This is a genomic window from Nereida sp. NH-UV-3 (assembly GCF_042939535.1).
Taxonomy (GTDB): domain Bacteria; phylum Pseudomonadota; class Alphaproteobacteria; order Rhodobacterales; family Rhodobacteraceae; genus Nereida; species Nereida ignava.
In genome coordinates, this window is sequence record NZ_CP132157.1 from 113,541 (window position 1) to 568,414 (window position 454,874).

Here is a 454,874-nt window from a genome sequence, read left to right on the forward strand (position 1 = left end):
CGGCCGCTTGGGTGTCTGATACGGAGGCAAGGATGATCAAGATACAGTCAGCGTGAAGCGCGCGTGCCTCCACAACTTGGAATGGATCATACATGAAGTCCTTGCGCAATGCGGGCAGGGTGACCGCACTGCGTGCGGCTGTCAGGAATGCGTCAGCGCCCTGAAAGCTTGGCCCGTCGGTCAGCACAGAAAGACAGGTCGCGCCGCCGGTTTCATAGGCTTGGGCCAAGGCGGGCGGGTTGAAATCTTCGCGGATCAACCCTTTTGAAGGGGAGGCCTTTTTGATCTCGGCGATCAGCCCGTAACCGGTTTTGGTGGCAGCAATCACGTCACCTGCAAAGTCACGCGGCGCAGGCGCGTCTTTGGCCAGCGCTGTTACGGCTTCAAAGGTGGTTTCGGCTTTGCGCGCGGCCACTTCTTCAAGTTTGTAGGCTTTGATTTTATCCAGAATGGTCGTGCTCATGCGGCCTCCGACGTGAGCTTTGCAAGCTCGGTAAGTTTTGATTTTGCTGCACCGCTATCGATGCTTTCGCGGGCCATTTCAACGCCAGTTTTCAGACTGTCGGTTTTGTCCGCAACAATCAGCGCCGCGGCAGAGTTCAACAACACCGCATCGCGGTACGCAGACGGCTGTCCATCAAGAAGCGCGCGGAACGCATCGCCGTTTTCTTCCGGTGTGCCGCCCAGAATTTCAGCAAAGCGGTGAACGGGCAGGCCTGCGTCTTCGGGGTGCACTTCGCGAGAGGTGATCTTGCCGTTCTCTAGGGCAGCCACAGCCGTGGTGCCACAGATAGTCAACTCATCTGTCCCGTCCGAGCCATGCACAAGCCACGCTTTTTCACTACCAAGCTGCAGCAGTGTTTCGGCCATCGGCATGATCAAATCGGGGGCGAAGGCACCGGTCAGTTGCCGCGTAACACCTGCGGGGTTTGTCAGCGGGCCCAAGATGTTGAAGATCGTTTTACAGCCAAGCTGCTGACGCGCGGGCATGACGTGTTTAATCGCGGGATGATGCATTGGTGCCATCATAAAGCCGATGCCGATTTGCGCGATGGCCCGTTCTACTACGTCCGCTTCGACCATGACGTTGATGCCCATTTGCCCAAGCGCATCCGCCGCACCTGACAGTGATGATAAGTTGCGGTTGCCGTGTTTGGCCACGGGCACCCCTGCGCCTGCAACAACAAACGCCGTGGCCGTTGAAATGTTGAGCGTGCCCATGCCGTCACCACCAGTGCCCACGATATCCATCGCGCCGGCGGGGGCGTTGACCGCGTTACATTTGGCGCGCATGACAGCCGCACCGGCCGCGTATTCAGAAACAGCTTCGCCGCGGGCGCGCATGGCCATCAACAGCCCGCCAATTTGCGCGTCTGTCGCTTGTCCCTCAAACAACAACTCAAATGCGACTTCCGCCTGTGTACGGCTAAGCGGGCCTTCGGAGGCCCCGAAAATCAGGGGTTTCATCTGATCGCTCATGGGTGTGCTCCCTCGGCGGTGAGTGTTTTGGCACTGCTTGGCAGCAGGTCAGTGAAGTTCTTAAGCAACGCCATACCGTGCTCAGATCGGATCGATTCCGGATGAAACTGCACCCCGTGGATTGGCAATTGGCGGTGTTGTAGCCCCATGATAGTGCCGTCCTCAAGGGAAGCAGTCACCTCAAGCGCATCGGGCAGGCTTGGTGCATCAACCACAAGCGAGTGATAGCGCGTCGCCAGAAAATTCTGGGGCAGTCCTGCAAAGAGGCCTTTGTTCTTGTGTTGGATCGTGCCCATTTTGCCGTGCACAATCTCTGAGTGGCGCACAACTTTGCCGCCGAACGCCTCACCAATGGTTTGGTGCCCAAGGCAGACACCCAAAAGCGGCAATTGCGCGGCGGCGGCGGCCTCTGTCAGCGCAAGACAAATGCCTGCTTGGGCCGGATCACACGGCCCGGGCGAGAGTAAAATCCCCTCTGCGCCCATGCTCATCGCCTCATCAACCGTGATCGCATCATTGCGCACGACCTTCACATCCACCCCAAGACCGCCCACATAATGGACAAGGTTGTACGTGAAGCTGTCGTAGTTATCGATCAAGAGCAGCATCGCTGCGCCTCCGTGGGGCAAAAGGTTGAGCACCGAAAAGGGGTTACGCGGCGCATGGCTGTGGGGTTATAGATGGTCAGGGAATAAGACTGAGGTCAAGACGGGCGAGGGCGGAATGCGCCGGTTTGGGCAAGAAATTAGAGGATCTTGAGACGTGGCACGCGGATTATTGGCAGGAACCTTTTGGGGCACGGCGATTGGCGCAGCGGGCTTGCTTGGTGCGCATCTTGCGTTTCCGGTTGCCACAACGCCTCCGACAGCAGTGCCAACTGACGCGCCCGCACCTGTGGCTTCGGCGCCGATTGTGGGTGATGTGGCCCCAACTGTGCTGCCGCCCGTTCTTGATACGCCAAGTGATGCAGCCCCAACGGTGAATGTCCCCGAGGCCCAAGTGGCGGCACCAGATGCAGACACGCAGACCGCAGCGCGCCCTGTGATCGGGGGGCAAAGTGGTGGCGTTGAAGGCCCCGCTGCGGCAGCGCCCCTTGGTGTTGAAGTACAGGTTGAGGCACCCGTTCTGCCCGCGCCACAAGCGGCTGCGCCGACTGCGCCAAGCGACGAAGATGGTTCCGCGCCGATTGCGGTTGATACTCAAAGCAGTGCTGTGCCTGCGGATGAAGCTCCGGTTGAGGCACCCGAAACTGATGAAGCATCTGCGCCCGAGGTAACCGAAGCGCCTGAAACGGTTGATCTGCCCAGCGACAAACCTGAGGTGGGCTTTGAAAGCTCTGGCGGCACAATCGGTGATCTGGCCGAAGGTGTGAAAGTGAACCGCTCTGCCGAGCAAGACACGGCCCCTGAGGATGAGGTTGCCGCCAGCGCGTTGCCCCAAGTTACCCCAACGGGCCGCGCGATTGTCGATTTTGCAGCCCCCGCTGACGTTGATCCCACCAAACCCTTGATGGCGCTGGTTTTGCTGGACGATGGCACCTCAACGCTTGATTTGGCGGGGATCAACAGCTTTCCATTTCCCGTATCATTCGGGGTGAAAGCAACGGCGCCCACTGCAACTGCACGCGCCGCCCTCTACCGAAGCGCGGACCTTGAAGTGCTGTCATTGGTTGATGTTTTGCCCACTGCCACGCCCGCAGATTTGGAAGTGGCCTTTGAAGCGGTGTCACAAGCTGTCCCTGAAGCTGTTGGTATTTTTGAGACAAGCGACGGTGTCTTGCAGCGCGCCGAAGATTTGCGCGACCAAGTGACAGATATTGCGGCGGACAAAGGCTGGGGCGTGATGACCTATCAAACGGGTCTAAACAGTTTTGGTCGTGTTGCGGCGCAAAAGGATGTTCCCACGGCACAGGTCTTTCGCGATCTTGATCCTGACGGGCAAGACGGTGCGGTGATCCGCCGTTTTCTTGATCAGGCAGCGTTCAAGGCGGCCCAAGAAGGCGCGATTGTTTTGGTTGCCCGCGCGCGCCCCGAGACTGTTGAGGCGATTTTGCAATGGGGGCAGGGACAACGCGCATCGCGTGTCTCACTGGTGCCTGTCTCCGTGGTGCTGCAAGCCCGATAGAGACAGGGGCCTTGCGTGAAGCCCTTAGCCGTTGCCAGACCCGAACCGCGCTGCATCGGCGGCCGCTTTGCGGATCGCGTTCGATTTGTGAACGGTCTCTTGATATTCAAATTCGGGCTCAGAGTCGTAGACCACACCGCCCCCCGCTTGGATATAGAGCTTTTGATCTTTGATGACGGCTGTGCGCAGGGCGATACACATGTCCATATCGCCGCCCGCTGAGAAATACCCCAAACCGCCGCCGTAGATGCCGCGCTTTTCGGGCTCTAACTCGTCGATGATTTCCATCGCCCGTACTTTCGGCGCGCCGGATACAGTCCCCGCTGGCATACCTGCGAAAAACGCCGATAGCGCGTCATGTTCAGGGGCCAGTTTGCCCACAACGTTCGACACGATGTGCATGACGTGGGAATAGCGCTCGACGATGAATTCTTCGGTGGGGCGCACAGTTCCAATTTGGCTCACGTGGCCCACGTCGTTGCGGCCCAGATCGAGCAACATCAGGTGCTCTGCCAATTCTTTTTGGTCTGCCAAAAGATCATCTTCGTTTGCCTGATCTTCAGCAGGTGTTGCGCCGCGCGGACGGGTGCCCGCAATGGGGCGGATGGTAACTTCATCGTCAAAGACGCGCACCAAAATCTCGGGCGAGGCGCCGACAATTTGAAAATCACCGTGGTTGAAAAAGAACATAAATGGCGATGGGTTGGTGCGGCGCAAACTGCGATAAAGCGCAAAGGGCGGCTCTTTGAAGTCTTGGGTCCAGCGCTGTGAAGGCACGCATTGGAAGATGTCGCCCGCACGGATGTAATCCTTGGCGGTTTCCACGGCGGCTTTGTAATCGTCTTTGGCAAAGTTCGACACAGCATTTGCCGGTGCAGGTTGGTCACGCATTTGACGTGTGTCTGCGGGTAAGGCGCGGTCCAAATCGCGCAGGGCATCTTGGACACGTTCAGCTGCTTGGGCGTAAGCTGCGCGGGCGGACAGACCGCTTGAGACCCACGCAGGGGAGACCAGGATAACTTCGCCTTTCACCCCGTCGAGCACCGCCACAACAGACGGGCGCAGCATGATCGCGTCGGGTACGTTCAACGGATCGGGGTTGATGTTTGGCAGGTTCTCAACCAGCCGGATCATGTCATAGCCAAGATACCCAAAAAGCCCCGCACAAGCCGCAGGCAAGTCATCAGGCAGATCAATCTTTGAGGCAGCAATCAGTGCGCGCAAAGATGTCAGCGGATCATCAACCTCCGCCACAAAAGCGTCGTCGTCAAAGCGGGCCTCGCGGTTGATGGCAGCCTTTTGGTCTGTGCAGCGCCAGATCAGATCAGGCTTCATCCCAATGATCGAATATCGTCCGCGCACTTCACCGCCAGTGACGGATTCCAACATAAAGCTATTGGTTTGCGCCCCCCCAAGTTTCAGCATCAACGACACGGGCGTATCAAGATCAGCCGCAAGGCGCGTGTAGACCAGTTGGTTTTTGCCGGCCTCAAACTGTGCCGCAAAATCATCATAGCTTGGGGTCAGGGTCATGATGGTGTCCTTTGCGCATATCTAAAGCGCACGGTGTTAAATGGGGGCGGGGCCGCGCAGGTGCGCAGCCGCCGATATTTTGGGCCCGCTTTAGTTGAAGCCAGCGTGGATCGCGTTGATTGCACCTTGGTCCAGCTGCACGCGGGCATCTGCTTGCACAGCAGCCGTAAACGCATCGAGTACGTCTTGGCTGATATCTTGGCGTGCTGCGGTTTCAACTGCGTCGCGCAGGGCCGTGATTTCGGGGTTGTCAGCATCGGGGCCATTCACCGCATCAAGGCGTACGATATAAGTGGCACTTTCGCCTTCAATCGTGCGCACATCACCGATGGCCATTTCGAAAGCGGTCTGTACCAATTCAGGTGCCGCACCGGGGATGGTGTCGCTGCGGGTCAGGTCCTGTTCAATCACTTCATCAAGACCAAGATCAGGCAGGGCAGTCCCCGCGCGCAGGCTATCGGCTGCGGCGTCTGCTTTGGCTGCACGGGCCGCGGTGCGCTGTGCCTCTTGCCACGCAAGGGTCGCTTGTTGTTGAACATCGCTTAGCGGTTGCAGCGTGGGCGGGATGACCTCGTCGAGGCGCAGCGCAAAGATACCGCCATCCTCAAGCTCGGCAATCTCTGGGAAGTCTTCGTCGCCAACAATACGTGCGGCCTGACGGAACCCGTCGTAGGCGGCAATGTCTTGCTCTGCGTCCGGTGTCCAGTCGATCGTTCCCAGGGTGAGATCGCTTTCAGCGGCCAGATCCTCAAGCGTAGCGCCAGAGGCCAATTCCTCGTCAAAGCCACGGGCTTGGTCCTGAATTTGGCGCGCTGCACGGTTGGCCAGAATGTCACTGGCAAGATCGTCACGGGCCTCAACAAAGGGTGTTTCTTGGGCGGTTAAAATAGCGTTCACACGGAAGACTGCCGGACCAAGATTGGTCTCGACCACTGCGGTGACGCCCGTATCATCAAGGGCAAAAACGGCTTCTGCCGCACCATCCAAATCATCTTGGGCGACAGGACCCAGATCAATATCCTCAAGGGTAAGGCCGCGATCAAGCACCAGTGTTTCAAAGCCACTTGGATCAACGGCAAGCTGCGCAGCGGCGGCTTCGGCGGTGCCTTGATCTTCAAATACCAGTCGCTCAACCAAGCGGCGCTCGGGCTGGACGTATTGATCGATGCGCTCTTCATACAGTTCGCGCAGGGTCGCGTCATCAATCTCGATCGTATCGGCCAGCATGGCGGGTGTGAGCCACACATACGTTAGCCGCTTTGCCTCTGGGGTGGTGAATGTGGCGGGGTTGGCCTCATAAAACGTCTGAAGCTCGGCCGGCGTGGGCACTTCCAGAGGCGTCTCAAGATCGGTCTCTGCCACAGTGCCCCACGTGATATTACGGCGCTCCGCAAGGTAGGAGAACATCAAATCCACATAGGCATCAGAGGGCGTCGTGTCCGTGGTGATGGCCGCTTGCAGCAGATTGCGCGCAGCCTCGCTGCGAATGTCGGCTTCAAACTCGGCCTCGCTCAGGCCTGCGCGCTCAAGGGTAAAGGCATAGGCTTCGCGGTCGAATTGACCATCGAGGCCACGGAACGTCTGCACTGCGCGCACTTGCTCGGCCACCTCCGCATCGCCCACAGACAGGCCAAGGCGCGTGGTCTCATTATCAAGGGCGGTCTGTGCGATAACGCGTTGCAACACGGATCGGTCGATGCCGAATTGCTGTGCCTGAGCGAAGGTGATGTTCTGGCCGAATTGTGCGCCGAGGCTGCGTAACTCTTGATCCAGCGCGCGGGCATAATCGTTTGCGTCAATCGTCGTATCACCGACTTTGCCGATGCTTGAGATGTTCGTGCCAAAGCCGCCGGTGCCAAAGCCAATCAGCGAAACGCCCAACAAACCGAGTAGGGCAGTGCCCAGAAATTTCGATGCTTTTTTCTTCTCGGCCATAACGCGCGCGCCTCAATGTTTAGGGTGGCAGGGCTGGTACACGCCCGCCGCAGTGATGTTCAAAAGATGTCTATGCGCGAAGGGGCAGACCTTCAAGGGCGCTGAGCCGTGCAAAAAGGGCCGCAATGCCACTTGCGTCAATATTGGCAAAAGCGATGCGCATTTCTTGCGCGCCAGCGGGGTCGTCGCTGGGCCGGAACATGGTGCCGGGCAGGGCAAGGATTTGGGCGTTATGGACCAGCCACTTGGCCAACTCATCCGAGGGCATCGCATAGGGGTGACGCAGATAGGCAAAATACGCGCCGTTGCCCAAGAGCGACCAACCTTTGGCCTCAAGCGCGGGCATGTTTTGCGCAATTGCTGCGCTGCGGTTCAAGATTTCCTGCCGCTCGCCCGCAAGCCAATCGCCAAGGTTTTGAAGGCCCCAAAGGGCCGCTTTTTGACCAAGCTGGTTGGGACAAATAGCAACTGTGTCGAGGAACTTCTCAGCCTCAGCCAAAAACGCAGGTGACGCCATCATGGCACCCACGCGGTGACCGGTCAGACGGTAGGCTTTGGAAAAGCTGTAAAGCTGGACAAGTGTCTCATCCCAATCAGGCAGCCCGACAAGAGTGTGTGGCGCGCCGTCGCGGCTGTCAAAGTCGCGGTAGGTCTCGTCGATGAGCAATTTCAGCCCGTGCGCTTTGGCCAGATCATAGAATGCGCGCACAGTTTCACTGCTATATTCGGTTCCCGCAGGATTATTGGGGGTTACCAGCACGATCGCCTTCGTGCGCGGCCCGATCAGGGCTTTGGCCGTTGCGACATCCGGCGTCAAATCAGCGCCAGTATCAAGCGGCACCGTTGTGACGCCTGCCATATCAAGCCACATTTTATGATTGAAATACCAAGGGGTTGGCAGCAGAACTTCATCCCCCTCGGTGCAAATTGCCGAAATCGTTGCTGAGAACGCCTGATTGCACCCCGATGTGATGGCAACCTGCGCCGGTGACACTGTGCCCTCAAAGTGACGCGCCCATTGGCTGGCAAGTTCGGTGCGCAGCGCATCGTTGCCCAACACCGCCCCATATAGATGGGTGTCATCTTCTTCCATCATGGCCGCCATCGCCGCACGCATTTCGGCGGGTGGCGGGTTCACGGGGGCTGCCTGTGAGACGTTGATCAGGGGTTGTTCGCTGAAATCAGCAGTCTCAAGCCAACGGCGGGCCTCCATAACGGGGGGCGCAAAAGTGGTTTGTGTGCGAGACTGTGACATCAGCTAAGCTCCTGAAAGAAGGGCAATTTGGGATTAGACGCCGCGGTAGGGCTCCACGTATTGTAGGGCCATATCCCACGGGAAAAAGATCCACGTATCTTGGGAAACACCTGTGATGAACGTATCGACTTGGGGCTCGCCTTTTGGTTTGGCGTAAACAGTTGCGAAATGCGCGTTGGGGTACATTTCACGAACCAGTTCAAGGGTTTTGCCGCTGTCGACCAGATCATCGATAATCAAAATGCCCGTGCCATCGCCCATCATATCAGCGTCTCGACGTTTGAGCACAGAAGCCTCGGATTGGTCTTGGTGCGAGTAGGATTTCACGCTGATCGTATCAACGGTCCGCACATCCAACTCGCGCGCAACGATCATTGCTGGGGCCATGCCGCCACGGGTGATCGCCACGATCGCACGCCAGTTTCCATCGTCCGGCCCTTTGCCATCAAGACGCCACGCTAATGCGCGGCTGTCACGGTGGATTTGGTCCCATGAAATGTGAAACCCTTTTTCGTGCGGCAAACGATCAGTCATATGGTGGTCCTTTCGGCGGAATTAAGTGAAGGCGACCTTAAGGCCCAATAGGGCAAGGATGCCCCCAAAACCGCGGTCGATAATGTGTTTGAGGCGGAGGTATCCGCGGCGAATGTGCTCAATAGAAAACAACCGCGCCACAATCGTGCAGCAGGCAAACTCGTTGATCAAAATAGCGCCAAGCAGGGCCAGCACCCAAAGCGGCGAGGCGTCTGTTGGAATGGTGCCCACGAAAACCGCACCAAAGAAAACGGCTGGTTTGGGGTTAGCTAGTTGTGTTGCAACCCCGCGCCAAAAGGCAGCAAGCGGGGTGGGCGTTTTGATGTTTTCGGGCGTCTCAACGTCCGCATCTGCGTGACGCCACATTTGTAGCGCGAGCCACATCAAAAACAGACCCCCTGCAAGTTTGAAGCCCCACATCAGGCCCGGCGCTGCGCGAAACAAAACTGCCAGACCAAAGAGGGCCGCAACAGCCCAAAACAAAGCCCCAACGGCGATGCCAGCAGCCAAAAAGACAGATGTCCGCATCCCGTCGCGCAGCCCGACGCGGGCCGCCATCAAAATAGCAGGGCCCGGTGAGGCCGCCGCGACAAGATGCAGAAAATACGCCGTCATAAAGGCCGCAATCATGGGCGCGCCGTTATTCTTTGGAGATATCGGGGGCGTCGACAGCTTTCATGCCGACCACGTGATATCCTGCGTCGACGTGCAGGTTCTCACCTGTGACGCCACTGCCCAGATCAGACAGCAGATATAGCGCGGATTTACCCACGTCTTCAGTAGTCACGTTGCGGCGTAGGGGCGAGTTATACTCGTTCCACTTCATGATGTAGCGGAAATCACCGATTCCAGAGGCCGCCAGTGTTTTGATCGGACCCGCAGAGATGGCGTTGACGCGGATGCCGTCTTTGCCGAGGTCTTCGGCCAAGTATTTCACGGACGCTTCAAGGGCGGCTTTGGCAACCCCCATGACGTTGTAGTGTGGCATCACTTTTTCAGCGCCGTAATACGTCAGCGTCAGGCACGAGCCACCGGGGTTCATGATCTTTTCGGCGCGCTGCACGACGGCTGTGAATGAGTAAACGGAGATATCCATGGACATTGCAAAGTTGCCGCGTGTCGTATCAACGTACCGGCCGCGCAATTCGTTTTTATCAGAAAAACCAATAGCATGTACGACGAAGTCAATCTTGCCCCACGCTTTTTCAATCTCGGCAAAAAGCGCGTCAATTGAGGCTTCATCGCCCACATCGCACGGGATCACCATGTCAGAGCCAAGCTGTGCCGCAAGTGGGCCCACACGTTTAAGCAGTGCGTCACCTTGATATGAGAAAGCAAGCTCGGCGCCCGCATCGGCGCAGGCTTTTGCAATGCCCCACGCAATAGATTTATCGTTGGCCAGGCCCATGATGAGACCGCGTTTGCCGGCCATGAGTTGGTTTGACATTGTTTTCCCCTTGGGTAGTGCTGGCGCTTGACCGCCTCTGTGTGAGGTTTACGTCAGCCCTAAGCGAGCGGCAAGGCTCCGTGCTGTGTTATCTTGGGCAATTGCCGGTTCAACGGGCAACGGCGGGAGCCCAAATGCACAAAACGGCGCAAGCGTGATGCAGACAACAGACATTAACTACCTTTTTGAGGATGTATTCTTACAATGACCGGACGCAGTGGAATTTTCGCGGGCGATGACCCGTTCGAGCTGGCAAAATCATGGATGGCCGAGGCCGAGCAAAGCGAGATCAATGATCCTAACGCCATAGCACTTTCGACAGTAGACGTAGACGGGATGCCGAATGCGCGCATGGTGTTGCTAAAAGATGTCGAGGACACGGCATTTGTTTTCTATACCAATTACACCTCAAAGAAGGCGCAGGAAATTGATGGGGCCGAAAAGGCTGCGTTTGTGATGCATTGGAAGTCCTTGCGCCGCCAAATTCGTGTGCGCGGTCATGTGACCAAAGAAGATGGGCCGCAAGCGGATGAATATTACAACTCCCGCTCGCTCAAAAGCCGCCTTGGCGCGTGGGCATCGGATCAATCCAAACCATTGGCGTCACGGGCGAGCCTTATGACAGAGGTGGCAAAAGTCACGGCCAAGATGGGCGCAAACCCCACGCGGCCACCGTTTTGGGGCGGATACCGGATCACGCCGATCGAGATTGAGTTCTGGGCCGATGGGGAGTTTCGCTTGCACAACCGGTTCCGCTGGACCCGCTCAACACCGGATGAGCCATGGGATGTAGTGCGTTTGAATCCTTAGACTTTTACGTACTTAAACCAAAGATAGCGTAGTGTTCCTAAAGAGGCCGTCGGTATTCCGCAGATAAATTGCACCGACGGCCCGTAACCTACAGCACAGTAATCAGTAGTGTAATTACAGATGGAGCGTCCCCAAAGCGGGATGGTTATGTGCAAAATGCAAGAACAGCAGAATATTGAGAACGTAGACGTCGAAGAAGAAGAAATCGTATTTGGCGTCGTTAAATGGTTTGACCCGGTTAAGGGTTTTGGATTTGTTGTGGCTGACGACGGTGGTCCCGACATTTTGTTACACGCGAATGTTTTGCGTAATTTCGGCCAGGGCTCCATCGCGGAGGGCACAGAAATTGAGATCGCAATTCAACACACAGATCGCGGCGTGCAGGCGGTTGAGGTCCTTGAGATCACACCACCAGAAGACGACGGCACCAGCACACTGGGCGAGTTTGTCCACGTTAGCCCCGAAGAGCTACAAAAGATCGAGCTTGAGCCATCCCGCGTTAAGTGGTTCGACAAAACCAAAGGTTTCGGTTTTGCGAATGTGTTTGGCTTTGACGAAGACATCTTTGTGCATGTTGAAGTACTGCGCCGTTCCGGTCTGGCAGATCTGCAAAGCGGCGAAGCCGTTGGCATCCGTGTCATCGACGGTGAGCGCGGCAAAATGGCAGCGCAAGTCTGCACATGGGATTTCGCTGTCGAGCGTCAGTAATTCCATTTTTAGAACGATTTTCAAAAAGCACGTAGCGATGGCCGCTGCGTGCTTTTTTGTTGTGCTGCCGTTTGGCGCACAGGCCGCGTGTTCCGACAGTCAGATCGAGTTGCGCGGCACATGGGGCAAGGCGGTTTTTGACGTTGAAGTCGTGGCTGATCCCGCTGCGCGTGCCCAAGGGTTGATGTTTCGCGAAGCCATGCCGCGCGGGGCAGGGATGCTATTCGTGTACGAGCGCCCACAAACCGTTGCGTTCTGGATGAAGAATACGTTGATCCCACTCGATATTATCTTTGCCAGTGAGGACGGGGTGGTGCGCAAAGTGCATTCCAACGCGTTTCCTGGTGACCTGAAACCGATCCCCGGGGGCGATAACATCATGTATGTGCTCGAAATTAACGGCGGATTGTCTGAGATTTACGGGATCAACGCGGGTTCTGAGATGCGGCATGAAATTTTTGACAAAGAAGTTGCATCTTGGCCCTGTTAGGGGCTTTTCATTTGCGTAAAGGCGGATTAAACGCAGCATCAGTCGGGGCGTAGCGCAGCCTGGTAGCGCGACGGTTTTGGGTACCGTAGGTCGCAAGTTCGAATCTTGCCGTCCCGACCACTTCACCACATTAGTTAGTGAGCCAGTGCCCCAAGGGTAGTCTGTATTGCTTTCACACATTTAGTCATGTGCTGAGAAGGGCGGCTGTCCTCTGCGTCATTCCCTACAAATCGTAGTGGTGTTAGATTCGGAGTGGTTTATTGAATGTGTGCTACATTTAGTGGCAAAGGCCGTGCCTCTTTCCACATTTGCTATCATCTGCCGTATAATTGATACTTTTGATACTGATCGGCTTGGCTATTTTTCCTCTTCAGTAAAATAATTTTAGCGATCCATTAACCCAAGTACGCTGGCCGTTAATTCTGCCAGCCTGTGGAAAAGCGTCTGGATAAAGTCTGCTGATTTCTTAAGGAGCCGCGATAAAACTGCGGGAATAAAAGGAAAAATTCGGTTGTTCATGTTGCGGGCGAAATCAGAGTTATCCACAGCCTTCACGCACATGAATCACATGATTGTGTCTGGCCCATACTAGGCCCCTTACCGTCAATACTATTTTGAGACTTTGATTAATAAAAAACCGTTGACCACCTAGGTGGAACTACGTCAGGTTGTGCAGGCTGACATGATGGCCACTACATATAGTGGCGCGCAGGTTGGTGGGGACAGGTTCAAAAGACCACAACAAATATAGGATGTGCGCGGCGCCACTTGCCAAGACGCACTCCGTCAGAACTACGGATAACCGAGGCGCTGAGCAAAAGATTTGTCCCTATCATCATCAGCCAAGACGCGCCGCTGCGTGTTTTGCAGTTAAACATTTTACAGGGACAGGGCTCCGAGATATGAAAATCGACCGCACATTTACCGCCGCCGGCAAAGACGCATACGCCGAACTGGACTTTATCAAAACAGTTTCGGAAATCCGGAACCCCGATGGCACGATTGTGTTTCAACTCGAAGATCTGGAAGTGCCCTCCAGCTGGAGCCAAGTTGCCAGTGACGTAATTGCGCAGAAGTATTTCCGCAAAGCGGGCGTGCCGTCCAAAGTTGAAAAAGTGGCTGAGAAGGATGTCCCTGAGTTTCTTTGGAAGTCCAAACCAGCAAAAGGCGCGACCTTCGGCGGCGAGACATCAGCGAAGCAAGTTTTTGATCGTCTGGCGGGTGCCTGGACATACTGGGGTTGGAAAGGTGGGTATTTCACCACCGAGGCCGACGCCCGTGCGTATTTCGACGAGATGCGCTACATGCTGGCGACACAGCGCGCCGCGCCGAACAGCCCGCAGTGGTTTAACACGGGCTTGCACTGGGCCTACGGCATCGACGGACCTGCCCAAGGCCACCACTATGTAGACCACAAGACCGGCAAGCTGACCAAATCCACCAGCAGCTATGAGCACCCACAGCCACACGCGTGCTTTATTCAATCTGTTGCGGATGATCTGGTAAACGAAGGCGGCATTATGGACCTTTGGGTGCGTGAAGCGCGTTTGTTCAAATACGGCTCTGGCACAGGCACAAACTTCTCAAGCCTGCGTGCGTCTGGTGAGGGGCTCTCTGGCGGTGGTAAATCATCTGGCCTGATGGGCTTTTTGAAAATTGGTGACCGCGCCGCTGGTGCGATCAAATCTGGTGGCACAACACGGCGCGCGGCTAAAATGGTTATTGTGGATGCGGACCACCCTGATATTGAAGAATTCATCGAGTGGAAGGTGCTTGAAGAGCAGAAAGTAGCGTCCATCGTTGCTGGCTCAAAGATGCACGAGCAAAAGCTCAACGCGATTTTTGCTGCGATCAAAGCGTGGGATGGTGCGCAAGAGGATGCCTATGATCCAAAGGTTAACCCACAGCTGAAAGAAGCGGTAAAGTCAGCCAAGAAAGTTGCGATCCCCGAGACGTACATCAAGCGCGTTCTGGATTACGCAAAGCAAGGCCATACCTCAATTGAGTTCCCAACATATGACACGGATTGGGATTCCGAGGCGTATAACTCTGTCTCCGGTCAGAACTCGAACAACTCAATCCGCGTAACTGATGCGTTCCTGAAGGCTGTTGAAGCAGATGGCACATGGGATTTGATCAACCGCACAGATGGCAAAGTGTTCAAGACGGTCCAAGCCCGTGATTTGTGGGAAAAAGTAGGCCACGCAGCTTGGGCCTGTGCCGACCCGGGCATCCAGTACCACGACACAGTCAACGCGTGGCACACTTGCCCAGAAGACGGCGAAATTCGCGGCTCCAACCCGTGTTCAGAGTACATGTTCCTTGATGATACGGCTTGTAACCTTGCATCCATGAACCTGCTGACGTTCCTCAAAGACGGTGAGTTCCAGTCAGAAGACTACATGCACGCGTGCCGTTTGTGGACAGTCACCCTTGAGGTGTCTGTAATGATGGCGCAGTTCCCGTCCAAAGAGATCGCGCAACGCTCATACGACTTCCGCACGCTTGGTCTGGGCTATGCAAACATCGGCGGTTTGCTGATGAACATGGGCTACTCTTACGACAGCGATGAAGGCCGCGCGCTTTGCGGTGCGCTGACTGCAATCATGACCGGCGTCAGCTATGCAACATCTGCCGAAATGGCCGGTGAGTTGGGCCCGTTCCCAGGGTACAAAAAGAACGCAGACCACATGCTGCGCGTCATCCGTAACCACCGCACAGCGGCCTACGGCAAGACAGACGGCTATGAGAACCTTGAAATCAAGCCAGTCGCGCTGGACCACGCGTCTTGCCCAGACAAAAGCTTGATCGAACTGGCGCAATCCGCATGGGACGAAGCGCTGAGCCTTGGCGAAGCCCACGGTTACCGCAACGCCCAAGCCACAGTTGTTGCGCCGACAGGCACAATCGGCTTGGTCATGGACTGTGACACCACAGGCATCGAGCCAGACTTTGCACTGGTAAAATTCAAGAAGCTTGCGGGCGGTGGTTACTTCAAGATCATCAACCGCTCTGTTCCAGCAGCCCTTGAAAAGCTTGGCTATGGCAGCGCGCAGATCGAAGAGATCGTCGGCTACGCCGTTGGGCACGCCTCAATGGGCAACGCGCCGGGCATCAACCACACCGCCCTGATCGGTCATGGTTTTGGCCAGGCCGAGCTTGAAAAAGTGGAAGCTGCGTTGGCATCAGCGTTCGACATCCGTTTTGTGTTCAACCAGTGGACCTTGGGCGCAGAATTTTGCACCAATGTTCTGGGTATCCCACAGGACAAGTTGGCTGATCCAACGTTTGATCTGTTGACACACTTGGGTTTCACCAAAGCGGACATCAACGCAGCCAACGACCACGTTTGCGGCACAATGACCCTTGAGGGTGCGCCACACTTGAAGAAAGAGCACTACGCGATTTTCGATTGTGCCAACCCGTGCGGTAAGAAAGGCGAGCGTTTCCTGAGCGTTGACAGCCACATCACCATGATGGCCGCAGCGCAGTCGTTCATCTCTGGCGCGATCAGCAAGACGATCAACATGCCAAACGACGCAACGATCGAGGATTGTCAGAAAGCCTATGAGCTGTCTTGGTCCTTGGGTGTGAAAGCGAACGCACTTTACCGTGACGGCTCAAAACTCAGCCAGCCGCTTGCTGCGGCCTTGGTCGAGGATGATGATGAGGCAGCTGATGTGCTTGAGAACGGCTCCACTATGGAGAAAGCACAAGTCATCGCCGAGAAAATCATTGAGAAGGTTGTGGTCAAAGAGGTCATCAAATCGCACCGCGAAAAGATGCCACAGCGCCGCAAGGGCTATACCCAAAAAGCCAACGTGGGCGGGCACAAAGTGTACCTGCGCACCGGGGAGTATGCAGATGGCAACCTTGGTGAAATCTTCATCGATATGCACAAAGAGGGGGCGGGCTTCCGCGCCATGATGAACAACTTCGCCATCGCGGTGTCTGTTGGTCTGCAATACGGTGTGCCGCTCGAGGAGTTCGTGGATGCGTTCACCTTCACCAAGTTTGAGCCCGCGGGCATGGTCCAAGGCAACGACAGCATCAAGAACGCTACATCCGTGCTGGATTACATCTTCCGCGAATTGGCTGTGTCCTATCTTGACCGTACCGATCTTGCCCATGTGAAGCCTGAAGGCGCCACATTCGATGATATCGGCCGCGGTGAGCAAGAGGGCGTGAGCAACGTCAAAGAAGTGTCAGACACTGCTGCGACGCGCACCCTTGAAGCGCTCAAGACAATCAGCTCAACGGGCTATCTGCGCAAGCGTTTGCCCCAAGAGTTGACTGTGCTGCAGGGCGGCCAAATGGGCATGACCGAGGCAGCGTCTGTGGCGCCCGTGACCCCTGTGGTGGCTGATGGCACAACCGGCGTCGCCGTAGCCGAAGCCGCTGTTTCAGGTGGCGGTGTACAGATGGACGCCCGTGCCAAAGCGAAGATGCAAGGCTACGAGGGTGAGGCCTGTGGTGAGTGCGGAAACTATACGCTGGTGCGCAACGGCACCTGCATGAAGTGCAACACCTGCGGCGGCACATCCGGCTGTAGCTAAAGAGATGCGGCGGCCCCCTGCGCGAGCAGGCGAGGGCCGCCCATGACGATCAGGCCGCAGGCATAAAACAACGTAAGAGCGGTAAATTATACGAGCCTGATTGAACAAACTGGGGCGCCTTTGGGCGCCCCATTTTTGTTCGGTGTGTTGGTTTGGGTAAACAGAAGGAAACGCTGTTTTTGCAGGCGTTCATCCAGTGGGGCGCTGCCCCACACCCCGGGATATTTCTAAACAAAAGAACTTATGCTGAAACTAAAAAGCTCCTCGCGCTTGTTCAGTGCGAGGAGCTTTAGCTTTGGTCTTTCACTTATTGTAAATTATCTCTTATTCGGGTCCGCGTGAAAGGGCTGCTACGCCCGTGCGGGCCATTTCTATCAGGCCGATGGGGCGCATGAGATCGGCAAATGCATCGATTTTCCCGACGTCACCGGTGATTTCAAAAACGAAACTATCAAGGGTGCTGTCCACCACGTTGGCGCGGAAAATCTCGGCCAGACGCAGTGCTTCGATACGCTTGTCGCCGGTACCCGTGACTTTGAAGAGGGCCAGCTCACGTTCAACGGCAGGGCCCTCGACGGTAAGATCGTGCACGTCGTACACAGCCACAATCCGGCCCACTTGCGCTTTGATTTGTTCAATCATTTGCGGGGTGCCGGTTGTTACGATCGTGATGCGCGACAGCTGCTTTTCGTGATCCACTTCCGCAACTGTAAGGCTTTCGATGTTGTAGCCACGCCCTGAGAAAAGTCCGATGACGCGGGCCAGAACGCCCGCTTCGTTGGCGACCAATACCGCAAGGGTGTGGCGTTCTTCTACGTCAGAGAAGGTTGGACGAAGGTTGTAGGCGCTGTGGCTTGATGCGCCTTTCTTGAGTTTTAGTGCAGCCATTGGGTGTCTCAGTTCATGTATGTTTTGTGTGGGCCTGACGCGCCAATCTTGAGAGGGTACATCAGGCCAATAAGAGAGAAGGGTAGTGCGGGTGTTAGACCAGCACGCTGCCTTTTGCATCGATCGCACCTTTGGTGCTGGCGTCGCCCAAAAGCATCTCGTTATGTGCCTTGCCCGATGGGATCATGGGGAAACAGTTTTCGTGCTTTTCAACAAGGCAATCAAAAATGACCGGACCGTCGTAGGTGATCATTTCCATGATGGCATCATCCAAGTCCGCAGCATCTTCACACAAAATACCCTTGGCACCAAAAGCTTCCGCCAGCTTTACAAAGTCGGGCAGGGCTTCTGACCAGCTTTGTGAATAACGCTCACCGTGCAGCAATTCTTGCCACTGGCGCACCATGCCGAGCCGTTCGTTGTTCAGAATGAATTGCTTTACGGGCAAGTTGAATTGCACCGCTGTGCCCATCTCTTGCATGTTCATCATCCACGAGGCTTCACCCGCCACGTTAATGACCAGCGCATCACGGTGCGCGGCTTGCACACCGATTGAGGCAGGGGTGCCGTAGCCCATTGTGCCCAAACCACCGGACGTCATCCACCGGTTGGGGTCTTCAAACCCGAGGTACTGCGCCGCCCACATCTGGTGCTGGCCGACTTCGGTTGTGATGTAGCGGTCGTATTTCTGGGTCAGAGCTTCAAGGCGCTCAAGAGCGTATTGCGGCTTGATGACTTTGCCTTCTTGCTTGAACGACAGACATCGCACGGCGCGCCAGTCTTCAATTTGGCTCCACCATTTAGTGAGCGCTTCTTTGTTTGTCTGGCGACCCTTTGATTTCCAAACGTTCAGCAGATCCTCAAGCACATGGGCCACATCACCAAGGATCGGCATATCCACGTGGATGACTTTGTTGATCGATGAGGCGTCGATATCGATATGCGCCTTTTTTGAGCCGGGCGAGAACGCATCGAGGCGGCCCGTGATCCGGTCATCAAAACGTGCGCCGATGTTGATCATCAAATCGCAATCATGCATCGCCATGTTGGCTTCATAAAGCCCGTGCATGCCCAACATGCCCAGCCAGTTGTCACCGGACGCAGGGTAACAGCCCAGTCCCATTAGGGTTGAGGTGATGGGGAAGTTTGTTGCCGCCACCAACTCGCGCAAAAGCTGTGACGCCGCGGGGCCAGAGTTGATGACGCCGCCACCCGAATAGATGATCGGGCGTTTGGCTTTGGCCATCGCGTCGGCCAATTCCTCAATGGTGGCCATGTCGCCTTTCACTTGGGGCTGATAGTGCGACTTGGTGGGCGCGGCAGACTTATACTTGCCCTTGGCGAATTGGACGTCTTTGGGAATGTCCACAAGCACAGGGCCCGGACGGCCTGATGTGGCAACGTGAAACGCCTCATGGATCGTGCCAGCAAGCTCATCGGTGTCTTTCACGAGCCAGTTGTGTTTGGTGCACGGGCGCGTGATGCCAACGGTGTCGGCCTCCTGAAATGCGTCAGATCCAATCATGAATGTGGGCACCTGACCGGATAGAACGATCATTGGGATGCTGTCCAAAAGCGCATCCGTAAGGCCTGTCACCGCGTTTGTGGCACCGGGGCCCGAGGTTACCAACACAACCCCGGGTTTGCCTGTCGCGCGGGCATAGCCTTCGGCGGCGTGGGTCGCACCTTGCTCGTGGCGGACCAAAATGTGGTTGATGTCGCTTTGCTGAAAAATCTCGTCATAGATCGGCAGCACCGCGCCACCGGGGTAGCCGAAAATCGTGTCGACGCCTTGTTCTTTAAGGGCTTGGATAACAATTTGGGCGCCTGTCATGGGTGCGGGCATCTTGGTCTCTCCGGTTTTCAACGATTGCGCGGCTGGTTCCGCGTCAAATCAATAGCTAGCTCGTTTCAGGTTCAGAAAAGAAAAGGTGACATAAAAAAACCCCCGATTGTGTCGGGGGCGCATGGTTTCAAAACTGGATGACCTTACGATCCCATGCGCATCTTTCGGCAAATCACGACGACGTCTTTCATAGCCCGCCCTTTCTTAACAATTGCCACGGACATTATGGCGGGCATTCGGGGGCGTCAACAGCCGCACAGTAGTTTTTTGGCTGTTTTGGATAATTAAATAGCGATTTGAGTGATGAATTTTGAAACTATCAGAAAGTATGGGGGTACTTTTTGGCATTTTTATTGGATGCTGGCCTACAAATTAGCCCCTGTACCCTGCAAAACCCCGTGCTCAAGCGCGTAGCGGGTCAGCCCTGCGGTAGATGAAATACCCAGTTTACGTTTGATATTCTTGCGGTGCGTCTCAACTGTGCGCACAGAAATATCCAACACGGCTGCTACGTCTTTGTTGGATTTCCCACTGGCAAGTTGCAGCAAAATAGTCTGCTCGCGCTCGGTCAGGATTTCGCGCCCGCCCGCAACCGCCGGTTCAAGCGAGCCCTTCGCGCCCGTGCACAAATACCGCCCACCAGACAGCACCACATCAATGGCAGTTTTGATTTCTTCGGTAGGGACGTCCTTCAGCAGGTAGCCATGCGCGCCGTAACTCAGCGCCGTTGAAATATATTCGGGCGTGTCGTGCATCGACAGGATCAGGATGTGGGTGTCGGGGTGTTGCTCAAGGATAATCTCGGTCGCGGAAAGCCCGCCCATGTTGGGCATGTTCAGGTCCATCAGCACGACGTCCGGCTGCAACGTGCCTACTTGCGCGATGGCCTCTTGTCCGGATGAAAGGGTCGCGACCACTTCAAGATCGTCATAAGTCTCAAGGATCGATTGCACCCCTTGGGCAACCATCGGGTGATCATCGACAATCATAACGCGGGTGAGCGGCGGTGTTTGGGTCATTGGGTAATCTTCGCTGGTGCTTCGGGACTTAGAAGGTGGGTAAGCGGCACAGTCGCCTCGATGGTGGTGCCAGAGGCGGTGGACGCGATGTTCAGCGTGCCGTCAAGTTGCTCGATCCGTTCGGCCATATTGCGCAGACCAAGCCCCAAGCTGTTGCGACCGCGCCCTGATTTCAGGCCAACGCCGTTGTCCTTTACCATCAACGTCGCCCCTTGGCGGTGACCGGCCAGGCTCATCACCATTTTCGAGGCATCGGCGTGCCGCTCAATGTTGGTCAGGGCTTCTTGGGCAATGCGGTAAAGCGCAATCTTGCTGTCGGGATCAAGGCGGTTGCGAAAGACGACAGTTTCAAACGTGCATTCGATACCCGTGCGCGCCTCAAAGTCATCGGTCAGCGATTGCAGGGCAGGGCCAAGCCCCAAGTCGTCCAAGATGCCCGGCCGCAAATCACGGCTGATGCGGCGGACCTCACCAATGGCGGTGTTCAGCCCGTCGATCCCTGCACCAAGGCTGTCACCGGCGGCGGCATCGCCTTTGTTGAAACGTCTACGCGCCAGCTCAAGTGAATAGCGTACGCCCACCAAGATCTGGCTGATGCCGTCGTGCAACTCGCGGGCGACGCGGCCACGTTCTTCTTCTTGGGTATCAAAAATTCGCTCCGTCAGGGCCTTTAGCTTGGTATCGGCCAAGCGCCGCTCGCGGATGTTCAGCACCATGCCAGAGGCAAAAACCGCCAAAAGCGCACCAAGCGTGATGAACACAATATACTGGAACGTCCGATCGATGCGGTTCTCTACATCTGCGCGCGCCGCGGCCACCGTGCTTTGGATGTCATCGACAAAAATGGCGGTGCCGATGGCCCACTGCCAATCTTGCAGACCCAGCACATAGCTAATCGCGGGTTCTTTGGTGCCGGTGCTTGGCTTGGTCCATAAAAACGAATGATACCCACCGCCCGTGCGCGCAATATCAATCAGCTTGTCGGTAACGGGCACGTCTTCGGGGTCGGTCAGCCCGCTCCAGTCTTTGTTGATCAGAACGGTCTGGCGCGGCGCCACAAGGTTTGTGCCATCGTAATCAAAGACAAAGAAATAGCCGTCTTGGCCGTAAACCATCGCGGCAAGGCGCTGCTTTACCTCGGTCTTGGCGGCTTCGTCATTTGTACCGGCGGGGCCGTAAATATCGACAACGGCAGTGCGCGCAATGGACAGGTAGTTTTTCAACTCGGCTTTTTTGGCAGATAGAAGTTGGGTCTCAAGAGCGGCGATCTCGCGCTCGGCCAAGGTGCGTGACTGCGTGATGACCACAAGGCCGATGATAGTGGCCGCAACCAACAAAGGGGCCGTCGCTAGAATGAACAGCTTTTGCCCGTAGCTTGGGCGAAGTGTGCGCAAAAGACGAAACATATTCGGCATCTGCGATTCGATACGCTGGAATCGGCAGCTTGTTAAGTCTTTCTTACGCAGTTCCGCGCGCAAAATACGCAGCATGGGGCCTGTTTTGAGACGTATGGTGCTCAATATTGAGGCAGAGTTGGTCATAAAAGTTAACCGATTACGTAGTAGTTGGTATTTCGGATTTTTTTTGGTGCCGCTAATGTCTGACCATTGTTAACGACCCACAGGGCGCGCGGCTTCGTTTTGGTGAAGCGGTGGCGGCCTGATTTTATTATCTGGGAGGATACTCTATGGATCGTCGCTCATTTTTGAAAACATCTGCACTTGGCGGCTCGGCTGCTGCTGCGTCCACATTGGCCGCACCTGCTTACGCCCAAGGCAAGCGCACATTGACTATGGTTACCACTTGGGGCCGTGGTCTGGCTGGCGTTTTTGACGCAGCTCAGCGCGCAGCGGATACAATTGGCGAAATGTCTGACGGTCAGTTGACTGTTGACGTAAAAGCCGCAGGCGAGCTGGTTGGCGCGTTTGAAGTGTTTGACGCGGTTACTGCCGGTCAAGCGGACATGTACCACGGCGCAGACTACTACTTTGTTGGTCAGCACCCTGCATATGCGTTCTTCACAGCTGTGCCATTCGGCATGACAGCACAAGAGCTTGCAAACTGGTACTACCACGGCAACGGCGCGGCTCTGCACGACGAGTTGGGCGAAATCTTTGGCCTGAAATCATTCTTGGGCGGCAACACAGGCGCACAAGCGGGCGGTTGGTTCCGTAAAGAAATCAACTCAGCTGCTGATTTCAACGGTCTGAAATTCCGTATGCCAGGTCTTGGCGGTAAAGCACTGGGTAAATTGGGTGCATCTGTTCAGAACCTTCCAGGCGCAGAAGTGTACCAAGCTTTGGCATCTGGCGCGCTTGACGGCACCGAGTGGATCGGCCCATGGGCAGACGAAAAAGCCGGTTTTCAAGAGATCACAAAATTCTACTACGCTGCGGGCTTCCACGAGCCAGGCGCAGGTCTGTCAGTTGCAACAAACCGCGACGTATTCGACAGCCTGTCACCAGCGCACCAGAAGATCATCGAAATCGCATCTGCTGAAACACACCAGTGGAACCTTGCACAGTTCCTTAACAACAACGGTTCAGCGCTTCAGCGTCTGCAATCCGGCGGTGTTAAAGTTCTCGAATTCCCAGATGACGTTTGGGATGCATTCGGTAAAGCAAGTGAAGAAGTCCACGCCGAAAACCTCGGTGATGACCTCTACAAAAAGGTCCACGATGATTACCAGGCCTCGCTCAAAGCGTCATCTGGCTGGATCAAGCAGTCTGAAAGTGCATACCGCACACAGCGCGACCGCGTTCTAGGCTAATCGCCCGATTGCAGGGGGGAGGGCGCGCGCGTCCTCTCCCAAGCGTTCGCATCTTTGGGTCGGCCAGCATGCGTTGGCCGCTCCAACTTTTACCGCATTATGATCTGACTGCATCCGCAACCATGGCCCATGGGCATTGGGGTTGCGTGGCACATCATAACTGCGCCGAAATTATTACGAGCCGCCGCTCCACGACTTGAAGGCATAGGGGAATATCATGCTCGACGGGATCATCTGGTTTTTTCAAAATATCGCTTTGGCGTTTTACAACATCGGCTACGCGCTGTTGAACACTTCAAGCTGGCTTGACTGGCTGACGTGGGACAACACCACCGAAGACAAACAATCCCTGATGCGGTTCATTTATTACGGCGGCTCTGTTGAGTTGTTCTTCGCGATCTTCACCCTGTTTATCTGTGTGACCATCGCGGGCTTGCTGTACCGTCCATTCATGTGGGGCTGCGTGCGGGTATTTGAAGGGTTCGCAAACGCCGTGGGCCGTTTCTTTGCATGGGCCGGCCTTTTGATGGTGCTGCAACAAATCGTCATCGTATTCATGCAGCGTATTTTTGCGGCTTCCGAATTGTCATTCGGGTTTGGCAAAAGCTTTGCCTTTGACATCAGCTGGTGGTCTGAGGAGCTAAAGTTATACAACGCCATCGTGGTGTGCCTGTGCGCGACATATACGTTTGTGCAGGGCGGTCACGTGCGTGTTGACTTGGTCTACTCAGCCGTTTCATTCCGCACCAAGCGCATCATTGATATGGTGGGCAGCATCATCTTTATGATGCCAGCGGCGGTGCTGACGTGGATGTACGGTTGGTATTTCTTGTGGCGTCACCTTGTGGTGCCGAACCCATCCGCCTCCGACAGCCTTGACCGTTTGGTGAACAAAGCCCGCGCGCTGCGCTGGAATGTTGAGACCATCGGTTTCTCGCCCAACGGGTTCAACGCATATTTCATGTTCAAGATTTTGCTGATCGTCTTCACGGCGATGGTCTTTTTGCAGGCGATTACCTTCTTTTACCGCAGCTACCTTGAGTTGCGCGAAGGTCCCGAGGCCGAAGGCAAAAACCTTGACCGTGATAAACTTGGCGATGCTGACGCAGAACTCGCCGCGAACATCCATTAAGTTAAGAAAGATCTAGAGACATGTTATTCGGACTTGATGGCGTAGAAGTCGGCCTGATCATCGTATTCCTGACGCTCTTTGCGGGCATTTTGTCAGGCTTCCCCGTGGCTTTTGCAATCGGTGGCTCTGCCGTTATCTCATTCGGGATCATCGCGGCACTCGATAGCAACGGCCTGCTTATTCACCAAGCAATCGACAAAGACAGCGCGCAATACGCGGCCCTTCTGGCCGAAGGGATACGCCCTGAGGCGGTCTCGATTTTCCGCTACCCTGAGTTGCCGCGCATTGGAGAGCCTGTGTTTTTGCAAGGGTGGGAAGTCGCCCTTGATCGTAACGTGTCGTTCATTGTGAACCGCATCAACGAACGTGTTTTGGCAGGCCAATCCATTGAAACGCTGTTGGCTGTTTTGATGTTTGTTCTGATGGGCATCACCCTTGAGCGGTCGAAAATTGCGGATGATTTGCTGAAAACCATGGCACGGGTGTTTGGCCCGCTGCCCGGTGGTTTGGCGGTGTCCGTGGTTGTGGTTGGTGCTTTCCTTGCGGCGTCCACAGGTATTGTGGGAGCAACCGTTGTGACCATGGGGCTTTTGTCTTTGCCGACAATGCTCAAGAACGGTTATTCGCCGCAGCTTTCGACAGGTGTGATTGCGGCCTCTGGCACATTGGGTCAGATCATTCCGCCGTCCATCGTGATCGTGTTGCTTGGGACATTGGCTGGGGACTTGTACTCGGCCGCGCAAGAAGAGCGTGCCCAATTGGTGGGATGTTCTGATGCGCTGACATATCTGGGTGAGCCTGCGGTTGTCTCTGTGGGCACGTTGTTCCAAGCGGCGCTGTTGCCCGGTATTTTGCTGGCGATGCTTTATGCGGGCTATGCGTTTGTCTACGCGCTTTTCAACCCGTCCAAAGCGCCAGCGGTCCAGATGGGCAGCAGCAACAGTGAGCCGATCACCCGCTCTGAGGGGCTGACATGGTTCTTGGGCGCGCCGATCATGTTGATCGGTGGTTTGATCCTGTTCGTGAACATCGGCCTTGTCGGCAGCCAGTCAACAATCGTTGACAGCTACACCGACGCCGGCAGTACCGCAGACCTTCGCACGTCTGTTGGCCCTGAATGTGCCGCGGCCATGATTGATCTGCACGGTCAAGCCAAATGGGACGAAGCGGTCGCACAACAGCAAGCCATCGATGATGCGGGGGGCGTGCAAGAAAGCCGTCAGCTGACACCGGAAGAGCGTGAGACGTTGATCCTTGAAAAGATCGAAGCCGCTGCGCCAATCGGCACAGGTTTGGCTGTTTCAATGATGTTGCTGGGTCTGGTTCTGACCACTGCACGCGGTGTTGCGCCATCAGCTGGCCGCTTGCCGTTGATCGCAGGAACACTCGGCGCATTGGGCGTGCTTTTTGTTGACGTCGCTCTTTTGGGGCCCACCACATCTGCGGGTGCACGGCTGTTGCTGATCGCATTGCCTCTGGGCCTTGCCCTTTGGGGATGTGCGGGGGCGCTGAAGATGCTGGCTAAGAACGAGTTGCTGCGCGTTGTCTTCCCGCCGCTTGTGTTGATCATTGCGGTGCTTGGCTCAATCTTGGGCGGTATCACCAACCCGACACCTGCTGCGGCACTTGGTGCGGGCGGGGCGATCATGTTGGCCGCGTATCGCCGCCTCGCGGATGAGGGGCGTTCGGGCAAGATGATCTTGATGACCACTTTTGCGATCATCGTGTTGATCCTTGTGGGCGTGAACTTTGATCTGCGCTTGGGTACGGGCAACACCAGTGTCGAGACCGTCTTTGCGTTCATCGTCGCTAAGGCTGCGTATCTATTCGCGATGTTCGGCATCCTGTTTGCCTGTTGGGTGCTGTTTGCGGGCGGGGTCCTTAGCCCCGTGGTGCGCGAAACCGCCAAAGTCACCTCGATGGTGTTCACCATTTTGATCGGCTCACAGCTGCTTAACCTTGTGGTGATCTCGTTCGGTGGTGAGCACTATATCCAACAGTTCTTACGCTCGTTCGACAACGAATGGACCGTGTTCTTGCTGGTTATGCTGGTGCTGTTCATTTTGGGCTTTGTTCTTGATTTCCTAGAGATCATCTACATCGTCATCCCGATTGTGGGGCCGGTCATTTACGGCGGCACGATGGATCCGAAATGGGTAACAATCATGATCGCTGTGAACTTGCAGACCTCGTTCCTGACACCACCGTTTGGCTTTGCGCTGTTCTACCTGCGCGGCGTGGCCCCGAAGGAAGTCACCACTGGCCACATCTACCAAGGTGTATTGCCCTTCGTGTTGATCCAAGTGGCAGGGCTGGCGCTTTTGGCGGCGTTCCCAAGCGTGGTGACAATCGTGCCGAACCTGATTGGTAACTGATTAAATCAGACCTGAAAATGACAACGGCCCTGCAGGAAACTGCGGGGCCGTTTTCATTTGGTTGCCAGGATGATGGGCGATCAGTCAGCCTTGGTCAGCCGTCTTCATACCGCAGGCTATACTTTTGAAGACAGCGTATCAGGCAGCGAGATATTCGCGACTTGTTCGGCAATAGGATCAATGGACAGCGGGTGCGTCTCTTGCTCAAAATCGGCCACGTTGTTCATGGTTTCCCACGCACCACCACGGTAGACCTCAAGGCCCGAGAACTTCGCCTTGTAATCCATCTTGGGCGATCCGGGCACCCAATACCCAAGGTAGACATATGGCAGGCCTGTTTCCCGCGCGATCTCGATATGATCAAGGATGATGTGCATCCCGGGCGAGCTTGGCGCCGCATCAGGCGCAAAAAACGAATAGACCATGCTCAGCCCGTCATCGAGCAGATCTGTCAGGCAAACGGCGGTCAAAACCTCGTCGCGGGTGTATTCAATCACGCGGCTGCGCACGGGCGTTTCTTCGACCATGGCGGCGAACTCGAATATATCCATATCAGCCATGCCACCATCTGCGTGCCGCGTATCCAGATACGCACGAAACAGGGCAAATTGTTCTTCGGTTGCCCAAGGGCTTGTCACGCGGCGGCGCATATCTTTGTTGCGGCTCATCACGCGTTTCTGGCTTTTGCTCAGCTTGAAATCAGCCACTTTGATGCGCGCGGACAAACACGCGGTACAATCGGCACACGACGGCCGGTAAAGTACATTTTGTGAGCGGCGAAAGCCTTGCTTGGACAGCCCGTCATTCAGCTTTTCTGCGCTTTCACCCTGCAATGCGGTAAACAGTTTACGCTCCATCCGACCCTCAAGATAAGGGCAGGGCTGCGGTGCGGTCACATAAAACTGTGGTGCAATTGGCAGGGTGTGGCGCATTAATAATCCAATTCTTGAACACGCAAACCCTAGCAAGCGAAAACAGTCTCGCCAACCCCTGTCTGCGTGGTGCGTTAACGCGAATGTGCAGCGTGGTTAATGGCCACGGTCCCCAGCAGATGGTCAGTCGCTCCTTGGCGCTTTTCGCTGATCAACATCAAGACGATCGAGATCAACTGCAACACCGGCACCCCGAATGAAATGACATATCCCAAAGTGTGCAAAAACGCGGTTCCGGCATCAAATTTGGTGCCCTTGGCAGTGCGAAATTCTATTGCCACCACCCCCATGCCCACAGTGGCTGAGCGGCGCGCCAACGTGACCACGCGGTAGATAAAGCTGACAGAAAAGAAGACTGCAAAGAAGATGAAAAAGCCAACCCCAAGCGTAAGCAGACAAAGCGCGATCGATATGGCCGCGATGATAAGCGTATCAATCCCCCACGACAGCAAGCGTTTCAGCGGTACATCCGCGTAGAACTCTGCTTGATCGACGGGATCGGGAAGGGCGCTGTGCATAGGCAGATATCCGTGTGGTTTCACTTGTTATGTGCAATTATGTGGTTGTTTGGGGTGTTTCGATAAAGGGCATCCGCTCTTTTTGATCAATTGTTGTCCTTGACCAATCACGGCGCGCGTATCACGTTGTTTTATATGAAGTTTACAGACGCTATCACCCGTATGCCACGCGCCTTTGACCCTGATCGCGGGGCTGAACGCGCTGTTCTGTTCGATGGCCCTTTGTCGGATGTGGTCGCCGGTGCTGCGGGATGTAGCCCATACCTAAGCGGGCTGATTGGCAAGCATCACGAGTGGCTTCAGGGCGCTTTTGCGGACCCTGAAGCGGCCCTGCGCGCCGAATTAGCGGCAGTAGCGGGCTATGCCTCAAACGTACCACTGAGCGAGTTAAGTCCGTCTTTGCGCCGGTCAAAAGGGCGGATTGCCTTACTTACGGCACTTGCGGACCTGGCCGGTGTCTGGCCGCTGGAAAGTGTCACAGCCGCGTTGACCCACCTTGCGGACGCGGCACTTCAAACGGCCCTCGATGCAGAGTTCGCGGCCCGTTTCAAAAGGGGGCATCTGCCGTGGTTGACCGAGGATGATCTGGCCACAAACGGTGGCTTGGTTGTGCTCGCGATGGGTAAGATGGGCGCGTTTGAGTTGAATTACTCAAGCGACATTGATCTGATTTGCCTCTTTGATGACAGCCGCTATGCCCGTGATGATGTGGCCGATGCGCGCCACGCATTTGTGCAGATTATCCGTGCGGTGACCAAAACGATAAGTGCGCAAACCCGCGATGGTTACGTCTTTCGAACAGACCTGCGGTTGCGCCCTGATGCGGCGGTGACGCCCGTGTGCATGTCAATGTCAGCAGCAGAGCTTTATTACGAGGCTGAGGGGCGCACATGGGAACGTGCGGCCCATATCAAGGCGCGGGTGTGCGCAGGCGATCATAAAGCCGGAGAGGCTTATCTTGAGCGGCTTCGACCTTTTGTTTGGCGCAAGCATCTGGACTTTGCAGCAATTCAAGACGCCCATGATATGCGCCTCAAAATTTGGGCACATAAGGGTCTGGCAGGGGCTATTTCATTGCCCGAGCATAACGTGAAACTGGGCCGTGGCGGTATTCGCGAGATTGAGTTTTTCACCCAAACACAGCAGTTGATTGCAGGCGGGCGCGATCCTGATTTGCGTGTGCGTGGAACCTGTGCAGGGCTTGATGCTATTTCGTCAAAAGGTTGGGTTAGCAATGAGTTGGCGGGTGATCTTAAAGTAAAATACCGCGATCTTCGGGATGTTGAGCACCGCTTGCAAATGATTGCTGATGCGCAAACCCACGTGTTGCCCCGCGATGAAGAAGGCTTCAGCCGGCTTGCCGCCATGATGGGCGAGGACGTGGCACCGCTAAAGCAACGATTGCAGGACTTATTTGAGAGTGTTCACAGCCGTACAGAGGCGTTCTTTGCGCCAGAAGCGCCTGCCGAAGATGGTTCTATCGCAAGTATCAAAGCGACCGATCAGGAAAGCGACACATCTACAGTTCCGAACGATTTTGGCCAAGAAACAATCGCCCGTTGGCCCAGCTACCCCGCAATGCGATCTGCCCGCGCTACAGAAATTTTTAACCGCCTGCGCCCGTCTATTGTGGCTAAATTGGCCCAAGCCGCACGCCCCGAAGAAGCGCTTGCGCATTTCGATGGGTTCTTGCGCGGCCTGCCCGCAGGTGTGCAGGTCTTTTCCCTTTTTGAGGCCAACGCTCCGCTGGTGGATTTGCTGCTTGAAATCTGCGCGACGTCACCCGCGCTTGCGGCGTATCTGGGTCGTAATTCCAACGTGCTGGACGCGGTCATTGCGGGTGATTTCTTTGCGTCGTTCCCAAGTGACGCGCAGCTAAGTGACATGATTTCCGATGATCTAGCGGCCTGTGGGGATTATGAGGCGGTGCTGGACACAGCGCGACGGATTAAGAAAGAATGGCACTTCCGGATTGGCGTGCATCATCTGCGCGGTGTGATCGATGCGCAAATGGCCGGTGCGCAATACGCGTCCCTTGCCAAGGCGTTGGTTGGCGCGCTTTGGCCGCGGGTCACGGCTGAGTTTGCGTCAAAGCATGGCGCGCCGATGGGGCGCGGAGCGGTTCCAATTGCCATGGGGTCTCTGGCTGCGGGTCAGTTAAACGCGAGCTCGGATCTGGATTTGATTTTGATCTATGACGCGGACCCTGATGCGATGTCTGATGGTCCAAGGCCGTTGCAGACACGAACATACTTTGCCCGGCTTACCCAAGCGCTGATTACGGCGTTGACGGCGCAATTGCCGGAAGGGCGGCTGTATGAGGTGGACATGCGGCTGCGTCCTTCGGGGCGGCAAGGGCCTGTGGCAAGTGGTTGGGCGTCTTATGCGAGCTATCAGAAAGAAGAAGCATGGACGTGGGAGCATCTTGCCTTGACGCGCGCGCAAGCACTTGGTGATGGGGCGTTGGCAAAGGACTGGAACGCTTTGCGCGGTGATATTTTGCGGGACACGCAAAAAGACGTGCTGGGTGATACAAGCGATATGCGGGCGCGTTTGGCGGGGGCGAAACCTGCGAGTGATCCGTGGGACGTTAAAAATGGTGCTGGCGGCGTGCAAGATATTGAGCTGTTCGCCCAAGCCAGTGCGCTGAAAGCGGGGCTTGATGACGTACCACGCGATACGTCGGCGCAACTGGCGACAACAGTCGCAAACGGATGGTTGAATGACGCGGACGCGCGCGCCATCACCGCAGCTTATAAGACCCTATGGGCCGTGAAAGCGATGCAGGCCGAGTTGAGCCTGGGGCCGTTTGATGCAGCAAAAGTCGGGACGGGCGCGGTTGGCGTTCTAAATGGTATTTTGGCTGCGGGTTCCGAGGACGAGGCGCTGGCAAAAGTGGCTGAGGCGCGGCAAACGGCGCGTGCATGTATTGAACGGATTATGCCCCTTGGGGGCGCAAAAGATGGGGCAGGCGGCAATGATTGACTTCAAGTTTTTGGACCCACGCGGATTGATCCAAGAAAGCTATAAAATTGATGGGATCAGCGCGCCTGAGTGCCGCTCGATCTTTCTGGACTGGGCGCTTGGGCTGCCCGCGGGTGTCGCGATGCAAGATTATATCAAGCCGCTTATTGATCACTACGGGCAATCAAACGGAGATCATCCGATGACGCAGACGCTGCGCGAAGGCCTTGAAACAGCCCCCGCCACAGGACGGCGTGGCGGGCGTGCCGCGCGTGTCGCTGAATAAACAGCTAAGTGATTACCGCTTAAGTGCTGCGGCTTCGCGGGCCAGTTCTTCAATCGCGGCCCAGTCTTTTGCGGCGATCAGATCGGCAGGGCAGACCCAGCTTCCGCCAACGCAAAGCGTGTTTGACAGTCCAAGGTATGTAGGTGCGTTTTCGGGTGTGACACCACCCGTTGGGCAAAATGAGACCTGTGGCAAAGGCGCGCCAATTGCTTTGAGTGCGGGAGCACCGCCATTTGCCTCGGCTGGGAAGAATTTCTGCACCGAATAGCCAATTTCGAGCAGCGCCATGGCCTCGGACGCGGTGGATGCACCGGGCAACAGTGGCAGCGCTGAGATTGCGCATGCCTCAAGCAATTTTGGCGTGGCACCAGGTGAGACACCGAACTGCGCGCCGGCTTCTTTTGCGGCTTCTACGTCTGTGGGCGTCAAAAGTGTTCCGGCGCCAACAGTGCCGCCCTCAACTTTGGCCATCTCGCGGATCGCGTCGAGGGCAGCGGGGGTTCGCAACGTCACTTCAAGGGCGGGCAATCCGCCGGCCACAAGTGCTTCGGCCAAAGGACGCGCGATTGCGGCGTCGTGGATGACAAGCACGGGCACAACCGGTGCCAGTTCACAAATTGCGCGGGTGTGGTGGCTGGCGTCGAGTGGGCTCATCATGGTGGTATCCTCTTCGGGGTATTTGGTGCCGGAAAGTAACGTGGGTGCCTCCGGCGGGGATATTTTTAAACAAAAGAATTGAAACAGTAAATTAACTTAAGCTTTGTATTCGGGAGCGGCAGTACAGGCGGGGACGCCGATGGCTGTAACAAGAGAAGGCCCCACGGGACTTTTGCGCGCATGCGTATCGGTCTCGGGGGCTGATCTTCTTTTGTTCATAAATATCCAAATCCCGCGTTTACACAACAACGCCGGCGCCAGAGCTGGCAGGGCCAACGTTGGCACGAAATACCTCAAACATCTCGCGGCCAACGCCGAATGTGTTGCTCTCAAGGTCTGGTGTGGCTGCTGTGCGTGCGTCAACGCCTTCGGTCAGCACATCTAGGGTCCCGTTTTGCGCATCGACCCGAACGATATCGCCGTCTTGCAGCTTTGACAAAAGACCGCCGTGAAGCGCTTCGGGTGCTACGTGGATCGCCGATGGGACTTTGCCTGATGCGCCGGACATCCGGCCATCTGTAACAAGCGCCACTTTAAGGCCACGGTCTTGCAACACTGCCAACGTTGGGGTGAGCGAGTGTAATTCGGGCATGCCGTTTGCCGCAGGGCCTTGGAAGCGCACAACGACAATGGTGTCTGATGTGAACTCGCCTTTTTGGAAGGCCGTTTTTACGTCATGCTGGTCTTCGAAAACACGGATGGGGGCTTCGACAATCTGACGTTCGGGTGCGACGGCGCTGACTTTCATCATGCCGTGCCCAAGGTTGCCGCGCAGCTGCTTTACGCCGCCTTCAGGCTGGAATGGATTTGAGACAGGGCGGAGAATTTTCTCGTTTTCACTTTTTGCAGAGCCTTCGCGGTACTCAAGTTTGCCGTCCTGCAACACAGGCTCTTGTGTGTAGCGCGACAATCCTTTGCCGACGATTGTATCCACATCATCGTGCAGTAGGCCAGCGTTCAACAGCTCACCGATCATGTAGCCAAGCCCACCTGCAGCGTGGAAATGGTTCACGTCCGCGAGGCCGTTGGGGTATACTTTTGCCATCAATGGCACCAACGCCGAGATATCCGCAAAGTCCTCAAGCGTAAGGTCAATGCCCGCCGCGCGCGCCATTGCAGGCAGGTGCAGCACAAGGTTTGTTGAGCCCCCCGTCGCCATCAGCCCGACGATGCCATTCACAAACGCCTTTTCCGAGAGCACATCGCAGGCGGGGGTGTAATTATCGCCAAGTCCTGTGATGCCCAGGGCCGTTTTCGTAGCATGTTCGGTGAGGGCTGCGCGAAGTGGGGTGTTGGGGTTCACGAAAGACGCGCCGGGCAGGTGCAGCCCCATGAATTCCATCAACATTTGGTTGGAATTCGCCGTTCCATAAAACGTACAGGTGCCCGGGCCGTGGTAGCTTGCCATTTCGGCGGCCATCAACTGGCTGCGGTCAATGTCGCCTGTTGCGAACTGTTGGCGCACGCGGGCTTTTTCATCATTGGGCAAGCCACTGGTCATCGGGCCTGCTGGCACAAAGACCGACGGGATATAGCCGAATGTACCGGCAGCAATGATAAGACCGGGCACGATTTTATCACACACACCCAAATACATCGCCGCGTCATAAGTGTTGTGTGACAGGCCAACGCCTGCGGCCAATGCGATCACATCGCGCGAAAACAGCGACAACTCCATGCCAACTTGGCCTTGGGTTACGCCATCACACATGGCCGGAACGCCGCCCGCAACTTGGGCAGTGCCGCCGTGGGTGGCTGCGGCGGCTTTGATCAGATCAGGGAATTCTTTGAACGGCTGGTGGGCCGAAAGCATGTCATTGTAGGCAGTGATGATGCCAATGTTGGGGGACTGCTCATCAAGAAGACGGTCCTTTGCGTCGCCCATCGCTGCATAGGCATGGGCTTGGTTGCCACAGCTCAGGTGGCCGCGTTTGGGGCCAATGTCTGCGGCTTTGCGCATACGCTCAAGATATGTCCCGCGCCGCTTTTCTGATCGGGCAATGATGCGGTCTGTCACGGCTTTGAGGGTTGGGTTTAGCGACATGTGGCAGGCTCCATCGGCTTAGACGTCTGTTATTCACCCGCGTTCTAGCGATGTTTGCGCTAACAAGTCCAGCAGTTTCAGTATGTGGGACACAGTTTGCCGCAGTTTGCTATGATGCTTGGCCAATTCAATTGTGTGCTTTAAGGGAGGCATCATGACACAAACCACCACAGATGTGCCCGCTTCACCCAGCGATCTTCCCGTAGTTCGACTGAAACCAAAATCCGACGCCCGTGCCATCAGGTTTGGCGCGCCGTGGGTCTACGCAGAGGATTTGGTGACGGATCGGCGCACCAAAGCCTTAGGCGCGGGTAGCTTGGCCATTTTGGAAGACGCAGACCGCAAGCCATTGGGCCTTGTGGGGGTCACGCCCGACAGCCAGATCATCGCGCGCGTGCTTGACCGCGATGTGACTGCCACGATTGATCAGGCGTGGTTTGAGGCGCGCCTGCAGACGGCGTTCGAGCACCGCAAGCGGATGTTCGATGCGCCGTTTTACAGGCTGATCCACGCAGAGGCCGATGGGCTGCCCGGTGTTATCATTGACCGGTTTGGCGATGTAGCGGTGGTGCAACCCAACGCCGCTTGGGCCGATGCGCGGATTGCGCAGCTATCAGCCGCGCTACAATCGGTGACGGGCGTGAGCTGTGTGATCAAAAACGCCTCGGGCCGTGCGCGCGGGCTGGAAGGGCTTGATGACGTGTCCGAGGTTCTTGCAGGCACAGCGCCGGACGCGCCATTGGAAGTCCCGATGAACGGCGCCATTTATCTGGCGGACGTTATGGGCGGTCAAAAAACCGGTCTGTTCTTTGACCAAAGACCAAACCACGCGGTAACGGCGCGGCTGTCGAAAGACGCACGGGTGTTGGACGTGTTTTCCCATGTTGGCGGTTTTGGGCTTGCGGCGCTGGCGGCGGGTGCGCAAAGCGCCACGTGCGTTGACGGTGCACAGCCCGCGCTTGATCTGGCCCAAGGCGGTGCGGATGCCATGGGCATGGGCGACAAGCTCAGCACGCGCAAAGGGGATGCATTTGCCGTTCTTGAGGCGCTAAATGAAGAAGGCGCGCAGTTCGACGTGGTGGTCTGTGATCCGCCCGCGTTTGCGCCGTCGAAAAAATCGCTCGATCGTGGGTTGCGCGCCTATGAGCGGGTGGCAAAACTGGCGGCACCACTTGTGGCCGAGGGCGGATATCTTGTGCTGTGCTCATGCTCGCACGCAGCGGATGTGCATAAATTTGCGCGCTCATCGGCGCGAGGCATCGGGCGGGCAGGGCGCCGCGCCCAGCACATTCACACAGGGTTTGCAGGACCAGATCATCCGTTGATGCCACAGCTTTCGGAAAGCGGATACCTGAAGGCGCTGTTTTATCGGTTGCTGCCGTGAAAGCGCTAATCGACGCCTGCGTTCTTTATCCAACCGTGATGCGCGAGGTGGTCATTGGTGCCGCCCGCGCGGGGCTGTTTGAGCCGCAGTGGTCCGAACGGCTGTTGGAAGAATGGGCCCGCGCTGCGGCGCGCCATGGGTCAAGTGACGAGGTCGCTGCGCGGTCTGAGGCGGTGATGCTGAATGCGCATTTCACACGCGCCCAGATACGGCCCAAAGACGGTGATTTGGCGCGGCTTTGGCTGCCTGACCAGAACGATATTCATGTGTTGGCTGCGGCCATCGCAGGCTCGTCTGATGTGATCATTACCAACAATGCAAAAGATTTCCCGCGCAATATTCTGGCAGAAGAAGGCGTTTCGCGCGCGGACCCCGATCAATTCTTGTTGGGGCTGTGGCATGCCAACCCTGAGGTCATGGCTGACGTCGTTGAAGGGGTGCGTGCCCAAGCAGACAAGCTGTCAGGCAGTACATGGACCACGCGGGGGCTGTTGAAAAAAGCGCGTCTGCCGCGGTTGGGCAAAGCGCTTCAGTCCTAAAGGGTCTGCTGTCTTATTGGGCGTTACTTTTGCACCGCATCCCATTTGGCGACATTTGCCTCAATCGCTTTGATCCGTTCTTCGGTTTTAGGGTGGCTAAGCAACCACGCAGGGCTGCCGCCGCGTGCGCCCGTTAGTTTTTCAAGCTTGGTGAAAAGCGTCTTTTGCGGTTCAACCCCGATGCCGGATTTGTGCAACAACGCTGAGGCATATGCGTCCGCCTCATATTCATCGGTACGTGAAAGCCGTGCTGCGATCAGCGATGTCAGCATCCCCGCAATCCACGGGCCGACACCTGGAATAAAGCGCCCTAAAACCATGGCCAATGCTGTGCGCAGCGCATTTTGGCCCGAAAAATCAATCATTCGGCGGCGCGAGTGACCCAAGGCGACGTGCCCCAATTCATGGGCGATGACTGATGCCATTTCCGCGCCTGTGACCTCGCCGGCCTGAAATTTCTGATAAAACCCACGTGTGATGAAAATACGCCCGTCAGATGCGGCCAACCCATTGACGGGCTCGATCTCGTAGATGTGCACGCGGATGCGCGGGATATCGAGCGCCTTGGCCATTGCCGCTGTGTGGGTTGTCAAAATCGGATCAGCAAGCTCGGTGCTGTTGCGGTCAAGCTCGCGGGCCGTGCGCCACGCAGAAAAGCGCACCATGACATAGCCATAGGCAAGCGCCAAAAGGATGGGGGCAAATTTCAACATGCTCTTTATATGGGGCAGTGTGGGCGGGCTTGCCAGTGTTTGGTGCAAACTTCTGTATGGCAATAAAAAGCGCCCTCGCTGAAGATGGCGAACCCAAGGCTGGCCTTTCAACAAGGGCGCGGTAACGGCGATACTTTTTGCGACGGCGCAGCAGCCTTAACCGCACGCGCCGTCTGGGGGGACGTTAGAACCGCCGTTGATCAAACAGGTGCTCGCCTACTTTTGCTTCGCGGGCCGAGACTGTCAGCACAAATGCTTGGGCAGGATCGGCTTTCTTGGCGTTTGCTTTGCGCAAGATATGCGTCAGCTGCGCTGTGTTGTTATCGGCTTTGGCTTGCACGATTTGCATCAAAACAGCCTTTGGGTAGACGCCTGGCTCAACGCCTGCTGAACGCGCAAGCTGATCTGCGCTGGCGGCGGTTGCCGCGCCAAGGGACGCGCCCAATCCAAGCACCAGTGCAAGGGCTGCGTTTTTGAATGAGTGACCATTAAGAAGGGTCTGTGAACGTGTCATCGTGAGGTCCTCCTTTTACATTTGTTGGGCCACCTCCGACCCTGTCAGGTGACAGGCGGGGTAGTCTTCCGTGTGAACCTGCATCAGCATATGGGCTGCAAAATGCGCCCTGTCACCCTGCGCCACGGCCTTGTGATCCGTGCAGGGCTGCACATCACAGTTTTGTGTGGGAAATGGCGTTAAGGCGCGTTGATTGTGACGAAAAAAGCCTGTGACAGCTTAGCCAAGCAGCTTCATACCGCGCGTCAGCCCCTCGGGGGTCATTGGCACCATTTGATTTTCGAATATCTCGCGGATCATTCCGATGGATTGGGTATAATCCCAGTAGGCCTCGGGCACAGGGTTGATCCAGAGGTGATCGGCCCACTGCGCGCGCGCACGGTTGAGCCATGTGTGACCGGCCTCATCGTTCCAATATTCATTCGCGCCGCCGATATAGGCGATTTCATAGGGGGACATGCTGGCATCGCCGACGAAGATGCATTTGTAGTCGGGTCCATATGTGCGCAATATTTCCGCCGTTGGAATTTTATCGTCCCACCGGCGTGCGTTGTCGCGCCACATGCTTTCGTAAAGACAGTTGTGGAAGTAAAAATGTTCAAGCTGTTTGAATTCCGATTTTGCAGCACTGAACAGCTCTTCGACCACTTTGATATGGGCGTCCATTGATCCGCCAACATCAAAGAACAGCAATACTTTTACGGCATTGCGCCGCTCGGGGCGGGTTTTGACATCAAGGTAGCCGGCGTTGGCCGTGGCGTTAACAGTTCCGTCCAGATCAAACTCTTCGCTTGCGCCATCACGCGCCCACCGCCTTAGCCGTTTGAGGGCAACTTTGATATTACGGGTGCCCAATTCGACACTGTCGTCGAGGTTGCGAAACGTGCGCTTGTCCCAAACTTTGACCGCACGTTGGTGGCGGCTTTCGTTTTGCCCGATGCGCACACCTTCGGGGTTATAGCCATGCGCACCAAAAGGCGAGGTGCCCGCAGTGCCGATCCACTTGCTGCCCCCTTGGTGGCGGCCTTTTTGTTCCTCAAGGCGCTTTTTCAGTGTGTCCATCAACGCCTCAAAACCGCCAAGCGCCTCAATCTCTGCGCGCTCTTCAGGGCTAAGGTGCTTTTCGGCCATTTTGCGCAGCCATTCGTCAGGGATATCAACTGCGTTCAGCACGTCTTGGGCACTTATCTCGTCAAGGCCGGAAAAGCTGGCTGCAAAGGCACGGTCGAACTTGTCCAGATGCCGCTCGTCTTTGACCAAGGTAAGCCGCGCCAGATAGTAAAACCCGTCTGCGTCATATGTGGCAAGACCCGCTGCCATACCGTCTAGAAACGCCAAAAACTCGCGCAGGGTCGCAGGGACCCCGTGGCGTCTTAGGTTTTCGAAAAACGGCAGAAACATCAGCGCGCGGCGAGCGTTCCGCCCACAGTCATGATGATAAATGCAATGACGCCCCACACGAAAAAGTAGTGCACCATGTCTTTGCGCGCACCGCCGCGCAGTTTAGCAATGATCGCGCCAAATATGCCGCCAACGATGAATGCCAAAAGCATAAGAAGGGGGAATGAGATCATCGGGAATTATCCTCCGCTGCGCCAAATCTGTGGAGAGAGCGAGGCGATCTCTTTGAGGCGCGCGCTCACTTCTTTCTCTGTGCCAAACCCGTAGCGCGCCCACCCCAAACTGTCCACCCTGACAAGCTGTGCTGCCGATGCGCGGCCTTGCTGGCTAAGACCTTCAGCCTTCAACATCATGAGTGTCGCCAAAAGTGCCGCGTTTTCAGAGGTTTGTGCGGCGTTTAAGTGACGATCAACCCACGCCACGGCGGCTTCGCCGTCCCCTTGAGTGAGCGAAAACGCGGCCATGTGGACGCCAACATGGGCGCGTTGTAGTGCCGCATCAGGAAGGGTGGCATAGATCGCATCCGCTTGGCGGAAGTGGCTGAATGCACGGGCATTGTCACTGCCCATATGCAGCCTGCCTTTGATGAAATGGCCCAAGGCACTGCGGGCATCGGTCCAACCTTCTGCTTGGGCAATGCGCATGGCCTCATTGATGGACTTGATACGCGCAGGCACGCTGCTGCGCCGCGACAGCGCCGTGGTGACAGCGTCGCTCCACGTGCGCGGCGTTGATGTGCGTTGGCGGTTGCCAATGCCTTGCCCGCGCGGGTTGAGGCGGGCCAGAATAGCGGGCAGTCTTGAGCGCACTTGGGCGGGGCTCATGCCGCTGCGCAACTCGGGCGCATAGGTCGCACGCAGGATCAGCATGTCAAAACCGGTCAAAACCGTATGAAAGTTGTCATCGTTAAAAGTGCTGTCTGAAAGGCGGTAAAGGTCATTTAGCGGGCCAAGACCTTGGGCCACTTCTTCATGCAAACAATCGCGCATTTCTTGGGGGCTGGTGCCTGATGGCAAAAAGACCGCAATGCGCGAACGGGTCTGTAGTTGCGTCCAATCAAGCGCGTCACTGCGGCGCGCCTTTTTATAGGCGTCCCACGTTGCAACGCCCGGCACCACAAAACACGCAGCGTTGGGCACAAGGCTTTTCAGTTGGCGGGCAGGGATGATTTCGATGTTGATCTGTGCGTTGTCTGTGTCAGTGCGGCTGATCGGGATGCCAGCCTCATTGCGCAGACGGCGCAGCAATGTCTCAAGATCACGGGTGATGGTGGCGGGCAGGTCGTCGCCGGACAGGCGTACCTCAATCGGGCCCTCAAACCGCGTGAACACCGGTACAGTGCGGCCACTTTCAAGCCGGAACGTCAGGTCCATGAAATCACGCGCAATCTCGCGGTTTGACCGAACGGGGCGGCGCGGGCGCGGCGTGGCAAAGACCTTAACCGCAGGCACATCGACGGCCGCGCGGCTGGTGACTGAATTTGTATTGGTCGGGGCACAAGAACTAAGGGCAAACAAGCCCGCAAACACAATTGACCGCATTCAGGTAACGCCCCGCAACATAACAACTACGATGGGCGAAATGGTCTTGGATTGCGGCAATTCTGGGGTGCGCGCGCGATCATGGCGCGGCATTTGGACAAAGCTGTTGGCTTTTTTGGGCGGGCCCGCGTGTGACGCTCTGCGCCGTGTTAAATGAGGGGCCGCGCCGCGCACGATGCTTACCGCCGCCCTGTTTGGCTGCGCGCCATAAACGCGAGCCGTTCGAACAAATGCACGTCTTGTTCGTTTTTCAAAAGCGCGCCGTGAAGTTTTGGTAGCGCATTGGCGCCGTCGCGTTTCAGGTCCTGTGCCGTCAGATCTTCGGCCAAGAGCAGTTTCAGCCAATCCAGCACTTCCGAGGTTGATGGCTTTTTCTTCAGCCCGTCCGTTTCGCGGATTTCATAGAACTGCGTAAGGGCCGCGTTCAGCAAATCACCTTTGATCGTAGGATGGTGCACCTCAATGATCTGTTTCAGCGTCTCGGGGTCTGGAAAGCTGATGTAGTGGAAAAAACAGCGTCGCAAAAACGCGTCTGGCAGCTCTTTTTCGTTGTTTGATGTGATGATGACGATGGGCCGGTGCGTGGCCTGAACGGTTTGGCCGGTCTCATAGACATGGAACGCCATTTTATCGAGTTCTTGCAGCAGATCATTGGGGAATTCGATGTCTGCTTTGTCGATCTCGTCAATCAACAGCACCACCCGTTCGGAGGCGTCAAAGGCCTCCCAAAGCTTGCCTTTGCGGATATAATTGCTGACGTCGTTTACTTTCGGATCACCCAACTGGCTATCGCGCAGGCGGCTAACCGCATCATATTCGTAAAGCCCTTGTTGGGCACGGGTGGTGGATTTGATGTTCCACTCGATGATCGGTGTTTTCAGCGCGCGCGCAACTTGAAGGGCCAGCTCCGTTTTACCGGTACCTGGTTCGCCTTTAACCAAAAGGGGACGCTGCAATGTGACCGCCGCATTTACCGCAACAGTCAGGTCGTCCGTGGCCACATAGCCATCGGTGCCTGTAAATTTCATATCTGCCTCATGTATCGCGCGATTTTCGCGTCGTTGTGGATAACTTATCAGTTTAGTTCATTCAGGCAACAAAAAGGTTGCGCAAACATTCAGATGTTAACTTGTTATCAAGGGCTGTGATGCAGTTTTTGGCCGAATTCGACCTTGGCAGGCGGGGGCGTTTGCGCTAGATGGGCACGTGAACCGCTGGCCTTTACATGTATCAGGGGCGCGGCATGATTACTGAGGGAAGCTTTACTATGAAAGCAGAGACCTTTCTGCCAGACGACTATCGCCCCGCCGAGGACGAGCCTTTCATGAATGACCGCCAGCTTGAGTATTTCCGCCGCAAGTTGCTTGCGTGGAAGCACGATCTGCAATCTGACACACGCGACACCATCGAAGGTTTGCAAGATGGCACGCGCAATATTCCCGACGTAGCCGACCGTGCGTCCGAGGAAACAGACCGCGCGCTTGAGCTGCGGACACGTGACCGTCAGCGCAAACTGGTCTCAAAAATTGACGCCGCTCTGCGCCGTATCGATGAGGATGAGTTCGGGTACTGCTCTGTTACTGGTGAGCCGATCAGCCTTAAGCGCCTTGATGCGCGCCCGATCGCAACCATGAGCCTTGAGGCGCAGGAGCGTCACGAGCGCCGCGAAAAAGTACACCGCGACGATTAAGGCAAAGCGCCGCATGATCGGTAATTGATAATGAAAAGGCATCACCGGTAGTTCGGTGGTGCCTTTTTCTTTTGCCGCTTTGCACCTGCACGACGCGCGGGCTATGACGGGGTGATGAAAAGTGAACTTCACCACATGCAAATCGATGTTGTCGGCGGCGGCGTAGCAGGGCTTGCCACAGCGCGCGCCGCGGCGATGCGCGGGGCAAAAGTACGCGTGTTTGAGCAAGCACCCGAGATCCGCGAAGTGGGTGCGGGATTGCAGCTAAGCCCGAACGGGATGCGCGTGATTGATGCGCTTGGGCTTGGCGCGGCACTTCGCGACACTTCTCTTGAGGGGCGCGGGGTTGTTTTGCGCAACCAGCGCGGCAAACAAGTGCTGCGCATGGATTTGACCAGCGCCGATGGTACGTTTTTGATGGCCCATCGCGCGGACCTGATCGCGGCTTTATCACATGATTTGGCTGGCTTAGGGATTGATCTTAATCTGAATGCACGAATTGAGGCGGGCAGTGCGCGTCATACAGAGCGGGCACTCACAGTTGCGGCCGACGGCGCGCGCTCGGGTCTGAGGGCGGCTCTTGGTGGTGATGCCGCGCCGTTTTTCACGGGGCAAGTGGCTTGGCGCGCGATTATTGGTGCACATCCCGACGAGCCCGCCGAGGCGCAGGTTTTCATGGGCGCTGGCAGGCATTTGGTGAGTTACCCGCTGAAAGGCGGGCGGCGCAATATCGTGGCTGTGCAAGAGCGCAGCACGTGGGCCGCAGATAGTTGGAGCACCCCCGATGACCCAGAGGCGCTTCGTGCGGCGTTTGCAGACTTCGACGGCCCCGTGCCAGAATGGCTGTCGCAAGTTGAGAAGGTGCATATCTGGGGGTTATTTCGGCGGCCTGTTGCGCAGAAATGGCATGGTTCTGTCAATGGTGCATCTGCGGTTCTGGTTGGGGACGCGGCCCATCCAACCTTGCCGTTTTTGGCCCAAGGCGCGAACCTTGCGCTGGAAGACGCGTGGTGTTTGCCAGCGGCGTTGGCACAATCTCTATCGGTGGATCAATCTGGCGCAGGGGTGCCGGGCGGTTTGCAATTGTTCCAAGACACCCGCCGCGCGCGTGTTGTGCGCGCAATTGAGGCGGCAAATGCTAATGCGCGAAACTATCACATAGAAAACAAGGCGCTACAGGTTGTAGCTCATGCAGTTTTGCGAGGTGGTTCCGCCATTGCGCCATCTGCGGCCGTCCGAAAGTTCAATTGGCTCTATGGCTATGATGTGACAGCGGCATTTTAGTCGCTCTGTAAAAGTACTGCCTAGATGTCCAGCTCGACCCATATCGGCACGTGGTCCGAGGGCTTCTCGCGGCCGCGTACATGGGCGTCTACCTGACAATCTGTCAGCAGGTCAGCGGCTTGGGGCGACAGCAAAAAGTGGTCAATCCGGATGCCATCATTGCGGTTGTAAGCGCCCGCTTGGTAATCCCAAAACGTGTATTGTTCGGGGGCCGCGTTGCGCGCACGAAACGCTTCTGTCAGGCCAAGGGCACACAGTTCGCGAAATTTGGTACGGCTTTCAAGACGGTAAAGTGCATCATCCGCCCACGCCGCAGGGTTAGCGCAGTCTTCGGGTTGTGGGATGATGTTGTAATCACCGGCCATCAAAAACGGCATATCTTGGAGTAACATATTCTTTGCATGGGCAATCTGGCGGTCCATCCACGCAAGTTTATAGTCGTATTTAGGCCCAGGCACCGGATTGCCATTGGGCAGGTATAGCCCGCAGATACGGATCGCTTGCTTGCCAACAACAGTCGCTTCAATCCACCTTGCCTGTTCGTCGGTCTCGTCGCCCGGTAGGCCGCGCTGGATGTCCTCAAGCGGTAGTTTTGACAAGATCGCCACGCCATTGAATGACTTTTGACCGTGGGTTTCCACGATGTAGCCAAGGTCTTCGATCGGCTCGCGGGGGAATGCCTCATCCACGGATTTGATCTCTTGCAACACGGCCACATCGGGCTGTGCCTCAGATAGCCAATCAAGAAGGGCGGGCAGGCGGGCTTTGATCCCGTTGATGTTGAAGCTTGCGATTTTCATGAGGCACTTGTGCCACGGGCCACGGCGGGCGGAAAGCGCTTTTTGCGCCTCTGACGGGCCTTATCGCGCGGATTGATCGCTACATTGAAAAGCTGGTGCCGCAGCCGCATGAGCTGGTCGCGTTGGGGTTGTTGATGACGAACCGCGCGCCAATCAATTCCTCTTCGAAATCAATCACTGCATCGGCCAAAAACGGCAAAGACACCGGATCAAGCACCACGCTTTCGCCCGCGCCGCTGAGAACCAGATCATCGTCTTTGGGGGTGTCGAGGTCGATTTCGTATTGAAACCCAGAGCATCCGCCGCCCTCTACTGCGATGCGCAGCACTTTACCGTTTGCGGCAGCGCCAATTTCGGCAAGGCGTTCAAACGCGCGGGACGTGACGGTTGGGGGCAGTGTGAGCATGGCAAAGGCACCTGTTGTGACATCAGACACCTCACCATATAAGACCGCAGGCAGGCATCACAAGAGACGGCAGACACATGACGGCACTTTACGCGTCCACCCCCGACGATAGTCGCGGCAGGTTGGTCTTTGAACAGGAATACGACTTCCGCTCTCCTTTTCAGCGCGACCGCGACCGCATCATTCACGCCAGCGCATTCCGCCGCCTCAAACACAAAACCCAGGTTTTTGTAGAGCACGAAGGCGATGCGTATCGCACGCGGCTGACCCATACGATCGAGGTGGCACAGGTGGCGCGCACGATGGCGGGGGCACTGGGCCTTGATCTTGATCTGACCGAGGCGATCGCGCTGGCCCATGATCTGGGGCACACACCGTTTGGGCACACAGGAGAAGACGCGCTGGACGCATTGATGCAACCTTATGGTGGGTTTGATCACAATGCGCAGGCGCTAAAAATCGTGACCTCGCTTGAGCGGCACTATGCTGAATTCGATGGGCTAAACCTGACGTGGGAGTGTCTTGAAGGGATTGCAAAGCATAACGGCCCCGTGCCGCAGCCGTGGCCATTTGCGCTGTCGGAGTACACCGCGCGTCACGATCTTGAGTTGCACACCCATGCCAGCGCCGAAGCGCAGGTTGCGGCCCTGTCGGATGATATTGCCTACAACAATCACGATCTGCACGATGGTCTGCGCGCGGGACTTTTCACCGATGACGATATTTGTGCGTTGCCGATTGTGGGCGATGCTTACGCTCAGGTGGATGCGGCCTATCCGGGTCTTGCGCCTAAACGGCGCCGTCACGAGGCACTGCGCCGCGTTTTTGGCGTGATGGTCGCTGATGTGATCAAAACCTCACGCGGGTTGTTGGAGGGGATAACATCCGCTGATCAAGTACGCACCAACGGCGCCCCTGTGGTGCAGTTTTCAGCCAGTTTGTGGGCGGATTTGAAAGTTATCCGCGCGTTTTTGTTCAAACAGATGTACCGCGCGCCTGAAGTGGTTGAGATGCGCAAACGTGTGACGCGCGTGGTTGAGGGGCTATTCCCGCTCTATATGGCCCGCCCCGAGTTGTTGCCCAAAGAGTGGGCCGAGGACGTGGCCGCCGCGACCCAAGATGTGGAGCGCGCCAGATTGGTGGCCGATTATATCGCTGGCATGACAGACCGTTTTGCCTTGGCCCAAGCCGAGGCGCATTTGGAACTTTAACAAAGCTGCATGCGCGGCGTGGCGCGCGATTTGTTGACCCTAGCGTGCAGCGTGGTAAGGGAATGCTAACGCGCCATGCCGCCTAATTTGCGCCGCTCGCCATTGGTGGACGCGCCCGAGTGAAGACACCGGAAGATACCCGAAGGAACTGCCCTATGAATTTGTTTGCTGATATTCGCGCCCTTGTTGTGACGTCACTTGAGGGGATGGTGCAGGCAGGTGTTCTGGCCGAGGGTCTGAGTTTTGACAATGTCACTGTTGAGCCGCCCCGTGACGCAAGCCACGGTGATATGGCCACGAATGCCGCGATGGTGCTGGCCAAACCGTCCAAGATGAAGCCGCGTGATATTGCTGATGCACTTGCGGCAGCATTGCTGAACGATCCACGGATTGAGGCCGCCGATGTGGCGGGTCCCGGGTTTTTGAACCTGCGTTTGTCCAAATCTCTTTGGCAGGGCGTGGTGAAATCCGCCCTTGTTGATGCGCAGTTTGGTCAAAGCAATCTTGGCGGCGGCAAAAAGATCAACGTGGAATACGTCAGCGCAAACCCAACGGGCCCGCTTCACGTGGGCCACACCCGCGGGGCGGTTTTTGGTGACGCGCTTGCCTCACTTCTGGCATACGCGGGCTATGACGTGACCCGCGAATACTACATCAATGATGGGGGCGGGCAGGTCGATGTTTTGGCGCGCTCGGTCTACCTGCGCTACCTTGAGGCGCATGGACAGCAGGTCGCCTTTGAGGACGGCACGTACCCCGGTGATTATCTGATTGAAGTGGGCATGGCGCTCAAAGACAAAGTGGGTGACGCCTATGTGGATCAGCCCGAAGAGGTGTGGCTGGCTGAGCTGCGCCTTTTTGCAACGGATGCGATGATGGCGATGATCCGCGATGATCTGGCCGCTTTGGGTGTCTCCATGGATGTCTTTTTTAGCGAAAAGTCGCTTTATGGCACGGGCCGCATTGAAGACGCGATTGAGGACCTGCGCAGCAAAGGGTTGATCTACACAGGCACTCTGGAGCCGCCCAAAGGCAAGCTGCCAGAAGATTGGGAGCCGCGTGAGCAGACCTTGTTTAAATCCACCGACTACGGTGATGATGTGGACCGTCCGGTGCAAAAATCTGATGGGGCGTGGACTTATTTTGCCCCTGACATCGCCTATCACTACGACAAGATTACCCGCGGCTTTGATGGCCTGATCGACGTGCTTGGCGCGGATCACGGCGGGTATGTCAAACGGATGAAAGCGGCGGTTTCGGCGTTGTCTGACACGCAAGTCGCTCTTGATATCAAGCTGTGCCAATTGGTGAAGCTGATGAAAAACGGTGAGCCGTTCAAAATGTCCAAACGGGCAGGGACTTTCGTGACCCTTGCGGATGTTGTTGAAATGGTCGGCCCGGACGTGACGCGCTTTGTGATGCTGACGCGCAAAAACGATGCGCCGCTTGATTTTGACATCGACAAAGTGACCGAGCAATCCAAAGACAACCCCGTTTGGTATGTCCAATACGCCAGCGCGCGGGTGCATCAGGTGATGCGCAAAGCCGCCGAGGCGGGCATCGCGGTGGATGACGCCACCCTTGCTAGCGCTGATCTGAGCCTGTTGGATCACGCGGCAGAAATCGCCATGGCCCAAAAGCTTGCAGAGTGGCCCCGTTTGGTCGAAGTGGCCGCGCGCACCCACGAGCCGCACCGCGTCGCGTTCTATCTGTATGACTTGGCCAGCGAGATGCACAGCCTCTACAACCGTGGCAATGATGACCACTCATTGCGCTTCATCCAAGACGATGCTGCAGTGTCACAGGCGAAAATTGCGCTGATTAGGGCTGTTTGTGTTGTTATTTCTCACGGTTTAGGTATTCTAGGCGTAACTCCTGCGACCGAGATGCGCTGATCTAACAAGCTGCACCGTCCGCTAATTGCCCATTTGGGTGAGGGGGTTTGAGGCAAGTTTAGAGACCCGAATGACCCATAAAACAAGGGCGGCGGGCAGTGAGGCAACATGTTTGAACAATCCCATTCCGTGGGTGCTGGATCGGCTTTGCGTGGGCGTGATGCTTATGCGGGGCAGCAGCACTATTATGGTGAAACTGGCTACGGTGAGGCCGGTTCTGGCGCGGCAAGCGCCTCCTCAAAGCCCCATTTGATCGTAAACGCGGCAGGTGCGCTTACTTCGATCGCCTTGGTGATTGGCGTTGCGGTGTGGAGCTATAATCTGATTTCTCGCGATGTCAGTGGCGTCCCCGTCGTCAAAGCCCTCGAAGGTCCGATGCGCATCCAGCCTGAAAAACCCGGCGGTACCCCTGCGGCACACCAAGGGTTGGCCGTGAATGAGATCGCTGCATTGGGATCGGCCCCTGCGGCCCCTGATCAGTTGATGCTTGCGCCTGCGCCTGTTGAAATTACGGCTGATGATGTTGCGGGCGTTCTTGTGCCTACGTCCAACGCGGGTGCTGCAAAAGCGCCCGTAACGGCAGCGCCTGAAACAAACGGTGTGACTGCGAATAATGAGGCGGACAGCAGTTATTCCCTCAGCAATGTTCAGCAAGTCAGTGCGGTGGCCCGAAATACGCCAGCAACCAAAGCCGCTCTGGATGAGCTGGTTGCCTCAATCGCTGCAAATACACCCAGCCTGACGCCCGTGGCACCGGCGCCCAAAGTGGCCGTCGTAAAGGGCGGCATTGGCACCTCGTTGCGCCCAAAAGCCCGTGTAATACGTGGCAACGTCATTCAGGCCTCGGCCCCAGCGAATATCACATCAACAAATGTTGAGGTTGACCCTGCGTCTGTGCCGTTGGGAACGCCTTTGGTCCAACTTGGCGCATTCGACAGCGCAGAAGTGGCGCGGGGCGAATGGAACCGCTTGGCGAAAACTTTTGACGGCTATCTGGCCACGAAAAAACGCGTCATTGAGCGGGCCGAAAAGAACGGAAAAACCTTCTACCGCTTGCGGGCGTTGGGGTTTGATCAATTGGCAGATGCACAACGTTTCTGTTCCGCCCTTGAAGCTGAAAACGCGCGGTGTTTGTCGATTGTTAAGCGCTGATAGCAAGGCTGTTAATCCTGTGCCGTTTCACGGTGCGGGGGCTGTTTGATGTCACAGGGCTTAGTATCGCATGGCGCGTTTATACTTGGCTGCTCAGGCACTGAGCTTACTCAGGCTGAGGCGCGGTTTTTCCGTGAGGCGGACCCATGGGGTTTTATCCTATTTGCGCGCAATGTTGAAACGCCGCAGCAGGTGCAACGCCTAACCGCGCAGCTGCGCGAGGCGGTTGGACGCGACGCGATCATCACTGTGGATCAAGAAGGGGGCCGCGTTCAGCGGTTAACGGCGCCCCATTGGCGACAGTGGCTGCCCCCGTTGGATCAATCTGCGCAAGTTGCTGAAAATGGCAAAGACACGGCCCGCGCGATGTATCTGCGCTACCGCATCATTGCTGCTGAATTGCGCGCCTCGGGCCTTGATAGCAATTGCGCGCCCATGGTCGATATCGCAACGGCCCAGACCCATCCGTTTTTGCGCAATCGTTGCTACGGGGAAGACTTGCAAACTGTGGTCGTCTTGGCCCAAGCGGCAACTGCGGGGCTGTCTGACGGTGGGGTTGTTCCTGTGGCCAAGCATATGCCGGGTCACGGCCGCGCAACTGTTGACAGCCACAAGGCGCTGCCGCGTGTAACTGAAACGGCACAGGTGCTGCGGCGCGAAGATTTCGCCGCTTTTGCTGCCGTGGGGGATTTGCCCATGGCGATGACCGCACATATCGTCTTTGAGGCGTTTGACGAGGCACCAGCCACGACCAGTCCTGTGATGCAAAAGATCATTCGCGATGAAATCGGGTTTGGCGGGCTGCTCATGACCGATGATATCAGCATGCAGGCGCTTAGTGGCACGGTGGCCGCGCGCGCGCGGGCCTCGCTTGATGCGGGCTGTGATGTGGTTTTGCATTGCAACGGTGATCTGGCCGAGATGACAGACGTAGCCGCGGCAAGCGGTTTGATGACAGACAAAGCAGCACTTCGCGCCACAAATGCCGTTGAAAGCCGCCGCACCCCTGATGAGGTTGACATCGCGGCCCTTGAGGCCGAATTTAACGCACTGTTAACGTCCTAAGCTGCCTGAGGGCAGTGCCCGACCAAAAAGGCCTCTTGCGTGTCTGCCGAAAACCCCGCCCAAAACGATTTTGAGTTTGACGCCGAGCGCGTGGCCGACCGCGTTGCGGCTGAGGCGCTTATTGTTGATGTGGACGGCTTTGAAGGCCCGCTTGATTTGTTGCTGACCTTGTCGCGCACCCAAAAAGTTGACCTGCGTAAAATTTCGGTGCTGGAACTGGCCCGCCAATATCTGGCGTTTATCGACAAAGCCAAGGAACTGCGTCTTGAACTGGCGGCGGATTATCTTGTGATGGCGGCGTGGTTGGCGTTTTTGAAATCACGCTTGTTGCTGCCACCTGATCCCGCGCAAGAGGGCCCTTCGGGCGAGGAGCTTGCCGCGCATTTGGCGTTCCAGCTTGAACGTTTGGCCGCTATGCGGGACGCTGCGGCAAAACTGATGGCGCGCGATCAAAAGGGCCGTGATTTCTTTGTGCGTGGCATTCCCGAAGATGTCACCCGCGTGCGCAAAGTGATTTATTCCGCCACATTGATGGACCTGATGCAGGGCTACGCGCGGACCCGCACCAAAGATGAATTCCGCCCCTTTGTGATGGACCGTGAAGCCACCATGACCCTTGAGCAAGCTCTTGAGCGGATGCGCGGGCTGATTGGTTATGCGGGCGAGTGGACGGATTTGACAAGTTACCTGCCCGAAGGGTGGGAAATGGACCCCAAAAAGCGCCGCTCTGCCACGGCCGCCAATTTTGCAGCAACCCTTGAGTTGGCCAAAGCGGGTAAGATTGAGATACGACAGGGCGAGATTTTCTCTGCCATTCAGATCAGGAAACGTGACCATGACGGATGATGTGAACGCCGCCGAGCAGCCTGAAAAAGATCAGGTCGATGCGCCAACTAAGACGCAGGATGAAAGCCTGTTTGATGCCCCGCCAATGGCAGAACAGGAACGGATGGTTGAGGCGATCTTATTTGCGACTGCCGAGCCGTTGAGCCTGAAAGATATCGCCTCGCGCCTGCCGATGGGATGTGAGCCGCAAACGGCACTGGTGCATTTGGGCAAACGCTACGACGGGCGGGGCGTGAACCTTGTGCGCGTGGGCGAGGCATGGGCGCTGCGCACGGCGCCGGACCTTGGGTTCTTAATGCAGCGCGAAACCATTGAGCACCGCAAATTGTCGCGCGCGGCCATCGAAACCCTTGCGATCATTGCATATCATCAACCAATTACGCGCGCAGAGATTGAAGAAATTCGCGGTGTCGCCGTAAGCCGCGGCACGGTGGATCAATTACTTGAGATGGATTGGATTCGCTTTGGCCGCCGCCGTATGACGCCAGGCAGACCTGTCACATTTGTGGTCACGCAGGAGTTTCTGGACCACTTCGGTTTGGAAACCGCACGTGATTTGCCAGGCCTGAAAGAGCTTCGCTCGGCTGGATTGTTGGACAATCGCCCACCGCCCACGGATATGCCGGGGCCCGGTGAGGCCGAAGACGAAAGCCAAGACGACGAAGAGCAAACGGAACTGTTTGAGGAATAGGTCCATGTCATTAGGGTCGAAATTTCGCCGTAATGCACCTATATCGACTGTACGTAACGAGTTTGGAGTGATGGCATGAACCAGATTGTGAACATGGTAATGCGCATGGTGATGCGGCGCGTGATCGGCAAAGGGATAAGTGCGGGTATGAACGCGCTGAGCAAAGGTAAAAGTGCACCGCGCGGGGTAGGCCGTTCTGCACCGCCGCCCACATCCAAAGACCGCGAGAAATACTAGGGCCTGTTTGCGGGTTTACCCTGCGGGACTTGGATATTTTTGAACAAAAGAAGCGCTGTGCCGCGCCAAGTTCACGGCGTTTTGAAATGCTTTGACAGCTTGAGCCCTTGGCCCTGATAGTTGCTGGCGATCCCAGTGCCGTAAAGCTGATCTGGGACATCCGCCATGCGTTCATAGACCAAACGCCCCACGACTTGGCCGTGTTCCAGCACAAACGGTGCCTCATGGCAGCGCACTTCAAGAACGCCGCGCGAGCCTTGCCCACCTGCGTTTGCATGGCCAAAGCCGGGATCGAAAAAGCCTGCGTAGTGTACGCGGAATTCGCCCACCATGGCCAGATAGGGTGCCATTTCGGCAGCGCAATCAGGCGGAATGGTGACGGCCTCACGGCTTACCAGAATGTAGAACGCACCGGGATCAAGGATAATCCGTTCGTCCGTGGTGTAGATCGGCTCCCAATAATCAGCGGGCGGATAGTGGGCGATCTTATCAAGATCGATGACACCCGTATGGGGTTTTGCACGGTAGCCCACCAGACCTGTGGCCGTGGGTTTCAGATCAACCGAAAAGCCCAGGCCGTTGTCGATATGGGCAGGGCCGTCCACAATGGGATCTTCTGCGTGTAGCTGTTTCAGTTCAATATCCGACAGGACCGAGGGCATTGCATCGCGGAAGCGGATTTGGTTAAGCCTCTGTCCCGGACGCACCAATACGCTGAAAGAACGAGGACAGATTTCCGCATAAAGCGGCCCTGAGTAGCCCGCCGCAATACGGTCAAACTCAACACCGCCATCGGTGATTGTGCGTGTCAGAAGATCAAGGCGGCCGGTGGATGATTTGGCGTTGGCCACAGCGGTGATGCCCGCGGGCAGATCAAGCGCCTCCATCAAGGGAACCACATATACTGCGCCTTTTTCAAGAACAGCACCGTCGGTCAGATCAATGCGGTGCATCTCAAACTCGGCCAGCCGATCAGCGACTGTGTTGCCTTCACCGGCCAAAAACGAGGCGCGAACACGGTAGGCAACAGTACCAAGACGCAAATCAAGGCTGGCTGGTTGCAGTTGGGCGGGCAGAATCTCGGGCGATCCGATAAGCGCTTTGTCTTTGATCAGCTGTTCGATGTTTTGGCTGGCTAAAACGCCCATAGTATTGATCCTTATACACAAAACGCCCGCGCGACGGATCGCACAGGCGTTTTAATGTGGGTTGTTTTGGTCGGGCTAGCAGGACTCGAACCTGCGACCTTCCGTCCCCCAGACGGACGCGCTACCAGGCTGCGCCATAGCCCGCTCACAGGGTCTATAGCGTCAAGAATGGGGCGGACACAAGCGTCATTTGCACGAATATTGGCAAAGCACGTGTGCGGGTTCGTCAGGGGCATGCGACTGGTCATGAGCCTACTTGGCCGCATCCATTTTCGCGGCAAGGGCAGCGAGACGGTCATGAAGGGGGCGTATGGATTGGGCTTTCTCACGCAAAGCGTTGGGCGATGTTTGGGCAATGAGCCCGCCAATGGTTGGCCCTTGCGCAAGCTCGGTGTCCGTTGGATCCGCAGGTGTGTGCACTGGCGTGATTTGTGCTTTTGCAGGCTCGTTTGGTGTTTGCGCATCAAGCGGGGCTGCCGCAGGAAAGCTGACGATGTCAGCCTCGGGGGTAGGGGTTTCGTCGATAACAGGCACATCAATTGCAGCGGGCGCCTCGGTTGGGGCGGCTGGTTTCGGCTCGGCCTGCAGCGGAGCGTCCGCAGCATCATTAGGCCCGGCTGGTTCATCGGTTGGCTCATCGGGGAAGAACGACGCGTGTAGCCCAGCAGGGGTGTCTTCCACGCGGAAGTCATTCGGCTTTTCTGCCGCGGGCTCTATTTCTTGGGGTGCCTCAGCGGGTGTGGGTTCTGGTGCGTGCGGGGGGGTAGGTGTGCTTGCTTGGGGGGCGGTAATCGCCTCGTCTTGCTCAAACGGGAGCGGGCGGGAGTGTTCGGAAATGGCATTGGCGCCGCTCTCGGACATCATCTTTTGAACGCCCTTGATGGTCATCCCGTCATCATGCAGCAATTTACGTACACCGCCCAGCACACGCATATCAGCGGGGCGATAGTACCTGCGGCCGCCTGCGCGCTTTACGGGCTTCACGGCCGCAAATTTGCTTTCCCAATAGCGCAGCACGTGAGGGGCCACGTCGAGCCACTCAGCCACTTCCGAGATTGTGCGAAATGCGTCTTTGGTTTTGGCCATCGGGCCGACCCCTTAGGATTTGTTGCCGTCTGCGACACGCTCTTTCATTAGATGCGAGGGGCGGAACGTCAAAACACGGCGGGGCGGAATAGCGGCAACCTCGCCTGTTTTGGGATTACGGCCTTCACGGGCGGCTTTTTCGCGGACGGAAAATGTACCAAACGAGCTGATTTTCACTTGCTCGCCGCGCACTAATGCGTCGGACATTTCATCGAGTACGGTTTCGACAAGGCCTGCGCTTTCGTTACGTGAAAGACCAACCTCGCGGAACACAGCCTCAGATAGATCCATGCGCGTAAGTGTTTTATCAACCATTTATACGTCCCCCAGACTTATGAGAGAGACTTTGACCCATGGTAATTTGTGAGTCAATAACAACAGCTTAGAACAGGCAGTTGAGGCGCTTTACCAGCGCAACACAACTGAACCCCACGCCAAGCCGCCGCCAATAGCCTCTGTGACCAGCAAATCACCCGCTTTGATCTGACCACGCTCAACGCCCACAGACAGCGCCAGCGGGATAGATGCGGCAGATGTGTTGCCGTGGTCAGGCACCGTTACCACAACACGCTCCATAGGCAGGCCCATCTTGGTGGCGGTGGCTTTGATGATGCGTAAATTGGCTTGGTGGGGCACGACCCACGCGACGTCATCTGCGGTCACATCGCATTTCGCCATAGCGGTGTGTGCCGTGGCGGCCAGTTTTTCAACGGCGTGGCGGAAGACTTCCTTGCCTTCCATGCGCAGTTTGCCAGCGTCGGGCGCGTTAACGCCACCGTCTACGTAAAGGATGTCGCGGTAGCTGCCGTCGCTGTTCAGGTCCGTGGCCAGAATACCGCGGTCGGCTTTGGTGCCATCCCCTGTGCTGCGCTCGATGATCAGCGCACCTGCGCCGTCGCCGAACAGCACACAGGTGCCACGGTCAGTCCAATCCATGATGCGGCTGAATGTTTCCGCGCCGATCACCAAGACACGTTCCGCTTGCCCAGAAATCACCAGCGCGTTGGCATTGGCCAGCGCAAAGACAAAACCCGCACAGACCGCTTGGATGTCAAACGCAAAGCCGCTTTTCATGCCCAGCTCGGCCTGAACCATGGTGGCGGCAGACGGGAAAGTTAGGTCTGGCGTAGATGTAGCGACGATCAGCGCGTCAATGTCACTTGCTTCAAGGCCTGCCATTTTAAGGGCGTTTTGTGCAGCAGCAGCAGCCATTTGCGAGGTCGTCTCACCCTCAGCGGCAAAATGGCGGCGCTCAATCCCGGAGCGTGCTTTGATCCACTCGTCTGTGGTGTCTAGCGTTTTCTCGAACTCAGAGTTTGGAACAACGCGGGTCGGCAGGTAATGACCAACCCCTCGAACAACAGCACGGACAGTGTCTTGGGTCATGCGTCAGCTTTCTTCTTTATCCAAATCAGCCGCAAGCTCATTTGCAGTGGCGATGCGTTTAGCAAGTTTGCGGTTGAAATCCGATTGTGACAAGCGCGACGCAAGGTGGATTGCGCTGGCCATGCCAAGGACGTCGGACGAGCCGTGGGATTTCACAACTGTGCCGTTAAGCCCCAAAAACACACCACCGTTCACGCGGCGCGGGTCAATTCGGCGCGCCAATCGGCGCAGCGAGGGCAGGGCCAAAAGGGCTGCAAGGCGCGAAAGAGGCGTGTGCCGGAAGGCCTTGCCCAAAAAGTCGCGGATCAGGCTGGCGGTCCCTTCACCGGTTTTCAGCGCAACATTGCCCGTAAAACCATCGGTCACAATCACGTCCACTTTGTCAGACGGAATATCGCCGCCCTCCACAAAACCCACGTAATCAAGTTTTGACTTTTTCGCAGCGCGGCGCAGCAATTCATGGGCTACTTTAAGTTCGGCGCGGCCCTTATGTTCTTCGGTGCCGACGTTCAAAAGCCCCACACGCGGGGTTTCAAGGTCCAGACCGTTACGGGCATAGGACGCGCCCATCATGGCGTATTGCAAAAGATCATGTTCGTCGGCGCGAATATCAGCACCTACGTCCAGCATCACGTTAAAGCCGGAGGGGTTCCGTGAGGGCCACAGGCACGCAATCGCGGGGCGGTTCACCCCATCGACTTTGCGCAAACGGATCATGGAAATCGCCATCAGCGCGCCGGTATTGCCGCATGAAACTGCAACATCCGCGTCGCCGGTGCGCACCGCTTCAATGCACGACCACATGGAGGTGTCTTTACCGCTACGCAAAACTTGTGAGGGTTTGTCCACCATTTCGACCACGCCCGCACAATCGCGCAGCTCAACCACATCGCTAAGACGGCGGCGATCAAGAAGGGGGGTCAGAACGCTGGCTTGGCCGTGCAAGATAAACCGCAAAGACGGATCTTTCTTGGCACAACGTGCAAGACCCGCAACAACAGTCGCGGGTCCATTATCGCCACCCATGGCGTCAACTGAGACAACCGTGTGACTGCGTGTGGTATCCTCGATCTGTTTGATCTGGGGTTGGTCGGTCATACCGCCTCACACGCGCCTTTGGTTAATCGGTTTGGTTTACTGAAAAGCAGCTTACGCCGCGTCTTCGTCATCCAACTCGATTTCTTCAACCAATGCCACAACTTCTTTGTCGTCGTAGTGGCCGCACGAAGCGCAAACGTGGTGTGGACGCTTCAGCTCGCCACAGTTTGTGCACTCGTTCGGGTTGCCAGCAACCAACGCGTCATGTGCGCGGCGGTTGTTGCGACGTGATTTCGAAATCTTATTCTGGGGGACAGCCATGTCTCAACCTCAGGTGTCTGCGGACGGCCCGCAGGGCGCCCTAGGTAAATATTCAATCTGCTCTGAGCGGCGCGATAGGGGATTCCCGAGCGACTGTCCAGACGATGTATGTTTCAGAACCGCGACGTATAGTCAGAAATTGCAGTGGCGCAAGTATTTTCGCACGCATTTTAGCGCAGTACCTCGCGGAATAGGCTGTCTTTATGGTCTTGGCAGCGCAAAGCGGGTCGGGGTTACCAAAGTTAAGGCCTGTTTTGGTCGGCCTTACTTACAATGTGCGAATGTTAGCGCGGGAATTAGTATCTGGCAATGTCTGGTCAAACGCCTGATCTGGGGTAGGCTAGTGCTTACGGGCGCATCACCGGTTTGGTGCGGCTCACGTATTTCTACCCTTGGTAAAGGACCATATCGAATGAACAATTTTGCGACCAAGACAACGCTTGCGGGGGTGTTGGCACTTAGCACCGCGTTTGGCGCGCAGGCCGAAACGTTTCGGTGGGCGGGCAACACTGATCCCCAAACCATGGACCCTCACGCGGTAAACTCTGCGCCGGTTCTGGGCTTTTTGAACAACGTCTACGAGGGCCTCGTGCGCCGCGGCAAAGATATGGCGATCGAGCCTGCACTTGCCACATCATGGGAGCCGATCGGCAACGGCGAGGGCTGGCGGTTTAACTTGCGTCAGGGCGTAAAGTTCCACGGTGGCGAGGATTTCACCGCTGAGGATGTGCTTTTCAGCTATCAGCGCGCCTCAGGCCCGTCTGCGGATACCTCAAGCTGGTTCTCGCCTGTCTCTGACGTCAAAGTCGTGGATGACTTCACTGTCGACATTATGACCAAAGCGCCCAATCCGATTTTCCCCGACAGCATCGCCAACTGGATGATCATGGACAGCGGATGGGCCGAGGCAAATGATGTGGTCGCACCCACGAAAGAAGGCGAAAACCACGCCACGCTTAACGCCAACGGCACCGCCGCCTTTATGTTGACCGAGCGTCAGCCGGGCCTTCGCACTGTCCTTACGCCATTTGACGGCTGGTGGGGCGAGGCAGAGCACAACGTGACTGAGGCGGTATTTACGCCCATTCAAAACAGCGCAACGGCCGTGGCCGCGTTGCTGTCCGGTGACGTGGATATGATCAACCCCGTGCCGATCCAAGACGCCAGCCGTCTTTCCGGTGATGCCAATGTGAAAGTGATTCAAGGTATTGAGGCCCGCGTTATCATGCTGGGCGTGCCCCACGCGGCGGATACGCTGAAATACGGCACAGACGCAGGTCAGCCGAACCCGTTCAAAGACGTACGCGTTCGCAAAGCAGTTGCATCGGCCATCAATGTACCGGCGATTTTGCAAACCATCATGCGCGGCAACGCAGAGCCCGCCAACCAGTTGGTTAGCCCCGCAATGCGCGGCTACACCGAAAACCTTGGTGCGACAAACGGCGCTGCGGTGGGTGATGCCAAGGCGTTGCTTGCTGAGGCGGGCTATGCGGACGGGTTCTCATTTGGCCTGAAATGCCCCAATGACCGTTATCTGAACGATGAGGCGGTCTGTCAGGCGGTCGTTGGTATGCTGGCGCAAATCGGTCTTGATGCGCAACTTGAGGCAATGCCCGTGCGCAATTATTGGCCAGAGCTGCGCGAAGATAACTTTGACATGTATCTTCTGGGCTGGTCGCCCGGCACTTTTGACGCAGAGCACCCGATCCGTTTCCTTGCCAGCACACCTAATGCAGAGAAAAAGCTGGGTAGCTGGAACTTTGGGGACTATTCAAACGCCCGCGTTGATGCGCTGTTGCCAATGATCCAATCGGAAATCGACGATGCAAAACGCCAAGCGATGCTGGATGAAGTGGCGACTATTCTAAAGGATGAGCAAGCCTATGTGCCGCTTTATGTGCAACCGCTTGTTTGGGGTGCGCGCAGCAATATCGAGCTGACACAACGCCCCGACAACTTCTTTATCCTGCGGTGGGTAAGCGTCAACTAATCACGCATTCGCTCTGAAATTTTAGACGGGCGTCTCATGCGTGGGGCGCCCGTTTTCTTTTGTGCAGAACGCCTCAGGCACCGCGGTTTTGAACCAAATCTGCAAGGTGAGTCGCACCGGCTTCCGCCAAGCCGCGCTCAACGCTGCTGCGGTCTGCGGGTGTTTTGTTCTGGCTCATTTTCCACGTACCTTGCAGATCATCGATGATAATCTCAAAGCCCACCAAACCGCGCAGCATCCGCGCCACATAATCATCAGGTGCATCGGTCACAGCCCACGGTTGGGGGCGGTTTTGCTCATGGGCGTCGGTCAACTCATGCAGATGGCGCATCAACCAGTCGGGATCACGCTTGAACGTCAGGGTCCCGCGGGCGTGTACGACCACGTAATTCCACGTGGGCACAACTTTGCCGTGCTCTTTTTTTGAGGCATACCACGCAGGCGTCACATAGGTTTGCGGCCCTTGGAACAGGCAAAGCACTTCAATAGGGCCGGACGTTTCACGAAAAAGCGGGTTCGACACAGCGATATGCCCGTGCAGCGCACCTAACGGATCGACACTGCTGTGCACCACAAGCGGAACGTGATCGGCGCTGAGGCTGCCTGTGGCGTGCGACACGATCGCCGCAAAAGGGTGCTCGGTCATCATTGCGTGCATCACGTCGACGCGGGTCTCGCTGAATACCTCGGGCTGGCGCATGAGATGTCCTTACTGTGGCTACTGGGCAATTTGGTACTGCGTTGAAATGGTTAGCAGCCCTGCGGCTGCTCGCCAAACGTTTCTGATAAGACGTCGCAGAAAAGCAGGGGGCAGGTTTCATCCCCTAAAAAAACGCGTTAGTCTTTGGTGCCCTTAAGCAAATCCGCAAGCCCCGCGAACGGCTTTGCCTGCTCGTCGGTCATGGCTTCTTTTTCGGGTTCAGTCACCGCAATTTTCACTGGAACTGAGCCTTCGATGCGCGGAAATGCCGGCACCGACAGGGTCAGCGCTTCGAACAAGACATGCATCAGATCAACCGCTTCTGGCAGGGGCTCAATCCGGTCGTCCTCGGGCATCTCAATTTCCGTGGCTTCATCAACGGCGGGTGGGTTTGCCGTGTAAATCCGCTCAAGCGGCTCATCGATGCGGGTGGTCACGGGCTCAAGCGTTGCCACGCAGGGCTGCGTAACGGTCGCGCCAAACTGTGCGGTCAAATGCCAGTCGTTTTTGCCTTTTGGGGTGATTTTCCCCTCAAGGCGTACTTTGCGAAGGCTCTCCACCCCAAGATCGGCGCGCAGATCAGCCAACAGCGCGTCGTGATCCGCACCTGTGGGCGTGACGGTAAAATGCGTGGGCTTGCGCGAGGCCAATTCTGACAGTCGCAAAATATGGGCCGCGGGTGGGGTAGGCTGGTCTGGCGCAGTCATCGGGATTTCCATTCTTGAACACTCGAGTGTGCCGATATAGGTCTATTAACACAGAACGCCAACCCACGCGCGCTCGGATAAAGGGTCACACTGGTTATGCATCTTTTCAAAGCCACAGTCATCGCAGCCGCTGTTTTCACGGTTACGGCGTGTTCCGAACGGTTTCGCAACCACGGGTACGCACCTACTGATGGGGATCTGGCCGAAGTGGCTGTTGGGGTTGATACGCGCGATTCTGTGATTGAACGCTTTGGCCCGCCCACAACAGGCGGTGTGCGCACGGACAGCGGTATCTATTACGTTCAAAGCCAGTTCCGCCTTTATGCCTACCAAGCCCCAAGCGAGATTGACCGCGAAGTTGTGGCAATCAGCACAGACGCAGACGGCGTGGTCAGCAACATCGAGCGGTTTACGCTTGAGGACGGCCAAGTGGTGGCCCTGTCGCGGCGCGTCACAGACAGCAACATCGAGGGCGTAAGCTTCTTGCGTCAGCTGTTGGGTAACTTGGGCAATCTTGATGCAGGATCACTGCTGGACGACGCTTAAACCCCGGCAAACCGCATTATTTGTCCAGTGTATTGCGCAATGCACGTTGCATAATCACCGTGTCTACCCATTGACCCAGCTTAAAGCCCACAGCCTGAAGCGTGCCGGTCAGGTGGAATCCGCGTCCTGCGTGCAGCTGGATTGAGCCGTGATTTTCGCTGTTCCCTATGACGGCCACCATTTGTGACCATTCTTTATCTTCACAGGCCGCGACTAAGGCCGCAAGCAACGCACGCCCCACACCGCGCCCACGGGCGGCCGCATCCACGTAGACAGACGATTCGATAGAATGACGATAGGCAGGGCGCACCCTGTATGGGCCCGCATATGCGTATCCCATGACCACCCCATCAATTTCAGCCACCAAATAGGGAAATCCCCCCGCGCGCAGGGCATCAAAGCGGCTGGTCATCTCCGCTTCATCGGGGGGTGTTTCTTCAAATGTGGCAAGCCCGTGCAGCACCTCATGGGCGTAGATTTGCGTCACAGCAGCCATGTCAGCGGCGGTTGCGGGGCGGACAAGCGGTGCGGTGGAGGTGCTCACGTCGGGTCAGGCCTCGTCTTCGGCGTGAAAAGACAGGGATACGCCGTTGATACAATAGCGCAGGCCTGTTGGCGCAGGCCCGTCAGGGAAAACATGGCCCAAATGCCCGTCACAGCGCGCGCAGTGTACTTCTGTGCGGCGCATGAAAAAGCTGTTGTCTGATTTTTCACCGACCATTTCTGCATCAATCGGTTGGTAAAAGGATGGCCATCCCGTGCCGCTTTCAAACTTGTGGGCTTGATCAAAAAGCGGCGCGCCGCAGCCTTTGCACAGGTAAATACCATCGTCCTTGGGGAAGTTTTCGTTGCTGCCCGCGCGCTCTGTGCCGTGTTTGCGCAGCACTTTATACTCAAGATCATTAAGTTGCGCGCGCCATTCCGCGTCGGTTTTGATGACTTTATCCATGGGCTGTCTCCTTGAACGAGGGCGTTTGGGGGTGGGCAATGTTTGGTGATGACCTTCGCTTGCAACAGACATAGGGTGAGCGGGCTGCTTCGCCAAGGAGGGTCGAACACATGCAACCCCGCGACGCATCTTTTGATGAACCGCTCAGCCCTGCGCCGCAAACGCGCAGCGCGCCGCGTTTTATCGCGCGGCCTGCATCAGGACCTGCAGAACTGCGCGCATTGCAGGCCCTGCGCCACCGCGCGTTCTTTGGCAGTGCGGGCATTGATGCAGACCCGTTTGATGCCCTGTCCCAGCATCATGTTGTGGTGGATCATCAACAAGACGGCCGCATTGTTGGGGGCTTTCGAACCCGTGTGTTGCAGCCAGTGACCACGCCCCAAGGTGCGGCAAGCTACGCAGACAGCTACACAGGCGGCTTTTACGATTTGCGCCCCTTTGCAGAGCGCGGCGATACGGTGCTTGAATTGGGCCGTGTTTGCGTGGATCCGGATGTACAAAACGCGGATGTGTTGCGCCGCGCTTGGGGGGCGCTGGCCCAGTTGGTGCGTGCCGCAGATGTGGATGTGATCATTGGTTGTTCAAGCTTTGAAGGCACAGAGATTGCGCGCCACACGGATGTGCTTTGCCACCTTTTTGCCAAACATGGCCGTCAGGGGCATGGCGCGCCGGTGTTATTGGATGGGCAGGCGGGTCAGATCGCAGGTGGTAAGGCAGTGGCTCTGGCCTCACTGACGCCAACTGGCCAAGTTCCGCGCCCCACAGATGTGCCACCGCTTTTGCGGACCTACCTTATGATGGGCGGTTGGATCGGGGATCATGCGGTGATTGATCCGCATATGAAGACCACCCATGTTTTCACTGCGCTGCGCGTGGCCGATGTGCCCGAGGCGCGCAAACGGCTGGCGGACAGTTGGGCGTGATGCAAGATCATGTTGACGCGGCGGCCGCACGCACATAGCTGCTCCCCATGGCACGTGCACCCCTTTTACAACTCTCTGACATCTCGCTGACTTTTGGCGGCGAGCCTGTCTTCTCCGAACTGGGTCTTCTGGTTCATCCCGCAGACCGCGTAGCGTTGGTGGGGCGAAATGGCTCTGGCAAATCTACCTTGATGAAAGTCATGGCGGGTTTGGTCGAACAAGACACAGGCGCGTGCGTGACAAGCCCCGGCGTCAGCGTGGGATACATGGAGCAAGACCCCACGATGGAGGGGTTTGCCACATTGGGTGATTACGCCACCAGCGCGCTCGACCCGTCTGAAAGCTACAAAGTGGACATGGTTGCAGAAGGGTTGAAGTTTAACCCCGACGGCGATGTGGCCACTGCATCGGGCGGAGAGCGCCGCCGTGCGGCCTTGGCCAAACTTATGGCTGAAGCGCCCGAGTTAATGCTGTTGGACGAGCCGACGAACCACCTTGATATTGAGGCGATCGCGTGGCTTGAGGCCGAACTGAAACAAACCCGTGCGGCGTTTGTGCTGATCTCGCACGACCGTGCGTTTTTGCGTGCTTTGACCCGCGCAACCCTGTGGATTGACCGTGGTGCAGTGCGCCGTCAGGAAAAGGGCTTTGACGCGTTTGAGCAATGGCGCGACGCCACGTGGGAAGAAGAGGACATGCAGCGCCACAAGCTGGACCGCAAGATCAAGGCCGAGGCCCGTTGGGCCGTTGAAGGCATCTCGGCGCGGCGCAAACGCAACCAGGGCCGTGTACGTGCGTTGCAGGAATTGCGCGCCGACCGTGCGGGTATGATCAAACGCCAAGGCGGTGCCGCGATGGCGCTTGAGGCGGGGCCGACATCTGGTAAAAAAGTTATGGAATCTATCGGCATTTCAAAGCGTTACGGCGACAAGCTAATCCTCAAGGACTTCTCGCTTACGATCCAACGCAAAGACCGTATTGCTTTTGTGGGGCCGAATGGTGCGGGCAAAACGACGCTGCTTAACATGCTGACCGGACAAGTGTCTCCCGATGAGGGACAGATCAAGTTGGGCACTAATCTTGAGTTGGCAATTTTTGACCAAAGCCGTGCTCAGCTGGATCCGGATATGACCCTTTGGGACAGCCTGACAGGCGACAAAGATATGGCTGTTTCGGGTAAAGCAGACCAAGTTATGGTGCGCGGCGAGCCGCGACACGTGATTGGCTACCTCAAGGATTTCCTTTTTGATGAACGTCAGGCCCGCGCGCCTGTTCGCTCGCTTTCGGGGGGTGAAAAAGCACGGCTTTTGCTGGCTAAAATCATGGCGCGCTCATCTAATGTGCTGGTCTTGGACGAGCCGACCAACGATTTGGACGTTGAAACCCTTGATTTGATGCAAGATTTGCTTGGGGAATACGATGGCACGGTCTTGCTGGTCAGCCACGACCGTGACTTTTTGGACCGTGTTGCCAGCACCACAATCGCAATGGAGGGCGATGGCCGCGCGACTGTCTATGCCGGTGGTTGGAGCGATTATCAAAGTCAGCGCAGCGCCGTTGCCGCAAGCGTTGAGGCGTCAGCGCCGCAAGCAAAACAAGCATCAAAAACAACCACGCCTGAGCCCGCTGCGAAACCCGTTGAGGCACTAAGTTTCACGCAAAAGCACCGCCTTGAGGCGCTGCCCGCCGAGATTGACCGCCTGAATGCTGAGATCGCAAAGCTTGAGGCGTATCTGGCGCAGCCTGATCTTTATACAGCCGAACCTGTGAAGTTTGCCAAAGCGACCGAAGGTCTGGTTGAGCGGCAACAGCTTTTAGCGCAGGCTGAAGAAGAATGGCTTGAACTGGCAGAGCGCGCCGAGGGGTAAGTACCTATGGCCGCGACTAACTGGCGGCCATAGATTAGCTTTAACTTCACCGCATAGGGTGCTGTTATTGCTCAGGCAAAAAGTCAGCGGCAAATGCGCAAAGTGTCTTTAGCGCTTCGGCCAGCGCACCATCATCCACAGTCATCGCAACTCTGACATGACCCGCTGCCGCTTGGCCGAAACTCTCGCCCGGCATGACCGCAATGTTGTGATGATCCAGCAAGGTGTTGGCAAAGCTGTCGCCGCTTAACCCCGTGCCACGAATGTCGAGCATCAGGTACATCGCGCCGTCACTGGGGATAAGGCGCACTGTGTTTTGCGCGCCCAGAATATCCATCGCAATTTTGCGGCGCCGCTCAAACGGGGCGCCCACGCGCCGTTCAAGCTCCGGATCATCGGTCAGGGCGAAATGTGCTGCGTCTTGGATAAAGCCCGCCACGCCGTATGTGGTGTGCGTCGCCAGATCGCGAAGATGTTCAATGACCGGCGCATCGGCGATGACCCAGCCGATACGGCTGCCGGTCATGGCGTGGGATTTCGACATAGAACCAACCACCAAAGTACGCGCTGCCATGCCGTCAACCGCGCGGGGAGACAGATGTTCACCGCGCCAGATTTGGGTGTCATAAACCTCGTCGCTGATCAGCCACATGTCGTTTTCAAGGACTGTTTGCGCAATGGTTTCAATGGTTTGTCGGGTATAGATAACGCCCGTCGGGTTGTTGGGGGTGTTGATCAGCAAGCTGCGCGCACCGCGTGCTGCCGCCAGATCCGTTGCGGTTGGTTGAAAGCCGTTGTCCGCCTGAACAGGCACGGCGCGCGGGATCGCACCAACTGTGCGGATCGTGCCGGGATACGTGGCGTAATAGGGCTCGATATAGGCGGCGGTGTCGCCTTCGTCGCAGCACGCGTGGTGGGCTGCAAACAGGGCGGATTGGCCGCCGGGGGTGATCAAAACGTTGTCGCGGGTCGTGGGGACACCTGTCCGCGCGCTGACCCGTGCGGCAACTGCGTCGCGCAGCGGTTTGGTACCAGGCACGCTGGCATAGCCCGTGTGACCGCCCTTGGCGCTTTCGTTCATGGCGGCCAGAATGCTTGGGTCCGTGCGGATGTCGTGCTCACCGATGGTAAGGTCGATAATTTCAGTTCCAGCGGCTTTGAGCGCACGGGCGCGGTACAAAAGCGCCCACCCATCGTCGCCGTCGCCCGTCAGGGTGCTAATGCGGTTTGATAATTTCATACCCTATGTGGGCCAGAGAGTGCAGTGCGGGTCAACCGGAATTTACGCGGCACGCGGCGGCAGCTTTCATCTGGGTCTGCAAGGCTCTTGGCGCGTCCGCATTGCAATGATAAGCCCGCCCCGACAGACCGCAGGAAGCATCCCATGACGATTACGCTCTATGATACCAAGCGCCGTGAAAAAGCCCCGTTCACGCCGATCGACCCGCAAAATGTGCGGATGTATGTATGCGGTCCCACGGTCTATGATCGTGCGCATTTGGGGAACGCGCGTCCCGTCGTGGTCTTTGACGTGCTCTACCGTGTGCTGCGCCACACATATGGGGCGGATTGTGTCAAATACGTGCGTAATTTCACTGACGTAGATGACAAGATTAACGCCAAAGCGGCCGCAACGGGCCGCGCCATTGGCGACATTACGGATGAGACAATTAGCTGGTTTCTAAGCGACATGGGCGCACTTGGCGCGCTGGAGCCTGATGCAGCCCCTCGTGCCACCCAGTATATCCCGCAAATGGTTGACATGATTGAAGGCTTGATCGCATCGGGTCATGCCTACGCGGCAGAGGGCCATGTGCTTTTTGCGGTCGAAAGCTATGCGGAATATGGCGCGCTTTCGGGGCGGTCTGTTGATGATATGATTGCTGGCGCGCGTGTTGAAGTGGCGCCTTACAAACGTAACCCGATGGACTTTGTGCTGTGGAAACCATCGGATGCGCAAACGCCCGGTTGGGACAGCCCGTGGGGGCGCGGCAGACCTGGCTGGCACATCGAATGTTCTGCCATGGCCCATGATCTTTTGGGCGCTGAATTTGATATCCACGGCGGTGGCAACGACCTGCAATTCCCCCACCATGAAAACGAGATCGCGCAAAGCTGTTGTGCCGGTCACGGGTTCGCAAAAGTGTGGCTGCACAACGAGATGCTGCAAGTTGAAGGTAAGAAAATGTCCAAATCGTTGGGCAATTTCTTCACGGTAAAAGACTTGCTGGACCAAGGGGTATCTGGCGAGGTCATTCGGTTTGTGATGCTGTCGACGCATTACCGCAAACCGATGGACTGGACTGAGAAAAAGCGTGCTGATGCGGAAAAAACCCTCGCGAAATGGCGCGGGCTTGCGGCGGACGGTGGACAGGTGTCCGCGGTGGTAATCGAAGCTCTTGGGGATGATCTGAACACTGCGGGAGCCATTGCAGAATTGCACCGCTTGGCCTCTGCGGGTGAGGGTGCAGCGTTGAAAGCATCGGCGCAGTTCTTGGGCTTGCTGGAGGTGGATGAGGCCGGTGACAAAGTTGATTTGTCCGCACTTGAGGCGCGGCTGTCAGCGCTGCGGACACAGGCCATGGAAACCAAGGATTTCGGGGCCGTAGACGCGCTCAAGACCAAACTCTTGGCCGCTGGTATTCAGGTGCAAATGTCAAAAGCGGGCGTCAGCCTAAGCGCGCCTCTGGGCTTTGATGCAGCAACGCTTGAGGAGCTGCTATGACCGAACGGCTCTATATCTACGACACAACCCTGCGCGACGGACAACAGACCCAAGGGGTGCAGTTTCACACCCACGAAAAACAGCACATCGCCGCTGTTCTTGATGATCTGGGCGTTGATTATATCGAGGGCGGTTGGCCCGGTGCGAACCCCACTGACAGCGCGTTTTTCGATGCAGCGCCCCAAACCAAAGCGCAGATGACGGCCTTTGGGATGACCAAACGGGCAGGGCGCTCGGCCGCGAATGATGAGGTACTTGCGGGTGTTTTGAACGCGGGCACGGGCGCCGTGTGCCTTGTGGGTAAAACCAGCGCGTTTCATGTGACAGACGCGCTTGGCATCACCCTTGAGGAAAACCTTGCCAATATCGCGGACAGCATTGCCCATATCGTGTCCCAAGGGCGCGAGGCGCTGCTGGATGCAGAGCATTTCTTTGACGGGTATTTGGCCGATCCGGCCTATGCGCTTGGGTGTTTGCATGCGGCGATTGAGGCAGGCGCGCGGTGGGTTGTTTTGTGTGACACCAACGGCGGTAGTCTGCCCCAAGATGTGGCGCGCATCACTGCCGAGGTCATCAAAGCGGGTATCCCCGGTGATAAACTGGGGATTCACACCCATAACGACACCGAAAACGCCGTGGCGAATACTTTGGCGGCCGTTGATGCGGGGGCGCGTCAAATTCAAGGCACGCTCAACGGCTTGGGTGAGCGGTGTGGCAATGCAAACCTAACCACGCTTTTGCCCATTCTGCTGCTGAAAGAACCCTATGCCAGCGCGTTCCGGACAGGTGTCTCAGTCGATGCGTTGAAAGGCCTGACCAAGGCGTCGCGGATGCTGGATGATATCTTGAACCGCGTGCCCGCAAGACAGGCCGCTTTCGTTGGTGCATCAGCCTTTGCCCACAAGGCGGGTCTGCACGCCAGCGCCATTTTGAAAAACCCCGCAACCTATGAGCACGTGGATCCTGCCGTTGTCGGCAACGCGCGCGTGATCCCCATGTCGAACCAAGCGGGGCAGTCAAATCTGCGCAAGCGGCTTGGGGATATGGGACTTGAGGTTGCCAAAGATGACCCTGCGTTGGGGCGCATTTTGGACCGTGTGAAAGAACGCGAAGACGCGGGCTACTCGTTCGACACGGCGCAGGCCAGCTTTGAGTTGCTTGCGCGCCGCGAACTTGGCCAAGCGCCAGAGTTTTTTGAGGTCAAACGCTACAAAGTCACGGTCGAGCGGCGCAAAAACAAGCGTAACAAGATGGTCAGCCTCTCTGAGGCGGTGGTGGTTGTTAAAGTCGATGGGCAAAAGATGCTGTCGGTGTCGGAATCTATGGATGAAACGGGCAGTGACCGTGGGCCGGTTAACGCGCTTGCCAAGGCATTGGCCAAAGACCTTGGGCCTTATCAGACGCTGATTGACGATATTCGGTTGGTGGATTTCAAAGTACGCATCACCCAAGGCGGCACCGAGGCCGTGACCCGTGTTGTCATCGACAGCGAAGACAGCGGCGGCAACCGCTGGTCTACGGTTGGGGTGTCTGCAAATATCGTGGACGCAAGTTTTGAAGCGTTGCTGGATGCGGTGAATTGGAAGCTGGTGCGCGATGTCGTTTGAAAGCTGTGCGGCCCTTGTTGAGCGCGCTGATCCGGACCGTTTTGCGGCCCTTATGTCTGCTCCGGTGGCGGTGCGCCGTGTGTGTTTTCCGCTTTATGCCTTCAATATTGAGGTAAGTCGCGCGCCGTGGGTCACCAAAGAACCTATGATTGCTGAAATGCGGCTACAGTGGTGGCGCGACGCTTTAGAAGAGATCGGCCAAGGGCGCGGTCGCCGTCATGAGGTGGTTGATGCCCTTGGCCCCGTGCTTGATCCACGTGCGGCGGATGATCTGGACGCGCTTGTCGCCGCGAGGCGGTGGGATGTCTACACAGACGCATTCGAGGACATGGCCGCCTTTGATGGCTATATCGAAGATACTTCGGGGCTGTTGTTATGGACAGCTGTCCGGCTTTGCGGACAAGTGTCCGAAGACACGCGGACAGATGTCCTGCGCTATGGTTTCGGGGTTGGGGTGGCTACTTGGCTGCGCGCGATCCCGCAGCTTCAAGACCGCGGGCGTATTCCACTGGTGGACGGCACGCCCCAAGGTGTACGCGATTTGGCTGAACGGGCGCTGTCCGACATGAAGCACGCCAAGAGTAATTTGAGACACGTGTCCGCCCCTGCGCGCGCGGTTTTGCGCAGCGGCTGGCGGGCCGAGGCGACCCTGCGTGCGGCGCGCGAAATTCCCGAACGTGTCATAGAAGGGCAGCTTGACGAAAGCCCCTTTGCGCGTAAACTCCGCCTGATGGTGCTGAGCGCGCGGGGTGCGTTTTAGGCCGCAACAGCGGGCCTGCGCATCAGCCAGACAAGGGCACCGCCGGCCAGCGCCAGAAATGGCACCATCGCGACGTTAACAGCGCTCCAACCTTCCACAACGTCACCGCCTGAACAGTTCATCAAGCCGCCCGACGCAAGCGAGGCAAGCGTCACGCATCCGAAAACGATGGCATCATTCATGCCTTGCACGCGTCCGCGTTCTTGGGGGCTGTGGGCGGATGCAAGCATGGCTGTTGCGCCGATAAAGCCAAAGTTCCAACCGATCCCAAGCAACACCAACGCTGCGTAGAAGTTCAGCAGTTCCACTCCGGTAAGGGCTACGACGCCCGCAAACCCAAGTATGACAAGGCCCAAGGCAACAACTTTCTTGGCACCAAAGCGCGCGATCACATGGCCCGTGAAAAACGATGGGGCGAACATGGCAAGCACGTGGCTTGTCACCACGTTTGACGCGTCAGACGTGGAATATCCGCAGCCCACAACGGCCAATGGAGTTGAGGTCATCACAAGGTTCATTAACGAATATGTAACCATGCCACAGATGATCGCCACGGCGATCGTCGGGTCACGCAACAGTTCTGCGCGGCTGCGACCAGCCTCGGCACCTGTGGCGGGCTTTGGCGGTTTCGGGATTTTCAGCGCAAAGAAAAGCACCAACCCTACAGCATTCAAAAGTGCTGCGGCCACGTAGACATTGAAAAAGCGCATAACGGTCTGATCGGGGTCGGCGGCTGTGATGAAGCTGACCAGTTGTGGGCCGATGATAGCACTGGCCAGACCACCTGCCATCACATAGGAAATCGCCTTGGGACGGAAGCTTTCAGAAGCAGTATCAGCTGCGGCGAAGCGGTAAAAACCGTTTGCGCTCATATAGATACCGGTCAGGTAGCTGCCGAACAAAAAGACGAGAAAACTGTCAAGCGTCAGACCCCACGCAGCAATACCTGCGCCGGCCATCCCGCCAAGTGTGCCAATTACAAAGCCTACGCGACGGCCATATGTTTGCATCACGTTCGACAGCCAAGGTGCCGTGGTCATGGACCCCAAAACCACCATTGAAACGGGCAATGTCGCAAGGCACGCATAAGGCGACAGCTGTTGCCCCGCCAGTCCCGCCACCACAAACACCAGAGGGATTTGCGCGCCCATGACCGCTTGGCACAACACCAAAACGGCAACGTTTCGTTTGGCCAATGCGTCAGATGCAATGGCCGAGGTCGGGGCGGAGGTGGTCATGTCAGGGGGCCTTACTTAGGTGTTGAACTCGATAATATGCGCAAAAGAACCACAAACGCGACCCTCAATTAACCCCATGTGGCTGAAAGATGTGCCTTCGCTGTCTTTTGCGCCAAAAAGCGGTGTGCCATTTGCGCGTAATGTGGTGGCGTAGTGAAACTCGTGGGCGGGCAGTGATGCGGCGCTACGGTCTGCAAAAAGGCCTGTGGTTTGAGGGGTGAGCGGCGTTAGAGAGCGGTATCCCAGATGCAGTTTGCGGTGCTGAAACGACGTTTCCAGATCCAGAAGACCCGCCATTTGATGGCGCGTTCCATCCGCATCAATCAGGCCTGCACCAAGTAGCATATAGCCACCACATTCACCATATATATCAGTTGTTTGTGAGGCGCTCTTAAGGCTATTTATGAAGGCCGCATTGGCGGCGAGTTTTCCCGCATAAAGTTCGGGATAGCCGCCGGGCAGGAAAACGAAATCCGCCTCAGGCACCACCTCATTTTGCAGGGGCGAAAACGGTGTGATCTGCGCACCGGCTGCGCGCCATTCCTGCAACATGTGGGGATAGGCAAATCGAAACGCCGCATCTTGGGCGATAGCGATACGTTGTGCGGGCGGTCTGATGGTTTTTGCAGCTGCGTGGGGTGCCTTAGCAAGCGGCGCAAAAGGCAGCGCGCTGAGGTCAATATGCGCCTCTGCCGTATCCGCGAGCGCATCGAGCCATTCGGTAAGGTCCGCGCGCTCATCTGCTTGGACCAAGCCCAAATGGCGCGAAGGGTGAGACAGCTGTCCGCTGCGCGGCACGGCGCCGATGATGGGCGGCAAGTCGGCCCACGCACTTTCAATCATCCTGCGGTGTTTGTCGGAACCAACACGGTTCAAGATCACCGCTGCAATTTGGACGTCCGGATCGTGAAGCATCATCCCGCGGACCACGGCGGCAACGCTTTGCGCGGTTTTCGCGGCATCTACAATCAAAACCACTGGCAGCCCCAAGGTTTTTGCAACCCGCGCGGCGCTACCCTTAGCGTGGGGCAGTTCCCCGTCAAAAAGGCCCATCGCGCCTTCTACGATCAACGGGGCGGGGTCACTTTGTGCGCGCACCATAAGACAGGTGTCCGCCATCGCCCAGCCATCAAGGTTGAAACACGCGCGTCCTGTTGCGGCGGAATGAAACTGCGGGTCGATGTAATCAGGTCCGCATTTCGCCCCCCTGACGGGGCCTTTGCGGGCCAAGGCGCGCAAAATAGCCAGCGTTAGCGTTGTTTTACCTGCCCCGGAGCTTGGCGCGGCAATCATAAAGCCAGTGTTGTTTGGGGCGAAAGACGAGGCGGCGGACATCTGTCCCCCTATGCGCTTTCTGCGGGGCGACCACGGCCGAGCGGGTCCATGTCACGCACCGGCTCGCCCGCTATTTGGCCTTGCCAATCAAGGACTTGGCGCATGCGAACGGCCTCACCGATACAGATGATTGCAGGGGGCTCAAGACCGGCGGCGGCGATGTCGGCTTCCATTGTGCTGAGGGTCGTCTCAAGCACCTGCTGCGCGTCCGTTGTGGCCGTTGTGACGATGCCAACGGGTTCATGGGCGCTGCGACCGCCTTCCATCAGCTCGGCGGCGATGCGGGCGATGTGCTTCATGCCCATGTAAATCACGATGACCTGACTGCCTTGGGCGATGGCGCGCCAATTCAGCGAGGAGGGCGTGTTACCCGATTGATCATGGCCGGTCACGAAGGTCACAGATTGGTTAACGTCCCGGTGCGTAACAGGAATGCCTGCATAGGCCAGCCCGCCGATGCCCGCAGAAATGCCGGGGATAATGCGGATCGGGATGCCGTGCTGCACAAGGGTCTGTGCTTCTTCACCGCCGCGCCCAAATACGAACGGATCACCGCCCTTAAGACGCAGAACACGTTTGCCTGCACGGGCAAGGTCAACCAACCGAAGCGAGATATCGCGTTGTTTTGCTGAAGGTTTTCCGCCGCGCTTGCCTGCGTAGATATGCTCGGCCTGCGGCGCCCATTCCAAAATCGCCTCTTGAACCAGCGCGTCATAAATCACCACATCTGCCTGTCGAAGCGCATTGAGCGCATGCAGCGTCAGCAGACCCGGGTCACCTGGGCCCGCACCACACAACCACACCCAACCCGGCTCAAGCGCGGGCCAGTTTTTGGACGTTAGTGGAGGCAACATAGAGTCGGTCATATGCAACTTATGGCGCGCAAATTCGCAAACATGAAGCGGTAATGCGACATTACATACCCGCTTGGCGGCGCGAAATGCGCTGATATAGTCGGCACCAAGGCAAAGGGACGTTTCACAGCAATGGCACGAAAACCAACAGGACCGTTGCGGCGCGGCTGGACCACAGGCGCATGTGCGACCGCTGCGGTGAAAGCGGCGCTGCTGCGGCTGCGGGACGGGACGTGGGGAGACACTGTCTCAATCACTTTACCTAAAGGTGAGACACCTGTTTTTGCCCTTGAAACAACTGCCGTTGGCGAAGGCTGGGCCGAGGCGGGCATTATCAAGGATGCAGGTGATGATCCGGACGTGACCCATGGTGCGTTGATCAAAGCGCGGGTCGAGCTTGGTGGAAACGGCGTCAGCTTTCATGCGGGCGAGGGGGTTGGACATGTGACCAAGGCGGGTCTGCCGATTGCGGTGGGAGAGCCTGCGATTAATCCGGTGCCACGCGCGATGATGGATGAGGTGGTTGCCGAAATCGGCTGGCGGACAGATGTCCGGATCACCATTTCTGTGCCAGATGGTGCGGCGATTGCACAAAAAACATGGAACCCCCGCCTTGGCATTGTGGGCGGTATTTCGATTCTGGGCACCACGGGCGTTGTGCGCCCGTTCAGCTGTGCCGCGTGGATCGCGAGCATTCACCGCGGTATTGATGTGGCCGTTGCCGAAGGGATGCCCCATGTGGCGGGGTGCACGGGCGCGACCTCTGAAAAAGTGGTGCAACAGCTGTATGGATTGCCTGATCACGGGATGCTCGACATGGGTGATTTTTCGGGTGGTCTGTTGAAATACCTTGCCAAAACCAACGTCCCGCACATCACGATTGGTGGTGGCATAGGAAAGCTGGTGAAGCTGGCGCAAGGCGCGGTTGATTTGCATTCTGGACGCTCGCAGGTTGACTTTAATTCCTTATCACAAGCTATTGATAATGAATCTATTAAAGGCGCAAATACGGCGCTTGAAGCCTATGAAATTGCGGGGCCAGCTGTTGCGGAATGGGCCGCGGAAACAGCGCAGGTCCAAATACAAAAACAGCTTCGTGGTTCAGGTATTACAAGTGATGTGGTGCTGATTGACCGCGCAGGAAAAATCCTTGCGCGCGCCGGAGACAGACCATGAAAGTCTTGTTGCTTGCGGGCTCTGGCGAAGGGCGGGTTTTGGCGGATGCGCTGTATAAAATGGGCGTTAACGCGGTGGCATCCCTTGCGGGGGCGACCCGTCAGGCAAAACCGTTGGCGCTTCCGACGCGCATTGGTGGGTTCGGGGGCGAAGACGGGTTTTGCGAGTATCTTGCGCGTGAAAAGATCACACATATTTTGGATGCAACGCACCCATTTGCCAGTCGGATATCTCATAGATCTGCATTAGTTTCAGCCCATAAGGGTTTGAAGTATATGCAATACTTAAGACCCGCATGGACAGCGCAGGCAGGGGATCAATGGCACCATATCCGCGATGAGACAGATGTCCTAGGATTGCTCAACAAGACGCCGTCGACTGTGTTTTTAGCCACCGGACGTCAGACCCTTGAACGGTTTGCCAACCTTGAAGGGCACCGCGTGATTTGCCGCCAGATTGATCCGCCCACCTCGCCATTTCCCTTTGAGGGCGGTGAGTATTGCATTGGGCGGCCTCCGTTTTCAGTGGGGCGCGAAGTGGAGTTATTTGAGGCACTCGGGGTGGATTTATTGGTGGTGAAAAATGCAGGCGGCACGGCTAGCCGGTCTAAACTGGATGCAGCGGCGCTGTTGGGACTGCCCGTTGCGATGATTGAACGGCCCCCACAACCGGATGCGCCAAAAGTTGATACGATCGAGGCAGCCCTTGATTGGGTGAGGGCGTGTTGATCACCTTGATTGAAACTTTGGAAGATGTCGCCTTTGGCGCCCAAGAGTTGATCAAGATTGAGCCCCGTTTTGCGCCCGCCTTGGCCATGACCGCGCCTTTACCGCTTAGGCGCAAGCCTGACGGATTTGCGGCCCTGATGTCTGCAATAGTGGGCCAGCAAGTCAGTGTGGCGGCGGCCCGCGCGATTGAGGCGAAGTGTGTGGCAGGTGGTTTGGCTGATCCCACAACTGTGCGCACCGCGACAGAAGATGAGATGCGCGCCTGCGGATTAAGCCGTCAGAAAGTTAAATATCTCAAGGCATTAGCCGATGCGCGGCTGGACTATGATGCCCTTCGGGCGGCACCATCAGACGATGTGGTGCGCACTTTGGTTGCCGTGCCTGGCATTGGGCCCTGGACGGCGGAGATTTATGTGATGTTCTCGTTGGGGCACGCGGATGTATTTGCCCACGGCGATTTGGCGCTTCAGGAGGCGACGCGGTTGTTGTTTGAGTTGCCGTCCCGCCCAACCGAGCGCGCGATGCGCGATATCGCAGCTGGATGGGCCCCTTGGCGCGCGGTTGCAGCGCGGCTCTTGTGGGCATACTACCATGTTGAAAAGCAAAGGGATGGGATCTCATGACACGGGTTTTGGATGCAAAAGTGCGCGCGCCGCACTCTGGTGATTTACGCAGTGCGGTGGTGTTTTTGCACGGCTACGGGGCGAACGGTGCTGATTTGATTGGCCTTGCGGACCCGTTGGCGGAGCATATGCCCGACACGATGTTCATCAGTCCGGACGCCCCGCAAGAGTGTGATGGCGCACCGATGGGCCGTCAGTGGTTTCCGATCCCGTGGATTGACGGATCAAGTGAGGAAGAAAGCCGCGCAGGGTTGTTTCAAGCGGCAGATGATTTGAATGCGTTTCTTGACGGGATCATGGTCGATAATGATTTGTTGCCCGAGCAAGTGGTCGTGCTTGGGTTCAGCCAAGGGACGATGATGGCGCTTCACGTGATGCCGCGCCGCGAAGATGCAGTTGCGGGCGTGGTTGGCTTTTCTGGTCGCTTGCTTGAGCCGGATACTCTGCCCGATGAGGTCGAGAGCCACTTTCCTGTTTTGTTGGTACACGGTGATGAAGATGACGTTGTGCCTGTGCAGTCTCTTCCTGCGGCGGTTGAGGGCCTTCAGGCGGCGAAATTCCGTGATGTGTTCGCCCATGTGATGAACGGCACAGCCCACGGAATTGCCCCTGACGGGTTATCTGTTGCGCTGGCATTTATGCGCGAACAGCTGGGATATCAGTAACTTAGCGCGCGGCCGTTAGGTTCAGCGATACATCCACACCAAAGCCCAACGTGCCTTCGTCGGCCGCACCGATGCCAAAATCGGTGCGATCAAGGCGTGTTGTGCCCGACATTGTGGCAAGCCCGTCCACGATGGTCAGATCAAACGTAAACTGAACCGGAATGCTTTGCCCCTTAAGAGTGAGCGTGCCGGTTGAGGCGTATTGATCCGCCTCAATATGGCTGATCTGCCCTTCATAAATGGCCGTCGGGTGGGTGGCAGCGTCAAAATACTCCGCCCCGAGCGCTTGGGACGTGACGGATCCGATGCTGAGCGACGCGATATTGATGGTGGTTGTGACGCTGCCGGTTCTGGCGGTCTCATCGAAGGTGATCGCGCTTGTCCAGTCGCTGAAACTGCCATTAGTCTCGCTGCCGAATTGTGTCACGGCGATGCTGATTTCGCCGGACTGAACCGTCCAGTCGCTTGCAACGCTTTCAAGTGCTGCGGTGGTTTGACCCGCGTCGCTGCGATAAAGCCCAAGGCTTTGGCCGATCCCAAGCGCGATAACCCAAACCGCAAGCGCCCCAAGGATGGCTGTTTTTGCGCTGTGTTGTTGCGGGCGGGGGCCGACTGCGGTTGTGCCGAACCACATGCGGCGCAGGGTGGCGTCTTTGTCGAGCACGTGATGTTTCAGCGCGCCGGCGATGTGCAGCAAGAGGCTGGCAACCAGCACCCGCTCAAACACAACGTGCAGGCCTTCGAATAGATGTGCGGTGCTGTCAGATTTGGGCACAAACGGCAGGTCCTGTCCAAAGGGCCACCAGATGGGCGCAAAACCGGATGTCGCCGCGTGGTGGATCCAACCTGTCACGGGCACCAACACGAGCGAGCCGTAAAGCAACCAGTGGATCATACTGGCCAGCCAATGTTCGGCCTTTCTATCTCCCTTTAATGCCTCCGGCTTTGGTTGGCTGATGGCCCACGCGATGCGCGCAAGGGCAGTGAACAAAATCGTAAGGCCGATGGTTTTGTGCAGGCTAAACACGAACGCAGCGCGGGCCACGGTTTGCGCATCGGCGCCGTTGGCCTCAATGGCGTGGGCCAGATTGTTGCCGTAGATACCAAGCGGGATCACCAAAAAGATGCCAAGGGCAATGGTCCAGTGAAACAGTTTGGTGATGGTGCCGTAGTGGCTGGCGGTGTTGGACAGCATGGGACGTTCCTTGGTCATAACAAATTACAGGTGAGGGTACAGGGAAGTGCAGGGCGGGCAACTCTCCATCGTTGAACAATATGTGTGCGCGGTTTAGACACTCAGTCAACATAATGTGGAGACAACCATGAGCAGAGCATTTATTTTCCCCGGACAAGGTGCACAAACCATCGGAATGGGTAAAGCGCTGGCAGATGCATATCCTGCAGCGCGTGCGGTTTTTGAAGAAGTAGACACGGCCTTGGGCGAGTCGCTGTCGACATTGATTTGGGAAGGTGATCAGCAAGAGCTGACGTTGACCCATAATGCGCAGCCTGCGTTGATGGCAACATCAATTGCGGCCTTCAAGGCATTGGAAACAGAAGGTTTTGATATTTCTGACGCCAGTTTTGTGGCTGGTCACTCCCTTGGGGAATATTCTGCACTGGCCGCGTCTGGTGCAATTAGCATTGCAGATACGGCACGTTTGTTGCGCACCCGCGGCGAGGCCATGCAAAAAGCCGTGCCAGTTGGATTAGGCGCGATGGCGGCCTTGCTTGGTCTTGATTTTGAAACGGCCCAAGCCGTGGCCAAAGAGGCAGCTGAGGCCGGTGACGGCGAAGTGTGTCAGGCGGCAAATGACAATGATCCGGGCCAAGTTGTGGTTTCGGGGCACAAGGCGGCCGTGGAGCGCGCAGTTGAAATCGCCAAGGAAAAGGGCGCAAAACGTGCCGTGCTGTTGCCGGTCAGCGCACCGTTCCATTGTGCGTTGATGCAGCCCGCAGCGGATGTGATGGCCGATGCTTTGGCGCGGGTCGATGTTTCCGCCCCCAAGGTGCCGCTGGTGGCGAATGTTTTGGCCGAGGCCGTTACGGACCCCGCGCGCATCCGCGAATTGCTGGTTGAGCAGGTAACGGGCTCTGTGCGCTGGCGCGAAAGCGTGGCGTGGATGGGGAACCAAGGAGTTACCGAGATGTGGGAAATTGGTGCGGGCAAAGCACTGTCTGGCATGGTGCGCCGCATCAACCGCGACATCGCCTGTGCCGCTGTTGGCACCCCTGATGATATTGCAAAACTGAAAACCGCCTAAGCGCGCGGAGGAGACTTAAAATGTTCGATTTGTCTGGTAAATGTGCCCTTATAACTGGTGCTTCCGGTGGTATTGGTGGTGAAATTGCAAGAACGCTTCACGCTGCGGGCGCCACAGTTGGCCTGTCTGGCACCCGTGTTGAGCCGCTCCAAGCATTGGCGGATGAGCTGGGTGAACGCGCCCATGTTTTGCCGTGCAACTTGTCTGATGCAGAGGCTGTGACAGCCCTACCAAAGCAAGCTGCCGATGCGATGGGTTCTGTTGATATCTTGGTTAACAATGCAGGGATCACACGCGACAATCTTTTCATGCGCATGTCGGAAGAAGAATGGCTGAGCGTGCTTGATGTAAACCTGACCAGCACCATGCGCCTGTGCAAAGGTGCGATCCGCGGCATGATGAAGGCGCGTTGGGGTCGGATCATCAACATCAGCTCTGTTGTGGGCAGTACGGGCAACCCGGGACAGGCAAACTATGCGGCGTCAAAAGCTGGTATGGTCGGCATGTCAAAGTCACTCGCCTATGAAGTTGCGTCCCGCGGGATCACCGTGAATTGCGTGGCACCCGGATTTATTACCACGGCGATGACCGATAAACTGACTGATGATCAAAAATCGGGCATTTTGACAAACGTTCCTGCAGGCCGCATGGGCGACGCTGCCGAAATCGGTGCGGCGGTGCTCTATCTGGCGAGCGCTGAGGCTGGATATATGACTGGTGCGACCTTGCATGTGAACGGCGGCATGGCCATGTACTAGGCTCTGCGGTGGGGCTATTTACTGCTTTACCCAGCGTTATCGAAAGCGTTTGCCTTATCATGAAATTGTGGTAAGTCGCGCCATGAGAAGGGAGGGTCGGCAATGTCGCTCTCCTTATGGGCCTTAGAAATTAGGCATTAGACCAAGGTCCTAACAGGACGATATTAAAGACGAGGATTGCCATGAGCGACGTTGCAGATCGAGTAAAGAAAATTGTTGTTGAGCACCTGGGTGTTGAAGAAGACAAAGTTGTAGAAAACGCGTCTTTCATCGATGATCTTGGCGCAGACAGCTTGGACACAGTTGAGCTGGTTATGGCGTTCGAAGAAGAGTTTGGCATTGAGATCCCAGACGACGCTGCTGAAACCATCCAGTCTTTCGGCGATGCAGTGAAATTCATCACAGAAGCTGCCTAAGGCACGCTTCGCGCCCCGCAATTGCGGGAGCTGCAAGATAGCAAACGGCGCTCCAATTGGGGCGCCGTTTCGCGTTTTAGGGCTGTTTTTGTAAAAAAGGTGGAGCGGTAGGGCGCTGATTGGTGCGCAAGCCCTTGCCCCTGAGTGTTGTGGCGCGGTATGTGGTAGCCACCATAGGCAGTACTAAATTGGGGGAAAACCGATGCGCCGTGTCGTTGTTACAGGTCTTGGAATGGTTTCGCCGCTTGGCGACGGTGTGGATGTGACGTGGTCACGTCTGCTTGACGGGCAATCCGGTGCCGGCCCCATCACGAAATTTGACGCCAGCCATCTTGGCACGACCTACGCCTGCGAAGTGCCGCGCGGCGAGGGAGAGGGCGATTTCAACGCTGATGCGTATATGCCCCCCAAAGAACAGCGCAAAATTGATGACTTCATCTTGTACGGCGTTGCAGCGGCGGACCAAGCGATTGCCGATTCTGGTTGGGTACCTGAGAGCGATGACGACCGTTTCCGCACGGGTGTGATGATCGGGTCTGGCATTGGTGGGTTGAATTCGATCGCTGATACAGCCGTGTTGCTGAAGGAAAAAGGCCCGCGCCGCGTGTCGCCTTTCTTTATTCCCGGTGCCCTGATCAACTTGGTCAGTGGGCAAGTCAGCATCAAATACGGTCTGAAAGGTCCCAACCACGCGGTTGTGACAGCCTGTTCAACCGGTGCGCACGCCATTGGTGACGCGGCCCGTTTGATTGCGCTTGATGATGCAGACGTGATGGTTGCTGGTGGTGCTGAAAGCCCCATTTCCGAGATTGGCGTTGCGGGTTTTAACGCGTGTAAGGCGCTGTCGACCAAGCGCGCAGATGATCCAACCAAAGCCAGCCGTCCTTGGGACGCGGACCGTGACGGGTTTGTCATGGGTGAGGGTGCGGGCGTTGTTGTTCTGGAAGAATATGAGCATGCAAAGGCACGCGGTGCCAAGATTTATGCTGAAATCTTGGGCTATGGCCTGTCAGGCGACGCGCACCACATCACTGCGCCGCCCCCCAACCACGAGGGGGCCGAGCGGGCGATGCGTGCAGCCGTAAAGCGTGCGGGCATTGCCCCAAGCGAGATTGATTACGTCAACGCCCACGGCACATCCACGATGGCCGACACCATTGAACTGGGCGCGGTTGAGCGTGTTCTGGGGGATGCGGCGTCTGAGTGTTCCATGTCATCAACCAAGTCGGCCATTGGCCATTTGCTGGGCGCAGCCGGTGCGGTTGAGGCGATTTTCTGTATCCTGGCGATCCGCGATCAAGTGGCGCCGCCCACTCTCAACCTTGAGAATGTGGACTGTGAGCATACGATTGATCTGATTGGGCCAGAAAAGCGTGAGCGCAAGATTGAGACAGTGCTCTCTAACTCGTTTGGGTTCGGTGGTACAAACGCCAGCCTGATCATGGGTAAGGTGCGCTAAGCCATGTGGCGGCACGTCGTTTCTAATGCGCTGACATTGGCGATTGTGATCCTGTTCCTTGTGGGCGGGGTGATCGTTTGGGGAACGTCACAGTATAAAGAGGGCGGGCCGCTCGCTGAGGCGATTTGTTTGCAAGTGCCGTCGGGTGCGTCGATGGGATCGGTAAGTGCCGATCTTGCTGAGCAGGGTGCTGTGAGTAATGCGCGCATTTTCCGGCTTGGGGCGGATTATTCCGAGAAGGCGTCCCAGCTGAAGGCAGGTTCGTTCTTGATTGAGGCGGGCGCTTCCATGGAGCAGATCGTTGATGTGGTGACACGCGGTGGGCGCAATACATGCGGTACCGAAGTGGTGTTTCGCGTCGGCGTGACACGTAAGCAAGTACAAGTCCGTGAGCTTGATCCCGCCACCAACCGCTATGTTGAACAGGCGCGGTTTGAGCCACAAGTAGAGCCTGTTGATCCTGTCTACACCGCCGCGTTGGATGCCTCTGACACGTTGATCCGTTTTGCGGTTGCGGAAGGTGTGACCAGCTGGACCATTGTTGAGGCGCTCAACAACATTGATTTTCTGAGCGGTGAGATCGCCGCTGTTCCGTCTGAGGGAGGCCTTGCGCCCGACAGCTATGAGATCAGCAAAGGTCAGGACCGGAACGAGATTCTAGCGGATATGGCCGCCCGTCAGGAACGTATTCTGGCGCAGGCTTGGGCCGAGCGTGCGGATGACGTGGAAGTTGAGACACCTCAAGAGGCGTTGATCCTTGCTTCCATTATTGAAAAAGAGACCGCGGTTGCAGAAGAGCGCGGTCAGGTGGCCAGTGTTTTTACCAATCGTTTGAAACGCGGGATGCGTCTTCAGACGGACCCTACGGTGATCTACGGCATCACCAAGGGTGAGGGGATTTTGGGCCGCGGGCTGCGCCGCAGTGAGTTGCGCGCCGAGACCCCTTGGAACACTTATGTCATTCCGGCCTTGCCGCCGACGCCCATTGCTAACCCGGGAAGGGCCAGCATTGAGGCGGCGTTGAACCCTGAGAGTACTGATTTGTTGTTCTTTGTGGCCGATGGCACCGGTGGGCACGCGTTTGCGCGTACCCTTGATGAGCATAACGCCAATGTTGCCAAGTGGCGCAAGATCGAAGCAGAGCGCAACGCCAACTAAGCTTTGGGCCTTGCTGCGTGCCTTATTTTAAAGGCGAGGTGACGGTTAACTCTCTGTTTCTTTACGAAAAATTAAGTATATCGCGCGGTGGGGTGTTGCGTCCCCCCGCCTTGGAAACTTTGACTTTTGGCTCTTTTTGAAGGTATAACTTGGCCATAGCTAGGAGAGACTGCTTAGGATGAACGGCTGGTAAAAGTCAGGGTCCTACAACACTTTTTCGGTCTGTGGAGGGGGTAACACCCAAACATAGGCAGCAAATTATGAGCAACATGAACCATGACGCGTTTGACCAGACGGAAGATAGTTTGGCTGCAGCGTTGGATCAAATGAGCCGCTATGAGCGATTTATCGAGGCGGCATTACGGAAAATTGAGAGCGGCGAGATGGATGGGGCCAAGGGTCTGTCCACCCATTTGAGTGGCCTCATGAAGGCCCGGGATGCCGTGATCGCAGAACGAGGACGATTGCGAGATGATGAGCTTAAGCGACGCGACCGCATCACCGAACACGATATCGATTTCGATGCCCGACGATCTGAGATCGCTGGCCGTTTGGCTAAGCTCCGCCGATGTTGCCGTGCAAGGCGCGTTCCTTGACACGTTGACCGAAGACGATTTGCGGGCTTTGCCGTATATTTTCGAGATGTGGGCCCATGATCACCAATTACCGCCTGCCTATACGCCCAAAGGGGCTGATTGGCGGACGTGGGTGATCATGGGCGGGCGGGGTGCGGGCAAAACCCGCGCCGGTGCTGAATGGGTGCGCAGTCAGGTGGAGGGCAGTTTGCCGCTTCATTCGGGCAAGGCCAAGCGTTTGGCGTTGATCGGGGAAACCTATGACCAAGTGCGCGATGTGATGGTGTTTGGTGACAGCGGAATTCTGGCGTGTTCTCCGCCAGATCGTAAGCCAGAATGGTTGGCCTCAAAACGCAAACTGGTTTGGCCAAATGGGGCCGAGGCACAGTGTTTTTCTGCCTCTGAGCCCGAAAGCCTGCGCGGTCCACAATTTGACGGTGCTTGGGTAGACGAGTTGGCCAAGTGGAAGAAAGCCCGTGAAAGTTGGGATATGCTGCAGTTTGCACTGCGTCTTGGGGAGTGTCCGCAGCAGGTTGTCACAACAACGCCGCGCAATGTTGGTGTGTTGAAGGATATTTTGGATGTGGACAGCACGGTAACCACCCATGCGCCAACAGAGGCCAATGCTGGGTTCTTGGCGCAAGGGTTTTTAAGCGAGGTGCGCCGCCGATATGCGGGTACACGTTTGGGTCGTCAGGAGTTGGACGGTGTGTTGCTTGATGATGCCGAGGATGCGCTTTGGTCGTTGGCGATGCTTGAGGTGACGCGCGTTGATCTTGGGGATGTGCACCGGTTTGACCGTGTGGTGGTGGCGGTTGATCCGCCTGTCACGGGGCATGCGGGGTCAGATGAGTGTGGGATCGTTGTGGTTGGGGCCAATTTGCAAGGCCCACCCCAAGATTGGACGGCATATGTGTTGGCAGACAAGACAGTGACGGCGGCCTCTCCGCTGGCGTGGGCAACGCGTGCGGTGGATGCGATGCGCCAGTTTGGGGCCGATAAGATCGTGGCCGAAGTGAACCAAGGCGGTGACATGGTAGAGCAAATGATCCGCCAGATTGACCCGCTCGCGCCCTATGCCGGGGTGCGTGCGTCACGGGGCAAGGCGGCGCGGGCGGAGCCTGTTGCGATGCTTTATGAGCAGGGCCGTGTGCGGCATGTGCGCCACCTTGAGGTGCTTGAGGAACAGATGTGCCAAATGACGACGCGCGGTTTTGAGGGCAAGGGATCGCCGGACCGAGTAGATGCTTTGGTGTGGGCGCTGAACGAAGTGATGATTGAGCCTGCTGCAAAGTACCGCCATCCGCGGCTGCGCACGTTGTGACGTGAGTTTGTAGGTCCTGTTGTAAATTAAGAGCCCGCGGTTTTGGGCAGTATTGACCGGCTGTTTTTGGACGGGCGAGGTCATGGAGTTGAGTGAATGGTTTTTGATATGTTTCGAAAGAGTGCACCGCAAGGCCCGCAAAAAGCGCGGTCATTTAGGCCGGCGGTGATGTCTGGTGGCGGTGTGGCTTGGACTTCGCGCGATGCGGGTTCGCTGACGCGGACCGGATTTGCGGGCAATCCTGTCGGGTTTCGGGCGGTAAAATTGATTGCGGAGGCAGCTGCGGCTCTGCCGTTGGTGCTGCAAGATGTGTCACAGCGTTTTGATACCCATCCATTGCTGGCTTTGTTGGCGCGCCCCAATTCGGGCCAAGGTCAGGCGGAGTTGTTGGAGGCAATTTATTGCCAGCTGCTGCTGACGGGCAATGCCTACGTTGAGGTGAGCGGCGAGGCAGAGCAATTGCACGTGCTGCGTTCGGATCGGGTGCGGGTGGTGCCCGGTGCTGATGGGTGGCCTGTGGCGTATGATTACACGGTGGGCGGGTCTGTTCACCGCTTTGATGTGGGCGCGCCCGGTCCGATTTGCCATATCAAATCGTTCCACCCGTCCGATGATCATTACGGGTTAAGCCCGATGCAGGCCGCGGCGACTGCACTTGATGTGCATAATGCCGCGTCGCGCTGGTCAAAGGGCCTTTTGGATAACGCGGCGCGTCCGAGCGGGGCGATTGTGTATTCAAGCGCTGACGGGTCTGGAACGATGACCACGGATCAGTACGACCGTCTTGTTGATGAGATGGAAACGCATCACCAAGGGGCGCGAAATGCGGGGCGACCAATGTTGCTTGAGGGGGGGCTGGATTGGAAGCCGATGGGGTTTAGCCCGTCCGATATGGAATTTCAGAAAACCAAAGAAGCCGCTGCGCGCGAGATTGCGACAGCGTTCGGTGTGCCCCCGATGATGTTGGGTATTCCTGGTGATGCGACGTATGCAAATTACGCCGAGGCCAATCGTGCGTTCTACCGCTTGACGGTTTTGCCAATGGCCACGCGGGTGACAGCCGCATTGGCGGATTGGTTGGGGCAAGTGATGGCACACACTGTCACGCTGAAACCCGACGTTGATCAGGTAGCTGCGTTATCCGGCGAGCGCGATCAGCAATGGGCGCGCATCGGTTCGGCGGATTTTCTAAGTGACGCTGAAAAGCGGCGTTTGCTGGGTTTGCCTGCAGAATTGGAGGCCCGTGATGAATGAGTTTGCCAAAGACCCTTTTGGGGTGAGTGAGCTTGATTGCTTGCCTGCCCAACGGATCAATCTGCACGAGCGGATGTCTGCGCTGCAGTTTGAGATGCTGAGCAAGCGGTTGGATGATTTGGACAGCGCGATGGAACGCCTTGAGCGCCGGTTGTGGTTGATTGTGTTTGGTGTGGTCGGTGTGATCTTGGCCCAAGCGTTTCAATCGGTGCTTACTGTGACGCCTAATTTGGCATGAGGAAAACGGACATGATGACATTGGAACGCAAAGACAGCGCGCGCAGCCTGCAGGTGAATGTAGGGAGTGACGATAGCGTCATTGTTGCGGGATATGCTTCGGTTTTCGGGATCGAGGATAAGGGCGGTGATGTCGTAATGGCCGGCGCTTATGCCCGCGCTTTAAATGCGCTGAAGGCAAATGGTGGTGGCGTGAAAATGCTGTGGCAACATGATGCTACGCAGCCCATCGGCGTGTGGGACACAGTACATGAGGATGCCCATGGGTTGTTTGTAAGCGGACGGTTACTGACCGATGTGGCCAAGGCCCGTGAAGCGGCGGCCCTTCTTGGGGCGGGGGCGATTGATGGGCTGTCGATCGGGTACCGCACGGTGACAGCCAGCAAGAACGCCAAGGGTCAGCGCATGTTGTCCGATCTGGAGCTGTGGGAGGTGTCGCTTGTGACGTTTCCGATGCTGCCTGAGGCGCGTGTGACGGCCAAATCCGACGATCTGCCACCCCTTGGATCATGCGCATATGCAGAGGCGCTCAGGCGGGCGCAGCAGCAATTGGCCACGTGATACCGCGCGGCACTCTCTGATTATTTTGCTTTGAAAAGGACTGATTATGACGAAACCCGATGCATTGGATCGGGGCGGGAAAGCTATGTCTTCCGCCCAGCCGATCCTTTCCCAAAAAGCCACGCAATTTGAAACTGCGATCACCGATTTTGTCAGTGATTTGAAGGGTTTCAAGGCTGATCTAACAAACCAACTTAACCAGCAAGAAAGTACGATTGCCATGTTGAACCAAAAGATGACAACGCCAAACCGCCCCCCATTGAGTGCGGTCCCGCTTGAAGCGCCGCACCTGAAGGCCTTTGATGCTTATGTGCGTTTGGGTGAGGAAGATGCTCTGCGCGGGTTGGCGTTTGAGGGAAAATCTATGTCCAGTGCCATTGCTGGCGATGGTGGATATTTGGTTGATCCCGTGACTTCTGACACGATCAAGTCATCACTTGCTAACGCTGCCTCAATCCGTGCGATTGCTGAGATCGTGAACGTTGATGCGACCAGTTATGATGTACTTGTCGATCATGGTGATCTGGGTGCGGGTTGGGCCAATGAAACGGCCGGCACCAGCGAGAGTAACACCCCCACGATTGACCGTATTTCAATCGCCTTGCACGAGTTGTCAGCATTGCCAAAAGCGAGCCAGCGTTTGTTGGATGATAGTGCTTTTGACATTGAAAACTGGCTGGCTGGTAAAATCTCAACGACCTTCGCGCGTTCAGAAGCAGAAGCCTTTGTGAATGGTGACGGCGTGGAAAAACCCATGGGTTTCCTAAGCCACACGACTGTTGAAAACGACAGTTACGAATGGGGCAAGATTGGTCATATCATCACCGGCGAAGCGGGTGGGCTGGGTGATCCGGATAAGTTGATTGAACTGGTCTACGCGCTTGAGGCCGATTACCGCGCCAATGGTACGTTCGTGATGAACAGCAAAACGGCTGGTGAAATTCGCAAGCTGCGCGACAGTGACGGGCGCTTTTTGTGGAACGATGGAATGGCCTCAAGTGATCCTGCGCGTCTGCTTGGCTACCCTGTGTTGATCGCCGAAGATATGCCGGACGTTGAGGTGAATGCGACGCCGATCGCCTTTGGTGATTTTGCCCGTGGCTACACAATCGCCGAGCGTCCTGATCTGCGCGTGATGCGTGACCCGTTTAGCGCCAAGCCCAACGTGTTGTTTTACGCGACCAAGCGGGTGGGCGGTGATGTGACTGATTTTGCAGCCATCAAATTGTTGAAATTCGCAGCCCAGTAAAGCGGTGCTGTGAACAGGAGCTGTGCGGTCATCGCGATTGCACAGTTCTGCGCGGGGCGCGCGCCTAAGACCACCTTCGTGTTGTCTAGCTGCTCCCCTCCGTCCGAGCAATGCGAGGCGGCGCGCGCCCTTATTTTGCGCTGATTGCTCGGACATTTACTGAATTTCATGAGGGTCCTATGACACGCATCATTGATACTAATTTCCCCGATGACCTGTTGCCGGTTGATGGGTTTAAAGCCCACCTTCGCCTTGGCAGTGGGTTTTCGACGGATGATACGCAAGAACCTGTTTTAAAGGCATTTTTGCGCGCCGCTATTTCTGCAATTGAGGCGCGGATAGGTAAGGCGTTGTTGGTGCGCGGTTTTGAGGCACCTGTAACTGCATGGCACCAAATCCATACGCTAAAGTTGACAATTTCTCCAATTGTTGGGGATGTTTCTGTCTGGTTCGCTGGCAATAAAATTGTCAGTGCCGCGAATGTTGATCACGGTGCGCACCATAGCTTTGTGACGCTCGATGGCGACGTGATTGGGGCCGGTGGTGATGAGTTAACGGTCCGGTTTCAGGCGGGTCTTGCAGACGTATGGTCGGACCTTCCTGCTGATCTAAGCCAGGCTGTGATGTTACTTGCCACGCATTACTATGAGCACCGTGAGCAAACTGGGCTTTCGAATGGTTGCATGCCTTTTGGAGTGACCGCGCTGATCCAGCGTTACCGTGAGATGCGGATTTCATTGGGGGCCACCGCATGAAGGCGCCGCGTTTGAACCGCTCGTTTTCTCTTGAAACGGCTGATCGCATCAGTGACGGCGCGGGTGGGTACCGGACCCAGTGGCGTGTGTTGGGGCAGCTTTGGGGTGATGTCCGTGCAGCAACCCCTGTGACACAAACAGGGCAGGCAGGTGTGCTTACCCAAGAACGCCGCGAGATCATCGTACGCGCGGCCCCCGTGGGCGATGACGCGCGGCCCACGGCAGGGAACCGTCTGGTTGATGCGACCGGGGTCTACGACGTCACCGGAGTTTCAGAGTGGGACATTAACGCGCGGTATCTTGCGTGCCGTGTATCCCGGCAGGTGGCGTCATGAGTTACGGGTTATCGGCGGCACTCCAAAGGCTATTCTTCGCGGCGTTAATAGATGATGCGCAAGGCTCTCTTGGTGTGCAGGTATTTGATTTGCCGCCAAGCGGTGTCGTGCCCGAAGTCTACGTTCTGCTTGGCCCCGAAAACGTGCGCGACGTGTCTGACGTGTCTGCGCGCCGTACGCTTCACCGATGTATCGTGTCTGTCATTTGCGCCGAGGCTGGTTTTTCCGAAGCCAAGAAAATTGCCGCCGATGTCGTCCGCCGCGTCGAAGGGGCAAACCGTGAATTGCATGAGGAGGGCACACCCGTGGGGCGTGTCACTGATCTGCGGTTCGAAAGCGCCAGCGCACGCCGCGCTGACAAAGGTGGCACGCGGCGTATTGATTTGAAAATTCTGGCGCGCCTTGAGGCGATTGCCCCCACTGAAATTTGATGGAGAACGATGATGACTGCACAAAATGGCCGCGATCTTTTGATCAAAATGGATATGACGGGAAACGGTGTTTTTGAGACCACCGCGGGACTTCGGGCAACGCGGATTAGCTTTAATGCTGAAACGGTTGATGTGACCAGTCTAGAAAGTTCAGGCGGGTGGCGTGAACTGCTGGCTGGTGCGGGTGTCCGGCAGGCGCAGGTGTCTGGTAGCGGGGTGTTCAAGGACGCAGCAACTGATGAGCGTGCACGCCAAGTTTTCTTTGATGGTGCGACGCCGCGGTGTCAGGTGGTTGTGCCGGATTTTGGTGTCATTGAGGGTGCATTTCAGGTCACGTCGCTTGAATACTCGGGAAGCTACGAAGGTGAGGCCAGCTACGAACTCGCTCTGGCTTCTGCAGGCGCGCTAAGCTTCACGGCGATTTGATGATGGTTAATCCCCACAGAGGTGAAGTTGAAATTACGATCAACGGTAAGCCGTATGTTGCGCGACTATCATTGGGCGCGCTTGCAAGCCTTGAAACAAAACTCGGCGCTAGCTCTTTGACAAAACTGATTGAAAGGTTTGAGGGAAACTCGATCCGATCATCAGATGTTCTGGCCCTTATCGAGGCAGGTTTGTCATCAGGAAATTGGGATGGAACGGCTGCGGACTTACTGCATGCAGACGTTAACGGCGGGCCACTTGGTGCTGCCCGCGCTGCCGCCCAATTGTTGGTGAGGGCCTTTGGCGATGACGTTTGAATGGCGGGCGCTGCAGCGTGTTGGTCTTTCCGACTTGGGGCTGTCACCTGAGATGTTTTGGGACTTAACGCCGTTTGAACTGAGCTTGTTACTTGGCCTTGATTTGGCGGCGGCGCCTCTGACGTTCGATCGGTTTTCAGCACTTACGCGCGAGTTTCCTGATGCAGATCTGGGAGGATAAAAGATGAACATTGATGAGTTTGAAGATGACGTATCCGCACTGGGGCAAAGCCTGGACCAGACGAGTAATCTAGCGGCGGCATTCAGTGGTGAATTGACCAAGATGCAGCAAAGTCTGGCTACATCAAGTGTCAATGCAGGTGTTCTGTCAAAGGGGATGAGCAACGGGTTGAGGCGGGCAATTGATGGTGCTGTATCAGACGGGTTGAGGCTATCTGATGTGATGCAAAAAGTTGGAGAATCTTTAGTTTCTGCGGCTTATTCGGCGGCCGTAAAGCCTGTTACCAGCCACTTTGGGCAGCTGTTTGAGGGCGCAATTACGGGTGCTCTCGGTACTAATTTTGGCACGCAAGGTGCCGGTTCTGGAGTGTCGGGACGTGTGCAAGCTTTTGCCAAAAGCGGGGTCGTGACGAGCCCAACGCAATTTGGGATGCGGGGTGGGACAGGCTTGATGGGCGAAGCGGGACCTGAGGCGATTATGCCATTAACCCGTGGCCCGGATGGCGCACTCGGTGTGCGTATGCAAGGTGTTGGGGCGAACGCTCCGGTTCGTGTTGTGATGAATATTAGCACCCCTGACGTAGCAGGATTTCAGCGCGCGCAAGCACAGGTTTCTGCGCAGTTGGGGCGTGCTTTGGCAAAAGGTCAGCGCACCCGATAATGCGCTTTGTTGGTTAGGAGTTTGGTATGAGTTTTCACGAAGTGCAGTTTCCGGTTGGGTTAAGTTTTGGTGCCATTGGTGGACCAGAGAGGCGGACAGATGTTGTTACGCTCTCAAACGGATTTGAAGAGCGCAACACGCCTTGGGCCCACTCAAAGCGAAGGTATGATGCAGGGCTTGGTTTGCGCGCATTCACCGATGTTGAGGCTGTTGTAGCATTTTTTGAGGCGCGTTGCGGCCAATTATTTGCATTTCGTTGGAAGGATTGGGCTGATTACAAGTCATGTAGTGTTCAGGCCGAAGTGTCTGCCGTGGATCAAGATATTGCAGTTGGTGATGGTGTCGAAAAGCGCTTTCAATTGGTTAAAGTGTATAAGTCGGGCGAGCACCAATATGCGCGTCCAATTCAAAAGCCAGTTGATGGCAGTTTGATGGTTGCGCTTGATCAAGTTGAGCAAGTTGAAGGTGTTGATTTTGCTGCTGACTATACAAACGGCGTGATTTCATTTGTTGTAGCGCCCGAAGTTGGCGTTCAGATTTCTGCGGGTTTTGAATTTGATGTTCCCGCACGATTTGACAGTGATCAGATCATGACGTCGCTGTCGACGTTCCAGGCTGGCGATATTCCAGACATTCCTGTTGTGGAGGTTCGTGTATGAGCATCGACAGTGATTTTCATGAGCATCTGAAGAGTGGTTGCACAACAACATGCAGGGCGTGGGCCGTGACCCGTAAAGACGGCGTGCAACTTGGGTTTACGGATCATGACGGTGATCTGGAGTTCGACGGTATTAAGTTTCGTGCTGATACTGGAATGACGGCTCGGGCGGTTGAAAGCTCAACTGGTATGGCGGTGGATAACTCGGAAGCGGTTGGTGCGTTGAGCAGTGCTGCGATATCGGAACGTGATATTAAGTTTGGGCTCTATGATGATGCTGAGGTGCGAGCTTGGTGGTTGAACTGGGCAGATGCACGCCAGCGCCAGCTCGTTTTTTCGGGCACAATCGGTGAAATTGAGCGCAGCGAGGGTACTTTCCGTGCTGAGTTGCGCGGGTTGGCTGAACAGCTGAACCAGCCGCGTGGACGCGTATACCAAAAAGGGTGCTTGGCAAAGTTGGGCGCCCTTGAATGTGGGGTCGATCTTGAACATTTGGGCTACAACGCTGAGGGCGTAATTTCGAGCATCTCGGGAGAGACATCGTTTTCGGTTTCTATTGATGGGACGTTTGAAAAACGCTGGTTTGAGCGGGGTGCCCTTCATGTGTTGAGCGGTGAAGCAGCGGGTGCTCAGGTCAAGATCAAATCTGACAAACAAGTTGAGGGCACAGACGATCGGGATCTCCAGATCTGGAGTGCTGCGCGCCGTCGCCTAAGTATTGGCGACAGTGTTAAGCTATATGCAGGGTGTGACAAGCGGTTTGATACATGCCGCATTAAGTATCGGAACGATGCTAATTTTCAGGGCTTCCCTGATGTGCCTGGGGACGACTGGATGGTCACTGCCCCAACAAGTCGTAGCACTTTGAGCGGTGGAAGCAGACGATGAGTGCTGCGTTATTTGTAGCTCAGGCACGGCGTTGGATTGGAACGCCCTACGTTCATCAAGCAAGCGAAATGAACGCAGGTTGTGATTGTCTGGGGCTATTGCGCGGTGTGTGGCGCGACGTCTTTGGGTATTCGCCAGAGGTGCCGCCAGCTTATGCGTCTACGTGGTCTGAGGTAAGCGGTGACGAAGTGCTGTGGAGTGCATTGTTGCGGCATTTAGCGCCGTCTGAAACTGGCGTTGTTTTACTGTTCAGAATGCACTCAAACGCAGCTGCGAAACACGTTGGTATTTTATCTGCGTGGGGAGAGAACTCCACATTTATTCATTCGTATCAACATCATGGCGTCGTCGAGAGTCCGCTCAGTACACCGTGGAAACGGCGCGTTGTTGCGCGGTTTGATGTTCCCGTTTTTGGAGAGTTATGATGGCAACCCTAGTACTTTCAGCCGCTGGATTCGCGGCGGGCAATATGTTGGGCGGGACCGTTTTGGGTGTCTCATCGGCAGTCGCAGGGCGTTTTGCCGGTGCCACGATTGGGCGCGCGATTGATAGCCGCCTGTCAGGCGCGGGTAGTGCGCCTGTGGAGACGGGACGCATGGACCGATTGCGGTTAATGGGCACTAGTGAGGGTACCCCGGTTGCGCGCGTATATGGGCGGATGCGCGTGGCGGGGCAAGTCATCTGGGCTTCTCAGTTTCAAGAAACGACGCAGACAACTTCGCGAACTGGCAAGGGCATGCCGACACAACGCACAACGGCGTATAGCTATTCAGTTAGTATCGCTGTGGCTCTTTGTGAGGGCACAATCAATGGGATTGGGCGTATCTGGGCGGACGGCACGGAAGTTAATTTAACCCAACTCAACTACCGTGTTTATGATGGCTCGCCGGATCAACTGGCTGACCCGACGTTGGAGACGATCGAAGGCGCGGGGAATGTGCCTGCGTATCGCGGCACGGCGTATGTTGTGTTCGAGGATCTTGCGCTTGAGCAGTATGGAAACCGAGTTCCGAATTTCTCATTTGAAGTGTTTCGGTCGGGTCAGGGAGACGCCACCATCGCGGATGTTCCAGAGTTAGTTCGGGGCGTCGCCATGATGCCGGGAACCGGTGAATATGCGCTGGCCACGACGCCTGCATATGTGACGCGTGATGGCGCGACGGTTGCGGTGAATGAAAATACGCCCTCTGGCAAAAGCGACTTTGTTACCTCGGTTGATGGGCTTGCGCAGGAATTGCCAAAATGCGCATCGAGCCTGTTGGTTGTTTCGTGGTTTGGCAATGATTTGCGCGCAGGTGAATGCGAAATCTCACCACGTGCGGAGCCGAACGGAGCGGACGCAGAAGGCATTCCGTGGAACGTCAGTGGCTTGGATCGTGTGGCTGCAGGATCAGTTCCAGTGTTAGAAAATCGTGCGGTTTATGGTGGCACACCGTCCGATGCATCTGTGATTGAGGCTTTGCAGTATTTGCGCGCGCAAGGGCAACATACTGTTTTCTATCCATTTATCTTAATGGAGCAGCTATATGGCAATACGCTGCCTCATGGCGATGGAGAAATTGGCCAGCCCGAATTGCCGTGGCGCGGAAGGATATCTGCCAGCTCGGAACAAGCCGTATCTGACTTTTTCGGCACCTGTACGCTGAGCGATTTTTCCCCAACTGCGAACGGTGTTCACTACACAGGCCCGCTTGAACGTAGCTATCGCCGGTTCATTCTGCACTATGCTCACCTGTGCAAAGCTGCCGGTGGCGTTGATGCGTTCTGCGTAGGTTCGGAGATGCGGGAATTGACGCGTAGTTTGCCAGATGCGGGCTTTCCGGCAGTTGGTGCGCTCATTCGGTTGGTTCGTGACGTTAGGACCATTTTGGGATCTAATACCAAGATCAGCTATGCTGCTGATTGGTCGGAATATTGGGGATATCAGCCTGATGATGGCTCTGGCGACCGGTTGTTTCATCTTGATCCGCTTTGGGCTGATGGCGATGTAGATTTCATTGGGATTGATAATTATTTCCCGTCCGCTGATTGGCGGGATGGGCCGGACCATGCGGATGCGTCGTGGGGCAGCATTTACCACTTGGGGTATTTGCAATCCAATATTGAGGGCGGCGAGGGCTTTGACTGGTACTACAAAAGCCCAGAAGCACGAGACGCGCAAATCAGAACGCCGATTACTGACGGCGCTTATGATGAGCCGTGGGTGTACCGCTATAAAGACATTCGTGGGTTCTGGGAGAACTCTCATTTTGAACGTATCGGCGGGGTGCGATCAGAGGTGGCAACTGCATGGCAGCCGCGCTCAAAGCCGTTCTATTTCACCGAGATTGGATGTGCGGCAATCGATAAAGGGGCCAATCAGCCGAACCGGTTTCTTGATCCCAAATCATCTGAAAGTGCAGTGCCTCATTACTCGAACGGGCAGCGTGATGAGCTGATGCAAATGCAGTATCTGCGGGCCCATTTGTCATATTGGAATGACCCGGAGCGCAACCCTCACTCTGATCTATATGATGGGGCAATGGTTGATATGTCTAAGGCGCATGTGTGGGCTTGGGATGCGCGGCCGTTTCCGTTTTTTCCTGGCAACGCCGAGCTTTGGAGTGATGCGGCAAACTATGACAGAGGGCATTGGTTGAACGGGCGTAGTTCGGCGCGATCTCTGTCCTCTGTTGTGCGTGAAATTGCGAATAATGCTGGCATAACACAGGTAGATACCTCGGGTCTTTTTGGGTACGTCAGAGGCTACCTAGATAGCGGATCTGAGACAGGGCGCGCGGCGTTACAACCGTTGATTACGGCCTACGGTTTGGATGTGATTGATCGCGCTGGAACGCTGGTTTTTCAAATGCGAGACGGTCATCCAAATGATGCGATTGTGTTGGATGAACTGGTGGTATCAGATCAGAATAATGGTGGTCTTTCGAAGCTGCGCGGTAGCGGTGCTGACCTGATCAGTGATGTCCGATTTAGCTACGTTGAAGCGGATGCGGATTATGAAACTGGAACGGCGCAATCGACCTTGCCAGATGCGGGCAGGAATGTTGTTTCAAGCACAGAAATGTCGTTGGCTTTGACCGCGGGCGAGGCGCAAGGCATGGCTGACCGCTGGCTCTCAGAGGCGCATGCGAGCCAAGATAGCATTAGTTTTTCTGTCCCCCCGTCAATGGCACATTTAGGTGCAGGAGATGTGGTTCAAACGGATGATGGTGAGATAAAAACGCTCTACCGTATTGATAATGTTTCAAGATCTACGCATCTGATGATGGAAGGGACGCGAATTGATGCGGATGTTTATGCCCGTGCAGACCCTGCAACAGTGCCAATTGCCCTTCGTCCGTTTGTCGTGCCGAAGCCGGTTGCCGCGCAGTTTCTTGACCTGCCCATTATCCGTACGCAAACGCCAAATACCAGCCCGTTCATTGCAGTAAATGCGTCACCTTGGACGGGACCGGCTGATGTATTTATTGAGGTTGCCGATGAGGCTTTTGAACCGCAATTAGAGATCACCGAACAGGCGACATCTGGCACAACCGTAACCGCGTTGAATACCGGCCCATTTGGGGTAATCGACAGGACGGCTTTTGTTGATGTTGAGCTCACACACGGCGCGCTGTCATCTGTCAATCTAGACAGCCTTCTGTCCGGTCAAAATGTCTTTGCAATTGGTAGCGGCGATGTGGCCGTGTGGGAACTTTTTCAGGCGCAAAATGCGGTTCTAATTGGTCCCAAGATGTATCGTCTCTCGGGGCTAGTGCGCGGGCAGCAGGGGACAGATGCATTTGTTCCTGATACGTGGCCTGTTGGGAGCAAAGTCGTCTTACTTGATAGTGCTGTCAGCCAGCTTGAACTACCCGTAAATCAGCGCGGAGTAGAGCAGACCTATCGCGTGGGACCATCGGGCCGTGCAGCAAATGATGCCGCTTACCGTGAGCATAGTTTTGCAGTCGCGGGGGCAAGTCTTCGTCCGTATAGGCCTTGCCATTTGCAGGTGCAGCGAGGCGATAGCCTCATCGCTGCGCAGTGGATGAGGCGGACACGGATTGACGGAGATCATTGGGATGGATTTGATGTGCCCGTCGGTGAAATGAGCGAGCAATACTTGATAAGGTTGCGCGATGAAACTGGCGTGAAACTTGAACAAACGGTGATGAGCGTCACCGCTGTGCTTAATGAGCCGTTAAGTATCAGTGGTAATCTAATCTTTGAAGTAGCACAGCTTTCGGATCGTTATGGACCGGGACCATTTGCACAGATTGCCGTGTCTTAAGCGGGTATTTTGACTGTCATTACGTATACTTTTTTGGTTGGCGCTGCATATGTGCTAGGTTAGGGACAGGCGTGAAGGAGACCACCGATGGCAAATGTTCGCACTACAAACCGCAGCATCGACCCGATTTGGGAGCAGGTGCAAGAAGAAGCGCATCAAGCGATTGTTGATGAGCCGCTTTTGGGCGGATTGGTGCACAGCTCTTTGTTGCATCATGCGACTTTCGAGCGGGCTTTGTCCTATCGTTTGGCGTTGAAATTATCGTCCGGCGAGATGTCAGAGCAGTTGATTGCAGAGATCGCTGACGCTGCCTACGCCCGTAATCCGGCGTTGGGTTTGGCGGCGCGGGCTGACTTGGCCGCGGTCTATGATCGTGATCCGGCGTGTCACCGTCTGATGCAACCGCTGCTTTATTTCAAAGGATTTCAAGCAGTTCAGGCGCACCGTATTGCTAATGCGTTGTGGCGCGAAGGGCGCGCCGATCTTGCGTATTTCATTCAGATGCGGACCTCGGAAATGTTCGGAATTGATATTCACCCTGGGGCCACGATTGGTCAGGGGATCATGATTGACCATGCCCACTCTATCGTGATCGGTGAGACCGCAGTGGTGGGCGATAATGTGTCAATGTTGCACTCAGTAACCCTTGGCGGCACCGGTAAAGAAGATGATGACCGTCACCCAAAAATTGGCGACGGTGTGTTGATCGGGGCGGGCGCGCATGTGCTTGGAAACATCTCAATCGGGCAATGCTGCCGGATTGCCGCTGGATCTGTTGTGCTTGAAGATGTGCCACCGATGAAAACAGTCGCTGGTGTACCGGCGAAAATAGTTGGTGAGGCGGGGTGCTCTCAGCCATCAATTAGCATGGATCAATTGCTGAGTGGCTCAATGATTGAGTAGAGCTATACTTCAAAATTTATAAAGGCCGCTAAGGGATATCCCCTAGCGGCCTTTTTGTTTGGTACCAGTTAGTTAAGTGATGAAGCGTTACGCAAGCATCCCGACGGGATTTTCGAGGTTGTGCTTGATCGCGTTCAACAAGTTCGCACCAAGAGCCCCGTCAATGACACGGTGGTCAACTGACATTGTGGTGGACATAACGGTGGCGACTTTCAGCTCGCCGTCTGCGCCAACGACAGGTTTCTTTGCACCTGCACCCACCGCCAAAATGGCGGAGTGCGGTGGGTTGATGATGGCGTCGAAGTTGTCGATGCCGAACATACCCAAGTTGGAAATTGCAAAGCTACCGCCTTGATACTCGTGAGGCGCCAACTTGCGGTCACGCGCACGGGAGGCCATGTCTTTCATCTGCGTGGAAAGCGCAGAAAGTGACTTTTGATCGGCGTCTTGTAGCACAGGGGTGAAAAGCCCGCCCTCAATTGCCACTGCAACAGCAACGTCCGAACGTTCCATTTTGAGTGTTCTGTCACCGGCCCAAACTGCGTTTGCTTCAGGTACCTGTTGCAGTGCAAGTGCACAGGCTTTGATGATGAAGTCGTTTACGGACAGTTTGATGCCCCGAGGTTCTAGCGTTGCGTTGATCTCAGCGCGGAACTTCAAAAGCGCATCAAGCTCAATGTCGCGGCGCAGGTAGAAGTGCGGCACAGACTGCTTCGCCTCGGTCAGACGGGCGGCAATTGTTTTGCGCATGCCGTCCAATTTGACTTCCTCAAAAGCGCGGCCTTCATACATCGCGATGACCTGATCGGTGCTCGGGCCTTGTGCAATTGTAGCGGATTGGCTGCTTGCAATTGACGCTGGCGCAGAGGCAGTTTTTGGTGCCGCAGTGGCGTTTTCAACATCTGCTTTGATGATACGGCCGTGGGGTCCTGATCCGGTCATGGATGACAGATCGATACCTTTATCGGCTGCAATGCGCCGCGCGAGGGGCGTTGCAAACACGCGTTCGCCTTTGGCTGTCTGTGGTGCCGCGGGGGCGGGCGACGTTTGTTGTGGCGCTGACGGTGAGGCCTCTGTCTTTATGGCTGCGGCTTCGCTTGATGCGGCAGCAGGTGTCGCAACAGCGCTGTCAGCGTCTTCGCCTTCTTCTAGTAGAACCGCAATCGCTGTATTCACTTTGACACCTTCGGAGCCTTCGGCGACCAAGAGTTTGCCGATGACGCCTTCGTCCACGGCTTCAAACTCCATGGTCGCTTTGTCAGTTTCGATTTCGGCCAGCAAGTCACCGGAGGCAACAGTGTCACCTTCTTTGACAAGCCATTTTGCAAGTGTGCCTTCCTCCATCGTCGGAGAGAGCGCGGGCATTAGAATTTCAGTTGCCATATCTGCGGCTCCTTAACGGTAGGTGACTTGTTTAACGGCGGCGATGACCTCGTCTGTTGTGACAAGGGCAAGTTTTTCGAGGTTTGCGGCATATGGCATCGGTACGTCTTTACCTGTGCAGCTGATCACTGGCGCGTCGAGATAATCGAACGCGTGCTGCATGATCTGGCTGCCGATGTAGCTACCAACGCTGCCTTGGGGCCAACCTTCTTCGACGGTGACGCAGCGGTTTGTCTTACGCACGGACGCCAAGATGCTGTCCATATCCATCGGACGCAAAGTCCGCAGATCGATAACTTCCGCAGAGATACCTTCTTCGGCCAGCTTGTCTGCGGCCTCAAGAGCATATGTCATGCCGATACCAAATGAGACGATCGTCACATCGGTGCCTTCGCGCCAAATTCGTGCCTTACCGAACGGCACGGTGTAGTCGTCCATGTCTGGCACATCGAAGGACCGGCCGTAGAGAATTTCGTTCTCAAGGAATATCACGGGGTTCGGGTCACGGATTGCTGATTTCAGCAAACCTTTGGCGTCGGATGCGGAGTAGGGCATCGCAACTTTGAGACCAGGCACCTGCATATACCATGCGGCGTAGTCTTGTGAGTGCTGTGCGCCAACCCGTGCCGCAGCACCGTTTGGTCCGCGGAAAACCATCGGGGCGCCCATTTGACCGCCTGACATATAAAGTGTCTTTGCCGCGGAATTAATAAGATGATCAATGGCTTGCATGGCGAAGTTAAATGTCATGAACTCAACGATCGGGCGCAGGCCAGCCATTGCGGACCCTGTGGCGATGCCTGCAAAACCGTGCTCGGTGATGGGCGTGTCGATGACGCGTTTTGCGCCGAACTCATCCAACAGACCTTGGCTGATTTTATAAGCACCTTGGTACTCGGCGACTTCTTCGCCCATCAAAAAGACGCTTTCGTTGCCGCGCATTTCTTCGGCCATCGCATCACGTAGTGCTTCGCGGACGGTTTGCTGTTTCATTGGCGTGCCTTCGGGCCAATCTGGCGATGTGTCCGGAGCAGGGGCCGCTGGTGCGGCGGCAGTTGCTGGGACACTGCTGGCTTCAGGCGCAGCTGTCGCTTCGGCAGCCGGTGCCGCTGCGGCGCTAGCCGTGTCAGCGGCGGACGCGTCTTCACCTTCTTCCAGTAATACGGCAATTGCTGTGTTCACTTTGACACCTTCAGAGCCCTCAGAAATGAGGATTTTACCAATCACACCTTCGTCGACAGCTTCAAATTCCATCGTGGCTTTGTCGGTTTCGATCTCTGCCAAGATGTCACCGGAGGCAACTGTATCGCCTTCTTTGACGAGCCATTTGGCCAGCGTGCCTTCTTCCATGGTGGGCGAGAGGGCGGGCATCAGAATTTCGGTTGCCATAATTATACGTCCTCGCTTGCGTAGATATCTGTCCAAAGTTCGTCGACATGGGGCTCTGGGCTCTCTTTTGAGAACTCGGCCGCTTCGTTGACGATTGCTTTGATTTCTTTGTCGACTGCTTTCAACTCATCTTCTGAGGCGTGCTTACCAGTAAGCAGCATGTCGCGAATTTGTTCGATTGGATCGCGCTCGTCGCGCATTTTTTGGACCTCTTCGCGGGTCCGGTATTTTGCGGGATCAGACATGGAGTGACCACGGTAACGATATGTTTTCACTTCCAAAATGTAGGGGCCTTTGCCTGCGCGGCAGTGTGCAACGGCTTTCTCACCAGCAGCTTTAACAGCCAGAACATCCATACCGTCAACTTCTTCACCAGCGATGCCGTAGGCTTGTCCGCGCGCGAAATAGCTGGGTGATTTGGTTGAGCGTTGGGTCGAAGTACCCATGGCGTATTGGTTGTTTTCAATGACGAAAACTGCGGGAAGCTGCCACAGCTCGGCCATGTTGTAGGTTTCATACACTTGGCCTTGGTTCGCTGCACCGTCGCCGAAGTAGATGAAGGTAACGTTGTCATTGCCATTGTATTTGTCCGCGAAGGCAAGACCTGCACCAAGGGGAACTTGCGCTGCAACAATGCCGTGTCCGCCGTAGAAATGCTTTTCCTTAGAGAACATGTGCATTGAACCACCTTTGCCGCGGCTGTAACCACCTTCGCGACCAGTAAGTTCAGCCATGACACCTTTTGGATCCATGCCACAGGCCAGCATATGGCCGTGGTCACGATACGATGTGATGCGCTTGTCGCCTTCTTTTGCAGCCGCTTCCAAGCCCACAACAACGGCTTCTTGGCCGATGTAGAGGTGGCAGAAACCGCCAATCAGACCCATGCCATAAAGCTGACCTGCTTTTTCTTCAAAGCGGCGAATGAGTAGCATTTCACGGTAATGGTTAAGAAGCTCATCAGCTGAGACATTCGGTGTGGCTGGTTTCTTAGCGGCCATAAGGCTCCCTCCTTACACCCAAAGTCACGGGCGCAAACGCATATAGTTTAACATTAAACTATTTCTACATTAGGGGGTTTTGGAAATCAATAGGGGCAAAGTGGAGCAATCAAAAATGCGCGTGAATTCACTGTTAAGAAGTGAAAATCAGCGCGTACTACACTATGGACGACGTAGTTTTTTGCGAGGTCGGCTCGGTCGGCTTAGCGGATGACCATTTCGTCGCTGCGCACATATCCCAAAACATCACGGGCCTGCTCATCAAGCAGATCAAGGTCTAGGTAGGTGTCTGACAACCGACGAGTTTTGTTTTGCAACTCGGCCACATCTGCCAAAAGTGTGTCTAGTTCAGCCTGAAGAGTTGCGGCATCTGCCTCAATCTCGGCACGGCTAAAAATACCGTAATCGCCCTGAACGGCGGCAAATGTGAAATAAAAGCCAACAGCGCACATCACGACGAAATACACAATCGCACCGATAGAATGGCGTTTGCGGGTGTTGTATTTCATCGTTCTGCTGTGCCTCAGTTAGGTGCGCTCACTTTTCGGAGCACTTGGGATGACACTACAGGAGGCGATTCGCTGTGGGAATCCCTAAAATGGTTAATTGGGCTGAAAATTGCCGAAAAACCGTACCTTTTCGCTTATTTATCAGCTTTTGGAGCTTAGCCCGCGCAGGAGGCGTCAAAAATGCTGTCGATGGTCTGTCCAATCGTTGTGTTAAAATCGGCGTCGGTTTGGTCCGCGCTGAGACCTTCCGTAAGGGCGCGGCTGAATGAGGCGATGATACCGGTGTTGGCGCAAAGGCGCGTGTTGGCTTCTGTCCGTGCATAGCCGCCTGACAGGGCAACAACGCGCATGACGGCCTTGTGCTGAACCAGCGGTAGGTAGTGGTTGGCGGTTTCGGGCAGGGTGAGTTTCAGCATGACCTCCTGGCCATCGGGCAACACATCAAGTTCGGCTTTGATCGCGTCCAGCAGCATCGCTTCCGCTTCGGCTTTGTCCGCGATTGAGATCGTGACCTCTGGTTCAATGATTGGCACGAGGCCGTGGGACATGATCTGGCGCGCAATGGCGAATTGTTGTGCGACGACCGCTTTGATGCCGCTGGCGGAGGCGGCCGAGATGACAGACCGCATCTTGGTGCCGAACACGCCTTTTGCTACGGCGCGTTGACACAGTGCATCAAGGTTGGGAATGGGGCGCAGCAGTTGCACGCCATCGGCTTCGTCCTCAAGACCTTTGTCGCATTTAAGGAACGGCACAACGCGGTGGGTGTTCCACAGGTGCTCGGCAGTGGGTGTGCCGTCGACGTCGCGGTCCATTGTCATCTCAAACAAGATCGCGCCAATGACTTTGTCGCCGTGAAATGCAGGCGCGCGGATGATGCGGGCGCGCATGTCGTGGATCAGGTCATACATTTCGTCGTCGTTGGCGTAGGCGTTTTCCTCAACGCCGTAGAGCCGCAGCGCTTTGGGGGTGGAGCCGCCGGATTGATCCAGTGCTGCAATGAAGCCGGCACCGGTGCGGATTTGGGCGGTCATGTCAGGGTTGGTCATTGGGTCGTCCTTAGGCTGTGGGGCGCGAAATATCGCGGTTACCCCACCCTTAAGGCAGCGGTTTACGCATCGCAATTATGGTCGCGCTAACGGGTTGCGCTAACATGAACGCGGTGCGTAACGCATTGTAATTACGTGATCTGTTGTCGGTATTCGGGCGTGTGACGCAGGTGCATTTACTCCGCCATCAAAGCCGCAACACCGGGAAGGGTTTTACCTTCCATCCATTCCAAGAACGCACCGCCCGCGGTTGAGATATAGGTGAAATTATCCGCCGCACCCGCTTGGTTCAGGGCCGCAACCGTATCACCGCCACCCGCCACGGAAGTAAGCGTGCCTTCACGGGTCAGCCGTGCTGCGGTCTGTGCAGCAGCGTTTGTGGCCGCATCAAATGGCGCGATTTCGAATGCACCCAACGGGCCGTTCCAGATCAGCGTTTTCGCGTTTGCCAGCACAGCCTCAATGCGTGCAACCGCGTCAGGCCCCGCATCAAGGATCATCGCGTCAGCGGGGCAGGCATTGGCGGCGACCACGTCGTTTTCGGCGCCGGCTTTGAATTCACGGGCTACGACAACATCGCTTGGCAGCACAATCTCACAGCCTGTGGAGGCGGCCTTGTCCATGATCGCGCGGGCAGTGTCGGCCAAATCGTGTTCGCACAGGGATTTACCCACATCGATCCCTTGGGCCGCGAGGAATGTGTTTGCCATGCCCCCGCCAATCACAAGGTGGTCCACTTTCTCAATCAGGTTTGAGAGCAGGTCCAACTTTGTCGACACTTTTGCACCGCCAACCACAGCGACCACGGGGCGCTTGGGCGCACCCAAGGCAGCTTCAAGCGCGCCGAGCTCTTGCTGCATCAGACGACCCGCGCATGAGGGCAAAAGCGTTGCAACACCTGTCGTTGAGGCATGGGCACGGTGGGCGGCAGAGAAAGCATCATTGCAGAAAATATCGCCCAAAGTGGCCAAGAAAGTCGCCATTTCGGGGTTATTTGCTTCTTCCATGGCCGAAAAGCGCGTGTTTTCGACCAGGACGATGGCATCCATTGGCTGGGCGTCGATAAATTCGCGGGACGGGCGCTCAACAAAAGTGACGGGCGCGCCGAACGTGTCGGTGAGGGCAGGGACCAGCTGTTGTAATGACATCTCGGGAACAACTTTGCCTTTGGGTCGGCCAAAGTGGGCCAGCAAGATCGGACAGCCCCCTGCAGCACGAATATCGGCAATGGTGGGGGCGATGCGTTCGATGCGGCTGGCATCTGTGACACGGCCGTTTTCCATCGGCACGTTGATGTCTACGCGCACCAGAACCCGTTTGCCCGAAAGCGCCATGTCATCAAGTGTTTTCCAGCCCATATTTCTGCCCGTCCTGCGTTAAATTGGTGTTCGCGACCTCTAACGCGGGGGCTACCTGCTTGGCAATCCGATTGATCCGACCTAGGTTCCGCACAAACACAAAATGGAGAGACCCAATGGCCGAGATCAATGATCCCGAGAACACAATTTTGATGGAACTCAAAGGCGGCACCGTCACAATCGAGCTTTTGCCAGATGTAGCGCCAGAGCACACAGCCCGCATGAAAGAGCTCGCACGCAGCGGCCAGTACGACAACGTAGCGTTCCACCGTGTCATCGATGGCTTCATGGCGCAGACAGGCGACGTGGCGAACGGCAACATGGAAAAAGACTTCAACTTGGGCCGCGCAGGCACAGGCGGATCTGATTTGCCGGACCTTCCTGCCGAGTTTTCAAAACTGCCCCACGACCGCGGCACATTGGGTGCGGCGCGGTCTGCCAATCCGAACTCTGCCAACAGCCAGTTCTTCATCAACTTCAACGACAACCACTTTCTGAACGGTCAATACACTGTGTACGGCCGTGTGATTGAGGGCATGGACCATGTGGATGCGATCCAGCGTGGCGAGCCACCAGCAGAGCCTGACCGCATGATTTCGGTGAAAGTCGCGGCTGATGCGTAGTGCACTGGCAGCTTTGCTCCTCAGCGCCACGCCAGCATTTGGCGCGGGGCTTGAGATTGACATCGCTGGCGAAGCAAACGGGACAATCACGGTTGATTTGTTCGAACAATCTGCACCTATGCACGCGGAGCGGATCACAACCCTTGCGTCTGAGGGCGCGTATGATGACGTGGTGTTTCACCGTGTGATCCAAGGGTTCATGGCCCAAACCGGTGATGTAGAGCACGGCAAACTGGGCCAAGACATGCGCCGTGCGGGTATGGGCGGCAGCGATCTGCCTGATCTGCCGGCTGAGTTCAGTGATACCCTGAACTTTGACCGCGGTGTTGTTGGGATGGCGCGTTCGTCACAACCAAACTCTGCCAACAGCCAGTTTTTCATCATGTTTGCGCCTGCGCCGCATTTGAACGGGCAATACACTATTGTCGGTCAGGTTACGGGCGGCATGGACGTGGTTGATGCGATAAAGCTGGGGCGCGGTGCCAATGGTGCCGTGATCGGCGAGCCTGACCGTATGGTTGCGGTGCGCGTCACCGACTGAACCGCGCAGCTATCTGTAAGACATCAAGAGCGCCCCCGCACCGGATCACATATCTGGGCTGGGGCGTTTTTACGTGTACAGTCTAATTGTTCACGCCCGTCACAGATTTCAAAAGTTAATCGTGGATTACTTGGTGTCGGGGCTACTCATCACGGGGCGAAAGGACTAGGTTAGACCTATACGTTTTAGTGAAAAGAGACCCGATGCGCCGACTGACAAAAACCGCTGCCAATTTGAACGACGATCAGATCAGCGGGTGGCGCACAATCAAGCGCGTTGTCCCTTATCTTTGGCCCGCCGAACACCCTTGGGTGAAGCGGCGCGTGGTGGCGGCTCTGACGGTTTTGTTCATCGCCAAACTGGTCGCGGTCTATACGCCGCAGCTTTATAAACAAGCGGTTGACGCGCTGAGCGGCGACGGTGATGCAACAATGTTGGCAATGGGCGCCATTGGTCTGACAGTGGCTTACGGTGTGGCGCGGTTGATGAACGTGGGCTTTCAGCAGTTGCGCGATGTGATCTTTGCACGGGTTGGTCAGCGGGCGCTGCGGCAGCTGGCCCTTGAGACGTTCACGCACATTCACCGCCTTTCAATGCGCTATCACATCAGCCGCAAAACTGGCGGGCTTAGCCGGATCATCGAACGCGGTGTGAAGGGTGTTGAGTTTTTGCTGAGATTTTTGCTGTTCTCGATCGGCCCGCTTGTGTTGGAGCTGTTGTTGATCGGTGTCATTTTGGCGGTGCAGTTTAGCGTGTGGTATCTGGTGGTCGTGCTGGCGACGATCGTGCTTTACGTCATCTTTACGTTCCGCGTGACCGAGTGGCGCGTGCGCATTCGCAAAGTGATGAACGACCAAGATACGGACGCCAATCAAAAGGCGATCGACAGCCTGCTTAACTTTGAAACCGTGAAATATTTTGGTGCCGAGGCCCGTGAGGCTGAACGCTATGACGGGGCGATGCAAAAGTATGAGGCGGCAGCGCTTCAGACATCATATTCGCTGGCGTTTTTGAACTTTGGCCAATCGCTTATCATTACATCCGGCCTTGTGGGCGTGATGGTCATGGCCGCGTTTGGGGTGCAAAATGGGCAGATGACCGTGGGCGATTTCGTCTTGGTCAACGCCTATATGATCCAAATCACGATGCCTTTGAACTTCTTGGGCACCGTTTACCGTGAGATCCGTCAGGCCCTTGTGGATATGGGCGAGATGTTTGATCTGCTTGAAAGCCCTGCGGAAGTCCAAGACAAAAAAGGCGCGCGGGCGTTGGAGATCAAAGGCGGTGAGGTTGAGTTGGACAGTGTTGAGTTCGGCTATGATCCCGAGCGCCCCATCCTTAAGGGTGTCAGCATCAAAGCAGGTGCAGGCGAAACCATTGCCATCGTGGGCCCGTCTGGTTCTGGTAAATCAACCATTGGGCGGCTGCTGTTCCGCTTTTATGATGTGGGCGCTGGCGCGCTGCGCATTGACGGGCAAGATGTGCGTGATGTGACCCAAACAAGCCTGCACGATCAAATTGGCGTGGTGCCGCAAGACACGGTGCTTTTTAACGATACGGTGTATTATAACATTGCTTACGGCAATCCCGACGCGCCGCGCAGTCAAGTTGAAGCGGCGGCTAAAGCGGCCAAAATCCATGACTTCATCATGGCGCTTCCGGATGGTTACGAGACAACTGTAGGTGAGCGCGGTCTGAAATTGTCGGGTGGTGAAAAACAGCGGGTCGGCATTGCGCGCACGCTGTTGAAAGACCCACCGATTTTGCTGCTTGATGAGGCCACGTCCGCCCTTGATAGTGAGACAGAGCGCGACATTCAGGATGAGTTGAACGGGTTGGGACACGGGCGCACGGTCTTCACGATCGCGCATCGGTTGTCCACGATTACCCACGCCGATCAGATCATTGTGCTGGAAAACGGCCTTGTGGCCGAGCGCGGCACGTTCGACGAATTGCTTGCCGCGGGCGGGCGTTTTTCAGACATGTGGCATCGCCAGCAAAATGACGATGAAGAAGAGGCTTAGGTGACTTGGATGTTGGCGGCGCTGAGTGCGGCGGCGTCAACGTTTTGCAGAATTGCCAGAACTTGCGTTTCGTTCAGCAGGATTTGTGTGTCCGCACCGTCTTGGACAAAGCTGAGGTCCGCAAATTCTGAAGCCTCTGTGAAGCTGTTTTCGTTCGTGAACAGTGGGTTTGATCCGTCAGAAATATTTATCTGAAGGGCCTCAGTCGCGGGGTCAAAATCTGTGATGGTAGCGGCGGTTGATTTGGTGCTGGCCACTTGCAGTTGGAACGCGTCCACGCCTTCACCACCGGACACCGTATCGCCGTCATCGAACAGCATTTGGTCATCGCCAAGTCCGCCAAACCCCATGTCAGGTCGTACCTGAACGCCGTCAAACTGGGGCAGGAAATCATTGGTGTTGATCACATCGTTGCCCGTATCACCAAACAGCGTGTCTTGGCCGCCAAGGGATGTCAGGGTATCGTTGCCGCCTTGGCCGCGCACAAGATCATCTCCACCGTAGTCCGGATCATTTCGCCCGCCGATATCGCCAAAAAAGTCGTCACCGCGTCCTAGAAATACCTCGTCGTCACCGTCACCGGGGCTCACGTTGTCATTTCCGTCACCGCCGAAAATGATGTCGTTACTGGGGCCGGTTAAATCCACCACATCATCGCCGCCGCGCCCTTGGATCGTGACGTTTGTTGTAATGTCTACATCGGTGAAAACATTGGGCCCGTCGTCACCAATCAGCAAGGACGGTCGTGGCTGGCCGCTTTCGTCCGTGGTCTCGTCTGGGGCGTCTGGTGGTGTAGGCTCGGCGAAGTTAGTCGAGGAACTACCCCCATCAAGCAGGGCACCCAGACCAACGGCGACACAAATCGACAGCAATAAAACCATGAACACATCTCACTAATTACTCAGAACAGTAATTTTAGCGAAGATGGCTTGGCGTTCAATAACGTGAATGCAAAATCCGACCGAAAGCCCAAGCAGCGGTGTGATTGGCATCCACTGCTTGTGCTATTGTTTCTTATTCCGCGGCTTTAAGCGGCTCAACATCCGATTGTTGCGCCGAGGCTTCTGGATCACCCCAGATGATCTCGGGGTGTTTCACCTGTGAGGCTTCTTTGCGAAGCGCCCAATCCTGTGCCGCAACCGAGCCTTTGCCAAGTGACAGCTTGGCAAGCGCAAGGCCGATCCAACGCGCATAGGTCACAACCCAAACGCGCAGCGCAAGAAGCGACGGGGTGAACACAAGTGTCAGAACCGTCGCGATGCCAAGTCCAAAGACCACCGCCGTAGCAAGCTGCTTCCACCAAAGCGCCGTGGGGCTGTCGATGGAATAGCCGCCGCCGATGAAATCAAGGCTCAGGCCAAACATCATCGGCGCAAGGCCCGCCATCGTGGTGATTGTGGTCAGAAGCACGGGGCGGATACGGTCTTCGGCTGTGCGAATGATCGCCTCAATCCGTGGCATATAGCGGTTATATTCCTGATAGGTGTCGATAAGCACAATGTTGTTGTTCACCACGATCCCTGCCAAAGCCACGATGCCCGTACCGGTCATGATGATCGAGAACGCTTGATCCATAACCAGCATGCCAATCAGCACACCTGTGGTCGACAAAATCACCGCCAGCAGCACCAGTATCGAGTTATAAAAGCTGTTGAACTGCGCCAGCAAGATGATGAACATCAAGCCAAGCGCACCCGCAAAAGCCTGCATCAAGAACGCGCCACTTTCGGCCTGTTCTTCTTGGTCGCCTGCCCATTCCCACTCAAGGGCTGCGGGGAAGGGGGACGTGCTTTCGATCCAGTCCGTGATCAGGGTGATACGCTCGTTTGCATTAATTGGCGCGATCAGAACGTCGTCGTTCGCTTGCAACTCGTCCGCAGTGAAGCTGCCTGTGAGTGACAAAATGGCATAGCGCGTGTCGCCCTGTTGAAAGATTAGCTGGCCCGCAGGTGTTTCGGCGTCCGCCTCAAGCTCTCGCAGTATCGCTTGGGTCGTAACCGCATCAGAACCATCCGGCCCAGACGGTCCTTCAAGGGTCAGTTTTGCAAGGCCAGTTTCGACGTCTGCCTTCACATCATAGTGGCGTTTTTGGTCCACGCGGTCGATCTGACCCAGCTTGGCGACCGGCTTTACGGTTATGAAATTAGACAGCGGCACCAGACCTTCGGGGGTGCGTACACGCAGCGTGTCCAGCGTTGACATGACACGGTCTTTTTCGGGTAGGCGAACACGAATGTCGATTTCTTCATCGCTGCTGTCGACACGCATCTGGCCCAGCAAGATACCCCGCGTCACAAGCTGAACCATGCCGCCGACCGTCGCCACATTCGCGCCATAGCGACCGGCTTTTTCCACGTCCACATCAATCTGCCAGTCAAAACCGGGTAGGGGCAGGGTGTCTTCGATTAGTGTCAAGCCTGGGGTCGCTTCGAACTTGGCGCGCGCTGTCAGTGCTGCGTTTTTGAGCACATCAAGGTCATCGCCGCGGATACGCAAATGCAGTGGCTTACCTTGGGCCGGACCTTGGGCCAGCTCGGATATTTCGGCCTTAATCCCCGGTAATTTTGCAAGCTCTGCGCTGAGCTCATCAAGCACCAAGTTACCGTCCAGATCAGGACGATCAGCGCGGTCATCCCACGGGATCGTCTCAAGCTGGATACGCCCAATCGTATCGCGCGGGCCTTGTCCACCGCCGGGCCCGCCCGTGTCGAGCCCCCCTTCGCCTGCAAAGGCAAAAACGTTCACAACACCGGGGTGCGCCAACACGATTTCTTCAGCGGCACGGACGGCTGCGTCTTTTTCTTCAAGACTTAGATTGCCACGTGCGCGGACATATACGATGGCCTGCTCGGGCTCGGATTCCACAAAGAATTCAACGCCGTTATTGTTTGTCCCAAAGTAGGTAAATGTCCCCATCACAAACGCCATTACGGCTACAAGTGAGACCACTGGCATGATTGGATTGCCCACGATGAGGCGGATGAATTTGCCAAAAATTGTCCGTGTGCGTCCTGAGCTAACCCGCTTTTCACCCTGCAGGGGCGTTGCAGAGCCAACCGTGATCGACAGGGCAAATGCGCCAAGGCTAAAGAGGATACAGCCAATGATCGCGCCCAAGATACCGCCCGAGGGCACGATGTAGGACGTGTTCAATATCCCCATGACACCTGCAAACGTGAGCAGAATGGCGGGCACCACAAGGGCCAACCGCACGAGCCACGGTAAGTTATCGCGCAGCGCGTCAGAGGTTTTGCCAAAGACCCGTGTCATGCGGCCCGAAATGCCACCCACGACAGGCAAGTAAATCAGCGCCACGAGCAGTGATGCGGACAACACAAAAATCATCGTGACCGGCAACATGCCCATAAATTCACCTGGCACGCCCGGCCAGAATAGGAACGGCAAAAACGCGCAAAGCGTGGTGGCTGTTGAGGACACAATGGGCCAGAACATCCGCTTTGCGGCGTCCGTGTAGGCCTGCATGGGCGATGCGCCTTCGCTTAGGCGTTTGTCGCCGTATTCCACGACCACAATCGCGCCGTCCACCAACATACCAACCGCAAGGATCAAGCCGAACATCACAATGTTGGACACCGAAACCCCAAGCAAGGCCAGCAATACAAAACACAGCAAAAACGAAGTTGGAATGGCAAAGCCCACAAGCAGCGCAGGGCGCGGGCCAAGGGCGGCAAGCACCACAATCATCACCAACGCAATCGCCGTCAGAACGGAACTTTCAAGCTGGCTGACCATGCTGCCCACTTGACGTGACTGATCGTTGGAGAACCCCACTTGAATGGCGGCGCGCAACTCTGGCTCCCAGCTTTGACGCTCTTGCTCAACCAGTTCGCGAACCATGTTGGCAGTGTCGATAATATTGAAGCCTTTGCGTTTAACCACTTGCAGGGCCACGGTGTTCTCGGAATTAAAACGCGCAGTTCCGGCACGGTCTTCAAATGTGAGACGGATGTCCGTGAGATCCCCGAGCGTGATGACGCGGTCGCCGTTGGTTTTGACGGGCAAGCTGTAAATGTCTTGGGCTTCATCAAACGAGGAGGGGATTTTGATGCCGATTGAGGACGCGCTTGTGTCCACGTTTCCGGCGGCAACCAACAAATTGTTGTTGGCAACGACGTTGATCAATTCGTTCGCGGTGACGTTGTAGCTTTCCAGTTTTAGCGGGTCGATGACGACCTCAACCATCTCATCGCGCTGGCCCGACAAAGCCGCTTCAAGGACGGCGTCTTGGCCCTCGATCTTATCCTGCAAATCTTTCGCCACGCGCACCAACGTGCGTTCAGGTAAAGAGCCGGTCAGGTTTACAATAATGATCGGGAATTCAGAGAAGTTGATCTCTTCGATTTTGTATTTTTCAGCACCGTTAGGGAAATTGGCCTCAACGGTGTTCATCCGGTCGCGGACATCCGCAAGGATTTTCGGCTTGTCCCAGCCAAATTCAAATTCAAGCACCACGTTGGCGTAGTTTTCCACGGCTGTGCCAGTAATGCGTTTCAGCCCGTCGAAGTCCGAAAGTTCTGTCTCAATCGGTTTCACCAACAGCTTTTCACTGTCTTCCGCCGAGATACCGGGGAACGGCAGCGAGATCACAAGCGCAGGGATTTCAATGTCAGGCTCGCCCTCTTTGGGAAGGCTCACATAGGCAAAAGCCCCCACCGCGATTGAAAGCACGATGAAGGCAATAATCATCCGCGCCCGTGACGCGGCCCAATCTACCATTCCAACCATCAGTTCACTCCACGCATCGTCACATCAACGGGTACACCGTCGGTTACATATTCCTGGCCCACCACAATGACATCTGCTGTCGCCGGCAGCCCGTTGACCCACACGCCGTCCATGGTGTCGCGGATCAGACTGACGGGGACAAAGCGCGCGATACCGCCTTCGGCCACGCGCACCCCAAGGCGCCCTTGATCATCAAGTGTAAGCGCAGAGCCGGGCAACAAATGCGCATCAGCACCGTCGCTTGCGATGGCGATCTCAACAGTTTGGCCGTCACGGATGCTCAGGTCTGTGTTCGGCACTTTCAACTCAACCCGGAACGTACGGGTCAGCGGATCAGCGCTGCGCGACAGGAAAGTTACCCGTCCGCGAACTTCACGCTCACCTGTCAGGCGCGCGCCGCCAACGGCCCCCACAGTGATGCGGTCCACTTGGGTTTCAGGTACAAAGCCCACCAATTTGATCGGGTCTAGCTGGATCAAGGTCGCGCAAGCGGCCCCGGGTTGCAGCAACGCGCCAAGTTCGGCTGTGTCGCTTTCCAAAAGCCCTGCAAATGGTGCGCTGATGGTCAGTTTAGAGATTTCGCGTTCGGCGTTTTCAACGGCCGCTTGGGCAGATTGCACAGCGGCTTGGGCGGATTGCATGCCACCTTCGGCAGATTGAATGCCCGCTGTTGCGGATGTGACTGCGGCCAATGCGCTTTCCAGATTGGCTTGGGCGGCAGCAACGCGCGTGTCTGAGGCATAGCCGTCTGCGGCCAATGTGCGTGCAGCGTTTTGGTTGATCTTTGCTTCTTCAACCCGTGCCTCTGCTTCGCGCAGGCGGGCGCGCGCTTCGGGCAGGCGTGAGTTGGCGGATGGAAGGTTTGCTTTTGCTTCGGCCAAACGTGCAAGGGCTTCTGCAAGGCGTACCTGCGATGTTCCGGGGTTCAGCACGCACATTTCCGCACCTTTTTCGACGAACGCGCCTTTGCGCAGTGGCGTGTTGATCACAAGGCCAGATGTCTCAGAGCGGACGGTCAATTGGCGCACCGCTTCGGTTTGACCGCGAACAATCACAGCACTGTCGATTGTTTGTGCCACCGACGCCATCGCCACGACCGAGACCCGCTGAACCGCATCCGATGTGTCCGTTGCCTCCATCGCAGCGCCGGAATTCTGGGCAATTGCCATCAGCGCGTCGCGTTCAAACACCAATCCATAGAGGAACGCAGATACGAGCAGAGCAGTTAAAATCGGGAAAATCTTCATGGGTCAGGTCAGCCTATTCATCGCTTTGCGCGCACAACTGCGCGGTAGTCAGCTACATATGCCTATCCTACGTAATACTAAACCATTTAGTTCAAAAATGTTTTGAACAGCCTGACATTTTGGGCATTTCCGAGCGAACTGGCGCGGAATTGAGCACTTTTGCCCATGGCACTTGAACCAGAACTACGGTAATTCATAAAACAACAGGCACAGACAGTGATAAAGGCCGCTTTAATATGTCCAATACCGATAGTTTTGTCGAAGAAGTCACCGATGAGTTGCGCAATGACCAACTGTTTGCCGCCATGCGCAAATACGGCTGGATTGCTGCGGTTGCAGTGGTTGCGATTGTAGGCGGTGCGTCTTGGAATGAATATAGCAAAGCGCAGGCCGCCAAAGTAGCGCAGGCCAAAGGGGATGCGTTACTGAGCGCGCTGACGGCCGAAGACCCTGCGGCGTCTGTTGCGGCCCTTGGTGGGTTAGAGGCGCAAAGTGCAGCCTCAACACTTCTGCTTGCGGATGCGCATGTGCAAAACGGTGATACTTCTGCGGCAATTGCGGCATATGACACGTTGGCTACATCGGCTGATGCACTTCCTGTTTACCGTCAGTTGGCCCAGTACAAAACGCTGATGTTGCGCGGCTCTGAGACAAGTGCGGATGAACGCCGTATGGGGTTTGAAACGCTTGCCACACCCGGCGCGCCGTTTCGTTTGCTGGCCGAAGAGCAGCTTGGATTTTTGGACGTAGAGGCGGGCAACACCAACGCCGCGCTTGAGCGGTTTGAGCGTATCATTGCGGACGGTGAAACATCTGCGGCCTTGCGTCGTCGAGCATCACAAGCAATTGTTGCGTTGGGTGGCTCGCTCGATGGTGCGGTAAGCGAAAGCTAAGTGCTGGTGCTACGATCTGCGATAGGGATCTGAACAGTCGCAAAGCGTTCGCCCAAAATATGAGACACGTGACCAAAAGGGGCACACCACAAGATGACACGATCAATGGTGAGTAAAAAAGCGATATTGGCCCTTGGGTTGAGCGCGTTTGTAGTCAGTGGCTGTGGTGACCGTGAGTTGATCTTGGAAGGTGAGCGGCTTGATTTGCGCGCTGATTTAAGTGCGCCCGATACAGCCGTAGATGCCGGTGATGCGGCGGAGCAAGCAGATGCACCGCGGGCTTTATTGCTTCGCGCACCTGTTGTGAATGATGCGTGGACCCACCGGTTTGGCAGTGCGCGGCACCAAATTAACCATCCGGCCTTAGGGGCAGATCTATCCCTGGCGTGGAGCGCCAACATCGGACAAGGCGATACGCGCAAACAGCGCATTACGGCCGATCCCGTTGTGGCAGGTAAGACCATTTTTACCCTTGATAGTGCCGCGACTGTGACTGCCACCTCAAGCAATGGCGCGGCCCTTTGGCAGCGTGATTTGACACCAGCGTCTGAACGCAGTGGTGACGCATCGGGCGGCGGGTTGGCCGTGGCGCGTGATACTCTTTTTGTGACCACGGGTTTTGGTGCGCTTACTGCGATTGATGTTGCTACCGGCGAAATCCGTTGGAGCCAAGACCTTGACGCGCCGACATCTGGCGCGCCCACAGTGGCTGACGGAATTGTTTACGTGATCGCGGGCAATGCCGTTGCATGGGCCGTTGATGCCAAAAATGGCCGCGTGAAATGGACCCAATCTGGCCTTCCAAGCGGCTCGGATGTTGTGGGTGGGGCTGCACCGGTCGTTGCTGGTGATCTGGCGGTATTTGCGTTTTCAAACGGCGATGTGCGCGCCACGTTCAAGCGCGGCGGTATTCGGCGGTGGGACACGTCTTTGTCAGGCGAGCGTAAGGGCCGCTCATACGCGACAGTTAAGGACGTAACCTCTGATCCTGTGGTCTCCGAAGGGCGCATTTATCTGGCGACCCAATCTGGCCGTATGGCGGCTTTGGATGCACAAAACGGCGAGCGTCTGTGGACCGCAACGGAAGGGGCGTTGTCCCCCGTCTGGCCCGCAGGAGATTCGATTTTCTTCGTGTCTGACCAAGCAGAGCTACTGCGCGTCGATGCACAAACCGGTGAGCGGATTTGGGGTGTGGATTTGCCATATTTTGAAAAAGAGCGTGACCGCCGAAAAAAGGCTGTGTTTTCGCATTACGGACCAATTATTGCGGGTGGTCGCCTGATCGTGGCATCCAACGACGGCACAATGCGCAGTTTTGATCCTACAACGGGAGAGGCTTTGGGGGTCGTTTCGATCCCCGGTGGTGCCACGACCAATCCGGCTGTGGCCAATGAAATGCTCTATGTTGTTTCGACCGGCGGTAAACTGCACGCTTTCCGTTAGCGCCAAGGTGGTGTATCGCCGCCTTTCAATTGATGGGATTCTGACGTCATGTCTTTCACACTCGCCATTGTGGGCCGCCCGAATGTGGGCAAATCCACTCTTTTCAACCGCCTTGTAGGCAAACGTCTGGCGTTGGTCGATGACCAGCCGGGGGTAACGCGTGATTTGCGTGAGGGCGAGGCGCGCCTTGGTGACCTACGCTTTACGGTGATTGACACGGCTGGGCTTGAAGAGGCCAACGACGACAGTTTGCAAGGACGCATGCGCCGTCTGACTGAGCGCGCTGTTGATATGGCAGATTTCTGTCTGTTCATGATCGATGCCCGTGCGGGTGTGACGTCAACTGACCGGATGTTTGCGGAAATCTTGCGTAAGAAATCGGCCCATGTTTTGCTTGCGGCAAACAAGGGCGAAGGCCGCGCAGCAGATGACGGCGTTATGGAGGCCTATGAATTGGGTTTGGGCGAGCCGCTGCGTCTGTCCGCAGAACACGGCGAAGGCATGGGCGATCTGCTGGCAGAACTCATTCCGTTGGTCGATGACTTTGAGAGTAAAAACAAAGTTATAGAGCCTGAAGTTGATGTAACACTTGAAGATGATGAAGACGCTGAAGAAGTCTATGTGGCACCTACAAAATCCAAGCCGTTGCAGATTGCTGTGGTCGGGCGCCCGAATGCCGGTAAATCAACGCTGATTAATAAAATCTTGGGCGAAGACCGCCTTTTGACGGGCCCTGAGGCTGGCATCACACGCGATGCGATCTCGCTACAAATGGAATGGGGTGAGACACCTGTCCGGATTTTTGACACTGCGGGCATGCGTAAAAAAGCCAAAGTGCAAGAAAAGCTTGAAAAGCTTTCTGTGGGTGATGGTCTGCGAGCCGTGAAATTTGCTGAAGTCGTCGTTGTGTTGTTGGATGCTGCGATCCCGTTTGAGCAACAAGATTTGCGCATCGCCGATTTGGCCGAGCGCGAGGGCCGTGCGGTCGTGGTTGCGGTCAACAAATGGGACATCGAGGACGAAAAGCAGGAAAAGCTAAAAGAGCTGAAGGAGTCGTTTACACGCCTTCTGCCACAGTTGCGCGGCGCGCCGCTGATCACTGTCTCCGCAAAAACGGGACGCGGACTTGAGCGTTTGCGCGAGGCTGTGTTGCGCGCCCACGAAATTTGGAACCGCCGCGTGACGACAGCGCAGCTGAACCGTTGGCTGACCTCAATGATTGAAGCGCACCCGCCGCCCGCACCGGGCGGACGCCGTATCAAACTGCGCTATGCAACCCAGGTAAAGACGCGGCCACCTGCGTTTGTTGTGATGTGTAGTTTGCCCGAAAAACTGCCGACGAGTTATTCGCGCTATCTGGTGAACGGATTGCGTGAAGACTTTGACATGCCGGGCACACCGATCCGCCTGACCATGCGCAGCCAATCACAGGCAAACCCTTATAAAGACAAGAAAAAGTCAACGCCGAGCCGGTTACGCAAGCACCTTGGAAAGCCTTCTTATGATGGGAAGTAGTGCCAAAGTAACTGTGCGTTTGGCACGCGACGCGGACTTCACGGCTTGGAACGGACTATATGCGGGGTACGCTGATTTCTATGGTGTGCCTCAAACCCAAGCGATGCGTGATCGCGTTTGGTCTTGGTGTCATGATCCGTCCAAAAGCACCGAGTGCTACGTTGCTGAAACGACGGAAGGGCAGCTTGTTGGTTTGGCGCACATGCGCGCGTTTGAGCGGCCGCTAGCGGCGTCGATTGGTGGCTTTTTGGATGATCTTTACGTAGATGAGGCGGCTCGCGGTAGCGGCGCTGGACGTGCGCTTATCCTGCATTTGCAATCGGTTTGTGACCAACGCGGATGGGGTGTTCTTCGCTGGATCACAGCCCCAAGCAATGAAGCCGCCCGCGCATTATACGATAGCTTGGCAATAAAGACTGAGTGGCTGACTTACGATCTGGATGTGTAGCGGCGCCATGCGAATGTTGCGGTGAGGCCGATCCCTACTAGTGCCAAGTATCCCGTGATGTTTAGCCCGTTTGCCACAACAATCCCGACCAAAGCCCATACCACTGCGGCAGCGTAGGTGACGGAAAACTTGGCTTTGCGGATGACGAAAATGGCGATGATAAGTGCCATTGTAATGCACAGATATGCCCAGCCATATGCCCCAAACCAAAGGCCGTAGCCCGCGCCCGCCACACCAAGTGATACGTTTGCAGCTGCGGTCAACCAACCGGCATAAAGTCCCACGGGGGCAGCAAACCAGCCGATATCTTTTGTAGGCGCATTGAGCAGTGCCATGAGCGCTGTCGCCAGCATTACCCAGATCAGGATTGTGGCCCATATCGGTGAGGCCAGGGCGACCCAAAGCCATGCGGCACCGACCGCAATGCTTATGATCAGCGGCAGACGCCCGGCGTCCCAACTTGCATCATCACGGCGCTTCAGCACACCGAAAACGGCAGAAATCCCAAGCCACGTATAAATGACGCCCCAAAGCGCAAAGGCGTAGCCTTCGGGCTGCACTGGTGGGTTTGGCTGCGCGATTGGCAGCTGACCGTCGGTGTAGCCGGTGAAGGGTTCCGTCAACAAAGGTGCGGCGAAAAAAGCGGCCGTTGCAACGAGGGTCAGCCACGCCTTCATGCTAATGTGCCATCTGCTTGGATCATGGAGTTGCCGCCCATGAAGGGGCGTAGAACTTCGGGGATGACCACGCTGCCATCTGCTTGTTGGCCGTTTTCGACCACAGCGATCAATGCGCGCCCAACTGCAAGGCCCGAGCCGTTAAGCGTATGAACAAACTGAGGTTTTCCACCATCTTCGGGCTTGAAGCGGGCATTCATACGGCGGGCTTGGAAGTCTCCACAGACTGAAACGCTTGAGATTTCGCGGAAAGCATTCTGGCCTGGCAACCACACTTCGATGTCGTGGGTTTTGATCGCCCCAAAGCCGATATCACCCGTACACAGAACCACGGTGCGGTACGGCAGACCAAGCGCTTCTAGCACACCTTCGGCGCATGCGGTCATGCGCTCGTGCTCCGCCATGCTGTTTTCAGGGTGTGTGATGCTAACCATTTCGACTTTTTCGAATTGGTGCTGGCGAAGGACACCTGATGTATCACGACCTGCAGAGCCGGCTTCAGAACGGAAGCATTGCGTGTGCGCGACCAAGCGGCGGGGCAGGGACGCGGCATCCACGGTTTGGCCGTTTACTGTGTTGGTCAGCGTAACTTCCGCAGTGGGGACAAGCCACCAGCCGTTGGTTGTTTTGTAGCTGTCTTCGCCAAATTTCGGCAGCTGTCCGGTGCCATACATCATGTCTTCGCGTACCAAGATGGGCGTCCACGTTTCGCTTAGCCCGTTGGTATCAACGTGATGGTTAACCATAAATTGCGCCAGCGCGCGGTGCAGGCGTGCAACGGCACCTGACAGTACCATAAAGCGGCTGCCAGACAGTTTCGCGGCCAGTTCAAAATCCAAACCGGCGGCGATGGCGGGAATGTCGTAGTGCTCAAGAGCTGCAAAATCCGTTTCACGCGGCGTGCCCCAGCTTTTAATCTCGACGTTGTCGTCCTCGTCCGCGCCGTCTGGTACCGATGCGTCAAGCAGGTTTGGCAGGCTCATCAACAAATCGGTCAACTCACCGTCAAGGTCTTTGGCCTCATCATTTAGGCGCGCAACGTCTTCTTTCTTTGCTCCAACAAGTGCGCGCAAACGCTCAAACTCGGCCTCATCACCTGATGCTTTGGCAGCGCCCACTTGTTTAGATGCGGCGTTTTGTTCTGCCTTGGCTTCTTCAGATGCTTGGATTTTTGCCCGCCGTGCTGCGTCAATCGCCAAAACATCTGCCGCACGGGTGTCCACGCCGCGCCGTGCCATGGCCGCATCAAAAACATCGGGTGTTTCGCGAATAAGTTTAATGTCGTGCATGGGGTGTGCCTCAGTCCTGCGCGTGAATAATATTGGCCCCCGATATACGCCCGACCGCATGAAATGACCAGCGCAACTGCCGCGCACATTTGGCTGTTTTCGCACCTTGCGCCTGCAGAAATTGACACATAGGTTCAGCCCAGCTTTAACGGGGCGCTTTGTCCCCAACATCCCAGCAAAAAGAGGCCCCCGATGGAAGCGTTTGCACAATTTATCCCGCTCATTCTGATTTTCGCGATCATGTATTTCCTGCTGATCCGTCCTCAGCAGCAAAAACTGAAAAAGCACCAAGAAATGGTGGCTGCCCTGCGTCGTGGGGATCAAGTTGTGACCCAAGGCGGGCTGATCGGTAAAGTGACCCGCGTTAAAGAAGGTGAAAACGAAGCTGAAGTTGAAGTGGCCGAAGGCGTTAAGCTTCGCGTCGTTCAAAGCACGATTGTTGAAGTTTTGAACAAGACAGAACCGGCTAAGTAACTCTAATTCGTCCCTCTTTTAAGGTTCTATCCCATGTTGCAAATCGACCTTTGGAAGCGCATCGCCATCATCCTTACCATTGTGGCGGGCCTTTTGTTGGCTGTTCCAAATGCGTTTTATCCGCGGGTTGAGGCGCATAATGATGCCGTGTTGGCGCTTGAAGGCGGTGCAACCGGGGCAGGACTTGAAGAGAACGCGGCACAGTGGCCCGCGTTCTTGCCGTCTGGTTTGGTGAACTTGGGACTTGATCTGCGCGGTGGCGCGCATCTTCTTGCGGAACTGCCGCTTGAGGATGTGTATGAAAAGCGGCTGGTCGGTTTTTGGCCCTCTGTGCTTGATGCGATGCGTGCCGAGCGTGCCACAATTGGTACATTCCGCCGGATTGGTATTGAAGACGGAGAGCTGCGCATCCGCCTATCGGACGCCAGCAAAATGGACCGTGCCGTTGAGATTGTTAGTGCGCTGGCACGTCCGGTCGTAAACCTGTCAACGGTGGGTGCGACCGACTTTGAGGTGACAAGCCGTAACGATTTGCTGATCGTGACAATGTCCGAGGCTGAACGTCTGGCAACAGATGAACGTACGATGTTGCAATCGCTAGAAATCATCCGTCGCCGGATTGATGAAGTTGGCACCCGTGAGCCTACAATTCAACGTCAGGGCACGAACCGCATTCTCATTCAGGTTCCGGGTCTTGGCTCTGCGCAAGAACTCAAAGACCTGATCGGCACGACCGCGCAGCTTAGCTTTCACCCCGTCGTAGGGCGGACGAGCAATGCGAACGACCGCGCTGGTGTGGGCAATGTGATTTTCCCGTCAATTGATGAGGAAGGCGTCTTTTATGTTCTGGAAGAAAACCCCGTTGTCACCGGCGAGGAGTTGGTCGATAGCCAGCCGAGTTTTGACCAAAATGGCGGCCCTGCGGTTTCTTTCCGCTTCAATTCGGCAGGGGGCGCAAAATTCGGGCGCTATACGGCTGAGAACGTAGGCCAGCTTTTTGCAATCGTGCTGGACGAAGAAGTGATCAGCGCGCCACGTATTAACGAAGCGATCCCCGGTGGGTCAGGCATCATTTCAGGTAATTTCTCGCTTGAGCAGTCAACGCAGCTTGCAGTGCTTTTGCGCGCAGGTGCTCTGCCGGTTGAGCCAACATTTGTTGAGGAACGCACCATTGGGCCGCAGCTTGGTCAGGATAGTATCGACGCGGGACGTATTGCATGCATCGTGGCGTTTTCGGGCGTTCTTGTCTTTATGGTGTTGAGTTACGGAACCTTTGGCCTGTTCGCCAATGTGGCTCTTATTGTGAACGTGGCGATGATTTTTGGATTGCTCTCAATGATTGGTGCCACTTTGACGTTACCGGGCATCGCGGGGATTGTTCTGACCATCGGCATGGCCGTTGATGCGAACGTCCTTATTTTTGAGCGTATCCGCGAAGAACTTAAGTCTGCCAAAGGGCCCGCGCGGGCGATTGAGTTGGGCTATGAAAAGGCTCTGTCGGCCATTCTTGATGCGAACATCACTACATTTATTACGGCTGTCATCCTGTTCGTCATGGGGTCGGGGCCTGTGCGTGGGTTTGCGATCACGCTTGGCTTGGGCATCCTCACATCCGTCTTTACCGCGATTTTCGTGACGCGGCTTATTGTTGTCATTTGGTTCGAGCGCCGCCGCCCGAAAACACTGGAGGTCTAGCCAATGCGTTTGCGTCTGGTTCGCGATAACACCAATTTCGATTTCTTTGCTCGTCCAAAACTGTGGCTTGGCATTTCTGGCGTTATGATGATTATTGCCTTGATTAGCTTTGCTATTCAGGGGCTTAATTACGGGATCGACTTTCAGGGCGGCACGACAATTCGTACGGAAAGCAGCCAGCCTGTTGATGTGGCAAGCTACCGCGCGGCACTAGAGCCGCTTGAGCTTGGGGATATTTCAATCACCGAAGTCTTTGACCCCAACTTCCGCGATGATCAGTTTGTCAGCCAAATTCGCATTCAGGCCCAAGAGGGTGAAGAAGCAGCGTCCGGTGATATGATTGCCGCCGTTGCAGATGCGCTTAGTGCTGTTGATAGTGGCTTGGTCTTACCGTTTCCTGCGGTGGACAGCGTGGGTCCGACTGTCTCGGGCGAATTGATCCAAACAGCTGCGATCGCCGTGGTTTTGGCGATCTTGGCGGTACTTATCTACATCTGGTTACGGTTCGAGTGGCAGTTCGCAGTGGGCGCCGTGGCTGCGTTGGTGCACGATGTGGTGCTTACAATTGGTGTATTTTCTGAACTTCAGATCCGCTTTGATCTGGCTATCATCGCGGCTCTTTTGACAATTGTTGGGTACTCGCTCAACGATACAGTTGTGGTGTTTGACCGCGTTCGGGAAAACTTGCGACGCTATAAGAAGAAAGACCTCAAGGAAGTTCTTAACCTGTCAATCAACGAGACTCTTTCGCGCACGTTCATGACGTCTGTCACAACTTTGCTGGCGTTGATCTCGTTGTTCGTTTTGGGTGGTGATGTCATTCGGGGTTTTGTGTTTGCGATGATTTGGGGCGTGATCGTCGGGACGTATTCGTCGATCTTTGTAGCGTCTGCCACGTTGCTTGCTTTGGGTGTTAAGCGCGATTGGTCAAAACCGACCGACGAGGGCGGCACACAATTCGGCAACACCGATGCCTAGCGCGCTGCCGCGGGTGACGCGGGGAGCGAAAACATGTTTGGGATAACCTCTTGGGAATTCATCCCCGAGGCTTGGCCGCTTTTGCTGGTAACCGTGACTATTGCTGGCTTGGTTCGCGGTTTTGCTGGCTTTGGCACCGCGATGATCTACATGCCCGTCGCCAGTTCGGTTTTTGATCCTTTTGTTGCGCTTACCACGATGGTCATCCTCGATTTATTTGGTCCTGTTCCGGCGGTTCCACGTGCGATCCGCGATGGTGATCCCAAGGATGTTGCGCGGCTTGGGTTTGGTTATGTGCTGACGATGCCGATTGGATTGGCGATCCTGAGTGTCATTGCCCCCGAAGTATTTCGCTACGGCATTTCCACGGTTGCGCTTGTTTTGTTGGTCATTTTGATTGGCGGATTCCGTTACAGTGGGGTGCTTCATAAATGGTTAATCTATGTCACAGGTATGCTTGCAGGCTTCTTCGGCGGAACCAGCGGTCTTGCAGGGCCGCCTGTGATTTTGCTCTACATGGCCAGCTCGAAACCCGTTTCCGTGGTGCGGGCAAACAATATGTTGTTTTTGCTTTTGTCGGATTTGTTGTTGTTGGGCGTCATGGGGGCAACAGGACGCCTGAGTATTGAGGCGATCGTGATCGGTGCGGGTCTGACGCTGCCATATATGACGGGTATTTTGATTGGCACCCGTCTGTTTGATCCCTCGCGCGAGGCAGTATATCGTCGTGTTGCATACACAATCATTGCTATTTCGGCAGTCTCCGGACTGCCGCTTTGGGACTAATACGAAACGGGTGAAACGATGCAGCTGAATGAAATTCATTACGACGATGCAGTGCCGGTTGATGGATACGGCACAGGGTTCTTTCGTGTTGGTGGGCAAGTGTTTCAAGGGCCAATTTTGGTAATGCCAAATGATGTGGTGCCTTGGGCGGGCTTTGAAGATGTTGCAGCAATTCAACCGTTTACAGATCAAATCGATGTTCTTTTTGTGGGCACAGGTGCGGAAATTGCGCATATTCCAACGTCCTTGAAGACTGCCATTGAAGAGACAGGCATTGGTGTTGAGCCGATGTCGTCTCCATCTGCGTGCCGGACATACAACGTGTTGGTTTCAGAAGGGCGTCGCATTGGATTGGCGCTGATCCCAGTCTGATGCTGGAACTTAATGACGTAGCCGTTGCCCGCGGTGGCATCACAGTGCTTGAAGGTGTCAGTTTTCAGCTTGCCGCTGGTAGCGCGCTGATTTTGCGGGGCGAAAACGGGATCGGAAAGACGACGCTGTTGCGCGCTATTGCTGGTATTCAGCCGACAGTTAACGGAACGATCAAAGGGCCTGAGGAAAGTATTGCATTTGCGAGTCATGCGGACGGAATTAAGGCGCAGCTAACAGTGCGTGAAAATCTGGAATTTTGGGCCGAAGTGTACGGCAACGCGTCATCAGATGTGGACGCCGCAATTCAAGCGATGAACCTGACAGAGTTGACTGATCGACCCGCCGCACAAATGTCAGCGGGCCAAAAGCGGCGGCTTGGCTTGGGGCGCTTGCTCGTGACCGCAAGGCCAATCTGGGTACTTGATGAGCCCACAGTCTCGCTTGACCGCGCATCAGTTGTGCTTTTCGCGGATATTGTGCGGGCACATCTTGCGGGCGGTGGGGCTGCTCTGATTGCGACACATATTGATCTTGGGATTGAGGCTGAAACGCTTGATTTAACACCATTTAAGGCCAAAGCGGACGGGACAGCCGATACCTTAGACGGGGACTACTGGTGAAGGCCCTTCTTCTTCGGGATTTACGGCTCGCAATACGGGCCGGTGGTGGCTTCGGCTTGGGCCTCGCGTTCTTTTTGATCCTGGCAACGCTTATCCCATTTGGCGTGGGCCCGCAGCCAGACGTCTTGGCTTCAATCGCGCCTGGCGTTCTTTGGGTCGGTGCACTTTTGTCATGTCTCCTGTCGCTTGAGCGTATTTTCGCGTTAGATTTTGAAGACGGCGCGCTTGATTTGATGGCTAGTTCTCCGCTCCCGTTAGAGGGCATCATTGCGGTTAAATCGTTGGCGCATTGGTTAACAACGGGGCTGCCATTGGTCGTAGCTGCACCGCTTCTTGCTCTTATGTTGAATCTTCCATCACAGTCTTATGGCTGGCTGCTGATGTCGTTGCTCATCGGAACGCCTGCATTAAGTGTGATCGGCGCATTCGGCGCGGCACTTACCGTTGGGTTAAAACGCGGCGGTCTGCTGATATCCCTCTTGGTTCTGCCGCTTTATGTACCAACGCTGATATTTGGTGCCGATGTGGTACGCCGCGCGGGCCAAGGGTTGGACGCCAGCGTACCTGCATTTATGCTCGCAGGGCTGACCTTAGGGGCAGTTGCAATCATGCCATTTGCGAGTGCTGCGGCATTGCGCGCAGGGCTCAAGGGATCGTGAGTGCGGTGCAACGGCGCATAGGGCTGACAATCATGAAAAGAGGGGCTATTTGAAGCGCATGTCACTTTGGGAATATGCAAATCCGCGCAAATTTATGGCGCTTTCGGGCAAACTTCTGCCGTGGACAGCCGTGGGTGCTGCGTTGCTGTGTTGTGTCGGTCTAATTTGGGGCTTTTTTTTCACACCAGATGATTTTCGGATGGGCAGTACCGTTAAGATTATCTACATCCACGTGCCCTCTGCCATGATGGCCATTAATGTTTGGGTGATGATGCTGGTAACGTCCCTGATCTGGCTCATTCGGCGCCATCACGTCAGCGCGCTTGCAGCCAAAGCCGCAGCTCCAATCGGGATGGTGATGACGCTTTTGGCGCTGGCCACCGGTGCGATCTGGGGCAAACCGATGTGGGGAACCTACTGGGCGTGGGACCCGCGTTTGACATCATTCTTGATCCTTTTTCTCTTCTATTTGGGATACATGGCGCTGTGGGAAGCGGTGGAGGACAAAGATACCGCCGCTGATCTGACCTCAGTGATGTGTTTGGTCGGATCGGTCTTTGCGTTGTTGTCACGCTATGCCACGCGCTTTTGGAACCAAGGGTTGCACCAAGGCACATCTGTACCGGTCGCGACGGGCGAGAGGACAGTGGACGATGTGTTTTTCATCCCACTGGCCATATCGATGGTGGGGTTCGGTGTGCTTTTTGTCGCCCTAGTCTTGCTGCGTACGCGGACCGAAGTGCGCGCCCGCCGCTTGGCAGTTTTGAATGCCCGTGAAAGGATGTCCGCATGATTGATCTGGGAAAATACGCGGCGGATGTTGTGTTGGCCTATGGTATCTCGCTTGGGTTGATTGTGGGTCTTATTGGTCTTTCGATGTATCGGGCAAAACGTATGAAAGCTGACCTTGCTGCAGCAGAAGCACGCATTGAAGCGCGGCAGCACAATGGCACTTAAGCCGCTGATGATCATACCGCCCCTTATCTTTGTGGGGTTTGCCGGGCTTGTAGCGGCGGGGTTGTTCCGCGACGATCCCGATGCGCTGCCGTCTGCGCTGATCGGTCGAGAGGCACCTCCGATTGTTGTGAGTCAGTTGTCAAATAAACCAGAAATCCCAAAAGATGCGCTTGGTGAAGCAGGTGTTAAACTTGTTAATTTTTGGGCCAGCTGGTGCGCGCCGTGCCGTGCAGAGCATGATCAACTGATGGCGCTCGCTGGAAATGGCATTCCTATTTATGGCGTAAACTACAAAGATGCTGGCACCGGGAATGCTATTGGGTTTTTGAATGAGCTTGGTGATCCGTACCGTGCCGTCGGTCAGGACTTAACTGGCCGTGCCACTGCGATTGAATGGGGCGTTTACGGTATTCCCGAGACGTTCGTTGTTGATGCAAAAGGGCAGATCACATTCCGCTTCGCGGGCCCAATTACGCAAAGCATTCTGGAAAGCACCATCTTGCCCGAGATTGAAGCCGCGCAGAACAAGTAGCGCATAACCCGCGTCTTCTTTTGTTGCTAAATATCCACTCAACACTTCAAACAAAAACGCCCCGCTGAATAAACAGCGGGGCGTTTTTAATTATTATGGCGCTAGCTTACGCAGCTTTGGCAAGGTTGCGCAGCACGTAGTGAAGCACACCACCGTTTTCGATGTATTCGATCTCGATGTTGGTATCGATACGGCACTTCAGCATGATGTGCTTTTGTGATCCATCAGCCATTGTGATGGTCGCGGGCACTTCTTGCAGCGGCTCGATTGTGTCGAGACCGTTGATCGCCACAGTTTCTTCACCAGTCAAACCAAGTGATTTACGGCTGTCACCACCTGTAAATTCAAACGGGATAACGCCCATGCCAACCAAGTTTGAACGGTGGATACGCTCAAAGCTTTCAGCGATCACAGCTTTAACACCCAAAAGGGCTGTGCCTTTAGCCGCCCAGTCACGGGACGAGCCCGCGCCGTACTGCTCACCACCAAAGATGACCAGCGGTGTGCCAGCTTCTTGGTAGGCCATCGCCGCGTCAAAGATTGATGTCTCGTCACCGTTCGGACCTTTGGTGTAGCCACCCTCAACACCGTCGAGCATTTCGTTCTTGATGCGAATGTTTGCAAACGTGCCGCGCATCATGACTTCGTGGTTACCACGGCGGGACCCGTATGAGTTGAACTCACGGACAGGGACCTGACGCTCGACTAGATATTGACCAGCAGGTGTGGTGTCTTTGAACGAACCAGCAGGGCTGATGTGGTCGGTTGTGATCATGTCACCAAGGACGGCCAAAACCTTGGCGCCTTCAATGTTTTCGATCTTCTTGGTCGCCATTGTGATGCCTTGGAAGTAAGGCGGGTTTTGCACATATGTTGACGCAGCAGGCCAGTCGTATGTTTTTTCGTCAGTTGTTTCAACGGCTTGCCACTTGTCATCGCCTTTGAAGACATCTGCGTATTTCGACAGGAACGCTTCACGGGTTACCGTTTGCTCAACCAGTTCGGCAACCTCTTGGCTGGTGGGCCAGATGTCTTTCAGATACACATCTTTGCCGTCTGGCGTCTGTGTGATCGGATCCGTTGCAAGGTTGATGTCCATCGTGCCCGCAAGAGCGTAGGCCACAACAAGGGGAGGTGACGCAAGATAGTTCGCGCGCACGTCTGGTGAAATCCGGCCTTCAAAGTTGCGGTTGCCAGACAATACTGATGTCGCAACCAAATCACCTTCGGCAATGGCTTCTGACAGCTCTTTCTGGATCGGACCTGAGTTACCGATACATGTTGTGCAACCGTAGCCCACCAAGTTGAAGCCGATTTTATCCAGATCATCTTGCAGATCTGCCGCTTCGAGATACGCCGAAACAACTTGGCTTCCTGGTGCGAGGGAAGTTTTCACCCATGGCTTACGGTCAAGGCCAAGTGCAGCAGCTTTGCGTGCCACAAGGCCCGCGCCGATCATGACGTAGGGGTTGGACGTGTTGGTGCATGAGGTGATTGAGGCAATCACAACTTTACCTGATTCCATTGTGTAATCTTCGCCAGCGACGGGAACCTGTTTGCCCATTGGGCGCTTGAAGGTCTCTTCCATTTCTTTGGCAAATGCTGCTTTCGCGCCAGTCAATGCAACGTAGTCTTGTGGGCGCTTTGGACCGGAAATTGCCGGAACGATTGTGCCCATATCAAGGTGCAAGGTGTCTGTGTAAACAGGTGCGTAATCATCACCACGCCAGAAACCATTTTCCTTGGCATATGCTTCAACGAGGGCCACGCGATCTTCGTCGCGGCCTGTGTTGCGCAGGTAGCGCAGCGTTTCGCTGTCGATTGGGAAGAAGCCACATGTCGCACCATATTCTGGCGCCATGTTAGCAATTGTCGCACGGTCGGCCAGTGGCAATTTATCAAGACCTGCGCCGTAGAATTCGACGAATTTGCCAACAACGCCTTTAGCACGCAGCATTTCAACGACCTTCAGGACCAAGTCGGTACCTGTGGTGCCTTCCATCATGGCACCAGTCAGCTCAAACCCGATAACTTCGGGGATCAACATGGAAATAGGCTGACCAAGCATTGCGGCTTCGGCTTCAATACCGCCAACGCCCCAACCAAGCACAGCAGCGCCGTTCACCATTGTGGTGTGGCTGTCTGTACCAACAAGCGTGTCAGGGTATGCAACGTCAACACCGTTCTGATCTTTGTCAGTCCAGACAGTTTGCGCAAGATACTCAAGGTTTACCTGGTGGCAGATACCTGTGCCGGGGGGCACAACGCGGAAGTTATCAAACGCTTTTTGGCCCCATTTCAGGAAGGTATAGCGCTCCATGTTGCGCTCGTACTCACGGTCCACGTTCATCTGGAATGCACGCGGGTTGCCGAATTCGTCGATCATTACAGAGTGGTCGATGACCAGATCAACAGGGTTCAACGGGTTGATTTTGTCAGGGTTGCCACCAAGCGCCACAATGCCGTCGCGCATCGCTGCAAGGTCAACAACGGCCGGAACGCCTGTGAAATCCTGCATCAAAACACGGGCAGGGCGGTAGGCGATCTCGCGTGGGTTTTTGCCGCCTTTGGCACCCCATTCTGCGAATGCTTTGATATCGTCAACGCTAACCGTTTTGCCATCTTCAAAGCGCAGCATGTTTTCCAAAACGACCTTCAGGGCCGCGGGCAATTTCGCGAAATCACCCAAGCCAGCAGCAGTTGCTGCGGGAATCGAGTAATAGTCGATGCTTTGTGCACCAACTGTAAGCGTTTTGCGGGTTTTTGCGCTGTCATGTCCGACTGTAATGGTCATTTGGCATCCTTCCAAAGGGCTACGGTTGATCAGGTTTAGGTGCGGTTTAGCGCCGTTCGGTTCATAAAATCAACGGCTAATCGACGTTTTGGTATATTTTTGTATACAATTGCACACCGAAATAAGGCGCAACCACGCGTTTGACTGTCATATGGCTCGCAAAACCTTGATTGGCGCATGAGGCTCGCGTGGGTTAGGAAGGGGTAAATCTGAGGAAGACCACATGAAGCAGTTTATATTTGCAGCGGGTATAGCAGCAGTTTGCGCATTTGGCAGCGTGGGTCCAAGTGCGGCGGACGATCATCCGATTGTGGTCGAATTGTTCACATCGCAAGGGTGTTCAAGTTGCCCCCCTGCAGATGCGTTGCTTCATGAATTGGCCGCCCGTGATGATGTCATCGCGTTGGCTTTGCACGTTGATTATTGGGATTACATCGGCTGGAAAGACAAGTTTGCAAATCCAGCCTTTACCAAGCGGCAAAAAGGCTACGCCCGCGCGGCCGGATCGCGGTCAATCTATACGCCACAGATGATCGTAGGCGGGGTTGATCATGTGGTTGGCTACAAGCCGATGCAATTGGCTGATTTTGTCCAAGAACACCGCAGCTTACAGGCAACAGTTGATGTAGGGCTGACCCGTTCCGGTGATCAGCTGAAGGTAACGGCGCAAACTGATGAGCCACGCCAAATGGTTGTTCAACTGGTACGCTATACCCCATTGCAAACTGTCGCGATTGAGCGCGGAGAGAACCGCGGTAAGACTTTGGAATACGCCAACGTCGTCTATGATTGGCAAATGCTCGGCAAATGGGATGGTCGTGCGCCGCTGTCGCTTAGTGTTGATAGCGCCGAAGACGGACCTGTTGTGGCGATCATTCAAGCGGCAACGCATGGTGCAATCTTGGGTGCTGCGCGGCTGCGTTAGTCAGTTAGAAGACACGCCAAGAATATTCTTCCAGCGTCGGTGTATCCAAAACCACTGTTCGGGGTGGGCGTAGACTTTTTGTTCTAATCGCCGGTTCAACTCAATCATAATCGCCTCTGGGCTGTCACCCTCCACGGGCGCCTCTAATTCGGTTTTAAACGTGATGCCGTCTGTGTTGCGGATGCAGAAATATGGCAGCACCAGCGCGTCAAACTTCAAGGCCAGTTCGCCAATGCTTTGGGCCGTGCGCGTTGGTTGCCCCATAAACGGAATTTCTGGCGAGCTTCCTGAGTAAATGTCATAGAGTAAAACCAATGGACCGCCCGCGCGCAGATGTTTGACAAACCCCCGTGTCCCACTGCGTCCTTGGGCAAACATCGGGCCGCTTACGCTTTGCATGGCCTCCACGTAGTGGGCGTTGAAGAACGGGTTTTTCATCGGTCGGTAGAGCGCGCCGATCGTGATCCCTTGGTCTTTCAAAAGAATCCGAAGCGCTTCGTAATTGCCGAAATGACCAGTTGCGAAAATTACGGGACGACCCACATCAAGGGCTGTGCGTAGGGCTGTCATACCGCCGCCGGTGATAGTGCCTTTACGAACGACTTTCGCCAGATCGTTGAGAGAATAATTCTCAATCACAGTGCGGCCTGCGTTGTCACAAGCTGCTTTGGCAAGTCTGCGAATTTCCGGCTTTGGCATCTGCGGAAACACTAGGGTAAGGTTTCTCTCCGCGCGCTTGCGATACCCAGCCACGCGGGCAATACCACCCGATACAATCTGCCCCATCAACCGCACACGCGTTTTGTAGGGTAGACGTTTTGTGAGCCAGATCAGTGTGCGTAATACAAGATCAGTTAACCAATGTTGGATTGTTACGCGGTCAAGCATAGAGGCAAACCGTGTCTCTGATTTTGTCGCAGATGTTTGGGGCTCAACGGGGCGGGGCATGCGTGTTAGGCTTTGCTTTCAGTCGTTTCTTTGGTGCCGAAGGCCACGAATGGCACACCGTTTCAACGGTGTAGCTGTCAGAACGCCCTGACGCAATGATGGTAAGATATGTGCGACTATCCTGAAGTGGATGTCGCGCGTCGGCGGTTTACTCCGCAAGCAGCAGCAACGTGCCAGCAGCTTCCATCTCGCGGATCGTGGCTACAACAGCGCTCATGGCATCCTCACCATCGGCCTGGGACACCTGCCCGCCATCTTTGATCTCGTCGCGCATACTTTCGGCCATCCGCTTAGACATGTTGTCCAAAATAAAGTTGGCGGGGGCTTCCATGCCTGTGGACAGTGCCGCAGATAGGGCGGTCAACAGCTGTTCGGGCGCCACGTCTTTGGTGATTTTGGGCACATCGCGCGGGTCAATCCGTTCTGGGATATTTGCGAATGTGAAGATGGATTTACGCACATCTTCGGCAAATTTGGCGTCCGTTTCATCAAGACCTACAAGTACGTCATCACGTGTTTGGGCGCGGGCAAAGTTCAAGATTGCGCCGACGCGCTCAACAGGGCTGTCATCGAAGGCTTGCACCGGCTGGGTACCCAGTTGGTCAACGATGGAAATGCCAATCAACTCAATTGCTTGTGGCGTAACGCCTGTTGTCACAGAAATGGCGTATGTAATGCGGCGCGCGCGTTCACCGGGCAGGGCGCCAAGGATTTCAGCGGCCTTTGCAACCTGAAGCTTTGACAAAACAACCGCGCAAACCTCGATGCTTTCACCTGCTAACAGATCAACCAGCTGTGTCACGGGCAGGCCTGCGATGGTTTCCCACGGGTTCGATTGTGGGGAGAGGCCCGCCTCCTTGCGCAGCCGTCCCGCAAGGCTGGGATCAAGAGATTTCCCCATCAAATCAAGGGTGCCACCAATGTCTTTGGGGAAAGTCAGCGCCGTGCTTTCCAACTCGGCCACAAATTCATCAATCACGGCTTCAACCGTGGCCCGATCAAGGGGGCTCATCTGCCGCATTTGATCCATCAAGCCGGTCTGTTGCTCAATCGCGAGTGTGCTCAACGACAACTCACCGCCACCGCCCAAAAGCGCGCGCACAATCACGGCTGCTTTCTCACGCTTGGTCAAGCCAGCCGTGTCAGAACCCGCTGCGGGCAATTCTGGAAAGGACGGAATCACACAACACCCCTTGTGACGATCAATTAGGGGCATCTAACGCAGCGGATATGAACAACCCCCTAAAGGATTGCATTTTAAGCGTTTTTAATAGCTGTAGCCTTGGCCGTTTTGCAGCGCCATGCGCAGGGAAATCTCCGCCCATGTGCCGCGACCGCCACGGGTGCGAATTTCGGTCAGCTGTGCTGAGGCCAGCTCGATGTCGCCACTCTCAACATAACCCTGACCCATATATGAGCGCGCCAAAAGGTTGTCGGGGTTCACGGCCAGCGCTTTTTGATAATAGGCAAGGCCGGTACTGGCGTCGCCCATTTTGCGGTGGGTAAAGCCCAGATATGTCAACACACGGTCGTCATTGGGCATTTGCATCAAATTGAGCATTTGCTGTGCATCTTGGTGGCGGCCCGCGTAGGCCAACTCGCGCGCGGCGTCAAACATTGCGTCATTGCCAAGGGCACTTTTCTTGATCTCAACGCAGCTCTGTTTGTCCGCGTCGTAGACCATTCCGGTCTCACATTCGGTCGTGGTTTTGGTGGCTTTGGGTGGTGTTGAGCTGCTGGACCCTGCCGCAAAAAGGGCTGTAGGTGCCAAAGCAAGGGCCGCGATAAGTGTGGTGCGCATCTTAGATCCTCGTAACTGGTTGCCCGTTAGAGGATAGAGCGGCGCAGTGCGTGGCCAAGTCCCAAAGCGGGCAGGCCACGCATCTGTGATGAAGCTTAGCCGAAAACGCGTTTGAAAATGGTATCAACGTGTTTGGTATGATAGCCGAGATCGAATTTCTCCTCGATGCTTTCAACACCCAACGCGGCAACAACATCGCTGTCGCCCAGCAGTTCGGTTTTGAAGTCTTTGCCGTCTTCCCACACTTTCATCGCATTGCGCTGAACATAGACATAGGCGTCTTCGCGCGACACACCCGCTTGGGTCAGGGCAAGCAGTACGCGCTGTGACATCACAAGGCCGCTGAATTTGTTCATGTTGGCCAACATGTTATCGGGATAAATCAGAAGCTTGTCGATAACTGACGTCAGACGCGCCAGCGCGAAATCAAGGGTGACAGTTGTGTCTGGGCCAATCGTGCGCTCAACGCTGGAGTGGCTGATGTCACGCTCGTGCCAAAGGGCCACGTTTTCCATCGCTGGAACAACGGCCATACGCACAATCCGCGCAAGGCCCGTCAGGTTTTCTGTCAGCACAGGGTTTTTCTTGTGCGGCATCGCAGACGAGCCTTTTTGGCCTGCGCTGAAATATTCCGCTGCTTCCAGAACCTCCGTGCGCTGCATGTGACGCACTTCTGTGGCGATATTCTCAACACTCGAGGCGATAACACCCAAAGTTGCAAAGAATGCCGCATGACGGTCACGGGGGATAACTTGGGTGCTGATCGGCTCAGGTGTGAGGCCAAGCTTTGCGCAGACATGTTCTTCTACGCGCGGGTCGATGTTGGCAAAAGTACCGACAGCGCCGCTGATGGCGCCCGTCGCGATTTCGTTGCGTGCGGTGCGCAAACGTGTCAGGTTGCGATCCATCTCCGCGTAAAAACGCGCAAGCGTTAGACCCATGGTGGTGGGCTCGGCGTGGATGCCGTGGCTGCGGCCGACGCGGATGGTGTCTTTGTGCTCAATCGCGCGGCGCTTCAGGGCGGCTAGCAACGCTTCAAGATCAGCAATCAGCAGATCAGCGGCGCGGGTAAGTTGCACGTTGAATGTGGTGTCCAACACATCTGATGATGTCATGCCTTGGTGAACAAAGCGGGCCTCATCGCTGCCGACGTGCTCTGCCAAGTGGGTCAGAAACGCGATGACGTCGTGTTTGGTGACGGCCTCGATCTCATCAATGCGGTCCACATCGAACTCAACGTCTTTTGCCTTCCAAACCGCGTCAGCGTTTTCGCGCGGGATCACACCAAGATCAGCCATCGCATCGCACGCGTGGGCCTCAATCTCGTACCAGATCTTGAACTTGGTTTGCGGCGACCAGATAGAGACCATTTCAGGGCGGGAATAACGAGGGATCATGGGGCGTGGCCTTTTTTGAAGAGAGTTGGGGTTGGCAAAGGGCTTGGCGGCCTCTTAAACCCTTGGGCAGATGGGAACAAGGGCAGGGTACGGGACACCGGTGATGATGGCGCCGTATTCGACATGCATATGGACAAAACGGATGATGGAATGAGCAAAGATTCAGCAGTTAGACAGTTGTCCGATTTTGAGGGCGTTTGGCAAATTACCCGCAAGATTATCCATGCAGATGGCACAGTTGCGCGGTTTAACGGTACGGGGACATTCGTCCGCGTTCAGTCAGGCCTTGTCTATGATGAAAGCGGCGCGCTGCAATTTGAAATGCAGCGGACAGATGTCTCGGGTGCGGCAGAGCTGGGCCCCGAGATTACAGGTACCCGCAGATATTTTTGGGACACGCCTGATGATGGCTCGGGCTCGGATCATGTGCCTGTGCGATTTGCAGATGGCCGTGCGTTTCATCTGGTCCCTTTGTGCGGGGGTGATGCGGCGCATTGGTGTGATCCCGATCAGTATGATGTGTCTTATGATTTCACCCAGTGGCCGGTTTGGGCAGCGGTCTGGCACGTGCGCGGACCGCGCAAAGACTATGTGATGACAAGCCAGTACTGTCGCTAACACTGTGGTCGGGGTGCTTATTCTCTTGCGATTGGGCCGTGTGCGCGATTAAACAGGCGGTAACGAGAACAAGATTGGAGATCTCCGATATGGCGTTGACCATGAACGACAAAGTCCTGACCGAAGCGTTTGGCGCATCCGAAGGCGCGCTTTTGCGCCTCAAGCAAATCATGCTGGTAGTGGTCGGTATTGCCGCGCTGGCGATCGCTGCAAAAGTGAAGATCCCCATGATCCCCGTACCAATGACCCTTGGTACATTGGCCGTTCTGACCGTTGGCGCGGCCTATGGCCCGCGTTTGGGATTGGTGACAATCATCGGTTACATGATCTTGGGTGCGGCAGGCTTTGACGTGTTTGCATCATCTGCGGCGGGCGTGTCCGGCATTGAATACATGATGGGTGGCACAGGCGGCTATCTGGTTGGCTACGTGCTTGCGACGTTCGCATTGGGTGTTTTGGCGCGCATGGGCTGGGATCGTAGCGCTGCGAAAATGGCCGCAGCGATGCTGATCGGTAACGCACTTATCTACATCCCGGGCCTGTTGTGGCTTGGCACACTTTACGGTTGGGACAAGCCGATCCTTGAGTGGGGCCTCACACCGTTCATCTACGGCGATCTGCTGAAATTGGCGATTGCGGCGATGATCGTGCCAATGGCTTGGAAGGCAATCGGCAAAGCCCGCGGCTGATCCTACGAAACATATTTGACGTTATTGAGGCGCTCACCAATTAGGTGGGCGCCTTTTTTCATGAGCGGACGATTAAGAGCGCAATGAGACAGGTGTCCGTGTACAGGTCAATCGTCACTTACGCGCCTGATGCGAGCACGGTCTCAATCTCGCTGGATTGCTCAAGGGTTTTGTGAACCGGACATTTGTCCGCAATTTCCATTAAACGTGTGGTTTGCTCAGGTGTTAAAGGGCCGGACAGGTGTATCGCGCGGCGGAAATTATCGATACGGACATTTGTTGCGGGATCGCTGTCTTGGGCGTGCATTTTGTCGTGGGTAACGTCCACGGACACATGTTCAAGGGGCCAGCCCTTGCGCCGCGCGTACATCCGAATTGTCATTGATGTGCACGCCCCCAAACCCGCTGCAAGAAACCCGTAAGGGGACATTCCCTGATTTGTGCCGCCGTAGGCCTGAGGCTCATCCGCAAGCACGTGATGTTTTTCACCTGATCTGATGTCTTGCAAAAACCCTTTGGGATCGGCCTCTGACACACGGGTAACACCTTCGGGCACGCCAATGGGCGGCGCGGGACGTGTAACATCAATATACCGCTCGGCCCACGCGGCAATCACACCCGCGGCGTATTCTGCATCTTCAGGGCTGCGCAACAGGTGGTCGGCCTTGTCGAGTGTCACAAATGACTTTGGATGCCGTGCGGCGCCAAAGATCTGACTGGCGTTTTCAATACCCACGGTTTCATCAACGGGCGAATGCATGACCAAAAGGGCGGCGTTGAGGTTTCGTACAGCGGCCTCAATTTCAATGCCCTGGACGTCCTCAACGAACTGTTTGCCAATCGTAAACGGGCGCCCACCAAGGGTCACTTCGGCGGAACCTTTTGCGATTATATCTGGAATGGCGCTGGCAAAATGATGGGTCACATGCGCGGGGTCAAAAGGTGCACCAAGGGTCACGACGCCCTTAATCTGGGGTAATTGTGCAGCGGCCTTCAACACGGCGGCCCCGCCTAGGGAGTGCCCGATCAACAGAGAAGGCGTCAAATTCCGGTTGGTCAGATAGGCGCTCGCAGCGACCAGATCATCTACGTTTGAGGTGAAATCCGTTTGGGCAAAGCGCCCCTCGGACTGTCCAAGACCGGTAAAATCAAAGCGCATAACAGCAAACTCCATGGCCGATAGACGGGCCGCGATGCGCCGTGCGGCGGGCAGGTCTTTGGTGCACGTAAAACAATGGGCCAGAAGCGCCGTTGCAACAGGGTCTCCTGCGGGCAAATCAAGACGCGCAGATAGGCTTAGGCCAGCGTTATTTTTGAATTCAATTGTCTCGCTCGGCATGGTGTGCCCCTTTTTGCTGTGTTTCATATGTGCAAGTTGGGCGGTGCAATCGCAAGTTATGCTTCATCGGCGTCACGGGAAGGTGACGGAAGTTACGTTTTGCCTTTGGCTGCATAAATAGCTTATGACAAGAAAAAGCCGCGCCAGAAGAGATCCGGACGCGGCAGTTGGTCGGGGGGAGATGAGATGTGGTGTTAGGCCGAGCAGCAGATCAGACCGCGGCGCAGACGTTCTTCCAAAGTTGCGCGGGCAGGGCGCGCGGCGCGTAATTGGATTGCAATCGCCGACCATCCGCCGCTGCCGCGTTTGCGGATCGACAGGGTCTTGCGTTCAATGCGCTTGGGACTGATTTGGCCGTGCGCGGCATTTGGGGGCGTGGTCTGGGATATCGACATCTGTGCAATCCTTTTATTGGATGATCTTTGTTTAGATGCCGATTTGGGAACAATAAGGTTAAAATTGTGGAAATGTTTTGTTTCCGAAGTCGAAAAAGTGTCATTTGCGATAGTTAATGCGTGTTGGTGAGACAGTTATGTCACTTATTCAAGCTGTGGGCTGTGGCGCATAAGTCTGCCACACGCCTACGAAAAAGGGCGCCCCGATGCGGAGCGCCCTTAGTTCTGTCATCTAAAGCAGCGATTAGCAGCTGTAGTACATTTTGAATTCAACAGGGTGTGGTGTGTGCTCATACGCCACCAGTTCTTCCATTTTGAGAGCAACGTAGCCATCAATTTGGTCTTTTGTGAACACGTCACCGGCCAAGAGGAACTCGTGATCTGCTTCCAGAGCGTCAAGCGCTTCGCGCAAGCTGCCGCAGACTGTTGGAATTTCTGCAAGCTCTTCTGGTGGCAGGTCGTAAAGGTCTTTGTCAGACGCCGCACCTGGGTCAATCTTGTTTTTGATGCCGTCAAGGCCAGCCATCAACAAGGCTGCAAAGCACAAGTATGGGTTGGCTGCGGGATCAGGGAAACGAGCTTCGACGCGTTTTGCTTTGGGGCTTTCGGCCCACGGAATACGTACGCAGCCTGAGCGGTTACGAGCAGAATATGCGCGCAGAACAGGTGCTTCAAAGCCCGGGATCAAACGCTTGTAGCTGTTTGTGGACGGGTTTGTGAACGCGTTCAGTGCTTTTGCGTGCTTCAAGATGCCGCCAATGAAATACAGTGCTTCTTGGCTGAGATCGGCGTATTTGTCACCTGCAAACAATGGCTTACCATCTTTCCAGATGGACATGTTTACGTGCATGCCCGTGCCGTTATCGCCTGCGATTGGCTTTGGCATGAAGGTTGCGGATTTACCGTATGCGTGTGCCACGTTGTGGATCACGTATTTGTATTTCTGCAGCTCATCGGCTTGCTTGGTGAGTGAACCGAAGATAAGGCCAAGCTCGTGCTGGCATGACGCCACTTCGTGGTGGTGCTTGTCCACCTTCATGCCCATGCGCTTCATGGTCGACAGCATTTCGCCGCGGATGTCTTGCGCATCGTCAATTGGGTTAACAGGGAAGTAACCACCTTTAACGCCAGGACGGTGGCCCATGTTGCCCATTTCGTACTCGGTGTCTGTGTTCCATGACGCGTCTTGTGCGTCGATTTGGTAAGACACTTTGTTCATTTCAACAGAGAAACGTACGTCGTCAAATAGGAAGAATTCAGCTTCTGGGCCAAAGAATGACTGGTCGCCAATGCCTGACGAGATCAGGTAGGCTTCTGCTTTTTCTGCGGTGCCGCGTGGGTCGCGTGAGTAGGGCTCGCCAGTGTCTGGCTCAACGACCGAGCAGTGAATGCAGAGTGTTTTTTCAGCATAGAACGGGTCGATGTAAGCAGAGTTGGCATCGGGGATCAGCTTCATGTCTGACTCTTCGATCGATTTCCAGCCCGCAATGGATGAGCCGTCGAACATGAAACCGCCGTCAAGGAAGTCTTCGTCAACTTCGTCATTGATTACAGTTACGTGCTGCAGCTTGCCGCGTGGGTCTGTGAAACGGATGTCGACATACTCGATGTCTTCGTCCTTGATCATCTTTACGATGTCAGCGTTGGTTGTCATTACCATGGCTCCCTTAGAAATAGTGTGGGTAAAGAATGGGTTAGATAGCGTCGTCGCCGGTTTCACCGGTACGAATGCGGATGGCTTGGCTTACGTCAGATACGAAAATCTTACCATCGCCGATTTTGTCTGTTTTGGCCGCGTTGATGATCGCGTCAATCGCTGGATCAAGCAGATCATCGGGCAATACGACTTCAATTTTCACTTTAGGCAGAAAATCCACGACATACTCAGCGCCACGATACAGTTCTGTGTGCCCCTTTTGACGGCCAAAACCTTTGACTTCAATTACGGAAAGGCCTTGCACACCAATATCTTGGAGCGCTTCTTTAACTTCGTCCAATTTGAACGGCTTAATGATTGCTTCGAGTTTTTTCACCGCGCAGAGCCTCCTGAATTGTGCTGCTACGGGCAAATCATGTCTGTGGGTGGGGGACAATATATCAGACGACACAGATCGGCTGTGACCAGCGAATTTAGAATTGCTGCTTAAAAATTAAGCAATGCGCCGAAAATAACCGCAGAAAATAAACTGCGCCTTACTTGGAGCAAGATTACTCGGTTAATGATGCGACATGTTCGCGCTCAACGATCATTTCAAGCCCGTTCGCATAAATGATCTGCGGGGTATCAAACTGTAGGTGTAGCAACGGCGTGCGCCGCTTGGTTCCGCGAACGATCGTCTCACCGTTCACTAGTTTTTCAGCATTAATGATCGCTTGAGGTGTCCCGCGGAGGGCCTTCGCCAGCCAGTTCCGCAGCAAAACAGGTTGATCGGAGCGTAAACACAGATGACCGCGGGGTAGGTCAGGTCCGAGCGCATGGGCGGACATGTGTATCGGGTCTAAGATATCAGAACTCTGATGAATGCCGTGAAGCCTGACCAAACCGCGGTTGCGCGATACAATGCGATCGCCTGCGTTAAGGTATTCAACGGGAAGCTCGCCTTCCGCTGTCATGATTAACGTGCCGGGCACAAAACCGGACGTATGTAATTCGTGCACACCGTTAGAGTGGTCAGTTCTTGTGTATGTATTAACCTGCTCTGCAGTGCGTCCGGCCATTTTCGGCTCCATCACGCAAGTCCTGCTACTGTCTCAATGCCTTAACCTTAACAAAGGGTGAACGTGATGTCTTGGTAAGAGTTCTGGGACCTGACGCATTTTATGCAGATTTTTTCGCCTGTTGCGCAAAAACCCTCTCGCATCCCGCGCAGAGCTTTGCTAAGTGCTTGCTCAGTGCGGGTGTGGCGGAATTGGTAGACGCACCAGATTTAGGTTCTGGCGCCGCGAGGCGTGGGGGTTCAAGTCCCTTCACCCGTACCATTTACACAATAGATTTAGGCATATTTTGAAAGGCGCTTGCACCTTTTGGCCGACCCTCATAGAAGGGCCGCTGAATTACGTATTACGCCGATAAAAGGACGATCCCTATGCAGGTCACTGAGACATTGAACGAAGGTCTGAAACGCGCTTATTCCATCGTGGTACCTGCCGCGGAATTGGACGCCAAAGTTAATGAGAAACTGGTCGAAGCGCAGCCAGAAATCGAAATGAAGGGCTTCCGCAAGGGCAAAGTCCCGATGGCGTTGCTGAAAAAGCAATACGGTCCACGCGTGATGGGCGAAGCCATGCAAGAAGCCATCGATGGCGCAATGGCGAAGCATTTTGAAGAAACTGGTGATCGTCCGGCGATGCAGCCAGAAGTCAAAATGACCAACGAAAACTGGAAAGAGGGCGACGATGTTGCCGTAGACATGAGCTACGAAGCTCTGCCAGCCATTCCTGACGTTGATTTCTCAGACATCGAGCTTGAGAAACTGGTTGTTAAAGCTGACGACGCGGCGCTCGATGAGGCGCTGGTTTCATTGGCCGAGACTGCGCAAAACTTCAAAGACCGCAAAAAAGGCACCAAAGCGAAAGATGGCGATCAAGTCGTTATGGATTTCTTGGGCAAAGTTGACGGCGAAGCATTTGATGGCGGCGCTGCTGAAGATTACCCGTTGGTTCTGGGTTCAAACTCGTTCATCCCGGGCTTCGAAGAGCAGCTTGTTGGCGTAAAAGCCGAAGAAGTGAAAGACGTTGTTGTGTCTTTCCCAGAAGATTATCAAGCCGAGCATCTTGCGGGCAAAGAGGCAACATTCACATGCACAATCAAAGCGGTGAAAGAGCCTGTTGCTGCTGAAATTAATGACGAGATGGCCAAGGGTTTTGGCGCAGAAGATCTTGCTTCGTTGAAAGGTCAAATCGGCGAGCGTCTTGAAGCAGAATATGCCGGTGCTGCCCGTGCAGTTATGAAGCGTGGTCTGCTTGATGCGTTGGACAAAAAGGTTGATTTCGATCTACCACCGTCTTTGCTTGATGCAGAAGCGGGTCAAATTGCGCACCAACTGTGGCACGAAGAGAACCCTGAGGTGGAAGGTCACGACCACCCAGAAATTACGCCAACAGAAGAGCATATCGCATTGGCTGGCCGCCGCGTTCGCCTTGGTCTGTTGCTTGCAGAGATTGGTCAGAAGGCCGCTGTTGAAGTGAGCGATGCAGAAATGACCCAAGCGATCATGAACCAAGCGCGTCAGTACCCTGGTCAGGAGCGTCAGTTCTTTGAATTCGTTCAACAAAACCAGCAGATGCAGCAGCAACTGCGCGCACCTCTCTTTGAAGACAAAGTGGTAGATCACATCGCGGATCAAGCCAAAGTGTCTGAAAAAGAAGTGAGCAAGGATGACCTGCAATCTGCTGTAGAAGCACTCGAAGACGAGTAATTCTAGCAGCGCCCACTGGGCGCGCATGCACTGACAAGAATAGGCCGTTCCTGAACAATCAGGGACGGCTTTTTTGTGCCTGCTTATTGGTGTCGCTTTGTGATTTGTAAATTCGCTTCTGCGCGTGCTTGACACAGGGATCGTTTCGGTGGCCCACTCGCGCAGGGTTTTTAGTAATCGGTGATGTGGTGGTGAGTATGTCGGATAACAAAAAACGTGGTTTAGGGTTTGGTAGCTTGGTGGATACGGCCGTGGTTGTCGCGGGCGTTGTGATGCTGGCGGCGATCATGGTCCGCTACTTATTCTAACGCTTTGTGCCGTCTTTATCTTAGCCAAGAAAAAAGCCGCGTCCAATCGGGCGCGGCTTTCTAATTTTTTAGATCTAGTGAAAAGGCCTAGTCTTAAGCGTCGTCCGCATCATCTGCAGCAGCTGGTGCCACATCAAGATCATCGTCGTCAGATGCAGCAGAGCCGATATCGTCAAACAGTTCCGCAATTTCGAATTCTGCTTCAGCTTCGGCTTCTGCAGCCAATTCTTGGATCGACTTGCCTGAGGCTTGAAGCTCGGCTTCTTCGGTTGAGCGTGCAACGTTCATGGTGATTGTGCACTCAACTTCTGGGTGCAATTTCACGGCTACGTCATGCAGGCCGAGAATTTTGATCGGCGCGATCAATGCAACCTGTTTGCGGTCAAGCGTGAAGCCTTCGGCAGTTGCAGCTTCTGCGGCGTCGCGTGTTGTCACGGAACCGTAGAGCGCGCCTGCGTCTGATGCAGAGCGAATCACAACAAACTGCTGTCCGCCAAGCTTTTCAGCCATTGCATCGGCTTCTTTCTTGGTTTCGAGGTTCTGTGCTTCGAGTTGTGCTTTTTGTGCTTCAAACCCAGCGATGTTGCCTTTTGAAGCAGTCAACGCTTTGCCTTGTGGAAGCAAAAAGTTACGTGCGTAACCTGGCTTTACGTCGACGACTTCGCCCATTTGGCCGAGTTTCGCAACGCGTTCGAGAAGGATAACTTGCATGTGCTTTCTCCTTACTTAACAGCGTATGGCAGCAGAGCGAGGAAACGGGCGCGTTTGATGGCACGGGCCAACTCGCGTTGTTTCTTGGCAGAGACTGCAGTGATGCGGGACGGCACGATTTTGCCACGCTCAGAAATGTAGCGCTGCAGAAGACGTGTGTCTTTGTAATCGATCGCGGGTGCGTTCTCACCAGAGAAGGGGCACACTTTGCGACGGCGGAAAAATGGTTTAGTTGCCATGGTTTAGCCCTTTCTTAGCTGCGGCGCTCGCGGCGATCGCCACGTTCTTCGCGTTTTTGCATTTGTACGGATGGCAGCTCTGCGTGCTCATCGACTTTGATGGTCAGCACACGCATCACATCTTCATGCAAACGCATCAGGCGTTCCATCTCCTGAACGGCCGTTGCCGGCGCGTCGGAGCGCAAATAGGCGTAGTGGCCTTTGCGGTTTTTGTTGATTTTGTAGGCCATCGTTTTGACGCCCCAATATTCTGAGTCGACAGCTTTGCCGCCGTTGTCCGCAAGGACAGTCCCGAAGTGTTCGATCAGGGATTCAGCTTGCGCGTTGGACAAGTCCTGACGCGCGATGAACACATGCTCATACAAAGGCATGGGTTGCTCCATTCATTTTCTGGCGCACTTCAAAGGGTGGTATGAACTGCCGCCCGTCCACCCACGAGAGGTTACGCGGTTCAATCGAGTTGGACGACAGGCTTGCCGTTTAGCGCCCTTACACACATGGCGCAAGCCCGCAGACCGCAACAGTTTTTCTTTTTCTTGGCAGGGCCGCTGAAGCGCCTCTTTTTTGCCGTTCTTTGCGGTTTGTGTGGCGGAATAACGAGGTGAGAAAATTTATGAGTATAAGCAGTCCAGCCAGAGATTTTTCCCATGATCCAGCCGTCGTCGATATCCGGTTGGATGTGACCGAAACCGAGTGGGGTATCATTATCACAGAGCGCGGTCCTGTGAATGCGCGTGTCTTGGGGCAGCTTGCGACCGTTGTGGTTGGCGTGGCGCTGTTGTGCGCGGGGATTTTGATGGCTGCCATGAACCGCCATGATATCCCAAGCGCGCTTTGGGCTGTTCAGATGGCTGCTTGCGCTCTTTTCGTCGTGGTGGGTGCTTTGATGATCTACGGCGCGCGCAGCACCGGCCAAACACAGACCGAATTTGATTTTCGCACAAAAGTTTTGCGTCGGCGTCAAATTGGCTCGGGCAAGATTATCCGCTCTATGCGGCTGACGAACGCTGATCAAATTGCAATGGTCCGAACAGAGCAGGGCGCAGGTATCGCAGCACGGCCTACAGATACATCTTTGGCAGAGGTCCTTGTGTTAGGGCCCCAAGGCCAAGTGTTTGCCATTTATCATCGGCTGATCGCGGTGATTGGTTAGTGGTGCGCCATGTGCACTGATGTGCACAATTGCTGTTACCTTCACGTGTTTGTGCTTTTGCGAACACGACATGTTGATAGATCGCGAGTTGATTAACACCGGTGCAACGTATGTGGTGTGACCAGAAACATTTACCAAAGGATGCTATTTTATGTTCCGTACTCTTCTTACTTCGTCTGTTTTGGCTGCTGGCCTTGTGACCAGCGCGTTTGCTGCCGCTGAAAAATACACACTTGATGCGAGCCACAGCCAAGTTCTGTTCAGCTATGATCACCTTGGGTTTTCAACAACTTACGGTATGTTCTCTGGCTTTGAAGGCGAGATTATGTTTGACGCCGACGCGCCTGCGTCCAGTTCTGTCAACGTCTCAATGCCTGTCATGAGCATGTTCACCGGCTGGGAAGCGCGCGAAGGCCACTTCATGAGCGATGACTTTTTCGGCGCAAAAGAAGGTGATTTGGTAACATTTACATCAACTGCAATCGAAGTGACGGGCGATGATACAGCCAAGATCACAGGTGATTTGACCATGAACGAAGTGACCAAATCCGTTGTGCTTAATGCGGTTTTGAACAAGGCTGCCGCGCACCCGTTCGCCAACAAGCCTTGGTTGGGTTTTGATGCGACAACCACGTTGTTGCGCTCTGACTTCGGTGTTGGCAACTTTGCCCCAGCCGTCAGCGATGCGGTTGAGGTGAAAATCTCAATCGAGGCGCAAAAAGCCGAATAATCCAGCCTGAAAACAGTGGCGGACAGATGTCCGCCCAAAGCCGTCCCGCGCGTTTGTTTAGCATACACGCGGGGCGGCTTTTTCGTTTTACAAGGGGCCACTGCGACCTGCGACATTCAGGGCCTATCTAGAGGCTTGCCAGATGCCCAACGCCATATATAGTCGTGCTTAGGACGGGACCTTGCACCCGCATGTGTTTCGGACTTGCCCGTTTTGGGCGATGAAAAACCTATGCGGAGGTCACGACCCAATGGAACCCGAGTTCAGGACAAGTTTTGTACGGGAACCCAATAACTTACGGCATAATCCAGCCCTTGTGCTGAACGCTGATTATCGCCCGCTTAGCTATTATCCGCTTTCACTCTGGCCGTGGCAGGATGCCATTAAGGCCGCGTGGCTTGAGCGGGTTGATATTGTCGCGGAATATGATGATTACGTCAGCTCGCCCTCGACGAAAATCAAAATCCCTTCTGTGGTGGTTTTGAAAGACTATGTGAAGCCGCAAAAGCGTGTTGCTTTTACACGGTTTAATCTGTTTCTGCGCGATGAATTCACCTGTCAGTATTGTGGTTCAAAAGGGGATCTGACTTTTGATCATGTGGTGCCGCGCGCCGATGGCGGGATTACCAGCTGGACGAATGTGGTCGCGGCATGCAGCCCATGTAACCTGAAGAAGGGGTCGCGTTCACTTAAACAGTTGGGGATGAGCCTTCGCAAACCGCCGCGGCAGCCTGAATCAGAGCAACTTCGGAACATGGGGCGAAAGTTTCCGCCGAACCATTTGCATGAAAGTTGGATGGATTTTCTCTACTGGGACGCCGAACTGGAAGCCTGAGACGCTGGACAGTCTTTGGATTTGATCGTAACAGGGGCTCAAGTTTAGCGCTAACATAGCGTTCAAAGGAGAAGTTTGCCCATGGTCAGTCGCGTCATACCCGTAGATGATTTTGATTTGGTAATTTTCGGCGGGACTGGTGACCTTGCACGCCGCAAGATTTTACCGGGTCTTTTCCGCCGCTTTTGTGCCGGACAGATGCCCGCGGACGCCCGTATCATTGGTGCTGCGCGCTCAGAAATGGATAGCGATGGCTTTCGGACACTTGTCCGCGATGCAATTATAGAATTCGGCGGAGATGATCTTTCATCACGCCCTGAACTTCCCGACTTTTTGCTACAACTGCACTATGTGACGACCGACGCACGTGGCGACGGTGGTTGGAAAGAACTTGCGGCGCAAATGCGCAGTGGTGTGGTTCGGGCGTTCTATCTGTCCGTAGGGCCGGGTCTTTTTGCCGATATCGCAGAGCGGTTAACCAGTTTTGGGCTAGCCGATGCGGCCTCTCGCATTGTCGTTGAGAAACCTTTTGGTCGTGATCTTGAGACGGCGCGCGCGCTGAACCATGATTTGGCTAAACACTTTGATGAAAGCCAAATTTACCGTATTGATCACTATCTGGGCAAAGAAACTGTTCAAAACCTGATGGCTGTCCGTTTCGGCAACATCTTGTTTGAGCCGCTTTGGAACAGCCAGTACATCGATCATATTCAGATTACTGTTGCTGAAACTGTCGGCGTTGGTGGGCGCGGGGGCTACTATGATAAGTCTGGCGCGATGCGCGATATGGTGCAGAACCACTTGATGCAATTGCTCTGCCTCATTGCGATGGAGCCGCCGTCAAAGTTTGACCCCGATGCGGTTCGCGATGAAAAACTGAAAGTCATACGTGCACTTGATGATGTAGAGACACACCATATTGTTCGTGGTCAATATAGCGCTCATGGTGACATGAACTCCTATCGGCAAGATGTTGAAAACGAAAGAAGTTTTACGGAAAGCTTTATCGCGCTCAAGCTGCAGTTGTCTAATTGGCGGTGGGCTGGCACACCGTTTTATCTTCGGACCGGTAAGCGGATGAAGGCGCGGTCGTCCGAGATCACTGTGGTCTTCAAAGATCCGCCCCATAGTATTTTCGGGGACGAAGGCGGGCAGCGCCATAACGAACTGTCGATTCAGTTACAGCCCAACGAAGGCATGACACTTGACGTCACGATCAAAGAGCCTGGCCCAGGTGGCATGCGGCTGGTTGATGTGCCTCTTGATATGACGTTTGCCGACGCGCTTGGACCAGAAGCTGATGATGTGCCGGACGCGTACGAGCGGCTGATTATGGACGTGATCCGTGGCAACCAAACGCTCTTTATGCGCGGTGACGAAGTGGAAGCTGCTTGGAGTTGGACCGATCCTCTGATTGCAAAGTGGCAGGCCCGTTCCGATGTGCCCAAACCATATGATATCGGCTCAAACGGGCCAGAAGACGCGCTGATGTTGATGCACCGTGATGGTCGCCGCTGGCGCGATATAAAGGGGTAGATCATGAATTTTCTCGAATACGCGGACGAAGAATTGATGATGATGGCGCTGGCGGATCGGATCGCTGGTGATCTCGAAGAGGTTCTGCTGACCCATGACACCGCTACTTTAGCCGTTCCTGGCGGTACAACGCCCGGGCCTGTCTTTGACATATTGTGTGGTGTTAAACTTGACTGGTCGCGTGTCCGCGTGATGCTTAGTGACGAGCGGTGGGTACCTGAGACATCTGACCGCTCTAATACCAAGCTTCTCCGTGAGCGGCTTCTTGTGAGACAGGCGTCCGCGGCACAATTCATCCCGTTTTTTACGGGCGATGAGACACCAGAAGTTGGTCTTGTCAAAGTGAACGATACGATCGGAGCATCTCTACCAGTCTCGGTCCTGCTGTTGGGGATGGGGGCAGATATGCACACCGCAAGCCTGTTCCCGCACGCTGACGGTCTTGATGCCGCACTTGATGACAATGCCGCACCGGTCGTGCCTATTCGCGGTGGTGGTGCCACCGAACCGCGTGTTTCATTGAGTGGACCGGTGCTGAAATCAGCCCTTCATACGCATGTTGTTATCAAGGGCGCCGAAAAGCGCACCGCACTTGATAATGCTGCAGGCAAGCTGATTGAAGCCGCGCCGATTAACCTTGTTTTGAACGATGCAACTGTCCATTGGACGGGCGCTGCTTAAGAAAGACTGATGCCCATGTGGAATGATCTGAAACAACGTGCCGATGCGGCGCGCGCAAATTCAATTCTTGAGCTGTGCCAGCAAGATAGCCGGTTTGAGGATTTCTCGATCAAACATGGCAATTTACTTTTTGACTATTCCAAAACACATCTGAAAGCCGCCGATTTGGACATGCTCGTCGATATGGCAAAAGATGTGCCTACACGCCGTAGCGCCATGTTTTCTGGTGAAAAAATTAACGAAACTGAGGGGCGTGCTGTGCTCCATACGGCTCTTCGTCATCTTGATGGCGGCCCTGTTCATGTGGACGGGGATGATGTCATGCCCGAGATCACGGCAACGCTTAAGCGGATGCAACAGTTTGCCGATGATGTCCGGGCGGGTGCTTTTAAAGGGCAGGGTGGTACCATCACAGATGTGGTGAACATTGGAATTGGGGGCTCAGACCTTGGACCAGCGATGGCAACGCTTGCTCTTGCGCCTTATCACAACGGGCCGCGGACGCACTTTATCTCAAATGTAGACGGTGCTGATGCTGCGGATAAACTTGCGCTTCTTAATCCTGAAACGACACTTGTTATTGTCGCGTCAAAAACGTTCACAACCATCGAAACAATGACAAATGCGACAACCGTCCGCAAATGGATGGAGACAGTTGTCCGCGATCCTGCGGCGCAATTTGTGGCGGTGTCGACAGCAGCCGAAAAAACTGCCGCTTTTGGCATTCCTTCCGAGCGTGTTTTCGGTTTTGAAGATTGGGTGGGCGGGCGCTATTCCATGTGGGGTCCGATTGGCCTGTCTTTGATGTTGGCTGTTGGCCCCGATGCGTTTGAAGAGTTCTTGCGCGGTGCGCAGGACATGGATGTTCATTTCCAAACAGCAGACCTTGCTAAGAATATGCCTGTCATGTTAGCATTTATTGGTCTTTGGCATCACCAAGGTATGGGCTTTCCGACACGGGCCGTTTTGCCCTATGATCAACGTCTAAGCCGCTTGCCAGCTTACCTTCAACAGCTTGAAATGGAGAGTAATGGCAAATCAGTTGCCATGGATGGTAGTGCTGTTGAAACTGTGACGGGCCCTGTTGTTTGGGGTGAGCCCGGCACGAATGGACAGCACGCTTTCTACCAGTTGATCCACCAGGGTCGTACTGTTGTCCCGTGTGAATTTATTGTTGCCGCACAAGGTCATCAAGAACATCTGACCGAGCATCATACGCTACTTTTGGCGAACTGTTTGGCGCAATCCGAGGCGCTGATGACTGGCCGTTCAATGGATGTTGCGCGTGGGCTCATGGCAGCGAAAGGCTTTGAAGGCGCTGAACTTGAACGCCAAGCTGCGCACCGTGTTTTCGAGGGCAACAAGCCGTCTACGACACTGATTTACCCTAAGCTTACACCGTTTGTTCTGGGGCAGCTTATCGCACTTTATGAGCACCGCGTTTTTGTCGAAGGTGTGATCCTTGGCATCAATTCTTACGATCAATGGGGTGTCGAACTTGGCAAGGAGCTTGCTGTCAGTCTGACGCCAGTTGTTGAAGGCAATCAATCAGCTGACAACAAAGACAGCTCCACCCGCGGTCTTGTCGAATACGTCCATTCGTTGCGTGGCTAACGCGGTGTTGCACTGTCTAAACGGGCCATCTTTTCTTTAAGGGCCTCCGGTAGCGCGCGCTTTGTACTGTCTTGATTAAGCTGAACAATAACGGCACTTCCGGTGGCGTGTAGCGTGTCGCCATAGACCGCATATTCCATCGTGAAGCTGGTGTTTCCAAACTGCGCGGTCCGCGCAGTGGCGATATAGTCTTGCCCCAAATGCATTTCGGCTTTGTAGGTCACATTAGCGTTGGCCAGTACCAATCTGGGACGGTCCGCGCTTTTGTAGTCTGACAAGCCATAGTTGCGAAAATAATGAATTCGGACGACCTCAAACCAACTCATATAGGCCACGTTGTTTACGTGTCCGAGCGCATCTAACTCGCCAAAGCGGACTTTATCCGCCACCCCGAAGGCCCAAGGCTCAGGAATGCCCACAGAGCGTAGTTGTGTGGTGTTGAGCGGAGTAAGGAAAGGAAGTGTCACAGGGTCACCGGTGGTTATTTATGTCCGGCTACCATGCGTGATCGCCTGATATTATTCCAGCCCGTTAACGCTGCCCTATATACCGTCTTGGCCGCGCAGCTTTCGAGCATCGAGGTCTACGCCGAGCGCCGCCGCCTTCTGCCACCTGATCCGCCGCCAGACCCTTGATTGAAGCTGACATCAGGTAGATTGGTAATACTGCGCAGGGTCGGGAAGAGGTCCGTTTTATGGGGAATGGCGTTGGCGTTTACGAAATGCTCTTGGAACTTTGGCTCAATCGCAGTTTCAACTTTCTCGATCTCGCGGACGGTTTTGCTGATGTCAATTCGGGACTGACGGTTGCAAAGCGCAATGCGCGCGCCATGGCCTGCAGCGTTGCCCGCAGAGGTCACTTTATCCAGTGCTGCGTCAGGGATCATACCAAGCACCATCGCGTGTTTGGGGCTAATGTGGGCACCAAAAGCGCCCGCAAGAGTTATGCGGTCAACTGTCTCAATGCCCATTTGGTCCATTAAAAGCCGCGCACCTGCATAAAGCGCCGATTTGGCGAGCTGGATCGCGCGAATATCACCTTGGGTTACCGTGATTACGGGGCCGTCATGGGCTCTGCCGTCGTACAATACATAGCTATGTGTGCGACCATCGACGATACACCTGTCTGTGCCTGTTTGTTCCGCCGAGCCAATCAGGCCAGAGGGGTCAAGAAGGCCTGCCATGCGCATTTCCGCAACGGCTTCGATGATGCCAGAGCCGCAAATACCCGTGATGCCTGTCGCGGCTGTTTGGCTGGCAAAATCTGAATCGTCGGACCACAGATCAGAACCGATAACACGGAAGCGCGGCTCTTTTGTGGTAGGGTCAATCTCTATGCGCTCAATCGCACCCGGCGCTGCGCGTTGGCCGCTTGAGATTTGGGCCCCTTCAAAAGCGGGACCCGTGGGCGATGAACAGGCGAGTACTTTTTCTTTGCTGCCAAGCAGGATCTCTGCGTTGGTTCCAACATCAACGACCAAGGTCAACTCGTCTGATTGATCTGGCGCCTCCGAAAGCGCGACCGCCGCTGCGTCAGCGCCTACATGGCCCGCGATGCAGGGTAAGATGAAAACCCGCGCTGATCGGTGCATTGCCGTCAGGTCAAGGTCAGACGCCGGCAACTCAAGCGCTTCTGAAGTGGCCAAGGCAAAAGGCGCTTGCCCAAGCTCAACCGGATCAATGCCAAGGAGCAGGTGGTGCATCACAGGGTTACAAACGAACACTGTTTCGACGATGTGTTTCGGGTCAATGTCGCCTTGGGTTGCAAGAGTTTCCGTCAACTCGTTGATTGCGGCACGCACGGCGTTCGTCATTTCAACATCACCGCCGGGGTTCATCATCACATAGGATACCCGCGACATCAGGTCTTCGCCAAAGCGGATTTGTGGGTTCATGAGCCCCGCAGAAGTAAGAACATCACCGGTTGTCAGGTCACATAGATGTGCAGCGATGGTGGTGGAGCCAAGATCGATTGCAAGACCGTAAAGAGGGCCCTCGAAAAACCCGGGCCAAACATCAATCACACGCTGGGGTCCGTGATCGGGGCGGTGCAGTGCGACTGTGACGGTCCACTCGCCCTTGCGCAGACTTTTTTGCAGTTGATGCAGAACTTTAAGATCGGCCTCTACATCATTGATATTCCATTGATTTGCTAAGGCACGCTTTAGTCTCTCAAGATCACCCGTAGGTTCATGCATATCCGGCTCGTCGACGCTGACCAGATAGAGCCGTGTTGCAGGATCAAGAAGAATGGGGCGGGTCGATGCCTCTTTACGAACAACTTGTTTGTGTACTTGTGAAGTCGCAGGCACGTCGATGACAATGTCGCCTTGAACTGTCGCCTGACAGCCAAGACGCCGTCCTTCGACCAAGCCGCGCTTGTCGTGATAGCGCTGCTCAACGCTGTTCCATTCCGAAAGCGCGTCTGGATGGACGGTCACGCCGTGCTTGGGGAAATCACCAAATGAAGGCGTGATCTGACATTTCGAGCAAATCCCACGCCCGCCACAGACTGAGTCGAGGTCCACTCCCAATTGACGCGCGGCGGTCAGGATCGGCGTGCCCACGGGAAACGTGCCGCGCTTACCTGATGGCGTGAAAATAACGAGTGGATCAGACATTATGTGTTCCTCGAAATCGTAGTGATTAACCCAATCAATGAGACTTAAGTTTAGCCGCGGCGGCGACGGCGTCCACCTGCACGCCCACCAGCGAGGGCGGCATCCGGGTCTTTATTAAAATTGATCCATGCAGCGCCAGACGGGTCATGATCCATCAAGAAGTTTGCAGCGCGAATGGCCTCCATCTCTTTGCCGGGGCGCGCCAAAGTGCTGCCCATACCCATGAGTTTAACGAAAGTTTCATCGTCCATATCATCTGGGATAATCACACCTGCTTCGAGCAGCTTTTCCTTACGCTCCGCAATTTTGATGGGCCCAATTGGAAGAGCGATCGGGTTCATGATTGCAGAGGTCATGCCAGCAGTCATTGCCATTGGCAGGAAGGCGTTGTTGATGCCGTGACGGTTTGGAAGGCCGAAACTTACGTTAGACGCACCGCAAGTCGTGTTGACGCCAAGCTCATCGCGCAAACGGCGCACAAGGGTGAAAACCTGCAGGCCAGCAGTGCCCATCGCGCCAACGGGCATCACGAGTGGGTCAACAACGATGTCATGGGCAGGGATGCCGAAGTCAGCGGCACGCTCAACGATCTTCTTGGCAACCGCAAAACGCACATCGGGGTCCTCGGAGATACCAGTATCATCGTTCGAAATAGCGACCACTGGCACGTTGTATTTCTTCACGAGCGGCAGGACCAGTTCCAGCCGTTCTTCCTCACCCGTGACTGAGTTCAGCAGAGGACGACCTTCAGCAGCGGCAAGACCATTTTCAAGCGCGCCCGGAACAGAGCTGTCGATACAAAGCGGCACGTCGACGATTGCCTGAACGCGCTCAACCATTTCGCGCATCAAAGGTGGTTCGACAAAGTTGTTGTCCGCATAGCGGGGGTCTTCGGCCATTTTGTTGGTGAAAACTGCACCAGAGTTAATATCGAGGATATCGGCACCCGCAGCAACCTGCGCAATTGCGTCGGCCTCAACCCGTGAAAAATCACCCGCTTCCAACTCCTCGGCCAGCTTCTTACGACCCGTTGGATTGATGCGCTCACCGATCACGCAGAACGGCTCGTCAAACCCGATAATCGCTGTCTTGGTCTTTGATTCAATTACTGTACGGGTCATTTTTAGTCCTGTGCGTTAAGGGCAGGTGTGCCAGCTGCGCCACCATTTTCGGTGACCCATGTTGCGTTTGTTTTGATGCCGCCCAGCGGGAAGAAGTGGACGTGTGTGATGTTGAAATTCGGGTTTGCGGCTTTGTGTTCGGCCAGTGCAGTCAGAAATTCTGTTGGCTCGAACGGCAGCAGCAGCTTGGTTACATCTTTGGCGCGTTTTTGAAGCACCCGCAAAGACGCGCCCACACCGCAGGCGATAGAGAATTTGATCAATGTCTGCAGCTTTGCAGGCCCCGCCACGCCAATGTGGATCGGGATGTTGATGCCAGCCTCAGCCAGATCATTTGCCCATGCGATCACAGGCTTTGCTTCAAAGCAGAACTGCGTGGCAAGAGCCATTTCGGCGTCAGAGCTTTCAGAAAACTTTTGCTTCCATTCAAGGGCTTGCGTGACGTTTTTCATGCTGCCGTCGGGGTCAATGTCTTTGTTGCCCTCAGGGTGGCCCGCTACGTGAAGGCGCTTAAAGCCAGCCTCGCCAAATGCACCTGTTTCAAGAAGCTGCATTGAACTGTCAAAATCGCCGTGTGGTGTGGTGACGCCGCCGGCAAGCAAAAGCGCTTGGTCCACATTCGCTTCACCCTGGTAACGCGCGATCCAGTCTTTGAGAGTGGCGGTATCTTTGATGATGCGCGCAGGAAAATGTGGCATGACATCAAAACCTTGGCCGTTCAGACGCGCGGCGGTGGCAACCATATCCTCGATGGGCGTGCCTTCAATGTGTGCGATATAAACTCGTGTTTTTTGCGGCAGCAATGCGCGAAAATCTTCGATTTTCTCAGCTGTGCGCGGCATGACTTCGATTGAGAAGTCTTGAAGGAAACTTTCCAGAACCGGATTGACGGGGGCGGGTGCCAACGCTTCTTTGCGTCCAAAGTTCAAAAGGGCCATTGCGGTGTCTCCGTCTAACTGGGCTGCGTCTACTGGGCCGCTTGCGCGGTATTTTGGGCGGCGTCATGCGCGGATGCCCAGCCATCTGCATCGATAAGCTGCTTTAGGCGTGCTTGGTCGTATTCCGCATCAATGCGTGCAACTTCGGCCTCTGCCACGTCTGCATCTGCGCCTTCAACGGTGTAGGGGGGCGCTTTGTGCCATTCGGCCAAATAGTCATCACTTTCCGCCGCACCAGATTTCATCGCTGCCCGGTCAATGGCTTGCTCGAACCGTTCGGGCAAAGGCAGTTTTGTGCCGCGCCGGCCTTTACCAACGATAACCTGTGCAGGCATGTCGCGCCAATAAACGATTGTGACTTCGGCCATGTGATTCCGCCTTCCGTTAAGCTGTTACGTGACACTCGCGCAGCGCGCTCAAAAAACGACGCTTGTTTTCGACATGATGTGCGCGCCATGCGACTTTCATTCAATTTACATATCCGCTCACCAACACCTCTGCGAGGGCAGTACCGTTGAGAATTATACATCATCTTTATGCAGGCAATTCTTGCGCGGGGCGGGATGCGGGTTTATGATGAAGGTAACTTGATATGAAAGGCGTTTATGATGACGCCACTGCGTCCCTCTGGTGCGGCCGCGGTCCCGAAATTGGTAGAACGACCCGCGCCTCGAAGAAAAGGCTCGGACAAAGCGCCGCTTTATGCGGCACTTGATCTGGGCACGAACAGTTGCCGCATGCTGATTGCGCGCCCCGAGGGCGCTCAATTCCGCATTGTGGATAGTTTCTCGAAATCCGTCCAGCTTGGGGTGGGGCTCGAGAGCAGCGGAAAGCTAAGCCGCGCGTCCATGGCGCGTACGGTGCAAGCGATGCGTATCTGTAAGCAAAAGCTGAAGAAGCATGGAGTCAAGCGGATGAAGCTTGTCGCCACCGAAGCGTGTAGACGCGCAGGTAATGCACAGGATTTCATCCGCTACATCAAACGTGAAACGGGACTTAGCCTTGATATTATTGCGCCTGAGGAAGAGGCCCGCTTGGCGGTTATCTCCTGTGCGCCGCTTGTGTCGCGCAGAACGGAACAGCTTTTGGTGGTTGATATCGGCGGTGGTTCGACGGAATTGGTTTGGATCGATTTGTCACAAGTTGAGCCCAATTCCCGCGCCCAAGCCATTATGGCGCTGCATCAGGGGTTTGAATTTGCAGGCGGTGCCCGTGTTGTTGACTGGATCTCCGTGCCTTTAGGTGTCGCGACGCTGCGTGAGCAATTCAGCGATGTGGCCGATGATGCGGCATGTTTTGCGCTTATGTCATGGTTTTTTGAGGAAAATCTTGCGCCGTTTGCGCCTTATGCCGAAGAACAGTCCCGCGAAGGGTTTCAGATTATTGGCACCAGCGGCACTGTAACTACAGTCGCCGCTTCACATTTGGGATTGCGGCGTTATGACCGCTCGAAAGTGGATGGCATGCGAATGACGTCTGATGAAATTGATGCTGTGATACGAGACTACCTTTCAATGGGGCCAGAGGGTCGCCGCAATGACCCGCGCATTGGCCGTGATCGGCACGCTCTGATCATGTCCGGCTCGGCGATTTTGCAGGCCTTGTTGCGCTCGTGGCCAACGGACCGGTTGTCTGTTGCGGACCGTGGTTTGCGCGAAGGGTTGCTTTATGCACAGATGTCTCAAGATGGCGTTCTGGAGGACGTGACTTATGGTTAAAAAACCCGGTGAAAACACGTCAGGACGCGGACAGCGGGACCTGAAAGTAAAAGTCAAATCAGCGCGCGGGCGTCGGATGTCTTCAACGCTTTGGTTGCAGCGCCAACTTAACGATCCTTATGTAAAGCGTGCCCAGGCGGATGGATATCGTGGACGTGCCGCATATAAAATACTGGAACTTGATGATAAATTCCGGTTTTTGGTTCCGGGCGCACGCGTCGTTGATTTGGGCTGTGCGCCTGGTGGGTGGTGTCAGGTCGCGACCAAACGGGTTAACGCCATGGGAGATCGCGCCGGCAAACGCCAAGGCACAATTCTGGGGATTGATTTGCAACAAGTAGAGCCGATCGCAGGCTGCGAGTTGCACGTTCTGGATTTTCTTGAAGACGGTGCCGATGACAAAGTCAAAGGTTGGCTTGGCGGGCAGGCGGACGTGGTTATGTCCGATATGGCGGCGTCCAGTTCCGGTCACAAACAGACGGACCACCTACGTATTATGGCGCTGTGCGAAGCGGCTGCTTATTTTGCGTTCGATGTGCTTGATGAGGGAGGGACGTTTGTCGCCAAAGTGCTTGCCGGTGGTGCGGAGGGTGATCTGCAGAAATTGTTGAAGCAGCAATTCACGAAGGTTCACAATGTGAAACCGCCTGCGTCACGTTCCGATAGTTCAGAGAAATTTGTTGTGGCGACGGGCTTCAGAGGCGGTGCGCATTAGGCTCACACTTGCGGGCGTCTGCACAGTTTGTTAGCGCTCTCATTCAAGGGGTAGGAGTGGTACCTTGGCTGACGATACACTTTACGATTTGTTTATTATTGGCGGTGGCGTGAATGGCTGCGGCATTGCGCGTGATGCCCAAGGGCGCGGGCTTAACGTGGCGCTTGCGGAGATGAATGACCTTGGATGGGCCACATCGTCCTCATCGACCAAACTGTTCCATGGCGGGCTGCGGTACCTGGAGTTCTTCGAATTTCGCTTGGTAAAAGAAGCACTGATCGAGCGTGAAATCTTGCTAAGTGCGATGCCGCATATCTCTTGGCCCATGCGTTTTGTGCTGCCGTTTCACCGTGACATGCGTTTTGAAGGCAATACCCCCACGTCTAAGCTGCTCAGTTTCGTGATGCCGTGGATGAAGGGGCGAAGACCGTCTTGGCTGATCCGTGTTGGACTATTTCTTTATGATAACATGGGTGGTCGAAAACTTTTGCCTGCTACGAAAACTGTTAATTTAAAGACGGACCCTGTTGGTGCGCCACTTGATGACCGTTTTGCCAAAGCGTTTGAGTACAGCGATTGCTGGGTTGAAGACAGCCGTCTCGTGATCCTGAACGCCCGTGATGCCCAAGCACGCGGCGCCAACATTATGCCGCGCACCAAAGTCCTTTCTGCGGATCGTTTTGACGATCATTGGAAAGTTACCGTTGAGGGTGGACAGGTGTATCACGCCAAATGTCTTGTGAACGCTGGCGGCCCGTGGGTTGAAGATATTATACGCGGGACAATTCGGCAAAACACGACAGAAGGTGTACGCCTTGTCCGCGGCTCGCATATTGTCACCAAGCGGTTGTTTGATCACGATAAATGCTACTTTTTCCAAGGTGAAGATGGCCGCATTATCTTTGCCATCCCCTATGAAACTGACTTCACTTTGATCGGCACAACGGACGCGGACCATGACAATGCGGACACCCGTCCGCAGATCAGTGATGAAGAACGCGACTATCTGATCAATTTTGTGAACGGCTATGTAAAGCAGGACATCACCAAAGAAGACGTCGTGTGGACATATGCCGGTGTTCGGCCGCTTTATGATGACGGCGCGACAAGCGCCACGGCCGCGACCCGTGATTATGTCCTGAGCCTTGACGAAACGGCCGCCCCTGTTTTGAACATTTTCGGCGGGAAAATTACGACCTACCGGAAACTGGCTAAACACGCTTTGGCCAAGCTAACAGATATTTTCCCTAAGATGAGTGGCGATTGGACCGCAGGTGTTCCGATGCCTGGGGGGGACTTTCCCGTAAATGGCGTGCAAGATTTGGTGACAGATTTGCAGGCTGCATATCCGTTCTTGGATGATCGTTGGGCACTGCGAATGATCCGCGCCTACGGAACCGAAGCGCGGGATGTTTTGGGTGATGCCAAAACGATTGATGATTTAGGCACCGATTTTGGGGCAACGTTGACAGAGGCCGAATTGCGCTGGATGCGAGACGCTGAGTTTGCAACATGTGCTGAGGATGCCGTTTGGCGGCGCACGAAGCTGGGTCTGCGATTAAGTGCTGAACAAGTGTCCGCAATTGATGCGTGGTTTGTAGATAACCAGCTGTAATTATGTTGTTTTATGGGGCGGACAGGTGTCTCATTAGCGTCGAAAAGCGGATAAAAGGGAGAGCGTAGCATGCGATATATTATGGCAATTGATCAGGGTACCACGTCAAGTCGTGCTATCCTGTTTGACGAAAATATGCAGCGCCAAGCCACAGCCCAAGAAGAATTCCCTCAGCATTTCCCGCACTCTGGCTGGGTTGAACATGACCCTACGGATCTGTGGTCCAGTACTGCTGCGGTTTGCCGTTCGGTCATGGAAAAGGCTGATATATCCGCAGATGATATTGTCGCGATCGGCATCACAAATCAGCGCGAAACAACAGTGGTTTGGGATAAAGAGACAGGCCAGCCGCTTGGAAATGCAATTGTCTGGCAGGACCGCCGGACATCTGCGCTTTGTCAGGCTCTGAAGGCCGATGGGCATGAAGCACTCATTACCGAGCGAACGGGATTGCTGCTTGATCCCTATTTTAGTGCCACAAAACTGAAATGGATATTGGACGAAAATGAGGGTGCGCGTCAGGCGGCCAAAAATGGTAACTTGCTGTTTGGGACTGTTGATAGCTTTATCATCTGGAACCTGACAGGCGGTGCGTCCCATGTAACAGACGCCACAAATGCTGCTCGCACCATGCTTTATGACATTCGCAACGGACAGTGGGACGCGGACATCTGTTCGCTGCTTGATATCCCGATGGACATGCTGCCTGTCGTCAAGGACAGTGCGGGGCATTTCGGAGACACGCGCGCCGATTTGTTTGGAAAACCCCTTCCAATTCTTGGAGTTGCTGGAGATCAACAAGCGGCTACAATCGGGCAGGCTTGTTTCAAACCCGGTATGCTTAAGTCGACGTATGGTACTGGCTGCTTTGCGCTTTTGAACACGGGCGAGACACTTGTCCGCAGTGAAAACCGACTTTTGAGCACGATTGCGTATCAGCTTGATGGAACCCCGACATACGCCCTTGAAGGGTCTATATTTATCGCTGGCGCCGTTGTTCAATGGATGCGTGACGGTGCCAAAATGATACGTGAGGCAAGTGAAACACAAGCTTTGGCTGAGGCAGCAGATGAAACGCAGCCGCTTTATCTTGTGCCCGCGTTCACCGGACTTGGGGCGCCGTATTGGGATGCGGATTGCCGTGGCGCAATTTTCGGTTTGACCCGTGGGTCGGGACCGGCAGAGTTTGCACGCGCCGCCCTTGAAAGTGTGGGTTTTCAGACGCGTGATCTGCTTGAAGCTATGACTGCAGATTGGAGCGGCGGTGCAGAGGCGGCCGTTTTGCGGGTTGATGGCGGAATGAGCGCCTCAGACTGGACCATGCAGTTTTTGGCGGACATCATTGGGGCGCAAGTTGACCGGCCCGAGGTTTTGGAAACCACAGCACTTGGTGCGGCTTGGCTTGCGGGAATGCAGGCTGGCATTTATCCGGACCAAGCAGGATTTGCTGACAATTGGGCGCTTGATCGTCGGTTTGAGCCAAAAATGACTGATGATGATAGATCGCAGAAATATGCGGGATGGAAAGACGCCGTTCGCCGGACATTGAGCTAAGCTGTTTCTGCTTGGCCTGCCAGTTGTTGAACACTACGGTGCGCCAATGATCAGAGCCTTTTGCATAGCAGTGTGTGTTTTTATCAGCGTTGCGACATCGCTGCGTGCCGATCAGATCACCGTATTTGCCGCATCAAGCCTCAAGCCCGTTTTTGATAAACTCGTCCCGCTATATGAGACTGAGACGGGGGGGCGTGTCTCTGTGTCGTTTGCTGGCACGGCCACAAACGTTCGACAAATTCAGCAAGGCGCACAGGCCGATGTGTTTGTGTCTGCAAATATTGTTTGGGCCGATGTGCTTCAAAGCGACGAAAGCCTTGTCGTCCAAGCAAGAGCAATAGTCGCAAAGAACCGGTTGGTTTTGATAAGTGCGACGGAGCGTGGTTCATTTGAGCTGAACGACCCGCAGCACTGGAACGCGGCGCTTCGGGGGGGGCGATTAGCGGTAGGGTTAACCCAAGCTGTGCCCGCCGGAATTTATGCGCGGCAAGCGCTTGAGCGGCTAAGTATATGGGATGATGTGCAAGATACACTTGTTGAGGCATCTAGTGTGCAGGGCGTGCTGAATTTCGTCAGACGTGGCGAAGTGCCTCTTGGGATTGTTTACTTGACGGATGCATTAAGTATCACCAAGGGTGTTTATGAAGTCGCTTTGTTTGATGAAAACTTGCACGATCCTATTGAGTATCCGGCCTTGGCTTTGACGCAAGCGGGTAGCGATTTTGTGGATTTTCTTTCTCGGACTGAAACGCAGAGAATACTGTTAGATATGGGATTTGAGGCGCCATGATGGCCGAGGTCTCGCCGCAGGTTTGGCAGGCCGTCTGGCTGTCTCTAAAAGTAGCTAGCGTTGCGACCGTTTGTGCGTTGCCGGTGGCCGTTCTTGTGGCATATCTACTCACGCGTGTGGTCTTTTGGGGCAGGGGCTTGTTGACTGTTGTTGTCTACCTTCCCCTTGTTTTACCTCCGGTTGTGACGGGCTACGCGTTGCTTTTGATGTTTGGCTCAAACGGTTATGTCGGTTCACTCCTCGCGGACTTGGGGATTGTTTTCGCTTTTCGCTGGACCGGCGCAGTGCTGGCGGCGGCGATCATGGGGTTTCCCCTTATGGTCCGTGCAATCCAGCAAGTGCTTGACGCATCGGATAAAGGCTTGGAGGCGGCGGCAGCCAGCCTAGGGGCTTCAAAAATAATATGTTTTCTTACAATCACATTGCCCCTGATCGCACCCGGCATATTGGCTGGCGCCATACTTGGATTTGCCAAGGCACTTGGTGAATTTGGTGCCACAATAACATTTGTTGCAAGCATCCCGGGCCAAACTCAAACCATCCCGTCGGCAATCTACAACTTCTTACAAATCCCGAATGGTGAGTCCGTAGTCATGTGGTTGGCCGGAATATCAGTTCTATTGTCTGTCGTCGCACTCACGGCCGGTGAGCTGCTCGGACGCTGGATGAGAAAGCGTGGCTTGTGATGTTTGATCTGCGGGTACGGCATCAATTCAACGCGGCCAGTCTTGATGTGCACGTTCGCTCGGATGCCCGCGTTCTGGCGCTTTTTGGACCGTCCGGCGCTGGCAAAACGTCGCTGATCAAAGCGCTTGAGGGGAGCTTTGCACCACAGTTCGCTGTCTTGAGTGTGGCGGGCGAAACACTGTTAGACACAAGGCAGTCAATTTGTGTTCCAACGCACCGCAGGCGGCTTGGGGTGATCTACCAAGACGCGCGTTTGTTTCCGCATATGACCGTTGATGGAAATCTTCGCTATGCTGAACAGTTTGGTCGCGCAAAAAAACTTAATGGCGCGTTTGAAGAGGTAGTTGATCTGCTAGGCCTTGAACGCGTCTTGCACCAGCGGCCTGCAACGTTATCCGGTGGCGAGGCACAGCGCGTTGCCATTGGTAGGGCAATTTTATCTCAGCCTCGTGCCCTGCTTTTGGACGAGCCGCTTGCCGCAGTTGATCAAGCAAGAAGGGAAGAAATTATTCCGTACCTGCTGCGCCTTAAACGCGAGCTTTCTTTGCCGATGATCCTTATAAGTCACGATTTGAACGATGTTGTCCGACTTGCTGATGATGTTGCCTTGATTGATGAAGGCCGCGTGGTGAAGCAGGGAGCGCTGGCTGCTGTCTTGGCCAATCCTGAACTGTCACAGTTCTTTGGCCCGTCTCAAACCGGTGCTGTTATTAATGGTCACGTCGTTGCGCATCATCCTGATGGCATCACCGAGATTGCTACATCCGCAGGGTCCGCGATGTTGGCCCAAATTGAGACTAAAGTCGGCGCGGATGTGCGTATACGGGTCCTTGCAAAAGACGTGATGATTTCGCGTGAAAAACCGATTGGGTTAAGCGCGCTCAATATTTGGCATGGATCCATCGTTAGTATCACGCCCGCAGGCGCGCGCGGCGGTGTGGTTGACCTAAAATGTGGCAGTGATCACATCCTGGCTTTTGTGACAAACCGATCATTGCAAGCCCTCGCACTTGAGGTGGGCGCGGCGTGTTGGTTGGTCGTTAAGTCTCTGTCTTTGACTGACCCCCAAATCTCATAGTCACCGTGTTTATAGACATATAGTTCCTCAAATTTTATTCATTTATGGTCTGGGGCACCGCATTTGATGGCGCCTCTTTAAGCATTTTTTCATGTCTGACGGTCAACGCTTGCGCAAAGGCTCCGGTATCTCTGGGCCATATGTTTGAGCAAAAAAGGGTTTTCCGCATGGGCTTGAAAAAGATCAATATCTCAACTTGGCTGCCAATTGCGATGGTGCTGCTGGCCGCCGTTTCACTTACGATTACTTCGTTTTTTTCGTATCACGACACGCGCGAGGTGTTGCTGAAAGACGCCGAATTACGATTGACGGGTCTTGCTGCTGATCGTCGGTCCAAGCTCGACCTTTGGTTGGAGGGCGTCGACAAAGAGTTGGAGACGATTTCAGAGGCTTCTGCGGCGGTTACGGCGCTGGAAGATTTTTCCTATGCGTGGTCGGGGCTAAGCTCGGAGGGCTCTGCAACTGCAGCACTTCAGCGGCAGTTTATTGATGAAAACCCTTTTGCTTTGGGCGACCGCGACAAGCTTGAGGTGTTGAAAACTGGCGGGCGGTATAGCCAAGCTCACCAAACGCACCATCCGGTTTTGCGTACGCTTGGCGAGCGGGGCGGTTATTATGACCTGTTCTTGATCGATAATTCTGGCAATGTGATCTACTCGGTGGAAAAAGAGGCTGATTTTGCCACGAACATTCTCACTGGGCCGTATAAGTCATCAGGCCTGAGCGTAGCTTTTCAGAAGGTTGTTCAGATTGCTAATGGTGAGTTGAGCGAGACTGCTGCATTCACAGATTTTGAGCCATACGCCCCAAGCGCGGGTGCGCCAGCAAGTTTTGTTGGGCGGCCCATTTTCTCACAATTTGGAAATATGGCCGGTGCGGTCGTTTTACAATTGCCGACCGATAAAGTTGCAGCCCTTTTGACCGACGCAGCCGGTCTTGGTGAGACTGGTGATGCGTTTCTTCTTAGCTCTGACGGTGAGTTGAAAACCCAGCCGAGAACATTTGCTGACCAAGTGCCGCTCCAATCAGTTCTAGATGAAACAGCTCTCGAACGGCTTTACAATTCCGAAGCTTCCGTGCTGCAGGCCGTCTTTTTTGGTGAGCCCGTTCTTGTCGGAAAAGCCACGCTGAACTTTCATGGAACAACGTGGAAAATGGTGGTTGTCTCGCGCATGTCAGAGGTTTTTGAACGTGCGGCTGAATTGCGCAACAGCCTAATCGTGCAAGTTGCGGCGACATTGGCGATTATTGTTGTGATTGGCTTTTTCTTGGCTCGCTCTGTGAGTAAACCATTGCTCCATGTGGCAAGCGACATGCGCCGCGTTGCAGGCCGTGACTATGACACGACTGTTCGAGGACTTTCCCGCGGTGATGAAATTGGTCAAATCGCGGGAACTCTTGACGAATTCAGGACAAAACTTGGCTCCGCTGAAGAACAACAACTGGAAGCGATGCTGAAAGGCGCTGCCTTTCAAAGTGGCTCTGGGGCGATGTTTGTTATGAACGGTCAGAAGCATGTGGTCTACGCCAACGAGAGTTTCTTTGAGTTGCTTGGAACCCTTGGATTGAACTGCGACGAAGATGATCTGGATCAACCTATCGCAAAGCTTGCGCCATTCCTCGAAGATGCAGTCACCAAGGCGTCGAGCTTTCCCACGAAACTGGACGTGTCCCACGAAGATCAGCAAATTTCTGTAACGATGAATGATATCATCGGTGAGAATGACGAAGTTATGGGCATCGTGGTCGAAGTTGGCGATGTAACTGAACGACGTACAACTGCGGCTATTTTGGACGCAATCGAACAGCAGCAGGCGAAAGTTGAACTGACGCCAACTGGTGACATTATTTCGGCCAATGAGATCTATAAGAACGCCGTTGGTGAGGAGGGGATGCGTAACGGGTTCTTTGCGAACTTCCGTGACCTTGCGGATAACAGAGCACTGCGTTGGCATGATGTTATTGCATCAGGTGGCTACATGGGGCTGTTTGAACTGACGCTTAGCAGCGGTCAGACTGTCAACTTTGAGGGTGGCTTTCATTTTGTACGTGACCAAGATGATGACGTCCGCCAGGTTGTACTGCTCGCCAACGACGTAACCAAAGTGCAGCAAGCGATTGCAGTATCAGAGGCCGCCCGCAAAGAGACAGCACAAGCGCAAAAGCAGGTTGTTGATGCTCTAAAAATGGGTCTGGACCGCTTGGCTGATGGCGAGTTGACGGTGCGTTTGCATGAACCCTTCCATGAAGACTACGAAATGTTGCGCGATAACTTCAACCGCACCTGTCAAACGCTGATGAACGCTATCGCAGGCGTTGGCGAAAATGCAGAGACTATTCGCGGTGAGGCTGCTGAAATTTCGAGTGCAGCAGACAGCCTGTCGCAACGCACGGAACGGCAGGCAGCATCTTTGGAAGAAACTGCAGCCGCGCTTGATGAGTTGACGACATCCGTGGCTTCTGCCGCTCAAGGCGCAAAAACGGCCAGCGATGTGGTTATTGAGGCACGTACAAACGCTGAGGAAAGCGGTGAAGTGGTTCAACAAGCTGTTGTTGCGATGGGTGAAATTGAAAGTTCATCGGGTCAAATTTCGAAAATCAGCGGAGTAATCGAGGATATCGCATTTCAAACTAACTTGCTGGCCCTCAATGCCGGCGTTGAGGCGGCGCGTGCGGGTGATGCCGGACGCGGGTTCGCAGTTGTTGCCTCAGAGGTGCGCGCGCTCGCACAGCGATCTTCTGACGCGGCGCGAGAAATCAACGACTTGATTGCCCAGAGTACAACCCAAGTTCAAAAGGGTGTTGGGCTGGTCGGCAATACGGGGACTGCGCTAACGGGGCTGGTTCAGTCCGTAAAGACAATCGCAGAGCACGTCAGTGAAATTGCACAATCCGCGCAAGAGCAATCTGGCAACCTTGCCGAGATTAACAGTGCGATCAACGAGTTGGACCAAGTGACCCAACAAAACGCCGCGATGTTTGAAGAGACCACGGCAGCCAGCCATTCTTTGACACAACAGGCAAACGCCTTGCGCGCATCTATGGCAAAATTTGTTACAACCAAAGGCGTACAAAACGTTGTGGACATGCAACCGAATAGAACCGTGAAGCAAGTCGTTGAAACCAAACGCCCCGTAGCCGTAGGTGAGACGGGCGAGGCCGTGCTCGATGATGGTTGGGAGGAATTCTAGGAGTGATCCGTTCGCCCCTAAATCCTCAAAGGTCTGGCTCAGTGACCGCGCGCTCCCAAAGTGGGGTGCGCGGTCAACGTGATGGTTTAGTGGTGCCACTCATCCAGGGTGAAATTAAAGTATCAGCAAGGCCTTTGGAATGCATCTCAACGTTGTTGGGCTCGTGTGTGTCGGTTTGTCTATTTGATCCCGAGACAGGTGTTGGTGGTATGAACCATATGCTGTTGGCAGGAAAACTTCTTAATGATCCCAATGGTGTTCGCGCATCGACGAACGAAATTGAACGGTTGATTAATGCGACATTGAAGGCTGGTGCCGTTCGCGCAAATCTTCATGCTAAATTATTTGGCGGTGCGCAAATTACGCGTGGCTTGACGACTGTTGGTGAGACGAACGGGGCCTTTGCGGAAAGCTATCTGCAACGCGAAGGTATCGACGTGGATGCTAGCAGTCTTGGTGGTGACAAAGCGCGACGGGTTCATTTCTGGCCCACGACAGGTCGCGTAAAAATGAAATTCGTCGAAGATATCGTCGTCGCGCCACCGCGTATTCCGCGTTCAGTTATGAAGGATGTGGGTGATGTTGAGCTATTTTAAAACGCGGCTGCGCTTTTGCACAAAGTTGTTAAAAAAGCTCAACTGCGCCGTTTGTTGCGCGGTTGGGTGTATCCTTCAGACCCAGTGCAACAAGGCTGATTTCCAGCTTCACAGACTGCAAGACTTCAGAAACTTTTATCACTGGGTTGGCATTCAAAAGTACCACGATTGATGCGATATCATCATTTATTTGTTGTGCGCGATCTATTTCCTGCAACTGCGTGATGCCGGCCTTTAACTGATGGGGCTCGGGCAAACCAATGAAGCCGGCCTCGATATTATCAAGGCAGGTTCTGAGTGCGTGATTTAGAGTCGCTATTGCTGCAATCAGCTCTGCGTGGGGTAGCTCAGTCCGCATCAAAGGCGGCCCGTAACTTGTTCAATGCACTTCAATAGATCGGCGTTTTGAAATGGCTTCTTGATAAAGTTGTTCATGCCAAGTTTTTTGCCGTGCTCAATCACCTGAGGGTTCGTCGTGCCAGTTATCAAAATGAACCCAATCCCCTTAGTCGCGGGGTTACTGCGCAGAGCATGCAGAAGGTGCAGCCCGTCCATCTCGGGCATATTGTAATCCGACAACACAAGGTGGACGGGCGTCTTAGCAATCATTGCTAGCGCTGTTTTTCCGTCCGGCGCGGATAGTACTTGCCGAATGCCAAAACCGTCGAGGCTTTGTGCAAGAAGGCCGCGACTTGTCGACATATCGTCAACGATCATAACGCGAATTTGGTCTCTAAGTGCCATACTAGCCTCGTGAATTTGATTTATAAATAGTTGTGCCAACCGCTTCAAAGCCGAGCTGGTGGGGGTCATCAAGCCGCTCTGAGTGTCCTAAAAACAAGATCCCGTCGGGCTTTAGGGTGGCCTGAAAACGCGGCCACAAACCCGCCTGTATCGCTGCGTCGAAATAAATGACAACATTTCGGCAAAAGATCAGGTCGAACTGTTTGGTCATTGGCCAATCCGAAATCAGGTTAAGGGTTCCGAAAACAATGTGTTTGCGAATGTTCGATGAGACAGTTCCTGAAGACAGGCCAACGTCGTTGCCAAAGAGCGTTTTGTTTACGCGCCCAAATGCAGAGGCCGGATCTATGGGGGTATAAACACCGGTTCTGGCGCGTTCGACCACTTGTGGGTCAATGTCAGTGGCGAGAATACGAAAGTTGGACTGTGGCCCAAATTCGTTCAAAAGTAATCCTGCGATCGAGTAGGGCTCTTCACCTGTTGAGCAGCCGGCTGACCAAATACGCAAAGGCTCGGACTGTTTGAGCCTAGCTTCCAATTTTGTTCGGTATTCTCCAATAAGGTAGTCAAAATGATGTGGTTCCCGGAAAAACCGTGTCACATTCGTTGTGAGAGCGCTTAACATATGCCCAAACTCTTCCCCTTCAGCATCTTCAACGCTTTTGAGATACTCGGAGAAATTTGATAGCCCTGTCGCGCGTAACCTCTTGGCCAAACGGGATTGCACCATCGGCTTCTTGGCCGTTTCCAGTACAATTCCCGTTCGTGCATACATCATTGCGGCAACTGCTTCAAAATGCGCGTCAGTAAGCAGCGCTGTGCGCGTTTCCGATGTCATTTTATGCCGCGTTCGTTTCTTTTGCTGGGACAGCCGCTTTCAGACTTAGCAACCGTATCATACGGTCATTTTGGATAATCAGCCCATCCACAAACCGTGTTGTGTTGTCCCCCATTTCGGGCGGTGGGTCGATTGCATCCGTATTGATGGAAAGAATATCAACGACTGCGTCTACCAGCAGGCCAACCGTTTGGTCGTCAACGTTAACAACGATGATCACGTCACGCGGGCTTACCTCGCGTTCGGCCAAGCCGAACCGAATAGATAGATCAACGATAGGCAGCACACTTCCGCGCAGATTAATCACGCCCTGCATGTAGGGCGGCGAATGCGGTAGAGGCGTTGCTTTGCTCCACCCACGAATTTCACGCACTGACATGATATCGAGTGAATATTCTTGATCGTTCACTTTGAACGACAAAAGTTCAATTTCGCGCCCGGTTTGGGAGGGGGTCTTTTGGTCCATGGTCATCTCCAATTATGCGCTTGGCGGTTGTGCTGTGTCCGTATGATCTATGCCGCGCACAACGATGTCGCCTGGATCAAGGATTAGAGCGATCTTGCCGTCTCCTAAGATCGTTGCAGCGGCGACGCCTGGAATGTTGCCATAAGCATCCTGCAACCCTTTGATGACGACCTGCCTTTGATCTTGGATTGCATCAATCACGATTGCCGCTTCTTGACCGTCGTCATTGGCAATAAGCAGCGCGATACAATTCTTGAAATCCGTGCGCTTTGGGCTGAACCCAAGTTTTTCCGCAAGATCAATAAGCGGCAAAAAGCGCTCCCTGACCTGCACCAGCATGCTATTTGCCCCAAGTGGCTTAAGCTCATCTGGCCCCAGCATCATTGTTTCGCTTATCGCGGCCAGGGGCATCACTACGGACTGCCCGGCAACATCGATCACCATGCCATCAAGAACGGCGAGGGTAAGCGGCAGGCTGATGGAAAATGTCGTGCCCTGCCCAGGCACGGAAGTGATCGTGATACGCCCCCCGAGACTTTGAATGGCGCTTCGCACGACATCCATCCCGACACCACGGCCAGACAGATTAGACACTTCGGCCGCCGTAGAGAACCCCGGCATAAACAGCAAATTGTCAATTTCGGTATCGCTGAGAAGAACATTTTCTGGAATGAGACCTTTTTCAATAGCGATCTGCTTCACGCGATCGCGGTTGATGCCACCACCGTCATCACTCACCTCAATCACAACGCGACCCGATCGATGCGCTGCGCGCAGGCGGACGACACCTTGCTCTGCTTTGCCGTTCGCAACGCGTGTCTGCGCCGCTTCAAGCCCATGATCAACGGCGTTTCGGATCATATGGGTAAGAGGGTCTGCAAGCCGTTCAATGACCGTTTTGTCGACTTCTGTGTCGTCACCTTCGGTGATCAATTTAACGGATTTTTTCACTGCGGCTGAACTTTCACGCACAATACGTGACATCCGTTGGAACAAAGATTTTACGGGCTGCGCGCGGATCATCATCACGCTGTCTTGGATGTCGCGGGTAAGGCGCATGAATTCCTCAAGGCCTGTTTCGACCTCTGTAGAGTTTGCGGCCTGTGCTGACACGATGCTTTGAGACAGCATCGACTGATTGATAACCAACTCGCCCACAAGGTTAACCAGCCTGTCGATACGGTCCACATCCACGCGAACTGTCGCTTTGGGCGCCGCTACTTTCATGCTGTCTGGTTCGGTAGAAGGCTGCTCTGCCGGCTTCACATCAGTCGGTTCTTCAATGTGGTCGGGTGCGAGGGCCTCAGATTCTGCAACACTAGCAACATCTGGCAGGTCGATCGGTGGGAGTGGGGCGTCTGTTTGTGGCGTGATTTGCTCAATTGTGCAAAGCCCATCAACGAAATCGAAAACCTCAAGAACGTCTTCGAACGTACGATCAGTGTCGACAGAAATGTGCCACGGTATAAAACACTCTGCATTTGCCAACTCGCCTAAATTCGGCAGCTTCGTCAGGTCGGGTGTGCAGGTGACAGTCCCAAGTTCTGTGAGCGCGCGGAAAAGTTTGGCTGGTTCGTTGCCGCTTGCGTAGAGCTCTGCGCTGGCCTGAAACTTGAATGAATGCTGTGCGGGCTTTGGCGCCACATCATCCAGTCCGAAGTCTTCGTCTAGATCAAAGCTGAGTACGAGAGGCGCAAATTCAACGGTTTCTTCAACTTCGTCCGATAATAGCGCTTCGAGGTCCGTCAATGTTGCCGCTGTTAGGTCGGGCTCAATCGGTAATTCATCGCGCGACAGCCGCACGAGATCTTGCAAAATATCGCCCGCTTGAAAAAACGTGCGCATGATGTCGGTGTCAGGTTCAAGAAGGCCAGAGCGCACATTATCAAGCACACTTTCATAGCAATGTGCAAAATTGACCAAATCATTGAGCCCGAATGCACCCGCACCCCCTTTGATGGAGTGGACGGCGCGGAAAACCACGTTGATGGTCTCTGCGGAGCGCTCGGGGCTGTCCATTGTTTCAAGGCCGTCTTGGAGCGCTTCGAGCAGCTCATCACATTCAATAAAGAACGAGGCCTTAATTTCAGCAAGGGGGTCAAGTTGGTCAGTCATCTGCTTTTACCCCGCAACCATTTTAAGCGCGCGTACGAGTTTTTCGGGATCGAACGGCTTCACAATCCAGCCCGATGCACCGGCACTTCGGGCGCGCGCCTTGAGGTCTGCACCGCTTTCAGTTGTCAGAACCAAAATTGGCGTACCCTTGAATGCGTCGCGAGCGCGGACCGCTTCGATGAAACCAAAACCATCGAGGCGTGGCATGTTGATATCTGAGATAATTGCGTCTGGCGGGTCCATTGCCTCAAGGGTTTCAACACCGTGCACCCCGTCTTCGGCCAGCGTTGTTGTCATACCGGCAGCATTCAAAGTGAGCGCGATCATGTCGCGCATCGTCTTGCTGTCATCGACGGCCAAAATAGAAAGGCTCATAGCGCGCCTCCTTGCGGAATAATCTGTGCAAAAGGTGCGCCTAGAAACGCGGTTTGGCCGGCGAATGCATCGCTACTTGCTGTGATTGAAAAACTAACAGGGTGGGACTGATGCGCGGCCATCAAGGCCTGTAGGCACAGTGTGCCCACGCTTTCTACAGCGCTTGCATCAATTGCGATATTCGGCGCGGCGGTCGTGAGACCCTGCAGAACACCTTCGTAAGCCGCTAAATCCAGCTTGGCAGGTAACGTCAGAGTGGCGGATGGGGCCTGAGAGCCATCTAGGGCGCCCAAATCTGTTCCAGTATTCACGCAATCACTCCTGTTTTGTGCCGTGTTAAGGCTGAGGAGTAGCGGGTGCTCTGTTAAGAAAAGGTTTCCGGCGTGGCTTTGATTTTTAAAATTTAGCGCGAATTTTTGAGGAATTGCGCACAGCCGATCATAGCTGCGTTGTCATCTTCTACGATCTGTACGGAAAAATCGTCCATAAACGTAGCAAAGCGCCCTTTATCACGAAAGTTCTCGCCAAAACCCATACGCTCAAAATAGGGTTTCATGGCGCGTGCCACGCCGCCTACAAAATAAACGCCGCCATAGGGCAGGTGGATCAGAGTAAGATCCCCCGCCACCGCGCCCAATATCCGAATGAAACTTTCCACTGTCTTTAATGCAATTGCATCGCCGTTCTCTGCGTCATTCATTAGATCGGCCGCGGATTTCTCAATGCCGCCCGAGCGCCATGTGTAAACACGTTCAAGGCCGCGACCGGAAAGAACATCTTCCACGGCCGCAAACCCGTGTGCGCTTTTGACGTGGTTTGAAAGATCAAGGTCCTGAGCATCACGCACAGGCAAGCCGATATGGCCACTTTCCGCGGCGGCCACATGCACACCGTTGCGCAGAGTAATGACGCCCGCACAATTAAAGCCTGTGCCGACGTTCAATACCAGTTTCGTACTTCCGTTTGGCGCCGTTGGGGCATCAATGACAGGGGCCAACGCCTCAGGTTCCAATCCTGCCAACCCGTATCCTTGGGCCTGTAGGTCGTTGATAATATGCGCTTCTTTCGCGTTCGTCTGATCAATCAAATCTTGCGGGCGGATGATCCACGACAGATTTGTCAGCGTACCGATACCGTCCTTGATGGGGCCCGCCAGTGCTACGCATATGCCGTCAATGTCTTGGTCTTTGTGTGCACTCAAGTACTCGGTCAAAATGCCAGCAAGTCCATCGCGGCCCGCATTCAAAAAGCGCGCGTTTGTAGAGACGTCCAGAACACCGTCACGGGCCAAGCCACAGCGGGTGTTTGTACCACCAATATCCACAACCAGATCGATGCCAGACTTCGATTTTGTCATACCAAAAGGCCCCTTAGAACATGCTTGGCACTCCGTACCTTCGTCTGGCGTGTTGGGCAAGCGGTTGAAAGCCGTACTGTAACGCAATTTCCTCTGGCCAAATCTGTGCATCTGTGGGAAAGGGCATTGTCAAACGAAGCATTCCAAGCTGCACCTTAGGGGGATCAATTATGGAAATTCGCGAGGCACTTACCTTTGATGATGTTCTGTTGGTCCCTGCGGCCTCTGATGTGTTGCCGTCCACGGCTGATACGTCGACTTTTGTAACGAAATCGATCTCGCTCAACATTCCGCTGCTCAGCTCTGCGATGGATACCGTCACAGAAGGTCGCATGGCCATTGCGATGGCGCAGGCGGGTGGTATGGGTGTCATTCACCGTAATTTGACCATCGAAGAGCAAGCGCGCGATGTGCGCCGTGTGAAACGCTTTGAAAGCGGCATTGTGTATAACCCGATCACCCTGACTGCGGATCAAACCCTTGCGGATGCAAAGGCGTTGATGGAGCGGTACCGCGTCACTGGCTTTCCTGTCACGGACGCTGATGGCCGCGTTGTTGGTATCGTCACAAACCGCGATATGCGTTTTGCAACGGATGATAATACGCCTGTTTCTGTGATGATGACGTCAGATAATTTGGCGATGCTGCAAGAGCCAGCCGATTTGGAAGAAGCGCGCAGCCTTATGCGCTCGCGGCGGATCGAAAAGCTGTTGGTTGTTGATGGTGCTGGCAAGCTGACGGGTCTTTTGACCCTAAAAGATAGCGAGCAGGCGGTCATTAACCCCCAAGCCACCAAAGATGAGTTGGGGCGTTTACGTGTTGCTGCCGCTTCAACTGTAGGTGACGCAGGTTTTGAGCGGACCGAGGCGTTGATTGACGCGGGTGTTGATATGGTCGTGATTGATACGGCCCACGGGCACTCAAGCGGTGTGGCCGAAGCGGTGCGCCGTGCCAAAGCAATCGCGGGTCACGTACAAATTGTTGCGGGTAACGTGGCAACTGGTGCAGCAACGCGCGCCTTGATCGATGCAGGCGCGGATGCTGTCAAAGTGGGTATTGGCCCGGGTTCTATCTGTACCACCCGCATGGTGGCAGGCGTGGGGGTCCCGCAACTGACGGCAATCATGGATTGTGTAGCTGCAGCAGGTGACATCCCGATCATCGCAGACGGTGGTATCAAATTCTCAGGTGATTTTGCCAAAGCAATCGCCGCAGGCGCATCCTGCGCGATGGTTGGCAGCATGATCGCGGGAACGGACGAAAGTCCTGGCGAGGTCATTTTGTATCAAGGCCGTTCGTTCAAATCCTACCGCGGTATGGGGAGCCTTGGCGCCATGGCGCGCGGCTCAGCCGACAGGTATTTCCAAAAAGACGCGGCCAGTGACAAACTGGTTCCAGAAGGGATCGAGGGACAGGTTCCCTACAAAGGGTCTGCGGGCGCAGTTGTGCACCAATTGGTCGGCGGTTTGCGCGCTGCAATGGGCTACACGGGGTCCGCAACAGTCGCGCAGATGCGTTCTGGCTGTGAGTTTGTGAAGATCACCGGCGCGGGGCTGAAAGAGAGCCACGTGCATGATGTTCAGATCACGCGCGAAAGCCCGAACTACAGAGTTTCTTGATATAACAATGCTGTATGGGGTGATGCTCATATAATACATGAGGATTAACCAATGACCCCTGCAGCACGCTATGCCGCCGCAATTGATGTATTAGACCAAATTTTGGACGGCCAGCCTGCGGAAGCGGCACTTTTGAAGTGGGCGCGCGGCAACCGTTACGCAGGTTCCAAAGATCGTGCAGCGGTTCGTGATCATGTGTTCGATTGTTTACGCTCCAAAGCGTCTTTTGCAGCTAAGGGCGGTGGTCAGACGGGGCGTGCGATCGTTGCGGGATGTTTGTTGGCGCAAAATGCTGATCTAGATGAAGTTTTTTCTGGTCAGGGTTATGCGGCTGCACCCCTTGCTGATGCAGAACTGGCACGTCTTGCCCCTGATGCGGATGCAGTGGATCTACCTGAATGGCTATTGCCAAAGTTGCGCGACGTTGCAGGGCCTGATTTTCAAAAGCTCACTGAGCAGTTTCGACAGCGGGCAGATGTCTTTTTACGTGTGAATACGCAGAAAACTGACATTAAGAGTGCCGAACAGGCGCTTGATAAAGAAGGAATTTCTACTTCAAATCTTGCCGGAGCCACTACAGCGCTGCGCGTCACATCAGGGGCGCGGCAAGTCGCCCGAAGCGCGCCGTTTTTGTCTGGTGAAGTTGAATTACAAGACGCGTCCAGCCAAAAAGCATGCCTGATGCTTGGTGCGGCGGATGGTGAGACGTTGCTGGACTATTGTGCGGGGGGTGGCGGCAAATCACTTGCACTGGCTGCTATGGGCTACACAGTGACCGCCCATGATGCTGACCCGAAGCGCATGAAAGATATCGGCCCACGTGCAGAGCGGGCAGGCGTCACAATTCCTCAAGTTACCGAAATTACCCAGCAATTTGATACTGTTGTTATTGATGCACCGTGTTCAGGCAGCGGGACGTGGCGCCGTACACCTGATGCGAAATGGCGCTTTACGCAGCAAGATTTGGCGGATCTGGTCGAACTTCAGCGCGATATTATCGGGCAGGCTCAAGGCCATGCGCTGAAACGGGTGGTTTACATGACATGTTCGTTGCTACGTGATGAAAACGAAGATCAAGTCGCGTTTGTTGAGGCTTCGCTGCCAAAGTGGACATGTGTCCGCCAAGAACGTTTTGCGATGGATCAGGATGGCGATGGCTTCTTTTGTGCGATTTTTGAGCAAGCCTAGAGTGTTTAGCATGTCGGGTATTTAGCGCCTGTTAATCAACTTTACTGTAATGAATACACTTTAAGGTTGTGTTCACCTAAAGATAACCCGCATTAAGTGTTTATTAACCAGTAACGGGCATATGTGCGTTGGTTAGATGGGGAACACTTGGATGCGATTTGCACCAGCGACACAAAGGCTTTTGCGTGATGCGGGGCTTCAACTTGGGCTTTTGGTGCTTGGGGTGGGGCTAATCGGTCTGTCTACGCTTACGGATATTCGTCTTGACGAAACCGTTATGGGCGTTGGCGTTTTGCTAAGCTGTGGCGCGTTGATGTGGTCAGTTATTGGGGCGCGGCGTGGTGCGTATTCTGAGCGCTTAGAGTTACTACGCGATGTGTGCGAAGCTGATCCTGTTAGAACGTTTATTGTCGATCCAGAAGGTGAAGTGCTGTTTCGCAACGCAATGGCGCGCACTGATCCAACGGCCACAGCTGATGCGGTTGGTAAAGACCTGACGATGGCTGCGGTCATCCGTCCTTTGTTTGCTAATCCAGCAGGCGTGGTGAACCGCCTTCATACGCAAGCGACCAAACAGGGCACCGGTCAAGAGGATCTGATTACCCGACAGGGGCAAATGCGACTTAGCGTGCAGCACCTTGAGGGCTGCGGTTTTGTGTGGCGGCTTGAGCAAATGCGTCCAACTGGCGGTGTCGGGCAGGGTGATAGCATCGCACTTCCCATGATGACTGTGTCTAAAACCGACACGGTTCTTTTCATGAATGACGCCTGCCGCAAATTTCTAGGCGGGCGCCCGAAACGGCTGGGCGATATCATACGCGACATGCCGCTTGCCTCTGATCGCATTCACCGTGTCGCTACAGAGCAGGGGCACGCCAGCGTTCGTGTGTGTGACGTGGCGGGACCTGACGGGCGTCGCGAGATTTTCTTTTTCCCAGTGACTACGGCCGAGCCAACCACACTCAGCGGCCCCGAACCCCTTGCGGTGCTGAACAGTTTGCCGATGGCAGTTGTGACAATCGGGTCTGACGGCATTGTGCAAAGTGCTAACGCCGCCGCCTGTTTGGCCCTTAAGGAAGATCAGGTGGCAGGCAAGCCAATCGCGGCCCTTGTGGGCGGGCTTGGTCGCGATGTGAGCCATTGGGTGGCCCAAGCTGCGGCTGGTCACAAGTTGAGCAAACCTGAAGTATTGCGCGTGTTGAATACGGATCAGGACAGATACCTTGAAATTACGCTGTGCCAGCTGGACGGCATGAACAGCAATTCGGTTGTGGCGCTGATCAATGACGCAACCGAGCTCAAGACCCTTCAGGCACAATTTGTTCAAAGCCAAAAGATGCAGGCGATTGGCCAACTGGCTGGCGGCGTTGCGCATGATTTCAACAACTTGCTCACCGCCATTTCTGGGCATTGTGATCTTTTGTTGCTGCGTCACGATCAAGATGATGAGGAATATCCCGACCTTCTTCAAATTCACCAAAACGCCAACCGCGCGGCCTCGCTCGTACGTCAATTGCTGGCGTTTTCACGCAAACAGAACCTTAAAATGGAAGTGGTTGACCTGCGCACCACGCTTTCTGAGTTGACCCATCTTTTGGACCGGCTTGTGGGCGAAAAAGTGCAACTTGAACTGACCCATGACCCCTCGCTCGGGCCTGTGCGCGCTGACAAGCGACAGCTTGAGCAGGTCTTGATGAACTTGGTCGTCAACGCGCGGGATGCCATGGCCGATGGTGGTAAAATCACCATTGATACAGAGGCTTACACGGTCACAGAAGTGCAGGAACGTGATAGTGCTGCCGTGCCAATCGGTGATTATGCCAAAGTCACCGTTTGTGACGAAGGCATCGGTATTCCGCCTGAGCAGCTGAGTAAGATCTTTGAGCCGTTCTTCACGACCAAGAAAACAGGTGAAGGGACAGGGCTTGGCCTGTCGACGGCCTACGGCATCGTCAAGCAGACGGGTGGCTTCATTTTTGCAGAAAGCGTTGTGGGGCGCGGTGCGTCGTTCACGCTTTTGTTCCCGATGTTTGATGGCGCCACAGTCGCAACACCGCTACCGCCAGCAGCAAAGCCCGTTGAGCAAGTCGTTCAAGATACAGGCGTGATCATGCTTGTAGAGGACGAAGCGCCCGTTCGCGCCTTTGCGTCTCGGGCGCTAAAAATGCAAGGTTTCACCGTGATTGAGGCGGACTGCGCTGAAATGGCGCTTGAAAAGCTTGAGACCATGGATACCAAGATTGATATGTTCCTCACGGACGTTGTGATGCCCGGTCTTGATGGGCCAACGTGGGTCCGCCAAGCGCTTAAGGGCCGTCCGGATACGCGCGTTGTATTTGTGTCGGGCTACGCGGAAGACGCGTTCAAAGAAGGGGAACAAGCGATTCCCAATGCTGTGTTCCTGCCTAAGCCGTTTTCGTTGTCTGAATTAACCAATACCGTCAAAGCGCAACTACACGACGAGCCAGCGTAAATACGCTGATCTTCATGTTTTTATGGGTATTCAAGCTGCGTTTACCTAGGCGCGCTATGAGCTAACTACGATTTATGTTGAAATGTTCTCCTTTTGATCTCATAACGAGGACAACAGAACAGGGCGTGAACATGTGAGTGATTGCTCAGGGTGTTGCGCTGTGAAATAAGGGAAGAAACTCATGGCACAGGCAGATCTACTCACGATGGAAAAAAAAGCTTCTGATAAACAAAAAGCGCTCGATAGCGCGCTGTCGCAGATTGAACGCCAATTCGGCAAAGGCTCGATCATGAAATTGGGCGGTGAGAACGCCATTCAGCAGATCGAGGCGACGTCAACTGGCTCACTCGGCCTTGATATCGCTTTGGGCATTGGTGGTTTGCCAAAAGGCCGTATCGTTGAAATCTACGGTCCCGAAAGCTCTGGCAAAACCACGCTGACGCTTCACTGTGTTGCCGAGGAACAAAAAAAGGGCGGCGTTTGTGCGTTTGTTGACGCGGAACACGCGCTTGACCCGCAATATGCCAAAAAGCTGGGCGTTAACCTGGATGAGTTGCTGATCTCACAACCCGACACGGGTGAGCAGGCGCTTGAAATTACTGATACGCTTGTTCGTTCTGGCGCAGTTAATCTTGTCGTTGTCGACTCTGTTGCGGCACTGACGCCAAAGTCGGAGCTTGAGGGTGATATGGGGGACAGCAGCGTGGGTGTGCACGCCCGTTTGATGTCCCAAGCGATGCGTAAGTTGACGGGTTCGATTGCGCGTAGCAACTGTATGGTAATCTTCATTAACCAAATCCGTATGAAGATTGGCGTGATGTTTGGTAGCCCAGAGACAACTACTGGTGGTAACGCGCTTAAATTCTATAGTTCTGTTCGCCTCGATATCCGCCGCATTGGCGCCATCAAGGACCGCGATGAAATTGTTGGTAACCAGACCCGTGTGAAAGTTGTGAAAAACAAAGTCGCACCACCGTTCAAACAGGTCGAATTTGACATCATGTACGGTGAAGGCATTTCCAAAATGGGCGAACTGCTCGATTTGGGTGTGAAAGCAGGTGTCGTTGAGAAATCTGGCGCTTGGTTCAGCTACGGCGATGAACGCATGGGGCAAGGTCGCGAGAACTCCAAGAACTTCTTGCGCGAAAACCCCAAAGTTGCGTGGGAAATCGAAGATAAAATCCGCGCCGCGCATGGTTTGGATTTCGAGATGCCCAAAGAGGAACAAGTCAAAGATGATGGTGACGATGTCCTAGACGAATAATGGGCGATGCACGTTAGTCTGTTGTAACGCTAACTTAGAAGAGGCCAGTACATAAGTACTGGCCCTTTTGGTTTGTAAGTGAGGTTTCGCCGCAGGTGCAATGACCATGGACACCTTGGGCCTGCAGGGATAAATCAGAGTGAATTAACTTGCCACCGATAACCCTAAGGGCCTCCTGATGCGTACGCTGAATGACATTCGTTCGACCTTTCTGACCTACTTTGAAAAGCAAGGGCACGCGGTCGTGGACAGCAGCCCCCTTGTGCCGCGCAACGACCCAACCTTGTTGTTTGCGAACTCTGGGATGGTGCAGTTCAAAAATTTATTCACCGGTGTGGAAACCCGCGACTACCAACGTGCGACGACCGCGCAAAAATGTGTACGCGCAGGTGGTAAGCATAACGACCTTGATAACGTGGGCTACACCGCACGCCACCACACGTTTTTCGAGATGCTGGGCAATTTCAGTTTTGGCGATTACTTCAAGGCAGACGCAATCAAATTTGCTTGGGAGTTGATCACAAAAGAGCTCGGGATTGATAAGAACCGCCTCTATGTCACCGTCTACCACACCGATGATGAGGCCGCAGATATCTGGAAACGGGTTGCTGGCCTGCCTGATGAACGGATCATTCGCATCACCACCGATGATAACTTTTGGATGATGGGGCCGACTGGTCCATGCGGGCCGTGTTCCGAGATTTTTTACGATCACGGCGATCATATCTGGGGCGGACCTCCCGGCTCCCCTGAGGAAGATGGTGATCGGTTCGTTGAAATCTGGAACCTTGTTTTCATGCAATACGAGCAGCGCGAAGACGGCACCCGCGTTGATCTGCCGAACCAGTCAATTGATACCGGCATGGGGATCGAACGTGTCGCGGCGTTGTTGCAAGGTACGAATGATAACTATGGCACGGACCTTATGCGCAACCTTATTGAGGCCAGCGCAAATGCCACGTCGTCGGATCCTGATGGTCCGGGCAAAACTCACCACCGCGTGATCGCTGACCACTTGCGTTCAACGGCATTTTTGATTGCGGACGGTGTGACGCCGTCAAAAGATGGCCGTGGCTATGTTTTGCGCCGGATCATGCGCCGCGCGATGCGCCACGCCCATCTTCTGGGGGCCGCTGATCCACTGATGCACCGTTTGGTGCCGGCACTTGTTGGCCAAATGGGTGCGGCCTATCCCGAATTGGGTCAAGCACAGGCTTTGATTGAAGAAACTTTGCGTGCTGAAGAAACGCGTTTCCGCCAAACGCTTGATCGTGGGTTGAAGCTCCTTGATGAGGAGTTGATCTCGCTGCCAGACGGCGCCGATTTGCCTGGCGCCACGGCGTTCAAGCTGTACGATACGTTCGGTTTCCCGCTTGATCTGACCCAAGACGCGCTTCGCGAAAAAGATCGTGGTGTAGATACAGATGGCTTTGATGCCGCCATGGCCGAACAAAAAGCCAAAGCGCGCGCGGCGTGGTCTGGTACGGGCGAGGCCGCTGATGCGCAAGTTTGGTTCGATATCGCGGATGCCCATGGGGCGACTGACTTCTTGGGCTATGACACTGAAAACGCCGAAGGTCAGATCATTGCGATCATCAAAGATGGTGCTCAGGTCCAGACGGCAAAAGCTGGTGACGAGGTTCAGATCGTACTAAACCAGACCCCGTTTTATGCGGAAAGCGGCGGTCAGGTTGGCGATATGGGCCAGATCAGTTTTGATGGCAACTTGGCCACAGTGGCTGACACCAAAAAGCAGGCAGATGTCTTTATTCATTTCTGTAGCATTCAATCGGGTGAGTTAAGTGTTGGTGCCGGTGTGGAACTTGCCGTTGACCCAACGCGGCGCGGGCAGATCCGTGCGAACCACTCTGCGACGCACTTGTTGCACGAAGCTCTGCGCGGCACTTTGGGTGAACACGTGGCGCAGCGCGGCTCATTGAACGCACCAGACAGATTGCGTTTTGATTTCAGCCATAACGCAGCGATCAGCCTTGAAGATCTGCAGCGGGTTGAAGCGGAAGTGAACAGCTACATTCGGCAGAATACAGCGGTAGAGACACGAGTGATGACGCCTGATGATGCGCGTGACATGGGTGCGCAGGCACTTTTCGGCGAAAAGTACGGTGATGAAGTGCGCGTTGTATCAATGGGCCGTGCGGACACTGGCAAAGGTGCTGATGGTAAGACGTATTCGCTTGAACTTTGCGGTGGCACGCATGTGCGCCAGACGGGTGATATCGGGCTGTTTGTGGCGCTTGGTGATAGCGCATCGAGTGCCGGTGTGCGCCGTATTGAGGCGCTGACCGGTGCCGCAGCCTTTGAATATCTAAGCGCGCAAGATCAGCGATTGGCGCAAGTTGCGACATCATTGAAGGCGCAGCCTGCGGATGTTGCTGAGCGGGTAAAATCGCTGATGGACGAACGAAAAGCGCTGCAAAACGAAGTGGCACAACTGCGTCGCGAGCTAGCCATGAGCGGCGGTGCTGCAGCAGCACCGGCAGTGGAAGAGGTAAACGGCACCTCGTTTCAGGCGCAAGTTTTGCAGGGCGTGACGGGTAAAGACTTGCCTGGCATTATTGACGAAATGAAGTCGCAAATGGGCTCGGGTGCTGTGTTGCTAATTGCTGATGCGGGCGGAAAAGTCGCCGTCGCTGCCGGTGTGACGGATGATAAAACAGCCACTGTATCTGCGGTTGACTTGGTAAAGGCGGCTGTTGCCGAAATGGGCGGCAAAGGTGGCGGTGGCCGTCCGGATATGGCGCAGGGCGGAGCAAAAGACATTAGCGGTGCTGATGCCGCGATGACAGCAGCACGAAAGGTTCTTGAAGGATGAGCGCACTTTGGATCAGTCACGTTACGGTCACCGATGACGTGGAATACGCCAAATATGCCAAGTTTGCGACCCAAGCCATTGCCGAACACGGCGGGGTATTTTTAGCCCGTGGCGGCGCGTATGTTCAAAAAGAAGGCGTAGAGCGGCCACGCAATGTAGTGGCGCGGTTTGATAGTCTCGAGATTGCCGAAAAATGCTATAATTCAGCCACTTATCAGCAGGCATTGGTCCATGCGCGGGTGGCGAGTGAGCGTGAATTGGTGATTGTTGAAGAAATCTAGACGCTTAGAAAGTTTAACTATCAATGTAAAACGGCGGCCCTTTGATTGGGCCGCCGTTTCTATGTCTGGAGTATTCTAAGGGTAGATTACGCTGAACGTGACGCGCGTTTACGCTCATGCGGGTCAAGGTGGCGTTTGCGCAGACGCACTACGTTTGGTGTCACCTCAACCAACTCATCATCGTCGATATAGGCAATCGCTTCTTCAAGGGACAAACGGATTGGAGTGGTCAAACGAACAGCTTCATCTGTGCCGGACGCGCGGACGTTTGTCAGTTTTTTGCCCTTAAGAGGGTTCACCTCAAGATCATTTTCTCGGCTATGCTCGCCAATGATCATACCTTGGTATACGTCCTCTTGGCTTCCGATGAAGAAACGACCACGGTCTTCAAGGTTGAAGATTGCGTAAGCAACAGACACACCGTTTTCCATTGAAATCAGAACGCCAGCGCGACGGCCAGGGATCGATCCTTTATGTGGTGCCCATCCGTGGAAAACGCGGTTCAAAACGCCTGTACCGCGCGTGTCGGTCAGAAATTCACCGTGATAACCAATTAGGCCACGTGACGGGATGGTCGCAATAATACGGGTCTTGCCGCCTTGTTGCTTCATCTCGGTCATCTCGCCTTTACGTGCACCAGTGATTTTCTCGATCACTGCGCCGGAATACTCATCATCCACGTCAATCGTGACTTCTTCAATTGGCTCAAGACGCTGGCCGTCTTCTTCGCGGAAAAGAACCTGTGGACGTGAGATTGAAAGCTCGAAACCTTCGCGGCGCATGTTCTCGATCAGAACGCCCATCTGCAATTCACCGCGGCCCGCAACTTCAAAGGCGTCACCACCGGCGGTGTCCGTGACACGGATCGCTACGTTGGTTTCGGCCTCTTTCATCAGGCGCTCGCGAATAACACGTGATTGGACTTTTTTGCCGTCACGACCCGCAAGAGGGCTGTCGTTGATGCCGAAAGTCACTGTGATCGTGGGCGGGTCAATCGGTTGGGCAGGGATCGCGTCCTCAACAGAAAGATCACAGATCGTATCGGCCACGGTCGCTTTGGTCATACCCGCAAGGCTTACGATATCGCCTGCTTCAGCCACATCGATCGGAGACTGTGCAAGACCGCGGAACGCCAGAATTTTAGTAACGCGGAACTGCTCAACTTTAGTACCATCGCGAGACAACGCTTTTACTGTTTCACCAGTACGCAACGTGCCTGCCTCAACGCGGCCAGTCAAAATGCGGCCGATGAACGGATCGGCACCCAGCGTGGTTGCCAGCATGCGGAAAGGCTCTTCACGCTTCTGGATTTGCTTGGGGGCAGGGACGTGATCAACGACAAGCTTAAACAGCGCATCGAGGTTCTCACGGTCGCCGTCAAGGCTGTCGTCACACCAACCGTTACGGCCGGAGGCGTAGAGCGATGGGAAATCAAGTTGCTCGTCAGTTGCGTCAAGCGAGGCAAACAGATCAAAGACTTCGTCAAGCGCGCGATCAGGTTCCGCATCAGGCTTATCAACTTTGTTCAGAACCACGATTGGCTTGAGCCCAAGCGCGAGCGCTTTCGAGGTTACAAACTTGGTTTGGGGCATCGGACCCTCTGCGGCGTCCACGAGCAGAACAACACCGTCAACCATCGACAAGATGCGCTCTACCTCGGCGCCGAAGTCCGCGTGACCGGGGGTGTCAACGATGTTGATGCGCAAACCGTTCCATTCAACGGATGTCGCTTTGGCGAGAATCGTAATGCCGCGCTCACGCTCCAGATCGTTGCTATCCATGGCGCGCTCGGCCACTGCTTGGTTCTCGCGGAAAGCACCGGACTGTTTGAGAAGTTCGTCAACAAGGGTCGTTTTGCCGTGGTCAACGTGGGCGATGATCGCAATATTGCGCATATCCATTGGGTTTTTGCCTATATAGAGGGACGTGTTGTGTGCGCCTTATAGTGGCTTTTGCAAAAAGGCCAGAGACAAGGTGCGAGAAGCCGTTGACGCCGCCGAAGACCGGCGCTAAACCGCGCCTACTGTGTTACGCCGGTGTGGCGGAATGGTAGACGCAGGGGATTCAAAATCCCCCGATGGTGACATCGTGTCGGTTCGAGTCCGACCACCGGTACCACAGTAAATTGAATGCCTGCGCCGCACGGTTTCGGCGGGCATTTAGAGGTCTTCTGGAAAATGTGATTCTTAGTCGTGACAGTTAAGAGCGGTGTGGTCTTTGCTTTCCGTGGTGCAATTGCGAAGAAATATTCAAACTAGGTTAATGATAATCGCGGTGTTTGAAGCCCAGATGATTGTTTCTGAGTAATGGTTAACCCCTGGACGCTGTTTATGGCAGCTGATGCCTGTAACGCACCGTATTTCAAAGTTCTTCATGATTAACGATGAGTCGCGATTAGGCTCGCATGTTGAAACAATCCATCAATAACCTCTGTCAAATTTGTGTCCAATACAGCCACTCATTGCAATGATACCTCTTATTTTGTTCATCTAACGTTATTTTTGTCTTTGGTGACTGTATGCTCTTACCTTATGCAGATCGCGGGCCGATCCTAGTGGCCCCATTCGCTAGTAAGTGAATGGTCCGGTGCAGAGCACCTTCCCGACATTGCAAGACCTGTATCGCTACGGCGCAAATGTGCGCGCGCAGTTATATTCGGCGTCTTTGCCAATGCGGACTTCGTATTCAATGGGCAGCCGCCCGAAATTGATGCCCGTGAATTTATCAAGGTGGTGTCAATATTGGAGTAGACTAATGAGCGACTACACTCTTGATTGGGCCTCTGTTTCGGGCATCGACGGCGAAATAACTACGCTGAGCAACGGCAGTTCAGATGTGGCCGTTGTTATTGACACGCCCCCGAAAGGTGCTGGCGCCGTAACCGAAGTGACCGAGTTCAACGGTGTTCAGGCCCTCACATCAGAGCATGCGGATCAGCCGAATGTTGCGTCGTTAAGTTTTTCAGCGCCTATCACGGATGTGACGTTTAACTTGCTCGACATCGACCGCAGCAATGCGGACGGGTGGGGCGACACCGTCACAATTATCGCGCGGGATGTAGATGGAAAAGAGCGTCCTGTAACGTTCAGCAATGTCACTGACGCGCAATCCGTTGACGGCAATTCGATCACGGGGATGGCTGAACTATTTGAAGCGCCTCCGGTTGGTGTGACCATCTCTGGTGCGGTGAAAACGCTGCAGATCATCCACGTAAAGTCGGAAACGGATCTACCAGCAAGCGGTATCATTGGTATCTCTGAAATTGGGTTCAACTTGGTGGTTAACGAGGATCCCGACGGTTATGTGGATGGAACATTTGATGATGATCTGATTGATCATAGGTTTGAAGATATCGACGGCGATGAGATTGATCACGCTGACGCCTTGCTACCCCGTGCGCAACCAAATGATGATGTCGTCTTGGCGGGGGTGGGTAATGACACGGTTTATGCTGCTGACGGCTATGATGATGTGTTTGGCGGTGAGGGTAACGACCTTCTAAGGGGCGGTGCTGGCAAGGATTACGTCTCTGGCGGTGCAGGTGACGATGCCCTTTACGGCGATGACGGCGCAGACAGTCTGGTTGGTGGCGTGGGGGACGATACGCTGGACGGCGGGCTTGGCCGCGACGTTCTTTCTGGCGGCATTGGCATCGATAATCTGATCGGCGATGGCGGTTTTGATATCCTTACAGGTGGCTTTGGCAACGATGATCTGCAGGGTAACGATGGCGATGACACACTTATTGGTGGCGCAGGTGCGGATACGCTTCGCGGCGGTGATGGCAATGACACCCTTGTTGGTGGCAGAACGGACATAAGCCAAGTAATTGATTTCAATGGGTTTGAAGCAGGCGAGATACTAACGACCCAACTTGCGCATCAAGGGTTTACGGTTAGCAGCGGCAACCCCAAAACCCCCGTAATGGTGTTTGATAGTGCGCAGCCAACGGGCGGTGATGCGGACCTTGCCAGTGATACATTAGGCAAAGTCCTGATCCTATCTGAGGACCGCGACAAGAACGATCCTGACGATAACGCGGGCGGCGGCAGTTTTATTTTTGATTTTGATGGCCCCAGCACGGTACATTCCCTGACGCTTTTTGATGTGGAAAGCGGCGCGACTGTTTCGCTTTTTGACGATCAAGCCGTGTTACTCAGCGTCCAGACAACATCGACCGACGATGGCGAGGCGATTACCCTCGACATTGATCAATCCGGTACCGCACAATTGGTTGTGACACTTCATGGATCTGGGGCAATTGATAATCTGTTCCTTACGATCGACAATGCAGAAGGTGATCTTGGCGATACGCTGATGGGCGGGGCTGGGAACGATGTCCTTACAGGCGGTGCTGGTGCCGATACGATTGACGGGGGCGATGACCGTGATGTCATCGTGGGAGGAACGGCAGGTGACGTTGTAACCGGCGGTACGGGGTCAAATACGGCCAACGATGCGGATGACGTCGATATTCTTGATCTTCGGGGGCTTGGCCCTTTTCGGGTGGTTCAGCGCAGCCTTGATGCGGATGAAAACTCAACTTCGGGGCGAGTTGAGTTTCTGGATGCCGACGGCGCGGTCACCCATTCGCTTGCTTATGCTGAGATCGAGAAAATTTTAGGGGATCGCGTTAACAGCGCACCGATTGCGCGCGATGATACGGCGGCCACAGTGGAAAGCATTCCGATCACTGTCGATGTGATTGCAAATGACGAGGACCCCGAAGGCGGTGCACTAAAGATCACCTCAGCATTTGTTTCAGCGACCCAAGGCACCGTCGAGATCATCGCCAACAAGATCGTGTTCACACCGGTTGACGATTTCACAGGCGAAGCCGCAATAAACTACACCGCAGAAGACCTTGAAGGGAACGCGGCGGATGCAATTGCTGTTGTTACTGTCAATGAGGCACCTCGGGACGGGACCATTATGGGGACCTCGGGTGATGATCTGATTGATCTGGCCTACCGCAGTGATCCTGACGATGACCGTGTTGATGCCCTTGATGAAGTGGTCACAGGCGAAGGACCCAATGACGACATCATCGTTGCCGGCGACGGCAATGATACGGTGTTTGCGGGCCTTGGCGATGATGATGTCAGCGGTGGCATTGGGAATGACGTTTTGCACGGTGAAGCGGGGGCGGATCACCTGTTTGGTGGAGGCGGTGATGACATGTTCCGGGTCGCCTCGGCAGCGGACGGTGCGGGTGATGAAATCATCGGCGGTGAAGACCCCGATGGGCAGGACACAGATACGCTGGATTTGCGCGGAAGCGGGCATTTGCGTGTTGAGATGGACCCCGATGACGAAGAAGCGGGCACTGTGCGGTTTCTTGATGGCGCGGGCGGCGCAGTCACGGGATCGCTTAGGTTTTCCGAAATTGAGAATGTTATCCCTTGTTTCACCCCGGGCACGCGCATCGCTACAGATAAGGGCGAGCGCTTGGTCCAAGACCTGCGCGAGGGGGACCGCGTGATTACACGGGACAACGGTATCCAAGAAATCAGATGGGTTGGCCGCAAAGACGTGAACCACAAAGGGCTGGCCGGCGCGCCGGAGCTCAAGCCCGTGATCATTAGGGCAGGTGCGTTAGGGAATGACCTGCCAGAACGCGATATGATCGTCAGTCCGAACCATAGAATGCTGATCGCCAACGACCGAGCAGAGCTGTACTTCGAAGAGCGTGAGGTGCTTGTCAGCGCTAAACATTTGGTAGGCAGTGATGGAATTGAGCGGCTGAACACGCAAACTGCCAGCTATATCCACTTCATGTTCGACCAGCATGAGGTTGTGTTGTCTGACGGTACATGGTCCGAGAGTTTTCAGCCCGGTGATTACACCATGCGGGGGATTGACCGCGCTCAGCGCGATGAGATTTTTTCGCTGTTTCCGGAACTGAATAGCGATGCTGGCATGCAGGATTACACCAGCGCACGTAAATCGCTGAAAGCCTATGAGGCGCGGCTATTGGTTCCCAAGTAAGGCAGCCAAACCGCTCAGCCCACGGCTGGTGCGCCAAGTCTGCCACGCTTCTGGCGTATCAAGATCAAGGGTGGCGCGGTCGCCTTCAAGTGGGACCAAACCATGATTTTTAGTGTTGTCGGTAACGATAGATGCAGCGCCCCGATCCCCCGAAAGCCCGCCAAATTGTGCAAAGAGTGAGCGATCAAAGATCACCGGATGACCCGCTTTTCCATCGGCAGTGGCGGCCTGAAGGATTTTGAGGCGCGAGGCCTGAAATACGGCCCACATCATCGACAGATCACTGGCGGTAATTGCTGGCATGTCAGCGGGCAGGATCATCACGGCGGTTACATGGGACCGCAGGGAGGCGACCCCAGCTTTGAGCGACGCGGACATGCCTTCATGAGCGTTTTCACACACAACAGCGGTAGCGCCGTCTGTTAAACTCATGCGCGGATGATCTGCAGCCGGAATCGTCACGATAACATCATCGGTCACCTTTAGGGCGCGCTGAACCATTGCCGTTAGACAAGGTGTGTCGCTGACATCTTCAAAACACTTGTCAGCGCCGCGCATCCGCGTTGAGGCACCTGCGGCGGGGATAAGAATGGCGAGGTGCATCAGGTATTTCTGCTTTCTGGTGCGCGCCTTACCCGTTCACGGGCGGTTCACGTTTTGATGAGGCGCGGGCTTTGCACTGCCACTCTGCCACAGCTTCTGTTTATGGTTTAGTAAGGAACAGTATAGGACTTATCATGTTGAAAAAAGCTCTGTTTGCGGCGGTAAGCGCGACAGCCCTCATCTCCTTCGGCTCATCTGCACTGGCGGCCTCTGTCAGCTTGTCTGAAGGGTGGAAAAACCAACGGCTGTCACTGTTTTCAAAGAACAATTACGACTTCGGTCAGAGCCTGGGCATCGCATCAGATGGGGCTGTGTCCATTGCGTGGCGCAAACTGCCGCGCAGTTTTTGGGAGGCCGAACGCGCCTCGTGGAACTGGTCCGTGAGCCAATCTGTTCCTGCAACAGATCTGAGCGTGAAAGGCGGTGATGATCGCAACATTTCGATCTATTTCCTCTTTGCCCCCGATGATCAGGCTGAAAAGCTGGCTGGCGCTGGCATCAGATCGCTGTTGGGAAATGATGACCTGCGCGTGATCCAATATGCATGGGGCGGTAATCATAGCCGCGGCGCTTTGTTGCAATCGCCTTACCAACCGGGCCAAGGGGTGACGGTTGCGTTGCGGCCGGCTGGCACGGGAACACATTCTGAAAGCGTAAATTTATCGAATGATTTTCGCAAAGCTTTCGGCGGAACATCGGGCAAACTTTTGGGGATTGCCGTCTCTGGCGATAGTGACGACACCGATAGCATTATTCGTGCGCAGATCAGCAACTTGCAGATTGACTAAGCTTAACTGGCTGAGCAAATGAAAAGGGGCGGTCCAATCGACCGCCCCTTGTTTATTCTTTAATGGAGTATGTTCCATTTACTTCTCGGGGATCAAACCACGGGGGAAGAACCGCAAAACCAGTAGCAAGATCAATCCCATGGTCAGCAAACGCATATGTGCAACACTGGCCAGAAGGCGTTCTTTGATCCACCAAGCGTCAGGCATCGGGTCGGTGATAAGGCCCATAAGGGCCGCACCGTATGGTTCTACCTGAACCCACAGGAACCAGATCAGAAAGCCACCCAAAACGGAGCCGTAGTTATTGCCCGAGCCCCCAACGATCACCATCACCCAGATAAGGAATGTGAAACGAAGCGGCTGGTAACTGCTTGGGGTAAGTTGACCATCAAGCGTGACCATCATCGCCCCCGCAACGCCGCAAATAGCCGATCCCAGAACGAAGATTTGCAGGTGCCGCGCCGTGACATCTTTGCCCATCGCGCGCGCAGCGGTTTCATTGTCACGGATAGCGCGCATCATGCGGCCCCATGGGGATTTCAGCGCCAGCTCTGCGGCAAGGAAAATCACCAACAAGACAATGACAAACAACACCGAATAGCTGAGTTTAACATAAAGCGTCGAGGCCGTGACCGGATCGATATTGAGCGAGGCTGCGCGCTCTACGAACTGCGCACTTTCTTGCAACTCAATTTCTGACGGCACAGGGCGCTCAATGCCGATGACGTTTTTGACCCCACGCGCAAGCCAGTCTTCGTTTTTCATCACCGCGATGACAATTTCGGAAATACCAAGGGTCGCAATGGCCAAATAGTCACTGCGCAGACCAAGAGCCGTTTTCCCGATCACCCAAGCAGCTGCGGCAGCAAACACACCGCCAACAGGCCACGCAAACAGAATGGGCAGATTAAGCCCACCAATGTTGCCTGAAACCGCGGGATCGATTGCTTCGATACGTGCCACAGCGGGATCAAAAATGGCGCGGTAGATGAAGAAGCCGACAATAAGGAGAAGCGGCGTGGCAATGGTGCGCACGCGCCCTGTTGTTTTGCCACGCACAAAAATCGTAAGCGCGATTGTGGCAAATCCCATCAAAAGGGCTGCGATGACCTGGAACCCACCAGCGGACCATGCGCCCGGTGTAACGGGCTCCGAGACCAGCACAGCAGCAAGGCCGCCAAGCGCCAAGAAGCCCATGACGCCGATGTTGAACAAGCCTGCAAAACCCCACTGAAGGTTAACGCCGATCGCCATAATGGCCGAGATCAACCCCATGTTCAGGATCAACAGCGCCGAGTTCCAACCAGAGGTAAATCCGGTCAGTAAGATCAGACCAAAGACGGCGGCAAAGAGGGCGGTGTTTTTGAAAGAAACCATCAGACTGACTTCCCTTTAAACAGACCCGTCGGCTTGAAGAGCAAGACAATGACAAGCAATGCAAAGCTGACGGCGAATTTGTAATCAGTGGACAAAAGCTGCACGAGGCCGGACGGCTCAAGTGCGTCGGGTAGGGTGTAGACCAGCACTTTTTTCCAGGCATATGTGATGAGAACTTCGGAGTAGGCGATCAGAAAACCCCCGAAGATCGCGCCAAGCGGATTGCCCAAACCACCTACAACTGCGCTGGCAAAAATTGGCAGCAAAAGTTGGAAATATGTGAACGGTTTAAATGACTTATCCAATCCGTAAAGCACACCCGCAATTGTCGCCAGCGTTGCGACGATCATCCACGTGACCATAACCACACGCTCGGGGTTGATGCCAGACAAAAGCGCTAAGTCCTCGTTATCAGAGTAGGCGCGCATGGATTTACCGGTCCGTGTGCGGTTCAGAAAGTAAAAGAGCATCGCAACAACCAGCACAGCAACAACGATTGTGATGCCTTGGGTGGTTTTGAGTGCTAGTCCTTCGCGCAGGCCGGTCATTTCTTTGAATTCACGCGCAGAAATGATGAACCGCTCACCATCGGCAAAGCGGCGATCATCGGGGCCGATCAGAATGCGAACCAGACCGTTCATGATGAACATGACGCCCATGGAAACGATTACGAAAATCACAGGTGCTGCTTTTTGGGTGCGATAAAAGCGGTAAACGCCCGCATCCGTAAGCAGAACCAGCCCGATCGTTGCGGCGATCCCAAAGGGAAGCGCAAGAAGCGCTGTGGGGAGCGGGCCAAAACTGACGCCCCAGCTTTGCAGCACAACCGTTGCGCCGATTGTGGCCATAGTGCCGAACGCCATTGTGTCGCCATGAGCGAAGTTTGAAAACCGCAAAATGCCGTAAATCAGCGTAACGCCCAACGCCCCAAGGGCCAGCTGCGCGCCATATGCGGTTGCGGGAATAAGCACGAAATTTGTTAGTGCGACGATAGCGTTAAGATAGTCCATCGTTCAGCCTCCCAAGAATGATTTACGAACTTCAGGGTCCGCAAGAAGGTCTTTGCCGGTGCCTGTAAACGCATTTGCGCCTTGGACCAGTACATAGCCTTTGTCTGCGATTTCAAGCGCTTGGCGGGCATTCTGTTCCACCATCAAGATGGAAATGCCTGTGCGCGCCACCTCGATAATGCGGTCAAAAAGCTCGTCCATCACGATTGGGCTTACGCCAGCAGTAGGCTCATCCAGCATCAAGACCGTTGGTTTTGTCATTAGAGCACGGCCCACGGCCACTTGCTGACGTTGCCCGCCTGACAGCTCACCTGCTGCTTGATTGCGCTTGTCACGCAAAATCGGGAACAATGTGTAGACCTGTTCCATCGTGTCTTTGATGTCATCCGTGCGGATAAACGCGCCCATCTCAAGGTTTTCTTCGACAGTCATGGATGTAAAGATGTTTGATGTCTGCGGCACAAAGCCCATGCCTTCGCGCACGCGCGCCTGAGGGCTGAGTTTCGTGATGTCTTTCCCGTTCAGAAACACGCCGCCTTGGCGCACATCCAGCATGCCGAAAACGGCCTTCATTGCGGTTGATTTACCGGCCCCGTTAGGTCCAACGATGACGGCAATCTCGCCTTTATCGACGCCGATGGTGCAATTGTGCAAAATGTCGGGGCCTTTGCCGTAGCCGCCTGTCATGTCGCGCCCGATCAAGAATGGCTCGCTCATGTCGTCACCTCGGCCTGTGCTTTGTCTTTGTTTTTGAGGCCAGTGCCCAGGTAGGCTTCGATGACCTGCTCGTTGGCTTTAATCTCGGGCAGGGTGCCTTCGGCAAGGACTTTGCCTTCTGCCATACAGATCACGGGGTCGCAAAGCCGGCCGATGAAATCCATGTCATGTTCGATCACGACAAATGTATAGCCACGCTCTTTGTTGAGCCGGATAATCGCGTCCCCGATCGTGTTGAGAAGGGTGCGGTTCACACCGGCGCCAACTTCGTCAAGAAACACAATCTTGGCGTCAACCATCATGGTGCGCCCCAGCTCCAGTAGTTTTTTCTGGCCGCCAGAAATCTGCCCCGCTTTGTGATCGGCAAGGTGCTCAACGGTCAGAAATTCCAAAACTTCGTCGGCTTTGGCACGCAACGCACGTTCCTGATCAGCGATCCGCTTACGGCCAAACCAAGTGTTCCAAAGTGTTTCACCGGCTTGCGCGCCCGGCACCATCATCAGGTTTTCGCGGCACGACATTGATGAAAACTCATGGGCAATCTGGAATGTGCGCAGCAAGCCCTTGTGAAACAGCTGGTGCGGTTCAAGTCCCGTAATGTCTTCGCCGTCCATTGTCACACGGCCGCCAGACGGTTTAAGAACGCCTGCTATCACATTGAAAAGCGTTGTTTTTCCCGCACCATTAGGTCCGATAAGGCCCGTTATTGACCCGCTCTGGATCTCGAGGCTAGCGCCATCGACTGCTCGAAAGCCGCCAAAGTGCTTGGACAGATTGTCCACTTTGATCATGATCTTGAGTTCTCCTTAACAAAACAGCCCGACGCAAGATCGGGCTGTTCTTTAGTTTTGTGATAGGTCGGCTTAGCGGTACTTGACCACTTTCAGCTCGCCACCTTCGAATGTGATCTGACGGTAGTTACCAGCGCTTTCGCCGGGTCCTATCAGTTCAACAGCAGACGCACCAACGTAGTCGATTTCTTCGCCAGCTTTGATCAGTTCGAGCGCTTTGCCCAACTCACCAGGGAAGATCTCGATGCCCGGTGCGTTTGCAACGTCCATCACGTGGTCTTTGTAGTCAGACGAGTCTTTGCTGTCTGCTGCTTGCATCGCCAGCATGATAAGTGCTGCCGCGTCATAGCTTTCTGCAGAGAAAGGTGATGTCGGGTTGAACTTGTCGCCGATCAGCTCTGCGTATTTCATCGCACCTGGGCTGTCTGTGCCCGGGTTTTGACCTGTTGAGCCGTCAATCTCTGAGCCGAAGTTTTCAACAAGCGCGTCAGAGATCATGCCGTCAGGGAAGTGGAACGTGTCGAATGCGCCGCTGTCGAGAGCCGCACGAACGATGCCCGAACCACCCTGGTCAACGTAACCAGCGACAACCAAACGGTCACCACCAGCAGATGCCAACGCGCCAACTTCAGCAGAGTAGTCTGCTTTGCCGTCTTCGTGTGCTGCAGAGATTGTTACTGTGCCGCCAGCTGCTTCAAACGCAGTTTGGAACGCATCAGCAAGGCCTTTGCCGTAGTCGTTGTTTGTGTATGTCAACGCAACTTCGTTGATGCCTTCTTCGAGCAGAACATCTGTCATTACAACGCCTTGGCGTGCGTCAGATGGTGCTGTGCGGAAGAACAGACCGTTGTCTTCTGCTGTGGAAAGGCCGGGTGATGTCGCGGATGGCGAGATCATGACAGTGCCGTTTGCCAAAGCAACGTTTGACAGGATCGCGCCGGTGACGCCTGAGCAGTCAGCGCCCATGATGCCATCAACTTTGTCGGATGTGACCAGACGCTCAGCAGCAGCCGTTGCCGCAGCGGCATCAATACATGTGCTGTCTGCGCGGACGCCAGTTACTTTTGCCGCGTCCAGCAGCATGCCTGAAGCAGTGACTTCTTCAATCGCTGCTTCTGCGCCGCCAGCCATTTGCTGTGCCAGAGATTCAAGCGGGCCAGTGAAGCCCAAAATGATTCCGAGTTTAACTTCTTTACCGTGGCCGCCTGCAAAGGCAGTTGTTGCCGTAACAGCTGTAAGTGCTGTCGCCATCAACAATTTTTTCATAACAATCTCCCATGTCGGATCTAAAATGTCCGTTCACGACATTACGCATAGATTCGCAAATAGGGAAGCAGTTTCCTAACGTAAACAGCCGATTAATGAGACAAAATGCGCAATAAAATTAGCCTAGTTCTCACCCTCGGCCGGCGTGCGCACCCCGTTCGCGGTAGGGTGTGGTGTCATAGTGGGACCGGTAGCATTTGGAAAAATGCGATGGTGACGCAAAACCACACGCAAGTGCTACATTAATGACACTCATATCCGTCTGGATCAGTAAGTTCCGCGCCTTTTGCAAACGCAATTCCATGTAATAGCGCTTAGGGCTGCGCGACAGATATCTGCGGAAAAGCCGCTCAAGCTGTCGGGTCGACATGCCCACGTCCTTTGCAAGCACACCGGGGCTGATCGGTTCTTCGATGTTGGCTTCCATCATCTGAATAACAAGGCTCAACTTCGGGTGCCGCACGCCAATGCGCGTGGGGATAGACAAACGCTGGCTGTCCTGGTCCGTGCGAATAGAGGAATAAATTAGCTGATCCGCGACAGAGTTAGCCAGATCTTGCCCGTGTTCTGCGGCAATAATCTTGAGCATCAGGTCAATCGATGCTGTGCCTCCGGCAGTGGTGAAGCGGTTGCCGTCCATCACAAAGACGGACTTTGTCAGCTCCACATCCTCGAACTCCTCGGCAAAGCTGTCTTGGTTTTCCCAGTGGATCGTCGCGCGGCGCCCGTCAAGCAAACCCGCTTTCGCCATTGTAAACGCAGCTGTGCACAGGCCACCCATTTGGACCCCACGGCGGCTTTCGCGGCGCATCCAGTTCATCAGTTTGGTGGTGGTAACCTGCTGTACCTCAAGACCGCCACAAATCATCACAATGTCATCGCGGCTCAACTCATCAAGGCCGCCCTGAAGCTGAAACGGAATGCCAGCGGAGCACGTAACAACACTATCATCATTCGCGCCCATCTCGCCCACAAGACGCCATTCATAGAGCGGCTTGCCCGCCATCATATTTGCAAGACGTAGCGATTCAACTGCCGCAGAAAAGCACAACAGTGTAAAGTTCTCGAGCAGGACAAACACAATCCGTTTAGGTTTGCCGTCCGTTTTCACCTCGATGATCTGACGTTTCTCCGCCATGTTCTTGCCTCTCCCGAAAACGCAACGTCAAATAGCAACAGCACCAAACTGCATCTTATTCAAGGAAAAACGCGCCGCGGGTGACAAAGCCCATTGGAACTGTGCAAAAGTCGGGGTATCAGCTTTTGTGCTAACGCTAACGTCGTGACGAGGATACCCGATGACCAACTGGACCAAAGATGCATGGCGCGCAAAACCGCGCGTACAAATGCCAGACTACACCGATGCTGCGGCATTGGCCGGCGTCGAGGAACAGTTGCGCCGATATCCACCGCTGGTTTTTGCAGGCGAAGCGCGCCGTTTGAAGGCCGAGCTTGCCGCCGCATCGCGCGGTGAGGCGTTCTTGTTGCAAGGCGGCGATTGCGCCGAAAGCTTTTCTGAATTTTCAGCAGATACTATTCGCGACACATTCAAAGTCATGCTGCAGATGGCGATGGTTCTTACCTATGGCGCCAAAGTGCCCGTTGTTAAAGTGGGCCGGATGGCCGGCCAGTTTGCCAAACCACGCTCTGCACCGACCGAGACCAAGGATGATCAGGAATTGCCGAGCTACCGTGGTGATATCATCAACGGGTTCGACTTCACGCCAGAGGCGCGCATCCCCGACCCAAAGCGCATGCTGCAGGCCTACACCCAAGCGGCGGCATCTTTGAACTTGGTGCGCGCTTTCTCAACCGGTGGCTATGCTGACGTTCATCAGGTCCACGCTTGGACACTGGGCTTTACGGGCAGCGGCGAGGCGCAGAAATACCGTGAGGTCGCAGACCGTATCTCAGACACGCTCGACTTTATGAAAGCTGCTGGTGTGACCCAAGAAACGGCGCATACGTTGCAATCCGTTGATTTCTACACGTCGCACGAAGCGCTGTTGTTGGAATATGAAGAAGCCATGTGCCGCGAAGACAGCACAACCGGCCTGCCTGTTGCGGGGTCTGGTCACATGATCTGGATCGGTGATCGGACACGCCAGCCGGACGGTGCTCACGTTGAATTCTGCTGCGGTGTGCAAAACCCGATCGGCTTGAAGTGCGGCCCAACGACAACAGCCGAAGACCTCAAAGTCCTGATGTCTAAATTGAACCCGACAAACGAAGAGGGGCGCTTGACCCTTATCGCGCGGTTCGGTGCGGGAAGCGTGGGTGATCACCTGCCGCGTCTCATTCAGGCAGTCAAAGAAGAGGGTGCGAACGTGCTTTGGTCATGTGATGCGATGCACGGTAACACAATCAAAGCGGCGTCAGGCTATAAAACCCGACCGTTTGAAAGCGTTCTGCGTGAGGTTCAGGAATTCTTTGCAATCCACCGTGCTGAAAACACAATCCCCGGTGGTGTGCATTTTGAGATGACTGGGCAAGACGTGACCGAATGTACAGGTGGTGTCCGTGCGGTAACCGACGAGAACTTGTCTGATCGCTACCACACAGCGTGCGATCCACGTTTGAACGCGTCGCAGTCTCTTGAGCTGGCATTTTTGGTATCCGAAGAGCTATCGGCCCTGCGGAATGCGACCCAACAGGCCGCAGCCAGCTAATCTTATTTTGGGATAAAAAATCAACAAAGTCCCGAGTTAGCGCTCGGAGCTTTTTGTATGCCTAAACAAATCGTTAATCCTAAGAAAGTGGATTAGCTATCGAATGTAAGTATCTGTAATTTTGGCCTTTTATTAGACTTAGATTGCAGTTTATCCGCGCTAATTACAGGGGTATCTTCTGTTGGTTGCGGCGCTGGTCTACTGCTTAGAATTGCGTCAGCTGTACTACCCGTCGGGTCTTTCAGCAGCGGCCGGACATCCGTCTCAAGAATGTTGAACCGGCGCGGTGCACGTCCAATTTTGCCGTTGGTGACAAACGCTCCCAAAACGCGGCTTACGTCACCGAAGTCTGATTTGAGCGGCAACAGGATGATCTTCGCGTCCAAACTGTCACGCCCAACACCTGTTTCAGCGCGCAGCGCAAGGGTGACACAAGCGGGGCTGTCGAACATTTGGTCAATGGCCTCGGCCATCTGTTGACGTTCGTGCGGGACAATAAAGCTCGACAATGGCATGCCGCGCACTTCCATCCCCATCAGATCAGACATGTGCATGCCCGCAAGCCGTAAACGCACAAGGCCCGGGGCGATGCGTTCACCAATAAATGCGTATTCCAACAGATTTTCTATGCCGCGCGGGTTCACATCCGCCCGATCTGGCATCATGCGTGTGCCGCGAAGCGCTTCCCAATACGCCTCTGTCTGCGCAATCGCTGGGAACCGAAGCTCTGCACGATGATCAAAGATCGAGACAACATTGGTAGGGGCCGCAAGACGTGGCGCATTGGGTTTAGAGGTCATGGCTCAAGGATCCGTGTAAAATCTGCAAGTCGACTAATCGTTACTATACCGTAAATTAGCGTGTCGCGGTGCAAAATGTAAACGAGTGGTTAACGCATGTGGCGCGGGGCACGTATCGGGCCTTGCCTTGCTTTCAGCAGGGCGTCACAAATGGGGCTAAGGATCCACTGACGCGAGGCCAAAATGACACTTTCAATGACCGGTTTTGCCACGTGTTCAGGGCAATTAGACGGCTATAGTTGGACGTGGGAAATACGTGCCGTAAACGGCCGTGGTCTTGATCTGCGCATCCGCGTCCCCGAGTGGATTGAGGGTCTTGAGGTCGCCGCGCGCAAAGCCGCACAAGGCGCTGCCGAGCGCGGCAACATCACGCTGAATTGCAAAGTAACGCGGCAAGATAGCGGCGCGAGGTTCACCGTAGATGAGGCACGGCTTCATGATGTTTTGAGCGCGCTCAAACAGATTGCGCAAGCGGCTGCGGATCACAGTGTAGACATAACGCCGCCAAGCACTGCTGAGATTTTAGCCTACAGAGGGATAGTAGATACAGAGGCAGCCAGTACTGATACGGCGCCCTTATCAGCGGCAATTCTTGGCGATTTACCAACGCTGTTGCACAGCTTTAACCGGATGCGAAGCGATGAAGGTGCGGCTTTGCACGGCATCCTGGCAGACCAGTTAAACCAGATTGAAGTGCTCACGCATCAGGCCGCAAATATCATCGAAACGCGTGCAGACAACATGAAGGCGCGCTTTGCTGAAAGTCTGACACGGGTTTCTGCAAACCTTTCAGATGACATTGATGCTAGCCGTGTGGCACAGGAAATTGCGCTTTTGGCTGTGAAGGCTGATGTGGCTGAAGAGCTGGACAGATTACGCGCGCATATCGCTGCGGGGCGGGAATTATTGGCCCAAACAGGCGCCAAGGGCCGTAAGCTTGATTTTCTTAGCCAAGAATTCAACCGCGAAGCGAACACCCTGTGCGCCAAGGCGAACCACACGGAACTGACGACAATCGGACTTGCCCTTAAGGCCGTGATCGACCAAATGCGTGAACAAATCCAAAACGTGGAGTAACTGATGTCTGCCCCCAAAAGTACCGCCGCCCGTCGTGGGCTGTTGATCATTTTGTCCTCGCCTTCCGGTGCGGGTAAATCGACGTTGGCTAAGCGGCTTATGAAATGGGACCCGAGCCTGTCGTTTAGCGTGTCGGCCACCACGCGTGCTGCGCGCGAAGGTGAGACCCACGGCGTTGAATACTATTTTGAAAGCCGGACAGGTTTCGAAGATATGGTCGCGCGGGGCGATATGTTGGAGCACGCCGAGGTGTTTGATAATTTATACGGCTCCCCACGGGGTCCCGTTGAAGCGGCGATCAACGATGGGCGCGATGTGCTGTTTGATATCGACTGGCAAGGTGGGCAGCAAATCCGCAACTCTGTTTTGGGAATGCACACGTTGTCGATCTTTATCCTGCCGCCCTCAATTGCAGAGTTGGAGCGACGGTTGCGTGGACGTGGACAGGATAGCGACGAGGTTATTTCAGGACGGATGAAAAAGTCCCGCGATGAGATTAGTCACTGGCCCGAATATGACTATGTTTTGGTCAACGATGATCTTGATCAAACGGAAGAACGGCTGAAATCAATCGTCAGCGCAGAACGTCTGCGCCTTAGCCAACAACCGCAAATGTCCGATATTGTACGTGATTTGAACGCAGAATTTGAGGCCCGCCAATGATTTATAAGCTTGATGGAATCACCCCCGAAATTGATCCGACGGCCTGGGTGGCAGCGGATGCCAACATCATTGGCGCGATTACCCTTTGCGCAAAAAGCAGCGTTTGGTTTGGCGCTACGCTGCGTGGTGATAACGAACGGATCACCGTGGGCGAGGGGGCGAACGTGCAAGAGGGCAGCGTTTTGCACACGGACATGGGTTTCCCGCTTACTATCGGAGCTAACTGCACGATCGGGCACAAAGCTATTTTGCACGGCTGCACGATTGGTGATTGCACGCTGATCGGGATGGGCGCCACGGTGCTTAACGGGGCTGTTATCGGTAAGAACTGCCTGATTGGGGCGAACGCTTTGGTCACAGAAGGCGCAGTTATCCCAGATGGCTCGCTTGTGGTTGGCGCGCCCGCGAAAGTGCGCCGCGCCCTCGATAAAGAGGCGATTGACGGTTTGTTGAAATCAGCGCTCGGCTACCAGAAAAATGCAGAACGCTTTAGAAAAGGACTAAGCGCACTATGAATGACGAACGCCTGAATTCCCCCTCAATGGTGCGCCGCATGGCGTTTCCACAAAGCTCAAGCCGTGCGGTCGTCACGCCGCTTCAGCCGTCTGTTGTTTATGCAAGCGACACGCCTGATGCATTGGATGCGCAATATCTGGGTGGTGCGCAGGGCTATACCTATGCTCGTGAAGGGCACCCCAACGCAGACGTTTTGGCGCGCAAGATCGACCAGCTTGAAGGTGTGACACCGCAGATGGGCGCAGGCTTCATCACCAGCAGCGGCATGGCTGCGATTTCTGCTGCAATCCTTGGGGTGTGCAAAGCGGGTGATCACGTTCTGGGTGGGGATCAACTTTATGGCCGGTCGCTCAGGATGCTAAGCCAAGACTTGCCCGACCTTGGCATTGAAACATCGTTGGCGGATCCCACAGATGCGGCCGCGTTCGCTGCCGCGATCCAGCCCAACACGCGGCTTGTTTTGCTCGAAGTTGTGAGTAATCCAACGCTTCGCCTTGCAGATATTGGTGCGATTACAGAGGCCTGCCATGCACGCGGCGTTCTTGTAATGATCGACAATACGTTCACCACCCCGCGCGGATACCGTGCATTTGATCACGGCGCTGACATCGTGATCCACTCTGTCACTAAACTGTTGGCCGGGCACTCGGATGTGACACTGGGCTACACGGCGACCCGTGATCCGGCGCTGCGCGATGCAATGGTCGTCAAGGCGGTCACATGGGGATTTACGCCATCACCATTTGATTGCTGGCTGGCGGAACGGGGGCTTTATTCATTTGAGTTGCGCTATGACCGCGCCCAACAAAATGCCGCAAAGCTAGCGGACGCATTGGCCACACATAGCGCAGTTGAAAAAGTGCTTTATCCCGCGCGCACAGATCATCCGGACCATAACCGTGTGAACGATATGTTGGGGGATCAGACAGGCAATATGGTCAGTTTCGTCCTGCGCGGCGGGCGTGAGCAAACAAATGCGTTTGTCGGCGCGCTTGAGCATATCGCGTTTGCCCCAACTCTGGGCGATATCGGGACAACCTTGTCGCATCCCGCAACGTCATCGCACCGCGCGCTAAGTGCTGAGGCGCGTTTGGCGTTGGGCATGCCCGAAGGGTTCTTCCGTGTCTCGGTCGGGGTTGAAGATGTGGATATGCTTATCTCTGAGTTTACGGCGGCCCTTAACGGGGTCTGACTAAAGACGAAGGGGGACAAGGCCATGACAGCACTGAGCACGATGCGCGCGCTGACCGATGCGTTCCCCACGCCTTTCGCTGTAATTGATGCGCGCCGCACGATTGTGGCTGCCAATCAAGCCATGCGCGACGTGTTGGGCGAGGACATCGTTGATCGCCATTATACACGTGCCTGCCGCCGTCCCAGTATTCTGGATGCGGTTGAGCGTGCGTTTGGTGTCGGTGCCACGGAAAAGGCGGAGTTTTCTGAAAACATCAAAGGCCGAACATCACACTTCAAAGTGATCTGCAGCCCGCTTGACTTGGAGGGACGCGCCCATGTCTCGCTGAGCTTTGAGGATATCACGTCCTCGCGCGAAATCAGAGCCATGCGGAGTGATTTCGTTGCAAACGTCAGTCATGAATTAAAAACGCCCATCACATCGATCCTTGGCTTTGTGGAAACCATTCAAGGGCCCGCGGCCAATGATGAAGCCGCCCGTAACCGCTTTTTGTCCTTGATGGCCCGAGAGGCCGAGCGGATGAACCGTCTTGTCCATGATCTGTTGTCGCTGAACCGCGTTGAGGTTGATGAAAAAGTCCGCCCCATGGACCGCGTTGCGCTGAACGCACTAGTGTCGCACACTGCGGTAGTATTACAGCCGTTGGCTGAAGCGCATGATATTTCCCTTAAGATCGAGCTGCCCGACGCCCCATGTCACGTGAAGGGGCATGAGCGGCAGCTGGTTCAGGTGTTACGTAATCTGGCCGAAAACGCGATTGCCTATTCCCCAAGCGGAAATGAAGTGCGCGTGCGTTTGACCGCGCCTGCTTATGAGGTGGCGCTGCATGGAAACGGGGTGCGTTTGATTATTGAAGATGACGGGCAGGGGATTGATCCGGTGCACATCCCGCGCCTGACAGAGCGGTTTTACCGCGTGGATAGTCACCGCTCTCGTGAGGTGGGGGGGACCGGTCTTGGCCTTGCCATTGTCAAACACATCATTACGCGGCATCGCGGGCGCCTAGAGATCAAAAGCAAACTGGGAATCGGTAGTCGTTTCACGGCGATCTTGCCCGCTGATACGTCCGCACCTTAAATTTTTACAAATTTCGGGCAATTTAGCCGCTAAAATCCGTTATTTTCTGGTTTGTCACATAGCTGTTACGTTCCTGTCACAAAAGCTTAGCGAGACCAGCTTAGGCAGACGCCATAAGTTGCTTGCAGGAGGGATACGCCGACCTGTGAGGCTGACATAACCAAAAGGAGCTGCCTTATGCCATTTCTTAAACTCACCGCATCAGCCGTTGCGATCGTTGCTGTTTCCGCACCTGCATTCGCGCGTGACAACGTGCAAGTTGCCGGTTCTTCTACTGTTCTGCCTTACGCATCAATCGTTGCGGAAGCTTTCGGTGAGAACTTTGATTTCCCGACACCTGTTGTTGAATCCGGTGGCTCATCTGCGGGTCTGAAGCGCTTTTGCGAAGGGGTTGGCGCAAACACCGTTGACGTAGCAAACGCATCTCGCGCGATCCGCGAAAAAGAGATCAAAGCATGCGCCGACAATGGCGTGACCGACATTATTGAAGTCCGCATCGGTTATGACGGCATCGTATTTGCGTCCGACATTGACGGTGAGACATTCGAATTCACACCCGCTGACTGGTTCAATGCATTGTCACCAAAAGTGCTTGTCGACGGCGCGATTATCGACAACCCGAACCAGACTTGGGCAGACGTGAACCCTGCGTTCCCGGCACAGCAAATTGCGGCGTTCATCCCAGGCACAAAGCACGGCACACGTGAAGTGTTTGAAGAAAAAGTTCTGGCTGTTGGCTGTGAAACGACAGGCGCGCTTAAGGCGATGGAAGCCGCCGGCATGTCCGAAGATGACGCAGAACATGCGTGCATCAAAGTGCGCACAGACGGTTTGTCTACAGACATTGATGGCGATTACACAGAAACCCTTGCACGGATTGATGCCAACAAAGACGGTATCGGCGTGTTCGGTCTAGCGTTCTATGAGAACAACACAGACAAGCTGCAAGTGGCGACAATATCAGGTGTAACGCCGACAACAGAAAGCATTTCAACAGGTGAATACCCTGTGTCTCGCCCACTGTTTTTCTATGTCAAAAAAGCGCATATCGGCGTGATCCCTGGCTTGAAAGAATATGCTGAGTTTTTCGTGAGTGACGATGTTGCTGGCCCAGATGGCCCACTGGCTGAGTACGGTCTGGTTTCAGACCCAGAGTTGGCTCTTACTCAAGAAGCAATTGCAAACGAGCAGACCATCGCATCTGGCTCATAAGAGCGCGATTGGTTAAAGACATAACACACCGCCGAGGGTGAATCGGCGGTGTGTTGCATAAAGACGGCGCCTGAGAATTTGGCGATCTACATTAGCTGAGGTCTGTAAATGTCTGGAATTGTTCTTTTATTGATCGTTTTGGGCCTTGGTGCTTTGGCTTTTATTCTGGCGCGCAGCAAAGCGTTATCTTCTGTTGGTGGTGACCAGCGCGCATTGCATTCGCGTCCACATTATTACGGATTTTCGGCCTCAATTTTGACGATCGCGCCAGCTTTGGCGCTTATGGTCGTTTGGGGCTTGGGACAATCCACTCTGGTGCAATCCTCCGTTGCTGAGTTGATACCGGCATCTGCAATCGCAGAAGGCCAAACCGTTGGCCTTTTGATGGGGGATGTGCAGCGGATTGCGAATGGCCTTGATACAGCCGTTGCGGCAGGCGCGCTTAGCAGCGACGCTGCAGCGGCTTTGAGCACTGGCGCGGATGATATTCGGGGCATTCTTGGTTCAGTTGGTGTGGCGCTTGGGGCCGATGTTGACCCTGCCATTTTGGAGGCTGCACAAAGCTATAGGGCGATGCAAAGCAGCGGCGGAACTCTGCGAATGATTGCGGTGATTGGCGTCGCGCTTTTGGGGCTGACCTACGGTTTCATGCAGACATCGGCCACGTACCGCGCGCGAAACTCGGTTGAGCGCAGCATGCGATGGACGCTTATTGCGGCGGCTAGTGTGGCGGTGTTCACAACCCTTGGTATTGTCTTTTCGGTTATCTTTAACACGATCGAGTTTTTCCAACTTTATCCCGCAAAAGACTTTTTCCTGAGCCTCACGTGGTCCCCAAGTTTCGGCGGCGGTTCTGAATTGGGTGTTTTCCCGCTTCTTTGGGGCACGCTTTACATCAGCATAATCGCGCTGATGGTTGCTGTTCCAACTGGGCTTTTTTCCGCGATTTATCTGTCTGAATACGCGTCCCCCAAAGTGCGTGCCTTTGCCAAACCCTTGCTTGAGGTTTTGGCCGGTATCCCCACCATCGTTTACGGCTTGTTTGCGCTTTTGACGGTTGGACCTTTGTTGGTGAACGTGTTCGGTGACGGCGGCATTTTGGGCGTCAATTGGATGCAAGGCGGCACAGCTGTGATGACCGCCGGTTTGGTCATGGGCATCATGTTAATCCCGTTCGTGTCTTCACTGTCAGACGACATCATCAACGCCGTGCCACAGGCGCTTCGAGATGGCTCGTTGGGGCTGGGTGCGACGCCATCGGAGACCATCCGCCAAGTGGTGATACCTGCGGCACTTCCCGGTATTGTTGGCGCAATTTTGTTGGCCGCTTCCCGCGCCATTGGGGAGACGATGATCGTTGTTTTGGGGGCAGGGGCCGCCGCGCGCCTGTCGATGAACCCTTTTGATGCAATGACGACCGTAACGGCCAAAATCGTTTCCCAACTTACAGGCGACGCGGATTTCGCCAGCCCCGAGGCTTTGGTGGCCTTTGCATTGGCCATGACCCTTTTTGTGATCACCCTTGGATTGAACGTCATCGCACTGGGAATTGTGCGTAAATATCGGGAGCAATACGAATGACCGATGCGAGCAACGTAGCACCGCTGCGCGAGAAAAAATCCCTGCTCGTCGTTGATGCGCGCACCAAGAAACGCAACGCTGCTGAGGCGCGCTTCAAGATGTATGGCATCATCGCCATCACGCTTGGGCTGTTGTTTTTGGCGGTTCTGCTGACAACGATCATCAGCCGCGGTACTGGTGCATTCACCCAGACGTTCATTTCTGTACCTGTTGAGCTGCGCGAAGATAAGCTGGACAAAAAAGGTAATCGAAACCTTGAGGACATCAAAAAAGTCTCGACTTTTGGTTATAATCCGCTGTTGGGCGATGCTTTGTCCGCAGTGATTGCAGAAGGTGGCTTCACAACTGAAATCACCAAAAGCAAAGAGTTGCGCAAACTTCTGTCCTCAAGCGCTGTCGGGCAAATGCGGGCCTATGTGATAGAGAACACGGCCCAAATCGGCCAGACCGTGACTTTTGATTTCTTCGCCTCATCGCGCGTCGATGGTTATATCAAGGGCCGCGTGACCCGCGAGGATTTGGCCCGCGACAAGAACCTGTCTGCTGAACACCTTGATCTGGTCGATCAGATGATTGAGGCGGGTGTTGTACGCAAAAAGTTTAACCCAAGTTTCATTTTCGGCGCAGACGCATCCGAAAGCCGGCCAGAACAGGCGGGGCTTGGCGTGTCGATGTTAGGCTCGCTCTTTATGATGTTGGTTGTGCTGTTTTTGGCGCTTCCGATTGGTGTTGCCGCATCGATTTACCTTGAAGAATTCGCGCCGAAAAACCGCCTGACTGATTTGATTGAGGTGAACATTTCTAACCTCGCGGCGGTGCCTTCGATCGTGTTCGGGATCTTGGGCCTTGCGTTCTTTATCCAATTTTGTGGCGGCTATCTTGGCATTGCAGCAATGAAAGCGAGCGCCCCGTTGGTTGGTGGTCTCGTGCTGACGCTGATGACATTGCCGACGATCATCATTTCCACCCGTGCGGCGCTGAAGGCGGTTCCACCCTCAATTCGGGATGCGGCACTTGGGGTTGGGGCGTCAAAAATGCAGACTGTTTTCCACCATGTGTTGCCTCTTGCCGCACCTGGAATTTTGACAGGCACGATTATTGGCCTTGCCCAAGCACTTGGTGAGACTGCGCCGCTGCTGCTGATCGGCATGGTTGGCTATATCGCGTCAAACTACCCCGACAGCGTGTTGTCTGGCTTCACAGACCCTAACTCTGCCATGCCTGCCCAGATTTTTGAGTGGGCCAAGCGCGCAGACCCTGCATTCTACGAGCGCGCATGGGGTGGCATCATCATTTTGTTGGTCTTCCTTATGACCATGAACATCATCGCAATTTTACTTCGTCGTCGCTTTGAGCGCCGTTGGTAGGTAGAAGGGTAAGAACAATGGACGATCTAAGATATATGGAGATGCCCGTGGACCAAGATACCAAAATTTCCGCCAGCAATGTGCAGGTCTACTATGGCGATAACCAGGCCATCAAAGACGTAAATGTTGAGATTGCAGACAAGACTGTGACGGCCTTCATCGGCCCGTCCGGTTGTGGCAAATCTACGTTCCTTCGGTGTTTGAACCGGATGAATGACACCATCGATATTTGCCGCGTTGAAGGGACCATCAAAATAGACGGCGATGACATTTACGACAGCGCCGTTGATCCCGTTCAGCTGCGCGCGAAAGTCGGTATGGTTTTCCAAAAGCCGAACCCGTTCCCGAAATCAATTTATGATAACGTGGCTTACGGTCCCAAAGTGCACGGGCTGGCAAAGTCCAAAGCTGATTTGGATGTGATCGTTGAAAAAGCGTTGCGCCGTGGTGCGATTTGGGACGAGGTTAAAGACCGCCTTCATGCACCGGGCACGGGCCTTTCTGGCGGGCAACAACAACGCTTGTGTATTGCACGTGCTGTCGCAACGGAGCCTGAGGTGCTGTTGATGGATGAGCCGTGCTCTGCGCTTGATCCCATCGCTACTGCGCAAGTGGAAGAGCTGATTGACGAGCTGCGTCAAAGCTATTCACTTGTGATCGTCACGCACTCGATGCAGCAAGCCGCGCGGGTCAGCCAGCGCACTGCCTTTTTCCACTTGGGCAATCTGGTCGAGTTTGGCGACACCAGTCAGATTTTCACGAACCCACAAGACAGCCGCACCGAAAGCTACATCACTGGACGGATTGGATAAGCGTATGAGTGACCAACAACATATCGTTTCTGCTTATGACCGTGATCTTGAAGGGGTCATGGTTGCGATCATGAAGATGGGGGGGCTTGTCGAAGACAGCATCCTGAAAAGTGCGCAAGCGCTTGAAACCCGTGATCTGGAATTGGCCGCTGAAGTGCGTGCTGCGGATAAACAGATTGATGAGCTGGAAGAGAAAATCAACGATGAGGCCGCCCGCCTGATCGCGTTGCGTGCCCCCATGGGCCGCGATTTGCGCACGGTCCTGTCTGTGATCAAAATCAGCGGTGCGCTTGAACGCATCGGCGATTACACCAAAAACATGGCCAAGCGCACGGCGGTTTTGGCCGAAGTGCAGGCCGTCAATGGCGCGCCCGCATCGGTGCGCCGGATGGCCCGCGAAGTTGAGGCGATGCTGCGCGAAGCACTTGATGCTTATGTCCGCCAAGACGCCGCATTGGCCCAAGCGGTGATCCTGCGCGATGAAGATGTGGACCAGATGTATAACAGTCTTTTCCGCAATTTTCTGACCTACATGATGGAAGATCCGCGTAACATCACAAGCTGTATGCATTTGCAGTTCATCGCCAAGAACGTTGAACGCATGGGCGACCATGTGACATCGATTTGCGAGCAAGTGATCTATCAAGTCACAGGCGAAATGCCTGATGATGAGCGTCCCAAAGTGGCCGGTGATCCCTATGATCCTGCCTCTGTGACCGAGGACTAAAGAAACATGTCAGTTAATCAGCCGGTCGTATTGGTGGTTGAGGACGAGATGGCACAACGCGAAGTGCTGGTTTATAATCTTGAGGCCGAGAGCTTTCGGGTCGTGACTGCGGAAACAGGCGAAGATGCCATGTTGGCCGTGGATGAGCAGGCGCCAGACATCATCTTGCTTGATTGGATGCTGCCAGCCGTGAGTGGCATTGAAGTATGCCGCCGCCTTAAGGCGCGGCCTGATACAGTTGGCACGCCGATCATCATGTTGTCTGCCCGCTCTGAGGAGGTCGACAAAGTGCGCGGCCTTGAAATAGGTGCGGATGATTACATGGTCAAGCCGTACTCGGTGGTGGAGTTGATGGCGCGGGTGCGGACTCAATTGCGCCGGGTCCGCCCGTCAACTGTTGGCCAGACGTTGCATTTTGATGACATCATTCTGGACAGTGAAACCCACAAAGTGACCCGCGATGGCAGTGACATTAAGCTGGGCCCGACCGAGTTTCGCTTGCTTGCCACGTTCATCGAAAAGCCGGGCAGAGTGTGGTCACGCGATCAGCTTTTGGACCGTGTCTGGGGGCGCGATATCTATGTGGATACGCGGACGGTTGATGTGCATGTGGGGCGCTTGCGCAAATCACTTTGTACCCACGGCGGCAATGATCCGCTGCGCACTGTGCGCGGGGCAGGATACGCACTGGGCTAAGATTTGGGAAGCTTGGTCGCTTGTTTGTCGGTCTAAGCTTACGCTCTTTACTTGACTATTTTAATCTGAATAGGCATCCCGCACTGAACAAAAGTGTTGAGGGAACGCTCTATGGCAAAGCGGCCAAAATCAGCTGGCGAGAAAATCCTAACCGGCTTGGCGCTAACTCTTGGTGTGCTCTTTGCGCTGCCACATTTGGGTGTGCTTGTGGCTGCGTTTTCGGGATCGACAGACACGCTTGCCGCCCTTTTTGATACGGTTCTGTTGAATTACGCTGGCACCACCTTGTGGTTAGTGTCTTTGGTTGGTTTTTTCACATTTATTTTGGGAACTGGCACTGCGTGGCTTGTCAGCATGACCGAATTCCGCGGCAGACGCATTTTTGAGATCGCATTGGTGCTGCCCTTGGCGTTTCCCGCTTATGTGTTGGCTTATGCCTACACGCATCTGCTGGACCATCCGGGCATTGTTCAATCCACCCTGCGCGCCGTAACAGGCCTTGGCCCACGCGATTACTGGTTTCCCGAAATCCGCAGTCTAGGTGGCGCAACAGTGATGTTGACGCTGGTGCTATACCCTTATGTGTACCTGCTCGCGCGCGCTGCTTTTTTGGGGCAGGGGGCGACAACATTTCATGCCGCACGCGCCTTGGGCCGCAGCCCTTGGAACGCCTTTCGCACTGTGTGCATTCCTATGGCGCGGCCGGCGATTGCCTCTGGCGTGCTTCTCGCGGCCATGGAGACAATCGCTGATTTTGGCACTGTCAGTTATTTTGGTGTGCAAACATTTGCTACGGGCATCTACACAAGCTGGTTCACGTTGGCGGACCGTGCGGCTGCTGCACAGCTTGCACTTGGGCTTTTGGTCATTGCGCTGTTCTTGGCTATTCTTGAGCGTACCAGCAGGGGCGCTGCCAGATACGACAGCGCCCGTGTGAGCCAACGCCTTGCCCGCATTCCCCTAAGCGGGGGCGCAAATGTGGCTGCTACGGCATTCTGTGCGCTGCCTGTTCTGTTCGGTGTTATCATTCCCACGGTCGCCCTTTTGACCATGGCGATCGGCTCCGAGCAAAATCTGTTTGGTAGGCGGTATCTGGCATTTACAAGCAACTCCCTCACGCTTGCAGGAACGGCCGCGGGGTTGACGGTGTTGGGCGCGATTGTACTTGGCTCAATCCAGCGGGTCGCCCCAAGCTTCTTGACTCGCAGTAGTCTTTACGCTGCGCGATTAGGCTACGCCGTGCCCGGCGGCGTCATTGCGGTGGGGCTGATCGTGCCATTCGCTGCCTTTGATAACGCACTTGATGCGGCGATGCGCGCGCAGTTTGGTATCTCAACAGGGCTGCTGGTAACAGGTTCGATCTGGCTTTTGGTCGGGGCGTATATGATCCGCTTTTCCGCCGCCGCCCTTGGCGCGTATGAGGGAGGCATTGCAGCGGTCAGCACCAACATGGATGCGGCCTCGCGTGTCTTAGGGCAGGGGGTTCTAGCGACGGTGCGCCGCGTGCATGTGCCTATTTTGCAGCCAAGCCTGCTGACGGCACTGGTCATCGTGTTCGTTGATGTGATGAAAGAGCTTCCTGCCACCCTGATCATGCGGCCCTTTAATTTTGATACGCTCGCCGTTCAGGCCTATAGGCTTGCCTCGGACGAGCGTTTAGAAGGCGCCGCAGTCCCGTCTCTTGTGATCGCGGCGTTGGGGTTGATCCCCGTGATCATCTTGTGCCGTCAAGTCGGACGCCGCCAAAACTAAGCCACACCAGTTTTGGGTATCTCAAATTCCTCTGCGTGGCATTTCCATCTTCTGCGATCTCGTGCATAGATACCCGACACATAGCGCGGGGAGCATCACATGAGCACGAAAACTGACTGGGATGATGCCTATGCCAATATGGCGTATGTTGCTGGATCAGACGCGTTTCCGGCGATGTGGGAGGCCGATGGTGCAGCGTACCGCGACGGCGGCGTACAGTGGGACGAACATTCATACGGCTCTGATCCGCGCGAGCGATTTGATATTTTCTGGCCAGAGGCACAACCCAAAGGGTTGGCAGTATTTGTTCACGGTGGCTATTGGCTGCGGACTGGAAAATCCGACTGGTCACAGTTTGCAGAAGGTGCGCGTCAGCGAGGTTGGGCCGTGTGTTTGCCGCAATATACTCTGGCACCCGATGCGCGTATTTCGCAGATGACAGCACAGATTGGGCGCGCAATTTCATCGGCTGCAAAATTAGTGTCAGGGCCAATTCGCCTAGCGGGTCATTCCGCTGGTGGGCATTTGGTCAGCCGCATGATGTGTCAAGATACGCCCTTGGCAGCAGACGTGATGGAGCATGTTGATGGCTGCGTCTCAATCAGCGGCCTTCATGATTTGCGTCCTATTATGCGTACGGAAATGAATGACAAACTTGGCCTTGATTCAGCTGAGGCCCGCCAAGAAAGTGCCGCACTTCAAGACCCGCACCGGGTTGCGCGGATGACCGCATGGGTCGGCGGGGGTGAGCGGCCAGAGTTTATTCGGCAAGCGCGCCTTCTGCATAATGTGTGGTCAGGTTTTGATGTAGAGGTCACCTTGCACATTAACGGCACCCATGATCATTTCTCTGTCATTGAAGGGCTGAAAGACCCGCAAAGTGCGCTTACCACCTGCTTTGTTGGCAACGACTAATCCCAAACGTAAAATGAGAACCCGATGACAAACAAGCCTGTCCGCTTGCCCGTAAAAAACCGGTTTCATCTGCCTGAAGGCATGATTTATCTTGATGGCAACTCCCTTGGCCCGCTGCCACGTGGTGTTGATGAGGCGCTACGAAGCGCTGCGGTGGATCAATGGGGCGCGCATTTGATCAAAGGCTGGAACGTGGATGGCTGGATGGCGCAACCCGCGCGCGTTGGCGATAAAATTGCTGCACTAATCGGCGCGCCTGCGGGCTGTGTTACGATGGGCGATACGCTTTCCATTAAAGTATATCAGGCGTTGGCAGCGGCGTTAAACCTTAATCCTGATCGAAAAGTTATTCTGACAGATAGCGGTAATTTTCCATCTGACATCTATATGGCTGAAGGGCTTATCAAACATTTGGGGCAGGGGCATGAGTTGCGTATTGTGGCGCCCGAAGATGTTACTGATGCCATGACACGCGACGTTGCTGTGGCGATGATTACCCAAGTGGATTACCGCACAGGCCGGATGCATGACATGCAGGCTGTAAGCGATGCGGCCCATGACGCGGGTGCGGTGATGTTGTGGGATTTGGCCCATAGTGCAGGGGCCGTGCCCGTGGATATTGAGGCCAGCGGTTGCGCCTTTGCGGTTGGGTGCAGCTACAAATACCTCAACGGGGGGCCGGGCGCGCCTGCGTTTATTTATGTACGTCCGGATTTGATCCCGAAAATTGATCCCGCGCTAAGCGGTTGGCTGGGGCATGATGCACCTTTTGCGTTTGAGCCGTCTTACCGACCCGCGGTAGGGATTGAGAGGATGCGTGTTGGGACGCCACCCGTGTTGCAGTTAAGCGCTTTGGAAAAAGCGCTTGAGGCATGGGACGATATCGATATGCAGGATCTACGCCGTGCCAGTCTTGCATTGTCCGAGCTTTTCATTGCACAGGTTGAGGCGCGCTGCCCTGATTTGCAGCTTGCAAGCCCGCGCAACGGTGCCGAACGAGGCAGCCAAGTCTCATTTTCCCACCCAGAGGGCTACGCGATTGTGCAGGCCTTGATCGCACAAGACGTGATCGGTGACTTCCGCGCGCCTAATATCATGCGGTTTGGCTTCACACCGCTTTATCTCGATAAGGCAGATGTGATCCGCGCCACTGAAATATTGGAGCACGTTATGAATGATCGGCTGTGGGATAGGCCAGAGTTCAAGATCACACGCCGCGTCACCTAACAGCTCGTCTGAAATACCCCAAAACCGCGACAGATTTGGCTGATTTGTGTGCAAGCGATTGCGTCCTTGCCAAAGACCGTTCAATAAGACGTAACGCACAACGAGAGAAGCCACATGACACGTATCGACGACACATTTGCCCGTCTCAAAACCCAGAACCAAAAGGCATTCGTCGCCTACATCATGGCCGGTGATACGGATTATGATACCTCGCTTGAGGTGATGCAGGGGCTGCCCGATGCAGGCGTCGATATTATTGAGCTTGGTGTGCCGTTTACAGATCCGATGGCCGATGGCTCCACGATTCAGTTGGCGGGCCAGCGCGCATTGGCAGGGGGTCAGACCCTCACCAAGACGCTGCAAATTGCGACTAAATTTCGTGAGACGAACCAGACAACCCCAATCGTTCTGATGGGCTATTACAATCCGATCTATTCTATGGGCGTTGATACGTTTCTTGCCGCCGCATCAGAGGCTGGCATCGACGGGTTAATTATTGTGGACTTGCCGCCAGAAGAAGACGTGGAGCTTTGCTTGCCTGCCCAAGAAGCTGGCCTGAACTTTATCCGCCTCGCGACCCCCACATCTGATGCTGCGCGCCTGCCCAAAGTGCTGCAAAACACCTCTGGCTTTGTCTACTATGTTTCTATGACCGGAGTGACCGGTAGTGCCGCAGTCCAAGCCGTTGATGTAAAACCAGAAGTTGACCGCATCAAAGCCTCTACTGATTTGCCTGTGATTGTTGGATTTGGCGTGAAAACACCCGAAGCTGCACGCGATATTGCGGCGATCGCCGACGGTACTGTGGTAGGATCTGCCATCGTTGAACGGATTGGTCGCGGCGATGCGCCCGCCGATGTGCTGAGCTTTGTAAAAACCCTTGCCGATGCGGCCCATAGCTAAAGGAACAGACCGATGACTGAACTTTTTAACAGCTTTATGAACGGGCCTGACGAGAATGGCCGGTTTGGTGATTTCGGCGGGCGGTTTGTTTCTGAAACGCTTATGCCGCTGATCCTCGAGCTTGAAGCGCAGTACGAGAACGCCAAAACCGACGATAGCTTTTGGGCCGAGATGCATGACCTTTGGACCCATTACGTAGGCCGCCCGTCGCCGCTTTATTTCGCAGAGCGCATGACCGAGGCCCTTGGTGGCGCTAAAATTTACCTCAAGCGCGACGAGCTGAACCACACAGGCGCACACAAGATCAACAACGTTTTGGGCCAGATTATTCTGGCGCGCCGCATGGGCAAGACGCGCATTATTGCCGAAACCGGAGCAGGGCAGCACGGTGTTGCAACAGCGACCGTTTGTGCGAAGTTCGGCCTGAAATGCGTTGTCTATATGGGTGCGCACGACGTTGAACGCCAAGCGCCTAACGTGTTCCGTATGCGGCTTTTGGGCGCTGAAGTCGTGCCTGTGACCTCGGGCCGTGGTACGTTGAAAGATGCCATGAATGATGCGCTGCGCGATTGGGTTACCAATGTGCGCGATACGTTTTACTGCATTGGCACTGTGGCGGGACCGCACCCGTATCCTGCTATGGTCCGTGATTTTCAGTCAATCATCGGCAAAGAGACACGCGAACAAATGGACGCTGCCGAAGGTCGCTTGCCCGATACAGTGATTGCGTCGATCGGTGGTGGGTCCAACGCGATGGGGCTGTTTTACCCATTCCTTGACGATGAAAGTGTAAACATCATTGGTGTTGAGGCGGGCGGTAAAGGCGTAAACGCAAAGATGGAGCATTGTGCGTCTTTGACGGGCGGTCGCCCAGGCGTGCTGCACGGCAATCGCACGTATTTGCTGCAAGACGACGATGGACAAATCCTCGAGGGCTTCTCGATTTCTGCGGGTCTTGATTACCCGGGCATCGGTCCTGAGCATGCGTGGCTTCACGACATTGGTCGTGCGCAGTATGTCAGCATCACCGATAAAGAAGCGCTTGAAGCGTTTAAGTTCAGCTGTGAGCGGGAGGGCATTATTCCTGCACTCGAGCCATCACACGCCTTGGCCCATGTGATGAAGATCGCGCCAGAACTTCCGAAAGATCATTTGTTGGTGATGAACATGTGCGGTCGTGGAGACAAAGACATCTTCACAGTGGCGCGTGCATTCGGGTTCGATATGTCTGGACCTGAAGGCCGGACTTTCGAATAACGGATCGTTAGCTAATTGATTTGGGCGGTGTAGGGCTTTCTTACATCGCCTATTTAATCTACCTACAAATCGTATAATCAGTATTATGTTAATGTTGTGTATGCTGGCCTCATGGCTTGGTTCAAGTAAGACCCGTAAGTCATTGATATTACATCGTTACTAGTCTAACAGTATCCACTGGTTGCATCGCTTTGTATAACTAGGCTAACCGTAGGCAACAAAACGAAAGTAGTCCAATGGCAGCACTTCTTATCCTAAACGGCCCAAACCTCAACTTGTTGGGCACACGGCAGCCCGAGGTTTACGGCGCGACGACGCTGAAGGATATTGAAGCCAAGTGTTTGACGTTGGCGCATTCGTTCGGATTTGAGATAAGCTTTCAGCAGTCGAACCATGAAGGTGTTTTGATCGACGCAATTCAAGCCGCAAAAAGCTACCATGATCTGATCATTCTGAACGCTGGTGCCTATACGCATACATCAATTGCGCTGCGCGATGCGATTGCATCTGTGGAAGTTCCTGTGATTGAGCTGCATCTGTCGAACATTCACGCCCGTGAAGACTTCCGCCATACTTCGCACATCGCGCCCGTCGCTGTGGGACAGATCTGCGGGTTTGGCGCATACGGCTATGAGTTGGCATTGCACGCGGCAGCAGATTATTTGCGCAAATAGTCACCGCACATTTTAAGCACAAAAAAGGGCGCCACATCTGGGCGCCCTCCTCTATTTCTGTATCAACCGATGGGTCAGTTGAATTAGCTACCAGCAGCGGTTTTTGCTACTTCAGCAGCGAAATCTTCTACTTTTTTCTCGATGCCTTCGCCAACTTCCAAACGTGAGAAACCAGTGATTTCAACGCCAGCTTCTTTGGCTGCTTCAGCAACTGTCAGGTCTGGGTTCACAACGAATTGTTGGTTCAGCAATGTCACTTCTGACATGTACTTTTTCATTCGGCCAACGATCATTTTCTCGATCACAGCTTCTGGCTTGCCGCTCTCGCGAGCGATATCCATTTGGACGTTTTTCTCTTTTTCAACAACGGCTGGGTCCAGATCAGCTTCTGAAAGAGACGCCGGGTTTACCGCTGCGATGTGCATCGCAACCTGCTTGCCGAACGCTTCGTTATCGCCGCTCAGCGCAACCAACACGCCGATTTTGCCCATGCCATCTGCAACAGCATTGTGGACGTATGTCGCAACATGCGCACCTTCAAGAACGCCCATGCGGCGCACAGACATGTTCTCGCCAATGGTCGCAATCGCGTCATTTACGGTTGTTTCAACCGTTTTGCCGTCGATTTCAGCCGCTTTAAGCGCATCAACGTCAGACACGTCCAAAGCTGCGGTAGCAATGTTGCCAACCATAGATTGGAAGTCAGCGTTTTTGCCAACAAAGTCAGTCTCTGAGTTCACTTCAACTGCGATGCCTTTACCGGCTTTAACAGCAACAGCGACAAGACCTTCAGCAGCCGTACGACCAGATTTCTTCGCAGCCTTTGCAAGACCTTTGGTGCGAAGCCAGTCCATTGCCGCTTCCATGTCACCATCGGTTTCAGTCAGCGCTTTTTTAGCGTCCATCATGCCTGCGCCGGATGTTTCACGCAGTTGTTTGACGAGTTGAGCAGTGATTGCCATCTCAAGTCTCTCCTAAATTTAATAAGATATGTCTACGAGGCTGTGGTTTCCCATCGCGCGCCCCGTAGATTTCAACACATGTGTAAAGCTTACGCTTCTGCTGGTGCGTCCGCTGGTGCTTCTGCAAGAGCTTCTTCAACAGATGCCTCTTCCATTGCGCCAAGGTCGATGCCCGCAGCACCCATCTGTGCGCTCATGCCTTCCAGAGCCGCGCGTGCAGCCAGATCGCAATACAGTGCAATCGCGCGTGCCGCGTCGTCGTTACCCGGAACGATGTAGTCAACGCCTGATGGTGAGCAGTTTGTGTCAACGATGCCAACAACCGGAATGCCAAGCTTTTTCGCTTCGGCAATTGCCAGGTCTTCTTTTTTCACGTCGATGACGAAAAGCAGATCAGGAACACCGCCCATTTCGCGGATACCACCGAGAGAGGCTTGCAGTTTGCCCTGCTCACGCTCCATGCCAAGACGCTCTTTCTTTGTGAGGCCTTCAAAGCCACGCTCAGATGCTTCGTCGATGGCTTTCAAACGTGCGATAGACTTGGAAACAGTCTGCCAGTTTGTGAGCGTGCCGCCCAACCAACGGTGGTTCATGTAGTACTGTGCGCATTTCTCAGCAGCTTCAGCAATCGGGCGCTGCGCCTGACGCTTGGTACCAACAAAAAGCACGCGACCGCCTTTTGCGACAGTTTCCTGAACAGCGTTCAGAGCAGCGTCGAGCATTGGGACGGTTTGTGTGAGATCCATAATGTGGATGCCGTTGCGTGAGCCATAGATGAACTCTTGCATACGTGGGTTCCAGCGCTGTGTCTGGTGACCAAAGTGTACGCCTGCTTCCAAGAGCTGACGCATGGTGAAATCGACGGCCATGTCCGTATCCTTTCCGGTTTAGCCTCAGCGGGGGAAGAGACATATGTCTCAACCGGCGGACCTTTGCAGGATGTCTCCCTGCACATGGCCCATCCCCGCTTGCGGAGTTGAAGTGCTGCGCGTTTAACCCAGCACTCCAACCAGCACAAGCCCCATATTTACAGGCGCTAAACCGAAGTTTCGACCGGCGTAGAGAACGGCTTAGAGGACGGTGCGTTCAAGCACCCAGTACGCGCCGATGATCGCAATGCCTAGGCTGGCAGGAATAGCAATCACAGGGCGATACCATGTTTTGTCGCGCAACCAATATCCGACAAGCGCAAAAGCCACAGCAATTACGATCAGCTGTCCAAGTTCGACACCGATGTTAAAGCCGATCAACGCTGGCAAGAACTGACCTTCTGGAATGCCGTAGACACCCAGAACTGTCGAAAAGCCCAAACCGTGCAACAATCCGAACGCAAAAATAAGCGCCGAACGCCAGCGACTTAGCCCATCCGTAAAGATGTTCTCAACGGCCACATAAACGATTGAAAGCGCAATCAATGGCTCAACAATTGACGGATTAGCTGTCACCGCACCAGTGGCGCCCAATGCCAATGTCACGGTGTGCGCCAGTGTGAATGCACTGACCTGCCACAAAAGCGGCTTCAGGCGCGCTGCGAGGAAGAAAAGACCCAGAACAAACAAAATGTGATCAAGGCCAAGCGGGACGATATGCTCGATGCCTACGGGGATGTAGCGCACAAATGTATCCCACGCGCCCTCGGATTGCCCACCAGCAGCCGTAAGGATGGGCGACATTTCACCTGCCCCCAAAAGGCCCGCAAAACCGTTCTCGCCTGCCCCTTGTTGGCGCAGAATAAGTTGGCCGTAATTCTGCGACAATCCAACTTGAACGGGTGCATTTTCAGGGTTTGCGATGGTTGCGGACACCTGTGTCAGGCGTGGCAACTCAAGATCACTAAGGTCTTGAACCTCAACGGAATTAAGCGTGAGGACACCTGTCTCACCACCAAGCTCAACAAGGATGTTTTGAGAAATTGTGCCAAACTGCTCGCGGACACGTGTTTCAAACGCCTCAACGCTTAGTGCGCGCAGCGCATCATAATCCGCGGCGTTTGCTGCATCATCGGTGTTTTCCACCGTGGACAGATCAATCCCGGCCAGAAAACTCTCAAAATTCCCGCCCAACTCAAGCGTCACTTCACCCTCGGAAATCGTCAGATCCGCCACGGTGGGGTTCACCTCATGTGCGCTTGCAACAGTTGACACCGCCAGCAAAACAAACACCTTTAGCCACATGAAAAATCTCATTGGTATTACCCTTCTTACTTATTTTTGCTGTACCAGCGCATCTTTGTCCCATGAAGTGTGGCTGGATGCTGACGAGTTTCAAGTAGAAACCAGCGAAACACTCACCGCGGAACTCAAAAACGGACAGAATTTTGTGGGAGGTGGACTTATTTACAACCCTCGCAGCTTCACCCGATTTGAAGTATTGAGCACAGATGGCCTTAGGCCTGTACCCGGTACGATCGGCGACCGCCCTGCCCTGAGCCTGTCAGATCAGCCAGCGGGCCTTCAAGTTATCGGTTATGAAAGCACTGTGTCGACGCTAACTTATAAAGAGTGGGAGAAATTTCAGGCGTTCGCCGATCATAAAGATTTCCCCGACATCAAAACCCGCCATGATGCCCGCGGCCTGCCTGAGACCGATTTTGTTGAGGCCTACACCCGCCACGTAAAAATGCTTGCCTGCGTCGGCAGTTGTGACGGCCAAGACGCGATAATGGGTCTTGAGACCGAACTGGTGGCGCTCGCCAATCCTTATCAGTTGGCCCCCAATGCTCCCCTACCCGTACAACTTCTTTTGAACGGCGCACCGCAACCTGACAGGCAGATCGAGATTTTTGCCCGCGCAGCAGATGAGACAGTCCAAATCACAACAACCCGAACCAACGAAAACGGCGTTGCTGACATCATGTTGCAGCCCGATACCACCTATCTTTTGGACGCTGTGACATTGCGCGTGCCCTCTACTGAGCGGCATGTGAAAACAAATGCAGTTTGGGATACGCTTTGGGCGGCATTGACCTTTCAGACGCCAGAATGATCCCCTATACCGCCCGGCATGACACAGATTTTATGCATCGGATCCGTCTTGTGGGATATCATCGGGCGCCATGACCAAGAGATGGTTGCGGGCAATGACCGGCCCGGCCGGATCACGCGCCTTCCGGGTGGTGTCGCCCTCAATATTGCAATGACGCTTGCGCGTTTTGACCTGAAACCTGTGTTGCTCAGTGCTGTTGGTACAGACGAAGAAGGCAACGAGCTGGTCCGCGCTTGCGCCACAATGGGCATGGACACAACGCAACTTTACCGCCCCAAAGACCTGCCAACAGATCGGTATATGGCGATTGAGGGCGCAAATGGTCTGATCGCGGCGATCGCAGATGCGCATTCGCTTGAGGCCGCGGGAAGCGAAGTTCTAACCCCTTTGAAAGACGGAACACTCGGCAACGCATTGAAACCTTATAGCGGCGTAATTGCCCTTGATGGCAATCTTACGGAAAGCCTGCTTACTCAAATCGCAAGTGATGCCTGTTTCAAAGATGCGGACCTGCGCATTGCGCCTGCCTCACCTGGTAAAGTCATGCGGCTGATGCCACTACTCACCCATCCAAAGGCCACGATTTACGTCAACCTTGAGGAAGCCGAACTGCTGACCCAACAAAAACTGGGCGATGCAAAAAGCGGTGCTGAGGCACTAGCCCGAAAAGGAGCGACACGCGTTCTGGTCACAGATGGTGCCCGCCAAGCCGCCTTCGCCGAGAGTGGCCAAATCTGGTCTGCCACCCCGCCAAAAGTGCCCCAAATGCGCGTCACAGGTGCGGGGGATACCTTCATGGCCGCCCATATTGCAGCCGAACTTGCAGGCCGCTCGCCTGAAAATGCCTTGACCGATGGCCTTGCTGCGGCGGCCCATTACGTCTCGGGGCTATAATTTCTTTTGTTCAAAAATATCCCCGCCGGAGGCGCACATAAATGACTGTTCCTATGATTTTTTCCGATGAAGTAGCGGCGGCGCGCAAAGCCGGCCAGCCTATCGTTGCTCTTGAAAGCACCATCATTACCCATGGCATGCCTTTCCCCCAAAACATTGAGGTCGCCCGCGGTGTAGAGGATGTGGTGCGCCAAAATGGTGCGGTGCCTGCAACAATCGCCGTGATGAATGGCACGCTTCATATCGGTCTGAACAGCGATCAACTCGATGCGCTTGGTCAGGCAAAAAACGTCGCCAAGCTGAGCCGCGCGGATATGGCGGCGTGCATCGCAACAGGTGGGACAGGCGCTACAACTGTTGCGGCCACTATGATCGGCGCGCGCTTGGCGGGCATCAGTGTGTTTGCAACGGGCGGTATCGGCGGTGTTCACCGCGGCGCCGAGCACAGCTTTGATATTTCCGCTGACCTGCACGAGTTGGCCCAAACGCCGGTCACAGTTGTTGCGGCCGGCGCAAAGGCCATTCTGGACTTGCCAAAAACGATGGAGGTTCTCGAAACGCTCGGGGTGCCCGTCATCGCATTTGGTCAAGATTACCTGCCCGCGTTTTGGTCTGCGACTTCTGACATCGCCGCGCCTTTGCGGATGGACAGCGCCGCACAGATCGCGGCGGCCCATCTGATGCGCATGCAAATGAACTTGCCAGGCGGACAATTGATTGCGAACCCGATCCCGCAAGAGGCGGAAATTCCACAAGAGGTGCTGCACCCAATTATTGAACAGGCCCTTGCTGAGGCAGAGGCGCAAAACATTACCGCCAAGAAAGTGACACCATTTTTATTGGGTCGGATACTTGAGTTGACGGACGGTGCATCCCTGACTGCCAACATCGCACTGGTGCGCAACAACGCGCGCTTGGCCGCACAGATTGCTTCGGAAATAAGCAGCGCATAAAGATAACGCAGTTCGGGCGCCGTTATGTTGGCGCTGCCCGTTGTATCCGCAGGGCGCATAGCCTAGCTATGTCTCCAACACCCCGTTTTACAAGCAGATCATATGCCAAACACTGACCCGTTCTCTCCTGATCTTCCGCCTCGCCGTGTTGGTCTTTTCTCGCGCATGCGGTCGAATTTTCTAACGGGTCTGGTGGTGATCGCACCGATCGGGCTGACCATTTGGCTGATCTGGACAGTTGTTGGCTGGATTGACGGGTTCGTCCTGCCGCTTGTGCCCCACTCGTGGCAACCAGACCGGCTGATCCAAACTTATTTCGGCCTTGAGGTTGATCGTCAGATTAATGTGCGCGGCATTGGCGTTGTCATGTTTTTGCTGTTCACCGTGTTTATCGGTTGGATTGCCAAAGGGTTCATTGGGCGCAGCCTGTTGCGGTGGGCCGAAAGCATCGTTGAGCGGACACCCGTGGTGCGCAGCATTTACGGCGGCGTCAAACAAATCGCCGAAACGATCTTTGCCCAAACAGATACGAACTTCGATAAGGCCTGCCTGATTGAATATCCGCGCAAGGGTATCTGGGCCATTGGCTTTATCTCGACCTCCACGAAGGGAGAGGTTTTGGACAAAGCCGGCGCAGATAAAATGATGTCCGTGTTCGTGCCGACCACGCCTAACCCCACATCAGGTTTTTTGCTGTTCTTTCCGACCGAGGACGTTATCGAGCTTGAAATGAGTGTCGAAGATGCCGCGAAATTGGTTATTTCTGCGGGCTTGGTTTACCCCAATTCTAAAGACCCATCCGCACCGGCAAAGGGCTAGCTCATGTCTAGAAATGTGATCTTTGTAGCCCTGTTGTTAGTCCTGATCGGCACCGTTTGGATAGCGTTTGATGCGCTAATGGCCCTTGGTGTGGGCGTTGGTGCGATTGTGGCCTTTGTGGTAATCTCGGGCCTGAACAACCCGCACATGGACGACGATGAGACCTAAGCCAGCATCCTGAGCTAAGCTACAGGTGTCAGTTAAACATTGCCGGTAAATCCACACTGCTTTTAACACCGATATCGCCCCAGTGATCCGTTAAGAACTGATCTGCAGCGCGCTGTCCCGCTTGTTTCAGTTGCCCCAAAACATAGCCCGATGGCAGTAATTTTGTTGCAACGCTCAGCTCATTCATCAACGGGTCATCAGCAATCATATGCACGTTGATCGCTTTCATCGTGCTTTCACTGATCGTTCCATCACCCAGTAACCGCTGCACAAATTCAATCGCGCGTAATTCCCGAAGCAGGGACGAATTGAAGCTTATCTCATTAATTCGGTTTTGGATGGCCTGCGCAGATACAGGCAGCTCTTCTCGGTGCAGCGGATTGATATTAACCACCACAATGTCACTGGGAAGCGCGCCTTGAAACAGCGGAAACAGCGCGGGATTGCCAGTATATCCGCCGTCCCAATAGGCCTCATCTCGGCCCGTGTTGGGGTCAAATATCTCAACCGCCTTAAAGAGTGTCGGCAGGCAAGCACTTGCCATAATCGCCTCAGGGCAGATATCATCGTGGTCAAACACGCGGATTTTACCGCTGCGCACGTTGGTGGCACAGACAAAAAGCGCAGGCCCCTCATCGGCGCAAACCGTGTCATACCAAAACGCCTCTGCAATGCGCGCCAGCGGATTTTTGTACCACGGCCCAAGCGCATAGGGCGACATCACACGGCTGCTCAGATCAATGGCCGCAAAGGCGGGTGACATTTCAAAAGCGCGGCTCACAGTTGCGGCGGAGCCATGCATCCAATCACTTAGCCCGCTGGCGTCTGTCGCTCCAATTTGGGACCACAGCCAGTTAAGGTTTTCGCGCGCACCTTCGCGCCCTGCAGTGACCATGCCGGACTTGAACGCAGCCCCGTTCATGGCCCCCGCAGATGTTCCCGTGACGGCCGAAATTGTCAGCCGTTTTTCATCCAAAAGTCGATCCAGAACGCCCCAAGTAAAGGCCCCGTGCGCCCCGCCGCCTTGCAGCGCGAGGTTTATCGACTTGCTCGCCCCGCCCGCTTTGGCGCCACTCACAACGCCGTCCAGCCACCGTCAACGGAAATGGTCGTGCCGGTGATTTGGGCCGCCGCATCAGAGCACAGAAATGCAATCGTGCCGCCCATCTGCTCAACAGTTGCAAATTCCTTGGAAGGCTGGCGCTTGAGCATGACGTTTTTGATCACGTCCTCGCGGCTCATATCGTATTCCTTCATGGTGTCGGGAATTTGCGCCTCGACCAAAGGTGTCAGCACATAGCCCGGACATACTGCGTTACAGGTGATCGGCTCTTCTGCGGTTTCTAAAGCTACGGTTTTGCTGAGCCCCACGATGCCGTGTTTGGCAGCAATATAGGCAGATTTATAGGGTGACGCGGTCAGCCCATGGGCAGACGCCACATTAATGATGCGCCCCCACCCTGCGGCGCGCATGCCGGTGATGGCGGCGGCAGATGTGTGAAAGGCAGAACTAAGGTTGATTGCGATGATGGCATCCCATTTGTCTGTCGGGAATTCCTCAATACCGGCTACGTGCTGAATGCCGGCGTTATTGACCAAGATATCGCACGCGCCCGCCTCCGCGATCAGCTTGCGACACTCGTCCGCCTTGGACATATCCGCCTGAATATATTGCGCTGAGACACCTGTCTCATCCGCGATGGATTGCGCCAAGGCGTGATCTTCCTCGTTATTTGTGTAACTATTGAGCACAACATTGGCGCCAGCACGCGCCAATTCCTTTGCCACGCCAAGCCCGATACCTGAGTTTGATCCAGTAATTACCGCTGTTTTGCCCGTCAAATCCGTAACAATTGCCATTCGTGAATGCTCCTTACCAAAGTATTGAAGTCACCATAATGCTGCGACTGCGAAATGCCAGTGTAATGGAGTTTACCCTCACGGATTGTTGTGTTGACGGACTGCGGATCAAACCGATTGGCCAAAAAAAAACGCCAGCACGAAGCTGGCGTAAGTTATTGAGGCAGGTTTCATACAGGCAAGAAACCTATCGAGCAGTGAGACTGTTATATCCGTTTCGCAAAGGCGCGCCAAGCAGAAATGTTTGCGTTGTGTTAGCCCAGTGGTTGCGGTCCAATAGTAATTAAACATGGTCGACGGGGGATTGTTTCCAAAATGAAACTAAATATTTTCAAGTATAGCGGTATGTTAGCGGGCGTAGTTACAGCAGTTTCAATCGCGGGATTCGCAGCTGCCGAGCCAAAACACGGGATCGCCATGTATGGTGAGCCGCAACTACCACCAGATTTTGTGTCTCTCCCCTATGCAAACCCGAATGCTCCCAAGGGTGGTACTATCGCTACGGGTGAAGTTGGCACTTTTGACAGCTTGAACCCCTATATCTTGAAGGGCAGTCCACCGTGGCAGTTGCGCTTTTTGGGCGTGGAAAGCCTCATGGGGCGCTCTTGGGACGAGCCATTTACGCTCTATGGGCTTCTCGCCGAATCGATTGAGGTGGGTGAGAATCGCGCGTGGGTCGAATTCACCCTTCGCCCGGAGGCACGTTTTTCCGACGGCACCCCCGTTACGGTCGAAGATGTAATCTGGTCTTATGAAACATTGGGGACCGTCGGGCATCCGCGTTACCACGGGCTTTGGAAGAAAATCGAAAGTGCCGAAAAAACTGGTGAACGCTCGGTGAAGTTTACGTTCAACGAGGCAGATCGCGAACTTGCGTTGATCGCTGGCATGCGTCCCATCTTGAAAAAGGCACAATGGGACGGCGTTGATTTCGCCGACAGCAGTTTGGATATCGTGCCGATCACAACTTCCCCGTATGTTGTTGATCAATATGAGGCTGGCCGCGTTGTGGTGATGAAGCGCAACGACGATTATTGGGGCAAAGACCTGCCATTCCGCCGTGGCACCATGAACCTTGATGAAGTGCGTATGGAATTTTTCGGAGATGGAACCGCGCAGTTCGAGGCGTTCAAAGCAGGTGTTTTGAACTCAAACCGTGAATTTAACGCGCAAAAATGGGACCAGCAGTACGCCTTCCCCGCAATAGATGCGGGCGACGTGGTGAAGTCAGTGCTGCCTCATGAACGGCCCTCGGGCATCACAGGTTTTGTCATGAACACCCGTCGTGAGGCATTCCAAGACTGGCGCGTGCGCGACGCTCTGCTTCATGCGTTTAACTTTGAATTCATCAACAATGCTATGACGGATGGCAAGCAGCCGCGCATCACCAGCTATTACTCAAATTCGATCTTGGGTATGAAAGAAGGCCCCGCAGAAGGCTTGGTTAAAGAGTTCTTAACTCCCTTCGCGGACGAGCTTTTACCAGGCGCCCTTGAAGGATACACCCTACCTGTCAGTGACGGCTCAGAAGCCAACCGACGCAACATTAGGAAAGCCTTGCAGCAATTTGAAAGCGCAGGATATTCCGTTGATGATACAGGTGTCCTCGTTGACGCGAACGGCACGACTTTCACTTTTGAAATTCTGCTCAAATCAGGATCATCCGAGAATATCGCGATCATCGAGCTTTATACAAAAGCGCTTGAGCGTGTTGGCATCACGCCGACCGTTACAACCGTTGATGGGGCGCAGTACAAAGACCGTACGACCAATTATGATTTTGACATGACGTACTATCGCCGTGGCTTGTCCCTGTCACCCGGTAACGAGCAATACGCATACTGGGGCGCTGATGGCATTACTGAACCCGGCAGCCGCAATTGGATGGGCATGAACAGTCCCGCCGCAGAGGCGATGATTGACAAGATGCTGAATTCCGCAAGCCGCCAAGAGTTTTTGGCAGCCGTTCGCGCGTTGGACCGCATCCTGACCACAGGCCGCTACGTCATACCGATCTACCAGTTCAACATCAGCCGCATCGCCCACGCCAAGGAGCTTAAATACCCAGAAAACCTACCCATCTATGGCGACTGGATTGGTTGGCAGCCCGATGTTTGGTGGTTTGAAGCCGACTGAAAGAGCTAAAGTAACTAGACGCCCTGCACCCCCATGGGTAAACGCGGGGCGTCTAGATATCGAAAGCAGCACTATGCGCCTTTTTATCACACTACTCGCGATTTGCGCGGTCACTGCCTGCACTCCTGCACGATTGGCGACCAAAGCCGTGACAATACCCGTCAAAACCGTCGGTAAAGTCATATTTTAGGACGTAGGCTCAAGTTCACAAAACGTAGGGACATAACATAGATGCATACCCTCACGGAGCCCGATCTATGGCGCAAACTCTGTGCCGAAGCGCTTGGTACTGCGTTTTTGCTGATCGGTGTTGTTGGCTCCGGTATCATGGCCGATACGCTGTCAAACGGCTCAGTCGCGTTGACTCTTTTGGCAAATGCGATCGCCACAGGCTGCATCCTCTATGTCATCATTACTGTGCTTGGACCGATCTCGGGCGCACATTTTAACCCTGCCGTTACGCTCGCCTTTTATGTGCGCAAAGAAATATCGCGCACCGTTGCTTTGGGTTTTGCTCTAATGCAAATAGTTGGTGCAATTACAGGGGTTTGTCTGACACACTTAATGTTTGAACTTCCGATCTTCCAACTCGCAAGCACCGCGCGGACAGGTGTCTCGCAATGGGTATCAGAAGGGGTCGCGACGTTCGGTTTGTTGTTTGTAATCTTTGGGGGCTTACGCAGTAAACCAGAAGCCGTTCCAACACTTGTCGCACTTTATATCACCGGCGCGTATTGGTTCACCTCATCCACAAGCTTTGCCAACCCCGCCGTCACAATTGCGCGTGGCCTCTCCGATACATTCGCAGGGATTGCGCCAGCAGGCCTGCCAGCGTTCATATTTGTCCAACTGGTGACAGTCGTGATAGCGATGCCGTTCCTGGCAAAACTGTTCTCAAAATAACGGGCCGACATCCACCAATTCTTAACCCCTGCGGACTTAGCCTGAATAGGTAAACAGTTGCAGAGGTTCCCGATGATTTTGACGCCAGACGATATTCCCGCGATCAACCGCTACTTTCCCGCCACAGATATAAACAGTATGCGCTTTCTGACCCATGATCGTGATAAGTTGGTTTTGTATCTTGCGCGCGTGAATGAGTTGTCGATCACCGAAGCATCAGAGCAGCTTGATCTGGTGATCGCCGTGCGGCCAACCGAGAATTTACAACACGTCGGGTGACTTGGGCTTAGGCCAGCGATGTCACCCACAGAATTGTTGCATCGTCCTCACTAGTCGAGATCACGTTGTGCCCCATTGCGGCGTCATAATACGCGCTGTCTCCGCGGCGCATCTCAACGGGCTCGTAAAACTCAGTAAAAAGGCGAATGGTGCCTGTAAGAACGTACAAAAACTCCTCACCATCATGACGCACCCATCCGTCAAACTCATCAAGGGTCCGCGCACGAACCCGCGCGCGGTACGGCAGCATTTGTTTTTTGGTGAGAGAGGCCGAAAGCAACTCATGCTCGTAGGTTGTGGTAATTGTGCGGGCGCCCTCGCCCTCTTTGGTGATTGCCATGCGGCCATTTACCTGACCCTTCACCGGTGGTGTGAACAGCTGCGGGACAGAAATTTCCAGCCCAATCGCGAGCTTCTTCAGGGCCTCATACGTAGGCGACATCTGCCCGTTCTCAATTTTTGAAAGGGTCGAGCGCGCCAATCCTGCCTGATTTGCTGCTTGTTCAAGGGTCCAGCCGCGCGCTTTGCGCAACTCACGTACCCGCGATCCAAGATCAACAGGTTCAGGCGCGGCATCCTCCCCACTTTCACGGGCGATTTGGATCAGGGATTTTGCAGGTAGATCAGTCATGAAAAGCCTATAGCCCACGCTAACAACCGCTGGCAACAACATGCTTTGCAAAGTTGCACAGGCCCCTGTTCAATTGGTTTGCCCGCTTTACATTCGCCCCGCTTCCCTGCCAAACACCACGCAACTCATCGCCAATGCCTCGTAAAGGAGATGCCCGTGGTTAAGCTTGATATTATATCCGACCCAATTTGCCCTTGGTGTTACATTGGCAAAACGCATCTTTTCAAAGCGCTGGCAGAGGTGCCTGACCACCCTTTCACGATCGAGTGGCATCCGTTTCAGCTTAATCCTGATATGCCCGCGGCTGGCATGGACCGTCGTGAGTATCTGGAAACGAAGTTTGGTGGCAAAGAGGGTGCCGTACGCGCCTACGCCCCCGTTGTAGAGGCCGCTGAAAAAGCGGGCCTTACGATCAACTTCGAAGGCATCACACGTACGCCCAACACGCTTGATGCGCACCGTGTCATTCATTGGGCGGGCATTGAAGGTAAGCAGACGGCGATGGTACACACACTTTTCAAAGCCTATTTTGAAGACGGGCGGGACATCGCGGATCACGAAACGCTCGCTGATATTGCAGACAGTGTTGAAATGGATGCAGCCCTTGTGCGCAAACTGCTGGCCACCGATGAAGATGCAAAAGACATTCGCGATCGAGATGCACACAGCCGCAAAATGGGTGTTAATTCCGTGCCCACTTTTGTTGTTGCAAACCAGCACGCTGTTCCCGGCGCGCAAGGTCCCGACTTGTGGGTCCAAGTGATCAACGACATCAAAGAACAGTTGGCATCACCCGAATGAGCCAAGCGCACACCCGCCGCGGGCCAACACAACCACTTGGTCCTCGCGAATTCATCGCTTTGATGGGTATGTTGACTGCAACGATTGCGTTCTCCATCGACGCGCTTTTGCCAGCGCTGCCAGATATCGCGCAAAGCCTGACGCCGAGTAATCCCAATAACGCCCAACTGACAATCACGGCGTTTGTGTTGGGCATGGGCATTGGCACGTTTTTCGTGGGGCCTTTGGCAGATCGGTTTGGCCGTCGTCCGACTTTGATCTGTGGTGCAGTGCTTTATGTCGCGTCCTGTATGGTCGCGATCTTCACCACTGAGATTACCCTTTTGCTGATCACCCGCGTCACCATGGGGCTTGGCGCATCTGCTGCGCGCGTTGTTGCGATGGCTATTGTCCGCGACCAAACATCGGGCCGTGAAATGGCGCGACTGATGTCACTTATCATGATGGTTTTCGCTCTTGTGCCGGCGATTGCCCCTTCGATTGGCGCGGTGATCGTTGGCTTTACCGGATGGCGTGAGCTGTTTGCGGCCTTCGCCGTTTTCAGCATTCTAACCAGCCTTTGGTTTTTAATCCGGCAACCCGAGACACTTGTCCAAAAGCGGCCCCTCGCCTTTGCCTCATTGGCTGCGGCCTTTCGTGAGATGGTGTCTCTCAGCGTTGTGAGACGGTCGATCATAACGCAAACGCTTATTTATGCGTGTCTTTTTGCCGCTCTAAGTTCAACGCAACAGGTTTTTGCTGATGTTTACGGACAGGTGTCTCAGTTCCCGTATTGGTTCGCCTTGATCGCCGTATTAGCCGCAAGCGCATCGTTCCTTAATTCAAAAATCGTCGTAAAGCTGGGCATGCAGCGGGTCATATCAACGGCCCTGCTGGGACAGATCGCCATATCGGCTGTTATGATTTCGGTTTGGCTGTTGAGCCCTGCAAACAGCTTTGGGATCTATGTGATCTGGACCACATCAGTGTTCTTTATCGTCGGGCTTACATTGGGAAACCTGAATGCATTGGCCATGGAACCGCTTGGGCACATCGCGGGGTTTGCGGCATCTCTTTTGCAAGGTTCCGCCACCGTTGGTTCAGTTCTGATCGCGGCCCCCATTGGCCTTGCGTTTGATGGCACGCCACTACCAGTCGCGATTGGCATCACAGTCTGCATCACGTTAGCCTATATGACCGCGCGTGGCATTCGCCCCTAAGCTTTCGCTTTTTGCTTCTTTTTGTGGGCAATCGCTTTTTCGGCAAGGGCCTTGGCCAAAGCGAACGATCCTTTGATTTTGTCTGCTTCACTCGACCATTGCCGCGCAACAACGATCTTGTTGTCGCGAACACGTGCATCGCCGTTCTGCTCATCCATAAAGGCAACGAGGCCCTCGGGTGATGCGTATTTATTGTTGTGAAAGCTGATCGTCGCGCCTTTGGGGCCCGCGTCCAACTTGGCAATTCCGGCCTTTTTGCACATCGCTTTAATCCGGACGACAAGCATCAATGTGTTCACTTCACGGGGCAGCTTACCGAACCGGTCGATCAACTCAGCAGCAAAGCCTTCTAGTTCAACTTTGCTCTGCAACCCACTGAGACGGCGATATAATCCAAGCCTCACGTCAAGATCAGGAACGAAGTCTTCGGGTATCAACACTGGTACACCAAGGTTAATCTGCGGCGCCCATTGCCCGTCATCAATCAAACCTTCAGCCTTGCCAGACTTGATGTTGGCAATAGCTTCTTCAAGCATGGATTGGTAAAGTTCGTAGCCTACCTCACGCATCTGCCCCGATTGTTCTTCGCCAATCAAATTCCCTGCGCCGCGAATATCAAGGTCTTGGGATGCCAAGGTGAAACCGGCGCCTAATGTGTCGAGGCTGCCAAGTACGCGCAGACGTTTTTCGGCGGTAGGTGTCAGCTTCGCACGGGGTTTCGTGGTCAAATATGCATAGGCACGGGTTTTAGAACGGCCCACGCGCCCACGAATTTGGTACAGCTGCGACAGACCAAACATGTCAGAGCGGTGCACGATCATTGTGTTGGCGGTTGGAATATCGATGCCCGACTCCACAATCGTTGTTGCAAGTAGCACGTCGTATTTGCCGTCATAAAACGCGTTCATTGTATCGTCGAGTTGCCCCGCAGCCATCTGACCGTTTGCCACGATAAAGCTGACTTCGGGAACTTCTTCGCGCAAGAACTCCTCAATCTCGGGTAGATCAGAGATGCGCGGAACCACATAGAACGACTGCCCACCGCGATAATGCTCACGCAAAAGCGCCTCGCGGATGGTGACGGGATCAAATTCGCTGACGTAGGTTCTGATTGAAAGACGGTCCATCGGTGGCGTGCCAATAATCGACAAGTCGCGCACGCCAGAAAGCGACAGCTGCAGCGTTCGCGGGATGGGCGTGGCGGTTAGCGTAAGAACATGGACATCTGTCCGCATCTGTTTCAAACGCTCTTTGTGCTGAACACCGAAATGCTGTTCTTCGTCAATAATGAGCAACCCAAGACGTTCAAAACGCACAGATTTTGCCAGCAGCGCGTGGGTGCCAATGACAATGTCAACGGTCCCCCGATTGATACCGTCACGGGTCTCACTGGCCTCTTTGGCCGATACGAAGCGAGACAGCTGTCTCACCTCTAACGGAAAACCGCGGAAGCGTTCGGCGAATGATTTGTAGTGTTGGCGCGCCAGTAGCGTTGTGGGCGCGATGATAGCGACCTGTACGCCCGACATTGCCGCGATAAACGCCGCGCGCATGGCGACTTCGGTTTTGCCAAAGCCTACATCGCCGCAAATGAGGCGGTCCATGGGTTGGCCACTGGCCAGATCGTCAAGCACGTCGCCGATGGCGCTCAGCTGATCGTCAGTTTCTTGGTAAGGAAAGCGCGCCGAAAACGCATCCCACATCCCTGAGGGCGGCTCCATCATCGGCGCTGTGCGCAAGGCGCGCTCTGCCGCGACGCGGATCAACCGATCGGCGATCTGGCGAATACGTTCTTTAAGTTTAGCTTTCTTGGCCTGCCACGCACCACCACCCAACTTATCAAGCAGGCCCTGATCGTTGCCAAACTTGGACAACAGCTCAATGTTCTCAACGGGCAAATACAGTTTTGCCGCTTCCGCATATTCAAGCGACAGACACTCATGCGCCGCCCCTGCGGCTGTGACAACTTCAAGGCCCATGAAGCGACCAACACCGTGGTCGACGTGCACGACCAAGTCACCAGGGCTAAGGCTTTGAGTTTCAGACAGGAAATTATCCGCGCGGCGCTTTTTCTTGGCGCGGCGGATCAGCCTGTCCCCTAAAACATCTTGCTCTGAAATCACGACCATTTCAGGGCTTTCAAACCCGTGATCAAGTCCCCAGACCGCCAGATGAACGCGACTGTTGGCGATATCACCAGCGTTTGAAATCAGCGCCAGATCAACCAGCCCTTCATCGGCGAGAAGCCCGTGCAACCGTTCCCGCGCGCCTTCGGAATATGAGGCGATAATTACAGGGCGCTCTTGAAGTGATGCTTTAATATGTGCTGACAAGCTACTGAATAGGCTTATACTTTCTTGCTGACGTTCGGGTGAGAAATTCCGTCCAATTCTCCCACCCGCATCAATGACCCCCGCACCTGTGGATTGCGGCAAAGCAACCAGCTGAAGCATGCGCCGCTCAGATGTAGCCGCGGTCCATGCGTCATCATCAAGATAAAGACCCGCAGGGTGCGCCGGCTTGTAAACAGTGCCCAAGCGTTTCTTCTGTTTTAGCGCCTCTTGGCGGTTTTCGTATTGGTCAACGATGCTGGCCCATCTCGCGTCACGCATGGCCGCACTTTGATCATCAAGCGCAATTGCCGCGTTGGGCACATAATCAAAAAGGGTCTCAAGATGATCGTGGAAAAACGCCAACCAATGTTCGATGCCAGCGTGTTTGCGCCCTGCGCTCACGGCCTCATAAAGCGGATCGTCTGTGCCTGCCGCGCCAAATTCAATGCGGTAGGTCTGCCGAAAGCGCGTAATCGCAGGCTCGTCCAAGATGACCTCGGACACTGGCGCCAATTCAACAACCGATAGCTTTTCCGTGGTGCGCTGCGTGGCCGGATCAAACCTGCGGGCGCCGTCCAACACGTCCCCAAAGAGGTCAAGCCGCACTGGCCCCGATTGCCCCGGCGGATAGACATCAATGATGCCGCCGCGGACCGCATAATCACCAGGCTCTACGACAGTGGGGCTTTGGGTGAAGCCCATGCGTACCAAAAACGCCCGCAATGCCTCTTCGTTCACTTGGTGCCCGACAGTTGCGATAAAGCTTGCCCCTTCAAGCACGCTACGCGCAGGGATGCGTTGGGTCGCAGCATTCAGAGTGGTCAGCAAGATGAACTGTTTCGCCCCCCCCGCCACAAGCCCCGCCAGAACCGCCATCCGCGCCGCAGAGACATCTGCGTTGGGCGATGTGCGGTCGTAGGGCAGACAATCCCACGCAGGAAAGCTGAAAACTGGGACGTCAGGTGCGAAAAACGCCAAAGCCTCGCGCATCGCTTCAAGGCGTTTATCATCGCGCGCCACGTGAATAACGCTACCACTTTTTTCGTACTCGCGCAGAAGCAGTTGGGCGTCATAGCCCTCGGGGGCGCCGGAAATGATCAGGGGTTGGGTCATGCGGATGACCTACCGCGCTGACGGGCCGCGTCAAGGCACAGACACAAGTTTGAGCACGGATCGCACCACTTCAAAGGCTACCCACGACCATATTTTGATACATGCCCCAAATCGCGGTGATGAAAATAGAAATAATCCCAAGGACTTGCGTCCAAAACCTGTGTTTCAAAAGGCGGGCATGAAGCTGGTCCATGGTTTCGACATTGGACTCGATACTGCTAGCGGCACGGATGGACATCAGCCCCAACAGTCCCATCGGGAACAGGATCAAGAATAACGCCTGCGCAAACTCAACGCCGTACATAAAGCCCAATAAAAACAGTCCAGTGATGACAAAGCAGCCAAACCCAAAGATCAAAAGCCCTGACACTTCACCGATGATCAGCAGGCGGTTGATCGCCACGCGAACCATATCGCGCAAGTCAGCCTCGGCCTGCCCACCTTTGCGTTTCGCGCGTAAAACCAGATCAAAGGGCACGCCCAGAACATAGTGGCTCGCCGATGACCAAAACACCGCGAGCGCGATCCAGTACCACAGGTTTGAAAATGACCTCAGGTCAATCAGTTCAAATACCGCTTCATACCAATCCAAGGGCCAACTCCGGCTAAATCATCACACGCCTCTGCGTCGGTTCGCTATAGCGAGGCCGCGCCGCGATGCCAACCGCCAACGCCCCTTGTTGGGTGCGCTGGATTGAGGCAAAGTGGCACAGAATTCAAAGACCGAAAGCCACCTGACATGACACCTGTTACCGCCGCCTTCCCTGCAACACGCCTACGCCGTTTGCGTACGTCCGACGCGTTGCGGCGCTTGGCCAGTGAAAACACACTGACTGTTGATGATCTGATTTGGCCCGTGTTTGTCATGGAAGGTACTGATGCAGAGCAGCCAATCGCCTCTATGCCTGGTGTGTCGCGGTTAACCATTGACCGTTTAGTGGATGCAGCGCGTGAAGCCCGTGATCTTGGCATTCCGGCCATGTGTATTTTCCCCTACATCGAGCCAGAGCTTAAGACACAAGACTGTGCAGAGGCGTGGGGAAAGGATAATCTGTCGAACCGTGCCACCCGCGCGATCAAGGAGGCCGTGCCCGAGATTGCTGTGATGACGGACGTGGCTCTTGATCCCTATAACATCAACGGTCACGACGGGATTGTCCGTGATGGCGTTATCGTGAACGACGAAACTGTTGAAGCATTGGTCAAAATGGCTTTGGCCCAAGCCGAGGCCGGTGCAGATATTTTGGGGCCATCGGATATGATGGACGGGCGGATCGGGGCGATGCGTCGCGGGCTTGAAGAAGCAGGACATCAAAACGTGACGATCATGTCCTACTCGGCCAAATACGCCAGTGCGTTTTATGGCCCGTTCCGCGATGCGGTTGGTGCATCTGGTGCGTTAAAGGGCGACAAAAAGACATATCAAATGAACCCTGCAAATAGTGATGAGGCCTTGCGCCATATTCACCGCGATCTGAGCGAGGGTGCGGATATGGTCATGGTGAAGCCGGGCATGCCGTATCTTGATATTTGCCAGCGTGTCAAAGCAGAGTTCGGTGTGCCCACTTACGCCTATCAGGTTTCAGGTGAATACGCGATGATCACGGGAGCCGCGCAAAACGGCTGGATCGACGGCGAGCGCGTGATGACCGAAAGCTTGCTGGCCTTCAAACGCGCGGGCTGTGATGGCATTTTGACGTATTTCGCACCCACCGTCGCCAGATTACTGCAAAAAGCCTAGGCGAGAGGCTGCGCAGATCAAAGTTTATGCAGTTCCTGAGTGACATCAGGCGCGCCCCGCTATATTATTTAGACAGAAAATGTCGCAAAAAGCGGCAAATTGGCCAGATATAAAGGCCAAAATTGGCACCTGAGCAGAGGCAAGACCATGACACAAAACATTACAGGTTCTCTATTTGACCAAGACCCTGCGGAGGCGGTTGCAAAGCCATCGCGCCGTGCATTTACCATGGGCGCGCTTGCCAGCTTGCCTATCTTGGCTGGTTGCGGCAACGGGATCGGCTCTAAAGGAGCGGGCAAAATTGATGCGCGCGTCGATCAAACATTGAACTTTATGTACGGTAAATACCCTGCAACCAACGATCTGGCGCAAAAAGCCAGCGGTATGTTGGTCATGCCATTGGTTACGGAAGCTGGTCTGATCGGTATCGGCGGCGCATACGGACGTGGTGCGTTGCAAGTGGGCGGGTCTACTGTTGATTATTACTCAACTGCGCAAGGAAATGTGGGCCTGCAATTGGGCGCACAGCAATATGCCCATGTTCTGTTTTTCATGACAGACGAGTCGCTGATGGATTTCCGCCGCTCCAAAGGCTGGGCCGCGGGCGCTGATCTTGAGTATGCGTTCAAAGACCGCGGTGACAGCATCCGCGCAGGCACGATCACATCCCTGTCACCGGTGATTGCTGTAGTTTTCGGTCAGGCAGGTCTGCTTGTGGGCGCTACACTTGAAGGCTCAAAATACTCGCGCATTATTCCGTAAATATCCGCAAGCGATGCGGTTGGCTGGGCTAAGGCGCGCCCGTACTAACACGTGAAAGAGCCAGCCGATGCTGAGCATTACAAAATGGATTTTTCGGCTTTTTGTCGGAGTTTGTGTCTGCTGCATCATGGCGGTGGGCGTGCTTTATATGTTCGCCTCCCGCTCTCTGCCCGATTATGATGCAGATGTTGCGCTGAGCGGCATTACAGCCCCTGTCGAAATCGTCCGCGACAACGCCAATGTGCCGCATATTGTCGGCAGCATCGACGAAGATGTTTTCTTCGGTCTTGGGTATGCCCACGCGCAAGACAGGCTGTGGCAACTCATCACCATGCGGCGGACTGTTCAGGGGCGTTTGTCTGAAGTGTTCGGCCCCGAGACACTGCCCATTGACCGTGTCCTACGCAGGCTGGACCTTTACACCCTTGCGACACAATCAGTCTCGGTCCAAACTCGTGAAACTTTGGCGGCTCTTGAGGCTTATTCGGCCGGTATCAACGCAAGATTATCGCAGATCAACGCGGATGCTCTTGGACGCGGCGCACCCGAGCTGTTCTTGTTTTCCAATCAGATCGCCCCTTGGCAGCCTGCAGACAGCATCGCCCTGATTAAGTTAATGGCGCTGCAGGGCACCACCCATCTTGAACAAGAGGTCCTTCGCGCGCGCACCTCTTTGATATTATCGAACGAACGGATGTTGGACCTGCTGCCTGATACACCCGGTGAAGGCCTTGCAGATCTGCCTTCATTTGCGGAGGTGATGCCCCAAGGTAGCACGCGCGTTTATGCGGCAAGCAGCCAAAAACCGCAGCACCCGATTTCACCTTTCCGGCCCCGCGATCTTGCAGGTGCATCCAATGCGTGGGCTGCGGCACCGTCACGTTCTGCCACTGGTGGTAGCCTGTTGGCCAGTGATCCACATCTGGCGTTTTCATCCCCCTCAATTTGGTATCTGGCGCGGCTTGAACTTGCTTCAGGCGGCATCATTGGGGGCACAATTCCGGGTATTCCCTTGGTATTAATGGGGCGGAGTGCTGCTTTGGGATGGGGTCTCACGGCATCGTACGCTGATGACCAAGACCTTGTTTTTGAACAGCTTAATCCCGATGATCCCACACAATACCGCACGCCAAATGGTTTTGCGCAGTTCAGAACCCGCGATAGCATCATCAACGTCAAGGATGCCCCGTCCGAGACACTTACGCTGCGCTGGACCGAAAACGGACCGGTCCTGCCGCCTGAACATTATAACCTCGGCACCCTTATGCGCGACGGGTATGTTGCCGCGCTAAACTGGACTGCTCTTTCGCCCAAAGACACATCAATGAGTGCTGGTATGGCGCTTATGATGGCCAAATCAGTGCAAGCTGCCGCAGACGCCGCACAGACATTTATCGCGCCGTCGCAAAACCTAATGCTGGCAGATCGTGACGGCGTTGGCATGGTTACAATCGGTGCCCTGCCCGCACGGGATGCACGCCACCAAACCAAAGGGCGCTTGCCAAGCCCAGGATGGGTCGCCCAAAACAGATGGCAAGGGATCCTGCCCCCCGAAGCCAGTCCACGCATTTTAATGCCCGAGGGTGGCATAATCGGCAATACCAACAACAAAGTGACCGATGCCACGTTCCCTAACCACGTCAGTTTCACCTACGGGGACACCCAGCGGATCACCCGTTGGGCCCGCCTGATGCAATCACGCCAAGTCCACACCCGCGACAGTTTTATCGAAGCACAGCTTGATACAGTCAGCGTCACGGCCCGCACCATTCTACCGCTGATTGGGGCAAATTTGTGGTTCACTGGTCCGCCTGCCCCAGCTGGCACGCCCGAGCGTCAGCGACAGCGCGCGCTAACACTTTTGGCGGATTGGAACGGCGAGATGAACGAACATTTACCCGAGCCGCTGATCTATTCTGCATGGGTCAAAGCGCTTCAAACACGGCTAATCCGCGACGAACTTGGCCCGCTTTATACTGAATTCACCCACGTTGAGCCTATTTTCCTTGAACGGGTGTACAGAGATATTGATGGGGCCGCCGCTTGGTGTGATGTGGTGCAATCTGCCCCGCTTGAAACCTGCGAAGACATGGCGCGGCTGGCACTTGATGATGCGATCATCTGGATCAATGAAAGATACGGCACCGCGCTTGAATCCCTACGCTGGGGCGATGTCCATCAGGCGACCCATGATCACCCTGTGCTGGGTGAAACACCCATTTTGCGGCACGTGGTCAACATTCGGCAAAGCACTTCTGGCGGGGATAATACGTTGATGCGAGGGCGTACATCGGGGGATCCTGCCGATCCGTTTCATAACGTACACGGCGCGGGCTACCGTGGTGTGTATGACTTTGCTGACCCTGATAGTTCCGTTTTCATTATTTCGACGGGCCAATCAGGGCATCCGCTGTCGCGCCACTATGATGACCTTGGTGTACTGTGGCGGCGGGGCGAATATATCCCAATGTCACTTGACCTTGATCTTGCGCGGGCTGGTGCGACAGGTGTCACCCGCCTTTTACCGCGTTAATGCGCCACATCAAGTAAGTAACGTAAGCGTCTGATATGCTTATAAATTGCGGAACTTCTTGGCCTGCCGCGCAGTCCATTTTACCTTAAAGATATAGCCGGTTTCATCGGCGCTTTCTTCCTCAATCACACCCTCTTCAAACAGCCACGCGCGGCCTTTGCCGTTGGCGTATGGAACATTCAGGGTCTCAATATGAAGGTCCGGTGTCAGGGTTTGTGAAACAGCCGCTAGAAGATCATCCAAGCCATGTCCCGTAAGCGCAGATACAACGTGCAACGTGTCCGAACGCGATGCAGTCTCAATTGCCCCATCGCGCGCGCTGTCATCTAGCAAATCAATTTTGTTCCAGACCTCAATCATCGGCGCAGTCTCGGCAACGCCCAGATCAGCCAGAATGGTCATGACATCGCGTGCCTGATTTTCTGTTTCGGGATGGCTGATGTCACGCACATGCAAAATCAGGTCGGCGTCCAATACTTCCTCAAGGGTCGCGCGGAAAGCAGCAACAAGCTGCGTTGGCAAATCAGAGATAAAGCCCACAGTGTCGGACAAAATAATCTCTGGACCGTCTTCGATTTCCAGCCGGCGCATCGTGGGGTCAAGCGTCGCAAAGAGCATGTCTTTGGCGAATACATCCGCACCGGTTACCCGATTGAAGAGGGTCGATTTCCCCGCGTTTGTGTAGCCGACCAAAGCAACAACAGGGAACGGTACTTTTGCACGTGCCGCACGGTGAAGCGCGCGGGTTTTAACCACTTTTTCAAGCTGTTTACGCAAGCGCCCCATTTGATCATCGATGGCGCGGCGGTCCGCTTCGATCTGTGTCTCGCCGGGACCACCAACAAAGCCCAGACCACCCCTTTGGCGCTCAAGGTGGGTCCAAGCGCGGACCAGACGGGTACGTTGATAGGCCAAATGCGCCATCTCAACTTGCAAAACACCTTCACGAGTGCGCGCACGATCGCTGAAAATCTCAAGGATAAGACCCGTGCGATCAAGCAGTTTCACGCCCCATGCTTTTTCGAGGTTACGCTGCTGAACGGGCGTAACGGGACCGTCGACCAAGACCAGCTCGATGTCATTATCTTTGAAGATTACGCGCAGCTCTTCGATCTTACCTTTACCAAAAAGCATGCCCGCATGAACTTTGGGAAGCGAGACAACTGTCCCGCCTTCCACATCAAGGTTTGGCAAAGCTTCGCCCAAAGCAATTGCTTCAGCCAAAGCATCATTAGCCTCGCGCCGATCGCGGTCGCTTTTTATGTCAGGATGGATCACCCACGCCCGGGTGTTGGGCGTTTCGGTCTCGAAATGTTCAGTGCTCACGTGCGGCTGGCCTTACGGCTCTTCACCGTCATAAAGGCTGATTGGTGTGGAAGGCATGACCGTTGAAATGGCTTGCTTGTACACCAGCTGCGACTGACCATCGCGGCGCAAAAGAACGCAGAAATTATCAAACCATGTGATAACGCCCTGCAATTTAACGCCGTTAATCAAGAAAATAGTCAATGGAACCTTCGTTTTACGTACGTGGTTCAGGAATGCGTCTTGCAAGTTCTGCTTGTCAGCCATCAGTTGTGGTCCTTTTTGCCGGATCGTTTATCGATCTCTCCCCGTGCCGGGGTTACCTCATTTATGTAGGTTCACAGGCAAAACTTCCACCCCCTAAATATGACGTATTTGCCGCACACACTCCAAAATCCGGATGTATGGTTATTTTCGCCAAAATTCAGGATTGAAAAGAGCGATGAGGGCCAAAGTCTCCAAACGTCCCAGAACCATCGCCGCACATAAGATGTACTTGGCTGCATCTGTTAGGGCCGCCAAAGCAATTGGTTCCGCCAAGGCCAATTCCGAAAGTGGCCCCGTGGTTGAAAGCGCTGCAACGGATAGCACCATGGAAATCTCAAACGGCAGCCCCGTTAGGGACAAAAGCGTCATGACCAATGCAAACGACAGCACAAACGTCATGAAGAAAATCCATGCGATAAACGCCCCTTCGCGGCGAATATGCCGCCCCATACCTCCTGCCCCGCCAACGGAACTTGGATGAACCAAACGTCCCATTTCGCGCAGCCCGTGTTGATAAAGCGCATAAACACGCATCAATTTCACACCACCCGCAGTTGTTGCAACGCCGCCGCCCATCAACGCAAGCCCCAGCAAAATCATGCCCGGAGCGGTGAGGCCTGACCAATCTTGCGCGGATGACCAATGGACGCTCTCATAGCCAGTCGTACTTAGGAACGACGCCACAGTGAAAACGGACCCCCAGATTGCATGAAGCGCCGCCAGCCAGTTTTCTTCGTCGTTTACTTCAAAGGCCCCAAACCAGTGACGCAGGAAAAGCAAGCTTGGCACAATGATGATGACCGAAAGGGCGATGCGCATTTCAGGATCGCGCCGCAGCGTGCCGGCTTGTTGGGCGCTAAAGTCGTTTGAAAACGTGAGCCGCGTGAAAGCAAAAACCATAAATAGCAACAAAACGGCTTCTGCGATTATGCTGCCCGAACCGCCTGTTAATCCGCCGACGGCAGAAACTCCGCTGGTTGAAATAAGACCCATTGCGTGGATCAGCGCGGTAAAGGCGTCCTCACCCGCGATCACTTGTAACAACCACATAAGCGCGGTCAGGCCCGTATAAATTGGGGTCAGATAAATCGAGTGACGCACAAGCCGTTTAGATGGCGCAGTTGTTTTGCTGAATTGCGAATACGTGGCCGAGCGTTGCCCCGCACGCGGTGTGGATGACACCTCAAAGCCGCCCAGATTGAGCGGTGCCAGCAAAGCAACGGCCGTGATCCAAACGAACAAACCGCCAGACCATGCAACCAACGCCCGCCACAGATGAAGCGGCACGGATAGGCGTTCAGGCACATCAAAAACAGTCGCGCCAGTTGTTGTGAAATGGGACACCATTTCGAAATAGGCGTTGGTAAAAGTGGTCGTGCGCAAGGCCTCATAAAACGGAAATGCCAGCACTGCGGGCAGAATTGTAAACGCCGCAACAAGAGTTAAAAGCTGCGCGCGGGCTGAAACGCCCCGCCCTTCACGCCGTGATGCAATTGCGATCATCGCGACGAAAAACATCTGTAGGATGCCCGTGTACAGAAACACCCGTGCTTCAAATAAATCGCGGCTAAGATAACCTGCGACGGCCGGAATGATCATCGCCATCCCGCTGATCGCCAGCAAAACGACAAACAGTGGATATTGTTCAATCTGTGCGCGCATCAGAAAAAGTCGATGGAAACCTGCAAGAGCCGCTCCACCTCGGCCACATCAGCCGACATGGCAAATAGCGCCACGACATCGCCCTCATCGATACGCGTCGCACCTACCGGTTTGATCAGCTTTCCGCCTTTTAACAGCCCCGCAACCATCACACCTTCTGGCAGATCAATCTCGCTAATCTTGCGACCAGCAAGCTGACTGGTTGAAAGTACCTGCGCCTCGATCACTTCCGCCTCAGCATCACCAACCGAGTAAACATGACGCACGCGACCTTGCCGCACGTGGCGCAAAATAGAGCTAACTGTGGTTGCGCGCGGGTTGATATAGGCGTCAATCTTCAAAGGGGCCAAAAGCGGGACCAACGTGGGGTCATTGATCAAACAAATCGCCATGGGACAGCCGTTATTTTTGGCGCGCACAGCGGCCAAAATGTTAGTCTTGTCATCGTCGGTTACGGCCAAAACCGCATCGGCGCTGTCGATGTTAGCTTCACGCAGTAGATTACGATCCAAACCATCACCGTGCAAGACAATCGTTTTTTCCAGCGCATCGGCCGCCCGTTCGGCACATGCACGGTTTTTCTCGATTACTTTTGCACGGATACGGTGGCGTTGCTCTTCAAGGGCTTTGGCAACCGCCAACCCAACATTACCACCACCAATCAGAACAACCCGCTCTTGTTTACGGGCCTTTTTGCCAAAAATCTCAAGGGTCCGCGACACGTCCGCGACGTCTGCAAAAATATAGCACTCGTCACCTGCAAAAATCTGATCACCGGCCTCGGGTTTGAACAAGACACCCTCGCGGCGAATGCCCACAACAAGGGCACGCAGCGTTGAAAACAGGTCTGTCAACTGACGTAGCGGCGTGTTGATAACAGGACAATCTTCACCAATGGTCAGCCCCAAAAGCTGGGCTTTGTTGTCGAGGAAAAACTCTGTGTCAAAAGCAGTTGGGCTTGAAAGGCGTAGCAAAGCAGCTTGGGCCACTTCGCGCTCAGGGCTGATTACCACGTCAATCGGCAGGTGATCACGGCGGTAGAGATCAGAGTAAATCGCATCAAGATAAGACTGGGCACGCAGGCGCGCGATTTTGCGTGGCACCTCAAACACCGAATGCGCCACCTGACAGGTCACCATGTTGACCTCATCCGAATGGGTCGCGGCGATCACCATATCAGCGTCGCGCGCACCCGCACGCTCAAGAACATCAGGATAACTTGCAAAGCCGGCAACGCCTTGAACATCAAGGGTTTCTGTCGCTCGGCGAACAAGTTCGGCATTATTGTCTACAACTGTCACATCGTTGTTTTCAGATGCCAAATGGCGCGCAATCTGCCAGCCAACTTGTCCTGCGCCGCAAATAATGACCTTCATGGGGCTTCCCTAACACTCATCGTGGTTCTGTGTGGGTGACACGCGGCGCGCTTTAGGTCAATTGTTCTGCGCGTCGGCAGTATCATCAAACACTTCGGCAACGCGCGCGCCACCTTTCGAGCTTGTCACCACACCCAGCGTCTTCAGCTTGCGGTGCAAAGCGGACCTCTCCATACCAACAAACGTAGCTGTACGGCTGATATTGCCCCCAAAACGGTTAATTTGCGCCAGCAAATACTCGCGCTCAAACAGTTCACGGGCCTCACGGAGCGGCAAAGCAGCCAACGCACTTGGCACAACAACCGCATCATCGCCCCCCGCGCCCGCATCATCGTTTGGCAAATCTGCCACATCAATGGGACCAGTGTCGTCGCCCAAAATCAAAACCCGCTCAATCACGTTTTTCAACTGACGAACATTGCCGCGCCAGTTCATGGTTTGAAGGCGCGTCTCGGCCTCTTGAGTTAATTCGCGCAGCGGCAACCCTTGGCTCTGATGCAGCTGTTCGATGAAATGTGCCGCCAACACAGGGATGTCTTCGCGGCGCTCATCAAGGCCAGGCACCGTTACGGGTACAACATTCAGACGGTGATACAGCTCTTCGCGGAACGCACCATCTGCAATTGCTTTCTCCAAGTCGCGATTGGAACTGGAAATTACACGAAGATCGACTTTCACTTTCTCCGCACCGCCAACCCGAACGAATTGTTGATCAACCAAAACGCGCAAGATCTTGGACTGCGTGCCAAGAGGCATATCAACGACTTCGTCAAAATAAATGACGCCGCCGCTTGCTTGCTCTAAAAGTCCGGGCTCGGGACCTTTGCTGGTCTCACGGCCGAACAAGATTTCTTCCATGTGTTCGGGATCAACCCCCGCAGAATTAACTGTCACAAAAGGAGCATCTGACCGCGGCGACTGTGCATGGATATAGCGTGCCGCGACGTCTTTACCCGCGCCGGCAGGACCAGTCAGCATCACGCGCCCGTTAGAATTAGTCACTTTATCTAACTGGCTTCGAAGGGTCTTGAACGCCGCAGAATGACCGATCATTGGCGCCGATTGACCACCCGTCCTCTTCAAAGCCACATTCTCACGACGAAGCCGCGACGTTTCCATAGCGCGCGTAATCACGACCATCAGTTGATCGATGTTGAACGGTTTTTCAATGAAATCGTAAGCGCCCTGTTTAATGGCTGCGACTGCAATCTCAATATTTCCATGCCCCGATATGATGACAACGGGCACTTCAGGGTGCTCTCGCTTGACAGTTTTCAGAATATCAATTCCGTCCATGTCACTGTCTTTAAGCCAAATATCGAGGATCATCAGCGCGGGCACTTCGTCTTTGATAGAGGCAATGCACTCGGTTGAGGTGCCTGCAAGCTTCACCTCAAATCCCTCGTCTTTCAGAATATCCCCCACCAATTCGCGGATATCTCGCTCGTCATCTGTGATCAAAATATGGCTCATGCCAACCTCGCTCCGTGCTGTCTTTTGTGCATCATTTTATCTGGTTTTTCATAGGTGAAATGGGCAGCGTCACAATCGCAGACGCCCCGCTGTGGGTATTACCGCCCATCGGCTCTGCGTCTTCCAATGACAGGGAACCGCCATGTTCTTCGATGATCTTTTTAACGATAGGTAGCCCCAAGCCAGTACCTTTGTCTCGGGTCGTAACATAGGGCTCAAACAGCTTGCTGCGATCAACTGGCAACCCAATACCATTATCCGAGATCATAATTTGCACCGCATGGTCAACGGTCGTTAGGCTGACCGATACTTCTGGGTTTCGAGGCCGCACACCAAATTTTTCCTCATAGCTTTCAATAGCCTCTGAAGCGTTCTTAATAAGGTTTGTCAGCGCCTGACCTACCATTGTTGAATCTATATCGGCCCAAATCGGAACTTGTGGGATATCCGCAGTGATCTTCAAGCCACTTGCAGATTGCAGCGTCACCGCATCGCGTAGAATTTGTGACAAATCCTCCTCGCGCCGCTGCGGTTCTGGCATACGCGCAAATTTTGAGAACTCATCGACGATCCGCCTCAAATCACCTGTCTGCCTCACAATCACACCGGTCATTTGCTCCAGCGCTTCCGCGTCTTCAACTTCGCGGCCAAACTTACGTTTAATCCGCTCGGCACTTAGCTGAATTGGGGTCAGCGGGTTCTTGATCTCGTGCGCAATCCTGCGCGCGACGTCCCCCCAAGCAGCCATCCGCTGTGCGCTGACTAGGTCGGTCACATCGTCGAACGAAATTACATATCCTTCGGTGCCGTCGCTTCCGATACGGGGGGCAATTCGCACAAGAAGGCTTTCCATCACACCATTTCGTGTGACCTTAACTTCTGCCTGTACTACCTTGTTATTGTTCGCTGTTACATCGTCGAAAAGCTGCTCAAACTCTGGCACAGCCTCTGAAATGACCCGTGCCTCCAGATCAGGATCAAGTCTAAGCAGTCGTTCTGCCGATTTATTTACAAATGACACATGACCACCAGCATCAAGCCCAACCACGCCAGACGTAACAGACGATAGCACACTATCAAACAAACGACGGCGCCGCTCAATCTGGCGGGTACTGTCGAGGAGCGTGTCGCGTTGTTGCTTAAGCTGCCGCGTCATCTGGTTGAAATACCGGCTTAGCATCGAAATCTCATCGTCACCGCGCTCTTCGCGCACGACAACATCAAGGTCCCCCATGCCTACCCGACGCGCAGCACCAGCCAACCTACCAACGGGCCGTGCAAGACGCTCTGCAAACCAAAGGCCCAACCAAATCGCTGCAAGGATCAAGATGACAGCAAACCCAAGATAAAGAAGACCAAATTCAAACAAAAGGCGCCCACGGTCCTGTTCTAATTGTTGGTACAACTTGGCACTTTGTTGGGTGTCATCAAGCAACTGCAAAATAGCGCCGTCAACTTCACGGCTAATATAAACAAACCGGTCCAGTGAATTTGCAAGAGGGACAAGCGCACGAAACTCGTCACGGCCCCAATCCTCAATCACTGCAACGCCGTTATCACGCGCTTCACCGAAGAACTGTTCGGCAGGTTCTTCATAGTTGAACAAGTAACTGCCGGCACCGCGCGCGCGGATTTCAGCGTTCCCATCGATAATAAACGCCTCGGCCAACGGGTTTTGGATGGTCGGCTGCACTTGACCCAATACAAGACGGAGCTCTGCATCACTTAACACACCGTCCCGCTGCGACACATTCAAGAAGCGCGCGAGTATCTGCGCATCCCGAATTAGGTCTTCGCGCTGTTCAGTTTCATAGGCCTGCGCTGCCGTTAATGAGGCCCCAACTACACCGCGCACCCGATCAGAGAACCAGCCCTCAAGCCCTACGTTCACTGTAAGGCCCGCAAAAATCGCCACAAGAATGGTTGGAAGAAGCGCAACAAGGGCGAAAACACCCGTTAACCTTAAATGCAGCCGCGATCCCGCAGACTTAGCACGCCGTGCTGCAATCATTTGCGCGACACGACTAGCAACCATGGTCGCCACGACCAGCGCATAGACGAGGTCTGCCAACAGCACGAGCCGAAGACTGTTCCCAACAGCTTGATCTTGCAATGGGCCAAGAACGGTGAAAGTCGCAATCGCGAGTATGGGACCGAGTGCTACGACAAGAACGGTAAACGCGCTGCGGGTACTACGGCGCCGGTAAAATCGGCTTAGCCGATCCCAAAACCTGCGGTCCGCACGTAGCCTCATCTCGTCTCACCCTAGCCTTGCACGCCCTTAACAGGCGCTATGCGACCATTTGGCCACGCTTATGTGATGTATTTACATCAATTTGCGTCGGCGTGTCACCTCAATATCGAGGTCAGTGATCTTTTTTCGCAAGGTATTGCGGTTGATGCCAAGAAGATCGGCACATTTAGCTTGATTCCCGCCGGTCGCATCAAGCGCGATCTCGATCAGCGGCATCTCAATTTCGCGCAAAATTCGACCGTAAAGCCCATCGGGCGGCAGCTCTCCACCGTGCAGATCAAAGTATCGTCTTAGATGTTTAAAGACCGATGCTGACAGTTTTTCACCCTCACCTGCGCGCAGCGTTGTGCTAACGGCTGGCTGGTTGCGAAGCATGGTTTCAACTTGTGCTTCGGTGATTTGCTCTTCTGCGACAGTGACGACCAAGCGCTTGATGGCATGTTCAAATTGGCGCACGTTTCCGGGCCAGCTATAGTTGCGGAGTAAGTCCATCGCCTCGTCAGAGAAAAACTTTGCATGCCCGCCACTCCGGTCAGAACGGCTCAAAAAATGCGCCGCGAGAAGTTCAATGTCTTCCACGCGTTCACGTAACGGCGGCACAGAAAGTGTGACGCCAGACAGCCGATAGAATAAATCTTCTCGGAACAAACCCTGCTCTGTACGCTCTGCAAGACCTGACTGATTAGCGGCCATAACCCGCGGCGCAGGTTCCGGCATGCTATCCAACATGCGCACCACCCGCGCTTGCGCCTCAAGACTGAGATCTGCAATTTCGTCAAAGACAAGCGTACCACCGCGTACCCGCGACAACACATTCGCCGGACCGTCAACACCTTCTAAATCACGCTCGCCAACAACAACAAAAGGAAGGCTCCGGCGGTCAGAAAAATCATGGATTGCGCGTGCTACAAGCGATTTACCCGTGCCACTTTCACCCAAAATTAGCACCGACAGATCAGTGTTCATCACCCGCGCAATTAACCTATAAAGCGCCTGCATTGCGACAGTCCGCCCGACCAGAGGCAACTCATCCTCGTCCTTCACAGGCGGCTGCGAAACCGCAGGGCTTTTCCGCTTCGCCTCAAGCGCCTTCGCACAGCGCTTCATCAGATCGGGCAAGTCGAATGGCTTGGGGAGATAGTCGTAGGCGTCTTTCTCAGTGGCCTGAATTGCGGTCATTATTGTGTTCTGTGCCGAGATGATGATCACCGGCAAATTGGGCCGCGCTTTGGTGATATGGGGTAGCGCATCAAGGCCATTACCATCGGGCATAACCACGTCCGAAACGACCAAATCGCCCTTCCCTTCTTCCACCCATCGGAGCAACGTTACCATGCTGGCGGTCGCGTGCACTTTACATCCTGCGCGGGTCAGTGCCTGAGTCAAAACGGTTCGAATTGTGCGATCATCATCAGCAACAAGAACAGTGCCATCCATATTAATAAGTCCTCAAAACAATAAGTTGGCGGTCAGTCATTCAGTATGGTCTTTCATATGTTTGGGCGCACGCGGCAGGCTAATCCGGAACATCGTCTTGCCGGGTTCACTCTCAACCCGCAGCCAGCCATGGTGGTCAGCCACGATCTTCGCAACCAACGCCAGCCCAAGTCCCGTCCCGTTTTCTTTACCCGATACAAAGGGTTCAAAAATGTCATTTTCCAACTCGGGCGGAAGGCCAGGCCCGTCATCAATAATCTCAATCTGAAGCGGCAGCGGGGCATGTTCACCATCGGCGCGCCGCACTCTCAAAGAGTGCTCGTAATAAGTTCGAATATCGATATGCCCCCCACGGCGGTCCGCCGCCTCCGAGGCATTTTTGAGCAAATTCTGAATGACCTGCAGCAATTGATCCGCGTCACCAAGGGTCGATGGCAGCGATGGGTCATAGTGCTCAGCGATTGTCATATGCGCGCCAAATCCGACCAGCGCCGACCGCCGAGCACGGTTCAGAACGTCGTGAATATTAACCACTTTCTGCTCAGGCGGTTGAAGGTTCCCGAACATCTCAACTTGATCAAGCAACTTCACAATCCGGCGGGTTTCCTCAACAATGAGGTCCGTCATTTCCCTGTCCCCGTTTGACAGGTTCATGGACAAAAGTTGCGCCGCACCAGTTATGCCAGCGAGGGGGTTTTTAATCTCATGGGCGAGCATTTCGGACATGCCAATCGCAGACCGCGCTGCAGAATGGGATGTCCGCGATGTGTCAATGCGCGTGGTTAATTCACGCGGCGACATCAGCATAATCATGCCGCCTTCCGTTCCTTGAAGCGGCGCCACCTGAATATTATACGCCATGCCGCCTTTTCCCGCGTCCCCAACAATGACGTCGTTGATATAAAGGGTTGAATGGCTGCTGCGTGCCTTTTGCATCGCGCCTTCCATCGGTGCCGCGCGTAGAACCGTATCCCAGAGCGACTTCCCGATCAGCGACTTGCAAGATACATTCAGAAAGCTTTCGCCCGCCGGGTTCATATCGATCACACAATCATCAGCACCGATCAGAACGACAGGCGACGGAAGCGATATCCAAAGTGCGCGGTCCATTGTTACGCGGCCTCCTGATACTGTTGCAAGACAAGCGGCAAAAGGGTCAATACGACACTTGGATCCGCAGTCAGAACTTCGCGACGAAGTGCTGCTGGCGTTTGCGCAAAATCCATGTACCAGCCTAAATGTTTACGTGCCACGCGCCCCCCAAGAGAGCTTCCGTAGAACGCCAGCATGTCTTCAAAATGGCCTGAGACCAGATCACACAGATCAGCACCGCTTGGAACATCCGGCGCACCAATGGCAGATTGATCGCCGTAAATCGCATGGGCAACTTCGGCCAGAACCCACGGGCGGCCCTGCGCACCGCGGCCGATCATGACACCGTCGGCCCCTGATTGATCAAGCGCGTTGCGCGCTGTTTGTGCATCCGTAATATCGCCGTTCGCGATGACGGGAATATTCACCGCATTCTTAACCCGGCCGATCGCCGACCAATCCGCGGCACCTTTATAGAACTGACAGCGGGTGCGACCGTGAATGACGATCTGCTGCACGCCCGCTTGTTCAGCACGCACCGCCAGCTCGGGCGCGTTAAGCAGGTTTTCGTCCCAACCAAGGCGCGTCTTTAGCGTCACCGGTAAATTCACGGCCTCGACCACTGCATCAATTAGTTTAAGCGCATGGTCCAAATCGCGCATCAAGGCACTGCCAGAATACCCGCTGGTGACCTTTTTTGCGGGGCAACCCATGTTGATGTCGATAATTTTTGCGCCCATGTCGGCAACCTGACGCGCAGCCTCAGCCATCCATTCAGGATCACGGCCCGCGAGCTGAACTGCCGTATTTTCAACCTCGGCACCAAGCTCTGCTTTTTCGCGCGTGCCAGGACGACTGCTCAGCAGCTCTTGTGACGCAACCATTTCGCTGACAACGCGGCCAGCCCCAAATTTGCTCACAAGCTTTCGAAACGGCAAGTCCGTAATGCCTGCCAGCGGGGCAAGCATAACCGGCGGGTTCGGAAGACTGAGTGGTGTTGATCGGTCGGCTGAGGTGTTCATTCATCTATGCCTAGCGATCCCCAGAGCGCTTACAATGCTAAACTGCACATAAATTAGCCAAAAAATGTATGTTGCCTATATTTTAATCATTTCTGCAATTCCAATGTGCGCCATTTCAGTTGTATCACCCGTAAAGATTGATACATCCTGTTCCCATGACACCTACCCACGACACAAAAGCAAAGACCGCTGCGATTATTGTCGCAGCTGGCCGTGGAACCCGTGCCGGTGGTGATATTCCAAAGCAATGGCAGTATGTTGCAGGTCGTCCGATTGCAGCATGGACACTTGACCGCTTTCGCGCCTGCGGACACCTATCCACTATCATTCTGGTGCTTCATCAAGATGATATTGACCGTGACATCAAGGGTATCTCATTCGATGGGATCACGCGTACTGCAGGTGGTGAAACCCGGAATGCATCTGTTCTATGCGGACTAAAAGAAGCGCAAAAACAAGGCTTTGATCAGGTTCTAATCCATGATGTAGCGCGCCCGTGTATCTCAGATACTGTGATTGATAAAGTGATTGCCGCACTTAACACCGCCAAAGGTGCTGCACCGGGCCTTCAGGTCACCGACGCGCTTTGGACACATGACCACGGACAGGTGTCCGGCACACAAGATCGCAGCAAATTAATGCGCGCGCAGACACCCCAAGGGTTTCACCTTGCCCCCCTCTTAGAGGCCCATCTTGCCCATAAAGGTGATGCGGCTGACGATGTGGAAATTGCCCGCGCGGCAAATATACCGGTTCAGATTGTTCCCGGTTCAGAAGACAATATAAAAGTGACGACGCCCGAAGATTTTGCCCGCGCCGCACGTATTTTGAAAGGACAGGCTGCCATGGATATTCGCGTTGGCAATGGCTACGATGTACACCGCTTTGGTGACGGTGATCATGTAATTCTATGCGGCGTTGAAGTGCCTTTTGATCGTGCATTGCAAGGTCATTCGGATGCGGACGTAGGTATGCATGCCGTGACCGATGCGATTTACGGCGCCCTTGCGGACGGGGATATCGGACAGCATTTCCCGCCAAGTGAGGCGCAATGGAAAGGTGCCGCCTCTGACATCTTTTTGCGCCACGCCGTTAGCCGCGCGACGGAGCGCGGGTATACTATCTCAAACGTTGACTGCACGTTGGTCTGTGAATTTCCAAAGATCGGGCCAGTTGCGATGCAAATGCGTGAGAAAATGGCCGAGATCATGGGGCTCGACGTTACGCGGGTCAGCGTAAAGGCGACCACGTCCGAAAAACTCGGATTTACAGGGCGTGGTGAAGGCATCGCCGCGCTGGCAACTGCCACGTTGATCAAACCATGAAACAACTCGCTCATTTGATTGGTACCGTGGGCTATGTCGGCCACATGCGCCCTGCCCCAGGCACATGGGGATCGCTTGCCGCCCTTCCGCTTGGGTGGGCGCTCGCTACGCTCGGCGGGCCCATCCTTTTTGGCGTCGCTTTGGTTGTAGGTTTTGCGAAAGGCGTTTGGGCCACGAAAATCATGACTGAAGGAAGTGACGATCACGACCCGTCTATTATTGTGATCGACGAGGTCATTGGCCAATGGATAGCACTTTTGCCCGTTATAATCGGCGCACATGCTGCGGGCGCTGATCTGCTGGCACTTTGGCCCGGATGGATCGCTGCTTTTGCCCTCTTTCGCCTTTTTGACATTTGGAAACCTTGGTTGGTCGGCATGGCAGACCGCCGACATGACCATTGGGGCGTGATGCTTGATGATGTCATCGCCGGTATTTTTGCAGCAGTTGGGGTAATTGTTTTGGCGGGGTTCGCCCATGCACTCTGAACTGGCCAACAAAACCCTTGAGACGGCACGGCGCGTCAATCGTACGATCGCAACCGCTGAAAGCTGCACCGGTGGCATGGTCAGTGCAGCGCTTACGGAAATTGCTGGTAGCTCGGATGTGGTCATTTGTGGGTTCACAACTTACGCCAACAGCGCAAAAGAAATAATGCTTGGCGTCACCCCAGAGACACTCGCCCAGCACGGTGCCGTCAGCATGGAAGTAGCCGAGCAAATGGCGCGGGGTGCAGTGGCGCGATCTGATGCGCGGACAAGTGTCTCAATCACTGGGATTGCGGGGCCAGGTGGCTCTGACTTCAAACCCGAGGGGCGCGTTTGCTTTGCCCTTTTTGACGAAATAACGAACACGTGTCTCACAGAAACGATTGAGTTTGGCGCATTGGGGCGGACACATGTCCGGTGCGCTGCACGGGACCATGCGCTTGGTATGTTGATACGGTTTTTTGAAAGCCAGTAGCTTTGCGTTTCGCCCATTAATTAAGCAAACAGGCTGCGTTACCGCACAGTAAACACGCACACTCAGCCTGCTGATAATTTAAGCACAGACATACACGCACTGCCTCTTTATCGGGCGTAACCCCCATGCTTACTGCACCTCAGCATCACCTTAGGAGGGTATCATGGTAGGGGCAGATACAGCTTGGATCATCGTCGCGACGGCGCTGGTTCTGTTTATGACATTGCCAGGTTTGGCACTATTTTACGGCGGCTTGGTCCGTTCGCGCAACGTTTTGAGCGTGTTTATGCACTGCTACGCAATCGCATGTTTAATGAGCGTATTGTGGCTAGCCTTCGGATATTCCATCGCTTTTGGCAACGGCACGAGCGGCTATTGGGGCGGTTTGGACAAGATGTTCCTTACCGGCATCGACGCAGACACTTTGGCCGGCACCATCCCCGAGGTTCTGTTCTTTGCGTTCCAAATGACCTTTGCGGTCATCACCCCCGCATTGATTGTCGGCGCATATGTTGAGCGTGTCGGCTTTGGCTTTGTTCTGCTCTTTTCTGGCCTGTGGATGCTGCTTTGTTACGCGCCTGTGGTTCACTGGATCTGGGGTGGCGGTATGTTGGCGGACGGCGGCATCTTTGGTGAGACAGGTGCCCGCGACTTCGCTGGTGGCATCGTGGTCCATGAGACAGCTGGCCTCGCGGCCCTTATCATTGCGGTAATGCTTGGCGCGCGCAAAGAGCAAAGCAAGCCTCCGCACAACCCGGGCTACGTCATGATCGGCGCGGCAATGCTTTGGGTTGGCTGGTTCGGCTTCAACGGTGGATCTCAACTGGCGGCAGATGGAGGCGCCGCGATGGCGTTGACCGTCACGCATATCTCGGCGGCGGCCGCCTCATTGTCATGGGCGCTGTGGGAGAAGATCAAGTTCGGCAAGGCCTCTCTCGTCGGGATCGTGACTGGGACAATCGCAGGGCTGGCTTCGATCACTCCCGCGTCCGGCTTTGTTGATCCAGTCACAGCACTTTGCATCGGCGGCGTTGCTGGCATCTTGTGCCAAGAGGCCGTTGTTTTGGTCCGCAACACGCTCAAGATTGACGACACGCTCGATGTGTTCGCGGTACACGGTGTGGGCGGTATTTTCGGCACAATCGTAATTGCGCTGGTTGGTCAAGGCGCGTGGGTTGCGCAACTTGGATCACTAGCAATCGTGGGCGTTTTCACAACCGTAGTCACAATCGCTTTGGTTTACATCGTGAAGGCGATCACCCCGCTGCGTGTCGATGAAGAAACAGAGCAGACCGGCCTTGATTTGGCAGTACACGGTGAGCGGGCCTACGATACAACGTCGTAACTTAGCATCCCACTTGCTAGACAGAACAGCGGCCATCCTTCGGGGTGGCCGCTTGCATTCTAGCCGCCGTAAAGTGCATCAGCGCGGCGCTCAAACGCGCGCACAATCCGCTGCATCGCCTCGTTAAACACAACGCCAATGATGCCTTGAAGAATGGCGTTCTTAAATTCGAAATCTACGAAGAAAGTTACTTCAACACCACCTTCTACGTCTTTGAAACTCCATGTGGATTCCATATATTTGAATGGGCCATCAATGTAGGTCGTCTCAATTTTTTGATCGTCCGGATACAGAACCACTTTGCTGCCAAAACGTTCTCGGAACACTTTGAAACTGATGACCAGATCCGCAAGCATGACTTCAGATGCCCCTTGGTCCGCCCTACTTCTGATGCGCGCGGCAGCACACCACGGCAAAAACTGAGGATAGGACGCCACATCCGCGACCAGATCGTACATTTGCTGCGCAGTGTATGGCAGTATTTTTGTGTCGGTATGTGTCGGCATGATTCAATTTCGTTGATGACAGTCCTGCCAGATGTCGTATGCTCGCGCGCGAAAATCAAGGGGATTACCCAATATGTCGCGTCCATATGTTATCGATCCAATGATCACCGCCAAGGCAATTGCTGCCCGCATTGAGGAACTTGCCCGTGAGATTGAGGCAGAATTCGCTACCGCTGATAAGCTTGTGGTTGTCGGGCTGTTGCGCGGCAGTTTTGTGTTCATTGCTGATCTTGTGCGTGAGCTGAACCTTGATGTGGAAGTCGATTTCTTAGAGGCAAGCAGCTACGGAAACGGCATGGAGAGCAGCCGCGAGGTACGCATTCTCAAAGACTTACGCGGCGCAATCGAAGCGCGTCATGTGCTGGTCGTCGAAGATTTGATTGATACGGGCTACACGATGAAGCACGTCATTGGCCTGCTGCAGGCGCGCAAACCCGCGAAGATGAGAAGCATCGTTCTGTTGAACAAAGAAAGCCGCCGCGAGGTGGATATTTCAGCGGACTGGGTTGGTTTTGCCATCCCAGACGAGTTTGTTGTTGGGTACGGCATTGATTACGCACAACGAAATCGCAACCTTAACCATATTGGCAAAGTACGATTTACTGATTGATAGAAAATGGCCGGATCAGGCGCCGGCCAACCGTTTATCACGTGCTGCTTTCAGACGCGCAAAATCGTCACCCGCATGATAGCTTGATCGTGTCAGCGGCGTTGATGAAACCATCAAAAAGCCCTTGTTATACGCTGCTTTTTCATACGATGCGAATTCATCCGGTGTGACGAAACGATCAACAGCGTGGTGTTTCGGCGTTGGCTGGAGGTACTGACCGATCGTCAAGAAATCGATGTCAGCCGCGCGCATATCTTCCATCACTTGAACGACCGCTTGCTTGTCTTCACCCAAACCAACCATGATACCCGACTTGGTAAAGATCGTCGGATCAAGCTCTTTGACACGTTGCAATAGACGCAGCGAATGGAAATACCGCGCGCCAGGGCGAACTTCGGGGTAAAGTCCGGGAACAGTCTCTAGGTTATGATTAAACACGTCAGGTTTTGCATTAACAACCACTTCTAAAGCACTGTCATCACAGCGAATAAAATCTGGCGTTAGGATTTCGATCGTTGTTTTGGGTGATTGACGCCGGATCGCACGGATTGTCTGTGCAAAGTGTTCTGCCCCGCCGTCTTCGATATCATCACGGTCAACGGAAGTGATGACGACGTGGTTTAGGCCAAGCTTTTTCACCGCATCCGCGACACGGCCCGGTTCAAACACATCAAGCGCTTCTGGCGGCTTACCCGTTGCAATGTTGCAGAAAGTACAAGCGCGCGTACATACCTGCCCCATGATCATCATCGTGGCGTGACCTTGGTTCCAGCACTCACCAGCATTGGGACAACCAGCTTCTTCACAAACGGTTACCAGCTTGTGCTCACGCATAATTTCATGGGTTTTCTTGTAGCCCTCACCGACAGGCGCCTTAACCCGAATCCAATCCGGTTTTTTCGGCTGCGGAGCGTCTGCACGGCGCTGCTTTTCAGGGTGGCGCTGTGCAGGAATTTTCAGATCGCGGGGCGTGGCCATGAAGCTACCTCAATTATCAAGATATTTGAGATATAGCCCTTCAATTTGCCAATGCCTAGGGGGTGCGCGGTGTTGTCTGCTATGTGTTTACCGAATGGCAGCCTATCCCACAAAACGCCCGTGTGCGCCGTAAACATCTGCATAATGGCGCTTGAGCCGCTCTAAGGCGATGCGCAATACCACTTTGCCAGAACGCGCAGCCCACCCCATGCGACGCTCGGCCGCTTCCAGACCCTCAAGGTAGCAACACGTGCGCAGCACAACATCCCCAAGACCGGGCCCAAGATCATTGAGTGCGGCGAACACACGTTTTTGGGCATCACTTATGGCCGTAGGTTCTTCTGGTGCCCTTAATGCTGCTTGCCAGTCAAAATTTGCGCCCACATCGATCTGTGCCAGCTCAAAATCTTCACGAAGACGCTCGCCGGCGGACACATGTTCATCAGATAAGAACGCCTCACCGTCTTTGCTTTTGCGCCGCGACAAAACCACAAGCGGGCTTTCGCGAAGAGAATAGCGCGCCGGACGAGGGTCAGTTGTCTCAGACGTATGAACCTGCGTTACGGTCCGCGCGCTTAGCTTTGCATCATCACCGACCTCAATCAGCATCTTCAACGCCGCACGGCCCGCACACGTAATAGAGTAACGCGAAATACGTGAAGGTGTGATGCACGAAATCCAGTCTTTTAGCGCCATTGCATTTGCGACAGGACGGTCCAAAGTCGCCGTTCTGGTGGTTTGCCCGTCCGCGCCGGTGCGCACCACAACGGCTTTTTCCATGTCACGGGCCACAGCCAAAACGGCACCCGCCTCAACCAAACGGCGCAAAATGCGGCGCGCCTCACGGTTCACTGTCGCTTCGTCGGTACAGATGTCAGCCTCCGCAACGCGCACTGCAATGTCGGCAGATTTTTGACCCGAAGGCCCAGTTGGCGCCACACCCTGCCCCGTCGCACCCAATGTCCGCAGCGCCTCGTCCACTAATATGTCTTCGCGGCGGCGCTCAAGCCGCTTGACCTGACGGCTTACAGTAGACGCGTGGCAGCCCAAATCACGGGCAAGCTCTCTAATCGAACACCCTTTTTCGGTGTGTAGAATGTAGTTGCGGGCAGATTGCGGCACCCAATCGGGCAGCGACTGCAACAACGCGCCTGAAACCTTGGAAACGGTAACACTAGACATTTGCTTTCCCCTTATACAAAAACTATCCACTGATTTACCCACAGGGCAATGCAACTTAAGCGTGTAAACATTACCGAGGCGTTAACAAAATCGCCACAATTCGATTATTGTTTCCAAATTGATAACAATTGGTAAGAGGTCCGCGCGCTCATAAATTCTCCACGCAACACCCGGATAGGTTGTGTGATGATAGTTTAGTAAATTGAATGACTGTTACGATCATGGAGACCATTATGACCCAAGCCCTACGAACACTCAGCCGCATCAAACGCCCCAAATTGCTTTTGGCCGCAGCAAGAAACGCAAAAAACCTTTGTAATCGTGAAAAACTACTCTCTGAGCTTTTGAAAAACGAGCCTGCTGTGACTGGCGAAAAAGCATTTGCCCGCCTCATGGCAGCAGAAGAACAACTCAACGAACAGCGCAAAGCGCATAACGCAAATTACCAACCATCGCGCCATGTCATGATAATGGCCGCGCTCTTGATTGAGGCGGCCATTGTTCAGAATAAAGAAACAGTCTGCGAAGACCGCCTCAAATTGGTTAACACAAAAGCCTACATAAACGCGTCAGGCATGGATGCCTTTTTCTCAGCCACATAGGCCTCCAAGGCAGTCTTGATCTCGGGGTTGATCTGCGGCTGCTGGTAGTCGCTCAGCATCTTTGTAACCCGTTGCGATGCAAGATATTGGGTGTCTTTCGCGCCGTCCTCATCCCATGTTTCGAACGGACGGTAGTCAAACACATCGGACTTCCAGAACGCGGATTTGAAATTCTCTTGCGTGTGGTCGCACCCAAGATAGTGACCGCCGGGGCCTACTTCACGGATCGCCCCCATTGCTTGGGCGTTTTCATCATGGGCCACACCTGCGGCCATTTTGTGCAACGTCCCGAGCTGATCTGCGTCCATCACGAATTTCTCGAATGATGCAACAAGGCCACCTTCGAGCCAACCGCATGAGTGGAGCATAAAGTTAACACCGCCCATCAGCGCTGCGTTCAGCGTGTTTGCTGTCTCATAAGCCGCCTGCGCATCGGGGAGCTTTGAGGCACAAAGCCCGCCACCCGATCGGAACGGAAGCCCCATGCGGCGGGCAAGTTGGCCTGCGCCGTACAAAATCTGGCTTGCTTCAGGGGTGCCAAATGTGGGCGCGCCCGAGTTCATGTCGATCGATGTCACAAATGTGCCGAAAATAACTGGCGCACCGGGGCGGATGATCTGGCTGTAGGCAATACCGGCCATCACTTCGGCCAAAACCTGCGTCAACGTGCCCATGACAGACACTGGCGCCATGGCGCCGCCCACGATGAACGGTGAAATAATGCAGGCTTGGTTATTCTTGGCGTAGACTTCAAGCGCCCCCATCATTATCGAATCGAACGTCATGGGGCTGTTAATGTTGATGAGCGACGTCATCACTGTGTTCTCTTGGACAAACTCTTTGCCAAACAGAATTTCACACATCTCAACACTGTCTTGCGCACGGCTCGGTTCGGTCACGGACCCCATGAACGGCTTATCCGAGTACAGCATATGCGTAAGTAGCATATCGAGGTGGCGCTTGTTCACAGGCACATCTGTTGGCTCACAAACCGTACCGCCAGAGTGGTGAAGCCATTTCGACATATAGCCAAGTTTCACGAATTTAACGAAGTCATCCATCGTTGCGTAGCGGCGGCCGCCATCTTTGTCGCGCACGAACGGAGGGCCGTAGACAGGTGCCGTCACTAGGGTATTGCCGCCAATCTCAACGTTACGCTCGGGGTTGCGGGCGTGTTGGGTGAACTTCGAGGGCGCAGTGCTGCATAGCTTACGGGCCAATCCACGCGGTATCCGAACGCGTTCGCCGTCAACGGATGCGCCAGCAGCCTTCCAACGCTCAAGGCTTTCAGGGGAATCAACAAACGCCACCCCTACTTCTTCAAGCAAGGTTTCCGCGTTTTCCTCGATGATGCTAAGCGCTTCGTCACTCAAAAGTTCAAAATTAGGGATGTTACGCTCGATATACTTGGCCGTATCAAATGAGACAGCCGTCCGCGCCGCACGTCGCGCAGCGCCTCCGCCACCACGTGCACGGCGTGTAGTTGTTGCTGTATCAGACATTTTGAGCCCCTTTTGTGTTCGTTTGAGCGGTAACCTAGTGCGCGGACAGATGTTCGCCGCCACCATATCCGCCCCTTCTGGCGTAAAAACGACATGTTCTCTTGCCACAGACACAACTCGCGCATAATCAACGTCCATGACTCAGAACATGCCCCACGAACGCCTTCTCATCATTGACTTTGGCAGCCAAGTTACGCAACTGATCGCCCGCCGCCTGCGCGAGCTCAGTGTGTATTGCGAAATTCACCCCTATCAGAACGTGACGGACAGCTTTTTGGCGGATTTCGAGCCAAAAGCGGTCATTTTGTCAGGGGGACCGGACAGTGTAACCCGCGAAGGCTCGCCGCGCCCGCCGGCCTCTGTGTTCGACATGGGTGTGCCGATCCTTGGCATTTGCTACGGTCAACAAGTCATGATGCACATGTTGGGCGGCAGAGTTGACACTGGTCACGGAACTGCCGAGTTTGGCCGCGCATTTGTAACCCCCGCGGACACCCGTCTCAAGTTGCTTGAGGGGTGGTTTGCCGAGGGCAAAGAGCAAGTCTGGATGAGCCACGGTGATCACGTGTCCGCCATTGCCCCGGGCTTTGATGTCTACGGCACATCGCCTAATGCGCCTTTTGCAATTACGGCAGATTTATCGCGTAATTTTTACGCGGTTCAATTTCACCCCGAGGTTCACCATACTCCCAACGGAGCGGCTCTCTACAAAAACTTCGTTGAAATGGCGGGCTTCACCGGCGACTGGACAATGGGCGCGTACCGCGAACAAGCCATTGCCGCGATCAGAGAGCAAGTTGGCGATAAGAACGTAATTTGCGGTTTGTCCGGCGGTGTGGACAGTTCTGTCGCGGCCGTTTTGCTGCATGAGGCTATCGGGGATCAGTTGACATGTGTTTTTGTTGATCACGGGCTCTTGCGCAAAGGTGAGGCCGAAGAAGTCGTGACCATGTTCCGCGACAACTACAACATGAAGCTCATCCACGCCGATGAACAGGAACTGTTTTTAGGTGAACTTGACGGTGTAAGTGACCCTGAAACCAAAAGAAAAATTATTGGAAAGCTGTTTATCGATGTGTTTCAGAAACACGCAGACAGCATTGAGGGCGCAGAATTTCTGGCCCAAGGAACGCTCTATCCGGATGTGATTGAAAGCGTCTCATTTAGTGGCGGCCCAAGCGTGACGATCAAATCGCACCACAATGTTGGGGGCCTTCCCGAAAAGATGGGCCTCAAGCTGGTCGAACCACTTCGCGAGTTGTTCAAAGACGAAGTCCGCGCACTTGGTGCCGAACTTGGTTTGCCTAAAAGCTTTATCGGCCGTCACCCCTTCCCGGGGCCAGGCCTTGCCATCCGTTGTCCCGGCGAAATCACCCGCGAAAAGCTTGAAATCTTGCGTGAAGCCGATGCGGTCTACATCGACCAGATCCGCAAACACGGCCTTTATGATGAGATATGGCAAGCGTTTGTCGCGATCCTGCCCGTTCGAACCGTGGGCGTCATGGGCGACGGGCGGACATATGACTTCGCCTGCGCGTTGCGGGCAGTAACGTCTGTCGACGGCATGACCGCCGACTACTACCCGTTTAGCCATGAATTTCTTGGTGAAACGGCGACACGGATTATCAACGAAATCAAAGGCATCAACCGCGTGACCTACGATATTACCTCCAAGCCTCCGGGAACAATTGAATGGGAGTAGTTTTTCTAGTGCAAGTCATTGATTTATCAAAATTTATTACTTACACATTACTTTCACAGTCACAAATCAGTCGTTGATTTCCTTAGTCTTTTTTCATACAGTTACACAAAATGTTGCACAAACGTGTGACTACTGAAACTCGTAGTAACTCAGAGACTAAGATTTGGCACTGAAGAAACAGCAATTTGCTGAAGGCGAAATAGCAATATTTGACGAAGCTTGTATCTACAAGCGAGGTGAGTATTGGCAGTTTCGTATGTGGTTGCCAAAAGAAAACAAATACGCACGTAAAAGCCTACGCACACGCAGTGAAGCTACTGCAATAGAAAAGGGTAAAGCTGCGTACTTAGAGATTTACGCTAATCTGCAACAAGGCAAAAGCTACTTTTCAATCACCACAAAAGAGGGTGTGGAGAAGTACTTGTCGTTCCGTATGCGTGACGTTGAACTTGGACACATAGTCAAAGGACGACACACAACAATCGCAACGCATCTACAGCACTTTCTTAGCTTCATTGGTAAAGATACTAAGCTGAAAGAACTAGAACGCACTGACTGCGAAAACTACTTCTACCATCGTCACAAAGCCACTAATGGCAACGTCAAACAAGTCACTGTGCAGAACGAACAAAGCACAATTAATGCGCTGATGAAGTGGCTGCACAAGAACGGCGAAACACACATAGATGGCTTCGACTTTAAGAAGCTACCACGCTTGGATAAAGGCAATGAAGCTATTCGTCGTGCAACGCTGACTAATGACGAATACGAAGCACTGTATCGTGCTATGCGTACCTACACTGCCAAACTCAACAAGCTAGATGACGCAGAACTAAGAGTGCGAAAAATCGTGCAGAACTACGTTCTAATCGCAGCTAACAGTGGTTTACGTGTTGGTGAACAGCGACAGCTACGTTGGAGTGACGTGCAGATAGAACAGCACAAAGTAAATGGCGAAGAACAGAAGCTAGCACGTATCCACGTTCGTGCTGAGACAAGTAAAGTACGTACTAGTCGTACTTTCTTGTGTCGTAATGGACAGTACTTTGAACGCTTACGTGAAATCGCTAAGCCTAAGAGTGCTGACGAGTTAATCTTTACAGTCGACAATGAGAATGAACTAAGCAAGCGTACGCTGCTTTACCACTGGCACAAGATAATTGAGTTAGCTGATATTACTGATAGAGAAGTGCGTGACTTAGTCCCTTACAGCCTACGTCACTTTATGATTACACAGCGTATTATGAGTGGATTAACGTTTAGACAGATAGCAGATATGTGTGGCACAAGCGTGGCGCAGATTGAAAAGACTTATTACCACCTTAACGATGAAATACGTTTGACTAACGCTGTAGCTGACTACAGACGAAGAGAGGATGGCACTATTGAAGTTCTCTAAATCAACTCAGCAGCGTTGCGCTTCATCTCGTCGTTAACTGTTACGTATCTCTGTGTTGTCTGAATGCTACGATGTCCAGCCATATCTGCCAGCACAAACACGCTAACTCCCTTTTGGCTTAAGGTTGTTAACCAAGTACGTCTGCCACTGTGTGACGTAGCGCCAGCAATTCCAGCACGTGCATACAAGCGTTGTAGATGCTGTGTCGCAGTGTTTGCACCAAATCGCGCACTCTTTTGCGTAGAAAACAAATAACCGTGCTGTGGGCGCTTAGCAACGCTTCTAACGTATGCTTGTAGCTGATGTTGCATCTGTTTGGGTAGAAATATCTTACGTGCTCGTTTGGACTTGGTACGTACAGCATCAAGTGTCATTTCGTCTCGTACCGTGTCGTTTGAATCAAGCACGTCATCAAATCGCAGTGTGGCTACTTCACCAACACGTAAACCACATAAATGCGTAAACAACAGCATCGTAGTGTCACGCAGTGGATAACGACTGCACGAATTTGTTACGTCTAGCAGCTGCTTGAGTTCTGTTTTATTAAGTGTCTTTGCTTGTGCCATATGCCACCGCCTAAATGTAATGTTTTCGTGCATATAGCGTAATTTCTGATGTTCTATTTGAGCAACCAATAAGTGCTATGTTAATTCCTTCCATACTTCAAAGACTTACGTAGAAATGTAAGTTATTCGTTGTTTTCTTATGTTTCTTTGTGTTGTTTCTAGTGTGATTAGTTTGAGTTGATTGATTAGTCATAACGATAACAAGCCACCACGTCTAAACGTGCAGCAGTTACATCCAAGCAGACAAACCGAGTATAAGCATCGCCTTTGTTAGGTTTGAGTATTGCTAAGACTTTGACAAGTGACAGCACTCAGTTAGCAGAACGTCACGTTGAAAAGATTTAATCTCCTTCCAACAGTATTCGCTGCGAGTGTCATCAAGTCCAATATTGTCTTTGAGTATTAGATTGCGTGCCTTTGCTACCCGTTCTTGCCAAATCTTTGGTGCATATTGCTTTATAGTCTTGTATTGCCTTAGGTGTGTGCCTTTGATGAAAAAGTGTATGTGCGTATTTGCGCCTAAGCGTCCATGTTCTAAGAAAACTAGCCTATCAAGTCGTTTGCCTTGTGATGTGTCTTTGCGTTCCAGTATCTGCCTATCAAGCATGTTGAAGAAGTGCTTAGCGTCAGATATAGCATCGTTATCATATATGTGACTGCCGTCTTTGAACGTAGCAGTACCAAATAGCCAAAAGTTCTGACTACGTACCCACTTTGCACCGTCTAATTTAAGTCGTTCTGTAAATTGCACGTTTTTCCTACACTTAATGTTCTGTTGGTAAATACACAGTAACTAGCTGTGCATGTAGTTATTTATCAACGGAGGAATGATTGATGCAGAAGACGGTACTAAACGATGTATTTGAGTTATTGCAGCAGATTGGCGCTGTGAGAAGCGAAAGCGAATTTAGTAAAGATTGGTTATGCAGAAGCGAATGCTACATGCGCACGCTACGTTTTAAGCGTGTTAAACCAAGTGTGGGTACATTAGCTATATGTGCGAGCAAATTACAGCACTACGGACGCTGTATGACGGCGACAGAACAGCATACGCAGCTTGGCAAGCGTTTTATTGAACTGAGCGAACAGTGTCACAAGCAGATTAATACAGATGCTGTGGGGTGGTGGAAAGACGAGGTGAGGGTTTGACAACTAGTACTGTAGCTTCACGTCAACAATCTCGTCATCCGAAATTGGGCTTTAAGCGTGAAAATTTCGTGCAGCGGTCTTCTGCGGTGAAGTACTTACAGAAGTGAGGTGAAGAAATACACTCGGTACTCATCACTAGTTGCTAAATAACAGTATGAACAAGAGCGCTTTACAAGACATACAGCAAGCATTGAACGCGATACGTGGTGAGATTGAACGAGTAGACGACGAGACAAAGTGGGCAGCACTTGAATTGATGCTAGGCACAAGCAGCAGTGTGGTAGCACTTGCTAAAAAGATGGCAAAACCAGAAACAAAGACAGTCACACGTACTGTCGCTGTTCCAAAGACAAAGATAGTCACGCAACAACCACAGCAACAGACGACACCAAAAGACACAGAACGAACAGACTTCACACCTATTCGTCCACAACCACCGTTAGCAAATCAACAAGACGACAGAAAAAAGCGTTAGGAAACCAGTCAAAAGTACATGGTTTGTAGCTGTTTGACTGTAAGGTTGACAGTACGACTGACTGGCATAGTGAGACGCTGTCCAAATACTATTCGTGACAATGCAACATGTTACAGCAAGCGTAGGAGAAACGTGCTGTTCATCCTTTTAACAAATCTATAATATAAGACTGATACTTAACCTATGGAGGTGTGAGATGAAATCTTATGACGAATTGAAAGCTGAAATGGAAGTAATTCAGCAGCAGATGGTTGAAGCGAAGAAGAACGAACGTGCTAACGCACTGAAAGAGGTAAAGCGGCTTTGCAAAGAGTTTGGCTTTACTGCTGGCATGCTTAAGGGATCTCTTGCTAAAGGACGGAAGTAAACAATGGAAATAAAGTTGAACGATTTAATTAACTCGATCCAAAATCTGGTACGACAGATTGGACACGAAGTAGTGCCTTCTGCGAGACTACAAGACTTTGTTATTCATGAGTACGCAAGTTATGAGGAGTATAAAGAAACCCAAATTAAATTTAATAAAATTAAAATTAACAATATTTGGGCGGATGACGTCACTCTCAAACGAGTCGTAGAAATAGCGCACAATAAGTTAGGATCAGAAAGAAAAAATTTACGCATTCTGTGCCATGGCTCCCGCAACGGCTATGAGGTGCAGTGCCTGAAAAAATTCTTACCAGATGCTGAAATATTGGGAACAGATATTTCCGATACGGCATCTGACTATGGCTTAGTAGAATGGGACTTTCACGATGTGAATAGTGACTGGCTGAAGCGCTTTGATGTAATTTATACCAATTCTTTAGATCAATCCTGGAAGCCTCGGGAAGCTTTAACAGTATGGCTTGATCAATTGAACAACGACGGAATTCTAATTATTGAGCATACAGAAGCACACTCTCCAACAGGTGCTTCTAAGATGGATCCGTTTGGTGTTCGTCCTATTGCATTTCCATACATCATAACCAAGTGGTTTGAGGACAAGGTAGCTATCAGTTGGACTGTGGGTAAAAAAGGTAATATGAATTTAGAGGCTTATTTATTTGCCATTCGCAATACTAAGATTTGAAGCTCACAGAATTATGCGATGCATTGTGTAACAAAGGATTGCGTGAACTCTTGAATTGTAACAGTTATACAAGTCTAGGACTAGCGTGCAGATTGGGTGTGGAGTTACACACAAGTTACACAAGCTCTATGAGGATGATGTAAGTAATTGATAATAAACTGAAAAAAATCAAAGTTACTACTGAGTGGGAATGACCCCAGACGCACCATCGGTTGAGCCGCTGATCGAACTCCCACCCGCGGAGAAAATCCAAGGCCGCTACGTGGACACGGTCAAGTGGATTGCAACCATCATCCAGCTGATCGGCTACGGCTTAACGGGCCTCAATATGGTGCCCTATAACATCTTCTTTTTCTTCGCCGGCATTTTCTTGTGGTTTGCAGTCGGAGTGATGTGGAAAGACCGCGCCATAATGGTTGTTCATGTCGGCGCATTCATTTCGCTCGCCGCAGGGTACTTGAACGCTTAGCTTTCGGCTCCGTGAACAAAGCTACCTCTTGCAGCGCGTCGGCGTTATGCGTGGTTAAGATTTTCATAGGACAACCAGATGACAAAAGAAAAAGCACTCGAATGGTTTGGCGTCACTACTGCGATTGCATACTCATTGTTGGTGGCATCAAATTCTGGCTATGAATTTTGGGGCTTTAGTTTGCTACTAATCTCGTCATTTTCTATCGGCTTGTGGGCCTTTTTGTGCAATCACAGAGCCATGTTGCTACTGCAATTTTTCTACGCGAGCGCTGGTATAATTGGGATGTTCCGGTGGGCATGATGTCTGATCGGCAGTGGCTCAGATGACATCGCAACTGAAAGCCTGCATTTGGATGCTTGGCGCCGTCGTCAGCTTTTCGGCCATGGCGTTGGCTGGCCGGGTTGTCTCTGTGGATTTGGATACGTTTGAGATCATGACGTATCGCAGCCTCGTCGGCGTTATTGTCATGGCGACGATCATTTTTGCATCTGGCGGGGTGCGGCGCATTCAAACAGATCGGTTCGGCCTCCATCTTATTCGCAACATTTGTCATTTTACGGGACAGAACCTTTGGTTTTATGCGCTAACGCTGATCCCCCTCGCCCAGCTTTTTGCGCTAGAATTCACGACGCCGCTGTGGGTGCTCATCCTGTCGCCTCTACTTTTAAGTGAACGCCTGACGCGGGTACGCATCCTCGTCGCGCTCATTGGTTTTTTGGGTGTTCTGATCGTCACACGCCCCACGATGGGCAGCATCTCGGTGGGTACTTTAACTGCGGCGAGTTCGGCGATTTTCTTCGCAGGCTCTATCCTATTCACTCGAAAGCTGACAGCCGATCAGTCGACACTGACAATCCTGACGTGGTTGGTCGGCCTACAAGCAGTCTTTGGCATAATCTGCGCAGGGATCGACGGTGATATCGCAGGCCCTTCCCTCGCTATGACACCGTTCATACTCATCATCGGTTTCGCAGGGTTGCTGGCGCATGCATGTTTGGTTCAGGCGCTGTCACTAGCACCTGCAATGCTGGTGGTGCCGATTGATTTCCTGCGCCTGCCTCTTATTGCAGTCTTGGCGATGATCTTATTCGGTGAGCATTTGGACCCTTGGGTGTTTGTTGGCGCTGCAATCATCTTTGGGGCGAATTACACAAATATTTGGGCTGAGACGCGGAATTCACGCACTTAGAAAAATATTCACGCAACCCGCGTCAATATGCTGGACCCCCTGATTAACGCCGCGTAACAATTGCGCGGAAAACCGCTTGCCTGCTAACAAATTAAGCAGGTTTAAACCAAAGTTCATTCAGGGAAGAGATAATGAATAAGCTAACAACAGCAGGCGCAGTACTTCTGGCCACGACCTCACTTGCAGCGGCGGGTGGCATTGACCGTTCCAACCAATTTATCGGACCGTTATTTGAAGCCGGCGGTGAAACAGGCAGCTATGTTCAGCTAAGCATTGGCAAGGTTGACCCGACGACGACGTTTAGTGCTGGGGCGTCTTCCGCAGATACCATTTTGCCGACCTATATCTCATCATCTTTCGCTATTAAATCAGACCTATCCGAGAAATTGAGTTTTGGTGTCATTGTAGACGCACCTTTCGGTGTCGAAGTCGACTACACGGGCACGGCACTAGATGCCGCCCCTGGAGTAAGCCCAGCTCCCCAAGCCGATCTTTCCACTCAAGCAATTACTGGCCTGCTGCGTTATAAAATTAATGAAAACTTCAGCGTCCACGCGGGCATACGCGGCCTTTCAGTCGACGGTCACGTCATAAATGACCAAGGCATTCTAACAGCATCTAATGATCGCAATTGGGGCTACGTTGCAGGTGTCGCTTATGAACGATCAGACATCGCCATGCGAATTGCTATCACCTATAATGGTGAAATCGATAATGACATGGCTGGTACGTTGGTTACACCCCAAAATCTAACTGGAGCGATTGATAATTTCAACGTCACAACACCCGAAAGTATTAACGTAGAATTTCAGACCGGGATTGCTGCTGACACGCTTCTGTTTGGGACCATGCGCTATGCTAAATACGATGGCTTCAATCTGACAACAACTGAAGGTGTAAATTTTGTGACTTTCACAAACGATACGCTAGATTACTCGGTCGGTCTTGGGCGCCAATTGTCCGAAAAATATTCAGTTGCTGCAACTTATAGCAAAGGCGAAGCTGGAGCCCGTCCTGGGACTACACCTCTCGCACCAACCAACGGCTCTGACACCATTGGCTTAGCAGCTACTTACACTGAAGGTAACATGAAGCTCACAGCCGGCGTTTCTTACGGTAAACTTGGAGATCAGGACGTGGGTGCATTCCAATATCGCGATGCAAGCGTCGTGGGCTTTGGCCTTCGCCTTGGCTATAACTTCTAAACTTAGCTAACTCACGCTATCCCCGCCCCGCCCTTCATCCGAAGTGGCGGGGTTTTCTTTATCTACGCTCCAAAGCGCTGCCTTGCACCGGTGCCTTTGTAGGGCTATCTCAAGTCTCCATGCAGATTTTTCGAAGGGGCGCAGCCCATGCTCTACAGTTCAGCACAAGAATGGCGCGATGCTCCGCACAAGAGGATCGTTTTGTTTGCGATGTCTGGCTTGGGCAAAACCTATGTCTCCGAGATGCTTCAGCAGACCGGCACATGGTTTCACTACTCTATCGATTACCGGATCGGCACCCGTTACATGGCCGAACCGATTGCGGATAATTGTAAGCGCGAAGCGATGAAAGTCCCGTTCTTGCGGGAAATGCTTCTGGCTGATGCAATCCATATTGCGCCGAATATTCACGATCACGACCTGACTGCTGTTGCAGCATATACCGGAAAACCCGGAAACGAGGCGCAGGGTGGCCTGAGCTTTGATGCCTATATGAAGCGTCAAAAACAGTTTGAGGCGGCTGAGACCCAAGCCCTGCTCGACACAAATGAATTTATGGAGCGCGCCGAGGACATCTACGGCTACGATAATTTTGTCTGCGACACGGGCGGCTCTATTTGTGAGTGGGTCGATGCCGAAAATCCTAACGATCCGATCTTGAACGCTTTGGCCAAAAACGCACTTCTCGTCTGGATTAAAGGCAGCGATGCCCATAGCCAATCATTGGTAGAACGCTTTGACAGGTCACCCAAGCCAATGTGCTATGACACAGAATTCACCACTGATTGTTGGGAAACTTATTTAATTGAAAGCAACATAGTAGAGAGTGAAGTTAATCCAGATGACTTTATCCGCTGGATGTATGCGCGCGCGATGGAACACCGCCAACCCCGTTATGAAGCAATGGCAAAATGGGGCGTTACGCTTGATGCAAATGATGTCATGAAAGTCCGGTCTGCAGACGAGTTCTGCGAGCTGATCGCCGCTGCGCTGCCTTAGGTAAGGACACCCGAAAATGCCCATTAAACTGCCTGCGGATCTTCCCGCCTACGATATTTTGACCCGCGAGGGCGTGAGCGTTCTGGACGAGACCGTCGCTGCGCGCCAAGATATTCGCCCGCTGAAAATTGCTTTGCTTAACCTGATGCCAAAGAAAATTCAGACCGAGACACAATTCGCGCGGTTGATTGGTGCAACACCCCTGCAGATTGAGCTGACACTTGTCCGCATGTCCGAGCACCAGACCAAAAACACCGCCGCCGAGCATATGGAGACGTTTTATCGTCCCTTCCAAGACATCAAAGGCGAGAAGTTTGACGGCCTCATCATTACTGGTGCGCCAATTGAGCACCTGCAATTTGATGAGGTGACCTACTGGGATGAGTTGCGCGAGGTTTTTGAGTGGACCCAGACCAACGTGCATTCCACATTTGGTGTATGCTGGGGCGGAATGGCGATGATTAACTATTTTCATGGCGTCACAAAGCACCTTCTTGATGCCAAGGCATTTGGGTGTTTCCGTCATAAAAACCTTGATGCGGCATCACCCTATTTGCGTGGGTTTTCGGACGATTGCGTGATCCCCGTGAGCCGCTGGACAGAGATGGACGCAGGCGAAATTAACCAAGCGGGCCTCAAAACGCTGTTGGGAAGTGATGCGGTTGGACCGTGCCTTGTTGAGGATAACGCACGCCGCGCGCTCTATATTTTTAACCATTTTGAGTATGATACCGGCACCCTAAAACAAGAATATGATCGCGATGTTTCTGAGGGAACCGCGATCAATGTACCCGTTAACTATTATCCCGAAGATGATCCTGCTGCGGCACCGCAAAACCGCTGGCGCAGTCACGCACATCTTCTTTATGGGAACTGGATAAATGAAATCTACCAAACGACGCCCTACGAGATTGAAAACATTGGGACTTAGCCTTCTTGCCATTGGGATTTGCGTCGTTCTGATCTCTGCCTTTGTGGGGATCATGGCGCGCAAAAACGAACGGGCAGCTGAGGCTAATTTTCCACCCATTGGCCAATTCGTTAACGTGGATGGCCGCCAAGTCCATGCGCTGGTTACGGGGACGGGGCCTGATTTGATCCTGATCCATGGGGCATCTGGCAACATTCGCGACTGGACGTTCGATTTTGTTGACCAACTCAAGGATCGCTACCGCGTTATCGTGATGGATCGTCCGGGCTTGGGCTACACAGACCGGGCGGACCCTACCCTTTCCGGCGCGTGGAGCACGGACGCGGAGATGCCTCAACAGCAAGCACGAATGCTGAAAGCCGCAGCAGATCAGTTGGGCGTCAAAAATCCAATTATCCTTGGCTACAGCTTTGGTGGTGCCGTGGCGATGGCTTGGGCGTTGGAGTTTCCCGATCATCCAAGCGGCATCGTTATTCTCAGCGGCGCGACTGAACCGTGGCCCGGACCGCTTGATCTATTTTACCGCGTAAATGGCAGCCTGATCGGAGGCTTGATCACAACGCCTTTGATTGCAGCTTTTGCAAGTGAGGCGCGGATCAATGCCTCAATCAATTCGATATTTGAGCCGGCCGAGCCGCCAGAGGGGTACAACGATTATATTGGAGGTGCTTTGGTGACGCGGCGCGCTTCTATGCGCGCAAACGCACGGCAGGTTCTTGGGCTACGCCCGCATTTGGTAGAAATGTCCAAGCAGTATCCTGGCATCACACTGCCAACTGAAATCTTGCATGGCGACGCGGATACAATCGTACCAGCCAGTATTCATGCGCGTGTGCTTGATACTCAATTACCGAACAGTCGTCTCACAATCCTGAATGGCGTTGGACACATGCCTCATCACACCAATCCCGCGGATGTGATTGCTGCAATTGATCGCCTGCGACAGACCCCCTAGCGCGATTAGCTTTGCTTTGTCATAGTGTGGATCAAGGTTGGCGGTGAAGGTGTTGATATGTCAAGTTTTTCCAAAGATGCGGTGCATCAGTTCTTCAGCGAACATGCGCCGAAGGATATACGCCAAGCTATCAATAACAGCGCTAAGGGGGCAATTCTTGATGCAGGCTACCCATATGATGAGCGCCGAAAGCGGAAAGCCTATGAGGCGCATATGGCCAAGCTACAAATTGAACTGGTCAAAATGCAGTCGTGGGTCAAGAAAAGCGGTGCGCGGGTTGCGGTTGTATTTGAGGGCCGTGATGCTGCAGGCAAAGGCGGCACTATTAAACGGCTGCGCGAAAACCTGAATCCCCGTCAGGCGCGTGTCGTAGCCCTTGCAAAGCCAACCGAAAAAGAGGCCGGCGAGTGGTATTTTCAGCGCTACGTGAAGCATATGCCAACTGCCGGTGGCATGACGTTTTTTGATCGTAGTTGGTATAATCGAGGCGTTGTCGAGCATGTCTTTAAATTTTGCACCCCTACGCAGCGACAGCTTTGGTTCGATCAAACGCCCCACTTCGAAGATATGATGGTGAGCGATGGGATACAGCTGATCAAAATTTGGCTGAACGTCGGGCGAGCCGAACAACTACGCCGTTTTTTGCGCCGCGAGGCTGATCCTTTGAAACAATGGAAGCTCTCTTGGATCGATGTTGAGGGTCTTGGGAAATGGGACAGCTATTCGAAGGCAATTGGTGAGACACTGTCTCGGACACATACTGACACGTGTCCGTGGACAGTTGTTCGTAGCGATGACAAACGACGTGCGCGGATCGCAGCAATCCAAACCATCCTAACGCGCGTGACGTACGACGGGCGGGATGATGATGCCATTGGCCCAATTGACCAAGGGATTATTGGCGCGCCTTCATCACTGACAAATCTTGCGTAAAACTTACTGATCAAAAAACACCAATGCGTCTTCGCGCCAACTGATGCGGACAGGTGTCCCAATCTCTAGAATCTCGCGCCCCATCAGATTTTTCATCGAAATCGTGAGGGTCTTGTCCAAGCCATCAAGCCCGACTTCATAGTAGGTCATATCACCATAGTAAGCCCGATCAGCAATTGTAGCGGCTGCAACACGGTCGCGATCAGGCTCGCCAGGAAACAGAATGGACATGGTCTCGGGCCTGATACCAGCGTGCGAGACAGTGTCTCGCGCTGGGGCGGACACCTGTCCAAGCCCCGCAATCACTAAACTTCCCGCATTTTGCGCAACGGGCATCACGTTCATAGTGCCAATGAACTCACCAACTTTACGTGAGGCCGGCGCACGGTACAGGGTCTGCGGGTCAGCCAATTGCGCAATCTGGCCTTCGAACATGACGGCGATCCGATCGCTCATGATCAGCGCTTCTTCCTGATCATGGGTCACCAAGATGAATGTAATGCCGACCTGCCGCTGAAGACGACGCAGTTCAAGCTGCATCTGCTCGCGCAGTTTCTTGTCTAGCGCGGAAAGCGGCTCGTCCAAAAGAAGAACTTTAGGCTTAAGAACAAGCGCGCGGGCCAAGGCAACACGTTGACGTTGCCCGCCAGACAAAGCGTTAGCCGCGCGGGCGCCAAACCCATTTAGCCCAACCATTTCAAGGGCTTCACCGACGACACGAGTTTGCTCTGGCTTACTTAAGTCTGACTTGCGTAAACCAAACGCCACGTTTTGCGCGACGTTCAAATGCGGGAAAATCGCATAACTTTGAAACACCATATTGGTCGGTCGGCGGTTTGGCGGCACCTGCGCCATATCAGCACCGGCAATCTTAAGCGTCCCGCTTTCAATATCTTCGAACCCTGCAATCGTGCGCAGCAGCGTTGTTTTTCCACAGCCAGATGGACCAAGCAGAGAGAAGAACTCCCCTGCTTCAATGTCTAAATCTATGTTCCTAAGCGCGTGGTAACTATCATAATGCTTGTTAACGCCGGATAACGAAATCATGGTCATAAAAAGCCCCCTTCGGTGCTCTGTCCCGCCTTTCGCAACCCACGACGACGAAGTGTTTCAGCCAGTGCAAGCAGCAGGATTGAGAGACATACAAGCAGCGTTCCCAAGGCCATAACGACCGGCAACTTGGTTGGAAAGCGCAACTGTGACCACAAATAAACAGGTAATGTTGGCTCTGTACTGCTTAGGAAAAAGGCGATGATAAACTCATCCAAACTGATCGTGAACGAGATAAGCAGTGACGCGATTAGTCCGGGCCAGATCAACGGCAGTGTCACGCGGTAAAACGTACTGAAGCGGGTCTCGCCTAAATCAAGTGACGCCTCTTCAAGGGCTGGATCAATGTTTTGAAAACTGGAATTTAGAATTGAAATTGCGAATGGCATACAGATCAACGTGTGACCTGCGATCACTGACCATGACCCTATGCTTAGCCCCAACTGCAAGAATACCACCAAGAGTGAAACAGCGACAATAATCTCGGGCAAGACGAGTGGTAGCATGATCAGGCCCATGATGGGCCGCTTCCCAATAAAGCGATAGCGCACGGCTGCGCGTGCCGCGCAAACACCAAGAAGTGTTGATAAAATTGCTGTTATGGAGGCGATTTTAACGGAGGTCCAAACACTGCTTGTCAGGGCTGGGATAGTGGGTAGTTGCGCAAACCACTTGGTGGTGAACCCCTGCAAAGGAAAAGCAATTGTTGTACTGTCATTGAACGCAAAAAGCGGCAGCAACACGATCGGTGCGTAGAGAAAAATCAGATAAGCCCAAGTATATGCCCTCATGACCGCACCTTTAGGAAACGCCGGTTTAGCCAGACAAACAGTGTCGCAATTACGGTCACCGCCACCATAGAAATCACGGCGAGCGCTGCGCCCATTGGGGCGTTGTTGAGTTTCAAAAACTGTGTTTGGATCATGTTCGCGATCATCAACCCGCCGGGTCCCCCAACAAGGCGCGGTGTAATATAGTCGCCGATGACGGGAATGAACACGATGAGTGTTGCGGCGACTACGCCCGGCATCGCGAGTGGAAGCGTGACGCGGAAAAAAGTCGCCACGCGGGTTTCCCCCAAGTCGCGCGAGGCCTCCAGAAGCGAGCGGTCAATCTTTTCCAAGGCCACGAAAATAGGCAAGATTGCAAAAGGTGCAAAGGCATGTGCGAGCGTGATGATTACGGCATTTAGATTGTACAAAATAAATGTGATTGGTGCATCAATGATACCAAGCTCAATCAAACCTGAGTTAATGACGCCGTTGAACCCCAGAACAACTTTCCACAGGAAAACGCGGATCAGGTAGCTTGTCCAAAACGGGATCGTAATCAAAAAGAGCCACAGCGATTTGCGCGACGGCTTCACATGAAAGCTGATGAAGTAAGCCACCGGAAAAGCTGTGATGACGGTCAGCAGTGTCACCGCCCCCGCAACCAAAAGCGAGCGGCCCAGTAGCAATCCGTAAATCGGATCTTGGGCTGCCTCAACGTAATTTTTGATCGTGAAATCAGTATTCAGCGTCAGGTAATCTTGTGTCCAAAAGCTGAACAAAATAATTGCCCCGAGCGGCCCCGCAAGCAGCACCAAAGTGGTGAAAAACGGCGGGCTAACCAGTAAAAGCCCCCGACGGGAATTATGAGAAACATCATTTGCCACAGGCTATATTTGCAAGGGAATTGCGTCCTGTGCAAACGGGTTTATCGCCAGCAGGAAGGTAATTCGATATCAGGCATCTCATTAACGTTGGGTCGATCAAGAGAATGCGGAAAGCTGAGCTGTTGATGCGTTAGACCGCAGCGATCTTTTCGATGAAGCGTAACCTCAAGAAGCGGCGGAACCGAAATGCCATTTCGGCTTACCACAGGTGCACAATTGTTAGGATGCAAATGCACCACGTGGTGAAATTTGGTTAATTTGCGGAAAAAACTGCTAATCAGCGGCAAAGCACCCCGAGAGAATAAATTGTGCAAGTGATGCAGTTCGATAACGATGGTTCGAAAGCGCATCAACGTAGCGTCTGAAAGGTGCGCAAATATATCGAATTCCGCGCCTTCAACATCCATCTGCAATACCAAATCACCTGTCCCTGCTTGCCGCTGCGCAACCCAATCCTCAAGATCCATGAAGTTTTCAGCAACATCGCTCCCAATGAATTTTTGCTCAAAGGTAATCAGCGGATGCTTACTTGGGGCTTGATTGACACTCGCATCGGCCAGAAAACACGGAATGTGATAATCATGCGCAAGCTGTGTTTCGAACGTCGCAACATCATCAACACCTGGTGAGAAACACGCATCAATTCCATCCAAATCGTCTGGTAACAGGTACCCGCCGTCACCCTGCCCGCCGATCCGGATCAAAGGGGTCTGGATTGAGACAGGTCGCAAAAGTGAAATAGCCGCAGACACATCAGCCTGCGCGGCAAGACCTCCAACAAATACCTCATTCCGAGCCGCTAGCCGTTGAATACCTGTCCGAATAAAATGTTTCACCTAGTACTCACCACTGTGACGATTTCAGTCAGAAAAGCACTACCAACTTAAAGTTACATGAATACTGCCGGAGCGCTTGCAGGTGCTAACGTGACGCGAAATACAAAAAAGCCCCACCAGTTGGCAGGGCTTTCTTGAATAATGAACGTAAAACTTAGCGCTTTGAGAACTGGAAGCTCTTACGCGCTTTTGCTTTACCGTATTTCTTACGCTCAACAACACGGCTGTCGCGTGTGAGGAAGCCAGCGGCTTTCAACGCGCCACGCAGGCTGGGGTCGTACAGTTGCAATGCTTTGGAAATGCCGTGCTTAACCGCACCAGCTTGACCAGAAAGACCGCCACCTTTGACAGTCGCCATCACGTCGAACTGATCTTCTGTACCAGAGACTGTGAAAGGCTGACGCAGGATCATTTGCAGCACGGGGCGTGCAAAATAGACCTTCATCTCTTTACCGTTCACAACAACTTTGCCGGAGCCTGGCTTGATCCAAACGCGTGCAACCGCGTCTTTACGTTTACCAGTTGCATAAGAACGACCAAGGTCGTCACGGACGGGCTCGCGTGGGGTCATCTCAACTTCTGCTGCTGCAACAGTGCCTTCGGCAACTGCGTTCAGCTCATCGAGGCTTTTGATTTCTTCAGCCATCTATCAGACCCTCGTGTTCTTTGAGTTCATGGATTTGACGTCCAGCACTTCGGGGCTTTGCGCCTCGTGGGGGTGCTCGGCGCCTGCATATACACGCAGGTTCGTCATTTGCTGGCGTGACAGGCGGTTGCCTGGCAACATGCGTTTGATCGCAAGTGTTACAACGCGCTCAGGGTGATCACCTTCCAAGATTTGCTCTTTGGTACGGTATTTGATGCCACCTGGGTAGCCAGTGTGCCAGTAGTAACGCTCTTCGCGTTTCTTACCAGTCAACTGAACTTTGTCAGCGTTGATGATGATGACGTTGTCACCCATGTCCATGTGGGGCGTGAACGACGGCTTGTGCTTGCCGCGAAGACGCATCGCAACAATCGACGCAAGACGGCCCAGCACCACGCCTTCAGCGTCGATGATGATCCACTTCTTGTCGATGTCTGCGGGTGTCGCAGTGAAGGTTTTCATGTTTCTATCCTTGGAATGTCAGCGGAAAGGCTCCGCGGGTATTCGATTGCGCCCTTATATAGGCGCAAAAATAGCAGTCAACAACACAAAACAGCGAAAAACCGTTCATAATCAGTAGCTTAAAAAATAGGTATTAAAATACCCCAGCAAATTACTGCTTTGGCGGGATGGAATAGGTCAATGACGCACGGGCAACCGGCCGATCATCTCCAACACTGAACACAAGTGCATCACAAACTGCCAGTTGCCGTCCCAGCTTCAACAGCCGCACGTCACAGATCACATCTTTACCTGCGATAGGTTTGCGCATAAAATCGATACTACAGTTCGTGGTCACCGTCAGCGCCTCAAGACCGATGCGCGATAAAATTGCCAGATACGCCCCTACATCGGCCAGCCCAAACATCGCAGGCCCAGATACTGTGCCGCCGGGGCGCAAGTGCCTCTCGGCCACGTTAAGACGCAGCTTGATCCCGTGTGCCGTGATTTCATCAACAGTGAAGTCGTCCTTCACTTGTTCAAAATCCCGCGCCAAAAATGCGGTCAGCTCTGCGGCAGTAAGAAGTGGGTCAGTCATTGCAACTCTCAACAATTTCGGCCCTACTGTAGCCACAAGATTGTGAGGAACAAGATGACTGATACGCAAACGTCTCTTTATACCCGTTGTGATGCGAACGGCGTCGCGTACATTGAGTTAGCAACACCGCAAACGCTTAACGCTCTTTCAAGTCAGATGATTGGGGCACTGACCGCACTGTTTGTGGATATTGCCGCCGATCAAGACATCCGATGCGTTGTTCTCAGCGGGGCCGGCAAAGCCTTTTGCGCGGGTCACAACCTCAAAGAAATGCAAGCAATGCGCGAAGGTCCGGATGCTGGTGCCCGTGAGCTGACTGCCCTTTTCGATGCATGCGCGCAGATGATGACCGCCATTCGTACCCTGCCCCAACCCGTCATTGCGCAAGTTCATGGTGTCGCCGCTGCCGCAGGATGTCAGCTCGTTGCCGCCTGCGATATGGCTGTCGCGGCTGAAGGAACACGGTTTGCAGTTAATGGTGTAAACATCGGGCTGTTTTGCTCAACGCCCATGGTGGCCCTGTCGCGCAATCTGCCCCGTAAGCAGGCCTTTGAAATGCTCGTAACCGGTGACTTCATTGACACCAATCGCGCGCTTGAACTCGGACTGATCAACCGTATCGCGGAACCCAGCAAACTGGCGTCCGTGACACGCGATTTGGCCGAAACGGTTGCCGCTAAACTGGGGACTGCTGTGCGTCTTGGTAAGGGCGCGTTTTACGATCAACTCGAAATGCCCGTGGCAGATGCATATGCTTTTACCCGTGACGTGATGGTTCAAAATATGGCTGATGAAGACACCGCTGAAGGCATTACGGCCTTCAATGAAAAGCGTAAACCAAACTGGGATATCACCAACAGCTAAGCGCCGCTTGAAATTCGACCTGAACGCCCCATTGCACCCCATATGCAGGAAGTGCTATTGTTTTGATAACAATATATAGCGCGCGAGCCATAGTGCGCATGGAAAGTTAAGGTATCACATGAGCGACACGCCAGAAACACCTGAAAACGAAGAAGAAAACACTGTTCAAGGGTATGTTTACGACGGACCGCAAGTCGACATCGTCGATGAGATGAAAACGGCCTATCTTGATTACGCGATGTCGGTCATCGTCAGCCGTGCGATCCCTGACCTGCGTGATGGTCTGAAACCTGTGCACCGCCGCATCCTTTATGCGATGCATGAAACAGGTAATACCGCCGAAAAGTCCTATCGTAAGTCTGCCCGCCCTGTTGGCGATGTGATGGGTAAATATCACCCCCACGGCGACAGCGCGATTTACGACGCTCTTGTCCGGATGGCCCAAGATTTCTCAATGTCGCTTCCGCTGCTGGATGGTCAGGGTAACTTCGGCTCCATGGACGGCGATAACGCGGCTGCCATGCGCTATACCGAAGTCCGCATGGACAAACCGGCAGGTGCGTTGCTTGCAGATATTGAAAAAGAGACCGTTGATTTCCAAGACAACTACGACGGCAAAGATACTGAGCCGACTGTTCTGCCCGCACGTTTTCCAAACATGCTGGTCAACGGTGCTGGCGGTATTGCTGTTGGTATGGCCACAAATATCCCACCCCATAACTTGGGCGAGGTAATCGATGCCACTTTGGCGCTTATTGAGCAGCCTGATCTAACTTCAGAGCAGCTGATTGACTATATTCCAGGTCCTGATTTTCCAACGGGCGGCATTATGTTGGGCCGCTCTGGCGCGCGTAAGGCCTATCTTGAGGGACGTGGCAGCGTTGTGATCCGCTCCAAAACCCGCGTTGAGGAAATACGTAAGGATCGTTGGGCGATTGTGATCGACGAAATCCCCTATCAGGTGAACAAAGCCTCTATGATCGACAAAATCGCGGAACAAGTTCGCGAGAAAAAGATCGAAGGCATCAGCCACGTTCAAGACGAATCTGACCGTAACGGTGTGCGCGTTGTTATTGAGCTAAAACGGGACGCGACAGCTGAAGTCGTTCTCAACCAGTTGTTCCGCTTTACCCCCATGCAAACAAGCTTTGGTGCCAACATGTTGGCCCTGAACGGCGGCAAGCCCGAACAACTTACACTCCGTAAGTTCCTGACATCGTTTATTGCTTTCCGCGAAGAAGTCGTGGCGCGCCGCACCGCCTTTGATTTGCGCAAAGCCCGCGAACGTAGTCACGTACTGTGTGGTTTGGCTGTGGCTGTATCAAATGTGGATGAGATCGTTGCAACGATCCGGTCCTCTGCCGATGCTGCTGAGGCCCGTGAAAAACTGATGACGCGCCGCTGGCCCGCCCAAGATATTTTGGCCTACATCAAGTTGATCGATGATCCGACCCATAAGGCCAATGAAGACGGTACATATAATCTGTCTGAGACTCAGGCGCGCGCCATCCTTGAATTGCGCCTGCAACGCCTAACACAGCTTGGCGTGTCCGAAGTCACGGATGAGTTGGAAGCACTTGCGGCCAAAATCACCGAATACCTTGATATCTTGCGCTCTCGCGAGCGTATCATGGGCATCATCACTGATGAGCTGACCGAAGTTCGTGACGCATATGCGGTGCCGCGCCGTACAGAGATCGTCGATTGGTCCGGCGACATGGAAGACGAGGACCTGATCGAACGCGAAGACATGGTCGTCACAATTACCCAAGGTGGCTACATCAAGCGGACACCGCTTGCTGACTTCCGCGCCCAACGTCGCGGTGGCAAAGGCTTGTCCGGCATGGCGACCAAAGACGAAGACGTGGTCACATCGCTGTTTGTAGCTAATACCCACACGCAACTGCTGTTCTTCACGACAGATGGCATGGTTTACAAGCTCAAGACGTGGCGCCTGCCCCAAGGCTCACGCACATCAAAAGGCAAAGCAATCGTCAATATCCTGCCCATCCCGCAGGGTGTGTCGATTGCTGCGATCATGCCGGTGGACCGTGATGAAAAAGAGTGGGACGATCTGCAGGTTGTCTTCGCAACATCCGCGGGCACCGTGCGCCGCAACAAGCTTTCCGATTTCACGAACGTCATGCGCAACGGCAAAATCGCGATGAAGTTTGAGGGCGAGCACGAGAACACCACACTTATCAACGCACGCATCGCGTCGAACGACGATGATGTCATGTTGGTGACCAACTCAGGTCGCGCCATCCGATTTAAAGCAACAGACGTCCGTATCTTCAACTCACGGGCCTCGGTCGGTGTGCGCGGTGTTAAACTTGCAGGCGATGATACTGTTGTCTCAATGTCGATCATCCGCCACTTCGAGGCATCATCGGAAGAACGTGCTGCATATTTGAAAATGCGTAGACTTGTGGCAGGCTTAACAGACGAAGTTGATGCAGCAGATGAAGAAGCAGTTGCTGATATTAACCTGCCCCAAGAGCGTTACGTCGAAATGTCTGCTTCCGAGAACCTGATCCTGACCATCACGGAAAACGGTGCGGGCAAAATGTCATCCAGCCATGACTATCCGCTGCGTGGACGCGGCGGCATGGGTGTGCAGGCAATGGATAAAGCCATGCGCGGCGGTCAGATCGTCGCTTCCTTCCCGATTGAGTTGGAAGATCAGATCATGTTGGTGACCAGCAAAGGTCAGTCCATTCGCGTCCCTGTTGAAGGCATTAGCTTTAGGTCGCGTAGCGCTGGTGGTGTGAAAGTATTTGATACATCTAAAGGTGAAAAAGTCGTAAGCGTGGCTTGGATTGCGGATCAGACAGCGGAAGATGCTGATGTAGAAGACGGTGGCGACGCTGCACCCGACACTTCGGCCGACGCATAGAAAAGGACTGTTTCCGCATTAATTTCGATTGTTCGCAAATTAATTGTGGCGCAATTGAGGCTTTGTTTGGTAACAATGAGGCAAGTTAATGCGGGTCCTCCAACCCGGTCACTTAATGACCCCCGACGCTTCCAACGTCGGGGGTCATTGCGTTTAGACTTCTGTGCGCAATCCACTTCGAAGATGATGCAAGTTACGACATCGTTTTCATTGATTTGCGCGGCAGGCTGGATTACCTGCTGCATATGACAAAAACACTCAATATCATCGGCGGCGGAATGGCCGGATCGGAAGCCGCATGGCAGGCAGCAAATCAGGGCATCTCTGTGGTGATCCACGAAATGCGGCCCAAAGTTGGCACCTTCGCGCACCAAACGGGCAACCTTGGTGAAATGGTATGCTCAAATTCTTTCCGTTCGGACGATAATGAGCAGAACGCCGTCGGTCTGCTGCATTGGGAGATGCGCCAAGCCAACGGCTTGATCATGAACATCGCTGAAAAGCACCGCATCCCCGCTGGTGGCGCGCTGGCTGTTGATCGCGAGCCCTTCGCAGAATCCGTCACGGCCGCCTTGAAGGCGCACCCAAACATCTCGGTCAGCTACGACGAAATCACCGAGCTTCCCGATGACGGCCATTGGATTGTGGCGACAGGTCCCCTGACATCAGACGCGCTGTCAGCATCCATTGCCAAAGCGACGGGCGCCCAAGCCTTGGCCTTTTTCGACGCAATCGCCCCTATCATCTATTTTGACACGATCGACATGTCGCAAGCGTGGATGCAGTCGCGCTATGACAAGGGCGAAACCGAAGAAGAGCGTACCGCGTACCTTAACTGCCCGATGGACAAAGCCCGGTATGAGGCCTTTATCGATGCGTTGATGGCAGCGGATAAAACCCAGTTTAAAGACGGTGAGACCGCCAAATATTTCGATGGGTGCCTGCCAGTTGAGGTAATGGCCGAACGCGGTCGCGAGACGCTGCGTTTTGGTCCGATGAAACCCGTTGGTTTGACAAACCCGCACGCGCCAGAAGACAAACCTTATGCGGTTGTGCAATTGCGTCGCGACAATGCCTTGGGCACACTTTATAACATCGTCGGCTTTCAAACCAAGATGACCTACGGGGCTCAAAAAGAAGTGCTCCGCATGATCCCCGGCCTTGAGAATGCAGAGTTTGCGCGTCTTGGTGGCATTCACCGCAATACGTTTCTTAACTCTCCCACATTGCTTACCCATGATATGAAGTTAAAAAACAACCCTAATCTGCGCTTTGCGGGTCAGATCACTGGTGTTGAAGGTTACGTTGAATCAGCGGCGATGGGCTTGCTTGCTGGCCGCATGGCTGCTGCAGAAATCAACGGTGACGACCTACCTGCGGTGCCGCAAGTAACCGCAATGGGCGCATTGGTCAGCCACATTACAGGCGGGGCGGATGCAAAAACCTTCCAGCCTATGAATGTCAACTTCGGGCTTTTCCCCCCAGTTGATGGGCTCAAAGGGGGCCGCAAAGGCCGCAAGGATCGCTACAAAGCCTATACGGATCGCGCCAAAGCAGAATGGCTTGGCTGGTTAGGTCAGGAAAAACTCGCAGCCGAGTGATGATCACGCGCTTTGCACCGTCCCCCACAGGGCCGCTTCATCTTGGTCACGCGTACTCCGCGATTTTTGCCCACGACCTAGCCCGCGCACAGGGCGGAACCTTTTTGCTGCGGATCGAAGACATTGACCGGTCACGGGCACGGGACGCGTGGGAACAGCAAATTTACGATGATCTTTCTTGGTTGGGGCTTCAGTGGGACGCCGCCCCAATCCGACAATCGGATCACCTTGCGAGGTACCGCTCTGCGTTGAATGAATTGTGGTGCTCTGGTTATCTCTATCCATGTAACTGCCGCCGCGCAGATATTGCAGCAGCTGTTAACGCCCCCCAAGAAGGCGCGCCATTATTGGGACCTGATGGTGTGATCTATCCGCGCCTTTGCTACGTGCCACCAACCCATCACAGCCGGGCCGCGGATGACATGCCATCTGATGCAGTGCTGCGTCTTGATATGACTGCGGCTGTTGCGGCGCTTGAAGTTTATAAGACGCCAATCACCTACACAAACAACGGCGCACCCGTTCAAATCACCGCGCCCGAGCTTGTTACCACTGTCGGCGATGTCGTCTTGGCGCGGCGGGATATGGGAACTTCCTATCATCTTTCCGTGGTGGTCGATGACGCAGCGCAAGGCGTCACGGATGTTGTCCGCGGCGAGGATCTTGAAAGCGCCACAGCCATCCATGTGGTTTTGCAACGTTTGCTTAACCTTCCAACACCGCAGTATCATCACCACCGTTTGATCCGCGATGACGCAGGTAAACGGCTGGCAAAACGCGATGACGCACGCGCGCTTTCCACCTACCGTGCGCAGGGCTTAAGCAGCGAAGACATTCGCAGGCTAATTGGGCTTTAGCTCGTCACCTCAGTGCCGCCGGTTACGTCTGTGAAAAAGCAGGTTCGCGCGCCTGTATGGCAGGCCGGACCGGTTTGGCGAACACTCACCAAGATACAATCGCGGTCGCAATCAATCTGCATCTGAACCAATTCTTGTGTGTGCCCCGATGTGGCACCCTTCACCCAAAACTCTGCCCGCGAGCGAGACCAATACGTCACCTGCCCCGTCTTCAGCGTGCGGCTGACGGCCTCAGCGTTCATCCATGCCAGCATCAAAACCTCATGACTGTCCACATCCTGTGCAATCACCGGCAACAGGCTCGCATCGTTGAACTTTAGAGAATTCGGATCAAACTTCATCACAGTGCCTTTCCAACTGTCCTCCACCGTCCTATCTGTCAGTCGAGTGAAACAAAAGGCCTCGCGCACATGTCCAACGAAGCAGACCTGATGAAGCTCTACTCGGCGCAGATTTTGCAGCTTACAACAGAGTTGTCGCGTGTTGGCCGCCTGGATGCCCCAAGCCACAGCGCCAAACGCCGGGCCCCGCTGTGTGGTTCAAGCGTTACGGTTGATCTGCTGGTCGAAGACGGTGTCATCCGTGATTACGCACATGACGTGAAAGCCTGTGCCTTGGGTCAAGCGGCTGCGTCTGTTGTGGCAAAAAACATTGTTGGACGTAACACCTCGCAAGTTGTTGCAACGCGTGACGCTTTGGCAAAGTTGCTGGCAGAGGATGGCCCAGTTCCGCAGGCCCCTTTTGACGGCCTTGAAGTTCTGCGCGCGGCCAAAGATTACAAAAACCGACACGCCTCAATCATGCTCGCTCTTAATGCGGCATGTGATGCGATTAGCGGTGGGTCAGATACTCAGGGCACATAAAAAAACCGCTACCTTCGTGGGAGAAGATAGCGGTCAGTAACGATCAGGCACATGTGGTGCAGATTGGTTTATCGAAGAGGCAATCCGATAAGTACGTCAGGCAGTAACGCGATATCACCTGTTTGGGGGGTCAGATATCATACCCGCACCAAGATAGATCGTAGACAGTGTCTTTACATAAATGCCGGCAAAGTGAGCGCCACCACAGTCATTGCTACAATGGCAGATACTGTGAACATGTCTTGAACCAACGTCGTTTGTGAGCGGCGAATAATGTTTTTCACATCAGCAATCATGGGTAGCTCCTTTGCAACTATGCATTTGTTTCACCTTTGTTCTCATTTGAGTTAACCAAAGTAAAGAACTTTTTGAGAACAAAAGTGAACAAAATGTTCCAGATGAACCTAACCTACTGATATTAAACGAATTGCTTTATCTTGTTCCATAAGCCACAAAAGAACACGGGCCGCTTTTCCACGCTCAGAGGTTAACGCAGGATCATCCGACAACAGTTTACGCGCATCTTTTTGAGCGATTTCCATAAGATTACTGTGCCGGTCCGGATCCGCGACCCGAAACCGTGGCAAGCCCGACTGTGCAGAGCCAATCATGTCCCCCGCCCCGCGCATTGCAAGGTCTTCCTCAGCAATGACGAACCCATCTTCTGTTTCGCGCAATATCTCGAGACGGCGGCGCCCAGTTTCACCAAGAGGTGCCTGATACAAAAGCAGACACGTAGACGCACCCGCGCCACGACCGACACGCCCGCGCAACTGGTGCAACTGGGCAAGCCCGAAATTCTCAGCGCGCTCAATCACCATGATGGTCGCGTTCGGCACATTGACGCCTACTTCGATAACGGTTGTCGCCACCAAAACCTGGGTCTTTCCTGCAATAAAATCCGCCATTGCCGCGTCTTTTTCAGCAGGCGGCATTTGACCATGAACCAGACCAACGGCCCCCTCACCCAGCTCTGCACGCAGGCGTGTGAACCGTTCTTCGGCGGCGGTCATATCGCTTAGCTCGCTCTCTTCCACCAACGGGCAGACCCAATAGGCTTGCTGGCCTTTGGCGACCGCAGCGCGCAGATGGCTGACCACTTCCTTCATCCGTGATGTCTGCACTAAGGCGGTTTTAATCGGTTGGCGACCGGGGGGTTTTTCATCAAGCACGGAAATATCCAGATCACCGTAGTGGGCCAGCGACAAGGTGCGCGGAATTGGCGTGGCTGTCATCACCAGCATATCAACCGCCTGCCCCTTGGCGCCAAGCTCCATTCGTTGGCGCACACCGAACCTATGCTGCTCATCCACAACCGCCAGACGCAGATCGCAAAACTCAACGTCTTTTTGAAACACAGCATGGGTGCCGACCAAGATCTTGATCTCACCGCTGGCCAGTGCTGCCAGCTTGCGCGCACGCTCTTTGCCTTTGTCACGGCCGGTGAGCAATTCCAAATTCACACCGGCACTCTGGGCCAGAGGTTGCAACCCCTCAAGATGTTGCCGCGCTAGGATTTCTGTCGGCGCCATCATCACACCCTGCCCACCAGCTTCGACAGCCATCAGCAAAGCCTGCATCGCCACAAGGGTTTTGCCAGCACCGACATCCCCTTGCAGAAGGCGGTTCATACGGTGCGGCGCGGCCAAATCTTGCGCAATCTCAGCGATTGCACGGCTTTGGGCCCCAGTCGGCGCATAGAGCAGACTGTTCAACACGTGGCTTTGCAGGTGCCCCGTTCCCACACTGCTTCGGCCTTTGGCCGCGCGCGCGGTCGAGCGGGCTAACGCGAGGGTCAGTTGATGGGCAAACACTTCGTCATAAGCCAAGCGCAAGCGCGCAGGATCAGACATGCCATCAACTAACGGCGCTGCAGGCCTATGAGCGGCCAAAAGAGCGGCATCCCAATCAGGCCAGTTTTCACGCTGCTTCAGGTTTGGATCAATCCACTCAGCCACTTTTGGGGCGCGCGCCAACGCTGACCCACTGGCTTTCAACATGACTTTTTGGGTGATCCCCGCCGTTAGAGGGTAGACCGGTTCAAACGGCGGGATAGCGTGCACATCCGCCTCTGCGAGCATGTGATCTGGATGCACAATCTGCGCAAGCCCATCAAAATACTCAATTTTTCCTGAAATAATCCGGCGTGCACCAACGGGTAGCTGTGCCTCAATATAGCGAATATGGGCATGAAAGAAGACCAACGCGAATGTTATATGACCGTCATTCACAAAAACGCGTGTCGCGCCGCCTTTGCGTGCAGCGGGTCTGTGTTGTTCAACCTCAACCGCAACGGTAACCACATCCCCCGTGAGCGCACCGTCAATACTTGGCCGCAGGCGCCGGTCAACAATTGCATGCGGCAGCGTAAAAAGCAGATCTTTCGGCGTGCTGACGTGTAGGTTCTCAAATAGTTTAGACGTCTTCGGCCCGATCCCTTGCAAAGTTTCGAGCCCTGCAAACAAAGGAAAAAGGATTTCTGGACGGCCTGCCAATCCCCTAGCCTCGACCGATCAATGAAAGCCAAGCGTCTTCATCAATAACCTCAACGCCCAGTTTTTCCGCCTTAGCAGCCTTTGAACCTGCTGCCGCACCTGCAACAAGTAAATCCGTTTTTGCTGATACAGAACCCGAAACTTTGGCACCAAGGTCTTCGGCCTGCGCTTTGGCCTCTGCGCGGCTCATCCGCGTCAGGGTGCCCGTGAAAACGACGATTTTGCCAGCAACAGGGCTATCTGAAGCGGCAATCTGGGCCATGTCTTCAATGCTAAGTTCCGCCACAAGACGATCAATTGCGGCGCGCTCAACAGCGTTAGCAAAAGTAGAAACGACCGACTGGGCCATCACCTCGCCAACGCCATCGATGCTCAAAAGGTCCGCCCAAGCCGTGCTTTGTGGGTCAGACGCCTCACGTATCGCGTTCTCGAACGCATCCCAACTGAGATATGTTTGGGCAAGGAGCTTGGCACCAGCCTCGCCCACATGGCGAATGCCAAGGCCAAAAATCACACGGTTAAGTGGCACAGTGCGGCATAGATCGATGGCGTCAAACAACCCGTTGGCAGATTTTTCACCCCACCCTTCACGGTTTTTCAATTGCTGCAAGCCGCTGCCAAACCGCGCGCGCAACGTGAAAATTTCCGCCGGCTCCCGGACCCAACCGTCTTTGTAGAATTGCTCAACTTGTTTTGATCCAAGCCCATCAATGTCAAAAGCCGCGCGGCTGACAAAGTGTTTTAGTTTTTCAACAGCTTGGGCCGGGCATACAATGCCGCCGGTACAACGGCGAACTGCATCGCCTTCTTCGCGCACTGCAGGCGAGCCACATTCAGAGCAGGATGTTGGAAACTCAAACGGCGCTGCAGTGTCAGCACGCTTGCTCACATCAACATCACGGATTTTAGGAATTACATCACCCGCACGGTAAACCTCAACGAAATCACCAACGCGAATATCACGGCCCCCGCGGATTTCAACGCCTTTGCTGTCTTTGCCGGCGATATAATCTTCGTTGTGCAGGGTCGCGTTGGATACGACAACACCGCCAACCGTTACAGGCGTCAGCCGCGCAACGGGAGACAACGCGCCTGTCCGCCCCACTTGGACATCGATCGCCTCCAGCGTGGTAAACGCCAGCTCTGCAGGGAACTTATGAGCAATTGCCCACCGCGGCGTGGTTGAGCGAAACCCCAACCGTGCCTGCAAAGCCAAATCATCAACTTTGTAAACGACACCATCAATGTCATAGCCCAGTTGTGCGCGCGCCTCGGCAATTGCGTTGTAGTTCGCAATCATTACCTCAACAGTTTCATGCCGCTTTGTCAGCGGGTTGGTCTGAAATCCCAGTTCAGACAGTGCCTCAATTGCTGCAAATTGAGTGTCTGCGAGGGGGGCAGACACCTCGCCCCATGCATATGCAAAAAACCTTAACGGGCGATTTTTAGTGATATTTGGGTCCAACTGGCGCAGCGATCCTGCCGCTGCATTGCGCGGGTTTGCAAATACTTTTCCGCCGCGGGCAGACTGTCTTTCGTTCAGGGCCGCGAAGTCTTCGTGGCTCATGTAGACTTCGCCACGCACCTCCAAGATTGCTGGCGCACCGGTCAGATGTTGCGGAATGTCTGCGATAGTACGGGCGTTGGGCGTTACATTTTCACCAGTCGTCCCGTCACCGCGTGTCGCTGCATGAACAAGTGTGCCATCTTCGTAGCGCAGAGAAAGCGAAAGCCCGTCGATCTTTGGCTCGGACGTGAAGGCAAGCGGGGCTTCGCCTTCCAGCCCGAGATATTTGCGAACGCTTTGATCAAATCCTGCAACATCATCGTCATTGAACGCATTTGACAAAGACAGCATTGCAACCGCATGGGTGATTTTGCCAAACCCATCTGCGGGCGCTGCGCCGACTTGCTGCGTGGGGCTGCTGTTTTTCAGCAACTCTGGAAAGGCTGTCTCAATTTCGGCGAGGCGCGCCTTAAGGCGATCAAACTCAGCATCTGTCAGCTGCGGCGCATCTTCTTGATAATACTGCTGATTTGCCTGTGCCAACACCTGAGAAAGCGTTTCGGCTTCTTGCGCGGCCTTCTTAGGGTCCAAGTTTTCAACGGGCGTTTCAAAATCGGAAAGTGGCTGGGACATGGGGCGCGCTCATCACTGTGGATTGGACGCTATAGGTAGAATGGCAGGGTGGCGGCGTCTAGTCTTGGTGCCGATTTTCATCCACCCTGCACAAACGAAAAGAGAGGCCGCGATTGCGAACCTCTCTTACCGAAAAACTAAACTCTTTACGCAGTGACCGGATACGGTCAGCCGTTTACGGCGATTTTCTCCAAATCACCCAGACCTGTTTGCGGATCGCGCAAAACATAGCCGCGCCCCCAAACAGTTTCGATATAATTGTCACCGTCTGTTGCCTGAGCCAATTTCTTGCGCAGCTTACAGATGAAAACATCAATAATCTTGAGTTCAGGTTCATCCATTCCGCCATAAAGGTGGTTCAGGAACATTTCTTTGGTCAGTGTTGTACCTTTGCGCAGGCTCAACAACTCAAGAATCTGGTATTCTTTACCTGTCAAATGGATCGCACGACCACCAGCAGACACAGTTTTTGCATCCAAGTTCACCTCAATCTGGCCCGTACCAATAACTGCCTGTGAGTGGCCTTTGGAACGACGAATGATCGCGTGAATACGCGCAACAAGCTCTTCGCGCAGAAATGGTTTGACCATGTAGTCATCGGCGCCAAAGCCAAAGCCCTTGATTTTGTCGTCCACCTCAGCGGAACCAGACAGGATCAGGATCGGCGTCTCAATTTTGCTAACGCGCAATTGGCGCAGAACTTCGTGGCCGTTCATGTCAGGCAGACCAAGATCGAGAACGATCAAGTCGTAGTCATATAGCTTTGCCAGATCGATCCCTTCTTCGCCCAAATCCATCGTGTAGACGTTCAGATTGGCATGAGTAAGCATCATTTCGATACTTTTGGCGGTCGTAGGATCGTCCTCGACTAGCAGAACTCGCATAATTTTATCTCCGGTGGATCGTTTGCGTAAAGTGTTTCGACCTCACTGTGCAGGCAATTAGTTAACACAAGGTTAGCGTGAGCCATAACACCTCATACCACCCTAGGTTGCATAAAGCTAACGGTAACTTTGCAGATGTGTTGCACGCAAAGCCTTAAGCCCGTAACTGCTGACCGCGTCGCACCAACTTTCGAATTCTTCTTCGGACAAACTATAGCGCGACAACGCATCACTTTGGCTTAACAGGCCATAGACAACCCCGCGCACCACAGCTGCCTTACGCGATGCAACCCAACGCCGCGTTGATGCGGGTGGCAGATCAGCATGAGTCATGATCGAACCATCCGGCAGGGTCACTGATCGGGGGCCATCAACCTTTTTCAAAAACATTCTTCGTCCTCGTCTTGTATCAAAGTCCTGTTCGGTTTGAGCCAAGTGTCTTAAGGAGCGGTGAAACGTCACCTTGTTAGTACGCGCAATTTTATTATATCTGTGCACAAACCTGTTACTTGCGATTAACCTCATCACCCGGAGAACCGCTTATGGCACTCGATCACACCGCTGGTCTTAACTCACTTGGCTTTGCAAAACCGCCATCTGAGACACGTGTCGTTGTGGCCATGTCCGGCGGCGTCGACAGCTCTGTTGTGGCTGCACAACTGGCTGAAGAAGGCTATGATGTGGTGGGTGTTACGCTACAACTTTATGACCACGGGGCCGCTCTTGCCAAAAAGGGTGCGTGCTGTGCGGGTCGCGATATCCACGATGCACGTCGCGTCGCCGAAGAGATGAACTTCCCCCACTATGTCCTTGATTATGAAAATATTTTCAAAGACGCTGTGATGGATGAGTTCGCGGAAAGCTACCTTGGTGGTGCAACGCCCGTACCCTGTATTCGGTGTAACGAGCGGGTGAAATTCAAAGACCTGCTGGAAACTGCCAAAGACCTTGAGGCGGATTGCATGGCAACCGGCCACTACATTCAGCGCAAGATGGGTGCGAACGGTCCCGAGCTGCATTCAGCCGAAGACAGCAACCGTGATCAGTCATACTTTTTGTTCTCAACCACGCCAGAACAATTGTCCTATCTGCGCTTCCCCCTTGGTCATTTGCCAAGCAAGGAAGCGACACGCGCCCTTGCCCAAAAATACGGCCTACCGGTGGCGGATAAACCTGACAGCCAAGACATTTGTTTTGTGCCTGATGGCGACTACGCCAAGGTGATTGAAAAACTGCGCCCCGGTGCTGCGGAGCCGGGCAATATTGTTCATGCGGATGGACGCATTCTGGGCACCCATGAAGGGGTCATCCACTACACCATTGGTCAGCGACGCGGCCTTGGAATTGGGGGGCTATCAGAGCCGCTTTATGTGGTGAAACTGGATGTGGATACAAAAGAAGTCGTAGTCGGTCCAAAGGACATGCTGGCAACGCGCAACATTCCAATCAAAGAGATCAACTGGCTCGGCGATACTGCGTTTGAGGCAGTCGCGGAACGCGAAATTTTGGTAAAAGTGCGATCAACCCGCCCGCCGCGGCCCGCAATTTTGCGCGCAAAGCCGGGGGGATTCGCGGAAGTTGAACTGCTGAGCGCGGAAGAAGGTGTCTCACCCGGGCAGGCCTGTGTATTTTATGAAGAAGGCAGCACGCGTATTTTGGGCGGCGGTTGGATTTGGCGCGGAGCCTGAGACCTTAACCGTTATTGAAAAGCCTAGCCTACCGACTTGTTGATACCACTCAAAATGGCCCGGGCGGCGCGCAGCCCTGCCCGCTCCTGCCCGCGTCCCAGCCGATCCATCGTGATGTCTAAGGCAGCCGATTGTGTCGCTGGTTTTGCAAAAAGTGTAGATAAGCCCTGCGCCACAGCCTCGGCTGTGCAGTTTTTCATCAAAAATTCGGGCACAACCCGCGTTTCAGACACCAGATTAACCAGCGTAACTGTATCCACCCGCATCAACCGGCGCATGATGGCCGCTGTAAGCCAGTTCATTTTATAGGCAATGACCATCGGCGTTTGTGCGGCGGCAAGTTCCAACGAAACAGTCCCTGATGCTGCAAGCGCAATATTGGCCGCGCCAAAGGCGGAAAGCTTCTCGGGCTGATCTGCGCTGTCGATCAGGATCGGTTTGACTGACCAATTCGCCGTTAGCTCAGTTACAAGGCCCCTTACGGAAGGCGCTACTGGCAACACAAACCGCGCATTGCTGTGTGTTTGCTGAAAATGCGCAAGCGCTTCCCCAAACACATCTGACAGGCGCCGCACTTCCCCACCACGAGACCCCGGAAGAACCAGAACCAAAGGGGCGTCCTCAGCAATTTGATGGCGCATACGAAATGCCGCACAGTCTTGCCTGCTCGCCTGGGCAGTATTGGCCACGGGATGGCCGACAAAATCGCATTGCATACCCGCTGCCTGCATAAAGGGCGGCTCAAACGGTAACAGGGCCAAGACCTGATCTACGTGGCGGGCCATTTTCTGTGCGCGTTTCGGACGCCATGCCCACACACTGGGTGCTACGTAATGAACGACGTGAATATCGCGCTGCGCTTTGACCAGCTTTGCGACCCTGAGACAAAAATCAGGGCTATCAATTGTCAGGATTACATCAGGTGCCGCGGCAATGGCGGCTTGGGCAGTTTGTGAAATACGCCGTTTCAGGTGGCGGTATTTCGGCAGTATCTCGGCCAAGCCCATCACGGACAGCTCTGACATATCGAACAGGCTTTCCAGACCTTGGCCCTGCATATTTGAACCGCCAATGCCCTGAAATGTGATGTTTGGACAAAGCTCTTTCAGCCCCGCCATAACATCACCACCAAGTGCGTCGCCCGATGGCTCACCTGCGATGATGAACACTTTCAAAGGATCAGACATCTCCACGCTGCCGCCTATGTCAGCACGTGTAAAAACAGCCCACCGTCGGATGCGGCGGCGATGGTTTTATCAAGCTCCAGAACCTGAGTATTGAGGCCGATCGCGATGCCGTTCAGACCAAGAGCAATGGCACCGCGAATGGTTTCCGGCCCAATGGTAGGCAGGTCAATTCGTAGATCCTGCCCCGCCTTCGGTGTCTTATAAAGCACACCGCCTTCTGGCAACCGAGGGTTCCGGCGAGGGGCATCTTGGATTGGTCCGGCCAAAACATCCGTGGCAAAACCCAATGGATCAGAAAATACATCTGCCACGTCTTGCGCAGGTGCTGCTTGTAGCAAAGACTGCATCATCCAATCGGTGCCCAAAAGCGCCTCAACCGCCAAAACCTGACCATGGGCTACGATCAACGCTTGCCCAACGTCTGCACCGGCCAGAGCACCATGCACATCACGAGCACGTGCAATATCCTTCATATCACCCTCGGAAGGCTTTACAGCCGTCAAATCCCCATGGGGCGGTAGCAGGCCGTCGACAAGTTGCGGTGCAGCGATGACTTCAAAACCGGCGTCCTCAAAAAGCGAAATCGCCACGCGCAAAGTGCTATCGTCGCCACCTGCCATTGCTGCCGCAATTTTTGGCACCAATGGCAAAGTGGCCGCATCTATTTTCGATGGGTCAATCTGTGGGCGAGTGGTAGCACCTGCGAAACACACCTGGCTTACCCCAAGGTCCGTAAGTGCAGCAAAAAAACTGCCTAATTGTTCCACTCGAAACGGCTGCACATCTGGCAAACTGGGATCAACATCGCCCATTGCCGCAATAACATGCGCACGGCCCGCAGTTTTGAGCGCGCAATGCACCGCAACAGGCAATTGGCCCTGCCCTGCAATCAGAGCAATCATTTTGGGGTCAAGAAGTGGCGATCCGTGGTGCCCGTAACAAAACGCACCAAATCCGCCACATAATCACTGTCGCTGTCTTGAGCCAGGCGCGCGGCGCGTTCGGCAAAACTGCCCTCGCCTTGCTTCAGCGTTTGAAAAGCCACCCTCAATGCGGTGATATCCGCACGTGCGACGCCTTTGCGCTTCAACCCAACAAGGTTGAGACCATCCAACTCGCCCCGTGGGCCTTGGACCAATCCATGTGGGATCACATCATTTGTCACCATTGAAAGCGCCCCGATGATAGCGCCCGTACCGATGCGCACAAACTGGTGGATGCCGCAGAGCCCACCAATGATAACATCGTCCTCTATCACGCAATGCCCCGCGATTGCTGTCTGGTTCACAATCACCACACGGTCGCCAATGATCGCATCATGAGCAACATGACAGCCCGCCATAAACAACCCGTCATCCCCAACGCGCGTCACGCCGCCGCCGCCGGACGTGCCGGTGTTCATCGTCACGTGTTCGCGAATGCGGTTCCGCGCACCTACGATCAGCTTTGTCTGTTCGCCCGCAAATTTAAGGTCTTGCGGGATTTCACCAATGCTTGAGAACGGAAAAATAATCGTCTCAGGGCCGATCTCGGTATCCCCCGCCACAACCACGTGTGATTTGAGAATGACGCCATCCGCGAGTTTAACGTGCGGCCCAACATGGCAAAACGGGCCAATCTCAACACCGTCGCCAATGACAGCACCGTCTTCGATGACCGCTGAGGGGTGAATATTTCCACTCATGCTTTGGGCAAATCCATCATTGCTGTGAAATCGCATTCAGCGGCCATCTCACCGTCCACTGTTGCAACGCCGCGGAATTTCCAGACTTTTCCGCCAGGTTTGCCGCGGGTGGTTTCCACGGCCAAACGCACCACATCACCGGGAACAACCATGCGCCGGAACTTCGCGTTGTCGATCCCCATAAAGTAAACCAGCAAATCCTTATCGACCATGTCCATCGCAACACCAACCATCACAGCAGACGTCTGAGCGAGCGCCTCAATGATGGTCACGCCAGGCATGATAGGTTTAGATGGAAAATGCCCCTGAAAATGTGGCTCATTCATGGTGACATTTTTGATGCCAACAGCCGATTGATACCCGTCAATATCAATAACTTTGTCAACAAGTAGAAACGGATAGCGATGCGGTATGATCCGTTGGATCAAGCCAATATCTGCTGATTTTAGATCGGTCTCGGCTGCGTCGCTCATGAAAGTCACCTGCGTTATATCTTGTTCCCCTGCCTAGCAAAGCGCAGCGGTGGCGGCAAGTTTCATGGGCTGCGGTCGCAGAGCACACTGACAACGTCTGCCCTAGTCGGATTTTGATCCGTCTCCGAGGGCAGCATCAGCCAAACGAATGGCCTCATCCGTGATGTCAATCGCATCCGCCGACAAAAAGACGCTGCCACGCTCGAGTACCGCTACTGCGCGACGCTCGGCCAAAATGTTGGCCAGGATCGGAAGGGCCTCATTGATGAACTCGGCCCGTGCCCGTTCATATCGTTGTGACAGCACGCGCCCTGTTTCATCTTGGGACTGTCGCGCGCGCTGGACACGGATATCAAACACATCGACCATAGCCGAAAACTCATCTGCTGGTGTGACATCACGCAACTCAAGCAACCGCTGTTCTTCGGCTTCAAGCTCTGCCTCCAACTCGCGTTTGGTTTGTACAAGGCGTAGCCGCTCTGCCTCAAGATCGGTTGCGACGCGCTTGCCGTATTCGCTGTTGGTGAAGAAGCGGTCACTATCGATCACAAGGACCGCGCTCATCACCACACCTGTGTCAAAGCCGGGTCCACGCGTTGTTTGTGCCTGCGCCGCACCCACGGCCATGCAAAGCACAGCGCAGAAGGCAAAAACATCCCTAAGCATCAAAAGCTTGTCGAAACGGAAAGATCAAAGGTTTCCGTTTTGTCGAAGTTCTTTTCAAACTCGAGCGGTTTTGAGAAGTTAAACCGAAGCGGGCCAATCGCGGTATTCCAGAAAATTGAAACACCGATAGCAGAACGAAGTGAGAAGCTGTCATCAATCGCACCGCTCAGATCATCATCCAAACCCCAAACCGAGCCCGCATCCAGATAAACCCCGCCTGAAATGCCATACTCTTCCGGCAATCCGATTGGGAAATCAGCCTCAAGTCGCATCACTGCGTAGTAGTTACCGCCAAGCGCATCATTGGCAGGCGCGTTACGATCGCGGGGACCAAAGCCACCGGGCTCGAACCCGCGCAGACGGCCACTTGATCCAAAACGATCTGTCACAGCGCTTGTGGTGTCGTTCAGCGAGTTCAGCGCACCACCTTCAAATACTGCACGAAGCGTGACTTCGTCGCTCAGGACTTTGGTGGTCGCCCCTGCAAAGAATGTGCTGCGCAAATACTCTTTGTCACCGCCAACGCCTGCGAAGTCTTGCGAGAAGCGGAAGATCACACCTGCGTCAGGATTAAGACCCGTGGTGCGCGAGTCGAAGCTGTAGGTATAACCAACTGAGCTGACTGTCTCACGTCCCTTGGCTTGATCTTGTTGCAAAAGGTCCGACGATTCCAAGCGCGCGTCAGAGCCGTCGCTTACATCAAGCACCTCCTCGAACCCCAGTGAATACCGCAGGCTCAACCGGCCGTTTTCGCTCACAGGGAAGTTGATGGATGGGGACAGACGTGCGCTTTCGGTGTTGTAGGCGGCGAAATCACTGTCCGTGGTGCCATAGCTGCCTGACAGACCAAAGCCCAACTCACGGTCCAGAAACGCAGGCTCGTTGAAACTAAAGCTGAGGGATTCACTGCCATCGGTGGTGTTGAAACCAAGCGAAACTGACTGCCCACGGCCCAAGAAGTTACGCTCACGCAGCTCAGCTGTCAGGCCAAAACCGTTTGCAGTGCCAAAACTCGCCCCGAACGACAGACTGCCGGTGGGTTGTTCTTCCACATCAACGTCAATCACAACTTGGTTGGGGCTGGAGCCCTCGCGCGCCTGCACGCCAGCATTGCCGAAATAACCCAAAGCGCGGATACGCTCGGCTGAATTGCGGATTTCACGGGGATTGAATGGATCGCCTTCAACGACTTTGAATTGACGGCGAATAACCCGATCAAGCGTTGTCGAATTGCCTTCAATATCAATGCGCTCAACGAAAATGCGATCACCGCGTGTCAATTCAAACGTCACATCAAGGGTCAGGTCGCGATCGTTGCGCGTCACCCGCGGATCGGCGCGCACAAAGTTCAAGCCCAACTCAAGCGCGCGGCGCTCAAGGCGGGCAATGTTGATGTCGATCAGGTTCGGGGAATAGACTGGTGAGCGCCCGACTTTCAGCGCATCTTCGAATTCTGCGGTATCCACATCATCCAAAAGGCTTACAACGTTGACCTCTCCAAGGCGGAACTGCTGGCCTTCTTCGACATCAAATGTGATCAGGAACGCGTCGCGTTCACGGGTCAGCTCGGATGAGACCCCTTGGATATTGAAATCCACATAACCGCGAGAGGCGTAAAAGTCGCTTAGGACTTGGCGGTCAAAATTCACGCGGTCTTCAATAAACGTGTCGCGGCTGACGACTTGGCGGAAGATACCCGCTTGTTTGGTCTGCAGGACACGGCGCAAACGGCGGTCCGAATAAGCGCGGTTGCCCGTAAACGACAAGCGCTCAACTTCTACAACGCGGCCTTCAGTTACTTCGAACACAAGATCGACGCGGTTGTCAGAACGGCGGATGATGCTTGGCTTAACAGTTGCGGCCAAACGCCCCTGCTCCGCGTAGGCTTGCGCGATTAGTTCGGCATCCTGTTCGGCCACACTCGGACTGTAAACGCGGCGCGGTTGCGAGGCGATTAAGCTTTGGACAACCTCATCTTTCAGGCGGCGGTTACCTTCAACATTGATCTGGTTAATTGTGGGGAATTCAGCAACTTCAATCACAAGCGTGCTGCCGCGTGGCGTCAGAACTACGTCCTCAAACAGGCCCGAACTTAGCACACGTTGAAATGCATCGTTTAGCTGGCCTGCACTGATCGTCTCGCCGCGGCTAATGCCAGCAAACGACAGGATGGTAGCCGCCTCAACGCGGGCGTTCCCTTCAATTTCGACGTTATCAAATGTAAAAGACTGCGCGTAAACAGCGCCAGACATAAAGCCGGCAGTCACTGCCGCTAGGCCCGCTCGTTTCATCGTACCTGTTCCGGCACGACATACACCCAAAAGCAAACCCATTAGCTATCCCCAGCAAACCTAAAATCTGATGCCAGAAATATCCTTTCTACAGCATGATGTCAAAACGATCTGACAGCCCGCGAAAGGTTATAAAGTGGACCGTGATTGTTACTGTAAAACGCTGCCAATCACACTGCCTGCCCAGAGTGCCGCAGCGATTGTTGCGAGATAAAGCGCACGGTCCCAATTCAGGTCCAAAACAAGGCGCATGCTGCGATATGATTGATGAATTGTTTGCATAGATGCCTCCTGAAATAATGACCGCACACACGCGCGATCGTGATGTATCTAGGAGCTAAATGAGGCCGAAATTAGGCGAGGTGCGCAAAGAACCACCTTCACCTATGTCAAATATCAGCCCGTGCAACGCCGCAACGTGCGCATCAAACGGCAGGCATCAGGTGCAAAATATATCATGCCCCAAGGCAAATACCATCAGACCCAACAATAACGTCAGCCCTGCAGCCATGAATATCTCAAGCGCGCGCGCTGACGGCTGACGGCCCGTGATGGCCTCATACGCATGAAATACCAAATGCCCACCATCCAGAACCGGGATCGGAAACAGGTTCAACAGTCCGACGGCCGTAGACAAAAATGCGATAAACCAAATGAAGCTCTGCCCCCCTTGGCTGGCCATCGCACCGGATGTTTGGGCAATACCTACGGGGCCGTTCAGGTTACACGTGCTGATCGCACCAGTGATAACTTGTTTAAGCCCGTTCAAACTGCCGGTGATGACACCCCATGTTAGCCGCACGCCATCAGTCACAGCTTCTGCCATGCCTACGGGTTCTGTTTTTGGCTCAAAGAACCAACCCATCCCGATGCCAATCATCCAACGGCGCTCGAACGTTCCGTCTTCTAGTGGCGTGTCGCGCGGCCGCGGGACCAGCGTAAATTGCATGGCCTGGCCATCACGCCAGACGTCCAATAGCAATGGCGCGCCTTCGGACGCCACGACAGCTGCCATCACTTGATCCGATGCAAACACAGGAGACCCGTTTATCGCCGTTATAACGTCATCAATCTTCATGTTCACAGACAGTGCCGCTGATTTTGGCGCAAGACTGGTCACAATTGGAACCGATGGATAAGGCCCTGAAACCTCAAGTTGGATGCCGTCCCGCTCAACCACATAGTCGAGGATCGGCTCTTTGGGGAGCGAGCGAAATGTAGCCGCAAACTTTTCAGTTGTCGTCACATCAGAGCCGTTAATTTCAATCAACGCATCGCCGTCCTGAAGCCCCTGCTGCATCTGCGGCGGCAACGACGGCAGTTCAGCGATGGTCAACGGATCCGCAGCTTTGCCGTCCCATAAGATTACACCACCAAAAATCAGGATTGACAGTGCAAAGTTGAAAAACGGCCCTGCTGCCACGGTGGCAGAACGTGCCCACAAAGGCGCGCCCGCCATTGTGTTGCGCGCAGGGGCCGCTTCACCCTCAGCGCTTCCAACAGAAGCAGCGTTTGCGTCACCTAGAAATTTGACGTACCCGCCGAACGGTAGTGCGGCGATCTGCCATTTAGTGCCGCGCCGATCGACCCGTGAATAGAGCACCGGCCCAAAACCAAGGCTAAAGACTTCTGCATGGATGCCCGACCAACGGCCCACAATGTAATGGCCGTACTCGTGGATCGCGACAATCACAGAAAGCGCAACAACAAAGGCCAAAAGCGTGTAGGCGATGCCGCCAAACTCACTGATAAGACTTGCTAAATCCATGATGTTATTCGCCCGATCTGCACGCTTTTTGCTGGTGCGTTAGATAAATTACGCGGCTACCGATTTGCTTTTGATGTCCGCGATCTGCCTTGCCATGTGGTCTGCGGCCTGCACCGTATCAAGGGTGATATCGGTGTTTCTGAGGCGATTGTCTGCGTCCATTTGGCTCAGCACCTGCTCAACGACCTGCGCCATATCCAAAAAGCCGATGCTACCCGCGATAAAATGATCAAGCGCGCGCTCTTTCGCACCGTTGAACACAGCACCTGACAACCCACCAAGCTCCATCACCTCGCGGGCGAGCCTTAGGGCGGGATACCGCGCTTCATCTGGGGCACGGAACGTGAATGATCCAATCTTGGCCAGATCGAGGCGCTCAACAGGCAGCTTGCGCCGCTCAGGCCAGTGAAGCGCAAACCCAATCGCATGGCGCATATCAGGCGGGCCAACGTGGGCCATCAGAGCCCCATCATTAAAACCAACGAGCGCATGGATCATACTTTCAGGGTGAACAAGTGTCTCAATTTGCGACGGAAGAATGCCAAAAAACTCTTTAGCTTCAATAAGTTCTAAAGACTTATTAAACATAGACGCGCTATCAATCGTGATCCGCTGCCCCATGTCCCAATTTGGATGACTAGACGCATCTGCAACGGTCGCCGCCCTGATCTTATCAATCGGCCAATCGCGAAAAGCGCCGCCGCTGGCGGTAATTATGACGCGCTCAACAGCAGACATATCTTCACCGATCAGCGCCTGAAAAACAGCTGAGTGTTCGCTATCAACAGGCAGAATGGTCGCATTATTTTCGCGGGCCAAGCGCATAAGTAGCGGACCCGCAGCGACAAGGGATTCTTTATTTGCCAACGCCAGCGTGGCGCCTTGTTTTACAGCCTCAAGGCTTGGAACAAGACCAGCGACACCCACAATTGCCGACATAATCCAATCGGCTGGGCGCGCTGCCGCTTCCTTGATCGCACTTGAGCCTGCCTGGGCCTCAACTCCGCTTCCGGCAAGCGCATTACGCAATTCATCAAGGCGCGCGTCATAGCATGTAACGGCTACCTCTGCCCCAAACTCAATCGCATCTTGAGCCAATTGTTTGATGTTTGCGCCACCCGACAGCGCAACAACCTGACATTCATGAGGGGCGCGGCGGATCAAATCAATTGTGTTTTGACCAATACTTCCGGTGGCACCAAAGATGCTCACACGTTTCAAAATGCCACTCCCGGCACATCAAGCACCATCGCGACCAACAGCATTACAAGGGAGGCACCCAACAGCGCATCGAACCGGTCAAACAGGCCCCCATGGCCCGGAATCAGCGTGGAGCTGTCTTTGACACCCATCCGCCGTTTAAGCGCACTTTCGGCGATATCACCCATCTGACCTGCAAAACTGAGCGCGACAGAAATGATGGGAAGAGCCGCACCTGCATCTGTATTGACCGCAAAAACATAGCCCACCAGCGCCGACAGCCCCCAGCCCGCAACAGTTCCTGACCACGTCTTTTTCGGACTCACGCTTGGCCAAAATTTAGGCCCACCAAACGTACGGCCAGCAAAATATCCGCCGATGTCTGTGACGATCACGATACTGACCAACCAAAGGATCCACACGGTCCCATAAGTTTCGCGGAAATGCACAAGGCCCCATCCTGCAAGCAAAATTCCCAATGCAAAACAAAAACCAGCGAGCCGTTCGCTTTTGAGCGACAACATCAAAAAGACTGGCGGGATCAACAAAAGTGGCAAAAACACATGGTAGTCACTGGCAAGCAAACCCGACAAAACGGATGCGGTTAAAGCCGCCGCCAACATGCCAGGCGTTGGCCGGTCAGGTTGGATCATCATAGCAACTTCCCAAACCATTACGGCCGTCACAAACACAGTAAGCATCTGATACCAGACGCCACCTGCAACAATTCCCGCCACACCAACAACGGCCATTCCAATGCCAGAAAGTGTACGGGTCTTTAAATCATCCCATTTGGCGGCATCAGTTTTGGTCGGCATCATTGAAGTCTAGGTCTCGGTTAGGGGTTTTGGTCAGGGGTGTTGATGCCTGAGTTGGTTCCGAAACGCCACCAAATCGGCGTGACCTGCCACCATACGAGGCCACCACATCCGCAAGAATATCTTTGGTAAAATCCGGCCACAAGGTATCGATAAATTCGTATTCCGCGTAGGCGGACTGCCACAAAAGGAAATTGGAAATGCGCGCTTCACCGCTGGTGCGGATCACAAGATCAGGATCTGGCAAGAAGTGTGTATCAAGGTAGCGAGGCAGCGTTTCTTCATCCACATCACCAGGCAGCAAAGCACCCGCCTGCACATCTGCAGCCAGCCGCTTCGTCGCGCGCGCAACCTCATCGCGACCACCATAGTTCAACGCAATCGTCAGGTGCACTTTGCTGTTGGCGCTTGTTAACAGCTCAAGCTGATCCATCATTGTCACAAGTTTTGTGTCAAGACGTGCCCGGTCACCAATAAAGCGAACACGGACTCCTTCCGCCAACAAATCATTCGCTTCGCGCAAAATATAGCGTCGGAAAAGCTTCATCAGCCCCGAAACTTCGATCTGCGTACGCTTCCAATTCTCTGTGGAGAAAGCAAAAATAGTAAGGTATTTTACACCAACGCCCGGACATGCCCGCACGATTTCTTTGACTCGTTTTGCGCCTGCATGATGACCCAAAAGCCGCGGACGGCCACGCATGGTCGCCCATCTACCGTTACCGTCCATAATTACGGCAACGTGCTTGGGCCCTTTTTGTGCATCTTCAAACATTACTAAAAATTCCTACTAAAAATACATTCAATACGCAGTGCAAGCCTTTGATAATGCTAAACTTGCATGATCTCTGCTTGTTTTACTTCAAGCGCTTCATCGACCGCCTTGATGAATTTATCAGTCATTTCCTGCACTTCGGATTCCCAAAGCTTTTGATCATCTTCGGACATGCCGTCGTTTTTGGCCTTTTTGATCTGGTCCATACCGTCACGTCGAATGTTACGCACACTGACACGGGCGTTCTCGGCGTAAGAGCCCGCAACTTTGGTAAGCTCGCGGCGGCGCTCTTCGTTCAGTTCGGGGATCGGCAGCATGATTATCGTGCCGTTCAGTTGTGGGTTGATGCCAAGGCCACTTTCACGGATCGCTTTTTCAACTTTCCCCACAAGGCCTTTGTCCCAAACGTTAATCGTAACCATGCGCGGCTCGGGAACATTGACCGTCCCTACTTGATTAACCGGTGTCATGGACCCGTAGGCGTCCACCATCACCGGCTCAAGCATTGAGCCGGAGGCTCGGCCCGTTCGCAAAGATGCAAATTCAACCCGCAAATTTGCGATTGCACCGTCCATGCGGCGCTCAAGGTCATCAGTATCAAGAAGAAAATCGTCGGACATATGTTTGCTCGTTTATTAACGGTTTGTTTTCTAAGCTATACCTTGGAAGGGCATTGCAATCCAGTGTTGTGATTAAGGCGCCGGCCGCGCGTCACAATCCAGCGCGCAATTAATCCCAGTGAGGCGTTATTGATGGACCCGCGTATAAGTTCCCTCACCCGCCAGAATGCCGCGGAAACCGCCGGGTTCATCAAGGCTGAAGACAATAATGGGAAGGCTGTTGTCGCGCGCCAAAGCAATCGCACTGGCGTCCATCACATTCAGGCGCTTGGCGAGAACATCATCATAGGTAACATTATCATAGCGCACTGCATCATCATGTTTGGCGGGATCTTTGTCATAGACGCCATCAACTTTGGTGCCCTTAAAGATCGCCTCACACGACATCTCGTTTGCGCGCAAAGTCGCAGCCGTATCAGTTGTGAAATAGGGGTTGCCCGTGCCAGCAGCAAAGATGCAAACGCGCTTTTTCTCTAGGTGGCGAACGGCGCGACGGCGGATATAAGGCTCCGCCACTTCGTTCATTGTAATGGCCGAAATGACACGCGTATGGATGCCGTGCCCCTCAAGAGCAGATTGCATCGCCAGTGCATTCATTACGGTCGCGAGCATCCCCATATAGTCAGCCGTTGTTCGCTCCATCCCTTGGGCAGAGCCTTGAAGACCGCGGAAGATGTTGCCCCCGCCAATCACCATGCAAATCTCGACGCCCATTTCGTGAACGGTCTGCACCTCGCGGGCGATACGCTCCACCGTCGGCGGATGCAGCCCAAATCCCTGGTCGCCCATCAGCGCCTCGCCTGAGATTTTGAGCATAACCCGCTTAAACGTGGTTCCATCGGCCATGTGCTGTCTCCCGCGATCGCTTGCACTTTGTCTTTGCGCCAAAATGGAGTAAACCGCCCGCCGGTTCAATGACCAAAAGGCGCGCATTTTCATGTTTGACACGATCAAGACACTTTCAACGGAACTGCCTGTTTTGATCGCAGGGGCAACCGCGTCTGGAAAGTCCGCTTTAGCAATGGAAATTGCGGCGCAAAAAGGCGGGATCATTGTTAACGCAGATGCGCTACAAGTGTTCGAAAACTGGCGCGTGTTGACCGCCCGCCCCAGTGTTGAGGATGAGGCGCAAACACCGCACGCATTATACGGTCATGTAGCGGGGAATGACGCATACTCGGTGGGTCAATGGCTACGTGATGTGAAGGCGTTGATGGGGAATGAACGTCTGATTATTGTCGGCGGTACCGGTCTAAACTTTCGCGCGCTGACAGAAGGTTTGGCCGAAATCCCCCCCACACCACCCGCAATTCGCGCGCTTGCGAATGAACGTCTTGAGGCTGATGGGATTAACGCGCTTTTGGCGGAACTCGACGATGAAACCAGAAGCCGCATTGATCCTGCGAACCCGATGCGCGTGACGCGGGCGTGGGAAGTTGCCCAAACCACCGGCCGCCCGCTAAGCGACTGGCAAGACAGCACCCCACCGCCGATTGTCCCGCTGGCCAACTGTCATCCAATGTTGATCGATGCCCCGAAGGACTGGGTCAACGAACGGATTGAACGGCGCTTTGACATCATGCTTGCGCAAGGCGCATTGGACGAGGCACAGCGAAATCTCGCCACTTGGAACCCCGCGGATCAGTCCGCCAGAGCCATCGGTGCACCGGAGTTGATCGGCCATTTGCAAGGCGGATTAAGCTTGGCGGAAGCGCGCACGTTGGCAGTTACCGCTTCGCGGCAATACGCGAAACGTCAGCGGACTTGGTTTCGGACGCGTATGGGGAAATGGATGCCGCTCGACCCTACTGGTTGAGGCAACGCAGTTATAAATCGAACGTCTAATGATCTTTCTAGGATCGAAAGCCTTGCTTGGAATATAGTTTTCGAACATCCTAGCGGCGTCGTTAGTTTTTTAGTTTTCGGTTATTGATGTCACGAACACCCTTCACAAAGACAGTCCCTGCCCCCGCCGTGACACCTACATTTCACGTAGGGCCACGGGCGTTTGCCCAAATTACGAAAGGCGGGCAATGGCGGTTGTCACTTCCCCACTCAGTTCCTTGGCCACAATTCATTTGGATCACAAGAGGCACAGGATCATTCATGATCGGTGGACGTAAACGCGTGATTTCAGGCGCGGCGATGGCATTTGTGCCTGCAAACACCCTCATGGCTCTCGATCTTGGCGCTGGCACATTCGGCTCAGTCATGGCCCTGCCAAGTACCACTGAAGCAAATTTGCCAACTCAAAGTGCATATGTCCGCGTATCGGACGTGAAATTACAATCAGTGCTAAACGGCTTGTGGGATAATCTTGTGAATGAAGTTGAGCGGCCGACAAAGCACAACTTGGATCAAACGTTACACGCCGCCAACGAAGCTGCATTAGCAGCCCATGCAGCGTTACTTGGTGTTTGGTTGGTGCGCAACAGAATGCCAAACGATCAAATAAGACCGACCGCCGCCACAACACTGTTGGCAGGTTTCACTACGCTGCTGGCCGACAAATTTTGTACATCGGACACGGTCAGTAATTATGCCAAGGCCCTCGGCGTGACCGCAACACACCTATCTCGTGTTTGCAATTCAGAATTTGGCGTCCCCGCATCACGTCTTTTGCAGCTAACGAAACTATACGAAGCGCAGCGTTTACTTGCTGACACAGGTGTTAGTATACAAGAGGCCGCAGCACGCGTGGGCTTTGAAAGCGCTGCTTACTTCACACGTGTTTTTCAACAGCAAACGGGCCAAAACCCAACAGGTTTTCGCGCTCAGGCACGCGCTACACCCAAACCCCCACGCTCTGCCGCGACAGGCCCAGCGTTAACCGTGAAATTTGGCCGCGCTTTGCTACAGCCCGCACGCCAACGTGGTTAACTTCCGTAGATTTTACGAACGTAGTTTTGTGTTTCCCGAAAGGGAGGCACGCCGCCATGTTTGCGCACGGCACCTGGCCCTGCGTTGTAAGCCGCCAGCGCCAGACGCCACGACCGAAACGTGCGGTACTGCTCTGCAAGGTAGCGCGCGCCACCCTCGAGGTTCTGTTTTGGGTCCTTCGGATCAACCCGCAAATCGCGCGCCGTTGCAGGCATGAGTTGAGCCAGACCAATTGCACCTTTGCTCGACCGCGCAGTGCTGTTCCAAGCGGATTCCTGCTGAATAAGCCGCAAAAATAGCCCCTCTGGGATCCGATGTTTGCGTGCAGCTGCCTTGGCAAGCTTCAAATACGGGCCGTCATAAGTTCCATAATAACGCAAATCACGCGCTGTCCGGGTCGGGATACTGGCTGACTTGGGCTGTAGCCTGACCGAGTTAGCGTATTGTTTCGATGACCGCCCATCCAGAACATCTGTCTGCGACGCAAAAAGTGAAGCACGTGATTTGGAAGAAAAATCTGTATCAGACGCCTGACTTGCCAACGCAGATGCGGCAACAAACAAAGTACTTAACAAAGATGCCTTCAAAAAACTCATGATAATGCCGTGGCTGTCCGCGTCAGGTTAATTAACATTAAATATAGTTAATTTAGATATGATGACCACCCACGGCGCAAAGGGTAACCACAGGAACACCCAATTGGGTGTTTCTGAAGCCCGCGATAAAGCCTAAAGTGGCGCGAAATGCAGGAATCAATAAGGACATCGACATGGCAGGATCAGTGAACAAGGTCATTCTGATTGGCAACTTGGGGCGCGACCCCGAAGTGCGCACATTTCAGAACGGCGGCAAGGTCTGCAACTTGCGGATTGCGACTTCTGAAACATGGAAAGATCGCAACACAGGTGAGCGCAAAGAACGCACCGAATGGCACTCTGTGGCGATTTTCAGCGAGCCGCTGGCCAAAGTAGCAGAGCAATATCTGCGCAAGGGTTCCAAAGTGTACCTTGAGGGCCAGCTTGAAACACGCAAGTGGCAAGATCAAAGCGGCCAAGACAAGTATTCCACAGAAGTAGTTCTTCGTCCCTACACCAGCACGCTGACAATGCTTGACGGACGCGGTGACAACAACGGTGGTGGCAGCATGGGCGGCGGCGGTGGCGGCGGTTACATGGCCGACGATCGGAGCGGCGGCGGATACGATAGCGGTCCATCATACGGTGGTGGAATGGGTGGCGGCGCGCCTAGCCCTTCAAATGACTTAGATGATGAAATTCCATTTTAATCAAATGGTTATAGGTTAAAATTAATGTAAGGCGCTCCGTAAATCGGGCGCCTTCTTTGTTGGGCCACCTATCTATCGGGCATCTTCCAGAACACTGCGCACCACATCCACAGGCACGTCAGTGGTAACAAACGCCTCACCGATGCCCCGCGCCATAATGAAACGCAGCTGCCCATCGATGACCTTCTTGTCTTGTGACATCAGTTCAATGAGGGCGTCAGTTGACGGGAGTTCCCCATCGATATCACGCAGATCAACTTTCATACCCATTGCCCGCAAATGCGCGCGCACCCGGCTTGGCGCTTCTTGAGCACACAGCCCCAACCGCATTGAAGCCTCAAAAGCCAAGGCGCAACCAATCGCAACGCCCTCACCGTGCAAAAGGCGGTCCGACGCATAGTCTGTGGCGGTTTCAAGTGCATGGCAAAACGTGTGCCCAAGGTTTAGCAGAGCACGATCCCCCTGCTCTGTCTCATCCCGCACCACAATATCAGCTTTCATCTGAACAGAACGGCGCACGGCCTCAATGCGCAAATCAACATCTCCTGCAGCCATTGCCGGTGCATTTTCTTCAAGCCATTCAAAAAACGCGGCACTTCCCAGAAGTCCATATTTCACGACTTCACCGTAGCCTGCCAAAAAATCACGGCTTTGCAATGTCCCAAGTACGCCCACATCCGCCAACACCAAACTCGGCTGATGAAATGCGCCAATCAAATTTTTACCGTGGGGCGCGTTAATGCCTGTTTTACCACCAACGGAGCTGTCGACCTGCGCCAAAAGTGACGTTGGGATCTGCACAAACCGAACACCGCGCCGTAAAATCGCAGCGGCAAAGCCTACCAAATCACCAATCACGCCACCGCCAAAAGCAACAACAACGTCACCACGTTCTACTTTTTGGTCCAACAGCCACTCAACTGTTTTACTCAAATGCGGCCAACTTTTTGTACTCTCACCGGCGGGTAGTTTCAGTGATGTCATTTCGACACTATTTTCGGCAAGGCCAGCGTGCAGCGCATCCAAGTGCAACGACGCCACGTTTTCATCGGTGACCACAGCCACTTTTGGCCGCCGCAGCAAAGGTAAAATTTGCGCTCCGGCTGATGCAATCAGACCAGTTCCAATCCGCACGTCATAGGCTCTGGTATCAAGCGGAACATGAACCGTCGCTTGTGTTGCGCCATCTGTGGGGGAGGTCTCTGTCATTAAAATTAGTCCTTCAAAAACGCAAATAAGGCGCGCTGCACAGCCGTGGTCGTCTCAGTAATGCTTCCCTGCCCACATTCCACCTGAATGTCTGCGCGGCGGTAGTGAGCCACCCGCGCATCGAATAGCGCGTTCAAGGTAGCGCGTGGGTTTTCAGTCCGTAAAAGCGGCCGAGTATCTTTATGGCGAACCCGCTCCCAAAGCACATCAAGCGGCACGTCAAGCCACACAGAAACGCCTTTGCTCGCGATTAGATCACGATTTGTAGGCGCCAGAAAAGCGCCCCCTCCAGTACTCAAAACACACGGTGGGCCAGACAGCAAACGGTCTATTACCTCGGTCTCGCGCTGACGAAAAAAGTCTTCGCCATCCCGTTCGAAAATCTCGGCGATGGTACGTTGGGCGGCGGTTTCAATCTCGGCATCACTATCAACAAACGGTACATCGAGAGCATGGGCCAATGCACGACCAATCGCCGTCTTGCCGGCTCCCATCATGCCAACCATCACAACCGTTTTTAAAAGGCTCTGCGCCATCGTGTACGTCACCCCGAACATCGTTTGCCGCGCCTGTCACTTACCTATCAGATAAGCGCCTGCCCGCCGTTTTCCGTCTCACCCCACGTGAATGCCGTGAGTTTTGCAAAAAGACCATATACAACTGCAATAATTCGCTCAATTATGGGCTAAAGTCGCGGCAATGCACCGCGTCATCTGGTTGAGTACAGTGTAGAAACCTGTAGCTAAGCTGGGAAATCGAGGCAGAAAAGAAAGTTCGACGCTATGATAGGACGACTTTTTAAATTTATCGGGTATCTCGCAGTTTTGGCGATCATCGGGCTGGTGGCCTTTGCGTATCTTGGGCCGATGGTGATGCCTGATGCCTTCGCCCCACCGCAAACTTCAGTCACAAAACCTATTACTTTGAGTGTTGAATGATGCCAACCAAGCACGTGGGTCTAGCGGGTTTTGCGTGCTGCCTATGGGCTTGCATGGCGTCCGCACAAGAAGAGCCACTATCAACCATTGATTGGCTAAGCGAGACACTGCGCGGCCCACAAACGGTGCCTCCAGCCGGTACGCTACCACCGATCGACCTTGATGCAACTGTACGTAGTTTGACCCTTCGCCCTGGCGGCAATTTGCCCGAACAGATCACAATACCGCAAGTCGCCGTCGAGCCACTTGGCGCGCCCAAAACACGTGCTGTTGGTCTCAGCCCGCCAAGTGCTACTGGCCTGCCCCATACCCTTTGGACAGCGAGCGATCCTGAAACTCTTTCCCCTTTGCTTAGAGCGATCGGCGCACCGACAATTCCTGCGATGCAGCAGCTTTTACGCCGACTGCTGATTGCGGAGGCAGACACGCCAATTACACGCGACCCAGAGGCTGATATCTTGGTCGCACGCGTGGACGCTTTGTTGGCAATGGGGGACGTAGAGACAAGTCTTGCACTGCTCGATCAGGCAGGTGCGATGACCCCGCAACTGTTTGCACGTTGGTTTGATCTATCACTGCTGACTGGTACGGAAGATGCCGCATGCACAGCGCTTATGGCAAACGCAGCCCTACGTGCGGCACTGCCAACTCGTATCTTTTGCCTGTCACGCACAGGGGACTGGAACGCCGCAGCTTTGACGCTCAAAACAGGCGAAGCCTTGGGGAAAATTTCAGCGGATAAAGCAGCTCTTTTGGCACAGTTTCTTGATCCAGAACTTGCAGAAGAAAGTGTTAATCTGGCACCACGACGCGCAATTACACCGCTGCAATTCACTTTGCGCCGCGCGATTGGAACACCACTGCCAACCACCACGCTTCCCCTCGCTTATGCCACCACAGCGCTGACGCCAGACAACGGTTGGAAAACGCAAATTGACGCAGCCATCCGCCTTGCCCGTGCTGGAAGTTTGTCATCAAACCGACTGCTGGATGTGATGGCAGCCAACATTCCGTCCGCATCAGGGGGCGTTTGGGAATTGGCCGAAGCATGGCAACGCCTTGATATCTCCGTGACCGCTAGAAATCCCTCGGCCATCAGCCGTGCACTCCCTACAGCTTGGGTCGAGGCGCGAAAGGCAGGTGTGCAAACAGTGATGGCCGACCTCTACAGTGAGCCTCTAAAAGACTTGCCGCTGACCGGTCCGGCACAAATTACGCGCGCTGAAATTATGTTGGTATCGCCCCTTTATGAAAGCGTGTCAGCCGAGGACACCGCCAACACTGACCTAGCTTTCGCGCAGTCGGTCGCCGTAGGGACCCCAATTGCATCCCTTGCGGGCAGCTTGATTGAACGGATCATTGTGGACGGATTTGCGACAAACATCCTGCCCCCACAAAATGCAGAGTTGCTCCGCCAAGGGAAATTGGGTGAGACACTTGTCCGCGCAATTGTCACCGCAGAACAGGCGGCGACGGGCGACTTGCGTGACATCGCACAAGTCATCACACTTCTGCGCCAAACGGGTCTGGAAAGCACTGCCCGCCAATTGGCCCTGAACCTCCTTTTGATCGATAGGCTACGCACATGACTGCGGTTCATTCTGACGCCCATCTGATTAAAGCGTTTCTAGAGGCACAAGCCGCTGAGTTGGACGCCGCCACGAATACGCAGCTGGCCTATGCCCGCGATCTGACGGATGTGAGTGGCTATTTGAACCACAACGATGAAAACTTTGCATCTGCCACACGCCAGCACGTGGAGGATTATCTAGTACATTGCGACGCCCAAGGTTTTGCAAAATCTACCCGCGCGCGGCGATTATCGGCGATGAAACAACTCTTTCGGTTTATGTTTGAAGAAGGGTTGCGAGCAGATAACCCCGCCATTCAGATAAAAGGCCCCGGCCGCAGCAAAGCACTGCCAAAAACGCTATCCACCGATGAAGTTGAACGGCTGCTTCAGACTGCACGTACGATCGGCAGGACTGAAAATGACCGATTGCGAAACGCCTGCCTGATGGAGCTTCTGTACGCCACGGGAATGCGTGTGACCGAACTTGTCAGCCTCCCCGTAAGTGCTGCACGCGGTGATCCGCGGATGCTGCTGGTTCGTGGCAAAGGCGGTAAAGAACGGATGGTTCCACTATCTGCCCCCGCGCGTGACGCCCTTGCGGCGTGGCTTACTGCATGGGACACCAAAGATACCCTAAGCAGAGCCAAAGGGCTGCCAAGCTCAAAGTATCTTTTTCCATCGCCCTCAAAAGACGGGCATCTAACACGCCATGGGTTTTACATTTTTATCAAAGACTTATCTCTCAAAGCTGAAGTTGATCCCGCAAAAGTAACACCGCACGCAATGCGCCATGCTTTTGCCACGCACCTTCTTGAGAACGGCGCTGATCTACGGTCAATTCAGGTGCTTCTTGGGCATGCTGATGTCGCCACAACCGAGATTTACACACATGTTTTGGATGAACGTCTCAAGGCGCTTGTGCTTGAACGTCATCCCTTGTCCACCACTCCAGATCGCAACAACTAAAGGCAAAACGCCTGCCAAGCCCTTGATTTTCACGGCAAACACCCTTCATAGCTAATACAGGGTTATTTAAGGACTTAAAACCAGTGGACACAGCCTTTTGGGTTACGTCGGGCGGAATTGTAATTCTGCTTGTACTGTCGGGCTTCTTTTCAGGCTCGGAAACTGCACTAACAGCTGCCTCACGCGGCAAACTCCGAGCACAGGCCGACAAAGGCAGCCAAGGGGCCGAGCGCGCGCTGGCCATCACCGAAGACAACGAACGGCTGATCGGTTCGGTCCTTCTGGGCAACAACCTCGTCAACATTCTGGCAACCTCGCTGGCGACAGCCTTGCTGACCCGCGTGTTTGGCGAAAGCGGTGTTGCACTTGCCACCCTTATTATGACGCTGCTTGTTCTGATCTTTGCAGAGGTGCTGCCCAAAACATACGCCATCACAAATGCCGAGACCGCCGCCGCCGCAGTTTCAGGCCCCATTTCAGTTGTCGTCAAAGTGTTCTCGCCAATTGTGGCCACCGTAAGGGTGTTGGTCCGTGCCGTGCTAAGCATTTTTGGTGTTCAGACCGATCCCGATGACCATATTTTGGCCGTGCGCGAAGAGATTGCCGGTGCGCTTAATCTTGGACACTCAGAAGGGGTTGTGGAAAAAGAAGACCGCGACCGCATCTTAGGCGCACTTGATCTGAGTGACAGGACGGTAGAGGAAATCATGCTTCACCGCTCGGGCATTGAAATGATCAATGCCGACGATGATCCCGAAACTGTATTGTCGCAATGTCTTGCTTCAAGCCACACCCGCTTGCCCGTTTACCGCGACGAGCCTGAGAACATTATCGGCGTCGTGCACGCAAAGGACCTGCTGCGCGCTATTGATAAATTGGTGCGTGGCCCAGACGCAGATCCTGCGGGTCTGTCCCGGTTTCAAGTGGGCGATGTGGCGATGGCCCCCTATTTTGTGCCTGAAACCACGACGCTTGATGATCAAATGCGTGAGTTTTTGCGTCGCCACACGCACTTTGCGCTGGTGGTTGATGAGTACGGCGCCCTGCAGGGCTTGATCACACTTGAGGATATTCTTGAAGAAATCGTGGGAGAAATCGCAGACGAATTTGACGAGGCAAAAGAGCCAGAGTTTATCGCTGACATCGATGGTACGTACACACTAGATGGTGCAATGACGATCCGCGATGTAAACCGCGCACTTGATTGGTCGTTGCCAGATGACGAAGCCGTCACCCTTGCGGGCCTTGTCATTCACGAAGCGCAAACGATCCCTGCCGAAGGACAAGTATTCTCATTCCACGGTTTCCGGTTTGAAGTCGCGAGCCGCGAAGCAAACCGTTTGGCAGAGTTGAAGGTACGCAAAATCGGCTGAACGCAGAGAAACCAAAATAAGGGGGCGATTTAACGCCCCCGAAATAACCCACCCAAAATACCGCGTACAATACGCCGCCCAGTTGTGCCTTTCAGCTCTTTCAGAACGACCTTGCCGATCTCAGCACCAAGTGAGGTACTGCTGCGCCGCGGTGCACGCGCTGTTGAACGGCCAACTTTTGTACCACTGTACCGCCTGTTCGACAGGTACTCGCGCTCTGCCACTTGCAGTTCTTCCTCTTTCTGCTCAGCGGCAAGGGCAGCATCTGCCGCACGTTCTGCACGCTTGGTAAGCGTTTCAAAAGCCGACTGCCGGTCAATAAGTGTCTCGTATTTACCTGCAATCGCTGAGTTCGCGATACATGTCGCCCGCTCGCTGACCGAGATCGGACCAAGTTGTGAGGACGGTGGTCGGATCAACGTCCGTTCGGCCACTCCCGGAACCCCTTTGTCCTCTAGGAAAGACGTGACCGCTTCACCGACACCGACTTCGGTAATGGCTTGTTCAATATCAAACGCAGGATTTTCGCGGTATGTCTCGGCGGCCAATCTAAGGGCCTTTTTATCCCGTGCCGTAAACGCGCGCAAAGCGTGCTGAACACGGTTGCCAAGCTGACCCAAAATGTCTTCTGGCACATCTGCGGGGTTTTGCGTGATGAAGTACACACCAACGCCTTTGGACCTGATCAAACGGGCGACCTGCTCGACTTTGTCGACCAACACTTTGGGTGCATCGTCAAACAACAAATGCGCCTCATCAAAGAAAAAGACCAGTTTCGGTTTGTCCGGATTACCCACCTCGGGCAGCTCTTCGAACAGCTCAGACAGGAGCCACAACAAAAAAGTCGCATAAAGCTTTGGCGCGTTCATCAGCTTATCAGAAGCTAAAATGTTAACACGCCCACGAGGACCATTGGGGGTGACATCAACGGCCATCAAATCGCCAAGTGCGAGTGCCGGTTCACCAAAAAGATGCGCTGCACCTTGGTTTTCAAGCACCAGCAACCGCCGTTGGATCGCGCCAACGGACTGGCTGCTCACATGCCCATATCGCAGCCCGAGTTCTTTGCCGTTTTGCCCCACCCAAACCAAAAGTGCTTGAAGATCTTTGAGGTCCAGCAGGGCCAATCCTTGCTCATCTGCGACCCGAAACGCGATGTTTAGAACGCCTTCCTGCGCCTCTGACAGCTCGAGCATACGCGACAACAATAGCGGACCCATTTCAGCAACCGTTGTTCGCACAGGATGACCTTGCTTGCCGTAAAGGTCCCAAAAACACACAGGGAAAGCTTCATAGGAAAAGTCATCAAGCCCAATAGTATCCACGCGTTTTTGAAAGGCTTCATGCAACTTGTGACCGGCATCACCGGCCTTGGCCAAGCCGGACAAATCTCCTTTCACATCAGACATAAAGACAGGGACACCTGCACGGCTAAAACCTTCTGCCAAAATTTGAAGGGTCACGGTTTTGCCCGTTCCCGTGGCCCCTGCGATCAACCCGTGACGGTTTGCGTACTCAAGCTTCAGGTGTTGCTGCTGTGCATAGTCCGGCCCACCGCCGCCAACTATCAATGTTTTTTGCGCCAATGTTCGTGACCCCTACCTAACTCGTAAACAAAATTGCCTTAATTCAAAAATATAGCGTTAACGATTGTATGTCACATTAATCCTATGCAGCGTAGTCGGTTCTCAGCGGTGCATTCCTCCCTGAAGGACTGGCCGCGGCGCATGTTTAGTCGCGGTCCTTTTTTGTGCACTGCATCCTGATCATGCTCAATTACTTTGCTTTGAGAAAACCCACCAACCTTTTCAGTATTAAATGTTGACGAACGCGTCGGCTTTTCCTAGCTTCGACTTATAAGTCGGCTAGTCTGACAGGGAAAAACAAAACAGGGGTTGCTGGTTTTAGCAGCCCCTGTTTTCTTGGCATAACTATTGAGGCAAAATTAGCCTTAGATTATCCCATACTAAATAATTAAATAAATGCGGCCGAAGCCAGCAAAATTCCGCTTTGCGCAATGACACACCAAATCAGGCATGATAAGCCGCTAGCAGCTGTAAAAAATACGGGAAAAGCCATGACCAACCTCTTCAAATTCTGTGCAATTCTCGCAGTTTGTGCCGCACCAGCTTGGGCGCAAAGCAAAACATCAGACACGGATCAGACCGCCCCTGCGGGAACTGTGAGCACCGATGGCGATGCAGGCATCCCGTTGCAACTGGGCGAAGAAGAAGCGCCCAGCGGACCACAGCCGGGCCAGACTTATGTTCTCGAAGAAGCGGGCGCGTGGGAAATTCGCTGTGTTAAGCGCCCCGAAGGAGCAGGGCAGCCGGATCCGTGCCAATTGTACCAGCTGCTGAAAGATCAAGAAGGCAATTCGGTCGCTGAAATTAACATGCTCGCCCTGCCCGCAGGAAGTGCTGCAGCGGCGGGCGCCAATGTTGTTGTCCCCCTTGAAACATTGCTGACCGAGCGGCTGACAATGGCGATTGATGGCGGACCTGCCCGCAAATACCCGTTTGCGTTTTGCAGCCAAGTGGGGTGCTTGGCCCGTCTCGGGTTTGCTGATGCTGATGTGGCCAATTTCAAACGCGGAAACGTGGCAAAGCTGACAATTGTACCAGCGGTTGCACCAGATCAAAAAGTTGAACTGGATGTATCTCTAAGCGGTTTCACCGCAGGTTTTGCGCGTCTTCAGGAACTATCGGCCCAGTAAATCCGTCTGATTAAAGACAAAAAAGGTCGCTCGACTTATTAAGCTTAGCGGCCTATTTCTAGGGTGCACGTCGCAACGCGATAACCGCGTTTAAACCACCAAATGCAAATGCATTCGACAGCGCCACGTCAACCTTCGCATCACGCGCTACATTCGGCACGACATCAAAGGCGCACTCTGGATCTGTCTCTTGGTAATTGATCGTCGGGGCAATAACCCCTTCTCTAAGGGCCATCAGACAGGCCAGAAGCTCTACTGCCCCGGTCCCGCCGATTAAGTGACCATGCATGGACTTGGTCGAACTCATCATAAGCTGGTCAGCGTGGGGCCCAAACACTTCGGCAACGGCAGCGCATTCTGTCTTGTCATTGGCCGCGGTTCCCGTGCCGTGGGCGTTGATATAGCCAACTTCAGATCGGTCAATTTGTGCATCCCGCAAAGCACCCGCGATGGAACGCGCGGCTCCGGCTTTGGACGGCATAACGATATCAGAGGCGTCAGAACTCATCGAAAAACCAATCACCTCAGCAAGAATTCCCGCGCCGCGTGCTTTGGCATGCTCAAACTCTTCGAATACAAACACGCCAGCACCCTCGCCCTGCACCATCCCGTTACGGGTTGCACAAAACGGGCGGCAGCCATCTTTCGACATAACCCGCAGCCCTTCCCAGGCTTTGATGCCACCAAAACAGAGCATGGCTTCTGATCCACCTGTAATCATAGCCTTCGCGCTCCCGCCGCGGATCATGGCAAATGCCTGCCCCATCGCGTGATTTGATGACGCACAAGCTGTGGCAACCGTAAAGGACGGGCCACGCAAATTATGTTCCATGCTGACATGAGCCGTTGCCGCATTATTCATTAGTTTCGGGACGATAAAAGGATGAACGCGGTTCTTGCCGTCCTCATAGACGGTACGATAATTTTCGTCTTGGGTGGTCAACCCGCCCCCAGAAGTGCCTAGGATAACGCCTGCCCGATCCGCTAGCTCGCCAGTAAAGACCAACCCCGATTGGGCAATCGCCTCGCGCGCTGCAAGTAGGGTAAATTGCGTGAACCGGTCATAAAGAGCGATCTGCTGGCGGTTAAAGTGATCCGCTTCGTTATAGCTGTGAATTTGCCCCCCAATGGTGACGGAAAGCCGCTCAACGTCGCGCATATTCAGCGCGGAAATACCACAGACACCTTCCGCCATAGCGGCTTGCGTAGAAGCAACATCACGGCCAAGCGCATTGATTGTGCCAGCCCCCGTAATGACGACGCGGGTCATTAGGCCGCCTCGTTCACAAGCTTTTCGATCGCTTTTGTGATGGACCCAACGGTCGAGATATCAAAGTCGCTTTGAGACGGCTCATTGGCATTGAAGGGCACGGAAATATCGAAGGTTTCTTCGATCGCAAAGATACACTCGACCACGCCCATGCTGTCCACACCCAACTCAGCCAAGTTGCTTTCAAGCGTAATTTCAGCAGGATCAAGCATGGCTTGCTCTGCTATGATATCAATAACTTGCGATGCAATGCTCATGTGACTTTGGGTCCTGTATGATCTCTGACGTTTAGCTGTTGTCGCTATCAGAAGTAGGTGCTTTTTTCAGGGCTGCAACATCTTTGGCAAGACGCGGCAGACGGCGAAGCGCCTTGTACTGATCAATCCCCGACTTCATAGGAATTGCGGGATCCCCCATTAGAACCCTACCCGCTGGTTGGTTGGTCCTGATTTTGCCACTTCCGCTAAGAATAACGTCATCGCCGACAGTGACATTATCAACCACGCCAGACTGCCCCGCCAACACAACACGGTCGCCAAGCGTACTGCTGCCCGCCACGCCGGACGCACCGCAAAGTAAGCAGTCCTCACCCACCACGGCGTTATGTGCCAGTTGGACAAAATTATCGATTTTCGTCCGATTACCAATTTTCGTGTCACGGATTGTGCCACGATCAATACAGGTGTTCGCACCGATATCTACTTGATCGCCAATCGTCACGCTGCCCAAAGAATGTATGCGGGTCCAATGTTGGCCCGCTGTCTCGCCGCGTTCACCCAAAGTTTCACGAATTTGCTCGGTCGGGGCCTTGTCTGGCGTTACAAAGCTAAATCCGTCCGAACCGATCACAGTCCCAGACTGGCACGTAAAGTCATCCCCAATGGTAACGTTATGCCCTATGTTAACGCCTGCGTGGATCAACGCCCGTGCGCCAATTTTTGTACCGTATCCAATGGTCGTGTGTGCCCCGATTTGCGCATTATCGCCAACAACCACATCAGCACCGATCACAACAAACGGCCCGACAGACGCGCCTTTCCCGATTACGGCGGACGGATCGATGACAGCCGAAGGGTGAACGCCTGAACCAATCTTGGGCCCTTCATCGAACATCTTGGAAAGCGGCCCAAGGCTAAACCGTGGTCGCGGCACACAGATAGCACCTTTCAGACCAAGCGCCTTCCAATCCGCATCAGACCAGAGCAAAGCAGCCTCTGCCGCAGCGCTTAAACCTGCCGCAGCAGATTCTGAAAAAGCCAATGCAAGTTGATTATGCGCTGCATCTTGAGGCTCGGACAGTCCGCGCAGGACAAGTGTCTCATCCCCAAGCGCCTCAGCGCCCAAAGCCTGTGCGATTTCAGCCAATGTATAGGTTGTCATGTCCACGCCCCTTTACGCATGCGGGTGTCGGCGCAAGACTTAGCCGCTGACGCTGCGCAGGGCCACCCCTTCCCGCGCCAAGGCACGCCAAATCCGTGCATCGCGGCCGTAAACGTCGCGTCGGAATTGAAGTAGCCCATCAGGTGAGGCGATCGCTGTGCGGTACATGATATGCACGGGCACAGGCTGTTTTAGGTTCACGGTCGCTTCCTCACCCGTCGCCAGCAATGACTGGAAGAACGCCTTTGGGTTACTCTCTTGCTTTGCCAAAAGCGCGTAAGCAAAATCAAACGGGTCGTTCAAACGGATGCAGCCGTGACTGAATGCACGAACATTGCGACTGAACAAGCTTTTGGCGGGCGTGTCGTGAAGATAGATGTTGTAGCGGTTGGGAAACATAAACTTAACCAACCCCAGGGCATTCCCCTTTGACGGGGGCTGGCGCATGTTAAATGGAAAGGTCTGTTCATCAAACTGACTAAAATCGACCGCGCCACGGTTAATCTTGCGACCCGAACTATCAGTGATTTCAAGTTGGCTCACCGCGTTGCGGTTTTCCTTCAAAAGCGGCAGGTATTCCTTCGTGGCGATCGAGCGCGGCACATACCAGCTTGGATTGATGACCATAAATTCCATCACGTCCGAAAACTCTGGGCTGCGCTGGTCCGAGACGTTCTTGCCCACCACACTGCGGGTTTGGAACGTCACAGTGCTACCATCCATAATTTTGGCGGTAAAATCTGCTAAATTGACATCGATATGACGTTTTCCGCGTGGACGGTTCATCCAACGCTCGCGCTCCATTGCAACGATCACGTTGCGCAGACGCCGCTCCATCGGCACGTTGATTTCCTTCAGCGTCACCGCTCCAGCAACACCGTCCGCGGGCAGACCGTTGCCAAGCTGAAATTGCTGCACCGCTTTTTGCAGATCCGCGTCATATGTTGCTGACGCACTACGGCGCATGTAGCCCATCGCCACCAGACGGTCGCGCAACTCAACCACACCTTTACCGCTTTGACCTGGCTTAAGCGATTTACCAGATACCGTCGGGCCCCAACCGCCTTTTGCGATTTGACGTTCCATATCCAGCTTGGCTTTCATCAAGCGCGTATATTCGGGGTTCTTAGGCGGCAAGCTTTTCATGAAGCCAACGGGATTTGAATTTGCGAACGCATCAAGGGTCGCCAAACGGTTGCGGTACGGGACTTTGCGTACAATTTCCTCGTCCACCCGTGACGGCGTTAAAATGCCGGTCTGAATATCGCGCGCATAGGAAAGAAACTGACGAGACAACTCAACTTCCAGCTTTCCGCGTGCTGTGGCACCTTCCGCTGCGCCAATCAATTTTCGTAGTTTAGCATCATCGTATTTGGCTGAGGGCAATCCATGATCTGCTGCACCCGCAAACGCCGCTACCAATGCACGGCGCCTCGCGCGATCTTTGCTGCCCGACCCGACCCATATGGCTTCATAACCCGTTGCTTTGTAATAGGCAGCAATGTCGCGATCTTTGGCTGCTGCCGTCGCGATTGCTTGTTTTAATTGCGCATCTTGGGCCAAAGACGGCGACGCCACAGCCAACATCAAAACAACAAGACCCAACCACAGAACCGCCAGCGCATTGCGCCAGACAACCAAACCACGATCCACCGTTTCGGCGCTGACACGACCCTCAGCGCGCGCATTCAGATGGTTGTTGAATTGGCGTCCGGAAATAGCTTGTTTACGCAACATGTCTTTTGTCCCCCACACATTTAACTGTGTTTACTACTTGGCAGATACGCGCAGCACACCCGCAAGATGGATGATCCACGATGCCGCTTTGAGTGTCTATTCACAAATTCCTCATCTATTCGTTCTAGAAGGCATTTGTGGCATAGCAGCCAGATTTCAGCGCCCGCATCTGTGCGCTGCACGACCGTAACGATTGACGAAGGCCCTGATACGCAAAAATATGCCGAAATTCGCGGTAAATCGTGGGTCTGACAAATCTATCCTTGGTTGCTGATTCCCCTTGTGCAATAACATGCGCACATCTGGGGAGATGTAATAGCGGCAAGCCTTTCTGAGGGCTTTACGCAAAAAGCAGGACGACGAGGCACGATGAGCACGGTATCTTCCACTTGCATCACACGGCGTGGGCTTTTGACGGCGTTTGCCGCAAGCGCGATCACAGCCGCCCCAACGTATTCAAACGCCGCTGGTTTTCTGCGTGGCGCTGGCGACATTCGCAAACTCAAAGCTTACTCTGGACGGACCGGCGAGAGCATTGAGATGATATATTGGGTTGAGGGCGAATACCTGCGCGACAGCCTAAAAGAAATTAACTGGTTCATGCGCGACTGGCGTCAGGACAAAGCAATCAAAATGGACACACGCACGATTGATGTGATGGCGGCGGCGCATAATTTGATGGATACGCCCGAACCCTATTTGCTGCTGTCTGGCTACCGGACGCCGCAAACAAATTCGATGCTTCGGTCACGGACCGGTGGCGTAGCTAAAAAGTCGCTACATATGAAAGGCCAAGCAGCTGATCTTAGGGTCAGTGGCCGTTCTGTAAGCCAAATGGCCCGCGCAGCGCAGGCTTGTGGCGGCGGTGGTGTTGGCCGCTACACCAAATCAAACTTCGTGCATATGGATTGCGGCATCGTGAGAACTTGGGGCCGTTAATTCGGCACACCCTACCACTCCAAGTTTCTTTAAAGATTTCGCGGGCATTTGAACAAAACGGCCCAAGGCATCTTATCCAAAGCACAATATCAGGCTAACATTTTGATATGTCTGATTTGCAAACAATCAAAAATATCGGCCCCGCCTTTGAAGAACAGCTTATCGCGGCAGGTATCGCTGATGCGCAAATACTGCGCAGCCTAGGGCCCGACGCGGCCTACGCCATGTTATTGGCCGCGGGCAACAAACCCCATTTCATCGGATACTACGTTCTGGTCATGGCACTGCAAGGGCGTCCTTGGAATGATTGTAAAGGCGCCGAAAAAGAAGCGCTGCGGATCAAATTCGACGCGCTAAAAGCAAACCGCACGCAAAACGACACCGGCATCGAACGCGAACTAGATGCCATTGGGACTGGTCTGATCAGATAGGCCCGTCAGCCAGACAAGAAAAAGGGCGCAAAGGTTTCCCCCCACGCCCTCTCAAATTCAAGTCACAAGTGACTTAGCCAACCAGTTCAAGGCCAGAGAAGAAATACGCGATTTCTTCTGCAGCAGTTTCTGGAGCGTCAGAACCGTGAACAGAGTTTTCGCCAACTGATTCAGCAAACTCAGCGCGGATTGTGCCTGCAGCCGCATCACTTGGGTTTGTGGCGCCCATAACTTCGCGGTTTTTCGCAATTGCGTCTTCACCTTCAAGAACTTGTGCAACGATTGGTGCAGACGCCATGAATTCACACAGCTCGCCGTAGAAAGGACGCTCTGCGTGCACTTTGTAGAACTCGCCTGCTTGTGCAGCTGTCAGGTGGATGCGCTTTTGTGCAACGATGCGCAGACCAGCAGCTTCAAATTTTGCATTGATCGCGCCAGTCAAGTTGCGGCGTGTTGCGTCTGGTTTGATGATTGAGAATGTACGTTGGATAGCCATGATAGACCCCTTACAGGTTTTGAGTTGCAGTAATGATTTGGCGCGCACTTAGCACCCTTTCCCGCCTATGAAAAGCCTGCGTTGACGGGGGCCACGTAAACGGGCATGGACCCTGCATGTTACGCATTTCAGACATCTCATTCGCCATCGAAGGCCGTCCGCTTTTTGAAGGCGCATCCGCCACAATTCCCACAGGCCACAAGGTCGGTTTGGTTGGGCCAAACGGCGCCGGCAAAACCACATTGTTCCGCATCATTCGCGGCGAGTTTGCCCTTGAAGGCGGGTCAATTTCAGTGCCAGAACGCGCTAAAATTGGCGGCGTAGCCCAAGAGGTTCCCTCCTCCGAGACCTCATTGCTCGATACGGTTTTGGCCGCTGACACCGAGCGCAGCGCTTTGTTGGCCGAGGCTGAAACCGCAACAGACCCCGCTCGCATTGCCGATGTTCAGATGCGTTTGGCCGATATCGATGCATGGTCTGCCGAAGGCCGCGCCTCATCCATTCTCAAGGGTCTGGGTTTTGATGCGGCCGAGCAATTGATGCCCTGCTCTGCGTTCTCTGGGGGCTGGCGGATGCGTGTGGCTCTTGCGGGTGTGCTCTTTGCACAGCCCGATATTTTGTTACTAGATGAGCCGACAAACTATTTGGACCTTGAAGGCGCGCTTTGGCTGGAAACCTATCTGGCCAAATACCCCCACACGGTTGTCATCATCAGCCACGATCGCGGCCTTTTGAACCGCGCTGTCGGCCACATTCTGCACCTTGAAGGGCGCAAACTAACGCTCTGGGCTGGTGGTTATGATCAGTTCGCCAAGGCCCGCGCCGAGCAGCGCGCCATTCAAACTGCCGCCGCGAAAAAGCAAGATCTGCGCCGCGCGCACCTGCAAAGCTTTGTGGACCGCTTCAAGGCAAAGGCATCAAAAGCCAAGCAGGCCCAATCACGTGTAAAGATGCTTGAGAAAATGGAGACAATAACGCCGCCCGAAGAAGCGGCAAAGCGCGTTTTCACCTTCCCCGAGCCCGAGGAAATGTCCCCACCCATCGTCAATGTTGAAGGTGCGGACGTCGGATATGATGGAACGCCGGTTCTTCGAAAGCTGAACCTGCGCATTGATCAAGATGACCGCATCGCACTTTTGGGCAAAAACGGTCAGGGTAAGTCGACGTTGTCGAAACTGCTGTCAGGTCGCCTTGATGCGATGGCGGGCCGTGTGGTCATGTCATCCAAGTTACGCATTGGTTATTTTGCACAACACCAAGTGGATGAACTTTTTATCGACGAGACCCCGCTTGACCATATCAAAAGGCTGCGTCCCGACGAAGGACAGGCCCGTTTGCGCGCGCGTCTAGCTGGCTTTGGTCTTGGCGCCGATCAGGCTGACACGCTTGTGGCAAAGCTCTCTGGGGGGCAAAAAGCACGCCTGTCGCTGCTGCTTGCCACCCTTGATGCGCCGCATATGCTGATCCTTGATGAGCCGACCAACCACCTTGATATTGAAAGCCGCGAGGCCCTTGTTGAGGCCCTAACGGCCTACTCAGGCGCTGTCATTCTGGTCAGTCACGATATGCACCTTCTCTCAATGGTTGCTGACCGGCTTTGGTTGGTCAAAGACGGCGGCGTGGCACCTTACAACGATGACCTTGATGCCTACCGCAAACTGCTTTTGACCAATGACGCACCACTGAAAAACAAAGATAAAACCGCTGCTAAACCCGCCAAACCGAAAGTCACAAAAGACCAACTCACGGCCATGAAAACAGACGTTCGCAAATGCGAAGAGCGCCTCGAAAAGCTGAACGTCATGGGCGATAAGCTGGCCAAAAAACTGGCGGACCCAACTCTTTACGAAGACGGCAAAGCAGGCGAAGCTGAAGTGTGGCAGAAAAAATACGCCGAAGTGCGCACAGCGCTCGACCGCGCCGAGGCGCTTTGGGTCGCTGCATCAGAAAAACTCGAGGCGGCGAGTAAACGGGTTTAAGGCCCCGGACAGGAGACCGGAATGGACATAGCGTTTCTCATCACTGCATTCGCGACGCTTTTCGTGATCATCGACCCGATTGGCCTTACTCCCATTTTTGTGGCCCTTACGACAGGAATGTCCCCGCAGCAGCGCCGCCAAGTTGCACTGCGGTGTTGTCTTATCGCCGTCGGTATTTTGTTGGCATTCGGCCTTTTTGGAGAGGCATTGTTGGGGTTTGTGGGCATTGGCATGCCAGCTTTCCGCATCTCAGGAGGTGTGTTGTTGTTCATCACCGCTCTCGACATGCTTTTTGAACGGCGCCAATCGCGGCGCGAAGATCAAGCTGAAGAAGAGCCCGTAGACGACCCGTCTGTCTTTCCTATGGCCATTCCACTCATCGCGGGCCCCGGCTCTATCGCGACGATCATTCTGTTGACGGGCGATCAAGACTGGATGGGATTTGCCGCAGTCACACTGGTCATGATCAGCGTTATCATCTGCGCGTTTTGCCTGTTTCTGTTCGCAGGCGTCATCGAGCGCGGATTGGGCAAAACTGGCGTCAACATTGTCACACGCCTTCTTGGGATGCTTCTTGCGGCCCTATCGGTTCAATTCATCCTTGATGGGTTGCGCGACTTTGGCATCGGGTTGATCTGATGGATGGCGGCGACACCGCGCAACTGCTCTATATGGGTCTGCTCATTGTCGCGATCGGCGGCAGCTATTTGGTGAGCCAACGACGTAATCTAGGCAAAACACTGCAACAAGCCGCGATTTGGCTCCTTATTATTCTTGGTGCGATCGCTGGTGTCGGGCTTTGGGAGGACATCAGCGGCACAGTTACTCAGGCTCAAAACACCAACGCCGCAGGTCAAATTGAGGTGCCACGTCGTGTCGACGGGCATTTTCACCTAACGCTACAGGTAAACGGTATCCGCGTGCCTTTCTTGGTAGATACTGGCGCAAGCGAAATTGTTTTAACCCAAGAAGACGCGCGCCGCGTGGGGTTTGACACTGCGACTTTGGATTATTTCGGGCGGGCAAACACGGCTAATGGCACAGTCAGCATTGCATTTGTGCGCCTTGAAACTGTGCAACTTGGCGAGATTATGGACACTGGCGTGCGCGCGACAGTCAATAGCGCACCGATGGAAGGCAGCCTTCTGGGGATGAGCTATTTGCAGCGCTTTGCTGAAGTTTCAATCCGCAGAAACACTTTGATCCTAACGCGGTAAAATCTGTAACCAAATGCCGTCTTTGGCACGTACGGTCAGGTGGGCCACTGGTACCGGAAGCCGATCTTGGACCAACTCAAACCGGTACGCACGCACCAGATCCGCCAACATCAAGACCCCTTCCAGCATTGCAAAACTCGCCCCTGTGCAAACCCGTGGCCCACTGCTGAACGGCATGTACGCTTGTCTGACAGCTTGCTTAGCCTCTAGATTTTGAAAACGGGTTGGATCAAACTGATCTGGATCATCCCACAACCGAGTATGGCGATGTAGATGCCACGGGCTCAGCACAATTTGCGCACCGCGCTTCACATCACGGCGCCGAAATTCAACATTTTCTGCGGCCTCGCGCACCATCATGGGAACTGGTGGATAAAGCCGCAGCCCCTCGCGAAACACATCGCGTGTCACGCGCAGTTTCGATAAATCGGAAAATTCCAGATCACTGTCTGGCACTTCCTCGGCAATCTTGTCCTGCCATTCAGGGTACATCGCCAGCAAATAAAGCGTCCATGCCAAAGCAGAAGCGGACGTTTCATGACCCGCCAAAAAGAAAATCGCTACCTGATCGACCATTTCATCAGCGCTAAAAATCTGGCCTGTTTCGGGATCAGGGGTCGTCATAATTTTTGTAGCCAAATCATCGGGCGCGCGTCCCTGCGATATCTCTTCCAGCCGCGTTTCGGTCAGCTCCGCAATCAAGGCACGAATGGTTTTAGCAGTTTCAGACGTTTGGCGCCGAAAGACACGAGGCATCCATTTCGGAAGCCGAACAAAGGCGGCTAAGTTCAAAAGCGGCTGACTGCGTTGGTAGTCTCTGAACTGTGAAAAAACTGATTGCGCGATTGGCGTATCAATAGGCAGCGAAAACAGGGTGCGAAAAATTACGTCAGCCGCCGCATGGCTGGTGAGCGGCTCAATATCGCGTGCGGTTCCATCGGCCAAAGGTGCGAGGCGCGCAACAGTTGCAGCACTTGCTGCTTTCATCGACCCAAACACCTCGCGCAGCCGTCCGCCTTCGAACGCGGGATCAATTATCCGGCGCTGTCGCTTCCATGCCTCGCCGTTCGTCAAAAATACGCTGTCTCCCAACAAAGGGCGCAGGCCTTCGCTGATCCGGTTTGATTTGGGAAAACTATCGGGTTCAGTTTTCAGAACACGCTCAATCACCTGAGGATCATTCACAAGGTAGCTTCGGAAAAACAGCGTCCGAAATTCCGCCATCCAAGCGCCGTAAAGTTTGGCAGGTTGCGCGGACAAAATATCTGCCCGAAACAACTTCATATACCGCCAGAGCGATACACGCTCGGGCCGAGATGCTGGTTTTGGGGGGCGTATGTCATTGCTACTCATGGGGCGGTCTTTGTGAATTTTGACACAGCCCTGACGATCCGTGAGTTCGACGGTGCACGTCCTTTGAACCGCTCTGCGAGCGAAACGTGGCCGGCAGTAATCTGAAAGTAATCATAGTCAGCTGGGCTATCGAATGCGCAGAGGTACTGAAAATGAAGTCGGAAAAACCGCCAACGCAGTGCCTTCCACCGCGAAGCACTTAGTGTTTGGGAAAACGCTGCCGAAATCACCAAAGGCCACCGTTGTGTGGGTTGCGCAACGCCCGACACAGCAACAGGATCACAAAGCGCAAACGCACAGCCATCACCTGGTGCAGTCACATCCACCCACGTCAGTGGCGCAGCCTCACTGAGGTAGTGCAGATCACGACGCAACTCATCTGCACCAGGAAGAAAACTGACCATTGGCACGACTTGTCCAAGTGACAGAAACGCCAGCGCCGGTTGGTGTGTGGACAGGTTGCCGTCACGCAGAACATCGGCCAACGCCGACACTGCCAGATGCGCACCAGAGGAGTGCCCAACAACCAAAACCTCATCCACATCGCTGTGCAACGCGTCAGAGATTGCAGCGGAAAACTCCGTAATTCGCTGTTTTAATGCAGCTGAATAGGCGCCGCAGGTCGCAGCCGAGTGGCTATAATCATGCATCAAATAGTAGGCGAAAAACTTGTTATCGTTGGTTTTGAACCAGCGTAGAACGCACCACGAGGCGACAACTGCGACCGTCAATGATATTGGCCAAATGCTAAAACTAGCGCCCACTTGCATCACCCAATTCAGCAACCGATAGACCACCGTGCCGAGCCAAAACGCCAAGCCCGCCTGCCCCAGCAAAAACACCACTGGATAAAGCGCCGCAATCACAGGGCCTTTTCGCAGCTTCATCAGCCGCCACAGAACGCCTGTTGAGATGTAAATCCATGCAGTCTTGAACAATTGCGCATAAGTCGCCGCGATCGTTTTCGACATGCTGTCACGCACAATGTCAGACCAAACGAGCACTTCAAAATCGCTGTCCGTTATATGGCCGTCGATATCTGCTTTCACATGCCAGCCATACCGCGCGCCTGTGTGTTTGCCGGATAATTCAATATCATAGCCGCTGATCCGCCCCTGATCCTTGCTTTGTGTTCGGTAAAGCTCGCGGTATCTGCGCGGGTGGATCGGATCATATCCGGGAATATAGAACACCTTGCGGCGCTTAACACGCGCCGCAGTAGCTTTTTCCGAATGTGAGTGGATAGATTTCATACCCAAGCGTTAGAGGCATTTTTGGGCAAAATGAGGGCAAAAAGGTTAACCGAAATTTGCTAAAGCAGGGAAAGTCTCAAGCAGCCAAAAGCTGAATTCTGTGAATTGCCCTGTCAGCATCATCAAACCAACTGTCCAGAGCAGAAGACCCATCACCCGCTCAATCTGCTGCATGTGTCGTTTCATCCATGCCATCACGCCGCTCAAAGAAGGGAAAAACGCAGCAACAAGCAAGAACGGAATGCCTAATCCGATGGCATAGACTGCCAACAGCGCGGTGCCCCGAACAGCACTGGCCTCAGATGCGGCCAGCGACAAAATCGCCCCCAATTGCGGCCCAATGCACGGCGTCCAGCCAAAGGCAAACGCCAGCCCGAGAACATAGGCACCAAACGCAGAACCGCCCTGATCGCCTGCGTCCATGCGTATCTCACGGTCCATGAAGCCGATACGGTACACACCAACAAAATGCGCACCAAAAACCATGATAACCACGCCCGAAGCCACCACGAACCACTGCTGGTTTTGTAGAAAAAACGCCCCCATCAGCGAGGTCGTAAAGCCCAAGATCAAGAAGACCGTCGACAGGCCCAAAACGAAAAACAGCGCGGTTCCTAACGCTTTGGCCCGCGCAGATTTCTCACTGTTCATATCACTAACGCTCACACCGCCCATATAGGCCAAATAAGGTGGCACGATCGGTAGTACGCAGGGGCTCAGGAAAGAGATAATGCCCGCAACAAGGGCGATCCCCATGGCAGGCAGCAGCGTTACGTCAAGGACGGAAAAATCTAACATGCCACCCTGATACGGGTTTTTCGCGGGTGGGCAAATAGCAAGGGCGTTACAAAATGTGGACAAAATGTAACATCGCGGCTAGCTCATCAGCCATGGAACACGATGATACCCTTGATGCGGTTGGCCTACTTTGCCCGCTGCCTGTTTTGAAAGCGCGCAAGCGGCTTAAAAGCCTGCAAACCGGCCAGGTTCTGCGCATGGTTGCTAGTGACCCTGCGGCACAAATTGATGTGCCACATTTTTGTACCGAGGCTGGTCACACGTTTTTAGGGACCGACGAAAGCGGTGAAAACACTGCTTATTACATTCAAAAGAACTAGCCTGATCCCGAAACTTTTGCAGACAAAAAAGCCGCGCAGCTTATGCTACGCGGCTTAATTTTATGAGTGTCTTGAACCTAAGGGCTATTTGGACCCAAGGCTCCACCAGCCGCGGCGTTTGGGCTTTGGTGCAGCTTCTTCCACCACTGGCTCGGCAGCAGGTTCTGCTGCTGGCGTAGGTGTTGGTGCCGGTGTCGGCTCTGCCTTCTCAACAGGGGCTTCTACCGCTTTAGCGGCCTCTGCCTCTGCTGCTTTTTGCGCTGCAGTTTTACGTGGCTTACGAACGCGCTTAGGCTTTTCTGCAGGCGCTTCTTCAGCAGTTTCTGCTTTTGTATCAGCCGAAGCCTCAGCAGTGCTCTCTGCTTTGGTAGCCTCTGCCTCCGCCACTTCGGCCGCTTTTTGAGCCGCAGTTTTACGTGGCTTACGAACACGCTTGGGCTTTTCAGCAGGCGCGTCTGCAGCAGGCTCTACAGCCGCTTCGGATGTTTCAGGTCCAGTCTGTGTTTCCACGTCCGCAGCAGACGCAGTGTCTGCTGGCGTCTCAGTAGGCGCTTCTGAAATTTCAGCAGATTTACGACCACGACCACCACGGCTGCGGGTCCGACGCGGCTTTTCTTTCGGCTCGGCCTCATCAGAAGGCGCATCAGCATCAGAGGTTGCTGTCTCAGTCGCCTCTGCAGCTTCACCTTCGCCGTCTTCCGAGGTTTGTGCAGCTGCGTTTTCTTCTGGACGCGCCTCATCCGAATTGCCACCCCGACGGCGGCGACGGCGACGACGGCGTTTTTTGGGCTGCGCCTCACCATCTACTTCTGCCTCTGGCGCGGTGCTCGCCTCAGAAGCATCATCAGAAATCTCTGCTTCGTCTTCAGCATCGTCAATATCAGCCATAATCGAGGCATCCACAGACACAACAGCTGGTGCAATTTTCGTCACAACACGCGACGCTGTCTTGAATTTCTCAATGCTGAAATCGGGGCTTACCAAAGTTGGATCGCCCTCAATGCGCACGGACATGCCGTATCGCGCTTCAATCTGCGCGATGTGCTCGCGCTTCATATTCATCAAGAAGTTGGCAATACCAACGGGACATTTCACCAGCACTTCTTTGGTACGACCACGAACGCCCTCTTCCTCGAGTTGGCGCAAGATCGACAGACCCGTGCTGTCATCGGAACGGATCAGGCCGGTGCCATGGCATGACGCACACGGCTGCGTGGTCGCCTCAAGCATACCGGGGCGCAGACGCTGACGGGACATTTCCATCAAACCGAAGCCAGAAATGCGGCCCACTTGAATGCGCGCACGATCTGTTTTCAGTTTGTCTTTCATCCGTTTTTCAACCGCGATATTGTTGCGACGTTCGTCCATATCGATGAAATCGATAACGATAAGACCAGCAAGGTCGCGCAACCGAAGTTGACGGGCAACTTCATCAGCGGCTTCAAGGTTGGTTTTGAGCGCGGTTTGCTCAATGCTGCTTTCTTTGGTCGCGCGGCCTGAGTTTACGTCCACCGCAACAAGAGCCTCGGTCACACCGATCACGATATACCCACCCGATGGCAGCTGGACTGTCGGGTTAAACATGCCTGCCAGATAGGTCTCAACCTGATGGCGTGCGAACAGCGGAAGGCTGTCTTCGTAGCGCTTCACGTTTTTGGCGTGGCTCGGCATGATCATTTTCATGAAGTCTTTGGCCGTGCGGTAACCGCCCTCGCCCTCAACAAGCACTTCATCGATGTCGCGGTTATATAGATCGCGGATCGAACGCTTGATCAGATTGCCTTCCTCATAAATCGCGGCGGGCGCCATCGATTTCAGGGTAAGCGAGCGAATTTGCTCCCAAAGGCGCTGCAAATATTCATAGTCGCGCTTGATCTCGGATTTGGTCCGCTTGGCACCGGCCGTGCGCACGATCAGGCCAGCGCCTTCTGGTACCAGAATCTCGTTGGCAATCTCTTTGAGCTTCTTGCGATCAGGAGCGTTGGTGATCTTGCGGCTAATTCCACCGCCCCGAGCGGTATTTGGCATCAAGACGCAATAGCGACCCGCAAGCGACAAATACGTGGTCAGTGCAGCACCCTTGTTGCCGCGTTCTTCTTTTACGACCTGCACCAAAAGAATTTGGCGGACGTTCACGACTTCTTGGATTTTATAACGGCGCGGGCGAGGTTTGCGCACAGGACGCACATCTTCGCTGTCGTCTTCTTCTGCAACAGATTCGATACCATCATCTTTGGCCGTTGCATCGACTTCCGCATCATCGCTTTCGTCAGCCGCCTCAGTTTCCTCGGAAGCATCAACGGCTTCGCTGGCCTCATCTTCAGAAGCAGACGCATCATGAGCGTTGCTTTCTGCGTCGGTAGTACCTTCTGAGTCAGCCTCGGCTTGCGCAGGCGTTTCAACCTGCTCGGCCTCTGGCGTTGCTGCATCTGTAGCAGCAGCATCGGTTTCCAACGGTGCATCAGATGACACTGCATCATCGGCTTCGGTAGCTAATTCAGCCGTGACTACCGCATCATCCGACTTAACCTCAGCTGCTTTTGAGCGGCCACGGCCACCGCGCCTGCGGCCCCGTTTGGGCTTGCTCTCTTCTTCCTCTTCCTGTGCTTTCAGACTGTCTGTATATGCTTTTTCTTCAGCAATCAGCGCTTCGCGGTCAGCGACAGGGATCTGATAATAATCAGGATGAATTTCGCTGAACGCGAGGAAGCCGTGACGGTTCCCGCCGTAATCAACGAACGCCGCCTGCAAGGACGGCTCAACACGTGTTACTTTTGCGAGGTAGATGTTGCCAGCGAGCTGGCGTTTGTTTTCTGATTCAAAGTCGAATTCCTCAACTTTGTTTCCATCAACCACAACAACGCGGGTTTCTTCCGCGTGGGTGGCGTCAATAAGCATTTTCTTAGGCATTTTATCCGTTCGCACCGTCCCAAACGCCGATCGCGCCTATCAGGCGGAGACCTGAGGCGAGATGAAGTGGAAGGGATTGGGTGTCTATCTATGGCGAAACGCGGCCAATCAAGCGGGAGAGCAGATGCACGAACAGGCAAACCGTAATGGTCTGTCAACTGCTGTGCTCGGCCTTTTTGCCCGTCTCTGGCGCGCGTCATCGCGTTTCTTCTCCGACACATAACGTCGCCTCAAATCGTGGGGGACGCGGTGCCAATTATCTCACGCGGCGCTGCTTTTGGCGGCAATCGCGTGCGTTCTAGTGGGTCAATGACCCGCAATCGGTCTGTCAGGTTGGTCGCGAGATTTCTCAGGGACAGGTCAGACAGCGAAACTCATATCGCAGCACCCGAGCTGTCTGCTTTGGCCTGCGTATCAAGATATTAGGTATGAAGCGCCATAATTACAATGCTAAACCGACGCACCACCCTGCAGTTTAGGTGTCAGCCCAAATATTCAGATCTTTGCAGTCCGTATTTGGCCATTTTTTCATTCAAGGTCCGGCGCGGCAGACACAACTCATCCATTACGGACACGATGCTGCCCTTGTGGCGGCGCATGGTGTTGTCGATCAACATCCTTTCAAACGCTTCTACGTATTCCTTAAGCGGTTTTCCTTCGGTGGTCATGACTGGTGCCATTTCCTCGGCGTCGCTCATCAGAAGTGATGTGATGCTACTATTTTCACGCCGATTTTGTAGCACTGCGCGTTCAGCCACATTAATCAGCTGACGTACGTTTCCGGGCCATGGAGCTTGCAGCAGTTGTGCGGCCTCTTGCGCGCTAACTTTGGGCGCGTCACAGCCGTATTCATCCGCGTATTGTTCCGCCAAACGCGTGAAGAGCGTCAGGATGTCTTCGCCGCGTTTACGCAACGGCGGAACGGTAATACGCAAAGCCGTGAGCCTGTAAAACAAATCTGGTCGCAGCGCGTCCTCAACAGTTCGCCCCTGCTCTTGCAGGTTACAAATAGCAACGATCCGTGTCTCGGCAGGTGTGCCTTGCTCATTTATGACACTCAACAAACGGGCCTGTGCCGCGTCACTAAGCGCTTCAATATCTTCAAGCACAAGCGTGCCACCGCGCGCCTCTTCAACTGCGCAAATACGGCCATCCTCGGAGGCATCAAAAAGACGCTTCATCAACGCATCTTCATCAACACCGCCGCAACTGACCAACACGAACTTTTTCGACGCACGTGCACCAACCGCATGAAGGGCATGGGCCACAAGCGTTTTGCCCGTCCCCGTTTCACCGTCGATCAGCACATGACCGTCGGCCTGTCCCAGATCCAAAATGTCTTCTTTAAGACGCGCCATCACTGGCGATGCACCGATCAACTTTTTCATAAGCGCGCCACCATCAGACAGCTCGCGACGCAGCGCACGGTTATCAAGCGTTAAGCGCCGCGTCCGCGCAGCGCGCTTGGCTAAGTCGGACATCGTTTCAGGATTGAACGGCTTTTCAAGAAAATCAAACGCCCCGACCCGCATCGCCTCAACGGCCATGGGCACATCGCCGTGGCCCGTAATCATGATAACAGGAAGTGCACTGTCGGTGCCCATCAACCGCTTGAGAAACTGCATACCGTCCATGCCGGGCATCCGGATGTCACTGACCACAATACCGGGATAATCAGGCGCAATGCCTTTCAACGCGTCTTCCGCGCTGGCGAATGTTTCAGTCTCATATCCCGACAGTGCCAACCATTGGCTTATGGACTGACGCATGTCTTTTTCATCATCAACAATCGCGATCTTCATCGGCTTAGCCATGGGGCATCCTTATTCGGTCTGACGCGCGCTCTACTCGGCGGCGTTGCCTTTTTCGCCCTCTGCGCGGTAAATGGGAAGGACCACCTCGAAAACAGCCCCCCCATTGGCGGCATTCCGCGCGGTCAGCCGCCCGCCAAGGTCCGTGACAATCCCCGAACTAATCGCAAGTCCCAAACCAACACCATCTCCCGGCTGTTTTGTGGTGTAAAACGGCTCAAAAAGATCATCTAGGTTTTCAATTCCCTGACCGTTATCACGCACAGCCAAAAGCACCTGTTCGCCCGATGTAAGCAGAATATCCACGGCCGCGGTATCGGACGCATTTGTTGCGTCAAACGCATTACGAAGCAGATTGATGATAACTTGCTCAAGGCGCAACCGATCCCCCAGCACGATGGCGGGCGATTGGGGCAATGTCTTCGTGATACGAATTTTGCGTGCCTTGAGTTGCGGCTCCATGATGGCCAAAGCAGACGTAACCGCGTCGCGCATATCGACGGGCGCAAGACTGTCCCCTGCTTTGCGGGCATAGGATTTAAGCTGTCGCGTGATCGCGCCCATCCGCTCAATCAAATCATCGATACGCCGAAAACTGACAATCGCCTCCTCGGCGCGTTTACGTTCAAGCAATAGCTTGGCACCTGCCAGATATGTTTTCATCGCAGCCAATGGCTGGTTCAGCTCGTGACTGACTGCGGCGGACATCTCACCCAAGGCCGCCAATTTTGAGGACTGGGCCAAAGTCTGCTCTGCACTTTTTAGGTCAGCCTGCACGCGCTGACGCTCTGCGATCTCTTGCTGAAGCCGTGTGTTCAGGCTGCGCAATTCAGCCGATTCTTGCTGGAATCCACGGGCCTGAGCCACAGAGCGGCGGTTCATCAAATAAAACGCCAGCGCCAACAGCATGGCGAAACCCATAATCTCAAGGGCCAAGACGCCGTTCACTTGTTCACGAACAGAGGTGTAGCCGGTGAAACTGATCAAACGCCAACCGCGAAACGGAATACGCGCCTCTTGGCGCATCACGCCCTGCCCGCTCAACAATGCCCGCGACGCAGGCCCCCACTGGCTGGTGCTTTCAATGGCCCGTTCGATCGCAGAAGTTGCAGGCACAAGTTCAAGCGCCGATTGCTCGGATTTACCCCGCCACCGCGGCTCGGTCGATAAAATCACCTGCCCCGTACTGTCTGCCAAAAACACCGCGTCAAAAATCCCAGCCCATGAACGTTCGAATTTACTGAGATCAACCTCAACCGAGATCACGCCAAGCCGCTCACTGCCGACAGTCACACTGCGGGTATAGCGAAATTCAAACCCAACACCGTCTTGGGGCGTAACAGTAAAGACCGTCTCGGTTGACCGCAGGGCATCCACAAAATACGGCTCGGACCGGTGGTTTGAGCCAAGTTTAACCCGTTCTGTCGTCGCAACAGTGCGGCCTTCACGGTCCAAAAGGCTGAGGGACGCCGCACCGATTTCATCCACGAACGACAACAGCCGCTGCGTTGTCTGCGTGTAATCCGCCGAATTAAGCGCCGAAATAAGCGTGGGATCGCGCGCCAAAAGCTGTGGCACGATCGAATTTCGCTGCAGTTCTGACAGGATATTCGCAGAGTAAAGCGCCAGCCGAAGTTCCGCACGGTTGCGCGTGGTTTCGGTAAACCGTTGTGTCAGCGTAACATTGGTAAACCAAATCGTAACGCCCGCAAAAACAAACAGCGCAAACAACAACAGCCGCACACGCCACCCAACAGAGCCAGCCGCAGCCGCCACACGGGCAGCCGCAATACCGCGCTGCGGTCTAATTTCAGGGGTCGGAGTACTTACCATGACCGCAACTTACCAAAGCCACGGGCCCTGCCAAGTCATGCAGCGACTGTGGCCTCAACTAACGCGCGGAACATCGCCTGTCCGTCTGTGCCACCATGCAATGCATCAATGGCCCGCTCAGGATGCGGCATCATACCCAGAACACGGCGATTTTCAGACAGAACGCCCGCGATATTATCAACACTGCCGTTCAGGGGCGCACTGTAGCGAAACGCGACGCGATCTTCATCAACCAGACGCGCCGCAAGCGATGCATCCGCCACGTAGTTGCCGTCATGATGAGCCACTGGGATGCGCAATGTATCACCTGCACGGTAGCCGCTCGTGAATGCTGAATTTTCAGTTTCTACTGTTAAATCAATGGTTTTCGACACGAACTTAAGGCCCGAGTTACGCATCAACGCGCCCGGAAGCAAACCCGTTTCAGTAAGCACTTGAAAACCGTTGCATACGCCCAAAACGTAACCACCGGCTTCTGCGTGGCGGACCACTGCTTGGCAAATGGGCGACTGCGCTGCGATGGCACCGCACCGCAGATAGTCACCGAACGAGAAACCACCCGGCACAGCAACCAGATCAACCCCTTCGGGCAAATCGGCGTCTTTGTGCCAAACCATGTGAACATCGGCGCCCGCCTGCTCAAGCGCGACTTTCATGTCGCGGTCACAGTTAGACCCGGGGAAAACAATGACAGCAGCGCGCATGACTTACAGAACCTCGATGGTGTAGGATTCGATAACCGTGTTCGCCAACAGCTTTTCACACATCTGACCGATTGTTGCCTCGTCTGTACCATCCGCCAGATCCAGCTCAATCACTTTGCCCTGACGTACACCGTCGACACCCGCAAAACCAATCGCTCCAAGCGCATGCTTTACGGCCTCGCCCTGTGGGTCAAGAACGCCGTTTTTCAACATAACATGAACACGTGCTTTCATTTTCGAGGTCTCTTTTCTTGTAAATCAGGTTCTTGAGTTTGACAGGGCCACCAAGGGCCCCGCTTGAATAGCAGATCAGTTTACCAATGTTGGCTTTGACGCAGGGCTTACGTTTGCTGGCAACACACCAAGGCGACGGGCCACTTCGGTATAGGCGTCAGCCAAGTTACCAAGGTCACGACGGAAAACGTCCTTATCGAGCTTTTGACCCGTCTTTTGATCCCACAAACGACAGCTATCAGGGCTGATCTCATCGGCGACCACAAGACGTTGGAATTCATTATCCCAAACGCGGCCAATCTCGATTTTGAAGTCCACAAGCGTGATACCAACGCCGTGCATCAGACCGGACATAAAGTCGTTCACGCGCAAGGCCAAAGCGACCATATCGTCTAAATCTTGCTGGCTTGCCCAGCCAAAAGCGATGATGTGCTCTTCAGCCACAAGGGGGTCACCAAGCGAGTCGTCTTTGTAGCAAAACTCAATGATCGGGCGCGGCAGTGTCGCCCCCTCTTCCAGACCAAGACGCTTGCAAATTGATCCCGCAGCACGGTTGCGCACAATCACTTCGAGCGGGATAATCTCGCACTGGCGAATAAGCTGTTCACGCATGTTAAGGCGTTTCAAAAAGTGCGTTGGCACACCGATACTGGCAAGGCCTACCATGAAGTATTCGGACAGGCGGTTATTCAACACGCCCTTCCCTTCAATCACGTCTTTCTTCTCGGCATTGAACGCAGTTGCGTCGTCTTTGAAGTACTGCACAAATGTGCCCGGCTCGGGGCCTTCATACAGAATTTTGGCTTTGCCTTCGTAGATCAGTTTGCGACGCGCCATCGTGCGGGGTCTCCGTTCCGATCGGGTCTTTTGGGACATCATCGCCCATACCCCGATATTTGCGATCCTCATACGCCAACTGCTGCGTCCTCGCAAGCACCACGAAACATAGCCAAATGGCAAACGGGACAATTTGAGGCATTTTATCTTCTGGGCGATTGAAGTCTTTATCATGTTGTTTAGACAAGACGCCCTAAGGTCGGCCGGATGCAGCCGGCAACGGTTGCGCCTGTGGCCGAAATACTTTGGAGAAATATGTGAGCACCACCCTGCCCAACACCCAACCAGCGCCGCGACGCTGGCGGCTGCAAGACATTGCCCGTCGAACTGCGCCGCTCGGGGTTACAGGGCTTTGTATCTGGTGGATCAGTCAATCTGCGGGCCTTCCCACATGGGATGAACTTACGCGGGCCTTTTCAGAAATCGGCCTGTTCAATTGGATTATTGCGTACGGTTTCACTGCCCTAAGTCTGTCCGCGGTGGCGGGCTATGATGCGGTCTGGCACCGAGTTTTGCGCACGGGTATTAGCCGGCAACTTGCGCGGCGAAGCGGCTTCATGGCTGTTGCACTTGGTCAAGCGTTGGGCGCAAGCGCGTTCATCGGTGCGTTCATACGTTGGCAAGTCGTGGGGCCAATGACAGTGCGCACAACGGGCATGCTAACGGCATGCGTCGCGCTTAGCTTCATTATGATGTGGGGCATTCTAACCGCGCTTGCCTCTGCTATTTTTGCACACAACGCATATGTTTTAGTTGCAGGATTAGGTGCTATTGCCGTTATGGCAGGTGCTTGGGCGCTTTGGCGGATGGACGTCATTCCAGCACGGTTAACCGATAAGCTATCTGACTTAGCTGTGCCCCAAAACAGTGACTGGGCATGGTTGATGATCTGCGCAGCGGTTGACACCCTCGCGGCGGCGGCCGCTTTGTGGGTGCTTTTGCCAGACAGCGTTACGATAGGGCTTTGGCACCTATACCCGATCTACATGGCCGCACTTGGCGCTGCACTTTTGTCAAACACCCCATCGGGTTTGGGGCCGTTTGACCTTGCTATCTTGGCTGCTTTTGCGACTACCAATGCGCCAGAAGTCATGATCAGTCTTATCGCATTCCGCGTGGTTTATTACGCAACCCCAGCCATGATCGCCGCCGTGCTATTCGGAATTATTAAGGGCTTTGCACCCGCCAACAGCTTTTACGCCGAGCGTCCTAACAACGATGCCGTGCACGCGGCCCATGCTGCAGCACGCAGCGAAAGCCTGTTGATGCGCCACCCTGAAAGCGAAGCCGTCTATACAGCAGCGAACCACCGCCCCAAATGGCTGGTGCGCCGTCTTACATCCGCGTTGGTCGCTCTGTTTGATCCCCTGTCAGGTCCAGCACGGCCCATCGACTTTGAGGCGCTGCACAAAGCGGCCCTGCAAACGGGCCACCATGCAGTAATTTACAAGTGTAACGCGCAGACCGCACAGCGGGCACGCAACAACGGGTGGCAAGTCCTGCACATGTCCGATGATGCGGTTGTCGACACACGCACGCCGTTCAACACAGCTGGGTCAAATTTCCGTCAATTGCGCCGCAAGCTGAAGTCCGCCACCCAAGAAAACGTAGTCATTACTAAATTAGGTTCTGCCCTGCCTGCCGCGCAAATGGAGGCGCTTAACGCAGCATGGGTCGCTCAAAATGCCCGCGAATACGGCTTTTCTATGGGAACCTTTTGCACCGAATGGATGGCGGAGCAAATCGTGTTTCTGGCCCATCAAAACGATAAACTCGTGGGATTCATCAGCTTTCACGCAGGTGATATTGATCCAGAGAATGGCAAAAGCCGTAATTGGACCCTCGATCTTCTTCGAGCACATCCAAACGCACCAACCGGTACGGCCCATGCGATGATCACCCAAGCGCTGCGCGATGCACATGACAGCGGTGTTTATGCAGTTTCACTTGCCTCTGCGCCCCCTCCGAAGGCCGAGCAAACATGGCTACACCGCGTCCTGAGACCTTTAAAAAACCAAGGCTTGCGCCAATTCAAATCATGCTTTGGCCCTGCGTGGAAACCGCTTTATCTATGCGCGCCATCCAGACGTGCGCTCGCTATAGGTGGGGCCGAAGTTTTGCGCGCCATTCGGTCTGCCAGTTAAAATGCGCTCCTCATAATCAACATGAGAATTATGAACTTCATTAAAATAGGGTAACGTGGCACTAGCAGGATACACCCAGTCACGAGGCGCACCCTGATGAGCAATCCCTTAACAACCCTTCTTCAAAATCGCGATTGGCTGCTTGCCGATGGCGCAACGGGAACGAACCTTTTCAACATGGGGCTCAGCGCTGGTGATCCGCCAGAACTGTGGAACGTCGATCACCCCTACCGTATCAGAGCGCTCTATGCCGGTGCGGTTGACGCAGGCAGCGATCTATTTTTGACCAATACTTTCGGCGGCAATGCCAGCCGGCTCAAATTGCACAACGCCCAATCACGGGTGTTCGAGGTCAATAAACTCGGCGCTGAGCTTGGTCGTGAGATCGCTGACAAAGTGACGGATCGCAAAGTCATCGTAGCTGGCTCAGTCGGCCCTACCGGCGACATCATGGCCCCTATGGGCACGTTGACCTTCGACTTGGCTGTGGAGATGTTTCACGAGCAAGCGGAAGGGCTGAAAGCCGGCGGCGCAGACGTCGCGTGGGTCGAAACCATTAGTGCATTTGAAGAATTTGCCGCGGCCTCAAAAGCCTTTGCTTTGGCGGATCTGCCGTGGTGCGGCACGATGAGCTTTGACACCGCAGGTCGCACAATGATGGGCATCACGACTAAAGAGATGGTCCGCAAAACCCTTAAGCTTGAAAACCCGCCTGTTGCCTTCGGGGCAAACTGCGGCGTGGGGGGGTCGGATTTGTTGCGCACAGTTCAAGGTTTGGCGGCAGAACATCCCCAGCATCCTCTTATCGCCAAAGGCAACGCAGGTATTCCAAAGTATCACGACGGGCATATCCATTATGACGGCACGCCTCAACTCATGGCCGATTACGCCTGTCTTGCGCGCGATAGCGGCGCCAAGATTATTGGCGGATGTTGCGGCACAACGCCTGAGCATCTCAAAGCAATGCGGACCGCCCTTGAAGAACGCCCTCGCAACGATGCGCCCAGCCATGAGGTAATCGCCGCGGCATTGGGCGGGTTCTCATCGGCCTCCGACGGCACAGACGGCAACGCGCCCAAAGCACGCAGCACAAAGCGCCGCAGACGCCCCGCCGCATAGCGCAAAATCGACCATAGATGACAATCGGTCGCACCGGATGCAACTCATGTCGTAATTGTGCCAACGGTTTTTGAAAGCTTGTTGGAATACTAATAAAAAATTCCCGCTGCGCTTTTTTCGTTTTGCGCCTCAACAAAGGATCACGCGGATGTCCGAAGAAGACGATATCATCCTGTCAGACTTGAATGACGAAGACCTTGTCGCACAAATGTTCGACGATCTTTACGACGGCCTCAAAGAAGAGATCGAGGAATCCGTCAACATTTTGTTGTCACGCGATTGGCCACCCTACCGCATCCTGACCGAAGCCCTCGTGGGCGGAATGACGATTGTCGGACATGACTTCCGCGATGGCATTTTGTTTGTACCCGAAGTATTGCTGGCCGCGAACGCGATGAAGGGCGGCATGGCCATTCTGAAACCGCTTCTTGCTGAAACAGGAGCGCCGCGAGTGGGTAAAATGGTCATTGGCACTGTGAAAGGCGATATTCACGACATCGGCAAAAACCTTGTATCCATGATGATGGAAGGTGCGGGCTTTGAAGTGGTCGACATTGGTATCAACAACGCGGTCGAAAGTTATCTTGAGGCGCTTGAGACCGAACAACCGGATATCCTTGGGATGTCGGCCCTGCTGACCACCACGATGCCTTACATGAAGGTTGTTATCGATACGATGGTCGAAAAAGGCATTCGCGACGATTACACAGTTCTGGTTGGCGGTGCGCCGCTTAACGAAGAATTTGGCCGGGCTATCGGAGCAGACGCATATTGCCGTGATGCGGCCGTTGCCGTTGAGACCGCGAAAACATTCATGGCGCGTAAACACAACCAAATGGCGGCCGGTTAAGCCAGCCTTTAGGAATTGGATATTTTTGAACAAAAGAAGCCCTGCTCGGATTATTCGGGTGGGGCTTTTCGTTTCAGGGAGCGGCAATAATGGATGACGCAACTTTGCGCGATCACGGAGTTGAGCCAACTGGTGAGGCCCGAATTTTATTGTTGGCTTGTGGTGCCCTTGCTCGTGAGATTTTGGATATTCTCAATACCGCCGGTTGGGCGCACATGGACCTGAAGTGCCTGCCCGCAATTTTGCACAACTCGCCAGCCGATATTCCAGACGCCGTCCGCAAGGCTGTTGAACAGCACCAAAATGCCTATGAAAAGATCTATGTGGTTTACGCTGACTGCGGCACGGGGGGCTTACTGCAACAAACCTGCGACACACTTGGGGTCGAGATGATCACCGGCCCGCATTGTTACAGCTTTTTTGAGGGCAACGCTGTATTTGAAGCGCGCGGGGAGATGACGTGTTTTTACCTTACAGACTTTTTGGTACGTCAGTTTGATGCTTTCGTCATCCAGCCTCTTGGCCTTGATCGTCATCCTGAATTGCGGGACATGTATTTTGGGCACTACACAACGATGGTCTATCAAGCGCAGACTGATGATGCAGAGTTGACTGCCAAAGCAAAAGACTGCGCCGCCCGCCTTGGCCTTGATTTTGAGCGCCGTTTCACAGGCTACGGCGATTTGCAGCGGGCAATCACGTCATGGGCGCAGGCTTAGCCCGCAGCCGCCTCTGCAGACACCAGCCGTATCCGTTCGACCATCGCGCGCACACCATTTGACCGCTGCGCAGACAGGTGATCGTTCAAGCCAAGACGCCCCAACTCAGAAAGTGCATCGACCTTACCAACATCCGCAACCGTGCGCCCCGCATAAAGTGTGTGCAGCACCGCAATCAGGCCTTTGACGATCATCGCATCACTATCGCCCTCAAACTCGAACGCCGCATCTGGGCCAGTGCCTTGGATCATGGGGCGCAACCATACCTGGCTTGCGCACCCATCAACTTTTGTCGCGTCGACCTGAAATGCAGGGTCCAGAGGCGGCAGACTTTTCCCCATATCAATAACGTGGCGGTACCGGTCTTCCCAATCATCCAGAAATTCAAACGTTTCCGCCAATTCTTCAAATTCTTGTTCTGCCATGACCGGTTCCTTTGCTTCTCTTGAAGAGGAGGTAAGTCGCAGCCCCGCCTCCGTCTAGGGGCAATCAAGCTTTTCGCAGGGTTTTCAAACCCGAACTGATCAGATAGCAAATAAAGGCGCATTTTCGCGCCGCAACGTATAGGGTTTTCATGCGCCGCATCATTAAATCTGCCGTGTTCGTTACTGCCGCTGTCAGCTTAACCGCTTGTGGAAGCATTCGGGAAAGCCGCGTGAACCCGATGAATTGGTTTAACTACGAACGGCAAGAAGAACGGCTGACACCCGCAGGTGCGTTGGAAACCGCACAAGACATCCGCCCCCTTATTTCGCAAGTTGCTGATATGCGGATTGAACGCGCGCCCGGCGGTGCCATTGTGCGCGCTACCGGCCTGCCCCAGACCCAAGGTTTTCACACTGCTGAGTTGATCGAGGTTGAGACCGAGACGCGAGGCTTGCTTGCGTTTGAGTTTAAAGTTGTGCCGCCTCGCCCCGGTGCACCCGTTGGCAGCGGGCCATCACGGGAAATCACTGTGGGTACTTTTGTGTCTGACATTGCCCTGCAAGGCATCACGGCGATTGAGGTACGTGGCCAAGACAACGCCCGCCGCACCCGTCGCTAAAGAATTAGCCGCTTAGACAGCGTCAAGCTCAATCGTGACAACTTTGTCGCCTTGGGTTGCAAGCGCCACTTTGCCTTCGCTCAAGCGCAGGGCGTCTTGACCAAATACCTCGGCGCGCCATCCGCGCAATGATGGCAAATCACGCTCACCCGCCGCGATTGCATCAAGCTCCGCTGCGTTGGCAACAAGCTTTTGCGCAACTCCAGCAGTGTCGCATTTCGCCTTTAACAGCACGCGAAGCAGATCCGCCAGCGCAGGGTTCACTTGGATGTTCGAATTCGCCTTGGCAATCTTGGGCGCTTTATCCGCTGGCATCGCGATGCCTTTTGCAACAGCGGCCAGAATACCATCAGCAATGTCACCACGGCGCGCATCGCGTTGCAGCAAACGTGCGCCATTCAGCTCTTTGTGCGAGGTCGGTTTTAAGGAGGCCATCTCGAGCAGCGCGTCGTCTTTCATGATGCGGTTGCGCGGCACATTTTTACTTTGCGCATATCCTTCACGAAACTCTGCAAGAGTTTGAACCAACGCCATAAAGCGGCCTGATTGCGTGCGCGTTTTGATACGCGTCCATGCGTTTTGCGGCTCAATAATATATGTTTCAGGAGATGTAAGAACTTCAAGTTCTTCCTCTACCCACTTGGTTCTGCTGGATTTTTCAATCTCAACTTTAAGAAACTCATAGATATCGCGCAAATGGGTAACATCAGCGAGTGCGTAGGTTTTCTGCGCATCACTTAAAGGTCTGCGCGACCAATCCGTAAACCGTGACGACTTATCAAGCGCTTGACGTGCGATTTTGCGGACAAGCGTCTCGTAGCCCACCTGCTCACCAAAACCGCAAACCATTGCCGCCACTTGTGTATCAAAAAGTGGCTCTGGGAAAACTTTGGCATCCACAAAGAAAATCTCAAGGTCTTGTCGGGCGGCGTGAAACACTTTGACGACAGAGGTGTCACGGAACAAATCATAAAGCGGCTCAAGCGACAAATCATCCACCAGCGGATCAATCAGCACGGCGTCCGCACCATTCTCACCGCGATAGGCCATCTGGATCAGGCACAGCTTTGAGTAATACGTGCGTTCGCGCAAAAACTCGGTGTCGATTGTAACGTAGTCACACTCGCGTGCGCTGGCACAAAATTCGGATAAAGCTTTGGTAGTGGTCAATGTGCGCATGTGCGGCCGTTCTTTAGTTGTCGGGGACGTCCCGAAGTTCATCTTGTGTAGCCATTTCCGGCCACATCTCCAAGCCGATTTTAATGTCTTAATTCTGTATTATGCTTTCGCACGCGATCCGTAACGCTTTGGGATAAAGCAGATGCTCTTGCACCAACACTTTGGCCGCAAGGCTTTCTGGCGTATCATCTGCTGCAATCCGCACGGTCGCTTGGCCAATGATCGGCCCATCATCAAGGGCGGCGGTGACGTGATGCACAGTGCATCCGTGCAGATCATCGCCCGCCTCAATGGCGCGGGCATGGGTATGAAGACCTTTGTATTTTGGCAAAAGCGATGGGTGGATATTAAGAATACGCCCCTCCCACTTTGCCACAAACTCAGCGCTTAGAATGCGCATAAAGCCCGCCAAGCAAATTAGATCAGGAGCCGCATCAAGCAGCGCCCCATGCAGCGCATCCTCAAATTCTGAACGGCTGTCGAAAGCTTTGTGATCGATACACTGTGCTGAGACACCGTTCGCGCGCGCCTTTGCCAGCCCGCCTGCATCGGGGCGGTTAGCGATTACGATCACTGGTGTTGCAAGATGATCATCACGCCCCATGTCATCGAGCAGGGTCATCATGTTTGAGCCCCCGCCAGAGATCAAAATCGCCACGCGCAGGCGGTCTACATCCCCTTCAGCTTTGCTCACGCGATGGCGCCGGAGTAGTGAACCTGACCATCGCCTTCGGTAACTTGACCAAGGGGCACAACAATCTCGCCGTGCTCGGCCAGAATACGTACCGCGTCTGCCACATCGGCCTCGCGCACAACGGCCACCATGCCAATGCCGGAGTTAAATGTTTTCAACAACTCAGCTGCATGCATCTGACCTTCTTGGGCAAGCCATTTGAAAACCGGTGGCAGGTCCCACGCATCAAGATCAACTTGCGCGGCACAGCCTTCTGGCAGAACGCGGGGCAAGTTCTCGGTAAGTCCGCCGCCAGTGATATGGGCAAGACCTTGAATTTTACCGGCTTTGAAGGCCGCCAAAGTGCTTTGCACATAAAGCCGCGTTGGTGTCAAAAGCGCAGCACCAAGAGTCTGGCTTGCGTCCCAAGGACATACATCGTCCCAACCAAGACCTGATACTTCGACGATTTTGCGCACAAGCGAGAAGCCATTTGAATGCACACCGTCACTGGCAAGACCCAGCAGAATATCACCCGGTTGGATATCAGCAGGCAAGCTAACGCCGCGCTCCATCGCGCCAACAGCAAAACCCGCAAGGTCAAAATCACCGCCCTCATACATGCCGGGCATTTCGGCAGTTTCACCACCGATCAAGGCACATCCGCTGGCCTTACAGCCGGCTGCAATCCCCTCGATGATGCGCGCAGCGCTATCAAGCTCAAGCTTGCCTGTTGCGAAGTAGTCCAAAAAGAAAAGCGGCTCTGCGCCTTGGCAAATCAAATCGTTCACGCACATCGCCACCAGATCAATGCCAACACCGTCAACGTTGCCTGTATCAATCGCAATCCGCAGTTTCGTGCCAACACCGTCTGTCGCCGCAACCAAAATTGGATCGCTATAACCCGCCGCCTTAAGGTCAAACAGCCCACCAAAACCGCCCAAGCCAGCCATCACACCAGCACGGTTGGTAGACTTCGCTGCGGGCTTGATCCGTTCGACCAAAGCGTTGCCTGCGTCGATATCAACGCCAGCGTCAGCATAGCTCAATGATTGCGGGGATGTGGGGGTGTCATTGGACATATGCGCGCTCCGGACAATGATGTTGCCGCCACGTAGCAGGTCCGCGCGAAGGGGTCAAAGGGAGATGGGGTTTAAGCCGCGTTCGCGGTGCATAACGCCTGAAATCTGAACTGTAGTTTGCACCAAACTGGAGCACAAAAACCAATCATGCCACCTTGACCCTATTGAATGCCAAGGATAGCACAATGACGCGTGGGCCTGTAGCTCAGCTGGTTAGAGCAGGCCGCTCATAACGGCTTGGTCGCGGGTTCAAGTCCTGCCGGGCCTACCACACACGCCGCTTCATTAGTCAGGTGCGGGACGTGACAACACCACATCAACACGCAAACCCCCAAGCGCATCGCTGACACCAAGGCGCAAAGACCCGCCGTGGCTGCGTACGATATCATTGGCAATTGCCAAACCAAGCCCGACACCCGCGACTTTGTTCTGATTACGACCCCCTTCAAGCCGCGTGAACGGGCGCAATGCAGTGTCATAAAACTCAGGATCAATACCAGGACCATCATCTTCAATGGTGATGCACACGCTTCGCTCGCTCACCGCAAGTGACACCCCAACACGGGTGCCATATTTTGCACCATTCGAGATGAGGTTATCCAGCAACCGGCCGATTGCCATAGGGCGCAAGGGCATCGACACCTTAGAAATTGCGCCTACCGCTGTGACGTCAAACCCTGCACGCTGACTTTGTTGAATTGTATCCGAAATCAGCTGACCCAGATCGGCCATTTCTGTTTCTTCCGTGCCTTCATCACGCGCGAAATTCAAAAACGCATCAAGCATCTGCTGCATGGCGTCCACATCACCCTCTAGCTCGCTGGTGTCTTCGTCGATCAGCGACAGCCCAAGCCGCATGCGGGTCAGCGGCGTGCGCAGGTCATGACTGATCCCCGACAACATCAGGCGCCGCTGCTGCGCTTGCCGTTCAATCCGTGCACGCATATCCAAAAAGGCCGTCCCCGCTGCGCGCATTTCCGTGGACCCCGTGGGCGTCAGAGACACCACCTGCCCTCGCCCGAAGGCAGCTGCCGCAACCGCCAGCCGCTTTACCGGCCGCAATTGGTTGCGCAAAAACATATACGAAATGACGAGCATCACCGCACCGATGGCGACCATCCAAACAAAAAGCTGATGTGGGTTTTTAGGTGACAGACGGCGGCGATCAAGCGTTACAGTAAATAGCCCGTGGTCCGTCGAAAGCGTGACCCCGACAAGCGAGGGCTCAAGTGCCAAGTTAATACCCGAAAGCTTTGGCACCTCATCATTCAAAACCCGCGCGATCGTGATGCCCGAAATATCGCTCCACCCTTTGATGACGCCATCAATGGGATCAGCGATTAGCTCCATATCCAAAGCACGCGCGATGCGACCTGCTTCAACCGCAGCAGTCTCAGCACCCGCCGCGTTGTTAATTTGCGATGTCAGATAGCGCAACTCAATGGCCAGAACGCGGCTCATCTGTTCTGTCACACCATCAAAATGACGCTGAGCAAATGCCACGGCCACCACGATTTGCAGCACAGCAACCGGAAGGATTAGGATCAGCGCGGCCCGGCCATAAAGCGAGCGCGGCATATATCGTTTGAGCCACGGGAAAATCATGCCCTATATCTACCCCTAGCGCCCCCCAGATGGAAAGCACCGAAAATGTCATTGCCCTACGGCCAGCCCATTGAGGTGGCTCAAAACATCAAACGGATCACCTGCAATAACCCCTCGCCGCTCACTGGCGCGGGGACCAATAGCTTTCTTATTGGCACATCGGACCTTGCGCTGGTGGACCCCGGCCCGCTTGATGACGCCCACTGTCAAGCCATCATGGACGCTCTCGAAAAAGATCAGCGTATCTCGCATATTTTTGTGACCCATAGCCACCTTGACCACAGCCCTCTTGCCGCCCGCGTTGCCTCAATCACGGGCGCAAAAGTACACGCCTTTGGAGACAGCACCACAGGCCGGAGCAGTGTCATGAGCGCCCTCGCCCAGACAGACACCCTAAAAAGAGGCGAAGGTGTGGATCATCAATTTACACCGGATGTTCGCTTAAATGAGGGCCAAGTAATCGAACATGCGGGCTGGCGCATCACTGCGCATCATACACCCGGCCATTTCGCCAATCACATGAGCTTCGCTGTGGGGGATGTTGAGCTTTGCGGTGATTTGATCATGGCATGGGCAACATCGCTGGTGGCGCCGCCCGATGGGGACCTGACGCAGTTCATTACCTCATGTGAACAAACAAGAACGCGCGCAGCGCGTAGACTGCTACCTGCGCACGGAGAAGCCATCGCAGACCCCCAAAAACGGATTGAATGGCTCATCAGCCACCGCATGGAACGCACAAAACAGATCATCAGAACGTTGGAAGCAGGGCCACAGACGCCAAAAGATCTGACACAGCAGATATACAGTGACATCAACCCCAATCTTTGGCCCGCTGCCGAGCAAAACGTACTGGCCCATCTCATTGATCTTATGACTAAAAAACGCGTTTCACACGAAGGAATCCTTTCTATTCAAGGCAAATTCCGACTGCTCGAAAAAATTCCTTCTTAAATTTGTTATTTTTGCCAAAATGCCTCTGGACGCGCCCAAACACCATTGCTATAGCCCTCTCGAGTGTTCCGACGTAGCTCAGCGGTAGAGCAGTTGACTGTTAATCAATTGGTCGTAGGTTCGATCCCTACCGTCGGAGCCATTTTTACTAAAATGGTTGTTGTGAGACGCATATCTGCATGGTGCGCTGATTAACGTGGTCTTGAGCTTTGACGTTTAGGCTTCCTGCAATCCTCGGCGGTAACAACGACCAAAGACTATTACGTAAGAAATCCTCTGCGCCGTTCAACTCGCACACAACCAGTGCACACCCTGCTCACAATGTCAGTTTATGCATGCACTTTACGCTCCAAATCATCCAGCATCGTCAGGCATTTTTGCAATTGATCAAGTGCAAGAAATTCATCGGGTTTGTGAGCTTGTTCGATTGAGCCGGGACCGCAAACCACTGCTGACATCCCGAGGGACCCGAAGATACCCGCTTCTGTCCCAAACGGCACCACCCCCGCGCCATTTTCGCCCGTTAACTCCAACAAAATATCGCGGGCTTCATTTACGGTTGCAGGCTCAAGTCCCGCTACCTCGCCAATGATTTCTGTTCGGATATCGGCATCTGGATCAACCGCTTGCATTGCGGGCAACAAAACCGATTGTGCGTAGTCTTCGATCTCTTCTTTGACGAAGTGGAAATCGCTCGTTTGTACGGGGCGGAATTCCCAATCGACCGAGGCTGTCTCTGGGATAACGTTGTGCGCTGTGCCGCCCACCAACGCCCCTGTGTTGATCGTAGTCCAAGGGGGTTCAAATCGGCTGTCTGCCGGCGCACGGGTTTTCAGCTGCTCGCCGATGTCCAGCAAACGCGAGACATAGCGGACTGCATACTCAACTGCGTTCACCCCAAGGTCGGGCATTGATCCATGCCCTGCGCACCCGTGAAAATGGGTGGTGTATTCATTGCACCCTTTATGCCCTTCGATCACCTGCATCATCGTCGGCTCACCGACAATTGCCAAGGCAGGGCGCAAATCCTGCTCGGTCAACCATTTGGCAAGATCTTGAATGCCCAAACAGGCGGTTTCCTCGTCATATGTAAACGAAAAATGTACTGGCCTTTTAAGGGGTTTGGCAGCGTAATCTGCCGCCTTGGCTGCGGCTGCTGCGATAAACCCCTTCATATCACAGGTCCCACGGCCGAATAGTTTGCCGTCCCTCTCAACCATCTCGAAGGGATCGCTGGTCCAATCTTGATCCGTCACAGGCACAACATCCGAATGCCCCGACAACACGATACCACCTGGTCCCTCTGGCCCGAGTGTTGCCCACAAATTGGCCTTGGTCCCATCCGCCGACGGCTGGGTGATAACCCTTGCCCCCGCCTGTTCGAGATATTCCGCCAAGAAGTTGATCAGATCAAGGTTGCTGTCGCTGGACACACTGGGAAACGAGATGAGCTTTCCCAACAGTTCCGTGGTTTCTTTCAGGCTGGCCATGACTTTAGTCTTTCACGAAGAGCTTACGCTCAATATTGCAAAGAGCTTCGGCCGCTCCAGTTTCAGTGATCAAAATCGTCTCAGTGGTCTCAAGCCCCCAACTGTCCATCCAAAGTGCGGGCATGAAATGAAACACCATGCCAGGCTGTAGAACCGTTTCATCTTCGGTGCGGATGGATGCGGTGCGCTCTCCCCAATCAGGCGGATAGCTTAGGCCGATCGGATAGCCCATGCGCCCTTGCCGTGAAATACCATGCTTGGCCAAAACATCCATGAAGGCATTGGCAATATCGCACGTCCGGTTCCCCGCTCGGGCAGCCTCGAGCCCTGCAGCGATCCCCTCAATTTGCGCAGCTTCCGCACGGCGCATGTCATCAGACGGCTTTCCTAAAAATACAGTACGGCAGAGCGGCGCATGATAGCGGCGGTAACAGCCAGAAAGTTCAAAAAACGTGGCCTCACCTGCCTGCATGGGCCGTCCGTCCCACGTCAAATGGGCGGCGGTTGCATCCAGCCCCGACGGCGTCAGGGGAACAATGGCCGGGTAGTCCCCCCAGTCATCCCCAACACCGGTGATGCCCGCGTGCATAATGTCCGCCACCAGATCATTTTTGCGAACGCCAGGGGCCGCTTTTTCAAGAGCGGTTTCAATAACCTTTTCCGAGATACGTGCGGCCTTGCGAATGAACTCAATTTCCTCATCGGATTTGATAAGCCGCTGCCAATTCACAACTGCCGTCGCATCGGTAATTGTGGCATCCCGCAACTCGGAAGACAGCACCTGATGCGCTTTGGCGGAGTAATAGTAATTCTCCATCTCAACACCAATCCGCGCGCGTTCAAAACCACGCGCTCGCAACTGCTCTGCGAGGTCCTGCATCGGATGATAGGTGGTTGATTGAACAAAGTGGTCGCCGTAGCCAATCACGTTTTCATCGGCCATCCAGCAAGTGCGCTGCCCGCCGAACTTATCCATCATACGGCCCCACCATACGGGCTCTCCCTCAAGCCCCAGAATGACACCCTGATGAACATAGAACGACCAACCATCGTATCCGGTAAGCCAAGCTTGGTTTGACGGGTCCGTCACAAACAAAACATCAAGCCCGGCTTTTTGCATCGCAGTGCGGGTCAACGCGATGCGTCGGTCATATTCAGTCTGAGAAAACGGCGCATGTTCAATCGGCATCGGCTATCCATTTCTTATTTTTGTTGGATCAATATTCTAGGAAACCGACCAATCTGAAATAGCGCCAATGGCACCACTTTAGGCTAGCCTGTTGGCTAAAAGACTGCCGGCTAGCTTTGGAATTGGTCAATTCAAATTACGACACACCGGAGTACAGCCACGTCACTTCGCGTCGATAAAAATACTCAAAAATACGCGGAGCAGATATAAATTCACACGATTACAAAGAGTTAACGCGCCCTTAAGGTTCGAACACAAAATACTAGAAATATAATTCGACTCTCGCTAAGCTTTTGTCATCTCGACAATAAAGGCATTGCGCGCTGCTGTCGGGACGAGCGGAGCACTATGCCGCCTGTCGCGCACAAGGCTCCAGTTTTTCGACCCACGGCCGCGCGCCGCAAACCGAATAGGTGAGCCTTGCTACACAACGACCAACTCGCACAATGGGACCGTGAAAACTTCTTTCATCCCTCAACACATCTTGCCCAACACGCGCGGGGAGAAACCGCCACACGGATCATCCGCACGGCAAGCGGGTGTCACATTGAAGACCGTGACGGGGTACGGCTTCTAGATGCCTTTGCGGGACTTTATTGCGTAAATGTTGGATACGGTCGCAAAGAAATTGCAGAGGCCATTGGTGCGCAGGCAAAAGAGCTGGCCTACTACCACTCATACGTGGGCCACGGCACCGAAGCTTCCGTAACACTGTCGAAAATGATCCTTGATCGCGCGCCCTCCAACATGTCCAAAGTGTATTTTGGCATGGGCGGCTCGGACGCCAATGAGACGAACATCAAGCTGATCTGGTATTACAACAACATCCTCGGACGGCCCAAAAAGAAGAAGATCATCTCGCGCTGGCGCGGCTATCATGGTTCGGGCATCGTGACAGGGTCGTTGACAGGGCTTGAGCTCTTTCACAAGAAATTCGACCTACCCGTTGATCAGGTCATTCATACCGAAGCGCCCTATTATTATCACCGCGCGGATACATCCCAGACAGAAGCACAGTTCGTTGCACATTGTGTTGCCGAATTAGAAGCGCTGATTGCACGCGAAGGTGCTGATACGATCGCAGCATTTATCGGCGAGCCTGTTCTGGGCACCGGCGGCATCGTACCCCCACCGCAGGGCTATTGGCCCGCTATTCAGGCCGTGTTGAAAAAACACGATATCTTGTTGATCGCAGATGAGGTGGTAACTGGTTTCGGCCGCCTCGGCACCATGTTTGGCAGCGATCACTACGGCATTGAGGCCGATATGATCACCATCGCCAAGGGGCTTACGTCTGCCTACGCGCCGCTTTCTGGCTCAATCGTGTCTGAAAAAATGTGGTCAGTGCTGGAGCGCGGCACGGATGAAAACGGTCCCATCGGGCACGGCTGGACCTACTCGGCCCATCCAATTGGTGCGGCTGCAGGTGTCGCAAACCTGAAACTGATTGATGACCTCAACTTGGTTGAGAACGCAGGCAAAGTGGGTGCTTATCTGAATAAGACCATGCATGAAGCCCTCGCAGATCACCCTAATGTTGGCGAAATTCGCGGCGAAGGGATGCTGTGCGCGGTGGAGTTGGTCAAAGACCGCGACCCACGCACATTCTTTGATCCAGCCGACAAAATTGGTGCGCAGGTATCAGCAGCCTTGCTTGGTGAAGGCGTGATCGCGCGGGCCATGCCCCAAGGCGACATCTTGGGTTTTGCGCCGCCTTTCTGCCTAACTAATGCGGAGGTCGACGAAGTGGTTGGCAAAACAGTAAAGGCTGTGAACGCCGTTTTGCCGGCAGGCGCCTGAACAATGAAGCTTGGGCAACCAAACCACCGCGCGCCTGAAACAGCAGAGCAAATGCAACGGGTCCGCCCCGTCATTTGCTATCCGCCTGAAACCTTGCCGCAACCGGACGTTGGCGCGCTCAAACATATCCGCAAAAGCGCAAAACTTTCGAACCAGATCAAGATCGCGCCAAGAACCGCAGGCTGTATCGAGGTACCTGCCGGCGCGTTCTTTCGGATCCTGTCGGTGGACGGGCCGCAAGTGGGTGATTTAAACCTTTGGAACGCCAACGATCTTTCAGAGAAATTCTACTCGGGAAAAACCCGCGCGCTGCACGGCACGCATCTGTCGACGGGCGATCTGATGTGGTCAAGCTTTCCGCACATGCGCGCCATGGCAACGATCGTGGATGACACACTCGATTGGTACGGTTTCGATATGTATGGCGGCTCGGTTCATGATGTGATCGGCACGCGCTGCGACCCCTACACGGGGCGGTTGCTGTCGGGTGATGACTATCATTATTGCTGTCACTCCAACCTTACCCGTGCTTTGGCCGAGCATGCCAAGCTGTCCACGAGTGAGGCAGAAACCTATGTTCATGACGTGCTAAACGTCTTCATGTGCACTGGTTTCACCAAAGATACGGGGCAGTATTTCATGAAATCAAGCCCGGTGCGGCCTGGTGATTACCTAGAATTTTACGCCGAAATCGATTTGCTTGTGGGGCTATCCGCCTGTCCCGGTGGCGATTGCTCATCTGAACATTCATCGGACACCGCTAAATGCCACCCTCTTCATATTGAGGTCTGGGACCCCGGTGAAAAAGCGCGAAAAAAGCATCAAGTGCCGCAATTGAACCCCTACTCCCAAAATCACGGGATAGGCTAGCGAGGAAAAGAGTAACGCGACGCATCGGTTTTTGCCACACGCCGCAGTCAGGACCAAATGGAACTGCTTGAAAATCCATTACGCGGGCATCCAAAGCTCGCACCGAATGCGCCCTACCCTTCAACGGATGCTGGACGCGTTGCGGAGCTTCTGAACAAATGCCCCCATGCCGCGCGAACACCGCTGGTTGCAGCCGAAGGCCTTGCACCTGTATCGGCATTTTGGATTAAAGATGAACGCAGCCGCATGGGTCTTGGCTCGTTCAAAGCGCTCGGGGCGGCTTATGTCATCGCGCGACAGGCAAATGATATTACGGAAAACCCAGATAGCAGCACTTTGAATGGGCGCACATTTGTCACTGCCAGCGCGGGCAATCACGGGATGAGCGTCGCGGCAGGTGCGCGGCTTTTTGGTGCAAAAGCAGTTGTCTATATTTCAACCACGGTCCCCGAGGTCTTTGGTGAAAAGCTGCGCGCCCTTGGGGCCGACGTTGTGCGCGAGGGAAGCGATTACGCGGCTTCGATGGCAGCTGCGATGCAGGCCTCAAAAGACAACGGCTGGACGCTTTTGTCCGACAGTTCATGGGACGGCTATACAGATTTGCCGCACACTTTGATGGAAGGCTACGTACAAATGGCAGCGGAGGCCGTCGCCCAATGTCCAGAGCCCCCCACACATATCTTTTTACAGGCAGGCGTGGGCGGTTTGGCGGGGGCAGCGGCTGCGTATATGCGCCAAGCTTGGCTCGAAGCACCGCAAATCATCGTCGTAGAGCCCACGTCAGCACCCGCTTTGCAAAAAAGCATAGAAGCGCGAGAATGCGTCTTTGCTAATGGCCCTGATAGCGTGATGGGAAGGCTTGACTGCAAAGAACCTTCTTTGATTGCCCTCAATGGGTTAGCGCGTGATGCTAATGTATTTCTGACACTGGATGATGATGAAGTAACGTCAGTATTGTCGCGCCTTGCAACCCAAGATTTAGCCACCACTGCATCAGGTGGTGCGGGGGTGGCTGCTGCAATGAACGGTGACGTGCAAGCCGCTGTTAACATCACCAAAGACGCTCGCATTCTGTGCATATTATCGGAAGTGGCTGATTGAGGGGCTTTGAGACCTCTGAATTTGCGGCACGCACCGCAAAGGCCCAAGCTATGATGGCAAAACGCGGGCTTGCGGCACTGTTGCTTACCACAGAACCCGACGTCACGTATTTCACGGGCTACTTAACCCGCTTTTGGGAAAGCCCTACCCGTCCATGGTTCTTGATAGTGCCAGCGCACGGAAAACCGGTCGCCGTCATCCCGTCAATTGGTGTAGATTTAATGGGCCAGACTTGGATCGATGATATTCGGTCGTGGAGTTCCCCCGACCTAAGCGATGACGGCCTCAGTCTTTTGATCGACACGCTGAAAGAGCTTGCTCCAAATGGCTTGATCGGCGTGCCAGACGGACATGAAACGCACCTGAGGATGCCGTATCGCAACCTTGTGGCCTTGGCAGAATCCATTGAAATTGCGACAGATCACGGCATTCTGCGTGCGCTTCGGATGGTTAAATCAGACGCCGAAATCGCCAAAGTGACCCATGCATGTGAAATCGCTGGGCGGGCATTTTCACGCGTTCCAGAAATTGCACGTGCCGGCGTACCGCTCGATAAAATCTTCCGTAATTTTCAAATCCTGTGTCTTGAAGAAGGTGCTGACTGGGTGCCCTATTTGGCCGGTGCCGCAGAGCAAGATGGCTACCGCGATGTGATCTCGCCTGCGCACACCCGTGCCCTTTCACAGGGGGATGTTCTGATGCTGGATACTGGGCTGGTGTGGGACGGCTATTTTGCGGATTTCGATCGTAATTGGTCCATCGGCAGCCCCAGCAGAGCGGTTAAGGCGGCTCATCAAACCCTTATCGAAGCAAGCAACGCAGCCTTTGAAATTGCCAAAACGGGGGCGACGGCGGCAGACTTGTTTCATGCGATGAACAGAGTTCTCAGCCGCGGTGGTGAAATCACGGATGCTGGTCGTTTAGGGCATGGCTTGGGCATGTCCTTGACCGAATGGCCCTCCCTGATACCGACAGATCATACCGTCCTCGAAGCAGGTATGATCCTAACGCTCGAGCCGGGAATTGCACTGGGCGACAAGATTTTAGTGCATGAGGAAAATATCGTCATCACCGACGGCGCCCCCTATTACATTAGCCCGCAGGCCCCAGCGGAGATCGCGTCCATATGATGGAGATGCCCTACTCAGTTATGCCTGTATCGGCACTTCCGCCCGCGCTTGGTGTGATTGTCTTGCAAGCGGATGAGACGCTAGAAAACGAGTTCCGCGACAGCTTTAATGGGGCCAACGCGGCCCTCTACGTAAGCCGGATCGCCAGCGCAAAATCCGTAACGCCCGAAACACTAAGCGCGATGAAAGATGACATCACAGCCTCCGCGCGGCTGTTACCAAGCACCGTGCCCTATGCAGCAATCGGCTATGGATGTACGTCAGCCAGCGCAATCATCGGGTCTGACGCGATCGAGAAAATGGTGCAAAGCGTCTGCGACGTTGCCCATGTCACCAACCCACTTCGCGCAGCAATTGCATATGCCGCGGATCAAGGCGTGTCACGAATGGCGTTGCTGTCGCCCTATACAGAAAGCGTGAATGAGCCACTTAGTCGCGCATTCGCCACCGCCGGGCTTTCGACAGATGTTTTTGGCAGCTTTAACGAGCCAGTAGAGTCGAGAGTGGCACGGATTGATCCTGCTTCAATCATCGAATCTGCTATCAGATTGGGACAAGACCCTGACGTAGATTCTGTTTTCATCAGCTGCACTAACCTCAAAACCGCCGGTGCAATCCCTGTGATTCAAGATCAGCTACAAAAGCCCGTTTTCTCAAGCAATTCAGTACTATCGTGGCATCTGAAAACCTATGCAAAATTGCACAATTTTACTGCTGAGGCCCTCTAAATGGAAATCGGGTTGCGACATAGAACCATGGATGTTTTCATCATTCACAACAACAGGGTCGAAAACGATCCGGCAAAGACAACAAGGAGATGCGTGTGACCGATTTGGGTGATGACCAGTCGTTCGTGAAGTTTGATCGCGTTCAAAAGTCGTATGACGGCGAAAACCTCGTGGTAAAGGATTTGAACCTCGCAATGCCTCAGGGCGAGTTTCTGACGATGCTGGGGCCATCGGGGTCGGGCAAGACCACGTGTCTTATGATGCTCGCGGGATTTGAGACAGCCACGCACGGTGAAATTTTGTTGGACGGAAAGCCGATCAACAATATTCCACCGCATAAGCGCGGCATCGGCATGGTGTTTCAAAACTACGCGCTGTTCCCGCATATGACGGTTGCAGAAAACCTCGCCTTCCCGCTTGAAGTCCGCAAATTGGGCAAGTCCGAGCGTGAAGCAAAAGTGAAGCGCGCATTGGATATGGTCCAGATGGGTGACTTTGGCGGCCGCCGTCCTGCACAACTCTCTGGTGGGCAGCAACAACGTGTGGCTCTTGCCCGTGCCCTGGTGTTTGAGCCAGAGCTGGTTTTGATGGATGAGCCCCTTGGTGCGCTTGATAAACAGTTGCGCGAACACATGCAGTTTGAGATCACACGACTGGCTCATGAGCTTGGCATCACGACAGTCTACGTCACCCACGACCAAACAGAAGCGCTGACCATGTCAGACCGCGTTGCGGTGTTCGAAGATGGCCGCATTCAGCAGTTGGCCGCCCCCGATACTCTTTATGAAGAGCCTGACAATAGCTTTGTGGCGCAGTTTATCGGCGAGAATAACACCCTTGAGGGCATCGTGACCGAACTGAAGGGCCCCGATCTGTGCACAGTAAAACTTGACGGGGGCGAAATCATTGAAGCCAAGCCCGTCAACGTATCAGCAGTCGGCGACCGCACACGCGTTTCCATCCGACCAGAGCGCGTTGAGATGAGCATGGACCGGCTTCAAGAAGGGGCGCACACCCTCAAGGCTGAAGTACTTGAGTTTATTTACATGGGCGACATTTTCCGGACGCGGTTACGCGTTGCAGGCAACGAAGAGTTTGTCGTCAAAACACGTAACGCACCGGATCAGCCCCGCCTGACGCCGGGCACTCAAATTGAGATTGGTTGGTTGCCGGAAGATTGCCGCGCACTCGACGCATAAGGAAATTCCTGTCGGGGTGCGCTTTGCGTCCCCGTGCAGGCGTTCGGGCTAACTCGTGACCCGCTTAAGATAAATCGCGAGACTACACTGGGAGTTACCATGCAAATTAAGAATATTGTTTCAGCGGTATCTGTTCTAGCTCTAATGGCAGGCACAGCATCCGCAGATGGCGAAATGGCCAACGACATGACCCTTGTAAGCTGGGGCGGCGCATATCAGCAAAGCCAAATCAACGCTTACGCTGATCCGTATGTCGCCATGAACGAAGGCGTCTCTGTGACGTGGGACGAAAGTTCTGCCGAAGCGGTGGCTAAACTTCGCGCTATGAACGAAGCAGGCAACATCACATGGGATGTGGTGGACGTTGTGGCATCTGACGCGTTGCGTCTGTGCGACGAAGGCCTCGCACTTGAAATTGACGCGGACGAAGATCTTGCGCCAGCACCAGACGGCACATCTGCAGCAGATGATTTCGGTGACCTGATGGTTGGCGACTGTTTCATCCCGCAGATCGTCTACTCAACAACATTTGGCTACCGCACGGACATGGTGCCAGCCGGTGTAGAGCCGCCAAACGACATCTGTGACGTGTTCGACATCGATACATATCCAGGCATGCGCTCACTTGAGAAGCGTCCGATCAACAACGTTGAATGGGCCCTTCTGTGTGACGGAGTTGCCAAAGAAGACGTATACGACGTTCTGGAAACTGAAGAAGGTCAAGAACGTGCGTTGGCCAAGCTCGGCACAATCAAAGACAACGTGATCTGGTGGTCCGCAGGTGCAGACACACCGCAGCTGTTGGCAGATGGCGAAGTGTTCATCGGCTCAACATATAACGGCCGTCTGTTCGCAGCGATCGAAGAGCAAGACCAGCCGATTGGCATGATGTGGGACGCGCAGGTGTTTGACCTTGACGGCTGGATCATTCCAGAAGGTCTGTCAGATGAGCGTTTAGCCCGTGCCAAAGACTTCATCTACTTTGCAACAGACACACAGCGTCTTGCGGACCAAGCGAAATATATCTCGTACGGCCCTGCACGTTTGTCATCTGCACCACTGGTTGGTCAGCACGCAACACTGGGTATCGACATGGCACAGCACATGCCAACAGACCCGGCAAACGCACAGAACACATTCTTGTATAACTACGAGTTCTGGGCGGACTACCGCGACGACATCGACGCGAAATTCCAAGCGTGGCTTGCACAGTAAGCATTACGCTTAACACATTGGGAGGGGGCTTTGGGGCCCCTTCCCGTCCAATGATAACCGGCACGACAAATATGCCGGACACCAAATTCAAGACTGCACCAACAACTGTACCGACGGGGTCCACATGAGCGATATGACATCTTCCGGCCAAATGCTCGCGGCGGATGGAACGCCACTTAAAACGAGCCTTGCGCGCGCACTTCGACGTCAGAAACTCCGCGCACTTGCGCTGATTGCACCGCTTTTGCTGTTCGTTGTGATCACCTTCATCGTACCGATTGCCACGATGTTGTTCCGGTCAGTTGAAAACCAGATCGTCTCAAGCACGATGCCCCAAGCGGTAGAGCTGCTTCAGCAGTGGGACAGCGCCACAAGCGACGCCCCCGATGAGGCCGTATACCAAGCCCTTTACTTCGACCTTTTCAAAGCCGCAGAAGCCAAGGAGCACACAAAACTTGGCACGCGACTTAACTATGAACAAACCGGCACGTCGTCGCTTTTCCGCACATCGGGGCGTAAGCTTGATGATGTGGGCGAGCTTTGGCAGGACCCAATCGAAGATATCGCACCCGCCCTAAAAGACGGCGAGACATGGTTTGCGATGATGTCAGGAACCAGCTCCAACACCGTATTGGAAGAACGCCGCGCGCTTTGGGCCTCGCTCGTCGAGGAGCCTTTCACAGGTGATGTTGGCATCACTATTTCAGACGAAATTGCCCAGATGCTTCCCCTCACCACCGCCGCCTACGCGGACTGGGCGATTTATGAGGCCATCGAAGACGGCAAGGACATCTCAAAACGCGACCCATGGGAAGCGGTTTACGCAGGCCTGGGCCTTGATTTGCGCAGCGACGCCACTGTCCGCGCGGTCAATGCCTACACCGGCCCCCACGCGGCCGACCTACAGCTACTGACAGCTAATCTGGATCAAATGCCAAACACGATGTTCAAAGACGCCTTTGCGGAAATGGACGAAGATTGGCTTGCTCCAGAGGTCTGGGAAGCGATCAAAATCTACAGCCCCAACTACACCTCTGGTTATTTCTTGAACGCGGTCGACATGAAAAAAGGTGTCGAAAGCGCTGAGATGCGCCCCGAGAACCAACAGATATATATCACGCTTTTCAAACGCACACTTTGGATGTCTCTGGTCATTACAGCAAGCTGCATCATCCTTGGCTATCCGGTTGCGTGGCTGTTGGCGAACCTGCCGATGCGGACCGCTAACGTGTTGATGATCTTGGTGCTGCTGCCCTTTTGGACATCACTTTTGGTGCGGACATCCGCTTGGAAAGTACTGCTGCAACAGCAAGGTGTGATCAACGAAATCCTTGTCTGGCTTGGCTTTGTTGATGATGCAAACCGCTTAATCTTGATGAACAACGCCACCGGCACAGTCATCGCCATGACGCACATCCTGTTGCCCTTCATGATTTTGCCGCTTTACTCAGTGATGAAGACGATCCCGCCCAGTTATTTACGTGCAGCAAAAAGCCTTGGCGCGACGAACTTTACTGCGTTTCGTCGCGTGTATTTCCCACAATCTGTACCAGGCATCGGTGCTGGCTCAATCCTCGTGTTTATCTTGGCGATCGGTTATTACATCACGCCTGAAATTGTGGGCGGCACAGATGGCGTGCTGATCTCAAACCGTATTGCCTACCACATTTCTAGCTCACTCAACTGGGGGCTGGCAGCGGCGCTTGGCTCAATTTTATTAGCGCTGGTGATGGTGCTCTACTGGCTCTACGACCGGATCGTGGGCATCGATAACGTGAAACTGGGGGGCTGATTTATGGCTATTCTTGCACAGGCACCGCGCCCGAAACTGATGACATTCACAGCACCCTGCACGGCCGCACTAGCTGCTGCGATTGCGTTTGTTGTCGGTAATGCATTTGGCACCCCCTTGGTGGGACTGGCCATAGGCGCTGTCTTTGGGTTTATCTTAGCAGCACTGCTTGGACAGTTCGCTGTCCCGCGCACAATGGGCAGATCAGCCACCATCGCATTTGTCGCCGTCGCTGGTTTCAGCGTTGGCGCACTTGGCGGTGCGGTTGCGGGCGCATTACTCGGAGCGGTCATCAGTTGGTTTTTCTACTGGCTACACACTGGTGCCTATCGCCGGTCCGTGCCCGTTTACTACACCGCTGCGCAAACGCTGTGGTACAACACATTCCTGTTCATCTGCGGGTTGGTGTTTTTCTTTCTGATCGCCCCGCTGCTGCCAGTTATTTGGCTGTCGTTTAATGCGCAGGACTTTTTCACGTTTACGCCTGAAATGCTGTCGTTTGATCCTGCTGGCTACTCGCTCAAACACTACCGCGATTTCCTTGGGACCGATGAATGGATGGTGCCGCTTAAGAACTCGCTTATCATCGCGCCCATTGCGACATTGATCTCTGTCACGCTTGGCACTCTGGCGGCCATCGGTTTATCACAGTCACATGTGCCCTTCCGCCAAGCGATCATGGCGATCATGATCTCGCCGATGATTGTGCCGTTGATCATTTCTGCAACTGGCATGTTCTTTTTCTACGCCCCCCTCGGGAACTGGTTGGAAGCGAACCTCGGCCTTAATCAATCGTTTGTGGGTTACGTCAAAGTCATCTTGGCACACTCAGTTCTGGGTGTTCCGTTCGTCATCATCACCGTGACTGCCACGCTTGTGGGCTTTGACAACTCCCTGACGCGCGCGGCCGCAAACATGGGCGCAAACCCAGTGACCACCTTTTTCCGCGTTCAGATGCCGCTTATATTGCCCGGTGTCATTTCAGGTGGGCTGTTTGCCTTTATCACGTCGTTTGACGAGGTCGTCGTGGTGCTTTTCGTAGGCTCCGCACAACAACAAACACTGCCATGGCAAATGTTTACGGGCCTTCGTGAACAAATCAGCCCAACCATCCTAGCCGCAGCAACGATCCTTGTGACGTTCTCGATTTTGTTGCTGACCACTGTGGAATTGCTGCGCCGCCGCTCGGAACGCTTGCGCGGGTTGTCCCCCAGCTAAGAGATCGGCCACAATTTAAAGATCATCAAAAGAGGGGCAATAGGTCCCTCTTTTTTTGGCGGCAACCTGCAGCCCGTGACCAGCGTTTCAGATCAGTTGCCCAACGAAACCCCCGCTGCTACGACTTGGTTCAGACACATCAGGAGCGCGCGCGATGAGCGACTATGACGTTGGAATTGTGGGGGCGGGAATTGTCGGTGTCAGCACCGCACTTTGGTCCCAATTGCGCGGGCACAAAACTGTTCTGATCGATCCCAATCAACCCGGTTCAGGGGCAAGTTTTGGCAACGCCTGTACCCTTGCAACCTACGCCTGCATGCCCGTTAATGACCCTTCGGTTTTTAAAAACCTGCCTGCGCTTTTGTTCAGCCCAAACAGCCCGCTTTCTATTTCCTACGCCCATGCGCTGCGAAACCCGAAATGGATGCTGTCGTTTCTCGCCAATTGTACTGACAAGCGATCCAGTGAAATCGCTCAGCATTTGGCTGAACTTTTGGCCCATGCGGACGCAGGGCTTAACCCGCTTATTGCGGAAGCAGGCGCAGAAGATCTGGTCGTCAACTCTGGTCAGCTGTCGATATGGTCCACGAACAAGGCCGCGGATGAGGCCAGCGCGTCCCTGACAAAACGGCAAGCATTTGGTGTGACCCTTGAGGACCTATCCGAGGCAGAGGCCCGCACTCTTGAGCCGAACCTTGCGTTGCCCATCACGCGTGCTGTTTTCTACCCTACAGCGCGGCGCATTCACGACCCTCAAGAATTGATCCGCCGAATGCATGCGCGTTTCACATCGCTGGGTGGGCAAACAGTTGCCCAGAAACTCATCCGCTCCAACGCTGGCCCAAAAAGTGTTGTGTTGGATTTAGAAAATGGCGGCGTAGAAGTGGGCAGGCTCGTGGTGGCCGCAGGTGCACTGTCAAACGAGATTGAAGGCACTGACACCAAACACCTGCCTTTGGGTACTGAGCGCGGCTATCACTTGATCTACGGGACTGAAGGAAATCGCGTTAGCCGCCCTGTCGGTTGGGCCGAGGGCGGCTTTTACGCCAGTCCCATGGCCCAAGGTCTGCGGATTGCAGGAACTGTCGAAATCACAGGTAAACACAGAACTGCCAGCACAAACCGGACTGCCTATCTACGCCGCCGCGTGGGCGAGATGTTCCACGATCTTCCGGCCCCAGAAAGTGAATGGATGGGGCTACGCCCGACAATGCCAGACGCCCTGCCCGTTATCGGCCAAAGTGCTGCATCTGAGCGGATCATTCACGCGTTCGGGCACCAACACCTTGGCTTGACACTTGGCGGCATCACCGGCCGGATTGTTGCGGATTTAATCGAAGGTCGGCAACCAAATATCGACATTTCACCCTTTAGGCCAAACCGCAGCTTTATTTCCAATAGGCCCGCTTAGACGCACCGCGCCCGATACCGGAGACCCGAATATGACCACAGATACATATATCTCGATCGACACGCTGCGCGAGCAGGTATACGCGGCTTTCGCCAAAAGCGGTGTACGGCCAGAAACAGCCCGAAGCGTGACGGGCGTAATTGTGGCCGGTGAGCGGGACAACTGTAAGTCTCATGGCATCTACCGGATTGAGGGGTGCTTGCGGTCAGTTGCTTCAGGTAAGGCCAACCCCACGGCCGTGCCTGTTTTGAAAAACAGTGGCAAAGCAATCATCGAAGTGGATGCAGCGGGCGGCTTTTCCTGCCCTGCCTATGACACTGGCCGCGCCACACTGATTGAACGAGCTAAAGAGCTTGGTATGGCCAGTTTGGTAATCCGCGACGCCCTGCACTTTTCGGCGCTTTGGTATGAAGTAGAAGACCTTGCACGAGCTGGCCTTGCGGTCATTTCTATGTGTCCAAGCTATGCCTTTGTGGCACCCTCTGGGGGGACCACGCCGCTCTTTGGAACCAATCCATTTGCGTTTGGCTACCCCCGCAAAGGTGCTCATCCTTACGTGTTCGATTTCGCAACAAGCGTTGCCGCAAGAGGGGACATGGAAATGCGCCGTATCGCCGGAGAACCTATTCCGGAAGGATGGGCAATTGCCCCTGACGGCACCCCCACAACTGACGCCGCCGAAGGACTGGCAGGCGCCATGCTGCCATTTGGCGCGCACAAAGGCTCTGCGATCTCATCGATGATCGAACTTATGGCAGGGGCGATGTTGGGCGAATTCATGAGTAAAGAGGCACTTGATTTTGCTGAAGGCGGCCCGCTGCCCCGCCACGGTGCGCTTATCATTGCTTTTGATCCGGCTAGGTTTGCCCACAGCAGTGGGCGCGATCCGGTGGCAGAGGGCGAGGTGCTGATCAACGCAATGACAGACCAAGGCGCGAGACTGCCTTCCGAGCGACGCTACGCGGCACGCAAAATGGCCGAAACACACGGCGTATTGCTGAGTAAGACGGAGATTACTCGGCTTGAAGCTTTTGCCGCACGTGGGCTTGGTGCGTTAGATGGTTAATTGGTTATAGCGCCCGCGGGCAGGCGAGTAATAGTACAGGCCAAGATTTCCCTCTACGCCGATCTTTTAATCAGCGCGCTCAATACCAGCATCAATGGAAAGATTCACTAGACTTGCGCGGTAATAGGATGCCTGCAGCGGCCTCAACCGCTGCAGATCAAGCGCGTAAGGAGCGTTATGAGAGCGGAATCTCTGTAATTATCGGCGATGGCATAACATCAGCAGCAGTATCAACCACACCAGCACCTAAACCGAATTCGACCTGTCCACTACCAAAGCCCACATCAAGGCCGATGTAGTTGCTACTACCTAGGTAAGCGACACCAACCGTTGGCCGCACGCGGTTCTCACCAAAACGTAGTCCAGACCTAGGCTACCAGCCACTTTGTCTTCTTCGTTATCAGTAAATCCACGTACACCGAGGCTGGTTACGACACCATTACCACCGAACGAAAAGTAAAGTCCAAAACCGATACTCGGATCGGAAAACGCTGGGGTCGCAAATCCGATAGTTGCTACTGCTGCAAGTGTTGTCGATTTAGTCGTGAAACCATTCCTCGTTTTACTCGTTACAATCGTTAACATCCCATGAATTAATCCAAATTAGCGATCGAAAACCCCGTTCAGGAAAAAAAGCGAGATTTCGCAAAATCTCGCTACGCTCACAAAACAAAGTCGGCGCCTTGATACGGGTCATTACGTCAGATTTTGTTCCAACTCGCTCAATCAAGTTGGACAAAACGCCGAATAGTCCAATAAAAACAATGATTTTTTTAAGAGTGGCGGTCCTTAGAGGATTCGAACCTCTGGCCTCTGCCTTCGGAGGGCAGCGCTCTATCCAGCTGAGCTAAAGGACCTTTTGAAACTCTATACCTGTGCGCAGCTTTCCTCGCAACGCCGATATTGATCAAACTGCGGCTTTACACAGGATCAGGCAAATAAATCGTGACAAAGCTCAAGTGCATCAACAAGCGCATCGACCTCAGCCTCGGTATTGTAGAGACCAAAAGATGCACGACAGGTCGCCGGAACGCCCATGTGCTCCATCAATGGTTGCGCGCAGTGATGCCCCGCACGTACGGCCACGCCCTTTTTATCAAGCACAGTCGAAATATCGTGCGCGTGGGCAGCGCCATCAATTGTGAAACTGAAAATAGCAGCCTTATCAGGGGTTTGCCCTTGAATATTTAACCAATTCAGCCCCTTCAGCTTGGCCCACGTATAGTCGCGCAGCTTTTCTTCATGGGCCGCGATATTTTCCATACCGAGCTCCATTATATAATCCAACGCCACACCAAAGCCGATCGTCTGAACGATGCCAGGAGTGCCCGCTTCAAATTTCATCGGGGGCGCGTTCCATGTCACACTATCGCGGTGAACCTCGCGGATCATGTCGCCACCACCAATAAACGGCCGCATCTCTTTCATCCGATCCATCTTGATGTAATTCGCACCAGACCCTGACGGACCATAAAGCTTGTGCCCCGTCACACAGTAAAAATCACAGTCAATATCGGCCACATCGACGGGCCCATGCACAGCCGCTTGACTACCATCTACCAGCACTGCAGCGCCTTTTGCGTGCGCAGCCTCGGTGATAGATTTCACATCAACTTTGGTGCCTAGAACATTGGAAAGATGGGATATTGCGACAAGCTTAGTTTTTGGGCCAATCGCATCGATCACCGCTTGGGGATCAAGGGCGCCGTTGGCGTCAACATCGACCCACTTTAGAACAACACCCTGACGTTCGCGCAAGAAATGCCACGGCACAATATTGGCATGGTGCTCCATCACACTCAAAACAATTTCGTCACCCGCTTCCATACGCGGCATCGCCCAGCCATACGCAACAAGGTTAATGCCTTCAGTCGTGCCACTGGTTAACACAATCTCGTCTTCTGATGGCGCGTTAAGAAACTTCGCTACTTTTCCCCGCACCGCTTCGTATTTGTCCGTTGCAAGATTCGACAGATAATGCAGCCCGCGGTGTACGTTGGCGTATTCTTCCGCATAGCCTTTGGTCACAGCATCAATGACCACCTGCGGCTTTTGCGCAGAGGCCCCATTGTCGAGATAAACCAACGGTTTGCCATTCACTTCACGCGACAGGATCGGGAAATCTTTGCGCACTTCAGCTACATTATACATCTCGGGGTCTCTCCTTTTACCGGCGGCTTACGCGCCAGTGGCGAATAGGGTTAATAGAAGGCTGAAGCCAAGGGCCAGCGCAACAAGTACTAAGATCAGCAATTTTGTCGCTTTCCACATTGAGCCAAGTTCATGCACGATGTCGATGAAGCCCACCATGACATAGATCAGATAGGCACCCACCCCCATAAACAGAACAGCGCCCAACTGAGGGGCAAATACCGCCGACAAAACGACCGTCAGTTGGAAAGGTATTGAGTAAATTTGCAGCCATGACAGCACGACCGCAACGTCCTTAAAGCCGCCGCGCCCGTCTAAAATACGCCCGCCAAAGTAGATCGCACAAATCAGCACCATCAACTGGCCGAACTGACGCACTGCAAGTAACCAAGGTTCTGGGCGTGCTATTTCCTCCATCCCGCTTGGAAGCTGTTGTGGGGCCACAAACTGAATGATCAAAGCCAAAAGCGTGGACAAGATCGATACCAGCAACACGATCGGCATGGCAGCCTCACGCGGAATTGGCAAAGAAAGGGCTGCAAAGGCTCCCTCTTTCGGGTCACGCAATGTCACACGAAAGAGCGTGGCGATATCGGGAAAGCCGCTCATGATGGAACCTGAAAGGTTGCGCGCAGCGAACCAATGAAAAACCACAAAAACATAGCCAGCCACAGAACGCCAACTGACACAAGCGCCTGCCCTTCGCCCACAAAACCAGCGGTGAGGCCGTTCAAAAGCGCGAGGGGGGTTGCTGCAAAGAAGCTCCAGAACACCGCGAGCCGTGTGGTGAAAAATGTCCCCAACTTCGTAAATGGGCGTGTCACCACGTGGATCAAACCGGCGAAAATATAGAATAGCAGCGGCCAAAACAGCATCCAGCTGACAAACTCATAGGTCAACATTTGCGTAAGGTCGCCGCCCTGCTCAAACTGCTCACGCGCAAGACGCGGCAGACTTGAGACGAACATCAGCAAACACCCCGCCATCAAAATGGCGAGGGCCCGATCCTCACGTTGACCAGCCGTCAGCAAGCGTCGCATTACCTTTCCAGGCCCACGGTACGTCGCCACAATATCAGAGCTAACCGACACCTTAGCCGCGACGACGCATCAGCCACGCTTCGAGACGGGCCAAGATGTCTTCCGAGATTTCGTCACTCTCGATCTCTTCGATTGCTTCTGCCAAAAATGATAGCACCAAAAGATCTTCAGCTGTGCCCTTCTCTACGCCGCGCGAGCGCAGATAAAACAAGGCTTCTTCGTTGATGGCACCTGATGTCGATCCATGCGAGCAAGCAACATCATCGGCGTAAATTTCAAGCTCTGGCTTGGCCAGGAACTGGCTGTCATCATCAAGCAAAAGAGATTGGCTAATCTGATAGCCATCTGTTTTTTGCGCATCAGGCTGAACCAGAATTTTACCTTGGAAAACGCCGACCGCGCCGTTCCGCAGCACTTTCTTGAACACCTGACGGCTTTCACAGTTGACCGCGTCGTGGGTGATGAAAACCGTATCATCGTGGTGAAACGCACCGTCGCCCATGCACGCGCCAGCAACAGATGCCTGTGCATCGTCACCAGTCAGCTCAAGCACAACTTCGTTGCGGGTCAGCACACCGTTGGCGGTCATGGTGAAGGATTTAAAGACAGACTCTTTGCCCAAGCGGCCAAAGATATGCGTCACCGCACGGCGCTCATGATCACGTCCTTGCGCGCGGATGTGGTGAAACACGCCAGTGTCAGCAATATCGACTTCCATGCATTTGTTAAAACGCGCAGCAGCTGGACCGTTTTCAAGCACAGTGACTTCCGCACCTGCATCAACCTTAATCACGTGGTGCAGGGTCGCGTCGCTTGTTGCATCGGCATGACGGTAAATCAGGCTGATCGGTTTGCTTGGCGTGCCAGTCACGTGGATCAAAACGCCGTCAGTTGCCATGGCCGAGTTCAAGGCCGCAAGCGGACGCTCAACTGGCGACTGACCTTTTGCTTCCAAAACACCATATAGGTCTTTTGCCCAATGGATATCCGCAGCACCCGCATCAGCAAGCCGCTCAATCGTAACACCCTCAAGCGCCATGTCGTCAGAGGCATCCGCATCAAAAACACCATCGACGAACACCAACATTAGCCGGTCGATACTGTCATAAAGGGGCGCTTCGTCCGCTGCGTCAAATACGTCTGCGCTTTGGGCTACCGCTTCGGTCAACGTGCTTGGGTCAGTGTATTTCCAATACTCATCACGCTTGGTCGGCAGCCCCATTGCACGGAGCCGCGCCAAGGCGTCATCACGCGCCGCGGCAAGCCATGCACCGCTTTGCGGCACTGGCTGCGCAGCAAGGCGCGCATCAGTCAGGTTTGTTTTAATGTCAGGCAATCCCATCTCAGGCCACCTCTTCAGCCAAGATATCGGCGTAGCCGTTTTGCTCAACTTCAAGCGCCAGCTCTGGGCCACCTGTTTTCACAATTCGACCGTTTGCCATGATATGCACAACGTCAGGTTTGATGTGATCGAGCAGGCGTTGGTAGTGCGTAATCACCAAGAACGTGCGCCCTGCGTCACGCAGCGCATTCACGCCTTCCGACACAAGTTTCATCGCATCAACGTCAAGACCAGAGTCAGTCTCATCAAGGATGCACATCTTTGGCTCGAGCATTGCCATTTGCAAAATCTCGTTGCGCTTTTTCTCACCACCAGAAAAGCCCACATTAACAGGACGCTTCAGCATCTCTGCGTCAATTTTGAGCGTTTTGGCTTTCTCGCGCACAACCTTCAGGAAATCACCTGCAGAAAGTTCTTCCTCACCGCGTGCTTTGCGCTGTGCGTTCACCGCTGTGCGCAGAAACGTCATGTTCCCAACACCTGGAATTTCCACAGGGTATTGAAACGCCAAAAACAGACCAGCCGCGGCACGCTCTTCGGGTTCCATATCGAGCACATCTTCGTCCTGCAAATGCGCTGAACCGTCCGTGACCTCGTAACCGTCCTTGCCAGAAAGCACATACGACAGTGTCGATTTACCAGACCCGTTTGGCCCCATAATCGCGTGCACTTTGCCCGCTTCCAAAGACAGATCAACGCCTTTTAGGATTTGCTTGTCTTCGTCTTCCAGTTTTACGTGCAGGTTCTTGATCTCTAGCATCGGTAGTGTCCTTCGTATGCGGCTGACCGGTTCAGTTAAAGCAAACTCAATTTTTTACTTTAACTGCGAACCGTAAGCCTTTGTATTCATGTGTTTAGCAGATCGATGTCTACCAAATTAATTCAGAGCAAAGTGCAGGTTATCCAACCGACCCTTCAAGTGAAATGGCAACAAGCGCCTGTGCTTCCATCGCAAATTCCATGGGCAGCGCCTGAAGCACTTCCTTACAGAAACCATTCACGACCAGTGCAACCGCCTCTTCCTCGTCCATACCGCGCTGGCGGCAGTAAAAGAGCTGCTCATCATCGACTTTTGATGTAGTCGCTTCGTGCTCAACACGGCTCGAGTTGTTCTTCACCTCGATATAGGGCACCGTGTGAGCACCGCATTTATCGCCGATCAGTAGGCTGTCACATTGGGTATAGTTGCGCGAATTCTTCGCTTTGGGGTGCATTGAAACCAAACCACGATACGTATTCTGCGCTTTGCCCGCGCTGATCCCTTTCGACACGATCCGTGACTTTGTGTTCTTGCCCAAGTGCACCATCTTTGTACCGGTGTCGGCCTGCTGCATATTGTTGGCAATCGCAATTGAGTAGAACTCACCTTGCGTATCGTTGCCGCGCAAGATGCAGCTTGGGTATTTCCAAGTCACCGCAGAGCCAGTCTCGACCTGCGTCCACATCACTTTTGCACGGTCGCCACGACAATCGGCGCGCTTGGTCACAAAGTTGTAGATGCCGCCTTTGCCGTCTTCATCACCGGGGTACCAGTTCTGAACGGTCGAGTATTTTACTTCCGCGTCTTCTTCGATGACGATCTCAACAACGGCAGCGTGCAACTGCGCTGTGTCACGTTGTGGCGCCGTGCACCCTTCCAAGTAAGATACGTATGAGCCTTTGTCGGCGATGATCAGTGTGCGCTCAAACTGCCCTGTGTTTTCGGCATTGATCCGGAAATAAGTGCTAAGCTCCATCGGGCAACGCACACCTGGCGGCACGTAAACAAACGACCCATCCGAGAACACTGCAGAATTCAGCGTCGCGTAGTAGTTGTCACTGACCGGCACGACAGAACCGAGGTACTTCTTAACCAACTCGGGGTGCTCACGAATGGCCTCCGAAATGGAGCAAAAAATCACACCAGCTTTGGCAAGCTCATCCTTAAATGTTGTGCCAACAGAAACACTGTCAAACACCGCATCCACGGCCACTTTACGCTCTTCTTCCGGCGCTTCTACACCAGCGAGCAACGCCTGTTCCTTCAGCGGAATTCCCAGTTTTTCGTATGTCGCCAACAGCTTGGGATCGACCTCATCAAGTGACTTGGGCTTTTCCACCATGCTTTTCGGACGCGCATAATAGTACTGGTCCTGAAAATCGATTTTGGGATAGCTCACCATCGCCCACTCTGGCTCGGTCATCTTTTCCCACCGCTCAAAGGCCTGCAGACGCCACTCGGTCATCCACTCGGGCTCTTCGTTCTTTTCAGAGATCAGCTTTACGATATCGGTGTTTACGCCCTTGGGCGCGTATTCCATCTCGATATCCGTGTTCCAGCCGTATTTATACGTCCCCGACAGCTCTTTGACTGCATCCACAGTTTCCTGATCGACGCCGTCTTTGACTTCCACATCCAAGCTCATCTCGATTTCCCTTCCTATGGCCCCGTTTGGCACTCTGTTTTTCAGCGCGCCCCGGCGGGGCTTTCGTCGTTCATGCGGCGCGTGCGCGCCACTTTTGTTCTGCTTTCAACCATGCCTGCACAAACCGCAGCACCTGATCTTCCGTTGTCTCCGGCCCGAGCGACACACGGATCGCTGAGCTTGCCTCGGTCTCTGAGTAGCCCATCGCCTGCAACACACCGCTGGCGCGGACCTTACCACTGCTGCACGCACTACCGGCAGAAACCGCAAACCCAGCAAGATCCATCGCCATGACTTGCGTCTCACCCTTCCAACCGGACGTAATGAAGCAACTCGTATTCGGCAGCCGTTCAAGACCTTTCCCGACACAAATAGTCTGGTTAGCACCGGACGCAAGGGAGTTTTCTAGAATAATTCTAAGTTCTGCGATCCGCTCCCAAACACCGTCAGCCAAATCACGCACTGCTGCCTCGGCCGCAGCCCCGAAACCAGCGATCCCGATTACGTTTTCGGTACCAGACCGCCGCCCCATTTCTTGGCCGCCGCCCTTAATTTGCGCCTGCAGATCAGTTCCTTGCGGAAACACCACTGCGCCTACGCCTTTGGGACCACCAAGTTTGTGACCGGATACCAGCCCCATTCGGATGCCCGTCCAGTCAAAGGCAAGCGGCAGCTTCCCGAACCCTTGGGTCAAATCGCTCACCGCAAGACCAGATGGCAATTTTTGGATCACACCAGTTTCAGAATTGGCAATCTGGACACATGATTGCCCTGCGTCAGACAACTGAACCTGCCCCTCTTTCAGGGGTAAATCCGGCGTGACCCAAGCCGCAACTGCGTCATGCTCAATCGGTGCTGCGTGCAAATCCCGCCCTGCAAGCGCAAGTGCTGCGCTTTCTGTGGCAGACGACGTAAAGACAATATCGCTGCCCGCTGCACCAAGTGCATCACTGATCTGCTGGCGGGCGCGCTCTACAATCGCTTTAGCTGCGCGTCCCTCGCTATGAACACTCGATGGATTACCAACCGCATCCATCGCAGCAATCATCGCAGCGCGCGCTTCGGGACGCAAAGGGGCCGTGGCATTGTAATCAAGATATGTACGCGGACCAATCACAGCTTAGTCGTCCACAACTTCAAACAGGTTTGGCACCGCCGGACACGGCGCAAGCCCGTTGCCCACAACATCACTGAGCCGCGTTTGGTGCAAAAACACATAGACGTGCGCGCTCAGCCCCTCCCACAACCGATTGGTCATGCTCTGCGCGCGACTGCCAGACAACCCACCAGAGGCACCCGCACCTGTGTGTAGCGCGTTTACTGTTTCATCAACCGCCGCAAGAATATCCACCACACGAATTTCAGACGCCGCGCGCCCCAACCGGTAGCCCCCACCCGGCCCGCGCACGGAACTTACCAGTTCTGCGCGCCGCAACTTCACAAATAACTGCTCCAGATAAGGCATCGAGATATCCTGCCGCTTGGCAATTTCACCAAGAGACGTCAGCTGATCCGCCGGTTGTAGTGCCAAATCCGCCAGAGCAACCATCGCATAGCGCCCCTTAGTGCTTAATTTCATGGCAAAATATTCCCAATTGATTGACGATCTAACCGTTTGCGCATAGGTCGATAAGACCTGCTTGGCCTACGCCAGATCAGACACAACTTAGAACCGTTCTAAAGTTCTCAACCGGCGGCGTCAATACGCACCCCGCACTGAGTGAACCGCGAACAGATATCGTCCGAAGCGCACGCAGCCCCGCGGCGCAGCCACATTAAGGGACCCCTATGCCCGAAGTCATTTTCCCTGGCCCCGAAGGCCGCCTCGAAGGTCGTTACCACCCCCAGAAAGAAAAAGACGCGCCTATTGCTATCGTTCTTCATCCACACCCGCAATTCGGCGGCACGATGAACAACAAGGTCGTCTACAACTTACACTACGCATTTTATAACATGGGCTTCACGGTCTTGCGGTTTAACTTCCGCGGCGTAGGACGCAGCCAAGGTGAATATGACCAAGGGGTCGGCGAGCTGTCAGATGCGGCATCTGCACTGGATTACCTGCAGTCGATGAACAACAACTCCAAACACTGCTGGGTCGCTGGCTTTTCGTTTGGCGCGTGGATCGGCATGCAACTGTTGATGCGCCGCCCTGAAATCACTGGCTTCATCTCGGTCTCACCGCCCGCCAATATGTACGACTTCTCGTTCTTGGCGCCCTGCCCGTCATCTGGCCTGATCATCAATGGTTCAAACGACCGTGTCGCACCACCCGCCGACACCGTGAACCTCGTGAATAAGCTGCACGAACAAAAAGGCATCACCATCACTCATGATGAGGTTCCGGGCGCTGGTCACTTCTTTGAAGAAGACCACATGGATACACTGATCGATACAACGACCAGCTACGTCCAACGTCGTTTAACCGAAAACACACGCTAAACATCAGGCGCAGCTTTCAAAGGCTGTGCCTTTTCATGTATCGTTACCAGTATGATCTTTCCGCCCTAAGGAACCGCCCATGGACGATCTTCAAAAGATGGCTTCTGAGTTGGCAGCCGAGTGTATCGCCGTCCAAAAAGAAATTGGCGACGAACGGCTTTTTATTCAGGTCGCATCTGTGTTGGGCGCCTCCTCGCAAACTCTTGAGGAAGCCTTTCTGACCAACGTGCGTACGAAAATGGCAGCTGAAAAAGCCCGCGCGTTTCTTGTTGAAACTTTGCGCGCCCACCGCGCTTCCACGGATACCAACCCACACACATGACCGATACCGCCCACTGGCCAGTTCCTGCGCCGAACACGCCCCATGATCTTGATCAGCAATTGACGTTCCTGCGCGAAATTGACCGGCTGAAGCAGATAAACCGCAACAACCTTTTGACCACCAATGCGCGCCCTGAAAATACCGCCGAGCACAGTTGGCACGTAGCACTTCTTGCACTGGTCGCAGCCCCCTACTTCCCCAAACCGGTCGACGTTGACCGCGCGATCGCAATGCTGTTGATCCACGACATTGTTGAGATCGACGCAGGCGACCATCCAATTCATTTGCATCACGACAACGCCGCAATTGCCGCCAAAGAAGAAGCAGCTGCCACCCGCCTTTTCGGACTTTTGCCAGCCGCACAAGGCGCCGCACTTCATACACTGTGGCGCGAATTTGATGCTGGCACATCTGACACAGCGGTTTTTGCACGAAGTTGCGATCACCTGCATCCCGAACTGATGGTCATGACGGGCGCACGCGCCAGTGATGACCATATCCAAATCGGCGTTGATAACCTTGCAACGGGCCGCGCCGCGCGCCTCAAGCAAACTTGGCCAGCTGCGTATGATTTGCTGGATGCGTTGCACCACAACCAAACTGCAACAGGGCCACTGGCCGACATTACTGCATTCATCCATCAAACAGACGCGCTGAAACAAGTCCTACGCGCCACCCCCATTTTGAGCGACCCACGGCAGGAAAACTCGGGCGAGCACAGCTGGCATCTCGCCATGTTCGGGCTGATCTTGTCAGGTCACGCCACAGATCTTTCTGCAGATACGCAGGCCGCGACAATCATCAAGATGTTGCTTATCCATGATATTGTTGAAGTGGACGTTGGCGACACCCCCATCCACGGTAGCTTTGACGCCGCTGAAATCGAAAGCCAGGAACAAGCCGCCGCTACACGAATTTTTGGCCTTCTGCCTCACAAGGAAGGCGCTAAGCTGACTGCGCTATGGCAAGAATTTGAAGCCGCCGAAAGCCCCAACGCGATCTTCGCTAAATCCATTGACCGCGCACAGCCCGTCTTGGCCAATCTTGCACAACACGGTGGAACTTGGCCAACCTATCACGTCACGCGCGAACAGCTTGAGGCCCGTGTAGCTGCAAAAATCAAACGCGGCTTTCCCGCCCTTTGGAATGCGATAAAGCCTGAAATTGATCTATGGTTTGCCAATAATACTTAGCGCGAAGTTGCTTCACTCTTTATTAGTATACAATTGCATACTATGCTTTCGTTGGAAAAGTTTTTGCGCTAACCAAAGCCTGAAACACCCGTTGATTCACGAGCCAGCCAAATTGCAAAGGGCCCAATCATGACAAAAATTAAGGTAGAGAACCCCGTCGTTGAACTCGACGGCGATGAAATGACACGCATTATCTGGGACTTCATCAAGAAGAAGCTGATCCTGCCGTATCTCGATCTTGATCTGAAATACTACGATCTGGGCATGGAAGTACGTGACGAGACCAATGACCAAATCACCATTGATGCAGCAGAAGCCATCAAGAAATACGGCGTCGGCGTCAAATGCGCAACGATCACCCCAGATGAGCAACGTGTCGAGGAATTTGGCCTCAAAAAGATGTGGCGCTCGCCCAATGGGACGATCCGGAATATTCTGGGTGGCGTTGTGTTCCGCGCGCCGATCATTTGCTCAAATGTGCCCCGCCTTGTGCCGGGCTGGACGGACCCCATCGTGATTGGCCGCCACGCGTTTGGCGATCAGTACAAAGCAACAGACTTCCTGATGCCCGGCCCTGGCAAGCTGACCATGAAGTTTGTGGGCGAAGACGGCACAGTGATCGAAAAAGATGTCTACGACAGCCCCTCTGCGGGTGTGGCCATGGGCATGTATAACCTTGATGCCTCAATAATTGATTTTGCGCGGGCGTCGTTCAACTACGGGCTGAGCCTTGGATGGCCTGTGTATCTGTCGACTAAAAATACAATTCTGAAAGCCTATGACGGCCGCTTTAAGGACTTGTTCCAAGAAGTCTTTGACGCAGAGTTTGCCGAAAAATTCAAAGAGGCAGGCATCTGGTATGAGCACCGTTTGATCGACGACATGGTCGCTTCCGCGATGAAATGGTCAGGCAAGTTCGTGTGGGCCTGCAAAAACTACGACGGCGATGTACAATCTGACACAGTCGCTCAGGGTTTCGGCTCGCTCGGGTTGATGACGAGCCAATTGATGACGCCGGACGGCAAAATCGTTGAGGCAGAGGCCGCACACGGCACCGTCACGCGCCACTTCCGTCAGCACCAGAAAGGCGAAGCAACATCGACCAACTCGATCGCTTCTATCTATGCGTGGACAGGTGGTCTGAAGCACCGTGCGAAACTCGACAATAACGCGGAACTTATGAAGTTTGTTGAGACGCTCGAAAAAGTAATCGTGGACACGGTTGAATCCGGCTTCATGACCAAAGATTTGGCGCTGCTGGTTGGTCCGGATCAAAGCTGGCTGACCACAGAAGGGTTCTTGGAAAAGATCGACCAAAACCTCAACGCGGCCATGTAAATGCCTTCCCTCACCGTTGCCAATGTCATGCGCGGCGGTGGGGGCCCTCTTTTTGTTTTATAAATATCCAGACAGGTAGCCTTTCCCACTGGTTGACCCCTCGCCCAATCTCGCTATCACCATTGGCTAAAGTTCTTCGTAACGCGGTGAGGCGAGCATTTGATCCAACGGTTGTACAACTGGACTTTGTCCATGGCCGAGCACCCTCACGCGCTTTGGGTGCTCGCACTTGTGTCTTTCGTAGAAAGTTCGGTTTTTCCCATCCCTCCTGACATTTTGATGATCCCAATGATCCTTGCTGCCCCGTCACGAGCGTTTTTGATTGCAGGTGTTGCACTTGTCTCGTCGGTTTTGGGCGGCCTCTTAGGGTATGCGATCGGGGCACTGGCCTTTGACACCATCGGACAACCTATTTTGCAGGCCTTGGGCAAGACCGACAGCATGGAGGCCTTCAATGGCCGCTTTAATGACGTCGGGTTCTGGGCGGTTCTCATCGCGGGGATCACGCCCTTCCCCTACAAAGTCATCACGATCATGTCGGGCTGGACCGCGATGCCGTTGGGCACATTCATCGTCACATCGATTATCGCACGCGGACTGCGCTTTTTCATCGTCGCGGCACTGTTGTGGAAATTTGGCGCCCCTATCAAAACCTTCATCGAAAAGCGGCTACCGTTGATGTTCACACTCTTTGTCGTCGTTTTGATTGGCGGCGTTTATGGGGTGAAATTTCTATGAAGCGTCTTAGTTTGATCGCGGCGGGTGGTTCACTCGCGCTTATGCTTGCGGCCTATGGCTTTCAGCATTTTGGCGGGCTCGCACCTTGCAAAATGTGCCTGTGGCAACGCTGGCCCCATGCTGCCGCAATCGTGTTGGGCGGGTTGATGTTGATTGTTCCTGCACGCGTTATTGCATGGCTCGGTGCCCTTGCTGCCGCAACCACATCCGCGATTGGCTTTTATCATTCAGGCGTAGAGCAAAAGTGGTGGGAAGGCCCATCAAGTTGCACTGGTGGCGGTCTGTCAGGCTTGTCGGGCAACGCGTTGCTGGATCCCAACGCCGCTGGCAAAGTGGTGATGTGCGATGATATCGCATGGGCGTTCCTTGGGCTATCAATGCCTACTTGGAACGGCATCGTGAGCCTTGCACTTGCGCTGATTTGGGTGGCTGCAGCCCGCCGCTAAGACGCGAATTTCTCGTTCAGATAGGCCAACAAAGGCGCTTCTGTGATCTCTGATTCTGACGTGCCGCAAGCCTTTGCAATGACTTCTTTCGGTCGGTAAAGCCCACCATGACACTGCACATTGCGTCGCAGCCAACCGGTAGCTGCAGAGGTGTCTCCCTTGGCAAGCATATCATCCAGGCCCGTGACGTCTCGGCGCAGTGCTTCGTGCAGGCATCCGGCATAAACATTACCCAGCGAATAGGTCGCGAAATACCCAAACAGACCAACAGGCCAGTGCACATCTTGCAAAACCCCATTGCTTACACGGTCAGGGGCATAGCCGAAATCGGCCTCAAAACGGCTGTTCCACGCGTCCTCCAGATCAGCAACATCAAGCGCACCGGACATCAACTCACGCTCAAGATCGAAGCGAAGGGCCACATGCAGATTGTATTGCACCTCGTCGGCCTCGGTGCGGATGAACCCCGTGTTCAGCCGGTTCACAACGCGGAAAAACGTGTCCTCGTCGGCCACACCAAAATCACCAAACGCATCGCGCATTTGGCCAAAAAGCCAGCCCGTGAATGCACGGCTGCGCCCTAACTGGTTTTCATAGATGCGGCTCTGGCTTTCATGCACGCCCATCGACACACCCGCACCAAGGGGCGTCAACAAATAGGCGTCATCGATGTTTTGCTCGTAACACGCGTGGCCAACCTCGTGGATGGTCGAGTAGAAACAATTGAAAGGGTCATCCGCCGCCGTGCGGGTGGTGATACGCACATCCTGACCGCTACCAGATGAAAACGGGTGCACCGCTTTGTCGATACGTCCGCGGGACAGATCATAGCCAAAGACCTGCGCCAATTTTGACGACAACCCCAACTGGCGCGCCTCATCAAACGACCCCTTGAGCGCAGGCGGTTGCGCGCGCCCCATCACCTTATCACGCAGGGCAACCAAACCCGGACGAAGCGCATCAAACATCGCTGACAACTCTGCCGCCGTCATGCCCGGCTCGTAATCATCAAGCATGGCGTCATACACGTCTCCGCCATCTGCCAACGCAGCGCCCTCTTCGCGCTTCAGCGCCACAACTTTCGACAGTGTCGGCGCGAAGCCTGCAAAATCATCGGCTGCACGCGCCTCGGCCCACACACCTTGGGACAGCGATGTCACTTTGGCTATCTGTGCGGCAAGATCTGCTGGTACTTTCGTGGCCCGCGCATAACTTCTTTCTATATGGCGTAATTGCGCGGCTTGCTCCGGCGTTTCTGGCGTGGCGGCGTCAAGCCACTCTGCGATGCGCGGATCTGTGCCACGCGTGTGCAAAACCTTTGCCATTGCACCTTGTTCTTCCGCCCGCTGTGCCCCCGCACCTTTGGGCATCACTGTCTCTTGGTCCCAACCCAATCGCCCCGCGATTTGCCCAAGCGCTTGGGTTTCGCGGACAAATGCCATCAATTCCGTGTAAGACATCGCCACCTACCCTCTGACAGATTGTGCGAGCGGATAAATCGCCAAAAAGCGTGCCCGCAGCACCAATACCCACAACACAACCGCGCCGAACTGATGCACAATCGCCAATTCCCATGGCGATGAATTCATCACCGTCACAATTCCCAAAACCATTTGCACAGTCATCATCGCCAACACCAAGTTAAAAGCAAAACGTGTTTGCGTGTTCGGGGACCGGCGCGCCCGTAGCCAAATGAAAATACCAAAAGCAAAAAGGATGTAGCCGGTCATACGGTGCATAAACTGCACCAAACCATCATCTTCGAAAAAGTTCCGCCACAGTGGTTCAAGGGTGAATAAATCAGGGGGCAAAAAGCCACCAGCCATCAAAGGCCAATCGATATAATTGCGCCCGGCATCGATGCCCGCGACCAGTGCGCCCATCAATATCTGCAGACCCGTCAGAGCAATCAAAACAACCGCCAATTTCGCAAGTGCAGGTTCACCAAGGCGGCGCGCTTGGATCAACGCACCGTCACTGCGCGAAAGCTGCAAAACATACCACGCGATCACCCCAAGAATGACAAACGCCAACCCCAGATGCGTTGCCAATCTGTAGCTGGCCACATCCAGCATTCCGTTGTCCAAACCCGACGAAACCATCCACCAGCCAATCGCCCCTTGGCTTCCCCCAAGCGCGCCGAGCAAAGCCGCTTTGCCGGTCCAGCCCACGGGCATTTGACGCGTTGCAAGCAAGCCGAAGAAGCCAATCGCCCAGACCAGCCCCACGAAACGGCCTAACTGACGATGCCCCCATTCCCACCAATAGATCACTTTAAATTCGGACATACTCATGCCCTTGTTCTGAAGCTGATACTCGGGGATTTCTTGGTATTTCTCAAATTCTGACGCCCAATCGGCGGCATTCATCGGCGGGATTGCTCCGGTCACGGGACGCCATTCAGTGATGCTTAGCCCACTGTCGGTCAACCGCGTGAGACCACCAACAGCAATCATCATGACGACCAGCGCAAACAGAACAATCAGCCAGCCTTTCAGAAAACCGCGCGCACCGCGCCGCGCCGCGTCGATACCACCCGTGACAGGCGCATTGCTGCCCTTGTCGTTGCTTGAGACCTCTTCAAAGATGGCGCGTGATTTAGCCATAGCGGGCGATCCTTCTGATGCGATTATCTAGGCAGCAATATAGGCCCAATCGAGCGCGACAGCTAGCGGTCCGAGGTGTCTTTTGACCAGACAAGCTGTCGCAGCATTCCGTGCAGGGTTTGTACGTCCGCGCGGGTAAGCGCCATACGTGACCACATATTGCGCAGGTTCGTTTTCATGCTCTGCGCTTTGGCCTGCGGGAAAAAGAACCCAGCTGTGTCCAACCGTTGCTCAAAGTGATCCGCAAGCCGCTCAACTTCAATATGCGGCGCCCAATCGGTTTTGACCATTTCATGGGCCAGCGGTTCAACACGCGTGGTCTGGCGGCGCCACTCATACCCTGTCAGCAAGACACATTGCGCAAGGTTCAGACTGGGAAATTCAGGGTTAACAGGCACAGTAATAGTGGCATTGGCCCGCGCAATATCATCGTTTTCAAGCCCTGCAGCTTCGGGGCCAAACATCACGCCAACCTTAAGGCCCTGCGCGGTCTTTTCTGCGGCCACTTCCATTGCTGCTTCGGGGCTGTAGATCGGTTTGGTCAACCCCCTGTGGCGGGCGGTCGTCGCAAAGACGTAGTCACAATCACCCAAAGCATCCGCCAATGTGTCGAACACCTGCGCTCCGTCAAGTACGCGGCCTGCCCCCGATGCCATCGCCTTGGCCGCTGGATTGGGCCATCCATCACGCGGTGCAACAAGGCGCATCCTGTCGACACCAAAGTTCAGCATCGCACGGGCAGCCGCGCCGATGTTCTCGCCCATCTGGGGGCGCACCAACACAAAGGTCGGCGGTGCAAGCGGTGCGGGCGTATTTTGGGGGGTTTTGCTCATGACAATCTGTTACGAACCGCTTGGCGAAAGGGCAACCCCTTGATAGAGGTCCTCAAAATTGCGCACTCTAGGTTTGGGGCAGATATGACCAATACACCATCCACCGATGACATCGCTGACGCCATCGCGCCACAACTCTATCTGATCTCGCCACCGCAGATCGAACTAAGCACGTTTCCCGCGCTCTTGGGTCAAATGCTCGATGAGGTCGACGTGGCTTGTTTCCGCCTTGCCCTTGCCAGCAGCGACGACGACGCCATCGCACGCGCCGCTGATGCGTGCCGCGAGGTGTGTCACGCCCGCGACGTTGCAATCGTGATCGAGCACCATCTGCTGATGGTCGATAAGCTTGGCCTTGACGGGGTGCATCTGACAGATGGTGCGCGCACAATCCGCCATGCCCGCAAAGAGCTTGGCGATGATGCCATTGTGGGAAGTAATTGTGCGGCATCGCGGCATGACGGGCTGAACGCGGCCGAAGGCGGCGCGGATTACGTTTGCTTCGGCCCCTGCCGTGACACGGGACTGGGTGACGGGACATTAGCTGAGCCGGATCTGTTCCAGTGGTGGTCAGAAATGATCGAAGTCCCCTGCGTGGCAGAAGGTGGCCTTGATGCGGCTACGATCCGCGCATTGGCACCGATCTCGGATTTCTTTGCCGTTGGTGCAGAAGTGTGGGACGCCGAAAACCCGACAGAGGCGCTCAAAGCACTTCACGGGGCCATGATTTAAGACATCTCGGTAGCATCTAGGCCACCGCGTACAATTTCCTCGGCCGCCCGGGCAAGCTCTTTGCGGCTGGCGAAGTTTGAGACCTTCAACGGTGGATGATAAACCACATCTACGCCGCCCTGACGCACACCAGCCAATGTGCGCAGCAAATGCGGGGCAAAGTCCATGTCTCCCCACCATCCGTAAAACCGTGGCTCAGCACCATCAGGGGCGTGATAAATCAGCGTAACCGGCTGCACCCACATTTCGTCACGCAGAGGTTGTTCAAAGAAGGCTGCAAAAAGCGTTGGCTTGAAGGATAGAACACGCTTACCGTCGGTGCTTGTGCCTTCGGGAAAGAACAATAGCTTATGGCCCGCATGCAATCTGTCTTCGAATATCTGTTTTTGCAGGGCCGCTTCACGGGGATTACGGTTGATGAAAACAGTGCCAGTCGCCCGCGCCAACCAGCCAATACCGGGCCATTTCGCAACTTCAGATTTGGCGACAAAGTAGATGCGCTTGCTAGCGTTAAGGGCAAAAATATCGAGCCAGCTTACGTGATTTGCCACGATGGCACCGAACTGCGGCATCACCGTGCCAAAGACACGCCTGCGCATGCCAATAATCCGAAACGCCGTTTGGCAAACAAATTGCGTGATGAATGGCGTCCAAGGACGGCGCAGACCGAACAACGGTTTTTCAACAAGACGCACCAAAAGCAAAACGGCCAGACAGCCGAACGTAACAAGCGCCAGTACCGAGCCGCGCCATACAAGACGGATCAGGCCTTGCACGCCAAGTGGTGCCTCAATGGGATATTCCCCCTCGTTCCAAGTGGTCATCGTGGAGCCCTTTGATAAAGTGCGGCTTGTTTTTGATTGATGCGCGCCATGTCCAAAACCATGCACACGTCGACCGTGTTGAATGCGTGATCGACCCAAGCGCCCTGCCCGACCATGCCGCCCATACGCAGATACGCTTTGATTAGCTGCGGCGTTTCAAGAAGCGCACGGCGCGCATCTGTCTGTTCCTCAGCCAACTGATCCATCGCAACTGCCGCCTCTCCCGTCGCGGTTACACGCAACTCAGGTGGTGCCAAAAACCTGTGGTGCAAATGGCTCAACGGGTGTGCAAGGGCGTCCACGTCCGTGCCGTGAAAGCTGGCAACACCAAACAGAATATCAACGTCATTTTTTGCGATATAGCCTGACAGACCTTGCCATAAATGCATCAGTGCAGCACCACCACGGTAGGATTTATGCACGCACGAGCGGCCAAGCTCTAACAACCGGCGACCGCTGGCTTTCAGAGGTCCAAGATCGAATTCATCCTCGGAATAGTAGCGGCTAATTTTGGGCATCGCGTCGCTGGATAGTAGCCGGTAGACCCCCACACAGGTCTCTGCATCAAAGAGCATAAGGTGCTCAAAGAACGGGTCATATTGGTCCTTCTCAAGCCGCGCATCATGGTCAACCATGGGGCCATTGCCGCCAAGTTCCGCGACGAATACCTCATAACGCAAAGCTTGTGCCGCACGGATGTCATCCGCAGACGCCGCCAATCTAACCGTAAATTTTGGTGAATGCCCCATCAAAGGGTTCCTTTCAGGCATAGCAAACCCGCGGTCCAATACCGTCATTACGTCTTATTTGCCTGACCTGCGCTTGGCAACGCGCATATATTAAGACATTATTAACGGGTAACGCGTAGCTAGAGGTCGAAAACCAACTCTAATTCGATTTGCGAGCCAACAATCACGACTTTTCCCTGCTCGCGGAAATTAACTGTAACTTTACCCGCAACGTTGGATTGCACCTGACCTATGCCCCAATCAGGCTGGTTCGGGTTTCTCACCAACTGCCCCGGCTCTAGTAATGTGTTTAGCTCAGACATCATCAGTCCTTATTTGACAGGCGCCACATGACCCAAGAAATTCAGAGCACTCCGCTAGACCTCAGCGCCCTTGTTGGCTCGCGTATTTGCCACGACCTTATCAGCCCTTTAGGCGCAATTGCCAATGGTGTTGAACTGATGGCGCTTACGGGTGCGGAACAAACACCCGAAATGCTTCTGATTGCCGAAAGCGTTGAGGCCGCAAACGCCCGTATCAAATTTTTCAGACTGGCATACGGCACTGCAGGCGCAGATCAACTTGTCCGTCAAAGCGAGTTGAACGCAATTTTCTCTGCGCTTTCCAGATCAGGGCGGATTACATTTGATTGGCGCGGCACAAACGATCCGCTTCGCCAGCGCACCCAGTTTGCGTTGCTAAGCGTTCAGTGTCTTGAAACCGCTCTACCATTCGGTGGAACCATCAACGTCTCACACCACGAAGGACAATTCACTGTGACGGGCCGTTCAGAACGCCTACGTCACGATCCAGCGTTGTGGGCAATGCTGACGGATGAGACCGCAGTTACCAAAGTCCGGCCGTCGGATGTGCATTTCTTTTTGACCGCACAAATGCGCGCAGAACATCAGATCGCGCTAGATATTGAAGTAAGCGACGCCGAAATCAAAATGACATTCTAGCAAAGCATAGTGCACAGGCGCAGGACTTAAGACCGGATCGTCCCGTCGCCGCGTACGATGTATTTGAAACTGGTCAATTGCTCTGCGCCAACCGGCCCGCGCGCATGCATTTTGCCGGTCGCAATTCCAATTTCGGCCCCCATGCCAAACTCACCACCATCTGCAAATTGCGTCGAGGCGTTGTGCATCAGGATTGCGCTATCCAATTCAGTCAAAAAGCGTTCAGCAGTTGTGGCATCTTCAGTCAGAATACAATCCGTATGATCAGAGCCATACTGACGAATGTGCGCCATTGCCTCATCCAGTCCCGCAACCGTCTTTGCCGCAATTTCCATATCAAGGAACTCATGGCCCCAATGGTCTGCCGTGGCCGCCTGTGTTCCCTCAATGCCCTGCAGGTTCATATCTGCATCAACGGTTACACCTGCTTGCAAAAGCGCGCGGATCACCTCGGCACCCAGACTATCTTTGACCTCTTCATGGATCAGCAAACACTCCGCAGCACCACAAATCCCCGTGCGGCGCGTCTTTGCATTAAGCACCACATCAAGTGTCTTTTGCGGGTCTGCTGCTTTGTCGATGTAGATATGCACAATGCCTTCAAGGTGGGCAAAAACGGGAACCCGCGCTTCGCGCTGCACAAGCCCCACCAAACCCTTTCCACCACGCGGCACGATCACATCGATATACTGCGTCATGCTGAGCATTTCTGAAACTGCCACACGGTCACGAGTAGGCACCAGTTGTACTGCATCCTCGGGCAAATTCGCATCACGAAGTCCCTGCTGAAGGGCCGCATGAATGGCGCGCGAGGAATGGAAACTCTCGGAGCCACCACGCAAAATAACGGCGTTACCCGCCTTCAAACACAGCGCACCTGCATCAGCCGTGACATTTGGCCGGCTTTCATAAATCACCCCAATGACCCCAAGCGGCGTACGCACGCGTGAAATATTCAGACCTGTGGGACGGTCCCACTGTGCGATGACTTCTCCGACAGGATCGGCCTGTTCCGCCACTGCGCGCAGGCTGTCTACGATGCCGCGAATGCGCTCTTCGTCCAACATCAAGCGATCCATCATCGCGGGGCTAAGGCCTTTGGTGCGACCGTATTCAAGATCAAGCGCATTGGCCTCAATCACCGCATCACGGGTCTTCCACAAAGTTTCAGAGGCCGAGATCAGCGCCGCGTGTTTCCGCTCAGCACTGGCGTTAGCCAAGGCAACGCTTGCGGCTTTTGCCCGTTGGCCGATGTCTTGCATCAATGCGGGAATTTCATGTGTATCGGTCATCTGTCTGTCCAATCTTTTGGCTTAAAGCGCCATATCGTCACGGTGGATCAATGCCGCGCGCCCTGCGTACCCGAGCAACCCCGCAATTTCAGCCGTCTTGTGGCCCTTCAAAACTGTGGCCTCCGTGCTGGTATAGCGGGTTAATCCCTGCCCCACATGCGCGCCTGAAGTATCAAGTATCTCAACTGGGTCGCCACGGCCAAATGTCCCGCTGACTGCCATAATCCCTGCAGGCAAAAGTGAGTTACCCGACCGCAGCGCCTTCGCAGCACCAGCATCAATCGTAACAGAGCCTTTGGGCATCATCGCAGCAATCCAACGGGTACGCGCACTTTGCGGGCTTTCTGTTGCATTAAACCATGTTGAGTTTGCGCCTTCTTCAAGCATCTTCAAAGGGTTGCGCGGCGTGCCTAATGTGATCGCCATGGCGCAGCCCGCATCCGTTGCCATCTTTGCAGCCATAAGTTTGGTCTTCATTCCGCCTTTGGATAACCCCGACAGGGCATCTCCGGCCATTGCTTCAATTTCGGGTGTAATTTCTTCAATCACATCAAACCTGCGCGCCGACGCGTCCGATTGCGGGTTCGCGGAATAAAACCCATCAACATCCGAGAGCAAAATCAACTGGTCTGCCCCGACAGTCACCGCCACTTGTGCGGCCAGCCGGTCATTATCACCGTACCGAATTTCGTCAGTTGCGATCGTATCATTTTCGTTAACGATCGGCACAACACCAAGGCTCAACAATTGTGACAGCGTTGCGCGCGAATTAAGATATCTGCGGCGGTCCTCAGAGTCCTCAAGCGTGACAAGCACCTGCCCCGTTTTGATACCTTGGGGGGCCAATGCCTCCTCATATGCGCGGGCCAGCCGGATTTGTCCCACAGACGCCGCGGCCTGAGACTGTTCAAGTGCCAACTCGCCAGCGGGCAACCCCAACACCTCACGGCCCAATGCAATCGAACCCGATGAGACCAAAACAACGTCCTTACCCAAGCTTTTGAGCCAAGCGACGTCTTGCGCCAAAGCCAACAACCACTCTGCGCGCAAAGTCCCGCTTTCACGGTCAACCAACAAGGCCGATCCGATTTTCAGAACAATGCGATTGGCCGCTGTTAAGGACGCCATGGTTCTTCCTCAGCACCAGCTGCGCGTTCGCGGGCACGGTCCGCTTCAATCTCGGCGCGTACTTTGCGAAGGACGGCATCAAGACCCTCACGGCTCACGCCTGACATCAGCATCACGGGACCACCGACCGCCTTTTCAAGATCAGCTTTCAGGTCGGCACGCTCTTCGTCATCGAGAGCATCAATTTTGTTTAAAACAGTCACGCGATCTTTCGCCGCCAGCTCACCACCGTAAGCTTCCAACTCACCGATGATCGTCTTGAAATCTTCAACCACAGTGTCAGACGTACCGTCGATCAGGTGCAACAGCACCGCACACCGCTCAACATGGCCAAGGAAACGGTCGCCAATGCCGCGCCCTTCAGATGCACCTTCGATCAAGCCCGGAATATCCGCCACGACATATTCAGCATTATCAATGCCGACCACACCAAGGTTCGGGTGCAGAGTGGTAAATGGATAATCCGCAATTTTTGGCCGCGCATTAGATGTCGCGGCCAAGAAAGTGGATTTACCGGCATTCGGCAGCCCCAAAAGCCCCGCATCAGCGATCAGTTTCAGGCGCAACCAAAGGGTCCGCTCAACGGCCTCCTGGCCGGGGTTGGCGCGGCGTGGCGCTTGGTTTGTTGATGATTTGAAGTGAAGGTTGCCGAAACCACCATTGCCGCCTTTGGCCAAAATGACCCGCTGACCAACCGCAGTCATGTCGGCAATGACAGTTTCCTGATCTTCATCCAGCACTTCGGTGCCGACTGGAACGCGCAAAATAATGTCATCACCGTCTGCACCCGTGCGCTGTTTCCCCATACCCGGAACACCGTTTTTGGCGAAAAAGTGCTGCTGGTAGCGGAAGTCAATCAAGGTGTTCAACCCATCGACACATTGCACAACGACATCACCGCCACGCCCGCCATCGCCGCCATCCGGACCACCATATTCAACAAATTTTTCACGGTGGAAGCTAACGGCACCGCCCCCGCCCGCGCCGGAACGGATGTAGACTTTGGCCAAATCGAGGAATTTCATATCATGTCCTTAGTGCAGCTTTGCGCCGCGAAACTTATTGAGGGGCGAGCCACCTCGTTAATCTGTCTTTAGCCACATTTGCGCAGGTATGTCCACGTCGGGACTGCTGCATCGCGGGCCACGCAAAAGACCTCAGCATCCCCAAGATACTGAAAGCCACAGTGGGTAAGTACTTTGCCACTGGCGGGATTATCTTGGAAGACTTGGCCGAAAAGCGTTTCAGCGCCCTGCGGGTTTACCTCCACAATGGCACCAAGAGCTTCGGACGCAAAACCAGTGTTCCAAAACGCAGGAGCAACCCAGTAGCCGATCTCGGATTGTCGGTCGTCCAGACGCTTTAGCGCGATCACACCCAAAACTTCGGCCAGCCCATGATCAGAGCCGTCCATGACCCAGATGTCATGCTCACTATTTTCGGCCAAGCCGCGGTCAATAAACGCCTTGGTAGCTCCGGGCGGCAGCGGATGAGGAATGGATTCAGTGTTGCGCGCTAAACGCTCGTCACTTGTATACATCTTGATCAAGCCACGATCAGAGGCCCGCAAGGGGCGCAAAACGAAACGATCACATAAAATGACGGATGCTTTTGTATCGACATTCATGACGATGACCTTTCGTGTATTCGCGCATAAAGCTGCGCTAAATTAGTGTCACGGAGATAAGTTGCAGAGCACTTAATGAGCCCGGATAAAGCACTGGCAATATGCAAGAATTGCAAAAGTAGTGTGACAAAAGAAAAGGGACCGGCCTAATGGCCGATCCCTTTAAATTTCTTAGGACGTCGGCTGTTTATTCAGCAGCTTCCGCGAGCGGAGTGACAGATACGAAAGTACGCTTTTTCAGACCCTTGTGGAACTGGATGTTACCTTCGACAGTCGCAAAGATTGTGTGATCTTTGCCCATGCCAACACCTTCGCCCGGCCACACTTTTGTGCCGCGCTGACGGATGATGATGTTACCTGGAATGACAGCTTCGCCGCCAAACTTTTTCACGCCCAAGCGACGTCCAGCGGAGTCGCGACCGTTGCGGGATGAGCCGCCTGCTTTTTTGTGTGCCATCTGGAATTACTCCTGTTCAGCTGCGAACTGTGTTGCTTGTGCAACCCAGTCGTCACGTTCGATACGGCCTTTGAACGACAGTTTGTCATCCATATAGGCAATCTCTTCTGCACCCCAACCGAGGATCTGGTCGAAGTGGAATACGCCGTTCTCGTGGAGAAGACCTTCCAATTTCGGACCTACACCAGAGATCTTTTTCAGATCATCAGCTTTGCCGCCGCGTGCTTCGGTAAGCAGGTTGCTTGGCTTGCTGCCAGTCGCGGCGTCAGCTTTTGCTTCTGCCTTGGCTGCTTTTGGAGCCGCTGCCTTCTTTGGCGCTGCTTTTTTCGCAGCAGGTGCTGCTGCCGCAACAGCCGCACCAGACACGGAACCCGCACCGATCGCAGCTTTTACACCAGTTTTGTCCGCGCCTTTTTCTAGCAACTCGGTTACACGAAGGAGCGTCAGTTGCTGACGGTGGCCCTTGGTGCGTTTTGAGCTGTGCTTACGGCGACGTTTGACAAAATTGATCGTCTTTTCACCTTTGATTTGGTCAATCACTTCTGCTTGTACAGCAGCGCCATCGACCAAAGGTGCGCCAACATTGGCACCGATCATCAGAATTTCGTTGAATTGAACGGTTTCACCCGCATCAGCAGCCAGCTTTTCCACACGCAGCACATCGCCGCTTGTGACTTTATATTGCTTGCCGCCGGTTTTCATAACCGCAAACATATGCGTCATCCTTGTCTAACCGCGTCATCAGGTCCCCCTTGGGGCGTTCACCGCAAAATTTGCGACCCTTAAACAGCGCGCCCCGATGTCGGGACTGTCATTAAAATAACCCGCACGCGGAATCCTCCCGCGACAGGAATGCCTCATATGCCTTCGTGAGGTTTATACGTCAAGGGTTAAAGGGCAGCGTGAAAAGACAGCAATTGCGCAGCTTGCCCCCGACGATCAAAGTTAAAGCTCTTCTGCCAACATATAACCGGCAACGCTTTGGCCCAACTCACGGCTTATGGCGACATACATTTGATCAAAGCTTTCGAACAGGGCCGCATTCATTGCGCGACCTTCAGCAGTGGCCATGATCTGCTCATAGGCATTCAGCCCCTCAACCCCAAGGGGTTGATACGCCATCAATAAATAAGAATAGAGCCACTCTTCTGTATTGGAGCGGATTTCAGGCTCTTGGGCCCAGACATCGGCCAAAATATCGCTCTCCGACATACGCGAGGATAACGCACCGCCATCAATCATGCCTGCATAAAATGCAAAGTTAGAATTGAGCGCGCCTGCTACGTTGGCCTCGACATAATCATTTGTTGCGACAAACGATTTTACGGCCGCGAGCATCGGATCATTCTCGGCCTCCCTGTCTTGATACTGCGCAATGGCACCCTCTTCTATCGCCTCATCAAGGAACGCTACACGCGCTGAATACTCCAGCTCTACAATGTCCTGACCCAAATCAGATTTGAAAAACGCCACAATGGGCCCCATGTCGCGGTCACCTAATGCGGCTACAAAAGTATCACGCATCCCGTCGATCATTTTGTCTTGATCGTAAACGCGGGCGACTTCGCTGGGCCATTCGGGAATACTGCGCCCCGGCATCATCTCGTCTCCAAGGGAGGCACCATAGGCCAGCCCTTCTTCACGCATAACAGAGATAATTTTGCCCAACTTCATAACGTCAAACAAAGCACTCGCCGAGCTTTGCTGCGCGAAACTGATGTTGGTCAGTGAGAATGTCAGGGCAATGGAAAGCGGCGCGACAAGGCTGCGGAAAATCATGAAGGCTCCTAAATCATATGTGTCAGTAAATATGATACGGGATCGGATTTTCCAGACCTTAAAACTTGCTGCGGAACAATTATCCGCACCAAACTTACTTACGCGGCGGCCGTGGGTGATGCTGTCTAAGCGATTTGCTCACGCAGGGCGATCACAGCCGCTTGGGTGCGATTTTTTGCGCCCATTTTGCTACAAATCCCGCGCATGTGCATTTTGATCGTCACTTCGGTCATTTCCATGTCACGTGCGATCTCTTTGTTGGACAGCCCCGCGCATACTTTCCGCAAGACCCGCAACTCATTCGCAGACATGCCGAAGTTAACCTCATCACCTGTTTCCGCCGCTGTGCTTAGAAAAGACGATGGCACAAAGACTTCACCCGAAGCCACCAAACGGATTGTGTTCAACAGTGATTTGAACGGTAAGGTCTTGGGGATATATCCTTTGGCGCCTACATCCAGCGCATCTTTTACATATGCATCAGAGGCACTGCCCGAGAAAATCACAATCGATGTTTTTGGAAATTTTTGGACAAGCGTCTCGATACACTCAAGGCCCTTCATGCCGGGCATATTCACGTCCAGCAGCACCACATCAAACGACTTTCCGCTTTCAAGGGTGGCTAGCGCGTCATCATAACTCGGGACAGGTGTGATATCAAAATCAGGCTGCGCTTCTATGAACGCCCCAATCATATCCCGCACAAGCTGATGATCATCTGCGATCAACACCGAAATGACCGAGCTATTCTCTGAACCAAACATCCGTAACGCGCCCCTACACTGAAGTATCACAAAGCAGTGATTACTATCTAATTGTATGCCGAGCAGATTGAAACAACACCAAGCCCACCCTTTCGGCAATTTATGATTGTCTAAGGATTATCTGTTATATCTTAAGATAGTATTAGGTTCTTTGAAACGATGTGTCAGACAGACACAGTGTTAAATAGCTATTACGAGGAGAGCGTGTAATGCTCCGAAAGTCTAACAAGTCGGTATCTAGTTTCAATCAAAGCCGCCGAAATCTGCTTCTATCTACACCATTTCTACTTGCCGCCACGCAGCTTGGCGCAAAGACCAGCCTTGCACAGCCAACCCAAGCCGCATTGCTGCGTGTTGATGGGGACATCGCGCTGACAAACGCAGGTGATGCTGCCGTCTTTGACGCGCAAATGCTTGATGCCCTTCCGCAAATCTCGTTTACCACATCAACAATCTGGACCGACAAGCCGCGCACGTTCTCTGGCCCTGCCCTGCTTGATGTACTCAAACACGTTGGCAGCGACATCGCGCAAGTCACAGCGACGGCGGCGAACAACTATTCTGTCGATATCCATCACGCACTTATCGAGGAACGTGCCCCTATCATCGCAAACCGTATCGATGGTGAAGCGTTCAGCATTCGGGAAAATGGTCCACTTTGGGTAGTGTTTCCCTATGATGAAGACCCGAAATATCGCACTGAACCGATCTATGCGGTGAGTGTTTGGCAACTGGAGCGACTGACTGTTACGCAGATTTAGACCCATGTTCCAACGTAACATCGAAGCAGTGCGGGCGGATGGCCGCGCCGTTCGCTCTGCTTTAGCGATCTCATTATGCTTGACTGTTTTGGGCATGGCTCTCGTCGGGTACTACTACACCGGACTAAAGGCATCTGCTGAGAAGTTTCGATACGCCACCTCTGACAATGTTACCTGGACGATCGTTCAGGTCGAGGTGGACTATCAAAACCTGCGCCTTGCGATTGCACGCGAGCTTGCAGAAACCGGCAACGCGGCGGTACGCACACGAAACACAATCGTCGCCGACCTTTCAGGTATCGATGCCACTCCAATCAAACGGGCTTTTGACATCTATTACAGCCGCGTGGACGCCAGTCGTTTCATTTACGAAGGTGCACTTTCTGGTGGGAACGGAGAACTCAGCGACATCATCACACGACTCTACCAAAGCAAAGAGGCAATGGCTGGGATCATAGACAGCTGGACCAGTCCAAGCCTCCCCGACCTGGAGCAGCTTCTTGCGATGGCAGACGCCTCCCAAAATGATGTCCGTCAATACGCTATCCAAGCGCTTCAGGTGCTGGTGAATGACGCCGCAGACGAGCGGAATGAGCACCTTGGCATGCTTCAAAACTACGCCAGTTTACTGATTTTGATCGTGGCCCTACTGCTTGGAATGCTGGCCGTGTCATGGGCGCTCCAGCGTCGCCTAAAAAGCAAAGCGGTCGTTACCGAACGCATTGCATATAACCTAAATCGCATCGTCGAAGCCAGCCAGGATGCTGTCGTTATTGCGGATGGATCAGGCTACATCAAACAATACAATGCCGCCGCCGAGAGCATTTTTGGCTACACCGAAACCGAAGCTTTGGGGCAACCTGTTCACGAGTTACTCATTCCCGAACAGTACCAAGCAGAATACTCCGAGCGCTTGCAATTTCTGTCCAACGGCGGCCAAGGCGAAGTCGTGGACAACGGACGGCACATCTTCAAAGTCCGCGACAAACGGGGCCGTGAATTTCCAGCAGAGACCACAATCGCGTCCAGCAAAGATGCCAATGATAATTCGTTGTTTATCGGCATTCTGCGCGATATTTCTGAGCGCATTGATAACGAAGAAAAGCTGCACGAAGCTGTGGATGCAGCCAAACGCGATGCTTTGGCAAAAGAACAATTTCTTGCTGTTATGAGCCACGAAATGCGCACCCCGCTGCAGGGCGTACTGGCAACTTTTGACCTTCTGGCGCATGATGAAGCAACGCAAGATTTGCGTGACTTAATTGGCTTGGGCAAGCGCTCAGGCATGAAAGCACTTGAACAGGTCAACAACACCCTTGAATTGGCCCGGCTCAGCGATTCAGAAAAAAGCGCGCAAGATGTGTCGCACGCGGACGCACTGAACCCGCAAGAGCTTGTGCAGCGGCTTGTGGACCTGCTGGAGCCTCTGCTGTTGAAGCAAGGAAACACCATCAGCTTTACGTCAAACTGGCCAACCCACCTGAACATTTTGGCCAATCAAAGCCTGTTGGAGTCCGTGCTTGAGAACCTGATGGCCAACGCGAATAAATTCACCGCAAACGGACGGATCTGCGTCGACCTTAACGGTCATACAGAAGGCGACAAAATCGACCTACGGATCACCGTAACAGATAACGGGATTGGCATTGCGCCCGAAAAAATCGACAGCATTTTTGATGACTTTGCAACGGGCGACGCGGGCTACACCCGCACTTCCGAGGGCACAGGGCTTGGTCTTGGCATCGTTAAACGTGCCACGGAAAAATTAGGCGGGCAAATCGCGGTTAAAAGCGCACCGCAAAAAGGAAGCGCGTTCACGTTTAGCGGCACATTCAAACATGTTCCAAGCGGTGATTTCACCTCTGCCGGTTCAGCGATAACGCCAGAAATAAGCGAGCATCGTGCCCCCAAAAACCGCAGTAACCCACATGTGCTGGTTGTCGATGATAATGCAACAAATCACACGCTGATCGGGCGAATGTTGGAGCGGCTTGAGTGCAGCTATGATTTTGCCGAAGATGGGCAAGAAGCTGTCGACAAATGCGCGATCACACAATTTGATTTAATCCTGATGGACCTCAGCATGCCGCGAATGAACGGCATTGAGGCGGCCCAAGTCATTCTAGGCAATCAAGTCCCCCAAGGACCGATTGTTTGCATCACCGCCCATAACGGCGGGGATATGCTGCAACAGGTGCTTGATGCGGGCATGAGTGACTATCTGATCAAGCCGATCAGGCTCAACAATCTGTCGCAACTTTTGGACAAGACCGTCTTTGCGGGACAGCAAGGACCAAACACTCCCCTACACGCCAAACCTGCGCGACCAGAGGCAGATTTGGACGCCCTAAGCGAGTTGCGCTCCACACTTGGCGCAGATCAAGCGCTGTCTATTTTGGCACAATTCGAGCAAACCACCCAAGAAGAACTGGCGGGCCTACGAGCCAGTTTAGGGACAACATCCGAACAACAAACAATAGCCACCATCCACAGCATGGCGGGCAGTGCTGCGATGATCGGCGCAACAGCGCTACACAAAACGCTGCTAGCCGCCGAAAACGAGCCTAAATTGATTGACGATACCCTGTTGGCGGAATGTCAGGGCTTGCTAGGATCGTTTTGCACCTACGCCCGCCAGCATTTCAAACCCACTGACAGAGAAGCTGCTGAATAGTTTTAGGACGCCTCGGCGTGATTACAACGTGCAGCGGCCAGCCCTGCGGCCAAGCGTTCACCACTAAGCGGCGCACGAAGCGTTGCATCTGCAATGGCACGGCGGTGACTGCCCAACTCATCATTCAGTACAGTGCGTGAAACGATAAGCACACTAGGATCAGGACACATGCGGCGGAACTTGATCAGCACGTCGACCCCAACATCTACGTCCGAAAATCCATCCAGATTAACGATCACAAATGATGACGTTGTGCTGATCATCTGCAGGTCGCGCATCAAGCTTGCAGTCGCGCAACTCATAACCGGAGAAAGGCCCGCTTGGCGTACCATGTCACGAACGGCCAAAATGTCGTTTTCATCAAAGCCGACGAGACAGGCATTCCCGCTTAACTGTCCACGCTCAAGGCCGGATACGAAATCAAGCGCAACAACATTGTCAGAGAAAGCTAACTTTTTGGCGTCTTTTGTCTGGCGTCCCCACATGGACTATTCACCTTTCACTCACGAGCAGGAAACGGCATGTTTCGTACCGCTTAGCCAAAAAAACATTAAGGTTAATAGTATCTTGAGAAGGCTCTCGAAGAACTGTGTCTTCGGAGGCTTTGATCATCTTAGGATGACAATTGTATCCGACGATAGATTTACCGCATCGCGGTAGAAGTCATTGCCTGACTGATCCCATGAAAGACCGATCCCGCAGAGGCACGCGGCGCATAAACGCGAACGCGATCGCTTGCCTCAATTAGTAAAAAACAGCCGGTATGATGGATGGAAACGCGGCTCGCATAGCCAGCTGAACGAGTTCGCATATCCACGTTACACACCAACTCAAGCACAGCTTCAACTTCGCCAGTCAGGTCAAAAGCGACCCAGCCGTCCGTCTGTTCCGTGATTGATGCCGTCTCTCCAAAACTGGCTTTCAGGCGGGCTGCGATGTCTTCAACGTCACAGAAATCCGCGCTGAACATCCACTGGTCAGGCCCCATCCAAAACGCACTGTAGATATCAGAGGCGAACCAAGCGGCCGGGTCCGGCGCATTGGCTCCCAAGAGATCCAGGATAACCGAATGACATGCTTCCTCAACACCAAGTCGCGCCGCAACGCTGGCAAGTGCAATACCCGGACGCTCCATAAGCTGGCACGACTGTGTGGCAAACACGGTAGGCTCAGCCAAACCAAAGGCTGTGATGGGTGCTAAATCATGCACGTTGGCGCTCTCCCTCTGGATCGACGAAATGCGGCGATACAACCTCAACATCGACGCTGGTTTTGGTCAGCGGGGAAACCAATCGCATGCGCTCCCCAATGCGCTCACTACCAGACTTGATAAACGCCAATCCGATCATGTTTCCAAGCGTGGGCGAATAGGCCGCGGACGTCACGTACCCCTGATCATGGGCCGCATCAACAGGGCCGTCCGCGTTCATAACATGCCCACCAGCTGTAATTTTATCCTTTGGATTAAGCGGTCTTAGACCAACCAAACGCAGACCATCCTCAGTGTTCAACCCAACCCGCTCGGACAGTTTTGAGCCAATGCTGTCTTTCGCCTTTGAGACCATACGGCCAAGGCCAAGATTTTGCGCCGTTGTCGTGCCGTTCAACTCATTACCTGCCGCATGACCCTTTTCGATCCGCATCACGCCAAGCGCCTCTGTGCCATATGGGGTAACATTGAATTCTTCACCCACATCCATCAATCGGCGCATCATTGCATCGCCGTAGCGCGCAGGTACGGCCAACTCAAACGCCAACTCACCCGAGAACGAAATCCGGAATAACCGCGCCCGCAGCCCGCCACACACGGTGATCGCACCGCATGCCATAAAGGGAAACGCATCGTTGCTGATGTCAAATTCAGCATCCACCACTTTTTGCAACAAGGCCCGCGCGTTTGGCCCCGCAATCGCATATTGCGCCCAACTTTCTGTTGTTGAGATTAATTGCACATCCAGATCAGGGCACAGGCATTGGCGCACAAATTCCATGTGCTGATAGACTTTTCCCGCATTTGCAGTGGTGGTTGTGACAACAAAGTGGTCCTCGGCCAGGCGTGCGGCAGTACCGTCATCCATGGCGATGCCATCCTCGCGCAGCATCAAGCCATACCGCGTCCGCCCGACCGCAAGTTTCGCAAAGCCATTGCAATAGACCTTGTTCAAAAACACAGCCGCATCGGTGCCCTGCACATCAATTTTGCCCAACGTCGTGCAATCACACACGCCAACAGAGCTACGCGTGGCAAGCACTTCGCGATCAACGCTTTGTCGCCAATGGGTCTCGCCCTCAATTGGAAACCACTGTGCACGTAGCCAATTGCCAACTTCAACAAACACCGCGCCACGCTCTTTGGCCCAGTAATGCGATGGCGTCAGACGCACCGGATGAAAGTCCTTACCCCGTGATCTACCCGCAAGGACCCCGATGGCCGTTGGCGTATAAGGCGGGCGAAACATTGTGGTGCCAACATCCGCAATGGGCTGGCGTGTCAGTTCGGCCATAACGGCCAAGCCGCCCATATTTGACGTTTTGCCTTGGTCCGTTGCCATCCCAAGAGTGGTATAGCGTTTCAGGTGTTCAACGGCGCGGAACCCCTCTTGGTGGCTAAGTTTGACGTCCTTAACGGTCACGTCATTTTGCTGATCTAACCACGCGCATTCGCAGCCTTGCACGTACCAAAACGCGGATTGCGTTACAGGGCGGTCATCAGCCTTGGGCAACGCAGATAAACTGCGTGGATCAATTTCTAACGCTTTGCATGCCGCATCAACACCCGAGTGCAAAGCCCCGTGGGTTGAAAGCATGCCGGCCGCAGCACCCGCGACGCTCATGTGTGGTGGCAAACTGGGGCTGGGAACAAACGCATTCAGCGCATCACTCCACACCGGCCGCGCCCCTTGGTGACTGGTCAGATGAACATTCGGGTTCCAGCCGCCGCTTACGCCAAGCGCACCCGCCTTCAGCCAGCGCGAGTGCCCATTGGCATCCCTAACTTGCACCGCGTTCAATCCAAGCCTGCTGCGGGTATCAGTGACTGTGGCGCCGGCGATGACCGAAAACTCATCCGAGGACGGCGCATCAGCACGCGTATCTACGACCGCGGCAATCGCAACACCTTGCCGGTGCAGATCAGCAGCAGTGCGATGTCCGTCATCATTACTGGTGAAAATTACTGCGTCCCGTGCAGCACAGACGCCCCACCTGTTGGCATAACTGCGCATTGCACCTGCCAGCATAACCCCTGGGCGGTCGTTGTTGTTAAAGGCAATTGGCCGCTCCGCAGCCCCCGCGCACAACACAGTATGCTTAGCATAAATGCGCCACAAAATTTGGCGTGACTGACCTTCGGCACTTGTGCGTAAATGATCAGTGACCCGCTCAACCGCACTGTAAATGCCGTGATCAAACGTGCCAATCACGGTCGTACGTGACATTACCCGCACATTGGAGAACGTGCCAAGATGCGCCACTTGGGACGCGGCCCAATCCGCGCCAGCCTGATCGCCAACAACCTCTTGCTCGCTGTTCAGCCGACCGCCCAATCGGAAATCTTCATCAGCGATGATGACCTCAAAACCAGCCTTGGCCGCTGTGAGCGCAGCCATCAATCCCGATGGGCCTGCGCCCACCACCAAGAGATCGCAATGACGAAACCCTTTGTCATAAACATCGGGGTCGGCAGCACCTGTCAGCGCCCCCAAACCTGCGGCTTTGCGAATAATGGGCTCGTAGATCTTTTCCCAAAACGCCGCCGGCCACATGAATGTTTTGTAATAAAACCCTGCGGTCAGAAAATTCGAAAACCGATCGTTGATCGCCATCGCATCAAAAGCGAGTGAGGGCCAACGGTTCTGAGACGTGGCCTCGAGCCCATCAAAAAGCTCGGCTGTGGTGGCGCGTGTGTTCGGCTCTTGGTAGGCGCCGCTGCGGAGCGCAACAATGGCATTGGGCTCCTCGGATCCGGCAGTTAAAGGCCCACGCGGACGGTGATATTTGAACGACCGCCCCATAAGGCGCACCCCATTGGCCAAAAGCGCAGAGGCCAGCGTATCACCGTGATAGCCCTGAAATTTTTTTCCGTCGAATGTGAACGAAAGCGGTTGGTTGCGGTCAATCTGCCCGCCGCTTAGACGGTTGATTTGCCCATGCGCTCTGCGGTGCGTGCCGTGGTTGGTCCCGTGATCCGCCATCATCCGTCGCTCCGTTTGCTGCCCATGCCGGCCACGTCGCTTACCAAGCCGCGTGCTACATCACGGGCCAATTCAACTTTGGTAATTTCATGGGTTACCGTGTTGCGCGTTACCACCAGCCAAGACCTGTCACCGCCCTCGTGAAACCACAATTCGCGGTGAAGGCCAGCAGGGTTGTCGCGCAAATATGCATAGTCATGCCAGTCCTTGGGCGCTGCCGTGTCGGGGTCAGGCCTGTTGAGCAAAGACGCGTCACCAAGGTACGTAAATTCAGCACTATCGCGCGGACCCAGAAGTGGATGGTCAATGATCATCAGTGCAAATTGGGCTGATTGCCCATCCCTTTTTCATCAATCATGTGCCCTGTCTCAAAGCGGTCAAACCGGTATGCCGTGGCCGTTGGGTGGGGGATGTCGCGTGCAAGCAAATGGGCAAACGCATAGCCCGAGGCAGGCGTTGCCTTAAAGCCCCCATAACACCAGCCACCGTTGAAATAGAGCCCGTCAATATGGGTTCGGTCGATGATGGGCGAGCCGTCCATGGACATGTCCATGATCCCCCCCCACATCCGCAAAAGCCGCGCGCGTCCGATCATGGGCATCAATGCCATACCACCTTCGCAGACATCCTCAACCACGGGCAAATTGCCCCGCTGTGCGTATGAATTGTAGCCATCGATGTCGCCACCAAAGACCAAACCGCCTTTATCCGATTGGCTAACGTAAAAGTGCCCTGCCCCAAACGTAATCACGCCCGGCAAAATGGGTTTGAGACCTTCGGACACGAATGCTTGCAACACATGGCTTTCGATAGGCAGGCGCATTCCTGCCTTGGACATCAACCGACCTGATGACCCTGCCACTGCACAGCCTACGCGGCCCGCACCGATAAACCCGCGAGACGTCTCAACACCAAGGCATTTGCCGTTCTCAATCCGAAACCCCGTTACCTCACAATTTTGCAAAATATCAACGCCATGGCTATCAGCTGATCGCGCATAGCCCCACGCCACTGCATCGTGACGCACCGTGCCGCCGCGCCGCTGCGCCAAGCCGCCTTTGATCGGAAAACGCGCATCGTCAAAATTGAGAAACGGATACTCTTTGCGAATTTGATCTGCATCCAGATACTCCGCGTCTGCACCGTTGAGGATCATGGCATTGCCGCGCCTGATGTAGGCGTCGCGCTGTGCATCGGAATGGACCAAATTCATGATCCCCCGTTGGGAGACCATGGCGTTGTAATTCAGGTCCTGCTCAAGGCCTTCCCACAGCTTCAGTGAAAACTCATAAAATGGCTCATTTCCATCAAGCAGATAGTTCGAGCGGATAATGGTGGTGTTGCGGCCCACGTTTCCGCCGCCAATCCAGCCTTTTTCAAGTACGGCAATCCGCTTTTGACCAAAGATTTTTGCCAGATAATGTGCGGTTGCAAGGCCGTGACCACCGCCCCCGATAATGACGATATCGTAATGGGACTGCGGCTCGGGATCGCGCCATGCGGGACGCCAACCTTTGTGGCCGGTCAGCGCCTCTTTGATGACTTTAAATCCTGAATACCGCATGTCTCTCCCGCATCATTCTGCTGTGTGGCTCGGCGTTTCTTTTGCCAGTCTTAACCGCGCAATATTTTCCCGCCAGCATCAAAAGGCGGCTCTGAAAGAATACGCGCTTTGTGTGGCTTGCCAAGCACCATGACGTCAACCTCGTCACCTGCGGTCACTCCTTTGACAAACCCAAGCGCCAACGACATCCCAACCGTATAACCATAAGCCCCGGAGGTAACCCGACCGATCCCCACACCGTCGTTGAAAATAGGCTCGCCGCCCGTAGCATCGGCGTTGGATGCAGTTACGTCCGCATCCTCAAGATGCAAAATAACCAGTTCTTCACGTGCAGGTTTTTCAAGGTTAGCAACTGCCGCTGATTTGTTCAGAAAGTCTTTCTCCAATTTGCAAAGCCGCTCCAGCCCAACTTCCTGGGGCCAATATTCAGGGCTGTACTCACGCGACCATGAACCATAGCCCTTCTCGATGCGCAGCGACATCAACGCACGGCTACCAACGGGGCGCGCACCAAGGTCTTGGCCCGCGGTAAGAAGTGCCTCGTAAAGCTTGGCCTGATCTTGCGTCTCACAGTGCAGCTCCCAGCCCAAATCACCAGTAAACGACACCCGCAGCGCCAACGCCCGCACACCTGCAATATCGAGCCACGCGGAGCGCATGAACGGGAAATCCTCAGTCGCCAGCGACGTGTTGGTCAGCCGCTGCAATAACTCGCGTGATTTGGGACCTGCTACGTTGAAGCCGCACATCTCAACAGTTTTGCTTTCAAACACGGTACCTTTAGGCAGCGGCACATCCGCGAAAAAACGTTTGTGATACCGCTCTGCCATGCCAGAACCAACAATCCAAAACTCATCTTCGGCCACGCGGGTCACGGTGAAATCACCCGCAATCCCGCCGCGTTTTGAGATCAGCGGCGTCAAACAAGACCGCCCAATTGAGCGAGGCATATTGTTGGCGAAAACCGCATTCAGCCAGCTTTCCGCATCCGGCCCCTTGCAGCGGTATTTGGCAAAGTTAGAGATATCAATGATACCCGCCGCGGCACGAAGCGCCTTGCATTCCTCTCCCACAGGCGCCCACCAATTTTGGCGGGTAAATCCGTTGGTGTCCGTGGCGCCGGGCTCTGCAGCGAACCAAAGCGGATGTTCCCACCCCGCGTTTAGGCCAAACACAGCGCCCATTTTCGTTTGGACATCATAGATCGGTCGCGTGCGCGCGGGCCGTCCTGCGCTTCGTTCCTCATTCGGAAAATGGATTGCGAAACGGTGTGCGTATTGATCTTGCACACGCGCTTTGGTGAAGGCTTTGCTGGCCCATGTGTCAAAGCGCGCCATGTCCCACGCAAACATGTCGTACTCTGTTTCGCCCTCAATCACCCACTGCGCGGCCATAAGCCCCATGCCACCTGATTGTGAAAAGCCCGGGATAATGCCGTTGCAGCAAAAATACCCCGGCACTTCGGGGACCGGCCCCATCAGCACATTACTATCTGGCGACCAGATCATTGGCCCGTTGATGACCCGTTTGATGCCCGCATCAGCAACCGCTGGCACGCGCTCAATCGCGTTCATCATGTTCTCTTCAATACGCTCAAGATCATCGGGGAAAAGATCATGGGCGAAATCAAGTGGTGTGCCTTCTTCGGCCCAGAACTTCATGTCCCGCTCATAAGCCCCAACCAGCAAGCCATTGCCCTCTTGGCGTAAGTAATATTCGCCGTCACGGTCACTGACCGACGGCAAACGCGCAGCAGATTGTTCAACATCGGCCATCGTCTCGGTTACGAAATACTGGTGCTCGGTAGGTTGTAATGGCAACTCGATCCCCGCCAATGCCGCCACTTCACGCCCCCACAGGCCCGCCGCGTTAATCACCCACGGTGTTGCAATATCACCTTTTGGCGTTTTGACGATCCATGTGCCGTTGCCTTGGGCTTCGGTCGCGGTTACTGGCGTGAAGCGGTGAATTTCAGCGCCACGTTTGCGCGCGCCAACCGCATAGGCGTTTGTCACGCCAGAAGGGTCCACGTTGCCGCCATCGGGTTCAAACATCACACAGCGGATGCCGTCATAATTCACCATCGGGTTCAGCTTTTTCGCCTCTTCGATGCTGACTTCGTAAAAGTTCATACCGTAGAGCTTGGCCTTGGCAGCTTGCAGTTTTAACTGGTGCTCCCGCTCTTCGGTTTGCGCCAGATAAAGCGAGCCGGGCTGAAAAATACCGCAACTTTGGCCCGTTTCTTCTTCCAGCTCTTTGTACAAATTCATCGTGTAGTGTTGAATGCGGCTGATGTTGGTGCTGTCGTGCAAGCCGTGAATGTTGGCCGCAGCGTGCCATGTTGAGCCTGACGTCAGCTCATCACGTTCCAGCAAAACAACATCGGACCAGCCAAGTTTGGTCAGGTGATACAAGATCGAACATCCGATTACGCCGCCGCCAATCACAACTGCCTGTGCTTGCTGTCTCATCTGAAGTCTTTCCGCAGCACTATTGGCCGCCCTTTAGTGTAGAATTTAGAAGTCCAAAAGCTTCATCCGGCCCCGCTCGGCCAGCCGAATATTAAGCACACCCGCTTCCGGGCCGCCCTTCTCAAGTGCAAAAATAAATGCATGGGTCAGATAGAAGTCCGCTGCGCGTTCATCACCGTTAGCCAAGGCATTCTCAGCCGCAAGCGTGTATAAACGCACCAGTTCCGCCGTGTTGCCTTGGGCGTGCGCCTCAAGCAAAGCCGCATCCAAAAGCAACGCATCGGTCACAAGGATTTCTGATGCGGACGCCAGAGGGGAAGCCCCCTCAGCCTGAGTCACATACCCCATCTTTACGCGCGCGCCTGTGAAATTTGTGATGCCACCCAATGGTGAAAGTTATGCGTCGGCCCGTCCATCACAGGTGAGAAACGTCCGCCGTCAAACATCTGTCCGTGACGCCCCCGCTGCATGCCCTCAACCACAAAGATGTCTTCCTCGAACACCTCTTTCCACATTTTGGCATTGGTGGTGCGCAGCTCGTTACATTCAGGCGTGTCAGCCTCGGAAGCGGCGTAGTAAAGCTCGATGTGCTCAACCGTGTTGCCGCAATCAACGGGTTCCAAAACGATAGCAAAACTATGATCGCGCTGCGCCCCCAGCAAAACATTCGGATAAACAGCGATATATTCAGCACCCTCGTCCCATTTGGAGCTAAGATCGGCAAAATCAGGAAGCGTCTGCCCTGCCTCATTACGCAATTGACGGTAGACCAAAGTCCCTTGGCCAGAATATTTGCCGCGCTCTTCGATGTTGTAATGATCTTCAAGGCGCGAGTAACTGTTCAGGCCCGGATGCACCCACGGCAGGTGATAACTTTCGCAGTAGTTCTCAACGGCTAGCTTCCAGTTGGTTTTGACATTCAACTGAAACGATGCGGCCTCTCCCCCGTGGTAAAGTGGGCCGTCAAATTCGGACCAGCGCGCCATAAGATCTTGGTGGACCTCTTCAAAAGGCGCGGCATTTCCATCGATATTCACGAAAACAACATCGCGCCACACGAATGAGCGCACTTTGAACAACCCAAGTTCCTCCATATTCACGTCTTCATGTGTACTTTGCGCAGGTCCACCAACATGGGGCGTGGCACGCAGCGCACCGTTCAAGCCGTAACACCAACTATGATAGGGACAGCGAATAGCGCCGCGAATTTTCTGCGCCTCTTCCACCAAAATCATCCCGCGGTGGCGGCAAGTATTTTGAAAAACCCCAAGCGAGCCATCACGGTCACGGACCATCAACAGCGGCATGCCCATGAACGTGATCGGCTTTGCGTCACCGGCTTCTGGCACGTCTTTGCCAAAACCGATGCCCGACCAATTGGCAAACAAGACGGCTTGTTTTTCTTCATTAAAAACGGCCGGATCAATGTAGTGGGCATTTGGCAGGCCATTGGCCTTGTTCACGTCTGTCATCACTGAAGACAATGAGGTCTGTTCGTTCATCGCAAATCCCCCCGAAGCGATCACTACTTGAGGTTCATTTGGGGCAATCACCGCGCGGCGTTCAATATCTGAAATGCTCACCCTTAGGTGAGCTTAATTCACTCGAAAGCTATTTACCCTCGGATGATTTAATCTCATCCAAAAGCCACGTCTTTAATACAAGCGCATCCGCTGTTTGCTGGGCATCAGCACGCCCCAGCAGGTAAAACTTCTTGGGTGCAGGCAAGGACGCATCCCCAAGCACAACCAAGCGGCCGGATTGAAGCGCAGGATCAATAAGACGTCTCCACCCAAGCGCCACGCCCGCACCTTTGCGCGCCAACTGCAATGCAACCGCATAGCTTGTGACCTGCGGTCCCGCGCCTACTTTGCCGTGATGACCCAAAGCCGCAAACCAATCCGCCCAGTTCGTCCAACTTCTGTCCGCGCTTTTCAAATGTATCAGCCGCATCGCAGCAATGTCAGACAGGCTCACGCCACTTAGGCTTTGCGCCAATTCAGGCGAGGCAACAGGAACCAATTGATCACGGTAAAGGGCCGTATGATCAAGCCCGCTGTCTTTATCTTTGCCGTATCTTATAAAAAAATCCAGCTCATCCATCACCGAAAACGGGCGGTCGTTCGAGATTTGATTTACGTTAATATCGGGAAAATCACGCCAAAATCGAATAATCGAGGGCGACAGCCACAGCCCCGCTACCGCAGTGGTTGAACCGACTGTGACATAGCGTGTGATGTCGCGCTGGCGGATGTCTTCGAGGCACCGAGACACCCTTAGAAACGACGTTGCTAACGCCTCAAAAAGCGCCAAACCATCTTCGGTCAATTCAACCCCGCGGTGTTGGCGACGAAAGAGCGGCGCGCCGAGGTCGGCCTCGAGTGATTTGATCTGATGGCTAACTGCACCCGGTGTCACCCCAAGTTCATGGGCCGCGTGCTTAAAGCTGAGATGCCGCGCTGCCGTCTCAAAAACCGAAAGGCTTGTGAGCGCAGGTAAATTATATTGGCGACGTGACATAAGCGGCAATTACCTAAGGTTAACGCATGAAGTGAGTTCATGTCACTATGCGCAGATACTCAAGCAATTGCCAGTCTAGGCGTTTACCTAATCAAAATCAGGCCGATCAGGCCTACAGGTACTTGTTCACAAGGTTTTCAAGACGTTCTTGCTTGCCCGAGCGCGGTTCAGGCTGAATGTCCAACTCGCGAACACGCGTCTCAATCGTGCCCAGATCAAGACCAAGCAGATCAGATGTGTCCCAGCCAGAATACCGCTCGTTACGGGCAGCTTCTAACTTGCCGTCTTCCAACATTGCAGCAGCAGCCTTTAAGCCAGCCGCGCACGCATCCATGCCCCCGACGTGGGCCAGAATTAGGTCTTCAGGGTCAAGCGACTGACGACGCAGTTTCGCGTCAAAGTTTGTCCCCCCCGTTTTGAACCCACCAGCGCGCAACACTTCGTAATATGCCAACGCCATCTCTGGAATGTTGTTAGGGAATTGATCCGTGTCCCAACCAGATTGATAATCGTTACGGTTCATGTCGATTGAGCCGAAAATCCCCAACTCGCGCGCCAAAGCCAATTCATGCTCGAACGAGTGTCCCGCCAAAATTGCGTGGCCTTGCTCAACATTCACTTGCACTTCACCCTCAAGACCGAAGTCCTTCAAAAAGCCGTAAACTGTGGCAACATCGTAATCATACTGGTGTTTTGTGGGTTCTTGGGGCTTGGGTTCGATCAAAATCGCGCCTTTGAAGCCGGTCTTGTGTTTATAATCAACGACCATCTGCAACATCGCGCCTGCCTGCGCACGCTCGCGTCCCATGTCGGTATTTAGCAAGGTCTCATAGCCCTCACGCCCGCCCCACAGCACGTAGTTTTCACCGCCCAGACGGATGGTCGCGTCCATACAGGTTTTGATGGTCGCAGCGGAGTAAGCAAAAACATCAGGATCAGGGTTCGTCGCCGCCCCCGACATAAACCGGCGGTGAGAGAACAGATTTGCAGTCCCCCAAAGCAACTTAACACCACTTTCAGCCTGCTTTTCAGCCAAATATTCAGTCATTTCATCAAGATTGCGCGCGCTTTCGGCGAAGTTTGCCCCCTCGGGGCGCATATCCGCGTCGTGAAAACAGTAATAGGGCACGCCCAAAATCTGGAACATCTCAAAGGCTACATCGGCCTTAAGCTTGGCATCCGCCATTGTGTCACCGAACCAAGGGCGCTGAAATGTCTGCCCACCAAACGGGTCACCCCCGGGCCACGCAAACGAATGCCAATAGGCCGCAGCAAAGCGCAAATGATCTTTCATCGGCTTGCCCAAAACCACCTCGTCAGGATTGTAGTGGCGGAACGCAAATTCCTTATCGCTTTGCGCGCCTTCGAACTTGATGGCGGGAATGCCTTTGAAAAAATCAGTCATATTAAAGCTCCTTGAGAACGCGGTAAGCTGCGCGGTAGCGCGCGTGGCCGTCTGCAAATGCAGCGGCATGTGTTGGATTTGGATCGATGGTTTTGGCAATGTTCGGCATGGTCGCGATTTCAACGCCTGCACCGGTTGCGGCCATCATGCCAAGGCGGGCCGCGCCTAAAGCAGCCCCAAAATCACCCGATGCCGGCACGTTGAGCGAAATCCCCAAGGTGCTTGCAATGACCTCAAGCCAATAGTGCGATTTTGCGCCACCGCCCGTGGCTAGAGCCGCATCGATCTGGGTACCCGTTGAGCGCAGCGCCGCAAGGTTATCCGCAAACGCATATGCCACCCCTTCGAGCACCGCACGCGCGGCCGCCTTGGCATCAGTTGCGTGATCAAGGTGCAAAAACTGGCCGCGCATATCAGCATTATTGTGGGGCGTCCGCTCACCCCCCAAATAGGGTAAAAACAGCGTTCGTGACGGGGCCTGAACAGCCCCAAGATCGCTTGTAAGTTCTGCCGCAGACTGCCCTGTCAGGCGGCTCAGCCAGTTCAACGCATCCGTGGCGGCCAAAATCACACCCATCTGATGCCAAGTATCAGGAACAGCATGGCAAAACGTGTGAACAGCACTTGCAGCGTCGGGTTGGTAGGCATCAGAGGCGGCAAAAAGCACCCCAGACGTCCCTAAGGACAAGAACGCATCGCCCTTACGGACCACTCCTGCCCCGATTGCACTTGCGGCGTTGTCACCACCGCCCCCCGCCACGACCACATTTGCGGGAAGGCCCCATGCTTGGGCCAGTGATGGACGCACAACTGCGGAAACCTCTGCGCCCTCAACCAGACGCGGCATCTGCGCGCGCGTCAAACCTGTGGCAGCAAGCAGATCATCGGACCAATCCCGCTTAGCGACATCCAGCCAGCTTGTGCCCGCCGCATCGGACATCTCGGCCACGTGCTCGCCGGTCAAAACCAAACGCAGGTAATCTTTAGGCAGCAAAACCTTTGCGATGCGCTCAAATACCTGCGGCTCGTTCTGACGTACCCACGCGACTTTGGGCGCTGTGAAACCGGCAAAGACAATATTACCCGTCATATCACGAAACTGCGGCTGCCCATCAAAAGCAGCGGCTTGATCGGCGGCTCGGGTGTCATTCCAGAGCATGCACGGCCGCAGCACGTTGTCCGCACTGTCGATCAGTGTCGCACCGTGCATATGCCCTGCAAGCCCGATCCCGCGCACCGCAGATAAATCTGCCTTGGCCCCCAAAGCACCCATGGCCGTGTGCACCGCATCTTCCCATTGTTGGGGGTCTTGTTCGGACCAGCCATCATGGGGGCGCGTCACAATCATTGGGACGGAATGCTCGGCCAGAACCTGTTGAGTGTCATCAACCAAGATTGCCTTCAGAGACGACGTCCCCAGGTCCAGACCGATATACATTACGCCGCTTCCTTGGGGTTTTTCCCCAAGATGATCATCGACAGAATGTCGTCTTCTGTCACATCCTCAACGCGCTCAGTACCCACCATCTGACCGTTTTTCATTACCGAAACACGATCACACAGCTCCATCATTTCGCGGGTATCGTGACTGATCAAAAAGATGCCAAGCCCTTGCTTTTTCAACTCACCAATCAATTCGGCGACCATGGCCGTTTCGTGCACGCCAAGGGCGGCAGTGGGCTCATCCATAATCAGGATTTTGGCGTTAAAATAGACAGCGCGCGCAATGGCAACAGACTGACGTTGTCCGCCCGACAATGCGGAAACAGGCTCTTTGAGCTTTTTGAAGTTCGGATTGAGACGCGCCATAATCTTGCGGGTCTCGGCCTCCATTCTGCTGTCATCCACAAAGCCCATGGGAGTAGTCAGCTCACGGCCCAGAAACAAGTTGCTCGCCGCATCAAGATTGTCTGCCAAAGCAAGCGTTTGGTAAATTGTCTCAATGTTATAATCACGGCTGTCGCGGGGCGAGTTGATGGTGGCTTTGTTGCCCTCAATCCAGATCTCGCCACTGTCCATTTTATAGGCACCGGACAACATCTTGATGAGCGTCGATTTCCCCGCCCCGTTGTGCCCCAACAAGCCCACAACCTCACCAGCGTGCAAATCAATGCTGACGTTATCTACAGCCCGCACACCGCCAAACGCGATGGAGACGTTTTTCATTTGAACCAGAGGTGCGCTCATCATTTTGCTCCTGTGCGTTTACGGTACTGGATATCGATCCAGACAGCCAAGACGAGGACGGCCCCGACTACAATGTTTTGGTAGGGTGCATCTACACCGACCATGGCCATGCCCGATTGTAGTGATTGCATGATCAACGCACCGATGATGGCGCCGTAGATTGTGCCAACGCCCCCCGCCAAAGCGGTCCCGCCGATTACGGCCGCAGCAATCACCCGCAGCTCATCAAGCACACCGATATCGTTTGTGTGGTATCCCAACCGCGCCGACGCCACGACGCCAGCAAGGGCGCAGAGCACGCCCACCATGGCAAAGATTTTAACAGTCAAGAGGCGCGTATTGATGCCGGACAGTTCCGCCGCATCAGGATTGCCACCAGTTGCAAAAATATAGCGTCCAAGACGTGTGCGCCGCGCGATCACGGTCATCACGATTGCCACCGCAATCAGCAACAACACCGAATAAGGGATACCATAAGACGCTACGCAGCCTTCGGCTGTTTCACACCCGTAAAGCGACGGATTGCGTGCGATCACCCGTGACGGGACTGTGTAAGCGTTCAAGATGGCAACAAAGCCCATGATCGCCGTTCCAACGACACCCATCACAAGCGCTTCGGCCCAAACAGGCTTTACAGGAAAACCGTGGCTGATCTTGGTGCGCCGCGCCGAAAACAGCGCATAGAGAGCCGCCACCAAAGCAACGCCGCCCACGATCCAACTCAGGGTCGCGCCCAGTGTGCCGTTAATGCCGCCGAACAAAATATATGTTTTATCAAGCGGGCCGATCGTTGCCCCATCTGTCAGATACCAGCCAACGTTGCGCCAAATCAACAAACCACCAAGGGTGACGATGAACGCGGGAATTCCTTGATAGCCAATCAACCAGCCCTGCCCCGCACCAATGACCGCGCCTGTGACAAGGCCGATCGCGATGGAAATCCACGGGATCATCGGGTGGCCCAACTCAAGGCCAAGCATGTTTGGCAGCCATGATGTTTGGGTCATCGCCATCACCGCCGTGCAGGTCGCCAAGAGCGCGCCAACAGACAGATCAATGTGACGCGTAACAATTACAAAAACCATGCCCGTGGCCATAATGGCTACAGACACTGTTTGAATGGTCAGGTTGAACAGGTTGCGCGGCGTCAAGAAACGGCCATCCGTCAGCAAGTTGAATACAATGCACACAAGCAGGAACGCGCCAATCATGCCGAGCAATCTGGTGTCGACCTCCAGCGATTGCAGCAACGACCGGCGTTGCGGTGTGGCGGGTTTCGAGGCGTCAGACATGAGGGTCTCCATCTGGTAGCAGGCAACAAAACGACCAATGCTCCACTCAGTTAAGGGGTCGCACAATCATTTCGAGAAAAGAGGGGAATTTATCAGCTGGGATGCTCTGGCCAGCGGCGCCAGCCAGAGCAAGATTGCTTTAGTTACAGGGTGCTGGGCCGTTCACAACACCTTGGCAAAGGCTCTCAACACTGATCCAGCCAGCGTCGGTGACTGTTGTCAGGTTAGCAGCTGTTACTGGCACTGGTGCGAGGAAAAGTGACATCATGTCGGTGCCCGCAGGTGACGTCCATGAGCCTGATCCGACAACTGATGCCATTGGTGCACCTGATGCCATCGCAACGGCAACTTGACCAGCTGTGAAACCAAGATCACGCGCGTCTTTCCAGACAGACACAGTCTGTGTACCCAGTGCGACACGGTTCAACGCAGCGTGATCACCGTCTTGACCAGATACTGCCAAACCTTCCATGCCTTGCGCGGTCAACGCCGCAACAACACCGCCGGCTGTGCCGTCGTTTGATGCAACAACCGCATCAACATTGTTGTCGTTCGCTGTCAGGATTTGCTCCATGTTGCGCTGTGCGTTCGCTGGCAACCAACCGTCTGTGTAGGCTTCGTCCACGATTGTGATCGCACCACTGTCGATTGACGCTTGCAGCACTTCCTGCTGACCGCCGCGCAAGAAATCAGCGTTCGGGTCAGTGGGTGAGCCTTTGATCATGACGTAGTTGCCAGATGGCTGTGCCGCCAAAACAGCGCGCGCCTGCATCCGGCCAACTTCAACGTTGTCAAATGTGAGGTAGAACGCACGTGGGTCTTCGATCAGGCGGTCATATGCTACGACTGGCACGCCTTCTGCGTCTGCTGCATCAACTGCTGGGCCAATAGCGGCCGCGTCTTGTGCAAGAATGATCAGCGCATCAACGCCTTGGGCCAGCAGGCTTTCAACGTCTGACAGCTGCTTTGCGGATGAGGACTGTGCGTCTGCGGATACATATGTTGCACCAGCCGCTTCCAAAGCTGCTTTGATAGCCGCTTCATCAGTCTTCCAGCGCTCCTCTTGGAAGTTCGACCAGCTCACGCCAACAGTAACGCTGTGGCCTTCTGCGAATGCTGCTGTTCCAAAACCAGCAGCTGCAATCGCTGCCCCGATAATCATCTTTTTCATGTTGTTCCTCCCAGAACCGTTTACCGTCACATGGGCACTCAAGCTTTGTGACTCGCTGGTTAAGGTGCCACTATTAATTTCAGTTTGCAAAATAAAAAATCGCCCTTTTCGAAGATTTTTTACAAATTTGCTTCCCAGAAAGAGATTTACACACTAGGAATCATGTCAGAAGCGCACAATTGGCGATATTAAGTTTGACTGATGAATTATAATTTAAATCAAATAATTCCAACGGGATGCGGCCCGTTGTTAACACCAATTAAGGGCGGGGATATGCCCTTGCGGCAGCAAATTTTCGAATATGTCCGCTCACATGGAAGTGCTGCGCGCGCCGAAATTACCCAAGCACTCGACATCAGTGCAGGCTCTGTGACCACGTTGACTGCTGATTTGATCGCAGAAGGGGTCTTGCAGGAAATCGAAGACACCCGTCGCGCAACAAGCCGAGGTCGCCCCCGCGTCGCACTTCGTATTGTACCACAAGCAGCGTATGTTATCGGCATCAAGTTGGCGTTCAATAAGCACTCAGCTATCCTTGCGGACTTCACGGGCAATATCGTGGCAACCGCTAACGTCCCAAGCGATGTAAAGCGGCGCAGCACCGCGACCCTATTCCAAGAAATCGACACCCTAATCGCGCTTGTCCTAAGCGACGCCGACAAACCCATGTCAGAGGTAAAGGCAGTGGGCCTCGGCCTTCCTGGCATCATTGATCACGACCAAGCAACCGTCACATGGTCATCCCTTTTGACCGATGGGGACCAAGATCTTCCCACGGAGTTCAAGCACCGCTACGGCGTGCCGCTCTTTATCGATAACGACACCAATATGCTGGCCTTGGCAGAGCAATGGTTTGGTGAGGGGCGCGACAAGACAGACTTTGCCGTTGTGACAATTGAGAACGGGGTGGGCATGGGACTTGTCTCTGACGGGCAGCTTTACCGCGGCTCGAACGGGATGGGGCTTGAGTTGGGTCACACCAAAGTCCAAATGGACGGCGCATTGTGCAGATGCGGCCAGCGTGGCTGCCTTGAGGCGTATCTGGGCGCATATGCGCTAACCCGCGAGGCTATTACAGCCCTTGATATTGCCGATGCCACCGCTTTGAAAAACGATGATATTCTTGAGACACTGCTCAACAAAGCAAAAGCAGGTGACATGGCGGCCTTGGCCATTTTCAAACGCGCGGGACGATACCTGTCAGTTGGTCTTGCCAATGTGATCCAGCTGTTCGACCCGCCCCTGATCATTGTCGCCGGCGACCGGATGCAGCACGAATACCCCTACGCAGAGGCTATTTTTAAAGACGCCCAAGACATGACGCTGTCGACGCGCAGCAAGCCCTGCCAAATTCATATTCGTGCGTGGGATGATCGGGTCTGGGCGCGCGGGGCGACCGCGTTGGCGCTTTCGTTCCTGACCGAGACAATGATCAGCGGTCACACCGGCGCCACAGCGTGAGCAGCCAGCCCCGCACCACCGCCAGTTACGGCACTTTAGTTGCAGCAGCTTTGTTGACACCCCTGTCCAGCGCCGCAGATCCCCTTTTCGAGGACGTATCTGAAAACCTACCGCCACATATTTACAGCGGTGACTGGAACCATTTCGTTGGTGGCGGTATTGCCGTTCTGGATTGCAACAATGATAGTTTCGCCGATATTTTTGCCGCCGGTGGTGAGACGCCTGCCTTGCTACTGCGCAACGACGGCGCGATGCGGTTTAGCCCGCAAACTATACCACAGATCACTGGAACCACGGGCGCCTACCCAATTGACATCAACGGTGACGGACACTTGGACCTCTTTGTGCTGCGCGTCGGTCCCAACATGATCCTGAAAGGTGACGGACAGTGCGGGTTTGTCGAGGCCAGCGCGGCATTCAACCTGCCAACCGATGACAGCTGGTCAACGGCCTTCACTGCGTGGTGGGAGGATGAATTGCCCACAATGGCCATTGGAAATTACGTGGACCGATCAGACCCCAACGGCCCATTTGAAGCCTGTGACGACAACCAAATTCTGATACCGCGCGATGGGTCATATGTGGCCTCGCCCCTAACGCCCGGGTATTGCCCACTCTCTATTTTGGCCGCTCAAGATGCCCGCGGTCGCCACACGCTGCGACTGTCTAATGACAGGCATTATTATGTGCGCGGCGGCTTTGAGCAGATGTGGGACACCACGGAGAAGCGCTTTTTGGGACCCGAAGATGGATGGCAAAACGTGTCCCTTTGGGGGATGGGCATTGCAAGCCGTGACCTGAACGGTGACGGGCGCGACGAAGTTATGTTGACCTCCATGGGGGATCAGCTTCTTCAAATTGCCCAGTCAGATGGTACTTATAAAGCGGCGGACTACGCCATTGGCACCTATGCACAGCGCCCCCATGTTGGGGATGACGGACGGCCCTCAACCGGTTGGCATGCGGAGTTTGCAGATGTGGATAACGACGGGCAAGCGGATCTATTCATTGCTAAGGGCAACGTGGATCAAATGCCGGGCATGGCGACGCGTGACCCCAATAACTTGCTCATGCAATTGAATGACGGCAAATTTGAAGAGCGCGCCCACATCGCAGGTGTCGCAACGACCGAACGCTCACGCGGCGCGGCGCTGGTTGATTTTGACAACGATGGTCGACTTGATTTGATCGTTGCAAACAGACGCGCGCCGCTTGAACTTTACCGCAATGTCACGTCAGGCACGGGCAATTGGATTAACATCACCGTACGTCAGTCCGGTGGTAACGTGGATGCCATCGGCGCGCTCATCTCTGTTGATACGGGCACCTCAAAACAGCTGCAGCAACACACCATTGGTGGCGGGCATGCAGGCGGTCAACTTGTGGGGCGTCACTTTGGACTGGCCGAGGCCCAGCAGATAGACGTCAGGGTAACGTGGCCCGATCAAAGCCAGTCAACGCATTCTTTCAGCGCAAACCAGCGGGTGGTCATTTCGAAACCGACAAAGCCCTAAACGCGCTACCGCGCCTCTTGACGAGGCACGTCCAAACCACTGGGCACCGCATCCGGAATACCCAATCTGCCGGTCACACTGATTGGGTCCGTCAATGTGTTCAGGAACGTCACAATTGCCGTTATCTCCGCGTCACTTAATGAAACAGGTGCCGCCTTCACAGCGGCGGAAATTGCGGCAACTTGCTCGGGATCATCAAGAACCGCGAAATCTGGCGCGTCATAGCTTGGCAGGACAACCTGCGTTCGATCAAACCGTGCAAGAGCCCCTGCAGGGTCCGCGTGATCGGCGACGAACGCAGCCAAATCACGGTGTGCACCGGCGTGTCCGTAAGGGGCCGTCAACGCAACATTGCGCAACGAGGGCGTGCGAAACGCATAGCGGTCCGCCTCTTTGCCCGTTACCCGAAATCGCCCATCGTCGCGGTGGTGCGTTTCAAATGTGGCCGATTTCCCAGGTCCGATTTGAGGCGCCGCCATCGCGTGAAAGCCCTGATCCGTCAGCAAAGGCCCTGAGTGACACTGCGCGCAATTAGCCTTGCCATAGAACAAATCAGCACCTGTCGCAGCTAAACCTTTAAATTCTGCCTGCCCGCGCAAGACTGCGTCAAATGGCGCGGTATCCGAACGCCACTCAAATTCCATGAACGCGGCAACTGCATCCGAAATTTTTGTGAACCCAATGTCTTCCGGTCCGGTGACATCTGGATATACCGCTTCGAATTTTTGCACATAGGCTGGAATGTCACGGACCCGCTCGGCCAATACATCCCACGCGCCGCCCTGCCCTGTGATGCGCCCCTGACGGACAAGCTGTGCTACCTCATTTTCGCGAAACGAGCCCGCCATTTCATCGCGGCTTAGAACCGGAAACATCGTCTGTGCTGACAAAATGGACGCGAACCCGTCGGCCATGTCGCCGCCCATCGGTGTGCGTATGCCATTTGGTTGCGCCGGATCAAACTCAAGGCGGCCATCATGGAACAGCCGGACAACCTCGCGCGCACCAAGGTTAAACAACGCCGGAGAATTTCGCGGTATCCTCTCCTCTGGGATGTTAGAAGGGTCGAACCGTCGTGTCGGGCCAAGACCAACACCGCCATCCCCGAACGACAAAGTAAGCCCGTCGGACGTGCCGAAATCAGGATGATGACAGGTTGCGCAAGCGATTGTTTTGTTGCCCGATAGGATCGGATCATAAAAGAGCAACTGTCCCAACTCGGCCTCGGCTTGGTTAACCGCGAAAAACGAGGCGTCATCAAGCGGCTGAGGCAAATTGGGAACGGACTGCGCAGCAGCGATGCTAGCTAAGACTGTTGTCACCCCTGTTAATGTAGCGAGTCTCATTATCATCCTCCCACCTGACGCATCTAAGATTATGCAGAATGCTCTGGCCTCGGCAATTCGAGTTCGTGTTGTTTGGTGAAAAATTTAACCTCTGAACATATAGACGCATGACATCTGTCAGTGAGTGCCCTCCAAGGCGGGTAGAATTCCACATTTGGACCGTTCGCAAAGGCAATAGTCGCGGATTGAATGCATTTTCAGCACAAAAACATTTATTTCTCGCGCGAATAGTCGCCCAGCCGTGGCGTTGCTCTGCCTGCACCCACCCAAATTATTACAAAACCCTCCGCCGCGCTGAAACATATCGCGGCGGTGTAACATTTCTTGTGAGCGACGTTTCTATAGGAATAACACCCGCAGGGCCTACGCACACAATGGGAAATCACGCTGGCGTGATGTTCGTTTCCGCACAGATCACCTGCTCGTGACAAGCCTATCATAACCCAAAAACAACCCTCATATACAACTCATCCGAGACAGGCACTAACGCCTCACTCGACACTCACAGGGCAATATAGCCCAAACAAACCAACGCCTTAGACAAGGCACCGAAAGGAAACATTATGAAACTCGCAACTGTATTCACAGCTATCGCAATCGCCGCTTCCGCAACTGCAGCATCTGCTGACCAACTCGCTAAATCCGCAGGCGTTAGCGCCGGTGTTTACGCAGACACAACATTGGTTAACATCATTAACGCTCGCCAAGACCAAGACGTAGCACAGCTGAACTTCTTCTTGGGCCAAACTCTCGACAGCGCCCGTGTCTCAAGCCGCGGCACATCTGTTGATTTCGCATCGCTGATCGAAAACGCAGAGCAGGACAATGACACAGCACAGGTTGCCTCGCTGAAATCACTGGAAAACGGTGATAACGCGCAGGGCGGCGTGGACTACGCTTTCTTGATCGATCTGGCTGAGCAAGACAACGACACAGCGCGCGTCGCATCACTGAAGTCACTCGCGAACTTCTAAGTCTCGCGCAACCCATAGGATACCTCCCTGTCCCAAAGAAGGGCGTCTCGCGAAAGCGGGGCGCTCTTTTTTGGGGTCTGCATCAGAAATCAACTAGGCAGCAGCACCGTATCCCGCACGACGTCCAAAGACCGCGCCTGATGTAAGGCCAGAACCACCCGGGTAGCCTGCATAAAACACTCCGCCTACGATTTCACCACAGGCAAATAGCCCCGGTATTTTACGTCCCTCAACTGACAAAACACTTCCGTCCGGATCAACTTTTAGGCCCCCATACGTAAAAGTAATCCCACCGGTCACTGGATAGGCATAAAACGGACCAGTATCGAGCGTTTGAGCCCAGTTTGATTTAGGCGGGCTCACACCGACAGCGGCTTTTCCATCCAAAATTGTCGGGTCAAAAAGCGTATCTGCATCGACGGCGGCGTTATATTCGCTCAGCGTGGCACGCGCCGCATCACCGTCTACACCGCTCATTTGATCGATCAAATCATCCAATGTGTGCGCTGTAACAAAATGAGCATCATGAAAGCGATACTCTGCGTAAAGCAGATCGTATACTTTGCTATCAAACACCTGCCATGCAAATTGACCCGGCTGCTTCAAGATGGCCGCGCCGTATTGCGCATACGTATAATTGCGGAAATTCGCCCCCTCATCAACGAAACGTTGGCCATCTGCGTTTAGCATCACACCCAGAAAATACGAGATTTTGCGGTAATTTTTACGCTCTCCCGGCGGAATGTCGAGATTCCCAAAATCGGCCATATGCAAATCCATTGGCGTGGCGTGGCAGCCCGAATACGGCCCATATTCTGCAGCACCAGCCTCAAGCGCCATGACAAGCCCATCGCCTGTGTTATGCGGTGTCCCGCGCACTTTGGCAGCCGCCCAATCCGGTCCCATGTGTTTCACTCGCAACGCATCATTTGCCTCAAAGCCACCAGATGCCAAAATCACAGCGTCGGCATATAGCTCTTCGCCGCCGATTTTTACACCAACCACGCGTTCATTTTGTATGATTAATCCAGTTACGGCACTGTTGTAGCGGACAGTTCCACCAAGCCGCGTCACTGCGGCAAACTCCATATCAAAAAGACCTACGCCTTCGTTTTCAGCAGCCAACGTAAGCCCACCCCAAAATACGTGACGGCCGTCTTTTTCAAAACTTTGGCGACTGTAGATCGGTTCGAATTTCACATCATGAGACGCCAGCCAACGCATTGTATCACCTGAATTGTGTACCAGCGCGTATTGTTCGTCAGACAAAGGGCGCCCGTCGTTAAAGCCCAGCAAATCATTGGCAAATTGCTCTGTGTCATAGCGTCCGAAATCTGCGTTTTGGACTCTTTGATCGTTGGGGTCCTTAAGCAGCGGCATCAAATCATCTGCACCGTTATAGGCAAAGCGCATCGCTCCTGCGGTATATTTGGTGTTGCCGCCGGCCAGCGCCTCGTCGGCTTTTTCTAACAGCGTAACTTTTGCGCCCGATTCAAGTGCTGCAATTGCAGCACATAGAGCCGCGTTTCCAGTTCCAACTACGATGATTGATTTTGCCACTGGCGCTTCTCCCTAACATCTATATTGTATCCACTTGGATACAATACGGACATCTAGAATGACTAATACGGATTGGCAAGACATGTCACAGGGCGAAATTGCCTATCGTCGACTCTATGACGCGATCCGAAGCGGGCAGTTTCGACCGGGAGACCGGCTACGCGAAATCGATGTGTCCCAGCAACTTGAGCTGTCCCGCACCCCCGTTCGAGAAGCACTGCGCAAGCTTGAGAATGACGGAATTGTTGAGCATCGCCCACGGATTGGCGCGGTGATAAGAACGCTGTCCTCGCCAGAGATTGTTGAGCTCTATGAAATGCGATTGGTACTTGAGCGTACCGCCGCAGAAATGGCTGCAAAACACGCAAGCGCGGCAGAAATTGACCTGCTGAGTGATATCAACGACCAAATTGAAAAAGTGGGGTCGGATACACAACGTGCCGCTGCACTTAATCAAGATTTCCATCGCAGCATCTATCTTGCCACAAGAAATCGGTTCTTGTTGGAAGCAGCACGCGCACTCAATAATGCACTCATGCTACTTGGACCAACGACGCTTGATGATGAATCACGCATACAGACGGTGCATGCGCAACACGCAGAAATCATCGACGCAATCAGGTCTTCGGATCAAGCAGCGGCAGGCAAAGCCGCTGACGAACATTTGCAAACATCGCTTCGGCACAGACTGAAGGGGCTACAAAAGTGAGCCCGCGCCTATACGCATTTTTGATCGCGGGTGCGGGAGTGGCCGGTTTTAAATTGCTTGATCTCCCCCTGCCTTGGCTCTTGGGCCCAATCTTTGCCTGTCTCGGCGCAGCACTTGCAGGCGTGCCGATGCGTGACACAAAGTGGGTCAGTGACACCATGCGTACAATTTTGGGCGTGGCTGTCGGTGCCACATTTACCACAACGCTTTTGGTCTCGATGACGGGAATGTGGCCGACCTTGTTGATGATCCCCGTTATGACCGGATGCATCGGCATTGTCGGTCTGTTTTACTTTCAACGGTTTTGGGGGCTTGATTTCGCGACAAGCTACTACTCGTCCATGCCAGGCGGCCTTCAGGATATGCTGGTTTTTGGTGAAGAAGCGGGCGGTAATATCCGTACACTGTCCCTTATTCACGCCACCCGCGTTATGATCATCGTGGTGTCTCTGCCATTCTTGCTCAGCTGGGTTTGGGACGCAGACTTGAGTAACCCACCGGGCGCGCCCGCGTCTTCAATCGCGGCAGAACAACTGTTGCTCATGATATTTTGCGGGCTTGTTGGATGGTATCTGGCAAAACGTGTCCGAATGTTTGGCGCAACTATTTTGGGGCCCTTGTTGCTTGCTGCCGCGATGTCGCTGCTTGGCGTGTTACAACACCGTCCACCAGCCGAGGCTATTTGGGCCGCACAGTTCTTCATCGGAATGGGCGTAGGCTGTAAATATGCAGGCGTTACAATGGGTGAGGTGCGCAGAGACGTCACAGCGGGCATCGGCTTTTGTGTCATTCTACTGGTACTGACCGTCATTTTCGCCGAGGCCATTCACCTTGCCGATCTGGCGCCTCCAATGGAGACCATTTTGGCTTTTGCACCGGGCGGGCAAGCCGAGCTAACGGTGCTTGCCTTGATTGTCGGGGCGGATATGGCATTTGTGATCTCACACCACGTTTTGCGTATTTTTGTAGTTATCTTGGGCGCGCCGCTATTTGGCCGATTATTTGAAAAGATGAATAATGCAAAATGAGGGTGCGAAACTGCTTGCCCCCACAGGGGTGTTGCGCGCCGCGATCAACACCGGTAACCGCGCCCTTGTCAGAGGAGACGGGGCGCATTTCAAAGGGATCAGCCCTGCCCTTGCAACACGGTTGGCCCAAGAACTCGGCGTGCCGTTACAGCATGTTGTGTACGAGGGCGCTGGCAAAGTTTTCGCAGATGCGGGACGGGATAAGTGGGATGTCGCGTTCCTAGCAATTGATGAGGCGCGCGCGCAGCAGATTACCTTTACAAGACCCTACAAAGTTATCGAAGCAACCTATGCGGTGCGCACAGCCTCAAGTTTCACACACTGTTCCGATCTGGACCACGAAGGTCGACGTGTGCTGACAGCCAAAGGCTCGGCCTATGATCTTTTTTTGACCAAAAATCTCAGATTGGCCCAACTCATCCGGTCAGGCACGCCCATGCAAAGCTTTGAGGAATTTGGTTCGGGCAGTTACGATGCAGTGGCTGGGGTGCGTGCCTCGCTTGAGGCAGCATTTGCGGACAAGCCGGACATCCGAGTTTTACCTGACGCCCTGACATCAGTCAGGCAAGCAATGGCCCTGCCAAATCCGGCGGACCCGCGTATTTCCGCATTAGACGCTTTTGTTGAGCGTGCCATGACGGACGGCTTTGTCAAAAGACAAAGCACGCCCTAAGGAAAGACTTCGGGATTGATCATATTGATCGGCTGTCCCGCGGCGAAGGCGTTAATTTGGTCAAAAATATCGCTGAACTGTAAATCAAATTCATCCTCTGTCACAAAACCGATGTGCGGGGTCGCAACCACGTTAGGGTGCGTGAGCAGAATATTGGTTTGGTCCGTGAGCGGTTCTTGGTCGAAAACATCAACAGCCGCGTGCAACTGGCCCTGCGCCACAACCGCCTCAAGCGCGCCCGTTTGCACAAGGCCCGAACGCGATGTGTTCACAAATAATGCGCGCGGTTTCATGGCCGCTAAATCCGCTTTGGTGATCAGCCCTTTGGTTTCTGACTTTAGTCGGACATGCACACTTACAATGTCAGATGTGGCGAAAAATGCCTCACGCGTGGCGGGGACAGTCTCGCCTGCTTCTTTTGCACGCATCCGTCCGTCCTCGGACCCCCACCATTGCACCTTCATGCCCAATGCTTTGGCATAATCTGACACGGCGCCCGCAATGCGTCCGTTGCCGTATAGCCCCAGAACCCGCCCCCGAAGCGTGCGCCCGACACCGGCCTGCCAGTTGCCCGCTTTGATCGAACTGGTCTGTTGCGGTATTTGTCGAAAGCTCGCCAAGATAAGAGCCAACGTGTGCTCAGCTGCTGCATAGGAAGGCGCGTCTGAATGCATGTTCGAACACAGCAACACGTTGTGGAGCGTACACGCATCAACGTCGACGTGCGGATAGACACTACGCTGTGAAATCAATTTCAGGTTTGGCATTCCCGCAAGAAGTTGCGCACCCACTTTCGTGCGCTCGCGAAACAAGACCAGCGCTTCGGCCTCCTGCATTCGAGCGGCAAGTTTAACCGGATCAGGCTCATGGTCTGACCAAACAGTGACATCGTGATCATCTAGCTTAGAAAAGCACGGCAAGTTCCGTAACGTGTCGAACCAATCATCAAGAATGTGAACTTTCATCACCCCTCCATATCCGCGTGACCGTTGTTTACGTGACCCGCCCAAATTCGCGAAGGGATAAAGACCTCTCCTGCGGCGATTTTGCGTGCGGTACGCACAAGACCTGCGGATTTGATTTCGAAACCTGCGGCCGTATCGGCATAATCAACGGCCACTTCAATACTGCCCGATGCGTGTTCCAACACAATGTTTGCAGGTATTTCATTTGGCTTGACGGCCATTCCGTCAGCTACTGTGCCCGGGGTCAACACACATGATGCCAAGCATTGTGCCCCGGTTACTGCCATCGAGGGATGAGTGTTCCAAGGCATAAAGTATCGTGCAGAAATTGTCCCGCCTGCCCTTGCAGGTGCCAGTATGCCAAATTTTGGCGTAACGGATTGAGAGACATCCCCCATTCCCATCAACACGCCTGCTTTTTGCCTAATCGTTTCCATGCATTGGAAAAATTCACGGTTCTCGTCTAATTCATTAACGCTTTCGTACCCAGTCAGGCCAAAGCTCTGCGCAGAGGCAATCACCATGGGCATCGCCACGTCCATGCAGGTGACTGTGACGCCGTCGATTTCATCGGTCAGCTTTCCAGTTGGCAAAAATGCACCCGTCACACCGCCTACAGTTTCCATGAATTGTAGAGCTATGGGCGCGCATGTTCCGGGAACACCGTCAATGGCTGCCCTGCCCTCGTAACTGACAACACGGTTGGGTGTCTGTACGACCGATGAAACGCGCGCTTCTGTGTTTACCGCACGAATGTTTACTGTGGTTTCGCCGTCAATAGGCTCAAACAACCCCATCTCGATTGCTGCAGGGCCAACACCTGTCAAAATATTGCCGCATGTGGGTTTGAAATCAACAAGCCTATCTTTCACGCTGACTTGGGCAAAGAAGTAGTCGACATCGGCCCAATCGTCGTCCGATTTAGACAGCATCGCTACTTTGGTCGTGACTGCAGCACCGCCCCCAAGCCCATCAATGTTGAGCGAATGGCCCGAGCCCACAATTGCGATTAACACATCGGCTAACGTCTCAAGATCAGCCGGAAGATCAGCGCGGTTCAAATATGGCCCGCGAGATGTGCCGCCGCGCATAAGTAGATAGGGAATGGGTGTTTGTGTCATGTCAGCGGCCATGGAAGTGTTGCGTATTCTTGCAAAAGCCCCGGAGGAAAGTCGCGATTTAGCGTCCAAGCCATCGCGCAAATGAATGCGGTGCCGATGACAGTATATGCGGCTGAAAACAGGGCACCTTTGCGCGCTCTGATCATCATGAAGCTGAACAAAAAGATGCCTAAGGCGAGGATAAATCCAAGAAGTGACGTCAGGATGAGCAGTGCGGCAAACCAACCGAGTGTGGACCAAAGCCCGTGCGTCGCGCCCGCATCTTCGCCACTCAGCTCACGGTCTGCAAAGATGGTATCGGTCTCGGCAACCCAGATCATACGAACAATCAATATGGCGCAGCCAATCAAACAGACACTGGCGACAAAAATTGGGAACGTTCTGTCACGACTGTAACTGGGGATCGAGCTCGCATCAAAAAGGGCGTACCCAATGAAGGCCGTAACCATCAGCATGAAGATCATCGGCGCACGCTTAGAGCCGGACTTGCTGTCTCCCTCGGCCATGATGTGCTTGGCTTGACGCAAGCCTAAGACCACCGAAATGATTGTGATAACCAACAAAACGATCACAATTGGTGAAAAGATGTAATCCAGCCCTTCACCGAAGCCTTTGCGAAAGCGGGACTGAGCGATTTGGATGGCTTGGTTGGCATAGGTTTCAGCGGGGTTAGACAGCACGAAACCAATCAAAAACGCCGGGCGAGACCAATCAAAGCGGCGCATCAAAATGCCAAGGAAGCCAATCGTGAACAGTGCGACCAAATCCATGAGGTTTTGACCCGACTGAAACGCCGCAAAGCTGATTATCATAAAGAGAAACGGGGCAAGAAGAACAAACCTGATGGTGGTCAACTTGGCGATCCCGCCAGATGCTGCGATGCAAACGATTGTGCCAACGACGTTTGCGAGGGCGAGCAACCATACAATCGCGTAAGTGATATCGAGATTATTCTTGAGCATCGCAGGGCCAACTTCGATCTGGCCAGAGCCAAGCAGCGCAATAGCCCCGATAAAAATTGCCATAGAGCCGGATCCGGGAATCCCGAACAACAACGTCGGCACCAAACCACCGCCCTCTTTGGCGTTGTTTGAGCTTTCTGGCCCAATCACGCCGCGCACTTCTCCATTTCCGAAGTTGGATTTTTCCTTTGTTGTCTGAACCGCGTGACCATAGGCGATCCAATCCACAACAGAGCCCCCTAGCCCAGGAATAACACCCACAACAACACCAATGATGGAGCACCTCACCGACAGCCAAATATTGGCAAACCAATCTCGAATGCCGTCGATCCAGCCCCCGCCAATCTGTGGTTCACTGCTAATAGCGCGGTCTTGTCGAAGCAGCGCAATAATCTCAGGAATGGCAAAAATGCCCAAGCCCACAATGACCAGTTTCAATCCGTCAGTAAGATACGGAAAATCGTACGACGACATCCGCAAATCACCAGAAGACGCACCTTCACCAATGGTACCGATCAACATCCCAAGACCAGCGGCGACAACACCCTTAATCGCAACACGGCCTGCCAAAATACCAACCATCGACAGCCCGAATATTGTGATCATCAACAGTTCCGGCGTGCGGAACTCCAATACAATCGGACGGGCGATCAAGATAAAGACCGTCAGAAAACTCGCCCCGACCAGCCCGCCAAAAAGTGAGGATGTGAACGCAGCCGATAGCGCATGGGCGGCCTTGCCTTTGCGCGCCATAGGAAAGCCATCAAGCACCGTGGCTTGAGATGCGGAGGAGCCGGGAATGCCCATCAACACAGAGGCAAAGGTGTCTGATGTGGGGACAACAGCAACCATCCCAATCATCAACGCCAAGCCCAAAATTGGGTCCATACCGAACATGAAAGGCAGAAGAAGCGACAGCCCCGCAATACCGCCAAGCCCGGGGAAAACCCCAATGCAAAGGCCCATCAGAACCCCTAACACGAGGTACCCCAAGACGACCGGTTGTAAAATGAGTGCCCAAGCGTCGCCGAATGCGGGCAGCGCTTCCAATATTACGTTCAAGAGAAAGCTCCCCCAAAATTTCCTTGTGCAAACGCCCCGCCCACCACGGCAAGCGGGACGTTCAAGAAGGAAATTTAGTTAAGTGAAACGCCGTACTTTTCTTGCAGCCAGTTCACGATAAAGGCTTTTGCATCCGCACTCACCATGGTCGCGCTTGCTTTTGCTGTTGCAGCTGCCTCACCAGTCATTTGTGGATACTTGCCCAAGCGCTTGCTTGAAATCTCGGCGAAATCGGCGCGTGCCTTCACAGCTTCAAATGCTGCTGTGTATGTTGCCATCGCGTCTGCTGATGCACCTTGGGGAAGGAAAACCATCTTTTGAGCGGGGAAACCGGCAATAAAGAACGCTTTCCACGCATCCCACTTTTCACCTGATGTTTCGCATCCATCGGTCGCGTCACACACTTCTTTGAAAGTAGGAATTTCAGGGAATGTGGGGTCCCGCACAATGTTGCCGGCGTCATCAAGAGCGCCCCAAGTCATCATGGGCACTGCAGTACCCGCTTCAACAAGCGGTGTAACACCAGACAAATATGATGAGGACGTTTGATAATCGATGTTCGCTTCACCGCGCTCAAACATCAAACGACCGTCACCGCGGCCTTTGATACCCATTACGCTTTCGACATTAAGTCCCAGCATTTCCCAAGCAAGCGTCGGCACAAGGTCAAGACGTGTCGCGCCTTGGTTACCATAAATAAAGTCGGTGCCTTGCAGACCAGCCGCGTTCAAACCATCCATTTTCGACGCAAGCTCTGGCGGCAGATAAGCCACACCGCCGGTACCTGAAGCCAATACAACGTTCCAGTCGGCGTAGTTATATTTCACGCGTGGATCGCCCAACAAGAACGGGAACTGTGTGGACCCTGAGGAACCGAAAATCAGTGTGCCGTCTTCGTAACGCTGCTCTTGGAAAAAGTTCGCCCCTTTCGTGGAGCCAGCACCAGGCATGAATTTCACAACGACTGTTGGCTCGCCCGGAAGGGCCTCTGACAAAAGTGGTGCGTAGAAGTTAGCCCATTTGGCAGAGCCACCCGTTTCAGAGAATGGAATGATCCACTCAACAGTTTTGCCCTCAAGATTGATACCATGACCACCCGCGTTCGCTTGCAATCCAAAAGTAGCAGCTGCAGCAGCCACAAGCCCCGCAGCTACGCGACGCGTAGTTTTCAAATTAAACATAAAATCCTCCCAGATTTTTTCCGCACAAACAGAGCGGTTGAAATAGAATCACTGAGGAGCCTCCACCCCCCGATTGATGTTTCATGTTTGATCTGCGAACCTTTCATGAAACTTTCATACTTAAGAGAAATTTGAATGCGTATCACACTGGTTGAGGACAACATTAGTCTTGCGAAGGGCATCACCTACCGTCTTGAAGACGCAGGCCACGCTGTGGATACGGTCCATAATGGGGACGAAGCCCAAGACTACCTCAAGGCTGACGGCGCGGATTTAGTTATTCTGGATATCAATTTACCCGGTACAGATGGCCTCGATTTATTAAGCGAAATGAGGCGACGCGCTGATGCACGGCCAGTTATTTTGTTGACCGCACGCGCTGACACGCAAGACCGCGTGCGTGGTCTTGATGCAGGCGCGGATGATTATTTGATCAAGCCATTTGAGATGGCCGAACTCGAAGCCCGCGTTCGGGCCCTACTGCGCAGGCGTGCAATCCCACAACAGCAGCTAAAAGCGGTTGGCGCGCTGCACTATGATCCTAACGCACGGCAACTATTCGACGGGGAAACGGAATTAGGTTTACCGCGCCGCGAAATGTCCGTCTTTGAGTGCCTATTAGGGGCAGACGGGCGGTTGGTGTCCAAAAGTGCTGTTCTGGATCATGTTTACGGTGTTGGTTCGGACATCGAAGAGAAAGTAGTCGAAGTCTACATTTCACGTCTAAGGTCCCGACTTAAACCATACGGGATCCTCATAAAGGCGCGCCGTGGCTTGGGCTATGAAATGATCGAGCAAGACGCCCCATGATACCACGTTCGCTGCGCGCGCGGCTGATCTTGATAATTTTGCCACCGCTTTTGGTGATCTCGTGCATTGCGGGTGCGTGGCAGTTTCATAACACAACACTGCGCGCAGAAAGTATCTTCGATAAAGGGCTGCTGTCTGCTGCGATCGCCATTTCACGAGATGTTGCCCTGTCAGACGGTGACGCAATTAGCCCGTCAACCCGGCGGCTGCTAACCGACACTTCGGGTGGCACAATCTTTTACCACGTTTTCGCCCCAGATGGCGTGTTCGTAACGGGCTACTCTACCCCCCCCATATTGCCCAGCTTTACGGGTCAAGGCACGACGGAGCCGTTTTATTTTAACAGTGTTTATCAGGGCGAAAACGTCCGCGTTCTACGCTTTCAGGACGTGACTTTGGTCAGCGGCGTGGCGGGTGTTTTCAACATCACCGTGTGGCAAAATGCCAGTGTTCGCAGCAGCTTTGTGCGAAGTGTTTTGTCCAAGTCCTTTGCAGTTATAGCGGGGCTGGTATTTAGTGTTGGTATTGTTGTCTGGTTCGGCGTGCGCCTTGGGTTAAGCCCGCTGCTTGAGCTTGAACGGGCCATTGCTTTGCGCACCGCGAGCGAGCTTGAACCCATCCGCCGCCCTGTTCCAACAGAAGCCCAAGGGTTGGTCAACACGTTAAACGGGCTGCTAAATCGGGTGTCGCGGCGGATAAGCTCCAAAGACGAATTCATTTCAAATGCCGCCCATCAGTTGCGCAACCCCGTTGCGGGGGTCCTCGCGCTCGCCGAAGCAGTGCAAACAGCGCCAAATGCACAAATGGCGAAAAAGCGAAGCGCCGAGCTTTTGGATGCGGCCCGAGAAGCAAGTGAGCTGACCAACAAGCTGCTCTCATTTGAGCGCGCAAGCGGTACAGACATTGCCCAGTCAGGTGCCAAAGTTGACCTGCGCCAATTGCTCAAAAATGCTGTTTTGGCCTTTCAAAACCAACATTCAGAATGCCCGTTAGCTTTTGATCTGAACGTGCCGCGGAACATCGTTTTGATCAAAGCCGATGAGACTATGCTTCAAGAAGCAATATTGAACTTGTTTTCAAACTCACTCATCCACGGTGGCCCTAAAGTCTCAAATGTTAGTGTACGCATGTCCGTAGCGGGCCAAATGGCCACAGTCATAATTTCTGATAATGGCGTGGGCATTCCACCTGATCGACACCTCCAGGCGCTAAGCCGATTTTCCCAAGCAGGTGGCGGTCCGGGCAGCGGTCTGGGTCTCGCCATTGCTGCTCGAGTGCTCAAAAATCATCAAGGTGAATTAGATATTCAGGACACAGCTGACGGCGCATCAATTCGATTGAGCCTTCCAATCACCCAACCTTAATACATGTGGGAGTGTGGTCTGGCCTAAGGCATTCTGCCTCTAGCAAACCCGCCACCAAGTCCACTCGCACACATTTACGCGCGTGCCACAGGCTATTTTTCAGAGCAAGTATTGACCAGAAGCCCATTACCAGAGCGGATAATTAAGGGGGGAAAAAATTAACAATCAATCAACTTATTGATAATAAAGTCATTTTTGGATTAGGCGGTGCCCAAAACGAGCTCGAACCGCAGACATACTGATTACAAACATACCTTCGCCCCCAAATACACACTTATGTAAACTTGTTGGTGCGCCGTGCCGTAATGTTGTGGTGAGGAGCAGGACATGCGGAAGCTGCGCGAAGATACACATCTGATATTGGACGGCGAGGTGCGGGTGTATCGCGTGAGGGCGATATAGGCACGTCACACCTCACAATTGGCACAGGGGCCTAATCTCCCAAAAGCACACCGCCGCGCGTGTGCGGGCGCGCGTTACACAGGCTGTTATTGAGAGCAAGTATCGACCAGAAGCCCAATACGTAAGGTGGATAATTGGGTGGATAAAAATATCCACTAATCCATCAAACTAATGATAATAAAAGTATTTTAAGGGTTAAGTGGTGCCCCCATACGGACTCGAACCGCGTACCTACTGATTACAAATCAAGCGAAATTATCGAATTATTCATGTATCCAGCACGCTCAACGCCCCATCTACGCGCGCGGGGGAAAAGCTCTAAGTAATTTTTAGGGGACACAATAGGGGACAAAAATCACCAAGAAGCAGTAAATATAATGTTATTCAATACTTGCGGGGATATGGTGGCGGACAGACAGGGATTCGAACCCTGGAGACGGTCTCCCGCCTACACACTTTCCAGGCGTGCGCCTTCGACCACTCGGCCACCTGTCCGTGACGGGCAAATAGCGGCAATCGGTGGGGGGGATCAAGTGGTTTCTTGGGGATTGTTCACAAATAGGGCCGCGCAGGCCAACATAGCAGCCCGTTTATTCTGATGCCCTCGCCTCAATCCGCTAAATGCACATAGACACGGCGGTTGATTTTGCCCTTTTTCTCGATCTTGCCCAGCCGGATCGCACCAATCTCGCCGGTACGTTCAACATGAGTGCCACCACAAGGTTGCAGATCAATTTGCGTTGTTTCATCACCGATACGAACCAACCGGACAATTCCCGCACCGGTGGGTGGTTTGACTGACATGGTCTTTACCAAATCGGGGTTTGCGTCCAATTCGGCAGCTGTGATCCACGCATCTGTCACAGCAAAGTTGGCGTCGATCAAACGGTTCAACTCTGTTTCAATCGCTGCTTTATCCACGGGCGGGGTCTCCATCATAAAGTCCAGCCGTCCTTTATCTGCCGCGATTGCGCCCCCTGTCACCGGCAGCGGGATCACTACGGACAGCAGGTGTAGAAGCGTGTGAACGCGCATCATCCGGTGGCGACGTTCCCAGTCCAATGTTTGCGTAACTTGCGTGCCAACAGCAGGTAGGGCAGTCGGCTCGGCAGGTACGAGGATCAAGGCCCCCTCGCCTTTGATGCAGGTCGCGATCTTCATTGCACCGCCCTGCCATGTGATCTGACCGCTATCACCAGGCTGGCCGCCGCCCGTTGCGTAAAAATTTGTCTGATCTACCACAATGCCGCCCTCAGGGGTGTGGCTCACAACTTTGCCAGTTGCAACACGCAGATAGGCATCTGTTAGGAAAAGAGGCTCTGTATTCATGTCTCACCGAATGATTTGCGGTAAATGTCGTTCAAGCTCATTCAGCGCTTTCAAAGACTGAGGGAATATCATTTGCCTTTTGATCAAGCCACTCTGGTACAGGCAGGCCTTTTTCACGCAAAAACGCTGGGTTGAAGAGCTTGGATTGGTAGCGTGTGCCGTAATCGCACAGGATCGTCACAATCGTATGGCCCGGCCCCATTTCACGAGCCATACGCATCGCGCCAGCGACGTTAACACCGCTTGAACCACCAAGAACCAAACCTTCGTTTGCGAGCAAATCAAACACGATCGGCACTGCTTCTGCATCCGGGATGTTGAACGACATATCGGGCGTGAACCCATCTAGATTGGCCGTGATGCGCCCCTGCCCGATCCCTTCGGTGATGCTGCCCCCGCTAGATGCTAGCGCGCCAGTGGTGTAAAAGCTGTGAAGTGCCGCGCCATCTGGATCCGCAAGGCCGATCTTTACGCCCTTGCTTTGCAACGCCATGCCAACACCGGCCATCGTTCCACCAGAACCTACAGCACAGATAAAGCCATCAACCTTGCCGCCGGTTTGTTCCCAAATTTCGGGGCCCGTTGTCTCGATATGGGCTTGGCGGTTTGCAACGTTGTCGAATTGGTTCGCCCAAATGGCGCCATTTGGCTCTGTCTTTGCCAGTTCATTCGCCAGCCGTTCTGAATAACGCACATAATTGTTCGGATTTTTGTAAGGTGCCGCAGGAACCTGAACCAAAGTCGCGCCAGCGAGCTCAAGCATATCTTTCTTTTCTTGGCTTTGGGTCTCTGGGATAACGATGACGGTCTTGAAGCCCATTGAGGCGCCCATCAAGGCAAGTCCGATGCCCGTGTTGCCCGCCGTACCCTCAACGATTGTGCCACCCGGTTTCAGATCACCACGGGCAACGGCGTCCTTAATAATGTAAAGCGCTGCGCGGTCTTTGACCGACTGACCGGGGTTTAGGAACTCGGCTTTGCCGTAAATATCACAGCCCGTGGCGGCACTTGCTGCTTTGAGGCGGATCAACGGGGTGTTGCCGACTGCGTCAGCGAGATCTTTTACAACGCGCATCGAGCGGTCCCTTCTATTTTGGTGTTGTCTCAGATGTAGGCCAGCGCGGGGGTGATCTCAACCAATTAGCGCGCGATTTGAACCGCGTAAGCGCAAGCAATTAAGAATGTGCCTGTGCAATCCCTGCCCGAATCTCATCGCGGTGCCGCGCCAGCCACAAAGCCAAGAGTAAAGTCGGGGCGTTTTTCAAACCACCCCCGTCAGCTACCTTCATAAACGCGTCAAAACTCAGAAGGTGCGAGGCGATATCTTCGGCCTCACCTTCTTCTCCGCCAACGCCCGTGATGTCATCCGGCAAATCAGCGGTTCCCACGTAAAGATAGAAAAACTCGGTCGATGAACCGGGGCTTGGATAGGCCTCAGCAACAGCATGAAGCGCGCTGAACTTTAGCCCCGCTTCTTCCATAGCCTCGCGGTGTGCCGCATCTTGGGGTGCCTCAAACGCATCAATAAGACCTGCAATTGGCTCCATAGACCAACAATCAGACGCACCGCGCAGATACGGACCGACGCGAAACTGCTCAACCAAAAGGACCCTATCGCGCACCGGATCATAGGGCAGCACAATCGCAGCATCAGCACTTTTGAACGCCGCACGGGTCACGACTGGACTGCTTGACCCATCGAAACGCTTGAATGACAGATCCATCTCATCCATCGCGAAGAAATTAAAATACGGCGTGCGGTGCCCTAAAAGTGCAACGTCATCGCGCGACAGGCGGCCATCTACAGGCCTGCTCCCCGCTTCGGCCCGCAATCTTGACGCAGCCCGTGCGCGGATCATGCCAAAGCGCGCGGCCACATCCGCACCGCTCAGCTGGCCAAAATAACTCATCACTTCCGCAGCAGCCATGCGGCTAACTGCGCCAAAGTCGTGCTGCCACTGACTTAGGGACCACGCCCCCTCTGCCTGCCATTGACCACGCGGAGGCATGTAGATGTCCGCCCCGTCAATTTGCACCACATCATAGGCAAAACCGCTTTCGTAAAAATCCAAACGCGCTCGTTCATTCGGACTAAGGCCATCAATGCGCAGCGCTTTCGCCGATTGGCCTTTTGCGGCTTCAATGATTGGAAAACTTTCGCCCAGTACTTGGCTGACCCGATAGCCCTCAAGCATCACGTCGCTAAGGCGCAAATGATCAGTCTGCCCTAGAATTACCTGGCGTAATGCGGCGTCACGCAGCGTGCCGTAGACAATCAAAGACCCGTTTGCCGCTGGCATATCTTCTTCACCATCCACTTCACTAGGCATCACGGCAAGCCTGGTTTATCAAAAGCCTGCGCCGCTTTTGCGCCTAGATAAGCCGCCAAAACACCTCCGCCAAGCACAACAAAAATCACGCTACCGCTTGCCATAACCTGCAGGTCTTCAAAAGCGATTTCAAAAACAGCAATGACTGCTTCCATCGCTTGATCGTATTGCTTGCGCAAAGATAGCTCGAGCATTTTGATCGTTGAGTGCGCCAACAGTGCCCAGAAAACCCACGCAAACGCGCCAGTCAGCCCGTGAACAACGATGCCTTTTGCAGCGGACTTGACCCGAGGGCCGATCACCGTCCAGCCAACCATAAACCCTGCTGCTGCATTGATTTGTGCAAACCATTCAAACGGGGGATCTTCCACCATCAGCGGTGCGATCAGAAACGATGCACACCACCCCATCGCGGCCAACACCGCCGCTGCAATAAGACGACCGGCTGTTGGCATCACGAACACTCCTTACTGCACGAGTTACAACACAAGACGACCTGCCGTGATCCAAAACCTTAAGCAGGTTTGCCCACAGTGATCTGCGTTACGTCACAGTTTCGGCTATCAAATGTCGACGCGCAAGAGGTCAGGTAAAAGTTCCACATCCGGCGGAACCGCTCATCAAAACCCATGGCCGCCGCTTCTGCCCAACGGGCGTTGAAATCGTCGTACCAGCGGCGCAACGTAATCGAATAGCTCTCACCAAATTCAATTGACTTGGCCACGGTCAACCCCGCTTGGGCAACGTGTGATTTAAGAATACGCGGCGCGGGCAACATGCCACCAGGGAAGATGTATTTCTGAATGAAATCTGGGCCCCGTTTATAAACGCTCCACCGCTCATCCGCGACGGTAATGATCTGAAGCGTCGCTTGTTTACCGGGCTTCAGGCACTTGTGCAGTGTCTCGAAATAAATGGGCCAATATTTTTCACCCACCGCTTCGAACATCTCAATACTGGCGATGCCATCATACGTGCCTTGCTCATCACGGTAGTCTTGCAGCTTAAACGTCACGAGATCGGAAAGTCCTGCTTTTTCAATGCGTTCTTGAGCATAGTTAAACTGTTCCTGACTGATCGTAAGCGCCGTTACCTTTAGGCCGCGCTCTTTGGCAGCGTATTCGGCAAAACCGCCCCAACCACAGCCGATCTCAAGCACATGATCACCGGCACTGACGCCCATCTCATCAATCAACTGGGCATACTTCTGTTCTTGCGCTTTTTCCGTGCTCTCTTGCCCTGTTTTGAACAAAGCCGATGAATACGTCATCGTATCGTCAAGCCATAACCCGTAAAAATCATTGCCTAAATCATAATGATAGCTGATGTTTTTACGCGCTTGGCCTTTGGAATTTGATTGCAACCAAAACCGCAGTTTTTCGTACATCCGAACAAGCGCCTGCCCCGCAAACCCGTCATACATTTCCTCGTTGCCGTCATGCACCAAATCCATGAAGGCCTGCAGATCAGGCGTGGACCACCACTCGTCGAGATACGCATCACAAAATCCAAGATCCCCTTCGCGGATCAGCCGGCCAAACAAATCGTTGTTGTGAATATGAACTGTCGCCACAAAACCCGCCGCCGCACCGCTTGCGCGAAAGTGACGGCCATCTGGCAAAATCATATCAAGCTGTCCGCGAGACATGCTTTGAGCCATAGAAAACACTTGGGTAAAATAACGGGGCAGATTTGTTTGCCCTTGTGTCGTGGTCAGGATCATGCGTGCTTCCTAGCTGATATCGGTTGTGTCCACTTTGCCTGACAGGCGTCGGGATTGAAAGTGTAACCTATTGCAATCATTTACAAAGCCAAGCGCATTAACGCTGGGTAACTTCTTCAAAGACGTATTTTTCAGCCCGATCATCAAAAACCACGGTTTTCATACGCCCCAAGTGCTGCTTTACGTCCTGCTTCAGCCGTCATAATCGGTTCAGGATAACGCGCATCAGGGGCCAGACCCCAGCTTTGTGGGATCGCGTCAAAATACTGGAGCGCAGTCTTTGCGGGGTTCGCACGCCCCTCGGCGATCCACGCACTGACGTAGTCGCGGTTTTTATCGAACTTATCGAGTTGCGTCACAGGGTTGAACACACGGAAATACGGCGTCGCATCCGGTCCCGACCCCGATGACCACTGCCAACCCATAGCGTTTGATGCAGGGTCCCAATCGGTTAGACATTCCTCGAACCATTTTTGGCCAATCTTCCAATGGCACTGCAGGTGCTTGGTCAGGTAGCTGGCCACAATCATGCGACCGCGGTTATGCATTTTGCCCGTCACATACATCTCGCGCATTGCGGCATCTACGAACTGAATGCCCGTCCGGCCCTGCTTCCAGGCCCGCACTTTTTCAGCGGTCTCGTCTGTATTCCACGGAAATGCATCCCAGTCCGGTTTCCAATTTTGCGAGACAATCTGTGGGGTGTGGTGCACCAAATGATACGCAAATTCGCGCCAAACCAGCTCTTTGAGGAATGTCTCCGCACCTGCTTTTCCCTGATGCAGCGCCGCTTGACCCGCGTGCCAGCATGTTGTCGGGCTGATTTCACCCAAAGAAAGGTTTTCAGACAAACCACTTGTGCCGTCTTTCCAAGGAAGGTCACGATTGGTGTCATAGCCCTGAACGCGTGTCTCGATAAAGCTATCAAGACGTGCGCGAGCGGCATCTTCACCCACACGTGCATACTGTGCAACGATCGCCCAACCACGGTGCATAGCACGCCCAAGCCCCCAGTCAGACAGCACATCGGACGCAACATCTTGGGATAGCGACGCCAGCTTGGTTGGCGCACTCAGCGGCGCAGGCACGTCGCGATCGCGCACCATTTTCCACATCGGGGTGTATACTTTATAAAACCCACCGGTCTTGGTCTCAACGGTCCATGGCTCAAACATCACGTGCCCTGCGAAACTGCGCGCATCGATGCCCTGTTCTTTGAGCGCGGATTTTACATCCGTATCACGTTCTTTCGCATCAGGATCATAGAGCCGCGACCAGTAGACGGAGTTCGCGCCGGTTTCGGCGATCACGTTTTTGAGAACCTCAAGGGCGTTCCCACGACGCAAAACCAAACGCGCACCGATCTTTTCAAGGGACGCCTGTAACGCCCCAAGCGATTGTTCCAGACGCCACTTAGGCGCCGCACCAAGATTTTCGACAATTTGATCATGAATGAACAGGGCCACAACCGGCCGCCCCGTTTCGCACGCGGCCGTCAGTGCCGGATGATCTGAAAGGCGCAAATCACGCCGAAACCACATGATGATTGGTGTCTGCTCGCTCAAAATAGCCCCCTGCCGTCAACTCGCGCGGCAAGGCCGCTGTCACAGCGTTTGATCTAGGGCTTGGATCAGCAAATCAACCTCGGAGGGGGATGTGTAATGCACAAAACTCAGCCTAAGGATCCCTTGAGCCAGATCAACGCCGAGTGCCTCAAGTGCGCGGTCGGCGTAAAATGTCCCGCCACCGGCCATGATGCGTTTATCCGACAAGCGCCGCGCCACATCTGCGCCGCTTTGACCGTCCACAACAACCGAAACAGTGGGCAGCCGCTTTTGCGCATCAATTGGCCCAAGGACCCGCAAGTCGTCACGTCCCTCAAGATAGGCCATCAAGGGTCGAAGCGCTGTTTGCTCTGTCTCGTGGATCAAGGCTGCAACTGACTCCGCCCGCCCTGTCGCGTCACGCCCCGCTTTGAAATGATGTTCATAAACCGTGTCGAAATAATCCACGATCCCCGCGCAGGCCGCGACTTGCGCATGATCTGGACCCGCTGGCGTAAACCGCTTGTAAAGGACATGGTTATTGAACCCATGGCCCTGCCCTGGCAGCGCCATCCCAAGGTTACGATTTATCACCATGATACCTTGGTGCGGACCGTATGTTTTATAGGCCGAAAACAGATATATGTCAGCGCCCATCTTTTTGATGTTCGGCAAGCCATGGGGCGCAAAACTGACCCCGTCCACACAAGTGAATATCTCGTTCTCACGCGCGATTTTACAAATGGCCGACACATCATGCGGCGCGCCCACAACGTTAGAAGCGTGAGGAAAACACAAAAGCTTGACCCGCTCATCAATCAGCTCTTCAAGATCATCGGTCTCAAGCATGCCCGTCTCGGGACGCATTTTCCATTCGCGCACCTCTATGCCGCGGTCGGCCAATCGCCGCCAGACACCACTGTTGGCCTCATGATCTGCGTCTGTGACGATGATTGCTTGCTTCTCGGTCAGCCACGATCCGAAAGCTTGGGCCAACACATAAGTATTTTGGGTGGTCGACGGACCGAAGCTTACCTCATCAGTTTGTACGCCAAGCAGACGCGCAAGCCGTTCGCGCGCCTCATCCATTTCGGCGCCCGCAAGTTCAGAGGCAGGGTATTGACCATAAGGTTGGACTTTGCGCTCGCGGTAAAAACGGTTCAATCGCCACGCCGAATGCCTGCACGTGTAACTGCCGCCTGCATTCTCGAAAAACCCTCGCCCGCGCAAGACAGGCTCGGCAAACGCAGGGAACTGCGCACGCACAAAATCAAGGTCCATTATCATATGCAGAAACTTGCATAGTATAGGGCAGTATGCAAGGGAATACCATCAAATGAAAACGCCCTATCGTCAATAACGACAGGGCGTAAACATAGCTATGAGAGAGCAATTACTCAGCCGGTGTTGTGCTCATTTCAGCTGTCGTTGTGGCAACACCAGCAGCCTCACGACGACCGTCATTATAGATCGCCTTGATCAGCGCGATACACATCAACACCATCACCACCGAGAATGGTAGCGCGCCGATCACCATCGCTGTTTGGATCGCAGATGTACCCCCTGAGATAAGCAAACCGCCCACCACCAGCGCCAGTGCCACACCCCAAAACATAATGTGCGGACGTGCTTTTGGTCCTTCGTCGCCGGCCGCGTTAATAGTGTTCACAATCAACACCGCCGAGTCAGCAGAAGTCACCAAGAACGTCATCAGCAACACAACGATCAACAACGCCATGCCCCACGCCAATGCTTGTGCAATCGGCGCAAGCATGAATTCAGTCATCGCAAAGATCTTGTCACCGTTTGCTGCACCAAAGATCACGCCATTCGCACCGCCATTCAACTCAAGATCAATGGCCGTGCCACCCGCCCATGAAAACCAGACAAAGCACATCAACGCAGGCACGATCATCGCACCAAGCACAAACTCTCGGATCGACCGACCACGACTGATGCGCGCAAGAAACAGCCCCACGAAAGGCGCAAACGCGATCCACCACGCCCAGTAGAACACCGGCCACCAGCCCTGCCACTGCGACAACAAGAAATCTTCTGACCCTTCTACACCGTCTGAACGGAACACGTTGAAGCTCATCTCCGGCAAGGCGATCAGGTAGTCGAACACACCCAGCACCATTGCCTGCGCACCAAAGAAGGTCGCCCCGAAAATGATGAAAAAGCCAAGCAAGATGATCGACAGCACCATGTTGATGTTGGACAGCCACTTGATGCCCTTCCCAACCCCCGACAACGCCGACAGCGTAGACGCGCCCATGATGACGACCAAAGCCACGACAATGCCCATACCCGTTGCACCACCGTCCTCAGCCATCAGACCGTTAATTCCGATCCGCGTGAGGCCCGCCACAAATTGCTCCACGCCAAAACCCAGCGTTTGCGCAACACCAAGTATAGTCGCCACAACAGCCACAATATCAATCAAGTGCCCCAAGCGACCAGACAGCGCTGTACCAAACAAAGGTGTCAACGATGAGCGAATGGTAAGCGGCAACCCACGACGATAGCTAAAGAACGCAAGCGACAGACCAGCCACCGCGTAGCAGGCCCACGCGCTTAGCCCCCAATGCAGAAACGACCACTTGTAGGCCATGCGCACGTTATCTGCCGCACCCCCAGTCGTGATGCCCTGAATGACCTCTGGATTATTGCCAAAATGCGCAACTGGCTCTGCGACGGCCCAAGTTAGCATCCCAACGCCAATCCCAGCCCCAAACATCATAGAAAACCATGAAAAATTTGAGAATTCCGGCTTTTCCCCGGGCTGACCAAGGTTAAGGCGCCCTGCGGTCGGCCAGACCGCCAAGCCCAGACATACGATAATGAAAAAGCCAACGGACCAGATGTACCAAGCGGCGAAATTCGCCAGAATGACACTGTTCCACTCGCCTAGAATACGGCCTGCATCAGTAGGCCATACGATACACCACACAACCAAAATGCTGATAATTATTTTGCTGATTACAGTCACATTGAGACTGAAACCACGATAAAAACCTGTGTCTGCGGTCTTAATCGGTAACTCTGTTAATGGTTCTTGAATAGACATTGTCTTCCCCGGTTTTTATTATTTATGCGACAAAGCGTAGCAGAGCCACTTGGTGGCACAAATAAAACATTCAATATGCTGCGTGGTTTCATTTTATGTATTTAAATACAATGGGGTAGAGCCAAAAGCTCGAGACCTTTCACCAAATAATGTCCACATTTTAGTGCGTAACTGCAAAAGCTGCGGCAATTTAGAAGACACTATTCATTTACGCGCACAAAAACTGTTCGGAGCCCAGAGTGAAGAGTGGTCTATGCCCAACCAAAAAGGGCACCCAATGGGCGCCCTCCTCGCTGTACATACGTTGAAGCTTCTTAGCTTCCGGCAACATCCACCACGACACGTCCTTTGACTTGGCCCTTCAGAATGTCACGGCCAAGGGACGGCAGATCGGCAAGCGTCGCTGGAACAATCATGTCCTCCAGCTTTGCAAGCGGAAGATCGGTAGCGATACGCTGCCAAGCGCGCTGACGTGCCTCAAAGGGCTGCATGACACTGTCGATCCCAAGCAGGTTCACGCCGCGCAGCAAAAACGGAATAACAGTAGCTGGCAAACCCGCGCCACCGGCAAGGCCAACAGCCGAAACCGATGCGCCGTATTTCATCTGGCCAAGCACGCGGGCCAGCATTTCGCCACCGACCGCATCAACACAGCCGCCCCATGCTTCCGCCTCAAGGGGGCGTTTTGTGGTCTCGTTCAGCTCCTCACGGGCTACAATCTGGGACGCCCCAAGACTTTCAAGATATGCGCCAGTTTCAGGCCGCCCCGTCACAGCCGCAACTTGATGGCCAAGGTTTGCTAGAATGGCCGTAGCCACAGACCCAACGCCACCAGCCGCCCCAGTGACCAAAACCGGCCCGTCTTTGATGCCGTGATCTTCAAGCGCCATAACGGCCAGCATCGCGGTAAAGCCTGCCGTACCTACCGCCATAGCCTGACGTGTGTCGAGACCTTTGGGAAGTGGCACCAACCAGTCCGCTTTGACACGCGCTTTTTGCCCGTAGCCGCCCCAATGGGCCTCACCAACGCGCCAGCCTGTCAGAACAACTTTATCCCCTGCAGCATAGCGCGGGTCATCAGATGTTTCGACGGTGCCTGCGAAATCAATACCCGGCACATGGGGGTAGTTGCGCACAAGACCGCCGCCCGGCCCGATGCACAGACCGTCTTTGTAGTTAACTGTCGAGTATTCAACGGCCACAACCACATCACCGGCCGGAAGCTGATCTAGGCTCAGCTCCTCAACAGCTGCGTGTGTTTTGCCTTCGTCGTCTTTGTTGACCACCAGTACTTTAAACATGTTCATCTCCCTACATCTTTTCAGTCTTTTCAAAGTCGCGGCACGCTGAATCGCCGCGCCATACATTAAATCCAGAATTTTTCAGCCACCGTGACGGCCCGCGGACCATCAGGTGTTTGAGCTGTCAGCTTGGTGCCTGCGTCCCAGTGGGTCATACGCACCATGCCGATAGCGACGCCTGTGCCAAAATCAGGGCTGTTGGCCGCAGATGTGATCTGCCCCACAACTTTATCGCCCGCGATCAAAGGCCACGCACGATCACAGGGCGGCACTGCCCCCTCAATCTCAAGAGGGCGGATTTGCTTCACTGGCCCCTCCTTGGAGACGCGCAGCAACGCGTCACGGCCCACACACCCGATCGCCGTTTGGGTTGAACAAAAACGACCAAGTCCTGTTTCGTGGGGGGTGTTATCGCGGGTCATGTCATTGCCATAGGACAGCAAACCACCTTCGACCCGCTCAATCCCGTTGGGACAGCCTGCGCGCACATCAAGGTCTTTACCCGCCTCCATAAGCGCGTTCCAAAGCGGCATTCCAATGTCACTGCCTTCAACGTAAATCTCAAAACCGCCCTGCTTTGAATAGCCAGAGCGCGCAATCACAAGCGAGCGCCCCTGAAACTCAAACACGCCATAGCGGAAAAACTTGACGTTGCGAACGGCCTCACCAAAGACCCGCTCCATCAAATCATCGGACTTGGGCCCCTGAATGGCCAGCGGGCTGACGTCGGGCTCATCGACCATCACATCAAGGCGGTAGCCATACGCAATGCCTTTGACCCAAAACAGCAAGTCACTGTCAGCGATAGAAATCCAATAGCGGTCCTCGGCCAATTTAACCGCAACCGGATCGTTCAGCATCCCGCCGGTCTCATCGACCATGGGGACATAATAACACATGCCCGGCAGCATCCCGCGCAAATCCCGCGGCGTCAGCATTTGCAGCAAGCGACCTGCATCAGGGCCGCGCACTTCGACTTGTCGTTCAGCGGCCACATCCCAGACCTGAACAGCCGATTTAAGGTGGTGATAGTCTTCGACCACACTACGAAAAGCAGTTGGGAGAAGCATGTGATTATAAGTTGTGTAGGCACTTACACCTGCCGCCTCCACACCATCAGAGAACGGCGTGCGGCGAAGCCGACGCGAAGCAGTAATCAAAGCCATATCGTGTTCCTTATCCTTGGCTTATCGAAGCTATAATGTCGTAAATTCCGGCCCTATTTTGGTTTGGGACCGGCCCAGTCAATTGCGCAAATCTCAGCAGACATGCCGCCAAAATCCCACACGCGGCCGTAGTCGCGCACTTTGGACTTTAGGCCCTTGGCGGCTATGATGTTTGGACCCATCCAATATTTGGAGTTGGTAATCGTGACGGGCTCATCCGGTGAGGCGCCGTCGATCATCTCGATCTCGCCTGCAATCTTGCGCCCGATATAAAGACCACGTTTGGTGCCATCACGGACGATTTCAACTTTCTCACGCTCAGCCCCGATGATCTCAGAGACAAGGAACGTGAACAAACCGGTAGTACCGCCTGCTTGACCGCTGAAAATCTTGAGGATGCCGTTATAGGCCTTCTGGCTTGCGCGCTCATCAACGTAGGCTGCAACTTTCCAATTCCCCTCGCCCATACGACCCGGGATATCGACCAACAAACCTACGTTAAGCCCTGCAAGATCTTCGCCCTCAAAGTGGCCCTCATCAATGGCAATCGCCATCCACGCGTGGCAGTGCCCTTCGGTGGGAGGATGCGCGCCAAGGCTCACGACGCAGGGGCAAAATACCGTGCATGAGCAGTTGAGGAAAAGCTCGCCCTTAATGGCCCAATCCGTTGGACGCATTTTGCGGCGCAGAGGGTTATTTTCCATCTTCTGGTCGATCCGTTGGGAAATCGCGATGCGATCACTTTCGGTCCGTTGTTCTGTCGTGGCCATCGACGTAGCCCTCCTCGCTTGTGCGCAAATCGCGCGGTCAAATCATCTGCGCAAAGATGCGCGCTAAAGTACGTTGCTGACGCCAAGCCCAAGGCCCGCCGCGATCAGCGCATATCCCATCGGGCGCGTCACGAATGCGCCCAGCTGTGGCAATTTTTCAATCACCATAAAGAGCGTTGCCGCCCCCATCCACAAAAGGCTCATCACGCCCCCCACAAAGCCAAGCGCCATGAAGCCCCAACAACACCCGACACAAAACGCCCCAAGACCAAGTCCCATGCGCAGACCGCCAAGCGCGCCAGTGCGCCAGTGACCCAAGAAATACATCGTCGGCGCGTGGCAGACCCCGTGGCAAACCTCTTTGACGCGGGTGAACTGGAAAGCCCCAACGACCACCAACAGCCCTGCGGAAAGCCATGTAGGCGCAATGCCCAATTCGTCGACCAATCCGGCAGATGCCAGCCATAATTGTGCGGCGGTAATTAGTGCCGCGAACGCCACCCAAACAATTGCATATCCTAAAAGCACACCAAGCCAGCCTGCGCGTGTGCCGTTTGCACTTTGCATCAGGTCTTCATAGGCGCGCAAAGTTGGCACCATCGTTGGCAACATCATCGCCGCCATCATGATTGCCCACATCGCAAAAAGCGGGCCGAACGTCTCCATCGGCATCATGTTCATCCCAACGGGGCGGCCAATAAGGTCAACGCCAGACATCATCGCCATCATGTACAAAAACGCCCATGACGCCAAAATAACGCCAAAAAACGAGAGCCAAAGAATGCTGCGGACTGCGACCATGACGCGGATCTTTCGTATTTGTCTTTCACTTATGTCGAAGCGACTCGACCTGTGCAAAATTAAATGTCAGACTTTTGAAATTACGCAATAGATAATTGTCAGACATATGAAAACGAAGCTTGATCCCTCTGCTGATCTGTCGGCGCAAATTGCCGGTGCGATCCGAGATGCCATTATTGACGGGACTTTGCCCGTTGATGAGCGATTACCCTCGGAAATTGAGCTTTGCGAGCAGTTCGATGTGTCACGATCAACTGTGCGCGAAGCCCTCAAGCGGCTTGCGGCGCAATCGCTGATCCGCACGCAGCGGGGCGCCACAGGCGGTGCTTTTGTCAAACGGCTCAACTATGCGGATGCCTATGCACAGCAAATCACAACATCCACGCTGTTGCTGTCGATGAACGAAGTTGATTTTGCCACGGCCTGCGAAGCGCGTTTTACGCTTGAGCGTGCATGCGCGCCGCTTAGCGCCAAACGCAGGACGCCCGATCACCTTGCGACAATGCGGGCTGAAATTCACCGCCAAGGACAACGCGGACTTTCTGATGAGGCCTTCTGCGCCTCGGATGTGGCTTTTCACCGCGCGCTTGTTGATGCGGCCCATAATCCAGTTTTGTCGTATCAACTGGCCGGCGCCGTAGAGGCCATGCAGCCCTTGATGAACATGATCACTTTCACGGCGCGCGACCGTGATAAAATCATACGCCTACACACCGAGTTAGCGAACGCCATTGAGCAAGAAAACGCCGTGGAAGCAGACCGTGTGCTGCAAACTCTGGCCAGCGAAACCAACGCCATGGCAGACACAGTATTTACTGCCCGCGCAGGACGCTAATCACTTGCGCGGTGCGCCACTTTCCATGTAGGGGCAGCGCACTAAACTATTCATTGTCGTGACCCACTATTTTTGATTTTTCCCGTCGGAGGATTCCAATGAAACGTCTACTTTTGACTTCAGCCGCTGCGCTGTTTGCCACCACTGCTTTTGCCGCTGATCCTGAATTGATCGTGTTTGATTGGTCCGGCTACGAAGAAGAAGGGTTCTACCCCGATTACACTGCTAAACATGGCGACATCCCCACTTTTGCGTTCTTTGGCGAAGAAGAAGAAGCGTTTCAAAAATTGCGCTCTGGTTTTCGCGCCGACGTCGGTCACCCGTGCTCCCAATCTGTTGAGAAATGGCGTGATGCCGGCCTAATTGAGCCATGGGATATTTCACAAATTCCAGCCTACGCAGATGTAGATGCGGCCTACAAAGAAAACCCGATCTTTGCAGATGAGACAGGCGTTTACTTTATCCCCGCTGACCTAGGTGCGACCGCAATCGCCTATAACACTGAAGAAGTTCCCCCTGCGGATATCGAAAGCCTTCAGGTATTCCTTGATCCAAAATACGCAGGCCGCACATCTTTGCCTGACAACGTAGACGATGCCTATTCACTGGCATTTTTGGCAACTGGCGTAACCGACTGGACAACCGCAACCCCTGCGCAAGTCGATGCCGCTTCCGAGTGGATGCGCAAGGCCCACGCCAATGTCCGCGCCTATTGGGCAGACGGTGCAGAATTGGCGCAACTGATGGCAACTGGCGAAGTACTGATTTCATGGGCATGGAACGAAACTCCTGTGACTATGGCAGCTGACGGCGCGCCCATCGGTTACCAACGCGAAGCCAAAGAGGGATCATCGCTGTGGTTCTGTGGATACGTGAACCTGCAAAACGGCCCCGGCTCTGAGCAAAAAGCGCATGACTTTATGAACGCATGGCTTCAGCCAGAGGTGACTGACTACATGGTCAACGAATGGGGCTATGGCCACGGTAACGCACAGGCCATGGCAGACTTTGACACAGCGATCCTTGATGAAGTTGGAATGGGCAAAATTGACGCTCCAATCCTGCGTCAACTGCCTCTTGAAAACGCAATCCGCGAGCAGATGGTCGCGTCCTTTGAGAAAATCAAAGCCGGCTTTTAAGCGCGGCGTTTGAACTGTTAGAACAGCGACGGGCGTACGCGCCCCTCGCCATCTGCCAGATCACCTCTATGTCATACCACAGAGCAAAAACGCAGAGGATGTCATGGTAGAGTATATTTCGATCGGATTGGCCCTGTTGACCATCGGCCTTGGGGCGTTTGGCTTTTTGGCCCCCCGTTACACCGCCTCCGCACTTGATCTGGAAACCACCCACACAACAATGGGCCTGTCAGAAATGCGCGCCAGCGTTGGCGCCTTATTTGTGGCCGTTGGGTTTGCGTGCTTGTTCACTGGCAGCGCGTCCGCCTACTTTATGCTTGGGGTTGTATACGCAGGTGCTGCAACGGGCCGTGCGCTATCCCTTATTCTTGACGCTCCCCCTTTTCGCAAAGCCCTGACGTTCTTCGCTTTTGAGGCGATACCCGCTGCCTTTTTGCTGTGGGCACATAGCCTGACCTGAAGACGCGCGGATAAATCCCGCGATCACACCAGCTACCTGTTGCAAACCACAGCCAGCCGATTATGTATGACCTGTCTCTTCGGGGACTATGGACATAAACGCGCTCGTAATAAGCGGATCGGACCCGGGGGCGGTACCCGGCGACTCCACCATATTACCTTCGGCGGCATCCTTCATTTGGGGAGGTCATTCGGGATTGTGGGGTCGAAATAGGATCGACGAACGTCTAAAGGGGTTTGCTTTGTTTCGGTGAGTTACCACCGTTATCGGTACATTTAAGCTAGTTGCAAATGACAACAAAGCTCCAGTAGCACTCGCAGCGTAAGCAGCGCGTAATACTGAACTCTAAGTCCTAAGGCCTAGCAGCTTTAGGCGGGGTTCGCAGGTACCTGGCAACAGAAACCTGCACTTCCCTACCTTTCTACATCCTATCCATAGACGCCACTTTGAATGCTAGGATGCACAGCTTGCGATGCTGCCGTTTACCTCACCCACATGGCGAAAATCACTTGAAATATAACGGTACGTATAATTCAGCCCATACTCATCCATCAGAGTACGAATAGCAGTGTCAGTGCAAATGTTGTCATAAACCAGACGGGCTTGTTCGGCCAAGGCGGCTTCACGGTCAATCTGATCATAGCGCGAGTTATACGTATAATAATACCGCACGTTCAGCTTATCGATTGTCATGTTATCAAAGTGCAAAAGTTGGCCACGCTCGGATTTTACGCTTTCATTCAATTGCCGTGCGGAGCGTTCGAAAAAAGCCACCACTTCAAGCTGCTCAGGTGACAAGTCATCTGTGCGGCTCAGCTCTGTTTGGCTGTTGGCAACCACCGACTGCAAAGTTGAGATTGTGCTCAGCGTCAGCGGATCCGCTTGCTGTCGCGTGACTTCTACATCTGCTTGCACACTTAGCGGCGCAGATCCATCAACCCGTTGATCTGTCATCAAAAAAGCGCTGCCCAAGCCAAAGGCTACCCCGACACCAACTAATCCAAAACCTTTTAACCCCGAAGCAAAACCTTGCTTTTCCATTACTGCGTCCCCCAAAGACATTAGGCCAATTTGGCAGTGGCCTTATATGGCGCTGCACAACATCTTGCGCAGCATTAATCAAAAGATACAATTAAATGACACTTTTGATCAAGTCATGGTTTAGGGCCTGTTTCGCGGCCTTGCCAAACCGACGCAGCAAATGTTGCATCAATTGTGACCCCGCCCCTTTTACTTCACCGCAAGGAGACGTAGGGTAAAAGCCAGTTGACAGATGGCCTCAAAGGAACCGCATCTATGGATCGCTCAATTGACTACGGAAACCTGATGCACCGCGCGATGCGCAGCTTGATCCAGAACGTTCTAAACGATGTGGCAGCGAACGGACTGCCCGGTGAGCACCACTTTTTCATAACATTCGACACTATGCACCCGGACGTGGAAATTGCCGACTGGCTATCAGACAGATATCCGGGGGAAATGACCGTCGTCATGCAGCATTGGTTCGATAACCTGAACGTCACCGACGAAGGCTTTGCGGTCACGTTGAACTTTGGCGACAGCCCCGAGCCACTTTATATTCCATACGACTCGATCAAAACATTTGTGGACCCGTCCGTTGAATTTGGCCTGCGCTTTGAAAGCCAAGACGATGATGAAGATGATCTAGAAGACACTGATTTGGACCTGCCAGATGACGTCGACTTGCTGCCTGTCACCCAAGCAAGCAGCCCCGACCGCGCCACGGACAGTGACGCTCCCAAAACCAAGGCAGACGTTGTGAGCCTTGATAGCTTCCGCAAGACCTAAACCAACGACAGCCAGTAGCAGCTGCTAGTTATTGCGCGGCGCATCTTTGCGCGCTAAACGGCATACAACAGTATACGAACAGGATTTCATCATGAGCACCACCCGCACCGAGACCGACAGCTTTGGCCCATTAGAAGTTCCCTCCGAGAAGTATTGGGGCGCACAAACACAGCGCAGCATCATGAACTTCCCTATCGGTTGGGAAAAGCAACCAATCGCGATCGTGCGTGCATTGGGCGTGATCAAACAAGCCTGCGCACAAGCTAATATGGACAACGGCAAGCTGCCCAAAGAATTGGGCGATGCCATCATCCAAGCCGCATCCGAAGTGGTTGCGGGCAAATTCGATGACAACTTTCCGCTGGTCGTCTGGCAAACCGGCTCTGGCACGCAGTCCAACATGAACGCCAATGAGGTGATCGCAAACCGCGCAATTGAGATCTTGGGCGGCGTCATCGGGTCAAAAGATCCCGTGCACCCGAATGATCACTGCAACATGGGCCAGTCGTCAAACGACACATTCCCGACCGCAATGCACATTGCCACCGCGATGACAGCGCGCGACGTATTGATCCCCGGCCTTGAGAAATTGCACGCGGCCTTGGCAGCAAAAGTAACAGAATTTGACGGCATCATTAAAATTGGCCGCACCCACACTATGGACGCGACACCGCTGACGTTGGCCCAAGAATTCTCTGGCTATACGCATCAAGTTGCGATGGGGCTTGAGCGCATCAAATCTGCCCTGCCCCGCATCAATGAGCTCGCCCAAGGCGGCACGGCTGTAGGCACCGGTCTGAACACCGTACAAGGCTGGGGCGAGCAAGTCGCAGCCAACATGGCGGCCATCACGAACCTACCTTTCGTAACAGCACCGAATAAATTCGAAGCCCTCGCCGCACATGACGCGATGGTTGAGATGTCCGGCGCGTTAAAAACCGTTGCGGCCAGCCTGTTCAAAATCGCAAACGACATCCGCCTTTTGGGGTCTGGGCCGCGCTGTGGTTTGGGCGAATTGATGTTGCCTGAAAACGAACCCGGCTCATCCATCATGCCCGGCAAAGTAAATCCAACCCAATGCGAGGCCCTGACCCAAGTGTGCGCACATGTGTTTGGTAATGACGCAGCCGTGGGTTTTGCAGGCAGCCAAGGTCACTTTGAGTTGAACGTCTACAAACCGATGATGGCCTATAACGTGTTGCAATCCATGCAATTGCTGGGCGACGCCTCTGTTGCCTTCACCGATAATTGCGTGTCGGGCATCCAAGCCAACACCGACAACATCACGCGCATTATGAATGAATCGCTGATGCTGGTAACGGCGCTGGCCCCGGAAATTGGCTATGACAACGCAACAACCGTCGCAAAAACAGCGCATAAAAACGGCACGACCCTGAAAGAGGAAGCGATCGCGTTGGGCTTTGTAGACGCCGAAACTTTCGACCGTGTTGTCCGCCCTGAATTGATGATCGGCCCTAAGTGAGCGTCATCAACCTAAACAAGGCCCGCAAGGCCAAGGCGCGCGCCTACAAAAAGGCGCGCGCTGATGAAAACGCTGTCAAATTTGGCCAAAGCAAAAGCCAGAAAACCATCACTGCCGCACGCAAAGCACAGCTTTCTAAGCATTTGGACGGTCATAAAACTGATGGCTGAGCGGCCTACAAAACGCTCGCTTACCTTGCGTGGGCACCGCACTTCGGTGTCGCTTGAAGATGCTTTTTGGAACAGCTTTCGCCAAATAGCTGCAGAGAATAACAAACCAATCAATGTGTTAGCGGCTGAAATTGATGCGACACGCGGTGTCGATATCGGGCTAGCGTCGGCAATTCGTCTGTATGTGCTGCAATATTACCAATCCAAAATAGCCCCGCACGGCGCCAAAGATATTACAGACGTCTAGTCAGGCTTGTGCTCGGCTTTCTTTTCCCACCTACCGCTTTCCTCAGACCAATACTGCGCCGTCACGCCCGCACCGGTTAAGCTGCGCCATTGCTCCCGCGCGTGCTGAAGTGCTGCGCCATCATTGCCATCAAACAGGATGCACGCCCGCGTAAGCGCTGTAGCCTCATCGGCGGTCACCTCAGCGCCGTGAACTGACATCAGACAGTTGGCGTTGTTCGGATAAGATGCCTGTGCGCCTTTGGTCAGCAAGATTGGTTGCGTCGCATCATGATCCCCGCCGGCAACGCCGTGGGGCAAAAAGCTGTCGTCGCGCGCGGTCCAAATTGCCAGGTCCAGCGCCTCCAGATCAGTGGCTTCAGTCCCGCGTACCACGCATTTCATTCCTGCCCCCACCGCTTTTTCGAGCAGTGCTGGCAACGTAACCTCAAGCGGCGCGCGGGTTAGATGGTAAAAGTAAACTTCGCCCACGTTATGCTTCGTAAGTATCTGCAATCAAACGGTTCAGGGCCATCACGCCCCACCCCGTTGCCCCTTTGGGCGCATGAGCCGTATCCGCCTTCACACTTGCCACACCAGCAATATCGAGGTGAATCCAGGGCATGCCGTCGTGGATAAAACGTTGCAGAAATTGCGCCGCAGTGATGCTACCTGCCGCACGTGTGCCTACGTTTTTCATATCAGCAACAGCACTTTTAATCTGAGCGTCATACTCGGGGCCCATCGGCATGCGCCATGCCCCTTCACCCTCAAGCCCTGCGGCAGCCAAGAAGTCTGCACAAAGCGTGTCGTCGTTTGAAAACACACCTGCGTTGTCATGGCCAAGGCCCACTATGATGGCACCGGTTAGGGTCGCCAAGTTGATCACGCCCGTTGGCTTGAAACGCTCTTGAGCATACCAAAGCACATCCGCCAGAACGAGGCGCCCTTCGGCATCAGTATTGATGATCTCAACTGTGTCGCCTTTCATGGAGCGCACAACATCACCCGGGCGCGTAGCTGTTGAGCTTGGCATGTTTTCCACCAGCCCGATCAGCCCCACCACATTCGCTTTGGCCCCACGCATGGCCAGCGTTTTCATCACGCCTGCCACGACGCCCGCGCCGCCCATGTCCATCGTCATGTCTTCCATGCCGCCAGCAGGCTTTAGGCTGATGCCGCCCGTGTCGAACACAACCCCCTTACCAACAAGCGCGAAGGGCGCTTCATCACCGCCGCCGTTCCACTTCATCACAACCACTTTGGACGGCGATGCACTACCTTGGCCAACACTCAACAGGGTGCGCATGCCCAACTCTTCAAGGGCGTCTTCTTCAAGCACTTCAACTTCAAGGCCAAGGGCCGTTAGCGCGGCAAGACGGTCGGCAAATTCTGTTGTTGTCAGAATATTCGCAGGCTCTGTCACCAGATCGCGGGTGAAAAACACACCCTCGGCAATCGCACGCAACTCAGCCAACTGACCATCAAGGGTTTCTGGCTTGTTCGCCATAACGTTCAAAGCGCCAAAAGTTTTAGGTTCTGCGGTTTTATGATCCTGAAACTGATATGCGCGCAGCAGCGCACCAAGCGTGATCTGATCTGCGTGCTTGGCACTTCCCGCCATGACCAAAACATCACCTGCACCAATTGCTTTGCCAACCTGCACACCCGCTTTGCGCGCCGTAGGTGCATCCGCACGGCGGTCCAGCTTGATGATTTGCACCGCACTTGCGGCCATACCTGCGGGCCATGCCAAATCCGTAGTGTCCGCCGGTTTCATGTCAGAAAACGCGTCCGAGCCCACAAACCGTTCAACAGCCCCTTTGCTGAGCCGGTTCACGCGGCGCCCCGCCTGATCAAGCTTGCCTTCTGCATCCACAAAAATGACGACGCGGCCGGTGTGTGCGGCTATCGCGTCTAGATTGGTTTCAGATGCGGTGACGGTAATCAAATCAGTCATGGCTGGTGTCCCTTTAAACTCATGCGGCATTCACGCCGACCTTTGGCTATAGCTAGCGTGCAGACATAGGATTGACCAGAAACGAGTTTCGCCTGCCGTGTGCATGGGCTAGTGTGCAGCAACAGTCTGCCGACACCCACATCAAGATCAGGAGCCTCGTGCGCGCCAATGCCCCGGTTTGACCGCTACATGCTGTCCCAACTTATGGTGCTTTTCGGGTTTTTCAGCCTTGTTTTGGTGCTTGTGCTTTGGGTCAACCGCGCTGTGCGCTTGTTCGACCAACTCATCGGTGACGGGCAAACTGCGTTGGTGTTCCTTGAATTTTCCGCACTGACCCTACCCGTAGCAATCGCCGCAGTTCTGCCCATCGCGTGCTTTGCTGCGGCGGTCTATGTGACAAACCGAATGAGCCAAGAGAGCGAGTTGGTGGTGGTTCAAGCCACTGGCTACTCCGGCTTCAGGCTTGCGCGACCCGTTTTGGTGTTCGGGATGGTCGTGGCGGTTTTGATGTCACTGCTGTCGCATGTTTTGATGCCCATGAGCACCGCACGGCTCTTGGATCGGACCGCGGAAGTGTCGCAGAACATCACCGCCAAACTGCTTAGTACGGGACGATTCCAACACCCAGCAAAAGATGTGACGCTATTCATTAGTGACATCACAGAGCGTGGCGAACTGGTTGGTTTGTTTCTATCAGATGCGCGAAACCCGGAACGCAGCGTGACCTACACCGCCAAATCAGCGCTTTTAGTGCGGGGGGAAAGCGGTGCAAAATTGGTGATGTTCGATGGCCAAGCGCAAACTCGCCGCGCCTCAACCAATCAGATATCGATCACCACTTTTGCTGATTTCGCTTACGATATCGGCGGGCTGATTTCATCGGCTCCAACAGGTAAACGCAAAGTGGATGAGTTAAGCACAGCAGAGCTGCTCGCGGCGACACCTGCAGTGCAAGACGAAACAGGCGCATCGCGCGCCACGTTGATCACGGAAGCCCACCTGCGGTTTGCGCGCCCCCTTTTGGCCCCAGTCTCGGCGCTGATGGGATTTGCGTTCTTGATGGTGGGCAGCTTCAGCAGGTTTGGCATCTGGCCCCGCGTCGTATGGGCGACCATCGCATTGATCTTGACCAAACTCGGCGAGAACATTGTCACCGCAAAAGTACTGGAAGAGGCAAACCTCTGGCCACTGATGTATGTTCCAGCCTTCGGGGGCACCTTGGTTGCAATCGCCCTTTTGTGGCTATCGGCTCGCCCCAGCCTGCTGCGCCGCCGCACGCGGGAGATCACCACATGACGCTGCACCTATACTTTGCAATAAAATTCCTGCGCAGTTTTTTGGTGGTTGGCGCTATTTTCTTTGCAGTCCTGCTGTTGATTGATGTGCTCGAACAGGTTCGCCGTTTCAGCGATGCGGATGTGTCTTTTGCAGGCATCCTTGGGCTGGCCGCTTTAAACGTGCCATCGGGTCTCTACACCATTTTGCCGCTCATCACGATCATCGCCACACTGACGCTGTTTCTAGGCCTTGCGCGTACATCTGAGCTGGTGATCACACGGGCGGCGGGGCGAAGTGCGTTGCTGTCACTTCTTGCACCGATCGTCGTAGCCGCGGGGCTAGGTGCGCTCTCCGTGAGCGTCCTGAACCCACTGGTTGCTGCAACCTCCAAACAATACGAGGAGAACGCTGCGCGCTACACAGACGGCGCGGCCTCAGTTCTATCTGTTTCAGACGAAGGGCTCTGGCTACGTCAGGGCGATTTGCGCGGGCAAACCGTGATCCACGCACAGCAATCAAGTGCCGACGGCACGCGGTTGGTTAATGCGATGTTCTTGGCTTATTCCGAGGACGGCCTGCCCATTACGCGGGTCAATGCAGTTGAAGCGGTTTTGACCTACGGGGCTTGGCGGTTGCGGGATGCAAAGACTTGGCGCTTAAACGACCCTAACCCCGAACGCACCGCGATCACTGCAGAAATGTTAACCATTCCTACGGACCTCACGCGGGACCGAATTCAAGATAGTTTCGGCACCCCAAGTGCTGTTCCAATCTGGGCGCTGCCGCGCTTCATCGCAGATCTCGAAACCGCTGGCTTTTCGGCGCTATCCTACAGGATCTGGTATCATATGGAGTTGGCGCTTCCGCTATTTTTGATCGCAATGGTCCTTATTGGGGCCGTGTTCACCATGCGCCATGTGCGTTTTGGCAAGACCGGTCAGATGGTGCTCTATGCAATCATGATGGGTTTTGGTGCGTTCTTTTTGCGCAACTTGGCGCAGGTGCTTGGTGAAAACGGTCAAATCCCGATTATCCTTGCCGCATGGGCACCCCCAATTGCTGCGATCTGTTTGGCAATTGCGATGCTGCTTCATTTGGAGGACGGATGATGTTGCGTGTTTTGAGCCTATCCGCAGGCATTTTGCTCTCTACTCTGGGCCCTGCCGCAGCACAAAACGCAACATTAGTTGCCGACACCATCAGTTTTGACGGCGCAAATCGTCTGGTCGCATCGGGGGCCGTTGAAGTCCTTTTCGGCTCAACGCGCCTGAAGGCATCGCGGGTAGTTTACGATCAAGCCACTGACAAATTGCGCATTGAAGGACCGCTGACCTTGGTCGACGGCGACACAATCGTTGTGGCAGACGAGGCGCAAATCAGTCAGGATTTGCGTGACGGTGTACTGGAAAGCGCGCGGGTGGTTCTGGCCGAACAGCTGCAGCTTGCAGCGACCGAAGTGAACCGCGTAAGCGGCCGTTACACTCAGCTTTACAAAGTTGCAGTCACCAGCTGCCACGTTTGCGGAGCAGATGACCTGCCCCTTTGGCAATTGCGGGCCAAAGAAATTGTGCACGATCAAGGCGCGCGACAACTCTACTTCGACAGCGTTCAGTTGCGCGTGTTGG

430 protein-coding genes, 8 tRNA genes and 1 other RNA gene (2 of these 439 cut by a window edge) are annotated in these 454,874 nt (G+C 54.3%); 220 read left to right on the forward strand and 219 right to left on the reverse strand.

Going from position 1 to position 454,874, the window contains the following annotated elements:
• The 3 genes in view from trpC to NeNHUV3_RS00550 are tightly spaced (each overlapping or abutting the next) and all read right to left on the reverse strand, a layout consistent with a single transcriptional unit that may run on beyond the window.
• Window positions 1–463 carry the 5' portion of an indole-3-glycerol phosphate synthase TrpC gene (gene trpC, locus NeNHUV3_RS00540; protein ID WP_391481800.1) on the reverse strand. 350 nt of this gene lie to the left of the window's left edge, so 463 of the gene's 813 nt are visible here — the first part of the coding sequence; its start codon is at window positions 461–463; its stop codon lies off the left edge, out of view.
• Window positions 460–1,479 (reverse strand): anthranilate phosphoribosyltransferase, encoded by a 1,020-nt coding sequence (gene trpD / locus NeNHUV3_RS00545; protein WP_391481801.1) that lies wholly within the window; start codon window positions 1,477–1,479, stop codon window positions 460–462. The genes trpC and trpD overlap by 4 nt, the downstream gene beginning before the upstream one ends.
• Complete coding sequence (locus NeNHUV3_RS00550) at window positions 1,476–2,087, reverse strand: anthranilate synthase component II (protein WP_391481802.1); 612 nt, start codon at window positions 2,085–2,087, stop codon at window positions 1,476–1,478. Before NeNHUV3_RS00550 ends, trpD begins: the two co-directional genes overlap by 4 nt.
• Before the next feature lie 154 nt (window positions 2,088–2,241).
• On the opposite strand from NeNHUV3_RS00550, the gene NeNHUV3_RS00555 reads away from it, so the two are divergent.
• The gene (locus NeNHUV3_RS00555; RefSeq protein WP_391481804.1) at window positions 2,242–3,603 is read left to right on the forward strand and encodes a divergent polysaccharide deacetylase family protein; all 1,362 of its coding nucleotides are present in this window, start codon (window positions 2,242–2,244) and stop codon (window positions 3,601–3,603) included.
• 24 nt (window positions 3,604–3,627) lie between these two features.
• On the opposite strand, the gene trpE is transcribed toward NeNHUV3_RS00555, so the two are convergent.
• The 6 genes from trpE to fabI form a co-directional block, all read right to left on the reverse strand.
• Window positions 3,628–5,136, reverse strand: a complete 1,509-nt coding sequence (trpE, locus tag NeNHUV3_RS00560; RefSeq protein ID WP_391481806.1) for an anthranilate synthase component I — start codon at window positions 5,134–5,136, stop codon at window positions 3,628–3,630.
• Window positions 5,137–5,226: 90 nt separating this feature from the next.
• Window positions 5,227–7,071, reverse strand: a complete 1,845-nt coding sequence (locus NeNHUV3_RS00565) for a peptidyl-prolyl cis-trans isomerase (protein ID WP_391481808.1) — start codon at window positions 7,069–7,071, stop codon at window positions 5,227–5,229.
• A gap of 70 nt (window positions 7,072–7,141) precedes the next feature.
• A complete protein-coding gene (locus NeNHUV3_RS00570) occupies window positions 7,142–8,326 on the reverse strand; it encodes an aminotransferase (RefSeq protein ID WP_391481810.1) in 1,185 nt (394 codons plus the stop codon).
• A gap of 33 nt (window positions 8,327–8,359) precedes the next feature.
• Window positions 8,360–8,860, reverse strand: coding sequence for a xanthine phosphoribosyltransferase (gene gpt, locus NeNHUV3_RS00575; protein WP_391481811.1), 501 nt, complete (start codon window positions 8,858–8,860; stop codon window positions 8,360–8,362).
• A 21-nt stretch (window positions 8,861–8,881) separates the two neighbouring features.
• Complete coding sequence (locus NeNHUV3_RS00580; protein ID WP_391481813.1) at window positions 8,882–9,490, reverse strand: LysE family translocator; 609 nt, start codon at window positions 9,488–9,490, stop codon at window positions 8,882–8,884.
• A 10-nt stretch (window positions 9,491–9,500) separates the two neighbouring features.
• A complete protein-coding gene (fabI, locus tag NeNHUV3_RS00585) occupies window positions 9,501–10,307 on the reverse strand; it encodes an enoyl-ACP reductase FabI (protein WP_391481815.1) in 807 nt (268 codons plus the stop codon).
• A gap of 204 nt (window positions 10,308–10,511) precedes the next feature.
• Here fabI and pdxH point away from each other — a divergent pair, with 204 nt between their 5' ends.
• The 5 genes from pdxH to NeNHUV3_RS00610 all read left to right on the forward strand — a co-directional run bounded on the left by pdxH (window position 10,512) and on the right by NeNHUV3_RS00610 (window position 16,871).
• Window positions 10,512–11,117: a pyridoxamine 5'-phosphate oxidase gene (gene pdxH / locus NeNHUV3_RS00590; RefSeq protein ID WP_391481817.1), complete on the forward strand. Its 606-nt coding sequence runs from the start codon at window positions 10,512–10,514 to the stop codon at window positions 11,115–11,117.
• Window positions 11,118–11,273: 156 nt separating this feature from the next.
• Window positions 11,274–11,825 carry a cold-shock protein gene (locus NeNHUV3_RS00595; protein WP_391483152.1) on the forward strand — a complete coding sequence of 184 codons (552 nt, stop codon included), beginning with the start codon at window positions 11,274–11,276 and terminating at the stop codon, window positions 11,823–11,825.
• A 37-nt stretch (window positions 11,826–11,862) separates the two neighbouring features.
• Window positions 11,863–12,315, forward strand: coding sequence for a DUF192 domain-containing protein (locus NeNHUV3_RS00600; protein WP_391481819.1), 453 nt, complete (start codon window positions 11,863–11,865; stop codon window positions 12,313–12,315).
• A 43-nt stretch (window positions 12,316–12,358) separates the two neighbouring features.
• A tRNA-Pro gene (locus NeNHUV3_RS00605) sits at window positions 12,359–12,435 on the forward strand.
• A gap of 782 nt (window positions 12,436–13,217) precedes the next feature.
• On the forward strand, window positions 13,218–16,871 hold the full coding sequence (locus NeNHUV3_RS00610; protein ID WP_391481821.1) for a vitamin B12-dependent ribonucleotide reductase: 3,654 nt from the start codon (window positions 13,218–13,220) through the stop codon (window positions 16,869–16,871).
• Between the two features lie 324 nt (window positions 16,872–17,195).
• Here NeNHUV3_RS00610 and ilvN read toward each other — a convergent pair whose 3' ends face one another.
• From ilvN to NeNHUV3_RS00630, 4 genes are all read right to left on the reverse strand, one after another.
• Complete coding sequence (gene ilvN, locus NeNHUV3_RS00615) at window positions 17,196–17,759, reverse strand: acetolactate synthase small subunit (RefSeq protein ID WP_048597356.1); 564 nt, start codon at window positions 17,757–17,759, stop codon at window positions 17,196–17,198.
• Window positions 17,760–17,853: 94 nt separating this feature from the next.
• Window positions 17,854–19,605 carry an acetolactate synthase 3 large subunit gene (locus tag NeNHUV3_RS00620; RefSeq protein WP_391481824.1) on the reverse strand — a complete coding sequence of 584 codons (1,752 nt, stop codon included), beginning with the start codon at window positions 19,603–19,605 and terminating at the stop codon, window positions 17,854–17,856.
• Window positions 19,606–19,970: 365 nt separating this feature from the next.
• Window positions 19,971–20,624: a response regulator transcription factor gene (locus tag NeNHUV3_RS00625; protein WP_341246725.1), complete on the reverse strand. Its 654-nt coding sequence runs from the start codon at window positions 20,622–20,624 to the stop codon at window positions 19,971–19,973.
• The gene (locus tag NeNHUV3_RS00630; protein ID WP_391481826.1) at window positions 20,621–22,030 is read right to left on the reverse strand and encodes a cache domain-containing protein; all 1,410 of its coding nucleotides are present in this window, start codon (window positions 22,028–22,030) and stop codon (window positions 20,621–20,623) included. Before NeNHUV3_RS00630 ends, NeNHUV3_RS00625 begins: the two co-directional genes overlap by 4 nt.
• A 281-nt stretch (window positions 22,031–22,311) precedes the next feature.
• Here NeNHUV3_RS00630 and NeNHUV3_RS00635 point away from each other — a divergent pair, with 281 nt between their 5' ends.
• From NeNHUV3_RS00635 to NeNHUV3_RS00645, 3 genes are all read left to right on the forward strand, one after another.
• Entirely contained in the window at window positions 22,312–23,394 is a 1,083-nt protein-coding gene (locus NeNHUV3_RS00635) for a twin-arginine translocation signal domain-containing protein (protein WP_341246727.1), read from the forward strand.
• A 217-nt stretch (window positions 23,395–23,611) separates the two neighbouring features.
• Complete coding sequence (locus NeNHUV3_RS00640) at window positions 23,612–24,526, forward strand: TRAP transporter small permease subunit (RefSeq protein WP_391481828.1); 915 nt, start codon at window positions 23,612–23,614, stop codon at window positions 24,524–24,526.
• 20 nt (window positions 24,527–24,546) lie between these two features.
• Window positions 24,547–26,901, forward strand: coding sequence for a TRAP transporter large permease subunit (locus NeNHUV3_RS00645; protein WP_391481829.1), 2,355 nt, complete (start codon window positions 24,547–24,549; stop codon window positions 26,899–26,901).
• A 116-nt stretch (window positions 26,902–27,017) separates the two neighbouring features.
• Here the strand turns inward: NeNHUV3_RS00645 and NeNHUV3_RS00650 are convergent, their stop codons facing one another.
• Together NeNHUV3_RS00650 and NeNHUV3_RS00655 are read right to left on the reverse strand one after the other, a co-directional pair.
• The gene (locus NeNHUV3_RS00650; RefSeq protein WP_391481830.1) at window positions 27,018–27,833 is read right to left on the reverse strand and encodes an arginyltransferase; all 816 of its coding nucleotides are present in this window, start codon (window positions 27,831–27,833) and stop codon (window positions 27,018–27,020) included.
• A gap of 74 nt (window positions 27,834–27,907) precedes the next feature.
• Window positions 27,908–28,351 carry an RDD family protein gene (locus NeNHUV3_RS00655; protein ID WP_391481831.1) on the reverse strand — a complete coding sequence of 148 codons (444 nt, stop codon included), beginning with the start codon at window positions 28,349–28,351 and terminating at the stop codon, window positions 27,908–27,910.
• 135 nt (window positions 28,352–28,486) lie between these two features.
• Between NeNHUV3_RS00655 and NeNHUV3_RS00660 the strand changes: the two genes are divergently transcribed.
• Window positions 28,487–31,336: a bifunctional [glutamine synthetase] adenylyltransferase/[glutamine synthetase]-adenylyl-L-tyrosine phosphorylase gene (locus tag NeNHUV3_RS00660; RefSeq protein WP_391481833.1), complete on the forward strand. Its 2,850-nt coding sequence runs from the start codon at window positions 28,487–28,489 to the stop codon at window positions 31,334–31,336.
• Window positions 31,329–31,601, forward strand: coding sequence for a hypothetical protein (locus tag NeNHUV3_RS00665; RefSeq protein ID WP_048597705.1), 273 nt, complete (start codon window positions 31,329–31,331; stop codon window positions 31,599–31,601). The genes NeNHUV3_RS00660 and NeNHUV3_RS00665 overlap by 8 nt, the downstream gene beginning before the upstream one ends.
• 12 nt (window positions 31,602–31,613) lie before the next feature.
• On the opposite strand, the gene eda is transcribed toward NeNHUV3_RS00665, so the two are convergent.
• On the reverse strand, window positions 31,614–32,255 hold the full coding sequence (eda, locus tag NeNHUV3_RS00670; RefSeq protein WP_391483153.1) for a bifunctional 4-hydroxy-2-oxoglutarate aldolase/2-dehydro-3-deoxy-phosphogluconate aldolase: 642 nt from the start codon (window positions 32,253–32,255) through the stop codon (window positions 31,614–31,616).
• A gap of 241 nt (window positions 32,256–32,496) precedes the next feature.
• The gene (gene edd / locus NeNHUV3_RS00675; RefSeq protein WP_391481834.1) at window positions 32,497–34,302 is read right to left on the reverse strand and encodes a phosphogluconate dehydratase; all 1,806 of its coding nucleotides are present in this window, start codon (window positions 34,300–34,302) and stop codon (window positions 32,497–32,499) included.
• Between the two features lie 154 nt (window positions 34,303–34,456).
• On the opposite strand from edd, the gene NeNHUV3_RS00680 reads away from it, so the two are divergent.
• Entirely contained in the window at window positions 34,457–35,686 is a 1,230-nt protein-coding gene (locus NeNHUV3_RS00680) for an RSP_2647 family RNA methyltransferase (RefSeq protein WP_391481835.1), read from the forward strand.
• A complete protein-coding gene (locus tag NeNHUV3_RS00685) occupies window positions 35,683–36,225 on the forward strand; it encodes an RSP_2648 family PIN domain-containing protein (RefSeq protein ID WP_391481837.1) in 543 nt (180 codons plus the stop codon). Before NeNHUV3_RS00680 ends, NeNHUV3_RS00685 begins: the two co-directional genes overlap by 4 nt.
• 23 nt (window positions 36,226–36,248) lie before the next feature.
• Here NeNHUV3_RS00685 and NeNHUV3_RS00690 read toward each other — a convergent pair whose 3' ends face one another.
• The 6 genes from NeNHUV3_RS00690 to NeNHUV3_RS00715 form a co-directional block, all read right to left on the reverse strand.
• A complete protein-coding gene (locus NeNHUV3_RS00690) occupies window positions 36,249–36,938 on the reverse strand; it encodes a M48 family metallopeptidase (RefSeq protein ID WP_391481839.1) in 690 nt (229 codons plus the stop codon).
• Window positions 36,939–37,122: 184 nt separating this feature from the next.
• Complete coding sequence (locus tag NeNHUV3_RS00695; protein ID WP_391481841.1) at window positions 37,123–37,452, reverse strand: hypothetical protein; 330 nt, start codon at window positions 37,450–37,452, stop codon at window positions 37,123–37,125.
• Between the two features lie 219 nt (window positions 37,453–37,671).
• On the reverse strand, window positions 37,672–38,853 hold the full coding sequence (locus NeNHUV3_RS00700; protein WP_391481843.1) for a VWA domain-containing protein: 1,182 nt from the start codon (window positions 38,851–38,853) through the stop codon (window positions 37,672–37,674).
• Window positions 38,853–39,026 (reverse strand): hypothetical protein, encoded by a 174-nt coding sequence (locus tag NeNHUV3_RS00705; protein WP_158441636.1) that lies wholly within the window; start codon window positions 39,024–39,026, stop codon window positions 38,853–38,855. Before NeNHUV3_RS00705 ends, NeNHUV3_RS00700 begins: the two co-directional genes overlap by 1 nt.
• A 6-nt stretch (window positions 39,027–39,032) precedes the next feature.
• The gene (locus NeNHUV3_RS00710; protein ID WP_391481845.1) at window positions 39,033–40,394 is read right to left on the reverse strand and encodes a DUF2927 domain-containing protein; all 1,362 of its coding nucleotides are present in this window, start codon (window positions 40,392–40,394) and stop codon (window positions 39,033–39,035) included.
• Between the two features lie 179 nt (window positions 40,395–40,573).
• Window positions 40,574–41,422 (reverse strand): AAA family ATPase, encoded by an 849-nt coding sequence (locus NeNHUV3_RS00715; protein WP_391481846.1) that lies wholly within the window; start codon window positions 41,420–41,422, stop codon window positions 40,574–40,576.
• Between the two features lie 239 nt (window positions 41,423–41,661).
• On the opposite strand from NeNHUV3_RS00715, the gene dksA reads away from it, so the two are divergent.
• Together dksA and NeNHUV3_RS00725 are read left to right on the forward strand one after the other, a co-directional pair.
• Window positions 41,662–42,084 carry an RNA polymerase-binding protein DksA gene (gene dksA / locus NeNHUV3_RS00720; RefSeq protein ID WP_048597372.1) on the forward strand — a complete coding sequence of 141 codons (423 nt, stop codon included), beginning with the start codon at window positions 41,662–41,664 and terminating at the stop codon, window positions 42,082–42,084.
• A gap of 114 nt (window positions 42,085–42,198) precedes the next feature.
• Complete coding sequence (locus NeNHUV3_RS00725) at window positions 42,199–43,368, forward strand: FAD-dependent monooxygenase (protein ID WP_391481848.1); 1,170 nt, start codon at window positions 42,199–42,201, stop codon at window positions 43,366–43,368.
• A gap of 20 nt (window positions 43,369–43,388) precedes the next feature.
• Here NeNHUV3_RS00725 and xth read toward each other — a convergent pair whose 3' ends face one another.
• Entirely contained in the window at window positions 43,389–44,168 is a 780-nt protein-coding gene (gene xth, locus NeNHUV3_RS00730) for an exodeoxyribonuclease III (protein ID WP_391481850.1), read from the reverse strand.
• A gap of 79 nt (window positions 44,169–44,247) precedes the next feature.
• Window positions 44,248–44,574, reverse strand: coding sequence for a HesB/IscA family protein (locus NeNHUV3_RS00735; protein ID WP_391481851.1), 327 nt, complete (start codon window positions 44,572–44,574; stop codon window positions 44,248–44,250).
• Window positions 44,575–44,651: 77 nt separating this feature from the next.
• Here NeNHUV3_RS00735 and NeNHUV3_RS00740 point away from each other — a divergent pair, with 77 nt between their 5' ends.
• From NeNHUV3_RS00740 to NeNHUV3_RS00770, 7 genes are all read left to right on the forward strand, one after another.
• Window positions 44,652–45,785, forward strand: coding sequence for a deoxyguanosinetriphosphate triphosphohydrolase (locus tag NeNHUV3_RS00740; protein WP_391481852.1), 1,134 nt, complete (start codon window positions 44,652–44,654; stop codon window positions 45,783–45,785).
• A 155-nt stretch (window positions 45,786–45,940) separates the two neighbouring features.
• On the forward strand, window positions 45,941–47,680 hold the full coding sequence (gene argS, locus NeNHUV3_RS00745; RefSeq protein ID WP_391481854.1) for an arginine--tRNA ligase: 1,740 nt from the start codon (window positions 45,941–45,943) through the stop codon (window positions 47,678–47,680).
• 108 nt (window positions 47,681–47,788) lie between these two features.
• On the forward strand, window positions 47,789–48,832 hold the full coding sequence (locus tag NeNHUV3_RS00750) for an SPOR domain-containing protein (RefSeq protein WP_391481855.1): 1,044 nt from the start codon (window positions 47,789–47,791) through the stop codon (window positions 48,830–48,832).
• 48 nt (window positions 48,833–48,880) lie between these two features.
• On the forward strand, window positions 48,881–49,897 hold the full coding sequence (gene nagZ / locus NeNHUV3_RS00755; protein WP_391481857.1) for a beta-N-acetylhexosaminidase: 1,017 nt from the start codon (window positions 48,881–48,883) through the stop codon (window positions 49,895–49,897).
• Between the two features lie 39 nt (window positions 49,898–49,936).
• Window positions 49,937–50,743 (forward strand): ScpA family protein, encoded by an 807-nt coding sequence (locus NeNHUV3_RS00760; RefSeq protein ID WP_048597378.1) that lies wholly within the window; start codon window positions 49,937–49,939, stop codon window positions 50,741–50,743.
• Window positions 50,733–51,434: an SMC-Scp complex subunit ScpB gene (gene scpB / locus NeNHUV3_RS00765; RefSeq protein ID WP_391481859.1), complete on the forward strand. Its 702-nt coding sequence runs from the start codon at window positions 50,733–50,735 to the stop codon at window positions 51,432–51,434. Before NeNHUV3_RS00760 ends, scpB begins: the two co-directional genes overlap by 11 nt.
• A 75-nt stretch (window positions 51,435–51,509) precedes the next feature.
• Window positions 51,510–51,671: a hypothetical protein gene (locus tag NeNHUV3_RS00770; RefSeq protein ID WP_391481861.1), complete on the forward strand. Its 162-nt coding sequence runs from the start codon at window positions 51,510–51,512 to the stop codon at window positions 51,669–51,671.
• A 71-nt stretch (window positions 51,672–51,742) separates the two neighbouring features.
• Here NeNHUV3_RS00770 and NeNHUV3_RS00775 read toward each other — a convergent pair whose 3' ends face one another.
• The 7 genes from NeNHUV3_RS00775 to rpmF form a co-directional block, all read right to left on the reverse strand.
• Window positions 51,743–52,819, reverse strand: coding sequence for a 2'-deoxycytidine 5'-triphosphate deaminase (locus NeNHUV3_RS00775; protein ID WP_048597380.1), 1,077 nt, complete (start codon window positions 52,817–52,819; stop codon window positions 51,743–51,745).
• Window positions 52,820–52,886: 67 nt separating this feature from the next.
• Window positions 52,887–52,963 (reverse strand) — tRNA-Pro (locus NeNHUV3_RS00780).
• A 108-nt stretch (window positions 52,964–53,071) separates the two neighbouring features.
• Window positions 53,072–53,905, reverse strand: a complete 834-nt coding sequence (locus NeNHUV3_RS00785) for a MerR family transcriptional regulator (RefSeq protein WP_391481862.1) — start codon at window positions 53,903–53,905, stop codon at window positions 53,072–53,074.
• A gap of 12 nt (window positions 53,906–53,917) precedes the next feature.
• Entirely contained in the window at window positions 53,918–54,220 is a 303-nt protein-coding gene (ihfA, locus tag NeNHUV3_RS00790; RefSeq protein WP_391481863.1) for an integration host factor subunit alpha, read from the reverse strand.
• A 90-nt stretch (window positions 54,221–54,310) separates the two neighbouring features.
• A complete protein-coding gene (locus NeNHUV3_RS00795; protein ID WP_048597382.1) occupies window positions 54,311–55,291 on the reverse strand; it encodes a beta-ketoacyl-ACP synthase III in 981 nt (326 codons plus the stop codon).
• 3 nt (window positions 55,292–55,294) lie between these two features.
• On the reverse strand, window positions 55,295–56,389 hold the full coding sequence (gene plsX, locus NeNHUV3_RS00800) for a phosphate acyltransferase PlsX (protein WP_391481865.1): 1,095 nt from the start codon (window positions 56,387–56,389) through the stop codon (window positions 55,295–55,297).
• Window positions 56,390–56,440: 51 nt separating this feature from the next.
• Window positions 56,441–56,650, reverse strand: a complete 210-nt coding sequence (rpmF, locus tag NeNHUV3_RS00805; RefSeq protein WP_048597384.1) for a 50S ribosomal protein L32 — start codon at window positions 56,648–56,650, stop codon at window positions 56,441–56,443.
• Between the two features lie 412 nt (window positions 56,651–57,062).
• Between rpmF and NeNHUV3_RS00810 the strand changes: the two genes are divergently transcribed.
• Window positions 57,063–58,640, forward strand: coding sequence for an ABC transporter substrate-binding protein (locus NeNHUV3_RS00810; RefSeq protein WP_391481866.1), 1,578 nt, complete (start codon window positions 57,063–57,065; stop codon window positions 58,638–58,640).
• 73 nt (window positions 58,641–58,713) lie between these two features.
• On the opposite strand, the gene NeNHUV3_RS00815 is transcribed toward NeNHUV3_RS00810, so the two are convergent.
• Both NeNHUV3_RS00815 and NeNHUV3_RS00820 read right to left on the reverse strand, forming a co-directional pair.
• A complete protein-coding gene (locus NeNHUV3_RS00815; protein ID WP_391481868.1) occupies window positions 58,714–59,340 on the reverse strand; it encodes an FMN-binding negative transcriptional regulator in 627 nt (208 codons plus the stop codon).
• Between the two features lie 137 nt (window positions 59,341–59,477).
• A complete protein-coding gene (locus tag NeNHUV3_RS00820; RefSeq protein ID WP_391481869.1) occupies window positions 59,478–60,047 on the reverse strand; it encodes a YceD family protein in 570 nt (189 codons plus the stop codon).
• Window positions 60,048–60,143: 96 nt separating this feature from the next.
• Between NeNHUV3_RS00820 and NeNHUV3_RS00825 the strand changes: the two genes are divergently transcribed.
• Window positions 60,144–60,593 (forward strand): outer membrane protein assembly factor BamE, encoded by a 450-nt coding sequence (locus NeNHUV3_RS00825; RefSeq protein ID WP_048597388.1) that lies wholly within the window; start codon window positions 60,144–60,146, stop codon window positions 60,591–60,593.
• 16 nt (window positions 60,594–60,609) lie between these two features.
• Here NeNHUV3_RS00825 and NeNHUV3_RS00830 read toward each other — a convergent pair whose 3' ends face one another.
• On the reverse strand, window positions 60,610–61,137 hold the full coding sequence (locus NeNHUV3_RS00830; RefSeq protein ID WP_391481871.1) for a GNAT family N-acetyltransferase: 528 nt from the start codon (window positions 61,135–61,137) through the stop codon (window positions 60,610–60,612).
• Window positions 61,138–61,143: 6 nt separating this feature from the next.
• Complete coding sequence (gene msrB / locus NeNHUV3_RS00835) at window positions 61,144–61,542, reverse strand: peptide-methionine (R)-S-oxide reductase MsrB (RefSeq protein ID WP_341246755.1); 399 nt, start codon at window positions 61,540–61,542, stop codon at window positions 61,144–61,146.
• 110 nt (window positions 61,543–61,652) lie between these two features.
• Between msrB and NeNHUV3_RS00840 the strand changes: the two genes are divergently transcribed.
• Both NeNHUV3_RS00840 and NeNHUV3_RS00845 read left to right on the forward strand, forming a co-directional pair.
• A complete protein-coding gene (locus tag NeNHUV3_RS00840) occupies window positions 61,653–62,465 on the forward strand; it encodes a GNAT family N-acetyltransferase (RefSeq protein ID WP_391481874.1) in 813 nt (270 codons plus the stop codon).
• Between the two features lie 47 nt (window positions 62,466–62,512).
• Window positions 62,513–64,333, forward strand: coding sequence for an ABC-F family ATP-binding cassette domain-containing protein (locus tag NeNHUV3_RS00845; protein ID WP_391481876.1), 1,821 nt, complete (start codon window positions 62,513–62,515; stop codon window positions 64,331–64,333).
• A 64-nt stretch (window positions 64,334–64,397) separates the two neighbouring features.
• On the opposite strand, the gene NeNHUV3_RS00850 is transcribed toward NeNHUV3_RS00845, so the two are convergent.
• Complete coding sequence (locus NeNHUV3_RS00850; protein ID WP_391481877.1) at window positions 64,398–65,573, reverse strand: pyridoxal phosphate-dependent aminotransferase; 1,176 nt, start codon at window positions 65,571–65,573, stop codon at window positions 64,398–64,400.
• A 144-nt stretch (window positions 65,574–65,717) separates the two neighbouring features.
• Here NeNHUV3_RS00850 and cysS point away from each other — a divergent pair, with 144 nt between their 5' ends.
• The 3 genes from cysS to NeNHUV3_RS00865 are packed head-to-tail and all read left to right on the forward strand — an operon-like array spanning window position 65,718 to window position 69,425.
• The gene (cysS, locus tag NeNHUV3_RS00855) at window positions 65,718–67,058 is read left to right on the forward strand and encodes a cysteine--tRNA ligase (protein ID WP_391481879.1); all 1,341 of its coding nucleotides are present in this window, start codon (window positions 65,718–65,720) and stop codon (window positions 67,056–67,058) included.
• On the forward strand, window positions 67,055–68,665 hold the full coding sequence (gene cimA, locus NeNHUV3_RS00860) for a citramalate synthase (protein ID WP_391481881.1): 1,611 nt from the start codon (window positions 67,055–67,057) through the stop codon (window positions 68,663–68,665). Before cysS ends, cimA begins: the two co-directional genes overlap by 4 nt.
• A complete protein-coding gene (locus NeNHUV3_RS00865; RefSeq protein WP_391481882.1) occupies window positions 68,655–69,425 on the forward strand; it encodes a squalene/phytoene synthase family protein in 771 nt (256 codons plus the stop codon). Before cimA ends, NeNHUV3_RS00865 begins: the two co-directional genes overlap by 11 nt.
• Here the strand turns inward: NeNHUV3_RS00865 and NeNHUV3_RS00870 are convergent.
• From NeNHUV3_RS00870 to cobA, 3 genes are read right to left on the reverse strand one after another with little or no spacing between them, the layout of a single operon-like run.
• Window positions 69,422–70,663 carry an MFS transporter gene (locus tag NeNHUV3_RS00870; protein ID WP_341246761.1) on the reverse strand — a complete coding sequence of 414 codons (1,242 nt, stop codon included), beginning with the start codon at window positions 70,661–70,663 and terminating at the stop codon, window positions 69,422–69,424. The genes NeNHUV3_RS00865 and NeNHUV3_RS00870 overlap by 4 nt on opposite strands.
• A 15-nt stretch (window positions 70,664–70,678) precedes the next feature.
• Entirely contained in the window at window positions 70,679–71,998 is a 1,320-nt protein-coding gene (locus tag NeNHUV3_RS00875; RefSeq protein ID WP_391481885.1) for a cobyrinate a,c-diamide synthase, read from the reverse strand.
• Window positions 71,999–72,006: 8 nt separating this feature from the next.
• Window positions 72,007–72,864 carry a uroporphyrinogen-III C-methyltransferase gene (cobA, locus tag NeNHUV3_RS00880; RefSeq protein ID WP_048597398.1) on the reverse strand — a complete coding sequence of 286 codons (858 nt, stop codon included), beginning with the start codon at window positions 72,862–72,864 and terminating at the stop codon, window positions 72,007–72,009.
• Between the two features lie 120 nt (window positions 72,865–72,984).
• Here cobA and NeNHUV3_RS00885 point away from each other — a divergent pair, with 120 nt between their 5' ends.
• From NeNHUV3_RS00885 to NeNHUV3_RS00900, 4 genes are read left to right on the forward strand one after another with little or no spacing between them, the layout of a single operon-like run.
• Window positions 72,985–74,028, forward strand: coding sequence for a cobalt-precorrin-5B (C(1))-methyltransferase (locus NeNHUV3_RS00885; RefSeq protein WP_391481887.1), 1,044 nt, complete (start codon window positions 72,985–72,987; stop codon window positions 74,026–74,028).
• Window positions 74,025–74,756 carry a cobalt-precorrin-6A reductase gene (locus NeNHUV3_RS00890; RefSeq protein ID WP_391481888.1) on the forward strand — a complete coding sequence of 244 codons (732 nt, stop codon included), beginning with the start codon at window positions 74,025–74,027 and terminating at the stop codon, window positions 74,754–74,756. The genes NeNHUV3_RS00885 and NeNHUV3_RS00890 overlap by 4 nt, the downstream gene beginning before the upstream one ends.
• Entirely contained in the window at window positions 74,750–75,379 is a 630-nt protein-coding gene (locus NeNHUV3_RS00895) for a DNA-3-methyladenine glycosylase family protein (protein WP_391481890.1), read from the forward strand. Before NeNHUV3_RS00890 ends, NeNHUV3_RS00895 begins: the two co-directional genes overlap by 7 nt.
• On the forward strand, window positions 75,376–76,044 hold the full coding sequence (locus NeNHUV3_RS00900; protein ID WP_048597402.1) for an alpha/beta hydrolase: 669 nt from the start codon (window positions 75,376–75,378) through the stop codon (window positions 76,042–76,044). Before NeNHUV3_RS00895 ends, NeNHUV3_RS00900 begins: the two co-directional genes overlap by 4 nt.
• Window position 76,045: 1 nt before the next feature.
• Here NeNHUV3_RS00900 and NeNHUV3_RS00905 read toward each other — a convergent pair whose 3' ends face one another.
• Entirely contained in the window at window positions 76,046–77,239 is a 1,194-nt protein-coding gene (locus tag NeNHUV3_RS00905; protein ID WP_391481892.1) for a cytochrome b/b6 domain-containing protein, read from the reverse strand.
• 127 nt (window positions 77,240–77,366) lie between these two features.
• Here NeNHUV3_RS00905 and fabD point away from each other — a divergent pair, with 127 nt between their 5' ends.
• From fabD to cysE, 23 genes are all read left to right on the forward strand, one after another.
• Window positions 77,367–78,308 carry an ACP S-malonyltransferase gene (gene fabD, locus NeNHUV3_RS00910; protein ID WP_391481894.1) on the forward strand — a complete coding sequence of 314 codons (942 nt, stop codon included), beginning with the start codon at window positions 77,367–77,369 and terminating at the stop codon, window positions 78,306–78,308.
• Window positions 78,309–78,328: 20 nt separating this feature from the next.
• Window positions 78,329–79,066, forward strand: coding sequence for a 3-oxoacyl-[acyl-carrier-protein] reductase (gene fabG / locus NeNHUV3_RS00915; RefSeq protein WP_391481895.1), 738 nt, complete (start codon window positions 78,329–78,331; stop codon window positions 79,064–79,066).
• Between the two features lie 182 nt (window positions 79,067–79,248).
• A complete protein-coding gene (locus NeNHUV3_RS00920) occupies window positions 79,249–79,482 on the forward strand; it encodes an acyl carrier protein (protein ID WP_048597406.1) in 234 nt (77 codons plus the stop codon).
• A 202-nt stretch (window positions 79,483–79,684) separates the two neighbouring features.
• On the forward strand, window positions 79,685–80,941 hold the full coding sequence (fabF, locus tag NeNHUV3_RS00925; protein WP_048597407.1) for a beta-ketoacyl-ACP synthase II: 1,257 nt from the start codon (window positions 79,685–79,687) through the stop codon (window positions 80,939–80,941).
• Between the two features lie 3 nt (window positions 80,942–80,944).
• On the forward strand, window positions 80,945–82,099 hold the full coding sequence (gene mltG, locus NeNHUV3_RS00930; protein WP_391481898.1) for an endolytic transglycosylase MltG: 1,155 nt from the start codon (window positions 80,945–80,947) through the stop codon (window positions 82,097–82,099).
• Window positions 82,100–82,359: 260 nt separating this feature from the next.
• Window positions 82,360–82,695, forward strand: coding sequence for a hypothetical protein (locus tag NeNHUV3_RS00935; protein WP_048597409.1), 336 nt, complete (start codon window positions 82,360–82,362; stop codon window positions 82,693–82,695).
• Complete coding sequence (locus NeNHUV3_RS00940; protein ID WP_391481900.1) at window positions 82,622–83,998, forward strand: DNA-packaging protein; 1,377 nt, start codon at window positions 82,622–82,624, stop codon at window positions 83,996–83,998. Before NeNHUV3_RS00935 ends, NeNHUV3_RS00940 begins: the two co-directional genes overlap by 74 nt.
• Window positions 83,999–84,094: 96 nt before the next feature.
• A complete protein-coding gene (locus tag NeNHUV3_RS00945) occupies window positions 84,095–85,252 on the forward strand; it encodes a phage portal protein (RefSeq protein ID WP_391481902.1) in 1,158 nt (385 codons plus the stop codon).
• Window positions 85,245–85,490 (forward strand): hypothetical protein, encoded by a 246-nt coding sequence (locus NeNHUV3_RS00950; RefSeq protein WP_334065794.1) that lies wholly within the window; start codon window positions 85,245–85,247, stop codon window positions 85,488–85,490. Before NeNHUV3_RS00945 ends, NeNHUV3_RS00950 begins: the two co-directional genes overlap by 8 nt.
• A gap of 14 nt (window positions 85,491–85,504) precedes the next feature.
• Window positions 85,505–86,050, forward strand: a complete 546-nt coding sequence (locus tag NeNHUV3_RS00955; protein ID WP_391483154.1) for an HK97 family phage prohead protease — start codon at window positions 85,505–85,507, stop codon at window positions 86,048–86,050.
• A gap of 46 nt (window positions 86,051–86,096) precedes the next feature.
• Window positions 86,097–87,299 carry a phage major capsid protein gene (locus NeNHUV3_RS00960; RefSeq protein ID WP_391481904.1) on the forward strand — a complete coding sequence of 401 codons (1,203 nt, stop codon included), beginning with the start codon at window positions 86,097–86,099 and terminating at the stop codon, window positions 87,297–87,299.
• A gap of 179 nt (window positions 87,300–87,478) precedes the next feature.
• Complete coding sequence (locus tag NeNHUV3_RS00965) at window positions 87,479–88,054, forward strand: head-tail connector protein (RefSeq protein ID WP_391481906.1); 576 nt, start codon at window positions 87,479–87,481, stop codon at window positions 88,052–88,054.
• Entirely contained in the window at window positions 88,051–88,389 is a 339-nt protein-coding gene (locus NeNHUV3_RS00970; protein ID WP_391481908.1) for a head-tail adaptor protein, read from the forward strand. The genes NeNHUV3_RS00965 and NeNHUV3_RS00970 overlap by 4 nt, the downstream gene beginning before the upstream one ends.
• Window positions 88,386–88,820, forward strand: coding sequence for a DUF3168 domain-containing protein (locus NeNHUV3_RS00975; protein WP_391481909.1), 435 nt, complete (start codon window positions 88,386–88,388; stop codon window positions 88,818–88,820). Before NeNHUV3_RS00970 ends, NeNHUV3_RS00975 begins: the two co-directional genes overlap by 4 nt.
• 12 nt (window positions 88,821–88,832) lie before the next feature.
• Window positions 88,833–89,246, forward strand: a complete 414-nt coding sequence (locus NeNHUV3_RS00980) for a phage major tail protein, TP901-1 family (RefSeq protein WP_391483155.1) — start codon at window positions 88,833–88,835, stop codon at window positions 89,244–89,246.
• Window positions 89,246–89,563, forward strand: coding sequence for a gene transfer agent family protein (locus tag NeNHUV3_RS00985; protein WP_391481911.1), 318 nt, complete (start codon window positions 89,246–89,248; stop codon window positions 89,561–89,563). The genes NeNHUV3_RS00980 and NeNHUV3_RS00985 overlap by 1 nt, the downstream gene beginning before the upstream one ends.
• A complete protein-coding gene (locus tag NeNHUV3_RS00990; RefSeq protein WP_391481913.1) occupies window positions 89,553–89,744 on the forward strand; it encodes a phage tail assembly chaperone in 192 nt (63 codons plus the stop codon). The genes NeNHUV3_RS00985 and NeNHUV3_RS00990 overlap by 11 nt, the downstream gene beginning before the upstream one ends.
• A 3-nt stretch (window positions 89,745–89,747) precedes the next feature.
• Entirely contained in the window at window positions 89,748–90,404 is a 657-nt protein-coding gene (locus tag NeNHUV3_RS00995; RefSeq protein WP_391481914.1) for a phage tail tape measure protein, read from the forward strand.
• A 26-nt stretch (window positions 90,405–90,430) separates the two neighbouring features.
• Window positions 90,431–91,063, forward strand: a complete 633-nt coding sequence (locus tag NeNHUV3_RS01000; RefSeq protein WP_391481916.1) for a TIGR02217 family protein — start codon at window positions 90,431–90,433, stop codon at window positions 91,061–91,063.
• Complete coding sequence (locus NeNHUV3_RS01005; RefSeq protein WP_391481918.1) at window positions 91,060–91,950, forward strand: DUF2163 domain-containing protein; 891 nt, start codon at window positions 91,060–91,062, stop codon at window positions 91,948–91,950. The genes NeNHUV3_RS01000 and NeNHUV3_RS01005 overlap by 4 nt, the downstream gene beginning before the upstream one ends.
• Window positions 91,947–92,375 carry an NlpC/P60 family protein gene (locus NeNHUV3_RS01010; protein ID WP_391481920.1) on the forward strand — a complete coding sequence of 143 codons (429 nt, stop codon included), beginning with the start codon at window positions 91,947–91,949 and terminating at the stop codon, window positions 92,373–92,375. The genes NeNHUV3_RS01005 and NeNHUV3_RS01010 overlap by 4 nt, the downstream gene beginning before the upstream one ends.
• Window positions 92,372–96,220: a glycoside hydrolase/phage tail family protein gene (locus NeNHUV3_RS01015; RefSeq protein WP_391481922.1), complete on the forward strand. Its 3,849-nt coding sequence runs from the start codon at window positions 92,372–92,374 to the stop codon at window positions 96,218–96,220. The genes NeNHUV3_RS01010 and NeNHUV3_RS01015 overlap by 4 nt, the downstream gene beginning before the upstream one ends.
• A gap of 87 nt (window positions 96,221–96,307) precedes the next feature.
• Window positions 96,308–97,123, forward strand: coding sequence for a serine O-acetyltransferase (gene cysE, locus NeNHUV3_RS01020; protein WP_391481924.1), 816 nt, complete (start codon window positions 96,308–96,310; stop codon window positions 97,121–97,123).
• Between the two features lie 87 nt (window positions 97,124–97,210).
• Here cysE and NeNHUV3_RS01025 read toward each other — a convergent pair whose 3' ends face one another.
• From NeNHUV3_RS01025 to NeNHUV3_RS01050, 6 genes are all read right to left on the reverse strand, one after another.
• Entirely contained in the window at window positions 97,211–98,506 is a 1,296-nt protein-coding gene (locus tag NeNHUV3_RS01025; protein ID WP_391481925.1) for a pyruvate dehydrogenase complex dihydrolipoamide acetyltransferase, read from the reverse strand.
• A 12-nt stretch (window positions 98,507–98,518) separates the two neighbouring features.
• Window positions 98,519–99,895 carry a pyruvate dehydrogenase complex E1 component subunit beta gene (locus tag NeNHUV3_RS01030; protein ID WP_391481926.1) on the reverse strand — a complete coding sequence of 459 codons (1,377 nt, stop codon included), beginning with the start codon at window positions 99,893–99,895 and terminating at the stop codon, window positions 98,519–98,521.
• 2 nt (window positions 99,896–99,897) lie between these two features.
• Window positions 99,898–100,896, reverse strand: a complete 999-nt coding sequence (gene pdhA, locus NeNHUV3_RS01035; protein WP_048597425.1) for a pyruvate dehydrogenase (acetyl-transferring) E1 component subunit alpha — start codon at window positions 100,894–100,896, stop codon at window positions 99,898–99,900.
• A gap of 203 nt (window positions 100,897–101,099) precedes the next feature.
• On the reverse strand, window positions 101,100–101,405 hold the full coding sequence (locus NeNHUV3_RS01040) for a septum formation initiator family protein (protein ID WP_048597426.1): 306 nt from the start codon (window positions 101,403–101,405) through the stop codon (window positions 101,100–101,102).
• A 155-nt stretch (window positions 101,406–101,560) separates the two neighbouring features.
• Complete coding sequence (locus NeNHUV3_RS01045) at window positions 101,561–102,454, reverse strand: fructose bisphosphate aldolase (protein ID WP_391481928.1); 894 nt, start codon at window positions 102,452–102,454, stop codon at window positions 101,561–101,563.
• A 176-nt stretch (window positions 102,455–102,630) separates the two neighbouring features.
• Complete coding sequence (locus NeNHUV3_RS01050; RefSeq protein ID WP_391481930.1) at window positions 102,631–103,812, reverse strand: phosphoglycerate kinase; 1,182 nt, start codon at window positions 103,810–103,812, stop codon at window positions 102,631–102,633.
• A 116-nt stretch (window positions 103,813–103,928) separates the two neighbouring features.
• Here NeNHUV3_RS01050 and NeNHUV3_RS01055 point away from each other — a divergent pair, with 116 nt between their 5' ends.
• The 3 genes from NeNHUV3_RS01055 to NeNHUV3_RS01065 all read left to right on the forward strand — a co-directional run bounded on the left by NeNHUV3_RS01055 (window position 103,929) and on the right by NeNHUV3_RS01065 (window position 107,000).
• The gene (locus NeNHUV3_RS01055) at window positions 103,929–104,435 is read left to right on the forward strand and encodes a peptidylprolyl isomerase (RefSeq protein ID WP_341246686.1); all 507 of its coding nucleotides are present in this window, start codon (window positions 103,929–103,931) and stop codon (window positions 104,433–104,435) included.
• Window positions 104,428–104,976, forward strand: a complete 549-nt coding sequence (locus tag NeNHUV3_RS01060) for a peptidylprolyl isomerase (protein WP_391481932.1) — start codon at window positions 104,428–104,430, stop codon at window positions 104,974–104,976. The genes NeNHUV3_RS01055 and NeNHUV3_RS01060 overlap by 8 nt, the downstream gene beginning before the upstream one ends.
• 203 nt (window positions 104,977–105,179) lie before the next feature.
• Window positions 105,180–107,000: an ABCB family ABC transporter ATP-binding protein/permease gene (locus NeNHUV3_RS01065; RefSeq protein ID WP_391481934.1), complete on the forward strand. Its 1,821-nt coding sequence runs from the start codon at window positions 105,180–105,182 to the stop codon at window positions 106,998–107,000.
• On the opposite strand, the gene NeNHUV3_RS01070 is transcribed toward NeNHUV3_RS01065, so the two are convergent.
• The 3 genes from NeNHUV3_RS01070 to NeNHUV3_RS01080 all read right to left on the reverse strand — a co-directional run bounded on the left by NeNHUV3_RS01070 (window position 106,997) and on the right by NeNHUV3_RS01080 (window position 112,993).
• Window positions 106,997–107,881: a calcium-binding protein gene (locus tag NeNHUV3_RS01070; protein WP_391481936.1), complete on the reverse strand. Its 885-nt coding sequence runs from the start codon at window positions 107,879–107,881 to the stop codon at window positions 106,997–106,999. The two genes, NeNHUV3_RS01065 and NeNHUV3_RS01070, sit on opposite strands and share 4 nt — an antisense overlap.
• 133 nt (window positions 107,882–108,014) lie before the next feature.
• Entirely contained in the window at window positions 108,015–111,746 is a 3,732-nt protein-coding gene (locus NeNHUV3_RS01075) for an efflux RND transporter permease subunit (RefSeq protein WP_391481938.1), read from the reverse strand.
• The gene (locus tag NeNHUV3_RS01080) at window positions 111,746–112,993 is read right to left on the reverse strand and encodes an efflux RND transporter periplasmic adaptor subunit (protein WP_391481940.1); all 1,248 of its coding nucleotides are present in this window, start codon (window positions 112,991–112,993) and stop codon (window positions 111,746–111,748) included. The genes NeNHUV3_RS01075 and NeNHUV3_RS01080 overlap by 1 nt, the downstream gene beginning before the upstream one ends.
• A 236-nt stretch (window positions 112,994–113,229) precedes the next feature.
• Here NeNHUV3_RS01080 and NeNHUV3_RS01085 point away from each other — a divergent pair, with 236 nt between their 5' ends.
• The 4 genes from NeNHUV3_RS01085 (at window position 113,230) to NeNHUV3_RS01100 (ending at window position 117,292) form a co-directional block, all read left to right on the forward strand.
• Window positions 113,230–113,886, forward strand: coding sequence for a hypothetical protein (locus tag NeNHUV3_RS01085; protein ID WP_391481941.1), 657 nt, complete (start codon window positions 113,230–113,232; stop codon window positions 113,884–113,886).
• 93 nt (window positions 113,887–113,979) lie between these two features.
• Complete coding sequence (locus NeNHUV3_RS01090; protein ID WP_391481943.1) at window positions 113,980–115,329, forward strand: PQQ-binding-like beta-propeller repeat protein; 1,350 nt, start codon at window positions 113,980–113,982, stop codon at window positions 115,327–115,329.
• 48 nt (window positions 115,330–115,377) lie between these two features.
• A complete protein-coding gene (gene der, locus NeNHUV3_RS01095; RefSeq protein ID WP_391481944.1) occupies window positions 115,378–116,844 on the forward strand; it encodes a ribosome biogenesis GTPase Der in 1,467 nt (488 codons plus the stop codon).
• Window positions 116,831–117,292 carry a GNAT family N-acetyltransferase gene (locus tag NeNHUV3_RS01100; RefSeq protein ID WP_391481945.1) on the forward strand — a complete coding sequence of 154 codons (462 nt, stop codon included), beginning with the start codon at window positions 116,831–116,833 and terminating at the stop codon, window positions 117,290–117,292. Before der ends, NeNHUV3_RS01100 begins: the two co-directional genes overlap by 14 nt.
• On the opposite strand, the gene NeNHUV3_RS01105 is transcribed toward NeNHUV3_RS01100, so the two are convergent.
• Window positions 117,274–117,969 (reverse strand): hypothetical protein, encoded by a 696-nt coding sequence (locus tag NeNHUV3_RS01105; RefSeq protein ID WP_391481947.1) that lies wholly within the window; start codon window positions 117,967–117,969, stop codon window positions 117,274–117,276. The genes NeNHUV3_RS01100 and NeNHUV3_RS01105 overlap by 19 nt on opposite strands.
• Window positions 117,966–119,258, reverse strand: coding sequence for a serine--tRNA ligase (serS, locus tag NeNHUV3_RS01110; protein WP_391481948.1), 1,293 nt, complete (start codon window positions 119,256–119,258; stop codon window positions 117,966–117,968). Before serS ends, NeNHUV3_RS01105 begins: the two co-directional genes overlap by 4 nt.
• A 192-nt stretch (window positions 119,259–119,450) precedes the next feature.
• Here serS and yajC point away from each other — a divergent pair, with 192 nt between their 5' ends.
• From yajC to NeNHUV3_RS01160, 10 genes are read left to right on the forward strand one after another with little or no spacing between them, the layout of a single operon-like run.
• On the forward strand, window positions 119,451–119,732 hold the full coding sequence (gene yajC, locus NeNHUV3_RS01115) for a preprotein translocase subunit YajC (protein ID WP_048597440.1): 282 nt from the start codon (window positions 119,451–119,453) through the stop codon (window positions 119,730–119,732).
• A gap of 33 nt (window positions 119,733–119,765) precedes the next feature.
• Complete coding sequence (secD, locus tag NeNHUV3_RS01120) at window positions 119,766–121,427, forward strand: protein translocase subunit SecD (RefSeq protein WP_391481951.1); 1,662 nt, start codon at window positions 119,766–119,768, stop codon at window positions 121,425–121,427.
• Window positions 121,428–121,430: 3 nt separating this feature from the next.
• Complete coding sequence (gene secF / locus NeNHUV3_RS01125; RefSeq protein WP_391481952.1) at window positions 121,431–122,405, forward strand: protein translocase subunit SecF; 975 nt, start codon at window positions 121,431–121,433, stop codon at window positions 122,403–122,405.
• A gap of 33 nt (window positions 122,406–122,438) precedes the next feature.
• Window positions 122,439–123,191 carry a TSUP family transporter gene (locus NeNHUV3_RS01130; protein ID WP_391481954.1) on the forward strand — a complete coding sequence of 251 codons (753 nt, stop codon included), beginning with the start codon at window positions 122,439–122,441 and terminating at the stop codon, window positions 123,189–123,191.
• An 18-nt stretch (window positions 123,192–123,209) separates the two neighbouring features.
• Entirely contained in the window at window positions 123,210–123,563 is a 354-nt protein-coding gene (locus tag NeNHUV3_RS01135; RefSeq protein WP_391481956.1) for an Mth938-like domain-containing protein, read from the forward strand.
• Window positions 123,560–124,183: a heme ABC exporter ATP-binding protein CcmA gene (gene ccmA, locus NeNHUV3_RS01140; protein WP_391483156.1), complete on the forward strand. Its 624-nt coding sequence runs from the start codon at window positions 123,560–123,562 to the stop codon at window positions 124,181–124,183. Before NeNHUV3_RS01135 ends, ccmA begins: the two co-directional genes overlap by 4 nt.
• Window positions 124,180–124,842, forward strand: a complete 663-nt coding sequence (gene ccmB / locus NeNHUV3_RS01145; RefSeq protein ID WP_391481958.1) for a heme exporter protein CcmB — start codon at window positions 124,180–124,182, stop codon at window positions 124,840–124,842. Before ccmA ends, ccmB begins: the two co-directional genes overlap by 4 nt.
• A gap of 58 nt (window positions 124,843–124,900) precedes the next feature.
• A complete protein-coding gene (locus tag NeNHUV3_RS01150; protein ID WP_391481959.1) occupies window positions 124,901–125,635 on the forward strand; it encodes a heme ABC transporter permease in 735 nt (244 codons plus the stop codon).
• Window positions 125,632–125,799: a heme exporter protein CcmD gene (ccmD, locus tag NeNHUV3_RS01155; RefSeq protein ID WP_391481960.1), complete on the forward strand. Its 168-nt coding sequence runs from the start codon at window positions 125,632–125,634 to the stop codon at window positions 125,797–125,799. Before NeNHUV3_RS01150 ends, ccmD begins: the two co-directional genes overlap by 4 nt.
• Window positions 125,789–126,331, forward strand: a complete 543-nt coding sequence (locus NeNHUV3_RS01160; RefSeq protein WP_391481962.1) for a DsbE family thiol:disulfide interchange protein — start codon at window positions 125,789–125,791, stop codon at window positions 126,329–126,331. Before ccmD ends, NeNHUV3_RS01160 begins: the two co-directional genes overlap by 11 nt.
• Before the next feature lie 106 nt (window positions 126,332–126,437).
• Here NeNHUV3_RS01160 and acnA read toward each other — a convergent pair whose 3' ends face one another.
• Window positions 126,438–129,125: an aconitate hydratase AcnA gene (acnA, locus tag NeNHUV3_RS01165; RefSeq protein WP_391481963.1), complete on the reverse strand. Its 2,688-nt coding sequence runs from the start codon at window positions 129,123–129,125 to the stop codon at window positions 126,438–126,440.
• A 223-nt stretch (window positions 129,126–129,348) separates the two neighbouring features.
• On the opposite strand from acnA, the gene NeNHUV3_RS01170 reads away from it, so the two are divergent.
• Window positions 129,349–130,050 (forward strand): DUF1223 domain-containing protein, encoded by a 702-nt coding sequence (locus NeNHUV3_RS01170; RefSeq protein WP_391481965.1) that lies wholly within the window; start codon window positions 129,349–129,351, stop codon window positions 130,048–130,050.
• Here NeNHUV3_RS01170 and NeNHUV3_RS01175 read toward each other — a convergent pair whose 3' ends face one another.
• The 4 genes from NeNHUV3_RS01175 to purB form a co-directional block, all read right to left on the reverse strand.
• The gene (locus NeNHUV3_RS01175; RefSeq protein WP_391481966.1) at window positions 130,051–130,998 is read right to left on the reverse strand and encodes a lysophospholipid acyltransferase family protein; all 948 of its coding nucleotides are present in this window, start codon (window positions 130,996–130,998) and stop codon (window positions 130,051–130,053) included.
• Window positions 130,999–131,146: 148 nt separating this feature from the next.
• Window positions 131,147–132,181, reverse strand: a complete 1,035-nt coding sequence (locus tag NeNHUV3_RS01180) for a FliG C-terminal domain-containing protein (protein WP_391481967.1) — start codon at window positions 132,179–132,181, stop codon at window positions 131,147–131,149.
• 84 nt (window positions 132,182–132,265) lie between these two features.
• A complete protein-coding gene (locus NeNHUV3_RS01185) occupies window positions 132,266–132,799 on the reverse strand; it encodes a hypothetical protein (protein ID WP_391481968.1) in 534 nt (177 codons plus the stop codon).
• A gap of 95 nt (window positions 132,800–132,894) precedes the next feature.
• Complete coding sequence (purB, locus tag NeNHUV3_RS01190) at window positions 132,895–134,196, reverse strand: adenylosuccinate lyase (protein ID WP_391481969.1); 1,302 nt, start codon at window positions 134,194–134,196, stop codon at window positions 132,895–132,897.
• A 150-nt stretch (window positions 134,197–134,346) separates the two neighbouring features.
• Here purB and NeNHUV3_RS01195 point away from each other — a divergent pair, with 150 nt between their 5' ends.
• Both NeNHUV3_RS01195 and NeNHUV3_RS01200 read left to right on the forward strand, forming a co-directional pair.
• On the forward strand, window positions 134,347–134,814 hold the full coding sequence (locus tag NeNHUV3_RS01195; RefSeq protein WP_391481971.1) for a DUF6314 family protein: 468 nt from the start codon (window positions 134,347–134,349) through the stop codon (window positions 134,812–134,814).
• A gap of 89 nt (window positions 134,815–134,903) precedes the next feature.
• On the forward strand, window positions 134,904–135,503 hold the full coding sequence (locus NeNHUV3_RS01200; RefSeq protein WP_048597450.1) for a biotin transporter BioY: 600 nt from the start codon (window positions 134,904–134,906) through the stop codon (window positions 135,501–135,503).
• 118 nt (window positions 135,504–135,621) lie between these two features.
• Here the strand turns inward: NeNHUV3_RS01200 and NeNHUV3_RS01205 are convergent, their stop codons facing one another.
• From NeNHUV3_RS01205 to NeNHUV3_RS01225, 5 genes are all read right to left on the reverse strand, one after another.
• On the reverse strand, window positions 135,622–136,842 hold the full coding sequence (locus NeNHUV3_RS01205; RefSeq protein WP_391481972.1) for an alpha/beta fold hydrolase: 1,221 nt from the start codon (window positions 136,840–136,842) through the stop codon (window positions 135,622–135,624).
• Between the two features lie 194 nt (window positions 136,843–137,036).
• A complete protein-coding gene (locus NeNHUV3_RS01210) occupies window positions 137,037–137,237 on the reverse strand; it encodes a hypothetical protein (protein ID WP_391481974.1) in 201 nt (66 codons plus the stop codon).
• Window positions 137,238–137,481: 244 nt separating this feature from the next.
• Window positions 137,482–138,891 carry a type I glutamate--ammonia ligase gene (gene glnA / locus NeNHUV3_RS01215; RefSeq protein WP_391481975.1) on the reverse strand — a complete coding sequence of 470 codons (1,410 nt, stop codon included), beginning with the start codon at window positions 138,889–138,891 and terminating at the stop codon, window positions 137,482–137,484.
• Between the two features lie 40 nt (window positions 138,892–138,931).
• On the reverse strand, window positions 138,932–139,270 hold the full coding sequence (locus NeNHUV3_RS01220; protein WP_048597454.1) for a P-II family nitrogen regulator: 339 nt from the start codon (window positions 139,268–139,270) through the stop codon (window positions 138,932–138,934).
• Between the two features lie 175 nt (window positions 139,271–139,445).
• Window positions 139,446–139,955, reverse strand: a complete 510-nt coding sequence (locus NeNHUV3_RS01225) for a Hint domain-containing protein (protein WP_391481976.1) — start codon at window positions 139,953–139,955, stop codon at window positions 139,446–139,448.
• A gap of 176 nt (window positions 139,956–140,131) precedes the next feature.
• Between NeNHUV3_RS01225 and NeNHUV3_RS01230 the strand changes: the two genes are divergently transcribed.
• Window positions 140,132–140,216, forward strand: a tRNA-Leu gene (locus NeNHUV3_RS01230).
• A gap of 107 nt (window positions 140,217–140,323) precedes the next feature.
• A complete protein-coding gene (gene tig / locus NeNHUV3_RS01235) occupies window positions 140,324–141,655 on the forward strand; it encodes a trigger factor (RefSeq protein ID WP_391481978.1) in 1,332 nt (443 codons plus the stop codon).
• Between the two features lie 401 nt (window positions 141,656–142,056).
• On the opposite strand, the gene rplI is transcribed toward tig, so the two are convergent.
• The 3 genes from rplI to rpsF are packed head-to-tail and all read right to left on the reverse strand — an operon-like array spanning window position 142,057 to window position 143,284.
• A complete protein-coding gene (rplI, locus tag NeNHUV3_RS01240) occupies window positions 142,057–142,674 on the reverse strand; it encodes a 50S ribosomal protein L9 (RefSeq protein WP_391481980.1) in 618 nt (205 codons plus the stop codon).
• 11 nt (window positions 142,675–142,685) lie between these two features.
• On the reverse strand, window positions 142,686–142,913 hold the full coding sequence (gene rpsR / locus NeNHUV3_RS01245) for a 30S ribosomal protein S18 (RefSeq protein WP_036700444.1): 228 nt from the start codon (window positions 142,911–142,913) through the stop codon (window positions 142,686–142,688).
• A gap of 14 nt (window positions 142,914–142,927) precedes the next feature.
• Window positions 142,928–143,284 (reverse strand): 30S ribosomal protein S6, encoded by a 357-nt coding sequence (rpsF, locus tag NeNHUV3_RS01250; protein ID WP_048597458.1) that lies wholly within the window; start codon window positions 143,282–143,284, stop codon window positions 142,928–142,930.
• A 242-nt stretch (window positions 143,285–143,526) separates the two neighbouring features.
• Here rpsF and NeNHUV3_RS01255 point away from each other — a divergent pair, with 242 nt between their 5' ends.
• The 6 genes from NeNHUV3_RS01255 (at window position 143,527) to pgi (ending at window position 149,462) form a co-directional block, all read left to right on the forward strand.
• Complete coding sequence (locus NeNHUV3_RS01255; protein WP_391481982.1) at window positions 143,527–144,066, forward strand: hypothetical protein; 540 nt, start codon at window positions 143,527–143,529, stop codon at window positions 144,064–144,066.
• Window positions 144,067–144,217: 151 nt separating this feature from the next.
• On the forward strand, window positions 144,218–144,796 hold the full coding sequence (locus NeNHUV3_RS01260) for a YceI family protein (protein WP_391481984.1): 579 nt from the start codon (window positions 144,218–144,220) through the stop codon (window positions 144,794–144,796).
• Between the two features lie 250 nt (window positions 144,797–145,046).
• The gene (locus NeNHUV3_RS01265; protein WP_048597461.1) at window positions 145,047–145,631 is read left to right on the forward strand and encodes an HNH endonuclease; all 585 of its coding nucleotides are present in this window, start codon (window positions 145,047–145,049) and stop codon (window positions 145,629–145,631) included.
• 81 nt (window positions 145,632–145,712) lie between these two features.
• Window positions 145,713–147,167 (forward strand): glucose-6-phosphate dehydrogenase, encoded by a 1,455-nt coding sequence (gene zwf / locus NeNHUV3_RS01270; RefSeq protein WP_391481985.1) that lies wholly within the window; start codon window positions 145,713–145,715, stop codon window positions 147,165–147,167.
• A 3-nt stretch (window positions 147,168–147,170) separates the two neighbouring features.
• On the forward strand, window positions 147,171–147,848 hold the full coding sequence (gene pgl / locus NeNHUV3_RS01275; protein WP_391481987.1) for a 6-phosphogluconolactonase: 678 nt from the start codon (window positions 147,171–147,173) through the stop codon (window positions 147,846–147,848).
• Between the two features lie 15 nt (window positions 147,849–147,863).
• A complete protein-coding gene (gene pgi, locus NeNHUV3_RS01280; protein ID WP_391481989.1) occupies window positions 147,864–149,462 on the forward strand; it encodes a glucose-6-phosphate isomerase in 1,599 nt (532 codons plus the stop codon).
• On the opposite strand, the gene NeNHUV3_RS01285 is transcribed toward pgi, so the two are convergent.
• The 5 genes from NeNHUV3_RS01285 to NeNHUV3_RS01305 all read right to left on the reverse strand — a co-directional run bounded on the left by NeNHUV3_RS01285 (window position 149,459) and on the right by NeNHUV3_RS01305 (window position 154,509).
• The gene (locus tag NeNHUV3_RS01285) at window positions 149,459–149,929 is read right to left on the reverse strand and encodes an acyl-CoA thioesterase (protein WP_391481991.1); all 471 of its coding nucleotides are present in this window, start codon (window positions 149,927–149,929) and stop codon (window positions 149,459–149,461) included. The genes pgi and NeNHUV3_RS01285 overlap by 4 nt on opposite strands.
• A 116-nt stretch (window positions 149,930–150,045) precedes the next feature.
• On the reverse strand, window positions 150,046–152,082 hold the full coding sequence (locus NeNHUV3_RS01290) for an ASKHA domain-containing protein (protein WP_391481992.1): 2,037 nt from the start codon (window positions 152,080–152,082) through the stop codon (window positions 150,046–150,048).
• A gap of 50 nt (window positions 152,083–152,132) precedes the next feature.
• The gene (locus tag NeNHUV3_RS01295; RefSeq protein WP_391481994.1) at window positions 152,133–153,203 is read right to left on the reverse strand and encodes a methyltetrahydrofolate cobalamin methyltransferase; all 1,071 of its coding nucleotides are present in this window, start codon (window positions 153,201–153,203) and stop codon (window positions 152,133–152,135) included.
• 2 nt (window positions 153,204–153,205) lie between these two features.
• The gene (locus NeNHUV3_RS01300; protein ID WP_391481996.1) at window positions 153,206–154,141 is read right to left on the reverse strand and encodes a methylenetetrahydrofolate reductase; all 936 of its coding nucleotides are present in this window, start codon (window positions 154,139–154,141) and stop codon (window positions 153,206–153,208) included.
• A 29-nt stretch (window positions 154,142–154,170) separates the two neighbouring features.
• Window positions 154,171–154,509 carry a virulence factor gene (locus NeNHUV3_RS01305; protein WP_391481998.1) on the reverse strand — a complete coding sequence of 113 codons (339 nt, stop codon included), beginning with the start codon at window positions 154,507–154,509 and terminating at the stop codon, window positions 154,171–154,173.
• A 240-nt stretch (window positions 154,510–154,749) separates the two neighbouring features.
• Between NeNHUV3_RS01305 and NeNHUV3_RS01310 the strand changes: the two genes are divergently transcribed.
• The 9 genes from NeNHUV3_RS01310 (at window position 154,750) to NeNHUV3_RS01350 (ending at window position 166,085) form a co-directional block, all read left to right on the forward strand.
• Window positions 154,750–155,859, forward strand: a complete 1,110-nt coding sequence (locus NeNHUV3_RS01310) for a Ppx/GppA phosphatase family protein (RefSeq protein ID WP_391482000.1) — start codon at window positions 154,750–154,752, stop codon at window positions 155,857–155,859.
• On the forward strand, window positions 155,852–156,574 hold the full coding sequence (locus tag NeNHUV3_RS01315) for an RlmE family RNA methyltransferase (RefSeq protein ID WP_048597471.1): 723 nt from the start codon (window positions 155,852–155,854) through the stop codon (window positions 156,572–156,574). Before NeNHUV3_RS01310 ends, NeNHUV3_RS01315 begins: the two co-directional genes overlap by 8 nt.
• A 64-nt stretch (window positions 156,575–156,638) precedes the next feature.
• Window positions 156,639–158,189 (forward strand): glycerol-3-phosphate dehydrogenase, encoded by a 1,551-nt coding sequence (gene glpD, locus NeNHUV3_RS01320; RefSeq protein ID WP_391482002.1) that lies wholly within the window; start codon window positions 156,639–156,641, stop codon window positions 158,187–158,189.
• A gap of 69 nt (window positions 158,190–158,258) precedes the next feature.
• Complete coding sequence (gene glpK / locus NeNHUV3_RS01325) at window positions 158,259–159,743, forward strand: glycerol kinase GlpK (protein WP_391482003.1); 1,485 nt, start codon at window positions 158,259–158,261, stop codon at window positions 159,741–159,743.
• Between the two features lie 46 nt (window positions 159,744–159,789).
• Window positions 159,790–160,533, forward strand: a complete 744-nt coding sequence (modA, locus tag NeNHUV3_RS01330; RefSeq protein ID WP_391482004.1) for a molybdate ABC transporter substrate-binding protein — start codon at window positions 159,790–159,792, stop codon at window positions 160,531–160,533.
• A complete protein-coding gene (gene modB / locus NeNHUV3_RS01335; RefSeq protein ID WP_391483157.1) occupies window positions 160,533–161,219 on the forward strand; it encodes a molybdate ABC transporter permease subunit in 687 nt (228 codons plus the stop codon). The genes modA and modB overlap by 1 nt, the downstream gene beginning before the upstream one ends.
• The gene (gene modC / locus NeNHUV3_RS01340; RefSeq protein WP_391482005.1) at window positions 161,219–162,298 is read left to right on the forward strand and encodes a molybdenum ABC transporter ATP-binding protein; all 1,080 of its coding nucleotides are present in this window, start codon (window positions 161,219–161,221) and stop codon (window positions 162,296–162,298) included. Before modB ends, modC begins: the two co-directional genes overlap by 1 nt.
• Before the next feature lie 167 nt (window positions 162,299–162,465).
• Entirely contained in the window at window positions 162,466–165,489 is a 3,024-nt protein-coding gene (locus NeNHUV3_RS01345; RefSeq protein ID WP_391482007.1) for a methyl-accepting chemotaxis protein, read from the forward strand.
• Between the two features lie 167 nt (window positions 165,490–165,656).
• The gene (locus tag NeNHUV3_RS01350; protein ID WP_391482009.1) at window positions 165,657–166,085 is read left to right on the forward strand and encodes a chemotaxis protein CheD; all 429 of its coding nucleotides are present in this window, start codon (window positions 165,657–165,659) and stop codon (window positions 166,083–166,085) included.
• A gap of 28 nt (window positions 166,086–166,113) precedes the next feature.
• On the opposite strand, the gene NeNHUV3_RS01355 is transcribed toward NeNHUV3_RS01350, so the two are convergent.
• The 8 genes from NeNHUV3_RS01355 to NeNHUV3_RS01390 form a co-directional block, all read right to left on the reverse strand.
• Entirely contained in the window at window positions 166,114–166,443 is a 330-nt protein-coding gene (locus NeNHUV3_RS01355; RefSeq protein ID WP_391482010.1) for a hypothetical protein, read from the reverse strand.
• Entirely contained in the window at window positions 166,443–166,829 is a 387-nt protein-coding gene (locus NeNHUV3_RS01360) for a response regulator (protein ID WP_048597478.1), read from the reverse strand. The genes NeNHUV3_RS01355 and NeNHUV3_RS01360 overlap by 1 nt, the downstream gene beginning before the upstream one ends.
• A 1-nt stretch (window position 166,830) precedes the next feature.
• Window positions 166,831–167,667 carry a CheR family methyltransferase gene (locus NeNHUV3_RS01365; RefSeq protein WP_391482012.1) on the reverse strand — a complete coding sequence of 279 codons (837 nt, stop codon included), beginning with the start codon at window positions 167,665–167,667 and terminating at the stop codon, window positions 166,831–166,833.
• Between the two features lies 1 nt (window position 167,668).
• Window positions 167,669–168,133, reverse strand: coding sequence for a chemotaxis protein CheW (locus NeNHUV3_RS01370; RefSeq protein ID WP_391482013.1), 465 nt, complete (start codon window positions 168,131–168,133; stop codon window positions 167,669–167,671).
• A gap of 12 nt (window positions 168,134–168,145) precedes the next feature.
• Window positions 168,146–170,248, reverse strand: coding sequence for a chemotaxis protein CheA (locus NeNHUV3_RS01375; RefSeq protein ID WP_391482015.1), 2,103 nt, complete (start codon window positions 170,246–170,248; stop codon window positions 168,146–168,148).
• Window positions 170,249–170,254: 6 nt separating this feature from the next.
• Entirely contained in the window at window positions 170,255–170,623 is a 369-nt protein-coding gene (locus tag NeNHUV3_RS01380; protein ID WP_391482016.1) for a response regulator, read from the reverse strand.
• Complete coding sequence (locus NeNHUV3_RS01385; RefSeq protein ID WP_391482017.1) at window positions 170,620–170,934, reverse strand: hypothetical protein; 315 nt, start codon at window positions 170,932–170,934, stop codon at window positions 170,620–170,622. Before NeNHUV3_RS01385 ends, NeNHUV3_RS01380 begins: the two co-directional genes overlap by 4 nt.
• A gap of 92 nt (window positions 170,935–171,026) precedes the next feature.
• A complete protein-coding gene (locus NeNHUV3_RS01390) occupies window positions 171,027–171,980 on the reverse strand; it encodes an ROK family protein (protein WP_391482019.1) in 954 nt (317 codons plus the stop codon).
• Between the two features lie 170 nt (window positions 171,981–172,150).
• Between NeNHUV3_RS01390 and guaB the strand changes: the two genes are divergently transcribed.
• The 6 genes from guaB (at window position 172,151) to NeNHUV3_RS01420 (ending at window position 181,638) form a co-directional block, all read left to right on the forward strand.
• Window positions 172,151–173,599: an IMP dehydrogenase gene (guaB, locus tag NeNHUV3_RS01395; RefSeq protein WP_391482020.1), complete on the forward strand. Its 1,449-nt coding sequence runs from the start codon at window positions 172,151–172,153 to the stop codon at window positions 173,597–173,599.
• Between the two features lie 51 nt (window positions 173,600–173,650).
• On the forward strand, window positions 173,651–174,787 hold the full coding sequence (locus NeNHUV3_RS01400) for an RsmB/NOP family class I SAM-dependent RNA methyltransferase (RefSeq protein WP_391482021.1): 1,137 nt from the start codon (window positions 173,651–173,653) through the stop codon (window positions 174,785–174,787).
• Window positions 174,788–174,938: 151 nt separating this feature from the next.
• Window positions 174,939–177,260 (forward strand): ATP-binding protein, encoded by a 2,322-nt coding sequence (locus NeNHUV3_RS01405; RefSeq protein ID WP_391482023.1) that lies wholly within the window; start codon window positions 174,939–174,941, stop codon window positions 177,258–177,260.
• Window positions 177,261–177,441: 181 nt separating this feature from the next.
• The gene (recA, locus tag NeNHUV3_RS01410) at window positions 177,442–178,524 is read left to right on the forward strand and encodes a recombinase RecA (RefSeq protein ID WP_391482024.1); all 1,083 of its coding nucleotides are present in this window, start codon (window positions 177,442–177,444) and stop codon (window positions 178,522–178,524) included.
• Window positions 178,525–178,702: 178 nt separating this feature from the next.
• A complete protein-coding gene (alaS, locus tag NeNHUV3_RS01415; protein ID WP_391482026.1) occupies window positions 178,703–181,357 on the forward strand; it encodes an alanine--tRNA ligase in 2,655 nt (884 codons plus the stop codon).
• A complete protein-coding gene (locus NeNHUV3_RS01420; protein WP_391482028.1) occupies window positions 181,354–181,638 on the forward strand; it encodes a DUF1330 domain-containing protein in 285 nt (94 codons plus the stop codon). The genes alaS and NeNHUV3_RS01420 overlap by 4 nt, the downstream gene beginning before the upstream one ends.
• A gap of 86 nt (window positions 181,639–181,724) precedes the next feature.
• On the opposite strand, the gene typA is transcribed toward NeNHUV3_RS01420, so the two are convergent.
• A complete protein-coding gene (gene typA / locus NeNHUV3_RS01425; protein WP_391482029.1) occupies window positions 181,725–183,539 on the reverse strand; it encodes a translational GTPase TypA in 1,815 nt (604 codons plus the stop codon).
• Between the two features lie 131 nt (window positions 183,540–183,670).
• Here typA and NeNHUV3_RS01430 point away from each other — a divergent pair.
• Together NeNHUV3_RS01430 and NeNHUV3_RS01435 are read left to right on the forward strand one after the other, a co-directional pair.
• Window positions 183,671–183,756, forward strand: a tRNA-Leu gene (locus NeNHUV3_RS01430).
• Between the two features lie 636 nt (window positions 183,757–184,392).
• The gene (locus NeNHUV3_RS01435; protein WP_391482031.1) at window positions 184,393–187,626 is read left to right on the forward strand and encodes a Hint domain-containing protein; all 3,234 of its coding nucleotides are present in this window, start codon (window positions 184,393–184,395) and stop codon (window positions 187,624–187,626) included.
• On the opposite strand, the gene NeNHUV3_RS01440 is transcribed toward NeNHUV3_RS01435, so the two are convergent.
• The gene (locus tag NeNHUV3_RS01440; protein ID WP_391482032.1) at window positions 187,609–188,229 is read right to left on the reverse strand and encodes an NTP transferase domain-containing protein; all 621 of its coding nucleotides are present in this window, start codon (window positions 188,227–188,229) and stop codon (window positions 187,609–187,611) included. The genes NeNHUV3_RS01435 and NeNHUV3_RS01440 overlap by 18 nt on opposite strands.
• 134 nt (window positions 188,230–188,363) lie before the next feature.
• Here NeNHUV3_RS01440 and NeNHUV3_RS01445 point away from each other — a divergent pair, with 134 nt between their 5' ends.
• Window positions 188,364–189,017 (forward strand): DUF3047 domain-containing protein, encoded by a 654-nt coding sequence (locus NeNHUV3_RS01445; RefSeq protein WP_391482033.1) that lies wholly within the window; start codon window positions 188,364–188,366, stop codon window positions 189,015–189,017.
• 78 nt (window positions 189,018–189,095) lie between these two features.
• Here NeNHUV3_RS01445 and NeNHUV3_RS01450 read toward each other — a convergent pair whose 3' ends face one another.
• The 6 genes from NeNHUV3_RS01450 to NeNHUV3_RS01475 all read right to left on the reverse strand — a co-directional run bounded on the left by NeNHUV3_RS01450 (window position 189,096) and on the right by NeNHUV3_RS01475 (window position 195,316).
• Entirely contained in the window at window positions 189,096–190,394 is a 1,299-nt protein-coding gene (locus tag NeNHUV3_RS01450; protein ID WP_391482035.1) for a branched-chain amino acid ABC transporter permease, read from the reverse strand.
• Window positions 190,394–191,404: a branched-chain amino acid ABC transporter permease gene (locus NeNHUV3_RS01455; protein ID WP_391482036.1), complete on the reverse strand. Its 1,011-nt coding sequence runs from the start codon at window positions 191,402–191,404 to the stop codon at window positions 190,394–190,396. The genes NeNHUV3_RS01450 and NeNHUV3_RS01455 overlap by 1 nt, the downstream gene beginning before the upstream one ends.
• 3 nt (window positions 191,405–191,407) lie before the next feature.
• The gene (locus NeNHUV3_RS01460; protein WP_048597496.1) at window positions 191,408–192,121 is read right to left on the reverse strand and encodes an ABC transporter ATP-binding protein; all 714 of its coding nucleotides are present in this window, start codon (window positions 192,119–192,121) and stop codon (window positions 191,408–191,410) included.
• Window positions 192,118–192,912, reverse strand: a complete 795-nt coding sequence (locus tag NeNHUV3_RS01465; RefSeq protein ID WP_048597497.1) for an ABC transporter ATP-binding protein — start codon at window positions 192,910–192,912, stop codon at window positions 192,118–192,120. The genes NeNHUV3_RS01460 and NeNHUV3_RS01465 overlap by 4 nt, the downstream gene beginning before the upstream one ends.
• A gap of 72 nt (window positions 192,913–192,984) precedes the next feature.
• Entirely contained in the window at window positions 192,985–194,178 is a 1,194-nt protein-coding gene (locus tag NeNHUV3_RS01470) for an ABC transporter substrate-binding protein (RefSeq protein ID WP_391482037.1), read from the reverse strand.
• A 130-nt stretch (window positions 194,179–194,308) separates the two neighbouring features.
• The gene (locus tag NeNHUV3_RS01475; RefSeq protein WP_334065826.1) at window positions 194,309–195,316 is read right to left on the reverse strand and encodes a GlxA family transcriptional regulator; all 1,008 of its coding nucleotides are present in this window, start codon (window positions 195,314–195,316) and stop codon (window positions 194,309–194,311) included.
• 160 nt (window positions 195,317–195,476) lie between these two features.
• Here NeNHUV3_RS01475 and NeNHUV3_RS01480 point away from each other — a divergent pair, with 160 nt between their 5' ends.
• Window positions 195,477–196,847, forward strand: a complete 1,371-nt coding sequence (locus tag NeNHUV3_RS01480) for a class II 3-deoxy-7-phosphoheptulonate synthase (protein WP_391482038.1) — start codon at window positions 195,477–195,479, stop codon at window positions 196,845–196,847.
• Between the two features lie 92 nt (window positions 196,848–196,939).
• Here NeNHUV3_RS01480 and NeNHUV3_RS01485 read toward each other — a convergent pair whose 3' ends face one another.
• Window positions 196,940–197,647: a PAS domain-containing protein gene (locus NeNHUV3_RS01485; protein WP_391482040.1), complete on the reverse strand. Its 708-nt coding sequence runs from the start codon at window positions 197,645–197,647 to the stop codon at window positions 196,940–196,942.
• A 183-nt stretch (window positions 197,648–197,830) separates the two neighbouring features.
• Here NeNHUV3_RS01485 and NeNHUV3_RS01490 point away from each other — a divergent pair, with 183 nt between their 5' ends.
• The 17 genes from NeNHUV3_RS01490 to aroQ all read left to right on the forward strand — a co-directional run bounded on the left by NeNHUV3_RS01490 (window position 197,831) and on the right by aroQ (window position 215,298).
• A complete protein-coding gene (locus NeNHUV3_RS01490; protein ID WP_391482042.1) occupies window positions 197,831–198,724 on the forward strand; it encodes a YicC/YloC family endoribonuclease in 894 nt (297 codons plus the stop codon).
• Between the two features lie 3 nt (window positions 198,725–198,727).
• Window positions 198,728–199,387, forward strand: a complete 660-nt coding sequence (gmk, locus tag NeNHUV3_RS01495; RefSeq protein WP_341245560.1) for a guanylate kinase — start codon at window positions 198,728–198,730, stop codon at window positions 199,385–199,387.
• Window positions 199,384–199,902 (forward strand): gamma carbonic anhydrase family protein, encoded by a 519-nt coding sequence (locus NeNHUV3_RS01500; RefSeq protein WP_391482044.1) that lies wholly within the window; start codon window positions 199,384–199,386, stop codon window positions 199,900–199,902. Before gmk ends, NeNHUV3_RS01500 begins: the two co-directional genes overlap by 4 nt.
• Window positions 199,899–201,095 carry a trans-sulfuration enzyme family protein gene (locus tag NeNHUV3_RS01505; protein ID WP_391482046.1) on the forward strand — a complete coding sequence of 399 codons (1,197 nt, stop codon included), beginning with the start codon at window positions 199,899–199,901 and terminating at the stop codon, window positions 201,093–201,095. The genes NeNHUV3_RS01500 and NeNHUV3_RS01505 overlap by 4 nt, the downstream gene beginning before the upstream one ends.
• A 24-nt stretch (window positions 201,096–201,119) precedes the next feature.
• Entirely contained in the window at window positions 201,120–202,175 is a 1,056-nt protein-coding gene (locus NeNHUV3_RS01510) for a sensor histidine kinase (RefSeq protein WP_391482047.1), read from the forward strand.
• Between the two features lie 177 nt (window positions 202,176–202,352).
• Window positions 202,353–203,387 (forward strand): substrate-binding domain-containing protein, encoded by a 1,035-nt coding sequence (locus NeNHUV3_RS01515; RefSeq protein ID WP_391482048.1) that lies wholly within the window; start codon window positions 202,353–202,355, stop codon window positions 203,385–203,387.
• Window positions 203,388–203,495: 108 nt separating this feature from the next.
• Complete coding sequence (pstC, locus tag NeNHUV3_RS01520; RefSeq protein WP_391482050.1) at window positions 203,496–204,968, forward strand: phosphate ABC transporter permease subunit PstC; 1,473 nt, start codon at window positions 203,496–203,498, stop codon at window positions 204,966–204,968.
• Window positions 204,965–206,335, forward strand: a complete 1,371-nt coding sequence (pstA, locus tag NeNHUV3_RS01525) for a phosphate ABC transporter permease PstA (protein ID WP_391482051.1) — start codon at window positions 204,965–204,967, stop codon at window positions 206,333–206,335. Before pstC ends, pstA begins: the two co-directional genes overlap by 4 nt.
• A gap of 17 nt (window positions 206,336–206,352) precedes the next feature.
• Window positions 206,353–207,147 (forward strand): phosphate ABC transporter ATP-binding protein PstB, encoded by a 795-nt coding sequence (gene pstB, locus NeNHUV3_RS01530; protein ID WP_341245567.1) that lies wholly within the window; start codon window positions 206,353–206,355, stop codon window positions 207,145–207,147.
• 4 nt (window positions 207,148–207,151) lie between these two features.
• Entirely contained in the window at window positions 207,152–207,874 is a 723-nt protein-coding gene (gene phoU, locus NeNHUV3_RS01535; RefSeq protein WP_391482053.1) for a phosphate signaling complex protein PhoU, read from the forward strand.
• A gap of 6 nt (window positions 207,875–207,880) precedes the next feature.
• Window positions 207,881–208,570, forward strand: coding sequence for a phosphate regulon transcriptional regulator PhoB (gene phoB, locus NeNHUV3_RS01540; RefSeq protein WP_391482055.1), 690 nt, complete (start codon window positions 207,881–207,883; stop codon window positions 208,568–208,570).
• 111 nt (window positions 208,571–208,681) lie between these two features.
• On the forward strand, window positions 208,682–210,322 hold the full coding sequence (locus tag NeNHUV3_RS01545) for an ABC transporter permease (RefSeq protein ID WP_391482057.1): 1,641 nt from the start codon (window positions 208,682–208,684) through the stop codon (window positions 210,320–210,322).
• A 99-nt stretch (window positions 210,323–210,421) separates the two neighbouring features.
• Window positions 210,422–211,237 (forward strand): alpha/beta fold hydrolase, encoded by an 816-nt coding sequence (locus NeNHUV3_RS01550; protein WP_391482059.1) that lies wholly within the window; start codon window positions 210,422–210,424, stop codon window positions 211,235–211,237.
• A gap of 24 nt (window positions 211,238–211,261) precedes the next feature.
• Window positions 211,262–212,464 (forward strand): kynureninase, encoded by a 1,203-nt coding sequence (gene kynU / locus NeNHUV3_RS01555; RefSeq protein ID WP_391482061.1) that lies wholly within the window; start codon window positions 211,262–211,264, stop codon window positions 212,462–212,464.
• Between the two features lie 114 nt (window positions 212,465–212,578).
• Complete coding sequence (trpA, locus tag NeNHUV3_RS01560) at window positions 212,579–213,367, forward strand: tryptophan synthase subunit alpha (RefSeq protein WP_341245571.1); 789 nt, start codon at window positions 212,579–212,581, stop codon at window positions 213,365–213,367.
• 12 nt (window positions 213,368–213,379) lie between these two features.
• Window positions 213,380–214,624, forward strand: coding sequence for a tryptophan synthase subunit beta (gene trpB, locus NeNHUV3_RS01565; RefSeq protein WP_048597517.1), 1,245 nt, complete (start codon window positions 213,380–213,382; stop codon window positions 214,622–214,624).
• A 236-nt stretch (window positions 214,625–214,860) separates the two neighbouring features.
• Window positions 214,861–215,298: a type II 3-dehydroquinate dehydratase gene (gene aroQ / locus NeNHUV3_RS01570; RefSeq protein ID WP_391482063.1), complete on the forward strand. Its 438-nt coding sequence runs from the start codon at window positions 214,861–214,863 to the stop codon at window positions 215,296–215,298.
• An 83-nt stretch (window positions 215,299–215,381) separates the two neighbouring features.
• Here the strand turns inward: aroQ and tsf are convergent, their stop codons facing one another.
• The 3 genes from tsf to NeNHUV3_RS01585 all read right to left on the reverse strand — a co-directional run bounded on the left by tsf (window position 215,382) and on the right by NeNHUV3_RS01585 (window position 218,446).
• Entirely contained in the window at window positions 215,382–216,260 is an 879-nt protein-coding gene (gene tsf, locus NeNHUV3_RS01575) for a translation elongation factor Ts (protein ID WP_341245573.1), read from the reverse strand.
• Window positions 216,261–216,349: 89 nt separating this feature from the next.
• A complete protein-coding gene (gene rpsB / locus NeNHUV3_RS01580; protein ID WP_048597522.1) occupies window positions 216,350–217,129 on the reverse strand; it encodes a 30S ribosomal protein S2 in 780 nt (259 codons plus the stop codon).
• A 201-nt stretch (window positions 217,130–217,330) separates the two neighbouring features.
• Window positions 217,331–218,446, reverse strand: a complete 1,116-nt coding sequence (locus tag NeNHUV3_RS01585) for a HupE/UreJ family protein (RefSeq protein ID WP_391482066.1) — start codon at window positions 218,444–218,446, stop codon at window positions 217,331–217,333.
• On the opposite strand from NeNHUV3_RS01585, the gene NeNHUV3_RS01590 reads away from it, so the two are divergent.
• The 5 genes from NeNHUV3_RS01590 (at window position 218,433) to NeNHUV3_RS01610 (ending at window position 222,079) form a co-directional block, all read left to right on the forward strand.
• Entirely contained in the window at window positions 218,433–219,245 is an 813-nt protein-coding gene (locus tag NeNHUV3_RS01590) for a DUF4198 domain-containing protein (protein ID WP_391482068.1), read from the forward strand. The genes NeNHUV3_RS01585 and NeNHUV3_RS01590 overlap by 14 nt on opposite strands.
• Window positions 219,246–219,263: 18 nt before the next feature.
• A complete protein-coding gene (locus tag NeNHUV3_RS01595) occupies window positions 219,264–220,139 on the forward strand; it encodes a PfkB family carbohydrate kinase (RefSeq protein WP_391482070.1) in 876 nt (291 codons plus the stop codon).
• A gap of 41 nt (window positions 220,140–220,180) precedes the next feature.
• Window positions 220,181–221,092 (forward strand): pseudouridine-5'-phosphate glycosidase, encoded by a 912-nt coding sequence (locus NeNHUV3_RS01600; protein WP_391482072.1) that lies wholly within the window; start codon window positions 220,181–220,183, stop codon window positions 221,090–221,092.
• 102 nt (window positions 221,093–221,194) lie between these two features.
• A complete protein-coding gene (locus tag NeNHUV3_RS01605; protein ID WP_391482073.1) occupies window positions 221,195–221,911 on the forward strand; it encodes a DUF502 domain-containing protein in 717 nt (238 codons plus the stop codon).
• A gap of 3 nt (window positions 221,912–221,914) precedes the next feature.
• The gene (locus NeNHUV3_RS01610) at window positions 221,915–222,079 is read left to right on the forward strand and encodes a hypothetical protein (protein WP_391482075.1); all 165 of its coding nucleotides are present in this window, start codon (window positions 221,915–221,917) and stop codon (window positions 222,077–222,079) included.
• Window positions 222,080–222,107: 28 nt separating this feature from the next.
• Here the strand turns inward: NeNHUV3_RS01610 and NeNHUV3_RS01615 are convergent, their stop codons facing one another.
• Both NeNHUV3_RS01615 and NeNHUV3_RS01620 read right to left on the reverse strand, forming a co-directional pair.
• Complete coding sequence (locus NeNHUV3_RS01615) at window positions 222,108–223,157, reverse strand: patatin-like phospholipase family protein (protein WP_391482076.1); 1,050 nt, start codon at window positions 223,155–223,157, stop codon at window positions 222,108–222,110.
• Window positions 223,154–223,939: a 3-hydroxybutyrate dehydrogenase gene (locus NeNHUV3_RS01620; protein ID WP_391482078.1), complete on the reverse strand. Its 786-nt coding sequence runs from the start codon at window positions 223,937–223,939 to the stop codon at window positions 223,154–223,156. Before NeNHUV3_RS01620 ends, NeNHUV3_RS01615 begins: the two co-directional genes overlap by 4 nt.
• Before the next feature lie 315 nt (window positions 223,940–224,254).
• Between NeNHUV3_RS01620 and NeNHUV3_RS01625 the strand changes: the two genes are divergently transcribed.
• From NeNHUV3_RS01625 to NeNHUV3_RS01635, 3 genes are all read left to right on the forward strand, one after another.
• A complete protein-coding gene (locus tag NeNHUV3_RS01625) occupies window positions 224,255–226,075 on the forward strand; it encodes an extracellular solute-binding protein (RefSeq protein WP_391482079.1) in 1,821 nt (606 codons plus the stop codon).
• 231 nt (window positions 226,076–226,306) lie between these two features.
• A complete protein-coding gene (locus NeNHUV3_RS01630) occupies window positions 226,307–226,978 on the forward strand; it encodes an aquaporin (protein ID WP_391482081.1) in 672 nt (223 codons plus the stop codon).
• Between the two features lie 72 nt (window positions 226,979–227,050).
• Window positions 227,051–227,257: a hypothetical protein gene (locus tag NeNHUV3_RS01635; protein WP_391482082.1), complete on the forward strand. Its 207-nt coding sequence runs from the start codon at window positions 227,051–227,053 to the stop codon at window positions 227,255–227,257.
• Window positions 227,258–227,264: 7 nt separating this feature from the next.
• Here NeNHUV3_RS01635 and NeNHUV3_RS01640 read toward each other — a convergent pair whose 3' ends face one another.
• A complete protein-coding gene (locus NeNHUV3_RS01640) occupies window positions 227,265–227,888 on the reverse strand; it encodes a helix-turn-helix domain-containing protein (protein ID WP_391482084.1) in 624 nt (207 codons plus the stop codon).
• 150 nt (window positions 227,889–228,038) lie between these two features.
• Here NeNHUV3_RS01640 and NeNHUV3_RS01645 point away from each other — a divergent pair, with 150 nt between their 5' ends.
• Together NeNHUV3_RS01645 and NeNHUV3_RS01650 are read left to right on the forward strand one after the other, a co-directional pair.
• Complete coding sequence (locus NeNHUV3_RS01645) at window positions 228,039–228,689, forward strand: DsbA family oxidoreductase (protein ID WP_391482086.1); 651 nt, start codon at window positions 228,039–228,041, stop codon at window positions 228,687–228,689.
• Window positions 228,686–229,888: a multidrug effflux MFS transporter gene (locus tag NeNHUV3_RS01650; RefSeq protein ID WP_391482087.1), complete on the forward strand. Its 1,203-nt coding sequence runs from the start codon at window positions 228,686–228,688 to the stop codon at window positions 229,886–229,888. The genes NeNHUV3_RS01645 and NeNHUV3_RS01650 overlap by 4 nt, the downstream gene beginning before the upstream one ends.
• Here NeNHUV3_RS01650 and mfd read toward each other — a convergent pair.
• Together mfd and NeNHUV3_RS01660 are read right to left on the reverse strand one after the other, a co-directional pair.
• Window positions 229,885–233,334, reverse strand: coding sequence for a transcription-repair coupling factor (mfd, locus tag NeNHUV3_RS01655; RefSeq protein ID WP_391482089.1), 3,450 nt, complete (start codon window positions 233,332–233,334; stop codon window positions 229,885–229,887). The two genes, NeNHUV3_RS01650 and mfd, sit on opposite strands and share 4 nt — an antisense overlap.
• A 70-nt stretch (window positions 233,335–233,404) precedes the next feature.
• Window positions 233,405–233,926, reverse strand: a complete 522-nt coding sequence (locus NeNHUV3_RS01660; RefSeq protein WP_048597546.1) for a hypothetical protein — start codon at window positions 233,924–233,926, stop codon at window positions 233,405–233,407.
• Window positions 233,927–234,073: 147 nt separating this feature from the next.
• Between NeNHUV3_RS01660 and hemB the strand changes: the two genes are divergently transcribed.
• The 3 genes from hemB (at window position 234,074) to NeNHUV3_RS01675 (ending at window position 238,370) form a co-directional block, all read left to right on the forward strand.
• Entirely contained in the window at window positions 234,074–235,075 is a 1,002-nt protein-coding gene (hemB, locus tag NeNHUV3_RS01665; protein WP_391482090.1) for a porphobilinogen synthase, read from the forward strand.
• 228 nt (window positions 235,076–235,303) lie between these two features.
• On the forward strand, window positions 235,304–235,837 hold the full coding sequence (locus NeNHUV3_RS01670; RefSeq protein ID WP_391483158.1) for a YSC84-related protein: 534 nt from the start codon (window positions 235,304–235,306) through the stop codon (window positions 235,835–235,837).
• 67 nt (window positions 235,838–235,904) lie between these two features.
• Window positions 235,905–238,370, forward strand: coding sequence for a penicillin acylase family protein (locus NeNHUV3_RS01675; protein ID WP_391482091.1), 2,466 nt, complete (start codon window positions 235,905–235,907; stop codon window positions 238,368–238,370).
• A gap of 39 nt (window positions 238,371–238,409) precedes the next feature.
• On the opposite strand, the gene hflX is transcribed toward NeNHUV3_RS01675, so the two are convergent.
• The 9 genes from hflX to dusB all read right to left on the reverse strand — a co-directional run bounded on the left by hflX (window position 238,410) and on the right by dusB (window position 250,258).
• Window positions 238,410–239,696 (reverse strand): GTPase HflX, encoded by a 1,287-nt coding sequence (gene hflX / locus NeNHUV3_RS01680; protein WP_391482092.1) that lies wholly within the window; start codon window positions 239,694–239,696, stop codon window positions 238,410–238,412.
• A 12-nt stretch (window positions 239,697–239,708) separates the two neighbouring features.
• Window positions 239,709–239,945, reverse strand: a complete 237-nt coding sequence (gene hfq, locus NeNHUV3_RS01685) for an RNA chaperone Hfq (RefSeq protein WP_048597554.1) — start codon at window positions 239,943–239,945, stop codon at window positions 239,709–239,711.
• Window positions 239,946–240,083: 138 nt separating this feature from the next.
• On the reverse strand, window positions 240,084–241,604 hold the full coding sequence (locus tag NeNHUV3_RS01690) for a TrkH family potassium uptake protein (RefSeq protein WP_391482094.1): 1,521 nt from the start codon (window positions 241,602–241,604) through the stop codon (window positions 240,084–240,086).
• Entirely contained in the window at window positions 241,604–242,980 is a 1,377-nt protein-coding gene (trkA, locus tag NeNHUV3_RS01695; RefSeq protein ID WP_391482095.1) for a Trk system potassium transporter TrkA, read from the reverse strand. Before trkA ends, NeNHUV3_RS01690 begins: the two co-directional genes overlap by 1 nt.
• Window positions 242,981–243,037: 57 nt before the next feature.
• On the reverse strand, window positions 243,038–244,453 hold the full coding sequence (locus tag NeNHUV3_RS01700; RefSeq protein ID WP_391482097.1) for a sigma-54-dependent transcriptional regulator: 1,416 nt from the start codon (window positions 244,451–244,453) through the stop codon (window positions 243,038–243,040).
• Between the two features lie 31 nt (window positions 244,454–244,484).
• Complete coding sequence (locus tag NeNHUV3_RS01705) at window positions 244,485–246,707, reverse strand: ATP-binding protein (RefSeq protein WP_391482098.1); 2,223 nt, start codon at window positions 246,705–246,707, stop codon at window positions 244,485–244,487.
• A gap of 72 nt (window positions 246,708–246,779) precedes the next feature.
• The gene (locus NeNHUV3_RS01710) at window positions 246,780–248,144 is read right to left on the reverse strand and encodes a response regulator (RefSeq protein ID WP_391482099.1); all 1,365 of its coding nucleotides are present in this window, start codon (window positions 248,142–248,144) and stop codon (window positions 246,780–246,782) included.
• Between the two features lie 36 nt (window positions 248,145–248,180).
• The gene (locus tag NeNHUV3_RS01715; RefSeq protein ID WP_048597560.1) at window positions 248,181–249,254 is read right to left on the reverse strand and encodes a nitrogen regulation protein NR(II); all 1,074 of its coding nucleotides are present in this window, start codon (window positions 249,252–249,254) and stop codon (window positions 248,181–248,183) included.
• Window positions 249,255–249,256: 2 nt separating this feature from the next.
• On the reverse strand, window positions 249,257–250,258 hold the full coding sequence (gene dusB, locus NeNHUV3_RS01720) for a tRNA dihydrouridine synthase DusB (RefSeq protein ID WP_391482100.1): 1,002 nt from the start codon (window positions 250,256–250,258) through the stop codon (window positions 249,257–249,259).
• Between the two features lie 155 nt (window positions 250,259–250,413).
• Between dusB and NeNHUV3_RS01725 the strand changes: the two genes are divergently transcribed.
• From NeNHUV3_RS01725 to NeNHUV3_RS01740, 4 genes are all read left to right on the forward strand, one after another.
• Complete coding sequence (locus tag NeNHUV3_RS01725; RefSeq protein ID WP_391482101.1) at window positions 250,414–251,583, forward strand: bifunctional 2-C-methyl-D-erythritol 4-phosphate cytidylyltransferase/2-C-methyl-D-erythritol 2,4-cyclodiphosphate synthase; 1,170 nt, start codon at window positions 250,414–250,416, stop codon at window positions 251,581–251,583.
• The gene (locus tag NeNHUV3_RS01730) at window positions 251,580–252,071 is read left to right on the forward strand and encodes a phosphatidylglycerophosphatase A (protein ID WP_391482102.1); all 492 of its coding nucleotides are present in this window, start codon (window positions 251,580–251,582) and stop codon (window positions 252,069–252,071) included. Before NeNHUV3_RS01725 ends, NeNHUV3_RS01730 begins: the two co-directional genes overlap by 4 nt.
• On the forward strand, window positions 252,061–252,546 hold the full coding sequence (locus NeNHUV3_RS01735) for a CinA family protein (RefSeq protein ID WP_391482103.1): 486 nt from the start codon (window positions 252,061–252,063) through the stop codon (window positions 252,544–252,546). Before NeNHUV3_RS01730 ends, NeNHUV3_RS01735 begins: the two co-directional genes overlap by 11 nt.
• 163 nt (window positions 252,547–252,709) lie before the next feature.
• Complete coding sequence (locus NeNHUV3_RS01740; protein ID WP_391482104.1) at window positions 252,710–253,891, forward strand: ammonium transporter; 1,182 nt, start codon at window positions 252,710–252,712, stop codon at window positions 253,889–253,891.
• A gap of 59 nt (window positions 253,892–253,950) precedes the next feature.
• On the opposite strand, the gene NeNHUV3_RS01745 is transcribed toward NeNHUV3_RS01740, so the two are convergent.
• Window positions 253,951–254,397, reverse strand: a complete 447-nt coding sequence (locus NeNHUV3_RS01745) for a type II toxin-antitoxin system RatA family toxin (RefSeq protein ID WP_391482105.1) — start codon at window positions 254,395–254,397, stop codon at window positions 253,951–253,953.
• A gap of 73 nt (window positions 254,398–254,470) precedes the next feature.
• Between NeNHUV3_RS01745 and hpt the strand changes: the two genes are divergently transcribed.
• Window positions 254,471–255,007 carry a hypoxanthine phosphoribosyltransferase gene (gene hpt / locus NeNHUV3_RS01750; protein ID WP_391482106.1) on the forward strand — a complete coding sequence of 179 codons (537 nt, stop codon included), beginning with the start codon at window positions 254,471–254,473 and terminating at the stop codon, window positions 255,005–255,007.
• Between the two features lie 15 nt (window positions 255,008–255,022).
• On the opposite strand, the gene lipA is transcribed toward hpt, so the two are convergent.
• Window positions 255,023–255,985 carry a lipoyl synthase gene (gene lipA, locus NeNHUV3_RS01755; RefSeq protein ID WP_048597568.1) on the reverse strand — a complete coding sequence of 321 codons (963 nt, stop codon included), beginning with the start codon at window positions 255,983–255,985 and terminating at the stop codon, window positions 255,023–255,025.
• A gap of 102 nt (window positions 255,986–256,087) precedes the next feature.
• Window positions 256,088–257,167: a DUF6456 domain-containing protein gene (locus NeNHUV3_RS01760; protein WP_391482107.1), complete on the reverse strand. Its 1,080-nt coding sequence runs from the start codon at window positions 257,165–257,167 to the stop codon at window positions 256,088–256,090.
• Window positions 257,168–257,373: 206 nt separating this feature from the next.
• Between NeNHUV3_RS01760 and NeNHUV3_RS01765 the strand changes: the two genes are divergently transcribed.
• Complete coding sequence (locus NeNHUV3_RS01765; protein ID WP_391482108.1) at window positions 257,374–257,769, forward strand: DUF6477 family protein; 396 nt, start codon at window positions 257,374–257,376, stop codon at window positions 257,767–257,769.
• Here NeNHUV3_RS01765 and NeNHUV3_RS01770 read toward each other — a convergent pair.
• Window positions 257,724–259,271 carry a trimethylamine methyltransferase family protein gene (locus NeNHUV3_RS01770; RefSeq protein WP_341245607.1) on the reverse strand — a complete coding sequence of 516 codons (1,548 nt, stop codon included), beginning with the start codon at window positions 259,269–259,271 and terminating at the stop codon, window positions 257,724–257,726. The genes NeNHUV3_RS01765 and NeNHUV3_RS01770 overlap by 46 nt on opposite strands.
• A 136-nt stretch (window positions 259,272–259,407) precedes the next feature.
• On the opposite strand from NeNHUV3_RS01770, the gene guaA reads away from it, so the two are divergent.
• Together guaA and NeNHUV3_RS01780 are read left to right on the forward strand one after the other, a co-directional pair.
• Window positions 259,408–260,973, forward strand: a complete 1,566-nt coding sequence (gene guaA, locus NeNHUV3_RS01775) for a glutamine-hydrolyzing GMP synthase (RefSeq protein ID WP_391482109.1) — start codon at window positions 259,408–259,410, stop codon at window positions 260,971–260,973.
• 163 nt (window positions 260,974–261,136) lie between these two features.
• Window positions 261,137–262,372, forward strand: coding sequence for a tyrosine-type recombinase/integrase (locus tag NeNHUV3_RS01780; protein WP_391482110.1), 1,236 nt, complete (start codon window positions 261,137–261,139; stop codon window positions 262,370–262,372).
• On the opposite strand, the gene NeNHUV3_RS01785 is transcribed toward NeNHUV3_RS01780, so the two are convergent.
• Window positions 262,369–262,938: a tyrosine-type recombinase/integrase gene (locus NeNHUV3_RS01785; RefSeq protein ID WP_391482111.1), complete on the reverse strand. Its 570-nt coding sequence runs from the start codon at window positions 262,936–262,938 to the stop codon at window positions 262,369–262,371. The two genes, NeNHUV3_RS01780 and NeNHUV3_RS01785, sit on opposite strands and share 4 nt — an antisense overlap.
• Before the next feature lie 834 nt (window positions 262,939–263,772).
• Between NeNHUV3_RS01785 and NeNHUV3_RS01790 the strand changes: the two genes are divergently transcribed.
• From NeNHUV3_RS01790 to ppk2, 11 genes are all read left to right on the forward strand, one after another.
• The gene (locus tag NeNHUV3_RS01790; RefSeq protein WP_391482112.1) at window positions 263,773–264,087 is read left to right on the forward strand and encodes a DUF6626 family protein; all 315 of its coding nucleotides are present in this window, start codon (window positions 263,773–263,775) and stop codon (window positions 264,085–264,087) included.
• A gap of 154 nt (window positions 264,088–264,241) precedes the next feature.
• Complete coding sequence (locus tag NeNHUV3_RS01795; protein ID WP_391482113.1) at window positions 264,242–264,562, forward strand: hypothetical protein; 321 nt, start codon at window positions 264,242–264,244, stop codon at window positions 264,560–264,562.
• A gap of 196 nt (window positions 264,563–264,758) precedes the next feature.
• Entirely contained in the window at window positions 264,759–264,929 is a 171-nt protein-coding gene (locus tag NeNHUV3_RS01800) for a hypothetical protein (protein ID WP_391482114.1), read from the forward strand.
• A 15-nt stretch (window positions 264,930–264,944) separates the two neighbouring features.
• Window positions 264,945–265,634, forward strand: a complete 690-nt coding sequence (locus NeNHUV3_RS01805) for a hypothetical protein (RefSeq protein WP_391482115.1) — start codon at window positions 264,945–264,947, stop codon at window positions 265,632–265,634.
• Window positions 265,635–265,824: 190 nt separating this feature from the next.
• Window positions 265,825–266,103, forward strand: a complete 279-nt coding sequence (locus NeNHUV3_RS01810; protein ID WP_391482116.1) for a DUF6552 family protein — start codon at window positions 265,825–265,827, stop codon at window positions 266,101–266,103.
• A 325-nt stretch (window positions 266,104–266,428) separates the two neighbouring features.
• Window positions 266,429–267,295 carry a DMT family transporter gene (locus NeNHUV3_RS01815; RefSeq protein ID WP_391482117.1) on the forward strand — a complete coding sequence of 289 codons (867 nt, stop codon included), beginning with the start codon at window positions 266,429–266,431 and terminating at the stop codon, window positions 267,293–267,295.
• A gap of 131 nt (window positions 267,296–267,426) precedes the next feature.
• On the forward strand, window positions 267,427–268,500 hold the full coding sequence (locus NeNHUV3_RS01820; RefSeq protein WP_391482118.1) for an OmpP1/FadL family transporter: 1,074 nt from the start codon (window positions 267,427–267,429) through the stop codon (window positions 268,498–268,500).
• A gap of 147 nt (window positions 268,501–268,647) precedes the next feature.
• Window positions 268,648–269,499, forward strand: coding sequence for an ATPase (locus NeNHUV3_RS01825; RefSeq protein ID WP_391482119.1), 852 nt, complete (start codon window positions 268,648–268,650; stop codon window positions 269,497–269,499).
• A 16-nt stretch (window positions 269,500–269,515) separates the two neighbouring features.
• Window positions 269,516–270,430, forward strand: a complete 915-nt coding sequence (metA, locus tag NeNHUV3_RS01830) for a homoserine O-succinyltransferase (protein WP_391482120.1) — start codon at window positions 269,516–269,518, stop codon at window positions 270,428–270,430.
• A complete protein-coding gene (locus NeNHUV3_RS01835; protein WP_391482121.1) occupies window positions 270,381–271,385 on the forward strand; it encodes an alpha/beta fold hydrolase in 1,005 nt (334 codons plus the stop codon). Before metA ends, NeNHUV3_RS01835 begins: the two co-directional genes overlap by 50 nt.
• A gap of 57 nt (window positions 271,386–271,442) precedes the next feature.
• Window positions 271,443–272,318 carry a polyphosphate kinase 2 gene (ppk2, locus tag NeNHUV3_RS01840; protein ID WP_391482122.1) on the forward strand — a complete coding sequence of 292 codons (876 nt, stop codon included), beginning with the start codon at window positions 271,443–271,445 and terminating at the stop codon, window positions 272,316–272,318.
• Between the two features lie 3 nt (window positions 272,319–272,321).
• Here ppk2 and NeNHUV3_RS01845 read toward each other — a convergent pair whose 3' ends face one another.
• The 7 genes from NeNHUV3_RS01845 to NeNHUV3_RS01875 form a co-directional block, all read right to left on the reverse strand.
• Complete coding sequence (locus NeNHUV3_RS01845; RefSeq protein ID WP_391482123.1) at window positions 272,322–273,371, reverse strand: ABC transporter ATP-binding protein; 1,050 nt, start codon at window positions 273,369–273,371, stop codon at window positions 272,322–272,324.
• The gene (locus NeNHUV3_RS01850; protein ID WP_391482124.1) at window positions 273,368–274,159 is read right to left on the reverse strand and encodes an ABC transporter permease; all 792 of its coding nucleotides are present in this window, start codon (window positions 274,157–274,159) and stop codon (window positions 273,368–273,370) included. Before NeNHUV3_RS01850 ends, NeNHUV3_RS01845 begins: the two co-directional genes overlap by 4 nt.
• Window positions 274,156–275,025, reverse strand: coding sequence for an ABC transporter permease (locus NeNHUV3_RS01855; RefSeq protein WP_391482125.1), 870 nt, complete (start codon window positions 275,023–275,025; stop codon window positions 274,156–274,158). The genes NeNHUV3_RS01850 and NeNHUV3_RS01855 overlap by 4 nt, the downstream gene beginning before the upstream one ends.
• Window positions 275,026–275,066: 41 nt before the next feature.
• On the reverse strand, window positions 275,067–275,861 hold the full coding sequence (locus tag NeNHUV3_RS01860) for an FkbM family methyltransferase (RefSeq protein ID WP_391482126.1): 795 nt from the start codon (window positions 275,859–275,861) through the stop codon (window positions 275,067–275,069).
• 154 nt (window positions 275,862–276,015) lie between these two features.
• Entirely contained in the window at window positions 276,016–276,507 is a 492-nt protein-coding gene (gene rpsI, locus NeNHUV3_RS01865; protein WP_341245621.1) for a 30S ribosomal protein S9, read from the reverse strand.
• Between the two features lie 3 nt (window positions 276,508–276,510).
• A complete protein-coding gene (gene rplM / locus NeNHUV3_RS01870) occupies window positions 276,511–276,969 on the reverse strand; it encodes a 50S ribosomal protein L13 (RefSeq protein ID WP_048597585.1) in 459 nt (152 codons plus the stop codon).
• 151 nt (window positions 276,970–277,120) lie between these two features.
• Entirely contained in the window at window positions 277,121–277,546 is a 426-nt protein-coding gene (locus NeNHUV3_RS01875) for a PaaI family thioesterase (RefSeq protein WP_391482127.1), read from the reverse strand.
• Window positions 277,547–277,600: 54 nt separating this feature from the next.
• Here NeNHUV3_RS01875 and NeNHUV3_RS01880 point away from each other — a divergent pair, with 54 nt between their 5' ends.
• From NeNHUV3_RS01880 to gluQRS, 4 genes are all read left to right on the forward strand, one after another.
• A complete protein-coding gene (locus NeNHUV3_RS01880) occupies window positions 277,601–278,410 on the forward strand; it encodes an enoyl-CoA hydratase (RefSeq protein ID WP_391482128.1) in 810 nt (269 codons plus the stop codon).
• A 118-nt stretch (window positions 278,411–278,528) separates the two neighbouring features.
• Window positions 278,529–281,306, forward strand: coding sequence for a DNA gyrase subunit A (gyrA, locus tag NeNHUV3_RS01885; protein ID WP_341245624.1), 2,778 nt, complete (start codon window positions 278,529–278,531; stop codon window positions 281,304–281,306).
• A gap of 245 nt (window positions 281,307–281,551) precedes the next feature.
• Entirely contained in the window at window positions 281,552–282,907 is a 1,356-nt protein-coding gene (gene trmFO, locus NeNHUV3_RS01890) for a methylenetetrahydrofolate--tRNA-(uracil(54)-C(5))-methyltransferase (FADH(2)-oxidizing) TrmFO (RefSeq protein ID WP_391482129.1), read from the forward strand.
• Window positions 282,907–283,764 carry a tRNA glutamyl-Q(34) synthetase GluQRS gene (gluQRS, locus tag NeNHUV3_RS01895; RefSeq protein ID WP_391482130.1) on the forward strand — a complete coding sequence of 286 codons (858 nt, stop codon included), beginning with the start codon at window positions 282,907–282,909 and terminating at the stop codon, window positions 283,762–283,764. The genes trmFO and gluQRS overlap by 1 nt, the downstream gene beginning before the upstream one ends.
• Here gluQRS and hisI read toward each other — a convergent pair.
• Window positions 283,761–284,105, reverse strand: a complete 345-nt coding sequence (gene hisI / locus NeNHUV3_RS01900) for a phosphoribosyl-AMP cyclohydrolase (protein WP_391482131.1) — start codon at window positions 284,103–284,105, stop codon at window positions 283,761–283,763. The genes gluQRS and hisI overlap by 4 nt on opposite strands.
• Before the next feature lie 69 nt (window positions 284,106–284,174).
• Between hisI and NeNHUV3_RS01905 the strand changes: the two genes are divergently transcribed.
• Window positions 284,175–284,627, forward strand: coding sequence for an iron-sulfur cluster assembly scaffold protein (locus NeNHUV3_RS01905; protein ID WP_391482132.1), 453 nt, complete (start codon window positions 284,175–284,177; stop codon window positions 284,625–284,627).
• 173 nt (window positions 284,628–284,800) lie between these two features.
• Here NeNHUV3_RS01905 and NeNHUV3_RS01910 read toward each other — a convergent pair whose 3' ends face one another.
• From NeNHUV3_RS01910 to NeNHUV3_RS01930, 5 genes are all read right to left on the reverse strand, one after another.
• On the reverse strand, window positions 284,801–284,923 hold the full coding sequence (locus tag NeNHUV3_RS01910; protein WP_391482133.1) for a hypothetical protein: 123 nt from the start codon (window positions 284,921–284,923) through the stop codon (window positions 284,801–284,803).
• A gap of 108 nt (window positions 284,924–285,031) precedes the next feature.
• A complete protein-coding gene (gene recG / locus NeNHUV3_RS01915; protein WP_391482134.1) occupies window positions 285,032–287,122 on the reverse strand; it encodes an ATP-dependent DNA helicase RecG in 2,091 nt (696 codons plus the stop codon).
• Window positions 287,123–287,126: 4 nt separating this feature from the next.
• Window positions 287,127–289,262, reverse strand: a complete 2,136-nt coding sequence (gene ligA / locus NeNHUV3_RS01920) for an NAD-dependent DNA ligase LigA (protein ID WP_391482135.1) — start codon at window positions 289,260–289,262, stop codon at window positions 287,127–287,129.
• A 167-nt stretch (window positions 289,263–289,429) separates the two neighbouring features.
• Window positions 289,430–290,146, reverse strand: coding sequence for a response regulator transcription factor CtrA (gene ctrA / locus NeNHUV3_RS01925; RefSeq protein WP_391482136.1), 717 nt, complete (start codon window positions 290,144–290,146; stop codon window positions 289,430–289,432).
• A gap of 117 nt (window positions 290,147–290,263) precedes the next feature.
• Window positions 290,264–290,536 (reverse strand): DUF1153 domain-containing protein, encoded by a 273-nt coding sequence (locus NeNHUV3_RS01930; RefSeq protein WP_391482137.1) that lies wholly within the window; start codon window positions 290,534–290,536, stop codon window positions 290,264–290,266.
• 152 nt (window positions 290,537–290,688) lie between these two features.
• Between NeNHUV3_RS01930 and mnmA the strand changes: the two genes are divergently transcribed.
• On the forward strand, window positions 290,689–291,834 hold the full coding sequence (gene mnmA, locus NeNHUV3_RS01935; protein WP_391482138.1) for a tRNA 2-thiouridine(34) synthase MnmA: 1,146 nt from the start codon (window positions 290,689–290,691) through the stop codon (window positions 291,832–291,834).
• Window positions 291,835–291,857: 23 nt separating this feature from the next.
• Here mnmA and lpxB read toward each other — a convergent pair whose 3' ends face one another.
• The 13 genes from lpxB to pyrH form a co-directional block, all read right to left on the reverse strand.
• Window positions 291,858–293,021 (reverse strand): lipid-A-disaccharide synthase, encoded by a 1,164-nt coding sequence (gene lpxB / locus NeNHUV3_RS01940; RefSeq protein ID WP_391482139.1) that lies wholly within the window; start codon window positions 293,019–293,021, stop codon window positions 291,858–291,860.
• Between the two features lie 14 nt (window positions 293,022–293,035).
• Window positions 293,036–293,923, reverse strand: a complete 888-nt coding sequence (locus tag NeNHUV3_RS01945; protein WP_391482140.1) for an LpxI family protein — start codon at window positions 293,921–293,923, stop codon at window positions 293,036–293,038.
• On the reverse strand, window positions 293,920–294,705 hold the full coding sequence (gene lpxA, locus NeNHUV3_RS01950; RefSeq protein ID WP_391482141.1) for an acyl-ACP--UDP-N-acetylglucosamine O-acyltransferase: 786 nt from the start codon (window positions 294,703–294,705) through the stop codon (window positions 293,920–293,922). Before lpxA ends, NeNHUV3_RS01945 begins: the two co-directional genes overlap by 4 nt.
• Window positions 294,702–295,178 (reverse strand): 3-hydroxyacyl-ACP dehydratase FabZ, encoded by a 477-nt coding sequence (gene fabZ / locus NeNHUV3_RS01955; protein WP_391482142.1) that lies wholly within the window; start codon window positions 295,176–295,178, stop codon window positions 294,702–294,704. The genes lpxA and fabZ overlap by 4 nt, the downstream gene beginning before the upstream one ends.
• A gap of 102 nt (window positions 295,179–295,280) precedes the next feature.
• Complete coding sequence (locus tag NeNHUV3_RS01960) at window positions 295,281–295,742, reverse strand: OmpH family outer membrane protein (protein ID WP_391482143.1); 462 nt, start codon at window positions 295,740–295,742, stop codon at window positions 295,281–295,283.
• Window positions 295,743–295,843: 101 nt separating this feature from the next.
• Entirely contained in the window at window positions 295,844–298,177 is a 2,334-nt protein-coding gene (gene bamA, locus NeNHUV3_RS01965; protein ID WP_391482144.1) for an outer membrane protein assembly factor BamA, read from the reverse strand.
• A 108-nt stretch (window positions 298,178–298,285) separates the two neighbouring features.
• Window positions 298,286–298,417, reverse strand: coding sequence for a hypothetical protein (locus NeNHUV3_RS01970; RefSeq protein WP_267884453.1), 132 nt, complete (start codon window positions 298,415–298,417; stop codon window positions 298,286–298,288).
• Between the two features lie 157 nt (window positions 298,418–298,574).
• Entirely contained in the window at window positions 298,575–299,903 is a 1,329-nt protein-coding gene (gene rseP, locus NeNHUV3_RS01975; protein WP_391482145.1) for an RIP metalloprotease RseP, read from the reverse strand.
• A 48-nt stretch (window positions 299,904–299,951) separates the two neighbouring features.
• Complete coding sequence (gene dxr, locus NeNHUV3_RS01980) at window positions 299,952–301,124, reverse strand: 1-deoxy-D-xylulose-5-phosphate reductoisomerase (protein WP_391482146.1); 1,173 nt, start codon at window positions 301,122–301,124, stop codon at window positions 299,952–299,954.
• Window positions 301,121–301,921, reverse strand: coding sequence for a phosphatidate cytidylyltransferase (locus tag NeNHUV3_RS01985; protein ID WP_391483159.1), 801 nt, complete (start codon window positions 301,919–301,921; stop codon window positions 301,121–301,123). Before NeNHUV3_RS01985 ends, dxr begins: the two co-directional genes overlap by 4 nt.
• A complete protein-coding gene (gene uppS / locus NeNHUV3_RS01990) occupies window positions 301,905–302,696 on the reverse strand; it encodes a polyprenyl diphosphate synthase (RefSeq protein ID WP_391482147.1) in 792 nt (263 codons plus the stop codon). Before uppS ends, NeNHUV3_RS01985 begins: the two co-directional genes overlap by 17 nt.
• A gap of 56 nt (window positions 302,697–302,752) precedes the next feature.
• Complete coding sequence (gene frr / locus NeNHUV3_RS01995) at window positions 302,753–303,316, reverse strand: ribosome recycling factor (protein WP_391482148.1); 564 nt, start codon at window positions 303,314–303,316, stop codon at window positions 302,753–302,755.
• Between the two features lie 126 nt (window positions 303,317–303,442).
• Window positions 303,443–304,162: a UMP kinase gene (gene pyrH, locus NeNHUV3_RS02000; RefSeq protein WP_048597724.1), complete on the reverse strand. Its 720-nt coding sequence runs from the start codon at window positions 304,160–304,162 to the stop codon at window positions 303,443–303,445.
• Window positions 304,163–304,253: 91 nt separating this feature from the next.
• Here pyrH and miaA point away from each other — a divergent pair, with 91 nt between their 5' ends.
• Entirely contained in the window at window positions 304,254–305,132 is an 879-nt protein-coding gene (miaA, locus tag NeNHUV3_RS02005; RefSeq protein WP_391482149.1) for a tRNA (adenosine(37)-N6)-dimethylallyltransferase MiaA, read from the forward strand.
• 116 nt (window positions 305,133–305,248) lie between these two features.
• A complete protein-coding gene (locus NeNHUV3_RS02010; protein ID WP_391482151.1) occupies window positions 305,249–306,196 on the forward strand; it encodes a helix-turn-helix domain-containing protein in 948 nt (315 codons plus the stop codon).
• On the opposite strand, the gene NeNHUV3_RS02015 is transcribed toward NeNHUV3_RS02010, so the two are convergent.
• Window positions 306,193–306,792, reverse strand: a complete 600-nt coding sequence (locus NeNHUV3_RS02015) for a lytic transglycosylase domain-containing protein (RefSeq protein ID WP_391482153.1) — start codon at window positions 306,790–306,792, stop codon at window positions 306,193–306,195. The genes NeNHUV3_RS02010 and NeNHUV3_RS02015 overlap by 4 nt on opposite strands.
• A gap of 173 nt (window positions 306,793–306,965) precedes the next feature.
• On the opposite strand from NeNHUV3_RS02015, the gene ssb reads away from it, so the two are divergent.
• On the forward strand, window positions 306,966–307,481 hold the full coding sequence (gene ssb / locus NeNHUV3_RS02020) for a single-stranded DNA-binding protein (RefSeq protein WP_048597611.1): 516 nt from the start codon (window positions 306,966–306,968) through the stop codon (window positions 307,479–307,481).
• 72 nt (window positions 307,482–307,553) lie between these two features.
• Here the strand turns inward: ssb and aroB are convergent, their stop codons facing one another.
• Both aroB and NeNHUV3_RS02030 read right to left on the reverse strand, forming a co-directional pair.
• Window positions 307,554–308,690: a 3-dehydroquinate synthase gene (aroB, locus tag NeNHUV3_RS02025; RefSeq protein ID WP_391482155.1), complete on the reverse strand. Its 1,137-nt coding sequence runs from the start codon at window positions 308,688–308,690 to the stop codon at window positions 307,554–307,556.
• 5 nt (window positions 308,691–308,695) lie between these two features.
• Complete coding sequence (locus tag NeNHUV3_RS02030; protein WP_391482156.1) at window positions 308,696–309,226, reverse strand: shikimate kinase; 531 nt, start codon at window positions 309,224–309,226, stop codon at window positions 308,696–308,698.
• A 246-nt stretch (window positions 309,227–309,472) separates the two neighbouring features.
• On the opposite strand from NeNHUV3_RS02030, the gene NeNHUV3_RS02035 reads away from it, so the two are divergent.
• The 4 genes from NeNHUV3_RS02035 to NeNHUV3_RS02050 all read left to right on the forward strand — a co-directional run bounded on the left by NeNHUV3_RS02035 (window position 309,473) and on the right by NeNHUV3_RS02050 (window position 313,540).
• Window positions 309,473–309,628: a hypothetical protein gene (locus tag NeNHUV3_RS02035; RefSeq protein ID WP_158441639.1), complete on the forward strand. Its 156-nt coding sequence runs from the start codon at window positions 309,473–309,475 to the stop codon at window positions 309,626–309,628.
• 53 nt (window positions 309,629–309,681) lie between these two features.
• Complete coding sequence (locus tag NeNHUV3_RS02040; protein ID WP_391482157.1) at window positions 309,682–311,217, forward strand: hypothetical protein; 1,536 nt, start codon at window positions 309,682–309,684, stop codon at window positions 311,215–311,217.
• Window positions 311,214–312,167 (forward strand): site-specific tyrosine recombinase XerD, encoded by a 954-nt coding sequence (locus NeNHUV3_RS02045; RefSeq protein ID WP_391482159.1) that lies wholly within the window; start codon window positions 311,214–311,216, stop codon window positions 312,165–312,167. Before NeNHUV3_RS02040 ends, NeNHUV3_RS02045 begins: the two co-directional genes overlap by 4 nt.
• Window positions 312,168–312,250: 83 nt before the next feature.
• Window positions 312,251–313,540, forward strand: coding sequence for an HlyC/CorC family transporter (locus tag NeNHUV3_RS02050; RefSeq protein ID WP_391482160.1), 1,290 nt, complete (start codon window positions 312,251–312,253; stop codon window positions 313,538–313,540).
• Between the two features lie 29 nt (window positions 313,541–313,569).
• Here NeNHUV3_RS02050 and NeNHUV3_RS02055 read toward each other — a convergent pair whose 3' ends face one another.
• Window positions 313,570–315,126 carry a helicase HerA-like domain-containing protein gene (locus tag NeNHUV3_RS02055; protein ID WP_391482162.1) on the reverse strand — a complete coding sequence of 519 codons (1,557 nt, stop codon included), beginning with the start codon at window positions 315,124–315,126 and terminating at the stop codon, window positions 313,570–313,572.
• A gap of 491 nt (window positions 315,127–315,617) precedes the next feature.
• Here NeNHUV3_RS02055 and NeNHUV3_RS02060 point away from each other — a divergent pair, with 491 nt between their 5' ends.
• Window positions 315,618–316,256 (forward strand): invasion associated locus B family protein, encoded by a 639-nt coding sequence (locus NeNHUV3_RS02060; protein WP_391482163.1) that lies wholly within the window; start codon window positions 315,618–315,620, stop codon window positions 316,254–316,256.
• Between the two features lie 58 nt (window positions 316,257–316,314).
• On the opposite strand, the gene NeNHUV3_RS02065 is transcribed toward NeNHUV3_RS02060, so the two are convergent.
• The 4 genes from NeNHUV3_RS02065 to NeNHUV3_RS02080 are packed head-to-tail and all read right to left on the reverse strand — an operon-like array spanning window position 316,315 to window position 320,493.
• A complete protein-coding gene (locus tag NeNHUV3_RS02065; RefSeq protein ID WP_391482165.1) occupies window positions 316,315–317,526 on the reverse strand; it encodes a beta-ketoacyl-[acyl-carrier-protein] synthase family protein in 1,212 nt (403 codons plus the stop codon).
• Window positions 317,526–317,783 (reverse strand): acyl carrier protein, encoded by a 258-nt coding sequence (locus NeNHUV3_RS02070; RefSeq protein ID WP_391482167.1) that lies wholly within the window; start codon window positions 317,781–317,783, stop codon window positions 317,526–317,528. The genes NeNHUV3_RS02065 and NeNHUV3_RS02070 overlap by 1 nt, the downstream gene beginning before the upstream one ends.
• 31 nt (window positions 317,784–317,814) lie before the next feature.
• Window positions 317,815–318,906 (reverse strand): UDP-3-O-(3-hydroxymyristoyl)glucosamine N-acyltransferase, encoded by a 1,092-nt coding sequence (lpxD, locus tag NeNHUV3_RS02075; protein ID WP_391482168.1) that lies wholly within the window; start codon window positions 318,904–318,906, stop codon window positions 317,815–317,817.
• Between the two features lie 39 nt (window positions 318,907–318,945).
• Entirely contained in the window at window positions 318,946–320,493 is a 1,548-nt protein-coding gene (locus NeNHUV3_RS02080) for a murein L,D-transpeptidase (protein ID WP_391483160.1), read from the reverse strand.
• A gap of 519 nt (window positions 320,494–321,012) precedes the next feature.
• Here NeNHUV3_RS02080 and NeNHUV3_RS02085 point away from each other — a divergent pair.
• Together NeNHUV3_RS02085 and NeNHUV3_RS02090 are read left to right on the forward strand one after the other, a co-directional pair.
• On the forward strand, window positions 321,013–321,582 hold the full coding sequence (locus NeNHUV3_RS02085) for a DUF882 domain-containing protein (protein ID WP_048597620.1): 570 nt from the start codon (window positions 321,013–321,015) through the stop codon (window positions 321,580–321,582).
• A gap of 107 nt (window positions 321,583–321,689) precedes the next feature.
• Window positions 321,690–322,013 (forward strand): TfoX/Sxy family DNA transformation protein, encoded by a 324-nt coding sequence (locus NeNHUV3_RS02090; RefSeq protein WP_391482170.1) that lies wholly within the window; start codon window positions 321,690–321,692, stop codon window positions 322,011–322,013.
• Between the two features lie 73 nt (window positions 322,014–322,086).
• Here NeNHUV3_RS02090 and ndk read toward each other — a convergent pair whose 3' ends face one another.
• Window positions 322,087–322,509 carry a nucleoside-diphosphate kinase gene (ndk, locus tag NeNHUV3_RS02095; RefSeq protein ID WP_048597622.1) on the reverse strand — a complete coding sequence of 141 codons (423 nt, stop codon included), beginning with the start codon at window positions 322,507–322,509 and terminating at the stop codon, window positions 322,087–322,089.
• 116 nt (window positions 322,510–322,625) lie between these two features.
• Between ndk and NeNHUV3_RS02100 the strand changes: the two genes are divergently transcribed.
• Genes NeNHUV3_RS02100 through NeNHUV3_RS02110 form a run of 3 tightly spaced genes read left to right on the forward strand, consistent with a single transcriptional unit; the run spans window position 322,626 to window position 325,705 of the window.
• Window positions 322,626–324,488, forward strand: a complete 1,863-nt coding sequence (locus NeNHUV3_RS02100; RefSeq protein ID WP_391482172.1) for an ABC-F family ATP-binding cassette domain-containing protein — start codon at window positions 322,626–322,628, stop codon at window positions 324,486–324,488.
• Window positions 324,489–324,509: 21 nt separating this feature from the next.
• Window positions 324,510–325,127 (forward strand): MarC family protein, encoded by a 618-nt coding sequence (locus tag NeNHUV3_RS02105; protein ID WP_391482174.1) that lies wholly within the window; start codon window positions 324,510–324,512, stop codon window positions 325,125–325,127.
• Window positions 325,127–325,705, forward strand: a complete 579-nt coding sequence (locus tag NeNHUV3_RS02110; RefSeq protein ID WP_391482176.1) for a TIGR02281 family clan AA aspartic protease — start codon at window positions 325,127–325,129, stop codon at window positions 325,703–325,705. The genes NeNHUV3_RS02105 and NeNHUV3_RS02110 overlap by 1 nt, the downstream gene beginning before the upstream one ends.
• Here NeNHUV3_RS02110 and NeNHUV3_RS02115 read toward each other — a convergent pair.
• Genes NeNHUV3_RS02115 through NeNHUV3_RS02125 form a run of 3 tightly spaced genes read right to left on the reverse strand, consistent with a single transcriptional unit; the run spans window position 325,694 to window position 329,109 of the window.
• Complete coding sequence (locus NeNHUV3_RS02115; protein WP_391482178.1) at window positions 325,694–327,058, reverse strand: cytochrome P450; 1,365 nt, start codon at window positions 327,056–327,058, stop codon at window positions 325,694–325,696. The two genes, NeNHUV3_RS02110 and NeNHUV3_RS02115, sit on opposite strands and share 12 nt — an antisense overlap.
• Window positions 327,055–328,311 (reverse strand): hypothetical protein, encoded by a 1,257-nt coding sequence (locus NeNHUV3_RS02120; protein ID WP_391482179.1) that lies wholly within the window; start codon window positions 328,309–328,311, stop codon window positions 327,055–327,057. The genes NeNHUV3_RS02115 and NeNHUV3_RS02120 overlap by 4 nt, the downstream gene beginning before the upstream one ends.
• A 45-nt stretch (window positions 328,312–328,356) precedes the next feature.
• On the reverse strand, window positions 328,357–329,109 hold the full coding sequence (locus tag NeNHUV3_RS02125) for a cytochrome c biogenesis CcdA family protein (protein WP_048597628.1): 753 nt from the start codon (window positions 329,107–329,109) through the stop codon (window positions 328,357–328,359).
• Window positions 329,110–329,201: 92 nt separating this feature from the next.
• Between NeNHUV3_RS02125 and NeNHUV3_RS02130 the strand changes: the two genes are divergently transcribed.
• Window positions 329,202–329,429 carry a sulfurtransferase TusA family protein gene (locus tag NeNHUV3_RS02130; RefSeq protein WP_391482180.1) on the forward strand — a complete coding sequence of 76 codons (228 nt, stop codon included), beginning with the start codon at window positions 329,202–329,204 and terminating at the stop codon, window positions 329,427–329,429.
• Between the two features lie 84 nt (window positions 329,430–329,513).
• Here the strand turns inward: NeNHUV3_RS02130 and NeNHUV3_RS02135 are convergent, their stop codons facing one another.
• The 6 genes from NeNHUV3_RS02135 to purC form a co-directional block, all read right to left on the reverse strand.
• On the reverse strand, window positions 329,514–332,339 hold the full coding sequence (locus NeNHUV3_RS02135; RefSeq protein ID WP_391482181.1) for an Rne/Rng family ribonuclease: 2,826 nt from the start codon (window positions 332,337–332,339) through the stop codon (window positions 329,514–329,516).
• Window positions 332,340–332,821: 482 nt separating this feature from the next.
• Window positions 332,822–334,153: a sigma-54-dependent transcriptional regulator gene (locus NeNHUV3_RS02140; protein WP_391482183.1), complete on the reverse strand. Its 1,332-nt coding sequence runs from the start codon at window positions 334,151–334,153 to the stop codon at window positions 332,822–332,824.
• Between the two features lie 30 nt (window positions 334,154–334,183).
• Window positions 334,184–335,983: an ATP-binding protein gene (locus tag NeNHUV3_RS02145; protein ID WP_391482185.1), complete on the reverse strand. Its 1,800-nt coding sequence runs from the start codon at window positions 335,981–335,983 to the stop codon at window positions 334,184–334,186.
• A 35-nt stretch (window positions 335,984–336,018) separates the two neighbouring features.
• Window positions 336,019–336,687: a phosphoribosylformylglycinamidine synthase subunit PurQ gene (gene purQ, locus NeNHUV3_RS02150; protein ID WP_391482187.1), complete on the reverse strand. Its 669-nt coding sequence runs from the start codon at window positions 336,685–336,687 to the stop codon at window positions 336,019–336,021.
• 3 nt (window positions 336,688–336,690) lie between these two features.
• Entirely contained in the window at window positions 336,691–336,921 is a 231-nt protein-coding gene (gene purS, locus NeNHUV3_RS02155) for a phosphoribosylformylglycinamidine synthase subunit PurS (RefSeq protein ID WP_048597633.1), read from the reverse strand.
• 75 nt (window positions 336,922–336,996) lie between these two features.
• Window positions 336,997–337,758, reverse strand: coding sequence for a phosphoribosylaminoimidazolesuccinocarboxamide synthase (purC, locus tag NeNHUV3_RS02160; RefSeq protein ID WP_048597634.1), 762 nt, complete (start codon window positions 337,756–337,758; stop codon window positions 336,997–336,999).
• Window positions 337,759–338,015: 257 nt separating this feature from the next.
• Between purC and NeNHUV3_RS02165 the strand changes: the two genes are divergently transcribed.
• The 4 genes from NeNHUV3_RS02165 to NeNHUV3_RS02180 all read left to right on the forward strand — a co-directional run bounded on the left by NeNHUV3_RS02165 (window position 338,016) and on the right by NeNHUV3_RS02180 (window position 342,590).
• Window positions 338,016–339,902 (forward strand): phosphatidylglycerol lysyltransferase domain-containing protein, encoded by a 1,887-nt coding sequence (locus tag NeNHUV3_RS02165; RefSeq protein WP_391482188.1) that lies wholly within the window; start codon window positions 338,016–338,018, stop codon window positions 339,900–339,902.
• A 96-nt stretch (window positions 339,903–339,998) separates the two neighbouring features.
• On the forward strand, window positions 339,999–341,021 hold the full coding sequence (gene bmt, locus NeNHUV3_RS02170) for a betaine--homocysteine S-methyltransferase (RefSeq protein WP_391482190.1): 1,023 nt from the start codon (window positions 339,999–340,001) through the stop codon (window positions 341,019–341,021).
• A 148-nt stretch (window positions 341,022–341,169) separates the two neighbouring features.
• Window positions 341,170–341,871, forward strand: coding sequence for a corrinoid protein (locus tag NeNHUV3_RS02175; RefSeq protein ID WP_391482191.1), 702 nt, complete (start codon window positions 341,170–341,172; stop codon window positions 341,869–341,871).
• A gap of 89 nt (window positions 341,872–341,960) precedes the next feature.
• Entirely contained in the window at window positions 341,961–342,590 is a 630-nt protein-coding gene (locus NeNHUV3_RS02180) for a DUF1638 domain-containing protein (RefSeq protein ID WP_391482192.1), read from the forward strand.
• On the opposite strand, the gene NeNHUV3_RS02185 is transcribed toward NeNHUV3_RS02180, so the two are convergent.
• Complete coding sequence (locus tag NeNHUV3_RS02185; protein WP_341245671.1) at window positions 342,587–343,015, reverse strand: SufE family protein; 429 nt, start codon at window positions 343,013–343,015, stop codon at window positions 342,587–342,589. The two genes, NeNHUV3_RS02180 and NeNHUV3_RS02185, sit on opposite strands and share 4 nt — an antisense overlap.
• Before the next feature lie 149 nt (window positions 343,016–343,164).
• On the opposite strand from NeNHUV3_RS02185, the gene NeNHUV3_RS02190 reads away from it, so the two are divergent.
• Window positions 343,165–343,635: a hypothetical protein gene (locus NeNHUV3_RS02190; protein ID WP_391482194.1), complete on the forward strand. Its 471-nt coding sequence runs from the start codon at window positions 343,165–343,167 to the stop codon at window positions 343,633–343,635.
• Between the two features lie 12 nt (window positions 343,636–343,647).
• On the opposite strand, the gene rnd is transcribed toward NeNHUV3_RS02190, so the two are convergent.
• From rnd to purM, 3 genes are all read right to left on the reverse strand, one after another.
• Window positions 343,648–344,814, reverse strand: coding sequence for a ribonuclease D (rnd, locus tag NeNHUV3_RS02195; protein WP_391482196.1), 1,167 nt, complete (start codon window positions 344,812–344,814; stop codon window positions 343,648–343,650).
• Between the two features lie 88 nt (window positions 344,815–344,902).
• Window positions 344,903–345,439, reverse strand: coding sequence for a phosphoribosylglycinamide formyltransferase (gene purN, locus NeNHUV3_RS02200; protein WP_391483161.1), 537 nt, complete (start codon window positions 345,437–345,439; stop codon window positions 344,903–344,905).
• Between the two features lie 65 nt (window positions 345,440–345,504).
• Window positions 345,505–346,569 (reverse strand): phosphoribosylformylglycinamidine cyclo-ligase, encoded by a 1,065-nt coding sequence (purM, locus tag NeNHUV3_RS02205; protein WP_391482197.1) that lies wholly within the window; start codon window positions 346,567–346,569, stop codon window positions 345,505–345,507.
• A 194-nt stretch (window positions 346,570–346,763) separates the two neighbouring features.
• Here purM and NeNHUV3_RS02210 point away from each other — a divergent pair.
• Window positions 346,764–346,840 (forward strand) — tRNA-Ile (locus NeNHUV3_RS02210).
• A gap of 14 nt (window positions 346,841–346,854) precedes the next feature.
• Here the strand turns inward: NeNHUV3_RS02210 and NeNHUV3_RS02215 are convergent.
• Complete coding sequence (locus NeNHUV3_RS02215; RefSeq protein WP_391482198.1) at window positions 346,855–348,174, reverse strand: ATP-binding protein; 1,320 nt, start codon at window positions 348,172–348,174, stop codon at window positions 346,855–346,857.
• Between the two features lie 45 nt (window positions 348,175–348,219).
• On the opposite strand from NeNHUV3_RS02215, the gene NeNHUV3_RS02220 reads away from it, so the two are divergent.
• A complete protein-coding gene (locus NeNHUV3_RS02220; RefSeq protein WP_391482199.1) occupies window positions 348,220–349,128 on the forward strand; it encodes an MBL fold metallo-hydrolase in 909 nt (302 codons plus the stop codon).
• A 67-nt stretch (window positions 349,129–349,195) separates the two neighbouring features.
• Window positions 349,196–349,270 (forward strand) — tRNA-Asn (locus NeNHUV3_RS02225).
• A 187-nt stretch (window positions 349,271–349,457) separates the two neighbouring features.
• Here the strand turns inward: NeNHUV3_RS02225 and argE are convergent.
• Together argE and NeNHUV3_RS02235 are read right to left on the reverse strand one after the other, a co-directional pair.
• A complete protein-coding gene (argE, locus tag NeNHUV3_RS02230) occupies window positions 349,458–350,618 on the reverse strand; it encodes an acetylornithine deacetylase (protein WP_391482201.1) in 1,161 nt (386 codons plus the stop codon).
• A gap of 4 nt (window positions 350,619–350,622) precedes the next feature.
• On the reverse strand, window positions 350,623–351,807 hold the full coding sequence (locus NeNHUV3_RS02235) for a M24 family metallopeptidase (RefSeq protein ID WP_391482203.1): 1,185 nt from the start codon (window positions 351,805–351,807) through the stop codon (window positions 350,623–350,625).
• A gap of 420 nt (window positions 351,808–352,227) precedes the next feature.
• Here NeNHUV3_RS02235 and NeNHUV3_RS02240 point away from each other — a divergent pair, with 420 nt between their 5' ends.
• From NeNHUV3_RS02240 to NeNHUV3_RS02290, 11 genes are all read left to right on the forward strand, one after another.
• Window positions 352,228–353,607, forward strand: a complete 1,380-nt coding sequence (locus NeNHUV3_RS02240) for an aspartate aminotransferase family protein (RefSeq protein ID WP_391482204.1) — start codon at window positions 352,228–352,230, stop codon at window positions 353,605–353,607.
• 3 nt (window positions 353,608–353,610) lie between these two features.
• A complete protein-coding gene (locus NeNHUV3_RS02245) occupies window positions 353,611–354,477 on the forward strand; it encodes an urea carboxylase-associated family protein (protein WP_391482206.1) in 867 nt (288 codons plus the stop codon).
• A 57-nt stretch (window positions 354,478–354,534) separates the two neighbouring features.
• The gene (locus tag NeNHUV3_RS02250) at window positions 354,535–355,578 is read left to right on the forward strand and encodes a pyridoxal-phosphate dependent enzyme (RefSeq protein WP_391482207.1); all 1,044 of its coding nucleotides are present in this window, start codon (window positions 354,535–354,537) and stop codon (window positions 355,576–355,578) included.
• Window positions 355,575–356,708 carry a M24 family metallopeptidase gene (locus NeNHUV3_RS02255; RefSeq protein WP_391482209.1) on the forward strand — a complete coding sequence of 378 codons (1,134 nt, stop codon included), beginning with the start codon at window positions 355,575–355,577 and terminating at the stop codon, window positions 356,706–356,708. Before NeNHUV3_RS02250 ends, NeNHUV3_RS02255 begins: the two co-directional genes overlap by 4 nt.
• Complete coding sequence (locus tag NeNHUV3_RS02260) at window positions 356,705–357,436, forward strand: Asp/Glu racemase (RefSeq protein ID WP_391482210.1); 732 nt, start codon at window positions 356,705–356,707, stop codon at window positions 357,434–357,436. The genes NeNHUV3_RS02255 and NeNHUV3_RS02260 overlap by 4 nt, the downstream gene beginning before the upstream one ends.
• An 89-nt stretch (window positions 357,437–357,525) precedes the next feature.
• On the forward strand, window positions 357,526–358,635 hold the full coding sequence (locus NeNHUV3_RS02265) for an ABC transporter ATP-binding protein (RefSeq protein WP_048597651.1): 1,110 nt from the start codon (window positions 357,526–357,528) through the stop codon (window positions 358,633–358,635).
• Window positions 358,636–358,734: 99 nt separating this feature from the next.
• Window positions 358,735–359,850, forward strand: coding sequence for an extracellular solute-binding protein (locus NeNHUV3_RS02270; protein WP_334065885.1), 1,116 nt, complete (start codon window positions 358,735–358,737; stop codon window positions 359,848–359,850).
• Window positions 359,851–359,974: 124 nt separating this feature from the next.
• Window positions 359,975–361,642, forward strand: coding sequence for an ABC transporter permease (locus NeNHUV3_RS02275; RefSeq protein WP_391482211.1), 1,668 nt, complete (start codon window positions 359,975–359,977; stop codon window positions 361,640–361,642).
• Between the two features lie 3 nt (window positions 361,643–361,645).
• Window positions 361,646–362,860 (forward strand): ABC transporter permease, encoded by a 1,215-nt coding sequence (locus NeNHUV3_RS02280; protein ID WP_391482213.1) that lies wholly within the window; start codon window positions 361,646–361,648, stop codon window positions 362,858–362,860.
• A 154-nt stretch (window positions 362,861–363,014) separates the two neighbouring features.
• Window positions 363,015–364,271, forward strand: coding sequence for an NAD(P)/FAD-dependent oxidoreductase (locus NeNHUV3_RS02285; protein WP_391482214.1), 1,257 nt, complete (start codon window positions 363,015–363,017; stop codon window positions 364,269–364,271).
• A 31-nt stretch (window positions 364,272–364,302) separates the two neighbouring features.
• Complete coding sequence (locus tag NeNHUV3_RS02290; RefSeq protein ID WP_391482216.1) at window positions 364,303–365,337, forward strand: Ldh family oxidoreductase; 1,035 nt, start codon at window positions 364,303–364,305, stop codon at window positions 365,335–365,337.
• 780 nt (window positions 365,338–366,117) lie between these two features.
• On the opposite strand, the gene NeNHUV3_RS02295 is transcribed toward NeNHUV3_RS02290, so the two are convergent.
• The 9 genes from NeNHUV3_RS02295 to NeNHUV3_RS02335 form a co-directional block, all read right to left on the reverse strand.
• Window positions 366,118–366,194, reverse strand: a tRNA-Arg gene (locus NeNHUV3_RS02295).
• Between the two features lie 73 nt (window positions 366,195–366,267).
• Complete coding sequence (locus NeNHUV3_RS02300; protein WP_391482218.1) at window positions 366,268–367,488, reverse strand: cysteine desulfurase; 1,221 nt, start codon at window positions 367,486–367,488, stop codon at window positions 366,268–366,270.
• Between the two features lie 27 nt (window positions 367,489–367,515).
• Entirely contained in the window at window positions 367,516–368,097 is a 582-nt protein-coding gene (locus NeNHUV3_RS02305) for a YIP1 family protein (protein WP_341245691.1), read from the reverse strand.
• Complete coding sequence (locus NeNHUV3_RS02310; RefSeq protein ID WP_391482220.1) at window positions 368,094–368,528, reverse strand: hypothetical protein; 435 nt, start codon at window positions 368,526–368,528, stop codon at window positions 368,094–368,096. The genes NeNHUV3_RS02305 and NeNHUV3_RS02310 overlap by 4 nt, the downstream gene beginning before the upstream one ends.
• Window positions 368,529–368,580: 52 nt before the next feature.
• Window positions 368,581–369,870, reverse strand: a complete 1,290-nt coding sequence (locus NeNHUV3_RS02315; RefSeq protein ID WP_391482222.1) for a SufD family Fe-S cluster assembly protein — start codon at window positions 369,868–369,870, stop codon at window positions 368,581–368,583.
• Between the two features lies 1 nt (window position 369,871).
• Window positions 369,872–370,630, reverse strand: a complete 759-nt coding sequence (gene sufC / locus NeNHUV3_RS02320; protein ID WP_391482223.1) for a Fe-S cluster assembly ATPase SufC — start codon at window positions 370,628–370,630, stop codon at window positions 369,872–369,874.
• Between the two features lie 139 nt (window positions 370,631–370,769).
• Entirely contained in the window at window positions 370,770–372,275 is a 1,506-nt protein-coding gene (sufB, locus tag NeNHUV3_RS02325; RefSeq protein WP_048597663.1) for a Fe-S cluster assembly protein SufB, read from the reverse strand.
• A gap of 70 nt (window positions 372,276–372,345) precedes the next feature.
• Window positions 372,346–373,392, reverse strand: a complete 1,047-nt coding sequence (locus NeNHUV3_RS02330; protein WP_391482225.1) for a cysteine desulfurase family protein — start codon at window positions 373,390–373,392, stop codon at window positions 372,346–372,348.
• A gap of 3 nt (window positions 373,393–373,395) precedes the next feature.
• On the reverse strand, window positions 373,396–373,854 hold the full coding sequence (locus tag NeNHUV3_RS02335; RefSeq protein ID WP_048597665.1) for an Rrf2 family transcriptional regulator: 459 nt from the start codon (window positions 373,852–373,854) through the stop codon (window positions 373,396–373,398).
• A gap of 209 nt (window positions 373,855–374,063) precedes the next feature.
• Between NeNHUV3_RS02335 and NeNHUV3_RS02340 the strand changes: the two genes are divergently transcribed.
• The 6 genes from NeNHUV3_RS02340 to NeNHUV3_RS02365 all read left to right on the forward strand — a co-directional run bounded on the left by NeNHUV3_RS02340 (window position 374,064) and on the right by NeNHUV3_RS02365 (window position 378,754).
• Complete coding sequence (locus NeNHUV3_RS02340) at window positions 374,064–374,717, forward strand: alpha/beta hydrolase (RefSeq protein WP_048597666.1); 654 nt, start codon at window positions 374,064–374,066, stop codon at window positions 374,715–374,717.
• A gap of 79 nt (window positions 374,718–374,796) precedes the next feature.
• Window positions 374,797–375,039 (forward strand): hypothetical protein, encoded by a 243-nt coding sequence (locus tag NeNHUV3_RS02345; RefSeq protein WP_391482227.1) that lies wholly within the window; start codon window positions 374,797–374,799, stop codon window positions 375,037–375,039.
• Window positions 375,036–376,232 (forward strand): HD domain-containing protein, encoded by a 1,197-nt coding sequence (locus tag NeNHUV3_RS02350; RefSeq protein ID WP_391482229.1) that lies wholly within the window; start codon window positions 375,036–375,038, stop codon window positions 376,230–376,232. Before NeNHUV3_RS02345 ends, NeNHUV3_RS02350 begins: the two co-directional genes overlap by 4 nt.
• A 129-nt stretch (window positions 376,233–376,361) precedes the next feature.
• Entirely contained in the window at window positions 376,362–377,570 is a 1,209-nt protein-coding gene (locus NeNHUV3_RS02355) for an NADP-dependent isocitrate dehydrogenase (protein ID WP_391482230.1), read from the forward strand.
• 159 nt (window positions 377,571–377,729) lie between these two features.
• Complete coding sequence (locus NeNHUV3_RS02360; protein WP_391482232.1) at window positions 377,730–378,308, forward strand: YqaA family protein; 579 nt, start codon at window positions 377,730–377,732, stop codon at window positions 378,306–378,308.
• On the forward strand, window positions 378,305–378,754 hold the full coding sequence (locus tag NeNHUV3_RS02365; protein ID WP_391482234.1) for a disulfide bond formation protein B: 450 nt from the start codon (window positions 378,305–378,307) through the stop codon (window positions 378,752–378,754). The genes NeNHUV3_RS02360 and NeNHUV3_RS02365 overlap by 4 nt, the downstream gene beginning before the upstream one ends.
• Here the strand turns inward: NeNHUV3_RS02365 and NeNHUV3_RS02370 are convergent.
• From NeNHUV3_RS02370 to NeNHUV3_RS02380, 3 genes are all read right to left on the reverse strand, one after another.
• Window positions 378,751–380,214, reverse strand: a complete 1,464-nt coding sequence (locus NeNHUV3_RS02370) for a carboxypeptidase M32 (protein WP_391482236.1) — start codon at window positions 380,212–380,214, stop codon at window positions 378,751–378,753. The genes NeNHUV3_RS02365 and NeNHUV3_RS02370 overlap by 4 nt on opposite strands.
• A gap of 6 nt (window positions 380,215–380,220) precedes the next feature.
• Window positions 380,221–381,360 (reverse strand): heme A synthase, encoded by a 1,140-nt coding sequence (gene ctaA / locus NeNHUV3_RS02375; protein WP_391482237.1) that lies wholly within the window; start codon window positions 381,358–381,360, stop codon window positions 380,221–380,223.
• Window positions 381,361–381,422: 62 nt separating this feature from the next.
• The gene (locus tag NeNHUV3_RS02380) at window positions 381,423–382,193 is read right to left on the reverse strand and encodes an RNA methyltransferase (protein WP_391482239.1); all 771 of its coding nucleotides are present in this window, start codon (window positions 382,191–382,193) and stop codon (window positions 381,423–381,425) included.
• Window positions 382,194–382,277: 84 nt separating this feature from the next.
• Between NeNHUV3_RS02380 and NeNHUV3_RS02385 the strand changes: the two genes are divergently transcribed.
• On the forward strand, window positions 382,278–382,925 hold the full coding sequence (locus NeNHUV3_RS02385; protein ID WP_341245702.1) for a thiamine phosphate synthase: 648 nt from the start codon (window positions 382,278–382,280) through the stop codon (window positions 382,923–382,925).
• Here NeNHUV3_RS02385 and NeNHUV3_RS02390 read toward each other — a convergent pair.
• The 3 genes from NeNHUV3_RS02390 to NeNHUV3_RS02400 all read right to left on the reverse strand — a co-directional run bounded on the left by NeNHUV3_RS02390 (window position 382,922) and on the right by NeNHUV3_RS02400 (window position 384,800).
• A complete protein-coding gene (locus tag NeNHUV3_RS02390) occupies window positions 382,922–383,749 on the reverse strand; it encodes a lysophospholipid acyltransferase family protein (RefSeq protein ID WP_391482241.1) in 828 nt (275 codons plus the stop codon). The two genes, NeNHUV3_RS02385 and NeNHUV3_RS02390, sit on opposite strands and share 4 nt — an antisense overlap.
• Window positions 383,746–384,498, reverse strand: a complete 753-nt coding sequence (locus NeNHUV3_RS02395) for a GNAT family N-acetyltransferase (protein WP_391482242.1) — start codon at window positions 384,496–384,498, stop codon at window positions 383,746–383,748. The genes NeNHUV3_RS02390 and NeNHUV3_RS02395 overlap by 4 nt, the downstream gene beginning before the upstream one ends.
• 119 nt (window positions 384,499–384,617) lie before the next feature.
• Complete coding sequence (locus tag NeNHUV3_RS02400; RefSeq protein ID WP_048597676.1) at window positions 384,618–384,800, reverse strand: DUF3553 domain-containing protein; 183 nt, start codon at window positions 384,798–384,800, stop codon at window positions 384,618–384,620.
• Between the two features lie 27 nt (window positions 384,801–384,827).
• Between NeNHUV3_RS02400 and NeNHUV3_RS02405 the strand changes: the two genes are divergently transcribed.
• Window positions 384,828–385,439 carry a histidine phosphotransferase family protein gene (locus NeNHUV3_RS02405; RefSeq protein ID WP_391482243.1) on the forward strand — a complete coding sequence of 204 codons (612 nt, stop codon included), beginning with the start codon at window positions 384,828–384,830 and terminating at the stop codon, window positions 385,437–385,439.
• A gap of 26 nt (window positions 385,440–385,465) precedes the next feature.
• Here the strand turns inward: NeNHUV3_RS02405 and NeNHUV3_RS02410 are convergent, their stop codons facing one another.
• From NeNHUV3_RS02410 to NeNHUV3_RS02445, 8 genes are all read right to left on the reverse strand, one after another.
• A complete protein-coding gene (locus NeNHUV3_RS02410; protein ID WP_391482244.1) occupies window positions 385,466–386,731 on the reverse strand; it encodes a glutamate-5-semialdehyde dehydrogenase in 1,266 nt (421 codons plus the stop codon).
• A 21-nt stretch (window positions 386,732–386,752) separates the two neighbouring features.
• Window positions 386,753–387,859: a glutamate 5-kinase gene (gene proB / locus NeNHUV3_RS02415; protein WP_391482246.1), complete on the reverse strand. Its 1,107-nt coding sequence runs from the start codon at window positions 387,857–387,859 to the stop codon at window positions 386,753–386,755.
• Entirely contained in the window at window positions 387,847–388,884 is a 1,038-nt protein-coding gene (obgE, locus tag NeNHUV3_RS02420) for a GTPase ObgE (RefSeq protein ID WP_391482248.1), read from the reverse strand. Before obgE ends, proB begins: the two co-directional genes overlap by 13 nt.
• Before the next feature lie 68 nt (window positions 388,885–388,952).
• Window positions 388,953–389,486, reverse strand: a complete 534-nt coding sequence (locus NeNHUV3_RS02425; RefSeq protein ID WP_391482250.1) for a GNAT family N-acetyltransferase — start codon at window positions 389,484–389,486, stop codon at window positions 388,953–388,955.
• Window positions 389,487–389,673: 187 nt separating this feature from the next.
• Complete coding sequence (gene rpmA / locus NeNHUV3_RS02430; RefSeq protein ID WP_048597681.1) at window positions 389,674–389,943, reverse strand: 50S ribosomal protein L27; 270 nt, start codon at window positions 389,941–389,943, stop codon at window positions 389,674–389,676.
• Window positions 389,944–389,949: 6 nt separating this feature from the next.
• Window positions 389,950–390,657 carry a 50S ribosomal protein L21 gene (locus NeNHUV3_RS02435; protein ID WP_048597682.1) on the reverse strand — a complete coding sequence of 236 codons (708 nt, stop codon included), beginning with the start codon at window positions 390,655–390,657 and terminating at the stop codon, window positions 389,950–389,952.
• Between the two features lie 231 nt (window positions 390,658–390,888).
• Window positions 390,889–391,722 carry a DUF2059 domain-containing protein gene (locus NeNHUV3_RS02440; RefSeq protein ID WP_391482252.1) on the reverse strand — a complete coding sequence of 278 codons (834 nt, stop codon included), beginning with the start codon at window positions 391,720–391,722 and terminating at the stop codon, window positions 390,889–390,891.
• A 125-nt stretch (window positions 391,723–391,847) separates the two neighbouring features.
• Window positions 391,848–392,486 (reverse strand): response regulator, encoded by a 639-nt coding sequence (locus NeNHUV3_RS02445; RefSeq protein WP_391482254.1) that lies wholly within the window; start codon window positions 392,484–392,486, stop codon window positions 391,848–391,850.
• 209 nt (window positions 392,487–392,695) lie between these two features.
• Here NeNHUV3_RS02445 and NeNHUV3_RS02450 point away from each other — a divergent pair, with 209 nt between their 5' ends.
• Both NeNHUV3_RS02450 and NeNHUV3_RS02455 read left to right on the forward strand, forming a co-directional pair.
• Window positions 392,696–393,247, forward strand: a complete 552-nt coding sequence (locus tag NeNHUV3_RS02450) for an oxidoreductase (protein ID WP_391482256.1) — start codon at window positions 392,696–392,698, stop codon at window positions 393,245–393,247.
• 4 nt (window positions 393,248–393,251) lie between these two features.
• On the forward strand, window positions 393,252–395,921 hold the full coding sequence (locus NeNHUV3_RS02455; RefSeq protein WP_391482258.1) for a response regulator: 2,670 nt from the start codon (window positions 393,252–393,254) through the stop codon (window positions 395,919–395,921).
• Between the two features lie 2 nt (window positions 395,922–395,923).
• Here NeNHUV3_RS02455 and NeNHUV3_RS02460 read toward each other — a convergent pair whose 3' ends face one another.
• From NeNHUV3_RS02460 to xylF, 14 genes are all read right to left on the reverse strand, one after another.
• Complete coding sequence (locus NeNHUV3_RS02460) at window positions 395,924–396,406, reverse strand: hypothetical protein (protein ID WP_391482259.1); 483 nt, start codon at window positions 396,404–396,406, stop codon at window positions 395,924–395,926.
• A gap of 158 nt (window positions 396,407–396,564) precedes the next feature.
• Window positions 396,565–397,131 carry a sarcosine oxidase subunit gamma gene (locus NeNHUV3_RS02465; RefSeq protein ID WP_391482260.1) on the reverse strand — a complete coding sequence of 189 codons (567 nt, stop codon included), beginning with the start codon at window positions 397,129–397,131 and terminating at the stop codon, window positions 396,565–396,567.
• Window positions 397,124–400,117: a sarcosine oxidase subunit alpha family protein gene (locus NeNHUV3_RS02470; RefSeq protein ID WP_391482262.1), complete on the reverse strand. Its 2,994-nt coding sequence runs from the start codon at window positions 400,115–400,117 to the stop codon at window positions 397,124–397,126. Before NeNHUV3_RS02470 ends, NeNHUV3_RS02465 begins: the two co-directional genes overlap by 8 nt.
• On the reverse strand, window positions 400,114–400,428 hold the full coding sequence (locus NeNHUV3_RS02475; protein ID WP_391482263.1) for a sarcosine oxidase subunit delta: 315 nt from the start codon (window positions 400,426–400,428) through the stop codon (window positions 400,114–400,116). Before NeNHUV3_RS02475 ends, NeNHUV3_RS02470 begins: the two co-directional genes overlap by 4 nt.
• On the reverse strand, window positions 400,428–401,678 hold the full coding sequence (locus NeNHUV3_RS02480; RefSeq protein WP_391482265.1) for a sarcosine oxidase subunit beta family protein: 1,251 nt from the start codon (window positions 401,676–401,678) through the stop codon (window positions 400,428–400,430). The genes NeNHUV3_RS02475 and NeNHUV3_RS02480 overlap by 1 nt, the downstream gene beginning before the upstream one ends.
• A 50-nt stretch (window positions 401,679–401,728) precedes the next feature.
• The gene (locus NeNHUV3_RS02485; protein ID WP_391482266.1) at window positions 401,729–404,149 is read right to left on the reverse strand and encodes an FAD-dependent oxidoreductase; all 2,421 of its coding nucleotides are present in this window, start codon (window positions 404,147–404,149) and stop codon (window positions 401,729–401,731) included.
• A 45-nt stretch (window positions 404,150–404,194) separates the two neighbouring features.
• Complete coding sequence (locus NeNHUV3_RS02490; protein ID WP_391482268.1) at window positions 404,195–404,497, reverse strand: hypothetical protein; 303 nt, start codon at window positions 404,495–404,497, stop codon at window positions 404,195–404,197.
• Window positions 404,498–404,499: 2 nt separating this feature from the next.
• Window positions 404,500–405,651 carry an aromatic ring-hydroxylating dioxygenase subunit alpha gene (locus NeNHUV3_RS02495; RefSeq protein ID WP_391482270.1) on the reverse strand — a complete coding sequence of 384 codons (1,152 nt, stop codon included), beginning with the start codon at window positions 405,649–405,651 and terminating at the stop codon, window positions 404,500–404,502.
• Between the two features lie 109 nt (window positions 405,652–405,760).
• On the reverse strand, window positions 405,761–406,669 hold the full coding sequence (locus NeNHUV3_RS02500) for a LysR substrate-binding domain-containing protein (RefSeq protein WP_391482271.1): 909 nt from the start codon (window positions 406,667–406,669) through the stop codon (window positions 405,761–405,763).
• A 112-nt stretch (window positions 406,670–406,781) separates the two neighbouring features.
• Window positions 406,782–408,074 carry a xylose isomerase gene (gene xylA, locus NeNHUV3_RS02505; protein ID WP_391482273.1) on the reverse strand — a complete coding sequence of 431 codons (1,293 nt, stop codon included), beginning with the start codon at window positions 408,072–408,074 and terminating at the stop codon, window positions 406,782–406,784.
• Window position 408,075: 1 nt separating this feature from the next.
• Window positions 408,076–409,512 carry a xylulokinase gene (xylB, locus tag NeNHUV3_RS02510; RefSeq protein WP_391482275.1) on the reverse strand — a complete coding sequence of 479 codons (1,437 nt, stop codon included), beginning with the start codon at window positions 409,510–409,512 and terminating at the stop codon, window positions 408,076–408,078.
• Entirely contained in the window at window positions 409,512–410,261 is a 750-nt protein-coding gene (locus tag NeNHUV3_RS02515; RefSeq protein WP_048597695.1) for an ATP-binding cassette domain-containing protein, read from the reverse strand. Before NeNHUV3_RS02515 ends, xylB begins: the two co-directional genes overlap by 1 nt.
• Entirely contained in the window at window positions 410,261–411,553 is a 1,293-nt protein-coding gene (locus NeNHUV3_RS02520; RefSeq protein WP_391482277.1) for a sugar ABC transporter permease, read from the reverse strand. The genes NeNHUV3_RS02515 and NeNHUV3_RS02520 overlap by 1 nt, the downstream gene beginning before the upstream one ends.
• A 139-nt stretch (window positions 411,554–411,692) precedes the next feature.
• A complete protein-coding gene (xylF, locus tag NeNHUV3_RS02525; protein ID WP_048597697.1) occupies window positions 411,693–412,724 on the reverse strand; it encodes a D-xylose ABC transporter substrate-binding protein in 1,032 nt (343 codons plus the stop codon).
• 273 nt (window positions 412,725–412,997) lie between these two features.
• On the opposite strand from xylF, the gene NeNHUV3_RS02530 reads away from it, so the two are divergent.
• Window positions 412,998–414,185 (forward strand): ROK family protein, encoded by a 1,188-nt coding sequence (locus NeNHUV3_RS02530; RefSeq protein WP_391482279.1) that lies wholly within the window; start codon window positions 412,998–413,000, stop codon window positions 414,183–414,185.
• Window positions 414,182–415,699 (forward strand): FG-GAP repeat domain-containing protein, encoded by a 1,518-nt coding sequence (locus tag NeNHUV3_RS02535; protein ID WP_391482280.1) that lies wholly within the window; start codon window positions 414,182–414,184, stop codon window positions 415,697–415,699. The genes NeNHUV3_RS02530 and NeNHUV3_RS02535 overlap by 4 nt, the downstream gene beginning before the upstream one ends.
• Window positions 415,700–415,704: 5 nt before the next feature.
• On the opposite strand, the gene NeNHUV3_RS02540 is transcribed toward NeNHUV3_RS02535, so the two are convergent.
• Window positions 415,705–417,045 carry a cytochrome-c peroxidase gene (locus tag NeNHUV3_RS02540; RefSeq protein ID WP_391482282.1) on the reverse strand — a complete coding sequence of 447 codons (1,341 nt, stop codon included), beginning with the start codon at window positions 417,043–417,045 and terminating at the stop codon, window positions 415,705–415,707.
• A 563-nt stretch (window positions 417,046–417,608) separates the two neighbouring features.
• Between NeNHUV3_RS02540 and NeNHUV3_RS02545 the strand changes: the two genes are divergently transcribed.
• A complete protein-coding gene (locus tag NeNHUV3_RS02545; RefSeq protein ID WP_048599153.1) occupies window positions 417,609–418,019 on the forward strand; it encodes a hypothetical protein in 411 nt (136 codons plus the stop codon).
• A 93-nt stretch (window positions 418,020–418,112) separates the two neighbouring features.
• On the opposite strand, the gene tcuA is transcribed toward NeNHUV3_RS02545, so the two are convergent.
• Window positions 418,113–419,579: an FAD-dependent tricarballylate dehydrogenase TcuA gene (gene tcuA, locus NeNHUV3_RS02550; protein WP_391482284.1), complete on the reverse strand. Its 1,467-nt coding sequence runs from the start codon at window positions 419,577–419,579 to the stop codon at window positions 418,113–418,115.
• A 58-nt stretch (window positions 419,580–419,637) separates the two neighbouring features.
• On the opposite strand from tcuA, the gene NeNHUV3_RS02555 reads away from it, so the two are divergent.
• The 3 genes from NeNHUV3_RS02555 to NeNHUV3_RS02565 are packed head-to-tail and all read left to right on the forward strand — an operon-like array spanning window position 419,638 to window position 421,989.
• Window positions 419,638–420,288: a GntR family transcriptional regulator gene (locus NeNHUV3_RS02555; RefSeq protein WP_391482285.1), complete on the forward strand. Its 651-nt coding sequence runs from the start codon at window positions 419,638–419,640 to the stop codon at window positions 420,286–420,288.
• Window positions 420,285–421,316 (forward strand): AbrB family transcriptional regulator, encoded by a 1,032-nt coding sequence (locus NeNHUV3_RS02560; protein ID WP_391482287.1) that lies wholly within the window; start codon window positions 420,285–420,287, stop codon window positions 421,314–421,316. Before NeNHUV3_RS02555 ends, NeNHUV3_RS02560 begins: the two co-directional genes overlap by 4 nt.
• Window positions 421,306–421,989, forward strand: coding sequence for a transporter substrate-binding domain-containing protein (locus NeNHUV3_RS02565; RefSeq protein ID WP_391482288.1), 684 nt, complete (start codon window positions 421,306–421,308; stop codon window positions 421,987–421,989). Before NeNHUV3_RS02560 ends, NeNHUV3_RS02565 begins: the two co-directional genes overlap by 11 nt.
• Here NeNHUV3_RS02565 and NeNHUV3_RS02570 read toward each other — a convergent pair.
• The 4 genes from NeNHUV3_RS02570 to NeNHUV3_RS02585 all read right to left on the reverse strand — a co-directional run bounded on the left by NeNHUV3_RS02570 (window position 421,986) and on the right by NeNHUV3_RS02585 (window position 427,280).
• Window positions 421,986–422,954 carry a D-2-hydroxyacid dehydrogenase family protein gene (locus NeNHUV3_RS02570; RefSeq protein ID WP_391482290.1) on the reverse strand — a complete coding sequence of 323 codons (969 nt, stop codon included), beginning with the start codon at window positions 422,952–422,954 and terminating at the stop codon, window positions 421,986–421,988. The two genes, NeNHUV3_RS02565 and NeNHUV3_RS02570, sit on opposite strands and share 4 nt — an antisense overlap.
• Entirely contained in the window at window positions 422,954–424,075 is a 1,122-nt protein-coding gene (locus NeNHUV3_RS02575) for a 4-oxalomesaconate tautomerase (RefSeq protein ID WP_391482292.1), read from the reverse strand. The genes NeNHUV3_RS02570 and NeNHUV3_RS02575 overlap by 1 nt, the downstream gene beginning before the upstream one ends.
• Window positions 424,072–426,099, reverse strand: coding sequence for a tripartite tricarboxylate transporter permease (locus NeNHUV3_RS02580; RefSeq protein ID WP_391482294.1), 2,028 nt, complete (start codon window positions 426,097–426,099; stop codon window positions 424,072–424,074). Before NeNHUV3_RS02580 ends, NeNHUV3_RS02575 begins: the two co-directional genes overlap by 4 nt.
• 74 nt (window positions 426,100–426,173) lie before the next feature.
• Complete coding sequence (locus tag NeNHUV3_RS02585; RefSeq protein WP_391482296.1) at window positions 426,174–427,280, reverse strand: tricarboxylate transporter; 1,107 nt, start codon at window positions 427,278–427,280, stop codon at window positions 426,174–426,176.
• A 135-nt stretch (window positions 427,281–427,415) separates the two neighbouring features.
• On the opposite strand from NeNHUV3_RS02585, the gene NeNHUV3_RS02590 reads away from it, so the two are divergent.
• Both NeNHUV3_RS02590 and NeNHUV3_RS02595 read left to right on the forward strand, forming a co-directional pair.
• The gene (locus tag NeNHUV3_RS02590; RefSeq protein WP_391482297.1) at window positions 427,416–428,090 is read left to right on the forward strand and encodes a response regulator transcription factor; all 675 of its coding nucleotides are present in this window, start codon (window positions 427,416–427,418) and stop codon (window positions 428,088–428,090) included.
• Complete coding sequence (locus NeNHUV3_RS02595) at window positions 428,087–429,454, forward strand: sensor histidine kinase (RefSeq protein ID WP_391482299.1); 1,368 nt, start codon at window positions 428,087–428,089, stop codon at window positions 429,452–429,454. The genes NeNHUV3_RS02590 and NeNHUV3_RS02595 overlap by 4 nt, the downstream gene beginning before the upstream one ends.
• A gap of 807 nt (window positions 429,455–430,261) precedes the next feature.
• Here NeNHUV3_RS02595 and NeNHUV3_RS02600 read toward each other — a convergent pair.
• The 13 genes from NeNHUV3_RS02600 to NeNHUV3_RS02660 form a co-directional block, all read right to left on the reverse strand.
• Window positions 430,262–430,351, reverse strand: a tRNA-Ser gene (locus NeNHUV3_RS02600).
• A gap of 114 nt (window positions 430,352–430,465) precedes the next feature.
• Entirely contained in the window at window positions 430,466–431,185 is a 720-nt protein-coding gene (locus NeNHUV3_RS02605) for an alanyl-tRNA editing protein (protein WP_391482300.1), read from the reverse strand.
• 37 nt (window positions 431,186–431,222) lie between these two features.
• On the reverse strand, window positions 431,223–432,260 hold the full coding sequence (locus tag NeNHUV3_RS02610) for a cysteine synthase A (protein WP_391482302.1): 1,038 nt from the start codon (window positions 432,258–432,260) through the stop codon (window positions 431,223–431,225).
• Window positions 432,261–432,360: 100 nt separating this feature from the next.
• Window positions 432,361–433,515 carry an NUDIX domain-containing protein gene (locus tag NeNHUV3_RS02615; RefSeq protein WP_391482303.1) on the reverse strand — a complete coding sequence of 385 codons (1,155 nt, stop codon included), beginning with the start codon at window positions 433,513–433,515 and terminating at the stop codon, window positions 432,361–432,363.
• Window positions 433,515–433,970 carry a TrgA family protein gene (locus NeNHUV3_RS02620; protein ID WP_391482305.1) on the reverse strand — a complete coding sequence of 152 codons (456 nt, stop codon included), beginning with the start codon at window positions 433,968–433,970 and terminating at the stop codon, window positions 433,515–433,517. Before NeNHUV3_RS02620 ends, NeNHUV3_RS02615 begins: the two co-directional genes overlap by 1 nt.
• Before the next feature lie 59 nt (window positions 433,971–434,029).
• Window positions 434,030–435,238 carry a class I SAM-dependent methyltransferase gene (locus tag NeNHUV3_RS02625; RefSeq protein ID WP_391482307.1) on the reverse strand — a complete coding sequence of 403 codons (1,209 nt, stop codon included), beginning with the start codon at window positions 435,236–435,238 and terminating at the stop codon, window positions 434,030–434,032.
• A 143-nt stretch (window positions 435,239–435,381) separates the two neighbouring features.
• Window positions 435,382–436,803 carry a cryptochrome/photolyase family protein gene (locus NeNHUV3_RS02630; RefSeq protein ID WP_391482308.1) on the reverse strand — a complete coding sequence of 474 codons (1,422 nt, stop codon included), beginning with the start codon at window positions 436,801–436,803 and terminating at the stop codon, window positions 435,382–435,384.
• Window positions 436,804–436,842: 39 nt separating this feature from the next.
• Window positions 436,843–438,069, reverse strand: a complete 1,227-nt coding sequence (locus NeNHUV3_RS02635; RefSeq protein ID WP_391482310.1) for an aminotransferase class V-fold PLP-dependent enzyme — start codon at window positions 438,067–438,069, stop codon at window positions 436,843–436,845.
• A 106-nt stretch (window positions 438,070–438,175) separates the two neighbouring features.
• On the reverse strand, window positions 438,176–439,852 hold the full coding sequence (locus NeNHUV3_RS02640; protein WP_391482312.1) for a BCCT family transporter: 1,677 nt from the start codon (window positions 439,850–439,852) through the stop codon (window positions 438,176–438,178).
• Window positions 439,853–440,166: 314 nt separating this feature from the next.
• Complete coding sequence (gene acuI, locus NeNHUV3_RS02645) at window positions 440,167–441,153, reverse strand: acryloyl-CoA reductase (RefSeq protein ID WP_391482313.1); 987 nt, start codon at window positions 441,151–441,153, stop codon at window positions 440,167–440,169.
• Between the two features lie 65 nt (window positions 441,154–441,218).
• The gene (locus NeNHUV3_RS02650) at window positions 441,219–442,319 is read right to left on the reverse strand and encodes a dimethylsulfoniopropionate demethylase (RefSeq protein WP_391482315.1); all 1,101 of its coding nucleotides are present in this window, start codon (window positions 442,317–442,319) and stop codon (window positions 441,219–441,221) included.
• Window positions 442,320–442,372: 53 nt separating this feature from the next.
• Window positions 442,373–443,089 carry a DUF1326 domain-containing protein gene (locus NeNHUV3_RS02655; RefSeq protein ID WP_048598136.1) on the reverse strand — a complete coding sequence of 239 codons (717 nt, stop codon included), beginning with the start codon at window positions 443,087–443,089 and terminating at the stop codon, window positions 442,373–442,375.
• Window positions 443,090–443,152: 63 nt separating this feature from the next.
• Complete coding sequence (locus NeNHUV3_RS02660; protein ID WP_391482316.1) at window positions 443,153–443,890, reverse strand: DUF2182 domain-containing protein; 738 nt, start codon at window positions 443,888–443,890, stop codon at window positions 443,153–443,155.
• Between the two features lie 106 nt (window positions 443,891–443,996).
• On the opposite strand from NeNHUV3_RS02660, the gene NeNHUV3_RS02665 reads away from it, so the two are divergent.
• The 4 genes from NeNHUV3_RS02665 (at window position 443,997) to ssrA (ending at window position 446,734) form a co-directional block, all read left to right on the forward strand.
• Window positions 443,997–444,725 (forward strand): FadR/GntR family transcriptional regulator, encoded by a 729-nt coding sequence (locus NeNHUV3_RS02665; protein WP_391482317.1) that lies wholly within the window; start codon window positions 443,997–443,999, stop codon window positions 444,723–444,725.
• A gap of 98 nt (window positions 444,726–444,823) precedes the next feature.
• Complete coding sequence (locus NeNHUV3_RS02670) at window positions 444,824–445,864, forward strand: extracellular solute-binding protein (protein WP_391482319.1); 1,041 nt, start codon at window positions 444,824–444,826, stop codon at window positions 445,862–445,864.
• Between the two features lie 103 nt (window positions 445,865–445,967).
• On the forward strand, window positions 445,968–446,324 hold the full coding sequence (locus tag NeNHUV3_RS02675) for a DUF4345 family protein (protein ID WP_391482321.1): 357 nt from the start codon (window positions 445,968–445,970) through the stop codon (window positions 446,322–446,324).
• A 35-nt stretch (window positions 446,325–446,359) separates the two neighbouring features.
• Window positions 446,360–446,734, forward strand: a transfer-messenger RNA (tmRNA) gene (ssrA, locus tag NeNHUV3_RS02680).
• A gap of 43 nt (window positions 446,735–446,777) precedes the next feature.
• Here ssrA and NeNHUV3_RS02685 read toward each other — a convergent pair.
• The gene (locus NeNHUV3_RS02685) at window positions 446,778–447,365 is read right to left on the reverse strand and encodes a hypothetical protein (protein ID WP_391482322.1); all 588 of its coding nucleotides are present in this window, start codon (window positions 447,363–447,365) and stop codon (window positions 446,778–446,780) included.
• A 255-nt stretch (window positions 447,366–447,620) separates the two neighbouring features.
• Here NeNHUV3_RS02685 and NeNHUV3_RS02690 point away from each other — a divergent pair, with 255 nt between their 5' ends.
• The 4 genes from NeNHUV3_RS02690 to NeNHUV3_RS02705 all read left to right on the forward strand — a co-directional run bounded on the left by NeNHUV3_RS02690 (window position 447,621) and on the right by NeNHUV3_RS02705 (window position 450,033).
• On the forward strand, window positions 447,621–448,133 hold the full coding sequence (locus NeNHUV3_RS02690; RefSeq protein WP_391482323.1) for an SspB family protein: 513 nt from the start codon (window positions 447,621–447,623) through the stop codon (window positions 448,131–448,133).
• 91 nt (window positions 448,134–448,224) lie between these two features.
• The gene (fumC, locus tag NeNHUV3_RS02695) at window positions 448,225–449,616 is read left to right on the forward strand and encodes a class II fumarate hydratase (RefSeq protein WP_391482325.1); all 1,392 of its coding nucleotides are present in this window, start codon (window positions 448,225–448,227) and stop codon (window positions 449,614–449,616) included.
• A complete protein-coding gene (locus tag NeNHUV3_RS02700; RefSeq protein WP_391482326.1) occupies window positions 449,613–449,786 on the forward strand; it encodes a DUF4169 family protein in 174 nt (57 codons plus the stop codon). The genes fumC and NeNHUV3_RS02700 overlap by 4 nt, the downstream gene beginning before the upstream one ends.
• Window positions 449,779–450,033, forward strand: coding sequence for a ribbon-helix-helix domain-containing protein (locus tag NeNHUV3_RS02705; RefSeq protein ID WP_391482327.1), 255 nt, complete (start codon window positions 449,779–449,781; stop codon window positions 450,031–450,033). Before NeNHUV3_RS02700 ends, NeNHUV3_RS02705 begins: the two co-directional genes overlap by 8 nt.
• Here NeNHUV3_RS02705 and NeNHUV3_RS02710 read toward each other — a convergent pair.
• Window positions 450,030–450,503, reverse strand: coding sequence for a DNA polymerase III subunit chi (locus tag NeNHUV3_RS02710; RefSeq protein ID WP_391482329.1), 474 nt, complete (start codon window positions 450,501–450,503; stop codon window positions 450,030–450,032). The genes NeNHUV3_RS02705 and NeNHUV3_RS02710 overlap by 4 nt on opposite strands.
• 1 nt (window position 450,504) lies before the next feature.
• A complete protein-coding gene (locus NeNHUV3_RS02715; protein ID WP_391482330.1) occupies window positions 450,505–451,971 on the reverse strand; it encodes a leucyl aminopeptidase in 1,467 nt (488 codons plus the stop codon).
• A 168-nt stretch (window positions 451,972–452,139) separates the two neighbouring features.
• On the opposite strand from NeNHUV3_RS02715, the gene lptF reads away from it, so the two are divergent.
• The 3 genes in view from lptF to NeNHUV3_RS02730 are tightly spaced (each overlapping or abutting the next) and all read left to right on the forward strand, a layout consistent with a single transcriptional unit that may run on beyond the window.
• Window positions 452,140–453,267 (forward strand): LPS export ABC transporter permease LptF, encoded by a 1,128-nt coding sequence (lptF, locus tag NeNHUV3_RS02720; protein WP_391482332.1) that lies wholly within the window; start codon window positions 452,140–452,142, stop codon window positions 453,265–453,267.
• Window positions 453,264–454,358 carry an LPS export ABC transporter permease LptG gene (gene lptG, locus NeNHUV3_RS02725; protein WP_391482333.1) on the forward strand — a complete coding sequence of 365 codons (1,095 nt, stop codon included), beginning with the start codon at window positions 453,264–453,266 and terminating at the stop codon, window positions 454,356–454,358. The genes lptF and lptG overlap by 4 nt, the downstream gene beginning before the upstream one ends.
• Window positions 454,355–454,874: the start of an LPS-assembly protein LptD gene (locus tag NeNHUV3_RS02730; RefSeq protein WP_391482335.1), read on the forward strand. It continues 1,616 nt past the right edge of the window; 520 of the gene's 2,136 nt are visible here — the first part of the coding sequence; its start codon is at window positions 454,355–454,357; its stop codon lies off the right edge, out of view. Before lptG ends, NeNHUV3_RS02730 begins: the two co-directional genes overlap by 4 nt.

What these genes read in the sequence shown, in the direction of transcription:
- NeNHUV3_RS00965 (WP_391481906.1), top strand. Translation starts at nt 87,479, where the DNA reads ATGACACGCATCATTGATACTAATTTCCCCGATGACCTGTTGCCGGTT.
- trpE (WP_391481806.1), bottom strand. Translation starts at nt 5,136, where the DNA reads ATGACCCTGACCCCAAGCTATGATGATTTTGCGGCACAGTTTGAGGCC.
- NeNHUV3_RS01305 (WP_391481998.1), bottom strand. Translation starts at nt 154,509, where the DNA reads ATGGCCGAAGTCACAATCGTTTATTGGCGCGACATGCCTGCACAGGTT.
- NeNHUV3_RS02405 (WP_391482243.1), top strand. Translation starts at nt 384,828, where the DNA reads ATGACCCAAGAAATTCAGAGCACTCCGCTAGACCTCAGCGCCCTTGTT.
- typA (WP_391482029.1), bottom strand. Translation starts at nt 183,539, where the DNA reads ATGGATATGCGCAATATTGCGATCATCGCCCACGTTGACCACGGCAAA.
- uppS (WP_391482147.1), bottom strand. Translation starts at nt 302,696, where the DNA reads ATGTTTGAAGATGCACAAAAAGGGCCCAAGCACGTTGCCGTAATTATG.
- NeNHUV3_RS02145 (WP_391482185.1), bottom strand. Translation starts at nt 335,983, where the DNA reads ATGGTAAGTACTCCGACCCCTGAAATTAGACCGCAGCGCGGTATTGCG.
- NeNHUV3_RS02595 (WP_391482299.1), top strand. Translation starts at nt 428,087, where the DNA reads ATGATACCACGTTCGCTGCGCGCGCGGCTGATCTTGATAATTTTGCCA.
- NeNHUV3_RS01290 (WP_391481992.1), bottom strand. Translation starts at nt 152,082, where the DNA reads ATGTCTGATCCACTCGTTATTTTCACGCCATCAGGTAAGCGCGGCACG.
- rseP (WP_391482145.1), bottom strand. Translation starts at nt 299,903, where the DNA reads ATGGATTTAGCAAGTCTTATCAGTGAGTTTGGCGGCATCGCCTACACG.
- trkA (WP_391482095.1), bottom strand. Translation starts at nt 242,980, where the DNA reads ATGAAGGTCATTATTTGCGGCGCAGGACAAGTTGGCTGGCAGATTGCG.
- NeNHUV3_RS02345 (WP_391482227.1), top strand. Translation starts at nt 374,797, where the DNA reads ATGGACGATCTTCAAAAGATGGCTTCTGAGTTGGCAGCCGAGTGTATC.
- ssb (WP_048597611.1), top strand. Translation starts at nt 306,966, where the DNA reads ATGGCAGGATCAGTGAACAAGGTCATTCTGATTGGCAACTTGGGGCGC.
- NeNHUV3_RS01960 (WP_391482143.1), bottom strand. Translation starts at nt 295,742, where the DNA reads ATGAGCGCGGTCCTTGTGATCGATAGTGACCGCTTCTTCACCAACAGC.
- alaS (WP_391482026.1), top strand. Translation starts at nt 178,703, where the DNA reads ATGCGTACGCTGAATGACATTCGTTCGACCTTTCTGACCTACTTTGAA.
- phoU (WP_391482053.1), top strand. Translation starts at nt 207,152, where the DNA reads ATGAGTGACCAACAACATATCGTTTCTGCTTATGACCGTGATCTTGAA.
- rpsF (WP_048597458.1), bottom strand. Translation starts at nt 143,284, where the DNA reads ATGCCTTTGTATGAGCATGTGTTCATCGCGCGTCAGGACTTGTCCAAC.
- NeNHUV3_RS01375 (WP_391482015.1), bottom strand. Translation starts at nt 170,248, where the DNA reads ATGACTGACCAACTTGACCCCCTTGCTGAAATTAAGGCCTCGTTCTTT.
- NeNHUV3_RS00875 (WP_391481885.1), bottom strand. Translation starts at nt 71,998, where the DNA reads ATGTCCGCCGCCTCGTCTTTCGCCCCAAACAACACTGGCTTTATGATT.
- NeNHUV3_RS02610 (WP_391482302.1), bottom strand. Translation starts at nt 432,260, where the DNA reads ATGCGCGTTGTAAAAGATCTCGCTGACGCAGTCGGCAACACCCCGTTG.
- NeNHUV3_RS01705 (WP_391482098.1), bottom strand. Translation starts at nt 246,707, where the DNA reads ATGAGGCTACGTGCGGACCGCAGGTTTTGGGATCGGCTAAGCCGATTT.
- NeNHUV3_RS02270 (WP_334065885.1), top strand. Translation starts at nt 358,735, where the DNA reads ATGCAAATTAAGAATATTGTTTCAGCGGTATCTGTTCTAGCTCTAATG.
- xth (WP_391481850.1), bottom strand. Translation starts at nt 44,168, where the DNA reads ATGAAAATCGCAAGCTTCAACATCAACGGGATCAAAGCCCGCCTGCCC.
- NeNHUV3_RS01625 (WP_391482079.1), top strand. Translation starts at nt 224,255, where the DNA reads ATGAAACTAAATATTTTCAAGTATAGCGGTATGTTAGCGGGCGTAGTT.
- NeNHUV3_RS01970 (WP_267884453.1), bottom strand. Translation starts at nt 298,417, where the DNA reads ATGCAAACAATTCATCAATCATATCGCAGCATGCGCCTTGTTTTGGAC.
- NeNHUV3_RS02705 (WP_391482327.1), top strand. Translation starts at nt 449,779, where the DNA reads ATGGCTGAGCGGCCTACAAAACGCTCGCTTACCTTGCGTGGGCACCGC.
- NeNHUV3_RS00735 (WP_391481851.1), bottom strand. Translation starts at nt 44,574, where the DNA reads ATGCTCACACTGCCCCCAACCGTCACGTCCCGCGCGTTTGAACGCCTT.
- NeNHUV3_RS01825 (WP_391482119.1), top strand. Translation starts at nt 268,648, where the DNA reads ATGCTCTACAGTTCAGCACAAGAATGGCGCGATGCTCCGCACAAGAGG.
- NeNHUV3_RS01355 (WP_391482010.1), bottom strand. Translation starts at nt 166,443, where the DNA reads ATGCGGACTGAGCTACCCCACGCAGAGCTGATTGCAGCAATAGCGACT.
- NeNHUV3_RS00690 (WP_391481839.1), bottom strand. Translation starts at nt 36,938, where the DNA reads ATGTTGAAATTTGCCCCCATCCTTTTGGCGCTTGCCTATGGCTATGTC.
- NeNHUV3_RS00920 (WP_048597406.1), top strand. Translation starts at nt 79,249, where the DNA reads ATGAGCGACGTTGCAGATCGAGTAAAGAAAATTGTTGTTGAGCACCTG.
- NeNHUV3_RS00635 (WP_341246727.1), top strand. Translation starts at nt 22,312, where the DNA reads ATGGATCGTCGCTCATTTTTGAAAACATCTGCACTTGGCGGCTCGGCT.
- NeNHUV3_RS02065 (WP_391482165.1), bottom strand. Translation starts at nt 317,526, where the DNA reads ATGACCCGCGTCGTCATTACGGGGGCTGGCACAATCAATGCGCTTGGC.
- NeNHUV3_RS02665 (WP_391482317.1), top strand. Translation starts at nt 443,997, where the DNA reads ATGAAAACGAAGCTTGATCCCTCTGCTGATCTGTCGGCGCAAATTGCC.
- NeNHUV3_RS02445 (WP_391482254.1), bottom strand. Translation starts at nt 392,486, where the DNA reads ATGTTTGGTTCAGAGAATAGCTCGGTCATTTCGGTGTTGATCGCAGAT.
- NeNHUV3_RS02545 (WP_048599153.1), top strand. Translation starts at nt 417,609, where the DNA reads ATGAAACTCGCAACTGTATTCACAGCTATCGCAATCGCCGCTTCCGCA.
- NeNHUV3_RS01820 (WP_391482118.1), top strand. Translation starts at nt 267,427, where the DNA reads ATGAATAAGCTAACAACAGCAGGCGCAGTACTTCTGGCCACGACCTCA.
- NeNHUV3_RS01465 (WP_048597497.1), bottom strand. Translation starts at nt 192,912, where the DNA reads ATGATCAAAGTGGACAATCTGTCCAAGCACTTTGGCGGCTTTCGAGCA.
- NeNHUV3_RS02425 (WP_391482250.1), bottom strand. Translation starts at nt 389,486, where the DNA reads ATGAATGTCGATACAAAAGCATCCGTCATTTTATGTGATCGTTTCGTT.
- miaA (WP_391482149.1), top strand. Translation starts at nt 304,254, where the DNA reads ATGTTTGACACGATCAAGACACTTTCAACGGAACTGCCTGTTTTGATC.
- NeNHUV3_RS01030 (WP_391481926.1), bottom strand. Translation starts at nt 99,895, where the DNA reads ATGGCAACCGAAATTCTGATGCCCGCCCTCTCGCCCACCATGGAAGAA.
- purM (WP_391482197.1), bottom strand. Translation starts at nt 346,569, where the DNA reads ATGTCCAATGACACCCCCACATCCCCGCAATCATTGAGCTATGCTGAC.
- NeNHUV3_RS01130 (WP_391481954.1), top strand. Translation starts at nt 122,439, where the DNA reads ATGTTTGGGATAACCTCTTGGGAATTCATCCCCGAGGCTTGGCCGCTT.
- NeNHUV3_RS02585 (WP_391482296.1), bottom strand. Translation starts at nt 427,280, where the DNA reads ATGTTTAATTTGAAAACTACGCGTCGCGTAGCTGCGGGGCTTGTGGCT.
- NeNHUV3_RS01845 (WP_391482123.1), bottom strand. Translation starts at nt 273,371, where the DNA reads ATGACCATGATTTCGTTATCCGGCGTTAACAAGCATTATGATAGTTAC.
- NeNHUV3_RS02035 (WP_158441639.1), top strand. Translation starts at nt 309,473, where the DNA reads ATGATAGGACGACTTTTTAAATTTATCGGGTATCTCGCAGTTTTGGCG.
- NeNHUV3_RS02010 (WP_391482151.1), top strand. Translation starts at nt 305,249, where the DNA reads ATGTCACGAACACCCTTCACAAAGACAGTCCCTGCCCCCGCCGTGACA.
- NeNHUV3_RS01160 (WP_391481962.1), top strand. Translation starts at nt 125,789, where the DNA reads ATGGCACTTAAGCCGCTGATGATCATACCGCCCCTTATCTTTGTGGGG.
- NeNHUV3_RS02500 (WP_391482271.1), bottom strand. Translation starts at nt 406,669, where the DNA reads ATGTCACGTCGCCAATATAATTTACCTGCGCTCACAAGCCTTTCGGTT.
- NeNHUV3_RS01700 (WP_391482097.1), bottom strand. Translation starts at nt 244,453, where the DNA reads ATGAGCCATATTTTGATCACAGATGACGAGCGAGATATCCGCGAATTG.
- NeNHUV3_RS01225 (WP_391481976.1), bottom strand. Translation starts at nt 139,955, where the DNA reads ATGGCCGGACGCACTGCAGAGCAGGTTAATACATACACAAGAACTGAC.
- xylA (WP_391482273.1), bottom strand. Translation starts at nt 408,074, where the DNA reads ATGACTGATTTTTTCAAAGGCATTCCCGCCATCAAGTTCGAAGGCGCG.
- plsX (WP_391481865.1), bottom strand. Translation starts at nt 56,389, where the DNA reads ATGACCGACCAACCCCAGATCAAACAGATCGAGGATACCACACGCAGT.
- NeNHUV3_RS01260 (WP_391481984.1), top strand. Translation starts at nt 144,218, where the DNA reads ATGTTCCGTACTCTTCTTACTTCGTCTGTTTTGGCTGCTGGCCTTGTG.
- ccmD (WP_391481960.1), top strand. Translation starts at nt 125,632, where the DNA reads ATGATTGATCTGGGAAAATACGCGGCGGATGTTGTGTTGGCCTATGGT.
- tsf (WP_341245573.1), bottom strand. Translation starts at nt 216,260, where the DNA reads ATGGCAATCACTGCTCAACTCGTCAAACAACTGCGTGAAACATCCGGC.
- NeNHUV3_RS01345 (WP_391482007.1), top strand. Translation starts at nt 162,466, where the DNA reads ATGGGCTTGAAAAAGATCAATATCTCAACTTGGCTGCCAATTGCGATG.
- NeNHUV3_RS02685 (WP_391482322.1), bottom strand. Translation starts at nt 447,365, where the DNA reads ATGGAAAAGCAAGGTTTTGCTTCGGGGTTAAAAGGTTTTGGATTAGTT.
- NeNHUV3_RS01060 (WP_391481932.1), top strand. Translation starts at nt 104,428, where the DNA reads ATGCGTAGTGCACTGGCAGCTTTGCTCCTCAGCGCCACGCCAGCATTT.
- NeNHUV3_RS00570 (WP_391481810.1), bottom strand. Translation starts at nt 8,326, where the DNA reads ATGTCACAGTCTCGCACACAAACCACTTTTGCGCCCCCCGTTATGGAG.
- guaA (WP_391482109.1), top strand. Translation starts at nt 259,408, where the DNA reads ATGACTCAGAACATGCCCCACGAACGCCTTCTCATCATTGACTTTGGC.
- NeNHUV3_RS01880 (WP_391482128.1), top strand. Translation starts at nt 277,601, where the DNA reads ATGACTGATACGCAAACGTCTCTTTATACCCGTTGTGATGCGAACGGC.
- pstC (WP_391482050.1), top strand. Translation starts at nt 203,496, where the DNA reads ATGTCTGGAATTGTTCTTTTATTGATCGTTTTGGGCCTTGGTGCTTTG.
- NeNHUV3_RS00600 (WP_391481819.1), top strand. Translation starts at nt 11,863, where the DNA reads ATGGCCGCTGCGTGCTTTTTTGTTGTGCTGCCGTTTGGCGCACAGGCC.
- NeNHUV3_RS01445 (WP_391482033.1), top strand. Translation starts at nt 188,364, where the DNA reads ATGTTGAAAAAAGCTCTGTTTGCGGCGGTAAGCGCGACAGCCCTCATC.
- gpt (WP_391481811.1), bottom strand. Translation starts at nt 8,860, where the DNA reads ATGACTGATCGTTTGCCGCACGAAAAAGGGTTTCACATTTCATGGGAC.
- kynU (WP_391482061.1), top strand. Translation starts at nt 211,262, where the DNA reads ATGACAAACAAGCCTGTCCGCTTGCCCGTAAAAAACCGGTTTCATCTG.
- yajC (WP_048597440.1), top strand. Translation starts at nt 119,451, where the DNA reads ATGGAAGCGTTTGCACAATTTATCCCGCTCATTCTGATTTTCGCGATC.
- NeNHUV3_RS02655 (WP_048598136.1), bottom strand. Translation starts at nt 443,089, where the DNA reads ATGGCCACGACAGAACAACGGACCGAAAGTGATCGCATCGCGATTTCC.
- NeNHUV3_RS02480 (WP_391482265.1), bottom strand. Translation starts at nt 401,678, where the DNA reads ATGCGGTATTCAGGATTTAAAGTCATCAAAGAGGCGCTGACCGGCCAC.
- NeNHUV3_RS00660 (WP_391481833.1), top strand. Translation starts at nt 28,487, where the DNA reads ATGAAGTTTACAGACGCTATCACCCGTATGCCACGCGCCTTTGACCCT.
- NeNHUV3_RS02130 (WP_391482180.1), top strand. Translation starts at nt 329,202, where the DNA reads ATGGAACACGATGATACCCTTGATGCGGTTGGCCTACTTTGCCCGCTG.
- pstB (WP_341245567.1), top strand. Translation starts at nt 206,353, where the DNA reads ATGGACGATCTAAGATATATGGAGATGCCCGTGGACCAAGATACCAAA.
- NeNHUV3_RS01815 (WP_391482117.1), top strand. Translation starts at nt 266,429, where the DNA reads ATGACATCGCAACTGAAAGCCTGCATTTGGATGCTTGGCGCCGTCGTC.
- NeNHUV3_RS01725 (WP_391482101.1), top strand. Translation starts at nt 250,414, where the DNA reads ATGACACCTACCCACGACACAAAAGCAAAGACCGCTGCGATTATTGTC.
- NeNHUV3_RS00650 (WP_391481830.1), bottom strand. Translation starts at nt 27,833, where the DNA reads ATGCGCCACACCCTGCCAATTGCACCACAGTTTTATGTGACCGCACCG.
- NeNHUV3_RS02300 (WP_391482218.1), bottom strand. Translation starts at nt 367,488, where the DNA reads ATGTATAATGTAGCTGAAGTGCGCAAAGATTTCCCGATCCTGTCGCGT.
- cobA (WP_048597398.1), bottom strand. Translation starts at nt 72,864, where the DNA reads ATGACCGACTCTATGTTGCCTCCACTAACGTCCAAAAACTGGCCCGCG.
- NeNHUV3_RS01010 (WP_391481920.1), top strand. Translation starts at nt 91,947, where the DNA reads ATGAGTGCTGCGTTATTTGTAGCTCAGGCACGGCGTTGGATTGGAACG.
- NeNHUV3_RS02140 (WP_391482183.1), bottom strand. Translation starts at nt 334,153, where the DNA reads ATGGCTAAGCCGATGAAGATCGCGATTGTTGATGATGAAAAAGACATG.
- NeNHUV3_RS02435 (WP_048597682.1), bottom strand. Translation starts at nt 390,657, where the DNA reads ATGTTTGCGGTTATGAAAACCGGCGGCAAGCAATATAAAGTCACAAGC.
- gyrA (WP_341245624.1), top strand. Translation starts at nt 278,529, where the DNA reads ATGAGCGACACGCCAGAAACACCTGAAAACGAAGAAGAAAACACTGTT.
- NeNHUV3_RS00970 (WP_391481908.1), top strand. Translation starts at nt 88,051, where the DNA reads ATGAAGGCGCCGCGTTTGAACCGCTCGTTTTCTCTTGAAACGGCTGAT.
- ilvN (WP_048597356.1), bottom strand. Translation starts at nt 17,759, where the DNA reads ATGGCTGCACTAAAACTCAAGAAAGGCGCATCAAGCCACAGCGCCTAC.
- NeNHUV3_RS02115 (WP_391482178.1), bottom strand. Translation starts at nt 327,058, where the DNA reads ATGAGTAGCAATGACATACGCCCCCCAAAACCAGCATCTCGGCCCGAG.
- NeNHUV3_RS02220 (WP_391482199.1), top strand. Translation starts at nt 348,220, where the DNA reads ATGTCATTGCCCTACGGCCAGCCCATTGAGGTGGCTCAAAACATCAAA.
- secF (WP_391481952.1), top strand. Translation starts at nt 121,431, where the DNA reads ATGCGTTTGCGTCTGGTTCGCGATAACACCAATTTCGATTTCTTTGCT.
- NeNHUV3_RS01295 (WP_391481994.1), bottom strand. Translation starts at nt 153,203, where the DNA reads ATGACCCGTACAGTAATTGAATCAAAGACCAAGACAGCGATTATCGGG.
- NeNHUV3_RS02060 (WP_391482163.1), top strand. Translation starts at nt 315,618, where the DNA reads ATGACCAACCTCTTCAAATTCTGTGCAATTCTCGCAGTTTGTGCCGCA.
- NeNHUV3_RS02080 (WP_391483160.1), bottom strand. Translation starts at nt 320,493, where the DNA reads ATGTTGGCTGTGGCGTCGCCGTCTTTGGCCCAAGATGCGCAATTAAAA.
- NeNHUV3_RS01770 (WP_341245607.1), bottom strand. Translation starts at nt 259,271, where the DNA reads ATGTCTGATACAGCAACAACTACACGCCGTGCACGTGGTGGCGGAGGC.
- NeNHUV3_RS01630 (WP_391482081.1), top strand. Translation starts at nt 226,307, where the DNA reads ATGCATACCCTCACGGAGCCCGATCTATGGCGCAAACTCTGTGCCGAA.
- NeNHUV3_RS02715 (WP_391482330.1), bottom strand. Translation starts at nt 451,971, where the DNA reads ATGACTGATTTGATTACCGTCACCGCATCTGAAACCAATCTAGACGCG.
- NeNHUV3_RS02615 (WP_391482303.1), bottom strand. Translation starts at nt 433,515, where the DNA reads ATGCCTAGTGAAGTGGATGGTGAAGAAGATATGCCAGCGGCAAACGGG.
- cysE (WP_391481924.1), top strand. Translation starts at nt 96,308, where the DNA reads ATGGCAAATGTTCGCACTACAAACCGCAGCATCGACCCGATTTGGGAG.
- NeNHUV3_RS02400 (WP_048597676.1), bottom strand. Translation starts at nt 384,800, where the DNA reads ATGTCTGAGCTAAACACATTACTAGAGCCGGGGCAGTTGGTGAGAAAC.
- NeNHUV3_RS00695 (WP_391481841.1), bottom strand. Translation starts at nt 37,452, where the DNA reads ATGACACGTTCACAGACCCTTCTTAATGGTCACTCATTCAAAAACGCA.
- NeNHUV3_RS01255 (WP_391481982.1), top strand. Translation starts at nt 143,527, where the DNA reads ATGAGTATAAGCAGTCCAGCCAGAGATTTTTCCCATGATCCAGCCGTC.
- NeNHUV3_RS02495 (WP_391482270.1), bottom strand. Translation starts at nt 405,651, where the DNA reads ATGAACGAACAGACCTCATTGTCTTCAGTGATGACAGACGTGAACAAG.
- NeNHUV3_RS01670 (WP_391483158.1), top strand. Translation starts at nt 235,304, where the DNA reads ATGGGCGCGCTTGCCAGCTTGCCTATCTTGGCTGGTTGCGGCAACGGG.
- guaB (WP_391482020.1), top strand. Translation starts at nt 172,151, where the DNA reads ATGGAAATTCGCGAGGCACTTACCTTTGATGATGTTCTGTTGGTCCCT.
- NeNHUV3_RS00620 (WP_391481824.1), bottom strand. Translation starts at nt 19,605, where the DNA reads ATGCCCGCACCCATGACAGGCGCCCAAATTGTTATCCAAGCCCTTAAA.
- NeNHUV3_RS01740 (WP_391482104.1), top strand. Translation starts at nt 252,710, where the DNA reads ATGGTAGGGGCAGATACAGCTTGGATCATCGTCGCGACGGCGCTGGTT.
- eda (WP_391483153.1), bottom strand. Translation starts at nt 32,255, where the DNA reads ATGAGCCCACTCGACGCCAGCCACCACACCCGCGCAATTTGTGAACTG.
- der (WP_391481944.1), top strand. Translation starts at nt 115,378, where the DNA reads ATGTCTTTCACACTCGCCATTGTGGGCCGCCCGAATGTGGGCAAATCC.
- cimA (WP_391481881.1), top strand. Translation starts at nt 67,055, where the DNA reads ATGACCGAACGGCTCTATATCTACGACACAACCCTGCGCGACGGACAA.
- NeNHUV3_RS01065 (WP_391481934.1), top strand. Translation starts at nt 105,180, where the DNA reads ATGCGCCGACTGACAAAAACCGCTGCCAATTTGAACGACGATCAGATC.
- NeNHUV3_RS02125 (WP_048597628.1), bottom strand. Translation starts at nt 329,109, where the DNA reads ATGTTAGATTTTTCCGTCCTTGACGTAACGCTGCTGCCTGCCATGGGG.
- NeNHUV3_RS02575 (WP_391482292.1), bottom strand. Translation starts at nt 424,075, where the DNA reads ATGACACAAACACCCATTCCCTATCTACTTATGCGCGGCGGCACATCT.
- lpxD (WP_391482168.1), bottom strand. Translation starts at nt 318,906, where the DNA reads ATGACAACCTATACATTGGCTGAAATCGCACAGGCTTTGGGCGCTGAG.
- NeNHUV3_RS01085 (WP_391481941.1), top strand. Translation starts at nt 113,230, where the DNA reads ATGTCCAATACCGATAGTTTTGTCGAAGAAGTCACCGATGAGTTGCGC.
- NeNHUV3_RS00640 (WP_391481828.1), top strand. Translation starts at nt 23,612, where the DNA reads ATGCTCGACGGGATCATCTGGTTTTTTCAAAATATCGCTTTGGCGTTT.
- NeNHUV3_RS00810 (WP_391481866.1), top strand. Translation starts at nt 57,063, where the DNA reads ATGAACAATTTTGCGACCAAGACAACGCTTGCGGGGGTGTTGGCACTT.
- NeNHUV3_RS01515 (WP_391482048.1), top strand. Translation starts at nt 202,353, where the DNA reads ATGCCATTTCTTAAACTCACCGCATCAGCCGTTGCGATCGTTGCTGTT.
- hisI (WP_391482131.1), bottom strand. Translation starts at nt 284,105, where the DNA reads ATGAAGTTTGATCCGAATTCTCTAAAGTTCAACGATGCGAGCCTGTTG.
- edd (WP_391481834.1), bottom strand. Translation starts at nt 34,302, where the DNA reads ATGTCGCTAAACCCAACCCTCAAAGCCGTGACAGACCGCATCATTGCC.
- NeNHUV3_RS02410 (WP_391482244.1), bottom strand. Translation starts at nt 386,731, where the DNA reads ATGACCGATACACATGAAATTCCCGCATTGATGCAAGACATCGGCCAA.
- NeNHUV3_RS02335 (WP_048597665.1), bottom strand. Translation starts at nt 373,854, where the DNA reads ATGAAATTAAGCACTAAGGGGCGCTATGCGATGGTTGCTCTGGCGGAT.
- NeNHUV3_RS01605 (WP_391482073.1), top strand. Translation starts at nt 221,195, where the DNA reads ATGCCAAACACTGACCCGTTCTCTCCTGATCTTCCGCCTCGCCGTGTT.
- NeNHUV3_RS01490 (WP_391482042.1), top strand. Translation starts at nt 197,831, where the DNA reads ATGACACTTTCAATGACCGGTTTTGCCACGTGTTCAGGGCAATTAGAC.
- NeNHUV3_RS02275 (WP_391482211.1), top strand. Translation starts at nt 359,975, where the DNA reads ATGAGCGATATGACATCTTCCGGCCAAATGCTCGCGGCGGATGGAACG.
- NeNHUV3_RS02180 (WP_391482192.1), top strand. Translation starts at nt 341,961, where the DNA reads ATGGATGACGCAACTTTGCGCGATCACGGAGTTGAGCCAACTGGTGAG.
- NeNHUV3_RS00700 (WP_391481843.1), bottom strand. Translation starts at nt 38,853, where the DNA reads ATGTTTCTGCCGTTTTTCGAAAACCTAAGACGCCACGGGGTCCCTGCG.
- metA (WP_391482120.1), top strand. Translation starts at nt 269,516, where the DNA reads ATGCCCATTAAACTGCCTGCGGATCTTCCCGCCTACGATATTTTGACC.
- NeNHUV3_RS01205 (WP_391481972.1), bottom strand. Translation starts at nt 136,842, where the DNA reads ATGCCGAGCGAGACAATTGAATTCAAAAATAACGCTGGCCTAAGCCTA.
- NeNHUV3_RS02085 (WP_048597620.1), top strand. Translation starts at nt 321,013, where the DNA reads ATGAGCACGGTATCTTCCACTTGCATCACACGGCGTGGGCTTTTGACG.
- NeNHUV3_RS01055 (WP_341246686.1), top strand. Translation starts at nt 103,929, where the DNA reads ATGGCCGAGATCAATGATCCCGAGAACACAATTTTGATGGAACTCAAA.
- NeNHUV3_RS02340 (WP_048597666.1), top strand. Translation starts at nt 374,064, where the DNA reads ATGCCCGAAGTCATTTTCCCTGGCCCCGAAGGCCGCCTCGAAGGTCGT.
- purN (WP_391483161.1), bottom strand. Translation starts at nt 345,439, where the DNA reads ATGATGACCCTGCTCGATGACATGGGGCGTGATGATCATCTTGCAACA.
- NeNHUV3_RS02590 (WP_391482297.1), top strand. Translation starts at nt 427,416, where the DNA reads ATGCGTATCACACTGGTTGAGGACAACATTAGTCTTGCGAAGGGCATC.
- NeNHUV3_RS01435 (WP_391482031.1), top strand. Translation starts at nt 184,393, where the DNA reads ATGAGCGACTACACTCTTGATTGGGCCTCTGTTTCGGGCATCGACGGC.
- mnmA (WP_391482138.1), top strand. Translation starts at nt 290,689, where the DNA reads ATGGCACTCGATCACACCGCTGGTCTTAACTCACTTGGCTTTGCAAAA.
- NeNHUV3_RS02640 (WP_391482312.1), bottom strand. Translation starts at nt 439,852, where the DNA reads ATGTCTATTCAAGAACCATTAACAGAGTTACCGATTAAGACCGCAGAC.
- NeNHUV3_RS00935 (WP_048597409.1), top strand. Translation starts at nt 82,360, where the DNA reads ATGAGCAACATGAACCATGACGCGTTTGACCAGACGGAAGATAGTTTG.
- NeNHUV3_RS02030 (WP_391482156.1), bottom strand. Translation starts at nt 309,226, where the DNA reads ATGGCGCAGAGCCTTTTAAAAACGGTTGTGATGGTTGGCATGATGGGA.
- NeNHUV3_RS01600 (WP_391482072.1), top strand. Translation starts at nt 220,181, where the DNA reads ATGACTGTTCCTATGATTTTTTCCGATGAAGTAGCGGCGGCGCGCAAA.
- NeNHUV3_RS00845 (WP_391481876.1), top strand. Translation starts at nt 62,513, where the DNA reads ATGGCACGTGCACCCCTTTTACAACTCTCTGACATCTCGCTGACTTTT.
- acnA (WP_391481963.1), bottom strand. Translation starts at nt 129,125, where the DNA reads ATGACCATTACAGTCGGACATGACAGCGCAAAAACCCGCAAAACGCTT.
- NeNHUV3_RS01460 (WP_048597496.1), bottom strand. Translation starts at nt 192,121, where the DNA reads ATGAGCGAGCCATTCTTGATCGGGCGCGACATGACAGGCGGCTACGGC.
- NeNHUV3_RS00840 (WP_391481874.1), top strand. Translation starts at nt 61,653, where the DNA reads ATGCAACCCCGCGACGCATCTTTTGATGAACCGCTCAGCCCTGCGCCG.
- ihfA (WP_391481863.1), bottom strand. Translation starts at nt 54,220, where the DNA reads ATGGTTGATAAAACACTTACGCGCATGGATCTATCTGAGGCTGTGTTC.
- lpxA (WP_391482141.1), bottom strand. Translation starts at nt 294,705, where the DNA reads ATGAGTGGAAATATTCACCCCTCAGCGGTCATCGAAGACGGTGCTGTC.
- fumC (WP_391482325.1), top strand. Translation starts at nt 448,225, where the DNA reads ATGAGCACCACCCGCACCGAGACCGACAGCTTTGGCCCATTAGAAGTT.
- modA (WP_391482004.1), top strand. Translation starts at nt 159,790, where the DNA reads ATGATCAGAGCCTTTTGCATAGCAGTGTGTGTTTTTATCAGCGTTGCG.
- purS (WP_048597633.1), bottom strand. Translation starts at nt 336,921, where the DNA reads ATGAAAGCACGTGTTCATGTTATGTTGAAAAACGGCGTTCTTGACCCA.
- NeNHUV3_RS02365 (WP_391482234.1), top strand. Translation starts at nt 378,305, where the DNA reads ATGAAGCGTCTTAGTTTGATCGCGGCGGGTGGTTCACTCGCGCTTATG.
- NeNHUV3_RS02190 (WP_391482194.1), top strand. Translation starts at nt 343,165, where the DNA reads ATGCGCCGCATCATTAAATCTGCCGTGTTCGTTACTGCCGCTGTCAGC.
- NeNHUV3_RS02390 (WP_391482241.1), bottom strand. Translation starts at nt 383,749, where the DNA reads ATGACCACTTGGAACGAGGGGGAATATCCCATTGAGGCACCACTTGGC.
- NeNHUV3_RS01175 (WP_391481966.1), bottom strand. Translation starts at nt 130,998, where the DNA reads ATGCCCCGCCCCGTTGAGCCCCAAACATCTGCGACAAAATCAGAGACA.
- NeNHUV3_RS02315 (WP_391482222.1), bottom strand. Translation starts at nt 369,870, where the DNA reads ATGGGATTGCCTGACATTAAAACAAACCTGACTGATGCGCGCCTTGCT.
- NeNHUV3_RS02015 (WP_391482153.1), bottom strand. Translation starts at nt 306,792, where the DNA reads ATGAGTTTTTTGAAGGCATCTTTGTTAAGTACTTTGTTTGTTGCCGCA.
- NeNHUV3_RS02235 (WP_391482203.1), bottom strand. Translation starts at nt 351,807, where the DNA reads ATGCCGATTGAACATGCGCCGTTTTCTCAGACTGAATATGACCGACGC.
- NeNHUV3_RS00865 (WP_391481882.1), top strand. Translation starts at nt 68,655, where the DNA reads ATGTCGTTTGAAAGCTGTGCGGCCCTTGTTGAGCGCGCTGATCCGGAC.
- NeNHUV3_RS01210 (WP_391481974.1), bottom strand. Translation starts at nt 137,237, where the DNA reads ATGTCGATATCCCAGACCACGCCCCCAAATGCCGCGCACGGCCAAATC.
- NeNHUV3_RS01690 (WP_391482094.1), bottom strand. Translation starts at nt 241,604, where the DNA reads ATGCGCGCACAGATTGAACAATATCCACTGTTTGTCGTTTTGCTGGCG.
- lpxB (WP_391482139.1), bottom strand. Translation starts at nt 293,021, where the DNA reads ATGTCTGATCCTTTGAAAGTGTTCATCATCGCAGGTGAGCCATCGGGC.
- NeNHUV3_RS01595 (WP_391482070.1), top strand. Translation starts at nt 219,264, where the DNA reads ATGACACAGATTTTATGCATCGGATCCGTCTTGTGGGATATCATCGGG.
- NeNHUV3_RS02620 (WP_391482305.1), bottom strand. Translation starts at nt 433,970, where the DNA reads ATGCCAACAGCCGGTCGTCTTATTGCAGCGGCGGTGTTGGCCGCGATG.
- NeNHUV3_RS00715 (WP_391481846.1), bottom strand. Translation starts at nt 41,422, where the DNA reads ATGAAATTTACAGGCACCGATGGCTATGTGGCCACGGACGACCTGACT.
- zwf (WP_391481985.1), top strand. Translation starts at nt 145,713, where the DNA reads ATGGTCAGTCGCGTCATACCCGTAGATGATTTTGATTTGGTAATTTTC.
- NeNHUV3_RS01785 (WP_391482111.1), bottom strand. Translation starts at nt 262,938, where the DNA reads ATGGCACAAGCAAAGACACTTAATAAAACAGAACTCAAGCAGCTGCTA.
- purB (WP_391481969.1), bottom strand. Translation starts at nt 134,196, where the DNA reads ATGATCCCTCGTTATTCCCGCCCTGAAATGGTCTCTATCTGGTCGCCG.
- NeNHUV3_RS01635 (WP_391482082.1), top strand. Translation starts at nt 227,051, where the DNA reads ATGATTTTGACGCCAGACGATATTCCCGCGATCAACCGCTACTTTCCC.
- NeNHUV3_RS01025 (WP_391481925.1), bottom strand. Translation starts at nt 98,506, where the DNA reads ATGGCAACTGAAATTCTAATGCCCGCGCTCTCTCCGACGATGGAGGAA.
- gluQRS (WP_391482130.1), top strand. Translation starts at nt 282,907, where the DNA reads ATGATCACGCGCTTTGCACCGTCCCCCACAGGGCCGCTTCATCTTGGT.
- NeNHUV3_RS01760 (WP_391482107.1), bottom strand. Translation starts at nt 257,167, where the DNA reads ATGTCTAGTGTTACCGTTTCCAAGGTTTCAGGCGCGTTGTTGCAGTCG.
- frr (WP_391482148.1), bottom strand. Translation starts at nt 303,316, where the DNA reads ATGTCCGACGATTTTCTTCTTGATACTGATGACCTTGAGCGCCGCATG.
- argE (WP_391482201.1), bottom strand. Translation starts at nt 350,618, where the DNA reads ATGGCCAGCCTGAAAGAAACCACGGAACTGTTGGGAAAGCTCATCTCG.
- NeNHUV3_RS00850 (WP_391481877.1), bottom strand. Translation starts at nt 65,573, where the DNA reads ATGAAATTATCAAACCGCATTAGCACCCTGACGGGCGACGGCGACGAT.
- ndk (WP_048597622.1), bottom strand. Translation starts at nt 322,509, where the DNA reads ATGGCTATCCAACGTACATTCTCAATCATCAAACCAGACGCAACACGC.
- NeNHUV3_RS00680 (WP_391481835.1), top strand. Translation starts at nt 34,457, where the DNA reads ATGACACAAACCACCACAGATGTGCCCGCTTCACCCAGCGATCTTCCC.
- NeNHUV3_RS01450 (WP_391482035.1), bottom strand. Translation starts at nt 190,394, where the DNA reads ATGGTTTCTTTCAAAAACACCGCCCTCTTTGCCGCCGTCTTTGGTCTG.
- NeNHUV3_RS01265 (WP_048597461.1), top strand. Translation starts at nt 145,047, where the DNA reads ATGGAACCCGAGTTCAGGACAAGTTTTGTACGGGAACCCAATAACTTA.
- NeNHUV3_RS00665 (WP_048597705.1), top strand. Translation starts at nt 31,329, where the DNA reads ATGATTGACTTCAAGTTTTTGGACCCACGCGGATTGATCCAAGAAAGC.
- NeNHUV3_RS01710 (WP_391482099.1), bottom strand. Translation starts at nt 248,144, where the DNA reads ATGGATGGCACTGTTCTTGTTGCTGATGATGATCGCACAATTCGAACC.
- NeNHUV3_RS00580 (WP_391481813.1), bottom strand. Translation starts at nt 9,490, where the DNA reads ATGATTGCGGCCTTTATGACGGCGTATTTTCTGCATCTTGTCGCGGCG.
- NeNHUV3_RS01170 (WP_391481965.1), top strand. Translation starts at nt 129,349, where the DNA reads ATGAAGCAGTTTATATTTGCAGCGGGTATAGCAGCAGTTTGCGCATTT.
- NeNHUV3_RS02485 (WP_391482266.1), bottom strand. Translation starts at nt 404,149, where the DNA reads ATGAGACAGCAAGCACAGGCAGTTGTGATTGGCGGCGGCGTAATCGGA.
- fabZ (WP_391482142.1), bottom strand. Translation starts at nt 295,178, where the DNA reads ATGAGCGACGCAGCCGAGACCGATCTAAAATCAGCAGATATTGGCTTG.
- NeNHUV3_RS02470 (WP_391482262.1), bottom strand. Translation starts at nt 400,117, where the DNA reads ATGATGGCGGATCACGGGACCAACCACGGCACGCACCGCAGAGCGCAT.
- NeNHUV3_RS00825 (WP_048597388.1), top strand. Translation starts at nt 60,144, where the DNA reads ATGCATCTTTTCAAAGCCACAGTCATCGCAGCCGCTGTTTTCACGGTT.
- NeNHUV3_RS01400 (WP_391482021.1), top strand. Translation starts at nt 173,651, where the DNA reads ATGACCCCTGCAGCACGCTATGCCGCCGCAATTGATGTATTAGACCAA.
- NeNHUV3_RS01800 (WP_391482114.1), top strand. Translation starts at nt 264,759, where the DNA reads ATGAAATCTTATGACGAATTGAAAGCTGAAATGGAAGTAATTCAGCAG.
- NeNHUV3_RS01300 (WP_391481996.1), bottom strand. Translation starts at nt 154,141, where the DNA reads ATGGCCCTTTTGAACTTTGGACGCAAAGAAGCGTTGGCACCCGCCCCC.
- NeNHUV3_RS02110 (WP_391482176.1), top strand. Translation starts at nt 325,127, where the DNA reads ATGGATGGCGGCGACACCGCGCAACTGCTCTATATGGGTCTGCTCATT.
- NeNHUV3_RS01485 (WP_391482040.1), bottom strand. Translation starts at nt 197,647, where the DNA reads ATGACCTCTAAACCCAATGCGCCACGTCTTGCGGCCCCTACCAATGTT.
- NeNHUV3_RS00940 (WP_391481900.1), top strand. Translation starts at nt 82,622, where the DNA reads ATGCCCGACGATCTGAGATCGCTGGCCGTTTGGCTAAGCTCCGCCGAT.
- NeNHUV3_RS01360 (WP_048597478.1), bottom strand. Translation starts at nt 166,829, where the DNA reads ATGGCACTTAGAGACCAAATTCGCGTTATGATCGTTGACGATATGTCG.
- fabG (WP_391481895.1), top strand. Translation starts at nt 78,329, where the DNA reads ATGTTCGATTTGTCTGGTAAATGTGCCCTTATAACTGGTGCTTCCGGT.
- NeNHUV3_RS01545 (WP_391482057.1), top strand. Translation starts at nt 208,682, where the DNA reads ATGGCAAAGCGGCCAAAATCAGCTGGCGAGAAAATCCTAACCGGCTTG.
- NeNHUV3_RS00565 (WP_391481808.1), bottom strand. Translation starts at nt 7,071, where the DNA reads ATGGCCGAGAAGAAAAAAGCATCGAAATTTCTGGGCACTGCCCTACTC.
- NeNHUV3_RS02530 (WP_391482279.1), top strand. Translation starts at nt 412,998, where the DNA reads ATGCCCTTGCGGCAGCAAATTTTCGAATATGTCCGCTCACATGGAAGT.
- rpsB (WP_048597522.1), bottom strand. Translation starts at nt 217,129, where the DNA reads ATGGCCGTCGATTTCACCATGCGTCAGCTCTTGGAAGCAGGCGTACAC.
- NeNHUV3_RS02440 (WP_391482252.1), bottom strand. Translation starts at nt 391,722, where the DNA reads ATGATTTTCCGCAGCCTTGTCGCGCCGCTTTCCATTGCCCTGACATTC.
- ligA (WP_391482135.1), bottom strand. Translation starts at nt 289,262, where the DNA reads ATGTCCCAGCCACTTTCCGATTTTGAAACGCCCGTTGAAAACTTGGAC.
- NeNHUV3_RS02555 (WP_391482285.1), top strand. Translation starts at nt 419,638, where the DNA reads ATGACTAATACGGATTGGCAAGACATGTCACAGGGCGAAATTGCCTAT.
- NeNHUV3_RS00945 (WP_391481902.1), top strand. Translation starts at nt 84,095, where the DNA reads ATGGTTTTTGATATGTTTCGAAAGAGTGCACCGCAAGGCCCGCAAAAA.
- NeNHUV3_RS01045 (WP_391481928.1), bottom strand. Translation starts at nt 102,454, where the DNA reads ATGACCAACCCTGACATGACCGCCCAAATCCGCACCGGTGCCGGCTTC.
- NeNHUV3_RS00955 (WP_391483154.1), top strand. Translation starts at nt 85,505, where the DNA reads ATGACATTGGAACGCAAAGACAGCGCGCGCAGCCTGCAGGTGAATGTA.
- rnd (WP_391482196.1), bottom strand. Translation starts at nt 344,814, where the DNA reads ATGCGCACATTGACCACTACCAAAGCTTTATCCGAATTTTGTGCCAGC.
- NeNHUV3_RS02215 (WP_391482198.1), bottom strand. Translation starts at nt 348,174, where the DNA reads ATGATTTTCCCGTGGCTCAAACGATATATGCCGCGCTCGCTTTATGGC.
- lipA (WP_048597568.1), bottom strand. Translation starts at nt 255,985, where the DNA reads ATGGCCACGCCCCGCGATCTGAAAATTCCTGCACAGCGCCACCCTGAA.
- NeNHUV3_RS01070 (WP_391481936.1), bottom strand. Translation starts at nt 107,881, where the DNA reads ATGGTTTTATTGCTGTCGATTTGTGTCGCCGTTGGTCTGGGTGCCCTG.
- NeNHUV3_RS02090 (WP_391482170.1), top strand. Translation starts at nt 321,690, where the DNA reads ATGTCTGATTTGCAAACAATCAAAAATATCGGCCCCGCCTTTGAAGAA.
- cysS (WP_391481879.1), top strand. Translation starts at nt 65,718, where the DNA reads ATGACGATTACGCTCTATGATACCAAGCGCCGTGAAAAAGCCCCGTTC.
- NeNHUV3_RS01150 (WP_391481959.1), top strand. Translation starts at nt 124,901, where the DNA reads ATGTCACTTTGGGAATATGCAAATCCGCGCAAATTTATGGCGCTTTCG.
- NeNHUV3_RS01640 (WP_391482084.1), bottom strand. Translation starts at nt 227,888, where the DNA reads ATGACTGATCTACCTGCAAAATCCCTGATCCAAATCGCCCGTGAAAGT.
- trpD (WP_391481801.1), bottom strand. Translation starts at nt 1,479, where the DNA reads ATGAGCGATCAGATGAAACCCCTGATTTTCGGGGCCTCCGAAGGCCCG.
- NeNHUV3_RS00750 (WP_391481855.1), top strand. Translation starts at nt 47,789, where the DNA reads ATGTTTGAACAATCCCATTCCGTGGGTGCTGGATCGGCTTTGCGTGGG.
- proB (WP_391482246.1), bottom strand. Translation starts at nt 387,859, where the DNA reads ATGGCGTCCTTAACAGCGGCCAATCGCATTGTTCTGAAAATCGGATCG.
- NeNHUV3_RS02385 (WP_341245702.1), top strand. Translation starts at nt 382,278, where the DNA reads ATGACCAATACACCATCCACCGATGACATCGCTGACGCCATCGCGCCA.
- NeNHUV3_RS01510 (WP_391482047.1), top strand. Translation starts at nt 201,120, where the DNA reads ATGACAGCACTGAGCACGATGCGCGCGCTGACCGATGCGTTCCCCACG.
- NeNHUV3_RS01620 (WP_391482078.1), bottom strand. Translation starts at nt 223,939, where the DNA reads ATGGCAATTGTTACGGATTTGACGGGCAAAACAGCGGTAATTACTGGA.
- NeNHUV3_RS02650 (WP_391482315.1), bottom strand. Translation starts at nt 442,319, where the DNA reads ATGGCTTTGATTACTGCTTCGCGTCGGCTTCGCCGCACGCCGTTCTCT.
- NeNHUV3_RS00550 (WP_391481802.1), bottom strand. Translation starts at nt 2,087, where the DNA reads ATGCTGCTCTTGATCGATAACTACGACAGCTTCACGTACAACCTTGTC.
- NeNHUV3_RS02100 (WP_391482172.1), top strand. Translation starts at nt 322,626, where the DNA reads ATGTTACGCATTTCAGACATCTCATTCGCCATCGAAGGCCGTCCGCTT.
- NeNHUV3_RS00900 (WP_048597402.1), top strand. Translation starts at nt 75,376, where the DNA reads ATGACACGGGTTTTGGATGCAAAAGTGCGCGCGCCGCACTCTGGTGAT.
- NeNHUV3_RS01075 (WP_391481938.1), bottom strand. Translation starts at nt 111,746, where the DNA reads ATGGTTGGAATGGTAGATTGGGCCGCGTCACGGGCGCGGATGATTATT.
- NeNHUV3_RS01185 (WP_391481968.1), bottom strand. Translation starts at nt 132,799, where the DNA reads ATGCGCACCACACTTATCGCGGCCCTTGCTTTGGCACCTACAGCCCTT.
- bamA (WP_391482144.1), bottom strand. Translation starts at nt 298,177, where the DNA reads ATGGGTTTGCTTTTGGGTGTATGTCGTGCCGGAACAGGTACGATGAAA.
- NeNHUV3_RS01135 (WP_391481956.1), top strand. Translation starts at nt 123,210, where the DNA reads ATGCAGCTGAATGAAATTCATTACGACGATGCAGTGCCGGTTGATGGA.
- NeNHUV3_RS00815 (WP_391481868.1), bottom strand. Translation starts at nt 59,340, where the DNA reads ATGCGCCAGCCCGAGGTATTCAGCGAGACCCGCGTCGACGTGATGCAC.
- NeNHUV3_RS00785 (WP_391481862.1), bottom strand. Translation starts at nt 53,905, where the DNA reads ATGGCCAAAACCAAAGACGCATTTCGCACAATCTCGGAAGTGGCTGAG.
- fabI (WP_391481815.1), bottom strand. Translation starts at nt 10,307, where the DNA reads ATGTCAAACCAACTCATGGCCGGCAAACGCGGTCTCATCATGGGCCTG.
- dksA (WP_048597372.1), top strand. Translation starts at nt 41,662, where the DNA reads ATGAAAGCAGAGACCTTTCTGCCAGACGACTATCGCCCCGCCGAGGAC.
- aroQ (WP_391482063.1), top strand. Translation starts at nt 214,861, where the DNA reads ATGGCAGCACTTCTTATCCTAAACGGCCCAAACCTCAACTTGTTGGGC.
- NeNHUV3_RS02355 (WP_391482230.1), top strand. Translation starts at nt 376,362, where the DNA reads ATGACAAAAATTAAGGTAGAGAACCCCGTCGTTGAACTCGACGGCGAT.
- NeNHUV3_RS02350 (WP_391482229.1), top strand. Translation starts at nt 375,036, where the DNA reads ATGACCGATACCGCCCACTGGCCAGTTCCTGCGCCGAACACGCCCCAT.
- NeNHUV3_RS01875 (WP_391482127.1), bottom strand. Translation starts at nt 277,546, where the DNA reads ATGACTGACCCACTTCTTACTGCCGCAGAGCTGACCGCATTTTTGGCG.
- fabD (WP_391481894.1), top strand. Translation starts at nt 77,367, where the DNA reads ATGAGCAGAGCATTTATTTTCCCCGGACAAGGTGCACAAACCATCGGA.
- NeNHUV3_RS02460 (WP_391482259.1), bottom strand. Translation starts at nt 396,406, where the DNA reads ATGTGGGGACGCCAGACAAAAGACGCCAAAAAGTTAGCTTTCTCTGAC.
- NeNHUV3_RS01200 (WP_048597450.1), top strand. Translation starts at nt 134,904, where the DNA reads ATGGCGTTGACCATGAACGACAAAGTCCTGACCGAAGCGTTTGGCGCA.
- NeNHUV3_RS00770 (WP_391481861.1), top strand. Translation starts at nt 51,510, where the DNA reads ATGAACCAGATTGTGAACATGGTAATGCGCATGGTGATGCGGCGCGTG.
- NeNHUV3_RS01470 (WP_391482037.1), bottom strand. Translation starts at nt 194,178, where the DNA reads ATGAAAAAATTGTTGATGGCGACAGCACTTACAGCTGTTACGGCAACA.
- NeNHUV3_RS01405 (WP_391482023.1), top strand. Translation starts at nt 174,939, where the DNA reads ATGCGATTTGCACCAGCGACACAAAGGCTTTTGCGTGATGCGGGGCTT.
- NeNHUV3_RS02285 (WP_391482214.1), top strand. Translation starts at nt 363,015, where the DNA reads ATGAGCGACTATGACGTTGGAATTGTGGGGGCGGGAATTGTCGGTGTC.
- NeNHUV3_RS01930 (WP_391482137.1), bottom strand. Translation starts at nt 290,536, where the DNA reads ATGTTTTTGAAAAAGGTTGATGGCCCCCGATCAGTGACCCTGCCGGAT.
- NeNHUV3_RS01835 (WP_391482121.1), top strand. Translation starts at nt 270,381, where the DNA reads ATGAAATCTACCAAACGACGCCCTACGAGATTGAAAACATTGGGACTT.
- xylF (WP_048597697.1), bottom strand. Translation starts at nt 412,724, where the DNA reads ATGAAAAAGATGATTATCGGGGCAGCGATTGCAGCTGCTGGTTTTGGA.
- NeNHUV3_RS02570 (WP_391482290.1), bottom strand. Translation starts at nt 422,954, where the DNA reads ATGAAAGTTCACATTCTTGATGATTGGTTCGACACGTTACGGAACTTG.
- NeNHUV3_RS00655 (WP_391481831.1), bottom strand. Translation starts at nt 28,351, where the DNA reads ATGCACAGCGCCCTTCCCGATCCCGTCGATCAAGCAGAGTTCTACGCG.
- trpA (WP_341245571.1), top strand. Translation starts at nt 212,579, where the DNA reads ATGACACGTATCGACGACACATTTGCCCGTCTCAAAACCCAGAACCAA.
- NeNHUV3_RS01100 (WP_391481945.1), top strand. Translation starts at nt 116,831, where the DNA reads ATGATGGGAAGTAGTGCCAAAGTAACTGTGCGTTTGGCACGCGACGCG.
- NeNHUV3_RS01735 (WP_391482103.1), top strand. Translation starts at nt 252,061, where the DNA reads ATGCACTCTGAACTGGCCAACAAAACCCTTGAGACGGCACGGCGCGTC.
- NeNHUV3_RS01310 (WP_391482000.1), top strand. Translation starts at nt 154,750, where the DNA reads ATGACGCCACTGCGTCCCTCTGGTGCGGCCGCGGTCCCGAAATTGGTA.
- NeNHUV3_RS00975 (WP_391481909.1), top strand. Translation starts at nt 88,386, where the DNA reads ATGAGTTACGGGTTATCGGCGGCACTCCAAAGGCTATTCTTCGCGGCG.
- NeNHUV3_RS00890 (WP_391481888.1), top strand. Translation starts at nt 74,025, where the DNA reads ATGAAAGTCTTGTTGCTTGCGGGCTCTGGCGAAGGGCGGGTTTTGGCG.
- dusB (WP_391482100.1), bottom strand. Translation starts at nt 250,258, where the DNA reads ATGAACACCTCAGCCGACCGATCAACACCACTCAGTCTTCCGAACCCG.
- NeNHUV3_RS01480 (WP_391482038.1), top strand. Translation starts at nt 195,477, where the DNA reads ATGACCAACTGGACCAAAGATGCATGGCGCGCAAAACCGCGCGTACAA.
- serS (WP_391481948.1), bottom strand. Translation starts at nt 119,258, where the DNA reads ATGCACGACATTAAACTTATTCGCGAAACACCCGATGTTTTTGATGCG.
- NeNHUV3_RS01810 (WP_391482116.1), top strand. Translation starts at nt 265,825, where the DNA reads ATGACCCCAGACGCACCATCGGTTGAGCCGCTGATCGAACTCCCACCC.
- NeNHUV3_RS01380 (WP_391482016.1), bottom strand. Translation starts at nt 170,623, where the DNA reads ATGAGCCTTTCTATTTTGGCCGTCGATGACAGCAAGACGATGCGCGAC.
- NeNHUV3_RS01050 (WP_391481930.1), bottom strand. Translation starts at nt 103,812, where the DNA reads ATGGGCTGGAAAACACTTGATGACATGGCGCTTTCGGGCAAACGGGTT.
- NeNHUV3_RS02605 (WP_391482300.1), bottom strand. Translation starts at nt 431,185, where the DNA reads ATGAATACAGAGCCTCTTTTCCTAACAGATGCCTATCTGCGTGTTGCA.
- rpsR (WP_036700444.1), bottom strand. Translation starts at nt 142,913, where the DNA reads ATGGCAACTAAACCATTTTTCCGCCGTCGCAAAGTGTGCCCCTTCTCT.
- hemB (WP_391482090.1), top strand. Translation starts at nt 234,074, where the DNA reads ATGACACCTGTTACCGCCGCCTTCCCTGCAACACGCCTACGCCGTTTG.
- NeNHUV3_RS02515 (WP_048597695.1), bottom strand. Translation starts at nt 410,261, where the DNA reads ATGAGCGCACCTCTGGTTCAAATGAAAAACGTCTCCATCGCGTTTGGC.
- NeNHUV3_RS01765 (WP_391482108.1), top strand. Translation starts at nt 257,374, where the DNA reads ATGACTGTTACGATCATGGAGACCATTATGACCCAAGCCCTACGAACA.
- NeNHUV3_RS01550 (WP_391482059.1), top strand. Translation starts at nt 210,422, where the DNA reads ATGAGCACGAAAACTGACTGGGATGATGCCTATGCCAATATGGCGTAT.
- NeNHUV3_RS01645 (WP_391482086.1), top strand. Translation starts at nt 228,039, where the DNA reads ATGCCCGTGGTTAAGCTTGATATTATATCCGACCCAATTTGCCCTTGG.
- NeNHUV3_RS02070 (WP_391482167.1), bottom strand. Translation starts at nt 317,783, where the DNA reads ATGAGCATTGCATCGCAAGTTATTGATATCATAGCAGAGCAAGCCATG.
- NeNHUV3_RS02490 (WP_391482268.1), bottom strand. Translation starts at nt 404,497, where the DNA reads ATGGGGTATGTGACTCAGGCTGAGGGGGCTTCCCCTCTGGCGTCCGCA.
- NeNHUV3_RS01015 (WP_391481922.1), top strand. Translation starts at nt 92,372, where the DNA reads ATGATGGCAACCCTAGTACTTTCAGCCGCTGGATTCGCGGCGGGCAAT.
- NeNHUV3_RS02175 (WP_391482191.1), top strand. Translation starts at nt 341,170, where the DNA reads ATGTCCGAAGAAGACGATATCATCCTGTCAGACTTGAATGACGAAGAC.
- aroB (WP_391482155.1), bottom strand. Translation starts at nt 308,690, where the DNA reads ATGACAGAGACCTCCCCCACAGATGGCGCAACACAAGCGACGGTTCAT.
- NeNHUV3_RS02670 (WP_391482319.1), top strand. Translation starts at nt 444,824, where the DNA reads ATGAAACGTCTACTTTTGACTTCAGCCGCTGCGCTGTTTGCCACCACT.
- NeNHUV3_RS00710 (WP_391481845.1), bottom strand. Translation starts at nt 40,394, where the DNA reads ATGCGGTCAATTGTGTTTGCGGGCTTGTTTGCCCTTAGTTCTTGTGCC.
- modC (WP_391482005.1), top strand. Translation starts at nt 161,219, where the DNA reads ATGTTTGATCTGCGGGTACGGCATCAATTCAACGCGGCCAGTCTTGAT.
- NeNHUV3_RS00630 (WP_391481826.1), bottom strand. Translation starts at nt 22,030, where the DNA reads ATGTTTCGTCTTTTGCGCACACTTCGCCCAAGCTACGGGCAAAAGCTG.
- mfd (WP_391482089.1), bottom strand. Translation starts at nt 233,334, where the DNA reads ATGACCCAACCCCTGATCATTTCCGGCGCCCCCGAGGGCTATGACGCC.
- NeNHUV3_RS02045 (WP_391482159.1), top strand. Translation starts at nt 311,214, where the DNA reads ATGACTGCGGTTCATTCTGACGCCCATCTGATTAAAGCGTTTCTAGAG.
- NeNHUV3_RS00625 (WP_341246725.1), bottom strand. Translation starts at nt 20,624, where the DNA reads ATGACCCAAACACCGCCGCTCACCCGCGTTATGATTGTCGATGATCAC.
- NeNHUV3_RS01005 (WP_391481918.1), top strand. Translation starts at nt 91,060, where the DNA reads ATGAGCATCGACAGTGATTTTCATGAGCATCTGAAGAGTGGTTGCACA.
- pgl (WP_391481987.1), top strand. Translation starts at nt 147,171, where the DNA reads ATGAATTTTCTCGAATACGCGGACGAAGAATTGATGATGATGGCGCTG.
- pyrH (WP_048597724.1), bottom strand. Translation starts at nt 304,162, where the DNA reads ATGGCCGATGGAACCACGTTTAAGCGGGTTATGCTCAAAATCTCAGGC.
- ppk2 (WP_391482122.1), top strand. Translation starts at nt 271,443, where the DNA reads ATGTCAAGTTTTTCCAAAGATGCGGTGCATCAGTTCTTCAGCGAACAT.
- glpK (WP_391482003.1), top strand. Translation starts at nt 158,259, where the DNA reads ATGCGATATATTATGGCAATTGATCAGGGTACCACGTCAAGTCGTGCT.
- NeNHUV3_RS00870 (WP_341246761.1), bottom strand. Translation starts at nt 70,663, where the DNA reads ATGACCACCTCCGCCCCGACCTCGGCCATTGCATCTGACGCATTGGCC.
- NeNHUV3_RS00905 (WP_391481892.1), bottom strand. Translation starts at nt 77,239, where the DNA reads ATGCTGTCCAACACCGCCAGCCACTACGGCACCATCACCAAACTGTTT.
- NeNHUV3_RS02675 (WP_391482321.1), top strand. Translation starts at nt 445,968, where the DNA reads ATGGTAGAGTATATTTCGATCGGATTGGCCCTGTTGACCATCGGCCTT.
- mltG (WP_391481898.1), top strand. Translation starts at nt 80,945, where the DNA reads ATGTGGCGGCACGTCGTTTCTAATGCGCTGACATTGGCGATTGTGATC.
- NeNHUV3_RS02520 (WP_391482277.1), bottom strand. Translation starts at nt 411,553, where the DNA reads ATGTCTGACGCCTCGAAACCCGCCACACCGCAACGCCGGTCGTTGCTG.
- modB (WP_391483157.1), top strand. Translation starts at nt 160,533, where the DNA reads ATGGCCGAGGTCTCGCCGCAGGTTTGGCAGGCCGTCTGGCTGTCTCTA.
- ctrA (WP_391482136.1), bottom strand. Translation starts at nt 290,146, where the DNA reads ATGCGAGTTCTGCTAGTCGAGGACGATCCTACGACCGCCAAAAGTATC.
- NeNHUV3_RS00725 (WP_391481848.1), top strand. Translation starts at nt 42,199, where the DNA reads ATGAAAAGTGAACTTCACCACATGCAAATCGATGTTGTCGGCGGCGGC.
- NeNHUV3_RS02380 (WP_391482239.1), bottom strand. Translation starts at nt 382,193, where the DNA reads ATGAGCAAAACCCCCCAAAATACGCCCGCACCGCTTGCACCGCCGACC.
- NeNHUV3_RS00990 (WP_391481913.1), top strand. Translation starts at nt 89,553, where the DNA reads ATGACGTTTGAATGGCGGGCGCTGCAGCGTGTTGGTCTTTCCGACTTG.
- acuI (WP_391482313.1), bottom strand. Translation starts at nt 441,153, where the DNA reads ATGTTTAAAGTACTGGTGGTCAACAAAGACGACGAAGGCAAAACACAC.
- NeNHUV3_RS00595 (WP_391483152.1), top strand. Translation starts at nt 11,274, where the DNA reads ATGCAAGAACAGCAGAATATTGAGAACGTAGACGTCGAAGAAGAAGAA.
- phoB (WP_391482055.1), top strand. Translation starts at nt 207,881, where the DNA reads ATGTCAGTTAATCAGCCGGTCGTATTGGTGGTTGAGGACGAGATGGCA.
- glnA (WP_391481975.1), bottom strand. Translation starts at nt 138,891, where the DNA reads ATGACAACCAACGCTGACATCGTAAAGATGATCAAGGACGAAGACATC.
- NeNHUV3_RS00610 (WP_391481821.1), top strand. Translation starts at nt 13,218, where the DNA reads ATGAAAATCGACCGCACATTTACCGCCGCCGGCAAAGACGCATACGCC.
- NeNHUV3_RS01365 (WP_391482012.1), bottom strand. Translation starts at nt 167,667, where the DNA reads ATGACATCGGAAACGCGCACAGCGCTGCTTACTGACGCGCATTTTGAA.
- recA (WP_391482024.1), top strand. Translation starts at nt 177,442, where the DNA reads ATGGCACAGGCAGATCTACTCACGATGGAAAAAAAAGCTTCTGATAAA.
- tig (WP_391481978.1), top strand. Translation starts at nt 140,324, where the DNA reads ATGCAGGTCACTGAGACATTGAACGAAGGTCTGAAACGCGCTTATTCC.
- hpt (WP_391482106.1), top strand. Translation starts at nt 254,471, where the DNA reads ATGTCGCGTCCATATGTTATCGATCCAATGATCACCGCCAAGGCAATT.
- ctaA (WP_391482237.1), bottom strand. Translation starts at nt 381,360, where the DNA reads ATGGCTAAATCACGCGCCATCTTTGAAGAGGTCTCAAGCAACGACAAG.
- NeNHUV3_RS01905 (WP_391482132.1), top strand. Translation starts at nt 284,175, where the DNA reads ATGTCCAACGAAGCAGACCTGATGAAGCTCTACTCGGCGCAGATTTTG.
- NeNHUV3_RS02105 (WP_391482174.1), top strand. Translation starts at nt 324,510, where the DNA reads ATGGACATAGCGTTTCTCATCACTGCATTCGCGACGCTTTTCGTGATC.
- lptF (WP_391482332.1), top strand. Translation starts at nt 452,140, where the DNA reads ATGCCCCGGTTTGACCGCTACATGCTGTCCCAACTTATGGTGCTTTTC.
- NeNHUV3_RS02450 (WP_391482256.1), top strand. Translation starts at nt 392,696, where the DNA reads ATGCTCCGAAAGTCTAACAAGTCGGTATCTAGTTTCAATCAAAGCCGC.
- pstA (WP_391482051.1), top strand. Translation starts at nt 204,965, where the DNA reads ATGACCGATGCGAGCAACGTAGCACCGCTGCGCGAGAAAAAATCCCTG.
- rpmA (WP_048597681.1), bottom strand. Translation starts at nt 389,943, where the DNA reads ATGGCACACAAAAAAGCAGGCGGCTCATCCCGCAACGGTCGCGACTCC.
- NeNHUV3_RS02660 (WP_391482316.1), bottom strand. Translation starts at nt 443,890, where the DNA reads ATGGTCGCAGTCCGCAGCATTCTTTGGCTCTCGTTTTTTGGCGTTATT.
- NeNHUV3_RS01795 (WP_391482113.1), top strand. Translation starts at nt 264,242, where the DNA reads ATGAACAAGAGCGCTTTACAAGACATACAGCAAGCATTGAACGCGATA.
- NeNHUV3_RS01420 (WP_391482028.1), top strand. Translation starts at nt 181,354, where the DNA reads ATGAGCGCACTTTGGATCAGTCACGTTACGGTCACCGATGACGTGGAA.
- trpB (WP_048597517.1), top strand. Translation starts at nt 213,380, where the DNA reads ATGACTGAACTTTTTAACAGCTTTATGAACGGGCCTGACGAGAATGGC.
- NeNHUV3_RS02305 (WP_341245691.1), bottom strand. Translation starts at nt 368,097, where the DNA reads ATGAGCGGCTTTCCCGATATCGCCACGCTCTTTCGTGTGACATTGCGT.
- lptG (WP_391482333.1), top strand. Translation starts at nt 453,264, where the DNA reads ATGACGCTGCACCTATACTTTGCAATAAAATTCCTGCGCAGTTTTTTG.
- NeNHUV3_RS01440 (WP_391482032.1), bottom strand. Translation starts at nt 188,229, where the DNA reads ATGCACCTCGCCATTCTTATCCCCGCCGCAGGTGCCTCAACGCGGATG.
- NeNHUV3_RS02540 (WP_391482282.1), bottom strand. Translation starts at nt 417,045, where the DNA reads ATGAGACTCGCTACATTAACAGGGGTGACAACAGTCTTAGCTAGCATC.
- NeNHUV3_RS01745 (WP_391482105.1), bottom strand. Translation starts at nt 254,397, where the DNA reads ATGCCGACACATACCGACACAAAAATACTGCCATACACTGCGCAGCAA.
- msrB (WP_341246755.1), bottom strand. Translation starts at nt 61,542, where the DNA reads ATGGATAAAGTCATCAAAACCGACGCGGAATGGCGCGCGCAACTTAAT.
- NeNHUV3_RS02565 (WP_391482288.1), top strand. Translation starts at nt 421,306, where the DNA reads ATGCAAAATGAGGGTGCGAAACTGCTTGCCCCCACAGGGGTGTTGCGC.
- NeNHUV3_RS01505 (WP_391482046.1), top strand. Translation starts at nt 199,899, where the DNA reads ATGAATGACGAACGCCTGAATTCCCCCTCAATGGTGCGCCGCATGGCG.
- NeNHUV3_RS00795 (WP_048597382.1), bottom strand. Translation starts at nt 55,291, where the DNA reads ATGACCCAAGACACTGTCCGTGCTGTTGTTCGAGGGGTTGGTCATTAC.
- NeNHUV3_RS02290 (WP_391482216.1), top strand. Translation starts at nt 364,303, where the DNA reads ATGACCACAGATACATATATCTCGATCGACACGCTGCGCGAGCAGGTA.
- NeNHUV3_RS01195 (WP_391481971.1), top strand. Translation starts at nt 134,347, where the DNA reads ATGAGCAAAGATTCAGCAGTTAGACAGTTGTCCGATTTTGAGGGCGTT.
- fabF (WP_048597407.1), top strand. Translation starts at nt 79,685, where the DNA reads ATGCGCCGTGTCGTTGTTACAGGTCTTGGAATGGTTTCGCCGCTTGGC.
- NeNHUV3_RS01910 (WP_391482133.1), bottom strand. Translation starts at nt 284,923, where the DNA reads ATGATTGCTGATGTGAAAAACATTATTCGCCGCTCACAAACGACGTTG.
- rpmF (WP_048597384.1), bottom strand. Translation starts at nt 56,650, where the DNA reads ATGGCTGTCCCCCAGAATAAGATTTCGAAATCACGTCGCAACAACCGC.
- pgi (WP_391481989.1), top strand. Translation starts at nt 147,864, where the DNA reads ATGTGGAATGATCTGAAACAACGTGCCGATGCGGCGCGCGCAAATTCA.
- rplM (WP_048597585.1), bottom strand. Translation starts at nt 276,969, where the DNA reads ATGAAAACCTTCACTGCGACACCCGCAGACATCGACAAGAAGTGGATC.
- NeNHUV3_RS01090 (WP_391481943.1), top strand. Translation starts at nt 113,980, where the DNA reads ATGACACGATCAATGGTGAGTAAAAAAGCGATATTGGCCCTTGGGTTG.
- NeNHUV3_RS00885 (WP_391481887.1), top strand. Translation starts at nt 72,985, where the DNA reads ATGGCACGAAAACCAACAGGACCGTTGCGGCGCGGCTGGACCACAGGC.
- NeNHUV3_RS01730 (WP_391482102.1), top strand. Translation starts at nt 251,580, where the DNA reads ATGAAACAACTCGCTCATTTGATTGGTACCGTGGGCTATGTCGGCCAC.
- NeNHUV3_RS02690 (WP_391482323.1), top strand. Translation starts at nt 447,621, where the DNA reads ATGGATCGCTCAATTGACTACGGAAACCTGATGCACCGCGCGATGCGC.
- pdxH (WP_391481817.1), top strand. Translation starts at nt 10,512, where the DNA reads ATGACCGGACGCAGTGGAATTTTCGCGGGCGATGACCCGTTCGAGCTG.
- sufB (WP_048597663.1), bottom strand. Translation starts at nt 372,275, where the DNA reads ATGAGCTTGGATGTGGAAGTCAAAGACGGCGTCGATCAGGAAACTGTG.
- NeNHUV3_RS00980 (WP_391483155.1), top strand. Translation starts at nt 88,833, where the DNA reads ATGACTGCACAAAATGGCCGCGATCTTTTGATCAAAATGGATATGACG.
- NeNHUV3_RS00985 (WP_391481911.1), top strand. Translation starts at nt 89,246, where the DNA reads ATGATGGTTAATCCCCACAGAGGTGAAGTTGAAATTACGATCAACGGT.
- NeNHUV3_RS01500 (WP_391482044.1), top strand. Translation starts at nt 199,384, where the DNA reads ATGATTTATAAGCTTGATGGAATCACCCCCGAAATTGATCCGACGGCC.
- NeNHUV3_RS02040 (WP_391482157.1), top strand. Translation starts at nt 309,682, where the DNA reads ATGGCGTCCGCACAAGAAGAGCCACTATCAACCATTGATTGGCTAAGC.
- NeNHUV3_RS01650 (WP_391482087.1), top strand. Translation starts at nt 228,686, where the DNA reads ATGAGCCAAGCGCACACCCGCCGCGGGCCAACACAACCACTTGGTCCT.
- NeNHUV3_RS02120 (WP_391482179.1), bottom strand. Translation starts at nt 328,311, where the DNA reads ATGAAATCTATCCACTCACATTCGGAAAAAGCTACTGCGGCGCGTGTT.
- NeNHUV3_RS00950 (WP_334065794.1), top strand. Translation starts at nt 85,245, where the DNA reads ATGAATGAGTTTGCCAAAGACCCTTTTGGGGTGAGTGAGCTTGATTGC.
- NeNHUV3_RS01675 (WP_391482091.1), top strand. Translation starts at nt 235,905, where the DNA reads ATGCTGAGCATTACAAAATGGATTTTTCGGCTTTTTGTCGGAGTTTGT.
- rpsI (WP_341245621.1), bottom strand. Translation starts at nt 276,507, where the DNA reads ATGGCTGAAGAAATCAAAAGCCTCGATGAGCTGAACGCAGTTGCCGAA.
- NeNHUV3_RS01585 (WP_391482066.1), bottom strand. Translation starts at nt 218,446, where the DNA reads ATGAGATTTTTCATGTGGCTAAAGGTGTTTGTTTTGCTGGCGGTGTCA.
- NeNHUV3_RS00995 (WP_391481914.1), top strand. Translation starts at nt 89,748, where the DNA reads ATGAACATTGATGAGTTTGAAGATGACGTATCCGCACTGGGGCAAAGC.
- NeNHUV3_RS01370 (WP_391482013.1), bottom strand. Translation starts at nt 168,133, where the DNA reads ATGGACCAAAAGACCCCCTCCCAAACCGGGCGCGAAATTGAACTTTTG.
- bmt (WP_391482190.1), top strand. Translation starts at nt 339,999, where the DNA reads ATGAGCAATCCCTTAACAACCCTTCTTCAAAATCGCGATTGGCTGCTT.
- NeNHUV3_RS01315 (WP_048597471.1), top strand. Translation starts at nt 155,852, where the DNA reads ATGGTTAAAAAACCCGGTGAAAACACGTCAGGACGCGGACAGCGGGAC.
- NeNHUV3_RS01715 (WP_048597560.1), bottom strand. Translation starts at nt 249,254, where the DNA reads ATGGACCGCGCACTTTGGATATCGCTTCCGTCGCCTGTCGTTCTGATC.
- NeNHUV3_RS00645 (WP_391481829.1), top strand. Translation starts at nt 24,547, where the DNA reads ATGTTATTCGGACTTGATGGCGTAGAAGTCGGCCTGATCATCGTATTC.
- secD (WP_391481951.1), top strand. Translation starts at nt 119,766, where the DNA reads ATGTTGCAAATCGACCTTTGGAAGCGCATCGCCATCATCCTTACCATT.
- NeNHUV3_RS02265 (WP_048597651.1), top strand. Translation starts at nt 357,526, where the DNA reads ATGCGTGTGACCGATTTGGGTGATGACCAGTCGTTCGTGAAGTTTGAT.
- NeNHUV3_RS00775 (WP_048597380.1), bottom strand. Translation starts at nt 52,819, where the DNA reads ATGGGCGTTTTAGCCAGCCAAAACATCGAACAGCTGATCAAAGACAAA.
- NeNHUV3_RS01105 (WP_391481947.1), bottom strand. Translation starts at nt 117,969, where the DNA reads ATGAAGGCGTGGCTGACCCTCGTTGCAACGGCCGCTTTTTTCGCCGCA.
- NeNHUV3_RS01610 (WP_391482075.1), top strand. Translation starts at nt 221,915, where the DNA reads ATGTCTAGAAATGTGATCTTTGTAGCCCTGTTGTTAGTCCTGATCGGC.
- NeNHUV3_RS01390 (WP_391482019.1), bottom strand. Translation starts at nt 171,980, where the DNA reads ATGACAAAATCGAAGTCTGGCATCGATCTGGTTGTGGATATTGGTGGT.
- NeNHUV3_RS01590 (WP_391482068.1), top strand. Translation starts at nt 218,433, where the DNA reads ATGAAAAATCTCATTGGTATTACCCTTCTTACTTATTTTTGCTGTACC.
- obgE (WP_391482248.1), bottom strand. Translation starts at nt 388,884, where the DNA reads ATGAAATTCCTCGATTTGGCCAAAGTCTACATCCGTTCCGGCGCGGGC.
- NeNHUV3_RS01475 (WP_334065826.1), bottom strand. Translation starts at nt 195,316, where the DNA reads ATGGCGGAGAAACGTCAGATCATCGAGGTGAAAACGGACGGCAAACCT.
- NeNHUV3_RS01455 (WP_391482036.1), bottom strand. Translation starts at nt 191,404, where the DNA reads ATGGACTATCTTAACGCTATCGTCGCACTAACAAATTTCGTGCTTATT.
- NeNHUV3_RS01080 (WP_391481940.1), bottom strand. Translation starts at nt 112,993, where the DNA reads ATGAAGATTTTCCCGATTTTAACTGCTCTGCTCGTATCTGCGTTCCTC.
- NeNHUV3_RS00705 (WP_158441636.1), bottom strand. Translation starts at nt 39,026, where the DNA reads ATGATCTCATTCCCCCTTCTTATGCTTTTGGCATTCATCGTTGGCGGC.
- NeNHUV3_RS02455 (WP_391482258.1), top strand. Translation starts at nt 393,252, where the DNA reads ATGTTCCAACGTAACATCGAAGCAGTGCGGGCGGATGGCCGCGCCGTT.
- xylB (WP_391482275.1), bottom strand. Translation starts at nt 409,512, where the DNA reads ATGTATATCGGTCTGGACCTGGGGACGTCGTCTCTGAAGGCAATCTTG.
- NeNHUV3_RS01985 (WP_391483159.1), bottom strand. Translation starts at nt 301,921, where the DNA reads ATGCCGACCAAAACTGATGCCGCCAAATGGGATGATTTAAAGACCCGT.
- NeNHUV3_RS00960 (WP_391481904.1), top strand. Translation starts at nt 86,097, where the DNA reads ATGACGAAACCCGATGCATTGGATCGGGGCGGGAAAGCTATGTCTTCC.
- NeNHUV3_RS02475 (WP_391482263.1), bottom strand. Translation starts at nt 400,428, where the DNA reads ATGATCATTGACCATCCACTTCTGGGTCCGCGCGATAGTGCTGAATTT.
- NeNHUV3_RS00820 (WP_391481869.1), bottom strand. Translation starts at nt 60,047, where the DNA reads ATGACTGCGCCAGACCAGCCTACCCCACCCGCGGCCCATATTTTGCGA.
- scpB (WP_391481859.1), top strand. Translation starts at nt 50,733, where the DNA reads ATGACGGATGATGTGAACGCCGCCGAGCAGCCTGAAAAAGATCAGGTC.
- nagZ (WP_391481857.1), top strand. Translation starts at nt 48,881, where the DNA reads ATGTCACAGGGCTTAGTATCGCATGGCGCGTTTATACTTGGCTGCTCA.
- NeNHUV3_RS01040 (WP_048597426.1), bottom strand. Translation starts at nt 101,405, where the DNA reads ATGAAATACAACACCCGCAAACGCCATTCTATCGGTGCGATTGTGTAT.
- purQ (WP_391482187.1), bottom strand. Translation starts at nt 336,687, where the DNA reads ATGCGCGCTGCTGTCATTGTTTTCCCCGGGTCTAACTGTGACCGCGAC.
- NeNHUV3_RS02185 (WP_341245671.1), bottom strand. Translation starts at nt 343,015, where the DNA reads ATGGCAGAACAAGAATTTGAAGAATTGGCGGAAACGTTTGAATTTCTG.
- trmFO (WP_391482129.1), top strand. Translation starts at nt 281,552, where the DNA reads ATGACAAAAACACTCAATATCATCGGCGGCGGAATGGCCGGATCGGAA.
- NeNHUV3_RS02280 (WP_391482213.1), top strand. Translation starts at nt 361,646, where the DNA reads ATGGCTATTCTTGCACAGGCACCGCGCCCGAAACTGATGACATTCACA.
- NeNHUV3_RS02310 (WP_391482220.1), bottom strand. Translation starts at nt 368,528, where the DNA reads ATGCGACGCTTGCTGACGGCTGGTCAACGTGAGGATCGGGCCCTCGCC.
- rplI (WP_391481980.1), bottom strand. Translation starts at nt 142,674, where the DNA reads ATGCAAGTTATCCTTCTCGAACGCGTTGCGAAACTCGGCCAAATGGGC.
- NeNHUV3_RS01790 (WP_391482112.1), top strand. Translation starts at nt 263,773, where the DNA reads ATGCAGAAGACGGTACTAAACGATGTATTTGAGTTATTGCAGCAGATT.
- gmk (WP_341245560.1), top strand. Translation starts at nt 198,728, where the DNA reads ATGTCTGCCCCCAAAAGTACCGCCGCCCGTCGTGGGCTGTTGATCATT.
- NeNHUV3_RS02250 (WP_391482207.1), top strand. Translation starts at nt 354,535, where the DNA reads ATGGAACTGCTTGAAAATCCATTACGCGGGCATCCAAAGCTCGCACCG.
- sufC (WP_391482223.1), bottom strand. Translation starts at nt 370,630, where the DNA reads ATGCTAGAGATCAAGAACCTGCACGTAAAACTGGAAGACGAAGACAAG.
- NeNHUV3_RS01945 (WP_391482140.1), bottom strand. Translation starts at nt 293,923, where the DNA reads ATGATTGCTCTGATTGCAGGGCAGGGCCAATTGCCTGTTGCGGTGCAT.
- NeNHUV3_RS01000 (WP_391481916.1), top strand. Translation starts at nt 90,431, where the DNA reads ATGAGTTTTCACGAAGTGCAGTTTCCGGTTGGGTTAAGTTTTGGTGCC.
- NeNHUV3_RS02135 (WP_391482181.1), bottom strand. Translation starts at nt 332,339, where the DNA reads ATGCCTAAGAAAATGCTTATTGACGCCACCCACGCGGAAGAAACCCGC.
- NeNHUV3_RS00740 (WP_391481852.1), top strand. Translation starts at nt 44,652, where the DNA reads ATGACGGCACTTTACGCGTCCACCCCCGACGATAGTCGCGGCAGGTTG.
- NeNHUV3_RS02260 (WP_391482210.1), top strand. Translation starts at nt 356,705, where the DNA reads ATGATGGAGATGCCCTACTCAGTTATGCCTGTATCGGCACTTCCGCCC.
- argS (WP_391481854.1), top strand. Translation starts at nt 45,941, where the DNA reads ATGAATTTGTTTGCTGATATTCGCGCCCTTGTTGTGACGTCACTTGAG.
- NeNHUV3_RS02625 (WP_391482307.1), bottom strand. Translation starts at nt 435,238, where the DNA reads ATGATCCTGACCACGACACAAGGGCAAACAAATCTGCCCCGTTATTTT.
- NeNHUV3_RS02395 (WP_391482242.1), bottom strand. Translation starts at nt 384,498, where the DNA reads ATGGGGCATTCACCAAAATTTACGGTTAGATTGGCGGCGTCTGCGGAT.
- NeNHUV3_RS01850 (WP_391482124.1), bottom strand. Translation starts at nt 274,159, where the DNA reads ATGAGGGCATATACTTGGGCTTATCTGATTTTTCTCTACGCACCGATC.
- NeNHUV3_RS02245 (WP_391482206.1), top strand. Translation starts at nt 353,611, where the DNA reads ATGAAGCTTGGGCAACCAAACCACCGCGCGCCTGAAACAGCAGAGCAA.
- pdhA (WP_048597425.1), bottom strand. Translation starts at nt 100,896, where the DNA reads ATGGCCGCTAAGAAACCAGCCACACCGAATGTCTCAGCTGATGAGCTT.
- NeNHUV3_RS02635 (WP_391482310.1), bottom strand. Translation starts at nt 438,069, where the DNA reads ATGATAATGGACCTTGATTTTGTGCGTGCGCAGTTCCCTGCGTTTGCC.
- NeNHUV3_RS02370 (WP_391482236.1), bottom strand. Translation starts at nt 380,214, where the DNA reads ATGTCTTACACGGAATTGATGGCATTTGTCCGCGAAACCCAAGCGCTT.
- purC (WP_048597634.1), bottom strand. Translation starts at nt 337,758, where the DNA reads ATGGCGCGTCGCAAACTGATCTACGAAGGCAAAGCCAAAATTCTGTAT.